The organism is Brooklawnia cerclae (assembly GCF_011758645.1).
Classification (GTDB): Bacteria; Actinomycetota; Actinomycetes; order Propionibacteriales; family Propionibacteriaceae; genus Brooklawnia; species Brooklawnia cerclae.
In genome coordinates this window covers 1,144,115-1,605,487 of sequence record NZ_JAAMOZ010000001.1, presented here as the reverse complement: position 1 = coordinate 1,605,487, position 461,373 = coordinate 1,144,115, and the positions used below count along the sequence as shown (strand labels likewise).

The 461,373-nt window shown below is 67.9% G+C and carries 377 protein-coding genes, 1 tRNA gene, 2 pseudogenes and 5 riboswitches (2 of these 385 only partly in view); of the genes and pseudogenes, 137 read left to right on the top strand and 243 right to left on the bottom strand.

Going from position 1 to position 461,373, the window contains the following annotated elements; translation table 11 throughout:
* Positions 1–629, top strand: partial view of a YhjD/YihY/BrkB family envelope integrity protein gene (locus FB473_RS07405; protein ID WP_167166067.1) — the 3' portion only. It extends 448 nt beyond the left edge of the window; 629 of the gene's 1,077 nt are visible here — the last part of the coding sequence; the start codon falls outside the window, past its left edge; its stop codon occupies positions 627–629.
* 75 nt (positions 630–704) lie between these two features.
* Here FB473_RS07405 and FB473_RS07400 read toward each other — a convergent pair whose 3' ends face one another.
* Positions 705–1,922 (bottom strand): pyrophosphate--fructose-6-phosphate 1-phosphotransferase, encoded by a 1,218-nt coding sequence (locus tag FB473_RS07400; protein WP_167166065.1) that lies wholly within the window; start codon positions 1,920–1,922, stop codon positions 705–707.
* 131 nt (positions 1,923–2,053) lie between these two features.
* Here FB473_RS07400 and FB473_RS07395 point away from each other — a divergent pair, with 131 nt between their 5' ends.
* Both FB473_RS07395 and FB473_RS07390 read left to right on the top strand, forming a co-directional pair.
* Entirely contained in the window at positions 2,054–2,476 is a 423-nt protein-coding gene (locus tag FB473_RS07395) for a pilus assembly protein TadE (protein ID WP_167166063.1), read from the top strand.
* Between the two features lie 36 nt (positions 2,477–2,512).
* Positions 2,513–3,136: an L-threonylcarbamoyladenylate synthase gene (locus FB473_RS07390; protein ID WP_167166061.1), complete on the top strand. Its 624-nt coding sequence runs from the start codon at positions 2,513–2,515 to the stop codon at positions 3,134–3,136.
* A 2-nt stretch (positions 3,137–3,138) separates the two neighbouring features.
* Here FB473_RS07390 and FB473_RS07385 read toward each other — a convergent pair whose 3' ends face one another.
* The 12 genes from FB473_RS07385 to FB473_RS07330 all read right to left on the bottom strand — a co-directional run bounded on the left by FB473_RS07385 (position 3,139) and on the right by FB473_RS07330 (position 15,923).
* Complete coding sequence (locus tag FB473_RS07385; RefSeq protein ID WP_167166059.1) at positions 3,139–3,942, bottom strand: PP2C family protein-serine/threonine phosphatase; 804 nt, start codon at positions 3,940–3,942, stop codon at positions 3,139–3,141.
* A gap of 87 nt (positions 3,943–4,029) precedes the next feature.
* On the bottom strand, positions 4,030–4,935 hold the full coding sequence (ppk2, locus tag FB473_RS07380) for a polyphosphate kinase 2 (protein WP_167166057.1): 906 nt from the start codon (positions 4,933–4,935) through the stop codon (positions 4,030–4,032).
* A gap of 99 nt (positions 4,936–5,034) precedes the next feature.
* Positions 5,035–6,024 (bottom strand): rhomboid family intramembrane serine protease, encoded by a 990-nt coding sequence (locus tag FB473_RS07375; protein ID WP_167166055.1) that lies wholly within the window; start codon positions 6,022–6,024, stop codon positions 5,035–5,037.
* A 243-nt stretch (positions 6,025–6,267) separates the two neighbouring features.
* Complete coding sequence (locus FB473_RS07370) at positions 6,268–6,888, bottom strand: CE1759 family FMN reductase (RefSeq protein ID WP_208390472.1); 621 nt, start codon at positions 6,886–6,888, stop codon at positions 6,268–6,270.
* A 42-nt stretch (positions 6,889–6,930) separates the two neighbouring features.
* Positions 6,931–8,079 (bottom strand): CE1758 family FMN-dependent luciferase-like monooxygenase, encoded by a 1,149-nt coding sequence (locus tag FB473_RS07365; protein WP_167166053.1) that lies wholly within the window; start codon positions 8,077–8,079, stop codon positions 6,931–6,933.
* A 66-nt stretch (positions 8,080–8,145) separates the two neighbouring features.
* On the bottom strand, positions 8,146–9,651 hold the full coding sequence (locus FB473_RS07360) for an Hsp70 family protein (RefSeq protein ID WP_167166051.1): 1,506 nt from the start codon (positions 9,649–9,651) through the stop codon (positions 8,146–8,148).
* 143 nt (positions 9,652–9,794) lie between these two features.
* The gene (locus FB473_RS07355; protein WP_167166049.1) at positions 9,795–10,916 is read right to left on the bottom strand and encodes a sodium ion-translocating decarboxylase subunit beta; all 1,122 of its coding nucleotides are present in this window, start codon (positions 10,914–10,916) and stop codon (positions 9,795–9,797) included.
* Positions 10,917–10,918: 2 nt separating this feature from the next.
* A complete protein-coding gene (locus tag FB473_RS18440; RefSeq protein ID WP_167166047.1) occupies positions 10,919–11,434 on the bottom strand; it encodes a biotin/lipoyl-containing protein in 516 nt (171 codons plus the stop codon).
* Between the two features lie 2 nt (positions 11,435–11,436).
* Entirely contained in the window at positions 11,437–11,817 is a 381-nt protein-coding gene (locus tag FB473_RS07345) for an OadG family transporter subunit (RefSeq protein ID WP_167166045.1), read from the bottom strand.
* A gap of 3 nt (positions 11,818–11,820) precedes the next feature.
* Entirely contained in the window at positions 11,821–13,395 is a 1,575-nt protein-coding gene (locus FB473_RS07340; RefSeq protein ID WP_167166043.1) for an acyl-CoA carboxylase subunit beta, read from the bottom strand.
* A gap of 157 nt (positions 13,396–13,552) precedes the next feature.
* The gene (locus FB473_RS07335) at positions 13,553–14,707 is read right to left on the bottom strand and encodes a glycosyltransferase (protein WP_167166041.1); all 1,155 of its coding nucleotides are present in this window, start codon (positions 14,705–14,707) and stop codon (positions 13,553–13,555) included.
* Between the two features lie 13 nt (positions 14,708–14,720).
* On the bottom strand, positions 14,721–15,923 hold the full coding sequence (locus FB473_RS07330) for an NAD-dependent epimerase/dehydratase family protein (protein ID WP_167166039.1): 1,203 nt from the start codon (positions 15,921–15,923) through the stop codon (positions 14,721–14,723).
* Between the two features lie 199 nt (positions 15,924–16,122).
* Between FB473_RS07330 and FB473_RS07325 the strand changes: the two genes are divergently transcribed.
* The 3 genes from FB473_RS07325 to FB473_RS07315 all read left to right on the top strand — a co-directional run bounded on the left by FB473_RS07325 (position 16,123) and on the right by FB473_RS07315 (position 18,791).
* The gene (locus tag FB473_RS07325; RefSeq protein ID WP_167166037.1) at positions 16,123–17,034 is read left to right on the top strand and encodes an ABC transporter substrate-binding protein; all 912 of its coding nucleotides are present in this window, start codon (positions 16,123–16,125) and stop codon (positions 17,032–17,034) included.
* 96 nt (positions 17,035–17,130) lie between these two features.
* A complete protein-coding gene (locus tag FB473_RS07320) occupies positions 17,131–17,988 on the top strand; it encodes an ABC transporter permease subunit (RefSeq protein WP_167169265.1) in 858 nt (285 codons plus the stop codon).
* A 38-nt stretch (positions 17,989–18,026) separates the two neighbouring features.
* Positions 18,027–18,791 (top strand): amino acid ABC transporter ATP-binding protein, encoded by a 765-nt coding sequence (locus FB473_RS07315; protein WP_167169263.1) that lies wholly within the window; start codon positions 18,027–18,029, stop codon positions 18,789–18,791.
* 24 nt (positions 18,792–18,815) lie between these two features.
* Here the strand turns inward: FB473_RS07315 and FB473_RS07310 are convergent, their stop codons facing one another.
* Positions 18,816–20,012, bottom strand: a complete 1,197-nt coding sequence (locus FB473_RS07310; RefSeq protein WP_167166035.1) for an MFS transporter — start codon at positions 20,010–20,012, stop codon at positions 18,816–18,818.
* Between the two features lie 18 nt (positions 20,013–20,030).
* Here FB473_RS07310 and FB473_RS07305 point away from each other — a divergent pair, with 18 nt between their 5' ends.
* Positions 20,031–20,780, top strand: coding sequence for an ROK family protein (locus FB473_RS07305; protein ID WP_341770065.1), 750 nt, complete (start codon positions 20,031–20,033; stop codon positions 20,778–20,780).
* Positions 20,781–20,865: 85 nt separating this feature from the next.
* On the opposite strand, the gene FB473_RS07300 is transcribed toward FB473_RS07305, so the two are convergent.
* Positions 20,866–21,804: a proteasome assembly chaperone family protein gene (locus FB473_RS07300; protein WP_167166033.1), complete on the bottom strand. Its 939-nt coding sequence runs from the start codon at positions 21,802–21,804 to the stop codon at positions 20,866–20,868.
* A 122-nt stretch (positions 21,805–21,926) separates the two neighbouring features.
* Between FB473_RS07300 and FB473_RS07295 the strand changes: the two genes are divergently transcribed.
* From FB473_RS07295 to FB473_RS07285, 3 genes are read left to right on the top strand one after another with little or no spacing between them, the layout of a single operon-like run.
* Positions 21,927–23,444 (top strand): circularly permuted type 2 ATP-grasp protein, encoded by a 1,518-nt coding sequence (locus FB473_RS07295; protein ID WP_167166031.1) that lies wholly within the window; start codon positions 21,927–21,929, stop codon positions 23,442–23,444.
* 1 nt (position 23,445) lies between these two features.
* On the top strand, positions 23,446–24,390 hold the full coding sequence (locus FB473_RS07290; RefSeq protein WP_167166029.1) for an alpha-E domain-containing protein: 945 nt from the start codon (positions 23,446–23,448) through the stop codon (positions 24,388–24,390).
* Positions 24,381–25,145, top strand: coding sequence for a transglutaminase-like domain-containing protein (locus FB473_RS07285; protein ID WP_167166027.1), 765 nt, complete (start codon positions 24,381–24,383; stop codon positions 25,143–25,145). Before FB473_RS07290 ends, FB473_RS07285 begins: the two co-directional genes overlap by 10 nt.
* Before the next feature lie 110 nt (positions 25,146–25,255).
* On the opposite strand, the gene FB473_RS07280 is transcribed toward FB473_RS07285, so the two are convergent.
* Both FB473_RS07280 and FB473_RS07275 read right to left on the bottom strand, forming a co-directional pair.
* On the bottom strand, positions 25,256–26,173 hold the full coding sequence (locus FB473_RS07280; protein WP_167166025.1) for a transglutaminase family protein: 918 nt from the start codon (positions 26,171–26,173) through the stop codon (positions 25,256–25,258).
* Positions 26,170–28,701 carry a circularly permuted type 2 ATP-grasp protein gene (locus FB473_RS07275; protein WP_167166023.1) on the bottom strand — a complete coding sequence of 844 codons (2,532 nt, stop codon included), beginning with the start codon at positions 28,699–28,701 and terminating at the stop codon, positions 26,170–26,172. The genes FB473_RS07280 and FB473_RS07275 overlap by 4 nt, the downstream gene beginning before the upstream one ends.
* A 95-nt stretch (positions 28,702–28,796) precedes the next feature.
* Here FB473_RS07275 and FB473_RS07270 point away from each other — a divergent pair, with 95 nt between their 5' ends.
* Together FB473_RS07270 and FB473_RS07265 are read left to right on the top strand one after the other, a co-directional pair.
* The gene (locus tag FB473_RS07270; RefSeq protein WP_167166021.1) at positions 28,797–29,426 is read left to right on the top strand and encodes a mismatch-specific DNA-glycosylase; all 630 of its coding nucleotides are present in this window, start codon (positions 28,797–28,799) and stop codon (positions 29,424–29,426) included.
* Between the two features lie 86 nt (positions 29,427–29,512).
* Positions 29,513–30,067, top strand: a complete 555-nt coding sequence (locus FB473_RS07265) for a GNAT family N-acetyltransferase (RefSeq protein ID WP_243863500.1) — start codon at positions 29,513–29,515, stop codon at positions 30,065–30,067.
* A gap of 153 nt (positions 30,068–30,220) precedes the next feature.
* Here FB473_RS07265 and FB473_RS07260 read toward each other — a convergent pair whose 3' ends face one another.
* Complete coding sequence (locus FB473_RS07260; RefSeq protein ID WP_167166019.1) at positions 30,221–31,426, bottom strand: oxidoreductase; 1,206 nt, start codon at positions 31,424–31,426, stop codon at positions 30,221–30,223.
* A 104-nt stretch (positions 31,427–31,530) separates the two neighbouring features.
* Positions 31,531–32,040 carry a MarR family transcriptional regulator gene (locus FB473_RS07255; protein WP_167166017.1) on the bottom strand — a complete coding sequence of 170 codons (510 nt, stop codon included), beginning with the start codon at positions 32,038–32,040 and terminating at the stop codon, positions 31,531–31,533.
* A 118-nt stretch (positions 32,041–32,158) separates the two neighbouring features.
* On the opposite strand from FB473_RS07255, the gene FB473_RS07250 reads away from it, so the two are divergent.
* Positions 32,159–33,580: an MFS transporter gene (locus FB473_RS07250; protein ID WP_167166015.1), complete on the top strand. Its 1,422-nt coding sequence runs from the start codon at positions 32,159–32,161 to the stop codon at positions 33,578–33,580.
* A gap of 67 nt (positions 33,581–33,647) precedes the next feature.
* Here the strand turns inward: FB473_RS07250 and FB473_RS07245 are convergent, their stop codons facing one another.
* The gene (locus FB473_RS07245) at positions 33,648–34,355 is read right to left on the bottom strand and encodes a type 1 glutamine amidotransferase (protein WP_167166014.1); all 708 of its coding nucleotides are present in this window, start codon (positions 34,353–34,355) and stop codon (positions 33,648–33,650) included.
* 112 nt (positions 34,356–34,467) lie between these two features.
* Between FB473_RS07245 and FB473_RS07240 the strand changes: the two genes are divergently transcribed.
* From FB473_RS07240 to FB473_RS07225, 4 genes are all read left to right on the top strand, one after another.
* Positions 34,468–34,866 carry a VOC family protein gene (locus FB473_RS07240; protein ID WP_167166012.1) on the top strand — a complete coding sequence of 133 codons (399 nt, stop codon included), beginning with the start codon at positions 34,468–34,470 and terminating at the stop codon, positions 34,864–34,866.
* A 90-nt stretch (positions 34,867–34,956) separates the two neighbouring features.
* Positions 34,957–36,060, top strand: a complete 1,104-nt coding sequence (locus FB473_RS07235; RefSeq protein WP_167166010.1) for a LolA family protein — start codon at positions 34,957–34,959, stop codon at positions 36,058–36,060.
* Entirely contained in the window at positions 36,057–37,001 is a 945-nt protein-coding gene (locus FB473_RS07230; RefSeq protein WP_167166009.1) for an ATP-binding cassette domain-containing protein, read from the top strand. The genes FB473_RS07235 and FB473_RS07230 overlap by 4 nt, the downstream gene beginning before the upstream one ends.
* Entirely contained in the window at positions 36,994–37,812 is an 819-nt protein-coding gene (locus FB473_RS07225) for an ABC transporter permease (RefSeq protein WP_167166007.1), read from the top strand. The genes FB473_RS07230 and FB473_RS07225 overlap by 8 nt, the downstream gene beginning before the upstream one ends.
* On the opposite strand, the gene FB473_RS07220 is transcribed toward FB473_RS07225, so the two are convergent.
* On the bottom strand, positions 37,802–38,428 hold the full coding sequence (locus FB473_RS07220; RefSeq protein ID WP_167166005.1) for a DUF2284 domain-containing protein: 627 nt from the start codon (positions 38,426–38,428) through the stop codon (positions 37,802–37,804). The genes FB473_RS07225 and FB473_RS07220 overlap by 11 nt on opposite strands.
* Before the next feature lie 76 nt (positions 38,429–38,504).
* Entirely contained in the window at positions 38,505–39,905 is a 1,401-nt protein-coding gene (gene lpdA / locus FB473_RS07215; RefSeq protein ID WP_167166003.1) for a dihydrolipoyl dehydrogenase, read from the bottom strand.
* Positions 39,906–40,059: 154 nt separating this feature from the next.
* Between lpdA (FB473_RS07215) and FB473_RS07210 the strand changes: the two genes are divergently transcribed.
* Genes FB473_RS07210 through FB473_RS07200 form a run of 3 tightly spaced genes read left to right on the top strand, consistent with a single transcriptional unit; the run spans position 40,060 to position 42,880 of the window.
* A complete protein-coding gene (locus FB473_RS07210) occupies positions 40,060–40,929 on the top strand; it encodes an alpha/beta fold hydrolase (RefSeq protein ID WP_167166001.1) in 870 nt (289 codons plus the stop codon).
* 51 nt (positions 40,930–40,980) lie between these two features.
* The gene (locus FB473_RS07205) at positions 40,981–41,976 is read left to right on the top strand and encodes an NADP-dependent oxidoreductase (protein ID WP_167165999.1); all 996 of its coding nucleotides are present in this window, start codon (positions 40,981–40,983) and stop codon (positions 41,974–41,976) included.
* Between the two features lie 40 nt (positions 41,977–42,016).
* The gene (locus FB473_RS07200) at positions 42,017–42,880 is read left to right on the top strand and encodes an alpha/beta fold hydrolase (RefSeq protein WP_167165997.1); all 864 of its coding nucleotides are present in this window, start codon (positions 42,017–42,019) and stop codon (positions 42,878–42,880) included.
* Between the two features lie 31 nt (positions 42,881–42,911).
* Here the strand turns inward: FB473_RS07200 and FB473_RS07195 are convergent, their stop codons facing one another.
* A complete protein-coding gene (locus FB473_RS07195) occupies positions 42,912–43,736 on the bottom strand; it encodes a PhzF family phenazine biosynthesis isomerase (protein ID WP_167165995.1) in 825 nt (274 codons plus the stop codon).
* A 51-nt stretch (positions 43,737–43,787) separates the two neighbouring features.
* Positions 43,788–44,504, bottom strand: a complete 717-nt coding sequence (locus FB473_RS07190; RefSeq protein ID WP_167165993.1) for an SDR family oxidoreductase — start codon at positions 44,502–44,504, stop codon at positions 43,788–43,790.
* Positions 44,505–44,694: 190 nt separating this feature from the next.
* On the opposite strand from FB473_RS07190, the gene FB473_RS07185 reads away from it, so the two are divergent.
* Positions 44,695–45,297 (top strand): TetR/AcrR family transcriptional regulator, encoded by a 603-nt coding sequence (locus FB473_RS07185; RefSeq protein WP_167165991.1) that lies wholly within the window; start codon positions 44,695–44,697, stop codon positions 45,295–45,297.
* A gap of 33 nt (positions 45,298–45,330) precedes the next feature.
* Here the strand turns inward: FB473_RS07185 and FB473_RS07180 are convergent, their stop codons facing one another.
* On the bottom strand, positions 45,331–45,840 hold the full coding sequence (locus FB473_RS07180) for a winged helix-turn-helix transcriptional regulator (protein WP_208390469.1): 510 nt from the start codon (positions 45,838–45,840) through the stop codon (positions 45,331–45,333).
* Positions 45,841–45,886: 46 nt separating this feature from the next.
* Entirely contained in the window at positions 45,887–47,017 is a 1,131-nt protein-coding gene (locus tag FB473_RS07175) for an NADH:flavin oxidoreductase (protein ID WP_167165989.1), read from the bottom strand.
* A 90-nt stretch (positions 47,018–47,107) separates the two neighbouring features.
* On the opposite strand from FB473_RS07175, the gene FB473_RS07170 reads away from it, so the two are divergent.
* From FB473_RS07170 to FB473_RS07140, 7 genes are all read left to right on the top strand, one after another.
* Entirely contained in the window at positions 47,108–48,163 is a 1,056-nt protein-coding gene (locus tag FB473_RS07170) for an aldo/keto reductase (RefSeq protein WP_167165987.1), read from the top strand.
* A gap of 181 nt (positions 48,164–48,344) precedes the next feature.
* Positions 48,345–49,265: a quinone oxidoreductase family protein gene (locus FB473_RS07165; protein WP_167165985.1), complete on the top strand. Its 921-nt coding sequence runs from the start codon at positions 48,345–48,347 to the stop codon at positions 49,263–49,265.
* A 76-nt stretch (positions 49,266–49,341) separates the two neighbouring features.
* Complete coding sequence (locus FB473_RS07160) at positions 49,342–50,241, top strand: MBL fold metallo-hydrolase (RefSeq protein ID WP_167165983.1); 900 nt, start codon at positions 49,342–49,344, stop codon at positions 50,239–50,241.
* Positions 50,242–50,253: 12 nt separating this feature from the next.
* A complete protein-coding gene (locus FB473_RS07155) occupies positions 50,254–51,018 on the top strand; it encodes an SDR family NAD(P)-dependent oxidoreductase (RefSeq protein WP_208390468.1) in 765 nt (254 codons plus the stop codon).
* Positions 51,019–51,048: 30 nt separating this feature from the next.
* Positions 51,049–51,975, top strand: a complete 927-nt coding sequence (locus FB473_RS07150) for a LysR family transcriptional regulator (protein ID WP_167165979.1) — start codon at positions 51,049–51,051, stop codon at positions 51,973–51,975.
* A gap of 199 nt (positions 51,976–52,174) precedes the next feature.
* On the top strand, positions 52,175–53,212 hold the full coding sequence (locus tag FB473_RS07145) for an NAD-dependent epimerase/dehydratase family protein (protein ID WP_167165977.1): 1,038 nt from the start codon (positions 52,175–52,177) through the stop codon (positions 53,210–53,212).
* Positions 53,212–54,051, top strand: coding sequence for an SDR family NAD(P)-dependent oxidoreductase (locus FB473_RS07140; RefSeq protein WP_167165975.1), 840 nt, complete (start codon positions 53,212–53,214; stop codon positions 54,049–54,051). Before FB473_RS07145 ends, FB473_RS07140 begins: the two co-directional genes overlap by 1 nt.
* Positions 54,052–54,114: 63 nt before the next feature.
* On the opposite strand, the gene FB473_RS07135 is transcribed toward FB473_RS07140, so the two are convergent.
* Both FB473_RS07135 and FB473_RS07130 read right to left on the bottom strand, forming a co-directional pair.
* Complete coding sequence (locus FB473_RS07135) at positions 54,115–54,843, bottom strand: SDR family oxidoreductase (protein ID WP_167165974.1); 729 nt, start codon at positions 54,841–54,843, stop codon at positions 54,115–54,117.
* A 51-nt stretch (positions 54,844–54,894) separates the two neighbouring features.
* The gene (locus FB473_RS07130) at positions 54,895–56,094 is read right to left on the bottom strand and encodes a multidrug effflux MFS transporter (protein ID WP_167165972.1); all 1,200 of its coding nucleotides are present in this window, start codon (positions 56,092–56,094) and stop codon (positions 54,895–54,897) included.
* 79 nt (positions 56,095–56,173) lie between these two features.
* Between FB473_RS07130 and FB473_RS07125 the strand changes: the two genes are divergently transcribed.
* Complete coding sequence (locus FB473_RS07125; RefSeq protein WP_167165970.1) at positions 56,174–56,626, top strand: MarR family winged helix-turn-helix transcriptional regulator; 453 nt, start codon at positions 56,174–56,176, stop codon at positions 56,624–56,626.
* 120 nt (positions 56,627–56,746) lie between these two features.
* On the opposite strand, the gene FB473_RS07120 is transcribed toward FB473_RS07125, so the two are convergent.
* The 3 genes from FB473_RS07120 to tsaA all read right to left on the bottom strand — a co-directional run bounded on the left by FB473_RS07120 (position 56,747) and on the right by tsaA (position 58,662).
* Positions 56,747–56,998, bottom strand: a complete 252-nt coding sequence (locus FB473_RS07120) for a hypothetical protein (RefSeq protein WP_167165968.1) — start codon at positions 56,996–56,998, stop codon at positions 56,747–56,749.
* A gap of 159 nt (positions 56,999–57,157) precedes the next feature.
* Positions 57,158–57,937, bottom strand: a complete 780-nt coding sequence (locus tag FB473_RS07115) for a PIG-L family deacetylase (RefSeq protein WP_167165967.1) — start codon at positions 57,935–57,937, stop codon at positions 57,158–57,160.
* 41 nt (positions 57,938–57,978) lie between these two features.
* Positions 57,979–58,662, bottom strand: coding sequence for a tRNA (N6-threonylcarbamoyladenosine(37)-N6)-methyltransferase TrmO (tsaA, locus tag FB473_RS07110; protein WP_167165965.1), 684 nt, complete (start codon positions 58,660–58,662; stop codon positions 57,979–57,981).
* A 157-nt stretch (positions 58,663–58,819) separates the two neighbouring features.
* Here tsaA and FB473_RS07105 point away from each other — a divergent pair, with 157 nt between their 5' ends.
* Positions 58,820–60,013 carry a MalY/PatB family protein gene (locus tag FB473_RS07105; protein WP_167165963.1) on the top strand — a complete coding sequence of 398 codons (1,194 nt, stop codon included), beginning with the start codon at positions 58,820–58,822 and terminating at the stop codon, positions 60,011–60,013.
* Between the two features lie 9 nt (positions 60,014–60,022).
* Here FB473_RS07105 and FB473_RS07100 read toward each other — a convergent pair whose 3' ends face one another.
* From FB473_RS07100 to FB473_RS07070, 7 genes are all read right to left on the bottom strand, one after another.
* Positions 60,023–60,877 carry an aldo/keto reductase gene (locus tag FB473_RS07100; protein WP_167165961.1) on the bottom strand — a complete coding sequence of 285 codons (855 nt, stop codon included), beginning with the start codon at positions 60,875–60,877 and terminating at the stop codon, positions 60,023–60,025.
* 55 nt (positions 60,878–60,932) lie between these two features.
* Positions 60,933–61,715 carry a helical backbone metal receptor gene (locus tag FB473_RS07095; RefSeq protein ID WP_167165959.1) on the bottom strand — a complete coding sequence of 261 codons (783 nt, stop codon included), beginning with the start codon at positions 61,713–61,715 and terminating at the stop codon, positions 60,933–60,935.
* A 74-nt stretch (positions 61,716–61,789) separates the two neighbouring features.
* On the bottom strand, positions 61,790–62,188 hold the full coding sequence (locus FB473_RS07090; RefSeq protein WP_167165957.1) for a type II toxin-antitoxin system VapC family toxin: 399 nt from the start codon (positions 62,186–62,188) through the stop codon (positions 61,790–61,792).
* 1 nt (position 62,189) lies between these two features.
* Positions 62,190–62,444, bottom strand: a complete 255-nt coding sequence (locus FB473_RS07085; RefSeq protein WP_167165955.1) for a type II toxin-antitoxin system VapB family antitoxin — start codon at positions 62,442–62,444, stop codon at positions 62,190–62,192.
* 257 nt (positions 62,445–62,701) lie between these two features.
* Positions 62,702–66,097, bottom strand: a complete 3,396-nt coding sequence (locus tag FB473_RS07080) for a Swt1 family HEPN domain-containing protein (protein WP_167165953.1) — start codon at positions 66,095–66,097, stop codon at positions 62,702–62,704.
* Position 66,098: 1 nt separating this feature from the next.
* Complete coding sequence (locus tag FB473_RS07075) at positions 66,099–68,891, bottom strand: DUF1156 domain-containing protein (RefSeq protein ID WP_167165951.1); 2,793 nt, start codon at positions 68,889–68,891, stop codon at positions 66,099–66,101.
* Positions 68,892–69,068: 177 nt separating this feature from the next.
* Positions 69,069–72,479 carry a helicase-related protein gene (locus tag FB473_RS07070; RefSeq protein WP_167165949.1) on the bottom strand — a complete coding sequence of 1,137 codons (3,411 nt, stop codon included), beginning with the start codon at positions 72,477–72,479 and terminating at the stop codon, positions 69,069–69,071.
* Positions 72,480–72,627: 148 nt separating this feature from the next.
* Between FB473_RS07070 and FB473_RS07065 the strand changes: the two genes are divergently transcribed.
* The 3 genes from FB473_RS07065 (at position 72,628) to FB473_RS07055 (ending at position 75,104) form a co-directional block, all read left to right on the top strand.
* Positions 72,628–73,542, top strand: a complete 915-nt coding sequence (locus FB473_RS07065; RefSeq protein WP_167165947.1) for a dihydrodipicolinate synthase family protein — start codon at positions 72,628–72,630, stop codon at positions 73,540–73,542.
* Between the two features lie 80 nt (positions 73,543–73,622).
* On the top strand, positions 73,623–74,306 hold the full coding sequence (locus FB473_RS07060) for an IMPACT family protein (protein ID WP_167165945.1): 684 nt from the start codon (positions 73,623–73,625) through the stop codon (positions 74,304–74,306).
* 45 nt (positions 74,307–74,351) lie between these two features.
* Positions 74,352–75,104: a fructosamine kinase family protein gene (locus FB473_RS07055; protein WP_167165943.1), complete on the top strand. Its 753-nt coding sequence runs from the start codon at positions 74,352–74,354 to the stop codon at positions 75,102–75,104.
* Between the two features lie 26 nt (positions 75,105–75,130).
* Here the strand turns inward: FB473_RS07055 and FB473_RS07050 are convergent, their stop codons facing one another.
* From FB473_RS07050 to lpdA (FB473_RS07015), 8 genes are all read right to left on the bottom strand, one after another.
* Entirely contained in the window at positions 75,131–76,321 is a 1,191-nt protein-coding gene (locus FB473_RS07050) for an ABC transporter substrate-binding protein (protein ID WP_167165941.1), read from the bottom strand.
* Positions 76,318–76,959: a CBS and ACT domain-containing protein gene (locus FB473_RS07045; RefSeq protein ID WP_167165939.1), complete on the bottom strand. Its 642-nt coding sequence runs from the start codon at positions 76,957–76,959 to the stop codon at positions 76,318–76,320. The genes FB473_RS07050 and FB473_RS07045 overlap by 4 nt, the downstream gene beginning before the upstream one ends.
* Positions 76,960–77,008: 49 nt before the next feature.
* Positions 77,009–77,713 (bottom strand): ABC transporter ATP-binding protein, encoded by a 705-nt coding sequence (locus FB473_RS07040; protein ID WP_167165937.1) that lies wholly within the window; start codon positions 77,711–77,713, stop codon positions 77,009–77,011.
* Positions 77,706–78,494 carry an ABC transporter ATP-binding protein gene (locus tag FB473_RS07035; RefSeq protein WP_167165934.1) on the bottom strand — a complete coding sequence of 263 codons (789 nt, stop codon included), beginning with the start codon at positions 78,492–78,494 and terminating at the stop codon, positions 77,706–77,708. Before FB473_RS07035 ends, FB473_RS07040 begins: the two co-directional genes overlap by 8 nt.
* The gene (locus FB473_RS07030) at positions 78,491–79,507 is read right to left on the bottom strand and encodes a branched-chain amino acid ABC transporter permease (RefSeq protein ID WP_167165932.1); all 1,017 of its coding nucleotides are present in this window, start codon (positions 79,505–79,507) and stop codon (positions 78,491–78,493) included. Before FB473_RS07030 ends, FB473_RS07035 begins: the two co-directional genes overlap by 4 nt.
* Positions 79,507–80,391, bottom strand: a complete 885-nt coding sequence (locus FB473_RS07025) for a branched-chain amino acid ABC transporter permease (RefSeq protein ID WP_167165930.1) — start codon at positions 80,389–80,391, stop codon at positions 79,507–79,509. The genes FB473_RS07030 and FB473_RS07025 overlap by 1 nt, the downstream gene beginning before the upstream one ends.
* Positions 80,392–80,461: 70 nt before the next feature.
* Entirely contained in the window at positions 80,462–81,625 is a 1,164-nt protein-coding gene (locus FB473_RS07020; RefSeq protein WP_167165928.1) for an ABC transporter substrate-binding protein, read from the bottom strand.
* 248 nt (positions 81,626–81,873) lie between these two features.
* Positions 81,874–83,277: a dihydrolipoyl dehydrogenase gene (lpdA, locus tag FB473_RS07015; protein WP_167165927.1), complete on the bottom strand. Its 1,404-nt coding sequence runs from the start codon at positions 83,275–83,277 to the stop codon at positions 81,874–81,876.
* Between the two features lie 113 nt (positions 83,278–83,390).
* On the opposite strand from lpdA (FB473_RS07015), the gene FB473_RS07010 reads away from it, so the two are divergent.
* Positions 83,391–84,944, top strand: coding sequence for a helix-turn-helix domain-containing protein (locus tag FB473_RS07010; protein ID WP_341770064.1), 1,554 nt, complete (start codon positions 83,391–83,393; stop codon positions 84,942–84,944).
* A gap of 40 nt (positions 84,945–84,984) precedes the next feature.
* On the opposite strand, the gene pdxY is transcribed toward FB473_RS07010, so the two are convergent.
* Positions 84,985–85,836, bottom strand: a complete 852-nt coding sequence (gene pdxY / locus FB473_RS07005) for a pyridoxal kinase PdxY (RefSeq protein WP_167165922.1) — start codon at positions 85,834–85,836, stop codon at positions 84,985–84,987.
* An 86-nt stretch (positions 85,837–85,922) separates the two neighbouring features.
* Between pdxY and FB473_RS07000 the strand changes: the two genes are divergently transcribed.
* The 3 genes from FB473_RS07000 to FB473_RS06990 all read left to right on the top strand — a co-directional run bounded on the left by FB473_RS07000 (position 85,923) and on the right by FB473_RS06990 (position 87,689).
* Positions 85,923–86,363, top strand: a complete 441-nt coding sequence (locus FB473_RS07000; protein ID WP_167165920.1) for a PGPGW domain-containing protein — start codon at positions 85,923–85,925, stop codon at positions 86,361–86,363.
* A gap of 60 nt (positions 86,364–86,423) precedes the next feature.
* Positions 86,424–87,218 (top strand): glycerophosphodiester phosphodiesterase family protein, encoded by a 795-nt coding sequence (locus tag FB473_RS06995; RefSeq protein ID WP_341770063.1) that lies wholly within the window; start codon positions 86,424–86,426, stop codon positions 87,216–87,218.
* Between the two features lie 132 nt (positions 87,219–87,350).
* Positions 87,351–87,689: an RNA polymerase-binding protein RbpA gene (locus FB473_RS06990; RefSeq protein ID WP_167165918.1), complete on the top strand. Its 339-nt coding sequence runs from the start codon at positions 87,351–87,353 to the stop codon at positions 87,687–87,689.
* Between the two features lie 67 nt (positions 87,690–87,756).
* Here the strand turns inward: FB473_RS06990 and FB473_RS06985 are convergent, their stop codons facing one another.
* The 3 genes from FB473_RS06985 to FB473_RS06975 are packed head-to-tail and all read right to left on the bottom strand — an operon-like array spanning position 87,757 to position 90,625.
* Positions 87,757–88,554, bottom strand: coding sequence for a polyprenol monophosphomannose synthase (locus FB473_RS06985; protein WP_167165916.1), 798 nt, complete (start codon positions 88,552–88,554; stop codon positions 87,757–87,759).
* Between the two features lie 11 nt (positions 88,555–88,565).
* Positions 88,566–90,131: an apolipoprotein N-acyltransferase gene (lnt, locus tag FB473_RS06980; protein ID WP_167165914.1), complete on the bottom strand. Its 1,566-nt coding sequence runs from the start codon at positions 90,129–90,131 to the stop codon at positions 88,566–88,568.
* 53 nt (positions 90,132–90,184) lie between these two features.
* Positions 90,185–90,625, bottom strand: a complete 441-nt coding sequence (locus FB473_RS06975) for an Lrp/AsnC family transcriptional regulator (protein WP_167165912.1) — start codon at positions 90,623–90,625, stop codon at positions 90,185–90,187.
* A 35-nt stretch (positions 90,626–90,660) separates the two neighbouring features.
* On the opposite strand from FB473_RS06975, the gene FB473_RS06970 reads away from it, so the two are divergent.
* Positions 90,661–91,593 (top strand): 5'-3' exonuclease H3TH domain-containing protein, encoded by a 933-nt coding sequence (locus FB473_RS06970; RefSeq protein WP_167165910.1) that lies wholly within the window; start codon positions 90,661–90,663, stop codon positions 91,591–91,593.
* Between the two features lie 242 nt (positions 91,594–91,835).
* Positions 91,836–92,285, top strand: coding sequence for an HNH endonuclease (locus FB473_RS06965; protein WP_167165908.1), 450 nt, complete (start codon positions 91,836–91,838; stop codon positions 92,283–92,285).
* A 288-nt stretch (positions 92,286–92,573) separates the two neighbouring features.
* On the opposite strand, the gene metW is transcribed toward FB473_RS06965, so the two are convergent.
* The 12 genes from metW to FB473_RS18225 form a co-directional block, all read right to left on the bottom strand.
* Positions 92,574–93,233, bottom strand: a complete 660-nt coding sequence (metW, locus tag FB473_RS06960; RefSeq protein ID WP_167165906.1) for a methionine biosynthesis protein MetW — start codon at positions 93,231–93,233, stop codon at positions 92,574–92,576.
* A complete protein-coding gene (metX, locus tag FB473_RS06955) occupies positions 93,230–94,387 on the bottom strand; it encodes a homoserine O-acetyltransferase MetX (RefSeq protein WP_167165904.1) in 1,158 nt (385 codons plus the stop codon). Before metX ends, metW begins: the two co-directional genes overlap by 4 nt.
* Positions 94,388–94,571: 184 nt before the next feature.
* Entirely contained in the window at positions 94,572–95,573 is a 1,002-nt protein-coding gene (locus FB473_RS06950) for an ABC transporter substrate-binding protein (protein WP_167165902.1), read from the bottom strand.
* Entirely contained in the window at positions 95,570–96,391 is an 822-nt protein-coding gene (locus FB473_RS18230; RefSeq protein WP_167165900.1) for an ABC transporter permease, read from the bottom strand. Before FB473_RS18230 ends, FB473_RS06950 begins: the two co-directional genes overlap by 4 nt.
* 90 nt (positions 96,392–96,481) lie before the next feature.
* A riboswitch (FMN riboswitch) is annotated at positions 96,482–96,614 on the bottom strand.
* A gap of 16 nt (positions 96,615–96,630) precedes the next feature.
* Positions 96,631–98,163, bottom strand: coding sequence for an MFS transporter (locus tag FB473_RS06940; protein ID WP_167165898.1), 1,533 nt, complete (start codon positions 98,161–98,163; stop codon positions 96,631–96,633).
* A gap of 180 nt (positions 98,164–98,343) precedes the next feature.
* Entirely contained in the window at positions 98,344–99,246 is a 903-nt protein-coding gene (locus FB473_RS06935) for a fructose bisphosphate aldolase (RefSeq protein ID WP_167165896.1), read from the bottom strand.
* A 206-nt stretch (positions 99,247–99,452) separates the two neighbouring features.
* Complete coding sequence (locus FB473_RS06930) at positions 99,453–100,892, bottom strand: L-serine ammonia-lyase (protein WP_167165894.1); 1,440 nt, start codon at positions 100,890–100,892, stop codon at positions 99,453–99,455.
* Positions 100,893–100,991: 99 nt separating this feature from the next.
* Positions 100,992–101,909 (bottom strand): ABC transporter substrate-binding protein, encoded by a 918-nt coding sequence (locus FB473_RS06925; protein ID WP_167165892.1) that lies wholly within the window; start codon positions 101,907–101,909, stop codon positions 100,992–100,994.
* Positions 101,909–103,549: an ATP-binding cassette domain-containing protein gene (locus FB473_RS06920; RefSeq protein ID WP_167165890.1), complete on the bottom strand. Its 1,641-nt coding sequence runs from the start codon at positions 103,547–103,549 to the stop codon at positions 101,909–101,911. The genes FB473_RS06925 and FB473_RS06920 overlap by 1 nt, the downstream gene beginning before the upstream one ends.
* Positions 103,550–103,568: 19 nt before the next feature.
* On the bottom strand, positions 103,569–104,627 hold the full coding sequence (locus FB473_RS06915; protein WP_167165888.1) for an ABC transporter substrate-binding protein: 1,059 nt from the start codon (positions 104,625–104,627) through the stop codon (positions 103,569–103,571).
* An 89-nt stretch (positions 104,628–104,716) separates the two neighbouring features.
* Complete coding sequence (locus FB473_RS06910; protein ID WP_167165886.1) at positions 104,717–105,868, bottom strand: phosphotransferase enzyme family protein; 1,152 nt, start codon at positions 105,866–105,868, stop codon at positions 104,717–104,719.
* A gap of 42 nt (positions 105,869–105,910) precedes the next feature.
* A riboswitch (TPP riboswitch) is annotated at positions 105,911–106,018 on the bottom strand.
* 98 nt (positions 106,019–106,116) lie between these two features.
* The gene (locus tag FB473_RS18225; protein ID WP_279588568.1) at positions 106,117–106,248 is read right to left on the bottom strand and encodes a hypothetical protein; all 132 of its coding nucleotides are present in this window, start codon (positions 106,246–106,248) and stop codon (positions 106,117–106,119) included.
* 68 nt (positions 106,249–106,316) lie between these two features.
* On the opposite strand from FB473_RS18225, the gene FB473_RS06905 reads away from it, so the two are divergent.
* Positions 106,317–107,117, top strand: coding sequence for a siderophore-interacting protein (locus tag FB473_RS06905; protein ID WP_341770062.1), 801 nt, complete (start codon positions 106,317–106,319; stop codon positions 107,115–107,117).
* 64 nt (positions 107,118–107,181) lie between these two features.
* On the opposite strand, the gene FB473_RS06900 is transcribed toward FB473_RS06905, so the two are convergent.
* The gene (locus FB473_RS06900; protein ID WP_167165884.1) at positions 107,182–108,030 is read right to left on the bottom strand and encodes a siderophore-interacting protein; all 849 of its coding nucleotides are present in this window, start codon (positions 108,028–108,030) and stop codon (positions 107,182–107,184) included.
* A gap of 228 nt (positions 108,031–108,258) precedes the next feature.
* On the opposite strand from FB473_RS06900, the gene FB473_RS06895 reads away from it, so the two are divergent.
* Positions 108,259–110,907 carry a DEAD/DEAH box helicase gene (locus tag FB473_RS06895; protein WP_167165882.1) on the top strand — a complete coding sequence of 883 codons (2,649 nt, stop codon included), beginning with the start codon at positions 108,259–108,261 and terminating at the stop codon, positions 110,905–110,907.
* Here FB473_RS06895 and FB473_RS06890 read toward each other — a convergent pair.
* Entirely contained in the window at positions 110,904–111,443 is a 540-nt protein-coding gene (locus FB473_RS06890) for a P-loop NTPase family protein (protein ID WP_167165880.1), read from the bottom strand. The two genes, FB473_RS06895 and FB473_RS06890, sit on opposite strands and share 4 nt — an antisense overlap.
* A 142-nt stretch (positions 111,444–111,585) precedes the next feature.
* Here FB473_RS06890 and FB473_RS06885 point away from each other — a divergent pair, with 142 nt between their 5' ends.
* Positions 111,586–112,338, top strand: coding sequence for a VIT1/CCC1 transporter family protein (locus FB473_RS06885; protein ID WP_167165878.1), 753 nt, complete (start codon positions 111,586–111,588; stop codon positions 112,336–112,338).
* Positions 112,339–112,384: 46 nt separating this feature from the next.
* Here the strand turns inward: FB473_RS06885 and FB473_RS06880 are convergent, their stop codons facing one another.
* From FB473_RS06880 to FB473_RS06870, 3 genes are all read right to left on the bottom strand, one after another.
* Positions 112,385–113,689, bottom strand: coding sequence for a glycosyltransferase (locus FB473_RS06880; RefSeq protein WP_167165876.1), 1,305 nt, complete (start codon positions 113,687–113,689; stop codon positions 112,385–112,387).
* A gap of 18 nt (positions 113,690–113,707) precedes the next feature.
* Positions 113,708–114,676, bottom strand: coding sequence for a DUF1648 domain-containing protein (locus tag FB473_RS06875; RefSeq protein WP_167165874.1), 969 nt, complete (start codon positions 114,674–114,676; stop codon positions 113,708–113,710).
* A gap of 125 nt (positions 114,677–114,801) precedes the next feature.
* Positions 114,802–115,206, bottom strand: a complete 405-nt coding sequence (locus FB473_RS06870; RefSeq protein WP_167165872.1) for a GntR family transcriptional regulator — start codon at positions 115,204–115,206, stop codon at positions 114,802–114,804.
* Between the two features lie 196 nt (positions 115,207–115,402).
* Here FB473_RS06870 and FB473_RS06865 point away from each other — a divergent pair, with 196 nt between their 5' ends.
* Genes FB473_RS06865 through hydA form a run of 6 tightly spaced genes read left to right on the top strand, consistent with a single transcriptional unit; the run spans position 115,403 to position 121,785 of the window.
* Positions 115,403–116,050, top strand: coding sequence for an MASE1 domain-containing protein (locus FB473_RS06865; RefSeq protein WP_167165870.1), 648 nt, complete (start codon positions 115,403–115,405; stop codon positions 116,048–116,050).
* Between the two features lie 48 nt (positions 116,051–116,098).
* Positions 116,099–117,031: an energy-coupling factor transporter transmembrane component T family protein gene (locus tag FB473_RS06860; protein WP_167165868.1), complete on the top strand. Its 933-nt coding sequence runs from the start codon at positions 116,099–116,101 to the stop codon at positions 117,029–117,031.
* Positions 117,028–117,930, top strand: a complete 903-nt coding sequence (locus FB473_RS06855) for an energy-coupling factor ABC transporter ATP-binding protein (RefSeq protein WP_167165866.1) — start codon at positions 117,028–117,030, stop codon at positions 117,928–117,930. Before FB473_RS06860 ends, FB473_RS06855 begins: the two co-directional genes overlap by 4 nt.
* The gene (locus FB473_RS06850) at positions 117,930–118,790 is read left to right on the top strand and encodes an ATP-binding cassette domain-containing protein (RefSeq protein ID WP_167165864.1); all 861 of its coding nucleotides are present in this window, start codon (positions 117,930–117,932) and stop codon (positions 118,788–118,790) included. The genes FB473_RS06855 and FB473_RS06850 overlap by 1 nt, the downstream gene beginning before the upstream one ends.
* Positions 118,780–120,363, top strand: a complete 1,584-nt coding sequence (locus FB473_RS06845; protein WP_167165862.1) for an N-acyl-D-amino-acid deacylase family protein — start codon at positions 118,780–118,782, stop codon at positions 120,361–120,363. The genes FB473_RS06850 and FB473_RS06845 overlap by 11 nt, the downstream gene beginning before the upstream one ends.
* Before the next feature lie 12 nt (positions 120,364–120,375).
* Entirely contained in the window at positions 120,376–121,785 is a 1,410-nt protein-coding gene (hydA, locus tag FB473_RS06840; protein WP_167165860.1) for a dihydropyrimidinase, read from the top strand.
* A 5-nt stretch (positions 121,786–121,790) separates the two neighbouring features.
* On the opposite strand, the gene FB473_RS06835 is transcribed toward hydA, so the two are convergent.
* Entirely contained in the window at positions 121,791–122,558 is a 768-nt protein-coding gene (locus tag FB473_RS06835; RefSeq protein WP_167165858.1) for a GntR family transcriptional regulator, read from the bottom strand.
* A 119-nt stretch (positions 122,559–122,677) separates the two neighbouring features.
* Between FB473_RS06835 and FB473_RS06830 the strand changes: the two genes are divergently transcribed.
* Genes FB473_RS06830 through FB473_RS06820 form a run of 3 tightly spaced genes read left to right on the top strand, consistent with a single transcriptional unit; the run spans position 122,678 to position 125,800 of the window.
* Positions 122,678–123,838 (top strand): diaminopropionate ammonia-lyase, encoded by a 1,161-nt coding sequence (locus FB473_RS06830; RefSeq protein WP_208390466.1) that lies wholly within the window; start codon positions 122,678–122,680, stop codon positions 123,836–123,838.
* A gap of 10 nt (positions 123,839–123,848) precedes the next feature.
* On the top strand, positions 123,849–125,129 hold the full coding sequence (locus tag FB473_RS06825; protein ID WP_208390465.1) for a hydantoinase/carbamoylase family amidase: 1,281 nt from the start codon (positions 123,849–123,851) through the stop codon (positions 125,127–125,129).
* Positions 125,126–125,800, top strand: a complete 675-nt coding sequence (locus FB473_RS06820; RefSeq protein ID WP_167165856.1) for an aspartate/glutamate racemase family protein — start codon at positions 125,126–125,128, stop codon at positions 125,798–125,800. The genes FB473_RS06825 and FB473_RS06820 overlap by 4 nt, the downstream gene beginning before the upstream one ends.
* Here the strand turns inward: FB473_RS06820 and FB473_RS06815 are convergent.
* The 5 genes from FB473_RS06815 to FB473_RS06795 all read right to left on the bottom strand — a co-directional run bounded on the left by FB473_RS06815 (position 125,783) and on the right by FB473_RS06795 (position 131,760).
* Positions 125,783–127,102 (bottom strand): Fic family protein, encoded by a 1,320-nt coding sequence (locus FB473_RS06815; protein WP_167165854.1) that lies wholly within the window; start codon positions 127,100–127,102, stop codon positions 125,783–125,785. The two genes, FB473_RS06820 and FB473_RS06815, sit on opposite strands and share 18 nt — an antisense overlap.
* Positions 127,103–127,215: 113 nt before the next feature.
* Positions 127,216–128,109, bottom strand: coding sequence for a dihydrodipicolinate synthase family protein (locus FB473_RS06810; protein ID WP_167165852.1), 894 nt, complete (start codon positions 128,107–128,109; stop codon positions 127,216–127,218).
* 19 nt (positions 128,110–128,128) lie between these two features.
* Complete coding sequence (locus FB473_RS06805; RefSeq protein ID WP_167165850.1) at positions 128,129–129,163, bottom strand: nucleoside hydrolase; 1,035 nt, start codon at positions 129,161–129,163, stop codon at positions 128,129–128,131.
* Between the two features lie 27 nt (positions 129,164–129,190).
* Positions 129,191–130,546: a C4-dicarboxylate transporter DcuC gene (dcuC, locus tag FB473_RS06800; RefSeq protein ID WP_167165848.1), complete on the bottom strand. Its 1,356-nt coding sequence runs from the start codon at positions 130,544–130,546 to the stop codon at positions 129,191–129,193.
* Between the two features lie 161 nt (positions 130,547–130,707).
* The gene (locus FB473_RS06795; protein ID WP_167165846.1) at positions 130,708–131,760 is read right to left on the bottom strand and encodes a LacI family DNA-binding transcriptional regulator; all 1,053 of its coding nucleotides are present in this window, start codon (positions 131,758–131,760) and stop codon (positions 130,708–130,710) included.
* A 138-nt stretch (positions 131,761–131,898) separates the two neighbouring features.
* Here FB473_RS06795 and FB473_RS06790 point away from each other — a divergent pair, with 138 nt between their 5' ends.
* Positions 131,899–132,792 carry a PfkB family carbohydrate kinase gene (locus tag FB473_RS06790; RefSeq protein WP_167165844.1) on the top strand — a complete coding sequence of 298 codons (894 nt, stop codon included), beginning with the start codon at positions 131,899–131,901 and terminating at the stop codon, positions 132,790–132,792.
* A 32-nt stretch (positions 132,793–132,824) separates the two neighbouring features.
* Here the strand turns inward: FB473_RS06790 and FB473_RS06785 are convergent, their stop codons facing one another.
* Complete coding sequence (locus FB473_RS06785; RefSeq protein WP_167169236.1) at positions 132,825–133,391, bottom strand: GNAT family N-acetyltransferase; 567 nt, start codon at positions 133,389–133,391, stop codon at positions 132,825–132,827.
* A gap of 259 nt (positions 133,392–133,650) precedes the next feature.
* Here FB473_RS06785 and FB473_RS06780 point away from each other — a divergent pair, with 259 nt between their 5' ends.
* Positions 133,651–134,622 (top strand): arsenic resistance protein, encoded by a 972-nt coding sequence (locus tag FB473_RS06780; RefSeq protein ID WP_243863497.1) that lies wholly within the window; start codon positions 133,651–133,653, stop codon positions 134,620–134,622.
* Positions 134,619–135,566 carry an alpha/beta hydrolase gene (locus FB473_RS06775; RefSeq protein ID WP_167165840.1) on the top strand — a complete coding sequence of 316 codons (948 nt, stop codon included), beginning with the start codon at positions 134,619–134,621 and terminating at the stop codon, positions 135,564–135,566. The genes FB473_RS06780 and FB473_RS06775 overlap by 4 nt, the downstream gene beginning before the upstream one ends.
* 79 nt (positions 135,567–135,645) lie before the next feature.
* Here FB473_RS06775 and FB473_RS18585 read toward each other — a convergent pair whose 3' ends face one another.
* The 3 genes from FB473_RS18585 to FB473_RS06765 all read right to left on the bottom strand — a co-directional run bounded on the left by FB473_RS18585 (position 135,646) and on the right by FB473_RS06765 (position 137,839).
* The gene (locus tag FB473_RS18585; protein ID WP_376837202.1) at positions 135,646–136,050 is read right to left on the bottom strand and encodes a DUF6611 family protein; all 405 of its coding nucleotides are present in this window, start codon (positions 136,048–136,050) and stop codon (positions 135,646–135,648) included.
* Between the two features lie 167 nt (positions 136,051–136,217).
* Positions 136,218–137,222, bottom strand: a complete 1,005-nt coding sequence (gene gap / locus FB473_RS06770; RefSeq protein WP_167165838.1) for a type I glyceraldehyde-3-phosphate dehydrogenase — start codon at positions 137,220–137,222, stop codon at positions 136,218–136,220.
* Complete coding sequence (locus tag FB473_RS06765) at positions 137,219–137,839, bottom strand: TetR/AcrR family transcriptional regulator (protein WP_167165836.1); 621 nt, start codon at positions 137,837–137,839, stop codon at positions 137,219–137,221. Before FB473_RS06765 ends, gap begins: the two co-directional genes overlap by 4 nt.
* A 387-nt stretch (positions 137,840–138,226) precedes the next feature.
* Between FB473_RS06765 and FB473_RS06760 the strand changes: the two genes are divergently transcribed.
* On the top strand, positions 138,227–139,018 hold the full coding sequence (locus tag FB473_RS06760; RefSeq protein WP_167169232.1) for an alpha/beta fold hydrolase: 792 nt from the start codon (positions 138,227–138,229) through the stop codon (positions 139,016–139,018).
* 39 nt (positions 139,019–139,057) lie between these two features.
* On the opposite strand, the gene FB473_RS06755 is transcribed toward FB473_RS06760, so the two are convergent.
* The 5 genes from FB473_RS06755 to FB473_RS06735 are packed head-to-tail and all read right to left on the bottom strand — an operon-like array spanning position 139,058 to position 144,634.
* Complete coding sequence (locus tag FB473_RS06755; RefSeq protein WP_167165834.1) at positions 139,058–139,804, bottom strand: (2Fe-2S)-binding protein; 747 nt, start codon at positions 139,802–139,804, stop codon at positions 139,058–139,060.
* Complete coding sequence (locus FB473_RS06750) at positions 139,794–141,266, bottom strand: ABC transporter ATP-binding protein (RefSeq protein WP_167165832.1); 1,473 nt, start codon at positions 141,264–141,266, stop codon at positions 139,794–139,796. The genes FB473_RS06755 and FB473_RS06750 overlap by 11 nt, the downstream gene beginning before the upstream one ends.
* A complete protein-coding gene (locus FB473_RS06745) occupies positions 141,263–142,144 on the bottom strand; it encodes an ABC transporter permease (protein WP_167165831.1) in 882 nt (293 codons plus the stop codon). The genes FB473_RS06750 and FB473_RS06745 overlap by 4 nt, the downstream gene beginning before the upstream one ends.
* The gene (locus tag FB473_RS06740) at positions 142,141–143,079 is read right to left on the bottom strand and encodes an ABC transporter permease subunit (protein WP_208390464.1); all 939 of its coding nucleotides are present in this window, start codon (positions 143,077–143,079) and stop codon (positions 142,141–142,143) included. The genes FB473_RS06745 and FB473_RS06740 overlap by 4 nt, the downstream gene beginning before the upstream one ends.
* A gap of 16 nt (positions 143,080–143,095) precedes the next feature.
* Positions 143,096–144,634, bottom strand: a complete 1,539-nt coding sequence (locus tag FB473_RS06735; RefSeq protein WP_167165826.1) for an ABC transporter substrate-binding protein — start codon at positions 144,632–144,634, stop codon at positions 143,096–143,098.
* 131 nt (positions 144,635–144,765) lie between these two features.
* Positions 144,766–144,944: riboswitch (cobalamin riboswitch) on the bottom strand.
* A gap of 370 nt (positions 144,945–145,314) precedes the next feature.
* Here FB473_RS06735 and FB473_RS06730 point away from each other — a divergent pair.
* Both FB473_RS06730 and FB473_RS06725 read left to right on the top strand, forming a co-directional pair.
* A complete protein-coding gene (locus FB473_RS06730) occupies positions 145,315–146,937 on the top strand; it encodes an ABC-F family ATP-binding cassette domain-containing protein (protein ID WP_243863495.1) in 1,623 nt (540 codons plus the stop codon).
* Positions 146,938–146,974: 37 nt separating this feature from the next.
* On the top strand, positions 146,975–147,388 hold the full coding sequence (locus tag FB473_RS06725; RefSeq protein ID WP_243863493.1) for a DoxX family protein: 414 nt from the start codon (positions 146,975–146,977) through the stop codon (positions 147,386–147,388).
* 74 nt (positions 147,389–147,462) lie between these two features.
* Here the strand turns inward: FB473_RS06725 and FB473_RS06720 are convergent, their stop codons facing one another.
* Positions 147,463–148,119: a DUF1345 domain-containing protein gene (locus FB473_RS06720; protein ID WP_208390463.1), complete on the bottom strand. Its 657-nt coding sequence runs from the start codon at positions 148,117–148,119 to the stop codon at positions 147,463–147,465.
* Positions 148,120–148,290: 171 nt separating this feature from the next.
* A complete protein-coding gene (locus FB473_RS06715) occupies positions 148,291–149,052 on the bottom strand; it encodes a methyltransferase domain-containing protein (protein WP_208390462.1) in 762 nt (253 codons plus the stop codon).
* Positions 149,053–149,140: 88 nt separating this feature from the next.
* Positions 149,141–149,236: riboswitch (TPP riboswitch) on the top strand.
* Here FB473_RS06715 and thiM point away from each other — a divergent pair.
* The 3 genes from thiM to thiD all read left to right on the top strand — a co-directional run bounded on the left by thiM (position 149,229) and on the right by thiD (position 152,154).
* On the top strand, positions 149,229–150,059 hold the full coding sequence (gene thiM / locus FB473_RS06710; protein ID WP_167165824.1) for a hydroxyethylthiazole kinase: 831 nt from the start codon (positions 149,229–149,231) through the stop codon (positions 150,057–150,059). Its footprint overlaps the riboswitch before it by 8 nt.
* Entirely contained in the window at positions 150,056–150,724 is a 669-nt protein-coding gene (gene thiE, locus FB473_RS06705) for a thiamine phosphate synthase (protein WP_167165822.1), read from the top strand. The genes thiM and thiE overlap by 4 nt, the downstream gene beginning before the upstream one ends.
* Entirely contained in the window at positions 150,721–152,154 is a 1,434-nt protein-coding gene (thiD, locus tag FB473_RS06700; protein WP_167165820.1) for a bifunctional hydroxymethylpyrimidine kinase/phosphomethylpyrimidine kinase, read from the top strand. The genes thiE and thiD overlap by 4 nt, the downstream gene beginning before the upstream one ends.
* Before the next feature lie 40 nt (positions 152,155–152,194).
* Here thiD and FB473_RS06695 read toward each other — a convergent pair whose 3' ends face one another.
* Positions 152,195–152,740, bottom strand: coding sequence for an MOSC domain-containing protein (locus tag FB473_RS06695; RefSeq protein ID WP_167165818.1), 546 nt, complete (start codon positions 152,738–152,740; stop codon positions 152,195–152,197).
* On the opposite strand from FB473_RS06695, the gene FB473_RS18580 reads away from it, so the two are divergent.
* Together FB473_RS18580 and FB473_RS06685 are read left to right on the top strand one after the other, a co-directional pair.
* The gene (locus FB473_RS18580) at positions 152,699–152,989 is read left to right on the top strand and encodes a cysteine hydrolase family protein (protein ID WP_208390461.1); all 291 of its coding nucleotides are present in this window, start codon (positions 152,699–152,701) and stop codon (positions 152,987–152,989) included. The two genes, FB473_RS06695 and FB473_RS18580, sit on opposite strands and share 42 nt — an antisense overlap.
* A gap of 279 nt (positions 152,990–153,268) precedes the next feature.
* Positions 153,269–154,732 (top strand): carboxylesterase/lipase family protein, encoded by a 1,464-nt coding sequence (locus FB473_RS06685; protein WP_167165815.1) that lies wholly within the window; start codon positions 153,269–153,271, stop codon positions 154,730–154,732.
* A 29-nt stretch (positions 154,733–154,761) separates the two neighbouring features.
* Here the strand turns inward: FB473_RS06685 and FB473_RS06680 are convergent, their stop codons facing one another.
* From FB473_RS06680 to FB473_RS06670, 3 genes are all read right to left on the bottom strand, one after another.
* Positions 154,762–155,214, bottom strand: coding sequence for a hypothetical protein (locus tag FB473_RS06680; RefSeq protein ID WP_167165813.1), 453 nt, complete (start codon positions 155,212–155,214; stop codon positions 154,762–154,764).
* A 44-nt stretch (positions 155,215–155,258) separates the two neighbouring features.
* Entirely contained in the window at positions 155,259–156,272 is a 1,014-nt protein-coding gene (locus FB473_RS06675; RefSeq protein WP_167165811.1) for a zinc-dependent alcohol dehydrogenase family protein, read from the bottom strand.
* A 205-nt stretch (positions 156,273–156,477) separates the two neighbouring features.
* On the bottom strand, positions 156,478–156,702 hold the full coding sequence (locus FB473_RS06670) for a hypothetical protein (RefSeq protein ID WP_167165809.1): 225 nt from the start codon (positions 156,700–156,702) through the stop codon (positions 156,478–156,480).
* Positions 156,703–157,435: 733 nt separating this feature from the next.
* Here FB473_RS06670 and FB473_RS06665 point away from each other — a divergent pair.
* The 9 genes from FB473_RS06665 (at position 157,436) to FB473_RS06625 (ending at position 166,222) form a co-directional block, all read left to right on the top strand.
* Complete coding sequence (locus FB473_RS06665; RefSeq protein ID WP_167165807.1) at positions 157,436–157,852, top strand: hypothetical protein; 417 nt, start codon at positions 157,436–157,438, stop codon at positions 157,850–157,852.
* A gap of 199 nt (positions 157,853–158,051) precedes the next feature.
* Positions 158,052–158,948 carry a peptidoglycan-binding domain-containing protein gene (locus FB473_RS06660; RefSeq protein WP_167165806.1) on the top strand — a complete coding sequence of 299 codons (897 nt, stop codon included), beginning with the start codon at positions 158,052–158,054 and terminating at the stop codon, positions 158,946–158,948.
* Entirely contained in the window at positions 158,945–159,592 is a 648-nt protein-coding gene (locus FB473_RS06655; RefSeq protein WP_167165804.1) for an ABC transporter ATP-binding protein, read from the top strand. The genes FB473_RS06660 and FB473_RS06655 overlap by 4 nt, the downstream gene beginning before the upstream one ends.
* On the top strand, positions 159,589–160,752 hold the full coding sequence (locus FB473_RS06650) for an FtsX-like permease family protein (protein ID WP_167165802.1): 1,164 nt from the start codon (positions 159,589–159,591) through the stop codon (positions 160,750–160,752). Before FB473_RS06655 ends, FB473_RS06650 begins: the two co-directional genes overlap by 4 nt.
* 11 nt (positions 160,753–160,763) lie before the next feature.
* Complete coding sequence (locus FB473_RS06645) at positions 160,764–161,462, top strand: response regulator (protein ID WP_341770060.1); 699 nt, start codon at positions 160,764–160,766, stop codon at positions 161,460–161,462.
* A gap of 122 nt (positions 161,463–161,584) precedes the next feature.
* A complete protein-coding gene (locus tag FB473_RS06640) occupies positions 161,585–162,877 on the top strand; it encodes an alpha/beta fold hydrolase (protein ID WP_167165798.1) in 1,293 nt (430 codons plus the stop codon).
* 247 nt (positions 162,878–163,124) lie between these two features.
* Positions 163,125–164,078, top strand: a complete 954-nt coding sequence (locus tag FB473_RS06635; protein ID WP_167165796.1) for a hypothetical protein — start codon at positions 163,125–163,127, stop codon at positions 164,076–164,078.
* 77 nt (positions 164,079–164,155) lie between these two features.
* Complete coding sequence (locus FB473_RS06630; protein ID WP_167165794.1) at positions 164,156–165,205, top strand: DNA glycosylase AlkZ-like family protein; 1,050 nt, start codon at positions 164,156–164,158, stop codon at positions 165,203–165,205.
* Between the two features lie 75 nt (positions 165,206–165,280).
* Positions 165,281–166,222 carry a hypothetical protein gene (locus FB473_RS06625; protein ID WP_167165792.1) on the top strand — a complete coding sequence of 314 codons (942 nt, stop codon included), beginning with the start codon at positions 165,281–165,283 and terminating at the stop codon, positions 166,220–166,222.
* Positions 166,223–166,264: 42 nt separating this feature from the next.
* Here FB473_RS06625 and FB473_RS06620 read toward each other — a convergent pair whose 3' ends face one another.
* The 10 genes from FB473_RS06620 to FB473_RS06575 form a co-directional block, all read right to left on the bottom strand.
* Positions 166,265–167,188: an NUDIX domain-containing protein gene (locus FB473_RS06620; protein WP_167165790.1), complete on the bottom strand. Its 924-nt coding sequence runs from the start codon at positions 167,186–167,188 to the stop codon at positions 166,265–166,267.
* Between the two features lie 44 nt (positions 167,189–167,232).
* The gene (locus FB473_RS06615) at positions 167,233–167,661 is read right to left on the bottom strand and encodes an OsmC family peroxiredoxin (protein WP_167165788.1); all 429 of its coding nucleotides are present in this window, start codon (positions 167,659–167,661) and stop codon (positions 167,233–167,235) included.
* Between the two features lie 102 nt (positions 167,662–167,763).
* Entirely contained in the window at positions 167,764–168,117 is a 354-nt protein-coding gene (locus FB473_RS06610; protein ID WP_167165786.1) for a hypothetical protein, read from the bottom strand.
* The gene (locus tag FB473_RS06605; protein WP_167165784.1) at positions 168,114–170,603 is read right to left on the bottom strand and encodes an AAA family ATPase; all 2,490 of its coding nucleotides are present in this window, start codon (positions 170,601–170,603) and stop codon (positions 168,114–168,116) included. The genes FB473_RS06610 and FB473_RS06605 overlap by 4 nt, the downstream gene beginning before the upstream one ends.
* Positions 170,604–170,649: 46 nt before the next feature.
* Complete coding sequence (locus FB473_RS17920; protein WP_167165782.1) at positions 170,650–174,354, bottom strand: error-prone DNA polymerase; 3,705 nt, start codon at positions 174,352–174,354, stop codon at positions 170,650–170,652.
* Positions 174,354–175,895, bottom strand: coding sequence for a DNA polymerase Y family protein (locus tag FB473_RS06595; protein ID WP_167165780.1), 1,542 nt, complete (start codon positions 175,893–175,895; stop codon positions 174,354–174,356). Before FB473_RS06595 ends, FB473_RS17920 begins: the two co-directional genes overlap by 1 nt.
* Entirely contained in the window at positions 175,895–176,590 is a 696-nt protein-coding gene (locus tag FB473_RS06590; protein WP_167165778.1) for a hypothetical protein, read from the bottom strand. The genes FB473_RS06595 and FB473_RS06590 overlap by 1 nt, the downstream gene beginning before the upstream one ends.
* Before the next feature lie 300 nt (positions 176,591–176,890).
* A complete protein-coding gene (locus FB473_RS06585) occupies positions 176,891–177,511 on the bottom strand; it encodes a vitamin K epoxide reductase family protein (RefSeq protein WP_167165776.1) in 621 nt (206 codons plus the stop codon).
* On the bottom strand, positions 177,508–178,287 hold the full coding sequence (locus FB473_RS06580; protein WP_167165774.1) for a DsbA family protein: 780 nt from the start codon (positions 178,285–178,287) through the stop codon (positions 177,508–177,510). Before FB473_RS06580 ends, FB473_RS06585 begins: the two co-directional genes overlap by 4 nt.
* An 87-nt stretch (positions 178,288–178,374) precedes the next feature.
* Entirely contained in the window at positions 178,375–178,872 is a 498-nt protein-coding gene (locus tag FB473_RS06575; RefSeq protein WP_167165772.1) for a hypothetical protein, read from the bottom strand.
* A 99-nt stretch (positions 178,873–178,971) separates the two neighbouring features.
* Between FB473_RS06575 and FB473_RS06570 the strand changes: the two genes are divergently transcribed.
* A complete protein-coding gene (locus FB473_RS06570; protein ID WP_167165770.1) occupies positions 178,972–179,751 on the top strand; it encodes an HAD-IIA family hydrolase in 780 nt (259 codons plus the stop codon).
* 12 nt (positions 179,752–179,763) lie between these two features.
* Here FB473_RS06570 and arr read toward each other — a convergent pair whose 3' ends face one another.
* Positions 179,764–180,192: an NAD(+)--rifampin ADP-ribosyltransferase gene (arr, locus tag FB473_RS06565; protein WP_167165768.1), complete on the bottom strand. Its 429-nt coding sequence runs from the start codon at positions 180,190–180,192 to the stop codon at positions 179,764–179,766.
* Between the two features lie 195 nt (positions 180,193–180,387).
* Between arr and FB473_RS06560 the strand changes: the two genes are divergently transcribed.
* Positions 180,388–180,783, top strand: a complete 396-nt coding sequence (locus FB473_RS06560) for a hypothetical protein (protein ID WP_167165766.1) — start codon at positions 180,388–180,390, stop codon at positions 180,781–180,783.
* Here the strand turns inward: FB473_RS06560 and FB473_RS06555 are convergent, their stop codons facing one another.
* From FB473_RS06555 to FB473_RS06535, 5 genes are all read right to left on the bottom strand, one after another.
* Complete coding sequence (locus tag FB473_RS06555; RefSeq protein ID WP_167165764.1) at positions 180,784–181,302, bottom strand: DUF4186 domain-containing protein; 519 nt, start codon at positions 181,300–181,302, stop codon at positions 180,784–180,786.
* Between the two features lie 36 nt (positions 181,303–181,338).
* Positions 181,339–182,241, bottom strand: a complete 903-nt coding sequence (locus FB473_RS06550; protein WP_376837218.1) for a metal ABC transporter permease — start codon at positions 182,239–182,241, stop codon at positions 181,339–181,341.
* 2 nt (positions 182,242–182,243) lie between these two features.
* A complete protein-coding gene (locus FB473_RS06545) occupies positions 182,244–183,038 on the bottom strand; it encodes a metal ABC transporter ATP-binding protein (protein WP_376837217.1) in 795 nt (264 codons plus the stop codon).
* A gap of 80 nt (positions 183,039–183,118) precedes the next feature.
* Entirely contained in the window at positions 183,119–184,069 is a 951-nt protein-coding gene (locus tag FB473_RS06540) for a metal ABC transporter solute-binding protein, Zn/Mn family (RefSeq protein ID WP_167165760.1), read from the bottom strand.
* A gap of 120 nt (positions 184,070–184,189) precedes the next feature.
* Entirely contained in the window at positions 184,190–184,975 is a 786-nt protein-coding gene (locus FB473_RS06535; protein WP_167165758.1) for a hypothetical protein, read from the bottom strand.
* Between the two features lie 175 nt (positions 184,976–185,150).
* On the opposite strand from FB473_RS06535, the gene FB473_RS06530 reads away from it, so the two are divergent.
* A complete protein-coding gene (locus tag FB473_RS06530; protein WP_341770058.1) occupies positions 185,151–186,515 on the top strand; it encodes an FAD-binding oxidoreductase in 1,365 nt (454 codons plus the stop codon).
* Between the two features lie 23 nt (positions 186,516–186,538).
* Here FB473_RS06530 and FB473_RS06525 read toward each other — a convergent pair whose 3' ends face one another.
* The 3 genes from FB473_RS06525 to FB473_RS06515 are packed head-to-tail and all read right to left on the bottom strand — an operon-like array spanning position 186,539 to position 189,202.
* Positions 186,539–187,201 (bottom strand): methionine ABC transporter permease, encoded by a 663-nt coding sequence (locus FB473_RS06525; protein WP_167165754.1) that lies wholly within the window; start codon positions 187,199–187,201, stop codon positions 186,539–186,541.
* On the bottom strand, positions 187,198–188,268 hold the full coding sequence (locus FB473_RS06520; protein WP_167165752.1) for a methionine ABC transporter ATP-binding protein: 1,071 nt from the start codon (positions 188,266–188,268) through the stop codon (positions 187,198–187,200). The genes FB473_RS06525 and FB473_RS06520 overlap by 4 nt, the downstream gene beginning before the upstream one ends.
* A 43-nt stretch (positions 188,269–188,311) precedes the next feature.
* Entirely contained in the window at positions 188,312–189,202 is an 891-nt protein-coding gene (locus FB473_RS06515; protein ID WP_167165750.1) for a MetQ/NlpA family ABC transporter substrate-binding protein, read from the bottom strand.
* Between the two features lie 464 nt (positions 189,203–189,666).
* Here FB473_RS06515 and FB473_RS06510 point away from each other — a divergent pair, with 464 nt between their 5' ends.
* Positions 189,667–190,896, top strand: a complete 1,230-nt coding sequence (locus FB473_RS06510) for an aminotransferase class I/II-fold pyridoxal phosphate-dependent enzyme (protein ID WP_167165748.1) — start codon at positions 189,667–189,669, stop codon at positions 190,894–190,896.
* Between the two features lie 9 nt (positions 190,897–190,905).
* Here FB473_RS06510 and FB473_RS06505 read toward each other — a convergent pair whose 3' ends face one another.
* Positions 190,906–191,736: a carbon-nitrogen hydrolase family protein gene (locus tag FB473_RS06505; protein WP_167165746.1), complete on the bottom strand. Its 831-nt coding sequence runs from the start codon at positions 191,734–191,736 to the stop codon at positions 190,906–190,908.
* 248 nt (positions 191,737–191,984) lie between these two features.
* Between FB473_RS06505 and FB473_RS06500 the strand changes: the two genes are divergently transcribed.
* The 9 genes from FB473_RS06500 to FB473_RS06460 all read left to right on the top strand — a co-directional run bounded on the left by FB473_RS06500 (position 191,985) and on the right by FB473_RS06460 (position 204,015).
* On the top strand, positions 191,985–192,581 hold the full coding sequence (locus tag FB473_RS06500; RefSeq protein ID WP_167165744.1) for an ECF transporter S component: 597 nt from the start codon (positions 191,985–191,987) through the stop codon (positions 192,579–192,581).
* Positions 192,578–194,374 carry an ABC transporter ATP-binding protein gene (locus FB473_RS06495; RefSeq protein ID WP_167165743.1) on the top strand — a complete coding sequence of 599 codons (1,797 nt, stop codon included), beginning with the start codon at positions 192,578–192,580 and terminating at the stop codon, positions 194,372–194,374. The genes FB473_RS06500 and FB473_RS06495 overlap by 4 nt, the downstream gene beginning before the upstream one ends.
* Before the next feature lie 4 nt (positions 194,375–194,378).
* The gene (locus tag FB473_RS06490) at positions 194,379–195,227 is read left to right on the top strand and encodes an energy-coupling factor transporter transmembrane component T (RefSeq protein WP_167165741.1); all 849 of its coding nucleotides are present in this window, start codon (positions 194,379–194,381) and stop codon (positions 195,225–195,227) included.
* A gap of 22 nt (positions 195,228–195,249) precedes the next feature.
* A complete protein-coding gene (locus FB473_RS06485; protein WP_208390459.1) occupies positions 195,250–197,043 on the top strand; it encodes an ABC transporter ATP-binding protein in 1,794 nt (597 codons plus the stop codon).
* Positions 197,040–198,830 carry an ABC transporter ATP-binding protein gene (locus tag FB473_RS06480; protein WP_208390458.1) on the top strand — a complete coding sequence of 597 codons (1,791 nt, stop codon included), beginning with the start codon at positions 197,040–197,042 and terminating at the stop codon, positions 198,828–198,830. The genes FB473_RS06485 and FB473_RS06480 overlap by 4 nt, the downstream gene beginning before the upstream one ends.
* Before the next feature lie 51 nt (positions 198,831–198,881).
* Positions 198,882–199,754, top strand: a complete 873-nt coding sequence (locus tag FB473_RS06475; protein WP_167165739.1) for a helix-turn-helix domain-containing protein — start codon at positions 198,882–198,884, stop codon at positions 199,752–199,754.
* A 162-nt stretch (positions 199,755–199,916) separates the two neighbouring features.
* Positions 199,917–200,858 carry an ABC transporter ATP-binding protein gene (locus FB473_RS06470; RefSeq protein WP_167165737.1) on the top strand — a complete coding sequence of 314 codons (942 nt, stop codon included), beginning with the start codon at positions 199,917–199,919 and terminating at the stop codon, positions 200,856–200,858.
* Positions 200,855–201,916, top strand: coding sequence for an iron-siderophore ABC transporter substrate-binding protein (locus tag FB473_RS06465; RefSeq protein WP_167165735.1), 1,062 nt, complete (start codon positions 200,855–200,857; stop codon positions 201,914–201,916). Before FB473_RS06470 ends, FB473_RS06465 begins: the two co-directional genes overlap by 4 nt.
* Positions 201,913–204,015: a Fe(3+)-hydroxamate ABC transporter permease FhuB gene (locus tag FB473_RS06460; protein ID WP_167165733.1), complete on the top strand. Its 2,103-nt coding sequence runs from the start codon at positions 201,913–201,915 to the stop codon at positions 204,013–204,015. Before FB473_RS06465 ends, FB473_RS06460 begins: the two co-directional genes overlap by 4 nt.
* Before the next feature lie 58 nt (positions 204,016–204,073).
* Here FB473_RS06460 and FB473_RS06455 read toward each other — a convergent pair whose 3' ends face one another.
* Positions 204,074–204,850 carry an alpha/beta fold hydrolase gene (locus tag FB473_RS06455; protein ID WP_167165731.1) on the bottom strand — a complete coding sequence of 259 codons (777 nt, stop codon included), beginning with the start codon at positions 204,848–204,850 and terminating at the stop codon, positions 204,074–204,076.
* Positions 204,851–204,913: 63 nt separating this feature from the next.
* Here FB473_RS06455 and FB473_RS06450 point away from each other — a divergent pair, with 63 nt between their 5' ends.
* On the top strand, positions 204,914–205,438 hold the full coding sequence (locus FB473_RS06450; RefSeq protein WP_167165729.1) for a DUF1697 domain-containing protein: 525 nt from the start codon (positions 204,914–204,916) through the stop codon (positions 205,436–205,438).
* A gap of 183 nt (positions 205,439–205,621) precedes the next feature.
* Positions 205,622–206,002 (top strand): TraR/DksA family transcriptional regulator, encoded by a 381-nt coding sequence (locus FB473_RS06445; protein ID WP_167165728.1) that lies wholly within the window; start codon positions 205,622–205,624, stop codon positions 206,000–206,002.
* A 36-nt stretch (positions 206,003–206,038) separates the two neighbouring features.
* On the opposite strand, the gene FB473_RS06440 is transcribed toward FB473_RS06445, so the two are convergent.
* Positions 206,039–206,287, bottom strand: coding sequence for a DUF2630 family protein (locus tag FB473_RS06440; RefSeq protein ID WP_167165726.1), 249 nt, complete (start codon positions 206,285–206,287; stop codon positions 206,039–206,041).
* A gap of 329 nt (positions 206,288–206,616) precedes the next feature.
* Here FB473_RS06440 and FB473_RS06435 point away from each other — a divergent pair, with 329 nt between their 5' ends.
* From FB473_RS06435 to FB473_RS06420, 4 genes are all read left to right on the top strand, one after another.
* Positions 206,617–206,940 (top strand): SAV_915 family protein, encoded by a 324-nt coding sequence (locus FB473_RS06435; protein WP_208390457.1) that lies wholly within the window; start codon positions 206,617–206,619, stop codon positions 206,938–206,940.
* Positions 206,933–207,223: a hypothetical protein gene (locus tag FB473_RS06430; protein ID WP_167165724.1), complete on the top strand. Its 291-nt coding sequence runs from the start codon at positions 206,933–206,935 to the stop codon at positions 207,221–207,223. Before FB473_RS06435 ends, FB473_RS06430 begins: the two co-directional genes overlap by 8 nt.
* Complete coding sequence (locus FB473_RS06425) at positions 207,220–208,389, top strand: hypothetical protein (RefSeq protein WP_167165722.1); 1,170 nt, start codon at positions 207,220–207,222, stop codon at positions 208,387–208,389. Before FB473_RS06430 ends, FB473_RS06425 begins: the two co-directional genes overlap by 4 nt.
* A 458-nt stretch (positions 208,390–208,847) precedes the next feature.
* Positions 208,848–209,150 carry a hypothetical protein gene (locus tag FB473_RS06420; RefSeq protein ID WP_167165720.1) on the top strand — a complete coding sequence of 101 codons (303 nt, stop codon included), beginning with the start codon at positions 208,848–208,850 and terminating at the stop codon, positions 209,148–209,150.
* Between the two features lie 60 nt (positions 209,151–209,210).
* Here FB473_RS06420 and FB473_RS06415 read toward each other — a convergent pair whose 3' ends face one another.
* Complete coding sequence (locus tag FB473_RS06415) at positions 209,211–210,182, bottom strand: lactate/malate family dehydrogenase (protein ID WP_167165718.1); 972 nt, start codon at positions 210,180–210,182, stop codon at positions 209,211–209,213.
* Positions 210,183–210,353: 171 nt separating this feature from the next.
* Here FB473_RS06415 and FB473_RS06410 point away from each other — a divergent pair, with 171 nt between their 5' ends.
* Positions 210,354–212,120: a DEAD/DEAH box helicase family protein gene (locus FB473_RS06410; RefSeq protein WP_167165717.1), complete on the top strand. Its 1,767-nt coding sequence runs from the start codon at positions 210,354–210,356 to the stop codon at positions 212,118–212,120.
* 375 nt (positions 212,121–212,495) lie between these two features.
* Positions 212,496–213,176 (top strand): C40 family peptidase, encoded by a 681-nt coding sequence (locus tag FB473_RS06405; RefSeq protein WP_167165715.1) that lies wholly within the window; start codon positions 212,496–212,498, stop codon positions 213,174–213,176.
* A 123-nt stretch (positions 213,177–213,299) separates the two neighbouring features.
* Here FB473_RS06405 and FB473_RS06400 read toward each other — a convergent pair whose 3' ends face one another.
* From FB473_RS06400 to FB473_RS06380, 5 genes are all read right to left on the bottom strand, one after another.
* The gene (locus FB473_RS06400) at positions 213,300–214,508 is read right to left on the bottom strand and encodes a DUF3322 and DUF2220 domain-containing protein (RefSeq protein ID WP_167165713.1); all 1,209 of its coding nucleotides are present in this window, start codon (positions 214,506–214,508) and stop codon (positions 213,300–213,302) included.
* Positions 214,505–217,858 (bottom strand): ATP-binding protein, encoded by a 3,354-nt coding sequence (locus FB473_RS06395; RefSeq protein WP_208390689.1) that lies wholly within the window; start codon positions 217,856–217,858, stop codon positions 214,505–214,507. The genes FB473_RS06400 and FB473_RS06395 overlap by 4 nt, the downstream gene beginning before the upstream one ends.
* 2 nt (positions 217,859–217,860) lie before the next feature.
* A complete protein-coding gene (locus tag FB473_RS06390) occupies positions 217,861–218,607 on the bottom strand; it encodes a DUF4194 domain-containing protein (RefSeq protein ID WP_167165709.1) in 747 nt (248 codons plus the stop codon).
* The gene (locus FB473_RS06385; RefSeq protein WP_167165707.1) at positions 218,600–220,078 is read right to left on the bottom strand and encodes a DUF3375 domain-containing protein; all 1,479 of its coding nucleotides are present in this window, start codon (positions 220,076–220,078) and stop codon (positions 218,600–218,602) included. The genes FB473_RS06390 and FB473_RS06385 overlap by 8 nt, the downstream gene beginning before the upstream one ends.
* Positions 220,079–220,576: 498 nt before the next feature.
* Entirely contained in the window at positions 220,577–220,978 is a 402-nt protein-coding gene (locus FB473_RS06380) for a VOC family protein (RefSeq protein WP_167165705.1), read from the bottom strand.
* A gap of 257 nt (positions 220,979–221,235) precedes the next feature.
* On the opposite strand from FB473_RS06380, the gene FB473_RS06375 reads away from it, so the two are divergent.
* Positions 221,236–222,645, top strand: a complete 1,410-nt coding sequence (locus FB473_RS06375) for an MFS transporter (protein ID WP_167165703.1) — start codon at positions 221,236–221,238, stop codon at positions 222,643–222,645.
* Between the two features lie 75 nt (positions 222,646–222,720).
* Here FB473_RS06375 and FB473_RS06370 read toward each other — a convergent pair whose 3' ends face one another.
* From FB473_RS06370 to FB473_RS06255, 24 genes are all read right to left on the bottom strand, one after another.
* Positions 222,721–223,704, bottom strand: a complete 984-nt coding sequence (locus tag FB473_RS06370) for an acyltransferase domain-containing protein (RefSeq protein ID WP_167165701.1) — start codon at positions 223,702–223,704, stop codon at positions 222,721–222,723.
* Position 223,705: 1 nt separating this feature from the next.
* Complete coding sequence (locus FB473_RS06365; protein ID WP_167165699.1) at positions 223,706–224,398, bottom strand: MBL fold metallo-hydrolase; 693 nt, start codon at positions 224,396–224,398, stop codon at positions 223,706–223,708.
* Positions 224,389–225,168 carry a 4'-phosphopantetheinyl transferase superfamily protein gene (locus FB473_RS18435; protein ID WP_167165697.1) on the bottom strand — a complete coding sequence of 260 codons (780 nt, stop codon included), beginning with the start codon at positions 225,166–225,168 and terminating at the stop codon, positions 224,389–224,391. The genes FB473_RS06365 and FB473_RS18435 overlap by 10 nt, the downstream gene beginning before the upstream one ends.
* Positions 225,165–225,590, bottom strand: coding sequence for a hypothetical protein (locus FB473_RS06355; RefSeq protein ID WP_167165695.1), 426 nt, complete (start codon positions 225,588–225,590; stop codon positions 225,165–225,167). Before FB473_RS06355 ends, FB473_RS18435 begins: the two co-directional genes overlap by 4 nt.
* 51 nt (positions 225,591–225,641) lie before the next feature.
* The gene (locus FB473_RS06350; RefSeq protein WP_167165693.1) at positions 225,642–226,991 is read right to left on the bottom strand and encodes an ABC transporter permease; all 1,350 of its coding nucleotides are present in this window, start codon (positions 226,989–226,991) and stop codon (positions 225,642–225,644) included.
* A 15-nt stretch (positions 226,992–227,006) separates the two neighbouring features.
* The gene (locus tag FB473_RS06345) at positions 227,007–228,284 is read right to left on the bottom strand and encodes an ABC transporter permease (RefSeq protein WP_167165691.1); all 1,278 of its coding nucleotides are present in this window, start codon (positions 228,282–228,284) and stop codon (positions 227,007–227,009) included.
* Positions 228,281–229,051: an ABC transporter ATP-binding protein gene (locus FB473_RS06340; protein WP_167165689.1), complete on the bottom strand. Its 771-nt coding sequence runs from the start codon at positions 229,049–229,051 to the stop codon at positions 228,281–228,283. The genes FB473_RS06345 and FB473_RS06340 overlap by 4 nt, the downstream gene beginning before the upstream one ends.
* Complete coding sequence (gene fabD, locus FB473_RS06335) at positions 229,048–231,426, bottom strand: ACP S-malonyltransferase (protein ID WP_167165686.1); 2,379 nt, start codon at positions 231,424–231,426, stop codon at positions 229,048–229,050. The genes FB473_RS06340 and fabD overlap by 4 nt, the downstream gene beginning before the upstream one ends.
* Positions 231,427–231,839: 413 nt before the next feature.
* Positions 231,840–232,604 carry a flavodoxin family protein gene (locus FB473_RS06330; protein WP_167165684.1) on the bottom strand — a complete coding sequence of 255 codons (765 nt, stop codon included), beginning with the start codon at positions 232,602–232,604 and terminating at the stop codon, positions 231,840–231,842.
* 27 nt (positions 232,605–232,631) lie between these two features.
* Complete coding sequence (locus FB473_RS06325; protein ID WP_167165682.1) at positions 232,632–233,018, bottom strand: hypothetical protein; 387 nt, start codon at positions 233,016–233,018, stop codon at positions 232,632–232,634.
* 19 nt (positions 233,019–233,037) lie between these two features.
* The gene (locus tag FB473_RS06320; RefSeq protein WP_167165680.1) at positions 233,038–234,690 is read right to left on the bottom strand and encodes an AMP-binding protein; all 1,653 of its coding nucleotides are present in this window, start codon (positions 234,688–234,690) and stop codon (positions 233,038–233,040) included.
* A 70-nt stretch (positions 234,691–234,760) separates the two neighbouring features.
* Positions 234,761–235,477 carry an ABC transporter permease gene (locus FB473_RS06315; RefSeq protein ID WP_167165678.1) on the bottom strand — a complete coding sequence of 239 codons (717 nt, stop codon included), beginning with the start codon at positions 235,475–235,477 and terminating at the stop codon, positions 234,761–234,763.
* The gene (locus FB473_RS18430) at positions 235,474–237,774 is read right to left on the bottom strand and encodes an ATP-binding cassette domain-containing protein (protein ID WP_167165676.1); all 2,301 of its coding nucleotides are present in this window, start codon (positions 237,772–237,774) and stop codon (positions 235,474–235,476) included. Before FB473_RS18430 ends, FB473_RS06315 begins: the two co-directional genes overlap by 4 nt.
* A 1-nt stretch (position 237,775) precedes the next feature.
* The gene (locus FB473_RS06305; protein ID WP_167165674.1) at positions 237,776–246,013 is read right to left on the bottom strand and encodes an alpha/beta fold hydrolase; all 8,238 of its coding nucleotides are present in this window, start codon (positions 246,011–246,013) and stop codon (positions 237,776–237,778) included.
* The gene (locus tag FB473_RS06300; RefSeq protein WP_167165672.1) at positions 245,997–254,867 is read right to left on the bottom strand and encodes an SDR family NAD(P)-dependent oxidoreductase; all 8,871 of its coding nucleotides are present in this window, start codon (positions 254,865–254,867) and stop codon (positions 245,997–245,999) included. Before FB473_RS06300 ends, FB473_RS06305 begins: the two co-directional genes overlap by 17 nt.
* Positions 254,860–265,215, bottom strand: a complete 10,356-nt coding sequence (locus FB473_RS06295; protein WP_167165670.1) for an SDR family NAD(P)-dependent oxidoreductase — start codon at positions 265,213–265,215, stop codon at positions 254,860–254,862. Before FB473_RS06295 ends, FB473_RS06300 begins: the two co-directional genes overlap by 8 nt.
* Before the next feature lie 1,027 nt (positions 265,216–266,242).
* Positions 266,243–268,492 (bottom strand): type I polyketide synthase, encoded by a 2,250-nt coding sequence (locus tag FB473_RS06290; protein ID WP_167165668.1) that lies wholly within the window; start codon positions 268,490–268,492, stop codon positions 266,243–266,245.
* A gap of 24 nt (positions 268,493–268,516) precedes the next feature.
* Positions 268,517–276,016: an SDR family NAD(P)-dependent oxidoreductase gene (locus FB473_RS06285; RefSeq protein ID WP_167165666.1), complete on the bottom strand. Its 7,500-nt coding sequence runs from the start codon at positions 276,014–276,016 to the stop codon at positions 268,517–268,519.
* Complete coding sequence (locus tag FB473_RS06280) at positions 276,013–281,472, bottom strand: beta-ketoacyl synthase N-terminal-like domain-containing protein (RefSeq protein WP_167165664.1); 5,460 nt, start codon at positions 281,470–281,472, stop codon at positions 276,013–276,015. The genes FB473_RS06285 and FB473_RS06280 overlap by 4 nt, the downstream gene beginning before the upstream one ends.
* Positions 281,462–292,243: a beta-ketoacyl synthase N-terminal-like domain-containing protein gene (locus tag FB473_RS06275; protein WP_167165662.1), complete on the bottom strand. Its 10,782-nt coding sequence runs from the start codon at positions 292,241–292,243 to the stop codon at positions 281,462–281,464. The genes FB473_RS06280 and FB473_RS06275 overlap by 11 nt, the downstream gene beginning before the upstream one ends.
* A 32-nt stretch (positions 292,244–292,275) precedes the next feature.
* On the bottom strand, positions 292,276–293,112 hold the full coding sequence (locus FB473_RS06270; protein ID WP_167165660.1) for an enoyl-CoA hydratase-related protein: 837 nt from the start codon (positions 293,110–293,112) through the stop codon (positions 292,276–292,278).
* The gene (locus FB473_RS06265; RefSeq protein WP_167165658.1) at positions 293,103–294,338 is read right to left on the bottom strand and encodes a hydroxymethylglutaryl-CoA synthase family protein; all 1,236 of its coding nucleotides are present in this window, start codon (positions 294,336–294,338) and stop codon (positions 293,103–293,105) included. The genes FB473_RS06270 and FB473_RS06265 overlap by 10 nt, the downstream gene beginning before the upstream one ends.
* The gene (locus FB473_RS06260; protein WP_167165656.1) at positions 294,335–295,612 is read right to left on the bottom strand and encodes a beta-ketoacyl synthase N-terminal-like domain-containing protein; all 1,278 of its coding nucleotides are present in this window, start codon (positions 295,610–295,612) and stop codon (positions 294,335–294,337) included. The genes FB473_RS06265 and FB473_RS06260 overlap by 4 nt, the downstream gene beginning before the upstream one ends.
* A gap of 4 nt (positions 295,613–295,616) precedes the next feature.
* Positions 295,617–295,853 (bottom strand): phosphopantetheine-binding protein, encoded by a 237-nt coding sequence (locus tag FB473_RS06255; RefSeq protein ID WP_167165654.1) that lies wholly within the window; start codon positions 295,851–295,853, stop codon positions 295,617–295,619.
* Positions 295,854–296,269: 416 nt separating this feature from the next.
* Between FB473_RS06255 and FB473_RS06250 the strand changes: the two genes are divergently transcribed.
* The 3 genes from FB473_RS06250 to FB473_RS18220 all read left to right on the top strand — a co-directional run bounded on the left by FB473_RS06250 (position 296,270) and on the right by FB473_RS18220 (position 297,816).
* On the top strand, positions 296,270–296,686 hold the full coding sequence (locus tag FB473_RS06250; protein WP_167165652.1) for a DUF6788 family protein: 417 nt from the start codon (positions 296,270–296,272) through the stop codon (positions 296,684–296,686).
* Positions 296,687–297,196: 510 nt separating this feature from the next.
* Positions 297,197–297,451, top strand: a complete 255-nt coding sequence (locus tag FB473_RS17620) for a hypothetical protein (protein WP_208390795.1) — start codon at positions 297,197–297,199, stop codon at positions 297,449–297,451.
* On the top strand, positions 297,442–297,816 hold the full coding sequence (locus FB473_RS18220) for a sortase (RefSeq protein WP_341770133.1): 375 nt from the start codon (positions 297,442–297,444) through the stop codon (positions 297,814–297,816). Before FB473_RS17620 ends, FB473_RS18220 begins: the two co-directional genes overlap by 10 nt.
* Positions 297,817–297,986: 170 nt before the next feature.
* On the opposite strand, the gene FB473_RS06240 is transcribed toward FB473_RS18220, so the two are convergent.
* From FB473_RS06240 to FB473_RS06230, 3 genes are all read right to left on the bottom strand, one after another.
* On the bottom strand, positions 297,987–299,582 hold the full coding sequence (locus FB473_RS06240; protein ID WP_341770057.1) for an MDR family MFS transporter: 1,596 nt from the start codon (positions 299,580–299,582) through the stop codon (positions 297,987–297,989).
* 80 nt (positions 299,583–299,662) lie between these two features.
* Positions 299,663–300,328 (bottom strand): response regulator, encoded by a 666-nt coding sequence (locus tag FB473_RS06235; protein ID WP_167165646.1) that lies wholly within the window; start codon positions 300,326–300,328, stop codon positions 299,663–299,665.
* On the bottom strand, positions 300,325–301,452 hold the full coding sequence (locus tag FB473_RS06230) for a histidine kinase (protein ID WP_167165644.1): 1,128 nt from the start codon (positions 301,450–301,452) through the stop codon (positions 300,325–300,327). The genes FB473_RS06235 and FB473_RS06230 overlap by 4 nt, the downstream gene beginning before the upstream one ends.
* A gap of 242 nt (positions 301,453–301,694) precedes the next feature.
* Between FB473_RS06230 and FB473_RS06225 the strand changes: the two genes are divergently transcribed.
* Both FB473_RS06225 and FB473_RS06220 read left to right on the top strand, forming a co-directional pair.
* Entirely contained in the window at positions 301,695–302,393 is a 699-nt protein-coding gene (locus FB473_RS06225) for an ABC transporter ATP-binding protein (RefSeq protein ID WP_167165642.1), read from the top strand.
* Complete coding sequence (locus FB473_RS06220; protein WP_167165640.1) at positions 302,390–303,691, top strand: ABC transporter permease; 1,302 nt, start codon at positions 302,390–302,392, stop codon at positions 303,689–303,691. The genes FB473_RS06225 and FB473_RS06220 overlap by 4 nt, the downstream gene beginning before the upstream one ends.
* Before the next feature lie 60 nt (positions 303,692–303,751).
* Here FB473_RS06220 and FB473_RS06215 read toward each other — a convergent pair whose 3' ends face one another.
* The 4 genes from FB473_RS06215 to FB473_RS06200 all read right to left on the bottom strand — a co-directional run bounded on the left by FB473_RS06215 (position 303,752) and on the right by FB473_RS06200 (position 308,029).
* Entirely contained in the window at positions 303,752–305,194 is a 1,443-nt protein-coding gene (locus FB473_RS06215; protein WP_167165638.1) for a DHA2 family efflux MFS transporter permease subunit, read from the bottom strand.
* The gene (locus FB473_RS06210; protein WP_167165637.1) at positions 305,191–305,619 is read right to left on the bottom strand and encodes a MarR family winged helix-turn-helix transcriptional regulator; all 429 of its coding nucleotides are present in this window, start codon (positions 305,617–305,619) and stop codon (positions 305,191–305,193) included. The genes FB473_RS06215 and FB473_RS06210 overlap by 4 nt, the downstream gene beginning before the upstream one ends.
* 842 nt (positions 305,620–306,461) lie before the next feature.
* The gene (locus FB473_RS06205) at positions 306,462–307,361 is read right to left on the bottom strand and encodes a nucleotidyl transferase AbiEii/AbiGii toxin family protein (protein WP_341770056.1); all 900 of its coding nucleotides are present in this window, start codon (positions 307,359–307,361) and stop codon (positions 306,462–306,464) included.
* On the bottom strand, positions 307,358–308,029 hold the full coding sequence (locus FB473_RS06200) for a type IV toxin-antitoxin system AbiEi family antitoxin domain-containing protein (RefSeq protein WP_243863489.1): 672 nt from the start codon (positions 308,027–308,029) through the stop codon (positions 307,358–307,360). The genes FB473_RS06205 and FB473_RS06200 overlap by 4 nt, the downstream gene beginning before the upstream one ends.
* A 423-nt stretch (positions 308,030–308,452) precedes the next feature.
* Between FB473_RS06200 and FB473_RS06195 the strand changes: the two genes are divergently transcribed.
* Positions 308,453–309,499: a hypothetical protein gene (locus FB473_RS06195; protein ID WP_167165635.1), complete on the top strand. Its 1,047-nt coding sequence runs from the start codon at positions 308,453–308,455 to the stop codon at positions 309,497–309,499.
* Between the two features lie 388 nt (positions 309,500–309,887).
* Here the strand turns inward: FB473_RS06195 and FB473_RS06190 are convergent.
* A tRNA-Pro gene (locus tag FB473_RS06190) sits at positions 309,888–309,964 on the bottom strand.
* A gap of 128 nt (positions 309,965–310,092) precedes the next feature.
* Entirely contained in the window at positions 310,093–312,003 is a 1,911-nt protein-coding gene (gene recQ, locus FB473_RS06185) for a DNA helicase RecQ (protein ID WP_167165634.1), read from the bottom strand.
* A gap of 123 nt (positions 312,004–312,126) precedes the next feature.
* Between recQ and FB473_RS06180 the strand changes: the two genes are divergently transcribed.
* Both FB473_RS06180 and FB473_RS06175 read left to right on the top strand, forming a co-directional pair.
* A complete protein-coding gene (locus tag FB473_RS06180; protein WP_167165633.1) occupies positions 312,127–312,459 on the top strand; it encodes a PadR family transcriptional regulator in 333 nt (110 codons plus the stop codon).
* On the top strand, positions 312,456–313,277 hold the full coding sequence (locus FB473_RS06175; protein ID WP_167165632.1) for a DUF5808 domain-containing protein: 822 nt from the start codon (positions 312,456–312,458) through the stop codon (positions 313,275–313,277). Before FB473_RS06180 ends, FB473_RS06175 begins: the two co-directional genes overlap by 4 nt.
* A gap of 73 nt (positions 313,278–313,350) precedes the next feature.
* Here FB473_RS06175 and cysK read toward each other — a convergent pair whose 3' ends face one another.
* The 8 genes from cysK to prcB all read right to left on the bottom strand — a co-directional run bounded on the left by cysK (position 313,351) and on the right by prcB (position 321,192).
* Positions 313,351–314,286 (bottom strand): cysteine synthase A, encoded by a 936-nt coding sequence (cysK, locus tag FB473_RS06170; protein WP_167165631.1) that lies wholly within the window; start codon positions 314,284–314,286, stop codon positions 313,351–313,353.
* The gene (gene cysE / locus FB473_RS06165) at positions 314,283–315,128 is read right to left on the bottom strand and encodes a serine O-acetyltransferase (protein ID WP_167165630.1); all 846 of its coding nucleotides are present in this window, start codon (positions 315,126–315,128) and stop codon (positions 314,283–314,285) included. The genes cysK and cysE overlap by 4 nt, the downstream gene beginning before the upstream one ends.
* 231 nt (positions 315,129–315,359) lie before the next feature.
* The gene (gene der, locus FB473_RS06160) at positions 315,360–316,715 is read right to left on the bottom strand and encodes a ribosome biogenesis GTPase Der (RefSeq protein WP_341770054.1); all 1,356 of its coding nucleotides are present in this window, start codon (positions 316,713–316,715) and stop codon (positions 315,360–315,362) included.
* A gap of 393 nt (positions 316,716–317,108) precedes the next feature.
* Positions 317,109–317,855, bottom strand: a complete 747-nt coding sequence (locus tag FB473_RS06155) for a lysophospholipid acyltransferase family protein (RefSeq protein WP_167165628.1) — start codon at positions 317,853–317,855, stop codon at positions 317,109–317,111.
* A 22-nt stretch (positions 317,856–317,877) separates the two neighbouring features.
* The gene (gene cmk / locus FB473_RS06150) at positions 317,878–318,597 is read right to left on the bottom strand and encodes a (d)CMP kinase (protein ID WP_341770053.1); all 720 of its coding nucleotides are present in this window, start codon (positions 318,595–318,597) and stop codon (positions 317,878–317,880) included.
* Between the two features lie 61 nt (positions 318,598–318,658).
* The gene (locus FB473_RS06145) at positions 318,659–319,714 is read right to left on the bottom strand and encodes a prephenate dehydrogenase (protein WP_341770052.1); all 1,056 of its coding nucleotides are present in this window, start codon (positions 319,712–319,714) and stop codon (positions 318,659–318,661) included.
* A gap of 13 nt (positions 319,715–319,727) precedes the next feature.
* Complete coding sequence (prcA, locus tag FB473_RS06140; RefSeq protein ID WP_167165626.1) at positions 319,728–320,399, bottom strand: proteasome subunit alpha; 672 nt, start codon at positions 320,397–320,399, stop codon at positions 319,728–319,730.
* 31 nt (positions 320,400–320,430) lie between these two features.
* Positions 320,431–321,192 carry a proteasome subunit beta gene (gene prcB, locus FB473_RS06135; protein WP_167169196.1) on the bottom strand — a complete coding sequence of 254 codons (762 nt, stop codon included), beginning with the start codon at positions 321,190–321,192 and terminating at the stop codon, positions 320,431–320,433.
* Positions 321,193–321,353: 161 nt separating this feature from the next.
* Here prcB and FB473_RS06130 point away from each other — a divergent pair, with 161 nt between their 5' ends.
* Complete coding sequence (locus FB473_RS06130; protein WP_167165624.1) at positions 321,354–322,298, top strand: SMP-30/gluconolactonase/LRE family protein; 945 nt, start codon at positions 321,354–321,356, stop codon at positions 322,296–322,298.
* Between the two features lie 447 nt (positions 322,299–322,745).
* Here FB473_RS06130 and FB473_RS17610 read toward each other — a convergent pair whose 3' ends face one another.
* Both FB473_RS17610 and FB473_RS17605 read right to left on the bottom strand, forming a co-directional pair.
* On the bottom strand, positions 322,746–323,696 hold the full coding sequence (locus FB473_RS17610) for a tRNA (adenine-N1)-methyltransferase (protein WP_341770051.1): 951 nt from the start codon (positions 323,694–323,696) through the stop codon (positions 322,746–322,748).
* A complete protein-coding gene (locus FB473_RS17605) occupies positions 323,689–324,405 on the bottom strand; it encodes an HAD family hydrolase (RefSeq protein ID WP_208390456.1) in 717 nt (238 codons plus the stop codon). Before FB473_RS17605 ends, FB473_RS17610 begins: the two co-directional genes overlap by 8 nt.
* 153 nt (positions 324,406–324,558) lie before the next feature.
* Here FB473_RS17605 and FB473_RS18425 point away from each other — a divergent pair, with 153 nt between their 5' ends.
* Entirely contained in the window at positions 324,559–325,878 is a 1,320-nt protein-coding gene (locus tag FB473_RS18425) for a S49 family peptidase (protein ID WP_341770050.1), read from the top strand.
* A 19-nt stretch (positions 325,879–325,897) separates the two neighbouring features.
* On the opposite strand, the gene metH is transcribed toward FB473_RS18425, so the two are convergent.
* Positions 325,898–329,374, bottom strand: a complete 3,477-nt coding sequence (gene metH / locus FB473_RS06115) for a methionine synthase (RefSeq protein WP_376837197.1) — start codon at positions 329,372–329,374, stop codon at positions 325,898–325,900.
* A gap of 107 nt (positions 329,375–329,481) precedes the next feature.
* Between metH and FB473_RS06110 the strand changes: the two genes are divergently transcribed.
* Entirely contained in the window at positions 329,482–330,315 is an 834-nt protein-coding gene (locus FB473_RS06110) for a PAC2 family protein (protein WP_167165620.1), read from the top strand.
* Between the two features lie 164 nt (positions 330,316–330,479).
* On the opposite strand, the gene FB473_RS06105 is transcribed toward FB473_RS06110, so the two are convergent.
* The 34 genes from FB473_RS06105 to aspS all read right to left on the bottom strand — a co-directional run bounded on the left by FB473_RS06105 (position 330,480) and on the right by aspS (position 368,125).
* The gene (locus FB473_RS06105) at positions 330,480–331,382 is read right to left on the bottom strand and encodes a class I SAM-dependent methyltransferase (RefSeq protein ID WP_167165618.1); all 903 of its coding nucleotides are present in this window, start codon (positions 331,380–331,382) and stop codon (positions 330,480–330,482) included.
* A gap of 28 nt (positions 331,383–331,410) precedes the next feature.
* Positions 331,411–332,190, bottom strand: coding sequence for an ABC transporter ATP-binding protein (locus FB473_RS06100; protein WP_167165616.1), 780 nt, complete (start codon positions 332,188–332,190; stop codon positions 331,411–331,413).
* Positions 332,187–333,242 carry a FecCD family ABC transporter permease gene (locus FB473_RS06095; protein ID WP_167165614.1) on the bottom strand — a complete coding sequence of 352 codons (1,056 nt, stop codon included), beginning with the start codon at positions 333,240–333,242 and terminating at the stop codon, positions 332,187–332,189. The genes FB473_RS06100 and FB473_RS06095 overlap by 4 nt, the downstream gene beginning before the upstream one ends.
* Entirely contained in the window at positions 333,239–333,847 is a 609-nt protein-coding gene (locus FB473_RS06090; RefSeq protein WP_167165613.1) for a protein kinase family protein, read from the bottom strand. Before FB473_RS06090 ends, FB473_RS06095 begins: the two co-directional genes overlap by 4 nt.
* Entirely contained in the window at positions 333,844–334,893 is a 1,050-nt protein-coding gene (locus FB473_RS06085; RefSeq protein WP_167165611.1) for an ABC transporter substrate-binding protein, read from the bottom strand. The genes FB473_RS06090 and FB473_RS06085 overlap by 4 nt, the downstream gene beginning before the upstream one ends.
* Positions 334,894–335,411: 518 nt before the next feature.
* The gene (locus tag FB473_RS06080) at positions 335,412–336,341 is read right to left on the bottom strand and encodes a sensor histidine kinase (protein WP_167165609.1); all 930 of its coding nucleotides are present in this window, start codon (positions 336,339–336,341) and stop codon (positions 335,412–335,414) included.
* A gap of 22 nt (positions 336,342–336,363) precedes the next feature.
* The gene (locus FB473_RS06075; RefSeq protein WP_167165607.1) at positions 336,364–337,152 is read right to left on the bottom strand and encodes an ABC transporter; all 789 of its coding nucleotides are present in this window, start codon (positions 337,150–337,152) and stop codon (positions 336,364–336,366) included.
* Complete coding sequence (locus tag FB473_RS06070) at positions 337,149–338,069, bottom strand: ABC transporter ATP-binding protein (RefSeq protein WP_167165605.1); 921 nt, start codon at positions 338,067–338,069, stop codon at positions 337,149–337,151. Before FB473_RS06070 ends, FB473_RS06075 begins: the two co-directional genes overlap by 4 nt.
* A gap of 85 nt (positions 338,070–338,154) precedes the next feature.
* Positions 338,155–338,841, bottom strand: coding sequence for a response regulator transcription factor (locus FB473_RS06065; RefSeq protein ID WP_167165603.1), 687 nt, complete (start codon positions 338,839–338,841; stop codon positions 338,155–338,157).
* A 16-nt stretch (positions 338,842–338,857) separates the two neighbouring features.
* On the bottom strand, positions 338,858–339,517 hold the full coding sequence (gene rpe, locus FB473_RS06060) for a ribulose-phosphate 3-epimerase (protein WP_167169189.1): 660 nt from the start codon (positions 339,515–339,517) through the stop codon (positions 338,858–338,860).
* A gap of 63 nt (positions 339,518–339,580) precedes the next feature.
* Positions 339,581–340,966: an RsmB/NOP family class I SAM-dependent RNA methyltransferase gene (locus tag FB473_RS06055; protein WP_167169185.1), complete on the bottom strand. Its 1,386-nt coding sequence runs from the start codon at positions 340,964–340,966 to the stop codon at positions 339,581–339,583.
* The gene (gene fmt / locus FB473_RS06050) at positions 340,959–341,888 is read right to left on the bottom strand and encodes a methionyl-tRNA formyltransferase (RefSeq protein WP_167165601.1); all 930 of its coding nucleotides are present in this window, start codon (positions 341,886–341,888) and stop codon (positions 340,959–340,961) included. The genes FB473_RS06055 and fmt overlap by 8 nt, the downstream gene beginning before the upstream one ends.
* 30 nt (positions 341,889–341,918) lie before the next feature.
* Positions 341,919–342,269 (bottom strand): hypothetical protein, encoded by a 351-nt coding sequence (locus FB473_RS06045; RefSeq protein WP_167165599.1) that lies wholly within the window; start codon positions 342,267–342,269, stop codon positions 341,919–341,921.
* Between the two features lie 30 nt (positions 342,270–342,299).
* The gene (locus FB473_RS06040) at positions 342,300–344,288 is read right to left on the bottom strand and encodes a primosomal protein N' (RefSeq protein WP_167165597.1); all 1,989 of its coding nucleotides are present in this window, start codon (positions 344,286–344,288) and stop codon (positions 342,300–342,302) included.
* A 16-nt stretch (positions 344,289–344,304) separates the two neighbouring features.
* On the bottom strand, positions 344,305–345,498 hold the full coding sequence (gene metK, locus FB473_RS06035; protein WP_376837195.1) for a methionine adenosyltransferase: 1,194 nt from the start codon (positions 345,496–345,498) through the stop codon (positions 344,305–344,307).
* A gap of 5 nt (positions 345,499–345,503) precedes the next feature.
* Positions 345,504–345,845, bottom strand: a complete 342-nt coding sequence (gene rpoZ / locus FB473_RS06030; RefSeq protein ID WP_167165595.1) for a DNA-directed RNA polymerase subunit omega — start codon at positions 345,843–345,845, stop codon at positions 345,504–345,506.
* A gap of 73 nt (positions 345,846–345,918) precedes the next feature.
* Positions 345,919–346,485, bottom strand: a complete 567-nt coding sequence (gmk, locus tag FB473_RS06025) for a guanylate kinase (RefSeq protein ID WP_167169182.1) — start codon at positions 346,483–346,485, stop codon at positions 345,919–345,921.
* On the bottom strand, positions 346,482–346,793 hold the full coding sequence (mihF, locus tag FB473_RS06020; protein WP_167165592.1) for an integration host factor, actinobacterial type: 312 nt from the start codon (positions 346,791–346,793) through the stop codon (positions 346,482–346,484). Before mihF ends, gmk begins: the two co-directional genes overlap by 4 nt.
* 92 nt (positions 346,794–346,885) lie before the next feature.
* A complete protein-coding gene (gene pyrF / locus FB473_RS06015; RefSeq protein WP_167165590.1) occupies positions 346,886–347,710 on the bottom strand; it encodes an orotidine-5'-phosphate decarboxylase in 825 nt (274 codons plus the stop codon).
* On the bottom strand, positions 347,707–348,834 hold the full coding sequence (locus tag FB473_RS06010; protein WP_167165588.1) for a quinone-dependent dihydroorotate dehydrogenase: 1,128 nt from the start codon (positions 348,832–348,834) through the stop codon (positions 347,707–347,709). The genes pyrF and FB473_RS06010 overlap by 4 nt, the downstream gene beginning before the upstream one ends.
* A gap of 144 nt (positions 348,835–348,978) precedes the next feature.
* Positions 348,979–352,302, bottom strand: a complete 3,324-nt coding sequence (carB, locus tag FB473_RS06005; protein ID WP_167165586.1) for a carbamoyl-phosphate synthase large subunit — start codon at positions 352,300–352,302, stop codon at positions 348,979–348,981.
* Positions 352,302–353,462, bottom strand: a complete 1,161-nt coding sequence (carA, locus tag FB473_RS06000) for a glutamine-hydrolyzing carbamoyl-phosphate synthase small subunit (protein ID WP_167165584.1) — start codon at positions 353,460–353,462, stop codon at positions 352,302–352,304. The genes carB and carA overlap by 1 nt, the downstream gene beginning before the upstream one ends.
* A complete protein-coding gene (nusB, locus tag FB473_RS05995; RefSeq protein WP_167165582.1) occupies positions 353,459–354,055 on the bottom strand; it encodes a transcription antitermination factor NusB in 597 nt (198 codons plus the stop codon). The genes carA and nusB overlap by 4 nt, the downstream gene beginning before the upstream one ends.
* Entirely contained in the window at positions 354,055–354,618 is a 564-nt protein-coding gene (gene efp / locus FB473_RS05990) for an elongation factor P (RefSeq protein ID WP_167165581.1), read from the bottom strand. Before efp ends, nusB begins: the two co-directional genes overlap by 1 nt.
* Before the next feature lie 179 nt (positions 354,619–354,797).
* Positions 354,798–355,889: a 3-dehydroquinate synthase gene (aroB, locus tag FB473_RS05985; RefSeq protein WP_167165579.1), complete on the bottom strand. Its 1,092-nt coding sequence runs from the start codon at positions 355,887–355,889 to the stop codon at positions 354,798–354,800.
* Positions 355,886–356,410 carry a shikimate kinase gene (locus FB473_RS05980; protein ID WP_341770048.1) on the bottom strand — a complete coding sequence of 175 codons (525 nt, stop codon included), beginning with the start codon at positions 356,408–356,410 and terminating at the stop codon, positions 355,886–355,888. Before FB473_RS05980 ends, aroB begins: the two co-directional genes overlap by 4 nt.
* A gap of 25 nt (positions 356,411–356,435) precedes the next feature.
* Positions 356,436–357,632, bottom strand: a complete 1,197-nt coding sequence (gene aroC, locus FB473_RS05975) for a chorismate synthase (protein ID WP_167165575.1) — start codon at positions 357,630–357,632, stop codon at positions 356,436–356,438.
* Positions 357,633–357,717: 85 nt separating this feature from the next.
* The gene (gene mltG / locus FB473_RS05970) at positions 357,718–359,220 is read right to left on the bottom strand and encodes an endolytic transglycosylase MltG (RefSeq protein ID WP_243863487.1); all 1,503 of its coding nucleotides are present in this window, start codon (positions 359,218–359,220) and stop codon (positions 357,718–357,720) included.
* On the bottom strand, positions 359,201–359,674 hold the full coding sequence (ruvX, locus tag FB473_RS05965) for a Holliday junction resolvase RuvX (RefSeq protein WP_341770047.1): 474 nt from the start codon (positions 359,672–359,674) through the stop codon (positions 359,201–359,203). Before ruvX ends, mltG begins: the two co-directional genes overlap by 20 nt.
* A 13-nt stretch (positions 359,675–359,687) precedes the next feature.
* Entirely contained in the window at positions 359,688–362,369 is a 2,682-nt protein-coding gene (gene alaS, locus FB473_RS05960; protein WP_167165571.1) for an alanine--tRNA ligase, read from the bottom strand.
* A gap of 354 nt (positions 362,370–362,723) precedes the next feature.
* Positions 362,724–363,671 carry a gamma-glutamylcyclotransferase gene (locus FB473_RS05955; RefSeq protein WP_167165569.1) on the bottom strand — a complete coding sequence of 316 codons (948 nt, stop codon included), beginning with the start codon at positions 363,669–363,671 and terminating at the stop codon, positions 362,724–362,726.
* A gap of 65 nt (positions 363,672–363,736) precedes the next feature.
* Positions 363,737–365,110 (bottom strand): replication-associated recombination protein A, encoded by a 1,374-nt coding sequence (locus FB473_RS05950; RefSeq protein ID WP_167165567.1) that lies wholly within the window; start codon positions 365,108–365,110, stop codon positions 363,737–363,739.
* A 326-nt stretch (positions 365,111–365,436) separates the two neighbouring features.
* A complete protein-coding gene (locus FB473_RS05945; RefSeq protein WP_167165565.1) occupies positions 365,437–366,216 on the bottom strand; it encodes a tyrosine-protein phosphatase in 780 nt (259 codons plus the stop codon).
* A gap of 70 nt (positions 366,217–366,286) precedes the next feature.
* Positions 366,287–368,125 carry an aspartate--tRNA ligase gene (gene aspS, locus FB473_RS05940; protein WP_167165563.1) on the bottom strand — a complete coding sequence of 613 codons (1,839 nt, stop codon included), beginning with the start codon at positions 368,123–368,125 and terminating at the stop codon, positions 366,287–366,289.
* A gap of 235 nt (positions 368,126–368,360) precedes the next feature.
* Between aspS and FB473_RS05935 the strand changes: the two genes are divergently transcribed.
* Complete coding sequence (locus FB473_RS05935) at positions 368,361–369,749, top strand: hypothetical protein (protein ID WP_167165561.1); 1,389 nt, start codon at positions 368,361–368,363, stop codon at positions 369,747–369,749.
* 140 nt (positions 369,750–369,889) lie between these two features.
* Here the strand turns inward: FB473_RS05935 and ribH are convergent, their stop codons facing one another.
* The 6 genes from ribH to FB473_RS05905 all read right to left on the bottom strand — a co-directional run bounded on the left by ribH (position 369,890) and on the right by FB473_RS05905 (position 375,936).
* Positions 369,890–370,411: a 6,7-dimethyl-8-ribityllumazine synthase gene (gene ribH, locus FB473_RS05930; RefSeq protein WP_167165559.1), complete on the bottom strand. Its 522-nt coding sequence runs from the start codon at positions 370,409–370,411 to the stop codon at positions 369,890–369,892.
* Positions 370,408–371,805 carry a GTP cyclohydrolase II gene (ribA, locus tag FB473_RS05925; protein WP_341770046.1) on the bottom strand — a complete coding sequence of 466 codons (1,398 nt, stop codon included), beginning with the start codon at positions 371,803–371,805 and terminating at the stop codon, positions 370,408–370,410. Before ribA ends, ribH begins: the two co-directional genes overlap by 4 nt.
* Positions 371,802–372,458: a riboflavin synthase gene (locus tag FB473_RS05920; RefSeq protein WP_167165557.1), complete on the bottom strand. Its 657-nt coding sequence runs from the start codon at positions 372,456–372,458 to the stop codon at positions 371,802–371,804. Before FB473_RS05920 ends, ribA begins: the two co-directional genes overlap by 4 nt.
* Positions 372,458–373,471 (bottom strand): bifunctional diaminohydroxyphosphoribosylaminopyrimidine deaminase/5-amino-6-(5-phosphoribosylamino)uracil reductase RibD, encoded by a 1,014-nt coding sequence (ribD, locus tag FB473_RS05915; protein WP_167169170.1) that lies wholly within the window; start codon positions 373,469–373,471, stop codon positions 372,458–372,460. The genes FB473_RS05920 and ribD overlap by 1 nt, the downstream gene beginning before the upstream one ends.
* 169 nt (positions 373,472–373,640) lie before the next feature.
* A riboswitch (FMN riboswitch) is annotated at positions 373,641–373,774 on the bottom strand.
* 90 nt (positions 373,775–373,864) lie between these two features.
* Positions 373,865–375,199: a histidine--tRNA ligase gene (gene hisS, locus FB473_RS05910; protein ID WP_167165555.1), complete on the bottom strand. Its 1,335-nt coding sequence runs from the start codon at positions 375,197–375,199 to the stop codon at positions 373,865–373,867.
* On the bottom strand, positions 375,199–375,936 hold the full coding sequence (locus tag FB473_RS05905; RefSeq protein ID WP_167165553.1) for an MBL fold metallo-hydrolase: 738 nt from the start codon (positions 375,934–375,936) through the stop codon (positions 375,199–375,201). The genes hisS and FB473_RS05905 overlap by 1 nt, the downstream gene beginning before the upstream one ends.
* On the opposite strand from FB473_RS05905, the pseudogene FB473_RS05900 reads away from it, so the two are divergent.
* Positions 375,929–377,211: pseudogene (locus FB473_RS05900) on the top strand (DUF349 domain-containing protein). The gene FB473_RS05905 and the pseudogene FB473_RS05900 sit on opposite strands and share 8 nt — an antisense overlap.
* Before the next feature lie 81 nt (positions 377,212–377,292).
* Here the strand turns inward: FB473_RS05900 and FB473_RS05895 are convergent.
* From FB473_RS05895 to hisD, 15 genes are all read right to left on the bottom strand, one after another.
* Entirely contained in the window at positions 377,293–379,656 is a 2,364-nt protein-coding gene (locus FB473_RS05895) for a RelA/SpoT family protein (RefSeq protein WP_167165549.1), read from the bottom strand.
* A 121-nt stretch (positions 379,657–379,777) separates the two neighbouring features.
* Complete coding sequence (locus tag FB473_RS05890) at positions 379,778–380,329, bottom strand: adenine phosphoribosyltransferase (RefSeq protein WP_167169167.1); 552 nt, start codon at positions 380,327–380,329, stop codon at positions 379,778–379,780.
* A gap of 8 nt (positions 380,330–380,337) precedes the next feature.
* Positions 380,338–381,543, bottom strand: a complete 1,206-nt coding sequence (gene secF / locus FB473_RS05885; RefSeq protein WP_167165547.1) for a protein translocase subunit SecF — start codon at positions 381,541–381,543, stop codon at positions 380,338–380,340.
* The gene (gene secD, locus FB473_RS05880) at positions 381,536–383,362 is read right to left on the bottom strand and encodes a protein translocase subunit SecD (protein ID WP_376837192.1); all 1,827 of its coding nucleotides are present in this window, start codon (positions 383,360–383,362) and stop codon (positions 381,536–381,538) included. Before secD ends, secF begins: the two co-directional genes overlap by 8 nt.
* A 15-nt stretch (positions 383,363–383,377) precedes the next feature.
* Complete coding sequence (yajC, locus tag FB473_RS05875; RefSeq protein ID WP_167165545.1) at positions 383,378–384,037, bottom strand: preprotein translocase subunit YajC; 660 nt, start codon at positions 384,035–384,037, stop codon at positions 383,378–383,380.
* A gap of 150 nt (positions 384,038–384,187) precedes the next feature.
* Entirely contained in the window at positions 384,188–385,249 is a 1,062-nt protein-coding gene (ruvB, locus tag FB473_RS05870) for a Holliday junction branch migration DNA helicase RuvB (protein ID WP_167165543.1), read from the bottom strand.
* 12 nt (positions 385,250–385,261) lie between these two features.
* Complete coding sequence (ruvA, locus tag FB473_RS05865; protein WP_167165541.1) at positions 385,262–385,873, bottom strand: Holliday junction branch migration protein RuvA; 612 nt, start codon at positions 385,871–385,873, stop codon at positions 385,262–385,264.
* A 22-nt stretch (positions 385,874–385,895) separates the two neighbouring features.
* Entirely contained in the window at positions 385,896–386,411 is a 516-nt protein-coding gene (ruvC, locus tag FB473_RS05860) for a crossover junction endodeoxyribonuclease RuvC (protein ID WP_167169159.1), read from the bottom strand.
* A 192-nt stretch (positions 386,412–386,603) separates the two neighbouring features.
* Positions 386,604–387,404, bottom strand: a complete 801-nt coding sequence (locus FB473_RS05855) for a YebC/PmpR family DNA-binding transcriptional regulator (protein WP_167165540.1) — start codon at positions 387,402–387,404, stop codon at positions 386,604–386,606.
* 139 nt (positions 387,405–387,543) lie between these two features.
* On the bottom strand, positions 387,544–388,566 hold the full coding sequence (locus FB473_RS05850) for a GNAT family N-acetyltransferase (RefSeq protein WP_167165538.1): 1,023 nt from the start codon (positions 388,564–388,566) through the stop codon (positions 387,544–387,546).
* A 25-nt stretch (positions 388,567–388,591) separates the two neighbouring features.
* Positions 388,592–389,374: a bifunctional 1-(5-phosphoribosyl)-5-((5-phosphoribosylamino)methylideneamino)imidazole-4-carboxamide isomerase/phosphoribosylanthranilate isomerase PriA gene (priA, locus tag FB473_RS05845; protein ID WP_341770045.1), complete on the bottom strand. Its 783-nt coding sequence runs from the start codon at positions 389,372–389,374 to the stop codon at positions 388,592–388,594.
* Positions 389,375–389,383: 9 nt separating this feature from the next.
* Complete coding sequence (hisH, locus tag FB473_RS05840) at positions 389,384–390,019, bottom strand: imidazole glycerol phosphate synthase subunit HisH (protein ID WP_167165536.1); 636 nt, start codon at positions 390,017–390,019, stop codon at positions 389,384–389,386.
* Complete coding sequence (gene hisB, locus FB473_RS05835) at positions 390,016–390,630, bottom strand: imidazoleglycerol-phosphate dehydratase HisB (RefSeq protein WP_167165534.1); 615 nt, start codon at positions 390,628–390,630, stop codon at positions 390,016–390,018. The genes hisH and hisB overlap by 4 nt, the downstream gene beginning before the upstream one ends.
* Positions 390,631–390,673: 43 nt before the next feature.
* Positions 390,674–391,846, bottom strand: coding sequence for a histidinol-phosphate transaminase (locus tag FB473_RS05830; RefSeq protein ID WP_167165532.1), 1,173 nt, complete (start codon positions 391,844–391,846; stop codon positions 390,674–390,676).
* Complete coding sequence (gene hisD / locus FB473_RS05825; RefSeq protein ID WP_167165530.1) at positions 391,843–393,153, bottom strand: histidinol dehydrogenase; 1,311 nt, start codon at positions 393,151–393,153, stop codon at positions 391,843–391,845. The genes FB473_RS05830 and hisD overlap by 4 nt, the downstream gene beginning before the upstream one ends.
* A gap of 99 nt (positions 393,154–393,252) precedes the next feature.
* On the opposite strand from hisD, the gene FB473_RS05820 reads away from it, so the two are divergent.
* Entirely contained in the window at positions 393,253–394,017 is a 765-nt protein-coding gene (locus tag FB473_RS05820; protein ID WP_341770044.1) for a DUF554 domain-containing protein, read from the top strand.
* A gap of 1 nt (position 394,018) precedes the next feature.
* Entirely contained in the window at positions 394,019–394,516 is a 498-nt protein-coding gene (gene ybaK / locus FB473_RS05815; RefSeq protein WP_167165528.1) for a Cys-tRNA(Pro) deacylase, read from the top strand.
* Between the two features lie 58 nt (positions 394,517–394,574).
* Here the strand turns inward: ybaK and FB473_RS05810 are convergent, their stop codons facing one another.
* On the bottom strand, positions 394,575–395,195 hold the full coding sequence (locus FB473_RS05810) for a hypothetical protein (protein WP_167165526.1): 621 nt from the start codon (positions 395,193–395,195) through the stop codon (positions 394,575–394,577).
* A 49-nt stretch (positions 395,196–395,244) separates the two neighbouring features.
* Complete coding sequence (dnaE, locus tag FB473_RS05805) at positions 395,245–398,760, bottom strand: DNA polymerase III subunit alpha (protein ID WP_167165524.1); 3,516 nt, start codon at positions 398,758–398,760, stop codon at positions 395,245–395,247.
* Between the two features lie 140 nt (positions 398,761–398,900).
* Between dnaE and FB473_RS05800 the strand changes: the two genes are divergently transcribed.
* The 4 genes and pseudogenes from FB473_RS05800 to FB473_RS17895 form a co-directional block, all read left to right on the top strand.
* Positions 398,901–399,113 carry a hypothetical protein gene (locus FB473_RS05800; protein WP_167165522.1) on the top strand — a complete coding sequence of 71 codons (213 nt, stop codon included), beginning with the start codon at positions 398,901–398,903 and terminating at the stop codon, positions 399,111–399,113.
* A gap of 9 nt (positions 399,114–399,122) precedes the next feature.
* Entirely contained in the window at positions 399,123–399,689 is a 567-nt protein-coding gene (locus tag FB473_RS05795; RefSeq protein WP_167165520.1) for a hypothetical protein, read from the top strand.
* Positions 399,690–399,919: 230 nt separating this feature from the next.
* Complete coding sequence (locus FB473_RS05790; protein ID WP_167165518.1) at positions 399,920–400,549, top strand: winged helix-turn-helix domain-containing protein; 630 nt, start codon at positions 399,920–399,922, stop codon at positions 400,547–400,549.
* A pseudogene (locus FB473_RS17895) lies at positions 400,509–401,624 on the top strand (MFS transporter); the annotation flags it as partial. The gene FB473_RS05790 and the pseudogene FB473_RS17895, both read left to right, overlap by 41 nt.
* Here the strand turns inward: FB473_RS17895 and FB473_RS05780 are convergent.
* Together FB473_RS05780 and FB473_RS05775 are read right to left on the bottom strand one after the other, a co-directional pair.
* A complete protein-coding gene (locus FB473_RS05780; RefSeq protein WP_208390453.1) occupies positions 401,625–403,118 on the bottom strand; it encodes an MFS transporter in 1,494 nt (497 codons plus the stop codon).
* A complete protein-coding gene (locus tag FB473_RS05775; RefSeq protein WP_167165514.1) occupies positions 403,115–403,588 on the bottom strand; it encodes a MarR family transcriptional regulator in 474 nt (157 codons plus the stop codon). The genes FB473_RS05780 and FB473_RS05775 overlap by 4 nt, the downstream gene beginning before the upstream one ends.
* Positions 403,589–403,771: 183 nt before the next feature.
* On the opposite strand from FB473_RS05775, the gene FB473_RS05770 reads away from it, so the two are divergent.
* The 8 genes from FB473_RS05770 (at position 403,772) to FB473_RS05735 (ending at position 410,862) form a co-directional block, all read left to right on the top strand.
* Complete coding sequence (locus tag FB473_RS05770; protein WP_167165513.1) at positions 403,772–404,161, top strand: YccF domain-containing protein; 390 nt, start codon at positions 403,772–403,774, stop codon at positions 404,159–404,161.
* A 61-nt stretch (positions 404,162–404,222) separates the two neighbouring features.
* The gene (locus FB473_RS05765) at positions 404,223–405,191 is read left to right on the top strand and encodes a zinc-binding dehydrogenase (protein ID WP_167165511.1); all 969 of its coding nucleotides are present in this window, start codon (positions 404,223–404,225) and stop codon (positions 405,189–405,191) included.
* Positions 405,192–405,219: 28 nt separating this feature from the next.
* Complete coding sequence (locus tag FB473_RS05760) at positions 405,220–406,539, top strand: enolase C-terminal domain-like protein (RefSeq protein WP_167165509.1); 1,320 nt, start codon at positions 405,220–405,222, stop codon at positions 406,537–406,539.
* 799 nt (positions 406,540–407,338) lie between these two features.
* Positions 407,339–407,788 carry a DUF2712 domain-containing protein gene (locus tag FB473_RS05755; protein ID WP_167165507.1) on the top strand — a complete coding sequence of 150 codons (450 nt, stop codon included), beginning with the start codon at positions 407,339–407,341 and terminating at the stop codon, positions 407,786–407,788.
* Between the two features lie 142 nt (positions 407,789–407,930).
* The gene (locus FB473_RS05750; RefSeq protein ID WP_167165505.1) at positions 407,931–408,608 is read left to right on the top strand and encodes an ATP-binding cassette domain-containing protein; all 678 of its coding nucleotides are present in this window, start codon (positions 407,931–407,933) and stop codon (positions 408,606–408,608) included.
* Positions 408,608–409,192, top strand: a complete 585-nt coding sequence (locus FB473_RS05745; RefSeq protein ID WP_167165503.1) for a hypothetical protein — start codon at positions 408,608–408,610, stop codon at positions 409,190–409,192. Before FB473_RS05750 ends, FB473_RS05745 begins: the two co-directional genes overlap by 1 nt.
* A 28-nt stretch (positions 409,193–409,220) precedes the next feature.
* Complete coding sequence (locus tag FB473_RS05740; protein WP_167165501.1) at positions 409,221–410,033, top strand: hypothetical protein; 813 nt, start codon at positions 409,221–409,223, stop codon at positions 410,031–410,033.
* Entirely contained in the window at positions 410,020–410,862 is an 843-nt protein-coding gene (locus FB473_RS05735) for a DUF2705 family protein (protein ID WP_167165499.1), read from the top strand. The genes FB473_RS05740 and FB473_RS05735 overlap by 14 nt, the downstream gene beginning before the upstream one ends.
* A 39-nt stretch (positions 410,863–410,901) precedes the next feature.
* Here FB473_RS05735 and FB473_RS05730 read toward each other — a convergent pair whose 3' ends face one another.
* Positions 410,902–411,471 carry a response regulator transcription factor gene (locus FB473_RS05730; protein ID WP_167165497.1) on the bottom strand — a complete coding sequence of 190 codons (570 nt, stop codon included), beginning with the start codon at positions 411,469–411,471 and terminating at the stop codon, positions 410,902–410,904.
* Entirely contained in the window at positions 411,464–412,639 is a 1,176-nt protein-coding gene (locus FB473_RS05725) for a sensor histidine kinase (protein ID WP_167165495.1), read from the bottom strand. Before FB473_RS05725 ends, FB473_RS05730 begins: the two co-directional genes overlap by 8 nt.
* 18 nt (positions 412,640–412,657) lie before the next feature.
* Between FB473_RS05725 and FB473_RS05720 the strand changes: the two genes are divergently transcribed.
* Positions 412,658–412,903 (top strand): PIN domain-containing protein, encoded by a 246-nt coding sequence (locus FB473_RS05720; protein ID WP_167165494.1) that lies wholly within the window; start codon positions 412,658–412,660, stop codon positions 412,901–412,903.
* 39 nt (positions 412,904–412,942) lie between these two features.
* Here FB473_RS05720 and FB473_RS05715 read toward each other — a convergent pair whose 3' ends face one another.
* Entirely contained in the window at positions 412,943–413,320 is a 378-nt protein-coding gene (locus FB473_RS05715) for a hypothetical protein (protein ID WP_167165492.1), read from the bottom strand.
* A 166-nt stretch (positions 413,321–413,486) separates the two neighbouring features.
* Between FB473_RS05715 and FB473_RS05710 the strand changes: the two genes are divergently transcribed.
* A complete protein-coding gene (locus FB473_RS05710; RefSeq protein WP_208390452.1) occupies positions 413,487–413,771 on the top strand; it encodes a type II toxin-antitoxin system Phd/YefM family antitoxin in 285 nt (94 codons plus the stop codon).
* The gene (locus FB473_RS05705; protein ID WP_341770043.1) at positions 413,764–414,033 is read left to right on the top strand and encodes a type II toxin-antitoxin system RelE family toxin; all 270 of its coding nucleotides are present in this window, start codon (positions 413,764–413,766) and stop codon (positions 414,031–414,033) included. The genes FB473_RS05710 and FB473_RS05705 overlap by 8 nt, the downstream gene beginning before the upstream one ends.
* 19 nt (positions 414,034–414,052) lie before the next feature.
* Here FB473_RS05705 and FB473_RS05700 read toward each other — a convergent pair whose 3' ends face one another.
* The 11 genes from FB473_RS05700 to gatC form a co-directional block, all read right to left on the bottom strand.
* Complete coding sequence (locus tag FB473_RS05700) at positions 414,053–415,516, bottom strand: glutamate synthase small subunit (RefSeq protein ID WP_167165490.1); 1,464 nt, start codon at positions 415,514–415,516, stop codon at positions 414,053–414,055.
* A 29-nt stretch (positions 415,517–415,545) separates the two neighbouring features.
* Positions 415,546–420,072 carry a glutamate synthase large subunit gene (gene gltB, locus FB473_RS05695; RefSeq protein WP_167165488.1) on the bottom strand — a complete coding sequence of 1,509 codons (4,527 nt, stop codon included), beginning with the start codon at positions 420,070–420,072 and terminating at the stop codon, positions 415,546–415,548.
* A 99-nt stretch (positions 420,073–420,171) separates the two neighbouring features.
* Positions 420,172–421,056, bottom strand: coding sequence for a prolipoprotein diacylglyceryl transferase (gene lgt, locus FB473_RS05690; RefSeq protein ID WP_167165486.1), 885 nt, complete (start codon positions 421,054–421,056; stop codon positions 420,172–420,174).
* A gap of 4 nt (positions 421,057–421,060) precedes the next feature.
* Entirely contained in the window at positions 421,061–421,933 is an 873-nt protein-coding gene (trpA, locus tag FB473_RS05685; protein WP_167165484.1) for a tryptophan synthase subunit alpha, read from the bottom strand.
* Positions 421,933–423,210, bottom strand: a complete 1,278-nt coding sequence (trpB, locus tag FB473_RS05680; protein WP_167165482.1) for a tryptophan synthase subunit beta — start codon at positions 423,208–423,210, stop codon at positions 421,933–421,935. Before trpB ends, trpA begins: the two co-directional genes overlap by 1 nt.
* Positions 423,211–423,218: 8 nt before the next feature.
* Positions 423,219–424,013, bottom strand: a complete 795-nt coding sequence (trpC, locus tag FB473_RS05675; RefSeq protein WP_167165480.1) for an indole-3-glycerol phosphate synthase TrpC — start codon at positions 424,011–424,013, stop codon at positions 423,219–423,221.
* A complete protein-coding gene (locus tag FB473_RS05670; protein WP_167165478.1) occupies positions 424,010–425,569 on the bottom strand; it encodes an anthranilate synthase component I in 1,560 nt (519 codons plus the stop codon). Before FB473_RS05670 ends, trpC begins: the two co-directional genes overlap by 4 nt.
* On the bottom strand, positions 425,566–425,952 hold the full coding sequence (gene hisI / locus FB473_RS05665; RefSeq protein WP_167165476.1) for a phosphoribosyl-AMP cyclohydrolase: 387 nt from the start codon (positions 425,950–425,952) through the stop codon (positions 425,566–425,568). Before hisI ends, FB473_RS05670 begins: the two co-directional genes overlap by 4 nt.
* A gap of 92 nt (positions 425,953–426,044) precedes the next feature.
* Entirely contained in the window at positions 426,045–427,547 is a 1,503-nt protein-coding gene (gene gatB / locus FB473_RS05660) for an Asp-tRNA(Asn)/Glu-tRNA(Gln) amidotransferase subunit GatB (RefSeq protein WP_167165474.1), read from the bottom strand.
* On the bottom strand, positions 427,544–429,061 hold the full coding sequence (gene gatA / locus FB473_RS05655; RefSeq protein WP_167165472.1) for an Asp-tRNA(Asn)/Glu-tRNA(Gln) amidotransferase subunit GatA: 1,518 nt from the start codon (positions 429,059–429,061) through the stop codon (positions 427,544–427,546). Before gatA ends, gatB begins: the two co-directional genes overlap by 4 nt.
* A complete protein-coding gene (gene gatC / locus FB473_RS05650) occupies positions 429,058–429,357 on the bottom strand; it encodes an Asp-tRNA(Asn)/Glu-tRNA(Gln) amidotransferase subunit GatC (RefSeq protein WP_341770042.1) in 300 nt (99 codons plus the stop codon). The genes gatA and gatC overlap by 4 nt, the downstream gene beginning before the upstream one ends.
* Positions 429,358–429,701: 344 nt before the next feature.
* Here gatC and FB473_RS05645 point away from each other — a divergent pair, with 344 nt between their 5' ends.
* Together FB473_RS05645 and FB473_RS05640 are read left to right on the top strand one after the other, a co-directional pair.
* Positions 429,702–430,319, top strand: a complete 618-nt coding sequence (locus FB473_RS05645) for an ACT domain-containing protein (RefSeq protein WP_167165470.1) — start codon at positions 429,702–429,704, stop codon at positions 430,317–430,319.
* A 54-nt stretch (positions 430,320–430,373) separates the two neighbouring features.
* Positions 430,374–430,883, top strand: a complete 510-nt coding sequence (locus tag FB473_RS05640; RefSeq protein WP_167165468.1) for a hypothetical protein — start codon at positions 430,374–430,376, stop codon at positions 430,881–430,883.
* 12 nt (positions 430,884–430,895) lie between these two features.
* On the opposite strand, the gene FB473_RS05635 is transcribed toward FB473_RS05640, so the two are convergent.
* The 3 genes from FB473_RS05635 to mnmA are packed head-to-tail and all read right to left on the bottom strand — an operon-like array spanning position 430,896 to position 433,224.
* Entirely contained in the window at positions 430,896–431,105 is a 210-nt protein-coding gene (locus FB473_RS05635) for a hypothetical protein (protein ID WP_167165466.1), read from the bottom strand.
* 29 nt (positions 431,106–431,134) lie between these two features.
* Positions 431,135–432,106, bottom strand: coding sequence for a uroporphyrinogen decarboxylase/cobalamine-independent methonine synthase family protein (locus FB473_RS05630; protein ID WP_208390451.1), 972 nt, complete (start codon positions 432,104–432,106; stop codon positions 431,135–431,137).
* 20 nt (positions 432,107–432,126) lie between these two features.
* On the bottom strand, positions 432,127–433,224 hold the full coding sequence (mnmA, locus tag FB473_RS05625) for a tRNA 2-thiouridine(34) synthase MnmA (RefSeq protein WP_167165462.1): 1,098 nt from the start codon (positions 433,222–433,224) through the stop codon (positions 432,127–432,129).
* Between the two features lie 250 nt (positions 433,225–433,474).
* Between mnmA and FB473_RS05620 the strand changes: the two genes are divergently transcribed.
* The 3 genes from FB473_RS05620 to FB473_RS05610 are packed head-to-tail and all read left to right on the top strand — an operon-like array spanning position 433,475 to position 436,741.
* On the top strand, positions 433,475–434,389 hold the full coding sequence (locus tag FB473_RS05620; RefSeq protein ID WP_167165461.1) for a carbohydrate ABC transporter permease: 915 nt from the start codon (positions 433,475–433,477) through the stop codon (positions 434,387–434,389).
* A complete protein-coding gene (locus tag FB473_RS05615; RefSeq protein ID WP_167165460.1) occupies positions 434,386–435,336 on the top strand; it encodes a carbohydrate ABC transporter permease in 951 nt (316 codons plus the stop codon). The genes FB473_RS05620 and FB473_RS05615 overlap by 4 nt, the downstream gene beginning before the upstream one ends.
* 55 nt (positions 435,337–435,391) lie before the next feature.
* Positions 435,392–436,741, top strand: coding sequence for an extracellular solute-binding protein (locus FB473_RS05610; RefSeq protein ID WP_243863483.1), 1,350 nt, complete (start codon positions 435,392–435,394; stop codon positions 436,739–436,741).
* Positions 436,742–436,816: 75 nt separating this feature from the next.
* Here the strand turns inward: FB473_RS05610 and FB473_RS05605 are convergent, their stop codons facing one another.
* Positions 436,817–438,010, bottom strand: a complete 1,194-nt coding sequence (locus FB473_RS05605) for a cysteine desulfurase family protein (RefSeq protein WP_341770041.1) — start codon at positions 438,008–438,010, stop codon at positions 436,817–436,819.
* Positions 438,011–438,064: 54 nt separating this feature from the next.
* Between FB473_RS05605 and glgX the strand changes: the two genes are divergently transcribed.
* Entirely contained in the window at positions 438,065–440,287 is a 2,223-nt protein-coding gene (gene glgX / locus FB473_RS05600; RefSeq protein WP_167165458.1) for a glycogen debranching protein GlgX, read from the top strand.
* 64 nt (positions 440,288–440,351) lie between these two features.
* Here glgX and FB473_RS05595 read toward each other — a convergent pair whose 3' ends face one another.
* Positions 440,352–441,401, bottom strand: coding sequence for an LCP family protein (locus tag FB473_RS05595; RefSeq protein ID WP_341770040.1), 1,050 nt, complete (start codon positions 441,399–441,401; stop codon positions 440,352–440,354).
* A gap of 39 nt (positions 441,402–441,440) precedes the next feature.
* On the bottom strand, positions 441,441–443,993 hold the full coding sequence (gene glgP, locus FB473_RS05590) for an alpha-glucan family phosphorylase (protein ID WP_167165457.1): 2,553 nt from the start codon (positions 443,991–443,993) through the stop codon (positions 441,441–441,443).
* 138 nt (positions 443,994–444,131) lie between these two features.
* Here glgP and FB473_RS05585 point away from each other — a divergent pair, with 138 nt between their 5' ends.
* Entirely contained in the window at positions 444,132–446,159 is a 2,028-nt protein-coding gene (locus FB473_RS05585; protein ID WP_341770039.1) for an alpha-1,4-glucan--maltose-1-phosphate maltosyltransferase, read from the top strand.
* A 58-nt stretch (positions 446,160–446,217) separates the two neighbouring features.
* Here the strand turns inward: FB473_RS05585 and FB473_RS18420 are convergent, their stop codons facing one another.
* Both FB473_RS18420 and FB473_RS05575 read right to left on the bottom strand, forming a co-directional pair.
* Positions 446,218–448,527 carry a hypothetical protein gene (locus tag FB473_RS18420; protein ID WP_167165455.1) on the bottom strand — a complete coding sequence of 770 codons (2,310 nt, stop codon included), beginning with the start codon at positions 448,525–448,527 and terminating at the stop codon, positions 446,218–446,220.
* Entirely contained in the window at positions 448,524–449,036 is a 513-nt protein-coding gene (locus tag FB473_RS05575; RefSeq protein ID WP_167165454.1) for a hypothetical protein, read from the bottom strand. Before FB473_RS05575 ends, FB473_RS18420 begins: the two co-directional genes overlap by 4 nt.
* Before the next feature lie 201 nt (positions 449,037–449,237).
* Here FB473_RS05575 and glgB point away from each other — a divergent pair, with 201 nt between their 5' ends.
* The gene (gene glgB / locus FB473_RS05570) at positions 449,238–451,145 is read left to right on the top strand and encodes a 1,4-alpha-glucan branching protein GlgB (protein ID WP_167165453.1); all 1,908 of its coding nucleotides are present in this window, start codon (positions 449,238–449,240) and stop codon (positions 451,143–451,145) included.
* A 43-nt stretch (positions 451,146–451,188) separates the two neighbouring features.
* Positions 451,189–452,007, top strand: a complete 819-nt coding sequence (locus tag FB473_RS18415) for an NUDIX domain-containing protein (protein WP_341770038.1) — start codon at positions 451,189–451,191, stop codon at positions 452,005–452,007.
* Here the strand turns inward: FB473_RS18415 and FB473_RS05560 are convergent.
* On the bottom strand, positions 452,004–452,927 hold the full coding sequence (locus FB473_RS05560) for a tetratricopeptide repeat protein (RefSeq protein WP_167165452.1): 924 nt from the start codon (positions 452,925–452,927) through the stop codon (positions 452,004–452,006). The genes FB473_RS18415 and FB473_RS05560 overlap by 4 nt on opposite strands.
* A gap of 91 nt (positions 452,928–453,018) precedes the next feature.
* Between FB473_RS05560 and pgm the strand changes: the two genes are divergently transcribed.
* From pgm to FB473_RS05535, 5 genes are all read left to right on the top strand, one after another.
* Positions 453,019–454,653, top strand: a complete 1,635-nt coding sequence (gene pgm, locus FB473_RS05555) for a phosphoglucomutase (alpha-D-glucose-1,6-bisphosphate-dependent) (protein WP_167165451.1) — start codon at positions 453,019–453,021, stop codon at positions 454,651–454,653.
* 53 nt (positions 454,654–454,706) lie between these two features.
* A complete protein-coding gene (mce, locus tag FB473_RS05550; protein ID WP_167165450.1) occupies positions 454,707–455,147 on the top strand; it encodes a methylmalonyl-CoA epimerase in 441 nt (146 codons plus the stop codon).
* 169 nt (positions 455,148–455,316) lie between these two features.
* Entirely contained in the window at positions 455,317–458,007 is a 2,691-nt protein-coding gene (locus FB473_RS05545) for an HAD-IC family P-type ATPase (protein ID WP_167165449.1), read from the top strand.
* A 76-nt stretch (positions 458,008–458,083) separates the two neighbouring features.
* Entirely contained in the window at positions 458,084–459,454 is a 1,371-nt protein-coding gene (locus FB473_RS05540) for a coiled-coil domain-containing protein (protein WP_167165448.1), read from the top strand.
* Between the two features lie 123 nt (positions 459,455–459,577).
* Positions 459,578–460,579 carry an IS481 family transposase gene (locus tag FB473_RS05535; protein ID WP_167165398.1) on the top strand — a complete coding sequence of 334 codons (1,002 nt, stop codon included), beginning with the start codon at positions 459,578–459,580 and terminating at the stop codon, positions 460,577–460,579.
* Positions 460,580–460,688: 109 nt separating this feature from the next.
* On the opposite strand, the gene nucS is transcribed toward FB473_RS05535, so the two are convergent.
* Positions 460,689–461,373, bottom strand: partial view of an endonuclease NucS gene (gene nucS, locus FB473_RS05530; protein ID WP_341770037.1) — the 3' portion only. 29 nt of this gene lie beyond the right edge of the window; 685 of the gene's 714 nt are visible here — the last part of the coding sequence; the start codon falls outside the window, past its right edge — the gene reads right to left on this strand; its stop codon occupies positions 460,689–460,691.

The following is a 461,373-nucleotide window of genomic DNA, read 5'->3' as shown; positions in this document are numbered from 1 at the left end:
TCAACGTCGTGCTCCTTCTGGCGCTCCTGCTGCTGGTCGGCGTCACGTTCGCTGCGACCGTTGTCGGCACCCACCTCGCAGGTCGTGTCGCCGATTGGCTGTCGGTGGAGACGATCTCGCAGGGTCTGGTGCAGGGCGCGTCCTTCGCGCTCTCGCTGGTCGGCGCGACCATCCTGTTCCTGCTGATCTTCCGCTTCCTGCCCGAGGAACCGGCGCCTCGCACGGCGATCGTGCGGGGATCGCTCGCCGCGGCCGTCTGCTTCGTCGTCCTGCAGGCCGCAGCCAGTCTGCTGACCACCATGTTCACGACCAACCGGGCCACGCAGATCTTCGGGCCGGTGATCGTGGCGATGCTGTTCATCAACGTGTTCGCCAGACTCATCTTGTTCTTCGCCGCATGGATCGCAACGTGGAACCAGCCGGCGATGGCACGCCGCTACAACCCCGCGGACGCGATCCTGCGCGACCGGGACGACACCGTGATGGCCGAGTACCACTGGGAGTCGGCCGACGCCGATCGCGCCCGCCGGGGCATCGAACCTCCGGCGGACGACACGGCTGTCACCGAGCCGGACCACGTCGCCGAGCCCGATGACACGCGCAGGCCCGGCGACGACACGACGTCATGACGCGAGCCGGACGCGCGGCCCGTGAGGGCCCTCGTCCGGCTCGCCACCCCGGGACCACGTCCTCGGGGTTCCGCGTCAGTGCGCCGCGACGCGAGGAGCCGGCATACCGATCTGCTCGCTGAGCTCGACGAACCAGGGCTGCGTCACGTCGAAGGGCTTGTGACCGGCAATCCGCGGGAAGTCGATCACCGACAGCACGTCGCCGGCCTCCTCGTCCTGCCCCACGACACCCGGGGTCCCCGCCAGGGCGGCGTCCACCGCCAGGACGCAGGTGCGTCCGATGAGTTCGAGGTCCTCCGGGTTGGACGCAGCCGAGCGGCTGAAGTAGCCGGACTTCTGCACCATCGTCTTGCCGGCTCCGATGAGCTTGCTGAACTGCTTGCCGAACCAGGCCCCCGGGTTGATCTTGTCGATCTGGACGTGGCCGAAGGCGTCCTGGGGCACCTCCTCGCCCGCCTGCTCCAGCTGCGCGACGATCTCGGTGACGCCGGCACCCTCCGACAGGAAGATGTTGACATTGCCGACACGGTCCATGATCGCCCGCAGACGCGCGGCCTCCGCGTCGATGTCGAGGGCGGCCTCGGGCACGTACACGGCGTGCACGTCCCAGGCCTCGCGGGACAGACCGATCTCGGGCAGCCATTCCTGCTCGTCCAGCCAGGCACGGTAACGACGCGCGGTCTCGGCAGCCAGGTAGCCGCAGTTGCGTCCCATGATCTCGTGGATGATGAGCTCGCGGGGTGCCGAGTTGTGCTCGGCGATCACGTTCTTGGCGAAGTTCGCCGCCTCGTCGGCAGCGGTCCAGGCACCGAGCGACTGCCGAACCGGGACGATGTCGTTGTCGATGGTCTTCGGCAGCCCCACGACGGTGAGGTTGAAGTCGTTTCCGGCGAGGTAGGCCGCCAGGTCGGCGGCCGTGGTGTTGGTGTCGTCCCCACCGATGGTGTGCAGCACGTCGACACCGTCGGCAACCAGCTGCTTCGCGGCCACCTCCAGCGGGTCCTGGCCCTCGGCGACCAGACCGCGCTTGACGAGATCGGCCACGTTGGTGAGCTTGACCCGCGAGTTCCCGATGGGGGAGCCCCCGAACGCGTACAGACGTTCCGCATTGTCGCGGACCGCCTGCGTGACCGGGATCGAGTCGCCCTTGAGCAGACCCTCGTACCCGTATCGGTACGCGATGATCTCGACGGCCGGAGCCACCTCGGTGTACCGCTTGATAAGGCCGGCGACAGCCGACGACAGGCAGGGGGCGAAGCCACCGGCAGTGAGCAGCGCGACCTTGTTGACCATGGGAAACGTACCTTTCTTCGTTGTCCGGGCGTTCGCCTCCCAGCCTAGCTGTGGGCGGCGGGCAACAACGAGCCAGCTGGATGGCAGACTGTCACTCGCCCACGGTCCTCACCCCTGCCCGAGGAGTCACCATGACCGCCGTGTCCGTCCCCGCACGTGTAGCGGCTCGCGCCTCGCGCGGCATGAGCCTGTCGGTGCTCTTCGCCCTGCTCGTTCCGTCGTTGCTGCTCGTCTGCGGGCTGGCGATCGACGGCGCGTCCAAGGCGGCCGCGGACCGGCGAGCCGAGGCGGTCGCGGCGCAGGCGGCCCGTGCGGGGCTCGATGCCGCGGCACCCCTGGTGATCAGCGGGCAGGACGGGGCCGCAACGGCCACCACGGCCGCCCGGTCGGTGGTAGCGGCGCACGCAGGAATGAGCGGTTCGGCCACCGTGGACGCCGATGGTCGCCTGACGGTGACGACCGAGACGTCCGTGGCGACGACCTTTCTCTCCCTCATCGGCGTCGACACGTTGCCTGCCCGGGGATCGGCGGTCGTCGAGCTGCGTCCGCGTTGACGAACGCAGCGGCCACAACTGACCTACTCTGGGGGAATGGCCCGCTACTTCGACGTGAACCCCCAAAACCCGCAGTCGCGTGCGCTGGATCAGACCGCGGCGATCCTGCGCGACGGCGGTGTCATCGCCTATCCGACGGACTCCGGCTTCGCGCTCGGTTCGCTGTTCAGCAACCACTCGGGGGTCGAGCGGATCCGTCACATCCGGCAGGTGGATGCCCACCACAATTTCACCGTGGTGGTCAGCGACTTCGCCCAGGTCGGACGATACGTCCAGCTCGACAACTGGGCGTTCCGTGCGATCAAGTCGGTGACCCCCGGCCCGTACACCTTCATCCTGCCGGCCACCCGCGAGGTGCCGCGCGCGATGCAGCACGCCCGGCGGAAGACGATCGGTGTGCGGGTGCCGCAGCACACGACCGCACTCGCCCTGCTGGACACGCTGGGTGAGCCCCTGGCGTCGTCCACGCTCATCCTGCCCGGTCACGAGGAACCCATGGACGACGGCTGGACGATCAGCGAGGAACTCGGGCACGTGCTGGACGCGGTGCTGGACTCGGGTGACGTCGGCTCCGAACCGACCACCGTGGTCGACCTGACCGACAGCTCTCCCGATGTGGTGCGCGTCGGTGGGGGAGACCCGTCGCCCTTCGAGGCCTGAGGTCAGCCCGCCCGGGGCGGGGCGAGAGGATCTGCGGCGGCAGCGCCCAGATACTGGCCGCGACCCGACGGCTCGCCCTCGGCGATGTCGGCGACGAGCACCGTGATGTTGTCGAGGCTGGCGGCAAAGCACTCGTCCACGAGAGCGTCGGCGGCGACGCGCGGATCGGGTGTGGATGCGACGATGGTGGCCAGCACCACCTCCGGTAGGTAGTCGGTCAGCCCGTCGGTGGTCAGCACCCACCGGTCGCCGAGCCGGACGTCGACCGGCCAGACATGCACGTAGCCGGGGTCGGCCAGGCTCCCGGACAACGAGTGCAGGAGCAGGTGACGCATCGGATGCCGGGGCGCGTCCTCGGGGGCCAGCAGGCCCTCGTCGATGAGCATCTGCACCCAGGAATCGTCGGTGGTGACCTGCTCCAACCGCCCGTCGCGCAGCCGGTAGGCACGCGAGTCGCCGAGGTGGACGACGAACGCCTGCCCGCCGCACAGCACGAGCCCCGTCAACGTGGTGGCCATGCCCTGCACGTCCTGGTCGGCCTGCATCGTGGTGTGCAGCACCGAGTTGGCAGCGGACACCTGGTCGCGCAACCGCTGCTCGCCGCAGGATTCGATGCGCGACAGGCCTGCGGCCAAATTGGCCACGACCGTGGACGAAGCCACATCGCCGGCGGGTGCGCCTCCGACGCCGTCGGCTATCAACAGCATCCGGTCGCTGACGAAGCCGGAATCCTGGTTCTCGCGTCGGCGCGGCCCCACATCCGAACGCGCACCCACGTCGAGGTGCCACAGACAGGTGGGTTCCATGGCACGACGATAGTCCGACAGGCAAGCGAGCGCGCAATTCGGGGCGTGCTCGCTGCGGCCCGGCGCCCTGTCGGCATCGAGTCGGAGCTACGGTGCCAGCGTCCTCAACGTGTCGCGTCCGCGCTTGACCAGCAGCTCATCGGGAGCGAAGACGACCGACGGATCCTTGTCGGTGTAGTCGAACTTGTCGAGGAAGGCCCGCATGGCGTTGAGGCGTCCGCGCTTCTTGTCGTTCGCGTTGATCCATGTCCAGGGGGCCAGCTCGGTGTCGGTTTGCTCGAACATGCGCTCGGCGGCGGCTGTGTACTCGTCCCATTTACCGAGGGATGCGACGTCCATGGGTGACAGCTTCCAGCGACGCACCGGGTCGAGCTGGCGGATGGCGAAGCGCGTCCGCTGCTCGTTGCGGGTGACGGCCAGGTAGAACTTCGTCAGCGAAGTGCCCGACTCGATGAGCATCTCCTCCAACGCCGGCGCCTCCCGCATGAATCGCTGGTAGTCGTCCGGGCTACAGAACCCCATGACGGGCTCGACCCCCGCCCGGTTGTACCAGGACCGGTCGAACAGGACGATCTCGCCGGCGGTGGGGAAGTGCTCGATGTAGCGCTGCAGGAACCACTGCCCGCGCTCTCGCCTGTTCGGCTTGGGCAGGGCCACGATGCGCGCGTACCGAGGGTTCAGGTGCTCGGAGAACCGCTTGATCGTCCCACCCTTGCCCGCCGCATCGCGTCCTTCGAAGACGACGATGTGCCTGGTGCCGGTCTCGCGCGTCCAGTCCTGGAACTTGATGAGCTCGACCTGCAGGGAGTATTTCTCGGCCTCATATGCCTCGCGGTCCAGGCGATTGTCGTACGGGTAATCGTCGCGCCAGGTGTCGATCGCGCTGCCCTCAGGAGTGATCAGATCGGGATCGGACCCGGTGATGTCGTGCAGGACGGTGTATCCGCCGGCCCTGAGCCAGTCGATGTACTCCCGGAACTCGCGTTGGTCCATGCCCCCTCCTCACGACGACCCATCCGCAGGGACCCTAGCGGTCACGAAGCCCGTTGTCGGCCCAGGACGGCAAGGCTTCCCCCAGAGTTTCCCCAGGGTTCACACGAGGGAGTACTTGGCCACCACCGCGAGGACGATGACCACGGCGACGATCGCGAGCCCCGGCCATACCAGAGACGGCTTCCGCATGGCGGCGCGCCGGGCGTCGAGCGCCAGCACACCGGTGGCGGCGAGCCCCGCGAGGAACCCGCCCAGGTGGCCTTGCCAGGCGATTCCCGGGACGAGCACGGCCATCGCCGCATTGAGCCCCAGGAGGATGAGGATGGGCTTCACGTCACCCTTCTGGATGAGCGTGATGACCAGCAAGGCGCCGAACAGCCCGAAAACCGCGCCGGAAGCCCCCACCACGCCGGAGTACCAGTTGGTTCCGTAGCCGCCGGCCCCTTGGCTGGGCGGGAACGCGAGCAGGACGAACAGTGCGCCACTGCCCAGTGCCGAGATCAGGTAGATGGCGAGGAACTTCGCGTGTCCCAGCAGCGGCTCCAGCATTCGGCCCAGCAGCCACAGTGCGAGCATGTTGAAACCGATGTGGGTCAGTGACCGGGGTGCGTGGGCGAAGGCTGAGGTGAGGAACCGCCAGGGCTCTTGGGCCCCGAGCGCCGGGATCAGCGTGACCATGTCGTTCACCTGGTACGACACGTTCTGCAGCATCCACACGACCACGCAGATCCCGATGATGACGCTGGTCACAGAGGGTTTGTCGCCTGCCCTGCGGAACACCATCCGGCCGTGCATCGACGGATGCGACGGAGGGATCACGCGCGGGGGTTGGTATCCGCCGGCGCTGGGCGGCCACGGTGCCGACCCGGGGGAGCGTCGGAACGACTGGCCGGCGTCGGGCTGCCAGGGGCGGGACGACGGGCCCGGCGCGGCCGTCGCGGGCGGCTGTTGTGAGGCAGTGCCTCCGGGCGGGACGACGGGCCGCACCGGCTCGTCGGGCTTTCCCGGCGCCTCGTCCGGGGACTGCTCGAATTCGGGCGGGATGAAGTCGGGCCACCTCGAGTAGTCGTCGGTGCCGTTCTCGTCCATTCACCCAGCCTACCGCCGGGCCACAGCCCGGCCACAGGCCGGGCTCGTCCCCTGTGCGGATCGTCCCCGGAACCAGGCGACGGGACGGCACCCGGTTCCCGCGGGTGCCGTGTCATTCACGCGAGTGCCGTGTGCTCCCGCGGGCGGTGTACGGCCCGCGGGAAACTCTGGGACCCGCGCGAGGTCACGCGGCCCGCGTGAAGCCGGGCGGGAGCCTTGCTCGGCTTCACCGCCGCCTCTGCCTCACCAGGTGCCGGTCTCGTGCACCTTCTTGAGCATCTCCTCGAAGTCGCCTCCGGGATCGAAGTCGTCGTCCTGCGTGGTGCGCGGGCGTGCCGGGGCCTGCGCGCCGCCCGACAGCGCGGCGACGAACAAGCCGACCGCTTCCCGGACCCTCGAGTCGAGGGAGTGCGGATCGGCCCAGTCGTCGGTGGCCGCGAACACGGGTGACGGCAAGGGGACGGCTCGCAGGTAGTAGAACAACGGAACCATCGACTGGTCGATGGCCAGGCTGTGCCGGGCCGTGCCGCCGGTCGCACCCAGCAGCACGGGGACGCCGCGCAGGCTGCCCTCGTCCAGCACGTCGAAGAACAGCTTGAACAGCCCCGAGTACGCCGCGTTGAAGACCGGCGTGACGGCGATCACCCCGTCGGCGTGCGACACCTGGTCGAGCGCCTGGCGGACGGGCTCACTGCGAAGGCCTGAGGTCATCGCGGTCACCAGATCACCGGCGAGCTCCCGGACGTCGATGGTCACGACAGACGCGCCGGGCAGTTGCTCGGCGACCACGCCGGCCATGCGGTCGGCGAGCTTGCGGGTGGACGAGGGGCTCCCGGCCCCCGCGCTGATCACCACGATGTTCACGATTTCGCCTCCAGTCGGAAGATGACGGTCACTGATGCCGGGTCAGGCGACGGTGTCGCGATCGGAGGTGCCGGTCACGTCGTCGGCCGCCGCGTGGACGGTCGAGTCGTGCGCGCCACCGGCTGCAGCGACCAGCGAGGCGTGCGTGGGGGCGTCCGGGACATCGGCCGGGCGGCCCTCGGCGTACCCCTTGCGAAGGTCGGGCAGGATCTCACCCAGCAGGTCGAGTTGCTCCAGCACAGTCTTGAGCGGTAGCCCGGCGTGGTCGAGGAGGAACAGCTGGCGCTGGTAGTCGCCGACGGCGTCCCGGAACGACAAGGTGCGCTCCAGCACCTGCTGGGGGCTGCCGACGGTGAGCGGCGTCTGCGCGGTGAAGTCCTCCATGCTCGGCCCGTGCCCGTACACCGGGGCGTTGTCGAAGTACGGCTGGAACTCGCGCCATGCGTCCTGCGAGTTGCGTCGCATGAAGAACTGGCCGCCGAGGCCGACGATCGCCTGGTGGTAGGCGCCGTGGCCGTAGTGCTCGTAGCGGCGTCGGTACAGGTCGACCATCCGCGCGGTGTGCTCCATCGGCCAGAAGATGTTGTTGTGGAAGAACCCGTCACCGTAGTAGGCGGCCTGTTCGGCGATCTCTGGGCTGCGGATCGAGCCGTGCCACACGAACGGGGCGACGCCGTCGAGCGGACGCGGGGTGGAGGTGAAGCCGGCGAGCGGGCTGCGGAAGTGACCGTCCCAGTCGATGTCGGTCTCGCGCCACAGGCGGTGCAGCAGCGCGTAGTTCTCGATGGCCAGGGAGATGCCGTTGCGGATGTCCTGGCCGAACCAGGGGTAGACCGGGCCGGTGTTGCCGCGGCCCAGCATGAGGTCGGTGCGCCCGTCCGACAGGTGCTGCAGCATCGCGAAGTCCTCGGCGATCTTCACCGGGTCGCTCGTGGTGATCAGGGTCGTCGACGTCGACAGGACGAGTCGCGAAGTCTGGGCAGCGATGTAGGCGAGCGTGGTCGTGGGCGACGAGCTGAAGAACGGCGGGTTGTGGTGCTCGCCGATCGCGAAGACGTCGAGGCCGATCTCTTCGGCCTTGCGGGCGATCGCGACTTCGGCGCGGATACGCTCGTGCTCGGTGGGGGTGAGACCCGTGGTGGGGTCGGTGGTGATGTCGCTGACGCTGAAGACGCCGATCTGAACGGACACGATGGCTCCCGGTAGTAGAAGATTCAACTATTTAACATCCGGGCCCACGGGGCTATTCCCCGGTCGTCAGCTGAGGCCGAGCTGCCTCGTCAGGCTGTATCCAGTATCGAGATCGGTGATGGTCACCGAGACGATGCCGTTGCGGTCGATCACATACGACTCGTTGATGAGGTCGCCTTCCCCGACGCGTTCGACCGGGATCGTCCTCAGGTCGAGCCCCGAACGCTGCAGGTCGGTCTGGAAGGGGAACAACACATCGTCGAAGGGGACGATATCGCCGACCGGCTGAGCATCGGCAAGCTCGGCGTACTCCACGAACCGGTACCAGCCCACGTTGTGAACCGCGCGGTAGCGCCGCTCGACCCGCTGCTCATGGCCCAGGACGGCGTCGCGGTCGAAGATGGAGTCGAATCGCAGCCGCTCGCCGGACTCGGCCTCGCGAAACACGCCGAAGCCGCGGGACAGGCGATCCGAAAGGGTGTATCCCGAGCCCGGATCAGCGGCGATGGCCAGGCCGATGGCCGTGGACGCGGCGGGGAACGGTGAGCGGTTCACCCGGCGTCCGAAGGTCTCGCGCAGCAGGCGGGGCACGAGGGGAAGCGAACTCGCACCACCGACCAGGTACAGTCCCGCGATCTGGCTGAGGTCGGGGTCGCCGTCGTCCAGCCCGTCGACGAGCGGCGCCATGGCCGCCACCGACTGCTCGACGAGCGGAGTGACGGCCTCGTAGTAGTCGGCCACCGGGATCGTGACCGTGGTGTCGGCGACATCGAGGACGATGCGCTTCGACTGCGGCGACAGTTGCTCCTTCGCCGCCTGCGCGTCGGCCAGCAGCTGGAAGTAACGTTCCAGGCCCAGCGCGTCAGGGCCGACGCCGGCCAGCTCACACGCCAGATCAGCCAGGACGACGTCGAAGTCGTCACCACCCAGGCGGTTGATGCCGATGGAGCCCAGCACCGCGTGGCTGCGGTCGTGGATCGACACCAGCGAGGCGTCGAACGTGCCGCCCCCGAGGTCGTAGACCACCAACCGGGTGCGTTTGGCGCTGACGGCGGAGCGCAGCCGGTGGGTGTACTCGAACCCCGCCGCCGAGGGCTCGTTCATCATCGCGGCGACGCTGAAGCCCGCTTGGCGGTACGCCTCCAGGGTCAGGTACCGCTGGGCGCTGTGAGCGTGGGCGGGAACCGCGATCACGACCTGGCCGAGTGGATCGTCGTGGAGCAGGGGACCGACCGTCGACGAATGGTGCAGGGCGACCAGCAGGTCGCGCAGGAACACGGTGAGCACCTCGAGCAGGCGCACCTGGGTCGAACCCAGGTGGACCAGCGTGGAGGTGTTGACGGCAGGGGAGGCCAGCGCACGCTTGAACGACCGCAGGACGGGGGCCCCTGCGGCCCGGGCACGCTGGGCGGCGAAACCGCTCACCAACCCGTCGTCGGTCAGCGCGACAAGGGAAGGGACGTATTCATGGGCGTCGCCGCCCTCGTCCATGAACGCCACGACCGGGAAGTTGCCACGATCAGCGTGCGCCACGATGGTCCGCGTGGTTCCGAAGTCGATGCCCAGCTGCATACCGACACCCTATCGGCCCGGGTCCCACCAGCCACGTCACCTGCCACCAGCCGGGGACCGCACCGGTACGACACGATGCCGGGGCCGGATCCCTTGTGGAACCGGCCCCGGCATCGTGGTGGTGTCGTGGGCGACCTCGCTTGTCAGTACGTGCCCATGAGGGCCAGCAGCACACCGCCGGCAACCGCGGAGGCTACCTGCCCGGCCGCGTTCGCCCCCATGGCGTGCATGAGGACGAAGTTGCCGTCGTCCTCGCGGGAGACCTCGCGCTGCACGACGCGTGCGGCCATCGGGAACGCGCTGATGCCGGCCGCGCCGATCAGCGGGTTGAACTTGCCCCGGCTCACGACATTCATGAGCTTGCCGAACAGGACGCCGGTCGCGGTGTCGAGGCAGAAGGCGATGAGCCCCAGCACCAGGATGAACAGGGTCTGCAGCTGGATGAAGTCCTCGCCCACCATCGTGGAGCCGATGGCCAGGCCGAGGAACAGCGTGACGACGTTGTTCATCTCGTTCTGGGCCGCTCCGGTGAGCCGCTCGACCACCTTGGACTCGCGCATCAGGTTGCCGAGCATCAGGCTGCCGATCAACGGCAGGGCGAACGGCACCAGGATCCCGACCAGAATGGTGACGGCGATCGGGAAGATGATCCGGGTGCGCTGGCTGATCTCGCGCTGCGAGTAGGGCATGCGGATGGTGCGCTCGTGCTTGGTGGTCAGCAGCCGCATGATCGGCGGCATGATGATCGGCACCAGCGACATGTAGCTGTACGCAGCGACCGTGATCGGGCCCAGCAGGTTGGGTGCCAGCTTGCCCGACACATAGATGGACGTGGGTCCGTCGATCGCGCCGATGATGCCGATGGAAGCGGCCTCGTTGCGATCGAAGCCGAGCAGGATGGCCAGGATCAGCGTCAGGAAGATGCCGAACTGTCCCGCCGCCCCGAGCAACACCATCTTGGGATTCTCGAGCAGCGGACCGAAGTCGGTCATCGCCCCGATGCCGATGAAGATCAGCAACGGGAACAGCTCGTTACCGACGCCGACGTCGTAGAAGACGGTGAGCATCCCGTGTTCCCCGACCATCATCGACACGGGGAGGTTGGCCAGGATGCAGCCGGCACCGATCGGGAGCAGCAGGAGAGGCTCGTACTCCTTGGCGATCGCCAGCCAGACCAGCAGGAGGCCGACGGCGATCATCACGAGTCCCTGCCACTGCACGTTCAGAACGCCGCGCAGAAGGTTCTCGACAGTGGATTGGTCCATTCTCAGTCCTTCACGAACCGCAGCAGCAACTGGCCATACTTCACCTGTTCACCCGAGGCGACGAGGACGTCCTCGATCACGCCGGTGCGGCTGGCATGCAGTTCGTTCTTCATCTTCATGGCCTCGAGCACCATGACCACGTCGCCCTTGGCGACCTGGGCCCCGGCGGTCACGTTGACGTCCAGGATGACCCCCGGCATCGGAGCACTCATGGAGTAGGCCAGATCGGTTCCTCCCGCAACGGCCGGCGACGGTGTGCGCGGATTCTCCGACCGCAATGCTGCGGGAACCTTCGGGGCGGTGGCCACGGCGACCCCGACGCCCGTCGGGGGATCGCTGAGCGACCTGTGGGACGCCTCGATCTGCGGGGCGATCAGCGCGTCGGCGGCGTCCTGCTGCGACGTCAGTTCGACGTCGACGAGCTTGCCGTCGATCTGCACCTGGAACTGGGAGGCGCTGACCTCTTCGACGTCGATCTCATACGGATTGTTGTTGACAGTGACTGTGTATCGACGCACGGTCATCTCCTCTGGGTGTTGCGCATCTGGGAAGAGCGTCCCATCGACACCCAACGGCTCGCCCACAGGCGAGAACCGGGAGCATGGACGCGATTGACAGGGGCACCCTGCTTGCGGCGCACTTCGGCGTGGGTGGCGACGGCGACCGTGATCGCCGCGATCTGGTCGCGCGTCAAACCGCTCGGGTCGCGGAACTCGATGGCCGGGACGGGCGCGGCGGGCGCCACACTCGCGGGCGCCTCCTCGACCTCTGCGACCTTCGTCTTCCGGAGGGTGTCGATCCTGCCGACCAGGATCAGGGCGATCATCAGGATGATGAGCATCAGGAACACCGTTCCCATGCCCACCACGGTCATCTCAAGACTCCAGAAAAAGTCCTCCATGGCTTACACCGGGAACAGGCCGTGCTTCTTGGGCACAGCGGTCGAGACCTTGGTCTGCAGCACCTCGAGCGCACGCACCAACCGGGGTCGTGTCTCGCGGGGCTCGATGACCTCGTCGATCTGTCCGAGATCGGCAGCGCGGTACGGGTTGAAGAAACGCTCCCGGTATTCCGCGATGAACTCCGCCTCGGTGGCGGCCGGATCCTCGGACGCCTTGATCGCCTTGCCATGCAGCAAGCGCGCTGCCCCCTCCGGGCCCATGACCGCGATCTGGGCGGTGGGCCAGGCGAACGCCACATCGGCGCCCATCTGCTTGGAGCTCAACGCCACGTACGAGCCGCCGATCGCTTTGCGGGTGACCACCGAGATCTTCGGCACGGTCGACTGGCAGTAGGCGTAGATGATCTTCGCGCCGTGGCGGATCACACCGTTGTACTCCTGCTCGACGCCCGGCAGATATCCCGGGCAGTCCACGAACGTGATGATCGGGATGGAGTAGACGTCGCAGATGCGGATGAAGCGGCTGATCTTGTCGGACGAGTCGATGTCGAGGACGCCGGACATCACCATAGGCTGATTGGCCACGATGCCGACCGGACGGCCGTCGAGCCGCGCGAACGCGACGATGGCGTTCGGTGCGAACGACTGGTGCACCTCGAGAATGCTGTCCGCGTCGAACACGGCGTCGAGGACGTCGCGCATGTCGTAGGCCTTGCGGTCGTCGTCGGGGACGAGCTCGTTCAGGTTGTCGTCCATGCGGTCGGGCGAGTCATCGGTGACCAGCGTGGGCGCGTCCTCGGAGGTGTTCGACGGAAGGTAGCTCAGGAGCAGCTTGGTCAGCTCCAGTGCCTCCACCTCGCTGCGGGCCTCGAACTGGGCCACACCGCTGCGGCCGGCGTGCACGGCAGCACCGCCGAGCTCCTCGGCCGTCACCTGCTCTCCGGTCACCGACGCGACGATCTCCGGCCCGGTCAGGAACATGTTCGACGTGGTGTCGACCATGACCGTGAAGTCGGTCAACGCCGGGGAGTAGACGGCTCCGCCCGCGCAGGGGCCCATAATCAGGCTGATCTGCGGGATGACGCCCGAGGAGGCCACGTTGCGCTGGAAGACCTCGCCGTAGGCGGCGAGGCTGCGGACGCCCTCCTGGACGCGGGCGCCGCCGGAGTCGTTCAGACCCACGATCGGGATACCGCTTTCCAGAGCCAGATCCTGGATCTTGTTGATCTTCTGGGCCTGGACCTGGCTGAAGGAGCCGCCCAGCACCGTGAAGTCCTGCGCGTAGACCGCCACGCGGCGACCGTTGATCTTGCCGAATCCGGTGATGACGCCGTCGCCGGGAAAGCGCTTGTCGTCCATGCCGAAGTCGGTCAGTTGATGGGTGGCCAAAGCACCGAGCTCCTGGAAGGAGCCCTCGTCCAACAGAATGGACAGCCGCTCACGCGCTGTCATCTTCCCCTTGGCGTGCTGCGCCTCGATGCGTTTGGTTCCACCCCCTTGAATGGCCTTCTCGCGCATCGCGCGCAGTGTCGTCAGATGGTCGTTGGACGACTGCTCTGGCGTCACGGTGTCAGTCATTGTCACCTCGCTGTTGCAGAATTTTGGCGCCTCTCGGACGCGTATGAAGAAACTAGCATGCTGCCCATGTCAGCCCGGTTTCAGGGCAACTTGTTGCACACCCACGGACAACCGGAACGGCACACCGGCGTGTGACAACGCCGGAGCGCCGCCCGTCTCACCCTCGAGTGCCCGGGCGCCGGCGTCTGCAGGCCTCGTGCCTGTCGATCGCCAACTCGTAGAAGCCTACGAGTGCCTCGGTGGACGCGCGCCATGTGTACTTATTGGTCGCGATCCTCGCCGCCTCACCCATACGCCGGCGCAGAGGCTCGTCGTCCACGAGCCGCGAGATCGCCGCCATGATCTCGTCCGCGTCGTGGGGGGTGAACAGGATTCCCTCGACACCGTCGTCGAACAGGTGCGGGATGCCGCCGGCGCGCGCCCCGATCACGGGGACGCCGCTGGCCATCGCCTCCAGTCCCGCGAACCCGAGGGTCTCGGTGGTCGAGGGGAACACGAACATGTCGGCGCTGGCATAGGCCTCGGCCAACTCGTGCCCGGTGAGGTATCCGGTGAACACCGTGTTCGTCCCGGCGAACGCGTGCTGCAGTCGCTCGCGTGCCGGGCCCGACCCGACGAAGGCAAAACGCACGCCGCGCAGACGGTGCACCGGCTCGAGCAGGTCGTCGATGCCCTTCTCGTTCGACATCCGGCCCACGTAGATCGCCAGCGGCATGTCCGGATGGTCGTCGGTGAGCCGCCGGCGCATACGGTCCGTCCGCGCGTCGGGGCGGTAGGTCTTCGTGTCCACCGCCTTGGGCCACAGATCGACGCGTTTCACCCCGGCGGCGATCGCGGCGTCCACCATCTGCGGTGAAGTGCACAGATTGACCTCGGCCCGGTTGTGGAGCGAACGCGTCCACCGCTGGGCCGTGCCCTCGAGCCACCCGAGGTGCATCTTGCGGGTGTAGCTGGCGACCTGGGTGTGGTAGGACGCCAGCAGCGGCCTGTCACGGTGCTCCGCGGACAAGACTCCGTAGGCCGCCAGCCAGACCGGGTTCACCGCATGGACGACGTCGGGCCGGAAGTCGACCATCCTCTCGGCGATCCTCGGTGTCGGCAGGCCCACCCGAACCTCCGGGTACACCGGGCGGAACGGCAGGGAGCGCACCCTGACGACCTCGAAGCCCGCGTAGTAGGGCGGGGGATCCCCGGGTGCGAACACAAGCACCTCGTGCCCCATCTCCGACAGCTCGTCCAGCGTGCGGAGCACCCGGGTGACCACACCGTCGATCTTCGGCAGGAAGACCTCGGTGAACATCGCGATGCGCATCGGGCCGCGGCGATCAGGCGTCGAGCTTCACCGAAGCCGGGATTCCCGCCTGTTGCTCCCGCGTCCACAGCGACGTCGCGGGAATGTGTGTGAGGTCGGCCCTGTCGGCGTACTTCGCAGCCGTCTCGTTGATCTCCCGGAGCAGGCCCTCGTCCAGGGTGATCGGGTGGAGGCCCAGGGCCAGGAACTTGTCGTTGTGGACGATCAGCTCGTTCTCCAGCGCCTCCTTGCGCGGATCCGGAACCGTCTCGATCCTGGCGCCGGTGAGCCGCGACACGATGGCGGCGAGGTCTCGGACGCGGTGGGTCTCGGTCATCTGGTTGAAGATCTTCACTCGATCGCCCCGCGACGGCGGGTTGTCGAGGGCCAGCGCGATACATCGCACCATGTCCTGGATGTGGATGAACGCACGCGTCTGGCCGCCCGTGCCGTGCACGGTGAGCGGGTAGCCGACCGCGGCCTGCATGAGGAACCGGTTGAGCACGGTGCCGTAGTCGCCGTCGTAGTCGAAACGGTTGACCAGACGCTCGTCGAGCTTCGTCTGCTCGGTGTTGGTACCCCAGATGATGCCCTGGTGCAGGTCGGTGATGCGCAGTTCGTCGTTCTTCGCGTAGTAGGCGAACATCGTCTGGTCGAGCACCTTGGTCATGTGGTAGATCGACCCTGGATTGCTGGGGTAGAGGATCTCGGTCTCGACGACCGCCTCGGGGGTCGGCACCTGGATGTTGAGGTACCCCTCGGGGATCGACATCCCGGCGGTGCCGTAGCCGTAGACCCCCATGGTGCCCAGATGCACCAGATGGACGTCGCGTCCCGACTCCACGATCGCGCACAGCACGTTGTGCGTCGCGTTGACGTTGTTGTCGATCGTGTACCGCTTGTGCTTGCCCGACTTCATCGAGTACGGCGCGGCACGCTGCTCGGCGTAGTGGACGATCGCGTCGGGACGCTCGTCGGTGATCAACTGGAGCAGGCCGGGGTAGTCCTGGGCGATGTCGAGCTCCACGACGCGGACGTCGCGCCCGGAGATCTCGCGCCAGGCCGCACGACGCTCGACCATCGAGCGGATGGGTGTCAGCGACTGCACCCCCAGTTCCTCGTCGATCCGGCGGCGGGAGAAGTTGTCCACGATCACGACGTCGTCACCCCGCGCCGACAGGTGCAACGACGCCGGCCAACCACAAAAGCCGTCCCCGCCCAGAACCAGAACCTTCATCGATCACTCCCGCCTTCCCCGCGTGCTTCCACGGTCAGCGTAGCCAAAGTCCTGTCGTCCCGTCGGCCCGCAAACCGGCCCGCCGCGTGTCCCCAGCACGGTGGCGACATCTCATCGTCACAAAAGTTGCACTATTCTTTTCGCGTTCACCGCTCGGTCGCGGAAGTTCAACCGCCGTTCATGAAACGAGGAATTCAACATGCGCCGACTTCTGGTTGCCGGACTGGCAGCCGCACTCGCACTCACCGCCTGCAGCAGCGGTGGGGACGCCACGACAGGATCGTCGTCCGGTTCGGACTCCAGCACCGACCGCACCTACGACGTGTCGGGAGTGGAGAAGGTGGACGACATCGCCGCGCTGCTGCCGCAGGACATCAAGGACAAGGGCACGCTGGTGATCGGTGCCTCCATCGACTACGCGCCCGCGGAGTTCCGTGCCGACGACCTGCAGACGGCCATCGGCTACGACGTCGACCTCGGCAAGGCGCTCGGCCGGGTGCTCGGCGTCGAGACCGAGGTCAGTGCCGCCGACTTCGCCAGCCTGCTGCCCGGCATGGGCACCAAGTACGACATCGGTATCTCGTCGTTCACCGTCACCCCCGAGCGCGTGGCGAGCTACAACATGATCTCCTACATCACGGTCGGCTCGTCCTTCGCGGTGCAGAAGGACAACCCGCAGGACTTCGACCCCGATGCCCTGTGCGGTCAGACGATCGGCGTCCAGACCGGCACGTGGCAGGCCGACGAACTCGACGCCGCGAGCACCGAGTGCACCCAGGCGGGCCAGGACGCGATCGACGTCCTGAGCTACAGCTCCCAGTCGGACGTGACCACCAACCTCATCGGCGGCAAGATCGCCGCGTTCTACGCCGACTCGACCGTCTCCAGCTACGCCGTTGCCCTGACCGAGGGCCAGATCGAGGTGGTGGGCGGGGTGCGCGACGCCGCGCCGCAGGGCATCGTCGTCCCGCAGGACGACCAGGAGCTCACCGAAGCCGTGCAGCAGGCCGTGCAACAGCTGATGGACGACGGCACCTGGGCCGCGATCCTCGACAGCTGGGGCGTCGAGGACGCCGCGCTGACCACCGCCGAGCTGAACCCGGCGAGCTAGGTCGTGGACGAGCGCACGCCCGATCTCATCAGGGCCCGCCCGGTTCCCAGACCCGACCTGTGGGTCTGGGCGGGCGTGGTCGTCGTCCTGGCGGCGATGCTGGTGCACGGGCTGCTCACCAACCCGAACTACCGATGGGACGTCGTCGGCCAGTACATGTTCGACCCGCGGGTCGTCTCCGGTTTCGGATGGACGCTGCTGCTGACGGTCGGTGCGATGGTCATCGGCATCGTCCTCGCCGTCAGCACCGCGATCATGCGCATGGGCGCCAATCCCGTCCTCAAGGGCGTCGCCTGGGTCTACATCTGGATCTTCCGGGGCACACCCATCTACACCCAACTCGTGTTCTGGGGGCTGCTGCCGGTGCTGTACCCGAGGCTGAGCCTCGGCATTCCCTTCGGCCCCGAGTTCTTCGTGTTCACCACCCAGGACGTCGTCAACGCGGGCGTCGCCGCGGTGCTCGGCCTGGGCCTGAACGAGGGCGCCTACCTGTCCGAGATCGTCAGAGCCGGCCTCAACTCGGTCGACAAGGGGCAATGGGAGGCCGCGACGGCCTTGGGGATGCGGCGCGGCGCCGTCCTGCGGCGGATCATCATCCCGCAGGCGATGCGGGTCATCGTCCCGCCCACCGGCAACGAGACGATCTCGATGCTGAAGACGACCTCGCTGGTGCTCGCGGTGCCGTTCACGCTGGAACTGACGTTCGTGACGAACGCGATCGGCAACAAGAACTTCCTCCCGGTGCCGCTCCTGTTGGTGGCGGCGATCTACTACCTCGTCATCACGTCGGTGCTCATGGTCGGGCAGCACTACCTGGAGGCCTACTACGGGCGCGGCTTCGACGGCAGCGGATCGGCCGCGACGAGACGCCGGGGGATGGCCTCCAGACGCCAGCAGGCGATCCTCGAGGCGGGCACTGTACGCGAGGACGCCAACCTGGATGTGACACCATGACCGACCCGATTCCCGCGGACGGCGAACAGGCCGTGCCTATGGTGGATGTGCGCGGCGTCCACAAGTTCTTCGGCGACCTGCACGTCCTCAAGGGGATAGACCTCGTGGTCGCCCGCGGTGAGGTGTGCGTCCTGCTCGGGCCCTCGGGCTCGGGCAAATCGACCCTGCTGCGCTGCATCAACGAGATGGAGCAGATCAGCGCCGGGCGGCTGTACGTGGACGGGCAGCTGATGGGCCTGCGCGAGGTCGTCAAGGACGGGCACGTGACGCTCCACCGGCTGCGGGACGAGCAGATCGCCCGCCAGCGCTCGCGCATCGGCATGGTCTTCCAGCGTTTCAACCTGTTCCCGCACATGACGGCGCTCCGCAACGTCATGGAGGCTCCACGGCAGGTGCGCGGGCTGAGCAGGCAGGCCGCCGAGAGCGAGGCCAGGCGGCAACTGGAACGGGTGGGTCTGAGCGACCGTGCCGACCACTATCCCTCCCAGCTGTCCGGAGGGCAGCAGCAGCGTGTCGCGATCGCCCGGGCGCTGGCCATGGAACCCGAACTGATGCTGTTCGACGAGCCGACCTCGGCACTCGACCCCGAACTCGTGGGCGAGGTACTGGAGGTGATGCGCGGGCTGGCGGCCAGTGGCATGACGATGATCGTCGTCACCCACGAGGTGGGATTCGCCCGCGAGGTGGCCGACCAGGTCGTCTTCATGGACGACGGCGCCATCATCGAGCGGGGGAACCCCGCCCAGGTGATCGACCAGCCCACGCAGCAGCGCACCCGGGACTTCTTCGCGAAGGTGCTGTGACCGACAGCGCCGTGCCGGTATCGGTCAGCCTGCGTCGGCCCTACGGCCGGGAAGCGATCGGTGTGCGCTCAGGACGGCGGCGATGAGACCCGCGGCCGCGACGACGGCGAACGATGCACGCAGGCTCGCCACCTCCGCGATGCCGCCCACCACGGGCGACCCCAATGCCAGACCGATCCTCAGGGCGAACCCCACCAGGGTGATGCCCGTCCCTGCTGCCAGCCCCGGCAATCGTCCAGCGGCCGCGTAGGCGCCCGGGATCAGGCTCGCGCACCCCAGGCCGTTGAGCACCAGACCGGCGTAGACCGCGGCAGGCGCCGGGGCCAGGGCCATCGTCAGCGAACCCAACGCCACGAGTACGCCGCCGGCCGCCGCGACCCGCTCCGCGCCGAACCGGTCGGTGAGCGGGTCGCCCGCCAGGCGTCCCTGAATCTGGGAGACCAGCATGACCACCACGGCGAGACCCGCGAGGGAATAGCCGACGCCGAACTCCTGGACGAGGTACACCGCCGACCAGTTGTTCGCCGTGTCCTCGGGTATGACCCCGCACAGGGCGATCACGGCAAGCGGGAGCACCGGGAGCAGTCGTCGCCAGGTCGTCGGGGCCTGCTCGTCCCGCCGGGCGCGGACGGCGGCCTGCTGATGACGGACGTGGTCGGGGATGGTGCCCAGCCGGTAGCAGACGATCGCCAGCGTCCCGACGATCACCGCCATGCACACGGTCTGCACGCCGATCCCGATACCCATTCCCGCCGCCGCCGACCCGATGATCCCGGCGGTCGCCGCGCCGACGCTCCAGGTGGCATGAAGGGAGTTGATGATCGTGCGCCCCGTCCACTCCTCGACGGCGACGCCCTGGGTGTTCTGTGCCGCGTCGGCGCACGCGTCGGCGAAGCCCATGCCGAGCAGAGCCGCGGCGAACACCGCCGGATGCGGCGCGAAACCGGCGACGACGAGCAGCCCGGCGCCCGCCAGGGTCCCCACCAGAGCCACCCGCAGGGCACCGAAGCGACCGATGAGGCGTGCAGGGAAGGCGAAGGCGGCGATCGCGCCCACCCCGCTCGCCGCCATCATGAGCCCGTAGGCACCGTCGCCGAGCCCGAACCCCTCCTTCACCTCGGGAAGGCGAGGCAGCAGGTTCAGCATCAGCCCGTTGGTCAGGAAGTTCAGGGAGACACCCAGTCTGGCGCGCCCGGGTGATGCGATGGGATGGGGTGACACGAGCCGTACAGTATCAGCGTGGATGTGACCACCCTTGCCGTCGACTGCGGCGGGTCCGGGATCAAGGCGTCGGTGTTGGACGCGGCCGGCACCCTGCGCACGCCGGTGATCCGCGTCCCCACCCCCTATCCGCTACCGCCGGATCGGCTCGTCGAGGTGATCGCCGATCTCGCCTCCCGACTGCCCCCGGCAGACCGGGTGACCGTCGGCATGCCGGGGATGCTGCGTCACGGCGTGGTGATCACGACGCCCCACTACATCACCGAGCGGGGGCCGCGTACTCGGGTCGACCCCACCCTGGTCGTCCGATGGGACGGCCTGGACATGCGCTCAGCGGTGCAACAGCGGCTGGGCATCCCCGCACTGGTGCTCAACGACGCCGAGGTGCACGGCTCGGGGGTGATCAGCGGCGCCGGGCTGGAACTCGTCCTGACCTTCGGGACCGGTCTGGGCTCGGCGCATTTCGACGGTGGCAGGCTCGCCCCGCACCTCGAACTGTCGCGTGCCCCGGTACGGATGACGACCTACGACGAGTTCGTCGGCGAGCCCGAGCGCCGCAGGCTGGGAAACGCCATCTGGTCCCGGCGGGTGCGGCGCGTCGTCGACGGGCTGCGCCCGGTGTTCGTGTGGGACCGGGTCTACCTGGGCGGCGGCAACTCCCGCTGTATCTCGCCGTCGATCCTCGCCCAGCTGGGCGACGACGTGGTGATCGTTCCCAACTCCGCCGGCATCGTCGGGGGAGTGCGGGCCTGGGCGCTCATCGGCTGAGGAACGGGCCCGGAGGCAATAGCGGATAGAAGACGACGTCCGGACCGCTGGGCAAGGGTCCGGACGCCGGTCGGATCGGTTCGGCTCAGGCTTCCTGGTCGCCGTCGTCCGGTTCGTCGTCGTCAAGGCCCTTCAGGAACTCCTCGACCTCGGCGCCGATCTCGTCGGCACTGGGCACGTTCGCCTTCGAGACGAGCGCACGCTGCGACATGAACTGCTCGTACTGGGATTCGAGGCGGCCGATCACTGCCTGGACCTCCTCGGACTGGGTGACCTGAGCGTCCACCAGGCCGCGGTTGGCCGCCGAAGCCTGCGCCAGACGTCCACCACTCGGGAGTTCGAGGCCCGAGACCGAGCCGACCTGGTTGAGCAGTGCGATCGCGGCGTCGGGGTATTCACCCTCGGCGAGGTAGTAGGGCACATGGGCGACGAGGCCGACGACCTCATGACCCTGCTCGCCCAGCCGGAGCGTGAGCAGGCTGCCGAACGACGCGCTCATCTGGAACGTGCCGGGCATGCCGCCACGATCTCCCAGCAATGCCGGGTCGGAGGCGAACCCCGACACGTAGACGGGACGCGTGTGCGGTGCCGGAGCGGGCATGGCCTGCAGGAACACCACCCGCTTCACGTCGAAGACGTCCACCAGGTGGTTGACGGCGGCCGCCATACGCTCCCACTGGAGAGCCGGCTCGGGGCCGCTGAGCAGCAAGAACCGCGTCCCGTGCCCGTCGGTGACCTCGTGCAGGGCGATCTCGGGAGCCTCGAAATGCTTGAAGTGGTCGTGGTCGAACACGATCTGCGGGCGATGGCCCGCGTAGTCGAACAACTGGTCGATGTCGAAGGTGCCGAGTCTGTGGTTGGCGAACCCGTCGAGGAGGCGTTCCTCGACGAGCTTGCGGGTCTCCCCGGCGTCGGCGAAGCTGCCCATGGTCACCAGAAGGGTCGGATGATCGCCGGACTGCCGCGCGCGGTCGGCGGGGTCGACATACGGCGACCAATTGAAAAGCGCACTCGGATCGAGCATGGGACATCACCTCTGCGGAAGTTGCCTACGTGATTCACAACGATGCGACCCTGGACGCTATTCCCCTAGCAGAGACTCACGATTGCAACACGACAGCAACACTTGGTTCGTAGACTCCGGCCATGGATAGCCTTGTTGGTCGCTATCGGGCTCCCGAGGGAGTCTACGACGAGATGTTCGACGGACAACGGCCGCGCCCCGCCTACCAAGCCGCCTACCGGCTGATGCAGACGATGACCGACGACGGGCTCGTCGAGCGCGCGGAGTACGTGCGGAGCACCTACCTCGATCAGGGGGTGACCTTCGACGTCGGTGGGGTCGAGCACCCGTTCCCGCTCGACGTCGTGCCCCGGATCATCCTCGCCCACGAGTGGCAGACGATCGAGGCCGGCGTCCAGCAGCGGGTGACCGCGCTCGAGGCCTTCCTCTCCGACGTCTACGGCAAGGGGGAGGTGTTCAAGGACGGTGTCATCCCCCGGAAGGTGATCACCACCTCACGCCACTTCCACCGGGTGGCGCACGGCATCCAGCCCGCCAACGGGGTGCGGATCCACGTGTCCGGGACCGACCTCGTCCGCGGAGCCGACGGCACCTTCCGGGTGCTGGAGGACAACGTCCGCATTCCGAGCGGGGTCAGCTACGTGATGACCAACCGCCGGGCGATGAGCGCCGCCTATCCCGAGCTCATGAGCCTCCACCAGCTGCGTCCGGTGCACGACTACCCCCAGATGCTCCTGGACGCGTTGCGCGCGGCGGCCCCCAAGGGGGCCCACGAGCCGAACGTGGTGGTGCTGACCCCCGGCGTCTACAACTCCGCCTACTTCGAACACGCCCTGCTGGCGCGCATGATGGGCGTCGAACTGGTCGAGGCCGGCGACCTCTACTGCGAGGGCGGTCAGGTCAAGGCCCGCACGACCCGCGGCTCCCAGACTGTGCACGTCATCTACCGCCGGATCGACGACGACTTCCTCGATCCCATGCACTTCCGGTCCGACTCCCTGCTCGGAGTGGGTGGCCTGCTCAGCGTCGCCCGCGCCGGCAACGTGACGATCGCCAACAGCGTCGGTAACGGGGTCGCGGACGACAAGCTGGTCTGCACCTACGTGCCCGACCTCATCCGCTACTACCTGTCGGCCGAGCCGATCCTGCCTGGCGTGCAGACCTGGCGCCTCGAGAACCCGGCCGACCTGGCCGAGGTGCTCGACAGGCTGGACGAGTTGGTCATCAAGCCCGTGGACGGCTCGGGAGGCAAGGGCGTGGTGATCGGCCCCCAGGCGAGCGCGGCGGAACTGGCCACGTTGCGCGCCCAGGTGCTCGCCGATCCCCGCACGTGGATCGCCCAGCCCGTCGTCCAGCTGTCGACCGTGCCCACCATCGTGGGTCACGATCTGCGGCCCAGGCACGTCGATCTGCGTCCGTTCGCGGTCAACGACGGTGAACAGGTGAAGGTGCTGCCAGGCGGCCTCACCCGGGTCGCACTCAAGGAGGGCCAGCTGATCGTCAACTCGTCCCAGGGTGGCGGCTCGAAGGACACCTGGGTGCTCGTCGACAGTGATGCCGGGGCCGCTCCTCCGGGGCCCCAGGTCGAACGGGGCATCCAGGTCTCCGCCGTCGGCGCGTCCCTCAGCGAGGTGATCTGAGATGCTGAGCCGAATCGCCGATTCTCTCTTCTGGATCGGACGCTATCTGGAGCGGGCCGAGGACACCTCACGGATCGTCGGGGTGCACCTGCAGCGCTTCGCGGAGGATCCCACCGTCGACGAGCGAGTCGCCCCGGTCGCGATCCTGGCCGCCATGGGCGTGGACCCGCAGGACCTCGTCCACGAGCGCGTGGACATGGGGATGATGCTGGAACGGCTCTGCTACGACCCCGACTCGCCGACCTCGACCCGGGCGGTGCTGCGCGCGGCCCGCGAGGCGGCGCGCAGGGTTCGCGACGTCATCTCGCCGGAGCTGTGGGAGGCCATCAACGCCGCCTACCACGAGTTCATGGCCCCGTCGTTCACCAGCATGCGCCCGACCGCGGCCCTGCAACTGATGCGCACCCGCTGCGTCCAGATCGCCGGGATCGCCGACAGCCTGATGACCCGTGACGAGGCCTATCATTTCCTCGTGCTCGGACGGTACCTGGAGCGGGTCGACATGTCGTCCCGCTCGGTCAGCACGGTGCCCGATCACGGCGACCAGCTCGTGGCCTGGACGGTCGCGCTGCGGGCGTGCGGCGGCTTCCACGCGTTCACCCGCACGTACGCCGGTGCCGGTGACGCGGTCGACGCGGCCCGCTTCCTCATCGTCGACCGCAGGTTCCCCCGGTCGCTCGTACACGGCATGCAGGCGGTGCAGGACGCGCTGGCCGAACTCGACCCGATCAACGTGAACCTCCGCCTCGACCCGACCGCCCGGATCATCGCCCGGGTGCGCAGTTGGCTGGAGTACATGGATCCGGCGGAGCTGGTGATCGGCCTGGAGGACCGGATGGAACGGGTGCAGACGGCATGCGCCGAGGTCAGCGACCAGGTGTTCAACCGCTATTTCGAAGGCCCGGGCGTGGTCGCCTGGCACAAGGAGGTGACGGTATGCGACTGAGACTGACCCACAGGCTGGTCCTGACGACGACGCGACCGATGCTGTCGTTCCACGGGGAGTTGCGCCTCACGCCGTGTTTCCTCGACAACCAGAGCCTCATCACCCCGGTGGTGGACATCGAGCCCTCGGCCTGGCGACACGAATACGTCGACTACTGGGGCACCGCGGTGACCGCGTTCAACGTCTCCTCGGCGCGCAAGGAGCTGCAGATCACCGCGACCACCGAACTCGATCTCGGCATCCCGGCCGCCTGCCCACCCGGCACCAGCGGCTGGGACGACCTGGCCGACCTCACGCTCACCGATGCACAGGCGGAGTACCTCCAGGGCCCAGACGAGGAGGTGTCCGTCCCCGGCGCGTGGCAGGAATGGCGCGACTCGGCGGCCACGCCGTGTGAGTTCGTCCGAGGCATCGTTGATCACGGCCTCGTGGCACCGGATGCCGTGCTCCTGGTCGATCGTGTGATCCAAGCCATGAGGTGGGCCGGCATCCCCGGTCGTTTCGTCTCCGGATACCTGGTTCCCGAGGGCCTGGACGTGGGTGACACCGCCGAGGCGACACCGCACGGATGGCTGCAGTACTGGGACGAGGGCTGGTGCGACTGGGACCCCGCATTGGGCGCAAGCCCCGATCAACGGCATCTGGTGGTGGGATTCGCCCGCGATCGCGACGACATCCCGCTGCTCACCGGCATCCACGGCGCGGGTGAGGACGCGACGACGAGCGGAACGGTGCGGGTCCGGCGGCTCGCGTAGGGCGCCGAACCTCGGCCTTCGTCACGCTCAGGGACCCTTCAACAGGCTCAGGGACCTTCCACGCTCGGGGCCCTTCGACAGGCTCAGGGATCCGGGATCGCGAACCCGGCTCAGGCGTCGGCGGAATCGGGTAATCGCCTGACCTCGACGGCGACGTCCAGGGTGCTGTCGTGCCCGCTGCTGAAGATGACCCCCTTCAGCGGCGACACGTCGCGGAAGTCGCGGCCCCAGGCGGTGACGATGTAGCGCGAGTCGGCCAGATGATCGTTGGTCGGGTCCAGATCGACCCAACCCATGTCGGGAACGAGCACGGAGGCCCAGGCGTGTGTCGCGTCCGCACCGGTCAGCACGGCGGGCTCGCCCGGGGCCGACGTCTCGATGTAGCCGCTCACGTATCGCGCGGGCAGACCGACCGCCCGGAAACAGGCGACCGCCAGATGGGCGAAGTCCTGGCAGACACCCGCCCGGGCGCCGATGACCTCGGGCAGTGTCGTCTTCACACTCGTCACGCCCAGGCTGTACTCGAATCTCTCGTGGATGGAGTGGTAGACCGACTCGATGGCCTCGCCGACCGGGCACCGCGCGTCCACCATGGTTGACGCGAAGGCCCTCACCTCGTCGGTCAGCTCGATCACCGGGGAGGCGAGCAGATAGGTGGCCCGTTCCGTGGGGTCGAGGGACGGGTCGCGCGCCAGACGGTCGGCCGCGTCGGCGACCGTGAGGTCGAGCGCGGACAGGTCGACGGCGGGCCAGGCGACGTCCACCACGGAGGTCTGCCCGACCGACAGGATCCGGTGCGGGGTGTGGATCTCGATGTACTGGCTGTAGTTGCCGAAGAAGTCGACGTGCTCATCCGAGATGTCCGGGGTGGGGGAGACCACCACCTCGTGCCGCAGCACCTGCTGGGTAGGGGTCGGACGCGGCCTGAGCCGCGCCCGCGCGAACGAGGACGTCACGTCGGCGTCGTAGCAGTACTCGGTGCGATGGGTCACCTCGTAGCGGTGCGTGAGCGAAGGGCTCTGGTTCATCGCCTGCCCCCGGTGTTCTCCTGCACCGCGAACCACACGGCGGGCTGCTGGATCTGGAAGTGCTCCTGCTCGATCTGGTCGGACAGCAGGCGCAACTGCTCGTCCAGTTCGTCGAGCAGTCGCCGTAGCGGGGCACGCTCGTCTGCCCGGAGGACGTCCATGTCGGCATCCACAAGCAGATCTCGCACCTGCGCGGCGAGCGAGTCGACGCCGGGAGCAGGGGTGAAGCGCAAGGCGTCGATCAGACGATCGATCTGGTAGCGCACCGACCGCGGATTGTCCGGGTCGAGGAGCAGCAACGAGGCAGCCGCCTCGGCCGGTGAGCTGGCGCCCACCCCCGCGGCCATCCTGCGCGCGTACGTGATCAGGCTGTCACCGACCTCGAGCACCGACTCGACCAGCAATGCCTCGGCCACCGGCGCGCGCACCCCGGCCAGTGTGTGCCGCAGCATGCGCACGGTGGTCTGCGCGCGCTCGATCCGGCGTCCGGACTCGACGAACGTCCAGGTGGGCTCGCGCACCAGGCTCTCGCCGACGATCCCGGCCAACGCCAGCGTCGACCGCAGCACGTCGGCGATCACGTGCTGCACATGAACGTCCGCCCCCGCTCGAGCCGCCGACAAGGTGGCGTCGAGGGCGTTGAGGACGCTGAAGATGTCGGCGCTGATGACCTCGCGCACATCGGCGGCGGCTGCGGTCGTGCGGCCCGCACCGTAGGCGACGGTGCCGGGGACCCACTCGTCCAGCAGCAGCGAACGGACCTGGGGCAGCGGGTCCGCCAGACGCTGGACGGCTCCCTCCCCGGTGAATCCGGGGCGGACGGAGGTCACGGCGGTGAGCGACTCCAGCATCGCGCGCATCGCGGAATGACCAGGGGTGCCGGGGCGATGCAGGTTGTCCTCGATGAGCTTGTCCGACACCTTGAGCATGCGGGCCGTGGCCTCGGTCCGTTCCGAGTACCGCCCCAGCCAGTACAGCTGGTCGGCGGCGCTCGGCGTGAGGCCCGGCCTGGACGTCGGCACCTCACCCTCTCCGCGACGCCGGGGGCTGAGATCCAGCGGCCGGACGGTCTCGTCCGCCGCCTCCAGCACCCAGACGTCCTTGCTGATCGCTCCGTCACGGTTGGTGATCACCCAGGACTCCTCATCCGGCGCGACCCGGGCCAGCCCGCCGGGGAGGATCGCGTAGGTGGACCCGGCCGATACGGCAAACGTACGCAGCAGCGTGCGGCGCGCTTCCAACCCGGTGGGGCCGACGACCGGGCTCGTGCTCGGCTCGACCGACTGCTGTGCCGCCCAGCGTCCGGGCTCCGCGGTGATCCGCGCCACCAGTCGCTGTCTGTCCGGCTCGTCGAGGTCGACCGGGCGGACGCCTCCCCGACCGGCCCGCCGGTCGACCGGCTTGATGACGAGTTCGTCGAGGTGCGACAGGACATGAGCCAGGTGCTCCGGGTCGCCGCACCACCAGGTGGGCACCGATGCAAGGCGCAGGGGTTCACCCAGCACGTGCACGGCGATGCGGTCGAGGTAGGCGAGCAACCCCGGGTTCTCCAGCACAGCCGATCCCAGGGGGTTGGCCACACCGACCCGCCCCTGCCTGGCCGCCTCGACGAGCCCCGGCACTCCCAGCCGTGACTCGGGACGCAGATCGAGCGAGTCGGCCCAGGACGCGTCCACCCGCCTCTGCAGGACGTGTACCGGCTCCCGGCGCCCGGTGGTGCGCAGCCACAGGCGTCCGCCGAGCACCTCGAGATCACCGGACTGGGCCACGGGATGGCCGAGAAGCGTCGACACGAGCGCCTGATCATAGGCGGTCTCACTGGCAGGCCCCGGGCTCAGCAGGACGACGCGCGGGTTGTCCTCGCCCGCGGGCGCGCAGGTCTGAAGTGCCAGCCGCATGTGATCGAAGAAACCCCGCAACCTGCGTATCGGTGCGTCGCGGTAGTCCTGCTCCAGGATGCGGGCCACGAGCCGCCGGTTGGCCATCGCGTAGCCGGCCCCGGACGGTGCCTGGGCGCGATCGCCGAGAGCCATCCACCGACCGTCCGCGCCACGCACCAGGTCGGTGGCGGTCATCACCAGCTGCCGTTCGGCGTTCATCCGGATGCCGTCGACGACGGGCAGGAAACCGCCGTGGCCGAGCACGAGTTCGGCGGGCAGCACCCGCTCGCTCAGGAGACGCCGCTGCCCGTAAACGTCCGAGAGCACCTCGTCCAGCAGCTCGGCCCGCTGACGCAGGCCTGCCTCCAGCTCACGCCATTCCTCGCCGGGGATCACCAGCGGCAGCAGGTCCAACAGCCACGGACGCGCCAGCTGCCCGGCGGGGGCCCCGCCGTAGGTGATCGCCTCGGCGCGGACCAGGCGTCCCAAGGAGCGCTGCCGCCGGCGCAGGTCGTCGCCACCGACGCCCGCATCGACCGGCGACCGGAAGCCGGGATCGTCCGCCAGTCGGCCGAACTCGTCGTGCTCACCGGCGCGCCGCAGATAGTCCGCGAGCACCGAGTCGCTGGCTTCGGCTGGAACGATCACGCGAACACTCTACGAGGCATCCTCAACAACACGCCCCACCCGTCTCGTGTCCCCGGACCACGAGATCGGGATCGCCGCTGCCGTCCCGTGCCAGCATGGGTGACGTGTCACGTCCCACGCCGGCAGAACTCAGGGCGGTCCTCGACCGTCTCCCCGATCCCACTCGACTCAACGTGCCCGACATCGTCGGGGACGGCATGGCCATGCTGATCGTGGGGATCAACCCCGGTCTGTGGTCGGCGGCGGTCGGGGCACACTTCGCGCGTCCCGGCAACAGGTTCTGGCCGGCACTGCACGAAGCCGGGATCGTCGACCGACCCGTCGATCCGTCGGAGGGACTGTCTGAGGACGACCGCGACTACCTGGTGGGCAGGGGAGTGGGCCTCACCAACCTGGTCGACCGCCCCACGGTGAAGGCGGACGAGCTGGACGACGCCGAGGTGCGCGAGGGTGTGGTCAGGCTTCGGGGGATCGTCGAACGCTATCGTCCCCGCGTCGTCGCGATTGCGGGCATCGGCGCTTATCGGGTGGGATTCGCCCGCCCCCGGGCGCGTCCGGGCGAACAACCCGAGCCTCTCGCTGGCGCCCGGGTCTGGGCGCTGCCCAACCCGTCCGGCCTGAACGCGCACGAGAACATCGCCTCGCTCGCGCGGGCTTACGGGGCCGCTGCGGACGCCGCGGGCATCATCCGGGTGCCCGGCGGCGCGATCCGCGAGGCAGGTTAGTGCGTCCTTCCAAGTGAAGTGCGAGTGGAACGACGAACGGCGACGTAGGGTGGGTGCCCTCAGACACGAGCGGGAGGACGAACGCCATGGCCCGGAAGGTGTATTACGGCCCGCTTGTCGATGTCTCCTTCGACGGGGACGTCTGCAGGCATGCCGCAGAGTGCGTCCGGGGCATGCCCGAGGTGTTCAACACCTCGAAGCGACCCTGGATCGATCCCGTCAACGCCGACACCGCCGAGCGCGCCGACTACCTGCGTGAGGTGATCGGACGCTGTCCCTCGGGCGCCCTCGTGGTGGAGGAGCACCCGGCGCCGGCCCCCGCCTCGACCCCCTCCTGCGAGGTGAGCGTGATCGACGCGCCCGAAGCCAGCAGGTTCGAGGCCAGGATCGACGGCGTACTGGCAGGTTTCGCGGAATACCAGCTCACCGATCAACTGGTGGTCTTCACCCACACCGAGGTCGATCCCGCCTTCGAGGGACGCGGCGTCGGCTCGGCTATCGCCCGGTATGCCCTCGACAAGCTTCGCTCCGAGGGCACGCACAAGGCGTTGCCGCTGTGCCCGTTCATCAAGGGGTGGATCGAGCGTCACCCCGACTACCTCGACATCACCTACGGAGCGCGGCCCGCACAGGCGCAGTGACCGCGCCGACCTGCGGGCCAGGTACCGCGCGACAAGGTCCCTAGGGAAATGCTGATCAATGATCCCTGAGCCTGTCGAAGGGTCGTGGAACCGTCGTCCGGAAACGGGCTTCGACAGGCTCAGCCAGCGTTGTTCGCATTGATCAGCGTTTCCCTAGAGCCCCAGCGCGGTGCCGAGACGCCGGGGAAGCCCGTCGAGGGTGTCCTCGTCCTCCTTGCGGTACCGCAGGATCGAGCCCGGATCGCCCGCCCGTACCTTGACGGCCCACGCGGGATCCGAGAGCACCGCGCGCCCGACCGCGAGCAGGTCGAACTCGCCGGCCGCAACACGGCGAGCGGCCTCGGCGACGTGTGCCGTGCCGTCGCCGCTCGTCGGGGAGGGGGCACTGCCGTTGCCCGAACTCCCAGGGCTGTCGATCCCGGCCGAGCCGACCGCGATGGCGGGCCTGCCGGAGACTTTCGCCGCCCACCCGGCCAGCGTGAGGGGCGACCCGTCGAACGCGGGTGCCCAGAAGCGTCTCGTGGACGCGTGGAAAGCGCTGACGCCCGCATCGGCCAGCGGCCTCAGGATGCGGGCCAGTTCGTCCGGATCGTCGGCTATCCGTGCGTCGTAGGCGCCGTTCTTCCACTGGGAGAAGCGATAGAGGATCGGGAATCCCGGCCCGACGGCGTCCCGGATCGCGGAAACCACCTCGACGGGGAACCGCACCCGGTTGGTCAGGACGCCACCGTATTCGTCCTCACGCCGGTTGGTCCGCGTCCACACGAACGAGTCGAGCAGGAAGCCGTGGGCACCATGCACCTCGACCCCGTCGAAGCCGATCCGCTGGGCGTCGGCTGCCGCCTGGGCATACGACTCGGTGATGGCCCTCAGGTCGTCCCTGGTCGCGGCTCTGCCCACCGTGTGTCCGAGACCGTCGACGCCCGAGGGCGACAGTGCCGGGACGCCCGGGTGCAGCGGACCGTCCTGCCTGCGCGCGAGGCCCACGTGCCACAGCTGCATCGCGATCCGCCCTCCCGCCTCGTGCACGGCCTCGACGACGCGTCCCCAGCCGTCGAGAGCGGCCGAACCATAGGCGTGGGGGATGTCCTGGTTCGAGCCCGACGACGGATGCGAGATGAAGGCCCCCTCGGTGATCAGCAGGCCCATGTGCGGCGCGCGCCGGGCGTAGTAGCGCGCGACCTCGTCACCCGGGACGCCGCCGGGGGAGAACCACCGGGTCATCGGCGCCATGACCAGGCGGTTGGAGAGTTCGAGACCCTCGAGCCCGAAAGGTCGGAACAAGGCGCCCGAGTCCACCGCCGCGATGGTCGCGGGTCCTGGTCCGGTCGCCGCCGGGGTTGCCTGGTGATCATCCATGACAGGGTTCCTTCCCGCAATGGCGCCCTCGCACGACGACGACCAGCCGGGCGCGAACGACTACTGGTCGAAACGATTAACCAGGTTAATGATATTGCGTCGCCTCACGTCCGATCGTCATCGCCTGTCATACGGCGCAGGAGCCGGATCAGCTGCGAGCGATCACGGGAGTTGAGCCCACGCAGGGAGCGATCCTCGGCGTCGAAGAACGCGTCCAGGACGCCGTCGAGCAGTTCCTGGCCGGAGGCACTCAGCCTGATGACGAGCCTGCGGGCATCGGCGGGATCGACGTCCCTTTCCAGCAGGCCGAGCTCGTAGAGCGTTGCCAGGCGCTTCTGCATGCCCGGCGGTGACAGGGTCATCTGGTCGGCCAGCTCGGCCTGCGTGAGCCCCGCCCCACTGTCCTTGCGAGCGCGATGCAACGCTGCGAGCACGTCGAACTGCCCGCGGCTGAGTCCGCGCGCGGCCAGGACGGCATCCGCGTCACCGGTGACCTGCGCGGTGACTCGTCGCAGCAAGGTGGCCAGCTCGATCGTGTGCGGATTGCGTCCCTCCCGGGCCCACGCCTCGGCGAGTTCTCGAGCACTCGAGCGCCCTTCACCTCGTCGCCTCACGCGATCGAGGCTACCCGGGATCGCCGCCGGTCCGGCCCACGACCTGTCCATCAACAGGGTGTGTTCACACTCTGGACGAAATATCCCACATAATGGTCTACGCAAAGGAGACCATCACATGACCACCACCATCCCGACCAAGGCGCCGCTCAACTCCCCGGCGCGTGTCATCACGGCGAGCCTCGTCGGCACCACCATCGAGTTCTACGACTTCTACGTGTACGCGACCGCCGCGGTGCTCGTCTTCCCACAGCTCTTCTTCCCCGTGGGCAACGACACCACCGCTCTTCTCGCGTCCTTCGCTGTCTTCGGCGCCGCCATGGTGGCCCGGCCGATCGGGGCCATCGTCTTCGGTCACCTCGGCGACCGGCGGGGGCGCAAGACCACGCTCGTGATCAGCCTGCTCACGATGGGCGTCGCCACCTTCGTGATCGGCCTGCTGCCCACCTACAACAACGTCGGGGTCCTCGCTCCGGTGCTGCTGCTCCTCCTGCGGCTGACGCAGGGCTTCGCCATCGGCGGCGAATGGTCGGGAGCCGCTCTGGTGGCCACCGAGAACGCACCCGCCGGCAAGCGGGCCTGGTACGGGACCTTCCCGCAGCTCGGTGCACCCCTCGGGTTCATCATCGCCAACGGGCTGTTCCTCGTGATCAACTTCACCCTTCCGCACCCCACGGACCCGTTGCTGAAATCCGAGGCGTTCCTCACCTGGGGCTGGCGGATCCCGTTCCTGTTCTCGTCCGTGATGGTGATCATCGGGCTGTGGGTGCGGCTGAAGCTGGTCGAGTCCGAGGCGTTCACCATGGCCGAGCGCAAGGGCGCCATCCGCAAGCTGCCGCTGAGCGCGACCTTCCGTCATCACACCCGCGAGGTCGTGCTGGGCACCTTCATTATGCTGGCGACCTACGTGCTGTTCTATCTGATGACCAGCTTCACGCTCACCTACGGCACCAAGGCGCAGGACGCCAACCCCGGCGGCCTGGGAATCTCGTACACGCACTTCGTGCTCATGCAGATCCTCGGCGTGGTCTTCTTCGGGTTTTTCACCCTGCTGTCGGGCCCGTTGGCCGATGCGATCGGACGACGCCGGCTGCTGATCTGGGTGACGGCCGTGATCATCGTCTTCGGCGTGAGCTTCCCGATCTGGCTCACCGTGCGTCCGGACGCCATGTTCACCGGCGCGATGACGCAGGCGTTCCTGGTGCTCGGCTTCACCCTGATGGGCATGACCTTCGGCCCGATGGGTGCCATCCTGCCCGAGTTGTTCCCGACCAACGTCCGCTACACGGGCTCGGCCATCGCTTACAACGTGTCCAGCATCCTGGGTGCCGCACTCGCCCCGATCATCGCGGTCGCCCTGTGGGCCCGCGCGGGCGGCAGCACCTGGCTGGTGGGCGTGTACCTGGCCGCCGCCGGCGTCCTCACGCTGATCTCGCTGATCCTGTCCCATGAGACCAAGGACACCGACTACAGCGCCGTGTCCGTCGACGACGAGTTGGCCGCACTGGTGGAGGACGAGGCGGCCTCGGCCGGGATCTGATCCCACCGATCTACCGGAATCAGGCGACGCGATCTCCGCGGACAGCCGCGACGAGCGCCCACCGGCCTCAGGAACCCGCCCGGACGAGTTCCACGAATCCGGTGGCCACCAAGCGGCTGCTCGCGGAGATCGTTGCGTCCGCGGCCTGCATGCGCTCGGCGATCTCGCCGCGCGCATGCAGGCCGGTGTCCGACCAGGAGGCCACCAGTTCCGGGGTCGCCTCGGGATGGAACTGGACCCCCCGCGCGCTGCCCAACCGGAACGCCTGGTTCGCACAGCCGGCCGACCGCGCGAGTTCGACCGCCCCGGCGGGCAGAACCGTGACCGTGTCATGGTGCGACTCCGCCAGGATCGTGGTGCCGCGGGAAGCGAGCGCCCCGAAGACCGGGTCGTCCGCGGCGTCCTCCAGCCACTCGATCTCGACCGGCCCTTCCTCGCCTCCGACCGGATCCGCCACGGTCACGTGCCCGCCGAGGGTCTCGGCCAGCAGCTGGTGCCCCAGACAGATGCCGAGGACGGGCAGGTCGATGCTGTGGGCGTCGGCGAGCAGGTCACACAACGGATCCATCCACGGGTGTGTCTTCCCGTCGCGCACCGACATCCGGCCCCCCAGCACCAGCAGGCCGTCACCCACGGACGCGAGCTGCGGCACATCCTTGGCCCACAGCTCGACCAGTGACAGCCGCACCCCCGAATCCCGAAGCCACCGGTCGAATCGTCCCAGTGGGACGCCGGGATCGAGCTGGACGACGGTGATGCGCGGTTGCTTCGCCATGTGTTGCAGGTTAGCGCCGTGACGTGCCCGCTGACATTCGTGTCGTTCCGTGCGACGCTGTAGTCGACGGTTCAACCGAATCCGTCACCCGTATCGGGAACCGGAGGAGATCATGGCTCGTCCCATCCATTTCGAGATCCACTGCGACGACCTCGACCGCGGGCGCGCGTTCTACGCCGACGTCTTCGGCTGGACGTTCGAGGACTACAGCGCCTACGCCGGAACCCCGTACTTCGGGATCGTCACGGGGAGCGACGACGACCCCGGCATCAACGGGGGCATGCTCGCCCGGCCGGAGGGCAGTACGGCGGGCCCGGGGGCACCGGTGAACGGTGCCGTCCTGACCATCGGATCGGGCGATTTCGATGCAGACGCCGCCAGGATCCTCGCTGCCGGCGGGCAGGTCGCCCTGCCGAAGGCGGCTCTGCCCGGCATGGCGTGGCAGGGCTACTTCCTCGACACCGAAGGAAACGTCTTCGGCCTGCACCAACCCGACCCGGATGCCCGTTGACGGCTCAGGGTTCGCCCCTACCGTCGGCGGAGGCCGACCCTGCTACCCGGGTAGGATGCCGACGACCGCGTACCCGCCTAGGCTGAACACATGATTCTTCGCGCGCGTAAACCGAGCACCCGTTGGATCGCGCCGGCCGCAGCTGCCGGCCTCGTGATCGCCAGCCCGGCCGTCCTCACCAGCCTGGCGTCCGCCGAGCCCACGCTGCCCCCGCGGTCAGCCGAAGAGCTGGTCAGCGACGTGCTGTCGGCCGATCCGGTCGCGTTCACGGGGGAGATCTCCCAGCGCACCGACCTCGGCCTGCCCGACCTGTCGTCCGTGGGCGGGTTGGACTTCTCCGATCCGAACTCGCTGCTCGCCCTGGCGTCCGGTTCGAACACCTGGCGCATCTGGTACGACGGTGGCCGCGCCTACCGCATCGCCATCATTCGCGACCAGACCGAATCCGATCTCATCAGCAACGGCTCAGTGCTGTGGGCCTGGTCGAGCCAGAGCCGCACCGCGGTCCGGACCGAACTGGACGGAGCGACCGCAGCCGACCAGACGCAGCTTCCCGCCGAGGCGGGCTCCCCACAGGAACTGGCCCGCCAGGTGCTGTCCGAACTGGAGCAGTACAGCACCGTGCAGACCGACGCCAACCTGACTGTGGCCGGTCGTGCCGCCTACGAACTGGTGGTCAAGCCCGAGGACGAGTCCACCCGCGTGAAGGATGTACGGATCGCCGTCGATGCCGAGACGCAGATGCCGTTGCGCGTGCTCGTCCACTCGACGCAGGTCGACGAACCCGTCATCGACGTCGCTTTCACCAGGCTCGACTACACCGCCCCCAGTGCGTCGACCTTCGAGTTCACCCCGCCCCCGGGCGCCGAGGTGATCGAGAACACCGGCTCCGCCGAGCCGCTGCCCAGCGGCACGAGCGCCCCAGTGGATCAGATCCCTGCCTCCGACGAGGAGATCTCGTCGGTCGAGTCGAGCGGTGAGGGCTGGTCGTCGGTGACGGTCGTCCCGGCGGACGCATCCGGGGCCGCCGCCGCATCCGGGTACCTGGCCGGTCTGCTCCCGGCGGTGTCGGGGGAGTGGGGCAGCGGCGTCGTCCTCGACGGCACCTTGGTGAGTCTGGTCATCACCGACGACGGCCGAATGGCCTGGGGCGCGGTCGCACCCGAGGCGCTCTACGAGGCCCTGGCTCGGTGAGCCCTGCGGCCGTCTCGTCGTCCGGTCTCACCAAGAGGTTCGGCAAGCAGGTCGCCGTCGACCACATCGATCTCGACGTGCCCGCGGGTAGCGTCTACGGCTTCCTGGGCCCCAACGGATCGGGCAAGACGACGACGATCCGCATGCTGCTCGGCCTCGTGCGTCCCACCGAGGGCAGCAGCGCGATCCTCGGCCGACCGGTTCCGCAGGGCCTCGATCTGGCGTTGCCGCGCGTCGGTGCGCTGATCGAGGGGCCTGCTTTCCACACCCATCTGTCCGGGCGTGCCAACCTCGTGCGCCTCGACGCCGCCGATGCCACCGCGGATCCGGCGACCTGCGACAGGCGGGTCGCGGATGCCCTCGAACGCGTCGGGCTGACGAATGCCGCGGGCAAGTCGTACCGGGCCTACTCCCTCGGCATGAAACAGCGACTGGCCATCGCCGCGGCACTGCTGCAGCCCCGGGATCTGCTGGTGCTCGACGAACCCACCAACGGCCTCGACCCACAGGGCACGCGCGAGGTCCGCCACATCGTCTCGTCCTTGGCCGAGGAGGGGTCCACGGTCCTGGTCAGCAGCCACCTGCTGAGCGAGATCGAGCAGATGTGCTCGCACGTCGGTGTCATGAGTCGGGGACGCCTGGTCACCCAGGACAGCCTCGAGACGCTTCGCGACCGGGCCCGTGCCCACGTGGAACTCCACACTCCTGACGTCGCCGACGCACTTCGCTGTCTCGACAGGCTCGGGCTGCTGGGAACAGTGCCGGGTGACAAGGCGCCCGACGGTACGGTGGTCTTCGTCCCCGGCCAGGTGCCCACCGAACGGATCGTGAGCGACCTGGTGGCCGACGGCGTGAGGGTACGCGCTTTCAACGTCGTGCGGCCCACGCTGGAGGACCTGTTCGTCTCGCTGACCGGTGAGGGGTTCGACGTCAATGGCTGACTCCTCCCCGATCCGCGGCTTCGTGCGCTTCCTGGCCTCCGAGGTGGGTCTGGTCCTCGGGCGCCGCCGCAACCAGGCCGGTCTGGTCGTCCTCGCGGCGGTGCCGGTGATGATGGCTTTCGCCATCCGCTCGGCCGGCGACGGTGTCTTCGGCAGCATCCTGGCGGGTAACGGGCTCATCGTCCCCATCGGTGCACTCATCGCGGAGGCACCTTTCTTCCTCCCCCTGGCCGTCTCGATGCTCGCCGGCGACGCCATCGCGGGCGAGGCGCACCAGGGCACGCTCCGCTATCTGCTCGCGGTGCCGGCCGGGCGGACGAGGCTGTTGGCGGTCAAGCTGCTCTCGCTGTTCGCCGGTTGTCTCATCGGGGTCGGGATCATCGGCGTCGTGGGGACGCTGATGGGCGTCGTGATGCTGGGCGCGGGCCCGATGATCACCCTGTCGGGCAGCCAGCTGGGTTTCGGTGCGGCATTGGGGCGGGTCGCGCTCATGTACCTCTACTACGCGGCGTTGCTCGCGGGGTTCGCCGCGCTCGGGCTTTTCGTCTCCACCCTCACCGAGCAGCCCCTCGGTGCGACGGTCGCCATCATGGTCGTCAACATCCTGGGATGGATCGCCGAGGCCATCGAACAACTCGACTGGCTCCACCCGTGGCTGCTGACTCATTGGATGACCTCGTTCACCGACCTCATGAGCGAGCCGATGCTCACCACCAACGTGTCACGGGGCCTGTGGCTGGCACTGGGCTACGTCGCCGTCTTCACCCTGGCGGCCTGGGCGCGCTTCACCACGCGCGACGTCACGAGCTGACCGACGCCCGTACCGGACGGTCGACCGGCGCGCTGTCGGGCAGTTCCTCCTGGTCGCACAGCAGGCCCATGACCAGGACGTAGCTGTCGGGCAGGTCAGTGCCATCGCTCCACTGTGTGGGATGCTCGAACGCGACCCGCATCGTCGCCTCGACGTCCCCGCCCAAGGACTCGATGGAGTGCACCAACTGGCCGGGCAACCTGCAGGGGAGTCCTTGCTTCCGGGTGCACACCGGGCAGACGTCGCACCCGCCGGCACCCAGGCCGACCGAATCGGGCACCGCGGCTCTCAGCTTCATCAGGCGGTGATGAGCTCTTCGCTTCTCCTGGTGGAACATCTCCATGACATCGGCGACCAACCGGTCGTGGTCAAGACCTGAACGTGGCTGTGCAGGCGTGAACTCCATGATGAACGCGGTCAGGTGGAGCCAGCGATACCGAGCCCAGACGTCGAGCGGGTCGAAGTCGAACGGCGGACAGGCCCAGTTCTCGCCGTAGCGCTGACAGGCCTCGCAGAACCCCCGGAAACGCGGCACATCGACGAAGTCACGCACGTAGTCGGCGACCGCGAACCGTCGACGTGTCTCCCGCACGACGTAGTCCAACACGTTGGCCATCCTAGGAGGGTGGCCGCGGTCGCGGCGCGCGCCCGGGTGCGGCATTAGGTGCACCCACCCGGCAGTTCCCGCGGGATCAGAGGTTGATCATGTGGCCGGCGAGCCCGTGGAATCCTTCCTGAAGCGCCTCGCCGAGCGTGGGATGAGCGTGGATGTTGCGGGCGAGTTCGGTGGCCGACAGGTCCCACTTCTGGGCCAGCGTCACCTCGGGGAGCAGTTCGGAGGCATCGGCGCCGACGATGTGGGCACCGAGGAGCTCACCGTACCGTGAGTCGGCAACGAGCTTGACGAAACCGGCCGGTTCGCCGATGCCCTGAGCCTTGGCGTTGGCGGTGAACGGGAACCTGGCCACGGTGATGTCGTGGCCTTCGTCGCGGGCCTGCTGTTCGGTCAGTCCGAAGGAGGCGACCTGCGGTTGAGTGAAAGTGACGCGGGGCATCATCCGATAGTCGCCCAGCGGCAGCGTCTCGGCGCCGGCGATCGTCTCGGCGGCAACCACACCCTGAGCTTCTGCGACGTGGGCGAGCTGCAGCTTGGCGGTCACGTCACCGATCGCGTACAGGTGCGGCACGTTGGTGCGCATTCGGTCGTCGATGGCGATGGCTCCGCGGTCGGTGAGGACCACGCCGGTGTTGTCCAGCCCGTAGCCGGCGGTCCGCGGAGCGAACCCGACGGACATCAGCACCCGATCGGTCCGCAGGTCGCCGAGGTCATCGTCCGGGCCCACATAGGTGACGTTCACCGCCGCCCCGTCGTCCACCACGGTCCGTACCCTTGTCGAGGTCAGCAACCTCACCCCGAGCTTGCGATACTGACGGGTGATCTCCTTGGAGACCTCCTCGTCCTCGTTGGGTAGAACCCGGTCGAGATACTCGATGATCGTGACGTCGACACCGTAGCTCGCCAGCACGTAAGCGAATTCCATCCCGATGGCGCCGGCGCCGATGACGACCATCGAGCCCGGCAGATCGCGGTTGAGGATCTGGGCCTCGTAGGTGACCACGTTGGCGCTGAGCCGCACCCCGGGCAGGAGCCGGACAGTGGACCCGGTGGCGATGATCGCGTCGTCGAAGGTGACGATCTCGGTCCCGCCGGCGGTGAGCGCCACTTCGATGGTGTGAGTGTCCCGGAAGCTGCCGAAGCCGTCGATCTCGGTGATCGCGTTCTTCTTCATGAGGAAGTGGACGCCCTTGACCCGTCCGCCGGCGACCTGGCGGCTGCGGTCGTGAGCCACGCCGAAATCGAGGGTCAGATTGCCCGAGATACCGAACTGCGCGGCCTGGCGGGTCACGAGGTGCGCGATCTCGGCATTGCGCAACAGTGCCTTGGAGGGAACGCAACCGACATTGAGGCACACCCCGCCCCAGTACTGCTTCTCGATGACGGCGACCGTCCTGCCGAGTTGTGCCGCCCGGATCGCAGCGACATAGCCGCCGGGCCCGGCACCGAGGACGACGACATCGTAGTGGCTGGTCATGGCTTCTCCTTCTGTGGTGGCCGACGCTCGACCGGCACCGAGCGTGGGGGGCAGCGTTCCGCGCCGTTCGAGGTTCTCCCTGCCAATATTTATGAGTATGCTCATTTATGAGTATACTTTGAACAGTTCGAGAGAAAAGCGTCAGGAGACAGACATGTCCGCACCGGGAAACGACCGGGGGTACACAGGCGCCGCGACGCGCACGCGGGTCGTCGGCGACTCCACGATCACGTACCGCGAACTCGGCCGGCCCGGCGGCATCCCGCTGGTCGTCCTGGTGCACCTGGGGGCGAACCTGGACAACTGGGACCCTCGCGTCATGGATGGTCTCGCCGAGACCCGCCATGTGATCGCCGTCGGCTATCAGGGGGTCGGCAGCTCCACCGGGGCGGTCCGCGACTCGATCGAGGCGATGGCCGACGACGTGATCGCCTTCGTCGAAGCCCTCGGCACAGATCAGATCGACATCCTGGGCCTGTCGATGGGAGGGATGGTCGCCCAGGCGATCGTCTCCCGGCGCCCGCAGATGGTCGACCGTCTCATCCTGGCCAGCACCGGTCCTGCCGGAGGGCCGGGGCTCACGGCCATGACAAAGGTGACCGTCCGAACGACCCTGCGTGCAATGGCGAGGTTCACGGATCCAAAGACCCTGCTGTTCTTCACCCGGAGTTCTTCGGGCCGGAATGCCGCCAAGGAGTATCTCGCTCGGCTCGCCGAGCGCGTCGCCGACCGGGAGAAGCCCGTCATCCCGGCGGTCTTCGCGGCGCAGCTTCGAGCCGTTCACCGCTGGGGAGGGCAGTCGGCCTCCGACCGGGACGCGTTCACGGGGCCGGTCCTGCTCGTTCATGGTGAGGACGACCTGATGGTCCCGGTGACCAACGCCGCCGATCTGCAGCGGCGACTGCCGCAGGCGACTCTGAAGATCTATCCACATGCCGGTCACGGCGCCGTGTTCCAGAACCATGCCGACTTCGTCACGACCGCAACGGCTTTCCTCCGCAGGACGGTCACACCTGACCCGTAGCACCGGACCCCGCAGCCCCGCACACGACCAACCGATCAAAGGAACCGAGCCATGAAGGCACTCATCATCGACCACTACAAGGACGACCTGCACCTCGCAGAGGTTCCCGAGCCCGCACTCGGCGAACACGACCTGCTCGTGGACATCAAGGCCGCGAGCATCAACCAACTCGACGCGAAGATCATCGACGGCGAGTTCCGCCAGATCCTGCCCTACACGATGCCGCTCGTCCTCGGCCACGATCTCGCAGGCGTCGTCACCGCTGTCGGGGCTGGTGTAACCGGCTTCTCAGTGGGGGATGAGGTCTATGCGAGGCCACGCGACCACCGGATCGGCACGTTCGCCGAGCGGATCGCGGTCGATCAGGCGGACGTCGCGCCCAAGCCCGCGTCCCTCAGTTTCGAGGAAGCCGCGTCGCTCCCGTTGGTCGCCCTGACCGCCTGGCAGGCCCTGGTCGAACGCGGCAACGTGCAACCCGGCCAGAAGGTGCTCATCCACGCCGGTGCCGGGGGCGTCGGCTCGACCGCCATCCAGCTCGCCAAACATCTCGGTGCGAACGTCGCGACGACGGCCTCGGCCAAGACTGCCGACTGGGTGCGTTCGCTCGGGGCCGACATCGTCATCGACTATCGTTCCGAGGACTTCTCGAAGATCTTGCACGGCTACGACTTCGTACTCGACAGCCTCGGCGGAGAGAACCTGGAGAAGTCCCTGCACGTCCTGCGCCCGGGCGGCAAGGTCGTCGGCATCTCGGGCCCACCCGATCCCGCGTTCGCACGCGCGACCGGCCTCAATCCAGTGCTGCGACTCGCGATCACGGCACTCAGCGCGAAGGTCCGCCGCCAGGCCCGCAGGCTGGGCGTCAGCTACGAGTTCCTCTTCATGCGGGCCAGCGGTCAGCAACTCACCGAGCTGGGCGGCCTCGTCGACGCCGGTGTGATCCGTCCGATCGTGGACGAGGTCCATCCCTTCGACCACACCCCGGATGCCCTCGCGGCGCTCACCAAGGGCGGGCACCGCGGCAAGCTCGTCATCAGCCTCGGCTGATCCCTCCGATCCAGCAGTACACGTTCCGAAAGGACAGCTCATGGTCAGCGACCGATCCCAGCCCTCTGTGGTCACCACCTACAAGGATGCGCCAACTCGGATGATCTCCGCCGGTGGGGTGACCTACGCCTACCGAGATCTCGGACCGATCGGAGGCGTCCCCGTCGTCTTCTTCGTCCACCTCGCCGGGACTCTGGACAACTGGGACCCGAGGGTCATCGATCCCATCGCGGAGAACCACCGCGTCATCACCTTCGACAACCGCGGGGTGGGTGCGACGACCGGCCTGGTGCCCGACACCGTGGAGGCGATGGCGGACGACGCCTTCACCTTCATCCGGGCACTCGGCTTCGAGACGATCGACGTCCTCGCGTTCTCCCTCGGCGGTTTCGTCGCGCAGGCGCTGGTCGCGCGTCACCCCGAGCTCGTCCGCAAGCTCATCCTGACCGGCACCGGACCGGCAGGTGGCAAGGACATCGACAAGGTTGCCACGACCACGTACCTCGACACGTTGCGCGCCGCCCTGACCCGGTCCGACCCCAAGGAGTTTCTCTTCTTCAACCGGAACGCCACCGGCAGGATCGCGGCGAAGGCCTTCGTCAAGCGTCTGCAGGAGCGCACCAGCGACCGCGATGCTCCCATCACGGTCACGGCCCTCCGAACCCAGTTGAAGGCGATCAAGAACTGGGGACGCGCCCCGAGCGCCGACCTGACGGCCATCGGTCAGCCGACACTCATCGCCAACGGTGACAACGACCGGATGGTCCCCAGTGTGCTGTCACGAAGCCTTCATCACCAGATCCCGGACTCGGAACTCGTCATCTATCCCGATTCCGGCCACGGCGGCATCTTCCAGTACCACGAGCGGTTCGTTCCCCTCGCCGTCGAGTTCCTCGACCGCTGACCACGGCCCCCTCGCCGGGACCGTACTGGTCTCACAACGCCAGGGAACCTCGGATCAGCGTCCGGCTGCGCCCACCGACCCAGATGCCCTCCGCGTCGGTGGTGATCACCACCTCGCCCGCCCGCTGCAGCGCGGTGCCTTGGCGCACCGTGTAGGACGGCGGCAGAAGACCCTCACGGGTCAGCCACACGGCGAAGGCCGCGTTGAGGCTGCCCGTCACCGGATCCTCGCCGATGCTCGCGTCGAAGGCACGCACCTCCACATCGGCGGGCCCGACGCTGTCGCGCCCGAGGACGCCGACGGCCAGGTCGCCCATCCGGTCGTAGTCGGGTCGAATCGCGCGGACGGTCTCGGCCGAGTCCAGCACGAGTCCCACCCACCCAGGCCCGTTGTCAGCCCAGGCGGCGTGCCGAACCTGTGACGCGTCGATACCGAGGGCGCCGATCGCCTGATCCCGGGTAGCGGCGTCCAGGGGGCCGGATCGCAGCAGTTCGGGGGCTCGGAAGGCGAGGGCATCGCCGTCCCGGCGCAGTTCCACCAACCCGATGCCGCATTCCTGGACGAGCGTGTCACCTGCCGGGATGCCACCCGCCTCGAGCCAGGCGTGCGCGCTGCCGAGAGTGGGATGCCCGGCGAAGGGGAGTTCTCCGGCGGGAGTGAAGATGCGCAACCGGTAGTCGGCGCCGGCGATGGTCGGCGACAGCAGAAAGGTGGTCTCCGACAGGTTCGTCCAGCGTGCGAACCCCGCCATGGTCGCCTCGTCGAGTTCATCGGCATCCTGGACGACGGCGACAGGGTTGCCGGCGAGTGGCTGGGGCGCAAACACATCGACCTGGGAGAACTCGAAGCGTGTCACCCGATCACCCTCTCACTCCGGATGGCCGCTTGGCCACACCTTCCCGTGCGCTCAGCCCTCCACGGGAAGGCGCAGTTGAGGGTAAAGGACATCGATAGGCGCGCTGAGACCGGCCTTGACCTTCACCGACCCCTCGTCGGCGAGCACTTCGTACTCACCGGCCTCGACGGCGTCCAGGACGGCTGCGACCAGATCGGCAGGCTGAATCTTGGGGCCGGGAGCCCCGGCGGCCATTGGGGTGTCGACATAGCCGACATGAACGCCCACCACATGCACGCCACTGGGTGCCAGCTCCAGACGCAGGGCGTTGGTGGCCGACCACAACGCGGCTTTGGACGCGCTGTAGATCCCGCTGACCGCGAGCCAGCTCAACACCGAGTGGATGTCGACGATGACCGATCCGGGCCTCGCCGACAGAATGGGTGCGAACTCGCGGGCGAGGAAGACCGGCCCGAAGAAGTTGGTCTCCATGTTCGCCCGGATCTCTTCGTCGGTCTGCGTCAGGATGCCGGCGCTGGAGACCGACGCCCCGGCGTTGTTCACCAGCACCGTCACGTCGGAGGCGGCCGCGGCCGCGGATCGGATGGAGGTCGCGTCGGTGACGTCGAGGGGGAGTGGGACGATGCGTTCGTCCTTCCAGTCACGCGGCCTGCGCGCGCTGGCATAGACCTTGTCGGCGCCGCGCGCCAGGACCTGGTGGACGAACTGTGTGCCGATGCCACCGTTCGCACCGGTGACGAGGACGACGGCTCCGCTGAGCGAGGGCATGTTCTGAGTGTTCCTGTTCTCTGGACGATCGGGATCGCCGACGAACTGCCGCGGTCCCCGCACCACAATCGCAATGCCCTCCGGTTCCGCCGGGCCGTGCGAAGATTGGGTGCCGAAGGATCCGCACCTTCCTTTGGCGACTATGATCATAACTGACCACAATCAGTATTAATTCCCGGAGGATGCTCACATGCCACTCGCCCACCAACCGGCCGGGCGACGCGAGCGGAACAAGCAGGCCAAGCTCGACCGCATCACAGCCGCTGCCCGTGAACTCTTCGCCGAGCACGGCGTCGACGATGTCACCACCCAGCAGATCGCCGACAAGGCGGACATCGGAACCGGCACCCTGTTCCTGTACGTCAAGTCCAAAGGAGAGCTCCTCCTGCTCGTACAGAACGCCGCCTATGCCGAAGCGCTGGAACAGGGCCGCGCGGCCGCCGAGCTCATCGCCGACCCGCTCGAGGCGGTGCTGGCGATCATCCGCCCAGTTGTGGAGTGCAACCGCAAACAGGTCGAGAACGGGCGTACCTATCTGCGGGAGATGGTCTTCGGCGACCTCGGAGAGCCCCACCATCGCGACGCCATCGCCATCGTCGCCCAGACCGAGCAGGCCGTCGCCGCCGTTCTCGGGCGGGACACGCGACTGCACGCGGGCCAGGCCATGACACTCGCCCACATCGTCTCCGCGGTGATGTTCCTCAGCATGGCCGCGCACCCCGGCACGGCGCCCGAGGTCGACGACATCGTGCAGGACATCTCGGCTCAGCTCGTCGTCCTGCTGCGCCGCTGACCGGATGGCCCGTGGTGCACCGGGGACAGTCGCTCAACCGACGTCGCCTCTCACTTCGTCGACCACGGCCGGGGATTCGGGCGAGGCCAGTCGGACGAACTGTGCAGCCGTCGGCTCCACGGGCACCCCGTCCTCGTCGACGAGCGACACCCGGACGCGCTTCCCGGAATCTCGCACGAGCGGTACTACGCCGAGACCCCCCGCAGTCGGCACGTGACACTCGCCCCACTGCTGCAGCGCGACCATCACGACCTTCAGATCCTCACCGGCCGGTGTGAGCTCGTACGCGTGGCGGGTCCGCCGACCCGGCTCCTGGTACGGCACCTTCTTCAGTACCCCGTGCTCGACCAGGCCGGCCAACCGGGCGCTGAGGACGTCGGTCGCGATCCCCAACTCGTCGTGGAATTCCGCGAAGGTCCGCCGCCCGAGAAATGCCTCCCGAAGTACCAGGAAGGTCCACGTGTCAGTGAGGACCCCGAGTGAGCGCTTGATGGCGCACGTGCTGTCCAGTGCGTTGGCCAGCATCTTCGATCGAACCGGCATGATCGGCTCCTAGTCCAGCTTTCCTTCGTCAACCCGGAGGGACATGTCAGAAGAGTTCTGTCTCATGCACTTTGGCGTAGCCCCTGATCTCGCTCAGCCGTCCCTCACGAATCTTGGTCGGCCATTCTGGTTCGGACAGCTCAGCCCGTCCGAGCCCGACCAGGTCGAACTCGCCCCTGTCGAACAACTCCAGCAGCGGGGCCAGGCTGAGCGGCGACTCGGCGGCTTGGTCGCCCAGGAAAGGCGCCTTGACCCCGACCGAGCCCAGTGCGATCGTCGGCAGGCCGGTGATCCGCTTCGTCCAGCCCGCAAGAGTGCGCGGGTCGCCGTCGAAGGCAGGAAGCCAGTAGCGGCGGGTGGACACGTGGAACCCGTTCGCTCCCGCCTCCACCAGCAACGTCAGCAGCGCCTCGAGTTCGGCGGGAGACTCGGCGATCCGGGCGTCGAAATCGCTGCTCTTCCACTGCGAGAACCGGAACATGATCGGGAAATCGGGCCCGACCGCCGCCCGCACCGCCGACACCACCTCGACGCTCAGGCGGGCACGGGCCGCCAGGCTGCCCCCATACCCGTCCGTGCGGTGGTTGGTCACCGCCCACAGGAACTGGTCGAGCAGATAGCCGTGCGCCCCATGAAGCTCCACGCCGTCGAAGCCGGTCCGCTGGGCGTCGGCAGCGGCGCGGGCGAACGACGCCACGATCTCCGCGATATCCGCCTCGGTGGCGGCCCTTCCCACGGGCGTGCCGTCCGGTGCCACCCCCGACGGGCTCAGCACCGGAGCGTCGGGACGAGGCTCGGCACCTTCCTGGCGGGCAAGACCCACATGCCACAGCTGGGGGAAGATCTTCCCGCCGTTGGCGTGCACCGCCTCGACCACGCGGCGCCACCCCGTCAGGGCGTCCTCGCCGTAGATCCGTGGCACGCGACCGCTCGTCCCGGCGGACGGATGATCGATGTAGGTGCCCTCGGTGACGATCAGTCCCAGGTGCGCAGCCCTGCGGCCGTAGTAGGCAGCGACATCCGGGCCGGGCACGCCACCCGGGGAGAACCGCCGGGTCATCGGGGCCATCACGAACCGGTTGGACAGTTCCACTCCTGACAAGCGGAACGGGGTGAACAGCGGCGATGGATCGGCGCCATCGAGGAGAGTGTCAGTGGTCTCGGAGGCAAGAGTCATACGCGCATGCTATCTGGGTTGTTTAAACAAAGCTAGAGCTCTAGCGTTGCTCTCGAAGTCCTTCGATCGCTACGAGCCAGGAGCGTTCCCATGCGTTACACCACCTTCGGCCGCCGGACCGGCCTGCGCGTCTCGCAGTACGCGCTGGGCACAGGAAACTTCGGGACGGCGTGGGGCACCGGGGCCGACCACGACGAGGCCCGGCGGATCTTCGATCGGTTCGTGGAGGCGGGAGGGAACTTCATCGACACCGCCGACACCTATCAGGCGGGCCAGTCCGAGCAGCTGGTCGGCGAGTTCGTCGGCCCCGCCCGTGACGACCTCGTCGTGGCAACCAAGTTCACTGTCGGTGCCGACCCCGCCGGGGGAGTGTCGCGCACCGGCAACGCGCGCAAGAACCTGCGGACCTCCGTCGAGGCCAGCCTGCGGCGGCTCGGCACCGACTACATCGATCTGCTGTGGGTGCATTACCCGGACGCCCTGACACCGGCCGAGGAACTGCTGCGCGGACTCGACGACCTCGTGAGCCAGGGCAAGATCCTGTACGCGGCATTCTCGAACTTCCCCGCGTGGCGGGTGTCTCGCGCCGCCACGCTGGCCGACCTCGGCGGCTGGGCACCGGTGGCCGGCATCCAGGTCGAGTACAGTCTGGTCGAGCGCTCCGCGGACCGCGAACTGCTTCCCATGGCCGAGGCGCTCGGCCTCGGTACCACCTTGTGGTCGCCACTCGGCGGGGGACTGCTCACCGGGAAGTATCGGAGCAGCCGACAGGGGAGGCTGGCGGACTGGGGAAGGCTCGTCCACTCCGAATCCACAGACCAGGTGACTGCGACGCTCGACACGGTGCTCGCGATCGCGAGCGAGGTCGGACGCACCCCGGCGCAGGTCGCGACCGCCTGGGTGAACGAGCGTTCGCGACGATCGGCCACTTCGCTGATTCCGATCATCGGTCCCCGTAGCCTCGCCCAGCTCGACGACTACCTGGGAGCGCTCGAACTCGATCTCACCGAGGAGCAGTACGACCGGCTCACCCAGGTCAGTGCCATCCCGCTCGGTATCCCGCACGAGGCGAACGCCAGGGCGCTCAACGGGCTCCAGGGTGGCGCGGCAGCGTCCTTCGACCAGCCTGTGGTGCCCGTCGCCTGAGGCGCCTTCGGCGGTCCCGGAGCGCGAGCCGACGTTGCGTCCCAGGCCGGACCAGGCCGGCGAACCTCACCATCGGTGATAGCGGCCATCACTTTTCGATTCTTGTTGGCAGCACTCCGGCGACGCAGACTGCTGATGTCGCCGAGATCGTGCGACAGATTGTGAAGTGAGGAGCTTTCCGATGCGAGCAGTAGTCGTGAGCAGCGTCGGCGCCGATGCCGGTGTCGCCGACTTTCCCGAACCGCCGGCCTCCGATTCGGTGGCGCGCGTCGTCGCTGCGCCGCTGAACCCGGTCGACCGCGTCATCGCCGCGGGCACGATGGCGTTCCGCCGGCTCGTGCCCCCCGCCGTCGCCGGGCTGGAAGGCGTCGCCCGTACACCAGACGGCGAGCTCAGGTACTTCTTCGCGCCCCCGGCGCCCTATGGGTCGTTCGCCGAGTTCGTCCCCCTGGCCGGCGCCGAGACCACACCGGTGCCCGACGGCCTGGACGAGGTCCGCGCCGCAGCCCTGGGCGTCCCCGGCGTGGCGGCGTGGCTGGCGCTCACCCGGTCCGGTCACCTGGCGGCGGGCGAATCGGTTCTCGTCCTGGGTGCTACCGGGGCGGTCGGCACCATTGCCGTGCAAGCGGCCCGTGCACTGGGTGCGGGCATCGTCGTGGGTACGGCGCGATCCGCGGAGGGCCTGGACCGAGTGGAGCGGCTCGGCGGCACACCCGCATCAGTGGCCGATCCCGCAGCATTCGACACGGTGCTCGGCACGGTCGCACCGAACGGCTTCGACGTCATCGTCGACCTGCTGTGGGGCACCCCACTGGCCGTCGCCGCCACGCACCTCGCCCGGGACGCACGGGTCGTCCAGGTCGGGAACTCCGCCGGTCCCACCGCGACGATCAACGCCCCGGCGTTCCGCAACAAGGGCGCCATCCTGGTGGGACACTCGAACTTCCTTGCCAGCACCGAGGAAAGGCTCTCGGCCTTCGCACAGCTGGCCGGGCTCGCTGCCACAGGAGAGCTCGAAGTCGCAGCCGACCCGATCGGGTTCGACGACTTCGACAAGGCTTGGCACGGCGAGGGTCCTGCCAAACCCGTCCTCATTCCCTGATCTCCTCTTTTCGGTTCCTTCCACTCCCCGTCCTCTCCGTTTCTTACGGCCACTGCGCCAGAAAGGTGGCACCGCTGTGCCCACATCACCCCGAATCCACGTCCAGCCCGACTCTGTGACCGATCTGTCCGCGGGCTTCCTCACCCGCGAACTGAGCCCGGGAGTCTTCATGGTCTCCAACGGGAACTATCAGACCCTGTTCCTCACCACGGGCGAGGGCGTGGTCCTGCTCGACGCCCCCTTGCCCCTGATCGATCATCTGCGTGAGGCGATCGCCGACGTCACCGACGAACCCGTCCGCACGATGATCTACTCCCATGGGCACACCGACCACATCGGCGGCGCCTACCTGCTGGCAGAGGGCATCCAGATCATCGCGGAGACCGGGACGGCGCGATTCCTCGCGGAGAAGAACGATCCCGCTCGCCCCCTGCCCACAACCGTCTTCGACACCGCCGTCACCCTGAACATCGGCAATCGGGAGATCCACCTGTTCCGCGACGGCTTCCACTCCGCCGACGGGGACACTGTGCTGTACCTGCCGAACGAGAAGGTACTGGTCGCGATCGACCTACTGGCTCGCAGTTGGGTGCCGTTGCTCGACTTCGACCTGAGCGAGAACATCTACTCCTACATGGGTGCCTTCGACCGGTTCCTCGAGTACGACTTCGAGTACTTCCTCTCGGGCCACACCGCCGATGTCGCCCGACGCAGCGACGTCGAACTGACCAAGCGCTACGTCCTGGACGTCTACGCCACCGTCAAGAGGTTGCACGACCAGATCAACACCCCCGAACTGCTGGCCCAGCACCGCGACAGCGAACAGGCCGGCATCAAGTTCGTCATCGAGGAAGTCGTCCGCCGAGCCACCGAAGAACTGTCCTCTCGTTGGCTGGACGGCCCGATGAAAGGCGTCGAGTTGTGGACCGAGAGCCACGCCCGCGCCATGGTGCTCTATGTCCGGTGGACCGACTGAGAGATGACGACGATGACGCAGCAGACACTGGATTTCAGCGGGAAGACCGTGGTGGTGACCGGAGGATCCACCGGTATCGGAAAGGCGACCGCGATCGCCTTCGGCCGCGCAGGAGCCAACGTCGTGATCGCCAGTCGCGGCGACGGCGGGGACGCGGCGGCCGAGGCGGTGACGGCCTCAGGTGGGCACGGCATCTTCGTCCCCATCGACGTCTCTCGCGAAGAGGACCTCGCGCGACTCGTGCAGGTGACGCTGGACGAGTTCGGCCGGCTCGACGTCGCGTTCAACAACGCCGGCTCCCTGCCGCCGACCGGCGCCCTGGTGGAACAGTCGATCGAAGCCTGGAACCGCACCATCGCAGTCGACCTCACAGGCGTGTTCCTGTCGATGAAGCACGAGATCCCGGCGATGCTCGCCCACGGCGGAGGCTCGATCATCAACACCTCGTCAGTGGCAGGTCTGATCGCCGATCCAGGCATGGCGCCCTACGCCGCTGCCAAACACGGCGTGATCGGGCTCACCAAGGCCGCCGCGCTCGACTACGCACAGCAGGGAATCCGCGTCAACGCGATCGCACCGGGTCTGGTCCGTACCCCGATGATCGACGGGTGGCTCGCTGATCCGGCGATGCGTGAGACAGTGCTGTCGTACTCCCCGCAGGGCAGGGTGTCGGAACCGGAGGAGATCGCGGGAGTCGTTCTGTTCCTCGCCTCCGACCTGGCGTCCTTCGTCAACGGGGCTGTCTACCCGATCGACGGCGGCCAGACCGCCCACTGACCGGGTTTCGTCAAGGCGAGGACAAGGCACATGCAGCTTCGACAGCTCGAATACTTCCTCGCGGTCGCCAGAGACGGCAGTTTCTCCTCCGCGTCGGAGACCCTCCACGTCGTGCAGTCGGGCGTCTCGACCGCGATCCGCGCGCTGGAGCGCGAACTCGGTGTCCCCCTGTTCGAGCGGACCGCGCGAGGCGTGGTGCTCAGCGATGCGGGCACCGCACTGCTGCCGCATGCGCAACGGGTGCTCGCCGACGTCCAGGCCGCCGCGGAAGCCGTCGACGAGGTCCGGCGCGGCGTGCGAGGCACGGTGGTGGCCGGTGTTCTGCCGGTCCTCGGGCTGGTCGATCTTCCGCGGGCGGTGGCCGCGTTCCGCGCCGATCACCCACACGTGGCGGTGCACCTGCACATCGCCGGTACCGCGAAACTCGCCGGGCAACTGGACGAGGGGGAGGTCGATTTCGCATTGATGTCCCCGGCGGGGCCGCTGCCCGGTGATCTGTCCCTCACGCGCCTCGGCGACGCCCCGTTCGTGGGGCTCGTGCCTGCCGGCCACGAACTGGCCGGCCGTGACCGCGTGGACCTGGCAGATCTCATGGACTGCCCGTTCGTCGACTCGCCGGCCGGATTCGGCAATCGCGACCTCCTCGACCAGGAACTGGGTCGCAGGGGACTGCGCCGCAGCATCGTGGTCGAGGCGCCGGACGCCTGGGCGATCCCCGTGCTCGTCGGCAAGGGCGTCGGCGTCGCAATGGTGCCCGCCTTCGTCGCCGAGGGACATGCCGCGAATGTCAAGGTGCTGGAGCTGGCCACCCCCTTGCAGTGGTCGCTGTTCCTCGCCACCGCCGACCACCATCCACCGTCGCACGCGGCACGGCTGCTCATCCGGCACATCCGTGCCGCGCTGCAGCCGATCGGCGGCAGTTCTCGTCCCTCACCCGCCGATCAGGGATTCCACTGATTCAATAAACGGGGCTTACAAGCGGAGAGACACGACCGATCGCATCGACGGATCGACCGGGAACCGTCCTGCAGGATGCGAGTCGAACGGGGTACTGCGGGCGCAGTACCTCAGGTCGGTCCGGGCGGACGACTCGTGAACCGCTCGTGGTGGAGAGGATCGGAGCGTCGTCACAGCACATCTCCGAAAGGACCTCTTCATGCCTGAGCAGGATCAGCAGCCGCCCCTCTACCTGGTGACCGGCGTTGCCGGCAATCTCGGCAGCTCCGTCGCCGCACGGCTCCTGGCCGACGGCCAGGACGTGCGCGGCCTCGTACTCCCAGGTGATCCGGCAGCCGATCGGGTCCCCGACCAGGTCAGCCTGCACACCGGCGACGTCACCGATACCGTGAGCCTGCAGCGCTTCTTCGCGGCCGAGAGCGGACGTGAACTGGTCGTCATCCACACCGCCGCGATCGTGACGGTCGACGGCGGCTTCAGCCAGAAGGTCCACGACGTCAACGTCACGGGCACCCAGAACATCATCGACGCTTGTCTGACCCACAATGTTCGCAAGCTGGTCTATGTCGGCTCGACCGGCGGGATCCTCGAGACACCCTTCGGTGTCCCGATCACCGAACCGGATCGGTTCGATCCGGACGCTGTCGTCGGGTACTACGGGTGGACGAAGGCCACCGCGTCCCAACTCGTCCTCGACGCCGTCCGCAACCAGGGACTGGACGCCACCCTGGTCTACCCGACAGGCATCGCCGGACCGGACGACTACGCCTTCGGGCCGGTCACGAGCTTCATCATCGACTATTGCGACGGCAAGATGAAGGCCGGTATCGAAGGCAGCTTCAACGCCGTCGACGTCCGTGATCTCGCTGACGCCACCGTCGCTGCTGTCGAAAGAGGACGCACGGGCGAGGGGTACATCCTCGGCAACGAGTGCGTGAGCATGGAGGAGATGTTCCGCGTGCTCAGCGACCTGACGGGAACCCCGCAGGTCACCACGATCCTCCCCGCGGGCGCCGGTAAGGTGCTCGGGCACGTGTCCGACCTGATCGGAAGGGTCCTCGGCAAGAACCTGCGCATGACGAGCTTCGCCGTGTACAACTTGACCCGGAACAACCTGTTCGATTCCTCGAAGGCCCGCAGGGAACTGGGATTCCAGACCCGTCCCTTCGGCGACACGCTCGCGGACACCATCGACTGGCTCGAACGCGAAGGCCGCGTCATCACGCGGGCGGCCTGATGGACGACGTGTGTGTCATCACCGGGGGCGGCAGCGGCCTCGGCCGCGCCACTGCCCGGGCCATGGGGGAGCGCGGCTATCAGATCGTCCTCACCGGTCGGACGCCGGCGAAGCTCGAAACGGTCGTCACCGAGTTGCGCGCGACCGGGGTGGACGCCGAGGCTCTGGCCGGCGACGTCGCGGATCGGGAGAGCATGCGGCAACTGGCGCGGACCGCTGCGAAGCGCGGCCAGGTGACGGCTGTGATCCATGCCGCCGGCATGTCGCCCCACATGGGTGATCCCGGTGTGATCATGGCGACCAACGCTCTGGGCACCGTCAACGTCAACGATGCCTTCTACGAGGTGATGGACGCGAGGGGCTGCGTCATCGACACCTCATCCATGTCGGCGTATCTGACGCCGAAGATTGTGATGCCGACCCACGTCTACCCTCTGAGCCGCACCGATCGAAGCCGGTTCATGCGCGGGATGATGCGCCGCGTCCACCTGTTCCCACGCACGGTTCGAACAGGGGTCGCCTACGGCATCAGCAAGCACTTCGTGATCTGGTTCGCGCGCACGGACGCCGCCCGCTTCGGCGCCAGGGGAGTGCGCGTGGTGTCGGTCACCCCGGGCAGCTTCGACACACCCATGGGCGACCTCGAGAGCGAGGAGTCGATGACCTACGTGCGCAACAGTGCGATCAAGAGGCTCGGCAGGCCCGAGGAGATAGCTCACCTCTACGCGGCTGCGGCCGACGAACGCATGGGCTATCTCACGGGTACCGACATCCTCTGCGACGGTGGCTGTGTCGCCGGCGGCGCCAGCCCGTTCCGACGCCGAGGGGGAACGGGCTGAGGCACCTCACCCACGAGGGCCTCGGGTGGGACGAATTCGTCTCGTGCGGTGGCACCGCCGGCGTCAGGCGCCCAGCATGATCCCTCCGTCGACGGCCAGCTGCTGACCGGTGACGAACTCGTTCTCCATCAGGAAGAGGTAGGCGGAGGCGAGTTCGTCGATCGTCGCCGTGCGTCCCAGCGGAATGGTCTCGGCGAAACTCGCCTTGGTCGCCGCGCGCTCCTCGGCCGGCAGGTCCGCCCACAGCGGCGTGTCCGTCCAGGTCGGCGCCACCGCGTTGACGCGGGCTGCGGGGGCCAGCTCGACGGCGAGTCCTTCGATCATCGCATGGACCGCGAGATTGCCGACGTAGCTGCCTGCGGCGTCCTGTGCGCGCCCGCCGGTACCCGATGTGAAGGTCAGGGAGCCCCCGTCACGGAGCTTCCCGGCGGCCAGGCGTGCGATGTTCAGGTTTGCGAAGAACTTCGACTCGACGGTCCGGCGGATCTCCGACAGCGGTGCCGACAGGAATCCGCCGCCCATCGGTGCTCCTATCGTCGAGACGAGATGATCGAAGCCCTCGATCCGCTCGAAGAAGTCACCCAGGGACGCGGGGTCGTGCGCGTCCACCGTCAGGGTGGTCACATCCGCCCCCGCGGATTCCACCGCGTTCGCCGCGCTCGTCAGTCTGACCGGATCCCGTCCACCCAGGATGATCAGGGCTCCCCGTTCGGCCGCGAGTTCGGCCACCCGCAGCCCGATGCCGGAGCTGCCACCGACGACCACCACCGTCGTGCCGTTGAGATCAGCCATGTTGTGCTCCCTTTCGTCCTCGTCCATCATGGGGCGCCGGTCCTGGTGCCGTCATGCGGTGATGACCATTTCGCTTCGTCGGCCGGCGACGGCGAAGCCCGTCGCGGACACGGCCATCGCGCATGCCATGACCACGGCCAGGGGCAGTGCGGTGCTCTCACCGGCGATACCGACCAGCGGAGCCACGACGGCGCCCAGCGCGAACTGCAGCGCTCCCATCAGCGCGGACGCGGTGCCTGCCACTCCGCGTGCCTGCGCCAGAGCTAGTGCCGTCGAGTTCCCGAAGACGAAGCCGAGGCTCGACACCGCCACGAAGATCGCCACCGTGTACCAGCGCGCGGGCGCCCCGCTGAGCACCAGGATCAGCAGGGCGGCCACGCCGGCGCTCACTCCGATCAGGCCCGCGCCGAGCACGGCGCGGACGCGGTGTGTGGCGGTCAGTCTGGCGGCGACCGCGCTGCACGTGCTGATCCCCACCGCATTGAGACCGAACAGGACACCGTAAGGTACCGGGCCGAAGCCCATCATCTGCTGGTAGACGAACGGCGAGGCAGAGATGTATGCCATGAGCGCGGCGAACCCGGCGGCCATCGTCACGACGTGGCCGAGGTATCCGCGCGAGGCGAGCACACGCAGGTCCGCGCGTCCGCCCGCCGTCGCCTTCTCGGGACGATGAGTCTCCCTGATGACCATCAGACTGGCGACCAGCATCGCCACGACGAGGCCGGTGACGACCCAGAAGATGCCGCGCCAGCCGATCCAGCCCACCAGGAAGCCACCGAGCAGGGGAGCGACGACCGGGGCGACGCCGCCGACGATCATCATGAGGCTGAACGCCCTCGCCGCCGCCTTGCCGGCGGCGACGTCGGAAATGATGGCGCGACCGATGACCATGCCGGCGGCGCCTGTGAGGCCCTGGACGAAGCGCGCCGCGGTCAGCACACCGATCGTCGGCGCCACCGCGGTCAGCGCGCTCGCCGCGACACAGACGACGGACCCGACGAGCAGGGGACGAACCCGGCCCAGTCTGTCGGACAACGGGCCGAAGACGAGCTGACCCAAGGCGACACCCACGAGGAAGGCGGTGAGGGTCAGCTGAACGCCGGTCGCGGTGGTGTGGAGCTCCGCCAGAATCGTGGGGAACGCCGCGAGGTACAGATCGGTCGACAGGGGAGACACAGCACTGAGGAGCGCGATGGTGAGCAGCAGGGGGACGGGCACGCTTCGTCCAGCACGCGTCGGCGTGGTCATGTAACTCCTTGGGTTCCCGAAGATGATGATTACACAGTAATTATTGCGCAATAACTATCGAGAACCGTACCATGGTCACATGCCTCAGACACCGCTGTCGGCGCCGGACGAATACGCGCAGCTGGCCGATCTGATCACGTCGATCGCGCGAGAGTTGCGAGGGCTGATGACCGGGGTCGTCCCACTCACACCGCAGCAGGTGAAGGTGCTGCGCCGGGTGGAGCAACACCCAGGGGACACACCCAGCGAGGTGGCAGACGCGGTGGGCATCCAGCGCAGCAACCTCAGCGCCGCACTGCGCGTCCTGGAGGGGGAGGGCCTGGTCGAGCGGATGTCGGCCACCGAGAACCGGCGCGAGGCGCACCTGTGGCCCACTCAACAAGCGGCCGAGGAACTCGCGACGCTGCACGCTGCCTGGAGTGCGGCTCTCCGCCCACTGGTCGGGGAGCGGACACGGGAACTGGACGCCACTGTCGAGTTTCTGACCCACCTGAACGACTCCCTGGCGGACGGACGCCACCGCGTCGGTTGAGATCAGGTGGACGCTTGAGCCCGACATCGGCACCGACGAGCAGGATCACACGCGGCAGGCGGCTGCCGGGGGGACAGCCGCCTGCCGCGTGTGATCCTGGTTCGGTCGCGCCGGAGCTCATCACCTCCTGTGCCTGATGATGCCGGCGTCGACGGCCCTCCTGACCGAATCACCCTCACCGGGCGTGAGGGTTCCGTTGACGATGCACTGATCGATCCTCGCGAGGATGTCGCTCCTGCCGAGTGCGACGGACTGGCCACGACCCCGGGTCGATGCCGCGACGACGCCCCTCCTCCTGCCGGGTGCGGGCGTGGTCGCCTCCGCGTCCCTTCCGATCTGGTAGTCGGTTCCGATCTGGTAGCTGGCTTTCATCTGGAGTCCCTTCCCTCACGACATCCCTTGTTCGTCGTGATCCCCAGTAGGCCAGCCCAAGTTGGCAAACCACGTTGTGTGCACTGTGAACACACTGTGGGTCGGAATCGGAGGTTCAGGAGCCGGGCGAGGCCGACGGAGGGACGGCGACGCTCCTGCTCAGAAGGGCCATCCGTCAGCCAGAGGACGACCGAGCCCGTCCTCGCGGTAGTACTCGCTCGACATCCAGGCGTCGAACACGACAGCGGGCAGGCCCAGCAGAGCCCTGGCGTCCTCCTGGCTCGCATGGGCCGCCAGGGCGGCACGCTTACGGTCGAGGACCCCCGACACATCGACCCGCCAGTTGATGTCGGAGGCCGGCACGCCCATGGGCAGGCCGTCGTCCCCGACCTGTTCTTCCCCGAAGTCGAGGCCCACCTCCCTGGCCTGTGCGAACAGAAGGCGATCGGCATCGGTGCTGCGGGTCTCCTCGATCACCCGCGGGCGGTGGGCGGCGAGTTCGGCCGCGCGGTACGCGACGGTGTGGACCTTGACGTGGTCCGGATGCCCGTAGGTGCCGTGCCAGTCATAGCCGACGAGCACATCGGCGTCCTCCTCGTCGAGGATCGCGGCGAGCCGGGCGGCGGCCTCGTCGACATCGGCCTGCGCGAAGCAGTCGGGATCGCCGTTCTGGGCCCACCCGTTCATCCCTGAATCCCGGTACCCGAGCCATTCGACGCGGTGGACGCCGATGATGCGCGCCGATTCCGTGGCCTCGGCCTGCCGTCGATCGGCCACCGTCTCGCCCGACCGCAGGTCGGGTGGCACTGTCCCGTGGTCCCCGTTCGTGGCATAGACAACGACGACGCGATAGCCCTTGTCGGAAGCCAGGGCCATCGTCCCCGAGGTCTGGCTGGCCTCGTCGTCGGGATGGGCGTGAAGAAAGATCAGAGTCGGCACACTACTATTGTCCAACATTCAACAACCTTGGTCCGTCCCGATCACCACAGGTCGACGGGGGCGACCTCGCGCACGGTCAGCGTCCCGTCGGCCACCGTGAACCGGACGTTGACCCCGGCGAAACCCAGCCCGTAGACACGCTCGGGATCGTCCTGGTAGGCGGGACGCGGATCCTCGGCGAGCACGCCCAGAAGAGCCTCGCGGCTCGCGGCCGGCACCCGGGCGCGGAGTTCCTCGGGGAACACGACCTCCAGGCGCTCATGGGGGACACGCGCCGAGAACCCCAGCCGTGCGTCCGCGTGAATGTCGCTCGCCACGTACGGCTTGATGTCGAAGATGGGGGAGCCGTCCATGAGATCGGCGCCCCGCACGACGAGTACCGGCCCGAACCTCGGATCCGACTCGACCGATTCGAGCGCGACCGACGACAGCCCGATCGGGTTCGGCCGGAACGGTGACCTGGTGGCGAACACGCCCATCCGCGCCTCTCCGCCGAGGCGAGGGGGACGCACCGTCGGCGACCACCTGTCGCGAATGGACTCCGAGAACTCCCAGACCAGCCAGATGTGGCTGAATCCGCTCAGCCCACGCACGGCGTCGGGGTTGCGGAACTCCGGCTCGAAGACCACCCGCCCCCGCAACTGTGGCACCAGTCCCGGTTGGCGCGGGATGCCGAACTTCGACGGGAAGTCACTGTGCATCCGGGCGACCGGCCTCAACTGCATGGTTCTCCCTCCGACGTCGGTGGGGATGGGAATCGCGCATGGCGACAGCCTAGGTGTATCGGGCAGACGTGGGCTGCGCGGCACGGCGGGAGTGAATTGGGACCTGGCAACGTCTCGCTCTAGGCTGGCACGAGACTCACCGACCAGGAGGATACGGATGCTGCCCAGCGAGTTCGTCGAACGCTATTCGGTTGAGCGCCGTGGGACGGCGTCCCTCAAGTGGGACGGTCTGGAGGCGCGGTTCGGGGATCCCGATCTGCTACCGGTGTGGGTGGCCGACATGGACTTCCGGGTGCCCGAGGTGGTCGTGGACGCGCTGCGGGCCCGCGTGGACCATGGCGTCTTCGGGTACGGGATCATCCCCGGCTCCTTCTACGAGGCCTACCAGGGTTGGCTCGAATCACGGCACGGCCTCCACACCGAGAAGGCGTGGATCCGGTGCGCGATGGGCGTGGTCCCCGCGCTGTACTGGTTCGTCAACGCGTTCACCGACCCGGGCGACGCGGTTCTCATCCAGACACCGGTCTACTACCCGTTCCACAACGCGATACGCGACACCGGACGCAAACTCGTCGCCAGCGATCTGCGCTATCACGACGGCCGGTTCACCATCGACTTCGCCGGGTTCGAGAAGGCCATCGTCGACAACGACGTGCGGCTGTTCATCCTGTGTTCCCCGCACAATCCCGCCGGACGCGTGTGGACCGAGGACGAACTCGACCGCATGCTGGGCATCTGCCAGGAGCATGGTGTGATCGTCGTCTCCGACGAGATCCACCACGATTTCACCTTCGGTGACGCCACACACGTCCCAGCGCTGTCGGTCGCCGGCGGGCGCTACGCGTCCGGCACGGTGATCGTGGACTCGGCGTCCAAGACCTTCAACATCGCCTCGCTCGGCCTGGCCACCGCCGTCATCCCGGACGCCTCGCTCCGGGCGCGCTACGACGCTTACACCCGGCGCCAGTACGACCCGAGTGTGCTCGGCCTGGTCGGCGCCGAAGCCGCCTACCGTGGGGGAGCGGAATGGCTGGAGGCGCTCAAGCAGGTGGTCGTCGCCAACTACGCGCGGGTCAAGCAGGGGCTGGAGGAGGCGCTGCCCGGTGCGGTCGTGTGCCAACTGGAGGGCACCTACCTCCCGCTGATCGACCTGCGCGCGGTGATTCCCGCGACCCAGACGCACGCCTTCGTCCAGAACCACTGCAAAATAGCCGTCGACTACGGTGAATGGTTCGGCAAGAGTTGGGAGGGGTTCGTCCGTGTGAACCTCGCCACCCAGCCCCGCTACATCGAGGAACTCATCGAGCGGCTCGGCACGGGTTACCGCACCTGGACGGGCGAACGCGCCTGAGACTCTCGATCACCACTCTTCCCACGTGGCGGGATCCTGCTGCGGGTTGACCCTCTGCAGCGGGCCGAGTGCGGTGATCGCTTCCACCTCACCGGGCGTCAGCCGCGGGGCGAGTTCGAACGCAGCGAGATTCTCCAACTGGCGTTCGTCGGACGCCGCCTTGGGCAGCGGGACGATGCCGCGCGAGATCTCCCATGCGAGCACGATCTGGCCGGGTGAGGTGGAGTGTGCGCGTGCGATCTCGACGATCGTCGGCTGCTCCAACAGGTCGCCGGCGCGACCCAGCGGGCTCCAGGCCTCGGTGACCACACCGCGAGCCGCGTTGGCCTCTACCTGGTCGATCTGCGCCAGGAACGGATGGAGTTCGATCTGATTGACGCTAGGGGCGACGCCGTGATCGGCGATGAGCCGGTCGATGTGCTCGGCGAGGAAATTGGAGACGCCGACGGAGCGGACGAGACCCTCCCGCTTGAGTTCGAGCAGCGTGCCGAACACCTCGGAGTACTTGTCGATGCGGGGGAGAGGCCAGTGGATGAGCATCAGGTCGATGTAGTCGAGGCCCATGCGGAACAAAGTCTCCTCGACGGTCTCCCTGGCGCCTCGTGCGCTCTGGTGATCGCCCCGCACCTTCGACGTGACCCGCAGTTCCTCGCGTGGCACACCGGACGTGCGCACGGCCGCGCCGACCGCACCCTCGTTGTCGTAGCGTTCGGCGGAGTCGATGAGCCGGTAACCGTTCCCGATGGCTCGGACGACGGCTTCCCGCCCCGCCTCGCCGCGGAGGGGATAGGTGCCGAAGCCGATCGGGGGAAGGGTGGTGCCGTCGTTCAAAGTGCGCCAGGTGGTGGTGTCTGTGAGCGTCATGGGGAACATCATGCACCCGCAGCGGAGGACCGCGACCGGCCCACCGAGGTTCTTCTCAGGCCATGAGCGCTGCTATCTCGGAGCGCGCATCCGTCAGGCCGGGGCCGTACCAGGCGAGGGGACGTTCGGGGACGATGCGGACATCCACGCCCGCGAAGTACTCCGACCCGTCAGCCTGGCTGAACGGATAGGGGGCGTCCATCAGCAAGACGACGTCGGCCTCGCTCGATCGCAGCAGGTCCAGGTCGACGCGGGGATATCGGGCCCGTTCCCACCCGTCGACCGGCAGGGGAGCGAGGCCGACACCGCTGCGTCCCAGCACGTCGGCGATGTAGGTGGCGGGACCGGCGACCATCCACGGGTCACGCCAGATGCACACCACCGCACGTCTCGTGACCGGCGGGTCGGGCAAGCTCCAGTTCGTCCGGGCACGCACCAGCCAGCCGGGGAGCGGCCGGCTGAGTACAACCGCGATCAGGCGCTCGAGGCTGCGCAGGGCATCGTCCACGGAATCGATCCGGGTCACCCAGACGGCCAGCCCCATCGCCCGCAGCCGGTCGACGTCGAAGCGCCGGTTCTCCTCCTGGTTGGCGATGACGAGGTCGGGGTCGAGGGACGCGATCGCGGCGAGATCGGGATTCTTCGTCCCGCGCACCCTCGCGACGCTGTGACCGGCACGGGCATCAAGGTCGGACGGGCGCGTGCACCAGTCGGTGCAGCCGACGATCAGCTGCGGGGCCGTCTCCGCGAGCGCCTCGGTGAGCGATGGGACCAGACTCACGACGCGGCGAATCGGAGAACCCGGGAGAACCTCGTAGCCGAGGTCGTCGACGCTCATCTGCAGCCTTCCGCGTTCCTAGTTTGACATAATGTCGCTTATCGGACAATCGTCCCGGAGACAGTCATCGTCCTTCACATCGCGCTGACAACGTCGGTCAAAGAGAAATCGTTGCCCTTGAACAGCAACGGTACGCCGAGGTGTTTCGACAGTGCGTACGAGAAACAGTCACCGAAGTTCAGCGCTGCGGGATGGCGGCCTTTGCCGAACCTGCGCCACGCCGCGGCGGCCAGGGCGGCCTGCGCGTGATCGAACTCGACGACGGCAGCACTGATCTGGCTCAACAGGAGCTTCAGATCCTGAACGGCGGCCATGCCCTGGCGGCTTTCCAGCACGATCTCACTCTCGACGAGAGTCGCGGCGCTGACGTGGACGTCACCGCCGTTCGCCAGCAGCACGGTGGCGAACGCGTTCGCATCGGGTTCCCCGAACACGATGGCTGCCAGCGCTGACGTGTCGACGACAATCGCCATTTCAGGCGGGCAATCCGTGGTCGTCGTACCCGATGATCTCGTCGGGCGTCCGTTCGTCGAGCATGGCACGGCTCCTGCCGCGCGCGATGATGTCGTCGATCTCAGCGCGCGCGTCTGGTTCGGCGACTCGGGACCGTACGCGCTGAAGTCGCTCGGCGAATGCTTTCCGGGCCGCCTCTGTGATGGTCTCCCCCGTCGCAGCGGCCAGTTCGCGGACAAGGCGATCTGCCTCCGCGTCCTTGATACTGAGGGCCATGACTACATTTTATATACGGCCAGCGAGAAATCTACCTTTTGAGGAGTAAGACACAGACCGCGCGCTGACGCACTTCGGCGGGCAACGCGATCAACCCCCGACGCTGCCGCGGCGACGAGTTCGCTGACATCGATTCGCCTCGCGCTACGGATACGCTGATCGACGACCCCTGAGCTTGTCGAAGGGTCATCAAACCGCCCCCGGCAACGGGCTTCGATAGGCTCAGCCAGCGTTGCCCGCATCGATCAGCGGTTTTCCTAGAGGTCTTCGAAACCCCACTGATCGAATTTCAGCGTCGCGGCGTTCTCCGACACCGTACGGATGAGAGCTTCCTCGAATCCGTCGTGCTTGGTGGCCTCGATCTCGATGCGGACGCTGACCTTAGCCCCTGAATCGCGCAGGTACGAGACGACTTCTTCGGCGACATTCTTGAACTCGACGACGTAGCGATCGGGGTTGAGTGCCTTGTCGCCGAAGAACCGCGTCTTGAGGTCCAGGATGATCGGCGGGCCGGGTGGCGGCGGAGTGACCACGATATGCGAGTCGGCGGGAGTCGCATCACCACCGGAGTCCCTGGTCGTCTCCGGGACTGGGCCAGGAATGCCGACGGGCCCCTGTGACTCGTGCTGCCGCTGCATCTGGGCCACATCGGGACGCACCAGCAGCATCGAGTCAGTGGACGCCGGGGCGGACTTGTCTTTGTCGTCGGGTAGCCAGAGCCCCACATACCGGCCCCCACCGGTCTGATCGTAACCGGTGGCCAAAGCAAACGCATCGGCTTGCCAGATCAGGGGCATGTCCCGCACGCCCTCGGCCAGCACAGAACGGTCCCTCAGCCGCGGCATGTACGGGTACTGGCTGTACAGGCTCCACAGCTCCCCGAACGAGACATGCCCGTCCTTCCAGATCTGCGGCACCCTGCTGATGGCTAGGCGAATGTTGGTGGCCGCCTGCCTGATGGCGAGATCGCCATCCCCGCCGAGCCTGCGGGAGACTCGCTCGGCCAACCCCGTCGATTGCCCTTCCACCTTGGTCTCCCGGATGACGAACGGCGCACCCGGATCGGGCTGAGCCGGCACGAGCGCCCATACGAAGGTTTGCATGAGGCGCGAGGCGACGGTCTTGTCAGCCTGTTCCTGACGCTGAGCGGCCTGGTTGATCTGATTCTTCGTCAGATCGAGGTCGACCTGGTTGTCCAGCACGTGTGCCCACCCGAGATAGTCCCGGGTCGCGGCGTTCAGTTCGTCCAGTCTCGCCTCATCGGCGGCGAGGAAGACGAGCATGTTGCGGTGGACGCGGTTGGCACTCCCCCGCCGTTCCGTCGCGTCCCGCGCGAAATCCTTGGCCGGCGATTCCTGGCCGCGCCTGTGCGCGACCTTCGGATGCAGGATCACCAAGCGGGCCTCATCAATGTCAGGGATGTCCGCATTGGTCTCGGGGCACACGTGGACGCCTGCGAAGTCGCCGCGGATGCGTCCCTGCCCCTGAAGACGGGCGACGATCTCCGCCCAGACATCCTCCTTGTGCAAACGCTCGGCCTGGTCCCGAGCGGTGCGCGTGATGTTGGCCTGCAGGTCGTACCAGTACTTGCCCGAGCCCCCGTAGAAGTACGTCGCGCGGTCCGACAACTGCGTCAGTGCCGAGTGGAAGTTGCCGAGCACATCGCCGGGAATCGCCGTGCCCAGGAACACGCGTTGTGTCTCCAGCCCTTTGTGGGCCGATCCGATCGTCGGTGCCGCGCCGAAGAACACCGTGCGGGCCAGCCGCTTGGTGAGCGACCGCTGCCCCAGCGCCGGTTTCTCGCCGTCGATGCGCACAGGCTCGGAGGCCGGCCCATCCACATCGGCGTCGATGATCGCCTTCCACGAATCCTGGAGGTATTGCGTGAGTTCGGCGTTGACATTGGCCGTGGCCAGCGGAATCGACCCAGGCATGATCAGCGGGGACGCGTCCTGGCCGGCCCACAGCTCATGGATGACGGTGCTCATCAGGCGCAGCACTCCCCTGGTTCGCTGGAACCGTTCCAGTGACGACCACTCCTCGTACAGCCTGTCGAACAGTTCCGGGTGAATCGGGTAGGTGCGCTTGATCCGCTCCCCGTAGGCAGCGTCCCGCGATTCGCGAGGGAAGTCGTCGGAGAACTTGCGGTACATGTCGACGAACTCGCGCGCAGTTGCCCCGATCTCGGCGAGCGCGGCGGCATCGGGTTGTTTGAACAGACGCTGCTTGACGATGTGGTACGACTCGTCGGGCGAGGCCGATCGCCATTGGTCGGCGACCCGCCGCACCACGTTCTGCAGCCGCTTGAGCGCCTCCAGCCCGTTGGCTCCCCCGACCTCCTCGGCGTTTCCGGCGATGATCCGGTCGAGATCAGCCCCACTCTCGGACGCCGGGATCGAGATCGCCAGCAGGATTCCCGATGTTGCCTTGGCGGCTTCGGTGAGTGTCTGGGCGAACGTGAACTGGTCGTCGAACGTGCCCCCCGCGAGGTCGTCGCGGCCCACCAGCGAGCGCGCGTAGGCGACCCATTCGTCGATGAGGATCACGGCGGGCGCGTATGCGGCCAGCAGGTCGTACAGCGCCGCACCAGGATGGGTGCGATCGGCGTCCGACTTGGCCACCAGCGCGAAAGCATCCCGGCCACCGAGTTGCCAGGCGAGTTCGCCCCACATCGTGTTGACGCGGGTGCCGTCGTCCTTCACCACCCCGGACGGGCTGAAGTGGTTGCCGACGATCGCGACCCTGTTGACTTTCGTGCCGGTGTACCCGTTCGCCGCCAGCAGCTCCTGGGTCTCTTGGGGGAAGGATCCTATCGGTAGCCCCGCGGCTACATGCCACAGTGACAGCATCGAGTGCGTCTTGCCGCCGCCGAAGTTGGTCTGCAGGTTGATGACCGGCGGCGCGTTGTCGTCTCCGGCCAGGCGCCGGACAGCTCGTCCGATGAGATCGGACAGTCCCTCGGTGAGATAGGTGCGCTGGAAGAACTCGATCGGGTCGGAGTAGTCGGCGTCCTGTTCGCGGCCGAACGCGACGCGATGCAGATCGGCCGCGAACTCGGAGGCCGCGAAGTTGCCGGTCGCGACGTCGTCGTGCGGTGGAAGCACCTCTCGCCAGGGCCGCAGCCCGGCGACCCTGGGGGTGTCGACCGCCGCCTTGAGCACCTTCTTGTCGTCTTTGTCGGCGGTCACACGTCGCAGGTTCAGCCGGATCATCCGCACCTGTTCGGCGACGTCGGCCGAGCCGATCAGCTTGAGAAGCCGCTCGGCAGTGTCGAGGGCACGGTAGGCATCGTCGTCGGTGAACGCGACGTTGCGCCCCAAGTCGTGCGCCCATCTGTTGCGGACCTCTCGCAGTTCGCTCGCGTAGGCCTTGCCCGCCTTGTCCAGGACCGGATCGAACGGATACCACCCGTGTCGGTAGCCCCCGGTGATGTTGCTCTCGGTGAGTATACGGAATTGCACCTGCGGGTCGAGCGGATCGTACGATTTGGTGGCCGGAACCCCGTTCTTGGCATCCTTGGCCTGGACCAGCGTCACCCACTGCGCTCCCAGTACCTTGTCTTCCTGGCCGATCACCGACGAGATGAAGTCGTCGAGTGCCGGTGCCGTGAGCTGGAACATACGATCCACGCGGTCGCGATTGCTCAGGGCCATGTCAGTTCTCCTCTTCGTCGAAGTCGAGGGCATCCTGGGGCTCTTCCTCGTCTGCCACGTTCGGCTTGGCACGCGCGACGTCCACGATGTCGGGCCAGCTCGTCACCAGCGAGTTGAAGCTGAGCGCGTTCTTCGTCCACCCGTTGGCTTCAGCGACGCGGAACAGCAGGTGCGCAAGCTCCTTGACCAGGTCGGCGTCCACTGCCCCGTCGCTTCGGTCGAGTTCGGCACGCAGGAAGTCGCCCGCGGGGGCGATGCCGTCGCGCTCCAGCACCTTGACGAGGTGATGCAGGGCCTCCCAGTTGCTTGTGTGCGGGTCGGTGGCCGGGTCGTAGTTCCAACTCAGGTCGGCGGGCCGGATCAGGTTGACCCTGCCCGCGCGAGAGACGATCAGGCCGTCGCGGTCGAGTGCATCGACGCTGGTGTTCCGCGCGCGAGCGAGGTTGTCCGCATCGCCGAACCGGCCGACGCCGTAGCCGTGCTGCCGGTACCAGGCGATCGCGAAACGCGTCGTCGGGTCGTAGTCACCCTCCTGCTCACTGAGCACCTGGTCGAGAATCTCGTTGATACGCGCGAGCGCCGAACGGACCGTCATCTTGTGGCCGTCGGGCTCCAGCACCCCCGCGTACCGGCTGAACACCGCCATGCCCGGGCCGATGGCCGCCTGCGGAAGATCAACCGGCGCGATCCGGCCCTGCTGGAGCTTGCGAAGCGCATCGGGAAGCTCGGACTCGAGCGCGGCGATGAAACCTCTGCGGTCGGTGACCGGGGCATCGTCCGGGCGGGGACGCAGCGACAGCACGATGGACGACGCCAGAGCGTTGGTGTCCTTGGCCAGCATCCGGTTACCGAGTTCGCTACGCAGCGGCCACGTTGAAGTGATCGCCCAACCTGACCGGATCATCCCTTCCAGCAAGGTTTCCCAACCGGTCGATACCTGGCCCCCGCTGTCCGACTCGCTCTGTTTGAAGGCGTAATAGACGGTAATCGGGAAATCGGTCGACGCCGACTTCCGGGCATGGGCGAATACCGTACGGAAACCGTCTTCGAAGAACTCCTTCGCCCCCTCCCTGCCGTCGTGACGATAGGGGTTCGCCACGAGTTCCTCAGCCTTCGGGACGAGCATCGTCGACAACAGGTCGGGATAGATCGGTCTCAGCGATCGACGTAGCCAGACGTAGAAGAAATCGGACAGGTCGGAGTAGCCGATGTTGTCGTAGTAGGGGGGATCGGTGCTCAGCACTCTGCCTGAATATTGGCATTGTGCGGCATCCTCTTGCGCGGCGAAGCCGCCTATCCCGTGCGCGGGCACCAGTGCAATCGATCGGTATACCCACCCAATGTCTTCGAGAAGCCCACCCGAAGAGTGGCCTAGTACGTTGGCCTCGGCGATATCCCACGTCATTGGAATGGCTTGGCGGGCAAACACCCCACGTACCGCCTCCATTTTGGTGCTGCTGTCCCACGAACAGATCGAGGATGACTTGTTGAGAGTGCGGCTCAACGCCATCGCCAAGTACGTGGCAACTGCGTCCGCGTACTCAGTTGACGCGCCATCGTCCAGCACCTTCTGCCGTGCCTCGCCGACGAGGTCGCTGAACGTCGTGAGCGCGACGAGTTGCCGGTTGGTGAAGAGGTCTGCCCAATGCGTCATGCCATATGACTGAACGCGGAACCCGAGTGCCTCTTTCGGAAGCACCGCCGTTGGTACATCCGCCGGGCGCACAACCGCAGCAGCCCTCACCTGCTCGTCCGACGGCGCTAGATACACCCGGCTCCGCGTCCCCTCGGCAACCACCGCCATGAGCTGCTGCCCCATGCGTCCGGCGCGTCCCTCGGCGCGCACATAGTCCAGCGGCACTGCTGTCTGACAGGCGACGCACCGGGCTCCCCTCCGGTCGACGGTGCCATCGGTGGCGGGCGTAGGAGCCTCAGCCGCGCCGTGCCCGATGCCGAACCGAACCCGTCGTCCTGACGGATGGGTCGGGTCCCCGACGATCGACGGGACGATGTAGGCCTCCTTGCCCTTCTTCTTGCCGAGCCACCACGAGCGCACAAGTGGCATCTCGATACCGCAGGCCGGGTTCGGGCAGGCGACGGTGCGGGCCCAGATCCAGGCGATCACGGTGGCCTCGACAGGCTCAGCCGACGATCCAGAGGACCGGAGTGTTGCCTTCGGGTACAGGTGCCCGATGCGCGCATCGGCCTGATCGCGCATCCATTCGCCAAAGGCGCGCACGTCGGCCGCCAGTCCCTCGGCTCCCCGCCACGCCGCACGAGTGTCGGCGACACCCGGGAACACCGGCGGCAGATCGCGGAACTTCGGCGGTAACTCGATCAGGGCCTTGTTGATGAGGACGGAGACCGGGTTCAGATCAGACGCGTGCGCCTCGAGGCCCAGACGTTGGGCCTCCAAAGGGATAGACCCCCCCCCCGCGAACGGATCGAGGATTGCCGGCGGTTTGCCGTCGGTCGACTTCAGGATCTCCTCGTGGGCCTGAGCGAACAGGTTCTCGTCACGCACGTTGTCCCAGTTGACCAGTCGCTCGATGATGCCGTGCAGCCGCTCCCGTTCGGCGCGCTGAGCGCGCTCGGTCCCGAACTGGTCGGGGTGCGAGCTGGGATCGTCCACGAGCTGCGCGAACAGCACCGCCCGCGCGGCCGCGAGAGGACGCCGCGCCCACCACAAGTGCAGCGTGGACGGATGCCCATGCCGGATCGACTTCTCACGTGCCGACTCCCGGTTGATGGCTTCCAGCGGCAGCGCCACCTCGATCAGCTTGCGTTTCGGCACCGCTGTGCTCCCCCATCCACTCCACGCACCTCATTGGCGCTTGTTACCGTCACTCAACTTAGCGCCACTGGCCACTCTGAGCCGCCGCGACCGGGCGGACTCACCGAGTCGTCGCCGACGCACGATGCTCACCGCTCAGCAATAGCGCCCTCATCCGGATATGCAGATGCCCGCCCCTCAGAACGGCTCATGCCCCTTTGCCCACGTCTTGGCCCAGTCGCCCCGGATACCCGTGGCCTCGAAACCACCGAGGTCGGTGGTGGCGAACGGATCGTCCAGGTAGCGCACCTCGTCATAGCGTGGGCCTCGCGGATCGACCCGGACGAGAGCCAGCCGGTATCGCGGAACCGCGTTCTTACCTGTCATGACCTCGTTGTGCGTGACGAAGAAGTCGGTCGCCCCATCGATGCGCGCCTTCACCTCGATACGGTAGGTCTCCCCCGTCGGCGTGGACGACAAGATGTCGAACCCGGGGTTGGCGAAATCCTGCTCGGCGGGGGATCGTCCCAGTCTCCGCTCGCATTCGAGCACCAGGTCAACGCCACGACGCTCCACCTGCTTGGTCTCCTTCGCGTGCATCGGAGCCGCGGTCGGCACGGCATCCTCGACCATCGACAGAGGCAGCACCAGCGCCGCCGCGGTCACACGCGGAGGTTTCGTCGACATCCGCTCCTGCTGGTCGAGTTGAGCGAGCCGGGTACGCAATCGGCCGTCGAGTTCGGCTGCCTTCCGGTTCAGGCTGTCCGACGACTCCGGTACCTTCTCTCCCGCTCGCTCCTTCTGGCCCGCGACGACCGCTTCGAGTGTCAGGCGGTCGCGCTCTCGTTCGAGGCGCCGAGTCACCAGCTCGCGGGTCTTCGCGAGCTGGGCCGCGCGGCGAGGCAGCACCTCGCCGAGATACTCCGGCAGATGGTGCACGACGATCCAGCTCTTGGCTCGGTCTTCGGCCTCAGCCAGCCAATCCTGCTGCCTCGCGGCGCGGGTGACCGGGATATCGGGCGCGGCCACGCAGTCGAGATAGGGCGCGGGGCCCGCAGCGGTGACTGTGCCGTCCGCGTCGGCGAACGCGTACCCGAACCGGCGGCTCACGCTCGCACCGGTCGCGTCAGTGATCTCCTCCACGGCTCCCACCAGCAGGTGCGGCCGGTCGAGCTCCGCCGACACGAGCACCGTGCCGGCGTTCAGGACGCCCGCGAACCGCTGATCGACCAGCTCCATCACCGCGTCGTGCAGCGGATGGCCGGGAGCGAGCAGATCGGCACGCGTCAGCCCGTCCGGCTCGACCCGTGCCAGGTCGAACGCGACACGTTCGTACTTCGTCGCGATCGGCCCGAACCGGCTCGCTCGTATCGCTGAGGGCACGTTGGTGATCTCATAGCGTCCCTGTTCGCGACGGACGATGCGCCCGCCAAGCCGTGTGAACGCGGCACGGAAGGCCAACTCGATGTAGTGAGGTTGCAGGCGCCGGGCCCTGGCCTCGTCCATCGCGGCCTTCAGTAGCTCCAGGTCGGCGGTCGCCAGATGATCGTTGGCCAGTGCGCGCTTGTCGAGGAGCTCCTTCATCCCGTCCCCCACCCTGGCGTCGATCAGCTCGCGCATCCTCGCGCGCGTCTCGGGCCGCTCGCCGTATTGCACGGCCTCCATCAGCAGGTCGCGCAGAGGCTTGTTCTCGAAAGCCTCCCCGAGGACGTCGAACACCTTGCCACCGTAGGCACGGCGCATCTCGTCGAGCTTGCCGAGCAGGCAGGTGAACACGTCGCCCTCGCGGGTGTTGGTGGCGACCAGATTCCACAAGTAACACACCTCGGTCTGCCCGATGCGATGGATGCGCCCGAACCTCTGCTCGATGCGGTTGGGGTTCCACGGCAGGTCGTAGTTCACCATCAGGTGCGCGGCTTGGAGGTTCAGGCCTTCCCCGGCGGCGTCGGTGGCGATGAGAATCTGCACGTCGGGGTTCTTGGTGAACTCCTCGGTGATCCGGCGCCGCTCGGCACGGCGCACCCCGCCGTGGATCGTCTGCACCGCCTCGGGGCGCCCCAGCAGGACCCGAATCCGGTGGGCGAGGTAGTTGAGGGTGTCGCGGTGCTCGCTGAAGACGATAAGTTTGCGAGGCACTCCCCTGGCGTCGGTGGTCAGGGCGTGATCCTGCAGGATGCGGCTCAGCTCGGTCCATTTCCGATCGGTGCCCGCGTCGCGCACCCGCCTGGCGAGCCCCGTCAGCTCATCCAGGTCGATCAGTTCCTTGTCGAGTTCTGCGACGGTCTGAGCCGCGGTCGCCGCATCGACGAGCTCGTCCTCGATCTGTTCGACCTGTTCCGCGTCGTATTCGTCGGCATCAAACGCCTCGGGGTCGACGTCTGCCTCGGGCTCGGCATGCCTGCCCGCGATGATGTCGTCCCGGCGCCGCCGCAGCCGTTTAGTGCGCCTGACCAACGACTGGTAGATCGCCTCGGGGCTGGACGCGAGCCGCCGCTGCAGCACTGTGAGCGCGAAACCGACGGTATTGCGGCGATTCGGGTTGAGGCGCTCGGCCCTGTTCATGCCCTCACGTACGTAGGCACTGACCTGGTCGTACAGGTCGTACTCCATCTCCGTCAGCTCGTACGGAACCGTCTCGGCGATGCGCTCGGGGAACAGCCTATGACCGTCGAACGTCAGCAGATCCTCCTTGACCATGCGCCGCATGATGTCGCCGGTGTCGACGGCCTGTTTGTGCCTGCCCTCGAACCGGTCACGGTCGAGCAGCGAAAGGAACAGCTGGAAGTCCTCCTCCTTGCCCGAGTGCGGTGTGGCCGTCATGAGCAGCAGATGCCGCGTGATGCTGCCGAGCAACTCGCCGAGCTGGAAGCGCTTGGTCTTCTCGAGTTTGTTGCCGAAGTAGTGCGCGCCCATGCGGTGGGCCTCGTCGACCACCACCAGATCCCACTCGGTCTGCCTGAGTTGGGCCTGCAGATCGACGTTCCGCGCTAGCTGATCCATCCGCGCGATGAGCAGTGGATACCGCTCGAACACGTCGGTGTTGATGTTCGCGTCGGCCAGCTGAGTGGTCAGCAGGTCGAAATGCAACCCGAATTTCAGGAACAGTTCGTCCTGCCACTGCTCGACCAGCCCGCCGGGCGCGACGATGAGCGCGCGCCGCACGTCGTCACGCAGCAACAACTCCTTGATGTACAGACCAGCCATGATCGTCTTGCCGGCGCCGGGATCGTCGGCCAGCAGAAACCTCAGGGGCATGCGCGGCAGCATCTTCTCGTAGACGGCACTGATCTGATGCGGCAGAGGCTGTACATCGGAGGTTGCCACCGCCAGCATGGGGTCGAACAGGCCCGCGAGTCTGATGCGCTGGGCCTCGGCGACCAGTTTGAAGTCGCCCGCATCGGCATCGAACGGCCTGCCCGCACCGTGGGCGACCGACAAGCCGTCCGCATCCCTGCGGAAGACCATCTGGCTGTCTAGGCCACCGGCCGATGTCCTGTAGGTGAGTTCGACAGCGCCGGTGCCATAGGGCTGGGCTTGAATGACCGTGACAACCTCACCAGGGATCAGCCCATCAAGACGCAGACCCGATGCGAGTTCTTCCAGCAACACCTTTCATGACCTCCATGTCGCGCGATGGAACACACCGTATCGGCACCAGCTGACAACATCGCGGCACCAATCGCATCTCGCGACGCATTGGTGCCCGTTGGGCGGGCCGCTTCCCACGCGCGGTCGTCGATCCTGTAGCGTTCGCACCATGCCGAGTGGAATCTTCACCCCGGCGATCTCGATGTTCACCAACGACGGTGACTTCGACTTCGAATCCTGGGGACAGCATCTTGACCACCTTGTGAATGCCGGAATCGATGGCATCTTCCTGTTGGGGACCGCGGGCGAGTTCTACGCCATCCCCCACTCCATGAAGACCGACATCATCGACTTCGGCATCGACCGGATCGCCGGGCGATCCCTGACGCTCGTCGGCGTCGCCAGCCCCGTGCTCTCCGAGACCCTGGAACTCGCCGAATACGCGGCCGGACGCGGAGCCTCTGCACTGGTCGTCATCGCTCCCTATTTCTTCCCCCCGAAGGGCGAGGCGATCGAGCGCCATTTCGGCGGTATAGCCGACGCCGTCGACGCCCCGATCTGGCTCTACAACAATCCCCTGCCCACCGGGTTCGACATCACCCCCGAGGCCGCCGCGGGGCTCGTCGAGCGCCACCCGAACATCGTCGCGGTCAAGGACACCGTCGACGTGCCGGGGCACACCCGTCAGGTGATCGCCGCGGTGCGACGCGTCCGCCCCGACGTCGCAGTGCTGTCCGGCACCGACGAGCACTACCTCCTCAACCGCCTCTACGGTGGCAACGGCATCCTCGGGGCGCTCACGAACGTCGAGCCGGAGCTCTTCGTCTCCATCCACCGCGCCTACGAGGCGGGCGACCTCGCCGCCGTCGCCGGGTACTACCAGCGCGTCAACGTGCTGTCGCGGCTCTACCCGGCGATTCCGGAGCATGTGCTGGGCGGTGTGCGCATCGCCGTCCGTCTGAAGGGCATCGACTACCCCGCGGACACGCTGGCCCCGGCCACCGCGATCACGCCTGATCAGGTCGCCGTCGTCCAGGCCATCCTGGACGAGGCCGCGGCCGTCGAGATCCCGCCGCTGCGCTGAGGCCGTGTGCGGCGTACCGGTCGCCGGCACGGTCGGGAACCGGAGTCGTCCTTGCATACGACACCCGTAGACTGCGCCGTATGCCGGACGCACGCACCAACCGCTACGTGGTGCCCCGCGCCGGCGACCTGCCGTCGACGGAGTCGACGATCAAGCGCTCGCGGTTCCTCGGGTTCGCCGCCCGGGTGACCACCGAGGAACAGGCGCGAGCGTTCGTCGCCGAGACCAGGCGCGCCCACCGGGAGGCTCGGCACGTATGCCACGCCTTCGTCCTGGGGCCTGATCGCGAGATCCAGCGCTCCAGCGACGACGGCGAGCCCGGCGGCAGCGCCGGAGTCCCGATTCTCAAGGCCGTTCTGGCTCGCCAGACCGCACCGGGTGTGTGCGAGCTGTCGGACGTCGTCGTCGCGGTGGTCCGGTACTTCGGGGGGATCAAGCTCGGCGTCGGCGGCCTGGTGCAGGCGTACTCGGACGCCGCCGCCGGCACTCTGGATCGCGCTGTGCTCGTGGAACGTGTGCGCATGAGGCTGCTCGCCCTGCCTGTCTCGTTCGCTGATGCCGGACGCCTGGAGTCCTCGATCCGCTCGCACGGGTTCGACGTCGTCACAACCGACTACCTCGCGGACGGCGCCACACTCACCGTCGCCGTCCCCGACGATCCCGGCGTCCTGGCCGGTGCCGATGCGCTGTTCGTCGAGTTGCTGTCCGGGCGGTCGCGCGCGAACGACACCGGCACCGTGTGGATGGACCGTGGTGCATCGTGAGAATGAAGTGCATCCTGACGAGACGCTTCGTGCGACGATGAGCACATGACCACGACCTTCGTCAAACGCGACAGCGGTCCGGCCATCGAATGGGAGGCGCGCGGGCTGTCCTGGCTCAGGGCAGCGAGGGGCGCGCTGGTCGTCCCCGTCGTCGAATGGGGTGACGGGCATCTGACGGAGGAAAGGCTCACCCCCGTCCCGGTCACCGCGCCGGTCGCCGAGGACTTCGGACGCCGGCTGTGGGCCACTCATGCCGCAGGCGCCGATGCGTTCGGTACCGGCCCGGACGAGTGGGACGATGCCACGCCCGGCTGGATCGGGCACGCGCGGCTTCCACTGGGTCACTATGCGCGGTGGGGCGAGTTCTACGCCGAACTCCGGCTCCTGCCGCATGCGAAGGCCGCCCACGACCAGGGGTCGCTGTCCCCCACCGATCTGGCCGCGGTGGAGCGCGTGTGCGAGCGACTCGTCGACGGCGACTTCGACGATGGACGCCCGCCTGCCCGCATCCACGGCGACCTGTGGGCGGGCAACGTCATCTTCACCACACGCGGCGGGGTCGTCATCGATCCGGCCGCACACGGTGGTCATGGCGAGACGGACCTGGCCATGCTGGCACTGTTCGGGGTCCCGATGCTGTCGCGCGTGCAGGCCGCCTATGCCGAAGCCGCGGGCCTCGACGCAGGCTGGCCGTCCAGGATCCTGCTCCACCAACTGCACCCGCTGCTCGTCCACGCCCAGTTGTTCGGGTCCGGCTACGGGTATCAAGCCGGCGAGGCCGCGCGTCGGTACGTCTGACCCCTTCCGGTGTACGCTGCCCCGGCTCAGGCGGAGATCCGCTCCACCCCGGACACGGCGCCGTCGCGCAGCGAGACCACCACCACCGACTTCGCGGGATCATGGCTGGCCGGCATACCGAAGGATCCCGTGACCCCGGCGAAGTCTCCCAGGTCGGCCATCGCGGCACCGACCAAGACCCCGCTGACCTCTTCGGCGCGGCGGATGGCCCGCACGACGACGTTGAGGGTGTCGTAGCCCTGAGCGCTGAAGGAACTCGGCTCAGCCTGGTACTTCGTCCGGTACGCGTCCAGGAACGGCTGCACCTGGGCGTTCGCGGTGTCGAGCGCGGTGAAGTGGGTCGTGTAGTGGACGTTGTCGAGCGCTCCCGCGGCATTGCCCAGTGCCGGGCTCTCATAGGCGTCGGCACCCAGGATGGGCTGGGATATCCCCTGCTCACGGGCACGGCGGATGATCTGGCCCGCCTCGTCGGGATAGCCGGGCAGGTAGATCACCTCGTACTGCTTGCCCTGGAGCCTGGACAGGAGTTCGCCGTAGTCGGTGGCACCGGGCGTGAACGGTTCCTCGGCCACGACCGCTCCCCCAGCGGCGACGAACGCGTCCCGGAACGAGGCCGTCAACTCCCTGGTGTAGGTGAGACGATCGTCGACGAAGACGGCCGCGTTGGTCGCACCGAGGTTCCGGCGGGCATAGGTCGCCATCGCGGATGCCTGGGACGAACTGCTGAAGCAGGTGCGGAAGACGTACGGCCGGGTCCCCGAGCCGTTGTCGGTGAGGGAGTCCTGGGTGGCCGACCCGAAGATGAGCGGCACCTCGTGGATGCCAGCTACGGCCTTCGTCGCCTCGGCGCTCACCGAGGTCGTGGGCCCGATGACCGCCACCACTCGCTCCTGCATCATCAGGCGCGTCGTCATGGTCATGGCCTTGGCGGGGTCGGACAGCGTGTCGTGGGTGATGAGCTCGATCTGCTTGCCCCGTACCCCGCCCGCCGCGTTGACCTGCTCGACGGCGAGTTCGATCCCCCTGAGGCTGTCGGTTCCGTAGCCGGCGGCCCAGCCGGACAGCTCATGAGCCACTCCGATCCGGATCACGTCGCTCGAGGTGACCAGTTCTCCGGAGCTCGCCCCGCACGCGGTGAGGAAGGCCGCCCCAAGCAGCACCGCGGCGGCGCCCCTGAGCCGTCGCCCTCGTCCGTGAGCCGTCTTCGCGGTGCTCATTGGGTCGTGGTCCGGTAGCGCACGGTGAAGCCGGAGGCGGCCAGTTGACGCTCCAGGTCGTCCGTGTTGAGCGTGTTCACCCCCAGCAGGACCAGACTTCGATCGAGATGACTGCGATAGACGAGCACGTGGGTGATGTTCGTCGCGTTCGCCCCGGTGATGGTCGCGAGACGAGCCAGTACGCCGGGCTGGTCGTCCGCCTCGATCGCCAGCCGGGTGCCCCGGTCGCGGGCGCCGTTGAGATCGATGAAAGCCTCCAGCAGGTCGCTCTCGGTGATCACCCCGACGAGCCGGTCACCGTCCATCACGGGCAGCATCTCGATCTTGTTGTCCCGCATGATGACGGCAGCCTCTTCGAGGAGCGCGTCCGGGCCGATGGTCAGCGGGTCACGCGTCATCACCTTCGAGACCTTGAGCTTGCTGAAGATGTATGCGACCTCGCCGGCACTGAACGAGGTCGCCACCGACGGTGAGGCACGGTCGACGTCGCTCTGTGAGACGATGCCGACCAGCCTGCCGCCGGACAGCACGGGAAGCTTGCGAACCTTGTGGGTGGTCATGAGCTCGATGGCCTCGGGCACCGTGGCGTCCGGGCCGATGGTGAACGGGTTGGACGTCATCCGCCACTTCACGAACATTGCTCGCCCTTTCCAGGGAGACGCGGGTCGCGTCCCCTATTCGCATCGTTCAGCCCCCCAGGTATGCGCGCCGCACTTCCTCGGTCGCCATGAGTTCGCGGGCGTCGCCGCTCAGGACGATGGTGCCGGTCTCGACCACATAGGCGCGACTGGCCACCTGCAGGGCCATATTGGCATTCTGCTCCACCAGCAGGATCGTCGTACCGCTTTCGTTGATCCGGCGGATGATGTCGAAGATCTCCTGGACGAACAGGGGTGCCAGCCCCATCGACGGTTCGTCCAGCAGCAGCACACGCGGGTTGCTCATCAGTGCCCGGCCCATGGCGAGCATCTGCTGCTCGCCGCCCGACAACGTGCCGGCCAACTGCTGGCGGCGGTCGGCGAGCACGGGGAAACGCTCGAACACGTGCTGCATGCTGCGGGCGACGCCGGAGCGGTCACGGCGCAGGAACGCGCCGAGCTCGAGGTTCTCGAGCACGCTCATCTGAGGGAAGACGCGCCGTCCCTCCGGCACCTGCACCAGCCCGCGCTTGACGCGTTCCTGGGCCGACAGCCGGGTGATGTCCTGCCCGTCGAGGAAGATGCTGCCGGAGGCGGGGCGTTCGAGGCCTGAGGCGGTACGCAATGTGGTCGTCTTGCCCGCGCCGTTGGCGCCGACGAGCGTGACGATCTCGCCGGCGTCCACGTTCAGCGAGATGCCCTTGAGGGCCTGGATCCCGCCGAAGTTGACCCGCAGATCCCTGATCTCAAACATCGGTGACCTCCTCGCCCAGGTACGCCTCGATGACTCGCGGGTTGTGCCGCACCTCGTGCGGTGTACCCGATGCGATGACGACGCCGTGGTCGAGCACGTAGATGCGTTCGCAGATCGCCATGACCAGGCTCATGTCGTGTTCGATCAGCAGAATGGTCAGCTTGAAGTTCTGCCGGATCCAGGCGATCAGTTCGGTGAGCTGGGCGGTCTCCGCGGGATTCATGCCCGCGGCCGGTTCGTCCAGCAGCAGGAGCCTGGGATCGGTGGCCAGTGCCCTGGCTATCTCCAGGTGCCGTTGCTCACCGTAGGACAGGTTGCGCGCCAGCTCCCCGGACTTGTCCTCCAGCCCCATGATCCGTAGCAGGTCGAGGCTGCGTTCACGGACGTCCTGCTCGGCCCGGTACCAGGCGGACGTGTGGAAGAACGACGCGATCAGCCCGTACCGCTGGCTCTGCTGCATCGCTGTGACGACGTTCTCGAGCACCGACAGGTCCTTGAACAGCCGGATGTTCTGGAACGTCCGGGCGATTCCAGCCCGGCAGATGTCGAACGGCCTGCTGCCACCGATCTTTATCGGGGCGTCGTCGGGGGTGAAGGTGATCGTTCCCGACGACGGCGGGTAGACGCCGGTGAGCAGGTTGAACACGGTGGTCTTCCCGGCCCCGTTCGGGCCGATGAGACCCACCAGCTCGCCTGTTTCGAGATCCATGTCGACGTCGGACAAGGCCGCCAGACCGCCGAAGTTGCGTGTCAGGTCCCTGACTTCGAGGATCGCGCTCATGAGGCGTCCTTCGTGGCCGCGGCCGACGTGGCGCGCTTGGGCAGCAGTCTGGAGAACAGGCTGATCGACAGTTCCTTCGAGCCCATGAGACCCTGCGGCCGGAAGATCATGAGCACGACGAGCACCAGCGAGTACAGGATCATGCGGACCTCGGGGAAGGGCTGCAGCAGCGTGGAAACCATGGCCAGCAACACGGCTGCGATGATCGAGCCCGAGATACTGCCGAGCCCGCCGAGGACGACGATCACCAAGATGTTGATCGACTGCATGAAGCCGAAGAGATCGGGCTTGATGAAGTAGAAGTAGGACGCGTACACCCCGCCCGCGAGCGCTCCGAAGAAGGCGCCCACCGTGAAGGCCAGTGTCTTGGCCCGGGTGGAGTCGACGCCGATCGACTCCGCGGCGATCTCGTCCTCACGCACGGAGATGCAGTCGCGGCCCTGGCGCGAGTGCAGGAAGTTCGTGATGAGGACCACGGTGCCCGCGGTCAGGACGAACAGCCAGCTCCAGTTGACGAACTGCGGAATGCCAGACAGTCCTGCTGCCCCGTTGGTGAAGTTGAAGTTCAGCAGGAGGACGCGGATGATCTCGGCCATGCCGAGGGTGGCGATCGCCAGGTAGTCGCCGCGCAGTCGCAGCGTCGGCAGGCCGATCAGGAAGCCGATGAGTGCGGCGAGCACGCAGCCCACGACCAGCCCGAGCACAAATCCCCACACTGTGGGGATGGACATCGTGATGAGCCCGGTCGCGTAGGCGCCGACGGCCATGAAACCGGCGTGGCCCAGCGAGAACTGACCGGTGAACCCTGTGACGAGATTGAGGCTGACGGCAAGGATGATGTTCACGCAGATCGTCACGAGGGTGGCCTGCAGGTAGGCGTTGATCACGCCCGTCTCGGTCAGCGCCAGAACGACCAGATACACCGCCGCCCAGGCACCCGTCTTGACCAGGAGCGATCTCCGTCGTCCACGGCCCGGCGCGGCTGGTGCGGCCGGGGTCTCCAGGTTGGCCATCACACCTTCTCCCGCACGTTCTTGCCGAGTATGCCGCTCGGCTTGACGATCAGCACGATGATCAGCACCGCGAAGACCACTGCGTCACGGAAGGTCGAGAAACCGACCCAGGAGACCAGGGTTTCGATGGCACCGATCACGTATCCGCCGAGGAGTGCGCCCGGGATCAGCCCGATGCCGCCGAAGACGGCGGCCACGAAGGCCTTGAGGCCGGGCAGGATGCCCATGAGCGGGTTGATCGAGTTGTAGTAGACACCGACGAGGACGCCGGCGGCACCGGCCAGCGCCGAGCCGAGGGCGAAGGTGAACGAGATCGTGTTGTCCACGCTGATGCCCATGAGCCGAGCTGCGTCCTGATCCTGCGAGACGGCGCGCATGGCTTTACCGAGCTTGGTGCGCCGGACGATGAACTGCAGGGCGACCATGAGGATGACCGACACCGCGACGATGCTGATCTGCAGCGAGGTGACCACGACCCCTCCGAAATGGAACGACCGGGTCAGGTAGGCAGGCAACTCCGGGTAGGAGCGCACCGCCGCACCCGCGAAGTACATCATCGTGTACTCCAGGAGCAGGGAGACACCGATCGCCGTGATCAGCACCGCGATACGCGTGGAATGCCGTAGGGGCTTGTAGGCCACACGCTCGATCACCATGCCGAGCACCGCACAGGCCGCCATGGCGACCACCAGTGAGGGGAAGAACCCGATGTGCAGATGGGTCATGCACACGTAGCCCACGTAGGCGCCGACCATGTACACGTCGCCGTGCGCGAAGTTGATGAGTTGAATGATGCCGTACACCATCGTGTAACCCAGCGCGATGAGTGCATAGATGCTGCCCAACGACAATCCGTTGATCAGCTGTTGGAGTACCTGTTCCATCTGGTCGCTTTCCTGCTCCCGCACCGTTCCGTGGGGCGGACGCCGCTGCCCCCGCCCCACGGATCGTGTGTCAGATCGCTGCCTTCTCGACGCTGTCCTGGACGCCGTCCTTCAGCCCGATGACCAGGGCGGCCTTGACCGGGTCGTGGGTCTCGGGATCGATGCTGAAGGTTCCCGTCACGCCCTCGAAGTCCTCCGTGGACGCCAGGGCCTCCTTCACCGCTTCCCCGGTGAGCTCGCTGGATCGGCCGATCGCGTCGGCGACCAGCTTGGCGGTGTCGTACCCGAGCGCGTTGAACGCGTTGGGCTCCTCGCCGTACTTGGCCGTGTAGGCCTCGGTGAAGGCCTGGAGCTGCTGGTTGGTGGTGTCGAGCGACGAGTAGTGGTTCGTGTAGTACACGTCGTTCAGCGCCGATGCGCCGGCCAGTTGCAGGAGCGTGGGCGAGTCGAATCCGTCACCACCGAGGATCGGCTGGGTGATGCCGAGTTCACGCGCCTGCTTGATGATCAGGCCGACCTCGTTGTAGTACCCCGGCAGATAGATGACGTCGAAGTCCTGGTTCTTGATGCGGGTCAGGATCGCGTTGAAGTCGGTGTCACCGGACACGTAGCCCTCTTCGCCGACCACGGTGCCGCCCAGGTCACCGAATCGCTGCGAGAAGTTGTCCGCCAGCCCCTTGGCGTAGTCGGACGATGTGTCCTTGATGACGAACGCGCTCGTGGCAGAGAGGTTCTCGGCGGCGAAGTTCGCCATCGCGGTTCCCTGGTAGGAGTCGCTGAAGCACGTCCGGAAGGCGTACTCCTGAAGCTTGTCGTTGCTCACGGTCACGTCCTCGGCCGTGGCAGAGCCCGAGATCACGGGCACCTGGTTCTGGTTGGCGACCGGGATAGTCGCTTTGAACGAGCCGGATGTGGCCGGCCCGATCACTGTGAGCACTTTGTCCTGGGTCATGAGCTTCGTCGCCAGTGTCGTCGCCTCCGCAGGCTCCGACTTGGTGTCGTACTTGACGAGCTCCACCTGCTTGCCGTTGATGCCCCCGGCGGCGTTGATCTCCTCGATCGCCAGCTCGATGCCCTTGACGCTGGCATCGCCGTAGGTGGCCACGGAGCCCGAGAGTTCGTAGTTGACGCCGATCTTGATGGAATCGCTCGAGCCGGAACCCGAGCCTCCGCATCCGGCCAGCAGCGACAGTCCCAGGGCCGCTGACGCGAGCGCGGCGAAGGTGCGCTTCATTGGATACCTCTTCTTTGTTTCCGGAGTGTGATTGTCCGGTTTCATCAATGTGAAACTATTCCGCTGGTTGACCCTAGTACCGGTCTCACCACTCCAGTCCGCCATCTCAACTGTCACAGGCGGGCCGATATCCATTCGTTATCGAGTTGCCGCTCGTCCACCGCCCCGTGACGGGTCCGCATCGCAGCGGACGACGAAAAGCCCCCGGTCCCAGTTGCCTGGGCCGGGGGCCGGAGCGGTTCTACGCGTCAGAGGTTGATCATGTGGCCGGCGATGCCCTCGACGGCCTCCTTGACCGCCTCGGACAGCGTCGGGTGAGCGTGGACGACGCGTCCCACCTCGTCGGCGGTCAGATCCCACATCTGGGCGAGTTGAAGCTCAGGCAGGAGTTCCGTGACGTCGGGGCCGATCATCGACAGACCGAGGATCTCGTTGTACTGGGCCTCGGCCACCACCTTGACGAAGCCGACGGCGTCGCCGAGTCCCTGGGCCTTGCCGTTCGCACTGAACGGGAACTTGGCGACCTTCACCTCGTAGCCGGCGTCCTTGGCCTGCTGCTCGGACAGCCCGAACGAGCCGATCTGCGGCTGGCTGTAGGTCGCACGCGGGATCATCGCGTAGTTGACCGGGATGGTGTCGACCCCCTTGATGGTCTCCGCCGCGACGACTCCCTGGGCTTCAGCGGTGTGCGCGAGCATCATCCTGCCGGTGACGTCGCCGATGGCGTAGACGCCCGGCACACTCGTGCGGCAGTAGTCGTCGATGAAGATCGCGCCGCGCTCGGTGACCTGTACGCCGGTGTTCTCGAGGCCGTAGCCCTGGGTCCGCGGTGCGAAGCCCATGGCCTGGAGCATCTTGTCGGCCTCGAGCACCTGCTGTTCACCGCCCTTGGCGGGCTCAACGGTCACCCGCACGCCCGTGCCGGTGTCCTCCACCGTCTTGACGGCCGTGCTCGTCAGCACCTTGATGCCCAGCTTCTTGTACGCCTTCAGCAGTTCCGCGCTGATCTCGGCGTCCTCGGTGGGCACCATGCGATCGAGGTACTCGACGATGGTCACGTCCACGCCGTAGCTGTTCAGCACGTAGGCGAACTCGGTGCCGATCGCTCCCGAGCCGCCGACGATGATGGACTGCGGAAGCTGCTCGGCGAGAATGAGCTCCTGGTAGGTCAGCACATTGGCCGACTTCTGCGTGCCGGGCAGCAGCTTGGGGGTCGCGCCAGCGGCGATGATGACGTTGTCGAAGGTGATCTGCTGGGTGGAGCCGTCGTCGGCCGCGACGTCGATGTTCTTCGGCCCGGTGAACGTGCCCCAACCGTTGATCTCGGTGATCTTGTTCTTCTTCATCAGGTAGTGGACGCCCTTGACCATTCGCTCACTCACCGCGCGGGAGCGCTGGAACGCCTTGCCGTAATCGAGCGAGATGTTGTCGGCGTGGATGCCGAAGAAGTCGGCTTCCTTGGTGAAGATGTGGGCGAGTTCGGCGTTGCGCAGCAACGACTTGGTCGGGATGCAGCCAACGTTGAGGCACACACCTCCCCACCATTGCTTTTCGATGACTGCGGTATTCAGCCCCAGCTGGGCGGCTCGGATAGCGGCCACGTAGCCGCCCGGGCCCGCGCCGAGGACAACAACGTCGAAATGTGAGCTCATGAGTGGCAGTCTAACCTCTGTGAGCTGTGCCATTCCGGCTCTGAGGACGGACGGGGAAACATCATCGCACCAGGTTGTTGCGGTCATCTCATATATGAGTTATGGTTTCCATCGTGACTCAAACCACCAACCCCCCGAGCGTGACGACCAGCCCGGCAAGCATCGGTCGGCTCGTGCGGGACGCACGCAAGCAACGCGGCTTGACGCAGCACGAACTCGCGTCACTACTGAACACCAGCCAGAGTGCCATCCATCGTATCGAGTCGGGCAATCAGAACCTGTCGCTCGAAATGATCAACCGCATCGCCAACGCGCTGGAGTCCCCGCTCATCACTCCGGGCGCTGGTGGCACCTCGACCAACCTGCGGATCGCCGGCAACACGCGGCTGGAGGGATCGATCGAGACCCGTTCGTCCAAGAACGCCGCCGTCGCCCTGCTGTGCGCCAGCCTGCTGAACCGCGGACGCACCGTACTGCGCGGCATCGCTCACATCGAGGAGGTCAACCGCCTGGTCGAGGTGCTCGACAGTATCGGCGTCCGCACCATGTGGTCCTCCGACGGACGCGATCTGACCATCGAGCGCCCTGACGTCCTCGACCTCGACAACATGAACGCGGACGCCGCGCGCCGCACGCGCAGCGTCATCATGTTCTTCGGGCCGTTGCTCCACTTCAACGACGAGTTCAGGCTCCCCTACGCAGGTGGCTGTCAGCTCGGCGCCCGCACGATCCAGCCACACCTGCAGTCGCTGCGCAGCTTCGGCCTGAACGTCCAGGCCACCGAGGGCTACTACCGCGCGACGACCACCAAGAGCGCAGAGGGCGCCCGGACGATCGTCCTCACCGAGCGTGGCGACACGGTCACGGAGAACACCCTGATGGCCGCGGCGATGACGCCCGGGGTCACGACGGTGCGCAACGCGTCCCCCAACTACATGGTGCAAGACCTGTGTGTCTTCCTGACCATGCTCGGCGTCGAGATCGAGGGCATCGGGACGACCACTCTGATCGTTCATGGTCGCGAGCACATCGAGACCGACGTCACCTACACGATCTCCGAGGACCCGATCGAGGCTATGAGCCTCATCACCGCGGCGGTCGTCACCAACTCCGAGCTCACCATCACCCGGGCGCCGATCGAGTTCCTCGAGATCGAGCTCGCGATCCTGCAGGAGATGGGCCTCGATTTCTCGCTGGGGCACGAGTACCGCTCGGGCAACGGGTTCACCCGCCTGGTCGACATCACCGTCGAGCCGTCGATGCTGCACGCGCACGCGGACAAGATCCATCCCATGCCCTTCCCGGGCCTGAACATCGACAACCTGCCGTTCTTCGCCGTACTCGCGGCGACGGCACAGGGCCAGACCCTCATCCACGACTGGGTGTACGAGAACCGCGCGATCCATCTGCTCGAGCTCAACAAGCTCGGGGCCAACGTGCAGTTGCTCGACCCGCATCGTCTGATCGTCGTCGGGCCCACCCGCTGGCGCTCGCGTGACATGGTCTCTCCCCCGGCGCTACGGCCCGCCGTGTGCATCCTGCTGGCCATGCTGGCCGCGCGCGGCACCAGCGTGCTGCGCGACACCTACGTCATCAATCGCGGCTACGAGGACCTCGCGACCAGGCTCAACAGGCTGGGCGCCGACATCACGCCCTTCTACGAGTAAAGCGGGTCGGGCGGGGGACGGCGTGCTCCCGCCCTCCACTTCACAGACGGCTGGCCTGGAACCGGTAGGTCGGTTCGACGAGTTCGTCCTGGGCCTGGACGAGTGCCAGTTCCGCCCGCTGGAGTTCGTCGGTGCGTTTGAGCACCGAATACACCGTCGACGCCGTGTGCGCCAGAGCGCGTCCGAGGTCGCCGTGCTCCAGGATCCCGGCGAGGAACATGGCGGTGGTGAGGTCACCGGAGCCCGTGAACTTCCGATCGATGACGGGTGTCTCGACCTGCCAGGTCTCGTGCTCGTCCTGCGCGATCATGCGCATCACGTCGTCGCTGGCGTCGCGTCCGACGACCGAGGTCACCAGTACCGTCCCGGGCCCGCGTGAGCGAAGCGCCGTCGAGGCCTCCAGGACGTCGCCCACCGTGCTCGTGCGCCGGTCGGTGAGGTACTCGAGCTCGAACAGGTTCGGGGTCATGATCGTCGCCTTCGGCACCACATGCTCCCGCATGAACTCCGGGATGCCGGGAACCGCGTAGAACCCGCGATCGACATCGCCCATCACCGGGTCGCAGCAGTAGATCGCGCTCGGGTTGCGGCTGCGTGTGAGGTCCACGGCGTCCAGGATCACTCGTCCCATGTCGGGAGCGCCCTGGTAGCCGGAGAGCACCGCGTCGATCTGCGAGAGCACTCCCCTGTCGTCCACACCCCGCACGACCTCGGCGACATCGGCCGGTGGGACGACCGGTCCGCGCCACGCGCCGTAACCCGTGTGGTTCGAGAAGTTGACGGTGAGCACCGGCCACACGTCCATCCCCACACGCCGCAGGGGGAACACCGCAGCCGAATTGCCGGCGAATCCGAATGCCACCGCGGACTGGATCGACAGGATCTGGGCCATTCGTCCATTCTACGGGCGCGAGATCCGGGCTCTCGTCCGCGACCATCGCTGGGCGGGTATTGAGGCGTCATGGCACAGTTGATGGCATGTCCGAGCCAGTGGAGGTGCACGGCGCCACGCCGTCAGCCCACCAGCCCCCCGATCGGCTCGCGTGGCGTGTGCGTCTCAAGTCACATCCGGTGGGACGCACATGGTTCCGCATCGCCGTCGGCGTCATCGGCGCCGTCCTCATCATCGCCGCGCCCCTGACCGGTTGGTTGCCCGGCCCCGGTGGCATCCCGTTGTTCCTGGCAGGCATGGCCGTTCTGGCCTCCGAGTTCATGTGGGCCAAGCGGCTCCGGCGTCTTCTGTTGCGATACGTGCATATTTATCTCCTGTGGCCCTCGAAACGTCGGCGTCTGTTCTGGGTGGCGTTCTTCGTGGGCCTCGGCCTGCTGTGGTGGGTGTCGCTGGTGATCGTCGGCGTCCCCGGCTGGATACCGGAACCGGTGACGACGTGGCTCCGGTTCCTGCCGGGCGTACGGTGACGGCGTCCCCGACCCGGGACGATGACTCCGTCCATCGCCACGAGACCCTAGACTGGGCACGTGAATCGGGGAGCGTCGGGTTACGCCTATTTCGACCAGCCGTTCGCCTGTCTGGCGCACCGGGGCGGATACGTCACCGCTTCAGGGGATGAGGGACGAGAGAACAGCCTGTACGCGTTCGCGAAGGCGGTCGAGTTCGGCTACCGATATCTGGAGACCGATGTGCATGTGACCGCTGACGGTCGGCTCATCGCGTTCCACGACACCGTCCTGGATCGTGTCACCGATGCACACGGACGTATCAGCGAGCTGCCTTTCGACGCCGTCCGTGAGGCCCGGATCGACGGCCGGGACCCCATTCCCACCCTCGACGAGGTGCTCGAGTCGTTTCCCGACACCCGGATCAACATCGACATCAAGGCTCCCGGCGCGATCGAGCCGCTGGCCCAGGCGTTGCGGCATCATCACGCGGAACGCAGGGTCTGCGTCGCATCCTTCAGCGGATCACGCCTGGGCCGGTTCCGCCGCATCACGCGGGGCGCTGTCGCCACCTCGGCGCCCACGCCCACCGTGGCGTGGTCGGCCTTCGTCCCTCAGCTTCCCCGGTGGATCAACACCCCCGGCCAGGCCTTCCAGGTGCCCTTTGCCCAGCAGGTAGCCGGACGCACGATCCGCGTCGTCAACCGGCGTCTCATGCAGGTCGCCCGTGCGCGTGACATGCGCGTCCACGTGTGGACGATCAATGACGCCGACCAGATGCACCGGCTGATCGATCTGGGTGTCGACGGGCTGATCACCGACCGGATCGACGTGCTGAAGCAAGTGGCGCAGGAGCACGGCCTGTGGGACCGGTGAGAGTCGCGGACCGGGTCGAGACCGGGTCCGCAGAACTGTGCGAATGCTGGGAGTGGCGTGTTTCTCCCCCACCCTGGAAGATTCTGTGGTGCGCTGTTGTTGTAATGCGCATCCGAGGAAGGGGGCTGGGACATGGCTGATCGTGCTCTGCGGGGCATGGGGCTCGGGGCGAAGAGCTTCGAGGATGAGGAAGGCGTGGAGTTCGCTGCCCGGCGCGTGCTGGGCTTCGACTGCGAGAGGGGTCATCACTTCGAGATCACGTTCTCGGTCGAGGCCGACCTGCCCACCGAGTGGGAGTGCCCGCGTTGCGGTTCGGTCGCGGTGCGAAGCGATGGGACGAAGACCGAGGAGAAGGATGTGAAGCCTCCGCGCACCCACTGGGACATGCTGCTGGAGCGTCGTTCGATCTCCGAACTCGAGGAATTGTTGGCGGAGCGGCTGGAGGAAGTCCGGCGTACTCCCCACTACTGAACCTGCTGGGGGGCAAGGCGAGCGGGCCCGGGTCGGTGAGAACCGACCCGGGCCCGACTCGTTTCGCTCACGCCTCGGGGGCTGAGACCGCCTTGATTCCTGCCTTCACCGCGGCGCAGATGTTACGAACCTGGGAGGACCGCTTCTCGACCCCCCAGCGGGCCGTCCGCAGCAGCGCCTCGCCGATGATGGAGCCGCTCATCTTCGACTCCCCCGCCGTCCGGTCGGGGAAGAAGATCGGTACTTCGGTCACTTTCCCGCCTGCGGCGATCACACGACGCGTCATGTCCACCTGGAAGGTGTAGCCCTTCGAGGCGACGTCATCGAGGTCCGTCGCCCGCAGGATGGACGCACGGAAGGCGTTGTAGCCGCCGGTGGTGTCCCTGACCGGGATGTCCATGGCGACCTGGATCCAGATGTTCGCGAGCCGGCTCAGCAGTTCGCGGTCCTTGGTCTGGTCGGTGGACCCGCCCCGCATCCAGCGCGAGCCCTTCACCATGTCCGCGTCCCGGTCGCGGAGCGCCGCCAGCAGGTCGGGCAGGATCTCGGGTTGGTGCGACCCATCGGCGTCCATCTCGACCAGGACGTCGTAGTCGTTGTCGAGCCCCCAGGCGAAGCCCGCCAGGTAAGCCGCCGCGAGGCCTTCCTTGCCCTTGCGGTGCAGCACGTGCACCTGCGGGTCGGCTGCGGCCAGCCGGTCGGCGATCTCGCCGGTGCCGTCCGGGGAGTTGTCGTCCACGATCAGCGAGTGCGCGCTCGGCACCGCCTCCCGCAGCCGTTTGACGATGGGCTCGAGGTTGTCGGCCTCGTTGTACGTCGGAGTCACCACGAGGACGCGGTCCAGTGGCTCGGTGCGTTCAGCCATGACTCCGGAGTCTAGCCCTTGTCGCCGGAGTCCGGCTCGGCCGCCTCGGTGGCCGCACGACGCGGCCACCCCAGGATCGCCGTGACCAGTCCGGCCAGTGCGGCTACGAGTTCGAACCACGGGCCGATACGCACCCCGGGTGTCACGGTGTCGCTCAGGGAGACGACGAACGTCTGTGCCGCCGCGGTCGCCTCCTCGCTGCGGGCGAGCACACTGCCGTCGGCGGCGATCAGGCCGGAGAACGAGCTGGTGGTCGCGACGACGATCTCGCGTCCCATCTCCATGGCCCGCACACGGGTGATCTGGAACTGCTGGAGCGGCTGGTTGGTTCCGGTGTAGGTGGCGTTGTTGGACTGAACGGCGATGAGTTGCGCGCCGTTGGTCGTCGTCTCGTAGACGGTCTGGTCGAACGCGAGCTCGTAGCAGATGATGGGCCCGACGGTGACCTGGCGCCCTGCGACGGTCACATCGATCGCGCCGGGCTCGTCGCCTTCGACGGTCTGGGAGCCGACGCCCCTGGCCATCGGCACCAGCGCGAACACAAGCGACTTGAGCGGCGTGAACTCACCGAACGGCACCGCGTTCTGCTTGTCGTAGCGGGCCTGGATTCCCTCACCGGCCTCCCACCACAGTGAGCTGGTCTGACGCTCCCCTTCGCCGGGCCCCTCCATCACCGCACCGACGAGGATGGGGCGATCGGCCAGTTTCGCCGCGGTGTCCACGGCCCATCGGGTGTCCTCGTCGTAGCGGGGGTCGAGGTCGGTCGAGTTCTCCGGCCACAGGACGACGTCGGGCATCGGGTCGACCCCGGTGCGGGCCCGCGCGAGCAGAGTGATGGTCTCACTGAGGTGATTGTTCGTCACGGAGCGGGCATAGCCCATCGTCCGGGGCCCGGCGCTGCCGTCCACGTTCCCTTGGACGACGCCCACCGCTACGGTCTGGTCGTCGTCGGTCTCGGGTATCGGGACGAGGCGTAGTACCCCGCCGACGAGCAGGATCGCCACGATGCCACCGGCCAGGCCGGCGCGACGTACGCGACGCGCCCCTGGCTGTGCCAGCGCGGCGAGCAGGGCTCCGGCGAGCGCCACGAGGAACCCGGTGCCGGCCGCGCCCACGAGGTGCAGGTATCCGCCCATCGGCTGGTCGGGGGTGGTGAACGCGAGCCGGTCCCATCCGAAGCCGCCGAACGGGAACCGCGACCAGCAGAACTCGGCGAGGCTCCACGTGCAAGCCACCCACAAAGGCCAGGCCCGCAGGCGTTGCACCCTCCGGTTGGCCACCGCCAGACCGAGCGTCCACAGGCTCATGGCGGCGACGATCAGCACTCCGACCCACCAGCCCATGACGGCCACGTAGGACACCGTCGGAGTGAACAGGCCGATGCCGAACAGATACCCGACCAGCCCGGTGCCGCGTCCCGTGCTGGGAAGCCTTGACAACCATACGAGACTCGCCACACCGGTGATGGCCAGCGGCCACCAGCCGACGGGCGCGAACGACAGGCCCATGACCCAACCGGCGGCGAGTGCCGCGAGCAGCACCGCTGGCTGCTTCCATCGTGGTGGCAGTGCTGGCACGCAATCGAGGCTACCCTCAGCCCCCAGCGCATGCCGGGTCATGGCCGTGGTGCTCATCCGACCAGTGGCCTGTGCCGGAACAGCGTTCGCAGGACGACCGTCGTCACCGTGTTGACGGGCAGCTCTCGCCGAATGAGGTTGAGCAGATCGTCCAGTTCCTCGGTGGTGCCCACCTGGGCCAGACACAGATAGCTCGCATCGCCGGCCACGGAGTAGCAGGACGTGACCTGGGGCAGGGTGGCGAGGAACTCGGGTACCCGGTCGTCGCGATCAGTGCCCAACGGTTGGATCTCGACGAAGGCCGTCAGCGTCCGCCCGACCCGGGTCGGATCGATCACGGCGCGATAGCCGGTGATGATCCCGCGCTGCTCCAACCGCCGGACACGCTGCTGCGTGGCTGAGGTGGACAACCCCACAGTCTTTCCGAGATCGGTGAAGGACATTCGGCCGTCTCGTGAAAGCTGTGCCAGGATGGCTTCGTCCATTTGCTCCATGCGCCCATGGTGGCACCATTTGGAGGGTGATCCTGGTGCCCACCCTTATCGTGGATACGGCGTCGCTCTACTTCAGAGCGTACTTCGGGGTGCCGACGAGCCTGCAGGACCCTCGCGGTCGCCCTGTGAACGCGGTGTACGGCCTACTCGACATGCTCGCACGGCTCATCGTCCAGTACAACCCCGGAGGGCTCGTCTGCGCATGGGACGACGACTGGCGCCCACGGTGGCGCGTCGACCTTGTGGCCAGCTACAAGGCGCATCGCGTCGCGTCCAGCCCGTCGGGCCCCCAGACCGAGATCGTCGACGACGCGCTCGCCGTCCAGGTGCCGTGGATCCGGGCATGCCTCGAGGCCACCGGACTGCGGGTGGTGGGGGCACCGGGTTTCGAGGCGGACGACGTGCTGGGCACCCTGTCGCGCCGATGGGGGCCCCAGGGCCGGCCTGTGATAGTGGTCACCGGCGATCGCGATCTGTTCCAGTTGGTCGGGGACCATGTACGCGTCGCCTACGCGGGACGCGGCGTCGCCCACAACGAGTTGGTGGACGATTCGTGGCTCCTCGCGAAGTACGGGGTGCTCGGGCGGCAGTACGCGGATTTCGCGACGCTCCGCGGTGATCCGTCCGATGGCCTGCCCGGGGTCACGGGGATCGGCGAGAAGACCGCTGCCGGGCTTCTGGCCGCCTACGGCGACCTGGACGGGATCCTGGCGGCGGCGCTCAACCCCTCGTCGGCCATGACCGCCTCGGTGCGCAAGCGGCTCACCGCATCGGTCGACTACCTTCAGGCCGCCCGGCCGGTGGTGGCGACGGCCGAGGTTCCCCTGCCCGACCTCGACCCCGGCATCGGGCAAGGGCGCGCCGACCTCGCCCGATGTTCGAGGCTGGCCGCCGAGTACGGCGTCCGGGGACCGATGGGTCGGCTGCTGGCAGCGCTCGGGGAGCCTGAACTGCCGCGTCCGGACTGATCCCGTTCATCGACACGTAACAGATTGTTGGCCGAACAATGCTGCGCTCGGGCTCGTCGACTGTCTAGAGTGTCGGCAGAAGAACCCGCGAGGAGGGACGGCCATGCGCCCAGCGACCAAGCCAGGGACGGCGATACTACCGCCCATGACTGGGCGCCTCATGCCGCCACGACTCTAGACCGCTCTGCGCTGCGCGCCGGGCGGTCTTTCGTTTCCGGCTGCACGGAGGAAACGGAGGAAGCATGACGAACGTACTTGTGCTGAATGCGGACGACACCGCTCTCCACACGGTGAGCGTCAAGCACGCCATCGGCATGCTGGTCCGAGAGGTGGCCATCGTCGAGGAGGCGAGCCCCGGTCGCACGATCGGTGTCTTCCCCGTTCCCACCACCCTGCGTCTGACCCGCTACGTGAAGACGGGTTTCCTCTACGCCAAGGAGCCCGGGTGGACCAAACGGGGCGTTCTGCGCCGCGACTCCTGGCGCTGCGCCTACTGCGGCGAGCGTGCCGACACCGTCGACCATGTGGTCCCCAGCAGCCGGGGCGGGACGAACACCTGGCACAACACCGTCGCGTGCTGCCACACGTGCAATTCTCACAAGGCCAACCACACGCCGGACGAGGCGGGTATGCGGCTGCTCTGGCAACCGTTCGCCCCGACTCGTCGGCAACTCCTGTCGACCGCTGCCTGAGCCTGTCGAAACGCACGTTGAGCCTGTCGAAGCGACCGTCCCTTCGACAAGCTCAGGGACCCCAAGAACCAGGCCCACCAAAACGCCCGTTGAGCTTGTCGAAACGACCGTCCCTTCGACAAGCTCAGGGACCCCAAGAACCAGGCCCACCAAAACGCCCGTTGAGCTTGTCGAAACGACCGTCCCTTCGACAAGCTCAGGGGTCCCAAGAACCAAGCCCGTTCAGGGACCACAAGAACCAAGCCCACCAGAACGTTCGTTGAGCCTGTCGAAACGCCGTTGCCGCCCTCAGGCGTCCCCGACGCGTTCCAGCACGTAGATCGCCGAACTCGCGAGCAGGTTCGCCCCTACCTGACCGAGCGCCCGTGGCCTGCCCGACGCCGTCAGCGGCACGCGCTTGACGATGCCCAGCCCCGCCGCGTCGAAGAGCGGCTCCAGGTCGATCAGGGTCGAGTGGTGCAGGTTCGGTGTCGCGTACCAGCTGAACGGCAGATCGCGTGAGCGCGGCATGTGACCGCTGAGCAGCGTCAGGCGGTGCCGCCAGAGACCGAAGTTCGGCATCGACACGATGATGCGGGGGGCGATGCGGCGCATCGCCGACAGCACCAGGTCGGGGCGGAGCAGCGCCTGCAGGGTGCGGCTCAGCACGACCGCGTCGTAGGAGTCGTCCGCGAACAGGTCGAGTTCGTGTTCGATGTCGAGTTCGATCAGCGGGACACCGCGACCGATGGCGGCGATCACCGCGCCGGGTTCGCGTTCGACTCCCGTGCCCGTGCAGCTGCGGCGCCGGATCAGCCAGTCGAGCAGTTCACCGTCACCACACCCGAGATCGAGCACTCGCGAGCCCCCGGGAATGTTGCGTGCGAACACCCGAAGGTCCTCGCGAAGGTGCACCGAACGGGCCGGGCCCGCCGGCGGAAGCGTCGTCCCTGCCGTGTCGTTGGTCATTCGCGCTCCCAGGCGGTGTACCGGAACTCGTGGTCCGACTCGACGAAGGCCTTCACCGTTGCCAGATACGAGTCGATCGTGAGGAGGAACGAGTCGTGTCCCCATGGCGCCCGGATGTCGCGGAAGCTCACGGGCAGATGGGCGGCTGCCAGGCGGCGGACGATCCGCCGGCTGTGCTCGGTCGAGAACCGCCAGTCGCTGTCGAAGCTGATCACCAGGAACCGGACGGGATCCTTGCGCAGGGCGTCGAGTGCGTCGGGGGCGGCGAAGGGATCGAAGTAGTCCATGACGCGTGTGAGGTAGAGGTAGGACAGGGCGTCGAACCGAGACAGGAAGACCTCCCCCTGGTGTTCGAGGTATCCCTCGACCGCGAAGTCGACTCCGAACCCGCGCGAGGAGCGCCCGTACTGCAGGTCGCGGCCGAACTTCTCCTGGAACCCCTCCTCCGAGTTGTAGGTGATGTGGGCCATCATCCGGGCGATCGCCAGCCCCACGTCGGGGTTGGTGTCCAGTTCGGCGAACCGCCCGGCGTGGAAGTTCTCGTCCAGCATGATCGCCTCGCGTCCCACGGCGGAGAAGGCGATGTTCTGAGCCGTCAGCCTGCTGGAGGCCGCGACGACCACGGCGTCGTCCATGTCCGCGGGGTGGTCGATGGCCCACCTCAGCACCTGCATGCCTCCGAGCGATCCGCCGACGGCGGCGTGCAACCGGGTGACCCCGAGATGGCTGCACAGGGCCCGGTGCACCGTCACGAAGTCGGCCATGTCGAGCAGGGGGAAGTCGAGTCCCCAGGGCTGGTCCGTGGCGGGGTTGATCGAGCTCGGGCCCGTCGTCCCCTGACAGCCGCCGAGCATGTTCGAACACACCACGAACCAGTGGTCGGTGTCGATGGCCTTGCCGGGGCCGATCATCGTGTCCCACCAACCGGGGCGCCGGTCGCCCGGGTGCCAGCCCGCGGCGTGCGCGTCGCCGGTGAGCGCATGGCAGATGTAGATCGCGTTGCTGCGGTCGGCGTTGAGCGTGCCATAGGTCTCGTAGGCGACGACGACCTCGTCCAGCTGCTCACCGCTGGTCAGCACCAGGGGATTCTTCGCATCGAACAGCTGGACGTTCCTGGTCTCGACCACCCCGAGCCCGTCCCCGAATTCCGGCATCAGCGTGCGTCGCGGATCGGGGTCTCGGGCCTGCTCGGCGGACAATCAGGCATCGGTCGCCTTTCTGGATCGCTGGAGACGGTCGTGAGCGTTGAGTCGTCCCTGGACAGGGAACTGCCGCCCTTGAAGGTACACCCGTCAACAACCCTGCTCCAAGAGCCCCGTCGACCGGGGCGTCTCGGCGCTACCCCTCGGTGATGACGGTCGAGAACGCCTCCTCGGCCGGCACCTCCTGGCTGACCAGACCGTTGGACGCGAAGAACGTCGCCATGCGACCCCAGCGCCCCGCGTCCTGCTGCCCGAACCGGTCGCTCTGGTAGAGCGGCATGGTTGCGGTGAGGGTGGCTTGTGCCACCGCCTTCTGGTCGTCGTCGGTGAGGGTCGGGATGTACTCGCTCGACAACTCGACCGCCTGTGCAGGGTTCTGTGCGCAGAAGGACGCGCCTTTCTCGGTCCCGGCCAGCAACGCCCTCAGGTCGTCGGGCCGGGCGGCCAGCGTGTCGTCGAGAGTTCCGAACCCGACGCTGACCAGCGGCGGATCGTCCACGGTAAGGGTGCGGATCGCGAACCCCGCCTCGCCGAACCGGACGACGTCGTTGTTGACGTAGCCGACCACCGAATCCACCTTCCCACCGGTGAGGGCGGCGTGCTGGGTGTAGCCGATGGACTGGATGTCGAGGTCGTCGCGGGTGAGGCCTGCTTGCGCCAGTACCGCGAGCAGGCAATACCAGTTCTCGCCGTATTCGCCCGGCAGCCCGATGCTGTGCCCGCGCAGGTCGGACAGGGACCGCACCGGTGAGGCATCCGGGACGATGACCGCCACCGGGTACTGCTGGTAGAGCGTGGCGAAGTCGACCACCGGGATGCCCTCGCCCCGAGCCTGCAGCATCTCGCCGCCGCCCGCGTAGACCACGTCCTCGTCGCCGGTCTGCAGCGCACCCAGGAGCTGCTCGTTGGCCCCGTGGTGGCGCAGCGTCACGTCGAGCCCGGCCTCGGCATACCAGCCCTGCTTGTGCGCGACGTAGACCGGGGCGAACTGGATGTCGGGCACGTAGGTGAGCCCGAGGGTGAGCGCCGTGCCGCCGCCGGACGACGAGGACGCCGACGAGCCCCCGTTGTTCGGCGCGCAGGCGACCAACCCGGCTGCCGCGGCGACCCCCAGGAAGGCGCGACGGGACAGTTTCATAGTTGTTTCTCCTTCTCGATACGGAACAGGGCGCGCCAGTGCGGGCGGGAGGCCAACGGATCGGCCAGCCATTCCACGCCGCTCATGGTCAGATAGATGACGATGGCAAGAACGCTGAGGACGACCAGGGTCGCGAAGAGCCCCACGGTGTCGTTGGACTGCGACTGCACCGCGAGCCTCTGCCCCAGACCGCTGCCTCCCATGACGAGCTCGCCGACCACGGCCCCCGTGATCGACAGAGTGAACCCGTTGCGCAGGCCGGTCAGGGTGGCCGGGAGGGCAAGCGGCCACTCCAGCCAGCGGGCCAGTTGCGTCCGCCCGGCCCCGTCGACCCGTGCCGCGTCGATGACGTCGCGGTCGATGCTACGAAGCCCCAGCACCGTCGACAGGACCACGGGGAAGAACACCATGACCGAGCACAGGAGGACGACCGGCAGCGTCCCGTATCCCACCCAGAGCACCAGGAGGGGCGCGAGAGCCACCGCGGGGATGGCCTGGGACGCCGCGAGATAGGGCGACAAGGCCGCCTCGGCGACATGGTTGTGGGCGATGAGGTAGGCGATGGGCAGCGCGACCGCGGCGGCCAGCAGGCACCCCAGCGCGGCCTCCCACAGTGTGACCAGTGTCGGTGTCACCATCCGTCCCTGTGACAGGTCACCCGCCAAGCGTTCGACCACCGAGCCCGGCGCGGGCAACAGCGTGCGCGGGATACCGCCCGACCTCGCCAGAATCCACCACGCGACGAGCACGACGAGCGCGAGCAGGACGGGGGCCGCGACGCGCACACTCCATGGAGCACGACGATGATGGAGACCCATCGGCTGCGGCTTCCTCCCGGTCAGTCCCGGGGTGCACGCAACCGAACGACGCCCGATCGCGGACGCGGCCCGCGACGAGACGCTCGGACGCGACGTGCTCCTCCCATCCGGACTCTCACCGTCGGTACCGGAATTCCACCGGTTCCACCGCAGCCGATTCTCACCGGTGCGGGTCGCGGACTGTCACCGCCGGTTCGGATTTTCACCGACCCCGGGCACGTACGTTCTTGCTCGCCTCACTATACGCGCCGGTCACGAGGGTAGAGAACGGCGACCGCCACCAGAGCGAGGAACACGGCCAGCGTGCTCGCCATCAGGCTCAGCCGCATGCCCTCGATGAACGCGGACTGCACGACGCCGTCCAGCCGCGAGCCGACGTCCGCGGGCAGGTTGGGGATCGCCTTGATGGCGGCGGCCATCGATTGGAGCACGTCGTGCTGCCATTGCCCGAGTTGGCCGAACACGTCGCTGGACTCGACGACGTCGCGATACCGCGCCGACAACAAAGCCCCGATCACGGCCACGCCGAGCGCGCTTCCCACCTGCATGAGGGCGGTGTTGGTGGCCGACCCGACCCCGCTGGCATCCGGGGGAAGAGAGTCCATGACCGCCTGGGTCGCGGCGGGGACGAGCAGCCCGGCGCCCAGACCGAACAGCAGGGCCCCGGGCAGCAACTGGGTGAAGGTGGTCTGCGTGGTCGTGGCCGACAGCCATCCGAAGCCCGCGACCACCGAGCCGAGGCCAACCAGCACCGTCCGCTTCAGGAGGATGTGCTGCATCAGGTGGGGCGCGGCCATCGCGCCGCCGAACATGGCCGCGGCAACGGGCAGGATGCGTACGCCGGTCTCCAGCGGGCTGTAGTTCAGCGAGAACTGGAGGTACTGGGTCAGGACGAACAGCGCCCCGGCCCCGCCCGCCGTGACCAACCCGGAGACGGCCACGGCGACCGAGAAGCGGCGGTTGCGGAACAGCCCCAGCCGCAGGATCGGGTGCTGCGTCTGCGACTCGCGGACGACGAACACGACCATCAGCACCGCGCCACCGAGGAAGGCCGCAACCACCAGCGGGGAGAACACGCCCAGCCCGGGCGCGGAGATGACCGACCAGCACAGCAGTGCGAGGGCCAGGATCGACAGTGCGGCGCCCGGTGAGTCGATGCCGGCACCGGTCTTCCTGGGCTGCCCGTGGGGCAGCACGACCAGGCCGCCGACGACGATGACGAGTGCGACGGGCACGTTGATGAGGAAGATCGCGCCCCACCTGAAGTGCTCCAGCAGCACTCCTGACAGCAGCGGGCCGACCGCTCCACCTGCCCCGTTCGCACCCGACCACAAAGCGAAGGCGACGGTTCGCTCGTGAGGGTTCACGAACAGGCGTGAGACGAGCGCCAGGGTGGACGGCGCCAGGAGGGCAGCCCCCACCCCCATGAGTGCACGCGCACCGATGAGCAGGCCCGTGGTGCTCACCAGGCCCGCCATGAGGGAGAACGCGCCGAACAGCAGCGTCCCCACGAGGAAGGTGCGCGACTTGCCCCACCGGTCCACCAGGGATCCCGCGACCAGCAGCAGGCCCGCATAGGTCACCTGGTACGCGTCCACCGTCCATTGCAGTTCGTCGGTGGATGCGCTCAGATCGAACGCGAGCGTGGGCAGCGCGACGTTGAGGATCGTGTTGTCGAGGCTCGCCATGAACAGGCCGAGCGACAAGACACCCAGTGCCCACCACCGCCGTCGGTGGGAGCGGGATCGAGAGATGACGGAGACCGCTGGCATGGTCTTCTAGTTGAACCTTCGTGCGGTCATGGTTCGAGGCTAGCGTCCGCGCGCCGACCGGCTCCACTCGCCGAGCCCGGCATGCGGGTCACCTCAGGCGCGGCTCAGGGTTGCTCCCTGCACCGGACGACGGACATCCCCGCTCGCGAAGCCGCCCGTCGGTGACCCGCACTGTCGGCCTCAGGTGATCGAGGCCTGGTAGATGGAGTCGATGGACGCTGCGAGTTCGGCGTCGAACTGCTCGTCCGACATGTCGACCGTGAGCCCCTGGGTGAGTGCGCGGGAGAAGCTGGCGATCATCCCGTGATTCCGGGCCAGCAACGTGTTCGCCTCGTCGCGGGTGTAGCCGCCCGAAAGCGCCACGACCCGCATGACCCGTGGATGCGCGATCGTCTCCGCGTAGAAATCGGCCACGCTCGGAATCGACAGCTTGAGCATCACCTGCTTGCCCTGCGGCACCTCGTCCAGATGACGGGTGATCTCCCGCTTCAGGATCTTCTCGGCGTCCGCCTTGTCGGGCGCGTGGATGTCCACCTCCGGCTCGACGATCGGCACCAGCCCCTTCGCCAGGATCCGGTTCGCGATCTCGAACTGCTGGGCGACGTTGGCGACGATTCCGCGATCATCGGCCGAGGAGACGAACGAGCGCATCTTCGTGCCGAAGATGCCTTTGGCGACCGCCCGGTCGAGCAGGTCGTCCAACCGCGGCATGGGTTTCATCAGCCGCACGCCGTCGGCCTCGGCGGCCAGTCCCTTGTCGACCTTGAGGATCGGGACGACGTGCTTGCGATTCCACAGGTAGTCGGCCGTATCGAGGGCGTCGACCTGCCGGTCCATCGTCTTCTCGAACAAGATGGCAGCCAATATTCGGTCGCCGGTGAAGGACGGCGCCGTCATGATGCGGGTGCGCATCGCGTGCACGAGGTCGAACATCTCCTCCTCGGTGCCGTACGCGTCCTCGCCGATCCCGTAGAGCCTCAGCGCTTTCGGAGTGCTCCCCCCGCTCTGGTCCAGTGCTGCGATGAACCCCAAGCCATGATGCATGCGCTCGGCCTGGTCCGCGCGCGCGGATTCGTTGTTCATCCGAACCTCCTTTTCCTCCGACCCTAGTCGTGTCGACCCCACTTTGTGGGCGTCGCGACAAGCCCAAAGGGGCTTTTCTGGTAGACCGGCGAAAACCGGTGACGCCGGTCGGCCGACACGGCTCGCCTGCCGTCCGCGCACGACTGCCGGCGCCGTCCTCACCGGCGGTTTCCGACCCTTGTGAACCGAGGTACACGCCCCTGCAATCAGCAGTCCGCGACGTTCACCGCCAGGCCACCCAGGGCGGTCTCCTTGTATCGGGTGCTCATGTCCAGCCCGGTCTGGCGCATCGTCTCGACAGCCTCGTCGAGCGAGACGCGATGGCTGCCATTCCCCCACACCGCGGTGCGAGCGGCCACGATCGCGGTGTTCGCGCCGATGCCGTTGCGCTCGATGCAGGGAATCTGCACCAGGCCCGCGACCGGGTCGCAGGTGAGGCCGAGATGATGCTCGATCGCTATCTCGGCCGCGTTCTCTACCTGCCCGGGTGTGCCGCCCAGCAGCTCGGCGAGGCCGGCCGCCGCCATCGCCGCGGCGGTGCCCACCTCACCCTGGCAGCCGACCTCGGCTCCGGAGATGGACGCTCGCCGTTTGCACAGGGATCCGACGGCGGCCGCCGCGAGCAGATACCGCCGGATCCCCTCCCTGCGCGTGTCGGACTCCGCGCGATCGAGCCCGGGCGCGAACCGCAACGCGTAGTAGAGCACCGCGGGGACGATTCCGGCCGCCCCGTTGGTCGGGGCGGTCACGATGCGCTCCCCCGCCGCGTTCTGTTCGTTGACGGCCATCGCTGCCGCTGTCACCCAGTCGCTCGCCTGGGCCGTCAGTCTCGTCATCGCCTCGGCCCCCGTACTGTCGTGGCGCCGCAGGTCGTCGTACAGGTCGCCCGCCCGGCGGCGTACCTTCAGCGCACCGGGGAGCAGACCCCTGGAGTGGAACCCGGCGTCGATGCAGTCGAGCATCACCTGGGCCACGGCGTCGAGGTGGGCGTAGATCGCCTCGCGGCCGCAGTACCGAAGCTCCTCGGCCAGCATCGTCTCCGAGACGGGGCATTCGCGCTCATGGCACAGGGCGAGAAGCTCCGAGGACGACGAGAAGGAGTCCTCGCCCTCGTCCGTGTCGGTCCGGTCGTCCTCACCCTCGGGTGTGGCGAACTCGCGGACGAACCCTCCGCCCACGGAGAAGTAGTAGCGGTCCGCCACGATCCTGCCCGCGCACTCGGCCGCGAAGTGCAGGCCGTTCGGGTGGTACGGGAGCAGGGTGAGCGGATGGCAGACGAGGTCTCGTTGACGCATCGGCACCAGCCGGACGCCGTCGCCGACCCGGACGCGGAGCAGGCCTTCGTCCTCGATGCGCCGGAGCTCTGCAGAGACCTCGCTCGCTGACACGGCATCGGGGCGGTATCCCTCCAAGCCCAGGAGTATCGCCCCGAACGTGCCGTGGCCGCGTCCGGTCGCCGCCAGCGAGCCGTAGACGTCCACCCGGAGACCGAGATCACCGGCCGACCGGTCGGGCGCCCCGGCGGCGAGCCCCTGCCCGATCAGCTCGGCGAACGACGCGGCGGCTCTCATCGGCCCGACCGTGTGGGAACTGGACGGCCCGATTCCCACCTGGAACAGCGTCGTCACACCAACCCGTGCTGCCATCGGCATGGCCCGACCTTTCGACCCGCGGACGAGGCGGCGACGCGGTCACGTCGTCGTCCCCGTCTCGCCAGCCATGCTAGCCATGCCGACCGGGAAGGCTCACACGGCCGGCGGCAGGAAGTCGTTCGTGAAGGCTCCTGTGGTCGAGCCGACGGGGGCGTCGAAGAAGTCGCCGGCCTTCATCCACGCGGTGTAGCCCTCGACCAGGTCGGGCCGGATCGTCCCCCACCTGCCGTCGGCGGCGAGCCAGGAGCCGCGGATCGCCCGCAGCGATGCCCGCAACACGTCGGGGTCGATGTGGCATAGCGGAACCGACATCGCCTGAACCGCGGCGTCCTCGTCGTCCAGCGCCGAGTGGTAGCCTTCGTCGGCCGCGGCCAGGAACAGGCGCACGAACTCGGGATTACGGTCGAGCAGTTCCTCGCGCACCGTGACGAAGTACGAATGGTGCGGGGCGACCCCCACCGAATCGAAGGTGATCACGACGACGTCCTCGGGTGCGCTGACCCCCTGATACGGCTCCCATGCCTTGACATTGACGATCGCGTCGAACTTGCCCTGCTCCACCGAGCGGATGTCCGGTTCCCAGATCCCCGGGTCGGCGACGGTCACGGCGGCGAAGTCACCACCGTCGGCGGTCACGGCCTCGTCGAGGGCCTTGACGAGACGGTTCGCCGGCGGGATGGCGACCGTCCGGCCCTCCAGGTCGCGGAATCTGCGGATCCCGGTCGCGGACGTGGTGATGAGCCCACCGAGCTGGCTCTGGTTGAGGGTGGCCACCGCGACCAGCGGGGTGCTCGTCAGCCGGGACTCCAGCACCTGCCCCAGCCGGATGGACGCGATGTCGTACTCCCCTCGTGTGAGCAGGCGGGCCGCGTCCCCACGGTCGACGCCGTCGGATATCAGGTCGACGTCGAGGCCACGACGGGCGAAGGCACCCGCGTGCCGGGCCAGGAAGAGCCCCGCGTGGTTCGGCCAGGGATGCACGTATTCGAGCCTCATGCGTGTGAGGGCCATCAGATGTTCGTCCTTTCCATCGGAGTGTTCGTGTCCGTGCCGGCGGGAAGCGCCAACAGGGACGAGACTTCGGCACACAGCCGGAAGTAGCGTTCGTCGCGTCGCAACGCGGGAGACCGTGGGCGCTCGAATCCCACAGTGACCGTGCCGACCACCTGGCCCGGTCGGGGTGACAGCACGACCACCGTGTCGGCGAGGAAGACCGCCTCGCCGATGTCGTGGGTGACCAGCACGCTCGTGCGGCCGACCGATGCGGCCGACAGCCACGTCTGCAGGGTGCTGCGGGTGATCGAGTCGAGCGCCGCGAACGGCTCGTCCAGCAACAGCAGCCCACGGTGGGTGGCAGCCGTGCGGATGAAGGCGACCCGGCTGCGCATGCCACCCGACAGTTCCTCGGGCAGCGCCTCGGTGAACTCGCCGAGGCCGAAGTCGGTCAGCGACCGGCGTGCCGCGTCATCGGCCGATCGGCGTGACCTCCCGGATAGTTCGGCGGCCACCGCCACGTTGCCCGCTGCCGTGCGCCATGGCAGCAACGAGTCCTGCTGGGGCATGTAGGCGGCCACACCCAGCAGGGACGGCACCGGGCGGCCGTCGACGAGGACTCGTCCGGCGGTCGGTTCGTCGAGACCGGCAAGAATGTTGAGCAGGGTCGTCTTCCCGCACCCACTGGGGCCCACCACCGCGACGAACTCGCCGCTGCCGATCTCGAGCGACACCCCGTCCAGCGCGGCCACCCGCGTCCGCCCGGCGACGAAGTCGCGGGCCAGACGCTCGGTGCGAACCGCGGGAGCCGGGGTCGCGGGGTGCTCCGCGGGCTCCCCGGGTGGTGATGGTGCTGACGCACGCCGGAAGCGCCGTGGCGCACTCAGCCATTCCAGCGCCGCGACGACGCCGAACAGCAGCAGGGTGAGCGCGGTCAGGGCGACGGCGGCCGCGAACACGAGATCGGTCCGGAAGGACGCCTGCGCGGAGAGCAGGTAGACGCCCAACCCCGCACGAGCACCGAGGAACTCGGCAGTCGCCGCCGTCGCCGGCGCGTAAGTGGCGGCTATGCGCAGGCCGGAGAAGAAATGGGTCGCCGCATGGGGGGTGCGCACGCTGAGCAGGATCCACATCCTGGAGGCGCCCAGCGTGCGCGTGGCGCTGATCTGCGCCGGCGGTACCCGTTTCAGTCCCCGCAGGAGCGCCACGGCGACCGGGAAGACCGCATACAGGGCCACGACAAGGGCCTTCGAGCCCATCTCGAAGCCGAACCAGATGATCACCAGAGGCGCGACCGCGATCAGCGGGACCGCCTGCGACAGCACCAGCACCGGATACAGGGCTCTTTCGAGCACCGACGAGGCGAACAGGCAGTAGGCGACCGCCACGCCGATCACCGTGCCCAGCACGAGGCCGGTGAGTGCTTCGGTGGCGGTGACGCCCACGGCCCTGCCCAGTTTCGGCAGGTCGGCCATCGCGGCGGTGACGATGCGCGTGGGCGACGGCAGGACGCGAGGTCTCACCTCGAAGACGGTGACGACCAACTGCCACACGATCACGACCCCCAGAAGCACCACGGCCGCCAGGGCGCCACCGGGCCACTGCGCCCTGGCGCCGGTCGAGGGTCCCGGCCGGCGTGGTCGCCGATCGTCGCTCATGTGAACTCCGGTCCCGGTCTCAGGCGAGGTAGTCGTTGGTGACCAGGTCGTCCACCTGGGGTGCGGTGGCGAGCGGCTTGCCTTCGGCGTCCACGAGGAGCCCGCTGGACGCCAGGTAGTCGACGAACTCCTGCCACGCCTCGACGTCCGCGGTGCCGACGCCGCCCTGCGCGTCCCGCCAGTAGTCGGTGAGCATCTCCTGGCTCCTGCCGGCCAGTTCGGGGTCGACGGTGGCGTCGGGATTCGCCTCGACGAGGATGTCGGCTGCCTCGTCGGGATGGTCCATGGCGTACTCGTAGCCCTTCTGGGTCGCTTGGACGAACCGCCGTGCCACGTCCTGGTTGTCGGCGAGGTACGACCTGCTGGCGGAAATGCCGATCTCGGCGGGGGTCACGGTCACGCCGTAGTCGCCGGGGAAGAAGAAGTCGACGGGGGTACCGGCCAGCTCGGCCTCGATGCCCTCCCACGTGCTCAGGCCCTGGGCGAAGTCGGCTGCACCGGTGTAGACCGCCTGATAGGCGCTGGTGCCGAGCGTCACCTCGTCGAACTCACCGGTGCCACCGTCGTTGACGATCATCTGCTTGACGCCCGCGATGGTCTCGGCGGCCCCCCACGAGGCGAAGAGCTTCCCGTCCAGGTCGCTCGGCCGGCTGATGCGGGAGTCGTCCGCCCGGTAGGCGATACCCGCCGACGACTTCTGCTGGATGTTCAGCACCATCTGCAGGTCCTCGCCCTGCGCGGCAGCCTGCGTCACCGACGAGGCACCGGAGATGCCGAAGTCGGCCCCGCCGGAGGCGAGCACGCTCTCCACGCCGGCCTGGGAGTACGGAAGCACGGTCAGCTCGATGCCGGCGTCGGCGTAGTAGCCCAGCTTCTCGGCCACGAAGATTCCGCTGTGGTTCGTGTTGGGCGTCCAGTCGAGCACGATGCTGACCGCGTCGGCCTGGTCGCCCGAGGCATTCGGTGATCCATCGGTGGCCGGTTCACCACTCGAACACCCGATCAGGCTTCCGGCAAGCAGCGTCGCGATCAGCGCCGAACCCACCCGGCGAGCCCCGTTCCTCTTCGTCCTCTTCATCTGGTTGGACCCTCCTCGGTGGTCATCCACCGTCCGTGTTCGGGGACGCCCGATCGCGTCCCGCCCCGGTTGTTCATCGCTCGCACCGCTCATCGTCCGAGCCGGCCTCGTAGCCAGGCCGTGAATCCGCGTCCCGCCCGGGTGCCGAACCAGGCCGTGTGGGCCTGGAAGAACACGCGATAGCTCCACTCGCAGGAGTCGAGATCGTGCAGCACCCCGTACTGATAGGTGATCCAGTTGAGAGCGGCCTCCGACTGCACCACGGCCATGAGGTCGGGCAGCGCGGCCCGTTCCGCCTCGTGAAGCGGACGTACGCCCTCGTAGCCCGCGATCAGGGCGTCGATGACGTCGGTGCGATAGGCGTCGTGGTGGCCGTTCATGATGTCGAGCCAGCAGATCCCGTTGCGCTCGATCGCGACCGCGAGGTCGTACAGGGCGAAAGCCCGATCGGCCAGCCCGAAGTCGATGACCTCGCGTACCTCGTCGCCTTCCCACATGGCGTTCGAGACGTGGAGGTCGCCGTGCGTCCAGTTCGCCCCCAGCTCCGGGATCCACCTGCCCAACCGTGACGAATAGTCCGCGTGCATCCTGGCATCCGTGGCGAGGTCCTTGCCGGTCTCGGAAAGGTACGCACGCACTGCCGGGCGCTCGTCCAGCCACTGCGTCAAGCGGTCGATCGGGTCGGCCATGAACAGCCCGCACCGCGACTGGAAGGCGGACGGCGCCGGGGCGGGCGCGTCGAAGCCCTCGGACGCCAGCGCGAGCCGCGCGCACGCCGCACCGAACGAGCGGGCCTCGTCCGGCCGCCGCGGAGGCGTCCACGAGTGGGCCTGTCGGTAACGGTCCTCACCGTGGGCGGCGGCCGAGACCTCGTAGAGACCCTGCGCCGTCCGAAACGCCGTCGTCCCGTCGGCGAAGCGCAGGAACGGCGGCGTGGGGAACCCATGCGACACCAGATGGTCCACGAAACCGTGGGTCGCCTCCAGTTGGCCGACCTCGATGCTCGCGGGGGCGTAGCGCTTGACGAACACACGCCCCGAGGGAGTCTCGACCAGCGCGGCTGCGGCAGTCGGCCGGTTGCTGTGGAAGACGATCCGCGTAGCCCGTTGCGGTGACGCGAGCATCCCCAGCACACGGTCGGCCTCCACGACCGTCAACCGCGGCCAGACGGGTGCCACCACGTCCAGCTGCGGATCGTGTCCGAGGCCCTCGGCCTCCCCGCCGTCGTCGAGCGCAGACATCGCCTTCCCATCCCCAGGTCGCACATGCATGCGCGGGATCGGAAATGGCGAGAATCTGCGTCCCTTCGCTGGCATTACCCAGATCAGGTTCACCGGTCGGAGGAGCTACCTCCCTCTCAGCCCCTTCCCGGGGCTCCCGTGCTGTCGTCACAGTAGCATGCGGTCACGGGGACGCCCCACCCGCCCACCGACCCGGGCCGGGCGAGCACGATGCAGCCCGTTGCGACGCGACGTCGCCGAGCCCCGGGTCAGGTGCCCCGGGCGGAATCGATCACCAACACCGCCACAGCGAGAGCCAGCAGCCCCGCGACGAGTACCGGCGCGGCCTCTGGGGCGAACGCCCCGATCGGCAGGGCGGAGCAGCGTGCGATGTCGCGCATGAGCTTCCCCGGCGCCGAAGGGTTGACGAAACGGATTGAGTTAGGTAACCCTAAGTCAGAGTTGTTCCGTGTTCGATCCGAGGCGGACCTACCAGACGAGGGAGCTTCCCATGGGACGAGGATTCCAAGGAGCCGTGCTGCGAGTCTTCGGCGCCCGAGACCACAAGGCGACGGTGACCGGCATCGAGTCGCTCGCACCACACGTGGTCCGCGTCCGGATGACCGCCCCCACGCTCTTCGAGAAGGTCGAGGCGGCCCCCACGGCCTGGCTGCGCATGTGGTTCCCCGACCCGCACGGCGGCTCGGCCGAGTACCAGCGCGCCTACACCTTCAGCGAGGCCGACGAACAGACCGGGGACTTCGCGGTCGACTTCGTCGTGCACGAACCGGCCGGTCCTGCGTCGTCGTGGGCCACGAAGGCCCGGCCGGGCATGGCGCTGTCGGTGACCTCGCTGGGCTCGTCCCGGTTCGACCTGCCCGACGAGCTGCCGAAGGGATACCTGCTCATCGGCGACTCGGCGTCCATCCCCGCGATCAACACCGTCCTTCACACGGTGCCGGCCGACGTCCCCGTGGAGTTGTATCTCGAAAGGCACACCGACGACGACCTGACCATCCCCCTCGTCGAGCATCCGAGCCTCCGGCTGCACTGGACGGCCCGGGACGACGAGACCTCGCTGGCAGAGGCGCTGGAGGAACGCGACTGGTGGGGTTGGCATGCGTGGGCGGCATGTGAGTCGGGGTCGCTCAGGCATGTGCGCAAACGACTGCGTGACGAGTTCGGGTTCACCAAGCCCCGATTGCACGCCCAGGCGTACTGGAACCAGGGACGCGCGATGGGGACGACGGCTCCCGCACAGGACGCCTGAGACCGCTGCGGGACGAGCCCAGGAGACGAACCCACGGGCATCTTCATCGCGTTCATGAGCCCACTCACCCACCGCGATGCGGCCGGTGCCGGACGCCCGGCCGCACGCCTCTGTCGCGGTCGCGTCGCCAATAGCCCGAGACCTGAATGCTCTCGGGAGGCAGGCCGAACTCATCGCGGCATCTGCGTCCCACCGCCTGCACGTCCTCGTGCTCGCCGGCCGCCCACACCGACGCCGAACAGGGCACAGCCAGGCCCGCGAAAGCGTCCGACAGCGGCATGTCTCCGATCATCGGCACCCTGACCACACACAGGTCACGCGGCACCACATCGCCGATCCGTTCCTTCAGCGCGTCCGCGAACAGATCGACCTCGTCGGTGGGTGCGGCGGCGATGACAGACGTCGCCCCCGGCACCGGGAGCCTGGTCAGGATACTGAACACGGCGGCCAGCGCCGACGAGTCGGCCAGCAGGATCCTCGGGCTTCCCACCCCCGGCAGGCGGTGCTGGCGCGGGTCGGCCGCGCCGAGAACGTCGCCGGGACGCACCTGGTTGAGCCAGGCCATGACCGGCGAGGGTTCGCGATGCTTCACCACATCGATCGCGACGAGACGGCTGCCGGGATCGACGTCCGCGATGGTGAAGACGCGCGAGGGGAACACCGGCCCGGTCCCGCGGTCCGGGGGCCGGCCGTCGTCCGTGTTGTGCGAACCAGGGGCCGACGCGGGGAAGACGAGCCGAATCGTCATGTTCGCGGACGCCCACTCGTCGAGGACGTCGCGACCGGACACGGTTCCGTAGATTCTCACGAGTGCGGAGGATCGCGGTTCGACCGAGACGATCGTGACGAGACGCCCCCGCACGGGGAGCGCGTCGTCCGCGGTTCCGCCGTCCTCGGGAACTGTCGCACTCATGAGCCCAGATTGCCACTCGTGTCGACCGGTCTGGCCCGTCCCCGCGGCTCGTGGGGACGCTTCGCCGTGACAGAGTTCCTCGAAATCAGTCTGATTGCCTCGCCGGGCAGACATATTTCCTAGTCGCTACGCTCGTGGGCAAAATTTGAAGGAACTGTGTCACACGCAGACGCGACTGGTCGCACCGTGTTGGTAGTGTTCGCACAAACCCACCGACAAAACAGGATCATGAACCGCGACGACCGTTTTCAACTCCAGGCCACGATGGACGAAATCGCGGGATGGGCCGCTCAGGCCGAGATGATCCTGTCCGCGCGCGAGCGCATCGAGGCGGCCGCCTCAGGTGCGCTGTCCGGTTTGCGGCGCGGCATGGTCGACGTGGGACGCGATGGGCGGACCGCCTGGCGTGTGCTTGCCGTCCCCTGCGGGTCCGGCCCGGCGCTGAACGACCTGGAACGCGCATCCCTTCTGCCCATCATGTCGAGCGCCGATGCCGACGACGTCCGCCAGCTCCGTGCGCAGGTGCCCCAGGCTCTCCGGGACGCCGGTGCGTTGCTGGGTCTACGGCGCCTGGTCTCCGGCCGCGCTCGCCGTGCCAGGGCTGCGTCGGCGGCGGAGTTCCTGGCCGCGTACCAGGCGTGGGGACGGATGACCGATCTCACGGGCACCCTCGAACGCCTGCGTCCCCAGCCTTACGCGCCGTCGTCCGACCTCAAGGGATTGATATCCCATCTCGCGACCACTCCGCCGCTGTCCCGGTCGGGTCGTCGGCCGACGGTGCTGTCGGGCCTCACCCTCATCGACCTTCCCGGAGCCGTCGAGACCGTCCAGGGTGCTCTGCGCGACGAGAAACGGCTCGGAGCCGCCGCGCACGAGGCGGGCGACGCAGCGCGCCGGGCCGAGGCCGACAGGCTCGTGGCGGAGATGCCGGTGGACCGGCTGAAAGAGGTCACCCGCGAGGCACTGCGTATCGGGGCCCTCGAGGACGCCGGACTGACCACCGTGAGACGGGTACTGGACGCCGGCCCCCGCATCACCGGCCTCCCGGGCGTCGGTGAGGTCACGGCCGCGCGCATGGTCGGCGCTGCCCGCACGTTGTGGCAGACGACCTTCGACGAGACACCGGTGCGCATCGACCTGCACCGACGCGGCCCCGAGTGCACCGAGTTGCTCCGGCGTCTCGCGTTGTGGGAAGCGGCGCGGTCGATCACCAATGCGCCGGACGACCTCGCGCGCGCCGAGGAGCTGACTCGGCTCTCTCAGGTGGCCGCCAACCCGACGGAGAGCGTTGTCGTCTACCCCACGTCGGATCTCGGGGCCGACGAGTTGCGGGCCGACATCCGGGCGGTCGTCCGCCTCGCGAGGCAGGTCGCCCGCGCCAGCGCACCGACGCGGCAGCGTGATCCCTGGGAGGACTTCCTGGCCCGCCCCGCCGACTATTTCGGCCTGTTGGCCGAACTGGGCTTCAACACCGAGGACGAGCAGAAGGTCCATGGTGACCTACCGGCTGAGATAGTCGAGGCGATCCGGGCGCTCACGTTGGAGACCACTCATCTCAAGGTGGGAACACTGCGTGGCTACCAGAGCTTCGGCGCCCGGTTCGCTCTCGTCCAGCGCAAGGTGATCATCGGCGACGAGATGGGGCTCGGGAAGACCATCGAAGCCCTCGCCGTGCTCGCCCACCTTCGCTCGCGAGGTGAACAGCGTTTCGTCGTGATCTGTCCTGCGGCGGTCGTCACCAACTGGATCCGGGAGATCGGCTCGAAGACCGACCTGATCCCCCACCGCCTCCACGGCGACGAAAGGGCGGTGGCAGCCAGCAGTTGGCTGCGGACCGGCGGCGTCGGGGTCACCACGTTCGAGACCCTCCCCTGGTTCAAGTCGCACCTGCAGGAGGCGGGTGACCTGGACTGTGTCGTCATCGACGAGGCGCACTACATCAAGAACCCGGCCACGAAACGAGCCCAGCGTTGTGCGGACGTGCTGGCCAGATCCGAGCGGGCACTCCTGTTGACCGGAACGCCGCTGGAGAACCGCGCCGACGAGTTCGCCGCCCTCGTGGGATATGTACGACCCGAGCTGGCCGCGGATGCCGATTCGCTGTCGGCCCGGCGTTTTCGCAAGCGTGTCGCACCCGTCTACCTGCGCCGTAATCAGGAGGACGTGCTGACCGAGCTTCCCGAACTCGTCGAAGTGGACGAATGGCTCCCTCTGTCGCCCGACGACATGATCGCCTATCGGTCAGCGGTCGGTGAGGGAAACTTCATGGCGATGCGACAAGCCGCGATGCTGCAGGGACGTCGATCCGAGAAGATCCTCCGCCTCATCGAGGTCGTCCACGAGGCCGGAGAGAACGGACGCCGGGTCATCGTCTTCTCGAACTTCCGCGCCGTGCTCGGGCAGGTCGCCCGGCTGCTTCCCGGACAGGTGTTCGGCCCGATCACCGGGTCGGTTCCCGCGAACGCACGACAAGACATCGTGGATCAGTTCTCTCAGGCGGGCGCGGGTGCCGTCCTCGTCGCACAGATCATCGCCGGTGGGGTCGGGCTGAACATCCAGGCAGCGTCCGTGGTCGTGATCTGCGAGCCGCAGCTCAAACCCACCACGGAATGGCAGGCGATCGCCAGGGCACGGCGCATGGGCCAGCTCGAAGCCGTCCAGGTGCACCGGCTGCTGTCCGAGCAGTGCGTCGACGAGCGCGTGACCGAGATCCTCGCCCGAAAGACGTCGCTGTTCGACGATTTTGCCCGCGTCAGCGAGGTGGCCGACAGCGCTCCCGAGGCGTTCGACATCTCGGAGGCGCAACTCGCACGCGAGGTGGTCGCCGCGGAGCGGGAACGGTTGTTCTCCCGGCCGCAGCAAGGCGTCGGCGCCTAACTGCCGATCGCGCGCACGACGCCGGCGACGCTCTCGTCGAGATCGAGGTTGACGATCCGCACGACCGGGCATGTCAACGTGTCGAGCCAGGCCTCGTGCACGGGGCGGCTGCGTCCTTCCCGCGTGCCCGACTCGTAGGCGGCAGCCCACGTGAGGAAGTCCTCCGTGTCCTCGAAGTGGTCGCCGCCCGGCAGCGCGCGGTCGCCGTACCGGGCGTACTCGCGATCCCGCAGCCGGGTGAGTCGCAGGCTGTCGGGAGCCTCCAGCCGAATGACGAGGTCGAATCTGGAGGCGAGAGATTCGCCCCAGCCGGTGATCGAGCCGCTGAGCACCCATGCCTCGCCGGCGGCCAACGCGCCACCCAGCAACCGGAGCCGGTCCGCGAGCGGTCGGGTCACCGTGAAGGGTTCGGGAGTGTCCACCCAGAAGTAGTCGTCGGTGTCGAGGTGCTCGAAGCCAAGTTGGGACGCCACACGCGCGCCGATGGTGGTCGTCCCCGAGCCCGAGGCGCCGACGACGTGGATGTGTGTTCTCACCCGGTGAGTGTGTCACAGGGCGTGGTTAGGGTTCCCTGGCCTGCATCCGTCGGCGGAACATCGCCGCCGACACCTGTGTTTTCACGGACGAGCACGTAGACACAGCGGCTTTCCCGCTCTACCGCGAAGGACACGAAGTTCCATGGACGACTCGAGCCAGACCATCTCCCAACCCGGGGAGCAGACCCTGCCCCACCCCGGGGAACCGCACCAATCCGGCTTCGCCGAGAGGCTCAACTGGCTGCGCGCGGGCGTCCTGGGAGCGAACGACGGAATCGTCTCGGTCGCCTCGTTGGTGGTTGGGGTCGCCGGGGCCACCACGGACAGACCTGCTCTTCTGGTCGCAGGCATCGCCGGTGTCGTCGGCGGCGCGATCTCGATGGCACTGGGCGAGTACGTGTCGGTCAGCAGCCAGCGCGACAGCGAGAGCGCGCTGATCGACAAGGAGCGCCAGGAGTTGCACGACATGCCCGAGGAGGAACTGGAGGAACTCGTCGGGCTCTTCGTCCAACGCGGGTTGTCCGAGCAGACGGCCCGCCAGGCGGCCGCGGAGGTCACGGCACGCGATCCGCTGCCCGCGCACCTGGAACTCGAGTTGGGCATCGATCAGGACGAACTGGTCAATCCGTGGCATGCGGCCTTCTCGTCCGCGCTCTCCTTCACCCTGGGCGCATTGCTCCCCTTCCTGGCAATCCTTCTTCCGCCAGCTGCGTGGCGTGTGCCGGTGACGTTCGTCGCTGTCTGCGTCGCCCTGACAGCCACCGGAACGGTCTCGGCGACGATCGGCGGCAGCTCACGGCCGCGCGCGGTGACAAGGCTGGTCGCCGGAGGTGCACTTGCGCTGGCGGCCACCTGGCTGATCGGCGTCCTGATCGGGAACGCCGCCCTCGGCTGATCACTCCTGTCCCATGGCCCAGCCGTTCACCGTCAGGGGTCAGCGCTCAGCGATGCGAGAGCAACCGCGAGAGCGTCGCGGCGGCAGCCTCGGCGCCGCGCTCGGACCTCAGCGCGTCCGCCAAGGACTGGGCTCGCTCCCGGAGACCGGGTCGTGATGCCGTCTCCGCGATGATCCGGGCCAACCGGGCGGGCGTGAGCCTGTGCCTCGGGACGGGCGGCAGACCGACCCCGAGATCCGCGAGGCGTCGTCCCCAATAGGGCTGGTCGCCGAGCACCGGCGTTGCGGTCGCGGGAACCCCGGCGCGCACGCCCTGGTGCGTGGTGCCGGCCCCGCCATGGTGCACCAGTGCGGACATGCGGGGGAACAGCCACTGGTGCGAGACCTCGCCGACGACGAACAACCCCGGGTGCCCGACCGGAGTGTGGTCGCCCGAAGGTAGCTCGGGGACGAGGTTGCGCGCGACGACCCCCGGTCGCCCCGACCGGGCCAACGCCTCGGCGACCAACCCGTACCCGTCGGACGACGGCATCGAGCCGACCCCGACGTAAACGGCCCCCGGGTGGTCCTCGAGGAAGTCCTCCAGCCCGCCGGGCGGCGTCGGGTGCTCGGCGCCGGCCAGCCAGTGCCCCGTGACCACCACCCGATCGGGCCAGCCCGGATCCGGCGGCAGAAGGTGCGGGCTCACTCCGTACAGCGTGGGAGCATCGACCAACGCCGTCACGTAATCGTCCAAGCTCCACGGACGAAGGCCGAGGTCATGTCGGACGAGGTTGGTCGCGGGCAGAGCGAGACCTGCCGAATACCTGGCGGCCAGCATGCCCGCCAGGCGGTTGGCGCGGTGATTCCCCGAGACGATCGGCTGCATGGTGGACGCGGCTTGCGTGCTGGGCGTCAGCGGGGCGAACAGCGCCGACACATGCATCACACCACGCTCGTCGGCCAGCGCGGCACCGATGCCGAAGGTCGCCAACCCCGTGACCAGTGCCTCGCCCGGCCGGTGTCGCTCGCGCAGCACGGTCACGATCCGGGGCAGACACGCACCGACGAAAGCCCGGACCGCACGCGCGGAAGGATACGGCCCCCATCGAGACGCCCGGATCCAGGCGTCGCCGAGCGGCCCGGCCATCAACCGGGTGATGTCCACGCCGAGGTCTATCACCTCGCACCCCGCTTCGGCCGCGAACTCCGTCGAGTCGGTCCCCACCGCGAGCCGGGGGGTGATGCCGCATCCGCTCGCCGCCTTCGCGAGTTCGATCAAGGGTGCGACGTCGCCCCTGGTACCGAAGCCGACGAGCAGCACGGCCCGCTTCGATCCGGCAGGCAAGTGCCCGGGGATGTCCTCACTCATGAGTCGTTCCTCCCTCGCTCAGCCGGCGGTTAGCGCAGCGACGAGCGCGCTGACGATCGCAACCAATGCGAACAAGTAGATGGCCATCCCGAGCGGATGTCCAGCGTTGGGCTCATAGCCGATACCGGATCGTTTGGGAACCAGCACCGAGGGGTCGTTGGTGTTGTAGTAGACGAGGCCGAGTTTCCACAGACTGTCGTCGTCAGGTGAGTCAGGCTCGGGCCGTCCGATGCGAGCGGATTGTGCCGCTCGTCGGGCCCGCCCCTGGGCCTGCGCGGTGACGCCCACCAGGCACAACATCGTGACGACCAGCGCCGCCATTGCCGCCCAGGCGGCAGCGGCGATCGCGTCCTGACTGACAGCCAGTAGCGGAGCGAGTGCGAAGAAAATCAGCATCGCTGTGCTCAGCACCGACAGGCAGCCGATACCAACCTGGATTGCAACCGAGGTTTCGCGGGTCGACCGTCTGGACGGACCGCGGGCCCCGTCGGGCAGAACGGGGTCGTGCCGCCGGGACGTCCACGACGCCAAGCCAGCGATCATGGCCGCGATCGCCAACGCAGTCAATGGGGTGGCGAGCACTGTCCACCAGGTTCTGGTGGACCAGGCATCAGGCTGCCCGGCCGCGTTCCAGTGGGTGGGGAACGGGTCGGGGAGGACATCGAACCACAGGACGAGAATGACGGCACCTGCGACGGCGAGGGCTATAGACAGCACGTGCAGTGGCCAAACTGGCCGAGCCGTGGTGGTCTGGCGTCCCACATCGGCACCGATCCGAGTCTCGAGTCCGAAGTACCAGTTCTGCTCGCGTTTGGCGGCCGCGATGGGACGCCGACAGGCCACGAAGGCTATCGTCGAGGCGAGGAGCAGTCCGATCAACCACAGGGCGCCCGATACTGCCGCCATCCGGGTGAGCCAGACCCCGGCGGCTGCGACGATGGTGAGCAGCCCGCACGTCAGTTGATACCCGTGGACCGCCCGTATCACGACTGGGTCGGCAACTCTGGACCGCGGCACGCTGACTCCGAGTGGTACCGTCGCTCGAGAAATCTTGGGAACTGCCGCCATGACCAGCCCGAGAGCGACAACCACCGTGAGCATCGTCCAGACCATCACATGCCTCCTTGGCTCGCGCCAGCCTCCAGCCGAGCGGTTACCTCGCGACAGATCGATATCAGGTCGGCCTCAGTCAGTCCTTTGGCGCGTCCCTCAGCGAGCAAGGTGATCAACCGTTGCCTCCACTCGGTGACGAAGTAGGCCTGCGCCGGCTCCGAATCCCGCCCGCGAGCAATGAACGTCCCCGATTTGGCGTTACTGACGACCAAGCCTTCGGTACGTAGCAGGTCGTAGCCCTTGGCCACAGTCGCTGGGTTGATACGGAAGGCCCCAGCCAGTGACCGGACGGAGGCCAGCCCCGTGCCACGAGCGAGTTGGCCCATGGCGATCAGTTCCACGATTCGGTCACGCACCTGCTGATACAGCGGCACCGGCGACAACGGATCTAGTTCGATCTCCACGACACCTCCAGCCTCTATCTGTATTACAGATAGTAATACAGATACGTAGTCATGACACGGACACGCAGGCCCGCACGCATCCGGCCGCGTAACGGGATCGTTACGCGGCCGTAACCCACACGGAAGTGGCACTTGCTGAGATTCTGTTAGTTCTTAGTTCTCATACAAGTTGTCCCTCCTGCAGAAAGGCCCGGTCTTGACCAGCAGCTCAATCAACTCGGTGGCCGAATCGAGCGCCACCACATCGGAGAACGTGTGGAAGGTCGCCGAGGGCGAGGTTCGTAAGCCCGGCCTCCAGCACTTCGTCATGACGGCACTGTTCACCGGCATCGGCATCGTCGTGGGAACGTTCGGCAGCCTCGCGATTCCCCTCGGCTACATCACCGCCTTCTGGCCCGGCCAGGCGATTCAGACGGTGGGCGGCATCTGGTACGGCGGATGGGGCGGCATCGCAGGCGCGGCGTTCCCGATCATCTCCAACGCCATCGCAGGGTCCGCTCCCCTACCCATCTCGCTGGCCTACATTCCCGGCAACCTCGCTCAGAGCGTCGTCGGCGGCCTCGCGTTCAGGCTCTTCAAGGCCGATCCGCGCCTGCGGAGCGGCCGCGACTGGACGATCTTCACGATCTTCGCGATCATCGTCTCCAACCTCATCGGTGCACTGTGGGGCTCCGGGGTGCTGATCGTCTTCGGGCTCATCACGAGCGGCGCCTTCTGGGTGACCTTCATCGGCTGGTTCCTCGGCAACTCGATCGCGTCCTGGGTGCTCGGCGTCGTCATGCTGAAGTTCATCTCGCCGATCGTCCTTCGCAGCAAGGCCTTCGTCAAGCGCGTCTGGGCCTGATCCCGGCAGCACGCGTCGTCCCCACACAACAGAGAGCAGGTTGACCTCATGGCCTTCGCGATCGCCAGTCCGCCCCCGACGATGGTGAACGCGTCCCGGACGCGCACCACGCGTCCGGCGATGCAGAAGACGATCATGGGCTACGTCCCCACGACATCGCCCATGTACGCGCTGCATCCGGCCACGCGATTGGTCATCTACCTGGTGACCTCGGTGGTTCCGCTGTTCATCGAACGGCCGGAGGTCAACCTGCTCGTCATCGTCGTCACCCTGGTGATGTTCCGGCTGGCGAACGTGCGTCTCGGCCGGCTCAAGATGTTCCTGCCGATGTTCGTGACCGTCTTCATCATCCTCAACCTGACCTACGTCTGCTTCCCTCGCGCCGAGGACATGTCGTCCCCGGCCGCGCACTGGGGGCCGGTGAACGTCTACTTCGCCTCGGTCATGTGGGCGTTCACCACCTACTGCCGCATCATCGCGCTGGTGCTGGCGTCGATCTTCTACTTCAGCACCAACCGCGAGAGCGACATCCTCGTCGGCCTCAGATCGGTGGGCGTGCCCTTCGTGGTGTCGTACTTCATCGGCCTCGCGCTGCGATCGGTCGGGATCTTCCTGGAGGACTACGCGGTCATCAAAGAAGCCGAGGTCGCCCGCGGCCTCGACACGCGCGACCTGTCGCTGGTCGGCAAGGTCAAGCACTTCGCCATGAACCTCATTCCCCTGTTCGCGCTGTCGATCCGGCGCAGCGAGGACATCAGCATGGGCCTGTACGCCAAGGGCGTGCGGGTGAGCAACAAGGCCAACGGGAAGCCGCGCCCCGACTGGCTCAGGCAGAAGTTCTCGATGCGCGCGCGTGACTGGGGTGTGATCGCCGGCATGATCGTCCTGCTCGTGGCGATCGCGGCGATCCGCCTCACCACCGATTGGCTCGGGCTGGGCCAGTCCGTCATCAACCGTGGCCTGCTGGAGGTGCTGCGATGACCGGCTCGGCTCCGATCCCCATCGACGCGTCCGCCACCGACCGCGGCGAGCCCGCCATCACGGTCACGAACCTCACCTGGCGTTACGAGGGGGGCGACAAGGACGCCCTCGACGGCATCAACCTGACCATCCGGAGCCACGAGTTCGTGGGTGTCGTCGGCCCCAACGAGTCCGGCAAGACGACGCTGGCCAGCGCGATGAAGGGCATCATCCCGCAGAGCTTCAACGGCATCTACCACGGCTCGGTCGAGTTGTTCGGCAAGGACATCCGCGACTACGACGCCGCACAGTGCGCGGGCTTGGTGGGTCTGGTCTTCTCCGACCCGGACGCCCAGTTCACCTCCATGAGCGTCGAGGAGGAGATCACCTTCGGCCTGGAGAACCTCGGTATCGAGACCGACGAGATCGGACGCCGCCTGGACTGGGTGGTCGAACTCGCCGGCCTGGAAGGACTGCTCGCGAAATCGCCCTTCGAACTTTCCGGCGGGCAGAAGCAGCGGGTGGCCATTGCCAGTGTGCTCGCGATGCGTCCCCGGGTGATGATCCTGGACGAGCCCACCTCGATGCTCGACCCGGTCTCGAAAGCCGGGGTGTTCTCGCTGCTCCAACATCTGAAGCAGACCCTCGACATGACGATCGTCGTGATCGAGCACAACGTGGAGCGCCTGGTCGAGGTCTGCGACCGGATGTTCATGGTCGCGGGCGGCCGGGTCGTCGTCGACGCCGACCTCGATGCCTTCTTCGGGCAACTCGACGCCACCGCGCGCGAGTCCATCCGCATCCCGGGCACCGTCGTGTTCGCGGAGTCCGCGTTGGCCGATCCCGTGTCCATGCGGCACCCCGGGGTACGCCTCGACGACATCGTCTCGACCTGCCGACAGACACTGAGGAGCGCATAGTGGCCGAACCCATCATCGAGGTCACCGGACTCGACTACCGCTACGAGGACGGGACACAGGCATTGTCGGACGTCTCGTTCACGATCCAGCCGCACGAGTTCGTCGCCCTGATCGGCACCAACGGCTCCGGGAAGACGACGCTGTCGAAATGCCTCAACGGCATCCTCAAGGCCACCGGCGGGGCCGTCGTCGTCGACGGCCTGACGATCGGGCCCTCGACCAGGTCGGCGCAGCTCATCAAGTCGATCGGGTACGTCTTCCAGAACCCGGACCATCAGCTGTTCAACAACCGCATCTACGACGAGATCGCCTACGCGCCACGCAATCTGCATCTCGCAGCCGAGGATGTGGATTCACGAGTGCGTGAAGCCGCGCGAATCGCCGGCATCCCCGAACGGCTCTTCGACGATCACCCCTTCTTCCAGACCAAGGGCATCCGGCAGCGCATCGCCATCGCCTCGATCCTGTCGCTGCGCCCGAAGGTGATCATCGTGGACGAGCCAACAACCGGTCAGGACTACCGGCAATCGCGTGAGGTCATGGACTTCCTCCGGATGCTCAACGAGACGGCCGGGCACACGATCATCGTCATCACCCACGACATGGAGATCGTCGCCGAATACACACAACGGGTCATCGCGATGACCGGTGGCCGCATCCTCCTCGACGGGGCCACCCGCGAAGTGCTGACCCGCGCGGACGTCATCGCTCAGGCCGACCTCATGCCACCGCTGGTGACCCAGCTGGCCCAGGGCCTGGCCGACGACCGGTTCAGTGGTACGACGCTGTTCGCCGAGGAACTGCTGGCCGAGTGGCGGCGCGTCGTCGGTGCCGGAGAGGAGATGCGCCATGTCGGCTGACCTGGTGATAAGGAACGCCGAGGTCTTCACCCCCGAAGGTTTCGTCGGCGCCGATCTCGTCGTGGCCGACGGACGCATCGCCGACCTCGTGCCCCGCGGCGCCCCCGTCGACGACGCGGAGCAGGTCGAGGCCTCCGGAGCATGGGTGACACCCGGTTTCATCGACCTCCACGCGCACTGCGCCCTTCGCGCCTTCGACGAACCCACCATGGCGGCCAAACTTTCCCAGGGGTTCACCACGCAGCTGATCTGCCCGGACGGGCTCGGGCCCGCCCCGGTGGACGACGCACATCTCACCGCGCGACGCAGCTACCTCGCCGGCCTCGAGCCCGCCGAATCGCCCCGGTGGGGATGGCGCGGCTTCGACGAATACCTGTCCGACCTGGACGCCTGCCACCCGGCGAGCGACATGGCCGCCTGCGTGCCCCACAGCGCCGTCCGCCAGGTCGTCATGGGTGACGACGACCGCGCCCCGACTGCCGAAGAACTCGTCCGTATGCAGGAGTTGGCGGACCGCAGCCTCGCCGGGGGCGGCAGGGCGATCAGCTTCGGCATGATCTACGCACCCGGCCTGTATGCGCGACAGCCCGAACTGCAGGCCATGGCGCAGGTCGCCGCGAAGTGGGGTGTGCCACTGGTGCCCCACGTGCGCAACGAGGCGTCCGAATGCCTGGCCGCGATGACCGAGTTCATCGACGCGTGCCGGGCAACGGGCGCGCAGCTTCACGTCTCACATCTCAAGCTCATCGGCAACGCCCACCTGCTCGAACCCCTGCTCGCACTGCTGGCCGGGGCCGCCGGGCAGATACCGCTCACGGTCGACCAGTACCCCTACGGCGCGGGCAGCACTGTGCTGTCGGCGCTGCTTCCCCCGTGGGCCAACGACGGCGGACCGTCGGCAGCGCTGGCACGCTGCCGTGACCGCGACGACCGCCGGCGCATGGCCACCGACATGCACAAGGGCCTCGCGGGCTGGGAGAACATCTTCGGTTCCTGCGGCGCGGAGAACATCACCATCACGCAGGCGGTCGGGGCTCCCGAGTTCGAGGCCCAGACGCTGGCCGAGGCCGCCGACCGGTTGGGCACCGACCCGGCGCTGGCAGTGATGGACATCCTCGACCGCACCGGACTCGACTCGGCGATGATCGACCACTACGCGAGTGAGGACGTCGTGGCCGCCATCTACCGTGAGTCGGGGTCGCTGCTCGGCAGCGACGGGGTGTTCAATCCCTCGCCGCACCCCCGGTTGTACGGGTCGACGGGCCGGTTCCTCGGACGACTCGCCATCCGGGACGGGCACGTCACACCGTCCGAGGCCATCGAACGAATGACGCAGCGCAGCGCCGAGGTGCTGCATCTGCCCGACCGGGGCCGCATCGCCCGCGGGCTGCGCGCCGACCTGGTCGTCCTCGACCCGGCCGAGTTCGTCGACCGGGCCACGTTCGCCGATCCCTGCGAGTTCACCGCGGGTGTGCGTGGCGTGTGGGTGGCGGGCCAGAAGGTATGGGACGGAACCGGGTCGACCGGTGTGACAGGACCGACCGGCAACCTGCCCGGTCGTGTCGTGCGCTGAGGAAAGGACATCGTGAGCACCATCATCACCAATGGCACCGTCGTCGCGGAGCACGGGACGGAGACGACCGATCTGCGCATCGACGGCGAACGCATCACCGCCGTCGGCCATGTGACACCCGAGCCGGGTGACGAGGTCATCGATGCCACGGGATGCCTGGTCCTGCCCGGTGGAATCGACACGCACACGCACCTCGACCTCGCGACCCAGGGCACAGTGACCAGCGACGACTTCACCACCGGCACGCGGGCAGCCGTCGCCGGGGGCACCACCCTGGTGATGGATTTCGCCACAGCTCAGAAGGGCGAGACGCTGGCCGAGGGACTCGCCAACTGGCATGCGAAGGCTGACGGACGTTCGTGGTGTGACTACGCCTTCCACTTGGCGATGTTGGAATGGCCGACCGGACGGGCCGCCGAGATCGCCGCCATCGCGGACCAGGGCGTCACCTCGTTCAAGATGTACATGGCCTACCGGCCCGCGATGATGGTTGAGGACGACGAGATCATGCAGGCGCTCCAGGCCACCAGGACTTTCGGCGGCACCATCGGCCTCCACGCCGAGAACGGCCGCCTCATCGACGAGTTGACCAGCGATCGGGTCGCCCACGACGAGGTCTCCGCGTACTACCACCAGCACACCCATCCGGTGGAGGTGGAGCGTGAGGCGATCAACCGTCTGGGGACGATCAGCCATCTCGCCGACGACGCGCCCTGCTATGTCGTCCACCTCAGCAGCGCCGACGGCCTGGCCGAGGTGAACCGGGCCCGGCAGTTCGGCGCCCCGATGGTCGCCGAGACCTGTCCCCAGTACCTGCTGCTGGACGCCGGCAGCTACGGACGGCCCGACAGCGACCTGCGGGAGACCGCCGGTTTCGTCATCAGCCCCCCGCTGCGCGAGCGCACGAATCAGGACGCGCTGTGGGTTGCCCTGGCGGACGGCGGCATCCAGTTCATCGGCACCGACCACTGTCCCTTCAACCTGGACGGTCAGAAGGACAAGGGCGGCAATGACTTCCGCCACATCCCCAACGGCGCCCCGGGCATCCAGTTGCGCATGGCGCTGCTGTACACCTACGGCGTGGTGCCCGGGAGATTGAGTCTGGAGCGATACGCGCAGGTGAACGCGACCAACGCGGCGAAGTACTTCGGCCTCTACCCACGCAAGGGCGTGCTGGCACCTGGCAGCGACGCCGACGTCCTCGTCTACGATCCGCGCGGCACGTGGACCGTGCGCCACGACGACCTGCTGGAGAACGTCGACTACTCCCCTTACGAAGGCTTCCGGATCGAGGGCAGGGTGCGGCAGGTATTGGTCCGCGGCAGATTGGCGGTCGATGACGGGAGGCTGACCGAGGCGGGCCCCGTCGGCGGTTTCGTGGCCTGCGGGCAGTCGCAGCCGCTCGCGGACCGGTCGAGGTGACCGGATCAGTGCGAGTCGCGGTTGCGCCGCAGATAGAAGGTGAAAGCCCCCGGCAGGAACCACGACTCGCTGCAATCGACGAGCCCACCCTCGACGTCCCTGGTCAACTCGCTCATGTGGAGCACGGCCGATCCCCGCGGCGCGTCGAGGTGCCGGGACAGCTCGCGATCGGCCACGACGGGCGTGATGGTGCAGTCGGAGTACTGGGCGCGGTCGCGCGCGATCAGCACGTCCAGGACCGACCCGTACCGCGCGAACTCCTCGGTGAGCTCGTCACGGCCGATGATCGCGGCCGGCACATAGTCGACGATCCATGCGACCCTCTTGTCCCCCCGGGTCTTGGCCCGGCTGATGCGGGTGATGGCGTCCCGGTCGTCCTCGGGGAACTGGAGTCGTACCGGGTCGTCCGCGGGACACTCGTCGATGATCGCGTCGAGCGTCGAGAACGCCTCGCCGGACTGTTCGGCGAATGCGTCGAACGAGACGAGGCGGGTGAGCCTGGAATGGATGGCCTGCGACTGGGGAAGGACGACCGAGCCGGATCCCCGGACGGTGCGGATGTATCCCTGCTCCTGCAGCGACTGCAGGGCCGAGCGGATGGTCACGCGCGAGGCGGCGTAGGTCTCGCAGAGCTCGCCCTCGGACGGCAGCTTGTCGCCCGCCGCGACCTGCCCCGACAAGATCAGATCCTCGAGGATCGCATTGCGGATCTCCACCTGAAGGGGCAGCCGCGTACGCAACCTGACGGCGTTCGGACCATCGTGCAACGACATCAGGGCTCCTCGGGGTTGGGGCGTTTCGATGATTCTAGGCCCACCGAGACGCCGGATCGTTTTCACTGTCGGACCGCAATCCAGTTACTCATTAGTTATCCTACAACTAACCTGAAAGGGTGATCACACCCGTGGACCAGCCCACAGACCCCGGCACCCGCCCCGAAGCCGCCGGCGCGCGGCTCATCGCCAACCCCCTGGTGGACCGCGGCCGCGTCCAGCCGGCCGCACCACGCTGCGTCGCGTTCCACGCGTCGCTGCCGGGCTTCGCGGCGACCCCGGTGGACGACGCCCCTGGAGCCGCCGAGCAGCTCGGGGTCGCTCGCGTCCTGGTGAAGCGCGAGACCGAACGCCTGGGGCTGCCCTCGTTCAAGATCCTCGGCGCCTCGTGGGCGGTCTGCAGGGAACTGGCGCACCGCTGGAATCTCGGGGACGCCGCCGGGGTCGGCTTCCCGCAACTGAAGGACGCTGCGACAGCCCACCCCGAGCTCGTCCTGGTCGCACCCACCGACGGCAACCACGGACGCGCCGTCGCACGCATGGCCCGGCTCCTCGGGCTCCGGTCGATCGTCCTCGTCCCCGCCGGGACGGTCGCCGCACGCAAGGAGGGCATCGCCTCCGAGGGTGCGCAGGTCATCGAGACCACGGGCGACTACGACCAGACGGTCGCGCAGGCAGCGGCCATGGAGGACGGCGTTCATGCCGTCATCTCCGACACCTCGTGGGAGGGGTACACCCGGGCGCCCGCCGACGTGATCGAGGGTTACGCCACGATGATGGCCGAGGTCGTCGAGGCGATCGACGGCGGGCTGATTCCCGAGCCCACCGTCGTCACGGCCCAGATCGGCGTCGGGGGGCTCGCCGCCGCAGTGGCCCGGGGCTTCGCGGCCCGTCCTGCCCGCCTGCTCGTCGGGGTCGAACCGACCTCGGCCGACTGCGTCACGGCCAGCATGGAGGCCGGGCACATCGTCACCAGCCCGGGACCCCAGACCTCGATCATGGCGGGCCTCAACTGCGGTACCCCGTCGGCGATCGCCTGGCCCGATGTCAGTGCCGGGTTCGACGCGATGAGTGTGATCGACGACCAGGCCGCGGCCGAGGCGATGCGCCTGTTGCACCGCGACGGCATCGATGCCGGTGAGAGCGGCGCCGCAGGCCTCGCCGGGCTGCTCGCCCACGCCGACGTCCTGGAACTGCGTCCCACCGACGTCGTCCTCGTCGTCGTCACCGAAGGACCCACAGATCCGATCAACCACCGCCGCATCGTCGACGGGAACTAGGAGGCAAGAAGTGACCATCACGCAAGCGACGTCGTCCGGGACCCTGAAGATCGACGGCGGCAGACTCTGGGATTCCCTGGAGGCACTCGGGAAGATCGGCGCCTACCTCGACGAGGAGACCGGCCTCGTCGGGGTCCGCAGGCTCGCTCTCACCGACCAGGACGTCGCCGGACGCGAGCTGGCGCTCGGATGGATGCGCGAAGCCGGTCTGGCAGTGCGGCTCGATCGCATGGGAAACGTGCGCGCACGCCGTGAGGGGGCGCAGCCCGACCTGGCGCCCATCGTCCTGGGATCACACCTCGACAGTGTCGCCACGGCCGGACGCTTCGACGGCTGCCTCGGCGTGCTCGGCGGCCTCGAGGTGATCAGGACGCTGAACGACGAGGGCATCGGTACCCGGCGGCCGATCGAACTGGCCGTGTGGACCGAGGAGGAGGGCTGCCGCTTCGGCACCGACATGCTCGGCAGCGCCGTGGCCGCAGGACGCATCACCGAGCCCGACGCGCGGGCCCTGACGGACGCCGCAGGCATCAGCGTCGGCGAGGAACTCGACCGCCATGGACTGGTCGGCCCGGTCGCCGTCCCGGTCGATCCCCCCGCCGGCTACCTGGAATGCCACATCGAGCAGGGGCCGATCCTCGGCTCGGAGGGATACCGCATCGGGGTGGTGACCGGCGTCCAGGCGATCCTGTGGCAGCGTCTCACCTTCCACGGGCGCGCCGCCCACGCCGGCACCACCCCGGACGAGTTGCGGCGCAGCGCCACCCTCGCCGCGTCCCTGGTCACCGTGCATCTGGACGACATGGTCAAGTCGGGACGCTTCGGCGAGCTGCGGGCCAGCGTCGGCCGCTTCGAGACATCGCCGAATCTGGTCAACATCGTCGCCGCGGAGGCACTGATCACGGTCGACCTGCGCAATCCCGAGGAGGAGGCCATCCTCGCCGCCCGCGACGAACTCGGCCGCTACTGCCGCGAGGTCTCCGAGCGCACCGGGGTCACGATCGAGGCCGTCACCACCGCCCACACTCCCCCGGCCAATTTCGCCCCGGAGATGATGGACCTGGTCGAGCAGACGGCAGGGGAACTGGGTATGAACAACCGGCGCATCATGTCGGGGGCCGGCCACGACGCCGGCGAGATGGCGGCCATCTGCCCCACCGGCATGGTGTTCGTCCCCGGCCTGTACGACGGCATCAGCCACAATCCGAGGGAGTACTCCACCCCCGAGGCATGCGCCGACGGCGTGAACGTGCTGCTGCACTGCGCGCTCAGCCTGGCGGGACGCGCGTGAGGCTCCTGTGCCTCAACCCCAACGGGTCGGCGACCACCACGGATGTGATCCGCGGGGTCGCCGACTCCTGGGCACACGAACATCCCGGGTGCACCGTGGTGACGCGGTATCTGCCTGGTGCCCCCGAACTCCTGGTCACGCAGGACGATTCGGACGCCGTCGCCGGCCGTGTCCGCGAGCAGATCCGAGACCTTCCGGCGCTCGGGTTCGACGCGATGGTCGTCGCCTGCCACGGCGACCCCGGGCTGCCGGTCGGCAGGGAGGACTCGTCCATACCCGTCGTCGGGGTGGGGTGGGCGTCCATGGCGACAGCGGCGTCCACGGGCAGTTGGGGCGTGATCTGCATCAGCCCCGCCATCGCCGACGACAAGATCGGGCAGGCCGTCCGGTACGGGCTGGGTGCGCCAGATTACCTTGTCGGAGCGGGACGCAACGACTACGAGACCGCGAGCCCCGCAGCTGCGGCAGACCTCACCGCGATCGTGGACGGCATGGTCGCGCGCGGCATCCGCTCCACCGTGCTGGGGTGCGCGACGATGTCTGCCCTCGCTCCTACAGTCCGCGAGCGGACGGGCGCGGACGTCATCGAACCGATTGCCGCGGGCCTGGACGCGGCGATCAGGCTTCTCGCTCGGCGGATGCCGGGAGCCGTCCTACCCGCCGCCCGTTGAGGATCTCTGGCGCGCGGGAATCTCCGCCGATGCCGCAGCCGTGCCGCTGTGTGTGCCAAGGTCGCGGCGGCCGACGCGTTCGGCGAAGGAATCGAGTGCGTCGACGACGTCTTGGGCAATCCACACCCGGTTCCGTCGTCCTCCGCCTGCGCGTCTCAGAATTCCTGCCTCCTCCAACTGTTCGACGGCCCGTTGGGCCGCCGATAGCGCGACGCCTGTGACGGCTTCGACATGGGCGATGTTCACTGCTGGCTGGTTCAGCAGGTGCGGCAGGAGTCGTCTGGCCGCCGACCCACGCCGTGACGGCAGTTGCTCGTTCCAGCCCTCATAGACCTCTTCCAGTTCGTCAACGAGTTGCCGCCCATTACTGATGGAACGGAAGGAGGCATTGACGAACTGTCGGACGATCGTCTCGACATACCCTTCGCGATAGTCGGCCAGCGCGCGGAAGTAACCGGACGTGTCTGTCAGAAGCCCGGCTGAGACCGGAATCGTCAAGGTGCGCGCGGCGCCGGAGCGGCGCAGCATCGCATGGATCAGCGTGCGGCCGACGCGACCGTTGCCGTCGTTGAAGGGATGGATCGTCTCGAACTGCGCGTGCGCGATCGCCACCTGCACAAGCACCGGCAGGTCGACCCGATGCAGGAAAGCAATGAGATCATCGAGCGCCGCCGGGACCCGCGTGTGGTGCGGTGGGACGAACGACGCCGTATGAGGGCTGAGAGCGTTGCTGCCGATCCACACCTGCTGGTCCCGCAGCTTCCCGGGAGTGGCGTACGCATGTCGATCGAGCAGTGCCTCATGAGCAGCGAGGATGGCAGCGACGCTGATGCCGTCGGCCAACTCAACCGCCCGCTTCATAGCGGCGACGTTCGCGGTCACCAATCGGGCGTTCGAACCGGTTTGCGCGTCGATGGCAGCCATCGCCAGCGCGCGTGCGCCAGCCGTCACGCCTTCTATCTCCGATGAGGATGCCGATTCCGTGCGCAACAGCACCGACGCCAGTGGAGCGAGTTCAGCGACTACCTCGTTGCTCTCGTGGCCGACGCGATGCTCCGCGACAGCGGTGACTTCTGCGTCGAAGCGGGTGATCTCGCGAACCGCGTCCTCCGCTTCCGCCTGGAGCCCAGCGTCAATCTGAATTGTGACCCCAGCGATCACGGCGGGCACAACCGCCTGGTAGGGGCCCCGGGCTGACAGTCGCTGGCGGCGCGACGCGGAATGATCCGGTTCGCAGTCCCAGGGATAGGTCTCCCGGCCGACGACAAACTCGGAGTAGTACCCACCTCGTTCTTGGTCCACACGGTTATCTTACACCACCTTATACTAATAAAGTGGTGTAAGGACCGACGGATCCGTCGCGACAGGGACCTCCTCCGAGCGAGCCGATCCGACCGCACCCGCGCCGAGTCGCCTCAGGAGGCCAGCGCCTCGTCGATTCCCCGCATCACCTCGGAGAACCGCTCGCCGACCGACGGCGGAAGGGGCCCCTTCGGCGGGCACGGCTCCCCCACGTCGAACCCCTGCGCGTTCAATGCGAACTTGATGAACGCCGCGGCCGAGTACCTGCCGAAGAGCTCGTTGAGCGGCCACAGCGCCCGCTGAATCCGCCACATCCGGTCGAGGTCCCCCGCCTTCCAGCTGTCGTACAGGGCGACCGACGCCCGGGGAGCGACGCACGCGGGGCCCGACATCCACCCCACTCCCCCGATCTGGAAGACCAGCGCGGGCACATGGGCCGAGGCGGCGAAGACGCTCATGGCAGACCCGACCCGGCCGATGACCGAGTAGAGGCGCCCGGTGTTCCCGGAGGCGTCCTTCAGGTACCGGATGTTGTCGATCCCCGAGAGGCGGACCGCGAGGTCGGCGGTGATGTCGGCCCCGAGCAGCGGGTTCGAATACACGACGATCGGAGCGTCGGTCGCCTGCGCCGCCGACGCGAAGAACGCGTACTGCTCATCGGCGGTCAGCGGGAAATACCGCTGCAGGATGACGACGAACGCGTCCGCCCCGGCGTCCTCGTAGCGACGGATCTGGGCCGTGACGTCCTCGCTCGAGAACGCGGCGACACCCACCACCACGGGGACCCTCCCGGCGACGGCCGCGACGACCGCCTGCACCATCTCGAGCCGCTGTTCCGGCGTCAGGTACATGACCTCACCGGTCGACCCGAGCGGGGAGATGCCCGTCACCCCCTCGGCGAGGAGGTGCTCCACGAGCCTGCGGACGCTCGCAGCGTCGACATGTGAGGCGTTGATGGGCGTAGGGACGTACGGGACGATCCCCGCCAGTGGTGGTGTCGATGTCATGCGATTGCTCCCTCCGGGATCATCGTGCCCCGTCGGCGGCGAACGTGCGCGAGATCAGTTCGTAGAACCGTTGCCCGTCCGAGTTGACCGCGACGTTGGCGTTGATCGGTGCTGCGCCCTTCTTGGTGTTGTGGAGATCGACGACCAAACGCCCGTCGGCGATCCCACCGGCGATGTCGATGTCGACGTTGGCCTCGATGTACTCGGTGACAACGGCAGGATCGATCAGGTAGGCGACCGCCATCGCGTCGTGCACCGGTGCCATGTCGTTCTCGTACCGGTAGAGGAGCGTGCTCGACACGGTACCCGGGGTATGCCGGAGCTCGGAGTTGTGGGCGCTCAGATCGTTGACCTGCAGACCCCGTACGCGTAGTTCAACGAGGTCGGCGGTGTAGTCGGCCCACGGAGTACCGATCGCTCGCAGGTCTGTGCACTGGTCGAGAGTGATGCAGGCACGCCACGTGGCGTCCAGCGGGAGGATCATCGTGGGGATCGTGGTGTCGAGGACGATCTTCGCCGACTCGGGGTCCGCGTAGAAGTTGAACTCGGCAGAGGCGCTCGCGTTCGATCCGGCCACACCGCCGCCCATGATGACCAACTGCTTGATCTTCGACTCGATCTTGGGTTCGAGGCGAAGAGCCAACGCGATGTTGGTCAACGGTCCCACCGCTGCGATCGAGATGTCACCGTCGGAGGCCATGAGAGTCTCGACCAGCCATTGGGCCGCCCTCACCGGCTGAGGCTTGATGGTCGCTTCCGGTAGCTGCAGGTAGTCGCCGTGGCTGTCGTTGCGGGTGACGCGCGGTAGATCGGGCTTACGCGACTTGATGAGGCCGCTGACCAGTGCGGTCTCCGCGCCGGCGAACACCGGGATGTCCTGCCCGAGGAACTGGACGACGCGCAGGGCGTTCTCCAGGGTCTTCGGCAGAATGCGATTCCCGTTGACCACGGTGATACCCAGGAGATCGATGGCAGGTGACAGCGCCGCGAGCATGACCGCCACCGCGTCGTCGGAGCCGGGGTCGCAGTCGAGGATTGTCTTGATCGGGCTCATGATGAGGATTCCTTCCCTTCTAAAAGGTCAGTTGAGGATGAGGGACGCGACGAGAACGGTCGCGAACGAGATGACCTGCAGTGGCAGCGTCCGCTTGACGACGCTCATGACGTCCTGTCCGGCGTAGCCGGCGATGGCGATGGTCGCACCGGCGACCGGGGAAGCTGCCCGGCCGATCGCGGCACCGAGTTCCATCGGGATGAGGAAGCCGATCTGGGCCACACCGAGCTTGGCCGCGATGCCGGGGGCCAGCGGTCCGAAGGCGAACCACGACGCCGCGCCGGAACCCATGATCATCGCCGCACCGAAGCAGATGACGGCCATGAGGACGATGGTGATGACCGCCGCGCCCCTCAGATCCGAAGCCGCGTCCGCGATGATCGTGATGCCACCGAGCTTGTTGATGCCTGCCGCGAAAACCGACGCGCTGATGATGATCATGACGACGTTCGCGAATGCCGTGCCCATAGCCTTGCAGACGACTGCCATGTCGCCGGGCACCTGACGCCAGTCCTTGCGGCGGATCATCTCGATGACGAAGACGGCCAGTAGCGAGATGAAGTTCGCGGTGACGACGTCGATATCGATGGTCGGAAGAAAGTACGAGACGACCACGATGACGATCGGAAGGGCGGGCAGGAGTGCGTACCACCCGGGCACGTCCGGGTTCGTCGGCGTCGTCTTCTCCACCGGCTGCTCGTCGCCACGCTCGATCGCCCTGCGATCGACCCGGCTGTAGTAGATCGGGATGAGGATGGCGAGCACCACAATGGCGACAAGGACGACCTTGAACTGGTAACGGACGAACAGGTCGACGACGTCCATTTCGGCTGTCTTGGCCGCGAAGAGCGTGCTGCCGTCCACGGGACCCCAGTCGAAGCAGACGAGCGTCAGCAGCGACGCCGCCGTGAGCGGATGGATGCCGATCGCTGTGAGGATCGGGAACGTGCTGGCGAGCAGCAGCATGGCCACGCCCGCCTGGCTCGTGATGACCAACTTCAGGAAACAACCGACGACGAAGACACCACTCAGTACGAGGTAGGGGTTCTTCAGCTTGCCGAGGGGCCGGGTCGCCACATAGGCCAACTTGTCGGACGACTTGATGTGGGCCATGTAGACCGCGTAGCCGGTGACGGTCATGATGATCGCCCCCACGCCGGAGACCGTGCTGCTGAAGGACGCGGTGATCTCGCCGAACACATCGAGGAAAGCATTTCCGAGTGTGTCGTCGCCGAGCACCGACTCGCCGTCGATCAGCGTCGCGACGAGCAGGATGAGGACGCCTGAGATGAAGAACGTGAAGATCGGGTTCACGCGTTTGAGGATCAGCGCCGCGACGGCGACGACGCAGGCCAGGGTCAGTATGACGAGGAAGATCTGCATTTTTTCTCCGAGATCCGTGTGCTGTGGGTTTCGTCGCCGCAGCCAGGTCCACGCCCCATCGCGTGAAGGCCTATCAAGACGGATAGTGCTGCGCCGCCTGAGTCGGGCGAGCCGATCGCGGCTCTCCGACGCCGGTCAAATGGAGGATCACTCCACGCAAGTCACTGCGGTTCCCCCTTCTCGACGGGCTCGTCCCACACGCAGCCGCAAGAACTGCGGCGAACGAGTTGGGGTGGCAGAAGAGTCGGGGTGGGTGAGGGGGCCTTGCCGTTGGCTTGTTCGACAACGCATTCGACTGCGAGTCGCGCCAGCTTGTCGATCGGCTGAGCGACGGTCGTCAGCCTCGGGCGCGAGTACTTTCCCTCGCGCGCACCGTCGAACCCGATGACGGCGATGTCGTCGGGGACGCGGAACCCCGCCTCCTGGATCGCCTGGAGCGCACCGAGCGCCTGGACGTCGGACGAGGCGAAGATCGCGTCGGGAAGGTGCTCGGCCTTCTTCACGATGTCTGCCGCGATCCGGTAGCCGCTCTCGAACCGGAACGTGCCGCGGACGACGTCGCCGGCCACGCCGTCGATTCCGGCGCAGGCTTCCCGATATCCCTCGACGCGCAGATCGGCCGAAGAGAGCCCTTTGGGCCCTCCGATGCAGAAGATGTTCCGGTAACCGTGGTTGAGCAGGTGCTTGACGGCGATCTTGGCACCGAGCAGGTTGTCGACCGCGATGGTGTTGGCGACACTGCCGTCGCCGTTGCGGTCGAGCCGCGACGAGGGGATACCGGAACCCTCGATGAGCGCCTGCGCCTTCTTCGAGATGCCCCCGAAGTTCGTCGAGGTCACGATGACGCCGGTCACCTGCAGGTCGGTGAGAGACCGGATGTACTCCTCCTCCCGCGCAGGGTCGTTGTCGACGCTGGCGAGCAGGAGCATCAGACCGCGCTCGAAACAGTGGCGTTCGACCGAGCGCGCAAGCTCCGCGAAGAAGGGGTTCGTGATGTCGGGAACCATCATCCCGACGAGGTCCGTGCGCCCCCGCCGCAGGCCACCGGCCAGTTTGTTGGGGCGGTAGCCGATCGACTCGGCGGCGTCGAGGATCCTCCGCCTGGTCGAGTCGGACAACTTGCCGCTGCGTTCGTCGAAGGCGTAGCTGACGGCGGCCACGGACACCCCGGCCAGCCTCGCGACGTCGGCGCGGGTCGGTGTTCCTCTGTTCATGGTGCAACCTCCATTGGTCTGAACGGTAGGTTACTCGAATAACCTAACTACAGCAACCACTTTTCATTCAGGTTGCAGGGACACTCAGTTGTTCGTGTAACTTGGGATCGCGTCGCCGCAGAGAGAATGGTGTGTCCAGTGAGGGATGACAGCAGAAGTCGCGTATTCGTCGTCGGGTCGGTCAACATCGACGTCCGCCTGGGTGTCGAGGCGATGGCCAGGCCTGGGGAGACCGTCCTGTGCTCCGATCTCGGACGCAGTGTCGGTGGTAAGGGTGCCAACCAGGCGGTAGCCGTCGCCTCCCTCGGGGCGCCCACGGCGTTCATCGGCGCGGTCGGCGACGACGACGCAGGACGCGACGCACGCGCCCACCTCGTGCGCTCCCACGTGGACACCGGAGGTCTGCAGACGGTGGGTCGGCGGACCGGCCTGGCCGTCATCCAGGTCCTTCCGTCCGGGGAGAACGCCATCCTGGTCGCACCAGGGGCCAACGGAGCGATCGATCGCGACTTCCTGGCCGGGCAGCTGGCCGGGCTGACCTCGCGGGACCTAGTGATCACACAGCTCGAGATCGAGGTGGAACGGGTGGACGAGGCCCTGCACGCCGCCCGCGACCACGGGGCCCTGACGTTCCTCAACGCAGCCCCTGCCCGCAAGCTCGATCGTGCTCTCCTGGAGCTGGTCGACGTTCTCGTCGTGAACGAACTTGAAGGAGCGGAGTTGTCCGGCCTGCCCGAAACAGACGCGGGCAGCGAAGCCGGGCTGAGAGCTCTGCGCAGCCTGGGGCCGCAGGCGGTCATCCAGACGCTTGGCGCGCAGGGCGCGTCCTACCTCGACGCTGCCGGATCCTTCGGGCGCGTTCCCGCCATTTCGACGACGGTCGTCGACACGACAGGCGCGGGTGATGCCTTCGTGGGTGCAGCGGCCATCGAGTACCGGGCCACAGCAGACCTGGCGGCCGCCTGTCGTTTCGGTGCCGAGACGGCAGCCCGTTGCGTCGCACAGTACGGGCCCTTGGTGGCGCAGGACTGACCTGGTTTCCCCGGCCGGGGAACAGGGACGAATCAGGCCGTGTGGTCGGCGAAGTAGTCGTCCGCCAGGATGGCATAGACCGCAGAATCGACCAGTCCCTGATTCGACCGATCGCCTGCTCGCAAGGTGCCCTCATATCGCATGCCGCACGCGGCCATGACCCTGCCCGAGAACACGTTGCGCGGATCATGGCTCGCCGCGACCCTGTTCGCGCCGACCTGTTCGATCAGGAAGGAGATCACGGCGGCGAGCGCCTCGCTCGTATATCCCCGATGCCACCAGGGTCGTCCGAGGCAGTAGCCGATCGTCTTCATGGCGATGGCGTCGTCGGCCTCGACGACGCTGATGTCACCGATCAGCTGACCGGTGTCCCTCAGTTCGATCCCCCAGTCGTAGGTGGCCGGGTCGGCATACGCAGCGACACGCGAGGCCAGATAATCCCGGGTGTCGGCACAGGTCGCGTGGGGTTGCCAGGTCAGGTAGGTCGTGACCTCGGGATCGCCGGCCCAGTTCGTGTGCATCTGTCCGGCATCGTCCACCGCGAGACGCCGCAGGCTCAAACGTGCGGTCGTGAGGGTTCGGGTGCCGAGATCGTGCATATCCACTCGCGTCAGCCTAGCGACGACGGTCGCCGCGTCCGGAACACCCTCGCGCGGTATCGTTCCGGTTCACGCATTCCGCGCCTCACGACCACCTAGGTTTTGTCGTCCTCGTCCCGGATGACGACCCGACCAAGACCTCGGATCGCACGGCTTGCTCCGGTGCTTCTGTATGGCCGAGAGACCTCACACCCACGCAGATGATGGCCGACCGCGCTTCCTCTGTCAGACTGAGGTGGTGCGAGCGAGCGTGGGATGGATGAACAGGCACCAAGTGCCCCTCTATCTCATCGCACTCCTCGCAGGCGCAGCCATCGGGCTCGCCGTTCCCGGAATCTCCACTCCCCTGGAGAAGCTGATCAATCCCGTGCTGGGGCTGCTCTTGTACGCCACCTTCCTGGGAGTGCCGTTCGCCCGGATCGGACAAGCCCTCCGCGACTGGCGGTTCCTGACGACCGTCGTGGTCGTCGACTTCTTCCTGGTTCCACTGGTCGCATTCGCGTTGTCCCGCGTCGTCGCCGACGACCAGGCGTTGCTGGTCGGAGTCCTCCTCGTCCTGTTGACCCCCTGTGTGGACTACGTGATGGTGTTCACCGGCCTGGCCGGTGGCGCCAACGACAGACTCCTGGCCGCAGCGCCGATCCTCATGCTGGGACAGATGCTCCTGCTGCCCGTGCAACTGCGGTCGATGGTCGATACCGCCGTCGTCCAGGCGATCGACCTCGCACCGTTCGTCCACGCGTTCGTGTTCCTGATCGCCGTACCGCTCGCCGCGGCCGGCCTCACCCAGTACGCCGACGCCCGCTGGGGTGCGGTGCATGCCATCCGCCAGGCGACACTCGGAGCCATGGTGCCGCTGATGATGCTCACCCTGGCGATCGTCGTCGCCTCGCAGATCGGCGGCGTCGGTCACCGAATCGGCTCCCTGACCCTGGCGATCCCGCTCTTCGTCCTCTTCGCGGCGATCATGGTCCCGATCGGGTCGGCCGCCGGTCAGGTCGCTCGGCTGGACGTGCCCGGCAGGCGAGCGGTCGTATTCAGCGGGGTGACACGCAACTCCCTGGTCGTCCTGCCGCTGGCCCTCGCACTCCCGGACGAGTTCGATCTCGCCCCGCTCGTCGTGGTCACCCAGACCCTGGTCGAACTCGTCGTCATGGTCGTCTTCGTCCGACTGATCCCGGCGCTGATCGCGGCCCCGGGGCAACCGCGATCGGTGGACACGCCAGCATGAGGGTGACGTCGGCCGATCTGCATCCCGAGCTGCGCAGGGTGTATCGCCTCATGCCGAACCCGCCAGTCGCACGGCGCTGGCAACGCCGTCTCGTTCGCGCGGGCGTGGCATTGCTGCCCGAACCGACCGTCCCGGCGGACATCCGTTACGGCTGCGTCGATCTGGGTCGTGGCGTGCGGGTGCATCTCTTCGCACCCACCTCGCCCGGCCCTGACGCAGCGTTGCTGTGGATCCACGGCGGTGGCATGGTGATCGGATCAGCGGCCCAGGACTACTCGATGTGCCTCCGCGTCGTCGGCGAACTCGGGATCGTGGTCGCGTCGGTCGACTACCGGCTCGCTCCGGAGCATCGATTCCCCGCCCCGCTGGACGACTGCCACCGGGCATGGACATGGCTCCTCACCCACGCGGCCGACTACGGGGTCGACCCCACGCGCATCGCCATCGGTGGGCAGAGCGCCGGGGGCGGGCTGGCCGCGGGCCTGGTCCAACGCGTCCACGACGAGGGTGGCATCCAGCCCGTCGCCCAGTGGCTGTTCTGCCCGATGCTCGACGACCGGACCGCCGCGAACCGGCGGCTGGACGACGTGCACCACTTCCTGTGGGACAACCGCTCGAATCGAACTGGTTGGAGCGCTTATCTGGGACGCCAGCCCGGTGGCGCGGCCGTCCCGCCCTACGCGTCCCCGAGCAGACGAGAGCACTTCGAGGGACTCCCGGCGACCTGGATCGGTGCCGGCGACATCGAGTTGTTCTACGCCGAGGATCGTGCCTACGCCGATGCCCTGAGTGCCGCAGGCGTCGACTGCACGTTCGACGTCGTCCCCGGGGCCCCGCACGCCTTCGAATCCCTCGCCTCCGGCACGACCGTGGCACGCGAATATACGCAGCAGGCCCATTCCTGGCTCGGACGAAGGCTCGGCCCCGCGGCGAAGCCGTCGTGACGCCGCCCTCGACGGCACTCGCCTGCTTGCCCGGCTCGTGAGAACCGTGACGGGCCACGGACACACGGCAAAGTGGGGGCTACTGTCTCCGGCCGATGCCAGGCGCATCGCGAGGGACGCTCCGGACCACTCCGATCCTCCCGACCCTGCGCCGTATGCGCCGGGTCAGCCAATGCGTCAGCGCCGTGAAAGCGCCGGCAGCCGCCACGGCGAACCCGAACCCAGCCAAGCCGTCAGCCCCGAGCACTAGGGCCACGGCCAACCCGATCAAGCCACCGATTGCCGGTGCGACCCTGTCCACGGCGAGCAACCATCTCTGGCCCACTCCGGTCCCTGGCGGATACACCTCGATCTCCCGGACATATACACCGTGACAGGCACCGGTGGCACGCGACCAACCCCATGGTTGGTCGCCCGTCACGATGCACTCGAACCGCGATGCCCATTGCGTGGCCTCCGGAGGATCAAGTTTGGCGATGCCCATGTTTCGGGTCTACGACGATCCACCCGCACGAGCGGCCGCCCGTACGGAACGCATACGAGGCCTTCAAGGAATCAGCACGCCTTCCTCATGGACGCTCGCGGCCGGTCCACCGGACTCCGCCACTGATGTGGCGAGGCATCCCCTCACCGCATCAGTGGCGGGCAGACCTACAGGGTCTGCGCGACGATCTGGGAGAGTTCCACGAGCCGGTTGGAGAAGCCCCACTCGTTGTCGTACCAGGCGAGGATCTTCACCTGACCGCCGACGACCTCGGTCAGCGGGGCATCGAAGATGGCCGAATGCGGATTGCCGACGATGTCACTGGAGACGATCGGGGCCTCGGAGTATTCGAGGTAGCGCGAAAGCTCCGGCGAAACCGCGGCCGCCCGGAATGCCTCGTTGACCTCGCCCACGGTGACCTTCCTCGACAGCACGGTGGTGAGGTCGGTGATCGACCCTACGGGAACAGGCACGCGCAGGGCGAACCCGGTGAGCTTGCCGTCCAGTTCGGGGATGATCTTGCCGATCGTCCGCGCGGCCCCCGAAGAGGTCGGAATCGTGGACAAGGCAGCAGCACGCGCCCTGCGAAGATCGCTGTGGGGGGCGTCCTGGAGCCGCTGATCGCTGGTGTAGGCGTGGACCGTCGTCATGAGACCCGACTCGATACCGAAGGCGTCGTTGAGTACCTTCGCCATCGGTGCGAGGCAGTTCGTCGTGCACGACCCGTTGGAGAAGACGTCGGAACCCGACGCGGCGATGGCCTCGGTGTTGACGCCCAGGACGATCGCCGGCACGTCGCCCTTCGCGGGCGCCGAGATGATCACCTTGCGCGCCCCGCCCACGAGATGCTTGCGTGCGCTGTCCGCATCGGTGAACCTACCGGTGGACTCGATGACGACGTCTGCGCCGACCTCTCCCCACGGGATGAGTGAGGGATCACGCTGAGCAAAGACGCGAATGCGCGAATCGCCGACGATGATGCTGTCCTCGTCGACGGACACCCCCTCGAGATGACCGGACACCGAGTCCCACTCGAGCAGAGTCGCCAGCGTCTTCACGTCGGTGATGTCGTTGACCGCGACCACCTGGACGTCGGCATCGTTGCGCAATGCCGCTCGCAGGTAGCTACGGCCGATGCGCCCGAAACCGTTGATGCCAACTCGAACCGTCATGATCTCTCCTTGTGTTGATGTGATTGATGATCGTGTGCGGGCTCGGCCGCCCTCGGAGGCTCCCGGACCGCCTCCAGAAGCGTGATCATTCCCCGGATCGCAGCGTCCATCGGCTCCTGGGACCCCCGGGCACGGGCGAGCACATAACCGCCCTGGATGACCGCGATGAGCGTGCGGGCCAGCTCTTCCGGGACGACGCTCGCCGGCAGTTCCCCGTCGGCGACAGCCTCGGCGATGACCGCGCACCAGCGGTCGGCGATGGCGTCGAAAGCCCCGTCGACCATCTCGATCAGCTCGGAGTCGGCCACCACCTGCGGATCCTGCGTCATCCGCCCGACACGGCAGCCACGCGTACCCTCGCGCGGCTTGGACAGGTAACGCTCCATTCGGTCGACGGGTGAACCGTCACCGGCGAGAGCGTCTGCCTTGCCCACCGCCTCGTCGACCACCGCACTGAAGGCCTCGACCGCGAGTTCGTGTTTGCCCGCGAAATGGTGGTAGATGCTTCCCTGCCCCACGCCCGCCCGCGTCATCACGTCCTTCGGGCTGGTGGCCGCGTAACCACGCTCCCACAACAGGGAGGCCATCGCCTCGGTGAGTCGTTCGCGTGATGACATGCCTCCATTGTAACTACTGGTATGTACAGATGCCGAAAGCCGCGTCACGGATGTTGGGGCCAAGATCTGCGGATCGAAGGGGCAACAACCCGTGGCCGGCTTGATTGCCGTGACTCAGTTCCTTCAAATTCTGAGGCACTCCGCGCATGGGCTCGCTGACTACGCCTTTCGTGGCGAAGTGCCGCAGGATCGGCCAAATTGCAGGAACTGTGTCACGGGCACGGGTCGAGCCACGCCTCCACTTCGGGCGTGTCAGGCGAGTTGCGGGCCGAATCTGGCGCATTTCGGTCGATCCGGTCGTCGAAGAAACTCGCGAGGACGTCGGGGGTGGGCTTTCCCGCTGCCAGAACCAGGAACGGTCCCCAGCGGATGGCTACCATCGACGCCATGCATGTCGTCCGACGCGGAACCGGAACGCCTCTCGTCCTGCTCCACGGGTTCAGCCTCGATCACCGAGCCCTCCTGCCCCTGGACACGGTCATCGACCAGGCCGGCGACTGGGAGCGCCTCTACGTCGACCTTCCCGGCCACGGGAGGACGCCCGTCGGTGACGTGAACAGCGCGGACGATGTCGCCGCCGCGGTCGAGGACGAGATCCGCACCCGCGTAGGCACCAGGCCGTTCGCAGTGCTGGGCAACTCCTTCGGCGGAATGATCGCTCGCCGGGTGGCCCACGACCTGCGCGACCAGGCACTCGGCCTCGCGACGCTGGCAGGTGTCTTCGTCGCCGATCACGATCACCGTGATGTCCCCGACCGAACGGTGCTGCATGAGGCACCGCGGGTCGTCGAGTCCCTCGGGAACGCGGGCGAGGAGTACGCCGAGTTGGCGGTCGTCCAGAGCGCGGACAACGCACAGGCGTTCCTCAAGTGGATCCAACCCGGACTCGAGGCCGCAGACCAGGAAGCGCTGGCCCGGATCTCGGAGCGATACGACCTGGCCGAAGAGCCCGAGACGGCCTCGCTCACGCCGTTCACGCGTCCAACGCTGATCGTCACCGGGCGCCAGGACCAGGTCGTCGGCTACCGGGACGCGTGGGCCAGCGTGGAGCACTACCCGCGCGCCACGTTCGCCGTGCTCGACACCGCCGGGCACAACGTCCACCTCGACCGCGCCTCACTCGTCGCCGCGCTCGTCACCGACTGGCTCGAGCGCGTCAGCGCCGAACCCCGTCAGTGAATCGCGCCCCGAAAGCCCCGCGACCGCGTGCCCGACGCCTCAGTGGCCCGTCCTCGCCCGCAACCGCAGCTCCCTGTCCTCGGGTCTCAGCCGAGGACAATCCGCACAATTGGCCTTCCCCGGCACCTTGTACAGCAGGCAGCAGGAATTGCGCCGTACCCAGACCGAGTCCACGTCCGGAGGCAGATCGGGCAGCGTGGTGAAGCGCGGCATGGGAATGCCGGGACGGCCGAGCGAGTTCACGAGTTCCCCGGCTGCTTCCCGAGCCCTGGGCACCTGTCCCGTGGCTTTGCCGAGCCACAGCAGCCGGTTCGCGAGCGAGTCGACCGCCATGGCCCACAACCGCCGTTCTCCCCTGCCGCAGACGCGCACCACTTGCGTTATCACCTGGTCGAGCGTGTCCGCCATCCCCGGGCCGAGGGCGCCGGAGGCCGTCGCGGTCGAGGTCGCACCCACGATGCGGCTGTCCGCCCGCCAGTGGAGCCGGATGTCGGCGAGCGCCGGGCTGAGTGTTTGCTCGGCGAGGAACCAGGTGGCGATCGTCGGTAGGACGATCCAGTTGCTGGCCGAATACCACCACAAAGTGCCCAGCACGAACGGATCGTCGATACCCCAGATGAGACCGCGCAACCTGATCTGCTCGTCCAGCCAATCGCCGTCGAGTACGCTGCTGGCAGCCACCGCGCGGGCATCGTCGGGCAGAACGAGGAAATGGCGCTCGGCTACGGGTAGGAGGTCCAGCACCTGCTGCGTCAGCGCCTCGGCCTGGCCCGGCTCACCGGTCATGACAGCCCTCGTTCCCAGAGCCCACGAGCCGCCCGTCGCGCATGAACAGGACACGATCGGCGACCGAGCTCAGAAGCGCGACGTCGTGGCTCACGACTATCTGGGCCACGTGCTGCCGGTCGCTCACACCCCGCAGGAGACGCATCATCGCCTGCGCGGTCCTCACGTCCAGACTGGCGGTGGGCTCGTCGGCGACGATCAGCGCCGGCTCGGCGATGACGGCTCTGGCGATCGCGACGCGCTGAGCCTGCCCCACCGAGAGTTGCCTGGGATGCGCGGTGACGTCGACGCCCTCGAGTCCGACGCGGTCGAGGCATTCCCGGGCCGCATGCATACGCTCGGAGCGACCTATGCGGCGTCCCACCGTCAGCGGCTCGGTGATGGTACGCCAGATCGGCCACCTGGCATCCAGCGACGTCACCGGATCCTGGAAGACCGGCATGATGCTGCCTGCCCCCGGGCGGCGAGCCCCGCTGTCACCCCACACGACGGTTCCCGAGTCGGGCGCCTCGGCCCCGGAGAGCAGCCGGAGCAGCGTCGACTTGCCTGATCCGGACGGTCCCACCACCCCGACGATCTCGCCGCCGCACACCTCGATGTCGGCGGACCGGACGGCGGTGTGCCTCACCCCGGACGCCTCGTAGGTCTTCGTGACCCCCGACGCCCGGACGACCTGCGCCCCTTTCGGGGCCTCCCGGCGGGCCAGCGGCGTACGGACGCCGGCAGCCAGGAGAAGCCGGGTCTGCTCGTGGCGCGGGGAGCCGAGCACCTCCGCCACAGTGCCGTGCTCGACGATCCGTCCCTCGTGCATCACCACGATCCGATCGGCATGCCTGCCCGCCAGCGCCAGGTCGTGGGTCACGAACAGGAGGGATCGGCTACGGGCACGAAGCACTGCCATCACGGTGTCGGCGAGGTCGGCGTCCAGCGCGCTGGTCGGCTCGTCCGCGATGGTGACGAGCGGATCGAGCAGTGTGCTGGCGACGATGGTCGCGCGCTGGAGCATTCCCCCGGACCATTGGTGTGGGTGCTGAGAGAGCCGCAGCTCCGCCTCGGGGACGCCGACGTCTCGCAGTTGACCAGCCAGCTGCCGGTGATCGGGGTGCATGCCGTGGATCAGCAACGGCTCCCGGACGTGGTGACCGACCGTCCGCAACGGGTCGTAGGCACCGTAGGGGTCCTGGGCGACATAACCGAGTTGGCGAGCGCTGAACCTGCGGCGCTGCTTGCCAGGCATGCGTAGGAGGTCGATCCCCGACACCAGGACGCTCCCCGACACCTTTGCGCGCGGATCGAGCAGATCCTGGACGGCCCGCACACAGGACGTCTTGCCACACCCCGACTCGCCGACCAGCGCGACGCTCTCGCCCTCGTCCACCGTGAAGCTCACCCCGTGAACCGCCTCGTGCCCACCGGGGTAGCTGACACGAAGGTCCGTCACTCGAAGGTTCGGGAGACTCATGAGAACTCCCGGAGGTCCGCGCAGTCCCGCAGTGCGTCGCTGATCAGGGTGACGCTGGTGACCACGACGACCAGGCCCACGCCCGGGCCGATGAGCAGCCATGGAGCGACACTGAGGTCGATCCGGCTCTCGTTGAGCATGCTCCCCCATTCGGCGGTCGGCGGCTGGACGCCGAGCCCCAGGAACGACATGCCTGCCAGCCCGAGGATGGTCTCGCCCAACCCGAGCGTCGCCGAGATCAGCCCGTAGACGAGCACCGACGGGAACACGTGCCCGGCGGCTGTCCGGACCCTGCTCACCCCGGCCATCCGGGCCGCGATCACGTCGCCCCGGTGACGGGATTCGAGCGACAGCGAACGGCACAGCTTCGCCAGGCCGGCCCATCCGGTCAACGACATGGCGAGGACGAGGTTCGTCAGCCCGGGGCCGAGCGCGCCGACGATCGCCAGCGCCATGACCAGCGAGGGCAGCCCGAGCATCACGTCGCAGCAGCGGCAGACGACGGTATCCACCCAACCGCCGATCAGGCCCGCGCCCACCCCGAGGCAGATGCCGATCGTCGTCGTGACCGCGAAGACCACCAGGGAGGCGAGTATCGATACCCGGGCCCCGTAGATCGTCCGGGCGAGCACGTCGCGTCCGTCGGAGTCGGTGCCGAGCGGAAACTGCAGGGAAGGCGCCAGAAGCTGCTCCGAGTACCGGGTCGCATCGGGATCGCCGACCAGCGACGGGCCGAATGCGGCCACACCCACCAGCACCACCACCCCGGCCGCGCCGAGCACGAAACCGCGATGGTGCAGCAGGCGTCCCAGCAGGCCACTGGTCCGGCTCTCCTCCCAGGCGATGTTCCTGCCCAGGGTGGCGAGAATCACACTCATGCGACCACACCTCCGGGTGCCTTCCGCAACCGTGGATCGAGCAGTGTCAACGCGATGTCGGTGAGCACGCTGACAACGACGAAGGTCGTGACCGCCAGCATCGTGTAGCAGACGACCACCGGCGCGTCCCCGGCATTGATCGCCTGCACCGTGTACGCCCCGATGCCGGGCCAGGTGAAGACCGCCTCGACGATCGGGGCCCCGCCCAGCAATCCCGCCGCGCCCATCGCGACCACCGTCACCCAGGGCGGCAAGGCATTGGGTAGCCCGTGGACGAGCAGCTGGCGCGCCGACGAGGCTCCGCGGGCGCGGCAGATCTGCATGTAGGGGGCAGACCTGGCCTCCAGCATCGCGGCCCGGAGCACACGCGCCCAATAACCGGCCGACCCGCAGGCAAGCGTCATCGCGGGCCACCCGACAGTGCGCCACGTGCCGTCGGAGACGACCACTCCCCACTTCAGACGAAGCACGAGCACATTGAGCACGAGCAGACCGAACAGGAAGCTCGGGACGATGACCATGGCCAGCGTGACGACACGGACCAGCGTGTCGGCCAGGCGCCGGTGGGCGCTGGCGGCGGCGATCCCCAACACCGCCGACAGCACCACCGCGAGGACCATGCTCACGCCGGTCAGCAGGCCCGTGGCGGGGAGCCGCTTGGCGATCTCCTCCACCACGGGGCGGCCTGACTTCCACGAGATCCCGAAGTCCCCATGCATCCAGGCCACCAGCCAGTTCCAGTACCGCAGCGCCGGAGGATCGTCCAACCCGAGTTCCGCGCGCATCGCCGCCACCTGGTTCGGGTCGGGTTCCAGTACTCCCCTGGCCCGCAGGACGCCCTCGGCCGGGTCGCCCGGGGCGAGCATGAGCATGGCCCAGACCAGGATGCTGGTGATCACGAGCGTGGCGGCTGCGGCGCAAAGGCGCCGCAGCACGATCCGAGCCATCAGGTCAGGCGTCGGCCGAGGTGTCGGCGTCGACCCAGAGGTTCGCCGTCGGCACCTGATAGCCGGCCCAGGCCGGTCCGGCGACCACGCCGGGAATCCGCATGCCCAGGAAACCCATGTACGCCCCGTCACCGACCCTGCTCTGGATCTCGCGCAACAACTCGTCGCGCTGGTCCGTGTCCATCTCCACGGCGACCTGATCGATCAGCGTGTCGAGCTCCGGGTCGTCGATGCCGTAGAAGTTCTTGGGCCCGTCGCTGGCGAAGTAGTTCTGCAGCGAGCTGATCGGATCGCCCGCGAACGACGTGGTGCCGTTGCCGGCGATCGCCAGATCCCAGTCGGTTCCGGAATCGCTCATCGCCGCGCTCAGATCGGGTACCTGGTTGATCTCGATGGTGATGCCGAGTTCCTTGAGCTCCGACTGGATCGCCAGCGCGAGCGTGTCCGTGTCGGGCTGACTCGGGTAGGTGAGCAGCGTCAGCGTCAGGAGCTGTCCGTCCTTCACCATCCGGCCCGAGTCGTCCTTCTGGTATCCGGCCGCGGCAAGGTAGGACGCCGCCGCGTCCAGGTCGGTCTGCTGAATGTCGACCGCATAGGAGGCGTTCGGCGAGTACATGCCGGTGGCCACCTGGTAGAGCCCGCCCATGACGTCCTCGGCCAGTTCCCGGTAATCGATGCCGTTCAGCACTGCCTTGCGCACGTCCACGTCGGCGAGTTCCGGCTGGTTCTGGTTCAGGTTCAGCTGGAAGGTGGGGCCCTTGGGGGTGCCGGTCACCCAGTAGGAGTCCTCGCGTCCGGCCAGATTCTTGGCGGCCTTGGTGGGCGGATACAGTGCGAGGTCGGCCTCGCCGTTCTGCACCGCGAGGATGCGGGAATCCTCCTCGGCGATGAACTTCACCGTCACCTCCTGCAGCGCGGGTGTGCCGCCCCAGTAGTCGGAGTCCGCAGGCATGACCAGCTCCTGCGAGTCCAGGGACTCCACCACGTAAGGACCGGTGTAGATCTGGGCCGCGATCAGCGCCTCGGGGTCTCCCTTCGCCCCCTCATAGGCGTCCTGGTCGTAGATGACGAACTTGGACTCGTCGGCCAGCGTGAAGGGCATGTTGGGGGCCGGCGCGGACGTCGTCAACGTCACCTCCAGGTCGCCGGTCGCCTCGACCGTCGCGTCCGCGATCGGCGCCAGCCCCGAGTTCTCCGTCAGCTGGTAGGCCATGACGGCGGCAAGTGCCTGCGCGTCGAGCGGATCGCCGTTCTGGAACCTGATCCCGTCCTTCAGCGTCAGCCGCCACGTGAGGTCGTCCACGCTTTCCAGCTTCTCGAGCAGCCACGGCTCGGGGTCACCGCCCAGCACCGGCCGCATCAGCAGTTCGCTCCAGCCGAACTCGTTGCCCCAGAACCCGTTGTCGAGCGGATCTATGTCGTCGATGCTGAACCCGGTCGCCAACGTCAGCGTCGTGGGGCTCTCGCCGGATTGCGAGCCGGCGTCCGAGGATGTGCCGGACGAGCCGCATCCGGCGGTGATCAGCAGAACGGCCGCGGCCATTGCGGCAGACAGTCTGATTCGGGCTCTGGACCTTCGTGATTCGAGTTGCGCCACGGCAACGTCCTTCCATAGTGGCGCCGCAGTCACAGAACGAGTCGGTTCGGTGAGGCTTCCAGTCAGTTCACGTGACCACGGCCCATACGTCGTCGGCAGGTCTTCGGGCTCGGAGTCATCCGTCCGACAGCGCCTTCCCAGATCTCTCCAGTGGCGTAGTGCTGCCAGACGTCGTCCTTACCGCTGCGTGCCAGCTCCGGATTCACACCGGATTCCCTTGCATCGTGGTGATGCGACCGACTTGAGCAGGCTAGCAGCAGGTCTCGGAAGGCTCGCACCGGGGTTGGAATGCGCTTGCCGATCCCCGAGTCGAGGTCTCTCGTCATCATCCGGCTCGCCCCGGCTGATAGGCTCGCCGCATGGAGATCGAGGTCGACAGAATCTAGCCACCGCATCGCCGGTGGCCTCCACCCGTTGAAGCGTGATCTACGCCGCGGTGGATGGCCCTCCTCTCCGTCCCACTGCGCGCCCGTCACCACATGACGCTGTATCGCCCTTTCTCCGAGGTCTCGCCCGGATGATCGCGTCGGCTCCGCGTCCTTTCACCTACCACACCATCGCCCGCACAAGGGGCGATGTGTGCCGGCGTCCCTCGCCCACCCGCGGCAGAAGGAGAACCCCAGGCAATGCCCATGAACTCCCCCGTTCCACGCGCCTCGATCGTGTTGCGCGACCTGACATTCGAATGGCCCGACGGCACAGTCGCGCTCGATCGTGTCGACGGCACTTTCAGTACCGGCCGCACTGGCCTGATCGGACGCAACGGCTCCGGCAAGTCCACGTTGCTCCGGCTGATCGCCGGGCATCTGCACCCGACCGGGGGCCGCATCGAGGTCAGCGGTGAGGTCGGATATCTTCCGCAGACGCTCACCCTTCAGCCCGACACGACTGTCGCGCAGCTTCTCGGCATCGACCGAGTGCTCGGCGCGATCAGGGCCGTCGAGGCCGGTGATCCCGACGAGCGTCATTTCGACGCCATCGGAGACGACTGGGACATCGAGGTCCGCGCCGACGAGTCCCTGCAACAGATCGGCTTCACCGCCGACGACCTCGACCGCCGGGTGCAGGAGGTCTCAGGAGGCGAGGCGATGCTCATCGCCATCACCGGCCTGCGCATCCGCCGCACCCCGACAACGCTGCTGGACGAACCGACCAACAACCTCGACCGGCCCACGCGGGCACGGCTGGCCGGTTTCGTGGACGACTGGCCCGGCACCCTGGTCGTCGTCAGCCACGACCTCGACCTGCTGGAACACATGGACGCGACGACCGAACTGTACGACGGACGCCTGGAGACGTTCGGTGGCCCCTACAGCGCCTGGAAGGAACATCTGGACCAGGCGCAGGCTGCCGCCGTCCAGCAGGCGCGCTCCGCCCAACAGGCGTTGAAGGCCGAGAAGCGCCAGCGCGTCGAGGCCGAGACGAAACTGGCGCATCGGGAGCGCACGGGGCGTAAGCAACAGCGGGACGGCGGCCTGCCGCGCATCCTCGCGGGCAGCCTCGCACGCAAGGCCCAGGTGTCAGCGGCCGCGCTGCGCTCCACACTGGACGACAAGGTGCAGTCTGCGCAGGCCGCGCTTGACGCCGCCGACGCGCGCGTGAGGGAGGACGACCACATCCGCCTCGTGCTTCCCGATCCCGGCGTGCCACGCGGGCGGCGGATGGCCGAGATCCGGGACGCAGGCCGCGTGGTGGTGGTCCAGGGACCCGAGCGCGTCGCCATCACGGGCCCCAACGGCTCCGGGAAGACGACACTGATCGAGCACCTCGTCCACGGTCGGCCACCCATGCCCGGCGGTCCGTCGGGGTCGCTGCTGACCGACCGCGTCGGCTACCTGCCCCAACGACTGGACGGGCTGGACGATCAGGCCAGTGCCCTGGACAACGTGCGAGCCGTCGCGGCGGGGCTTCCGGCGGGGACGGTCCGCAACCAGCTCGCCAGGCTGCTGCTCCGCGGTGACAGCGTCGATCGTCCGGTGGGCACGTTGTCGGGCGGGGAGCGCTTCCGGGTCGCCGTCGCCCGGCTGCTGCTCGCCGACCCGCCCGCCCAGTTGCTCGTCCTGGACGAGCCCACGAACAACCTCGACCTCACCAGCGTCGAGCAGCTGGCCGAGGCACTCGACGCGTACAGGGGAGCGCTCCTGGTGGTCAGTCATGACGATGCGTTCCTCCGGCGGATCGGTATCGACACGGTGCTGGAACTCGACAGGAACAGCTGTTCACAGGCGCACACGGGAGCAGATGATTGAAACCGCTAGCGTTTCGTCCGTCATGTGCTGGAATGACATGCGTCAGTGCAGTCCCGCGATCGAGGGCAAGGGGAACCACATCATGCAGATCGCGTTGTGGATAGTCAATGTCGTGCTGGCGATCGCCTTCCTCATGGCCGGCGGCACGAAACTCACCAGGAGCAGGGAGACCCTGCGCACCACGGGAATGGCCTGGGTGGACGACTTCTCCGCCGGTGTCATCAAGCTGATCGCGTCGGCGGAAATCCTCGGTGCACTGGGACTCGTCCTTCCTCTGGCAACGGGTATTGCCCCGATCCTCACGCCTCTGGCCGCGGTCGGGCTCGCCATCACCATGGTGGGTGCGGTCGCGGTGCATCTCCGCCGCAAGGAGGCGCCGACCCCGGCCGTCGTGCTCGGTGTCCTCGCGGTGGTCAGCGCCGTCCTGGGGTTCCTCGTCGTCCTCGGCTGACGCCGCGTCGATCGTCCTTGGGATCGAGCCGGCTCGTTCCCGAGCACCAGGACGCGACACTGCACCCGAGACCGTCACACCGCCGTCGCGAGGTTGATGACCAGGTTGACTGTGGCCGCGATCACGACCGTGTTGAACAGGTACGACAGCAGGGTGTGCGACAGCACGATCTTGCGCAGCCGCGTGCTGGACAGGTTCGTGTCGGAGATCTGGAAGGTCATCCCCAGGCAGAACGCGAGGTAGGCGAAATCGCTGTACTGGGGCGGCTCGGCCTGGTTGAACGAGATGCCGCCGGTCGGTTCGCTGTAGTACTCCCGCGCGTAGCGCAACGCGTACAGGGTGTGGACGAGCACCCACGAGAGCGCCACGCTGGTGACGGCGAAGATCGCCGCGGTGGCTCGCGTCTCCGCCTGGGAGGAGGAGTGCAGCAACAGGAGCAGCACCGCGACAAGGCTGGCGAGGCTGGCCGAGAGTATGAGGCCGTCGCTGATGGCCCGCACCGGTTCCTCACGCCGAGCATGACTGCGCGTCCGCTCGGCGTCGAAGCCCCACACAGCGACCCAGACCCACACGACGTACACCAGGCAGCCGGCGCCCCAGCCCGCGACGATCACGAACGGCCAGTCGAGCAGCCTGCTGACCGCGATCCCCGTACAGGCGCCCACCAGGGCCATGACCACGATCCGTGCGAGGTTCACCCCCATGCCGGACGCCGAAGCTCGCTCGCTCACACGCCCCAGCGTAGATGCGGCCGCGTATCCAGGCGGCCCGCGGGAACAGCGACCCCGGCTCCCGCGGGCGTCGCGTACTCACGCAGGTGATGTACGGCCCGCGGGAAGCGACACGACCCGCGGGAGGTCACGCGGCCCGCGTGAACAGCCACCGGAGCACCACGAGGGGACTCAGTCGTGGGCGCCCGGGAGCACGGCGCGGAACGCCGTCGTGACGTACGGAAGCTCGATGGCCGCATCCTCGGTCGTCCCGAGGTCGCCGAGTAGCTCACCGAGTTGTGCATCCATGCGCGCGCGGTCGGCTTCCGGCGCGGTGATGACTGAACTGCGCGAATGGGCCAGGTCGTAGATCCCGCGGCGCGTGACGGGCCAGGACCAACGCCACTGGGTCGATTCGAGCACTCCGAACGGTTCGGCAACCTCCGGCGGGGACGCGGCGAGCATGCGCTCCGCGTGGCTTCCGCCCATGATGTCGGTCAGGTGTCTGACCCACGGTGTCGTCCCGTCGCGGATGTTCCAGATCAGGCCGAGGACCCCGCCCGGCCGCAACACCCGGGCGACTTCCCTGGAACCCGTCACAGGTTCGACCCAGTGCCATGCCTGGCCGAGTACGACAGCATCCACCGAAGCATCGGGAAGAGGGATGCTCTCGGCCGAGCCGACGAAGGCCCGTACACCCGCGACCACGCGTCCGAGCACATCGAGCATCTGGGGGTCGGGATCGATCGCGACCACATCGTGTCCCAACGCCGTGACGGCCCTGGTGAGTTTGCCGGTGCCGGCACCGACATCGGCGACCCGGACACGGGACCCCTCCCCCGCGACGGGTTCGAGCATCCACTCCACCGCGTCCCGCGGATAGTCAGGCCGGCCTGACTCGTACGCCTCGGCCGCACGGCCGAACGATCTCGACATCTCCTCCGTCGTGGCCACGCGCCGAGTCTACGGCGCACCGGTCGCCGCCGACAGGCCCCCGGCACACCGCCCCGCGCTCCACGTGGTGCGAGGGCTGCTAGAGTGACGCTTTGATTCGGGGTGCCCGTGTTCAGGGGCTGAGATCACACCCGTAGAACCTGATCGAGTTAGGACTCGCGAAGGGAAGTCAAGCGATGAACGCTGTCATATCGTCCACATCATCACCGGGTGAGGCCCTTAGCCTGCTCCGCGCCCACAACCCCCTAGTCCAGTGCATCACCAACTCGGTGGTCACCGGCTTCACGGCGAATGTGCTCCTGGCACTCGGGGCGACCCCCGCGATGGTCGACATCCCCGCCGAGTCGGGGCTCTTCGCCTCGATCGCGGACGGGGTGCTGGTGAACCTCGGAACACCCACCTCGGAGCAGCGCGCGGCAGCGGCCGAGGTACCCGCCGCCACTCGTCGATGGGTGCTCGACCCGGTCGCGATCGGAGTCCTGCCCGTGCGAACCGCTCTGGCCTCGCAGTTGCTGGCCGGTCGTCCCGCGATCGTCCGGGGCAATGCCTCGGAGATACTCGCGCTCGCGGGAACCGGTGAAGGCGGACGAGGCGTCGACGCGACCGACTCCCCCGAGACCGCGTTGGCGGCAGCCACGACGATCGCGCGTCGGTCGGGTGCGGTGGTCGCCGTCTCCGGCCCGGTCGACATCATCACCGACGGCGCTGTGATCGTCCGCGTCCACGGCGGCGACGCCCTGCTGACCCGGGTGACGGGGGGCGGCTGCTCGCTGGGGGCGGTGATGGCCGCCTTCCTCGGTGTGTGCACGCCGCTGTCCTCGGCCGTCGCCGCTTCGGCCGTGTACGCGGCGGCCTCGGAGACAGCCGCCGCTCGCGCGGACGGGCCGGGAAGCTTCGCCGTGGGATTCCTCGACGCGCTTGCGGCACTCGAGCCGTCCTCGCTCGAAGAACCCGGCCGTGTTGTCCGGCATCCGCTCGATGCCTCGGCGATCGAGGCCCTGCGATGACCGGGCGGTTCGATCTCGGGCTTCATCTGGTCACCGACGAGGAACTCCCGTTCCCGCGTCTCGTCGACGTCGTCGCCGACGCCCTCACCGGCGGCGTCACGGTGGTCCAGCTCCGTGCAAAGCACGCAAGCGCGCGGCAGCTGATCGCCCAGGCATGCGCGTTGTCACAGATCACTCGGGGACGAGCCGCGCTGATCGTGAACGATCGCGTCGACGTGGCACTCGCCGCCATCGATGCCGGTGCCAGGGTCGACGGCGTCCATGTCGGGCAGGACGACATCTCGCCCACCACCGCACGAAGAGTGCTCGGGCCGACCGCGCTGATCGGTTGGACCGCGAACACCGCGTCCCACTTGGCCGAAGCGAGGACGATGCCGACCGGGACCGTCGACTATCTCGGGGTCGGGGTGATTCACGCGACGGATTCGAAACCCGACCATCCACCGGTGCTCGGTGTCGACGGATTCGCCGCGTTCGCGGCCGCCTCTCCCCTGCCCTGTGTCGCGATCGGCGGCATCGTCCCGGCGGACGTGCCGGTGCTCCGCGCGGTGGGAGCCGCGGGAGTCGCCGTCGTCTCGGCGATCTGCCACGCAGACGACCCGACACGGGCGGCACGGGATCTTCGTGACGGGATTCAGGTCGCAGCGCAGGCGGTTCCGCGATGATCCCGCGCGTGCTGAGCATCGCCGGCACCGACCCGACGGGCGGGGCCGGCATCCACGCCGATCTCAAGTCGATCGGAGCGCTCGGCGGCTACGGCATGGCCGTCGTGACAGCGCTCGTCGCGCAGAACACCCAGGGCGTCCGAGCCGTGCACGTGCCGCCGGTGGAGTTCCTGACCGAGCAGCTCGAGGCGGTGAGCGACGACGTCCGGATCGACGCGGTCAAGCTGGGCATGCTCCATTCGGCCCCGCTGATCGCCGTCGTCTCGGACTGGCTGTCACGCACCAGACCGCCGATCATCGTCCTCGACCCGGTCATGGTCGCCACCAGCGGCGATGCGCTCATCGACCGCCGGGCCACGGATGCGATCCGTGATCTGTGCACCCGGGTCGACCTGATCACCCCCAACATCCCCGAGCTCGCCGTCCTGGCCGGCGCCACGCCCGCGACCACCTGGGACGAGGCCGTCGTCCAGGCGACCGGGCTCGCGTCGAGCAGCGGCACGACCGTGCTGCTCAAGGGGGGCCACCTTCCGTCGGACGACTGCCCGGACGCGATCGTCACCGCGAGCGGGACGACCACGATCGTCGGCCGGAGGGTCCCCACCAGCACCACCCATGGCACCGGCTGTTCCCTGTCGTCGGCGATGGCCACCCTCGCAGCGTCCGGGCTGTCGTGGCCGGACGCGCTCGTCCGGGCGAAGGCCTGGCTCGTCGGGGCGATCGAGCACGGTGAGAGCCTCCACGTCGGGCACGGGAACGGACCCGTCGATCATTTCCACGAGCTTCGCCCGCACCTGCCCGGTGCGGGCTGGTGCGACGGCGTCTGGGCGCTGACGAACGACGTCCGTGCCCGGGTCGACGAGTGCGAGTTCATCCGCGGCCTCCAGGACGGTTCACTCGATCAAGCCCGGTTCCGGTGGTATCTGGCACAGGACGCCCTCTACCTCGCGGACTACTCCCGGGTGCTCGCACGGGCCAGCGCGCTGGCGCCCACGATCACCGAACAGGCGTTCTGGGCACAATGCGCCCAGAACGCTCTGACCACCGAGACCCAGCTGCACCGCTCCTACCTCGACGGCGCCGTGCACGAACCGGGCGTGACGACGCTGGCCTACACCAACCACCTGCATGCCGTCGCCGGCACCGGCGCCTACGCCGAGATCGTCGCGGCACTGTTGCCGTGTTTCTGGCTGTACGCCGACCTCGGACGGCGGATGGTGTCGTCCGACCACGCGGCACACCCGTACCACGACTGGCTCCGCACCTATGCGGATCCCGCCTTCGACGAGGCGACAAGAACTGCCATCGCCATCACCGACCGGGCCGCCCAGGACGCGGGCATCGAGCAGCGCGCACGGATGCGGGCAGGATTCGAGCGCTCCATGCGCCACGAACTGGACTTCTTCCTCGCTCCGACGCGCCGGTCCTGATCGAACCACCCCGGTGCCGACTCGCAGAAGCGAGGCGTGCTCAGCCCTTCACGCCGTCGTAGAGATCGAGGATCGTCGGCGCACCCTCGGGGATGTGGACGACCTCGACGGCGTCACCGGCGCTGATGCTTCCCGTCCGGACCACGCGCAGGTAGGTCCCGAGCCGCCGGGCATCCGAGAAGCGCCGTACCCAGCCGTCCTCCCCGATCCACCGTGCGAAGGTCATGCACGGCGTGCGCGGTTTGGTCACCTCGAGTTCGACCGACCCACCGATGAGCCATCGCGTCCCGACGATCGCATTCGAGACCTCCAGGCCCGCCACCCGGATGTTCTCGCCGAAGTAGCCGGGCGGGATGTCGCGGCCCAACTCGGACGCCCACCATGCGGCGTCCTCGTCCGCGTAGGCATAGACCGCCTGTGACTCGCCGCCGTGGTGCCGACGGTCGGCCTGGACGTCGGCGTAGAGCCCGAGCGTGCCGACCTTCACCGGCCCCTCGACCGGACCCTTGTCGATCGCCGTCGTGCCGACCTTGCCGGGATCGTCGTGAAGCCTGCGGACGACGCACGCGGCGAGCAACTGACCCATGGGGGTGAGTGTAGGCGAGCGGACCGGCTGGTCGGTACGGCCCGAGCGCTCGGCCACGAAGTGGCGTGGGTGCTGCATGCCGAACCGGGCACCGGCAGCGCGTTCGATCCGGCGTCCGGGTTTGTGCGCCTCATGGACGGTCTCGCGGCGGACCCCGGCGACGTCGTGGTGACGAAGACCTCACGCAACGCGTTCACGACCACCAACCTCGCCCAGCACCTGCAACGGCCGGGGCGACCGATCTCGTGATCGCGGGCATCCAGACCGAACAGTGCGTCCCAGATCGCCTGCGCGATGGTCTCATCGCCTCCGGCGCCACGGTCGAATCCGCCGCGAACGCCGTGGGCTTCGTCGACGCACGCATGCTCCGCCACCTGCGTTCGAGGGCGCGGAACACGAGCCGCGGCTGACCTCGTGCCACGCGCCCACGGTCGACGATCGCGAGTACGACGGACGCGTTCCCGAATCCCCTCCTACGCTTGCAGCAACTCACCACGCCTCCTGAGTTGACCGAGGGAAGGGAATCTCATGGCCGAACAGGACGATCCGATCGTGACGACACCCAGTGGCCGCGTCCTCGGCGTGCATCGCGAGGGGCATGACGCGTTTCTCGGTATCCCCTTCGCGGAACCGCCCGTCGGCCCGCTCCGTTTCCTGCCTCCCGTGCCGGCCCGTCCCTGGGATGGGGTGCGACCCGCGACCCGCCCCGGCCCGACCCCACTGCGCGAGGCCACCCCCGGCCTTGTCCCCGAGCTGGCAGTGCCCGGGGACGACGTACTCACCGTTTCGGTGTACACACCCGCAGTGGATCCCGCAGCGCGCCTGCCGGTGATGGTGTGGATTCACGGCGGGGGTTACATCGGCGGCTCGCCCGCGAGCCCGTGGTATGACGGCGCCGCCTTCGCCCGTGGTGGCGTCGTCACCGTGGTGATCTCCTACCGTCTTGGCTTCGACGGGTTCGGAGCGATCCCCGGCGCACCGGCGAACCGCGGCGTACGCGACTGGCTGCTCGCCCTCGAATGGGTGCAGGAGCACATCACGGCGTTCGGCGGTGACCCTGGACGAGTGACGCTCGCCGGGCAGTCCGCCGGTGGCGGGGCTGTACTGACCCTGCTGGGGATGCCCGCCGCGCAGTCGCTGTTCCGCGCCGTGTGGGCTAGTTCGCCCGCGCTGCCGGTGCGTGATCTGGCGGAGGCCGAGGACGCGGCCGTCCGGCTCGCCGAACGGCTGGGGGTCGCGGCGACCCGGGACGGGCTGGCCTCCGTCCCCGAGCACCGGGTGCTCGCCGAGCAGATGGCCGCTGCGCGTCCGCACGGCACCCCCTTGTCGGCGCTCATCGAGCGTTCCCCGTCGTATTCGCCGGTCGTCGACGGCGACCTCGTGCCGGAGCCGACACTCGACGCCCTGTCCCACGGTGTCGGAAGCCAGGCAACCCTCGTCATCGGCTCGAACGACAACGAAATTGTTCTCCCGGCGGAGTCGCTCCCGTCCTGGCTGCACTTCGTGCCGTCCGGCCTCGTCCTGCGTGCCACCGGTCTGCATGGGCATGAGTTGCGCGCTTACCGCGACGCTCAGCGGCAGTCCGGGGTCGAAGGAGCCGAGGCGGTGCTCGACCAGGACGTCACCGACCGTGTCTTCCGGCGACTGGTCGTCGGCGTGGCCCGGGCTCGTCTGGCCGGTGGCGCATCCACTCGCGCCTATCGGTTCGCGTGGAAATCACCGACGAAGGGCGGCGCGATCCACTGCCTCGATCTGCCGTTCTTCTGGGATGTCCTCGACGAGGGCCATGTGCCGGCGCTCACCGGGGATGCCCCGCCGCGAGAGTTGGCGAGCGCGCTCCACGGCGCCGCCCTCGCCCTCGTCCGCGGCGACGGCCCCGACTGGCCGGCATGGGACGAGCAGCATCGCAGAGTCGCCCTGATCGGGGGCAGCACCGACCCGGTCGGCGTGGTGGACGACGGCTACGCGGAGATCGCCCCACTACTGGGGTGACGCGAGGCCCGGGTGCACCGCGTCCCGCATCACCGGAACGGCCAGCGAGGCTCCACATCCACGACGATGTGCGCGGTCTTCCGCTCCGCCTGGTCATCGGGCACATTGCCGCGGAAACGGTATTCGAAGTCGAGGACCGCCGTGCCCGGCCCGACCGTGGCGAACCTGTACAGGCGCGTGTTCCGGCCTCCGGTGCTTCCCTTCTCGCCGAGATACTCGCCTTCGGTCTTCGGCTCCCCCAGCACGTCAGGGTCGGGCTCGGAGACGAGCACCCAGTCGTCCCCGACGGACGAGTTGATAACCCCGAAGTCGACGAGCAGCCAGGTTCCTCTGGTGAGGGTCACCGATGCGGTGGTGTAGGGCACCTTCTTCGTGTTCCAGAAGGCCAGTCCGGTCCACGTCATCAGCAGCCACACCGCCAGGACGACGACAACACCGACGATGGCGACCCGGAGGAGTACACGCGCGTGTGGCCTCTTCATGGCCCCATTGTCGCTGGTCAGCGGTTCATCTGGTCGCCGTGGGATCAGGGCCGCAGCAAAACCTTGATGGCGCGGCGTTCGTCCATCGCGGCGTAGGCCTCGGCGACCCGGCTCAACGGAAGTTCGAGATCGAACACCACACCGGGGTTGATCGCGCGTGTGAGCACCAGATCGAGCAAGTGCGGCAGATACGACCGGACGTGAGCAGGGCCACCCTTGATCCCGACGTTCCGCCAGAACAATCCACCCAGCGGCAGTTCCCCGTGTGGCACCCCGACCAGGCCGATGTTCCCACCGTCACGAACACACGCGGCGGCCTGCAACCGAGCGCCCTCGGTGCCCACGCACTCCAGCACGCAATCCGCGCCGATTCCCTCGGTGAGTTCCTTCACGGCAGCAGCGCCCGCCTCGTCCCTCTCCGCGACGACATGGCTCGCCCCGAACCCGACCGCCACCGCCTGCCGATCGGCGTGCCTGCTCATCGCGATCACCGTGGAAGCCCCCAGTTGACGGGCTGCGAGCACTGCAGACAGGCCGACGGCGCCGTCGCCCACCACCGCGACACTGGTGCCCGGGCCGACACCAGCGCTCACCGCCGCATGCCACCCGGTGCACATGACGTCGGACAGCGTCAGGATGCTCGGGATCAGGTCGTCGGCGGGAGGCTCCGGCACCTTCAACAGAGTGCCGTCGGCGAGCGGGATCCGGATCTTCTCGGCCTGACATCCGTCGTAGTGGTCACCGTGCAGACAGTTCGCCTGTGCTCCTTTGCGGCACACCGGACACGTGTTGTCGCTCGGGTTGAATCCACCCACGACGAAATCCCCCGCCGCCACGCCGGTCACGGCGTCCCCCACCGACTCGACGATTCCGCAGAACTCGTGGCCGATCGCCGTCGGCTTCGGCACCGGCGCGATACCGCGGTAGCGCCAGAGATCAGAGCCGCAGACGCAGGCCGCAACCGTGCGGACGACTGCATCGGTCGGTTCCAGGATCGTGGGATCGGGACGCTCCTCGTAGCGAACGTCCCCAGGGGCATGGATAACGGCTCCGAACATGGCTACAGCCCACCACATTCCCGGGCACTCGGACAGGTATGGCCATTACCCCTCATGATCCGGCACCCCCTTACGATCCGGCGAAAGCCGGACGACGGCGGGCGTCGCACGCCAGACGGCATCCTGCGCCCACAGCTGGGCCGTTAGGTCGAACATCTGATCGGGATATCCCGGGCGCGCTGCGCGAGCCGATCAACGATGCCAGTCAGGCGGGCACGGTGTCGTTCGGTTCGGTCGAGGTCACCGTTCGGCAAGCCGTAGCGCTCGCGCGCATAGGCCAGCACGACGGGGCCTTCCGACCAGACCGAATCGAGACCAGATTCATGCGGCCACAATCCGCGCCTAGTTGCCCCACGCGGATCACGTCGGCGCGGGCGCCGTCGTTGAGGTCCGAGGTGAGCGAATCGGAACCGGGCACCAGGATGTTCATCGGTCCCTCCCGCCGGTTGGGCGTCGGCTCGGGTTCGGTCCTCGAGCGGCTCGCCGGTACCGCCGCCCGCGCCGCGGTCGCCAGCATGTGCCAACGAGTTGTCCTCGGCCTCGCGATGCCCTTCCCCACAACTCATCCCGCCCTATCCGCGCCGGCTGACCGCATCATTGGGGATTACTCCTTTTGGGGCTATCGACGTGTGTTATCGGCACGATACGAATGAGTCGTCGGCTTCACAATTCGCTACCGACAGCGACGACGAACAGAAAGGCGATGAACAAGACATGAACAGAAAAAGAATGCTTGGAAACGCACTTATCGGGACCGGCGCCACTGTCGCGCTGATGTTCGGGAGCGCCACCGCCGCCCACGCGTACGGGGAGAAGGTCTGGAATGAGCCCCGCGCTTGTGGTGCGAGCTACGTGGCGACCATGTTGGGTTCATCCGGAGATCAACTGCACGTCATCTATTCCGGTTCCAGTTCCCAACGGAACTCTCAGCGCTGGGTATCCTATGTGCGGACGACGACTTTCCGGTCAACCTATCTCAATTCGACGGCGGCGACCGTGTCGACGTCCGACAGTGTGGAGTTCGCTCAATACGGCTGCGGGTTCTAGAGAGAGATCTCAGCGAGATGCGTCTGATCTTTGCGAGCATGCTGAGTTTGGTGATCCTGTTCACAGGGTGCGCGGCCTCGGCAACCCCCGGGTACGAGAATTCAGACTTCTCGACCATGACTGGAGAGCAATTGGATCGGTACGTCTACGACTGCATGGTGAACAAGGGGTGGGACGTGACGCCGTCGGAGAACGGTGGTCTCCTGTCCGAGGGCGATGCCTCTCAGACAGGTCAGTTCAATGCAGATTGGTCGGCGTGCAACGCGCCCATTCGAGATGCGGCGGTTCCGGTGAACGAGTGGTCGCAGGAATCGTGGGACGAGCTGTACCAGAAGGTGCTCACTGAAGCGGAATGCCTGCAGGAGCTCGGCTACGACGTGCAGGAGGCACCGTCGCGGGAGGTGTTCATCGAGGACACGATCGGCGGGCACCAGTGGACCCCGTGGGGAGTGATCGTCGGGTCCACGCCCTCGCCAGGCGTGGACCCGCTAGCCGCCTGCCCGCAGGCCGACTTCATCCCGCGCCGTGGCTGAGCCCGCTACCCATAGCTTGCCCGCTCCGACCGAACGGAAGAGTGCTCGGCCGGAGTTTCTACTCGTCGCAGTGTTGCTGCTGGTCGTAGGCGGGGTGGCCGGATGGGCGGTGACGGAGTTGCTTCACTCCGAAGAGGCCTCCCTCGTAGAGCTGCCGTACACCACCGCAGTGGTGGCTCAAGGAGAGGTCTCGCGATCCTTGACGCTCAACGCCTCCGCTGAGTGGGAGGCAACCAGCAGCGTCGCCAATCGCGCGATCGGCACCGTCACTTCCGTCGACGTAAGGTCCGGCGCTGTAGTGGCACAGGGACAGAAGCTGTATTCCGTCGACCTCCGCCCAGTACATGTCGCGCAGGGCACCACGCCGATGCACCGCGATCTTCAGCTGGGCGCCAGCGGCCCCGATGTGGCACAACTGCAACAGATGCTCATCACTGTCGGCTTTGAGCCCGGGGATGTGGACGGGGTGTTTGACGTTGGCACGGTGGGTGCGGTGCGCTCGTGGCAGAGCCGTGAGGGGATCGAACCCAGTGGTGCCGTGGCGCTCGGCGACATTGTGTTCGTGCCCGAGTTGCCCATACGCATCCGCATCGATCCCGACACCGTCTACACCGGGGCTATCCTCTCCGGCGGGGAGCGGGCGATCACCGGCCTGGGGGCCCCGCGTTTCACCATCGCACTCGACGACCGTCAAGCAGAACTTGTGCCCTCCGATGCCGCAGTCGTCGTGCAAGGGCCGTCCGAGCCGTGGGGCGCGGTCATCGAACGGGTCGAGCGCGACGAGAACGGTGCGGCGGTCGCCACGCTCGGCACGGGTGACTCGGCCCCGGTGTGCGGGGACGAGTGTGCAGAGGCTGTGGGCACGAGTGGGACGACGCTGTTCTCCTCACAGATCACGTTGGTGCCGCACACCTCGGGGTTGACGGTGCCCGCGGCGGCTGTGTCTACCGACGCAAGCGGCGTAGCGGTCGTCGTCGGCGACGACGGCGCCAAGCACTCGGTGACGGTCGTGGCTTCGGCCCAGGGGATGAGCGTCGTCGAGGGCGTGCCCGAGGGGATGCGCGTGCGCGTGCCCTTCACGGAACGGGAGGGATGACCGTGGTCACGCGTCTCGAGGCTCGTGGCCTCGGTTTCGCCTATTCGCCGGACGTCGTCGTCCTGGAGGGATGGTCGGCCTTGTTCGAAGCTGGGGAGATCGTGGCGGTGACCGGGCCCTCTGGTGCGGGCAAGTCAACCCTGATGTATCTACTCGGGCTGATGCTCGTCCCCCGCAGCGGCGAGGTTCTCGTCGACGGCATCCCCGTCGCACACCTGCCCGACACGGACCGGGCTCGCCTGCGCGCGTCCGAGTTCGGCTTCGTGTTCCAGGACGCGAGCTTGGACGCGACCCGGACCGTGCTCGACAACATCACCGAGACCGCGCTCTATCGTCGAACACCCCGCGCCCCCGCCTGCGTTCGAGCACGGGAGCTGATGGCGCGCTTCGGTGTCGACCTGCGAGCCGAGCATCGGCCGGGACAGATCTCTGGAGGTCAGGCGCAGCGAGTGGCGCTGTGCCGGGCGCTGCTCGCCTCACCCCAGATCGTGCTTGCCGATGAACCGACCGGAAACCTCGATCACGCCACCGCGGAAATTGTGATCGAGGTGCTCCACCACGTTGCGCATGAAGGCGGCACTGTGGTCGTGGCAACCCATGACCCCTACTTGATCTCACGATGTACCCGGGTGATCGCCCTATGACCCCGCTCGCATACGCCGTCGCCGTCTACCGTGAGGCGATCGCTGTCGCGCGCTCCCAACCAGCGCTGTCCGTGTTCACCTCGCTGGTGTCCGCCGCCATGGTCATGGTCGTCCTACTCACGGTGGGACGCACTGTGGCCGCGCAGACCGACATCGTCGCCTCTATCGACGACGCCGGCACCCGCTCCATCATCCTCCGCCTCCAACCGAACGCGCAGGTCACCACTGCGGTGCTCTCCCGCATCGACGCGCTGGATGGAGTCGCCTGGGCCGGAGCGTTCGGACAGGCCTCCGACGTTCACTCCGCGGTGGTCGCAGACGGCACCCGTGTCGCGGCCCGCACCATCACCACCCGCGACACTGCGGCCATCGGCCTGCCCTCGGCGTCCGCCGAATTGTCCGGAGCGACCACCGCCTGGGCCACCCCCAAGGCTCTGCAGCAACTCGGGCTCGTCGACGGAGCCGGGCCGGTACGCGATGCCGATGACGCCGACGTCCTCGTCACAGGCACGGCGGAGCTACCCGACTACCTCCAGTTCCTCGATCCCGTTGTCCTTGTTCCCCGGCAGCCGTCGGCCATCGGCATCATCGACGCGACCGGCACCATCACGGCCGACCCGACAAAACGAGCCGACCTTGTCACATTGATCGTCGTGGTCGCCGAAGCCCCGAACCTGGTCGCGCCGCTCGCCCGCGCCGTTACCTCCGTCCTGGGCGAGACGGACAGCGAAGCGGTGTCCGCGCAGACATCCGAAGCGTTCGCGCGCCTGCGCGGGCTCATCGACGACCAACTCTCGGTCTACTCACGCAGCATGCTCGCGGGAGCGATCACGGCTGGCGCGGTGCTCGTCGCCGCCACCCTCTACGCCTCCGTCGCGCTCCGTCGCAAGGACTATGGACGCCGTCGCGCACTCGGAGCATCTCAACGACTCATCGCCGCTCTCGTTGTCGCCCAAGCCACCACCGTAGTCACGAGGGGTGCCACGGTCGGCGCGTTCGCGGCACACGCCGTCATGATCGTCATGCACTTCCCAGTTCCGCGGCCGACTTTCACCCTCGCGCTCGTCCTTCTCGCGATCATTACCGGAGCGATCGCCGCGCTGGTACCGGCCGTGATCGCCGCGCGCCGCGACCCGCTCACCGAGCTACGCGTCCCGTAGCCATCCCACTCATGACGAACTCGGCTACGGATGTGAACCGCCGCGGCAGACCGGTTGAGATGACTCGGGTGTTGATCGTCGACGACCAGGCGTCCGTACGCATAAGTCTGCGGCACATGCTTGAGCGCTACGCGGACATCGAGGTCGTCGCTGAGGCTGCTTCCGGACCCGAGGCGATAGATGCGGTCCATGGTCAGGCACCGGATGTGATCCTGATGGACCTGCGGATGCCCGACGGCGACGGGATCGCCGCAACACAGATACTCACCGCACCTCCGTGGAACATCCCGGTGCTGGCGATCACTGCATTCGATATCGACGAATATGTATTCGGTGCGATCAAGGCGGGCGCAGTCGGGTTCCTGCTCAAGATCAGTGCACCCGACACCTATGCGACCGCAGTGCGCGCAGCAGCCCGCGGGGAGGGAATGATCTCACCACAAGTGACCCCGCGCGTCCTCGCTGCCGTCTCGCACACGACAAGACCGGCTTCTACGATCAGTCCGGATGTCAGACTGCTCACTGCGCGCGAAGTCGAGATCATGCGCGCCCTCGCCGATGGCCCCTCCTCCACCAAAGCCGTCGCACGACGGCTGAACATCGAACCTGCCAGCGTGAAAGGCCACCTCAAGAGGATCATGGCAAAGCTCGGGCTCTCCTCTCGTGCTGAACTCGTCACATGGGCGTTCCGCAACGGGGTCATCTCCTGACGATCCCGAGGCGCGCACAGCGCATGAACCGCGCGTAGCTGATTCCCTCGGCTCTTCGTGGCCTCCGTCAGTGGATCAACCCAGCCGGGTCGAGGCTCCTGCCAGGGCATAGCCTGACAGACGTGCGTACGACGACCTCGACCCTTCCCGGCCTGACCCTGACCGACCTCACCCTGGACGCTCCCCTCGACCACGCGAACCCCGATGCGGGGACGATCGAGGTGTTCGCTCGCGTCGTGACCGGTGAGGGCGGTGCCGGCAAGCCCTATCTCGTCTTCCTCCAGGGTGGGCCCGGAACCGAAGCTCCTCGTCCGACCCTGATACCGGCCAATCCTTCGTGGCTCCCCCGGGTGCTGGAGGACTTCCAGGTGGTGATGCTCGACCAGCGTGGCACAGGACGGTCGACGCCCATCTCGTCCGGCGTCGTCACTGATGACGGCGGAACCCAGGCGCAGGTTGCCGCTCCACTCGCTGGGCGCAGTGCCCGGGCCCAGGCGGACTATCTCACGCACCTGCGCGCCGACGAGATCGTCAACGACTGCGAGTTGGTGCGCGAGGCCCTCGGGGTGCCGACGTGGACGGTGCTGGGCCAGTCGTTCGGTGGCTTCACCACGCTGCACTACCTCTCGGTGCACCCCGAGTCGCTCGCCGGGGCGCTGCTGACCGGTGGGCTGAGTGCCGTCCGGCACCCGATCGACGACATCTACTCGGCCACCTGGCAGATCATGATCGACAAGTCCGAGGGGTTCTACCGTCGTTTCCCGGACGACCGCGATCGCGTACGTGAGCTCAGCGCGCTGTGCGCGCAGGGCAGGATCAGCCTGCCGAACGGTGACCTCGTGTCTCCCGACCGCTTCCGCACGATCGGCCACCGGCTGGGCATGCAGGGCGGCATCGAGCAGATCCACTATCTTCTGGAACTCGATCACGAGTCATCGGCCTTCGCGCACGACCTCGCCGCGGCATTGCCCTTCGCGGGCCGCAACCCGATCTACGCGGTGCTGCACGAGTCCAGCTATGCCGACGGGGTCGCCACCCGCTGGTCGGCCGACCGGACGATGCCCGACCGGGTCCGCGAGGACGTCACGCTCCTGGGAGGCGAGCATCTCCACCGCACCCTGTTCGCCGAGGACTCCGAGCTCAAGCCGTTCGCCGAGACGGCCGACCTGCTGGCCGATCACGAATGGAATCAGCTGTACTTCCCCGAGCGGCTCGCCAGGGCCGAGGTGCCCGTCGCGGCCGCCGTCTATCACGGTGACGCCTACGTCCCCCTGGAGTTCTCACTGGAGACCGCCGCGCTGCTCCCCGACTGCCGCACCTGGGTGACCAGCGAGTACGAGCACAACGGGCTGCGGATGGACACCGCTGTGATCGACCACCTCATCGGCCTGCTCAAGGGACGCCGCTGGCTGTAGAAGGCGACTGCCGCCCGGGACGGAAGCCCGGTGCGCGTGTTTCATCCGTACAACCGGTTGGTTACACGTGTGTTAGGCGGCTGAGAGACAGTTCCGTGGACGCGGAACCGGTGTTAGCTTCGTGAACACCGACGCTTGGTAGTTCGTTCAACCAAGTTGCGCCCTGGCCGGAGTGCTCCCGCCCGAGCGACGTGAGGGTTGTCTCCCGGCGACCCGAGAGTGTTCACAGTCGACCGAAGGAGCCACCATGCCGACGCTGACTCATATCCTGTCCGCAAGCCTGAGAGGCATCGTCTCGTTCACGCGGTACGGCGACGACGGCCCGTTGCGTGAGTGCAGCCTGAACCAGCGCAATGTCATTCACACCCGATGCGGCGACCTCGTGCCGCGCTTCTCGCCACCGGACATCCGCAGCAAGTCGCGGTCGTCGGTGACGTTCTTCCCCGACGGCGCGCTGCGCAGCGTCTACCTCGACGAGCAGACCACGATCCTCACGCCGATCGGTCCGCTACCCGCCGAGCGCGTCACCTTCTTCCGCAACGGTGAGGTCGACAGCGTCTTCCCCCTCGACGGGCAGATCAGCTACAGCTGGAGCGAGGACGACGAGAGGGCCCTTGCCAAACCGCTCTCGTTCGAGTTCGCGTTCGGCACCGTGACCGCGGCGGTGTCCGGGATCCGTTTCTACGAAACCGGTCAGATCAAGAGCGTGCTGCTCTGGCCCGGCGACACCATGACTCTGCAGACACCGATCGGGCCCATGGAGACCCGCGTCGGGTTCCGCATCTACCCCAGCGGGGAGCTCGAGTCGCTGGAGCCCGTCGAACCGATCACCCTCGACACCCCGATAGGCCCCGTGGTCGCCTACGACGTCGATGCGCTCGGCATGAACGCGGACGAGAACTCTGTGCGGTTCGACCGTGCGGGGGACCTCCGCCAGGTGTCGACGTCGGGCGATGCCATCGTCCACAGCCCTCAGCTGGGCGACAAGCGCCTCTCCTCACGGACGCGGCTCGCGCTGACCCACGACGCGCCTGTCAGGCTGCCCATCACCATCGCCTTCGCCGATGACACGGTGACCTTCGACAACGGCAAGGTCTCACTGGAGGTGCCGATCCCGGGCAGTGAGTTCATGGTGCTCCACGACTTCGCCGTGAACGACTGCAACGCGAGCTGTGACTCGTGCACCTCGGTGTGCGGGTGAGGTCGGCCGGCGCAGTCCTGTGACCCGCTGATCGGCAACGCCGGGGGACGAGTACTCAGACGACTACCGTTGCCGCTGTGCCCCTTCAGCTCACGACCGTGCAGGCTCGGCGGATGCGATGGCAGGCCCAGTTGCTCGGAGGCTCCGGCCTTCCACCGGCTGCGGTCGTCCGTCGTGCGGTCGCTTTGCAGGGCCAGGACCTACCTGCCGCCCTGCGGGCCGTGGCGATCCGCTCCGAGCCGGGCACAACGGTCGCACGGGTGCGCGCGTCCTTCGATGCCGGTGAACTGGTGCGGTCGTGGCCGATGCGAGGAACGCTGTTCGTCACGTCCCCGGAGCATCTGGCGACGTTGCTGTACTTCACCGCGGAGCGCACGCACCGGGCCTCGGCCCGTCGTCGGCACCAACTCGGGCTCGCCGACCACGCGATCGAGCGGGCACGGGAGTTGCTGCGGGCCGCGTTGGCCGATCGTCCTCTGCGCAGAGCGCAGGTGCTCGCGATATGGGACGCAGCGGGCATCCCGACGACGGGTGGACGCGGATACCACCTGCTGGCACACCTGTCGGTCGACGGTCTCACGTGCTGGGGCCCGTTCGACGAGGCAGGATCCGAGCAATTGCTCACACTCGCCTCCCTGCCCCAGCCGCCCGATCCCGAGGCCTCGCTCGCGGAGGTGGTGCGGGGTTTCGTCGCCGCACGGGGGCCGGTGACCGAAGCCGATCTCGCGTGGTGGACGAAGCTGCCCAAGGCTGTGTTGCGGCGGGCGGCTTCCACCGTCGGCGACCTCACCGACGTACGGATCGACGACGTCCCCGGATGGGTCATCGGAGATCCGCAGATACCCGACCGGAGTGGTGTGACCCTCGTGCCGGGATTCGACGAGTGGATCCTGGGTTACGCCGACCGGTCGCTGGTGGCCTCTCCGGCAGTGCTCGAAGCGCTCACGCCGGGAGGCAACGGCATCTTCCGGCCTGCGATCCTCCTCGACGGCAGGGTCGTCGGTACGTGGCGGGTCCCCCGATCAGCGGGTGTTCCCGGAATGCCCGTGGCCGAGATCGTGGAGCCGATCGCACCCCGCGCACACCGCGCGATCGATCGCGCCCTCGCCCTATGGCCACACGGTTGACCTCTTCGTTTCCCCAGGACGCCGACCGCAGACGCCGCCGGGCTGCGCACGAACCACGGCGAGTAGGGTGTGCCCGTGGCAGGTGAACAGACCGTCATCGGAAGCCGCCGAACCCCGGTCGACGACGCGCGGCGCACTCTTCCGGTTCGCTGGTTCGTCCTGATCGGTGTCGCCGCTGCTGTCATCGGTCTGATCCCATGGCTTGTCACAGGTATGCGGCTCCCCTTGCAGAATCTCTGGGCCGAGGCCACGCTTCCGGGCGACATGCCGTTGGCCCTGCTGCCGCTCAATCAGTACGCGGTCACGCTGCTGTTCGGGCTGCTGGTCTGTGGGTACGGAGTCGTGGGGCTGGTCGGACGCTGCATGCGCCGCACGGCACCCCAGCATGCCGTGGCGGCCATGGGCATCGGCGTGCTGATCGTGCATGCCGCCGCGACGTTTCAGACCACGGTCACCGTCGCAGACGGCCTGCTGCCCAGCGCCATATCGGCGATCTACCTGACCGCGATGCTCGCGGTGATCGTGGCATCGATCGCCGTCGGCCTACTCGTGCTGAGGCTGATCGGCTCGGCCGCCGTTTCCGGAGCTGTCGTCGGTCTCACGATCGCCGCCGTGGCCGTCGGCTACTGGATCACGGCCTTCGTCAACGTGGTGGGCCTGATCGACTCCTGGACGCCGGAAGCCACCGCCTTTTTTGTCGCAGGCGCCTGGGTCCCACCTGTCCTGACCGGTCTGGCGATCGCGTGGGCCGGGATCGGCCCACGATCGCGAACCGCCGGTGGGGTCATCAGCCTGATCGTCCTGTGGACGCTTCCCGCCTTCCTGACGGCTGTCCAGAGCGTGGCTGGGTCTCGCGCACTACTTCATCAGCCGAGCGAGCTACCTGGATACGCATGGCGGGTGTTCGCGGGCCAACTCATCGATGTGCGCACCGCAGGCTTCTCCCTGTCGGTCGCCGTGGTCATCGGTGTGTCGGGGGCCATGGTCGTCAAGCTGAGGAAACATACGTCCGAGTAGGACGCGCGATAGGCCGCAATCACACGGGCGGCTGAGTTGCGCCTACGTCCCGAGAAGATCGAGCAGGTCCAGCAGCCAGCGCACCCTGTGCGATTCCGCGCCGACCTCGCCCACTCGCCTGACCAGACCCCGGTCGCTCGTGACCACCGTCACCGCGTCCCCCGCACGAACCAGGCGCTCGGTCTCCGCGACGATCGCGTCGTCACCCAACCCACTCGCCCGGACGATCCGCACGCCACCTGCCGGGTCGTCCGGATCACGCACCGCACGTGCCTCACCCTCCACCACCACGACGATCTCCGGGAACCAGCGGTCTTCGGGGAGACCCAACTCCGAGGCGACGATCCCGTGCGCAGCCAGCGCTGTTATCCGCTCGATGAGCCGAGCGGCGGCTGCTGCCCGGTCGCGCCACCAACCGTCCGGGGTCGCGCCGACCACGTTCGCTGCGTCGACCACGACGACGGGCCTTTCAACCAGCAGCCCGCGCAGTCGAACCCATGACTCCCCGAATCCGGGATGCAACGGGTATGTCTCGACGTCGGCAACCGGAACCCACGCCAGTTCGACGCTCTCAGGGTCGCCGACGACGGGATCGAACGGCACCTGAACGTCTGCGACGAGGGTGGTGTAGCTCCACCAGTCCAGGTCGAGCAGGCTGAGCAGCCGCGGTCTGACGACGTGCCGGGCGACTCCGGCTTCTTCCCGCGCTTCACGCAGTGCGGCGTCGACAGCCGACTCACCCTCGTGTCGCGCACCACCAGGCACCCCCCACGTCCCGCCGAAGTGGCTCCAGCCCACGCGATGCTGCAACAGGACGCCGCGCTTCGGATCCACAGCCAGCAACCCTGCTGCACCGAACCGGCCCCAATATCGCTCTCCCGTCGGCGCCACCACCCAGGCGTCACCCGGATCGAGTGGACCGGAGGGTCGGCGCGGCTCGCCGGGGTCAGGTGGGACGATCGTCACGCGTCCAGCCTGTCACATGCCCGGAATGATGCGTCGCGTCCGGATCAGTCGATGACCCGCAACTCCTTCGGGACAGCCTTGAGCGCCTGCGAGATCGGGCAGTTCTCCTTGGCCCACTCGGCCTTGGCCCTGAATCCGTCCGCGTCCAGGCCCGGCACCTCGCCGCTCACGGTGATGGTGATGCCGGTGACCCCCTGCCCCGGCACGAATGTCACGGCAGCCTCCGTGTCGATGTTGGAGGGATCATGGCCGTCCTCGGCCAGAGCGTTGCTCAGCGCCATGCTGTAACACGTGGTGAGAGCCGCGGCGAGCAGCTCCTCGGGATTGGTGGTGCCCTGCCCGGCCTGGGCGCGCTTGGCCCAGCTCACGTCGAAGGTCGCCACGCCTGATGTGGCCAGAGTCGTCTGGCCCTTGCCCTGGAACAGGTTGCCGGTCCAGTGTGTGCGTGCGGTGCTGACGGTGGAATTCGCCATGGGGATGCTCCTTGTCTCGGAGGTTTCCAACGCTTGGTCAGCCTACCCGGGTCGAAGCCGGCAGGCTGGCGAACGCGGAGCCCGGCGCTACGCCGTGAGTACTCAGTCCTTGTTCGGCACAGCTCCGCAGAGCCCCATCACGAGACGAACCAGGTGCGCCAACTCGACATACGTCGGCGCGAGCTCGTATGCGTGCTGATGGCAGGCCTCGCTCAACCGCGACCAGGCGTACTGCGCCCGGGCGACGATGTCGGGATCCTCCTCGCGATACAGGGATTCCAGGCATGTGAGCTTGGTGCGGCCGCTGGCCAGCGGGCCGGCATCGACCTGCTTGGCATGTAGCAGCTCGACGATGACGTCCTCCAGGGCTGACCGGGCGAACCATGCCGCACGGCGGTTGGCATACGGATCGTCCTGACGAAGCTGAGCGATCGCTATGGTCAAGAGCCTGTTCACACCGCGCTCCTGATGTCTGCGACGAGCTTCTTCACGTCCGTGGCGGCGTCGCGTGGTCGGACGGCGTCCCTGAGCCCGTTGTGCATCGCCGGGCCTGCGACGTTCAGCGCAGGCCTCCGGTACGGACGGCCGCCGAGCCAGGCGTCGAGCTCCCGGGGATCGCTTGTCTCGCCCACCACCGCGAGTGCGACCTTCGACCGGGTGGTGTGTGCATCTCCCCAGATCCGTTCGACATCTACGAGCGCGGAACCTGTCTTGATCGTGCGTTCGTAGAACGCGTCCTTCGCTGCGGACTCGACGGCGAACCGCAGCAGACCGGGCAAGGTCCTGCGGATGGCGAGTTCCTCGAGCCGCTCGTCCTCCCACTCCTTGACGATGCCGAACGCGTCGGCGATGTAGCGCTCGGCCGGATCGCTGAGGGTGCGGATGGTCACGTTCGAGTTCTTGCCACGGCACACTTCGAGCACGGTCGCGTCCACGCTCGACCTGCGCACGGCAGCCGGCAAACGGTCGTCGTGAGAGAGCACGATCACCTGCCGCTCCCGGGCGAGTTCGCCGAGCAGGTCCACGAGGCCGTCCACCTTGGCCGGGTCCATCGCCTGCACGGGGTCGTCCAGGACGACGAAACGGAACGGCGACTCAGCCATCGTGGCACGCGGGATGAACAGCGCGAGAGCCAGCGCGTGCAACTCGCCCTGGCTGAGCACGGCGAAGTTGCCGGCGTCCGCACCGTCGATGGAGGCATCGATCTGGACGCGTCGACGCGTACCCGACCCCTCGAGCCTCAGATCACCGAGCTCGATGTTGCTCTCCTGGCGGAGCCTGCTCCATGCCTGACGCGCGCCCTCGGTGATCGGTCTCAGGCGCTCGTTCTTGAGCGCCCGGTCGTTTTCCTTGAGCCATTCTTCGGCCTTGGCCAAACGGTCGACGACGGGGACGTCGGCCGCAGCCGCATCACAAGCGTCGCACCACGCGGCGATCTGTGACGCCAAGGGCTGCCAGACGTCGTTGCGCCGCCCGACCTCTTCGGCGGCGCGTTCGCGAAGGTGCTCCAGAGCCACGAGCAGTGGTCCGACGGTGCGCTCGATGTGATCGGCCTGCGCCAGACGTGTCGTGTTGCTCCCCCCATCGGGGGCATCGAGGAACTCGGTCCACGCCTGTCGGGCCGAGGCCACTGCCTCGTCCAGTTCGGGTACGGGAGGAGCACTGCGCAGAACACCCGGAATCGGAGCCGACACAAGGTTCCGTAACCCGGCCACTGCGGCGTCAAGAGCCTTCTTGGCAGTTTCGTAGGCGGCGTACTGCTGTCGTGCTCGCCCGGCGGCCACCCGGCTCGCGTCGGCCCACGCGATGTCCAGGGTGCCCCTCTGGCATACCGGGCAGCTCATGTCGCCGTGTTCTGCGTGCAGCCGCAATGCAGATTCGAGAAGCTCGAGCCGCTCCAGGTCGACCCGCGAGAGGTCCGTGACGCTGTCAGCGATCGCCGACACACCCGTACGCAGCCTCTCGGCAGTTGTGAGCACCTGTTCCACCGTCACCGGGGACGAGAGTGAGGCCAATGCCTTGAGCGCTGCGATCAGACCGGTCTGGTCATCGTCGCCTCCGGTGGCCAGACTGCGCAACGCAGCCGAATCCGGTGACGTCCTCTTCAGAAGATCAGCAGCTTTGGCGGCCCGCTCGTCCGCGATGTGGGCGGCTTGTGCGCGCAGCTCTTTTCGGCGGGTCGACGCGTCGTTGATCGGCGCCTTCCGCTGTTTCAGCCGAGTCTGGATCCGCTTGAGCGCAGCGGTGAGTTCATCCACTCCCAGGATGCTGGCCAGCGCGTCGTACAGCGTGCTCGGCCCGTCGGCGAGCAGCCCACCCAGCTCGTCGTACGACAGCATCGGCCGGAACTGCTCGAGCGGACGCGCCCATCCCAGGCCATCGATGCCGTCGGTCTGAGGCTGGGTCTTGCCGTCGACGATTCGCTGCGTCCTCGTGATGCGCGTCTCGACGGCGGTGGCGTCGTCCGGCCACGAGCTCATCACGGTGATCGCGCCGCTTCCCTCCTCGAGGACATCGACCGCGATACGGGCATGGGAGTGGTGGAGGTTGCGCCACTTGTCCTTCCAGAACTTGCTCTTCTCACGCCACCGGTAGGTGTCTCCGGTCAGCACCAGCTCGAGGGCCTCGGCAAGACTGGACTTGCCCGAGCCGTTGCGTCCAGCCACGATCGTCAGGCCCGGTTTCGGTTTGAGACGCAGGGTCGTGGTCGCCCCGATCCCGCGGAAGCCCTCTACCTCGATCGATCTCAGGAACGTCCCGCCCGCGGTCACACCCGCATCCGGCACCGAGCCACGGACCCGCGTCGATGAGGCGCCGCTGTTCAGGAAGACATCCAGCTGGTCGTCGCCCTCCATCGCCGCCAGGATCAGCAATCCCACCTCGTCGTCGAGGCCGGACGCTGTGATCTGCTCGTCGACCCAATCCACAAGCTCACGTGTCACGGTTCTCAAACTAGGGCCGGGCTCTGACAGAAAGTCACAGGCCCCCTCAGTGGAAGTCACGCGAGGTGTGATGGACGGCGACCGGGAGCGACTCGACGTAGTCAGCCAGCACGTTGGTGACCCCTTCGGGCGAACGCTCGAGGATGCCGCGGACGATCAGGCCAGGAGCTTCGCGGATGAGTCGCCGGTAACGGGTCCAGAGCCCGGCGGAGCAGACGACGTTGATCATGCCGTGCTCGTCCTCGAGGCTGACGAAGGTGATCCCGGTGGCGGTGGACGGTCGCTGCCGATGGGTGACCAACCCGGCGACGCGAATCCGGCGACCGGGTTCGGCGGTGCGCAGCGCGGCCGAGCTCAGCACACCGCGCTCGTCCAGCCGTTGCCGTAGATGGGCGAGCAGATGGTCGGACGTCGCGATCCCGGTCGCCCAGAGGTCGTCGGCGAGCACCTCGAAGCCGGTCGGCTCGTCGAACAGCGGCGGCTGGAGCGGCGCCACCATGCCCGGCAGGTTCTCCGCCTGGTCCAACGCGGCCGTACCGGCCCGCCACAGTGCCTGCCGACGTCCCAGGCCGAGGCCGTCGAATGCTCCGGCGGTTGCCAGCGCCGACAACTGTTCCTCGGTCAGCCCGGCACGCCGGGCCAGATCCTCCATGGACGAGTACGGCCCATCGGCGTCGCGTTCGACGACGATTCGCTCGGCCACTTTCCGTCCGATCCCCCGGACGCCCGCCAAACCGAGTCTGACAGCGAGATTGCCGTCCCGGCGATGCTGTGCCCCGGTGTCGGGCGCGTCGGGGTCGAACTCGTCCATCGGCGGCTGTTCGGGGTCGAGGCAGGAATCGAGACCGGTGGGGGGCCGCAAGGTCTTGCCGGTTTCGACAGGCTCAACCGGCGGACAGGATCCGTCGGGCTCGACCGACGAGATCGGCTCCAGGCCGGCGTCCACCCCTGAGCGCTGCAGGTCGGGCCGGCGCACCTCGACACCATGCCGCCGGGCGTCAGCGGTCAGGGTCGCAGGCGAGTAGAACCCCATCGGCTGGGCACGAAGCAGTCCGGCCAGGAATGCCGCCGGATAGTGCAGTTTGAGCCACGAACTGGCGTACACCAGCAGCGCGAAGCTCAGCGAGTGGGACTCGGCGAAACCGAAGTTCGCGAACGCCTTGATCTGGGCATAAAGGTGGTCTGCGGCATCACCGGTCAGCCCGTTGCGAGCCATCCCCTCGTAGAGTTTGCGCTCCAGGGACTCGATGCGCTCGATCCCCCGCTTGGAGCCCATCGCCCGGCGCAGCAGGTCGGCGTCCTCGCCGCTGCACTCCCCCACCGCCATCGCCATCTGCATCAGCTGCTCCTGGAAGATCGGCACGCCCAGGGTGCGTTCCAGCACAGGCTTCAGCTTGGGATGGGCGTAGGTGATCGGTTCGGTGCCGAGTTTGCGGCGGACGAACGGATGCACCGCTCCGCCCTGGATGGGGCCGGGCCGGATCAAGGCGATCTCGATGACCAGGTCGTAGAACCGCCGGGGCCGCAACCGGGGCAACAATCCCAGCTGGGCACGGGACTCCACCTGGAACACCCCGATGGCGTCCGCCCGGCAGAGCATGTCGTAGACAGCCTGCTCCTCCTTGGGAATGCTCGCCAGATCCCAGACCTCGCCGGTGGCGTCCCGGACGATGGTGAAGCAGTGCTGCAGCGCGGCCAACATGCCCAGACCGAGCAGGTCGAACTTCACCAGCCCCATCCAGGCGGCATCGTCCTTGTCCCACTGGATCACCGTCCGGCCGGGCATCCGGGCGTGCTCGATCGGCACGACCTGCCCCACCGGACGCTCGGTGAGCACCATCCCACCGGAGTGGATGCCCAGGTGCCGGGGAGCCTTGAGCAGTTGGGCGGCCAGATCGAGCACGGCCTGCGGGACGTCGATCGGCTGTTCGTCCTCCGGTTTCCCCGGCTTCTTGACCCCGACCGAAAGAGCACGCCCAGAACGCTCCTTGAGCCTGTCGAAAGGAGCACGCCCGCCACCAGAACCCGTCCCTTCGACAAGCTCAGGGACCGAAGAACCAACAAGCTCAGGGACCGAAGGAACACGCCCAGAACGCTCCTTGAGCCTGTCGAAAGGAGCACCTCCGCCACCAGAACCCGTCCCTTCGACAAGCTCAGGGACCGAAGAACCAACAAACTCAGGGACCGAAGAACCGACAGCCTCGGGAGGCTTCGGCAGCGACCAGTGCTCCACCTGGCGGGCGAAGGCGTCCTGCTGGCCTGGCGAATAGCCGAGTGCTTTGGCGACGTCCCGGATGGCGTTCTTCGGCCGGTACTGGATGACGTTGCAGACCTGGGCGGCACGCTCGCGCCCGTAGCGCTCGAACACCCATTGGATGACCTCCTCGCGACGATCGGAGTCGAAGTCCACGTCGATGTCGGGCTCCTCGTCCCGCAGCGCCGACAAGAAGCGCTCGAAGGGCAGGCCGTAGCGGATGGAGTCCACCGCAGTGATGCCCAGCAGGTAGCAGACCGCGGAATTGGCAGCCGAACCTCGGCCTTGGCACAGGATGCCGCGACGCCTGGCCTCGGCGACGATGTCGTGCACGATCAGGAAGTAGCCGGGGAAGTCCTTGGCCTCGATCACCGCGAGTTCGCGCTCGATCCGTGCCCGGCCGGCGTCGTCCAGCCGGGGATATTTCCCCGGCACCGCCCGCCAGACCAGCTCCCGGAGCCAGGACATCGGGGTGTGCCCCTCAGGCACCTCCTGCTTGGGCAGGGCAGGCTTGGCCCGGCGCAGCGAGAAGGCCAGCTCGTCGGCGAGTCCCACGGTGCGTTCCACGGCTCCGGGATAGCGCGCGAACAACCGGCTCATCTCGGCCCCGGAGCGCAGGAACGCCATCCCGGTGGCCGGCAGCCAACCGTCCAGATCGTCCAGGCTCCGGTTCGCCCGGATCGCGGCTACCGTCTGGGCGAGCAGACGCTGGGCGGGAGTGGCGTAGTGCACGTTCCCCGTCGCCAGAGTGGGCAGCCCGCGATCGGCGGCGAGCGAGGCCAGCATGTCGTTGTGGGTCGAGTCCAGCGGATGGCCGTGGTCGGTCAGCTCCACGTACACCCGCTGACGACCGAAGAGATCGGTCAGTGCGTCGAGCTCCCGTCCGGCCGCCGCGGCGCCACCGGCGAGCAACCCCTGGCGCACCGCCCCCTTGCGGCAGCCGGTCAGCACCACCCAGTGCCCGTCGGCGGCATTCGCCAATCCGGCCAGGTCATAGATCGGACGCCCCTTCTCGGCCCCGGTGAGCTGGGCGTCGGTGATCGCCCCGGCCAACCGGTGATAACCCGCCTCCCCGGCGGCCAGGACCAGCAGATGAGTGCCCTCCGGGTCGGGTCTGCCGTTCTGCGGCGCGGACAGGCCCAGTGACAGTTCGGCGCCGAAGACCGTCTTCACTCCCGTCGGCTCGGCTGCCTCGGCGAACCTGGTGATCCCGTAGAGCCCGTCGTGGTCGGTGAGAGCCAACGCGTGCAGCCCGAGCCGTTCGGCCTCGACGACCAGGTCTGTCGGCGAGGACACACCGTCGAGAAACGAGAAGGACGAGTGCATGTGCAACTCGGCGTACGGAACGGCATCCCGCGGCCGTTCGATCGGCGGAGCCGTGTAGGGGGCTCGCTTGCGGGATAGCGGGGCGTCCGTCACGGCTGACGGAGCCGGATCGGAGCCGCTCAGCGTGCGCTCGAGGTCGGACCACGGCATCGGTGGGTTGTGGAAACCCATCAGTCGTACCTCCCCTCGGCCTGCCACTGCCCCTCGTCGTCGCACAACAGCAGCCAGGCGGTCTGGCTGTCGTCGACCACCTGGAATCTGTGGGCCCGCCGGTGGCGGACGGGATCCCAACCGCGTTCGTCCATCGTCCAAGGCCCCGCCCAGGCGATGATCGGACGTCGGCGGCCGGCATCGACCAGCACGGCCGGTGGAGCTGACAGGACGCCGCGTTCGTCCACGCCGACCCCGGCACCTCCCGCATCGACAACGGCCACCACCCGGGGATCGTCGAACACCGTCGCAGGCAGGGGGGCCGGCAGGTGCCCGGGCCAGGGACGATCCGAGGGCGAAGGCGGCATCGCCCTGTCTCCCCAGCTGACGAGCACCTGACGCTCGACCAGGCGACGGCCGCCGCCGATCACCGCGGTGACCACGCCGTCTGCCCCCAGCATCGCCTGCACCCGGGACACGACGTGGTGCACGCGTTCGTCCGGCCCCGTACCGAACAACCCGGGGGCGTGATGGGAGACGGCATCCACCGCGGCCGGTTCCAGCCGTACCCGCACCACCCCGCTGCCGAGCTGGCTGCCCGCGGCGGCCTGCGCCTGCCAGCGCACCCGGTCGACCACCGCTGCCGAATCGAACGCGGCGGGATGCAGCCACACCCGTTCGGAATGCTCGCCCTCTTCCGAGGACAGCCCCACCCGCAGTTCGGTGCACACCAGTTGCCGGTCGTTCAGCCCGGCGATGAACTCCTCGGCGGTCGCCCGTACCGCGAATGCGATCTGATCGATCAACTCCAGCGGTGGAGAGAAGTCGATCTGCCGGGCCAGATCGACCGGTGGAGTACGTGGCCGCACGGCGCTGGGATCTCGTCCACGTGCCAGAGCGTGCAATCTCGCGCCCCGCTCACCGAAGCGATCCCGTATCAGCCCCGCGTCGAGCGCCGCGAAATCCCCCAGCCGGTGGACGCCGAGCCTCGGCAGCAGTTCGGCCAGTTCCGCGTCCCCGAGCCGGTTCACGGACAGGGACGACAGAAAAGCGGCAGCCGCGCCGGGCGGCACGATGCGGATCGGCTCGGAGTCGTAGGCGGCCTGCTCGGCGGTGAACATCCCGTCGGCGATCCCGGCCCGCACCCCAGCCATCCCGGCCTGCGTCATGGCGGCCAGCAAGACAGCTGCGGCGGGCTGTTCGCCCCCGTAGTACCGGGCAGGGCCCCTCATCCGGAGCGCAACGAGCCCCGGACGGATCACCTGGACACCCGGGCTGACCTGTTCCAGCAGGTCCACCAGTGGTGCGAACATCCGGTAGTCGCGGTCGATGTCGGCGGGCGCCACCCGCAGCGCCGGGCAGCACGCCTGCGCCTCTCGCCGCCGCTGGCCGCTGTGCACCCCCTCGGCATGGGCGGCCGCGGAGCAGGAGACCACCAGATTGGCCTCGACCACTGCCACTGGTTCGTCGGCGTAACCGCCCTCGGCCAGAGCCCAGGCGGTCACCGGCCATTCAGGAAACCACAGCACGCAACAGCGCACCGGCTGGTCGGTCGCGGTCATCACCCCACCGCCTCCAGCCGCCCGACAGCGGGAACCGACGGCGCAACCGTGCCCAACCGCCCATCGGGACCGGGCAACAGCAACCGGACGCTACGCGGCCGCGGGGCACGCCGGGAGACGACGCTCAGCGTCACCTCCCGCGCCGTCAAACGGCCGTGGCCCTCGCCCACACCCGACCAGTGCGGCGCGTCCACCCGCAATACCGCCTCAGCTCGCGGCCACTCCCCGACCACCAGCAGCGTCGCCTCCCGGTCGCGCAGCCGTGCCGCCAGTCGGGCAGCATCCGCCGGGCGCACCGCGCTGCCGGGACGAACAGCGATCACGCTCAACACCTCGGTCAGCGCGGCGACCACCGACAGCCAGCGCTGCCCCGGCTTGGGGACCAGCGCCAGCCGGTCCAAGGCGACTCCGGCCTGACCGGCCGCCTCCGCGCCCAGTTCCGGCAGGCCCACCGCGCCGCACCAGAGCCCGGCCCGGGAAGGCTCGGCCAGCAGAGCGAGCATCAGGGCTCCGGATGCGTCCAGGGAATAGGCGGACCCGGCTCGCAGACCGGCATCCGGCAGAAGCCCGGCCAACCCGGGGTGCACGGCGAACACCCGCTGCCGGGCGTCGGCCGTATGGCTGTTCGTCTGGGAGCGCAGTCGTCCCACGAGCTCCGGAGTCGGAGACGCTGCGGGTACGGGACGAAAGGACACTGTTCAATAATCGAACTTGTGTTCGATTTGGTCAAGAGGATGGACAGCTCCCGCGGATGCTCGGTGCTCCACGCCTCCTGGCCGCTGCCCTGCGTGACACAGTTCCTTCAATTCCGCTCGACACGCCGTGGAATCGCCCTGTGCGACCCTGAGCGAGTCGATTTGAAGGAACTGTGTCACGCGGGGCGAAGTAGCCGCCGGCAGCGGCGCTCTCGGATGCCTCGCCGGCCGTCGTCCCTCTCAGAGGCTACGGTTCCCGGTACCGCCCTTCCCGGGCATACCGGGAGCCCGCGTCCTCGGTCAGGCGAACAGCGCAGCTCCGTACTTGACCAGGATCGACACCACGATCAGGGTCAGCCACACCACCACGATCAGCGCATCCAGCCCCATCCGCAGCCCCGAGGCCAGCACGGTCTGCACCCGCGCCGGCAGGAAGAGGTTGTTGTCGCGGATGTTCACATGCGTCAACGAACTGAACACCAAAGTGGTGGACAGCGTCACCAACAGGCACCAGGGGCACAACGCGTTGATGTGGAACATCGATTGGTAGAACAGCCAGTAGGCGAACAGGAAACCGATCGTGTAGACGACCTGGGCGGCGAGCATGAACCCGCGCGGAAACCTCACCTTGGCCAGGCTGGCCACGGCGATCGTGATCACCACCGGTTCGGCGATCAACCCCAGGAATGCGTTCGGGAAACCGAGCAGGTTCGCCTGCCAGGTCGTGCCGACGGTTCCGCAGCTGATGACCGAGTTGATGTCGCACGACAGGATCGCGTCCGGGTTCTTGGCCAGTTCGATCGCGTCCACCGACAGCACGAAGGACGCGGTCAGACTCACCAAGGAGGAGAACAGCATGTAGCCGAAGATCCAGCCGTCGGACTGCCGGAATCGGTGGATCCGGTCCAGGAGGTCGTTCATCTGCCGGCTGCGTCCTCCACGGCTGATTTCAGCATGCCCGCGGTGTAGATCTGCGAACCGCTGAACTCCTCACCGTTGATCTTGATGGTCGGTGTGCTGGTGACCCCATCGGCAGCGGCGGCGTCGTTGGACCCGTCCACGAAGTCGGCGTTGGACAGATCCGCGAACGTCGAGATCACCGCATCGCTGACGCCCGCTTCACTGGCCAGGTCCGCGATCTCAGTGTCGCTCAGGCCGGACGTCCCCTCGTCGGGCTGGTTGTCGTAGAGGGCGGCGTTGAGGGCCATCACGTGTTCGGGTTCCGACTTGGCCACCGTGACCAGCGCGTTGGCAGCCCGGGTGGAGTAGTTGGTTCCCTGGGACGAGCTGTCCAGGAAGTTCATCAGATGGAACTCGACCTTTGTGGTGCCGTCGGCCACCAGCGCCTCCAGATCGTCGCGGTTGGTGCGCTCGAACTGGCCGCAGTAGGGGCACATGAAGTCCTGGTAGATGGCCACCGTGACCGGGGCGTCCTGCTCGCCGATGACCAGTGAGTAGTCCTCGGTGGCGGCACCACTGGCCTGGGCCTGGGACGTCGAGGAGTTCCTGGTGGCGCTGGCGATGCCCCAGACGACGACGCCGACGATCACCGCGAGCGCCACGCCGAGGACGCTGAAGGTCACCACGGTTCGGGCCTTCTTCTCCCGTGCGGCCTGGGCCTGCTGCTGACGGAGTTGTTCGCGGCGATTCGCGCCGCCTGATGGTGGGCTGGAGAGATTCTGCTTGTTCTTGCTCATCGTTCTGATTCGCTTTCGAGGTCGGGGTTGGGCGGACGAGGACAAGCCCGACGAACGCTCACGATCGATGAGCGGGATGGGGAATCGTCAGGCCGGTACCAGCGCCGGCGGACCCCGACGATGTTGCAGATGCGCCAGGACGGCACCACGGAGATCGGCGACGACGGCCTCCATCGGTGCACGCGGCGAAAGAGTGATCGGCAGTACCGGAGATCCGGTCAGGCCCAGGCGGCGGGTGACCCACACGCGCACGGTCTCCAACGCCCGGCGTACCCACAAGCCCAGACCGAGTGCCCAGAGCAGCAGGACCACAGCGGCAACGAGAGTGGATCCCGAGAGCGCGATCGAGACATGCGCGGCCTCGATGAAATGCGGGCCCGGGGCGTAGCTCCCCTGAGGGCAGGCGGAGCTTTCGGCGAGCACCCGCAAATGGATCCCCAGCCAGGCGGTGCCCGAGGACTCGGTGATGCAGGCTCGCACGGACCCCGTCAGGACGCTTCTCGACAAGGGGGAACCGAGCCAGAGCAGCCCAGCCAGCGCGAGGAGGACGGATCCTCCTACGCCGTGCAGCCGCGATCGCCTCACCCTGCCTCCTGTGGTCGTCCGCCATTCTATGGCACCCCACCTACTCCGATGGACGGGTCGGGGACGCGCCGTCGCCTGTCATCCTCTAGGTTTGAGGTCATGAGGACTCCCCGAGACATCGAATGCTGGCTCACCGACAAAGATGGGGTCCTGGTGCACGGCGAGACCCCCGTCCCCGGTGCGTCCGACCTGATCAATCGCTGGGTGGACACCTCGCGCCGTTTTCTGGTGCTCACCAACGACTCCAGCTTCACCGCCCGCGACCTCAGTGCCCGCCTCGATCAGGCAGGTCTGATCGTGCCGGAGGAGAACCTGTGGACGTCCGCGCTCGCCACCGCCGATTTCCTCGCCGACCAGCATCCCGGCGCCAAGGTCTTCGTGGTCGGTGAGGCCGGTCTGACCACTGCTCTGCACGATGCGGGATTCATCATGGTCGACAGCGACCCCGACTACGTGGTGATCGGGGAGACCCGTACCTACTCCTTCGAGGCCATCACCCAGGCGATCAACCACATCATCGGCGGGGCGCGTTTCATCGCCACGAACCCCGATACCTCGGGCCCGGGAATGGGCGGAGTCCTGCCCGCCACCGGAGCCGTGGCGGCGCTGATCACCGCGGCCACCAACCGCACGCCCTACGTCGTCGGCAAGCCCAACCCGATGATGTTCCGCAGCGCCATGAATCGCATTGAGGCTCACAGCGAGACAACCGCCATGATCGGTGACCGCATGGACACCGACATCGTGGCGGGCATGGAGGCCGGACTGTTCACGGTTCTCGTGCTCACCGGGATCACCGGACGCAAGGATCTCGACCGGTTCCCCTACCGTCCGAGCCTGGTGGTGGAGTCCGTGGCCGAGCTGTACGAGATGCTGTGAGGGACGAGTTCCTCAGTCGTTGATCGCCTCGATGCCCTGCCGCCTCAGTTCTTCAAGGTGTTCCAGCATTCCGCGGAGCACCTCGGGTGAGTGTCCCTCCCAGTCCAGTACCTCGTCCACCACGCGCAGGGGCTCCCGGGTACGGTACGACCTCGTCGGATTGCCCGGGAATCTCGTGTTCGTCAGGTTCGGGTCGTCCTCGATGGGGCCGGTGGGTTCCACGCGGTAGATCCGCCCGCGTCCTTCACCCACCGCGAGCTCCGCTCCCCAGGTGGCCGCGTCCAGAGTCGCGGTCAGGTAGACGAAGTTCGCCTGCGCTCTCTCGCCGAAGTTCGACTCGCGGCCGGGCTCCAGCAGGTCTCCCGGCTTCAGGACCGCCTTCGTGCCGTGGTAGAAGGGCCCGGGATCGACGGCCCCAGGCAGCGTCTGTTCGTTGTCCATGTCGTCTACCTTGCCAACATCGACGTTGATGTGCCGGCCGACCGAGCCTGATCTGTCGCTGCAAAGGCACCCGTGCGGCCCTCGCGCATACCACGAGACGAGCCGGCGAACGAGTTTTCCACATGCGCTGATGCGCCCGATTCTGGCCTCGTGGATAACCCCGGGAAGGGCTGTCCGCGTTGGCAGGCTGACCACATGAGTTTTCAAGACTTACCTCCGAACTGGAGCGATCTCCCGCTCGACGACCCGACCCACTGCGCCAACATCGTCGACCTCGTGGTCGGTGAACGTGATCGGGCATGCAACTCCCTGTTGCTGCTGCCCTGCACCCCACAGCGAGTTCCGCTGCCCACCCCGATGCTCGTCGCGGACATGCCTTGGGGTGAGGATCCCCAACCGCTCTTCGACATGTGGGCCCACATGCCCGACGAGTTCTGCAGTGGGCTGTTGCTCGCCACGTCTCACCCGGGCATCGGCCAGCCCGCCCGTCATCGAGCCTGGTTGCACAACGCAGCGGCGGGTTTCGCACGCCTCGGCATCCCTGTCGTGGGAGTCTTCACCGCCGCCCGGGACGGGGTGCACGCCAGTTAGTCAGGACGGCTTCGGCTTCGTCGCCGAGTGGGTCTGCCTGAGGGCCGGATCATCGGGTGGTGGCTCACGCTGCGAGGTCTGCCCGTCTGCGCCGGCCCGACGCGTCCGGTTGGCCGCCGGTCGCCCTGGGTCCGCGACGAGCTCGCGTTCGATCCATGCCATCACGACATCCACGAGACGGCGAAGCTGGTCCTCTGTGAGTGCGGTTCCGGCGGGTATGTGGTGCCACCGGGCGATACAGCCCCGGCAACAGGTCGCGGTGGCGTGCTGCGCGATGAACACGGGATGGCCGCGGTAGGGGGTCTGCTTGCCGTCGTTGGCAGGCTCCGCCGCGCCGACCCGTCCCTTGAGAAGCTCGGCAGCGTGCTGGGCGATGACCTCCCGGCCCCGCGCGCGGGCATAGTCGCGATCACGTGACGTCAGGTGGAAGCGGGACCGGAAGGACGAGGTCGCCAGGCGATCGAGGACGCGCCCGAGCTGTTCGGTCCGCAAACGCTCCACCGGCCCCGGATCCGTCATGAGCCCCCAGTGTAGGACGCGGGCGAGGTCCGGACGTCAGTGAGCCGACACGAGGCTCCGGCTCTCCGTCGTCCCTCGCACCGCCCAGCCATGACGCATCCGCCAAGCCCCGACGACCCTGCAGACCACATAGATCGCGAACGAGATCGTCGTCACGTAGGGGCTGATCGGGATGCTGCCGCCCAGCGCGAGCAGGGTCCCTCCCACTACCGAGACGACGCCGAAGGCCATGCTCAGCAGGGGAACCTTGACCGGCGACGCCGTGACGCGCATGGCGGCTGCGGCGGGGGTGCAGATCACGCTCAGCACGAGCAGTGCCCCGATGATCTGCACCGAGATGGCCACCGCCAGCCCGAGCAGCAGCATGAACAGCGTCGACAGCATGTCCACGGGAACCCCGCGGGCCGACGCCGTCTGCGGATCGGTGCTGGCGAACACGAGAGGACGCCACACGATGAGAAGCCCGATCATCACGACGGCCGCGGTGGCGATGAGCCAACCGAGTTGAGGATCGTCGATGGCGACGATCTGCCCGGTGAGCAACCCGAACTTGTTCGCCGAACGCCCCTTGTAGAGGGAGAGGAAGAGCACTCCGAGCCCCAGCCCGAACGGCATGAGCACCCCGATGATCGAATTGCGGTCCCGAGCCTTGGCCCCGAGCGCCCCGATCACCACCGCGGCGAGGAGCGAACCCGCCAGCGACCCGGCCACGACGTTCACCCCGAGGAGCAGAGCCGCGGAAGCACCAGCGAACGACAGCTCCGAGATGCCGTGCACCGCGAACGGGAGGTCACGCATCATGACCAGGGTGCTGATGAGGCCACCCACCAGGCCCAACACCGCACCCGCGATGAGCGAGTTGTGCACCAGTTGGAGCAGTTGCCCGTAGTTGTCGAAGTTGAAGATCTCGCTCCACAGTCCGAGATCCATCAGCGGCATCGTCATTCCTCCTCGCTCGTCGTCGGACGACCGGCGTGGGACGCGTCCTCACCCTCGGGCACGCCGGCGACGAGGATGCGCCCGCCCGACCGGATCACCTCGACGGGCGCGTCGTAGAGCTCGCTGAGCGTCGCCGAGGTGAGCACGTCGTCAGGAGTCCCGATGCGGAATCTCCCCCCGGCGAGGTAGAGCACCCGATCGGTGTACGGCAGCACCGGATTGATGTCGTGAGTGACGAACATGACCGCGGTGCCGCGCTCACGTCGCCGCTGATCGATCAGCCAGGTGATGGTCCTCTGGCTGTTCAGATCGAGCGAGAGCAACAACTCGTCGCACAGCAACAGCACCGGATCCGACACGAGGGCTTGCGCGATGCGCACCCGCTGCTGCTCGCCGCCGGAGAGCAGGCCCACCGGCATGTCGGCGTATTCGAGGGCGCCGACCTCGTCCAGGGCCTGTTCGACTCGCCGTCGCAACGACCTGCTGGGTAGCCAGGGCCCGAGCCGATGCCCATCGAGTCCCTGCCGGACGATGTCGCCGGCGCGCAGCGGCGTCCTGGCTTCAAGGGGACGCTGCTGGGGCACATAGCCGAGCGCGGGGCTCCCGCGACGAGCCGGACGGCCGTCCACCGACACGGTCCCCTCCGAGAGCGGCTGCAGGCCGAGGACAGCGCGCAGCAGGGTGGTCTTGCCCGTGCCGTTGGCGCCCAGCACGGTCAGGAACTCGCCCGGCTCGAGGTCGAGGGACAGCCCCGACCACAGCCGGCGCGCACCGTAGCTGAGCGCGGCGTCGCGAATCCGGAGGACGGGCGCGGCAGTGCCGTCGTCCGCCCCCCGGGGTGCCCTCGTCCTGGTGACAGCTTGCGCAGTGTCACCGGTCACTTGAGAGCGGCCTGGATCGCGTCCAGGTTCGACTGCATCCATTCGATGTAGTCCTTGCCGTCGGGCAGGGTCTCGGTCACCGGGACGACCGCGACCGCGCTGGCTTCGGCGGCCTCGAGCACCGTCTCCGTCTCCGGCCCGGCGGTCTGCTCGTTGTAGGCCAGCAGCGAGACCTGACCGGTGGTGAACAAGTCCTCGGTCTCCTTCAGCACCGCCGCGGACACGTCGGTGCCTTCCTCGATCGCCTCGCTGAACTCCTCGGGCGTCTTGTTCTCCAGGCCGCAGGCCTCCAGCATGTAGAGCGGCACCGGCTCGGTGATCGCCACCCCGGCACCGGCGTGATCGGTCTTGATGGCGGACTCGGTCTGTTCCAGATCCGCCAGCTTGTCGATGAACGCATCCGCGTTGTCCCGGTAGGTGTCTGCGTCGGCGGGGTCGACTGCCGCGAGGGCATCGGCCACCTGATCGGCGACCTTCTGCACCGTCGGGAAGTCGTACCAGACGTGCTCGTTCAGTTCCTCGTCGCCCGAGGCCTGCTTGCCCGAGATGTCCACCGCGTTGAGCACGGTGGCATCCGGGTTGTCGGCCGCTTCGAGCATCGTGTCGACGAAGTCGTCGTACCCGCCGCCGTTCTCGATCACGACGTCCGCGTTGGCCAGAGCGAGTTGGTTCTGAGCGTTCGCCTCGTATGAGTGCGGGTCCGCGTCCGGATTGCTGATGATCGAGGTGATCGTCACGGTACCGTCGGTCAGGTCGCCCGCGACCTGTTCGACGATGTCGCCCCACACATTGGTGGACGCGACGACCGCCACCGAGCCCCCGGAGCCGCTCGCGGTTCCGGCCGACGAGCCCTCCGTCCCGCTCGAGCCACCCGATCCGCAGCCTGCCAGCAGCGCCAGCAACGCGACTGCCGTGATGGTCCGGATTCCTCCGCGAGACGTGGTCATGTTCTACGCATCTCCAAAATTGATAACGAATACCATTACTTGGAGGATGCTACGCCCACCTCGGGGGCACTGCAATCGGGGTGCCGTCCGGCGACGAGGCGATCATCGGACGCGCACCCTCTACCCGGCGCCACCCGTCGCCGAGGCTGTCTCGCTCTGCGTCTGGGCCTGTTGCGAGGCGGCTCGTGTCTGATCGGACGTGGTCTGCGAGCCGGTGGTCTCGGAGCCCGCGCCGACGGTCTCGCCGTCGGAACTGGCCGTGCTGGTCGTTGCGGCTCCTGAACGGGTCGAGGCGGCCGATGCCGTCGTCGATGCCGTCGACGAGGCGGAGGGCTGGGTCGTGTTCACCGGACCCGTGGAGGTCGCCGACGCTCCCGCGGCCCCACCCGCACGATCTCCGCCGGCCACCTGCCCCTGCAGCTGACCTGTGCCGGTCGACAGTGAACGGCCGGAGAACGCCTGTACGACGAAGATCGCGGCGAAAGCCACGAGGAAAGCGACCAGCGCGGTGATCACGGCCACACGGACGCGGCGGTTGCGGCGCGTCGAAGGCTCGGTCGGCGCGGCATCCGTGGTCTGACCGACCTTCTCGTCCGGCGCCTCCGCGGAGGGCTTCGTGTCGCGTCCGTTCGGCGTGGCATCCCTGCCGGCCAGGGTGTGGAGTTTCTCCTCCCCCGTTCGTAGGGGACGCCGCAGCAGCGGCAACACGATCCCGGCGACCACGCTGACCACGAAAGCACTGGCCACGCTGCCCACCGCTCCGAGAGATCCACCGACGACGGCGGCGACGGCCGAGGCGATCCCGCCTGCGAGGACGTCGGAGACCCGCAGGCCACCCTCCTTCGCCACGCCGCGTTCGCTCGTGTTCCCGACCGGACTACTGCCCGACCCGCTCGTTCCTGTCACCGTCTCGGCTCTCCTTCTGTCGATGCTTCTCAGCTTCGAGGGCACACCGTAACCATCGAACCTGTGAGGATCGTCCGCGTCCCTGACAGGATCCGCCCCCGAGAACCGTAGCGGCGCGCTCTCATCGGCTGGGAGACATCCCGGTCGCCCCGACCGTCCGGTGTACCCTGCGGTGGTGCTGACGCAGTTGCGTGAATCCCTTGGTGAGCAGGCAGTCGTCGTAGATCCGGATGTTCTGGCCGCACGTTCACATGATCGCTCGGGCGCACCCGCAGCCGGAACCCCGCTCGCCGTGGTGCGTCCGACCAGCACCGAACAGGTGTCCCTGGTGATGCGTACCGCACACGCGCGTGGGGTTCCAGTGGTTCCCCAAGGTGCGCTGACCGGCCTGGCGGGTGGGGCCGATGCGGTGGAAGGGGCGATCCTGCTGGATCTGACGGCGATGAACCGGATCGTCCGCATCGATCCGATCGATCTGGTGGCCGTCGCCCAGCCCGGAGTGATCACCGCGGACCTCGCCACCACCGTCGCCGAGCACGGCCTTTTCTACGCGCCCGACCCCGCGTCGGCCTCCGAGTCCACGCTCGGAGGCAATGTCGCCACCAACGCGGGCGGCATGCGTTGCGTCAAGTACGGAGTCACCCGTGACGCTGTGCGTTCCCTCGAAGTGGTGCTCGCCGACGGGGACGTGGTGCGTACCTCACCTCCGACCGTGAAGGCGGTGGGCGGGCTGGACCTGACCTCGCTGCTGGTGGGCTCGGAAGGGACGCTCGGGGTCATCACCGAGATCACCGTCGGCCTGCTGCCTGCACCCGGCCCGGTCCGGGGCATCACCGCCAGTTTCGGCTCCAACCAGGCCGCGCTCGACGCGGCCAACGAGATCATGGTCGGCCCTCACCGTCCCAGCACCCTGGAGTTCATGGACGGTGCCGTCATCGCGGCGATCATCGCCTACGACTCCAGCGTCGGGCTACCGGACGACGCCAAGGCCTGGCTGCTGGTCCTCACCGATTCACTCACGGGCGCGGCGGAGGATGTCGCGGCCTATGCCGAGGTGGCACGCCATCATGGCGCGGTACGAATCGACGTGGCCGACGACCCCGAGCGGGTGGACGATCTGCTGAGGGCACGTCGCCTGCTCAACGTCGCGATGCACGACCTGCGCGGCGACGGCCTGAACGAGGACGTCGCGGTGCCGCGGGGCAAACTGGCCGAACTGTTGGTCAGACTGGCGGAGCTGTCCGAGCGAGTCGGCCTGCCGATCGGCACGGCGGGACATGTCGGTGACGGCAACCTGCACCCGGTGGTCTGCTTCGATCCGAACGATCCCGGCGAGACTCGCATTGCCCACCAGACCCACGAAGCCATCCTGAGGTTGGCCAACGAGCTGGGCGGCACGGTGACCGGTGAGCACGGCATCGGCCTGGAGAAGCTGAGCGCCGTCGACGCGGAACTCGGGCCCCGGTTGCGGGGTCTGCAGCGCGGCATCAAGGATGTGCTCGACCCTGCCGGCATCCTCAACCCCGGCAAGAAGCTCTGATCCCGCGTCCGGTCCGCGCCGGGTCAGCGGCGCAGGACTCGGCGGGCGAGGATGTTGCCGATCAACTGGGCCAACTGGACGACCACGATGATCACTCCCACCGCGATCCAGGTGACAGCGAAGTTGTAGCGCTGATATCCGTAGACGATCGCGAAATCACCGAGCCCGCCGCCTGCCACTGCCCCGGCCATCGCGGACATGTCGGTGATGCCGACGAACAAGAAGGTGTAGCCGAGAATCAGCGGCCCGAGCGCCTCGGGAATGATCACGGTGGCGATGATCCGAAGCGGGCTCGCACCCATGGCACGAGCGGCCTCGATCAGGCCGGGGTCGAGGGCGACGATGTTCTGCTCGACGATCCGGGAGGTGGCCACGGTCGCCATGATGCTCATCGGGAAGATCGCCGCGGTCGGGCCGAAGCTCGTCCCGGTCACCTTGATGGTCAGGGGCAGCATCGCGGAGATGAAGATGATGAAGGGAATCGGCCGGATGATGTTGACGATCAGGTTCAGCACGAAGTAGACGGGGCGGTTGGCCAGCAGGTTGCCCTGCCGTGTGGTGTACAGCCCCAGTCCGAGAACCAGGCCGGCCAGGCCACCGATTCCCAACGTGACGAGAACCATCTGCAGGGTCTGCCCCAGCGCTTCGAACAGGACGGGCCAGAGGCTCTGGCTTCCAGAGGTCATCGTGCGTCTCCATCCTCGTCTGCGGCGTCGACCGGGTTCTGAGCGGTGCCGTGGTCAATGACATCGGTGTTCCGGCGGAGGTCGCTCAGCAAGTCCTCGATCGCCGTCTCCGAGCCGACCAGCTCAAGGGTCAACGCTCCCAACGGGCGCGAGTCGATCTCGGAGATGCCGCCGTGGATGACCGCTCCGTCCACCCCGTGGGAGCGCAGGGCTTCGGTGAGCAGCGTGGACGAGCCGTTCTGGTCGGTGACCGCCACCGTAACGATGCGTCCGGCATGTCGTTGACGTAGCCGGGCCAGGACGTCGGCCCGTGGGCGGTCGTGCAGGGCGGTTCCCACGAAGCGCCGGGTGACCGGCTGCTGAGGCGCGGCGAAGACGTCGTAGACCGGCCCGGTCTCGACGATGCGCCCCTTCTCCATCACCGCGACCCGGCTACAGAGATAGGAGACGACCGCCATCTCGTGAGTGATCACCGCGATGGTCACCCCCAGCCGGTCGTTGACCCGGCGCAGCAGGTCCAGCACGTCACGAGTCGTCTCGGGGTCCAGCGCGCTCGTGGCCTCGTCCGCCAGCAGCAGGTCGGGCTTGGTGGCCAGAGCGCGAGCAATACCGACCCGCTGCTTCTGGCCACCGGAGAGCTGATCGGGGTACTGCCCGGCCTTGTCGGACAAGCCGACGAAGTCGAGCAGTTCGGCGACCCGGCGCTCGCGCCCGCGCTTGTCCACTCCGGCCACCCGCAACGGGAATCCCACGTTGCTGGCGACCGTCCGTGAGGAGAAGAGGTTGAACTGCTGGAACACGAATCCGATCCCGGCGCGCACCGGACGCAGCTTGCGCTCGGGCAGTCCGGTGATCACCTGCCCGTCGATCGCGACGGTGCCGGACGTGGGAGTCTCGAGACCGTTGATCAGGCGGACCAGTGTCGACTTGCCGGCACCCGAGTAGCCGATGATGCCGAAGACCTCCCCCGATCCGATATCGAGTGAGACATCGTCGACGGCTCGTACCGAACCACTCGGTGTGCCGAAGTCCTTGGTGACTGAGCGCAGGGAAACGGTGGCTCCCATTGGTTTCGGTTACCTCTTTTCTGTCTGAACCGGGCCGCGGTGATCAGCCCTGGGCGCGAATGAGATCCTCGAGGTTGGTCAGGATCGTCTGGAGTTCCTCCGGGGTCTTGTCCACCTCGACCGCGGTCCCCTTGTTCTCCTCGACCAGGGCACCGATCACGGAAGGATCGTGGTAGATCTCGACCAGCTTGTTCAGCGTGGCGTCGTCGACGTCCTCCTTGCGAACGGCCCAGACGTTGATGTAAGGCTCGGCGGCCGTGAGGTCCTCCAGGTCGGAGTAGATCGCACTGGTCGGGTCGAGGTTGGCATCAGCGGCGAAGTTGTTGTTGATGACCGCGCCGTCGAGCGACTGGAGCTGCACCGCAGTCTGGTTCGCGTCCACCGGCACTACGGTAACCCGCGAAGCGCTCTCGTCGATGTCGGCCGGTGTCGACAGCGCGTTGCCACCGCCGTTGAGGGTGATCAGCCCGGCGGACTGCAGGACGAGCAGGGCACGTGCCTGGTTGGTGGCGTCATTGGGGATGGCGATCTGGCCGCCGTCGGGAATGTCGGAGGGCTCGGCGTACCCCTTCGCGGTGTACAGGCCCAGCTGGTAGACCACCGTCGCGCCGATCGGGGTCAGATCCTCATCGGCGTTGACGTTGTAGTTGGCCAGGAAGAGAAGGTGCTGGAACTGGTTCGCGTCCAGTTGCCCCTGGGTGAGGATCGGGTTCGGCTGCTGGTAGTCGGTGAAGTTCTGCAACTCGACGGTGATGCCCTGATCGGCCGCGAGATCCTTGAACGTCGTCCAGTAATCCTTGCTGATGTCGGTGATGCCGATCGTGACCGTGGTCGAGGCCGAGGAATCGGAATCGCTCGACCCGGAGGAGCAGGCCACGAGGGTCGTGCTCAAAGCGATTGCCGCAGCGAGAACAGCGAGCCGTCGGAGTTTCATGGAATTGCCTTTCTGATGTTTCCCCGTCACTTTCTGCAGAGGGCAGACTGACGGAGCGCTGAGTGAGTAAATGCTGGATGACTTGCTGCATGAGAATTCCAACTCACCGGCGCATCAGTCCGGAATGCGCACCGACACCACGAGATTCGGGTCAGTGAACGCAGGAAATGGATCCGCCGCGATAGGGAATGCTCAAGCCTGCTGGGCTCAACGCATACAACAGGACATGCAACGACCACCCATGAGCCCAGAGATGCTCATGAAACGCGGCGCATGTGCGTTGTTCGACACAACTGCTCCTGTTGTAAGGAAGCGAAACGGAACGGGATGGACAGTACCACGTGCCGGACTCCCCTGCCAACGGGCACCTTTTCGCGGAAGCCTCGGGGGCACCTCCCGGTCTGGCGTGAATATCGATGCCTGCTCAACCTCGATACACTTGCCGGAGTCGATCCAGGGGAATCATGTCCAGTTCATTGTCATCGGGTCTCGGCACCCGTCCCAGCCTTGACGGTCCCTGGCAGCGGACCGCCGATTTCGCCGGGCTCCTCGGCCCGGACGGGCGTCCCTCCACCACCATCTTCACCGAGATGACTCTGTTGGCCCGGCAGTTCGATGCCGTCAATCTCGGGCAGGGATTTCCCGACGAGGACGGCCCCAGACAGGTACTCGACGCGGCCAAGGCGGCCATCGACAGCGGTGTCAATCAGTATTCCCCCGGCCGCGGCGAGCCAGATCTGCGCGCCGCGATCAGTGAACACCAACGGCGGTTCTACGGGCTGGACGCCGACCCCGACACCGAGGTCCTCGTCACTGCCGGCGCCACCGAAGCCCTCGCCGCCACCGTCCTCGCCCTGGTGCGACCGGGAGACGAAGTGGTCACCTTCGAGCCGTTCTACGACGCCTATGCCGCCGACATCGGCCTGGCCGGTGGCAGGCACGTCACCGTCGCACTGCGCGCGCCGGATTTCCAGCCCGACCTGGACGAACTCGACCACGCCGTCACCGACCGGACCCGGCTGATCATCGTGAACGACCCGAACAACCCGACCGGCGCGGTGTTCACCCGTGAGACGCTGCAGCGCATCGTCGAGGTCGCCGAACGGCACAACGCCTGGATCGTGACCGACGAGGTGTACGAGCACCTCGTCTTCGACGACGCGCGCCACATCCCCATCGCCACTCTGCCCGGCGCCTGTGAGCGCACCATCACGATCTCCTCGGCGGGCAAGACGTTCTCGGCCACCGGATGGAAGATCGGCTGGGCGGTCGGCCCGGCCGAGGTCATCACCGCGATCCTGACGGTCAAGCAGTATCTGACCTTCGTCAACGGAGCGCCTTTCCAGCCGGCGATCGCGGCCGGTCTTCGGCTGGGGGACGATTTCTACACCGGCATCGCCTCTGTTCTGCGACGCAAGCGCGACATCCTCGTCGACGGCCTGCAGCAGGCCGGTTTCCGGACGTTCTCGCCCAAGGGGGCTTACTACGTTCTGGCCGACACCTCGTCGGTGGGCTACGAGGACGCCACGGAACTGTCCCGCGAGTTGCCCCGGAAGGTCGGCGTCGCGGGCGTGCCGGCCTCGGCGTTCGCGAAACCCGAGCACGCCGAGGCGTATCGGTCGCTGCTGCGTTTCGCGTTCTGCAAGCGCGAGGACGTGTTGCGCGAGGCCGCGTCCCGGCTCACACGGCTCTGATCGCGAGGCTCACCCGGCCGTCGGTCGACCGGCTCCGGGTGCGCCCGGCTCCACGTGCAGGCGACGCAGCCCGAGTGCGGGGTTGACGGTGCGCGTCCGCTCGAGTTCGGCGGGGTCAACCTCGCCGATCAGAAGGCCCGGCCCGGTGCCGACACCTGCGAGGACGACCCCCATCGGGTCGACCAGCATCGAGCGTCCCGTTCCGTTGGGTGCGCTCTGTCCCACACCCAGGACGTATGAGGTGTTCTCGATCGCGCGGGCGGCCAGCAGCGTCGCCCAGTGGTGTTCCTTGAGCGGGCCCGGCACCCACTGGGCCGGGACCACCACGAGTTGCGCGTCGGCGTCCGCCAATCGCCTGGTGGACTCGGGGAAACGCAGGTCGTAGCAGGTCTGCAGACCCACCCGCACGCCATCGACGTCGATCACGACCGCCTGGGCGGGGTCACCGGGACGCTCGAGGTCCGATTCGCGGTGACCGAACGCGTCGAAGAGATGCACCTTGCGGTAAACCCCGAGCAGCCCGGGCGCTCCGACGGCGACGAGTGTGTTGTGAAAGCGTGGCTCACCGTCCACCCGTTCGTTCATGCCTGCGACGATGACGATCCCGTTGCGTTCGGCCAGGCCCTGCATCGCGGTGACGAAGGGCCCCTCCAGGGGTTCCGAGCACCGAACGAACTCGCTGGTGAAGGCAGCCTCGAAGTAGGACGCGTACTCCGGCAGCACCAGGATCCCCGCCCCGGCGGCGGTCGCTCGGCGGACGAGATCGGAGATCGCCGTCACGTTGCGATCCCTGTTCTCTCCCGGCGAGAACTGACCACCGGCGACCCTCAGCACGCTCATGCGCCAACCCTAGACCCGCGTGCCATCGACCTTCGGACCAAGTGAGCGCCGCGACGCGGGCTGCCACCTCGGGCCTGGCCGCCAACCATTGGGCGGCGCCTCCCCGGCGGGGATTGACCCGTGACCAACACTCAGTCCATATTCAGGTAAGGCTTACCTTAGTATATTCTGATTCTCATTCCACGCTCGGCAGTTGTGGACCGGGCGGCAACAGACCGATTCGACTTTCGGACCGTGGAGGAAGCCACATGCCCAGTACCGCTCCGGACACGCACACACCCACCCCCGTGCAAGCGCGCGGGAGATACTCCACGCGCACGATCATGACCGCCGTCGCCATCGGGGCAGGAGTGGGCGTGGTCCTGATTCCACTGAACTTCATCAGCCAACCGATCTCGGTGACGATGCCGATCGTCGCGGTCGTCTTCTACGGGGTCTGGGGCATGGCAGCACTGATCCCACTCGCCCACATGCGGTTGCGCGGAACCGGCGTCATGGGCTCAGCAGCCGCGGGGCTCGTGTCGTCCCTGTCCCCCTACGGGCTGTTCATGGTCGTCATGATGCTGGGTTGGGGGCTCTTGATGGAGCTTCCCTTCGCGCTGACGCGCTACCGGTACTTCGGATGGCGGATGTTCCTGTTCGCCGGTCTGGTCACCGGGGTGCTCTCGTGCGCGATGAGCTGGGCGATGCTCGACCTGTCGAGCATGGGGATCGGGCTCGCCATTGCCGTCTGCGCGATGCAACTGGTCTCCTTCGCCGTCTGCAGCCTGTTGTCGTTGTTGATCGCGGGGGCACTCGGCCGGGCAGGAATCGGCGGGCGCCGGCGCGACCCGAACGAGGCATGAACAACGTGGGCGTCCCCCGGGTCACCTCGGAACTGCCCCGGCCGCGTCACGATGAGGCCGATGAACGCCCCGTGACCAGGCCGACCCCGCTGATCCTCATGGAGGGGGTCAGTGTGCGCTACGACTCGGCGGACTCGTGGGTGGGCACACCGGTCGACCTGTGCCTCCACCCCGGGACGGTGACCCTGTTGCTCGGGCCGTCAGGCTGCGGGAAGTCGACCCTGCTGCTGACCATGGCCGGCCTGATCCCGACGAGCGCCCCCGCTGAGCTTCGCGGCCGGGTGCTGTGCTGCGGCACCGACACCGCCACGGCTCCGCCGGGGCAACTCGCCGCGCACGTGGGTATCGTCTTCCAGGATCCCGACGCACAGATCGTCACGGCGACCCTCCTGGACGAGGTCTGCTTCGGCCTGGAGAACCTGATGGCACCGACCGACGAGATCGAGGATCGAGCACTGGCGGCGCTGCGGCAGGTGAGGCTGGCCAACGACCTTCGCGATGCGTCGCGTGCGCCCACCGAGTTGTCCGGGGGCCAGCGCCAGCGCCTCGCCATCGCCTGTGCCCTCGCACTCGAGCCACAGGTCCTTGTCCTGGACGAACCAACAGCCAACCTCGACCCCCTCGCCGCAGCCGAGTTCTACGCCACCGTCGAAGACCTGCGCACACCGGAACGAGCGATCGTGCTGGTCGAGCACGAGTTGGACGACGCGCTTCCGCTGGCCGACCGTGTCGTCGTCATCGACAAGGACGGAGGAGTAGCCCTCGACGGAACTCCGGATGACGTCATCGGATGGCATTCGCTGGAGCTCCGCGAACTCGGAGTCTGGCTGCCGACGGCCACCCAGATCGCCCTGCGCATGCGCGTCGACGAACGCCCTCTGCCCCTGACCGGCGACCAACTCCTCTCCGTGATCTCCTCCCTCCGCTCAGCCGGGACGCCACCTGCGAAGCACCCCGGCCCTCCGGCCGCACCCGATCGACGACGGGACTCGGCAGCACCCGCTGTCCGCCTCAGCCAGGTGTCGGTCGGCGCACATGGACGCGCAATCGTGTGCGATGTCGATCTGGAGGTCGACGCCGGCGATTACGTGGCGATCACCGGTGTCAACGGGGCGGGCAAGAGCACTCTGACCCTTGCCATGGCCGGTCTGATCCCGACGACGTCGGGCAGCATCGAGCTGGCAGGCGAACCGCTGGCGGCTATGAACGCCCGGCAGATCGGCGACCGCATCGGCTATGTCTTCCAGAACCCCGAACACCAGTTCGTCTGCCGCAGTGTGGACGACGAACTCGCCCACGGGCTACGGGTACGCGGACTGGCGGAAGGCCGTATCCGCTCGATCGTCGACCAGGCACTGGAACGGTTCGGCCTGACGCACTACGCGGGCATCAATCCGTTCCTGCTCTCGCACGGCGAGAAACGGCGGCTTTCGGTGGCCACCGCACTCATCACCGAACCGCGCGTCCTCATCCTCGACGAGCCGACCTTCGGCCAGGATCGCGCGCAGGCTGACCAGATGCTGGCTCTGGTGCGCGACCTCAACGACACTGGCATCACCGTCATCATGGTCACCCACGACCTCCAACTGGTGGCCGAGCATGCCGACCGCATCGTCGTTCTGGCCGGGGGTCGGCTGCTGCACGCCGGGCCGGCCGTCGAGGCCCTGAACGACGACGCCCTCATGGAGCGAGCCGGCCTCAGAACACCCCCGATACTCCGCACGGCCAGGTTGCTCGCTCCCCACTTCCCGGAATGGGCCGGCGTCTGCCGTCTCGAGCAGATCCCGACGTGATGGCATGAGCATCGCACCTCGAGCACAGCGGTCCCCCGCGCAAGCGCCCCTGCCCAATCCAAGCGGCTGGCTGTCGACGATCAATCCGGTGGTCAAGATCCTCGCAGCCCTCGTCCCGATGGTCGGGCTGCTGTTCACGCGCGACGTGTTCACCCCGGCTCTGGTGACGATCGGTGTCACCGTCGTCGTGCTCACCGGCTTCAAGATCCGCGCCCGCGACCTGGCGATCTGCATGGTGGCCGTGGCACTCGTCGTCGCCTGGATGACGTTCTTCTTCGCCCTGCTGGTCGACACGAGCCAGCTCACCGACGCCAGGCTGGTGGAGATCGGCCCGCTGTCACTCCACAGACAGGCATTGCGGACGGGGCTGGCAACCGCGTTGCGCTTCGTGGCCATCATGGTGCTCGCCCTCCTCGGCTCCCTCGGCACGACAACCGGCCAGCTCGCCAGCGCGCTGGTTCACCAGGCCCGCGTCCCGTACCGATTCGCCTACGGGGCGGTCGCCACGCTGCGCTTCGTGCCCCGGTACAAGAACGACGTCGGCGTTCTTCGAGCGGCCCACCGCGCGCGCGGGATCGTCGATGTGCCCGGACCGATCGGCGCCCTGCGACGGACCTCGCGTTCCCTCGTGCCGCTGCTCGCGAGCGGCGTGCGGCACGCCGAACGCCTCTCACTGGCGATGGACGCACGCGGCTTCGGGGCCTTCCCTCAACGTGCCGACCGGGATCCCGCCACGCTACGCGTCCGTGACGGGGTCTTCCTTGCCGTCATCTGGGGAGCGGTCGCCGCGACGTACCTGTTCACTGCGCGGCTCGGCGTGCTCCAGATGACCGCGATGTTGTATCGACCCTAGCCATTGAGACAAAGGAGAACCCATGGCAGACAGTCGTACGTCCACGGGCCGTCGGTCGGACGCCGATGTGCTCGTCAGCCCGGGGGCACTGGCGCGGATGACCGCACCAGTGCGGTCCCGCATGATCCTCGGCGCGGCGATGTCCGCGGCATCCTCCGTCTGCGCGCTCGTACCGTTCGTCGCGGTGGCCGAGGTGGTGCGTTTGCTGCTCGATAGCGACCCGGGCACCACCGTATGGATCTGGGTGGTGGTGGGAGTCGTGGCGATGGTGGCGCGCAGCCTGCTGTACGGGGGCGCCCTGTCCTTGTGCCATTTCGCCGATGTCGACTTCGTCCACCTGCTGCGCCGACGTGTCGTCCGGCACCTCCGCCTGCTACCGCTGGGCTGGTTCGACGAGTCCGGGTCGGGTGAGGTCAAGAAGGCTGTCACCGACGACGTCACTCGCATCCATGTGATCGTCGCCCATCTCGCCGGCGACCTGACCAGCGCGGTCCTGGTGCCGCTTGTGTCGATCGGCTATCTGCTCACCCGGAATGTACCCATGACCCTGCTCCTGCTGGCCTACATCGTGGTCGTCTTCGCGATGGCCGCACCATCGATGCAACGTGGGTACCAGGCGTACATGGACGAGTGGAACAGGGCGCAGGGAGCCGTGAGCACCGCGACGGTCGAACTGGTCGACGGGGTCGAGGTGGTCAAGACCTACGGCACCAGTTCTGCGGTCTTCCGTCGTTTCGACGACGCTGTGAGCCGTCTGACCCACGTCGCCTACCTGTGGACGGCGGCGATGGGGCGGCCGGCCGCGGTGATCAACATCCTGTTCTTCCCTGCCACGATGATCGCCGTCGTCCTGGGCCTGGGGCTGCTCGCCGTCGGCCTCGGGTGGATCGACGCCGTAGGGGTGATCCCGTTCCTGCTGGTCGGCGTCAGCCTGCCCAGCGGCTACCTGCAGGTCGCCCAGCTCGCCAACGGGATGCGCACCGCCGCTCTCGGCGCCACCCACATCGATCGGCTGCTCTCGCTGCCGGGGTTGCCCGACCCGGACGACCCTGCGGTGCCTGCCGATTCGGCGGTGCGGTTCGACCATGTCGACTTCGCCTACACCGACGGCGTCCCCGTGCTGACGAACATCTCCTTCGAACTCGCTCCCGGCACCGTCACGGCACTCGTCGGGCCGTCCGGATCGGGGAAGACCACGATCGCGCGACTGATACCCAGGTTCTGGGATGTCTCCGGAGGAATGATCACGATCGGCGGGGTGGACGTGCGGCAGATTCCCACACCCGAGTTGCTCAGCCGAATCGCCATCGTCTTCCAGGACGCGGTCGTGTTGACCGACACCGTCCGCGAGAACGTCCGGCTCGGTCGTCCCGGCGCCTCTGACGCGGACGTCGAACAAGCCTGCCGGGACGCGCAGATCCACCAGCGAATAGCGGATCTGCCGAACGGATATGACACTGTGCTGGGGTCTGCCGAGGGTCACCTGTCGGGTGGCGAACTGCAGCGGGTGACCATCGCCCGCGCCTTCCTCCAGGACGCGCCGATCATCCTGCTCGACGAGGCGACCGCGCACGCCGATCCCCACAGCGAGGTACAGATCCAGCAGGCGCTCAACAGACTCGGGGCCGGACGCAGCGTGCTGGTGATCGCCCATCGCCTGTCGACCATCGTCCACGCCGATCAGATACTCGTGCTCGATGACGGGCAGATTATCGAACGCGGGCACCACGACGACCTCATCGCGGCCGATGGCCGTTACGCACGAATGTGGGCGGCGCAGGATTCGGCGGCCGCGCGGGCAGGAGCAGCACGATGACCCTCACCAACCAGACCCACCGCGACGGATACCCGACGAGCCTGTTCGGCCGGATCGACGCTGCGATCGGCGGCAGTAGCGGACTGACCTCGCAGACCATCGGCTTCGGTGTCGTCGGAGTCCTCCAGGGCATCGCCTTCGCCCTGCTCGTTCCCGCTCTGACGCGGTTCCTCGGCGGCGACGTGCCCGGGTCCGTCCCGTGGATCGTAGGTATCGCCGTGACCGCCGTGGCAACTGCCTGCGTCTTGTGGGTGCTGACCGAGCGCGGCTATCACCTCTCGATCGACAGACTCCACGACGGCCTAATCCGGGCGCTCGGCGCGAAAGTCGCTCGGTTGCCACTCGGCTGGTTCGATTCCGAGCGGGCCGGGCAGATCACCACGCTGATCACCAGCGGGACGCAGAACGTCATGAACGTGCCCAGCGTCTTCCTGCAGCAGCTCACGGTCGCACTGGCCACACCGGCGACCGTGATTCTCATCACCCTGGCGATCGACTGGCGGATGGCCGTCGCGCTCGCAGCCATGGCACCCGTGGCGTGGCTGGCCTATCTGTGGGGGCAACGCGCGGTGCAACAGGAACAGCGCCACGAGGCCGCATCACGTGCCGCGGTGTCGTCCGCAGTGATCGAGTTCGCCCAGGCCCAGCAGGTCCTGCGAGCCACCGGCAGCCTCACCGGTCAGCACCTGCATGTCGACGACGTGCTGGCCCGCAACCACCGCGACGGCCGGGCTAAGTTGGCCAAGCAGGCGCTGCCCACCAGCACGTTCATGTTCATCGTCGAACTCGGCTTCGCGTTGACTTTCGCCCTCGGCACCTACCTGGCGCTCAACGGCGAGTTGTCGGCCCCGACGCTGGCCGCCCTGCTGGTGCTCGCCGCCAGGTTCGTCGAACCGCTCACCCAGGTCGGCGTCTACGGCGTCGCCCTGCGGCAGGCCCGGACCAGCCTGGCCGAGATAGACAGTGTTCTCACGGAGCCGACGCTGGCCGAGCCCGACGCTCCCCGGACTCCACAGGGCAGCGACATCACCTTGTCGGACGTCAGTTTCGGATACCTGGACAGACCCGTCCTCCGTCACCTCGACCTCCATGTGCCGGCTCACAGTATGACCGCGCTCGTCGGGCCGTCGGGCGGCGGCAAGTCCACGGTCCTGCGCCTCATCGCACGATTCTGGGACGTCGACGGCGGGGCGGTGCGCATCGACGGGATCGACGTACGCGAGATGGCGACGACCGACCTGATGAGCCGGATAGCCCTGGTCTTCCAGCACGTCTATCTGTTCGACGACACGATCGTCGCCAATGTGCGATTCGCCCGGCCGGACGCCAGCGACGAGCAGGTCGCCGACGCGATCGCCGCCGCGGGCCTGGACGATGTGGCCACGGACTTCCCGGACGGCCTCGACACTCGTGTCGGCGAAGGCGGCGCACTCCTGTCGGGTGGCGAACGCCAGCGGGTGGCGATCGCGAGGGCGTTCCTGAAGGACGCGCCGATCCTGTTGGTCGACGAGGCCACCAGCGCCCTCGACAGCGAGAAGGAGGCCGAGGTGACCGCATCCCTCGAACGGCTGGCCCGCGATCGTACCGTTCTGGTGATCGCCCACCGGCTCACCACCATCGCCAACGCAGACCAGATCGCAGTGCTGGAGGAGGGGCGGATCACCGAGCTGGGCACGCACAACGAGTTGTTGGCCCGGGGCGGCACGTACCAGCAGTTCTGGACCGATCGTCACGACGCGGCCGGCTGGGCCATCCGAGCAGCGTCCCCGGCGGACGGCACATGCTGACCTGCGGGTGAACCGGCGTCCGGTCGTCCGGGATCGCATACACTCATCGGCATGATCCCGCCGGCTCCTGACGACGTGGGCCTCGGAGCGTGGCGGCGCGAGCCGACCACCGTGGTGCGTCTACCGGCGGGGTCATCGGACGATACGCCGGGGCCGTTCACGATCCTCGCCGAGTCGGAAGTGCCCGACGTCCCACTGGAATGGACGCCGCATTCACATCCCACGCACGAACTGGTGTGGGTACGCGGCGGGACTCTGGCGTCCCGTGTGGGGAACCGCGTCTTCACCGTGCCGGAGGGATACGGGCTGTGGATGCCGGCCGAGGTGATGCACGCAGGGCGGCTGACGGCGAACGTCGAGTTCCACAACGCCTTCTTCGCCCCTGACCGCACACCGGTCGCGTTCACGGAGCCGACGGCGATCGCGATGTCCGCGGTGCTGGAGTCCCTGCTGATGTACCTCACCCGTAGAGACCTCGATGCCGCGGCCAGGACCCGGGCGGAAGCGGTCGTGTTCGACGTCCTGGAGCCCTCGACGCGGCAGCTCGCGCTGCGACTGCCCGGTGACGACAGAATCGACGCCATCGCCGAGGCGCTGCTGGGCGACTCCGCCGACGGCCGCTCCCTGGACGACTGGGCGCGCCTCCTGGGGATCAGCGATCGCACCATCACCCGGGCGTTCCGTCGCACCACCGGGCTGTCGTTCGCGCAATGGCGGCAAGCGCTGCGCATTCACCAGGCGCTCGAGCTCCTGTCCGAGGGGGTCGATGTGCAGGATGCCGCCGAGCGACTCGGCTACGCACAACCCAGCACGTTCATCGCCGCGTTCCGGCGGGTCATGGGGATCACGCCCGGTGCCTTCTTCGGCACGCTGCACACCGCGCCGAATGTCCGGAATCCCGTATCGGTTGCCCCGAAGTCCTGATTGCAGACATAACCGGACACGCTCTAGCCTAAGCAAGGCAAGGCAACCCTTACTTACCGTTCGGCTGCGGCCTCGGCTCGGCGGCCCACGGCGCGGTCCGACGGAACCGGCAAGGAGCGCCGTGCCCGCTCCCCTGCCCAGCGATCCCGGAGGACCCGTTCGATGACCATGACGCGAGCGCTGCACGCCCGGCCCGACCGAGTGCCGACCGACCCCGCCGAGTGGTCCCGGACGATTCCGGCGGCCGCTCTGAGCGGCGACCGGTTGGTGCTGTGCTACGGGAAGACGGTGGTGGTCGACGGTGTCTCGCTGGCCCTGGAACCCGGCCGCGTGACCGCTCTGGTCGGGCCGAACGGCAGCGGGAAGTCCACCCTGCTGCGCTCGCTCGCCCGGCTGCACCGCGTGGGCGACGGCGAGGTGAGGCTCGGAGACCGCGACGGACACCCGGGCCGCGCGGTGTCGCTGCTCAGCGCGCGGCAGTTCGCGCGAGAGGTCACCTTGTTCTCCCAGTCACGGCCCGCGCCACAAGGACTGACGGTGGCCGAGGTCACGGCGTTCGGGCGCCATCCCTACCGGCGCGGCTTCGCGGGACTGTCCGCCGAGGACCGGCGCGCGATCGACCACGCGATGGCCGTCACCGGAGTTCAGGACATGGCGGACCGCGCGGTCGGGGAGTTGTCCGGCGGGGAGATGCAGCGCGTGTGGCTCGCCGCCTGCCTGGCCCAGGACACCGGTGTCGTCCTGCTGGACGAACCCACGAACCATCTCGACCTGCGATACCAGATCGAGACCCTCGACCTCGTGCGGGATCTCGCCGACGAGCACGGTGTCGCCGTCGGGATCGTCCTGCACGATCTCGATCACGCCGCACGCGTCGCCGACACGCTGCTCCTGATCGACGCGGGACGCGTCCACGCCGCGGGAAGCCCGATCGAGGTGCTCACCGCGAAGAACATCAGCGAGGTCTACCAGATCGGCGTCGACGTCACCGTGGATCCCCGGACCGGCCGCCTCCGCATCGATCCTGTCGGACGGCATCCCGTCCCCAACCGGAACGGGGTCTCGGCCCCGTCCACCACCCGCATCGGAAAGGACCCTGCATGATCCCCCTCAAGCGCATGGCGGCAACCGCCGCGACGCTCACAGCCGTCGTCTGGTCGGTCACGGCCTGCGGCACCACGAGCGTCGACGACGCCGCGACCGGCGCGGCTGCCTCGCCCGTGTCGCAAAGCTGTGCCGAGGACACGACGACGACGTCGACAGGCCCGGTGTCGATGACCGACGGAGTCGGACGCCAGGTGGAGCTCGACAAACCCGCCGAACGCATCGCGGTGCTGGAATGGCAGCAGATCGAGGACGCGCTCACACTGTGCGTCGCCCCTGTCGCGGTCGCCGACGCGGAAGGCTACAGCACCTACGTGAGCGCGGAGACACTGCCAGAGGGTGTCACGGACGTCGGGCAGCGGGGCGAACCCGACCTCGACACGCTCTACGCCACGAACCCCGATCTCATCATCGTGGAGGCGTTCAGCGCCGACGACGAACTCATCGCCCAGCTCGAAGAGCGTGGCGTGCCCGTGCTCGCCACCGTTGGGGCGGACGCCTCCGGCCAGATCGAGAACATGAAGAACGTCTTCTCGATGATCGCCGAGGCGACCGGTCGCACCGAACGCGCCGAGCAGGTGCTGCAGCAGTTCGACGACCATCTCGCCGACGCAAAAGCGCAGGTCGCCACCGTCGACCTGCCGACGACCGACTTCCTGTTCTTCGACGGTTGGATCGAGGGCAGCAACCTCGTCATCCGTCCCTACGGGAAGGGCGCCCTGTTCACCGAACTCGGCGAGGAACTCGGGTTGACCTCCGCGTGGACCGACGAGATCGACGCGGCCTACGGCAGCGGCGGCGTCGACCCCGCCTACGGCCTGGCGCAGACCGACATCGAGGGGCTGACCGCCGTGGGCAACGCCAATCTGTTCTACTCGGACGACGCCACGGCCGACAGCTACGTCACGGAGTTGGAGAAGAGTTCGATCTGGACATCGCTCCCGGCCGTGCAGGAGGGCCGCGCACACGCCTTCCCGGCCGGGGTCTGGGGGGCCGGTGGGCCGTTGTCGAACGAGCAGGCCATCGACGCCTACGTCGACATCCTCACCCAGGGGTGAGTGCACTACCACGAACCGAGCCCGACACGGAGCCGCGACTGCCCCGCGTCGGGCTCGGTGGCGGTGTCAGCGGAGTCGCCGTGCTGGCCGGCCTGCTCGGTGTGCTCCTCGCCGCCGGGCTCTGGCACCTGACACAGGGCACGTCCGGCGTGGGGTTCTGGGACCTGCTCCGGTACCTCGGCGGGGCACACGAGAGCGTCGGAGGCGTCCCCGTCGGGGATGTGCTGACCGGATCGCGCCTGCCGCGTCTGCTCGCCGGTGTCGCGGTCGGCTTCGCGCTCGGCGCGGCCGGTGCCCTGCTGCAGTCGGTGACGCGCAACGCGCTCGCCGCACCGGACACCCTCGCGGTCACCGCCGGGGCGTATTTCGCGCTCACGCTGGTCGCGGCGTTCGGTCTCGCCGTGCCGCTGTGGGCGTCCAGCACCGTCGCCTTCGTCGGCGGCCTGCTCGCGGCGGCACTCGTGCTGTCGCTGTCCGGCAGCGCGGCGAACAGTGCCTCGACACGGCTCGTCCTCGCCGGGTCGGCCATCGCGATGGCTCTCGATGCGGCCACCGCGATGCTGCTGATCCTGTTCAAGGAGAACACGACAGGTCTGTACGCCTGGGGGAACGGATCGCTCGCGCAGCTGAACATCGACGCGTCCCTGCGCGCGATACCGGTCATCGCCGTCGTGTTGTGCCTTGCCCTCCTGCTGTCCCGGCGGCTCGACGTGCTCGGCCTCGGCGACGACGCCGCGTCCTCGCTCGGTGTGCCTGTCCGCTCGACTCGCGTCGTGGCGCTGATCTGCGCCGTCCTCCTGACGGGCATCTCCGTGACGCTCGCGGGGCCCATCGCCTTCGTCGGGTTGGGCGCACCCGTGCTGGCACGCCTCCTCGCGAACCGGGTTCGGGTGCTACGCCGGCACCTGTTCCTCGTCCCGGCGTGCGGACTGCTCGGCGCACTGCTGGTGATCGTCGCGGACGCCTCGGTGCGGGCGATACTCGGCGCGCAGGGCGCCACGTCGATCCCGACGGGTGTGCCCACCTCTTTGCTGGGCGGCGTCCTGATCGTGGTTCTCGCGCTGCGTCTGCGCGACTCGGGATCGTCCCGGCAGGCATCACAGGCGCGGGTCGGGCCACGGTCACGACGGCGCTTCATCGTCGTCCTGGTCGTCGCGGTGGCGCTGTTGACCACTGCGGTACTGGTCGGCGTCCTCGCCGGGAGCCTGTGGCTGCGCACCGGCGACATCGTGCTGTGGCTCCGAGGCACCGCACCGGAGCTGATCGGCCAGGCGCTCGACGAACGAGCCCCGCGCGTTTGCGCCGCCGTCCTCGCCGGCGCGGCGCTCGGCCTGGCGGGGAGCGTCGTTCAGGGCACGGCCCGCAATCCGCTGGCCGAACCGGGCGTGCTGGGCATCACCGCGGGTGCCGGCCTGGGGGCGGTGATCGTCGTGACCTCGGGCACGGGCGGACGGCCGGCACTCATCCTCGCGGCAGTGGCGATGGGCCTGGGCACCTTCGCACTCATCACCGCTCTGGCCTGGCGCGGCGGCCTCCTCCCCGACCGGTTCCTGCTCGTCGGCATAGGCTGCGGGTACAGTCTCAGTGCGGTCACCACCTTCCTCCTCCTGCGCGCCGACCCGTGGAACACCCCGCGCGTCCTCACGTGGCTCTCCGGCACGACCTACGGCCGTTCCTTTCCCGATGTGGTGCCGGTAGCGATCGCGTTGTCGGTCGCTACCCCCGTGGTGGCAGGTATGTGCCGCCAACTCGATCTGCTCGCCGTCGACGAGGACGTACCGCGCGTCTTCGGCGTCCGCCGCGAGGGCGCTCGGCTGTCGCTCCTGACGATCGCCGCGGTGGTCGCAGCCGTGAGCGTGGTCGCGATCGGCGTCGTGGGCTTCGTCGGGCTCGTCGCTCCCCACCTCGCCCGAGCCCTGGTGGGCGCGCGGCACGGACGCATCGTCCCGGTCGCGATGGTGGCAGGTGGCCTGCTCGTCTGCGTCGCGGACACGCTCGGCCGCACGCTCATCGCGCCGTCACAGCTTCCGGCCGGGCTCATGATGGCCCTTGTCGGCGCGCCCTACTTCGTCTGGCTCTTGCACCGGTCCCGAGCGTGATCCCCCGCAGCTCCCCTCTCCGTCGGCCGCAGGTCGATCACGGGCTGGGAACTCGCCATTACGCCTGATGGGTGTGCTGGCGCAAGAAGTCCCGGATGAGCGCACTGACCAGTTCCGGGCGCTCGGTGACCAGGCCGTGTGTCGTGCCGGGCACGATGCACAGCTGCGCACCCGGGATCGACGAGGCGATCAGGAGACTGTGGTCGGGCCGGATCGTGTCGTGGTCCCCCGACATCACCAGGGTGGGTGCGACGACGCGGGCCAGTTCGGCCGGATCGATCCGCGGCTCGGTGGTCCACAGGCGGAGCAGCTTGGCGAGCACGACCTCCGCGTGCCCGGGGCCGTCGGGCGAGAGACGCTCGTAGTGCATCCGCTCGGCATCCGGGTCGTCGGCCGTGCGTCCCTCCGCGATCCTCAGCGCGTCCAACACATTCGCATCAGCGGCCTCGGGCGAGCCGACGAATCCGGAGGGATCGAGGTTGGCGCTGATGGCGACCAGCGACCGCACACGTTCGGGGTGATCCAGAGCGAGCAGGAGCCCGATGATGGCGCCGTCACTGTAGCCGACCACGTGCACCGGCCCGAGGCCTTGTGCGTCGAGATAGGCCAGCGTGTCGGCGACCCCACGCGCGTAGCTGAATTCCTCGTCGACATCGGCCGAACGCCCGTGCCCTGGACGCTCGAACGCGAAGACCTGATAGTCGGGGACGAGGGCGTCGGATTGCGCTCGCAGAGATTCGAGCGAACAGAAGCCCCCGTGCAGCACAAGCACGGGATCGCCCTTGCCGGCGACCTCCGAGTACAGATCGACGCCGCCGATCCGAAGGTATGCCACCTGCTCGTCTCCCTCCCGCCCTGTTCCGGCGTCGCTACGGCCCTTGGATTGTACGTTTGATCCGTGGACGACTGGGTGGCGCTTCTGCGAGGCGTGAACGTCGGAGGGATCACGATCCGCTCGGCGGATCTGGCCGCGGAGTTCACCGCGCTCGGGTTCGATCGCGTCCGAACGGTGCTGGCGTCCGGGAACGTCACCTTCGCGGCAACGGGAGAGCGGGCGGACCTCAAGGCCACGATCGAGTCTGCGCTGCGTCGGCGCTTCGGCTACGAGGCCTGGATCATCCTGGCCCTTCGCAGTGAGGTGGTCGCGGCGGTCACAGCCTTCCCATTCGATGCCGACGACCCGGCCAGGCAGCCCTGGGTGATCTTCTGCTCGGACGACACGGTGATGCGCCTGCTTCTGGAAGCGGGTCCGGGGCTCGATCCGGCTGTGGATCCCGTCGCCCCCGGCCCCGGAGTCGTCTACTGGAATCCCGTGAAGGGCACGACCGGTGAGACCCCGTTCGCGAAGCTGATCGCCCGGTCTCGCTTCCGGGCGACCACGACCAACCGCAACCTGCGCACGCTTCGCAAGATCCTCGCGTGACCCGCGGGATCAGAGACCGGTAAGACGCAGCCCATGCGTCCTACCGGCCAGATGCCGGGTTTCCGCGGACGAAATCCGTTGTTGCGGACGAGATCTTGCCCGCAGAAACAGATTTCGTCCGCGGCTACATACGAACCAGATCGGGACAAAGTGGCGTTTGGCTAGCCTATCTAGGATCGGTTCATGGAGGGGGTCCCCACGCGGGCGGGTTCGGCGGGCGTCCGGCTTCGTTCGCTGCGTGCGGACGCCGAGTCGGCGCGCACGGCCGCGCTCACGAAGCTCGCCAGAATCCGGAGTGATCGAGCCGGCGCGGTGACCGATGACGAGCACGACCCGGAGGGGCCGACGCTCGTCTATGAGTGGGCGCTCGCAGAAGCGGAACTCGCGGCTGCCGACTCGTCGATCTCCCAGGTGGACGCGGCACTCGCCCGAATCACCGGAGGCACCTACGGGATCTGCGTGGACTGCGGGCGTCTGATCGCACCCGCGCGCCTGGACGCCCGTCCGGTCGCCGAGACGTGCATCGATTGCGCGCGGAAGCGCGATCGGGGTCTGCGGTCGTAGCGCGCCGCGAAGAAACCTCCCGGCTCCGGAGCCGTGTCAGCTCTCGTAGCCCTCGACGACGTCCGCTGACCGTACCCGTGCGCTGTTCGGGTTCTGACGCGCGCCTTTCAACGCCGCCCGCTGCCGCAACAGGTCCCAGCACTGATCGAGTTCGACCTCGATCGCCTGGATCCTGGCCTGCTCCTCACTCGCGGTCAACTCGCCCGCAGCGAGCCGCTCCCGCAACGCCTTCTCCTCGCCGATGAGCGAGCCGACCCGGCCGGTGATATCGAGGTTCTTGTCCACGCGCCGATTTTAGTTGCGGCCTGCCCCGGTGTCAGACGGATGCGTGGTGAGCCACCGGCAGGCTCGCGGCAGCCCGTGGTCGATCGCCGGCGAGTTTTCCACAGGGTGTTGTCCGAGTGGTCCCCTCCTGCCCGGCACACCCACAATCCCGGTGCATTCGAAATCCCCGGCACCGACCCGAAGGGAATCCGTCATGGCCGTCAACCGCTCTCAGCCACACATACCGGCTGACCCCACCGGGATCTACAGTGTGGTCAGCCCCGGAGACTGTGCCACCCCTGACGATTCCGTGCGACAGGTGTGCGGCGGTGAGTGATGAGAGGGTCGGCGTGAGCAAGCAGGCCATCAGCGACGACGAGCGCACCATTGCGTTGACGTATCTTCCCCCTGTGGTTTATCTGCCCTGCGCGAAGGTGTCGGGACCCCAGGGACCTGAGGTGGAGATGCGGCCGCTGGCTGACGGCCGAGTGGTGTTGCTGGCCTATACAGCGCTGGACCGGTTGGCACGAAGCCTCGGCCCGAATCAACCTTGGATCGCCTGCCCAGTCGACCAGCTCGGCGCCATCCAGGAGCGGCTCGGTTATGACACGGTCTGTTTCGACCTGGGGCTGCCGCCCGAGATGTGGCACGAAGCGGAGGACGTCGATGAGTGACTTCACCATCGAATACGACGCGGCACGCAGAATCACCGAGTTGCACATGGCTTCGCACGACGATCTGGCTGCGATCGGCTGCAAGCTGCCGGACGACATCGACGGCGGCGACGGGGCTGACCTGTTGTTGTCGATCCTGGCCGCTGTCGCCACCGACGCGGGCACGTTGTGCGCGATTCAGGCGGATGCGGCCAACCGGATGGCCACGACCGTTGATCTGTACGAGGGGGTCGAAGCCTCCGCCGTCGAGGCGTTCAACGATCTGGCGAAGGCGATCCCGTGAGCATTGATACGCGCATCCCAGGTAGTCCCGCCTCCGTGAACGCGGCTGCGGCGTGGTTGGAGACGCTGAACGACGTGCTGGACGACATAGCAGGGCGCACTGCCGTGGGACGCCGCACCTCGGGCTACATCTGGCGGGGACTGGCCAGCGACGGATACCGCGGGTTCGCCCACGACCTGATCCAGGCGACCGAGGAGACGCGGCGCCGTGCACACCGCACCGCAGACGTCTTCCGGTCGTATGCGTTGCAACTGGGATGGCGACAAGACGACATGGCACGGCATCGCAAGCGGGCAGTGACCGACGGGCTGGTCGTGGCGGGCACGATGATTCACGAACCCGGCGCGGTGATGTGCCCGATCCCGCTGTCTGACAATGCCACGCCGGCGCAACGCGACGACTACACCCGGCGCATGGACGACTACCATGCGGGGCTCGAACGAATCGACGTCTACCGAGACCTACGCAAACAGGTACGCGGCACGTTCCAGCGACTGGACGACTGGATCGTCACCAACCTGGTCGATCAGGAGGCCCAGGTCAGCGCACCGAGCCTGGCCGGGACCATCGCCGCAGCGTCCAAGAACCTGGATCCGCCGACCACCTTTGTCGTCGAGTTCGCGGGAGCCAGTTACGAGCACAAGAGCAGCGTGTTCTTGGCGACAGCAAAGGAGCGCGCGACGCAGTCCGCACGACGCGCATCCCGCAATCCCGAGGTCCAGTCAGGACAACTCCCCCCACGGGAAGCCGCCGTCGCAAAGCGAGTCTCGCGGTTCCCGGCGTTCGAAGTCTCCGAGGACGCCGCCAAACTCGCCAAACGGATCGGTATCGTCGGAACGGTGATCAGCGTCGCCATTGCCGGGACGGAGATCGCCGCGGGCGCCTCACCCTCCAGCACCGTAGTCGAGTTCGCCGGAGGTGTCGCGGGAGGCGTCGTGGTAGGGGCAATAGCAACCACGCTTTTTGCAGAGGCTCCGGCGCTAGCCATCGCTGGTGGCGTCGTACTCGGGGGCTTGTTTGCCGCAGACAAGGCCAAGGATGCCTTCGAATATCTAGTCCCACAACGAATCCGAGAGGTCGCCGACGAGGCTGCCCGGGATGCAGGAAAGAACTATCTGAATATGCTCAGCGAGACTCGTCTACGTCCGGTCATGTGGCCGCAATGAAAACATATGCAATAGTTGTACATGTTGATTCTTCGCGGCCGAATCTCCCGGGAAGAATCGTTGTCTCCCTAGGGCTACTTGTGGCGCTGGTTGCGGCCGCATTTGACTCGGGTCTGAGGCAGCGGACTCCAGGGCTCGTCACTAGCGGGGGCATCGGTGTCTTGGTCGTTGGGTATTGTTGTGCGCTGATCTGGATGAACCGTTGTGGGCGCTCTGGGGTGGTCCGCGCCACGTGCATTCCGGGTGGAATGCGTTTCACCGGGGCGCGTGGCAGTTGGCTGGTATTGGTGGGAGCCACGACCCTCATTGCGGTGCTGGCTCTATCTGACGTTGTCACGCGACTAACTGGAGTTGCGAATCCTGACGGGTTGCGAGTGACGACGGTATGGCTTGTTGCGGCGGCGGTTGGTGTGATGGATGCCGTGGCGGCGTTGCGTAGGCCTGCAGGGTTGTATTTGATGCCGAAGACAGTCATGGTTTCTCGGTATTTCGGCCGAGGACGGGCGATTGACTGGACCGACCTGGCTCCAGCAAGCCTGGACGAAGCCCGGCAGAGTATCTCGCTACGCACCGCCGTCGGATCGTTGACCCTCGGCACTGGGCTCATCCACTCCGATCCGCGAATCCTGTTCGACCTGATCGAGTACTACCGGACGCACCCGCGCGATCGCGAGGAACTCGCTGACGGACGCGTCCTCGACAGGCTCCGGCGAAATGAGCTGCCCGTGGCGCCCGGCAGACTCAACGAATCCGCCCGATAGCAACGGCCACGATCCCCCACGCCGCCATGAGTCCACCCGGAAGCCAGCCCTGCGGGCGGTTCAGGAAACACGTACGGCATGCTCACGGACCAATTCGTAGTTGTGCTTCACCTTCTCGCAGGATGAGAGGAAACGCTCGTGCTCGGTGTCTGTGAGATGCAACTCGTAGATGTCCTCCACGCCGTCGGCTCCGATGACAGCGGGCGTCGAGATGTAGAAGCCCGACTGACCGTACTGCCCATCGAGACGAACCGACGCCGGCAGCACCGCACGCTCCCCTCGCACGATGGCAGCGGCGATCCTTGCCGCCGCGGCACCGATGCCGTACTCGGTGCAGTGCTTCACGTTGTAGACGTCGTAGCCGCCGAGGACCCCGTCGCGCTCGACCTCGTCCCCGGAGAAACCGAACTGTTCGGGCCTTTCGGCCGCCAGCTCGTGCAACGGCTTGCCCGCGATGGACACCTGGGAGAACGCAGCGAGTTCGCTCGCCCCGTGCTCGCCGATCATGTACGCGTCGACGGACTGGATCGACAGGCCGGTCTTCTGGGCGATCGCGCGCCGCAGCCGCGCCGAGTCGAGGGAAGTGCCCGTGCCGAGCACATGACTGGCCGGAAGCCCGGACAGCTCGTGGACGAGCCGTGTCACCACATCGCACGGATTCGACACGTTGATCCAGAAACCCTCGAAGCCTGCGGCGGCGATCCGCCCGACGAACGTCCTGGCGATATCGGTCGTGCCGTAGAGTTCACCGTCCCGGGAGGTCGCGACCTTGGTGATGTCGCCCGCGGTGTTGATGATGATGTCGGCTCGTGTGAGGGCCTCGTAGTCGGCTCCGACGTCGAAGATCCGGGCCGGACGGGGAGCGAACGCCGTCGAGTCGGTGAGATCCAGGCACTCGGCGCGGGCCTTGTCCTCGTCGATGTCGCTCACGTAGAGCTCGTCCACGATGCCCCAGTTGACGAGCGCGCTCGCGACATGCGGGCCCACATGGCCCATTCCGACGATTCCGATCCTCACAACGTCATGAGCCATGCTCGTCCGTGTCCTCCCCAGCCAATGTCGGCCCTCGTCTGGTGGCGCAGGCCTTCCGGCATGCAAGCCTATCCGGCTAGCAGGTTCCCTCCGCGTGGGCATGGCAACCGTCACCAAGCGACGAATCACATCGCTGGGATTCGTCGTGGTCGACAGCTAGAGTGACGCCTCGTGTCCTCCTCCGCCCTGGAACACCTCTCCCCCGCTTTCCCCCAACGCGCCGCCTGGGGCACGGCGTCGTCCCTGCGCGCTTGGCAGGCACAGGCGCTGGAGCAGTACGAGCGTGACCAGCCCCGGGACTTTCTCTGTGTCGCGACCCCGGGAGCCGGCAAGACGACGTTCGCGCTGCGCGTCGCGTCCAACCTGCTGCGAACCCGCGTCGTGCAGCGCATCATCGTGGTGACCCCGACCGAGCATCTCAAGGTGCAGTGGGCCGATGCGGCCGCCCGGGTCGGCATCCAGCTCGACCCGGGCACGGGCTCGTCGTCGCGGCGCGGCAGGTCGCGGGAGTACGACGGCTCGGCAGTCACCTATGCGGGTGTCGCCGTCCGGTCGTACGTCTACGAGACGCTGTGCGGGTCGAAAGATGTGTTGGTGATCTTCGACGAGGTCCACCACGCAGGCGATTCCAAGAGCTGGGGCGAGGCCATCTCGTACGCGTTCACCAACGCGACCCGCCGCCTGTCGCTGACAGGCACCCCGTTCCGCTCCGATGACAATCCCATCCCCTTCGTCGCCTACGACGAGATCGCGCCGGGCGTCAAGCAATCGCGCCCCGACTACGCCTACGGCTATGCCGAGGCTCTCGCCGACCACGTGGTGCGCCCTGTGCTGTTCATGAACTACGGCGGCGCCATGCGCTGGCGCACCAAGTCCGGCGACGAACTCGAGGCCGACCTCGGCGTCCCCATGACGAAGGATCTGACCGCCAGCGCGTGGCGTACAGCCCTGTCCCCCACCGGGGAATGGGTCAGCGCCGTGCTCCGGGCAGCGGATCGGCGCCTGACGCAGGTGCGGCGCACCATCCCCGACGCGGGCGGCCTCGTGATCGCCACCAACCAGACCACCGCCCGCGCCTATGCCAAACTGCTCGACCAGATCACCGGGGCCAGGCCGTGTGTCGTGCTGTCGGACGACGCAAAGGCGAGCGCGCGCATCGACGCGTTCAGTGCCTCCGAGGACCGCTGGATGATCGCCGTGCGCATGGTCTCCGAGGGCGTGGACGTGCCCCGGCTCGCCGTCGGCGTGTACGCGACGGCGACGGCGACCCCGCTGTTCTTCTCACAGGCAGTGGGACGCTTCGTGCGCAGCCGCCGCCGCGGCGAGATCGCCACGGTCTTCCTGCCGACCGTACCGATCCTGCTCGCTCACGCCGCCACCATCGAGAAGCAACGCGACCACGTGCTCGGCAAGCCGAAGAACGACGAGGGCGACATCTGGGCCGAGACCGAGGCGCTCATCGAGCAGGCCAACCGGAAGGAAAGCGCCTCGGACGATCTGCTCGGCGAGTTCGAGGCGATCGAGTCACACGCGACGTTCGACCACGTGTTGTACGACTCGCAGGCCTTCGGCATGTTCGCGGAGCCGAGTTCCGCCGACGAAGCCGACTATCTCGGCCTGCCTGGTCTGCTCGAACCGAATCAGGTGCGGGCACTGCTCGCGGAACGGCAACGGCGTCAGGTCAAGCGCCACGAGCGGGAGGAGCACAAGGCCGAGCCGAACAAGCCCGAGCCACAGGTCGCGCTGCATCGCGCGCTCGCGTCCAAACGCAAGGAGCTCAACTCGTTGGTCAGCCAGTACGCCCGCCTCAAGGGCGTGCCGCACAGCCATGTGCACGCCGACCTGCGCCGGCAATGCGGCGGGCCCAAGCTCGCGTCCGCGTCCCAGGACGAGATCGACAAGCGGATCAACACCGTCCGAGGGTGGCTGCGCGGGTAGACCGGCTGCCACCTCACGGCGGTCTCACGATTCGATCCGACTCGGGATCCGATCGGTCCGGCAACGGCCCGGACCTGACGTCACTGACGGTTCACGAAGACGTCATCGCCGAGTCACGGGAGTTCCGCTACGGCGAACCGCCCACGTTGGTAGCGTCCTTTCCGGCGAGAAGATCCACCATCTGCTGTGTTCCACCCCGGACAAGACAGAAAACGAGGACGTTTCATGGAAACCCACCCCATTTCACTCAGTCGCCGTAGCCTACTTCGGATCGCACCGACCGTTGGGATCTCAACCGTAGCCGGAAGCCTGTTGCTGCCCGAACTCGCGCATGCCGCCCCCTCTGCTGCATCGTTCGTGGACAAGGCCGAGACCATGATCGGCAAACCCTACGTTTGGGGAGCGGAAAGCCCGAGCGTGGGCTTCGACTGCTCCGGTCTGGTCTATTGGGCGTTGCGCCAGATCGGCGTCTCGATTCCGCGTGTGTCCGCCGACCAGATCGACGCATGCCAGGCCATCAGCGTGAGCACGGGCATGTCGACCCGGGGCGCGCTGCTCTACAAGCCTGGGCACGTCGGGATCTCCGAAGGAAACGGGGCGTCGCTCGAGGCACGTCAGCCCGGCACCAACGTCAAGATCTACAACCCCAGCGGGCTGTCATGGACTCGGGCCGGCCTGATCCCTGGGCTCAGCTACGGCGGAAGCGGAGGGACGCTGACGGTCGACGGTTACTGGGGCAGCGGGACCACCCTGAGATTCCAGCAGGTCCTCGGAACCACAGCCGACGGCGTCGTCTCGAGCCAGAACATCACCTGGAAATCCCAGAACCCAGGACTCACCACCGGATGGAACTGGGTTTCCGCCGGCTCGGCCTCGGGATCGGCGCTCATCACCAAGATCCAGAAGAAGGTCGGTGCGAGCGCGGACGGGCTGATCGGGCCGAACACCATCAAGAAGATCCAGCAGTACCTGGGAACCACTGCGGACGGCACGTTCTCCGCCCCGTCCAACGCGATCAAGGAGATCCAGCGCCGCCTGAACACGGGCACGTTCTGATCGGGTACGCATCACTGTGACCGGAACACCATGGTTCGGTCACGGGCTTCGTACGTACCGCATCCGCAGGAGAATGGCAGCCGCCGCCTTGCCCATGCCGTTTCGGTTCGCCATTCCATGTCCCTATCCCTTGGCCACATCGATCAGCGCACGCGCTGCGTCGTCCGTCGGTATGCGTTCTTGCTCAATGCGTCGGAACGGCGTCTTCCCCGCGGTCGCGACACGTGCGTAGCAGGCGGCCTCCTCATCGGTCAGATGCGGCAGCCTGAGCGTCGACGGCCTGAGGAGGTCGCCGTGCTTGTCGCGGTCGACGCCGAGGTGCGCGTAGCGGACGAGCGTCGCCACGTCCATCAGGATGGAATTCACTCCGACGCCGCGCGACATCAGGGCAGCCCGGAAGCCGTCGAGGATGGCGAAGCCGTCGGCGTCGATGTCGCCCCAATAGATCAGATGCTCGGCGCCCACAAGCCACTCGATCCGGCTCAGTGACGCCGCGGCAGCCTTGCCGGAGCCCTCGACGACGACCGTGTCGACCGTGACGGGGAAGCCCAGTCGGCAATCGCGGTTCTCCACGACCAGCACGATGCGGGGGCGATAGGCGAGCTCGTGGCTGTCGCCCGTTGTCCAGGCGTCGTGGCGGCGTCGGCCGGTGGCCAGGTAGCGGGGGTCGGTGTAGGTGAGGTGGACGACGGAAGGTCGCGCCCTCGTCTCCGCAGCTACATCGCGGCCGAGCAGGCTTCGCACGAGCCCGCCGTGGGCGATCAGCCACTTGGTGTGCGCGCCGGGAACCGGGAGCTGACGGGTCGTCCAGCCGCTGAGGTCGGGATGGCCGCACAGCCACGCGACGGCCTCGGCGGCGACGGCGACATCGGCGTCTGACAGCCGACAGAGGGCCCTCAGCGCGCCGGGGGTCAGCACCGCGCCCGCGTCGCGGAGCCGGGCCCCGATCCTCCGGGCGCGGTCGATATCGACATCAAGACCCGGCCCACCGAGGTGGCCGAGCAACCGGAGCCCGGCCTCGAGGTCATGGACGCACAGGGTCAAAGGCTCCTGGGTCGTGCGTCCCTCGACACCGATATCGCGGGACTCGTACTGGACGCCCGGCAGTCCGGTGAGATCCACCTTCCTCCACGCAACGCGCCAGGCACCCCAAGCAGCGAAACCGATGCGTCCCACGGCAGCCGATCGGTCGACCCCCGGCCTGATGTGGCACTCGACCGGTGGCTGGGCTTCCCCGAGCAACTCGGCGCACACCCGCTCGGCCCACGAGTCAGTGAGCCGCTTCGCAATCACCGCGGCCGCGTCGACCGGGTCGAGGAGGCGCGGGCTCATGCGTCCCGCTCCGGGAGCCCCACCTTCGGCTTCGCCCAAGACCGGCCACGAGTGTCCTTGAGGATGTCATACTCCACATCGACGTGCGGCTCGATCGCGCTGTACTTGTCGTTGGGCGCGCCGATGACGAGCTGAAACCCCAGGCCTCGCCACGCGCCGATCGCGCGCTTGGTGAAATGCGCGTCGGCCTTGATGAGCGCCTCATCGAGGAACACCGGCGCGTAGCGCGGACGCTCGGCCCCGGCGTCGCCCAGCTGGTAGCGCAGCGCGGCGCCGACGATGAACGCGATCAGCTCCTGTGATTCCCCGCCCGATTTCTCACCGATGTGGTCGTACAGGGCGACGTGCTGCTTGGTGACGGCGTTGATCCGCTCGGCGCTGACGCGCACGTGGTTGCGCACGTCGATGAGGTCGGCGAAGTCGGGGGCGGTTCGCCGGATCCGGTTGATTAGCCGAGCCATGCGGTGGTACACCTGCTCGCGCTCCTCGTCCGTCTCGGCGGCGTCGATGAGCCCCCGCACCTCGCGCAGCTCCTTGCGGAACCGCTGGCGCACCGCCGACTGGTTCTCGCGCGTGGTGATCTGGAGGCGGTGTTCGTCGTCGTAGAACGGCAAGTCCTGCATGATCACGTTGATCGGCTCGATGCGGTCACGGATCTCGCGCAGCGAGCGGCCGAGGGTCGAGTCGAGGTTGGTCAGATCGTTGCCCGACATCGTCAGCAGGCTATCGCGCCATTCCGTCTCGAGCTTGTGCAGACCGCTGGCCTCCAGATCGGCCAAGATGCGCTCGAAGTCGCCGACCGATGCGTCCGGGTCGGGCAACAGGTTCGGATTGGGCCAGCGGTCGAGAAACGTCGCCAACGTCCTCCGGAGAGCCTCTCGCTGCTCCCCCAACGTATCCTGCGCGGTGTTCCGATCGGATGCCAGCCGCTGCCCTGCCGTGGCCAGTGCCGCGTCGAAGCGCCCCAGATCGTCCGACGAACTCGCCGAGCCCGTCGCATCCACGAGCTCGAAACGCTCGTCCAGGTAGGCGGCCTGGCTCGGGTTCAGCACCCGTCCCGCATCCTCGGCGACCTCAAGGACGTTTTCGGCTGCGTCGACCTCGTCGGTGACCGCGGCCCACTGCCGTTCGACCTCATCCTGCTCGTGTTTGGCACGGCCGGTCTCCTCCCGAAAGAGGGCGACCTTCTTCGCGGCCTTCTCGATCTGCGATCTGATCCTCGCGATCTCGGGGTTCCCCGCGGTGATCTCGTCGACGATCCCGGCCCAGCGGTCACGCTCCGCCTCGACCGCGCTGACATCGACCTGGTCCCAGGAGAGGCTGAGAACCGTCCGGAAGGCGGTGAGCCTTTCGTCAAGCGCGTCGAGGGTAGCCTCCGCAGCATCCGCCGCTGCTATCGCATTCACGAGCTGACTTTGGGCGGCATCGACCTGCGCGCCGAGATCTGCCAAGCGCCGCTGATTGGAAAAACCGAGCACGTTGGCTCGGCCGTGCCCACCATGAGCGCCCCGGTTGCCGTGGGAGATCTGACCAGTGATCGTGAGCGCCTTCGGGTGACGGGACAGCCCCGCAGCCGAGTCGACGCAGACGAACCCGAACTGTTCGTCCAGCCGCTCCTGAAGCCAGCCGGTGAATGGGGTGGACCGGTAGTCGAGCCGTCCGGGCAGCGTCCGGTCGTTGAGCCGGTCGAACTGGGGAAGGCCAGTGTGAACCCCCTCATAGCGGACGCGCACAGGGGTGCGGACGGAGTTGATCGCAGCCCGGAAGCCCTCCAGATGGGCGGCATCAATCAGAACGGTGGTCGCGAAGCCGCCGAGCGCGAGGTTAAACGCCTCGCGCCATGGCTCGGATTCGGCACGCACCTCCACCAGTTCGCCGACGAAGGGGAGGTCGTCGCGCCCCAGACCGGCTGCAGCGGCCAGCAGGTCGCGTGCCTCATGCAAGCTCGACGGGATGTTGTCGTGCCGGGCCTCAGCTCGGCACCGCTCGGCCCCCAACGCAGCGATCTGCTTGTCGAGGGCGCGCCTTTCCCCCTCGGCCGCAGCGTACGCATCGCGCGCGGCACGCTTGGCGTCCGGATCATCCAATGCCTCGCGTGCGCGTTCGGACAGCTCCGCGAACTGCTTTGCCGTGCTCACCTCTACCCGGACGACGGCAAGGGCCTCGTCGAGCCGTTCGCGGTGACGCCGCACCTGCGTGAGCCGGCCCTCCGCGTCGCGAAGCTCCCGCTGGGCGGTCTCGAGACGGTCGCCGCCGGACGCACGCAGCACATCGCCGAGCCCGTCGCGTTCGGCCTCGACGGCCTCGGCCAGTGCCTGCTTCTCGCGCACCGCGGCGTCAGCGGCTCGCTTGCGGTCGCGCAGCTCGGTCTCCACCTCGCGCAGCAGGCCGAGCCGACGGTGTGCCCGCCACAGTGTCGCGAGCGAGGACGGGTCGGTGAACTGGCCGACCTCGTCGATGAGTCGCATGCGCTCGCCGGCGGCCTCGATACGCGATCGCAGGCCACGGATCGGCTCCAGGGCGCTGACCTGCTGCCTGGCGGTGAGCATCCGCTGGCGAGTGGTCTCCAGTTCGTCGAAGTGCTGGACGACCGCGTCGGCCGTCGCGAGGGTCTCCGGCTCCTCCAGCACCATCCGCTTGTAGAGCTCGTCGACCGTCGTGATCTGCTGGCCGGCCTGAATGCGGGCGAGCAGGCTCATCGCCTTCGCGCCCGCCCCGGCCGCGCCGATGCCCAGCGTCGCGTGCAGCCTGGCCGAGAACTCGCGGTCGGTGGCGACGGTCGCGAGCCCGGTGGCCCGCACCGACGCGTCGCCGAGGTGCTGCCGCGCCGCGTCCTCCAGGGCACGCAGGTCGAACTCGCCGTCGACGGTGGCGCGCACGCGGACGGTGTCGTCGAGCACGCGCGCGGTGGCCGGGATGTACCAGGCGCGCACGGCGGTGAACCTGGTGCCGTCGCGATCGACCCAGGTCATGGCGATAGCCGTCCACGTGTCGCAGCCGTCCCCGCGCAGGACGCGCAGCTTCGTGCCGTCCTCGGTGCGCGACTCGTCCAGCTTGCCGCGCCCGTACGACAGGATGTTGCGCTGCTCCTGGCCGCGCGGGCGGCCGAGCACCCCTCCGTTGGAGGCCCCGTTGAACGGGGTGGTGTGCGGCATCATCAAGGCGATGTAGGCGTCCATCAGGGTGGACTTGCCCGACCCGGAGCTGCCGCACAGCAGCGTCGCCGACGGAGAGAACCGCACGCGGTGCGCACCGTCGTAGCCTCCCCAGTTGACCAGCTGAAGGTCTTCGGCGAGCCACTGCTGCCCGCGCGAGGCGGCGGGAATGAGGCCGAAGAGGGTGTCGAGCATGCTCACAGCGCATCGCCTTCCTCATCGTCGTCGCCCGCGAGGCCGAGGTCGTCGGCCTCGTCCGCGGGCACGTCGTCGGCATCGCCTCGCGCGCGCCGGACAGCCTGGTCGCGCAACCAGTCGCTCAGCTCACGCAGCCGCTCGGAACTGAGGACGATCTCCACCAGCGGGCTGATCCGGTAGCGACCCTCGGACTCCTCCTCTACGATGCCGTCCTGACGCAGCCGGGCCAGCGCGCCGCGGATCGCGCGCTGGCGGCGGGCGGTGTCGCCGTCGGCCTCGGAGAAATAGGTCAGCACCGTCTGCTCGACCTCCTCGACGTCGACCCGCGCGGACGACTCCCCCGCGGTCGACTCGCGCTGGTAGACGGTGCGCAGATGCACCAGGACGAGGGTCTCGGCACGCGAGTAGGCGTCGTCCCGGAGCAGAATCGGGATGTCGAGCTCGTCGGAGCGCACCTGCTCCTTGTAGGCGACGCCACGGTCGTGGTCGACGACGAGTCGGATGAACAGGTCGCCCAGGCGCGACTCGATGGTCTGCTGGTTGTCCATCAAGACGGCCCAGTCGTCGCGGTTGCGGTCGGCCAGCAGGAAGCGGCGCTGCAAGAGCCGCGCCAGCACCCGCCGCACCTCCGGGTCGAGGACGCCGCGGTCGCCGGGGAACAGCGCGCCGGGGTCGTCCTCCATCGGCACCGGCGCGATGAAGGGGCCGTCCCAGGGCTCGTCCGGCGCCGTCGTGGTGTCAGTCATCGTCTTCCGCCTTCTGGTCTTTCAGGGCTCGGGCAGTGACCGCGCCGAAGGCGAACCGGCGGCTCGTCCCGTCGGGCCTGCGGGCCTCGACGACCGAGACGGCGTCGCTTTCGATCATGCCGTTGCGGTGGGCGATCTCCAGCAGACCCAGGAGATCCACGGGACGACGGGTCTCGTCCGTCGCCGCCTCGAACGCCGCGCCCAGATCGAAGTTGCCGCCCAGGCTCAGCACGTACTCCTCCAGCTCCTGATAACGCGGCCCGCCCCACGAGCGGGTGTCGGCGTCCAGGAACTCGACGTCGTCGGCCGCCGCGAGGGGCGCGGGCGCGGCCGGCGGGCGGATGTCGCTGACCGACTGGCGCAGGTGCCCGATGTCGGCGACGGGAAAACCACGCACCGGCTCGACCTGGTCGTTCGGCCTGGAGACCTGCATCCACGCCTGCAGGCCCGACATCACGTCGCGGAGCAGGTCGTCGACCTGCCGATCCCGGATCGGGTCATGGGTGCGGACCTGCGCGGTGATCACATGGGACGCGCGCCGCTGGGCGGTCAGAACCTCTTGGACGCCTTGTTCCACCCGCCGTCCGATGGCCCCGAGCTCGCCGCGCTGCTCGGCGCCCAGGAGGCCGGCGAAGGGCTGCGCGAGCAGGGTGCGCAGCTGGGTGGTGAGCCGGTCGATGTGCTCCGGATCGCCGATGAGACGCAGTGCACCGGCAAACGCACGGCCCTCCGGCGTGGACTCCATGACGTGCTGACCCCGCTGAAGGTATTCGCGAAGTACCTCGCCGGTGGGGCGGACGTCCTGGCGCAGGTCGGTGACGACGTCACGCTGCATGGCCTTGATCGACTCGGCGACACGAGAGAAGTCGGCAGGCAGCTCCCTGACCAAGTGGAGGACGTTCTCGGCCTCCTCCAGCAGCTGCTCGTCGTCGAGAGGCTCGAGCTCACCGTCCCGGAGCCGGGCGATCTCGGCGTCGAGGGCATCCCGTTCAGCCGTCAGCCGCGCCAGCCGCGCCGCGGGATCGGTCTCCGCGTCGTCCGCGAGCCGCTCGACGGCGTCCATCAGGGTGCGGACGCGCGACGTCGACACCCTGGTTCCCCGCCCGCTGGCGCGTCCCGCGATCTCGAGCGCGCCGACGGCATGGGCCGAGAGCCGGTAGACCTCGACGTCGTCGTCGATCTGCGGCACCAGCCAGCCGACTCTCACCCAGTACCGGCAGATCTCGCGGGCGGTGCCGGACGGCAGCCTCAGCTCGTCGGAGTCGTAGCCGGCCGCCCTCAGCTGATCGATGGCCTCGCCGATCTCTGCGTGCGCGTCGGCGACGGCTACAGCGGGCCGGTCGGCGGTGAACACGATCGACAACACGGCGACGACCAACGGGGCGTAGCGGCCGTGGAGCAGCTCGAGCGTCGGGTTCTTGAATGCCGTGACCGAACGCCGGTAGGCGGCCTCTGCGCGGGTGTTCGTCATTGAACCAAGACTAATGCGTGACGTCCCGTACAGCGCTGAAAGACCCGGTCGCCGCCGGGCTGCGCGCCCCCCCCGCCTCGGCGCGTGCCAAGCCCACATCCGAGGCTCCATCCGGGAGGCAACCCGCATCGTCCACCCTGGTTTTCGAGCATCGACACGCCAGAGCAAGCGCATTCCGGACCGTCCTGGGGCGACTGCTGCGCAGGAATCAGGGTGGAGCCCGGTGTGCCGCGATTGAGCCACCGCAGTTCTGCCGACGCTGTCAGTGCGGCAGGTGGAGCAGGTGCTTCACGGCGTACGCGATGCTCTGAACGCCGACTTGAGTTCGGCGGGCCTGAGCCCCGCTGCCCTCACCCGTGCGCGGAGCGGCCTGATCGCGATCTGCTCGCCGCTGGACCAGACGTATGCGCGACCACCGCAGGCTATCTCGATGCCGCCGGCCTCGCGAGACTGCTCTGGTTCTTCGTCTAGCGACACGAGGCGGTTTGCTCCGCGCGCCTATGCGGAAGCCTCGTCCGGCACCAGATTTGAGGGGCACGCGTTGCGGCACAAGCAGAAGGGATGCCCGACCGGATCGGTGAAGACCCGCCAGCCATACCCGTCAGGCCTGACGAAATCCTTCTGCAGCGTCGCGCCGAGTTCGATGACGCGGCGCTGTTCCGGCTCGAATTCGTCCACTTCGAAGTCAAGGTGGTACTGCTGGGGATGATCGCTACTGGGCCACTCCGGAGGCCGGTAGTCGTCTACCCGCTGAAATGCCAGCTGGATCTCTCCGCAGCGGACGCTGGCCCAGCCATCGTCACTTCCGGCGGCGACCTCACGGCCTACCACGTCCGCATAGAACGTCGCGAGCCTCATCGGGTCGGGGCAATCGATGACGAAATCGGTCAATCTCAGCATCGTGCGATCCTGCCACGGCGCGGCCCGCGAGACCAGCAAACAGGTTCTGAACGAGTTTCGGTCCACTGGTCGGCCTGTTTGCCTGGTCGGTGGGTGCCGTTCTCCTTCTGTCCACCATGGCATCCCCTGCCGTCCACTGCCGGACGCTAGCCTCGCGCTGAAACGGTGGCCCGGAGGCCGACTGCATTCGTGCCCCTGGAGCCCGTGTTGCCCGCGTACCCCCCAACCACGGCCTTTCTAACAAAGGACTCACTCCGATGGCACAGTCTTTTTCTGGGCAATTGCAACCTACGGCCGCCGAACGACACCGCGTCGTCGGCGCCACGATCGTCGGTACCACGGTCGAGTGGTATGACTTCTTCATCTACGCCAACCTGGCTGCGCTGGTCTTTCAGAAACTCTTCTTCGAACCGGCGGGCGAAGAGTTCGCAACATTGCTGTCGCTGTTCACGATCGGCCTGTCATTCCTGTTCCGACCGCTCGGCGCCTTCCTCGCAGGGCATTTCGGCGACAAGCTCGGCCGCAAACCCATACTCGTCGTCACACTGCTGCTCATGGGCGCCGCGACCACACTCGTCGGGCTCCTGCCGACCTTCGCATCCGCGGGTATGCTCGCGCCGATCCTGCTCATCTTCCTGCGCATCCTGCAGGGGATCTCGGCCGGAGGCGAGTGGGGCGGTGCCGTGCTCATGGCCGTCGAACATGCTCCCTACGGACGCCGCGGCGCCTACGGCGCCTTCCCCCAGCTCGGGGTGCCGCTCGGCCTGCTCCTCGCGTCGGGCATGATCTCGGGGGTCTCGGGGGTCTCGCCACTGATCTCGGAGACGTTCTTCGACGAGTGGGGCTGGCGTATCCCGTTCCTCTTCTCGATCGTGCTGGTCGTCGTCGGCTACTACGTGCGCCGCTCGGTCGAGGAGTCACCGGTCTTCCAGGAGATCGCCCAAGCAGCCCGCCAGGAGTCGGCGCCCATCGTCGTCGTCTTCGGCAAGTACGGCTGGCTCGTCGTCCTGTGCGCGTTCCTCTTCGCCGGGAACAACGCCTCGGGCTACATGACGGCCGGCGGCTTTCTGCAGAGCTACGCGACGCGTCCGCTCGATGCCGGCGGCCTGCTCGGCATGAACCGGACGCTCGTGTTCGGCTTCGTCATGATCGCCTCGGCGGTCTGGCTCGTCTCGACCCTCGTGTCGGGCTACATCTGCGACATGATCGGCCGTAGGAAGACGTTCATCATCGGCTGGCTCGCACAACTCGTCGCGGTGTGGCTGCTGTTCCCGCTTGTCAACATGGGCCCCGAGCGTCCGCTCATGTTCCTCGCCGGCGTGAGTGTCTTCGCCATACCGCTCGGTATCACCTACGGCCCGATCTCGTCGTTGTACGCCGAGACCTTTCCCGCATCGGTGCGCTTCTCGGGTGTCTCGATCTCGTATGCGATCGGCGCGATCATCGGTGGCGCGTTCGCGCCGTTCGTCGCACAGTGGCTGCTGCAGACGTTCGGCACGTGGGTGGTCATCGCTGTCTACCTGTCGATCATGACGGCACTCGGCCTCACCGCGACACTCCTGCTGCGTGCTCGCGACAACGTCCCCCTCGACCACGGCTTCGAGGCCTCGGGACAGTGGAGCACCTACCAGGCGGAAGAGGTCGAGGTGGCCGGCGCGGCCACATAGCGGTCTCCCCGCCGACCAGCTGAGTACCGGCACCGACCGGCAGCACCGTCGGACGAGTTCCTCGGCGGCACTTCCTCAGGAAGCCGATGCCGCCGAGGAGCCTTCGCGCTGATACGCCGACAGTCTGGTCAGGTCGGAGCCGAAGACCGACAGGAGCGGCACGACCCGCGATTCGTGAGCGCCCACCCGCCCGAGCGAGGCCCTCACGGGGCGGATGAAGATGCCCGACGGGCTGAGGTCGCTGACGTGGTAACTTTCTCCCTTGTCAAGGCGCATGAAAGCCTCATGGAAGTCGAAGGGGCGGCGCAGGATGTCGAAGAGCCCCTCTCGGCCGTCCCGCTGCTCCGGGCCCACCGAACACGTCATGTGCGTGATGGACGAGCCAGGTCCGTCCGGCTCCGGGCAGCAGGCGACGAACCCCGGGCGGATACGCTCCATGAGTACGTTGTGGAACGCGTAGGGAACCGACATCCTCTGAGCCAGCAATCCGTGGAGTCGGCAGAAATCCATGATCCGGTCGAGTGCCGGGCGCAGACCGCTGAAGACGACGGTGTCCTGTCCGACCCTGCCCGCGAACGATCCGGCGAACGGAACGAGACTGTCGGACTCCGAGTCGTCCTTGACGAAGACGCTCGCCATGCCCTGCCCGGGCTCCCCTCGCCTGTCCCCGAACTCGGAACGCAACAACGAGACCTGCAATGCGAGCATCTTGAACAGGGCGTCGGCCGACAGTCGCCCCGCGACCACGAGCGCCACGTATTCGCCCAGGGAAGTCCCGATGACGACGTCGGGCGTGTACCCCTTGAAGTCGAGCATCTCGGTCAAGGCCAGCTGAATGACAGGGATCGCGAAGTGGGTGTCCTCGATCGCCTCGAACGGATCGGACGCCCTCCTGTCCTTCGCGTAGATGACGGCGGCGAGCCTCGTCCGACGATGAACGCTCGCGAGAGCGTCGTACCGGTCGAAGACGGCCCTGAACGCCCGGTCGCCCTCGTAGAGCTCGCGTCCCATCTGGTAGTACTGGGAGCCCTGCCCCGCGTAGCAGAAGACGCGTTTCATCTCAGTCCTCTTCACACGCCAGACTGCCGAAGGCGAACAGGTTCTTCTGCCCGGGTCTCATGCGAAACCCGCAGAACGTCTCGCGCGAATCGATCTGCAGGTAGATGTTGGTCTTCATCGCCCGCTCGAAGGTGAGCCCGTTGGCCACGTGATAGCAGTGACCCGAGTAGAGCCGCGTGGACGGGTCGACGACCGACAGGATGCGACGAACGCTGTCGAAAAGTGCGCTTGCAGCCGCATGCGATTCGCAGATGCCGCATCCGTCGGGAAACAGGGTGTCACCCGTGAACAGGTTGTCCTCCCACAGGTAGCACGTGCTTCCACGCGTGTGACCGGGCGTGACCATGCACCCGATGTGCCCACGGCCGAGCGGCAGGCGCTCGCCGTCCCGGACGTAGCGATCCCCAGGTTCTCCGAACCCGCTCTGGTCGTGCTCCTCGCGTGACAGCACGACCGATGCGGCGGGGAAACGCTCGGAGAACCGCCTGACAAGGTTGATGTGATCGAGGTGGGAGTGTGTGACCAGGATGTAGCGCAGCACCACACCTTGTGCATCGAGGACGTCCATGATCTTCCCGTAGTCCCACGACGGATCGACGAGGGCAGCCTCACGGGCGTCCTCGTCCACGAGGAGATAGCAGTAGTTGATGAACCCTGCCCATCGCGTTTCGATCGGCACCACCTTCACGCCCATCCCACCGCCTCCTCCGCGTCCGCCAGAAGTTCGTCCAGATGACGGTTCAGGGCCCCTAGCCGCGGATAGGCGAACGACACCGCGAAGCGCTCCGAACAACAGGTCTCGCACGCGAACTGCGTGAGGTTCGAGAACTCGGCGTGGATCCTGCCGGGCACGGGCCACTCGAACCTCGAGATGTCGTAGGTGGACATGGGCGAGGTCAGACCGATGTTCGTCGCCTTCCCGACGCTCTCCTTCTGCGTCCACAGCACGAATGCGAAATGCTCCTCGGACAGGAGGCCTCGCGACGCAGCGAACCTGTCGAAATCCCCGGAGAGCGCCTGCCGCAAGGACGGGACTCTGTCGTCCACGAATCGTTCGACGTCGATCCCGAACGGCACCCCGGGGTCGGAGACCACGGCGCAGAGCAGACCATCGGTATGCGAGAGCGTCAGGCGGAACGCCGTGCCACTGTCGCGCAGCACCGGCTGGCCGAAGATCCCGGAGTCGATCGCGATATCGCGCGGATCGCCCTCCACCCCGGAGCCCCGTACCGCTGTCTTGGCGAGCAGCCGCCCGAGCAGGAAACTCGACTTCCGCCGGACGAGGGGGAGCTTCGCGTAACGCTCCAGTTCGGTGTGGTGCAGCCAGCGACCTGCGAGCTGATCCAGTCGTTCCTCCGGAAGATCGGATGTGCTCAGACAGCCGAACACCGCGCCGTGCTCGTCTCCACGGAAGCTCAGCGTGAACCTGGCTGTGGTCAGTCCGTCCAGTTGCGCCGGTCTCACGAGAGGGCGTTGCTCTCGATCCGCCTGTTCGCGGTTTGCCGGCGGCGCCACCTGTGCGACTCGACGTAGACGGCCTTGAAGGCGAAGATCGCCGTGGTCGACGCGAAGACGATCCTGAGCACGACGGGATTCCCGAGGATGAGCGCGATCACCGACGGGACCAGGATGAGTGCGCCCGCGATGCTCAGGATGTTCGTGTCCCTTCCCTTGAAATCGAAGAGTGCGTCCTTCCTGAACCCGTAGCCGTCACGCAGTGCCGCCATGATGCACACGACGAACAGGCCGAAGACGGCTTGGGCGAGCACGAATGCCCCCCATCTCGCATCACTTCCCGCCGTGAGGACGACGATGACGCAGGCAAGGAGCATCACGGCAGCGATCACCGGGACGACGACGCCGAGGGACTTCTCCAGAGACTTCATATCTCGTGATTCCTTTCAGCAGGATCGGTGCGTGGTGGCGAATTCCGACCGTCAGGCGGTCGCAGAGGCCGACCTCACGAGCTGGGCTTCCAGCTTCGCCTGGCGGCGGCTCTTCATGTTCCTGTTCATCATGTCGACGATCGTCTGGTTGACCATCGCCAAGCCGGGCTGGATGGTGGAGAGCAGGGAGAACCCGAGCATGATGGCGAGCACGATGCCGACCTGCTGGGCACGGGCCTCCGGATAGAAGTACTGCCCCCCGAACAGGGCGCTCGCCGCCGGGCCGACGAAGATACCCCGGTCCTCGAAAATGAGCACGAAACCCAGGGACACGACGAGCGCCGGGATCAGGGCGGCCACGGTGAGGAAGAAGGTCTCGAAGAAGATCATCGTGTACACCTGCGCCTTGCCGAATCCGATGGCCCTCATGGATCCGATCTCTTTCATGCGCTGATACAGGCTCATCTTCACCGAGGACTGCATCCCGAGCGCGATGATCAACAGGACGAAGACGATGAACGCTCCGAACACGGCCTTGATCATCGCGGGGGTGTTGTTGTAGAAGGTGTTGGCGTCCAGATAGGACTCGGCGTGCAGCACCGTACCGTCGGCCTGCAGCCGGTCCTCAAGCCCATCCGCGAACCCCTGAGCGTCAGACCTGTCCTTCAGGAAGACCAGCATGCTGTCGTACGAGCCGTCGGGCACCGCGTAGACCCGTCGCGCGGTCTCGTCGTCGAGGAAACCGTAGAGATTCTCGTAGAACGCACCATCGGTGTAGATACCGCAGACCGTGAAGCGGGTGTTGACGGTCTGTCCCGCGTCGGTGATCGTGGCGATGTCCACCTCGTCCCCCACCGTGAGCCCGAGGCTGGCGGCCTTGTCCTGGCTGATGACGACCTCGTCCGCATTCGCGTCCGGGAACCGGCCTTCGGCGAGCGAGAGCGACTTATTGTCGACGAGGAAGTCCCGATGCTCGGAGGTGAGGCTGTAGGTGAGGAACGTCGAATCGGTCGTCTGGATCGTCTCGATCACGGCATTGCGCCTGACGATGGGGAACGTGCGATCGACCTGGTCCTCGTTGTCGGTGAGCCAGCTCTCGACCGTCGTGAGAGCTTCCTGGTTCTCGCGCGCTTCGTCGGGGTGATAGGTGAGCGCCTCGTAGACATTGATGAACCGCTGGGGCGAGGACTTGTCGGATTCGGCGAGATCGTCCCACAGGACGATGACATGCCCCGCCTGCACATTGACGTAGTTCCTGAGGGTCTGACGCTCGACTCCGTTGAAGGCGAAGAACGCGATCAGGAGGATCGTCGAGCAGAGAAACACGGCCAGGGCGAGCAGGCTCGATTTCCTGATGGTCTTGCCGAGGTTGCGAAACGCGATCATGATGGCAGCCAGCATCTGCGTGCTCCAGTCCTATTCTTCGATGAGAGCCGCGGCGGGGTCTTTGGATGCGGCGTGGAACGAGGGCATCAACGTCGCCAGTGCCACGAAGAGCAGTATCAGCACTATTCCCGGTAGTCCGGCGAGCATGTCGTAGTCCAGCGCGAACGACTGCCCGACGACGGCGTCCGCAGGGGCGCCCACCGCGAAGGTGACCGAACTCAGCGGTATCCCGATCGCCGCGGCTACCACGTAGGCCACCAGGGCTCCGGTCACTGCCGCACCCAGGACTTCGGCCACGAAGATCGTCACGATCCTGCCTCGATCGAAGCCGATCGCCCGCAACGTGGCGATCTCGTGGGTGCGTTCGAGGCCGGCCACCGACACCATGTTCACGATGAGGATGCAGACGATCAGCAGGATGATGAGCAAGAAGATGTAGAAGACTCCCGTGTACGCGAGATTGATGGCACTGATGTAGCCACCCTGCGTGCTCCAGTCGGTGACGATCACGTCGCTGCCCATGGCTGCGTCGATGTCGTCGGCGAGGGCCGACGATTCGCCGGTGCTTTTCGCGAACGCGATCACCTCGCTGCTCGCTGTCTCGTCCAGACCCTTCAGATGTGCGGCGGCACCGTAGCTCAGGTAGCAGAGCTTGCCCTCGAATCCACCGAGGCTCTGGGCGTTTCCGATACCGGCGACGCGGGCTTCGAGGCTCGTGGGCTCCTCGTTCACGTCTTCCGAGATGAGCGTCACCGTGTCGCCGGCCACGATGTCGAGCTGCTTGGCGACGCTCGTGCTCAGGATCACTTCGTAGGCCCCACCGGACCCGAGATACGCTCCGGAATCCAGGACGAGGTTCTTCTCGTACTCGTGCATCCCCTCGTCGACCCCGATCGCGACCGACGGGATCTGGGCACCACTCGTGTCGCCGGAATCGAAGGCCACCGGGTCGAACCCTTCCTTGGCCACGAGCATGTTCGTCCGGATCAGGCGATATGCCGCCGCGTTGCGGTCGGAGTCGCGCGCGGCTTCCAGGGCTTGGTCGGTCTGGCCCGTGGTGAGGTGGTCGGGACTCCCCCAGTCGGCGCTCATGTCGATGACCGCGGTCGGCTCGTCCACGTCGGGCCGGATCTGAACGTGGCCCAACAGCGAGTTCACGATCGCCCCGTCCACCTTCTGCTGCGCAGAGGTCACCGCGGCATTCAGAAGGAGGTAGACGAGCACCGAGATGAAGACGAAGACCGCGATCGTCGCGGAACGGCGGACGTTGTTCTGGATGTTCCGCAGCGCGAGGACGAGGTATCTCATATCGTCACCTCCTTCCGGGCGCCCGTCTTCCCTCTCCTTTCCGCGGAGGCATCGGAGGAGAACAGGATCTGCTCGGCCCTGTCGCCCGGGTTGACCACCTCGTCGATGATCCTTCCGTCCTGGAGATGGATCAGGCGATCGGCTCGGCTCATCACCTTCGGGTCGTGGGTCGAGAACACGAAGGCGGTACCTTCCTCACGACTGATCGTGTGCATCAGGTTGATGATCTCGATACCGGTCTGGGTGTCGAGGTTGGCGGTCGGCTCATCGGCCAGGACCACTCTCGGCTTCGTCGCGAGGGCGCGCGCCACAGCAACCCTCTGGCGCTGCCCACCCGACAACTCGACCGGCTTGTTGCGCATGCGATCGGCGAGTCCCACCTTCTCGATGAAGAACCTCACCCGCTCACGCCGTTGCGCTGTGGAGATGTTCTTCTGGATGAGCAGCGGAAGCTCGATGTTCTCGAAGACATTGAGCGATGCGACCAGATTGAATGCCTGGAAGATGAAGCCGATCTTGTTCAGCCTGAGCGAATTGAGCTTGGACTGCGAGAGCCGATCGGTCTGCTCGCCGTCGATCTCCACGGATCCGCTCGTCGGGCTGTCGAGGCACCCGACGACGTTCAGGAGCGTGGACTTGCCGCTCCCCGACGACCCGCCGATCGCGAGGAACTCCCCGGCGTCGATGTCCAGCGTCACGTGGTCGAGTGCCGTGATGGTCGTCTTCCCCAGCGCATAGCGCTTCGTCACGTCCTGCACGGAGATCATGCGTTTTCCCCTGTCAGAATAGGTCGTTCGGCTCGTGGTCGAGAGTGCCCGGTCTGGATCGGCCGCGAATCGGCATCCAGACCGGGCGCGGTGGCTCCGGCCTCGCCGTAGAAGCTCGTCAGGTAGTCACAGGCGGCGTCCAGCAACGTCACCGCGATCGCGTCGACGTGACGCCCGCGCCAGTCCTCGAGTTCGGTGCCCCTCACCCACCGGTTGAACGCCCCGAGTGAGGGACCGCACTGGATCTGGTAGTCGAGACGCCAATCCGGGTCTCCCGATAGTGCGGCGAAGGTCGACATCATGAAGTACCACTTGAAGACGGCGACCATCTTCGCCTGCTGGTTCTCGTTGCACCGCTTGAGCGCTGCGGGAGACAGATGCCTGGTGACATCGTCGTAGACCGCGTCGATCGGGCGTTTGAAGTACTTGCTCTCGAGTTGCTTCCGCACGCCGCTGGGAATCGCCTCGAGGCTTTCGTACTGCCGATACAGCTCGTAGAGCTTGTTCGCCCTCGCCGGGAAGAACAGTCCCTTGCGCACGACCTGGATCTTCGATCCGAGTTCGAACATGTCGCCGGTGGCCGACAGCCTCGTGTCGTGGATGTCGACGCAGGCGAGCAGGTCCTTCACAGAGTCGGACGTTCCCGCTTCGACCGTGCACTGGTTGATCGATCCGGTGACGATGTAGTCGGCGCCGAGCAGGAAGGCGACGGCGACCGCTTCCGGGGCCCCGATGCCGCCAGCCGCCCCGACGAAGATGGACTCTGTGCCGAACCGCTCGCGCTCCAATTCCCTGACCTGCCGACGTATCGAGGGGTAGAGCACCTCGAGGATGCCACCGTCCGTGTGGCCGCCGGAGTTGCCCTCGACGGTGATGGCATCGGCGAGGGGGACGAGGAGGGCCAGCTCGCCCTGCTCCGCGGTGATGGCGCCGCTGTCCACCAACTGCCTGACCAGTCGTTCCTGCGGGGGCTGGGCGAACACCTGGGCGACATCCGGATGCGACAGCTTGGCCATGACACGGTTCCTGCGCTCGATGGCTCCCTGGCTGTCACGCGAGAGACCGGACGCGCGGTATCTCACCAGCGGTGCGGTGGCCGACATGAACGCTGACGCCTCCACGAGCCGCACGTCCTCGGCGAGAAGGAGATCGATGAACGCCTCCTCCTTGTCGGGAGCGGACGGGCTGGAGATGTAGTTGACCGCGAACGACTGACCCTCGGTGAGTTCGTTCGTGATCGCGCGGATGGCCGTGCGGACCTCGTCGAGGTCGACTCCCCCGGCCCCATAGACGCCGAGCATCCCGGCCCGTGCCATCGCCACCACCATCTCCGCCGAGGAGATTGCCTTGTACATCCCGCCCGCGACGTAGGGCAACGCCAGGCCGAAGGATGCCTTGAACGCGTTCGAGCCGAGGTTCTCCACCGTCCGGCCTCGGGCCCGGCCGGTCGACACGGGGAATGACGAGTCCCCGGAGTCTTCCGCCGTCACCTCGTCCGCCGACTCGAGCTCGATGGCCGGCAGCGGTTCGCATTGCGCGACGATCTTTCGCGTCAGCCCGTCGATGACGTTGCCCGGACCGACCTGCACGAAGGAGTCCACGCCACGGGCCATGAGATAGCGGATGGAGTCGACCCAGCGCACCGCGTTGGTGATCTGCTCGCTCAGCAACTCGGCAGGACGACGACTGCCGTACGACCTGGCCGTGTAGTTCGAGACGACCTCGGTCCGCATCGGCCCGAAGTGTGCCCGCGCCAGGTCGGCGTCGAAGTCGCTGCGGGCGTGGCTCATGTAACGGGAGTGGAACGGACCGCTGACGTTCAAGGGGATGCAGCGGCAATTCGCGACGTCTGCGAAACGCCGCTCGGCCACCGCCAGATCCGTCTTCTTTCCCGACAGGATCGTCTGGAGCGGGCCGTTCTGGTTCGCCACATCGATTCCGGTGAGGCCGAACTCCGTCAATCTGGCCTCCACGTCCTCGTGCGCGATGCCCAGCACGGCGAGCATGCCGCCGTCGGTGACCTCCGCCATCAACTCACCGCGCCGTTTCACAAGGCACAGGGCCGCCTCGAAATCCAAGGCACCCGCCGCGACGACGGCGTTGTACTCACCAAGGCTGTGGCCCGCGAGGAAATCCGGCTCCCGACCGGTCTGTTCCAGATGATCGAGATACATCAAATGGTTCACCACGAAAAGCGCGGGCTGCGTGTATGCGGTGTTGTTCAAGCGATTGTCGGGGTTTTCGGCACAGAGATGTTTGAGAGAATAACCCAGGATCTCATCGGCGTTCTCGACGAGTCCGGGGTGTTTATCGAATTGGTCCGCGCCCATCGTGACGAACTGCGAACCTTGTCCAGGAAACAGACAGGCCTTCATCTTCGACTCCTAGAGATATTGGGTTCTTCGAAGTGAGCGGGGGTGAAGAGACTTCGTCACCAAGATCTCCCCGGCCGGAAAATGACCGACAGAACTGGAGCTCGGTGCCGCAAAACTATGTCGATGGAGAGGTCTTGCCGCACACCAGAACCTAGCACCTCCGATCGGAGCGGATCCGGCCGGTGACCCGGAGCAAACCCTGAAATGCCGCGCAGTGGAAACACCTGGTTCGCGATCGATCCGATACGTCCGACAGGCTATCCACAGCCACGGACATCGCATGCGACCGTCACTCCTCACAATCAGTCGATCCTGCCTTGACCGAAGCCCCAAATGGGAAGTCTGTTCACCCGAATTTCACCGAAATAACATTTTCCTATTCAAGAAAATCGACGAAATGGCGGCACCGGCCATCAGCCGGTCGTCAGTCCGCCCTCCAACGGCGCGCCCTGCCAGGACTCCACCTCGGCGACCTGTTTCCACGGGCGGCCGCTCCCGAGCCACCCCTGTCGCTGCCAGTACGAGACATCCGACTCGTTCCAGCCCCACTTCTTGATGCTCCACCGGGACAGATGGAAGAAGAACTTCGTCCTCATGCTCACCTTCGGTGACCGCACGGCCGCGACGATGCGCGGGACGAGGTCGTCCGCCCTCCTGGTGAGCATGTCGCGGCGCTTGTCGGTCACCTTCGCCCACGAATCGGCCGCAACCGGCCCCGTGATGGCGAAGACACTGGATATCCCCAGGTCGGCGAAACACCTCGCGATATAACGCGCGGTCGTCCGATGTCCCTTGCCCGCCGAGAGGACGATCGACACGACGACCTTCGAGAACATGCTCGGGTGCGGTTTGTGCATCAGCTCCGAGTAGCTCAGATGGTCGAACACCGTCTTGAGTTGACCGGCGACACCACCCGCGTACACCGGGGAACACAGGACGATGAGATCAGCCGCGTGCAGCTTCTCCTCGATCGGTTCCATCGTGTCGACGTGCGGGCATCGCTCCCCTCCCTCGTTGAAACAGAGGTAGCACCCCGTGCAGAAATCCGGCGCCTCCCGGGGAAGCCGGATCTGTTCGATCTCCAGTTGCTCGGTCGCGGAAAGCATGTCGAGCAGCATCGTCGACACGTGATACGTGGATCCCCTCCGCGCCGTGGCATACACGACGACCACCTTCATCGATCGTCCCCTCGCTCGAAGCGACCGCTACACACCGAGCCGAGCCCCCTCGACGACGACGACTTTCACGAACATCGCCGCGGCCATCACGAAGAAAAGCACCCGACGCTGTTCGGGTTTGCGCAGGAACGCACCTGCGATCAATGCGAGTATCGTGACGGCTCCGCCCGCATAGCCGACGTACGAGACCGGGCTGTCGGCGGCGAACAGACCCGGAGACACCGAGGGGTCGGTGGTGGCCACCACCGAATCGATGTAATCGTCCCGGAAGACCGCTCCGAAACACACTGCCAGGCCGAGGACTCCGATGATCACCATCGACAGACCCCAGCGTTTGATGACGTCCCGCTTCGCGACATGCCAGGCGACGATGACGATGAGCAGCAGGATTCCGAGCGTCGTGATGGTAGCCATCGTGGTTCCGAACAACGACTCAATCATGAATGAATGCCTTTCCCTGTCTCGGGTTCTGATCTGTGGACGACGCGGCGTGCCGCGTGCGCAGCAGCGGTTTGTCGATCTTTCCGGTTGCGCTGCGGGGGACGTCGGCGAAGATCACACGGCGCGGCCGCTTGTACCGGGGGATGCCGGCGCAGAAGTCGACGATGCTCTCCTCGCAGAGTCCGACTCCTGGCCGTGCCTCGACGATCGCGACCGCGATCTCTCCCAGGCGCTCGTCGGGAAGCCCGATGACCGCGACGTCCTTGATACCGGGATGCGACGCCAGGAAACTCTCCACCTGGACGGGGTAGATGTTCTCGCCGCCGGTGATGATCACGTCCTTCTTGCGATCGACGAGCCACAAGAACCCGTCGGCATCCTGCCGGGCGACGTCACCGGTCAACAGCCACCCGTCCACCAGCACCTCGGCGGTGGCCTCGGGGTTCTTGTAGTAGCACGTCATGACCCCCGCACCCTTGACCGCGAGTTCGCCGCACTCGCCGGGTTCGACGTCGTTCATCTTCTCGTCGACCACCCGGGTCTGCCAGCCGTAGCCCGCTCGTCCGATCGCTCCGACATGATCGATGTTCTCGACGCCCAGGTGCACGCAACCCGGGCCTATCGCCTCGGAAAGGCCGTAGTTGGTGTCGTAGAGGTGGTCGGGGAAGACCTCTTTCCAACGGCGGATGAGGCTTTCGGGAACGGGTTGGGCACCGATGTGCATGATCCGCCAGCGACCCAGGTCGTAATCGGCCGGATCGAGTTCGCCTCGTTCGATCGCGAGCAGGATGTCCTGCGCCCACGGCACGAGAAGCCAGACGTTGGTGCAGCCCTCCTCGTCCACCGCCCGGAAGATGGTCTCCGGGCTCACTCCGCGCAGCAGCACGGCCTTTCCCCCCGTGATGAGGCTTCCGAACCAGTGCATCTTGGCGCCGGCGTGATAGAGCGGCGGGATGCACAGGAAGACGTCGTCGTGGGTCTGGCCGTGGTGCTTCTGCTCCACCACCGCGGAGTGGGACAAGGAGCGATGGGTGTGCAGGATGGCCTTCGGAAACCCCGTCGTCCCGCTCGAGAAATAGATGGCCGCGTCATCGTCGTCGCTGAGGGGTATCCCCGGATCCTCACCACAGACCAGCGAAGACAGTTGACGACAGTCCTCGGCGAACTCGGGACAGCCGTCGCCGACGAAGAAGAGGAGCCTTCCCTTGCGCAGGGTCGGCGCGATCAGCGCCAGACGGTCGACGAACTCGGGGCCGAAGACGAGCACCTCGACATCGGCGAGATCGACGCAGTACTCGATCTCGACGGCTGTGTAGCGGAAGTTGAGCGGAACGACGACAGCGCCGCTCTTGAGGACGCCGAAGTACATGGGCAGCCATTCGATCGAGTTCATCATGAGGATCCCGACCCGGTCACCCTTGGTGATGCCGCGGGAGATGAGCAGATTCGCGAAGCGGCTGGCAGCCTCGTCGAACGCCTTCCAGGTGATCTCCCGGCGGTAGGGGCCGAGGTTGTCGGAAAGGTCCACCGTGCTGTCCCGCCAGTCGGCGCGATGCTCCTCCTGCCTGTCGTGATTGATCTCGACGAGTGCCACCTCGCGCGGGTACGAGGAGGCGTTCTTCCTCAGGTGACCAATTATCGGCACCGTCGTTCCTCCTTGGTCGGTCGACGGCCACGTGCGCTCTGGGGCCTGGCCGCGATGCCTTTTCGGGAGATCAGCTCCATTTGAACCGTGTGGCCAGGAAGCCGAATATCCCCAGGTAGGCCAGTTGTGATACCAGAGCTTTGATCATCGTGTCGTCGAAGAGCGGCCCGCCGAGGATCGTCGTGCGCATGGCGACCTCGTTCTGGTTGAGCGGAAGATATTCGAGGACCGATGAAAGCCAGTCGGGCAGGGAGGCCAACGGGAAGAAGAGCCCCGAGAAGATGATGAAAAGGAATGTGAGCAACATGAAGACATTGCCCGCGACGGGAGCGGAAGGAAGGATGGCGGTGAGGGCATACCCGACCGTGAAGAAGACGAAGGAACCCAGCACCACCGACGAAGCGAGAACCAGCGGGTTTCCCTCGACGGTGACACCGAAGGAGATCATTCCCGCGATCATCAGCACGATGCACTGCACCAGCGTGATGAGCATCCGGTAGGTTGCCTCGCTCGCGAGGAAGGTGGATCTTCGCAGCGGCGTCGCGCCCAGTGTCTTCAGCGCCCCGGTGTCCTTGAGCGAGAGCAACCGCACACCCGCATTGATGTTGAGTTGCATGATCGTGATGGCGACCACGATCGAGATCTTTCCGGAGAAACCGTCGGAGCCCGAGACGAACCCGAAGACGAAGAGCACGACCAGCGGGAACACGATCGTCCAGATGATCTCCACACGGTCCCGGAAAAGCTCTTTGAAATTCGACTCCAAGAGTTTCAGGTAGCTTTTCACGCCTGTTCCACCTCTCTGCCGGTGAGCTTCAGGAACACGTCTTCCAAGGTGGCCTGATGAATCGCGACGTCCTGCATCTCGAGATCGTTGCGGGCATAGACGGAAGCCAGCCCCGAGATGAACGTCACCACGTTGTCGCAGTAGCAGACCATCGATCCGTCGACGATCTTGGTGTCGCCGAGTTGCGCGATCTCGGCCTCCACTTCGGGGCTGAATCCGGGTTGCCGCTCGAGCCGGACGACCGTCTCCGGGCAGTGGGTGGCGATGAGCTTCTCGGGGGTGTCCAAGGCGATCAGTCGTCCCTGATCCATGATCGCGACGCGGTCGCACAGCTTCTGGGCCTCGTCCATGAAATGGGTCGTCAGGAACACGGTGGTCTCACCGCTGCGGATGTCCTTGATCGAGTCCATGAGCAGCCGGCGGTTCTTCGGGTCGAGGCCCGCGGTGGGCTCGTCCATGAACAGGATCCCGCCGCGACCGATCATCGATGCCGCGATTCCCACGCGCTGGTTCTGGCCCCCCGAGAGCCGACTGACGCGCACGTCCGCTTTGTCGGTGAGGCCGACCCGCTCGATCACCTCCGAGACGGTGCGGGGGTTGTCGTAGAAGCTCGCGAACAGTTCCAGGGTCTCGCGGACCGTGAGGTTCTTGAACAACCGCACGTCCTGGAGTTGGACGCCGACACGCTGCTTGAGCAGGTCCTCCTGGGTGGAGGGGTCGAGACCAAGGACCGACACCGCACCCGCATCCCGCCGGCGGTTCCCCGTGAGGATCTCGATCGTCGTCGACTTCCCCGCGCCGTTGGGGCCGAGCAGCCCGAACACCTCCCCGCGGCGCACCTCGAAGCTGACCTCGTCGACCGCCATCAGGTTCCCGTACGCCTTGCGCAGGCCGGTGACCGTGATCACGTTGTCAACAGGTCGCCCCGGTCCGTCGTCCTCCCGCTCGTGCGCGAGCACTCGCGCTTCGTCCACCGCCGGCAATGCGGATCGCGCCATCTCTTTCACCCATTCTTCGTTCCCTAGTCGGTGTGCATCACTTTTCTCCCGGAGGTCTGCCAGGACGGCTCCGAGGCGTTCGGCCATCATCGGAAAACGGTTCGCGCAGGCCTCCACGACGTAGCCGGCAGCGAGATAGGAACCCTCGGGCTTGGCGAGCAGCAGAGAGCTGGTCTTCTCGAGTTGCGATGCGACGCTCGCGTCGGCCAGAAGAGCCCGGGCGGCGTCCATGATCTGGGTCGGGGTGACCTTCGTCGCGTCGAATCCCCTGCCGATTCCCAGCTTCTCGAGCTGGCGTGCGTTCGCCTGACGCTCGAACTGGTCGTAGAGGACGATCATCGGTTTCGCAGCCGCCAGTCCCATGTAGGTCGAGCCCAGGCCCCCATGGGTCACGAACAGGTCGGAGTGCGGAAGGACCGAGGTGAGGATGCCGTGCCCGCCGAAATCGGGCGGCTCGACCTCGTCGGTGAAAGCCAGCGTGTACATGCTTCGGTCGGGGTCGATCGCGGAGAAGAGCCCCGCGAAGTCGAGCATCCCCGTCGACCCGCCGGTGATCAGCACCTTCGTCTTGTCCGACCCGCTGAATCGGGTGAGCCACTCCGGCGTCCGGCCCGGAGCGAGGTGGACGAGCGGGCCGACGTAGCGGTAGTTCTCGGGCACGGATTTCATGGGGTAGAGCGCGTAGCTGTCGGACACGAGATAGAGGTCGGCCTCCGTTCCGAAGTCCTTGCACTGCGAGGCGGGGACGCCCAGTTTCATCGCCTTGTTGTAGATCGGTTGGTAGACCTTGTGCCGGGCCAGACGCACGAGCTGGCCGAGGTGCTCGATCTCGGCCTGTGTGCCGTGGAGGTCGTAGTTGACGGGCACGAAGTCGAACTCGTACGACGGAGCCTCGTTCGCCTGCGTCACCATGACGTCCAGGACGCCGCCGAGCCGCGCGATCACGCTCGCGGGATCCCTGAAGGCATCGCGTACGCACACGTCCGGTCGCCAGGACGCGAACGTCCTCGTCTCGGCCTCGAAGAGCTCGTCGAGCCGTACCGGATCGTCGTACCAGTGGATCCCGGTCGCATCGGCAGAGGCGAAGACCTCGTCGGCCGTGAGGTGATCGGTCTCGACGATCTCGAATCCCTCGTCACGGGCCATCTCCATGAACGGGCCCGAGCCCGAGAACGCGATCTCGAACTCGCGACGGTCACGAAGCCTCAGCGCAAGCGCCAGGACGCGGGCCACGTGCGAGCTGAAGGCCCCGTTCACCGCGCACAGAACACGTATCGGCCGGTCTTCTTCGCGTTCCACGTCACACCTCTCGTCCGTCGGATCGGGAACTGGAATCGGGCAGCGGGAGACCCTCGGCGTTCGCCCCGTCGAGGAACCTGTCGACGAGTTCGTTCACGAGCTCCGGATGGGTGACCAGCGGCAGATGCGAGGCGTCCTCGATGACGTATCTCTCGGAGTTCTTCAGGTACAGGGCCACGACCTCGGCCTCACGAGGATCGATGATCGTGTCGCGGGCACCCACGATCACCAGCGAGCGTTGCGTGACCGCGGGGAGGATCGACATGGTCTCGTGATGGGACACCGTGTCCCTGCCGAAGTACGTGCTCCACCGCAGGAACGCCCTCGTCTCGAGGCACTGGGCGTCCTGGAAGAACCTGTCGGCCTGCTCGCCATGGTCGACGACGGAGAAGTCGCGGGTCATCGCCTCGTCGATCCCCGTGACGTACTTCGTCGGGTCGTCGACCATTCCCATGTCGGCGTTCGGCGACATCAGTACGAGATTGGTCACCCGCCGCGGCGCCATCCAGGCCAGCGTGGTCGCGAGAAGGCTCCCCCACGAGACTCCCAGGATGTCGAACTCGTCGATCCCGAGTCGGTCGAGCGTGCCGAGGACGAACGATCCCAGGCTCTGGAGGGAGAGGTCGTCGATCACGGGGCTCAGCCCCACGCCCGGCATCGAGATGCAGACGATCTTCCTCTTCCCGGCCAGGGCTTCGATCTGGTAGGACGCGAAGGAGGGCGCCATCCCGATTCCCATGATCAGGAGCAGGGGCTTGCCCTGGCCTGCGAGATACGCCTCGGCATACTGACCCGCGGCGTTTCGGACGACGACGTGGAAGTACCTGAATCCACTCCAGCCGAGCGACTCCATGAGAGCCGCGTCGACCGACCTCATCTCCAGTTCGGGTATCGCGCCCCTCTTGAGGTCGCGCCAGAAGCCGACGACCCGCGAGCGGTCGAACACCGTCGAGGCGCTGAGCATCATGACGGGAGCCGGGCTCACCCGCACGCCGAAGTTCAGGGTGAGCCGCGTCGCGGGAGCCTGCGCGCCTGATCCCGCGGCCTTCGATACATCGCCCGTCAGGGCCGTGTCGACGGGTGCCGGATCCGGGGTGATCCGGATTTCGGGTGTCCCGCCCGATTCGCTGGCGCCACCGACCAGTTCACCGATCGTCGCGGCGAGCATGCCGACCGTCGGGTTGTCGAGGATGAGTGTCGGCTCGTTGTGGATCCCGAACGCCTCGTCGAGATCGGCGGTGAACTGGATGAGCCTGATCGAGTCGAGACCGTACGAGGAGAAGTCCTTGTCGTCCTCGATCTCCTCCAGGGGCACCTTCAGCAGGCCCGACAGCGCTGCCCTGATCGTCCCGGCCACCTCGGCGAGCCTGTCGCCGACAACGGCGGCGTCGGACGCGTCCTTCGGGGGTTCGTCGCCGCCGGTCGCCTCACCGGCGGCATCCAGCACGTAGTCGGTGAACCAGAACCGTCTCCGGTCGAAGGGGTAGGCGGGAGCGGAGATCTTCTCGACGGGCCCTTCGGCGACCGTCGAGAGGTCGGTCTCCAGGCCTGCGACCCATCTGCGCGCGAGCGCGCGAGTGGCCTCGAGCTCCGGGAGGACCTCGCTCGTGGGACGATCCCCGTGCGCGGCGGGTACGAGCGGTTCGGTGGCACCCTTCGCGGCACTACCGGCGAGATCGTAGGCACCCGGGTCGGCGAGGAAGTCGTCCATCTGCCCGAGCAGCCCGTCGACGTCGCGGAAGACGAACGCCACCCGTTCCCTGAACCGGGTGCGCCCGGTCTGGAACACCTGGCACAGCGCCGAGAGGAACCGGCCGAGGTCACGCGTCGGGGCCACAGGCGCGTCCTGGCCGGCGGACGCGATGCCGGCGATCTCGGCGAGGCTCATGCGCGGGGTCACCGGATCGAGACCGGTCGGACGGTCACGATCACCGAGGAGCGTGGCCAGCGCCTCGAGGTCTGTCCCGTAGTCCTCGAACGGGATCGACAGATCGAGATCGTCGACGGAGTCGAACCCGAGCAGGTCGGAGCAGCGGGCGAGGAACGCCTCATGATCCGCCGCGCCCTCCACCGCACTGTCCGCCCCCGAATCGACCCGGGCGTCTGCGACGAACGCCCGGATCCGGTCGACATAGGTAACGAGTTGGGCACGGTTCCTCGCCGAGACGGGCAGGAAGTGAGGCCTGGCGGTCGCATGCTCGTCGACGGGCCTCCCGGTCGTGTATGCGGTCGGCGACTCGAGCACCATATGGGCGTTCACCCCGCCGATCCCGAAGGAACTGAGCGCTGCGACCCGGGGAGTCTCATCGGCCCTCCCCCGCATGAGCTCGTCCCAGGAGACGTTCTCGGTCGCCAGTTCGAAAGGCGTCCGCTCGATCTGCAGATAGGGGTTCACCTTCGCGAAATGGATGTTGCGGGGAATGACCCCCCTCTCGAACGAGTAGAGGATCTTGAGCAGGCCCGGAAGCGCCGAGGCCGCCTCCAGGTGACCCGTGTTCGTCTTGACCGCCCCCAGGCAGACGGCGGGGCCGTCGTCGCCGAAGGTACGGGACTCCTCCCGGTAGAGGTCGCGGTAGGCGCGTTTCAGCGCGTTGACCTCGATCGGATCGCCCAGCGCGGTGCCGGTGCCATGGGTCTCGACGTAGGAGACCGCACTCGCCGCGACACCCCCGCGGTGGTAGGCGGCGCGTATGACCTCGCTCTGGGCGGCCTCGTTGGGCGCGAACAGGTTGCTCGCGGTTCCTCCGTGATTGACCGCGGACCCCCTGATGACGCCCATGATGCGGTCGCGGTCGCGCAGTGCCGCGTCCAGTGGCTTGAGCACGACCATCCCGCAGCCCTCGCCACGCACGTACCCGTCCGCGGATGCGTCGAAGGTCTTGCACGAGCCGCCCGGGGAGAGCATGTTCATCCTGCCCTGGGTGATGTACAGCCCCGGCGAACAGATGACGTTCACCGCCCCGGCGAGCGCCATTCCGCAGTGGCCACGCTGTATCTCCTGCACGGCCTCATGGATCGAGACCAGGGCGCTGGAGCATGCGGTGTCGACGACCATGCTCGGGCCGTGGAGGTTGAGCGTGAACGAGATCCTGTTGGGGATCATCGTGTGGGTGAGCATGTTCGGATAGGACGCCTTGATGAGGAGTTCCTTGTAGTCACCCGTCGAGACGCCGACGAACACACCGGTGTCGCTCCCGGACAGCGCCGTGGGGTCGTAGCCCGCGTCCTCCAGGGCGTGCCAGGCCTCCTCGAGCATCATGCGCTCCTGAGGATCCATGACCTCGGCGTCGGTGCCCGCTATCCCGAAGAAGTAGGGATCGAAGGTGTCGATCGCGTCGATGAACGCACCATGGTGGTAGGTGGTCCGGTGGCGGTCGACACGGGTGTCACCGTAGATGCCCTGCCAGTCCCATCGATCGACCGGCACCTCGGTCACCAGGTCGTCACCCGCCACGAGGTGGTTCCAGAACTCGTCACTGTCCGACGAGCGCGGCAGCCTGGTCGACATGCCGATGATGGCGACCGGCGGGTAGCCGGTGGAGATGTCCGCGGGTCGATCGGCACTCACGGGGCCCGCGTCCACGGCAGGCGACGTCCTGGGCTCCGGGACGGGCGCCTCGGGCACGACGAGAGGCTTCAGGTCGCCGACCCGTGCCGCGGGAGCGACAGGGCCGACCGCGGCCGTCACCGACCCCTTCGAGCCGTAGTGACGGGCGAGTTCGTCGCCGTACTCGTCGAGCAGCCCCTGCTTGAGCTCGTGCAGGTAGGTGTATCCGAAGAAGATCGCCGGAGTCAGGTCCAGGCCGAACAGGTCGTTCAACCGGCTGGCCAACTCGGAGAACGAGATGGAGTCGAATCCGTAGCGAGCCAGGTCGTCGTCGAAGTCGATCGCCTCCGCCTCGAGCCGCAGCGTCGCACAGATGACGTCGCGCAGATCACCTTCGAGCGCGGCCTCGAAGGCCGAGACGCCACCATCGACCGGCCGGGCTCCACCGTGCTCCTGCCCGGAGGGGAAGAAGTTCGCCAGGATCCGGTTCTGGTGCCCGTGGAGGACGACCGCCCTGGTGTGCCCGCGGGCGATGCACGCGTCCATGGCCGCGAACCCGGCGGAGAACGGCAACGGGGTCAACCCGTAGCGACCCTCCAGCATCGCGAGTTGTTCGTCGGGTATCCGCATGCCACCGTCGGCCCAGACCGACCAGTTGAGGGAATGCAGTCTCGGCCCGGCCTGGTCGCTCGCGGCTCGCTGCGCCAGGACATCCAGGTAACGGTTCCCGAACGAGTAGTCGCACTGCCCCGGATTGCCCAGGACCGACGAGGTGGACGAGAAGAACATGACGAAGGACGCGCCCAGCCTCCTGGCGGCGTCCACGATGGTGTCCGCGCCGGTGGTCTTGGGTGCGATCACCTGATGGAACGACTCCTCGTCCTTGGCGATGATGAAGCGATCGCGGAGGACGCCGGCGGCGTGATAGATCCCGTCGACCACGGGTCGGCCCGAAGCGTTCGCGTCCCCCGCGAGCACCTCGGCCACAGAACGAACCGATTCCGCGTCGGTGATATCGCACGGCAGGTAGCGCACATCGAACCCCTGCTGCTCCAGCGGGGCGAGGGCGGCACGTCGCCGCTCGTCGAGGGCCGATCGCCCGCACAGGTACACCCGGGCCGCGCCGTGCGCGAACAGGTGCCCGGCGAGCGCGAGCCCGATCCCGCCTGCTCCCCCGGTGACGAGGAAGGCCCCGCCCGCGATGTACGCCCCGTCCGCCGCCGTGGGCGTCACGTCCCCCTCGGGCATCCGGGCGAGCCGGAGCTCGTACCGTCTGCCGTTCTCGTAGCGGACGTCGAAGGCCTCCGTCGTCGCGGCGGCCTCCTGCTCGAGGGCGGACGGGACGTCGGCCCCTTCCGCGATCGTCACGACACGACCGCGGTACAGCGGCTTCTCGAGGTTCATGGTGTGGAAGAACCCGGAGACGGCCTGTTCGAGCGGATCGCCGGACGAGAAGAAGACCAGGTCGGTCGGCGAGTTGACCGGCTTCCTCATGAGGGTGCGGACGATCCTCATCACCGTGACGACCCCCGACTCGACACGATCCACCGACCTGTCGTCCGAGGGCGAACCCATCAGCAGGAACCGCAGCGCCGTGTCCCGAGGAATCCGGGAATCGACCAGTTCACGCAGCGATGCCTCGTCGAGGCCGCCGAGCAGGTGCTCGCCCTCGCGCAGGTCGCGAGCCGGGACGCCCTGGGCGGCGATGACGCTCGGCGTCGTGGCATCCCTGAACGCGTCCCTGAAGAGCTCCAGCTCGCGGGCCGACCGGGCGAGCCCGACCAGGAGGCCATCGAAGGGCGCTACCGGCATGCGATCGGTCTCGTGCCACGTCTCCGTCAGCGGGACCACCTGCGAGTCGTCCCTCGCCGGCTCGTCCTGGCCCTCCAACCGGCGCAGGAACATGTTCTCGATGCGTATGACCGCCTCACCGGCCCGCGAGAGATAGGTCAGCTCGTACCCGGCCGTCTGCACGTCGCCGGGCGTCGCGCCGTGGGTTCGGACGATCCGTACCGTACGAGGGGGCTCGGAGAGGTCGTAGAGCTCCATTCTCCCGATCGAGAAAGGAAGATACAGACCGCGGTCCTCCGGACGGTCGTCACAGATCCATGCCCCGATCCCACTGAAGCCACCGTCGACGAGCGACGGCGGTATCTCGAACGACTCGAGTCCCTCCACGGGCTCTTCCAGACCGAGTTCGCCGAGGGCCCGGTTCGCGTCGCTGTGGATGCGTCTGACTCCCTTGAAGGCCGGTCCCACCCCGACACCGTTGTCGGACAGCAGACTCCGGTAGTTCTCGACGGCGCTCGCGCCACCGTCCAGCCCGCGCAGGAACTCCTCCTCGGGAACAACACGAGGCCTCGGCGCCGGTTGCCCGTAGTGAACCTGTGCCGTCGCGAACGGCTCCCCCGCGGACGAGCCGGCCGCCGCGTCGTCGACCCTGTACAGCGTCAGGTCGACGCGATCGGCACCGCGGCGACCGACGGCCATGCGAATGGTCGCGGTCACGCCGTCGGGAATGTGCATGAGGCGCATCCACATGACGTTCCGCACCGAGGCCACGCGACTCGACGGGTCCAGTGCGGCCGCCGCAGCCCTGAACAGCTCCAGGTATATGACCCCGGGGAGTATGTGGCAGTGGTCGCGGAGGAAGGCCTCGTCCCCGGCGAGCTCGCACTCGAGATCCGGCCCGCCTACCGCGGCACGCCGGAAGGCGATCCCCTCCCCTCGCCGCGGGGGTTGCGGGGCCGTCTCGCGGATGGGCGTCCGGCCGATGTCGTCGGGGTCCAGCTCGTACCGGGTCGCGGCGAAGCGGTAGGTCGGAAGAGGCAGCCGCCGGTCGACCAGCGCAACCAGCCGGTGATACCGGCCGTCGACGCCTCGCAGATAGGTGGACGCGATCCGCCCGAGCAGACCGGCGAGCCCGGCCGCGTCGCGGTCCGGCTCGGAGAGGTAGTTCCCGATGGCCTGGTCGAGCGCGGCGGCCTCGTCCCGCCCCTGGTTCTTGCGCGTGGCGACGACGGCCTCGTCACCGACGGATGCCAGGAGGTCCACGAGTTCGGGGATCGTCCGGAACGGCAGGACGATCCGGAACTTCATCGGCGTGCGGAGGGCCAGCGTCTGGAGGGAGAGCTGCGCGGGATCGACGTCGTCACCGTGGGCCACGAGCCACTCGACGTAGGACGCGCAGAGCGCCCGGAGGCTTTCCGGGGTGGCGGCCGAGGCGAAGAACGGCAGGGGGTCCGGGCTCGCCGGACGCGGGTCGCGCACCGGCCCTGCGCCGAAGCCGCGCGCCGAGCTCACCACGAGGTGGCAGTTCGTGCCGCTGTATCCGAACGAACTCACCGCGGTGATGACCTCGTCCTTCTCGCCCCGGAACATCGGTTCGTTCTCGCGGACGATGTAGAGCCCGGTGCCGTCGAGCTGGACGCGGGGATTCAGCTCGTGACAGTTGATGCTCGCGGGAATCAGATCGTGCTTCATGCCGAGCAGCAGCTTGACGAGGGATGCGACGCCGGACGCGGCACTCGCGTGACCGATGTTCGTCTTCACCGAGCCGATCCCCGTGGTGCCTCGCCTTGTCATCGCCCCATAGGTCCGGGACAGTGCGTCCACCTCGATGGGGTCACCGAGCCGCGTCCCTGTGCCGTGGGCCTCGACGTAGCGGACCGCCGCGGGGTCGACGCCGCTCATCTCGACGGCGCGCTCGATGAGCTCCTGCTGCGAGTGCGAGCTCGGGGCGGTGATGCCGTTGGTCTTCCCGTCCTGGTTGACCGTGCTGGCTTTGATGACCCCGTAGATGTGGTCGGAGTCCCTGATCGCGGATTCCAGGGACTTGAGCACCACCACGGCCGCGCTCTCCGCGGGGACGAACCCGTCCGCGGAGGCGTCGAAGGTCTTGCACTTTCCCTCGGGCGACAGCATTCCCATACTGCTCTGCAGGAGCTGCTGGCCGATCGACAGCATGACCGTCACCCCGCCCGCCAACGCCATGTCGGCGGATCCGTCGCGGATGGCCTGGCATGCCAGGTGTATCGCCACCAGCGACGACGAGCAGGCCGTGTCGACGGTCATCGACGGGCCCCTCAGGTTCATGAAGTAGGCGAGGCGCGCGGACAGGACGGCGTTGGAGTGACCCAGGACGGCGTTCCCGTCCATGCGTTCGCGCACCATGTCGTCGAAGTAGTCCGAGCTGCCCTCGCACCCGACGAACACGCCGCAGTTCCTGCCGTCGAGCTCCCCCCGGCTGTAGCCCGCGTCCTCGAACGCCTTCCAGCTCTCCATCAGCAGCAGCCGCTGGCGGGGTTCCATGAGCTGGGCCTGACGCGGTGACAGCTCGAAGAAGAGCGGGTCGAAGTCGAAGATGTTGTTCATCAGCCCGCCCCAGCGGCTGTGCGCACGCGAGGAGTCCGTGAGATCCGCCGAGTAGAACTCGTCGATCTGTGGCCAGCGCGACTTCACGTCCACGATCGCGGAACGGTTGTCGCGAAGCAGTTCCCAGTACTCGTCCACGTCGTCGGCCGCGGGGAAGCGTCCCGACATCCCGATGACGGCGACATCGTGGGGACTGACCTGTGAGGGTTGCTCGGAGGTCTCGAGTTCGAGGTAGCGGGCCGTCGCCTCCGCGGCGGTGAGCTTGCCCGCGTAGACGAGTTCCATCAGTTCCTTGCGTCGCTCAGAGCGCATGGTCATCGTCTCCCATTGCCATCAGGTCGTCCGGGGTCATCTCCCGGGATTCGAGCATCTTGAACAGGGCGAAGACCTCGCTGTGGTCCTCGTCGGCGACCTGCGGTGGTTCCGTGGGATTCGCGCCTGCCCGGGGAGGCTCCGCGTGCGACGCGCGGAGCTGGTCGCCGTAGGTGTCGAGGATGTGCTCGCTCAGGCTCGCGATCGTCGGGAAGTCGAAGACGACCGTGTCCCCCAGGTCGATCGACCAGGCGTCGGCCACCGCACGCACGAACTTCAGCCCCGAGATCGAATCGAGGCCGATGTCCATGAACGAGGCGGAGGGGTCGATGTCGGCCTCGGACGCCGAGATCACCTCGGCGAGCAGGCGAACGAGTTGAGCCTCCACGTCCCCGATGCCCTCCGGCGGTTGCGCGGCCTTCTCCGCGAACCGTTCCTGCCCCGGCTCCGCGGTTCCCGGCTGCGGCCCCTGAGGCCGGTCCCCGGCCGGGGCGCGGCGCGGGGCCCGCCGGACACCCGATTCCCCAGGCGGCGCTTCGAGGGCCGATCCGGGGATGCCGGCTTCCGTGAGGATGTGGATGTGGGACTTCACCCGCTCGCTGACCGTCAGGACCGTGGTCTCGGGAAGCGAGTTGGACAGCACCCTCATGACGACGTCCATACCGTCGTGTTCACCGATCGGGCGCACCCCACGAACGGCGAGGAAGTCCTCGTACGACCGGTCGATGCGTCGTCCCTTGTCAGTGCCCCAGAAACCCCAGTCGATGCGATGGACGGAAACCCCGAGCGCCTCTCGCGCGGCGTCCAGGTACGCCCGCAACGAGGCGCAGGCGGCGGCGTAGTGCGCCCGATGCCTGGTTCCCAGGTAGGTCTGCGACGACGAGAACGCCAGGACGTGCCCGATCTCGAGCCCACGAGCGGCCTTCAGCATGGCCTGCACCACACGGGTCTTGGGCCTCAGCACCGAACGGAAGGTCTCCTCCGACATGTCGGCGACAGCCGTCTCGTCGAAGACCATCGCGCTGTGGACGAGGCCGTCGACGGCACCCCACCGCTGCACGACCTCCTCCAGTACCGCGCGCAGGGCCTCGTCGTCGGTCGCATCGACAGCCCGATAGAGGTAGTGGACGCCGGAATCGCCGAGACGGGCCAGGAGCCTGCGCGTGTCCGCCGAGAGCGGCGAACGCCCCACCAGGCACACGCGCGCGTGGCAGGCATGGACCAGGTGATCGGCGTAGGCGAAGCCGACCGATCCGAGGCCCCCGACGATGACGTGGACGCTTCCCGGCGCGATCGGCTCGCGTCCGGCGAGAGGCAGCCGCGAACCCGCGAGCCGCAGCACGTGTGCTCGTCCGTCCCGCACGAGCAGTTCCTCCACGTCCTCGGTGCAGGCAGTGCCGAGGACGTGGGAGCAGACCTCGTCCAGGTGGGACGCGGTGTCGGACAGGTCGAAGTCGATCGCGACGCCCCGGAATCCCTCGCCTTCCTTCACGGCACTTCGGAGCAGGGCGCTCGCGCCGCCGCCGTAGGGCCTCCGCGACACCCCGGCGAGATCGTGCACCCGGTCCGTCACGACGTAGAGGTCACATCCTGCGGCCGTGGCCCCACGGGACATGACCCGCCGGACGATGCCGAGGAATCCGAGCAAGGCCTGCTCCTGCTCGGATTCGAGAGCGGTCAGGCTCCAGATGTCGTCCCCACCGGCCCGTCTCGGTTGCGGCAGGTGGACGATGTCGGTCGAGCGCTCGTAGACGGAACGATCGGCCTCGGCCCACCTCTGCATGTCGAGGACCGACACGGTGGCGCCGTGCTCGCGCAGCCGGTTCGCGAGGGCGTCCGACAGTTCGGCGAAGGTCTCGTCGGCGAACACCGTGACGACCCGTCCCTCCCAGGACTTCGCCGGCCGCCCGTCGTCGGTGAACTCGTCCCAGACAGGGACGTACGTGCTCGTCTGCGGGTGCACCGAACCGATCTCCTCGTCAACCGCACGGTCCTCCCGCCGCTCGCGAACGGTCCGCTCCACCCGCTCGGCGTCGATCGCCGCGAGCGGCTCCCTCACCCCGTGCTCGACGACGTAGTGCGTGTGCTCGAATGGGTACTCGGGAAGCGAGACGACGCCGGGCCGGCGGCCGTGGAGCGAATCCCAGTCGATGTGGGCCTTGCGCGTCCACGCCTGGGCGAGACGTCCGAGGCTCTGCTCGTCCGCACGACCCCGGGTGACCTCCGCGGGCGAGGATTCCGGCTGACCGATCGTCCCCTCCGGAGTGCGGGCCACCCCCTCGATGACCGCTCCGGTGGCCACCTGCCGGAGCACGGCAACACAGTGGGAGACGTCCGACGCCACGAACGCCAGACGGGCCGCGAGCGGCTCCCGACCCGTCTGCAGCGTCCAGGCGACGTCGGCCAGCGACACGTCGGCCTGCCGCTCGAGGTGGTCGGCGAGCAGTTCGGCCATGAGCGGGAGCCTGTCGTCGGTCCGTGCGGACAAGACGATGAGTTGCGGCGAGGCGGGAACCGTGCTGTGGCCACGGCCCGCGAACGACTCGACGACGATGTGGGCGTTGGAGCCACCGGCACCGAACGAGCTGATTCCGGCGCGGAGCACGCCGCTGCGTTCGTCGGGCTCCCACGGCAACTGCTGTTCGGTGATGAAGAACGGCCCGTTCTCGAGTTCGAGCCGGGGATTGAGCGGCGACGCGTTGATCGTGGGTGCCAGAGTGCGCGTCTCCATCTGCCTGACGACCTTGATCAGGGACGCCAGGCCCGAGCACGACTCGAGGTGCCCGATGTTCGCCTTCACCGAACCGATCGCACAGAAGCGCCTCCGGTCGGTGGACGCGGCCATGGCGCGTGCCGCGGCCTCGACCTCGATCGGGTCACCGAGCCTGGTGCCCGTGCCGTGCATCTCGAGGTATCCGATACTCGCCGGATCGATGGCCGCCCGCTCCCAGCCACGCCTGAGCAGCCTGGCCTGCGCGCTCACGCTGGGCACCGTGTACCCGTTGGTCTTCCCCCCGTGGTTGACCGCCGACGAGCGGATGAGCGCCCTGACCCGGTCGCCGTCGGCGAGTGCCTTCGACAACGGCTTCAGCAGTACCGCGGCGACTCCCTCTCCCGGGACGAATCCGTCGGCGTCGGCCCCGAAGGCACTCAACCGGCCGGTCGGCGAGAGCATCTTCATCTGGCACATCGAGACGTACTTCAGCGGATGCAGGAACAGGTTGACCCCGGCCGCGATCGCGCTCGTGCACTCACCCGAGCGCAGGGATTCCATGGCCAGGTGGACGGCGCTCAACCCCGACGAGCACGCGGTGTCCACCGGCATGCTCGGCCCGGAGAAGTCGAAGAAGTAGCTCACCCGGTTCGCGAGCGACCACGGGGAGGCATTGGTCAGGACGGGCCTGCCCCGCAGCGACTCCTCCACCCCCCAGAACTGGTAGGTCTGGCTCGTCGTGCCGACGAACACCCCGACGTCCTCCTGAAGGTCGTCGTCCGCCGGGCGCGTGAGCACGCTCCGCGTCACACCGGCGTCCTCGAGCGTGTGCCACACGGTCTCCAGGAGCATGCGTTCCTGCGGATCGATGACGACCGCGTCGGCGGGGGTGATGTTGAAGAACCTGTTATCGAAGCCGAACGGGTCGTCGACGAACCCACCCCAGGGGGCGTACACGGTGCCCGGCCGGGGTATGTCGGTCTCGGCGTCGAAGAACGGGCGATAGTCCCAGCGCTCGATCGGGATCGTCGAGATGGCCTCCCGCCCACACAGCAGGTTGTGCCAGTACGCCCCCAGGTCGGGCGCCTCCGGGAACACACCGCTCATGCCGATGATGGCGACCGGCTCGTCCTCGGTGTGCGTGGCCCCGCGGATCAGTGACGGTATGGCGGCCGCCCGGACCGGCCGGACGCCCGGCTCGACGAGGCCTGCGGCGGGCGCCGCGGTCGGCGGTTCGTCGGGATCGGTCCCGATGCCGGACGCCGGGGAAGCGTAATGGGCGCGGAGATGATCGACCAGGCCACCGATCGTGGCGTTGTCGAAGAGGACCGTGTCCTGCACCTGCGGGAATCTCGTGCGTATGCGCTCGGCGAAACGACCGATGAGCACCGAGTCCATCCCGTACTCGTCGAAGGGCACCGCGGTGTCGAGTCTTTCCCGCGGGACGCCGAAAAGGTCCGCGCTGATGTCGAGGACGAATCCCTCGACATCGCCGTCGTCGGTGACGCGGTCGCGGACGACGTCCAGGACACCGGGCTCGACGGCCGGGACACCGGCGGCCTCCCGGGTCTCGCCGGCCAGCGTGACCCCCGAGACCCGGGCGATCAGCCGCCCGGTCGGTGAGTTGTAGAACTCCAGGTCTTGCCCGGAACCGACGCTCGCCCGCCTGTCGACCGCGACATCGGCCCGGCCGGAGGAGAGGAGTTCCAGGTGCGTGACCTCCAGCAGGCCGGGACGCCCGGCCTGCCCGCCCAGCGCCAGGACGCACCCGGCCAGGATCGCGGAGAGCGGGGAGCCCAGGTCGTCCACCCCGGCGTCGAGGATGTGGACGCGGGCGTCGTCCACGCCGGGTACCTCGACCGGTGAGGACCCCGCCTGTGGATCGCCCGCCTCGCGGCGCGTGACCAACTCGTCGACCGCCCGCCTGAGCCGCTCGGGAAGTTCCTCGACGGGACGCTCGCCGGCAGCCGAGGTGCTCGCCTGGAAGACGACCCCCCCGTCGGGCCCCGTGGTCTCGACGATGACGCCGAGGCCTCCCCGGGCGGCGCGGACGGCGTAGGTGATCGGAGCAGGACCCTGCGCCCGCGTCAGGAACCGCAGATAGCTGAACGTGTCGCCGGCCTGGCCCGTCAGCTGCCGGAACGAGTCCTCCGCGGCGTGTGCGCCCGCGAACGCGGACACCTCCCCGCGCTCGTCGACGAAGCGGGCCTTCCGCCCCGGACCGGCGTCGAACGTCGCGGTGAGCCTGACGCCGTCGAGGTCGGAGTCGTTGCTGTCGAGCACGTCGGTGAGTCCTCCGGCCGATGCCCGCTTCGGCTCCTGGGGGATCCAGTAGGAGGCATGGTCGAACACATAGGTCGGAAGCGAGACCCTGCGGCAGTCGTCGTAGAGACGCTCGACCTCGATCGGCAGGCCCTTGAGCCAGATCCGGGCGAGCTGATCCATCTGACGCTGCTCGACGAGTCGCCCGATGAGCTCTCGGCCCAGTTCCCCTGCGAAGAAGAAGTCCGTGTCGGGGTCGGTCGTGGGCGATGCCCGATAGATCAGGTCGGGGCCATCCTGGCCGCGGGCGAGGAAGTCCTCGATCCGGGCGACCAGCTGGTCGGTGTCCCGGGCGAACACGACGAGGCTGACCCGCATCCGTTCCCGGCCCCGTTGCATGGTGTACGCGACGTCCTGCATGCGCAGCGACCGTCCGGCCGGGGTCCTCAGGTGCTTCACGAACTTCTCGAGGAGGGCACGCAGCTGCTCCTCGGAGGCCGACGAGAAGGGGACGAACACACGTCGGTCCTCGCTGGGGGCCAGACGAGCCCCGGGATACTCCTCGACCACCAGGTGGCAGTTCGTCCCCCCCGCGCCGAAGCAGGAGATGCCCGCAAGGCGGCGCGCGTCACCGGACGCCTCCCAGGGCTCGTGGGCGCGCTGCACGGTGAACCCGCCCGATGCGAAGTCGATGATCGGATTGAGCTGGTCGGCGTGGATGCTCGGCACCAGTTCCGCGTGCTGCAGTTGAAGCAGGACCTTGGTCAGCGACGCGATGCCCGCGGCGGACTCGGCATGGCCGATGTTGGACTTGACCGAGCCGATGGCCCGGGTGGCGCGTCCCCCGGCGGGCGGCGAGGCCGCGTAGACCTGTGAGAGCCCGGAGATCTCGATCGGATCCCCCAGTTCCGTGCCCGTGCCATGTGCCTCGACGTAGGAGACCCGCGCGGGATCCACCGCTCCGGCGGCCAGCGCCCGCGAGATGACGTCGGCCTGGGCCTTCGGGCTCGGGACGGTGTACCCGCTGGTCTTCCCGTCATGGTTGACCGCGGAGCCCCGGATCACGCCGTAGATGTGGTCGCCGTCGCGAACGGCATCGGTGACCCGCTTCAGGACGACCGCTCCGACGCCCTCGCTCGGGACGTACCCGTCGCCACCGGCGCCGAACGCCCGGCATCTCCCGTCGGACGAGAGGAAGTTCCCCTGGCTGAGGAACAGGTACTTCTCGGGTGTGAGCGAGACGTTGACCCCGCCGGCTATCGCCATCGCCGCCTCGCCGTCGAGGATGGCGCGGCAGGCGTAGTGGACGGCGACCAGCGAGGAGGAGCACATCGTGTCCAGCGCGACACTGGGCCCGTTGAGGTCGAAGTAGTACGAGACCCGGTTCGCGATCGAGGAATGCAGGCTCGAATGGGCGATGAGCCGTCCCTCGGCGTACGAGGGCAGCATCTGGTACTCGGTGTACATCGCACCGGCGAACACGGCCACGCGACGGCCACGCAGGTCGCTGAGGCAGTAACCCGCGTCCTCGACCGCGGTCCAGACCGTCTCCAGGAACAGGCGCTCCTGGGGGTCCATGATCGCGGCCTCGCGGGCGTTGATGTGGAACAGGCGGGGGTCGAACTGATCGATCCCGTCGAGGAATCCACCCCACCTGCTGTTGGTGCGCCCGAGTTCGCCCTTCTTGGCGGAGAAGAACTCCTCGCGATCCCACCGGGTCTCGGGGATCTCGGTGATCGAGTCCACGCCCCCGACGAGGTTCTGCCAGAACTCCTCCACCGACTCCGCCTGCGGGTAGCGGCCGGCCAGTCCGACGATCGCGATGCCGTCGGTCTCCTGTCGCGCCGGTCGCGGGTCGGTCTGCCTTGCCACAGGCCGGTCCACGACGGCGACCGCGGGGATCGGGGCAGAGCCGGACCGCTCGTCCGCGACCGGCTCGGCGACCGGACTCGCCTGGTCACGCTCGGCGGGGGGCCGTGGTTGCGGATCGATCCCCAGCAGGGAACCGAGGGTCTGTGCGTGGGTCTCGGTGAAATAGCCCGCGAGTTCGTTGATGCTCTGGTACTCGAACAGCAGGGTCTTGGGCAGACCGTCGAAGTTCCGCTCGAGTTCGTCGCCGATCCGCATCGCGACGATCGAGTCGAGGCCGAACTGGTCGAACGGCTCGTCGAGGACGATGTCCGATGCGGGTATCTCGGTGACCGACGAGATGACCTGCACCAGGAACCGGCAGGTGCGCCGGTGCAATTCCTCGGATGCGACCCCGAGCGTGGTCACCGGTGCCGTCGAGGTCGGCGGTCTGTCGCCACGGATGTCCCCGGCGACCACCCCGGATGCCTGCTGTCCCCCCGCTCCCGCCCGCCCGCCGGGCCGGAGGGAGTCCTCGATGAGCTCCCCGACGCCCCAGAGCAGGGCCTCGCTCCCGGTCCGGCCACCGTCGATCTCCCCGAGCAGGAAGTCGACGCCCGCATCGGTGCCCAACGGGACCATGCCCGTCCTCGACCGCATCAGGTCCTGGGCCTGTCCGTCGATCCGCATGCCGCCCTCGTCCCACAGCGGCCAGCCGATCGACAGGAACCTACCGCCCCCGTCGCCCCGCCGGGGCTCGTCGAGGGCGAGGCCGTCCATGTATCCGTTCGCGAAGGCGTACGCCGACTGGCCGGGATTGCCCAGCAGTGCCGCGACCGAGGAGAAGGCAACCAACAACGCGCCGGGCACGCGCCGGACGGCCGCCATCAGCATGTCGAGGAGGTCGGTCTTCGGGGCCGCGGTCTCGAGGAACGTCGCGACGTCCTGCTTGATCACGAAGGCGTCGTTACGGACGCCCGCAGCGTGCACGACGCACAGCCCTTCCGTGGTGGCGCGCGCGTCCCCGAGCAGGCGCATGACCTCCTCGTCACTGCCCAGGTCGGAGCTCACGTACGAGATCGCACCGTGGCCTCGTTCGAGGACGCCGACGAGACCGGCGTCCAGCTGCTCCCGGCGCCTCCGGCCGCACAGCACCACGGCGGGCGCACCACGGCGCACGAGCTCGGGCGCGAGGACGCGGGCGAGCCCGCCCGTGCCGCCGGTGATGACGAACGCGGTGCTCTCGATCCCGGGACCCACCGGGACCCGGCCCGGCTGAGGTTCGTCGAGGTCCGTGTCGAGCACCCAACACTGTCCCCGGTCGTCGACACGGACCAGCCCGCCGCCTGGGGCAGGGACGTCCGAGGCCGTGGCACGGGCGAGCCACCGATACGTCGTGGCGTCGAGCGGCCGGTCCATGAGGACGACCCGCGAGGACACGCGCGGGTTCTCGAGGTGCACACAGCGCATGAAGGACGCGCACCCCTGCGCCCAGGCCAGGGCACGGTCGTCGGAACGCAGGACGTGGAACACGATCCGCAGGTCGTTCGGGGTGCGGGTGCGGAGCACCGCCTGGGTGAGGCGGAACAGAAGCGCCGTGTCCGGGTTCGTCGTCGTCGCGCCCGCGGCCGAGAACACGACCGACAGCTCGTCCGAGGCGTGCAGCCGGGCGACGACGCGTCCCTCCCAGAAGTCGGCGAACTGCTGGTCGCCGGACGCGCCGCCGGGCAGGGTCGGCAGATCGATGACGACCGACGACTCCGCCCCGGCGATCCGGGAGACGTCGTGGGCGGCATACGCTCCGGGCGCCACGAGGATCAGGCCCGGCTCGCGGCTATCGGGCACACGGGGGTCGGACGCTTCGAGCTGCGACCATGAGCGCGTGACCACGATGCGCTCGAAATGCACGGGCCGGTCGGTGGGGCCGGGTTGGGGGTACGGCTCGTCTGCCGTCCGGAGGAGCTCGTACGCCTGCTGAGCGGTCATGCGCTTCTCGGCGACGGCCGCGACGATCTCGTTCTGACTCAGATTAGGCATCATGCTCACTCAGCGCTTTCGTGACGAGTTCGGGTGAGACCGCACCCTTTTCGAGTGCCGTGAGAAGACCGAGAATCGATCGGTCGTGCGCGTCGTCCCGTTCGCGGGATTCGGCGACGGGACGGGTCGGGCGCGAGACGGTCTCGGCGTCTTTCGGGCCGGGGACCGCCATTCCCGAGAAGCCGTCGATGTCGACGACGGCGTTCCCCCGGGTGTCGAGGATCCTGACCGAGTACTTGGTCAGCTTGCGAGCCTGAGCCTCGGCGAAGGTGCCACCCGACCCCGGCGTCACATGGACGTAGCACTCGTCGGGGATCGGAGCATGGATCGTCAGCGAGTCGAGCCCGAGGGGAACGGTCGCGCGCCTCGCCGTCCCGGCATGCCCGGGGCCCATGGCCGAGACCGCCACCGCCTGGAAGGCCCCGTCCAGGAGGCTGGGGTGCAGGTCGTAGGACGATCCGCGATCCCAGTCGCGTGGCAGGCGCAGACGGGCCAGCACCTCGGTCTCACCCACGAACGTCTCCTCGATCGGCTGCATCCGTGGGCCGTAGTCCATCCCGGCCTCGGCGAACCTCTCGTAGACCGCATCCTTGCCGAGTCTTGATCCCGTGCCCGAGGCCAAGGAGCCGATGTCGACCCGCCCGGAGGAAGGCTCTCGCGCCCCGCAGGCGGCGATCTGCGCCTGGAAGGCGTAGTTCCTTCCATCGGGGACGTCGGCGCACAGGCTGACCGTGATGCCTTCACTGCCCCGGGCCAGGTCGGCGTAGATGCTTCGCGGCCGGCTCACCACCGTCGGGGTGCGCCAGACGACGTTGCGGACGGTGGTCACCTCTTCTCCGCAGGCGAGTCCGGCGACCTCCGCGAGAATCTCGAGGTATTGGGCTCCGGGCATCAGGGGCGACCCCTGGATGACGTGATCGTGTATCGCGCCGAAGGAGGGGTCGAGCCTGGTCAGGAAGCGCGTCGTGTCGAGCGTCGACACGTTCTCGTCGACCAGGGGTGCGAGTTTGCGGTCGACGGCCACGGACGCGGCCTCGACCGGTGGCAGCGGGTCCAGCCAGAGCGGCTGGCGTTCGCAGGGGTAGAGCGGCAGGCTCACTCGCCGCGGGGCGGCACCGTCGGGGACGAGTCCCTCCCAGGTCACTCGGGCACCCTGGACGAAGGCTCGCGCGACGCCTCGAAGATCACGCCGGGAGACGAGCTCCGCGACCTCCTGCTTGGTGAGCCGCACCTCGGAGCCGGGCTGTGCCGAGGAGAAGACCCTCGCCGAGGTCTCGCCTTGCCGCAGCATCCGGATTCCGGCGAGCAGTTCCTCGTGGGTCCTCACGACGAGCGCGGCGCGCGCGCCCTGATGGGGTATCCGGCCCCGTTGCATGGTGAAGGCGATGTCGCGGCAGGCGGGGAGCCCGCCGGCCAGGTGCGATGCCGCGGCCGTGGGCTCGCGGCGCGCGTCCACGTAGTGCGCGACGTCCGCGAGGGACTCGAGGTGGGCGATCTCGCCCCATGTCACGCGCACGCCGGAGCACTCGAGGATCCTGCTCGTCAGGCCGTCGCACAAGAACGAGTCGATGCCGATCTCGTCCAGCGAGAGACTCGCGTCGATCTGACCGGCGTCGGGTACGCGGAGGAGGTCGGCGACCGCGGCGATGACGTCGTCCGCGACCGACGGCACTGCCGCGGCGCCATCGTCCGCCCCGGTCAGGTACGACTCCCATGCCGCCAGCAACCGCTCCATTCCCGCCTGATTGCGTGCGGACAACGGTATGAGGGCTTCCTGACCGGACGCGGAAGCCTCCCGGCCGCCCTCGGGGAGGCCGGGATACTCCTCGACCACGAGGTGCGCGTTGGACCCTCCGGCGCCGAACGAGCTCACCCCGGCGATCAGCGTCCCGTGGACGCCGTCGTGTTCGGTCCCCGTCGGCTTCCACTCCTGAACGCCCTGAGCGACCACGAAAGGGGTGCGAGCGAAGTCGATCTGTGGATTGAGGACCTCGCTGTGCAGGGACGGTGCGATCTCGTGGTTGCGGAGTTGTGCCACGGTCTTGATGAGCGAGACGATGCCCGCCGCGCCCTCCGCGTGGCCGATGTTGGACTTCACCGAGCCGATCCGGCAGAAGCCGGTCTCATCGGTGTCCGCCGAGAACGCCTTGACCAGCCCGCGGATCTCGATGGGATCCCCGAGCTGGGTACCCGTGCCGTGGGCCTCGACATAGGTCACGTCGCGTGCGGAGACTCCGGACTTCTCGAGAGCACGACCGATGACGGCGGCCTGCGCATTGGGATTCGTGACGGTGTAGCCGTTGGTCTTTCCGCCGTGGTTGATCGCGCTGCCGCGGATGACCGCGTAGATGTGATCGTTGTCCCGCTCCGCATCACGCAGCGGCTTGAGCAGCACCGAGGCGACCGCCTCGCCCGGCACGTAGCCGTCACCTCCCTCGCCGAAGGCCCGGCACCTGCCGTCGGTTGCGGCGAAATGCTGGGCGCTCAGGAACCGGTACTTGTCGGGGTGGACGGTGACGTTCACGCCACCGGCGATCGCCATGGTGCACTCGTCCCTCCGCAGCGCCTCGCAGGCCAGGTGGATCGAGGTGAGGGACGAGGAGCACATCGTGTCGACGGCGATGCTGGGACCCGAGAAGTTGAACACGTACGAGGCCCGGTTGGCGATCGACGCGTACGCCGAGCTCGTGACGGTCTCGGCGCCCCGAAGCGTCCGCTCCAGCGCCAGGAGCTGGTAGTGGCCGTACATGACGCCGACGAAGACCCCGACCGCCACCGGGTCCTCGGGGAAGGCGCAGTAGCCCGCGTCCTCCATGGTGCCGTACACGTTTTCGAGGAAGAGCCGCTCCTGCGGATCGATGTGCCGTGCGTCGGCGTGGGTGATCCTGAAGAGCAGCGGATCGAAGCCCGCGACGTCGTCGAGGAAGGCGCCCCATTTCGCGTAGATGGCGGTGCGGTCCCGGTACTCCTCGGTGAAGAACTTCTGGTGGTCCCACCTGTCGCCCGGCACCTCGATGATGCTGTCGAGCCCTTCGCGCAGGTTGCGCCAGAACGCGTCCACCGATCCGGCGTCCGGGAAGCGGCCGTTCATCCCGATGATCGCGATCGGCTCGTCCGTGTGGTCGGGCGCGGCGACCGGGCATACCGCGGCCTCCTGCGGCGTCCCAACGACGACCACACCGCCGTCCCCCGCGACAGCCGGGGTGGGGGGCGCGATGCGTGCGGCCAGCGCGCGCACGTCGGCCGTGCGCTCGGCGACCAGGTAGTCGGCCAGCCGGGAGATGCGGTTGTACTCGAAGAAGATCGTTCGTTCGAGATCCGGGAAGTCGGCGGCGAGCCGCTCGTTGAGATCGAGGATCATCAGCGAGTCGATGCCGAAGTCCTCGAACTCCTGATCCTCGTCGATCTCGGTCACGGTGTACCCGCTGACCCCGGCGAGGAGCGACGTCAGATGGCCGACACACAGCTGTCGCAACGCGCCGGACGCGTCGTCGCCCGCTGCTCCGCGCGGCCCCGCCTCGCCGGTGTGCCGAGCCGCGAGGTCACCGCGTGGTCGCGGGTTCCTCTCGTCGAGCTGGAAGACCCGCCGGATGGTGGACGAACGCCCCCGCACATACATCAGCCGCTCGTGGTCGAGTGTCATCATCCACTCGAAGAGGTCGAGACCGGCCTCGGTCTCGAGCAGGAGCATCCCGGTCTCCTCGAAGAAGCCCTCGGGGGTGCCGGGCACCGGCATGCCTCCGTCGGCCCACATCGGCCAGTCGATCGACAGGCTCCTGCCGGCTCGTTCGCCCCTTGTGCGGAGTTCCTCGCGTGCCTCGGCCAGGGCGTCGAGGTAGGCGTTGGCAGCGCCGTAGGTGCAGGTTCCCCGATCGCCGATGAGGCTCGAGACCGACGAGAACATCACGAAGAAGTCGAGATCGTCCCCGGCGGTGGAAATGTCGAGGTTCACCGCCCCGGCGATCTTGGTCGCGAGGACGCGTTCCTTGTCCTCGTCGTCGGCCTCGAAGATCATCGCGTCGCTCATCACGCCCGCCGCGTGGACGACCCCGTCCACCCTGCCCCACCGGTCTCTCACGGCGGCGAGGACCTCGTCGACCGACTCGGCCCGGGTCACGTCGCAGGGGAAGTACGCTGCCTGCCCGCCCAGCGAGTCCAGAGCGGACAGCTCGGCCTCGATCTGCCCGTCGATGCCTCGCCGGCCGACCAGCGCGAGCCTCATGCGGTACTTCCGCGAGAGCCGGCGCGCGAGTGCGAGCCCGATGCGTCCCATGCCGCCGGTGATCACGCAGACCGCTCCCTCGTGCAGGGACGAGCGACCCCCGATGAGTTCGTGATCGGCGAGACGCTCGAAGACCTCGACCTGCCGCGCGTCTGCCGCGACCCGCTGCCGGGTGCCCGATGCGTGTGGCGCGAGCGCGAGGGTCTCGGACGCCGCCCGCGCGAGAGAGACCCCCTGCTCCACCTCCACGAGTGTCCAGTGGAGCCTCGGGGCGACGACGGTCATGGATCGTGCGAAGCCGGCGGTCGCCGCGGGCAGCAGTGCCCGAGGGCTCGTCCCCCGTGGGTGGAAGACGGTGAGGTGGCAGCGCCGTCCGGTCGCGGGCGACAGGGCGCGGGCGAGCGCCACCAGCAGTGTGATGCCGCTCCCCGCGCAGACGTCGCGTTCCGCCTCGGCGTACCCGCTCAGGTCGACGACGACATCGGAAGGCATCCGCCCTTGCGCCTCGATGGTGCGCAGGACCGATGCCAGCCCCGCGTCGAGATCACCCCCCACCGCGAACGTGTCGGGTCCGCCTCGACCGGGTCGCTCCTGGTGGACGACCGGGACCACGTCGCGTCCCAGATCGGAGGCGATCACCCTCGCGAGGCCCTCGACGTGTTCCGGGCTCCGCGACACGACCATGACCGAGCCGGACGAGGGGGCCGGCCCGGCGGGCCGCACCGCGTCGGCGTCGACCCATCGCGACGTGAGGACGAACTCCTGGTCGTCCTCGTCCCGACCCTTCGAGAACCCGCGCACCATGAGGTTCGTGAAGCGCACGCATTCGTTGCCCGACTCGTCGGTCACCGACACGTCGAAGAGCATGGTGCGGATGCTTCCACCCGGTTCGCTCGCGATCCGCGAGATCGAGTAGCAGTGCGGCGGGCACGGGGCGAACACCTCGATCCGCTCGACGGAGAAGGGAATGTAGGTGGAGCTGTGCCGCTGGTTCGCGATGCCCGCGATGGAGCGGATGGCTCCGTCGATGAGCGAGGGGTGAAGGACGAACCGGGGGTCGTCGACGCCAGGAATGTCGGGGAGGCGAAGCTCGGCGACGGCACTGGACGCTCCGGAGCGGACGGTCTGCGTCACCTGGAAGCTCGGTCCGTAGTCGAAGCCGACGCGCCGGTAGAGCGTGTCGTAGCAGTACTCCCTCGACAGCGAGCGCTCCCCGCTCGCCATCAGCTCACCGAGGTCGAACACCCGTGGCGAACTCGACAGGCCCGGGGTCACCGTGCACGTGCAGTGCTCCACGACGCCGCAGGAGGACTCGCTGCTGACGACGAGGTCGAGGCCGTCCCCCACCGACGGCCCGGCGCGGTTCACGATCATCGTCTGTTCCCCGCCGTCGAGTTCGAGGACGTTCTCCCAGACCAGGCGCGAGATCGTGAGTTGCTCGGGGAGGCCGAGCTCATGGGCCACCGCGCGGGCGAGTTCCACATAGGCCGCCCCCGGCAGGATGGTCTTCCCGTTGACGACGTGATCGGCGAGGAAGAAATCGGAGGGGTCGAGCGCCTTGAGGAACCTTGTGCCGGAGCCGCCGCGTTCGGCGGAGTCGATCATGGGATGAAGCGAGCCGGCGACCCGCTCACGGGAGGGATCGGCATCGGACGCCGCCGGACGCCGCCCGTCACCCCGCTCCACGGCGGGCAGGCCCAGCGCCGTACGAAAGGCCGGGGCGACCTCCACGGGCCAGCACCGGGTGCGCTTCAGCGGAACATTGGGCAGCAGGACGCGCCGGGCATCGACCGGTCTCAGCAGGCCCCAGTCCACGTCCTCGCCCCGCAGGTAGCCCGAGGCGACCTCGGTGATCCTCGCGTCGAAGCCGAGGGCTTCCAGCAACGCGGGACGGTCCCTCGCGACATCGAAATCCTCCGAACCGAACACCTGGCCGGGGCGACGACCGGCCATCGCGTCGCGGAGTTGTCCGGATGCGGCCGCCGGGGTCGCGCCGTCCACGACGAACAGCGCGCGGTATCGGTAGGCCTCGCGCCCTTCCCGCAGCGTGAAGGCGACGTCGGCCAGGGACGGGGCCCCGTCCGCGAGCGCCGAGAAGAAGCGGGTGTGTCGCTCGATGTGCCGGGCGAGCGACTCCGGCGTGCGCGCGGAGAAGACCAGGATCTCGCCGGTGGCCCGCGGCGGGGAGACACGGCGCGGGGTTCTCGGATACTCCTCGATCGCGATATGGGCGTTCGCACCGCCGAAGCCGAAGGAGCTGATCCCCGCGTCCCGGGGTAACTCTTCACCGTCGCCGCTCCGGGCGCGCTCCCACGAGCGTGTCTCACGCTGGATGACGAATCCGGACCCCTCGAGGTCGACGTAGGGGTTCACCTCGCCGAGAGTCGGATGGCCCGGGATGACGCCTTCCCGGAGCATCATGACGAGTTTGGCGACACCGGCGATCCCCGCCGCCGCTTCGAGGTGACCGATGTTGGCCTTGACGGTTCCCACCGAGCATTCCGCCCCGGCTGGGAGCTCACCGGTGCCGGACAGCAACGAGAACGCCTCGCGAAGACCGTCGATCTCTACGGGGTCGCCGAGCTTCGTCCCGGTGCCGTGGGCCTCGATGTAACCGATGCCGGACGCCTCGACGCCGGTCTCCCGCCAGGCGTCGCTGATCACCCGCGCCTGGGCGTGCGGATTGGGCGCGGTGAGCGAGGACGCCCTGCCCCCGTGGTTGACGGCCGTGCCCCTGATGGTCGCCAGGATCGCGTCCCCGTCCCGGACCGCGTCGGCGAGGGGCTTGATGAGAATCGAACCGACGCCCTCCCCTCGCACGTAGCCGTCGGCCTGGGCGTCGAAACTGTGGCACAAGCCGGTGGGCGAGAGCATTCCCGCACGTGAGAACGCGGTGTGGAGCAGGGGGCTCACGATCACGTTCACCCCGCCGGCGATCGCCGCGTCGCAGGACCCGCTCCTGATCGCCTCGCAGGCGCGGTGGATGGCCACCAGCGAGCTCGAGCACGCGGTGTCGACCGGCTCGCTCGGCCCGCTCCAGTCGAAGGCGAACGAGATGCGGTTGACGAGCACGCTGTGGGACGCGCCCGTCGAGGTGTAGGCGTCGATCGGGGTGCCCGCCTCCTGCAGGAGGTCGGAGTAGTCCATGGTCGCCACGCCCATGAAAATGCCTGTCCGGCTGCCCGCGAGGTCGGCGACGCGGTATCCGGCGCTCTCGACCGTCTTGCGGACCGACTCCATCGCCAGGCGCTGCTGCGGATCCATCAGGACCGCCTCACGGGGCGAGATCCCGAACAAGGCCCGATCGAAGTCGTGGACCGAGTCCATGAACCCGCCGAAATGGGAGATCGGCGCCTGACCGGCGGCACGCAGGTCGTCGTCCAGCCTGCGCCAGTCCCAGCGGTCCTCCGGCACCGTGGTGACCATGCAGTCCCGTGCCACCAGGTGCTCCCAGTAGGCGTGGACGTCGGCCGAACCCGGCATGGTGACGTCCATGCCCACGATGGCGAACGCCGCGTCATCACGCGTGGTCGGGGCCGCGGGCGTCTCACCAGCCACCGTGCCGGTCGGGCGGGGTACGGACGCCGGGTCGCCCGCGGCCCGCGTCCGGGGCGTGCCGGTACCGGCCGTCTCCGGCCGGTACGACCGCATGAGGGCGTCGCGGTCGCGTTTCACGAGGTGGTCGGCGAGCTGGTTGACCGTGCCGGCCGAGAAGAAGAGCGCGGGAGTCACCGAGACGCCGAAGCTGCGGTTGATGGTGTTCGCCAGGTCCACCATCGTGAGCGAGGTGTAGCCGTAGTCCTGCACCGAGCGGTCCGGGTCGAAGTCCTCCTCGGCGAGCTTGATCGAGTCGATCACGATGCGCCGGAGCCTCGCCGAGGCATGCTCGCGGAGCACCACGTCGTCGACGGCATCCGCGACCGCCTGGTCCGCGTCGGCGGGCACTCGCGCCGCGTCCACCACACCCAGATGCTCCTCGATCTTGCGAGCGTCCCCGGCGGCGACGACGACCTGCGGCACGCGGTGGGTCAACGCGGCCGCGATGCTGCCGATCCCCTGCTCACGGGTGAGGGGGACGATGCCGAAGGCGTCGCGGAACATCGACAGCACGTTGCCGTCGATGTGGATGCCCCCGTCCTCCCAGACCGACCAGTTGACCGTGACGGTCCTGAAGTCGTCCTCCCCGGACGCCGAGACCGCCAGCCCGTCCATGAATCCGTTGGCGAAGGCGTAGTCCTCCTGGCCGACGTTGCCCGTGACGGCGGCCAGGGACGAGGCGAGCAGGAGGAAGCGGGCGCCCCTGCCCCGAAGCGCCCGGGCGATCGCCGTGGTCCCCGACACCTTGGGAGCGAGCACCGCCGCACTCCGATCGGGGTCCTTGTCGGCCAGGCGTGCGTCTGCGGTCGTGCCGGCGAGATGGAACACCCCGGCGATGGCGCCACAGGTGCGCTCGACGCCGTCCAGGACGTCCCGCACCTCCGACTCGTCCCGCAGGTCGACCGCGTGGTATTCCGCGTGTGCGCCGCGGCGCCTGATGGCCTCGAGTTGCCGGGCCGTCGACTCGTCGGGCCGGCGCGAGCCCAGCAGGACGACGGTGTTCGACTCGCGCGCGAGTTCCTCGGACACCATCCGTCCGATCGCGCCCGTCCCGCCCGTGACGACGAAGACGCCGGTCCCTGCCGCCCGCGCGAGCGAACCGTTCTGGGCCCCGTCGAGCCGTGTCGTCCGCAGCACGCGGCGGACGCCTCCCTCGTACGACACGAGGCCGCGCACCGCGTTCTCCCCGCGTCCGAGCTCGTCGAGGACCTGCGCGGAGCGCTCCGGCCCCCGGGCGTCGGTCGCCACGACCGTGACGGTCGTCCAGGGCGCCTCCAGGCCGATGGTCAGGGCGAACGCATGAAGGGCCCTCGCGATCGGCTCGTTCGCACCGGCGTCCACCACGACGACCTGGCGTGCCCGCGGAGCGAGCCGCACGAGGTCCTGCTCGACGGCAAGCAGGCCCGCGTGCAGTAGTTCCGCATGCCGCGCGGGCATCACCTGCCCGGCCGGGACACCGAGGTCGACGACGACCGCGTCGACCGCCGACAGGTCGTCGTCGACCGACAGCACGGGGATCATGGAATGCCTGTCCCCCGGACGGGGCGTCGTCGCGAGGGCCGGGTGGTCGAGCGCCGCGACGGGCACGGCCGCGGCGAGGGACTCGGTGAGGTCTTCGGAGCCGTTGACCAGGAGCAGGCCCGCCGGGATGTCCGCCGCGGCGTCGCCCTGGTGACACGGTTCGGGCACGGCGGTGAGCGTGAAGTACTGCGCCGCCGGCGGAGCCGTGGCCGCCGGGCCGCTCGCCGTGAGGTCCTTGAACGTGAAGCCCTCGACCGCCACGGCTCGCCTCCCATCAGGCTGGAAGATGCTCACGTCGTATCGGAGTTCACCGGGCCGCTGCTCAGCCGATCGCGTCGCATAGGCGATGCACTCCTGCTCGGGCTTCTCGAAGAATCCGATCCGCTCGATCCCTGCGGGCATGGACAGCGCCGAGGCGTCGGCGAGGCGGTAGACGATCTCAAGAGCACCGTCGAACACCGACGGGTGCAGGTCGAACTCGTCGTAGCGGGCGGCCAGTGCCTCCGGCAGGACGATCCGGGCGGCGACGCGGTCCTCGTCGGACGCGATCGTCGCGATGGCGTTGAAGGACGGGCCGAGCATGAGCCCCGTGCGCGCGATCTCCTGGTAGCAGGCGTGCCCGGGTGTCGTCCGAGCGAACCCTCCGAACAGGTCGGCGGGGTCGATGTGATCGGGATGGGCGGCGAACCGCGAGACCTGCCCTGCGGGCCTGATGCGACCCGAGCAGTGCACGACCCGCGAATCCCCGGCCGCCGAGACGATCTCGAAACTCCCCCCGACCCGTCCCCCGGGGAACTCGAGGCGCAGATCCCGCGCGGGGCGATCTTCCGACAGGACGAGAGGCTGACGGTAACCGACGTCGGCGATCTCGACCGCCGGGCGGCTCGGGTCGTCGGCCACGCCCGAGGACGACAACGCCAGTTCCACGTAACCGACGCCGGGGAAGATGTGCTCGGAGCCGACCCGATGGTCGCGCATCCAGAAGTCCTCGAGGCGTATGCGCCGCACGAGGCTCCCGTCGCCCTGGGGAACTCCGCGCAGCCCCGCGCCGCGGGCGCCCGCCGACCGGCCCGTTGAACTTGTCGAAACGCCCGTTGAGCCCGTCGAAACGCTCGTTGAGCCTGTCGAAGCGAGCCCCGCACCCGCGTAGGACCTTTCGACAGGCTCAAGGGCCGCAGACCCAACACTCGAAGCGCTCGTTGAGCCTGTCGAAACGCCCGTTGAGCCTGTCGAAACGAGCCCCGCACCCGCATAAGCCCTTTCGACAGGCTCAAGGACCACAGACCCAACACTCGAAACGCCCGTTGAGCCTGTCGAAACGAGCCCCGCACCCCCATAAGCCCTTTCGACAGGCTCAAGGGCCACAGACCCAACACTCGAAACGCCCGTTGAGCCTGTCGAAACGAGCCCCGAACCCGCACCAGTCCCTTCGACGGGCTCAAGGGCCACAGATCCGGCACTCGAAACGACGCCCTCCGGGCTCCAGAGTGGGTTCTTCTCGAACGGATACGGCGGAAGAGAGACGGTCCTGCGCTCGTCCGCGCGGTAGAAGGACGAGAAGTCGACCCGCGCACCGGCTTCGAAACCCGCGCGGATCGTGTCCTGAGCCTCCCTGCGTTCCCCGGGATCGGGTGAACGCAGCGACGCCACGAGCCCGGCGAGAAGCGACGCGTCCGCCTCCGCGCCGGAGGTGACGGCACCGGCGCGCGGGGCTTGCGCGAACACGTCGAGCGCAGCCGCGAACTCCGCGAGCGAGGACGCGAACACGATCGTGCGGTGACGGTAGTGCGGCCTGCGTTCGCACAGCGTGTACGAGACGTGGCAAGGCCCGATGTTTCCCGGAAGGCTCCGGGCCCATTCGGCGAGCTGCCGCGCCCTGCGGACAAGCGATCGCGACGTCTTGCCCGAGACCGCGAACGGGAAGTCCGTCGGCTCCCCCAACGGCACACGGAGTGAGCCGCTCGGGTCTCCCTCCTCGACGACCGACGCATCGGGCAGGTTCTGGATGGGACGTAGCACCACCATGTCGTCGCTCCTAGGCCTCTTGGATAACCAGGTGACAGTTCGTGCCGCTGAAGCCGAACGAACTCAGCGCGGCCGTGCGTTTCATGCCCCGTGGGGGGTCCCACGCGTGGGGTTCCGTCTCGATCCGGAACGGCCCGCCTGCGAGGTTGATCTTGGGATTGAGTCGTTCGAAGTTGGCCAGCGGCGGGACGGACCCGTGCTCCATGGCTTTGAGCACCTTGATGAGGCTCGAGATACCGGCTGCCATCGTCGTGTGGCCGATGTTGTTCTTCACCGATCCCAGCTCGCAGAAGCCGGCCTCGTCGGTGTACCGGGAGAACGTCTCGCGGAGTGCCTTGACCTCGATCGGGTCACCCAGCGCCGTCCCCGTCCCGTGGGCCTCGATCAGCGTGATCTCGCGCGGATCTATGTGGTAGCGCTCGTAGACCTCCACCTCGAGTTCGGTCTGGGCCCGGGGGCTCGGCGCGGTGATCCCGTTGGTGTGCCCGTCCTGGTTGATCCCGGAGCCCAGGATGACCCCGTATACGCGGTCCCCGTCGGCGAGCGCGTCCTCGTGGCGCTTGAGGACGACCGCGCCCGCGGCCTCCCCCATCGCGATGCCGTCGGCCTTCTCGTCGAACGCCCGGCATTCGCCCGAGGGCGAGACCATGCCCGCGTTCCTGGCCTGGACGTACAGCTCGTCGGTGACCATGACCCGGATGCCACCGGCGAGCGCCATGTCGACCTCGCCCGTCCTGAGGCTCTGGCAGGCCTGGTGAACCGCCACCAGCGAGGACGAGCAGGCGGTGTCGATGACCATGCTCGGGCCCCGGAGGTCGAGGTAGTAGGAGATCCTCGCCGGGAGGATCGAGCTCGCGTTGCCGGCGAAGACCTGCGACTGGTTGGCGACGTCCACCCCGTCGAATCGCTTCTGGTAGTCCCCCATCGCCGCGCCCACGAAGACCCCGACCCGTTCACCGCTGAGCTTGTTCTCCGGGTAGCCGGCGTCGTCGAAGGCCTGGTGGGCCACCTCGAGGAAGATCCGCTGCTGGGGATCCATGACCTCCGCGTCGATCGGCGAGATGTTGAAGAACAGGGGGTCGAACGACTCGATGTCGTCGAGAAGGGCGGGCCGGATCGTCTCGTCGTAGGCCTGGACGCCGAGCGTGTTGTTCCAGCGGCCCTGGGGAACCGGGCGCATGCTGACCAGACCCGAGACGAGGTTGTCCCAGAACGCGTCGACGTCATGGGCGTCCGGGAAGACACCCGCCATGCCCACCACGGCGATCCTGCCGGTCAGGGCGTCGGACACCCTCCCACCGGTTCCTCGGCCGTCCGGTCCGGTGACGGGTGTGGCAGTGGGAGGAGATGTCGTCGTCCCCGTGGGAGGCGTCGTCCTCAGCGCCACCTTCGGGCGCGTCCGCGATTCCTGGCCGTGCGAGGGCGCGTCCGGCCGGGGCATGTCACGGCTCACCGTCTCCTCGAGGAACTTGCGCCGCATGTCGCCGAAATGCGCGTCGTGGTAGACACCCTTCACCTCGTCCGACTCGAAGGGATTGACGGTTTTCCCCGCTCCGTCGTCGTCGGCCTTCGGGGAGGCCGGGGTCTGTGCGGGGACGAGGAGACCCGCGATGTGGGACGACAGTTGGTCGATATCGGGGTGGTCGTAGATGACGACCGAGTCGAGGTTGAGCCCGAACCGGGTGTTGGCGTCCCGGACCATCTCGAGCCCGCTGATCGAGTCGAATCCCATCTCCTGGAAGGTGAGTTGCGGGTCGAGGTCCCCCGGATCGAGGTGGAGGACGTCCGCCACGATCCGTGCGACCTGGGCGCGGACCTCACGGCCGTTCGGGCGACCCGCCGGAGCCTGGTGCGCCGGCTCCGCCGTCGCGGTGAGGGTGCCACGTGACGATCGCGACTGTTCGGCGACGTGCCCGGCGAGGTCGGTCACATGCGGGAAGTCGTAGAGGACGGTCGAATCCAGGTTGAGGCTGTGGCGAACGTTGAGGTCGCGGACGATCTCGAGCCCGCTGATCGAGTCGACGCCCATCTCGCTGAAGCTGAGCTCGTCGGCGACCTCAGCAGCATCGATGTGGAGGACTCCCGCGACGCACGCCCGCACCGACTCCGCGACCGCCTCGGCGGCGTCGGCCTGCCTACGAGGCGGCTTCGCCTCCGGCGCAGGCTCGGGCTCGGCGGCCTGGTCCTTCAGCAGCGCGAGCGCCTCCGACTTCGAGATGGTCTTGCTGGCAAGACGGGCGAATATCTCAAGGCGATCCATGTCACCGACCTTTCTTCGATCCGCTCAGTTCTCGTCCAGGAACAGGGCTTGCTCGGGGGTGAGGGTCCCCTGCTCGACCATCTCGAGCAGGTCTTCGAGAAACGCGGTGTCGACGTCCGAGGCGTCCGCATCGTCCGCGTGGGACACGTGGGACACACTCGGGTGCGACGCGTCGGGCGGGCGTGACTTGCGGTCGTCGCTGATGTAGTAGGCGGCGATGTTCTCGTCGACGTTGTCCGCCACGAACGTCCGCTCGTGCATGGCGTCCTCCTGCTCGATGGTGGCGAGGAGGTCTTCCAGGTCCGTCCCGAGCATGTGCGCCTTGAGCTCGACCGAGGTCTCGCGCGGATGCGACGCGATGGTGCGAGCGATCGCCACGGCCTCGTCGAGGAGCCCTTCCGGTGCGTGCACCTTCACACCCGCGCCGCGGGCTCCGAGCTCGGCACCGGTATAGGAGCGCGCGGTCATCATCATCTCCAGTGCGAGATTCCTCCCGAGCTTGCGCTGAAGGATGTACGTCGCCCCCATGCCGGGTGTGAAGCCGTACTTCGTGAACGGGGAGGTGTAGATGCCCTGGTCACAGAGCACGACGATGTCGCCGAACAGGCCCAGCATGAATCCGCCGCCGCTCGCGTGCCCCCGGATCGCCGTGACGACCGGCACTTTCGTGAGGAGCAGCCCGGCGTACAGGAAGGGCGCGTCGGTGAACGAGATCTCCTGACGCGAGATCGCGATGAGCTGGTCCTTGGTGCCTCCCATGCTGAACACGCGCTCGGTTCCGGTGAGGACGACGGCCTTGACGCGATCGTCCTCCCAGATGTGCCAGAAGGCGACCATGAGCGCCTCGATCAACTCGGGGGTGAACGAGTTGTTGTGCTCGGGCTGGTCCATGGTGACGACCGCGACGCCCTCCTCGTCGATCTCGAGCCTCACTTCGGGACGCGGACCCGCGGCTGCCAGCTCACGCATCACCATGGTCAGCGATTCGAGGATCTCCTGGCTCCGCGAGCGGAGCGTCCCCGGCGTGCCGCCGCGCGCGGGACGCGGCGCATCGGATCGCCCGCCTCGCCCTACCGCGGCAGGAGACGGCAAATCCGGTCGCCGCGCAGAGATCTCGGGCCGTGCGGAGCGGTCGAGATGCGTGTCGTACCAGTACGGCTTGAGGTTCGGCCGTGGCCAGGGCACGCCGCTCAACCTGCCCGCGGCGCCGAAGCGTGCGGGAAGCTCGCCCCACGCCACCGCGTGACCCGTCACCCACCGCATACCGAGACGGGCGAGATCTCCTCGTCCGAGTTCCTCCCGGTAGGCGTCGGCCTCGGCCTGCGGCACGGGCCTGCCCGAGGCGCCGGTCTCCCGGAACGTCCAGGATCCGTCGGTCTCCCCCGAGGCCAGTCCGTCACGGCTGATCCGCGACAGCCTCCCGGCGAGCTCGGAGAGGCTCCCGGCCTCGATCAGCAGGCGGTACATGAACGAGTCCCTCCCGACCATCAGGGTGCGCTGCAGGGCGAGCAGCAGCGCCCGCTCGCGAGCCGATCCCTCCTCGTCCACGAGGCCCTGTCCGAGTTCGTCCACGTGGACGCGGAGATCGGCGACGTACGCGTCGAGAGCGGCAACCGTGCGGGCACTCAGCAGGAACAGGTATGCCTGCTGCGCCTGGCGCGGCTCAAGGCGCCGGACCTCCTCCTCACCCTCCTCGACGACCAGCGCCCCGTTGGACCCGCCCGCGCCGAAGCCCGTGACGAGCGCCCGCCGCCGCCCCCGGTTTCCGTCCGCCTCCCAGGGGGCGACGCGCTGGACGACCTCGAACGGTGCGGCGTCGAAGTCGATGTTGGCATTGAGCTGGGAGCTGTGCAGCGAGGGGACGTACGAGCGGTGCCGCATCATGAGGAGGACCTTGATGAGCGAGACGATTCCCGCGGCGGACTCGAGGTGACCGATGTTGGACTTGACCGATCCGAGCGGGCAGGGGCCACCCGCGCGATGCTCGCCGAGCGCACGCGTCAGGCCGGAGATCTCGATGGGATCGCCCAGTGCGGTGCCGGTGCCGTGGCCCTCGACATAGGAGAGATCGTCGAAGACCAGGCCCGACCTGTCCATCGCCTCGGCCACCACCGCGGCCTGCGCGATCGGGTTCGGCACGGTGTAACCGTTCGTCTTGCCGCCGTGGTTGAGGGCCGATCCCCGGACGAGGGCGTAGACGTGATCGCCGTCCGCCCTGGCCCTGCTCAGGGGCTTGAGGAGGACGCAGCCGACGCCCTCGCCGGGCACATAGCCGTCGCCGCCCTCCCCGTAGCTGCGGCACCGTCCGTCCGACGACAGGAAGTTGCCGCTTCCCAGGAGCTGGTACTTGTTCTCGTGGAGCGTGGTGTTGACGCCGCCGGCGAGCGCCATGTCGCAATCGCCGTCCCTGATGGCCTGGCAGGCGAGGTGGATCGAACTGATCGACGAGGAGCACATGGAGTCCAGGGCGAGGCTCGGCCCGGAGAGGTCGAAGGTGTACGACACCCGGTTGGCGATCGAGGCGCTGTCCGAGTTCAGGGCCACGGGCACACCGTGGCTGCTCTCCTGGGCACCGAACAACTGGTAGTGGTTGTACATCACGCCGACGAAGACACCGGTGCGGGTGCGCCGGACCGATTCCCTGCCGTACCCGGCATCCTGCAGCGTCTCCCAGCACGTCTGCAGGAAGATCCGCTCCTGCGGATCGGTGTTCTCGGCGTCCCGTGGCGACATCCCGAACATCAGCGGGTCGCAGTCGCGGATCCCGTCGATGAAGCCACCCCACCGGGAGGCGTAGGTGCCCGTCCCGACGCCGTCGGGATCGAAGTATCCGCGTTCGTGATCCCATCGATCCGGTGGGATCGGGACGATGCAGTCCCTGCCCTGTGTCAGGTTCTCCCAGAACTCCCCCACCGAGTTCGCCTGCGGGAACCGCCCGCTCATGCCGACGACGGCGATCGGGTCGTCCGCTTCGACGGAATCCCCGGCAGGCTCGGCCCCTCCCGAGCGTCCGGACAACGCCTCAAGGCCATCGCCGCGAGGCCGCCGGTCCTGGTCATCGCGCGGGTCAGCCCGGGCGCCGAGGAGTCGTTCGAGGTCGTCGGCCCGATGAGCGAGGAAGTAGCCCGTGAGGTCGTCGAGGTTCTGGTACTCGTAGAGCAGCGTCTTCGACAGCTTGGGGAACGCCTCGTCGAGAAGGGCGTTGATCGTCACGATCATGACCGAGTCGAGGCCGTAGTGCTCGAAGGGCCGGTCGCCCACGATCCTGTCCGGTTCGATCTCGAGCCCGCGGGCGATGATGCCGCGGATCAGGCGGCTCGCGTCGCGGTCGAAGCGGCCGTCGCGGTCGTCCCGCCCTCCCCGCGCGGGATCGTTGTCGTCCGGCCGGCGCACCCGGTCGTGGGATGCCCAGGTGGCCGTGTCGACGAACCGCGTCGCGAGCCTGCCGGGATCGCCGGCCAGCACGGCGCACTGCGAGAGATCCGACTCCAGCAGCGCGTACAGGCTTCCCAACCCGTCCCTGGACGACAGCGCCCCGAGACCGAACGAGTCGTACATGACCGCGAGCGAGGCGTCGTCGGGCCTCATGCCGCCGTCGGACCACAGCGGCCAGTTCACCGACAGGGACCTGCCCGACGCCTCGCCGAGCCTCACCCGCTCGGCACGCGCCCGCAGGTAGGCGTCCATGTAGGCGTTCGCCATGGCGTAGTCCGTCTGCCCGACGTTGCCCAGCAGTGAACCGATCGACGAGTAGCCCACGAAGAACGAGAGGGGCAGGCCGGCGGTGGCGCGGTCGATGTTCGCCAGGCCGACGGACTTCACCGCGAGGGTGTCGCGTGCCTCGCTCCACGGCTTGAACGTGAGGTACGCGTCGCGGATCGCACCCGCACAGTAGAAGACTCCGTCGAGCCGTCCGAAGGAGGCGACGATGTCGACGACGAGTCGATCGCAGGCCTCCGCGTCGCCGACGTCACAGCGGAGGTAGTCGACCCGGCCCGCGCCCGTGGCATGCGAGCGGACCCGCGCGAGCTTCGCCTCGTCCGGCTCGGAGCGCCCGGCCAGCACGATCGTCGGGGTTCCCCGGTCGAGCAGATCGGTGGCGAGCAGCATTCCCAGACCACCGAGCCCGCCGGTGATGAGGAAGACCCCGTCCTCGCGGACGTTCGACGGCAGCCGGTCGATCGGGGCGAGGTCGACGCGCTCGAGGGTCCAGATCTGCCGCCCGCCGGCGTGGCACACCGTCAGGGCCGCGTCGTCGGCTTCCGACTCCATCGCGACCGCGACGTCGAGGGCCTCGGCGCCGCGACCGCAGTAGAGGGTCGTGATCGTCATCCGGGGTTCCTCGTGACGCACGGACCGAGCAAGCCCCTCGAAGGCGTGGAACGCCGGCGCGGCCTTCTCGTAGCTGTCCGGAACCGCCAGCAGCATCCTGACGGTGAGGTCCCGTGTGCGTTTCACGAGCGCCGCGACGAGCTCGAACACCGGCCTGATCAGGTCGTCGTGTGCGGACGCTCCCGCAGCGGCGTCGCCCGGGTCCGGAAGCCTGATCACCACGTCGGCGCGGACGCCGGGGTCGAGGCAGGACACCTCCCGGACCGTGTCGTCGATGTCGATCGGCCACGGGACCGTGACCTGGGCCGAGGGCCCCGCCGGGGCTGTCGCTGCCTGTGTGCCGTCGACGAAGGCCGGGGTGAGGAAGACGAGCCCGTCGCCGTCGGTTTCCTGCCCGGAGTACTGCTGCGCGGTTCGACGGATCTTCTCGACGCGATAGTCCACGATCCGCGCGACGGGCGCACCGGATGCGTCGAAGACACCGATGTCGAAACTCCGGAGGGTCCCGTCCACCTCACGGTCCGGCTTGCGTACCACGGCGGTCGCCAGGTCACCGAACGCGTCGGTGTACACGATCTCGCCCACCGAATGGGGCAGGTACCAGGCATCCGGGTCGTCAGCGTCCGTGAACTTGAAAGCCGCGACGGTCTGGAGGACGGCATCGAGCGCATGCGGCAGCAGGACGCAGCTGGGCTCCAGATCGGCCACACCGGGCACGTCCAGGTGCGCGACGGCGTGGGAATCATGGACGTCGATCGACGTGATGCCCTGGAAAGTCGGGCCGTAGGCCATGCCGGTCGCCAGGAAGTGCTCGTAGAGCGCCGGCCCCTCGATCCTCAGCGCGTCCGCGTCGTCGAACAGGCGTGTGTCCATCCTGTCGGCCCGGAAGGCCGAGGCGTCCTGGGCGTCCGGCTCAGCCTGTCGGGCCGAGACCACGACTGTCCCGCCCGCCCCAGTGACCTCGATCGCGTGCTCTCGCCCCTCTTCCCGGCAGGACAACTCGAGGGTCTCCGCCGGGCCCGCGAGGCTCGCCCAGTGCACGTCGCGCAGCACGCGCACCCCGGCATCCGGGGCAGCACGCCGATCGGTGAGGTGCTGATCGATGAGGTCGAGCCACCGAGCCCCGGGGACCACCGCGGCGCCCGCGAATTTGTGGTCGTCGAGGTAGCTCGCCCTACGAGGGATCTCGATGCGGACGCGTGAGGACGCGTCGCCGGCGCCACGGGCGGGGACGGTGTCGATCCAGTACCGCTCGCCGACGAACCGGTAGGTCGGCATCGCGAGGCGCCGGGGGCTCGCCTGACCCTCCGGATGGATCGCGGCATACTCAGGCGGGTCGTACCCGGCGAGCACGCGGTCGCGCAGCTGCCGCATGAGCCGTTCACGCTGCGTCCCATCCGCGTCCCGGAGCGCGTCCACCACCTCGCGCAGCCGGTCGTCGGCGTCCCAGCCACCCAGCAGGCCGGCCTGAACCGAGGTCGCGTGCGCGTCGACGGCCGCCTGGTCGTCATACGCCGACAACGCCCGGCGCAGCTCTTCCACCGAGGAGGCCACGACGCAGATCCTGTGGTCCATCGCCTGCCGGCCGTCGCCGAGCGTGAGGACGACGTCGGCCCAGTCCGCGTCCGGATGCTCCTCAAGCCAGCGCACCAGCCCGGCGATGTTGTCCCGCAGCGCGATCGTGCTCTGGGCGCTCACGGTCACCAGCTCACTGGAAGGCTGCCGCGAGCGACCGGACACGGTCCCGGCCGGTGGAAGGTATTCCCTGACGACCATGTGCGCGTTCGTCCCGCTCAGGCCGAACGAGCTGATCGCCGCCCTCCGGGGCCTGTCGGGGCCCGGCTCCCACGGCACGTTCTCGGCACACACCTCGAACGGGGTCTGCGAGAAGTCGATCTGCCTGTTCGGTGTCTCGTAGTGCAGGTTGCCCGGGAGCATCCGCTGGTTCAGGCAGCACATCACCTTGATGAGCGACACGATGCCCGAGGCGCCGAGCGCGTGGCCGACGTTCGACTTCACCGAGCCGATGCGGCAGAACTGTCTGTCGCCGGTGTAGCGGCGGAACGCCTTCGTGAGCGCGCTGACCTCGATCGGATCGCCCAGGCGGGTTCCCGTGCCGTGGGCCTCGACGTAGGAGATGGTGCGAGGGTCGATCCCGTCCCGTTCGTAGATGCCGCTGATCAGCTCGTACTGGGACACCGGGCTCGGTGCGGTCATGCCGTTCGTGCGCCCGTCGTGGTTGATCCCGAACGCCTCGATGACGCCGTAGACATGGTCGTGGTCACGTTCGGCGTCACTGAGCCGTTTGAGGAGCACCACGCCCACCGCGTCGGAAGGGACGAAGCCGTCGGCGCTCTCGTCGAAGGTGCGGCAACGGCCCGTCCGCGAGAGCATGCCGCCCTTGCCGGCCATCACGAACAGGCGAGGCGTCGTCAGGACGGAGACGCCTCCGGCGAGCGCCGCGTCGCACGATCCCTCCCGCAGCGCCTGTGCTGCCTGGCAGACCGCGACGAGCGAGGACGAACAGGCCGTGTCGATCGAGAGGTTCGGGCCCGTGAGGTTCATGTGGTACGAGACCCGCGCGGCGAGCATCGAGATGAGCGTGCCGGTCATGGCCTGCGCGCCCAGGTCGAGGCCGGCGGCCTGCGTCCGGAAGTCGTAGTCGCCGTGCGTCACGCCGACGAACACACCGCAGGTTCCCTCGCTCAGCTTCTCAGGTGTGTAGCCCGCGTCCTCGACGGCCCGCCAGCTCTCCTGGATCAGCAACCGCTGCTGCGGATCCATGTATCGCGCTTCCCTGGGCGACAGCGAGAAGAACAGCGGGTCGAAGGCGTCGACGTCGGTGACCATGCCCTGCCACTTGCAGTCGGTCGCGTTCGGCTCGTTGGGGTCGGCGGAGTAGTGGTCGCCGGTCTTCCAGCGGATCTCCTCGACCTCGCGCACCATGTCGCGGTGGGCGACGAGGTTGTCCCACAGCGTCTCGACGTCGGGTGCGTCCGGGAAGCTGCCGGACATCCCGACGACGGCGATCGGTTCGTCGCCCCGGCAAGCGGCGGAAGGCTCTTCGGGCGTCCCGGGACGATCCTGACGGGCCTGCTCCTTCAGGACGCCCAGCAGTTCCGCGCCGAGTGCGGCGTCGAGCCTGCCCGACCGGATGTGTTCGAGTATCGAACGGGTCAGTGCCTGCGTCATCGCTGCTCCAACATCTCGAGAACCTCGTCGACACCGAGTTCCTGCTGCCCGAGCCGCTCAAGCACGTCCTGCAGCCCGGTGGGGCGCTCGGACGCCTCGGTGGGCAGCCCACCCGGCCCTCCGGGCGCCTGCGGCGGCTCGGCCCCGAGGTCGGCGAGGAAGTCGAGGGCGCTGCCGTAGGCATATAGATCGCTCGCCTGCACGGTCGTGCCGAACCGTTGGTTGACCGCCCGGACCAGTTCCAGGCCGGAGACCGAGTCGACTCCCAGTGCGCTGAAGCTGCGCCTCAGGTCGGGGATGTCGTCGTCGCCGAAGCGAAGGATCGTCTGCAGGACGCCGATGAACTCCTCGCGGAGGTTCCCCTGCCGAGGGCCTGCGGCCGGACGCGGCTCGGCCCCCTCATCCGGTGGGGCGACCGGACGGCCGGTGCCTGCCCGCTCCAGGAGTGTGGTGGCCACACCCTCCGCGAGGTCGATCGCCCGTGGGTAGGCATAGATGACGCCGGTCTCCAGCCCACACGCGAACCGTGCGTTCAGACGCTGGACGAGTTCGAGGACGCCCACGGAGTCCAGACCGAGTTCGGAGACGCTCCTGCGCAGGTCCAGGTCGTCGGCATCCTCCTTCAGCACCCCGGCCAGCTCCTCGACCACGGCGCTGACCAGAGCGGCCCGGTCCTTCGGGGGCGCCGGGTGTCCGTCGGAGCCGGTCGGGCCGGCGACGGCATCGAGGACGACTCGCGGCCCGTCCGCATGCGGGCGCGTCTGGCGCCGATCGCCGCCGGGCGTACGCGTGGACGAGTTCGTCGCGGCATCGGCCGCGGGACGCAACCGAACCGGCGACGGCCGGCGTTCCCCGGGGGTGTCGTCGGCCCGCGTCCCTCCCCGTGTTCCCGAGACCGGCCGCAGGGCGACCTTCTCGGACGCCGTGGCCGGGCCGTGGTGCGCCGCGGGTTCCGGGCCGGACGGCGCGGCGAGGACGATGCCGGTCGCCGGTCCAGGCTCTCGCGCTTCGGGCCGCGCCCCGAACAGCCGCCGGATGTCCTGCCGGGCTGAGGCGATGTGGTCGGCGTCGAAGAGTTCCTGCTGCATGTCGTCCTCCCGCCGGATGTAGAGCGGGAGTTCCTCGAAGACGGCCCTGGCCTGGGCTTTCTTGAAGATGGTGAGGGCACGCAGCGATTTCTTGGCGATGTCGCGGGCGATGCGCAACGCCTCCGGCATCACCTCGTCCTTCGGGAGCACCCGGATGGCGGGGTTGATCTCCTTGATCTCCGCGCCCGAGTAGTCCCGTCCGCTGAACAGCATCTCGTGGGCGAGCGCGTGGCCGAATCTCTCGGTGAAGTAGTAGGTGGAGCCGATGCCGGGAGTGAAGTTGATGTTCATGAAGGACGCGGCGTAGAGCGATTCCTCGGCCAGGATGGGGATGTCCCCCGAGAGCCCGAGCGTGAGACCGCCGCCGTGGGCGTGACCGGTCATCGCGGTGATCACGGGGACGCGGATCGACGGAAGGCCGAGGTAGAAGATGCTGCCATCGGAACACGCGGTGTCACGCGTCGCGATGTCGTCGAGGCTGTCCATCGTCCCACCCATGCAGAAGAGGCGATCCGTCCCGGTGAGTACGACCACCTTCACCGAATCGTCGTGGTTCACCTCGTCGAACACCCGGGCGAGGCCCTCGTACAGCGGTGTGTCCATCAGGTTGCCGTTGGCCGTGTTGGCCATGGTCAGGACGACGACGCCGGGTTCGGGGGTCTGCTTGACGACGACGGCTTCGGTGAGGTCGCGGCGATCGTAGGAACCCTCGGGAATGTCGTTCAGGAAGTCGAGTCGCTCGAACGGTTCGTGCGCCGAGCGTGCCTGCCTGGGCGGCTGTGCCATCGGGGCGCTGGCCGGCACGGTGACGCGGTAGGTCTTGTGCTGGAACGGGTACAGGGGAAGGTCCAGGTCTCTCGCGGGGACGCGATCGCCGGCGAGTCCCCAGTCGACGACCGTGCCGCTCAGCCAGGCCTCGACGCGTTCGGCGTCGCGCGGCGTCATCGCGGGGTCGGAGCGTCCGCCCCTGGGCGAGCCAGCATCACGGACATTGGCGTGCAGGACGCCTTCCGCCGCTTCACCGTCGATCGCCCGGGCGAGGCGCTCACACAGTTCGGCCTGGTCACCGGCGTAGACGCAGAGCCGCTCCTCGAGATGGGTGCGGCCCTGGGCCAGCCGCGCGGCGAGCACGGGAAGGTCGACCTCCGACTCGGAGAGCCGGCTGCGGTATGCGCCGACGAGGTCGCGCAGGGCCGCCCGATCCGCTGCGGTGAACAGGAACGGCAGCTTGCCACGATCGCGGCGGCCGAGGTCGGAGTGGTGGGTCGAGGCGGGACGAGGCTGGTCGGCGGTTCGCAGGATGACATGGGCGTTCGAGCCGCCGGCGCCGAACGAACTCACCCCCGCGAAGCGGGGATGCTCACGACTGTGGTTCCAGTCGGTGAGGGATTCCACGACGAACAGCGGCGTCCCGTCGATCCGGATCCGGGGATTCTTCGTCGTCGCGTGGATCGAGGGCGCGAGCCGCCCGTGTTCCATCTGTTTGAGGACCTTGACGATCGAGACGAGCCCCGCCGCGGCCTCGGCATGTCCGAAGTTCGACTTGACCGACCCGATTCCGAGAGGTGTGGCCCGCGTGAGTGCATCCCCGAACACCTGGACCAGGCCGTCCACCTCGATCGGGTCGCCCAGCGACGTGCCCGTGCCGTGCGTCTCGACGTAGGTGACCTCCGAGGCGTCCAGGCCGCCCTCGGCGAGCGCGCGTCCGATCACCTCCGCCTGCGCGCGGGGTGAGGGAACCGTGTACCCGTGCGTCAGGCCGTCGTGGTTGAGCGCCCACGACCACACGATCCCGCGCACCTCGTCGCCGTCGCGCTCGGCGTCGGCCAGCGGTTTCAGCACGAGCGTCCCCACGGCCTCGGCGGGGACGAACCCGTCGGCCGCGGCGCTGAAGGTGCGGCAGCGGCCCGAGGCGGACAGCATCCCGCGTTCCCGGAGCATCGCGAACTTGTGGGGGTGCAGGTACAGGTTCGACGCCGTGACGACCGCCATCCCGCATTCGTGACGCCGAAGCGACTCGCAGGCCTGAGCGAGCGCGTAGAGGGACGACGAACACGCGGTGTCGACCGTCTGGCTCGGGCCGTGGAGGTCGAAGACCGACGAGATCCTGTTGGCGAGCGACCACCCGTACGACTGCGGGAGGTAGGAATCGGCGTTGATGCCGTGGACGCCCAGCTGTTGGTGGGTGGAGTTCGTCATCGCCGCGAAGACGCCCACAGCCCCGGCGGTGGACTCCCGCGCCGCTTCGGGGGTGATGCCCGCGTCCTCGAACGCGTGCCAGGCCGATTCGAGTGCCAGCCGCTCCTGCGGGTCCATCGACCGGGCCTCGCGTGCCGACATTCCGAAGAACCCGGCGTCGAAGCCCCAGGGATCATCGAGGTAGCTCCCCGGCTGCTTCCAGTCCGCCTCCGAGACTCCCGGAAGCGCGAAACCGGCGGACGCGGCGTCGGCGAACACGGCGCGCCGGTCGTCGGGAAAGGAGGTCACGCGGTCTGCCCCGGCGGCGAGGGCCTGCCAGATCTCCTCGGCGGAGTCCGCCTGCGCCATGCGGGCCGCATAGCCGACGATCGCGATCCGCATCGGTTCCGCCGACGCGATCCGGACCGGCGACGACCGCACCGTCGCAGTATCCCGATCGCTCTGCTCGCCATGGTCGTCCGGGGCGTCCTGGCTCCGCGGGGGTGCCGGTGGCACGGGCTCCGGCTCGGCGAAGTACTCCCGGATCCGGCCGGCGAAGCGTTCGAGAAGGCTGTCGGCGATCTGATCGATCGTCGAGCAGTCGAAGAAGACCGAGGCAGGCAGCTGGGGGATGACGCTGACCAGCCTGTTCGCCAGCCTTCCGATCAGGACGGAGTCGAGTCCGTAGGAACGCAGGTCGGCGTCGGGACGGAGCGATTCGCGGGGGATCTCGTAGACCTCGGCGAAGGTTCGGATCAGGTGATCGACGAATCGCACGCGTACCTGGTCGCCCGTCGTCGCGGGTTCGCGGGCAGGGGTGACTGCACCGGACGCCGGGGACGTCCAGGTGGACGAGTCGGCGAGCACGGGCGCGAACAGCGGATCACCGATGCCCAGCGCGGCCTCGAACATCGCGACACCGAGCCAGGTCGGCATGGGCCCGATCCCGGTCGACGCGGTGAGCCGGTCGAGGCTTTCTCTCGGGATCGAGATGCCGCCCTCCTCCCAGTACGGCCAGGCGATGCTCACGCTCGCCCCCGACCGCTCGCCCGTCCTGACCGCCGTCCGGCGACGCCGCAGGAAGGCGTCCATGTAGGCGTTCGCGAACGCGTAGTCGGTCTGCCCGGCGTTGCCGAGCAGGCCACTGATTGACGAGTAGGCCACGAAGAAGTCGAGATCGAAGCGCGCCGTCGCCTCGTCGAGCAGGCCGATGCCGTCCACTTTCGGTGCGATCACCGCCGCCGCGTCCGCATCGGTCTTGAAACGCAGCAAGGAGTCCCGCGTCGTCCCCGCGCAGTGGACGACACCGTCCAGTCGGGACAGGCCCGCCAGGAGCGCGGCGAGCGCGCCGGACGCGCTGGCACCGCCGAGGTCGAGGGAGACGTATGTCGGGTCGCCCCCCAGTTCGCGGAGGGCCTCGATCCGCTCGTGGACATCCCCGATCGGGCGGGTGCCGAGAATCACCAGTCGGGCGGCATACGCGCGCGCGAGGTGGCGTGCCAGGGAGAATCCGAGCGACCCCATGCCACCGGTCAGCAGGTAGGTTCCCTCGTGACGGACGGGAGCCGTGGCCACGGTGATCTCCAGCGGCCCGACATGGGTTCGCGGCACCGAGATCACGCCCTGCCCGTGGTGACGGCAGGCCTCGACCGGGCCGACCTCGTGCGACGCGGCCGCCACGTCGTCCGGGGTCACGTCACCGGTGAGCACGGTCGCCCAGACCGCATGCTCCTCCTCGTTGAGGGACCAGAAGAGGGCCGCGACGGCGTCGGTGACCGGCTCCGACGCCTCGTCCGCCACGTAGACGAGTCTGAGCCGGTCGCCGCGCGCCGAGCGATCGAGCCACGTCCGGACGAGTTCGCGGAGACCCTGGTAGATGCGCCCGGGATCGGCCGGGGCGTCGGCTCCCGCCGCGTCGACGACCAGTGCGTCGGGGACGCGCCCGATCCGCTGCGCCTCGCCGGCCAACGCGGCGGGCCACGAGTCCGCCGGGACGCCGCGCAGCGCGAATCGCACGATCTCGTCCCTGGTCTTCGGATGCGCGACGCGCGGTTCGAACACCCTCGTCAGCCGACCGAGCGATGCCGATGCGTACGTGTGGTGCCGGAGGAGTTCAGATGCCCGCTCGGGCTCCAGCACCCCGCTCCGGACGCCCTTGAGTATCCATTCCTGCGAGTACCTATCGTCCATTGGTGACTCCTTTCAGAACGTCATCCATGTCCTCAAGGGAGAGGGCCCCGTCACGCAGTCGTTCGAGCGCCGAGAGCAGCCCGTCCTGTGGCACGCGTGCCCGCACGGGAGGCTGTGGGGTCGCCGTCGAGGCGGTGCAGACGACGGTCGCGAATCCCTCCGGCAGGCCCCGCTCCTGCCTGAACCACAGGCTTCGCTCGTCGAGGGGGGCAGGAGGGAGGTGGACCACGCGGGCCCCGGCGAACCTCGCATCGGGTGTGGCGGACGACAGGTCGCGTTCCTGCTCGCCGACCCCGAGGCCGTGTGTGGTGAGGGCGTGCCTCAGTTGCGCGACGAGGTCGCCGATCGTCGAGGCCCGGAAGGTGAGCCGTGCCCCGTCGAAGCGCACACGCCTGCACGACAGGGTGTAGCTCAGGTCGACCGGCGAGCATCCTGGATCGCCCTCGAGGCGCTCGACGAGCAGTTCGACCGTCCTTCGCAGGAGTTCCGCGTTCCGCGCCGACACCGGGAACTCGAAGGGCGCACCGGCCCCGTCCGGAGGGGTGGTCCGCACCTGGTCCGGGGCTTCCTCGATGACCGCGTGCACGTTCGTGCCACTGAACCCGAAGGAGCTGAGCCCGGCACGCAGCGGGTGCGGGCCCTCCCACGCTCGTCCGGAGTCGACGACCTCGAACGGGGTGTCCTCGAACCCGATCCTGGGGTTCGCGGCGCCGAAGTGCAGCGAGGGCGGAAGCGTCCGGTGCCTGAGCGACAGCAGGATCTTGACGAGCCCGACGATTCCCGCGGCCGCCGAGGCGTGGCCGATGTTGGTCTTCGCACTCCCCAGGCCGCAGCGGCCCGCGGCGTCGTATCCCGTGAACGCCTCCGCGAGGGCGCCCACCTCGATGGCGTCACCGAGTTGGGTGCCGGTTCCGTGGGCCTCCACGTAGCTGATGGACGACGGGTCGACCGAGAACCGCTCGTGGAGCGAGCGGACCAGGTCGGCCTGCGCGCCGGGGTTGGGCGCCGTCAGGCCGTTGGTCCTGCCGTCCTGGCCGATCTCGATGCCCCGGATCACACCGAGTATCTGGTCCTTGTCCTCCTGGGCCTTCGACAGGGGCTTGAGGACCACCGCACCGACGGACTCGCTCGGGACGAACCCGTCGGCGTCCTCGGAGAAACTGGCGCACCGCCCGAGCGGCGAGAGCATGCCGCTGTGGCCCGCCATGAGGTGGAACTTCGGCGACAGCATCAGGAACACCCCACCGACCAGCGCCATGTCGCAGGCCCCGGCCCACAGGCTCTGGCAGGCGAAGTAGCAGGCGGTCAGGGCGGAGCTGCAGGCCGTGTCGAAGGATGCGCAGGGCCCCGTGAGGTCGAACGTGTAGGCGATCCGGGCCGCCACGACCGCCGGTGAAGTTCCCCAGAACGACTGCGGCTCGAGCGCGACCCCCGACCCCAGGATGAGGTCCTGGTAGTCACCGGGGCAGCACCCGACGAAGACGCCGGTCCGGTCTCGGTACGGGTTGTCGTGGGCGTATCCGGCGTCGTCGAGCGCATGCCAGGCCTCGGTGAGCATCAGCCGCTGCTGTGGGTCGATCCACCGTGACTCGTAACCCGTGATGTTGAAGAACTCGGGATCGAACCGGTCCACGCCGTCGAGGAATCCTCCCCACTTGCCGACCGAGCCCGACAGGTCCGCGGGGTCGGTCGTGTGGAAGGCGTCGGCGTCCCACCGCTCCGCCGGCGCCTCGCGGACCGCGGAACGGCCCTCACGCAGGAGATCCCAGAACTCGTCGGTGCTGCGGGCCCCGGGAAACCGTCCGGACATGCCGACGACGGCGATGGGCTCGAACTCGCGGGGCCCGCCGGGCGCGGTGAGCACCGGGCGGGTCTCGCGGCCCGCGGGTGTGCCTACGGCGTCCGGTGCGCCGGACGACTCGTCGCCGTCCTGGTGTCTCCCGCTCGGGTCCCGGAGCCCGGCACGCGCCGAGACGACCACCTCGTCGAGGTCCAGGAGGTAGTCACGAAGCTGATCGGCCGTCGGGTAGTCGAACAGGACCGTCGACCTGATATCCGTGTCGTAGGCCTGGTTCAGTTCGTCGACGATCCGGAAGCCGTTGACGGAGTCCACGCCGAGGTCGGTGAAGGTCCACGACGGGTTGAGCTGGTCGGAGGGCGTCTGGAGCACCTGGGACATGACGGCGACGATGCGGCCGAGCACCGCGTCCGAAACCGCGCTTCCCGCAGGGTCTTCGCCGTCGTGGCGCTCGGTGCCGGGGACGATGCATCGGGGGGTCTCGCCCGCGGTGCCGGCCGTGCCGTCCCCGGGACGGGAGCGCGCCGGGGCGGCCCCCAGGGTCGCGACGCGAAGGCCGGCGAGGTCGGCCACGACCTCCCCGTCGTCCCCGTACAGGACGACGTCGAACCCATGGGGTCCGCTGCGGCGGATGTGCGCCTGGGTGGCCGGCGCCTCCCCGTCGCCGAACCTCACCCGGTCGACGGCGGCGGGGACGTGCGCGTCCTGCGAGCCATCGGCGAGCGGGCCGACGAATATCGAGGGCAGTTGCAGAGCCGCGTCGAGTGCCGAGACGAACGCGAGTTCGGGATCGTCCCCCGAGCCGGTGGCGAGCACGGCGGCGGAGGCCTCGTCGGTACCCCGGACGACCCGTTCCAGCGATCGGAAGGCCGCGCCGTACCGGATGCCTTCGGTCTCGAACGACTGGTAGATCTCCTCGTGCCCCAGCGTCCGCACGCCCGGCGAGGACGGGTCGAGCGAGTCGGCGGGTCCCGCACCCGTGGATCGGTCGCCGGGATCGAGCCTCATCGTCGAATGGAGGGTGGCCGCTCCTGCGCCGTCCGCGCTCTCGATGCGGACGTTCGCGTGCCCGTGTTCTCGCACGAACGAGACGGCGACCTTGACGTCGGACCCGACGACGACGGGCGCCAGGAAACGCACGTCGGAGAAGGTGGTGAGGTCGGTGTCGAGCAGGGCGAGGCATTCGCGGACGACGGCCAGCTGTGCCGCACCGGGCACCAGCGGCCTGCCGCCGATGACGTGGTCGGTGACCACGCGGTCCGCGGCCCCGAAGACATGGGTGAATCGCAGCGCGTCCCCGGGGGTGTCGAACTCGATCCGCGACGAGCGCCGCGACTCCACCCGCGCCGAGGGCAGCGCCCGGATACCGGTACGGGTGCGGCGGTCGAGCCACAGATGCGTCTTCTTGAAGACGTAGCCGGGCACGTCGGCGAAGCGCTTGTCGCGACCGTAGAGCGCCGTCCAGTCGCTGTCCTCACCCCCGACCCAGGACGCGGCGACGGTACCCCAGTCGTCCCGCGTGGCGGCGTCGACGAGTGCCTCGTCGTCCAGGTGAACGAGCTCCCGATACCGGTCGCAGGAACCGGCGACGGTGCCGGGCCGCGGGTCACCCACTTGATAGGCCCCCAGGGCCTCGCCGAGTTCCGCGAGTGAGCGGACGATGAAGGCCACGCGCCATTCGAACGCCTCGCGGCATTGTTGCAGCGTCCGTGTGACACGCTCGAGCAGGTCGGCATCCGGCGAGATATCGTCCCCGGCCGGGGGGAGATCGTGGTCTCCGGCATCCTCGGCGGGCAGGCACCGCGGTCCGGCCAGCGTGATCACCTGCGACACGATCTCGGCGACCGTCGTCGCGTCCGTCCCCGAGATGACGCACGGCTGCTCGACGGCACGCTCGATCCCCGCGCACAGACGGATGAAGTCCTCCGCACCGAGCCCGAGGTCGAACAGGGTCTCGTCTCCGGCGATCTCGCTCGCGTCGACATCGATGAGGTCGGCCACGGCCTGGTTCACCAGACCGGTCACATGCTCGCGCAGCCGCCGGCCGCCCGGGCCTGCCTCACCGGTGACCCGCGCGATCCAGCCCGCCAGCGAACCGACCTGGTCGTCGAGTGCGTCCTTCGTCGGCGCCGACAGGACGACGAGCCGCGACGGTGGCCGGGTCGTGGCGCGCGGGAGTTCCTCGTCCGTCGCGGAGGCGGGCGAGCCCTCGTATGCCGAGACGACCAGGTGCGCGTTCGACCCGCCGGCGCCGAAGGAGCTGATGAGAGCGGCCGGATGGGAGGTGATGTCCCAGGGCTCGGGCGAGCGCACGATCCGCAGCGGCGTCTTGTCGATCTTCAGCCGGGGGTTGACCGGATCGGCGTGGATCGACGGCACGATGGTGCGGTGCTTCATCTGGAGCAGCACCTTCGACAGCGAGGCGATGCCCGCACTCGACTCGGCATGGCCGATGTTGGCCTTCACCGACCCGATGGGAAGCCCGCGTCCGCCGAAGTCGAAGCCACGCGCGGTGAACGCGTTGACCAGGCCGGTCACCTCCACGGGATCCCCGAGGATCGTCCCCGTGCCGTGGGCCTCGACATAGCCCAGGTCGCGGGCGGACACCCGGGCGGCGGCGAGCGCGGACGACACGAGAGCGGCCTGCGCCCTGGGGTTCGGCACGGTGAACCCGTGGGTCCTGCCACCGTGGTTCACCCCGGTCGCCCTGATCACCGCGTGGACGACGTCCCCGTCGGCGACGGCCCGCGCGAGGGGCTTGAGGATGACCGCCCCGACGCCCTCGGCCGGCACGTACCCGTCGCCCCCGTCCCCGAAGGCACGGCACTTGCCCTCCGTCGAGCCGAAGTGCTGCTCGCTCAGGAAGACGTACTTCGCGGGGTGCTCGATGACGTTCACGCCCCCGGCAACGGCCAGGGAGCCTCCCCCGGAGCGCAGTTGTTCGCACGCGAGATGGATCGCGGTGAGCGAGGAGGAGCACATCGTGTCGACGGCCATGCTCGGGCCGTGGAAGTCGAAGACGTAGGAGACGCGATTCGCGATGGCCGCGTAGCTGGACCGCGCGTCGACGACGTTGCCGGCGGCGAGTTCCTCGGCCCCCAGCAGTTGGTACAGACCGTTCATGACACCGACGTAGACGGCCGTGTCGGAGCCTTCGAGACGGCCGCGCGGGTATCCCGCGTGCTCGAATGCGTGATAGACGGTCTCCAGGAACAGGCGCTCCTGGGGGTCCATGAGCTTGCCCTCACGCTGCGATATCCCGAAGAAGGCGGCGTCGAAGCCCGCGATGTCGGTGAGGAAACCGCCCCATTTCGTGTTGACGGTGCCCGTGCGGGTCGCGTCCGCCGAGAAGTACTGGTCGTGGTCCCATCGCTCCCGCGGGACGACCTCGATGCAGTCGTCACCCGCCAGCAGGTGCCCCCAGAACTCGTCGAGGTCGTCGGACTGCGGGTAGCGACCGCTGTAGCCGATGATCGCGATGTCTCCGCGGTCGGTGCCGGTCTCGTCCGGACTGCGCCCGGCCTCGGTCGCCCCGAAGGTCTGCGGCTCGGTTCGGTACTCCTGAACGCCCGGCACGTCCCGCCCGAAGGACCGGACGGCGCCCGGATCGTGACGCTCGAGGTAGTCCGCCACTTCGTGGAGGGTCTGGCACTCGAAGAACAACGTGCTCGGGAGGTCGTCGAAGCGCTCCCCCATCTTCTCGATCAGGTTGATGATCATGATCGAGTCGATGCCGTAGTCCGCGAGGGGTATCTCGGCGCCGATCGCCTGGCGTGCGATCCCCGACTCCCCCGAGACGAGCGAGGTGAGCCACTCGGTGAGCCGGACCCGGGCATCCCCCAAGCCCTGGTGGGGGTCGCTGATGCCCTGGCTCACCGAGGGGGCGTCCCCGGGGGACCCGGTCACCACCGGCTCACCGGACGGGATCGTGCGGCCGATGATCCGTGAGAACCTGCGTTCGTCGCCCTTGAGGACGACGCACTGCGGCACCCCGTGACCGACGACGGCGTCGAGGGCAGCGAACGCCTCGTCGGATTCCAGTTCCTGGAGACCGTAGTGCCGTCGGAGCAGGACGTCCTGGTCGTCGGTAGGCCGCAGGGCACCGGAGGCCCAGACGGGCCACATGACCGAACAGGTCACCCCCCGGCGTTCCCCTTGATCGACGAGCCGGCGGCGCTGGAGCGCGAATGCGTTGAGACCCGCGTTCGCGAGCGCGTATCCCGAGCCGTCTGAGTCGCCGACAAGGGCCGACAGCGAGGAGAACAGCACGAAGAAGTCGAGCGGCAGCGGGCGCGTCGCGACGTCGAGGTTCGAGGCCCCGACGAGTTTGGCCCCGACGACCCGATCGAGGTCGTCGCGCCGGATCGTCGTCGCGCCACGGGGACCGACGCCGCCCGCGAGGTGGAGGACGCCCGCGATCGGCCGGTCGTCCTGCGTGGTCGTGGCGACGAGGGCCTCGAGGGCCGCCAGGTCGGACACGTCGCACTGGTGGTAGGTGACGTCGGGTCCGAGCGCCTCGATCGCCGTGCGGCGGTCGCCGGGGAGTTCGCCGAACGCGCGCCTTCCGAGGAGCAGGAACCCGGCATCGACTCGATCGCGGTAGTGCCGGACCAGTTCGAGGGCGATGTCCCCCGATCCGCCGGAGACGATGTAGCGCTTCCCGCTCTCGACGCACGGCGGGACGCTCTCCGCGTCGACCGTGACCTCCTCGAACGCGTAGGCCTGCGCGCCTCGCGGCGACACCGCGAGGAAGGGGACCCTCGACAACGCCCCGTACGCCTCGGAGAGGACTGCGAGCATCGCCTCGTCCGGCAGGTCCGGACGTGTGGGTTCCCCGGCAAGGTGCAGTACGCCGACCGTGAACTCCGGGTACACGAAGCGGATCGAGCGTGTGAACACCTCGAGCGAGCCGACGAGACTCAGGGACGCGGACCGGTCGGTGCTCAACACGGTGTGACGCACCGACCACCGGTGCCCCGCAGCGGCCTTGAACATGTCGTAGATCTCGGCGACGAGGTCCAGGCCGGTGAGGGACGCCCCGAGGGGGGACGCTCCCCCGGGCGCGCAGCGGATGATCTCGATGCGCGCCCCCTCGGCCAGGTCATGGGCCTCACGCAGCCACGCCGCCGCCTCGACGACCGACGGGGACGACCCCTCGGGCGTCCTGAGCCGGGCGAGCGCCAGGGCGAGATCGCGGAGGCCGGGCTCGACCGTCCCGTCGGCGACCACGATGACGAGGTCGGCGGGCTCGGCCGAGGAGGGTTCCAGGTTGATCGGTGCGAGCCCACGAGAGAAGATCCTCGGTGCGTCCGCTGGGTCGTCCAGGCTCAGGGGCCTCAGGGTGAAGCCCGAGATGTGCGCCAGTACCTGGCCGCTCTCCGAGCAGATGTCGAGGTCGTGCGTCCGGACGCGGCCGCTCTCGACCGTACGGGCGCTCGGCGTCGCCACCGCGTAGCGGGCGTCGTTCAGGTCTCCGACCAGCACGATCTCGTCCATGCTGAAGGGCACCTGCATGACCAGGCTCGTGCAGTCGGACTCCGACCCGAGCCAGTTCACCGCGCGCAGCGAGGCGTCGAGGACGGACGGATGCGCAATGAACGCGCGGGACGTCGTCGCCAGGACGCGCGCGGTGTCGAGATCCTCGAGGGTGGAGTCGCCGAGGCCGTAGGCGGTGCGGGTCAGCTGGAACGTCGGCCCGTAGTCGAAGCCGATGGCCTCACCGAAGACCTCGCCGTAGACCCGATGCCGGTCGAAGGAGAAGTGCGCCCTGCTGGGCAGGTCCGACACGTCGAGCCTGCGTCCGGCATACGGCCCGGCCTCCCCCGCCCCCACGGAGACGATGCCGCGTGCGTGTTCGCGATCCTGCCCACCCTGGGACGACGTCACCGCGAAGCGGTAGCGATGCTCGCCCTCTGGCACCAGCCTCACGTCGACGTGGAGTTCGGGGACGCCCTCGTCGAAACGCATCGGACGCAGCCACGAGACGTCCCGGACGAGGCCCGGGCGCTCCCCCTCGACCAGCGCGCACGCCTCGAGGGCGAGTTCGACGTAGGCGACCCCGGGCAGGATGGGCACGCCCCCGACCACATGGTCACGGACGAAGAACGTGTCGCGGGAGATGGTCGTCGACACGACGGATTCCCCCGGCACGGAAGTGGCCCGTGCAACCGGCGCGGCTCCCAGCATGGGGAACTCCCCGGAGCGGGTCGGCACCGCCGGCGGGCTGAGGACCGGCGGGTCCATCCAGTAGCTCTGCCTGTCGAAACGGGTCACGGGAAGCGCAACCGGCTCGGCACCGACGTCGTAGAGGTCTGCCCATGCGACGTCGGCGCCCGCGAGCCACAGGTCCATGAGCGACTCGGGCAGGTCGCCGGGACGCCCCGGCGCCGTCAGTACCCGCGCCCCGTCGTCGAGCACGAGGATGCCCTCGCCCCCGGCCTCGGCATCCGGGTCCGCCGGGGCGGTGCCGGCCAGCAGTGACAGGACCCGCGACAGGGAGCCGACGTCGGTCTGGCGACGCGCCAGCAGAGGCATCACCCGCTCGTCGAGCCGGACCGCGGTCAGGCCGTCGAGCCCCGCGAGTGCCGCGTCGGTGCTCTGCTGCCCGGCGGTCCCGGCCAGCAGGCCCAGGGCCAGGGCCGCCGGGAGATGGCCGTCGTTCACCAGGGCGGCGAGTTCCCCGGCCGCGGACGCCCCCTCGTGCTCACGCAGGTTCCACTTGCGCCGGATCCGGGTCTCGGAGGCCACGTGCATCAGGCGCAGCAGCATCGCCCGGTCGTCGTCAGCCGCGAACCACCCGATGAGGTCGTCCTCGGTGACGTTCTGACGCATCTCGGCGGCCTGCGCCCCGGCATGTTCGTCGTAGGCGCGCATCCAATCACGCATGAGGCGCCGGTAGGTCGGCTGATGACCGTAGAGCTGATCGATCGTCCTCAGGGGAAGTTCTGATCCGGCCGCCTCGGCCCGGCAGGCCTCCACGAGTTCGACGAGGTAGTCGGCTCCGACCACCGTCGGCGTGATCCATCGGCTGCCGTCGGGCGCGCACAGCGGGAGGCGAGGCGAGCCGACCACGATGTCGTCCCACGTCGTCTCGTCCTGCGCGGCCCGCACCATGTCCGCGACCGAGAGCGAGCCTCCCAGCGCCAGTGCGACGAGCGCCTGGCCGAGCCCCGTCCGGATGGACGCCACCCCTCCGAGGCCACGGAACAGGATCGAGGCAAGTTCGTATGCCCGGACGACCCCGGAACTGCGGGGGTCGTCCCGGAGCCCGGTGAGCTCACCGGTGATCTCGCGCACCGCGGCACCGCCGAACACTTCGGCGCCGGACGCCCCACCGTCCTCGTCGGCCACCCGGCCGAGAAGAATGTGGATGCCTCCCTCCACGACCAGGTCGGAGGCTCTCAGGCTCGCCAGGGCCTGATCGAGAGTCGCCCCCGGGGCCATGAACGAACCGCGGCGGCGGGCCAGCGGCTCCCTGCCGACGAGGAGCGTGCGGGCGACGCGATCCGGGGTGACCGGGGCGGAGCGGGGCCTCCCTGCGAATCGCTGCCATGTGGCCACGAGGTCGTCCAGGCTCCGCTCGGTGTGCGCCGACAACAGGAACGGGAGCGGGCCACGGGACGCGGGCCGTTCCGCTTCCTGCTCGGGACGGCTCGGATAGGAAGCGAGGACGACGTGCGCGTTGACGCCGCCGAAGCCAAAGCCGCTCACACCCGCCACGAGGACGTCCTGTCCCCCGGTCGGCGCCCACGCCATCGCCTCCCGCACCGGGAAGAACGGCGTATCGCCGAAACCGATGAGGGGGTTCTCGTCTGCGAGGTTGAGTGTCTCGACGAGTTCTCGCTCGCGCATCATGAGCAGGACCTTGATGATGCCGACGGCCCCGGCGGCGGGGCCCAGATGCCCGATGTTGGTCTTGAGCGAGCCGATGCCACACCACTGCGATCCGAGTCGCGGATCGAGGTCACGGAACGCGCGGGTGAGCGACTCGACCTCGATCGGGTCGCCCAGGCTCGTCCCCGTGCCGTGCGCCTCGATGTAGCTCACCGCTGCCGGTTCTGTCTTGGCGCGCCGCAACGCGGTCTCGATGACGTCGGTCTGCGCGGCGGGATTGGGCGCGGTGACGTTCGCGACCGCGCCGCCGTGGTTCACCGCCGATCCACGGACGACGCCGAGGACGCGATGCCCGCGCTCGAGCGCATCGCCGAGACGCTCGAGCAGGAGGATGCCGACGCCTTCACCCTGGACGAACCCGTTCGCCTCTCCGTCGAAGGCGCGACACACGCCGTCGGGGCTCATCATGTGCGCCCGGGTGAAGGAGACGAAACGCCAGGGATGGTTCGTGACGCACACGCCGCCGACCATCGAGTAGTCGCTCGTCCCGGCGCGCAGTTCCTTGCACGCCATGTCGACGGCGACCAGCGACGAGGAGCAGGCGGTGTCGATGCTCACGCTCTCGGCGGAGAAACCGAACGCGTGCGAGACGCGGTTGGCGAGCATGCAGCTGAAGTTGCCGAGTGGGGCGTACGGGTCGGTCCTCCCGCCCTGCTGGAGCGCCAGAAGGGCGTAGTCGTTGCCGGTGGCGCCCACGAAGACGGACGTCCGGCGCCTCCGGAGTTCCGCCAAGCCGATTCCGGAGTCCTCGATGCAGTGCCAGCTCTCCTCCAGCACGATCCGCTGCTGGGGGTCCATGGCCCGGGCCTCGCGGGGCGTGATGTGGAAGAAAGCGGGATCGAACCGGTCGATGCCGTCGAGCCCCGCGTTGTGGAGTGAGCCGCGGAGATCGTCGTATTCATGGGGATCGTTGCGACCCACGATGTCCGAGGCGAACCGGTCCTCGGTCAAAGGAGTCACGAACGACTCGCCGGCTGCGAGCGCCTCCCAGAAGGCGTCGTAGTCGTCGGCACCGGGCACCCTCGTGGCCATTCCGACGATGGCGACGTCCTGCGCCGGGCGGAACCTGAACGTTGGCATGCAGACCTGCGCTCCTTAACAGACCCGGGTGGTCACTTCGGTGACCAGGGGAATCGGCCGTGACGTGTGAAATTGGCGATGTTCGCCTTGACCCGCTCGTCCCGGGAGCGCTCCGTGGTCGTCCGCACCGCGTGCTCCTCGACCTCGTCGGTGATGGCCGACAGATCGCGGAAGTACCGCTTCATGAGGGGAACCACCGGCGCGTACATGCGTCCGAGCTGTCGCAGGAGCAGATCGAGGGCCCGATCCAGTTCCTCGGGTGCGACGCACTCGTCGACCAGGTCGATGGCCGCGGCGCGCCGGGCGTCGATCGTGTGACCGAGCATGGTCATCCGGTATGCCGCCTGATGACCGACCCTCCTGATGAGGTAGGGAACGGCCATGGACGGCAGGAGCCCCCAGATGACCTCCGGCAGGCCGAAGGTGCTCTGCTCGCTCGCGATCGCGTAGTCGCTGGCAGCGACGATCCCGATGCCTCCCGCGAGAGCCTTTCCCTCGACCACCGAGACGACCACGCACCGGTGGAGGCTCATCTTCCTCAGGAGGTCCATGTAGCTGCGGGTCATCTCCGTCACGAGCCGCTCCTCCTGCCCGGCTCCCGGTATGCCGCGCCGGTCGACGCCCGCGGTGTACGCGTTGAAGTCCATGCCCGTGCAGAAGGCGTGCTCGTCGCCCCTCAGCACGATGACGCGGACCTCCGAGGCATCGAGGAGGTCGAACACCTCGTGGAGTTCCGACAGGAGCACGCGGTCGATGCTGTTGTTCGCCCGCGGACGGTCGAACCTGACGGAGGCGACCTCGTCGGTGACGACGACATCGATCGTCGTGAATCGACGTTGCCCGACGAGAGTCCCCATGGTCAGGCCCACCGGTATTCCCTGTGGAAGCCACGGACGCGGTCCAGCACGAGAAGCCCGCTGCCCTCGAACTTGCGCCTGTAGAGGCCCTCGGGCCCTGTGGTGTCGACGTCCTTGTTCTGCACGCCGAAGCCCCACTCGGCGTTCAGGTCGATGACGTCGTCGTACTCCTCCATGCTGAGCCTGTAGCGGTCGTCGAGACGCTCCTGGACGCGCATGTCGAGCAGGCGTCGCTGCGAGGCGGGGGTCACGACCCCGCTGAAGAACTTCGATGAGCACCCCGACCCGTAGGAGAACAGCCCGATCCGCTTCGGCCCGGTGATCTCGGCGTGTGTCAGGAGCGAGCTCAGGGCCAGGTAGAGCGTCGCGGAGTACACGTTGCCGACATCACCGCATGCCCGCAGCGACGGGGCGACGCGCTTGTGGAAGTCGGCGTCGATGTCGCGTGTCGTCATGCCGTACAGGTCGCGCATCATCTTGCGATGGCCGCCCTTGACCATGCCGGCGAAGGGTGTGTGGAACGCGAGGTAGTCGAAGGTGGCCGCGAAGTCCGCGCCCTGCACCTTCGCCGTGTAGTTCGCGTACGACTTCCCGAGGCAGTCGAGGTACGACAGGAGTGAGAGGTCGGCATCGCCGGTCTCGAGGTTGGCCAGGGGACGACAGGTGTCCATGACCTCGTACCCCTGGCTCCCGTACGCCTGGAAGTCCAGGTCGAGCACCTCCGGTTCGTCGCCGACGAGCATCGCGACGGCACCCACGCCCTGGGAGGGCTCGACGTAGGTTCCCCGCGCCGTCGAATAGACCACATCGGTCGCCAGGACGAGCGCCTTGGCTCCGGGAGACATGTTCGACGCGACGAAGGTCGAGGCCGATTCCAGCGCGGCCGTCCCCCCGAAACACGCCTGCTTGACCTCGTAGAGCCTGCAGTCGCGGCCGAGGCCGAGCAGGTCGTGGATGTAGGTGCTCATCGACTTGCCGAAGTCGAGCCCCGACTCGCTCGCGGTCACGACGAGCTCGATGCGGCTCTTCTCGTCGTCCGTGAGGGCATCGATGATCGGCTTCGCCGCGTTCACGGCGTTCGAGACCGCGTCCTCCCACGGCATGCCGACCGACTTGCGGTAGAGCAGGAGGTTGTCGAACCTCGCGGCGTCGAGCCCGCGGGCCTCGAAGAGTTCCTTGACATCGATGTATGCGCTGCCGCCGTAGAAGTTCAGGTATTCGATTCCGACTCTGTTCACGACGTGTGACTCCCTTTCCCCTGGCCGACGCAGCCATTGCGGCTCGACAGGACCACGCTGGTGTTGATCCCGAAGAACGAGAACGTGTTGCAGATCGCCAGGTCGACGTCCGCGGCGGCCCGCGTCCCGCCTCGGCCCGGCCAGGCGAGATCGGCGATCGGATCGACGAGCCCCGGGGTGTCGTGCACGAACCCGTGCGTGAGCTGCAGGCAGGTGGCGACGATGCCGACCAGCCCCGCCGCGTTGAAACCGTGCCCGACGATCGCCTTGGTGCCGTTCACGAGCGGCGGCCGGGCGACCCCGGAGAAGACCTCGGCGATCGCGAGTGCCTCGACCTCGTCCCCGCGAGGGGTTCCGGTCGCGTGGGCATTGACGTAACCGATGTCGGACGGCGCGAGGTTCGCGTCCCTCAGCGCTCCGCGCATGGCCAGCACCTCGCCCGTGAGGTCGGGCTCCGTTCCCGTCGACCGATGGAGGCAGCTCCCCACTCCCTCGACCGTGACCGTGCCGGGGCCGTGCTCAGGACGCGCACTCAGGACGATCGCGGCCGCGATGGGGGCCTGCGATGTGCCCGCGTGGGAGGAGTCGAACGGCCGCACCGGGGCCTCTCCCTCGATCCGTGAGACGATGCCCAGGTTCTCGAGCATCTCCCGGAAGCTGTCGGACGGGAAGAACGCCGGGGCCACGACCAGGCAGTGGTCGAGGAGCCCGGAGCGGAGCAACCCGGCCGCGTGGACGACCGCGGAGGCCGAGCAGGCGGATTGGGAACCGACGGTCGCGGAGTGACCCGTGAACCCGAAGACCCGCGACAGGAGACCCAGGGCGTACGGGTCGAGGCACGCGAGACGCTCGCGCGGATTCACGAGCCGCGCGTGGCCCGGGCGGTCCGCGAAGGAGGTCTCCAGTTCACGGTCGAAGTGGTTGTTGGCCGCGAGGACGCAGCCGATCCGCTGGGCCTCCTCTGCCGTGGAGGCCGACAGGCCGGCCGAGGTCCACGCCTCCAGCGCGGCCAGGAGCATGAGCCGGTCGGCCACGCGTCCCCGGCGTGTCGCCTTGAGGACGACGCCCCCGGTGGTGCCGTCATCGGCGAGACGCCCCACGTGGGCGGTGAAGCGCTGTTCGTCGGCGATCTCTGCGAGGAGCACGTCGGTGCTCGCCGGATCGAAGGCCGGGGCCTGCCTCAGGGTCTCGCACAACGAGGCGGTGCCGTATCCTCCGGCGCAGAACACGCCCATCCCTGTGATGGCGGGCCGTGGTGGGGGTGTCTCGGGCATGGTCTCAGGCGCGTTTCGCGTGCAGCACGTGGGCGATCTCGCCGAAGGACCGCGCGTCCTTGAACTCCATCAGGTCGCACGTGATCGAGAGCTCGTTCATGGCCTGGATGAGGATGTCGATACGGTCGATCGAGTTGGCGCCGAGGTCCTTGAGGCTCGTGTCGGCGGCCAGACCGCTCAGGTCGGCGTCGTAGAGGACGCTTTCGATCGTCCGCCTCAGCACCGCTGTCGTCTCGTTCATGTCGCGTGCGTCTTTCTGATAGGTGATCGTGTTCGGGCTAGGCACGTTGAAGGTGCCCGGGGTCGGGACGAAGGAGGCTGCTGCCCGGTTCCGATCCATCCGTCTCGCGGGGCAGGTCCGTGTCCGCCGCACCGTCCCGGGCGTCCGACCAGACCGACCTGTTCTCCGGAGCATCAAGCCGGGGGCGACGGGTAGCGGGGTGGTTATACTTGAAAGTGCGCGTATTTGGAGACATGCAGTTGCGACCGTGATGGGAGTGGGAGCGGCACACGCAGGCAACGTATTCGGGTGACTTGAACGAGAGGTTAACCGTGCGTGGCCGCTAGTCGTGTCGTTCGCGTGATGCCGCTAGTGAGGCATCGTCCTTCTGGGATACAGGGTTTCTCAGAAGGACGACGCGGGACGATGATGGTCGCGTGGAGCAGTGGACGGACGACGAACTGTATGCCGAGCGTCGCCGGTTGGCGGACAGCCTGCCGGGATTGGCGGACTTCACCCCGGCGTCGTTGCACGAGGAATGGCGCCGGTGCGGTAAACCGACGTGCCGGTGCGCCCGGAAAGGCGATCCGGGGCATGGGCCGCGGTACACCCTGGTGCGGCGGCGTATGGGCCGGGTGGTGACCCGTCGGGTGCCGGCCGTGATGGTGGCCGAGTTCGAGGAACGCACCAAGCGCTGGGCCCAGTTCCAGCAGGCGTGCAGCCGGCTGGCCGAGGTCAATGCCGAGTTGGACCGGCGTCGACTGCTCGGGGAGGCAGGCGCGGGCCGGTCGGCGACAGGGGCCGAGCGACAGGGCGGCGCCACCCGTGTGACCCGTTCGGCGCGGCCGGTTTAGGGCTTGGGGTCAGCGAGGCACTTGCGCGCCGCGCGATCGGTTCGTCGCCGACGGTTCGTCGCCGACACCGAGCCCGCGGGAGGCCGTCCACGACGGGCCGTCCCCCGCGACGACCGCGTTCGCTCATCGCTGCTCTCTCCGCTGCAGCCAGCCCGCCGGTCCCCGCTATGACCGCGTCCACCCTGATTTCCGCACATCGACACGCCCAAGCAAGCGCTTCCCGGCCCCTCATGACCCGACGAGTGCGCAGAAATCAGGGCGGACGCCGCCGTCGTCCACGCGCGACAGGCTGCACCAAGGCATCGCGCTTGGCGGTGTCGGACGTCGATGTGCCCGCGCGACGGCAGACAGCGCGGTCTTTTCCCGAAGTGTGCGAATCGCCTCGCCCTTTCAGGGCACACATGCGGGACGCATCACATCGGATTTCGGCATCTCGCGTAGCAGAACCGATACCATGAAGCGAGATCAAGCAGGTTCCACCGTGAGGACGGCCAGGTCAGGATGTGGCCCGTGAGCATCGCCACATCGCGCACCCGTGGTCGCCGATCTGCGAGCATCACCCTAGCCCTCCTACTTGTGTTTTCCCTGTGCGGATACGCCGACACCTTCGCGAGTCCGGTCTCGGCGTCGGCGGAGACGACGGACGGCGGCCCAGCACCGATCGGGAAGGAACGCGATGTGCCGTCCTTCCACGACTACCCCGGTGCGCAGGCCAACTACGGAGGCCTCTCCTACGTCAACAACGATCCGGGTCAATACACCTAGGCCGCCAGCGATCTGCCGGTCTATCACGGGGCGACCACGTTCATACCCTCGACCGCACCCTGCACTACCGGGTGCGAAGTATCGAGGTCGTCGAACCGAGCGACATCTCCGGCCTCGTGGTCGTGCCCGGTGAGGATCTCGTCTCGCTGGTGACCTGCACGCCGCTGGGCATCAACACGCATCGGCTGATCGTGGAGGGCGAGCGCATCGCCGATCCGGACGAGGACCGGCACCTGCTGCCATCTCTACCCGCTCGGGGAGCGAACTCGCCGGCGCTGTCGTGCATATGTCGCGCGATTGTCCAGTTTGATTCAGAGCACGACATTCACGGCGTCAAGACCGCACCTTGTCTAGGCGCTGTTTAGTGCGGTTACCGTCCCGTCGCTGGGGTAGACAAGCCTTCAACCAACGTTCCAGGACCGCGACCTCCTGATCGTGTTGCTGGCCAGAGATGGTCACGGCGGCGTGAAACAAGGACATGAACGTTTGGTCGACACGTGGTCGCAGGTTAGCGACGCCCAACTGCCTAGGCTCATCAAGGGAGATCCCCGGTCCGGTTGGTCTCTCTATCCACACCCTCTGAGGCGCCGTTCGCGTCCTCGATCGTCGAACGAAGAGGAACCTCCTTAATGAAGCTGACGAGGACGAGGCCAACGACCACCATCGGGATCAGGGCGGCGAACACCGGGGTGAGCGCATCGTTGTACGCACTGACGATGACATCGCGAATCGCTTGCGGCAGTGCGCGTACGGCCCCGGGGGTGAGAGAGTCGAGGCTGCCTGCCGATGCTCCTCCCACCGACGCCAGCCCTGACAGGAGATCGGTCAGGCGCGAGGTAAACAGCGCCCCGACGATGGCGCCGCCGAGGGATGCGCCGATCTCACGGAAGAAGTTGTTGGCAGCGGTCGCAGTACCGACCTGTGAGTCGGGCAACGAGTTCTGGACGACCAGCACGAGGATCTGCATACCCAGCCCAACCCCAAGACCGAGGACGAACAGGTAACTCAGAAGAACCCAAAGACGGGTCTCAACCGTGAGCGTGGACAAGAGCCACAAGCCGAGACCGAGGCCGATCATGCTGGCAATGGGCATCCACTTGTAGCGTCCGGTTAACGATGCCAACTGACCCGTGGTGACCGCTCCCAGTGTGAGACCGGCGACCATGGGAATCATCATGAGCCCCGAAACCGTCGCGTTGACGCCCGTGACCATCTGCAGATAGGTGGGCAGGTAAGCGATTGCACCGAACATGGCTATCCCGATGAACAAGCCCGCGGTCGTGGCGAGAACGAAATTCCGGCTCTTGAACAATGCGAGAGGGATGATCGGTTCGACAGCGTGGTGTTCCGCGAGTACGAAAAGCGCACCGAACACCACCGCTGCCGCGATGAGACCGACAATGACGGGAGAGCCCCATTCGTATTCAGTCCCTCCCCACGACGCGACGAGGATGACCGATGTGACCGCGATAGCCATGGTGGTGATCCCCCAAACGTCGAGTCGAACCTTGTGCTCATGTTTGGGGAGTCTGAGGAAGACTGTTGCGAGCGCTATGGCGGCGATACCAAGAGGGACATTGATCCAGAACGCCCACCGCCAATGCGCCGACTCTGTGAACCAGCCGCCCAAGAGCGGGCCGACAACTGAGGACAATCCGAAGACCGCGCCCATGATGCCCATGTATTTTGACCGCTCACGTACCGGCGCAACGTCAGCGATGATCGCCTGAGCAAGGATCATCAGGCCGCCACCACCAATGCCGTGAACGGCACGAGCAACAATCAGCCCGGTCATGTTTTGGGCAAACCCTCCCAACACCGAGCCGACGAGAAAGATCGTCAGCGCCCCGATGAACAGGCCCTTGCGGCCCAGGAGGTCGCCGAGCTTGCCATAGATCGGCATCATGATCGTCGATGCGACCAGATATGCCGTCGTGACCCACAGCATGTGAGTCACCCCACCGAGTTCGCCCACGATGGTGGGCAGCGCAGTGGAAAAGACAGTCTGGTCAAGCGAACTGAGCAGCATCGCGACAAGAAGCCCGGCAAAAACGAGGACAACATGGCGAGAGTGCCCCGGCTCAGGGATGGACGCGGCTGCGTCGATCGCTGGTCTGATCGAAGTGGTCACTCCTCCAGACTTGCTGATCGTCATGCGCGTCCGCGTCCCCCGAGCGCGGCATCTTCCTACCACGATCGCGGTATCGGCCGTCAGCTTCCCGGTGTGAGCAATCCGGACTCATAAGCGATGATGACCAACTGTGCGCGGTCGTGAACCCGCAACTTCGTCATGACGCGGTTCACATGGGTCTTCGCCGTATGCGGCGAAATGACGAGTTCGTCAGCGATGTCCTGATTGGATCGTCCCGTCGCCACCAGGAACAACACTTCGCGCTCGCGCTCGGTCAGCCCCGACAGTTCGGGCAGTGAGCCCTGGCCTGCCCGAGCAGGCACACGGACGTACCTGGTGATCAGGCTGCGAGTGGCCGCCGGCGACAGTAGCGTGTCGCCGGCGTGCACCGCATGCACCGCACGGACGATGTCGTCCGGTTCGGAGCCCTTGCCGATGAACCCGCTCGCGCCTGCCCTGAGGGCGGCGACGAGGTACTCGTCCTCCTCGAACGTCGTGAGGATGAGCACTCTCGTGCCTGCGAGTTCGGGATCGCCGCAGATCTCTGCTGTAGCCTCAATGCCGTCCATGTTCGGCATTCGGATGTCCATGATCACGACGTCCGGGCGACGCGCCCGAGCCAGCTTGACCGCCTCCCGACCGTCGACGGCCTGGCCGACGACCTCGTCATCTTCTTGACCAGCAAGAATGTCCGAGACAGCCTGGCGGATCAGCACCTGGTCGTCGGCGACGAGCACACGCGTCACGTGGTTTCCTCCTTCGGTATCGGAAGCTCGGCGCTGACTCTCCAGCCGCCGGGCACCAGCCCCGCATGCACCGTCCCTCGCACCGAGGAGACGCGCTCGCGGATGCCGATCAGCCCCACCCCCGCCCCCGGGACGGGGGTGGCAGCCCCGTCCGGGACGGATGCAGGTGCGCCATGATCGACGGGATTCGTGACGACAATGCGCAGCGTTTCCGGCAGCACGGCAACGAGAACATGCGCGCGGTGACCGGAACCGTATTTGTGAGCGTTGGTGAGCGACTCCTGGACGACCCGATAGGCGACCATACCGGCGCTTCCACGGACGCGGGAGAGGTCACCCTCGATCCTCCGGTGTACCTCCAACCCGGTGGAGGAAAACTGGTCCATGAGCTCGTCGAGCTGCCCCAGCCCTGGCTGCGGCGCAGTGGCCGGGGCGTCCTGCCCGTCGGAGCGCAACATGCTCAGCAGGTCTCCGATCTCGGCCAGGACTGTGCGCGCCGCCCCGCGAATCGTGCCGAGCGCTGCACGCGCACGTTCGGGGTCAGTGTCCATCGCCGTGGACGCGACGCCGGCGTTCAAGCTGATGACAGCGATCTGGTGAGCGACCGCGTCATGGAGGTCGCGCGCGATCCGCAAGCGTTCTTCAGTCACGCGACGCCTCGCCTCTGCCTCACGCGTCTGTTCCGCGCGATCTGCCCGCTCCGTGACGGCCACCAGGTACTCACGACGTGAGCGGGTTGCATCCCCTGCGGCAGCCGCGAACGCGATCGTCACGATGAATTGGAACACGTGGGCGTCCAGGTCACGTGTGACTGCGACCGTCACGCTGATCGCCGTCATCACGCCCATGACGACTCCGCCGACGACGAGCGACGCCTTCCGGCTCGTGTCGTTGGCCAAGTGGAAGACTGCGACGGCGATCGCGAGGCCGATGCCCGGCAACAACGGTCCACCGATTGCGGTGATCGCGAACAGCGCGACCAGAGCGACGAGCACAGCCACCGGCGCTCGTCGCCGCAGCGGCAGCACGAGAGCTGGGACGAGCGCGGCGCTCCACGACAGCACATCGCTGGGAAGCATCTCGGGTTCAAGGAACGGCGCGAACGCCGGTGCGACGACAAGCACGGTAACCACAAGATCGATCGCCCACCACGGCGCGCGCGGATGCGGCTGAGGATAGGAAGTCGTCGGCGTCACTCCCCCAGTTTGCCGTCTGGCGCAATTACTCTCCTCCCCACCACTCTGCGAGCCGTACCGCGAACGCGGTATCGAAGTGTCCGCGACGGGGTGATGTGCCGCGCAGCGATGAGCGGGAGGCTGGGAACTCCAGCAGATGCCGTGCCCCTGCGGGCAATCCAGGAGACTCCATGAACAATCCGATCCTCGATGTGTCGAACGTACACAAAACGTATGGCCGCGGCCAGAACCGCTTCGAAGCACTCAAGGGAGTGAGCTTCACGATCTCGGGGGGAGAGTCCATCGCGATTCTGGGTAAGAGCGGTTCTGGCAAGTCGACCCTCATGCACTGCCTCGCGCTCCTCGACGCCCCGACGTCGGGCACCATCACTCTGGAAGGCGCCGACACACGTTCCCTCAAGGGACGCACCCTCAACCGAACCCGCAACAAGACCTTCGGATTCGTGTTCCAGCAGTTCTTCCTCACCCCGAGCGCCTCGGTTCTGGACAACGTGATCCTGCCGCTGAAGATTGCAGGCGTCGGCTCCGCCGAGCGGAGGCGCCGCGGTCTGGCGGCGCTCGAGCAGTTGGAGCTCCTCGACAAGGCGAAGAACAAAGCCACGGATCTCTCCGGAGGCCAGAAGCAGCGCGTTGTCATCGCCCGCGCACTGGTGAACGATCCTCGGATCATTTTCGCCGACGAGCCCACCGGGAACCTCGATTCCAAGACCGGTTCCGTGGTCGAGGATATTCTCTTCAACCTGAACCGCGAGCACGGAATAACCCTGATCGTCGTCACCCACGACATCGACCTCGCGACACGATGCGATCGTCAGCTTCGTATCCGCGACGGCCTGCTCGCCGGCACGGGGCAGGAGGCTGCCGCATGAAAACCACGGACCTTATCGCCTCAGCGATCTCGAACACGTTCCGGTCGAGAACCCGGACAATCCTCACAGTCCTGTCGATCTTCATCGGCGCGTTCACGCTGACCATCACCAGCGGGCTCGGCACCGGTATCAACGCTTACATCGACGACACCGTCAGCGGCGTGGGCGCGTCCAATGCCATGACCGTCACCAAGACCAGCGAGAGCACGGGCGACCCTCTGGCGAGCAGCGGCGAGCCGACGGAATACGATCCGGACGCGGTTTCGACCGGTATCCCGGGCACCACGGTCATCGCGCTCACGCCAGATGACATCCAGTCGATAAAGAACATCGACGGGATACTCGACGTAGACCCACAGCGAAGCATCACCCCCGACTACATCCGGTTCGAGGACGGCACCAGGTACGTCGCGAGCGTAGGCAGCCTGGTGGCGGGCCAGACGACAGTGCTCTCTTCTGGTGTCGAACCCGACGATGGCTCCGGCGATCTGCAGGTCGCCTTGCCACAGGCTTATGTCGAGCCCCTCGGACTGGGCGACGACGCGGATGCACTGGGACAAACGATCGCCATCGCCATCACCGACGCGACAAACACGCAGCACATCGTCGAGGCGACGGTCGTCGGCGTCACGGAAGAGGCTCTGGCGTCACCAACGGGCTCGAGCGTCCTGCTGAACCAGGCGCTCACGGAGACGCTTCACGATGCGCAGAGTACCGGTCTTCCAGCGACTCAGGCAGACCGATACTCCTCGGCCAGCGTCTGGTTCGACCCCGACGCCACCGACGCGGCGATCGATGAGTTGAAGGACCAGCTTGCCGACGCCGGGTACACCGGCACCACCATCGCCGACCAGCTCGGCATGATCACCACTGTCATCGACGGAATCGTGCTCGTACTTAACGCGTTCGCCGTCATCGCGCTTCTGGCCGCAGCATTCGGAATCGTCAACACCCTCTACATGTCAGTGCAGGAACGCACCCGCGAGATCGGCCTCATGAAGGCGATGGGAATGGGCAGCGGACGTGTGTTCGCCCTGTTCAGCATCGAGGCGACGTTCATCGGCTTCCTCGGCAGCGCGATCGGGGCATTGGTCGCGATCGTCGTCGGGTCGGCCTTCAGTCAAGTGCTCTCCGAGACCCTTCTGGCCGATCTCGCAGGACTCGAGCTGATCGCGTTCGCGCCGTCGTCCATCGCGACCATCGTCATCCTTGTCATGGTCATCGCGTTCCTTGCCGGGACGCTGCCGGCCGCTCGGGCAGCACGAGCCGACCCAGTGGACTCCCTACGGTACGAGTGACCTCATGCGTGCCCGCGGCCTGGGGCACCTTCTCCCGTCGGGAAAGTGCTCGACCCTCACTCATCTCGCATCCGACAGCGGCTCTCTCCTGCTTATCAGCAGGGAACAGACGAGGCCCGCACACGCCATGCCCAGCGAGAACGCGAAGCCCCAACCGACGCCCGCCGCTACGGCCGCCGTACCCCCGGCAGCCGTGGCGCGTTCACCGGCGCTGAGAAGGCTGGCGCCGAGCGCCGTTCCCACCGCCCCGCCGATCTGCGCAAGCGTGCTCAAGATGGTGCTCCCGTCAGACGCGAGATCGAGTGGCAACGCGTTGAGTCCCAACGTCTGTGTCGGCGCGTTTGCCAGCGAGATGCCGACCATGAGCAGGCAGTGCCCGAGCACAATCCACCACAGAGGCCTTGCCTCGCCGGTCGTCATCAGCAAGAGGGAGGCCATGATCGCGATCGCGAGACCACAACGGACCATCACCCGTGGGCTGGCGACGTCCGCGACGCGTCCCGAAGCCGCCGAGAACACACCGTTGAGGGCACCGCCGGGGAGCATGAGCAGGCCAGTTGCCACGACCGCGACGGACCTCGCGTTCTGTAGATACATGGGAATGAGGAAGATCGCACACATCAGCATCGCGTTGTTGCCGACGATGATCAGGGAGCTCAAGAGGAAGTTGCGGTGACGGAAAGGTCGCACGTCCAGCATCGGCTCGGCAAGGCGCAGTTGACGACGACTGAAACCCGCAACACCCAGAACGCCGACGATGAGGCTACCGAGGACCACAGGATCAACCCACCCGTTGTCCCCGCCAAGCCCGAGCCCCAACACCACCCCGCCGAAACCGAGGGTAGACATGACGATGGAGGCGACATCCACCCGAGGCCGCGTGATCGGGCGGACGTTCTCCAGCCATCGCATCGACACGACCAGAGCGACCACGAGGACCGGGATCATGAGCCAGAAGATCCAGTTCCATGTTGCGGATTGCAGTATGAGACCCGCAATAACCGGGCTGATGGCCGGGGCGAACATCACCACGAGTCCGATCATCCCGATGGCGGTTCCCCGCCTGCGCACCGGATAGACAGCGATAGCGGTGTTGAAGATGAGCGGAAGCAGGATGCCTGTGGCCATGCCCTGAACGATTCTGCCTGCAGCAAGCATGGGAAAGGACACGGCAGCGCCGCTGAGCACGGCGCCGGCGAGGAAACACACGGCGGCGAGAACGAGGAGCTGACGAGTAGTGAGCCAGCGCACGAGCACCCCGAACAGCGGCAACAGGATGCCCACAGCCAGGAGGTATCCCGTGGTCAGCCACTGCACGACGGCGGCGCTGACGGAGAACACCGTCATGAGGTCGGGCAGAGCGATGTTCATGGCCGCTTCGCTGTACACCCCGACGAAGGCGGCGATGAGCGGACCCACGATCACCCGGAACGGATGCGGATGACCTGATGCTCTTTTCTCGGGCATGTCGAGGCCCTCCTGCGGATCAGACGGCGCCGTCACCGATCGGACCCTGCTCTGCGGACGCTCTCGATCGTGCGCCTGACGAGTGCGGCCAGCTCCTCGACCTCGTCTGCCGAGAACCCCTCGAAGAGCTCGTTACACATCTTGTCCACGACGATGGACACGTACGCCGCCAATCCTCGCCCTTGCTCGGTGAGGTGCACCCGTTTCCGTCTCCGGTCTTTCTCGCTCGTCTCGAAGACGACCAGTCCCTTGCTCGACAACCGGTTCAGTACACCGTTCACCGTGGGATGCGACAGGCCGAGCCGCTCCTCCAGGTCTTTCTGCACGATTTCGCGTTCCCCGGAGCGAACCAGCAGTTCGAGCACGGTTCCCTGGGTGTAGGTGAGCGACACAGAGGCCAGCCGCCGGTTGAGCAAGGCCTCTATCGCCGTATTCAGCGTCTTGATGTCGAACAAGTCCATGGCTGCCACCATATAGGTCGCATGCGACCTAATCGAATCGACTGCCCAATTCGGCGAGAGTCGAAGCCTCGCGCCCTGCCCGCCAGGCTGAACCATGGTCCATCGCATCACGGCCACCTCACGTCCCGGGGACCAGACGACGGCGGGACAATAATGGAGTCGGCGGCGAACACCTTCTCGATCTGTGGTCGATTACACGGGAACCGCTGACGGACGAAGACGCCCGGCTTTCGCGCCTTGGTGCGCTCGCTCATCAGAGAACGGTTGCGGACGTAGCCGTCAGCAGGTCTGTCCAGTGACGCATCTGCTTGGAGCTGAACCCCTGCGGATGGAGTACGCGACGAGGGTCGTGCTCGATTCGGTCACGCTCGAGGCCGAGGAAAGCGACCACGTCGGCGCCGTCGGCCGGGATGGCGACGGCAAATCAAGCCTGCTCGCGACGCAGACGTCCTCATGGCAGCACAACCCGGCTGCCGCGGCGCCCCTACCGGACTCCACCTTCCCCCGAGCCGACGTCGACCTCGTGAGCCGGAGAGCGTCACACACGGTCACGGACAAAATCCGCACGCTCTTGTCCCCCTGTATGCATGGATTTTGTCCGTGAAAGAGTGCGACGAGACCCTTCCATCGACGTTCATGGCGGAGACCGCCCGGGCACACGGAGTGCACCCGCGGGACCTGTACGCCTGACGTGACGCAGGACAGATCGTGGAGGAAGACCTCGCCCGCGTCGAGACCCAGCCCGCCGCGATGCGCGGACGAACCACGCCCCGAGCCCGCCGAAAGCGGCCGCGCCGCCGAGCAACGCGCCGCGGCTGTAGCCCAACGGTATGCCCGGTCGCTCACTCCCAGGATGTGGCGACGGGGTTCCATCGGCCTGGCACCGAGGAGGACAGCACGGGATCGGCGAAGCCGGCGACCGCGGCGAGCACCTCGGCGAACACCTCGGGAAGTTCGTCTTCGCGGTGAGACCGGGTGCGCCAGGCGCGGTATTTCTGCTGCGACTGCTCACCCATCGGCGCAAGCGCGGGCAGCAGAGTCGTCAGTGCGACCTTGCGGTACTCGGCGACGGTCTCCACCGACGCGCGGAACTCGCCCGCGTCGACCTCGTGGAGATGAGTCAGCGCGTATACGTCGGCGAAGTCGCGCCAGCGAGTGTTGGCGAGGCCGCGGTCGATGGCGGTGACGACTTTCTCGGCCAGCACCATCGTCAGCGGGTAGCCCAGCAGTGTCACGGGCCCCAGCCCGAGGGGCACGACGCGAGGAAGGTCTATGAGCCGCGGGGCGGGCCAGATTGGGTCGCCGAAGTTCACATCTATCCCGACCGTCAGCCGCGCGGTGCCGAGTGTCGCCGTGAGCTTGACTCGAACCCCGGCGTACTCGTCCTCGTCGCGGATCATCGTCGCGGTGACGCTGGCAGGGGAAAACACGAGCCCGTCGTCGACATCCAGCGTCACCATGGCGCGGACGCGCTCGGCGACTTCCTCAGGGTCTCCGGCGAGCCGGGTGGCTTGCAGGTCGATGTCCTTCGTCGGGCGGCGCGCTGCGAACGCGGCAAGCAGCACGCCGCCCTTCAGCACGAAGTCGTCCCGGTACTCAGAGCGGGCGATCCGCGCCAGCAGTCCTTCGAGCGCGTACAGGGTCATCAGCTCCTGCACGTCCGCGCCGCTCCGCCGGGCAAGCCCACGAATGGCGATGGTCGCCTCCCCTGCCGGGGTGCCATGCTGCGGGTTCGGGCTCACAGCAGCACCTCCAGTGCCTGCTGGATCGCGGGACGCGCCTTCGGGAAGCTCTCCGCCAGCGCCAGCAGCGCGCCGGGGCTGTTGCCGCGCCCGCGCAGCCACCGTTTAAGCGCCCCGAGTGCGAGGTCGCTGCCCCACGCATGCCGCAACCGGAACAGGTCGATCAGGGTGCGCTCGGCGGAGTACAGGCCGATGGACAGGCCGCCCGGCAGTGCATGCTCGCTGCGACCGATGCTGAAGGTGTCGGCGTCGAAGCGGTGCCAGACAATGGGTGCGTGATGGACGATGACCGGCTGGGTACCGCGCGGGATAGCGATGTCGCTCCAGGCAGGGATCTCGTCGGTCAGTTCGTGCAGCGACAGTGCTGTAAGCAGGCACAACGTCGCATCGGGTTTCTTCGACGCAACCGCCATCCACGCGGCCGTCGTGTCGTCCACGAGCCCCGCTCGCAGGAACAAGCCAGGGGCGATGCGCTCGAACTCCCCCGACTCAATGAGCCGGTCGAGGCCATGCCGGGTGAGTCCCTGCGCGGTGAGATCGTCATAGCCGAGCAGGTCGGGCAGCGTCGTGGTGTCCATCGTCACTTCCGATCCGGCGGAATTCAATACAGATAGAGCATACCTGTGATGGTTTCCGATGACGAGGGGCTCCTTGGATGCCCACGCCATGGAACGCGAGTACAGACTGACGGTTCCTGCTGGGAGCCGCTGACTTCTGCACAGCACCCGGACGGACCGGCGCAACGAGGAGCATGGAGATACTCGATAGTGCCCGCAAGAACGAGCCCGACCACGGCGGGTACCGTCGACCAGCTCAGGTCTGCACCATCTTCGGCAAGAGCACGGGCGTGCTCGCACCGCACGTTCGGCAGCGTGACGAAACTACCCTCGGGCAAGCGGCAAGCCCGTTACGCCAACCCCGGCGTGTCGGACCAGGCCGCGCCTCCTGGATCCGCACTCCCACCGCCATCAGCGCCAAGGCAGATGCCGCTGTCTGGCTCGCGGCCCGCGAAGCCGAGATCGTCGAACACCGGTGGTGGCCCGCAGCCTGACCTCCCGCGTTCGTCAGCGCTGTCTGGTTGCATTGTGGCCGTGGATGATAACGACGCTGCGTATGAAGCATGGGACGCCAGCATTCGGCAGGACTACCCGTCCGCGTTTCGCAAGATCCGGGTCCAGCATAATGGCGCGCTGGAGGCGCCCGACTCGGACCTCGTCCTGGTAACTGCATCCGTCACTTTCTCCGGAGAGCCGATTGTGGTCTGGGCGAGTGCTCCGGATCGCGCTGCGATGTTCGGACGCCACGGGCCCGACGCGAACCCGGCGCGCCTCAATCCGAATGCCGCTTCAACCTTCGGTGGGAGTTGGGCGAGCATCCGGACGGATCGCGACGTGCGCCTCGTTGTCACGGTCGCCGGGTCCACGACCGAACTCAGGGGTTTGATGCCCGCGTATGCTCACGCACAGCGCTATCAGGACGGTCGCATCCTGCTCGTCGGCTCGCGTGCAGGCCAACCCGTAGGTGGCTCCGACCAGAACGCACTTGTCTTCTCCTCGCAAGGCGAGCTACTGGAGAGAGCGCCAGTCTCGGACGGAGTCGAGCACGCGTACCTAGACGGCGAGGATCGTCTGTGGGTGGGTTACTCAGACGAGGGCGTGTACGGTGCCAGTTCCGTGGGAATCGTCCGATTTGATCAACACCTCGCGCTCGACTGGACGTTTCCGGTGACCACTCTCAGCGACCCCAACGCCCCGCCGTTCATCGACGACTGCTACACGCTGAACGTCGCCGACCACGCCGTGTGGTCGAGCTACTACGGCGACTGGCCGATCGTGAGGATCGTCGCCGACTGCGCGGAGCTTGTCGGTTGGGGCAACCACGCCGCCTATCAGATTCTCGTGGACGAGCCCCGAGTTGCCTTGGTCGGCTACTACGGTGCGCCAGACCTCGTGCGTGTTGGCGAACTGCCAACGCAGGACTGGAACCCCGCGATGCGTGGCGTTCTCGTCGACCCGTCGGGCGATCCGCTGCCAGGCGCTGGCTGGCGGCATGCTCGAGGGAGCGATCTCCACCTCTTCATCGGTACCGAGTGGTTCAGCGTGTCACTTGACTCCATTCGCACTCAGATAGGCGATTGACTCATGGCCCGCTTGTGCCACTCGACTTCACGGGCTGCTCCATCAACATGCAGCTGCCAATTGCGAGACCCGTCCGCCGCTCGCTGGGAACGGTCGCTGTGTTCGTCGACCGGCTCACAGAGTTTGGGATCGAACGCACGTATGCCCTTCTCCCGCAGCTTCGGCGAAAGACTCTTCGAGTTGCGATTCACCCTCGTCCCAACGGCCAGGCGAACGCGGCGGTGTGCAGATGCGCGGCGTAGTGTATCTTGTTCTGGAATGACCGGTTTTGGTGGTGGCCATGTCCGTTCTCCCCGTTCGGAGAACGGAACGGTGAGCACTGTCGCGCATTTGTCGCACGCGGCCCTTCGAATGCCTCTGAAACCAGCCTTTGACAAGGCATTTCACATGGTCGGGCTGACAGGATTTGAACCTGCGACCCCTTGACCCCCAGTCAAGTGCGCTACCAAGCTGCGCTACAGCCCGCCAGACCCGGCTCGACGCCCGATCCGTTGACCTACGTTACCGGAACCAGCCCCAAAGTCCCAACCGGACGACCAGCGTGCCATCCACCACGGCCACCAATCGGCGACACGTCCCGGCAAGCACCCCCATCACTCCCCTACAGCCCCGGCGCTACCGACGATCCCGACGATGGCGTCCCCGTACAGTTCGAGCTTCTTCGCCCCCACCCCACTGATCCCCGACAACGCGTCCCGCGAGTCCGGCCGCTGCTGCGCGATCGCGACCAGGGTGGCGTCCGGGAACACGACGTAGGCGGGCACGGCCGCTGCCCGGGCGGTCTCGGCACGCCAGGCCCGCAGCCGTTCGAAGAGCTCCCGGTCGTCCGCCGACAACTCGCCGGCGGCAGCCGAGCGGGTGCGCGAAGCTCCCCCACCCGACGAGTTCCCCTTCCGCCGCCGACCAGCACCGGCCTGAACCACCGGGTCCTGGCGCAGGGCCACCGTCTGCTCACCCCGCAGCACCGGCCATGAGGTCTCGGTCAGCTCCAGGGTCCCGTGCCCGTCGGCCGACACCGCCGCCAATCCCTCGGCCAGCAGTTGCCGGACGACCGCCCGCCACTGGAGGTCGGTCAGCTCGGTGCCGATGCCGAAGGTACTCAGCTGGTCGTGGTGCCACCGCGCGATCTTGGGAGTGTGCCTGCCGAGCAGTATGTCGATCAGTTGCCCCGCGCCGAAGCGTTGGTTGCGCTCGCGCTTCAGCCGCACGATCGTCGACAGCAGCTTCTGCGCGGCGACCGTGCCGTCCCAGGGCGTCGGAGGCTCCAAGCAGGTGTCGCAGTTGCCGCAGGGCTCGCTGTGCTCCCCGAAGTGCTCGAGGATCAGCTGGCGGCGACACCGCAGCGTCTCGCACAGGCCCAGCATCGCGTCCAGCTGGCGGCTGAGCAACCGTTTGTGGGCCTCATCGCCGTCGGAGCCCTCGATCAACTGGCGCTGCTGCACGACGTCGGCCAACCCGTAGGCCATCCACGCCGTCGCGGGCAGGCCGTCGCGCCCCGCGCGCCCGGTCTCCTGGTAGTAGCCCTCGATACTGCGGGGCAAGTCGAGGTGCGCGACGAAGCGCACGTCCGGCTTGTCGATGCCCATGCCGAACGCGATCGTCGCCACCATCACCAGGCCGTCCTCGCGCAGGAACCGTGACTGGTGCTCGGCACGAACATCTCCGGGCAGGCCGGCGTGGTACGGCAGCGCCGGAATCCCCTCGCGGACGAGCGCCTCCGCGGTCTTCTCGACTGAGTTCCGCGACAGGCAGTAGACGATGCCGGCGTCCCCGTCGTGCTCGGTGCGGATCAGGTCGACGAGTTGACGCAGCGGCTGCTGCTTCGGCTCGATGCGGTACCGGATGTTCGGCCGATCGAAGCTGGCGACGAAGGTGCGTGCCCGCTGCAGCCCGAGCCTCTCGACGATCTCGCGTCGCGTCGCGGGGGTGGCGGTCGCGGTCAGCGCGATGCGCGGGATCTCGGGCCAGCGCTCCCCCAGCACCGACAACTTGAGGTAGTCGGGGCGGAAGTCGTGCCCCCACTGAGAGACACAGTGGGCCTCGTCGATGGCGAACACCGACACCCGCACCCGGTCGAGGAACTCCTGGGTGCGTTCCAGCCCGAGCCGCTCCGGCGCCAGATACACCAGGTCGAGTTCGCCGGCCAGCGCCGCCTGCTCGGTGGCGTACCTCTCGGCGGAGGTCTGCGTCGAGTTGAGGAATCCCGCCCGCACCCCGAGCGCCTCCAGCGCGGTCACCTGGTCGTGCATCAGGGCGATCAGCGGCGAGACCACCACCCCCACTCCGGGCCGCACCAGCGCCGGAATCTGGTAACACAGCGATTTCCCACCACCGGTGGGCATCAGCACCAGCGCGTCCCCGCCCCCGACGACGTGGTCGATGATCTGCTCCTGCTCGCCCCGGAAGCTGTCGTAGCCGAAAGTGGAGCGCAGCACGGACAACGCGATGGGCCGCTCGGAGGCGGCCACCTGAACGTCGGGAATCGGGGTCGGCACAGACGTCATGGTAGACGCGTGCGGTGACACCACCGTGTCGCCACCGACGCGTCGTCCCGGACCCCACGACCCACCAACTTTGCATCACCAATAACCTTGCACCACATACTAGCTGGCGCTACCATCTACCTCATGGACGACATCTCCACCCAGCTGCGGAAGGGCTCCCTCGAACTGGCGGTCCTCACGCTGCTGAGCACCCAACCGCGCTACGGGGTCGAGGTGGTGGACGACCTGTCCGCCCGTCCCGGCCTGGAGGCCACGAGCGGCACGATCTACCCGCTGCTCACACGGCTCAAGAACTCCGGCCTGGTCGAGACCACCTGGCAGGAATCCCCGGTCGGCCCGCCCCGCAAGTACTACCGGCTCTCCCCCGCCGGCCAGGCCCAGCTCGCGTCCCAGCGGACGGCGTGGAAACAGCTCGTCCACGCCATGAACACCCTCTTCGAGGAGGCCGGACGATGACCACGACACCCATCGACGACTACGTTCGCGAGGTCGGACGTCACCTGCGGCTCCGCGGGCGCAAACGCGCCCAGGCCCTCGCCGACCTGCGGGAGGCCCTTGCGGAAGCGGCAACAGCAACGTCGGTCGGCAGTGCCGTCACCGACGCGGGACCCGCCCTGGATTACGCCGCCAACCTGGACGAGCAGTTCGGCACCGCGGACGGCGCCTTCCACCGCGTCCTCGGCCTCCCGAACTCATTCGGCCCCGGCATCGGCAAGCGCCTCGCCTCCACGTTCGACCCCACCGACGAACGTCTGGTGATTCCCCGCGTCTTCGGCGCGGGGTGGACGCTCAACATGGGTGCGGTCGCCGTGCGCCTCGGGCTTCTCCGCCCCGATGACGCGGACGACGAGATCCTGGCCTCGGCGGCCGACGATCATCTCGTCCCCAGCCGGGTGCTCGCGCTGGTTCCACTCGCCACCGCCCTGGCAGCGGTCGCCTTCCTGCATGCCCGCCGCGATGTCCTCATCAAGCAAACCGGCAAGCCGCAGACGGCCAATCTCGTGCTCGGTACGCTCATGCCTCTGGGTGCCGCGGCCCTGGTGGCCGCCTCCGCGGACGACTCTCTCGCTCCCGCTCAGCGCCTGACCATGCCCGCGGTCGGCGCGTCCCTGGCGACGATCGCCGCAGGCACCTCCGCGCAGCTGGCCACCAAGCCGAAGGGCCAGGCCGTCATGCTCGCCTCCATCGGGTTGGCCGGGACGATCCAGTTGCTCCTCAGCTACCTGCCGGTGCGTGCCGCGCTCACCGAGCGCTGGCGCAACGCGGCCTCGTGATTATTGGGGTTGATCGTGGGTCGAACTCGACCTGCGATCAACCCCAATAATTCCCCGGAGGAGGCGACGGCCCCTACCGCACGTGGTCGAACAGCTCGGTCGACAGGTACCGCTCGCCGGTGTCGGCGAGGACGCCCACCAGGGTCTTCCCCTCGAACTCCGGACGCTCCGCCAGCCGGGCGAGCCCCGCCAGCACCGCCCCGGACGAGATTCCGACGACCAGCCCTTCCTCGGTCATCGCCCGCCTCGCGAACGCGATCGCCTCGTCCTGCGGCACCCGCAGCACCTCGTCGATCAGTTCCTGATCCGTGACGGGCGGCACACCGCTGCCCCCCGTGATGCCCTGGATCTTGTGTGGACGCCACTCGCCGCCGTTCAGCACGGGCGCTTCGTCCGGCTCGACACCGATGACGGCGACGTCCGGGTTGAAACGGCGCAGGAATCGTCCCGTGCCCGAGATCGTCCCTCCCGTGCCCGTGGCAGCCACAACGGCGTCCACCTGCCCATCGGTGTCGGCCCAGATCTCCGGCCCGGTCGTCGACTCGTGCACGGCGGGGTTCGCCGGGTTGCCGCCCTGACCGGACAGAAAGGCACCCGGAATGGCGTCGATGATCTCGCCCGCACGCCGGTTGGCCCCGGCCATTCCCTCGGTGCCGGGTGTCAGCTCCAGCTGCGCACCCAGCCCCTTCAGCAGAAGCCGCCGCTCGGTCGACACGTCGTCCGGCATGACGAGCACGACGCAGTACCCCAGGCAGGCGCCGATCCATGCCAGGGCGATGCCCGTGTTACCGCTCGTCGCCTCGACGATGGTGCCGCCCGGCCGCAGCCGACCGTCGCGTTCGGCGGCTCGCACGATCGACAGTGCGGTGCGGTCCTTCACGCTGGCCAACGGGTTGAAGAACTCCAGTTTCACCAGCACACGTGCCCGGTCGGAGCCGGCGAGATGCTGGAGCTGGAGCAACGGCGTGTGCCCGACCAACTCGGTCAGGCTCTGGTGAATACGGCTCATGGACGACTTTCCAACGGATCGGTGACCGCCGCCTCCACGTGTGGTGCGGGAGCCTCTTCTTCCAGCGACGGGGGCTCGTCCTCCATTGCGGGCATGGCATTGGGAGGGTAGCTGACCGGTCGGGCAGGCACGCCGGCCACGGTGGTGTAGGCGGGAACGTCCGCCAGGACGACCGACCCGGCGCCGATCTTGGCGCCCTCGCCGATCGTGATGTTCCCCAGCACCTTGGCCCCCGCGCCGATCATCACACCCCGGCCGACCTTCGGGTGACGATCACCACCCACCTTTCCCGTTCCCCCGAGGGTCACCTCGTGCAGCATCGAGAAGTCGTCCCCGACCACGGCCGTCTCGCCGATGACGACCGAGGTGGCATGGTCGAACATGATTCCCTTGCCGATCCTGGCACCGGGGTGGATGTCCACGGCGAACACTTCCGAGTTGCGGCCCTGCAGATACAGCGCCAACGCGGGACGATCGTGCGTCCAGTAGAAATGCGCCACCCGGTAGACCTGCAGCGAGTGAAACCCCTTGAAGTACAGGAAGGGCGTGGAAAAGCCGCGGCACGCCGGATCACGGCTGAGTACCGCTCGCAGATCCTCGCGTACCGCGAACCCGATGTGCGGGTCCTCCTCGAGGGCCTCGCTGAAGATCTTCTGCAGGCTGAGCGACGGGATCGACTGGCTCCCGAGCTTGCCCGCGAGGATATGGCCGAGCGAGTCCTCCAAAGTGCGGTGCGAGAGGATGTCGGTGTGCAGAAGACTGGCCAGTGCCGGTTCGGATCGGGCATCGGCGCGCGCCTCCGCACGGATCCGGGCCCACACGGCATCGTGATGGTTGGTCATGGTGCGCCTCAGAACTTCGATCGAATGATGGTGAGATGAGGGAGAAATCCGTCACGCGGGCATGGGCCCGGCTGACGGGATTCGCGCGCTGGCTGGCTCGGACGGGGTCAACGACAACAGCGACAACACGGCGTCATGCAGCGCGTAGCGCACCTGGCCTGGCTGATGATCACCACCATGGGGTTCATCGTACATCGGCATCCCAGCGTCGCCGATGTCGTCCGTGCGGGCTCAGTTCCGGTCCTTGCGCTTGGCCCGGGCGCGAACCTCGATGTGCACGGGCGTGCCGATGAACCCGAACTCCTCGCGCAGGCGGCGCTCGATGAAGCGGACGTACTGAGCGTCCATCTGCCCCGAGGTGAACAGGGCGAAGGTGGGCGGGCCCACATGGGCCTGCGTCCCGAACAGGATCCTCGGCTGCTTGCCGCCGCGCACCGGGTGCGGGTGGGACGCCACCACGCGTCCGAGGAACGAGTTGAGCTGCCCTGTCGACACTCGGGTCTCCCAGCCCTCCAGCGCCGCGTCGATGGCCTTGGCCAGCTTGTCGACGTTGCGCCCCGTGAGCGCGGAGATGTTCACGTGCGGAGCCCACGCCCACACCCCGAGATCGCGCTCGATCTCACGGGTGAGGTAGCGGCGACGTTCCTCGTCGGTCAGGTCCCACTTGTTGTAGGCGATGACCAGCGCCTTGCCCGCTTCCTCCACCCCGGACAGGATCTTCAGATCCTGTTCCGAGACCGGCTCGGACGCGTCCACGACCACGACGCAGCACTCGGCGCGTTCGATGGCGGCCTGGGTACGCAGCCACGCGTAGTACTCGCTGCCGGAGGCCTCCTTGACCCGCTTGCGGATGCCTGCCGTGTCGATCAGGCGGTACGGCACCCCGCCGATCTCGACGAGTTCGTCCACGGGATCGACCGTCGTGCCCGACACGTCCGACACGACCGAACGCGTCTGGCCCGCCAGCTTGTTCAGCAACGACGACTTGCCGACGTTGGGCTTGCCCACGATCGCGACGCGCCTGGGACCGCCCGGCTCGTCGGCCTCCGCGGACCCCTCCTCGGGCAGCTTCGCGAGCAGCGCGTCGAGCATGTCGCCGGACCCCCGGCCGTGCAGCGCCGACACCGAGTAGGGCTCGCCCAGGCCGAGGCGCCACATGGCGGCGGCGTCGGCCTCGCGACGCGGGTCGTCCACCTTGTTCGCGACGAGGAGGACGGGCTTGCGGCTGCGGCGCAGCACCTGGACGACGGCCTCGTCCTCGTCCGTCACGCCGACGGTGGCGTCCACGACGAAGATCACGGCATCGGCCAGCTGGATCGCGATCTCGGCCTGCTCGGCGATCTGCGCGGCCATGCCGGTGGCGTCCGAGGCCCATCCACCGGTGTCGACCAGCACGAACTCGCGGCCGCTCCATTCGGCGTCGTAGCTCACGCGGTCCCGGGTGACCCCGGGCGTGTCCTGGACGACGGCCTCTCTGCGCCCGAGGACGCGGTTGACCAATGTGGACTTGCCCACATTCGGACGCCCGACCACCGCGACGACAGGACGCGCGACGAGGGCGGATTCGGGGACAGTGGGCTCACTCACAAGCAACAAGGCTACTCGATGGCCCCGCAGCCGCTCCGGGATCGCCCGCCTGGAGCTCGTTGCGCTCCTCGACGTGGCGGTTTCGACAGGCTCAACCACCACCCGCGAACGATCCCCACCACCACCCGCGAACGATCCCCGCCACCACCCACAAACGATCCCTGAGCCTGTCGAAGGGACGGAAGCTCGCTTCGACAAGCTCAACGAACACCCTCCCAGATGATCCCTGAGCCCGTCGAAGGGACGGAGGCTCGCTTCGACAAGCTCAACGAGCACCCTGCAAGCGGTCCCTGAGCCCGTCGAAGGGACGAAGGCTCGCTTCGACAAGCTCAACGAACACCCTGCAAGCGACCCCTGAGCCCGTCGAAGGGACGACCCGGCCCCTCGAAACCCCTACAGGGCGCGGCCGACCAGTCGTTGTGCGAACGCCAGGTGCTCGACGCAGGCCGTCTGGAGTTCGTCGCGCACCCGGGACACCTCGTCGCTCGTGCGCGGCCAAGCGGCTTCGGCATAGTGCCGAGCCCCGCCGAACACGACGTCGATCGTCGCGCGCAGCCGGGGCACGGCATTCAGGTCGGTCCCCGAGGGCTTGGTCCCCAGGATGGCGACCGGGACGACCGGAACGCCGGTCACCAACGCCAGCCAGGCCACACCGCCGCGGAACTGGGTAAAGTCGCCGCTGCCCCGGCGTCCCTCGGGAAAGATCGCCAGCTTCCGCCCCGACCGCAGCACATGGACCGCACGGCGCAGGCCGTCGACGTCCGGGAAGGTGCGTTCGAGCGGGATCTGACCGGCCACCCGCAACAGGGGGGCCACCGGCGAACTGAACAGTTCCGACTTCGCGAGGGCGAACGTGTCGGGGCTGGCCAGCACGATGAGCGGGCCGTCGATGGCAGCCGTGTGGTTGGGGGCGATGATGGCCGGGCCGTCCGGGAGGTTGTGGTGCAAATGCGTACGGATGTTCCACAGGGCGCCGAAGGCGACGCGCCCGACGCCGCGCCAGCCTCGCAGCGCACGCATGGGGAGGGCTGGCAGGTGCGCAGTGCCGGGCAGCCCGTGCACGGGACTCGACGCGGAGGCAGGACCGCGGTTCGATGGGGTGTCGGATGTCCGGTTCGGCTGGAGTGCGTCGAGGCTCATGTCGCTCCTGGTGTCGGGTTCCTCAGGTGAGGGGTCGGTCCGGTCCCGGTGATGGCACCGGGACGACGAGTTCGTGCGGGACGAGGGCCACGACCCGGTCGATCACCTCGTCGAGGGTCAGGTCCGTGGAATCGATCAGGTGAACTCCCTCGTCCGCGGGGGTCTCGAAGCGGGTGGTGGCCGAATCTGCGGCGTCGCGTCCCACCACCTGCTCGGCGACGGTCTCGTGATCGGCCGCCCCGTCCAACTGCGCTTCCCTGCGATGGATGCGCTGCTCGGGATCGGCCTGCAGCAGGACGCGCACGTCTGCACCGGGTGCGACCACCGTCGTGATGTCGCGTCCTTCGACGACGATGCGGCCACAGTCCTCGATGATCCGGCGCATCCGGACGATCAGTGCCTCACGCGCCGGCAGGACACCGGCGTAACCCGACACGATCCCCGAGACCTCCGGGGCGTGCAACTGCTCGGTGACGTCGTTGGCACCCAGCTCGACGCGGAACGACGCGGGATCGGTGCGGACCTTGATCGGGAGGTCGCGGGCCGCCCGGGCGACGGCGACGGGGTCGTCGGACGCGATGCCCCGGTGAGTGCACCACAGCGCCAGCGCCCGGTACATGGAACCTGTGTCGAGATACTCGCATCCCAGCCGGGACGCGACGGCTCGCGACGTGCTCGACTTGCCCGAACCACTCGGGCCGTCGATCGCGATCACCAGCCGGGGTTGCAACACGGTTGTCACGGTAGGAATCCAACCTTTCCAAATGGCAAACTCGACGCGTCCGGCATGCGAACCGCCGTTGTCAGGACCGCAGCCCCCAGCCGCGATCGCGAATCATGCGGCGCAGGCCGTCGACCCGGTCGGGGGCCACGTCGATCGACAGATAGCCGATCTCGCGATCCGGGTCGTGCTCGATCGACAGGTCCTCGATGTTGATGCCGTTCATCGCGATGTCGGCGAACAACCGCCCCAACGCACCGGGCGCGTCCGGGATCTGCACGACGACGGGAACCAGCTTGTCCGGACGCTTTCCCCGCTTGCCGGGCAGCGCCCGAACGCCCTTGTTGCCGCGCTTGAGCACGTCGTTGACGGCGTCGGGCTCGTCCAGCGCCGCGATCAGGCCGCTGAGATCGTCGCGCAAGGCGACCAGCTGCTCGCGGATCGGCGCCCGATTGGCCGCGACGATCTGCACCCACATGTCGGGATCGGACGCCGCGATGCGGGTGACGTCGCGCACGCCCTGGCCGGCCAGCCGCAGGTCACCCCGCGGCACATCGGCCAGCCGCGCCGCGGTCAGGCTGCTGACCAGCTGCGGGAAGTGACTCACCTCGGCCACCGCCCGGTCGTGGTCGGCCGCCGACATCTCGACGATCCGCGCTCCGCAGACCGACGCCAGAGTGCGTGCCGTCTCCACGACCCAGTCGGGGTTGTCCGGACGCGGGGTCAGCACCCAGGTGCGGTCGGCGAACAGCTCAGCGGCGGCGGTCAGCGGGCCCGACTGGTGGGAGCCCGCCATGGGATGACCCCCGATGTAGCGGGACGCGTCCTCGGTCAACGCGATCACCTCGTCGAGGATCTTGCTCTTCACCGACCCGACGTCGGTCACCACCGCGTTCGGGTACCGGGCCAGGCTGCTGGCCACCACACGCGGCACCGCGGTGGGAGGCACGGCCACGACCACGAGGCGGGCCGACGCCGGATCGACCGGTTCGACCACCCCGGCACCGCGACCCGCCGCGACGACCGCATGCGACCGGACGCGATCGCGCAGATGCACCGACAGGCCCGCAGCACTCAGCGCACAACCGACCGACGCGCCAACCAGACCAGTCCCCACGATCACCGCAGGGTCGATCACGACCTCGGGCACCTCAGTCGCCGCCCAGCAGCGACTGCAGTTCGTCACGTTCGACGGCACGGAACTTCCGGGTCTGCGTCCGCGTGCGATCGAGGACTCCCACTTCCAGGTGGGTGCGCTCTCCCAAACAGCTCGCCGCGAGGCGCACAGCGGAGGCGAGATCGGCGTCCGCGTCGAAGCCCCCGCCCAGCTTCTCGCTGAGCACCTCGGTGGCGCCGCCCACCACCGCGAAGCCCGTCTCGTCGACGATGGTCCCGTCGAAGCCGATGCGGAAGATCTGGTCACGCGCGGCGTCCTGTCCGACCTCGGCGACGACCAGCTCCACCTCGAACGGCTTCTCGGACCCCGAACTGAACACGGTGCCGAGCTGCTGCGCGTAAGCGTTCGCGAGCCCCCGCGCCGTCACGTCGCGCCGGTCGTAGGAGTAGCCGCGCAGATCTGCGTAACGGATACCGGCCATGCGCAGGTTCTCGAACTCGTTGTACCGGCCGACCGCCGCGAAGCCGATGCGGTCGTAGATCTCGCTCACCTTGTGCAGCGTGCGGCTGGGATTCTCCGCCACGAACGCGATACCGTCCCGATACCGCAGGACGAGCACCGAGCGCCCGCGCGCGATGCCCTTGCGCGCGTAGTCGGCACGGTCCTTCATCAGCTGCTCCGGGGCGACGTAGAACGGCATGCTCATCGTGCGCCCCCTGCCGGGGTCGGGGTTCGGTTCACAACATCTCCAGAACGCGGGTGGTGAGGTCGGCGACGTCCGACGTCGGAAGCTGCCGGACGCCGGCCGCGGAGGCGGTCATGACGACCGGGAAGATCGAACGGGCAAGGTCTGGCCCACCGGTGGCGGAGTCGTCGTCCGCCGCATCGTAGAGCGACCGGATCACCGACAGCACCGCGGAGGTCTCGTCGCCGCCGGGCTGGTGGGTCTTCTTCATCGACCCACGCGCGAAGGCGGCTCCCGACCCGACGGCGTGGAACCCGGTCTCCTCGTAGCGTCCGCCCGTCGCGTCGTAGCTGAAGATGCGCCCGACCCGGCGATCGACGTCCCAGCCGGCGAACATGGGGATCACCGCGAGTCCCCGCAACGCGAGCTCGAGGTTGCCACGGACGAGCGACCCCAGCCGATTGGCCTTGCCGTCGAGGCTCAGGGCGACCCCTTCGAGCTTCTCGTAGTGCTGCAACTCCACCTGGAACAGCCGGACGAGCTCCATGGCTATGCCCGCCGCGCCCGCGATGCCGACGATGCTGAACTCGTCGGCTCCGAAGACCTTCTCGATGTCACGCTGAGCGATCAGGCTACCCATCGTCGCCCGGCGGTCGCCTGCCATGACCACGCCGTCGGCATAGGATGCGGCGACGATCGTGGTTCCGTGGGGGGCGAGCTGCACGTGCTCCGCGTCCACCCGGGGCAGTGCCTCGGGTGCGACCCGGGCGACGAACTGCGAAAAGGAGCTGGACAGCTCCCCCACACCTGACATGTCCATGATCCCGACAGCCTACCCGTCAGGTGATGCCCCTTGCCCACCCGCGCCCCACGTGCCGTCGGCCCTGGGGCGGTGTCCATACGGATCAAAGTGGCATATGATTTTTCATCGAGGATATGGCCACATAGCTGTGGCGGAAACGAGGAGGTTTCACCATGACGATCCAGGATGATGCGGGACTGCTCGCGAGCACGACCATCGAACGGCTCGGGGACGAGAGCGAGCTCGCCACATGGGCCGAGGGGCCTGTGTGGATCCCGGCACGCCGAGCCGTGCGGTTCAGCGACATCCACCGCAACCGGATCCTCGAGTGGAGCGCCGACACCAACCTGGTGTCGGTCTACCGCGACGATGTCGAGTTCACCAACGGCCGCACCACCGGGCTGGACGGCGAGGTCGTCCAATGCTCCCACGGCCTTCGGCGCGTCGAGGTCGAGCGTGACGGGCAGGTCAGCGAACTCACCAGCCAGTGGCGGGGCAAGCGGTTCAACTCGCCCAACGACGTCATCGTGAAGTCCGACGGCACGGTCTGGTTCAGCGACCCGTCCTACGGCATCAAGCGCCCCATCGAGGGACACCCCGGCGACCTCGAGTACCGCGATCACTGGGTCTGGCGCTTCGACCCGGCGGACGGCAGCGTGGAGCCGGTCATCATCGACGTCGAGATGCCCAACGGCTTGGCCTTCAGCCCGGACGAATCGCTGCTGTACTCGTCCGACAACTCCATCGACTTGCCGAACCTGGAGCCCAACCCCGGTGGCACCCACGCCATCCGCGTGTACCGCGTGCTGGACGGACGCATGTGCAAGGGCGGACGCGACTTCCGGGCCATCGACGACGGGATCGCCGACGGCATCCGCGTCGACGAGCGCGGCAACGTCTGGAGCTCGGAGTTCTCGGGCGTCCACATCTACTCCCCCGAGGGCGACCAGATCGGCTACATCCCCGTCGAGGGCGGGCACGTGGGCAACATCTGCTTCGGTGGGGACGACGGCACCGACCTGTTCATCGCGTGCACCTCACGGCTGTGGCGTGTGCGCACGCACGTTCGCGATGCCTCGCACGTCCTGCGGGACCAACTGCAACCCGCCGGGGCCTGATCTGTGAACAACGTGGAAAGTTGTGGTTCGACTACGCGCCACAACTTTCCACGTTGTTGCGTCTCCAGGATGCCGGGGCCGGGCACACATGTATCGGAACGTTCGCCGAGCCCCCTCGAACGCTCGTTGAGCCTGTCGAAACGAGCACCCATCCCTTCGACAAGCTCAGGGACCGTCTGCCGAAACGCCCGTTGAGCCTGTCGAAACGAGCACCCATCCCTTCGACAAGCTCAGGGACCGTCTGCCGAAACGCCCGTTGAGCCTGTCGAAACGAGCACCCATCCCTTCGACAAGCTCAGGGACCGTCTGCCGAAACGCTCGTTGAGCCCGTCGAAACGAGCACCCATCCCTTCGACAAGCTCAGGGAGCGCAGGGGCAACGAACTCAAGGAGCGCAGGGCAACGAACTCACGGGCCCGCAAGGTAACAAACTCGCAGATCGCGGTTGCTACCCCAGCTCCTCGCTGCGACGACGGTTCGCCTCCAGGTGCTCGGCCCTGACGTTGCGCGGGATCGGCCCCTGGTAGTCGGGGCCGTAGGCGCCCGGTGCCGGACGCCGCTTGCGCAAAGGCGCCTCCACACCCGGGGCGAGACGCCGCGTGATGACCAGGAAGCCCGTGTGGGCGGTCGTCCCGTGGGCAGGCCGGATGGCCAGTCCCTCGGCATGCCAGTCGCGGATCATCGTCTCGGACAGCTTCGGCTCGGTAAACCCACCGTGTGCGCGGATGGCGTCGCTCACGCGTCCCATCTGCGTGGTCGAGGCCACGTAGCAGCACAGGATGCCGCCCGGGACGAGGACATCTCCCACGACGTCGACGCAGTCCCAGGGTGCGAGCATGTCGAGAATCGCCCGGTCGACCTGCTCGTCGGCCACCACGTCGACGAGGTCGCCGATCGTCACCGTCCACGCCGGATGCGTGCCGGTCACGAACTGCTCCACGTTCGCCAGGGCCACCTCCGCGAACTCGGGACGGCGCTCGTAGCTGTGCAGGCGCCCGGTCGGCCCGATCGCCCGCAGCAGCGCGAGACTCATGGCCCCCGAGCCCACACCGGCCTCCAGCACACGCGCGCCGGGGAAGATGTCGGCCTTCATGAGAATCTGGGCGGCATCCTTCGGGTAGATCACGGCCGCTTCACGAGGCATCGAGACCATGTACTCGTCCAGCAGCGGCCGGAAGACGAGGTACTGCAGGCCACCCGCTGTGGTCACCACGATGCCTTCGGGACGCCCGATGATGTCGTCGTGCGCGAGCCCACCCTTCGTGGTGTGGAACACCTTTCCGGCTTGCAGCAGCAGTGATTTGCGGTGACCCTTCGCGTCGGTCAGCGCCACCCACTCCCCGGCCCGCAGCGCCCCGGTGTGTACGCCGGAGTACACCGCCGGATCGTTGTCAGTCACAGACGACCTCCCGCGCCCCGGTGAACAGGCCGTCCAGTTCGGCGGGCCCCACTCCCGCCAACGACGGCAGGACGATCATCCCGGCGGTGTCGGCGAGTTCGGTCATGATCGGCACGGCGATGACGACGGCTCCCGCGGCTCGTCCCGCCTGGGTACCGAAAGCGGAATCCTCCACGACCACGCACTCCGAGGCGAGGACGCCGAGTCGTGTCGCGGCGGTCAGGTAGCCCTCCGGGTCGGGTTTGCCCTTCGTGACCTCCTGCCCGGTGACCACGGCCCCGAAGGCGCCCGTGGGCATGCGTGAGATACCCGCCTGCAGCACACCGATCGGGCTCGCCGAGACGATGGCCATCGGCGTTCCCCGGGATGCCAGTCCCTCCAGGAGTTCCCGCGCGCCCGGCAGCCACGGCAGGTCGTTGTCCGCGATGTAGGCGGCGACCCTGCTCGCCATCGCCTCGTAGACCTCCCACTCGGTCATCTCGAGATCACGGCCCTGATCTCGCGCGGCCGCGATGAGGGCCGCGGACGACACGTCCCACGGCGTGCCGCAGTATTCGGTGCCCTGTTCGTAGGTCCACCTTGCCCCGCGCGCGGCCATGATGTCGATCTCGGCCTGGATCCATGCCGGCTCGGTGTCGATGAGGGTGCCGTCGTAGTCCCACAGGACAGCGCTCGGCCGGTTCGCGATCAGTCTGTTCGGGGTTGCCATGATCAACCATTCTCGCAGTTCGGCAGCCGCACTCCGAATCCGTGGGCGTCGTGATCGTTCCAGCTTGCCAGCGAGTCGTGGCCGCCTGGTCCGACATAATGAGCGGACTACACGCCACCGAACCGACCCCGATCCGGGGGAAAGGAAAGGCTCGTGAACACCCCACAGACACCGTCGTCACAACCACCCGACGGCATTCCTCCCGTCCCGGACGCACAGCCCGGCGAACCGTCGACCGCCGCCACCGGCGGGCAGACAGCCATCGGCGGACAGGCGACCATCGGCACCGCGGAGCAGCCCGCACCCCAGCTCCCACCGCCGGCCGGTGCGCCCTCGCCCGTGCCAGGAACGGTCCCACCACCGAGGCCGCCCCTGGCTGTAGCGCCCGCGAAGCCGGACAAGCCCTTCGCCCGGGGCTTCGGAGCCGGGTTCGGGGCAGCCCTGGGCGTCGGCGCCGTGCTCGTGGCCCTTGCGCTGGTGAGCACCCTCGGCATGCTCGGCGTCGCGCTGATCGGCAGCCGGAACCAGTCGGACTCGTTGACCACCACCCACGTGTGGGGCCCGGAGAACGCGAAGAACACGCTTCTGGCGCTCAACATCAACGGCACGATCGAGGGCGAGGGAAGCGGCACCTCGTTCTCGGCGGCCACCTACGGCTATGAGATCGCCGACGAGCTGGACGCCCTGGAAGCCGACGACTACGCCGGCGTCGTCCTTCTCATGGACACCCCCGGCGGCACGATCTACGGCGCCCGGGCGATCGCCGACGCCGTCGTCCGCTACCAGGAGCGCACGGGTAACAAGGTCGTGGCCTACGTGCAGTCGATGGCCGCGTCGGGTGGCATGTACGCGATGGCACCGGCCGACCTCATCATCGCCGACCACGGCACGTTCACCGGCAGCATCGGCGTCATCATGGGGCCGATCACGGTGTACCACGACGTCACCGCCACCACGGGGACGATCCTCGAATCCGGGGTCGAGACCAGCGGCGGCATCACCTCGGAGTATCTGACCCAGGGCACCGGCAAGGACTTCGGCAGCCCCTGGCGCGACATGACCGAGCAGGAACGCGCCGTCTACACCCAGGGGATGGCCGTGGAGTACCAGGCGTTCGTCGACTTCGTGAGCGAGCACCGGGACATCCCCGCGAGCACGATCGTTGACGACCTCGGTGCCTTCATGTTCGACCCGGACACCGCGGTCACCAAGGGTCTGGTCGACGAGGTGATGGGACGCAGCGAGGCCTTCCGCGAAGCCGCGTCCACCAGCGGGGTCGATCCGGACGACACCCGCATCGTCGCCCCGTCCATGCCCGGCGCGCTGGCCCAGCTGCTCGGTGCGCAGGCGCGCGTCCCGGGGCACAACGTGCCGCTCAGCACCGGCGAAGGGCTCACACCGACCAGCAGCCTGTGCACGGGCGCCCCGGCGGTGCTCGCGTTCAGTGGGGACGCATCGCAGGTCTGCGGCTGACGCCGGCCCGGCGCTCGCCTCAGGCGCTGAAGTACTTCGCCTCGGGGTGATGGACGATCAGGGCGTCGGTCGACTGTTCGGGGTTCAGCTGGAATTCCTCCGACAGCTCGACCCCGATGCGCTCGGCCTGGAGCAGGTCGCACAGCGGCGACCGGAGCTCCAGGTCGGGGCAGGCGGGGTAGCCGAAGCTGTAGCGGCTGCCCCGGTACGCCTGGTGGGCGATCTGCTCGTCCAGGCTGGGATCGTCGTCGGCCGACAGACCCAGTTCGGACCTGATCCGCTGATGGGTCAGCTCGGCCAGCGCCTCGGTGAGTTGCACCGACAATCCGTGGAGTTCCAGGTAGTCGCGGTAGGCGTCGGCCCCGAACAGCCGCCCCGTCTCCTGTGAGACGCGCGATCCCATCGTGACGAGTTGCAGGGCGAGGGTGTCGGGGCCCAGCTCGGCGGCCTCATGCTCGTCCCGGAAGAAGTCGGCGATGCACAGCCTGCGCTCGCGCACCTGCCTCGGGAAGGTGAACCGCGCGATCTCCCGCTGCTGGTCGTCCGGATCGGCGACCACCAGGTCGTTGCCCTGCGACCAGCACGGCCAGTACCCGTGGACGACGGCGAACTGCCCCAGCCCGTCGGCCTTGACCCGGTCGAGCCATGCCCGCAGGCGTGGTAGCGCCTCGGTCTCGACGATCTCGGCGTAGCCGGGGCCGCCGCGAACCGCACGAAGGCCCCATCGCCCCTTGAACAGGGCCTGCTCGTCGAGATAGCCGACGATGTCGGCGAGCTGGACGCCCTTGGTCACCCGGCTGCCCCAGAACGGCGGGGCGGGCGCCTCGATGCCCCTGGCCACGTCGGAGCGCTCGCCGGATGCGACCGGCACCGGCCCTGCCGCCCGGAGGGGGACGCGCCGCGTCCGCACCGGTGGCAGCTCGGCACCGGGCTCTCCCCTCTTCACGGCCATAATCGCGTCCATCAGCTCGAGGCCCTCGAACGCGTCCCGGGCGTAGCGGACGGTGCCGTCGTACAGACCCGCGAGGTCCTCGTCCACGAAAGGACGTGTCAGCGCCGCCCCGCCCAGCAGCACCGGGTAACGGCCGGCGAGCCCTCGGGCGTTCAGCTCGAGCAGGTTGTCCTTCATCACCAGGGTCGACTTCACCAGGAGACCCGACATGCCGATGGCATCGGCGTGATGCTCCTCAGCGGCCTCCACGATCGCCGAGACCGGTTGCTTGATCCCCAGGTTCACCACGGTGTAGCCGTTGTTCGACACGATGATGTCGACGAGGTTCTTGCCGATGTCGTGCACGTCGCCCTTGACGGTGGCCAGCACGAGCGTCCCCTTGCCCGCACCCGCGTCGGACGCGTCCAGGTGCGGTTCCAGGTGGGCCACCGCCTTCTTCATCGTCTCGGCGCTCTGCAGGACGAACGGCAACTGCATCTGACCCGACCCGAACAGCTCCCCCACGGTCCTCATGCCACCGAGCAGGTCGTCGTTGATGATCTCCAGGGCCGGTTTGGCGGCCAGCGCCTCGTCGAGGTCGGCATCCAGACCCTTGTCGTTGCCGTCGACGATGCGCCGGGCGAGACGCTCGGCCAGCGGAAGCGCAGCGAGTTCGGCCTCTCTTTGTTCACGCATCGAGGATGCCGTCACGCCCTCGAAGAGCTCGAGGAAGCGGGCGAGCGGGTCGTAGTCCGCGGTACGACGGTCGTGGATGAGGTCGAGGGCCGTGCGGTACTGCTCCTCGGGAATCCGTTCGACCGGCATGATCCGGGCGACGCTGACGATCGCGGAGTCGAGCCCGGCCTTCACGCACTCGTCCAGGAAGACGCTGTTCAGCACGACGCGGGCGGCGGGGTTGAGGCCGAAGCTGATGTTCGACACGCCCAGGGTCGTCTGGACGCGGGGGTGTGCCGTCTTGAGCGCACGGATCGCGTCGATCGTGGCGACGCCGTCGCGGCGCGTCTCCTCCTGACCGGTGGCGATCGGGAAGGTCAGGCAGTCGACGAGGATGTCACCCTCGTCCATGCCCCACCTGCCGGTGAGGGTCGCGATCAGGCGTTCGGCGACGGCGAGCTTCCACTCGGTCGTCCGCGCCTGCCCCTGCTCGTCGATCGTGAGCGCCACGACCGCGGCACCGTGCTCACGGACCATCGGCATCACGCGATTGATCCGCGAATCGGGGCCGTCCCCATCCTCGAAGTTGACCGAGTTGATGATCGACCGGCCCGGCAGGTGCTCCAGGCCCGCCCGGATGACCTCGGGCTCGGTGGAATCGAGCATGATCGGCTGCGTGACGGCACTGGCGAAGCGGGACGCCAACTCGGTCATGTCGGCCACGCCGTCGCGTCCGACGTAGTCGACGCACAGGTCGAGCACGTGCGCCCCCGACCGGGACTGCTGCCGGGCTATCTCGACGCAATCGTCCCACCGCTCGGCGATCATGGCCTCGCGGAACGCCTTCGAGCCGTTCGCGTTCGTCCGCTCGCCGATGGCCAGGTAGCTCGTGTCCTGCCTGAGCGGGGTCTCCGAGTAGAGGGACGCCACCGCGTTCACGTGGTCGGGCACGCGCTCGGCGACCGGGCGGTCGTGGCCGATCACCCCGGCGAGCGCGCGGATGTGATCGGGGGTCGTGCCGCAGCAGCCGCCGACGAGCGCCAGCCCGAAATCGGTGACGTACTCGTCCAGCGCGGACGCGAGACCCTCGGGCTGAAGCGGGTAGCGCGCGCCCTGCGGGGTCAGCTCGGGCAGGCCCGCGTTCGGCATCGCGGAGATGCCCGCCCTGGCGTGACGCGACAGGTAGCGCAGGTGTTCGGCCATCTCCGCGGGCCCGGTGGCGCAGTTGAGGCCGATGACGTCGACGTCCAGGGGTTCCAGCGTGGTCAGAGCGGCCCCGATCTCGCTGCCGAGCAGCATCGAGCCGGTCGTCTCGACGGTGATCGACACGAAGATGGGGACGTCGGCGCCCAGCGCGGTCCGCGCGCGCTTCGCACCGATGACCGCGGCTTCCGCCTGCTGGAGATCTTGGGCGGTCTCCACCTGGATCGCGTCCACCCCGCCACGGATCATCGCCTCGACCTGCTGCTGATACGCGTCGCGCAACGTCGACGCCTGTACATGGCCGAGGGTCGGCAACTTGGTACCCGGCCCCACGCTGCCGAGGACGAATCTGGGCCGCTCGGGGGTGGAGAACTCGTCGGCCACCCGCCGGGCGATGCTCGCGCCCGCCTCGGCGAGCTCACCGATGCGGTCGGCTATGCCGTACTCACCCAGCGCCGCATGATTGGCCCCGAACGTGTTGGTCTCCACACAGTCCGAGCCCGCCGCGAAGTAGGCGCGATGGATGGACGCGACCACATCGGGCCGCGTCACGTTCAGCACCTCGTTGCATCCCTCGAGGCCCTCGAAGTCGTCCAACCCCAGGTCGAAGTCCTGCAGCATCGTGCCCATCGCACCGTCGGCCACGAGCACTCGGCGGAACAGGACATCACGGATCGGAGCAGACACGCCAGCAACCATATAATCTCTGCGAAGCTCCCCGGTGGCCGTTCGCTTCCGGCGTCCCAACGATGACGCCGCGGCCCGGCGCTGGAGGCGCGGGATAGAGTGCACGCATGGTTGGACGTTCACGGTTGAGACGGCCCGTGGTGCTCGCCGCGTTCGAAGGCTGGAACGACGCGGCGGACGCGGCCACGTCCGCGATCGACCATATCGCCGAGGCCTACGACACCACGCCTGCGTTCGACATCGACTCGGACGACTTCTACGACTACCAGATCGTGCGTCCCCGGGTCGTCAACGGCGCCGAGGGCCGTGAGCTCGAATGGCCCACCACGTCGCTCAACGTCGCGCACCATCCTGATCGCGACCTCATCCTGGTCTCGGGTCCCGAGCCGAACCTGCACTGGAAGCAGTACTGCCGCACCCTCGTGACGGCGTTCCGCGGCTTCGAGCCCGAGATGGTGATCATGCTGGGGGCGATGCTCACCGACACACCGCACTCACGTCCGCTTCCCGTCTCGGGGACGACCAGCGACCACGGCTTGGCGCAGTCCCTCGGGCTCGAGGCGAACAACTACGAGGGCCCGACCGGAATCACCGGTGTGCTCGGGGACGCCTGCCGCAAGGCCGGTCTGCGCGAGGTGTCGCTCTGGGCGTCCGTGCCCCACTACGTCGCGTCCCCACCGAACCCGAAGGCGACGCTGGCGCTGATCTCGCGCGTGGAGGACCTGCTCGACCTCGCCCTCGACCTCGGTGATCTGCCTGAGCTGGCCAAGGCCTGGCAGCGCGGTGTGGACGAGCTCGCCGCCGAGGACTCCGACATCTCCGACTACATCGACTCGCTGGAGGCCCAGCAGGACGAGACCGACCTGCCCTCCGCCACCGGTGACTCCATCGCCGCCGAGTTCCAGCGCTACCTGAGGCGGCGCGAGCAGAAGGGGCGCTAGGCCCCACCGCGGGACGCTCGACGCGGACCCGCGCCACGTCCCGCTCAACGTAGGCCCGCGCGACGTCCCGCGCGCACAATGTGTTCCCGCGTACGAAATTTCGCGCACGGGAACACATTTCGGTCGCGGGAGGCTCCTCCAGGCTCAGAAGCGGGTCGGCCGACTCAGAATCGCGCCACGCTGGCAGCTGCCTTCGCCTGATCGACCTCGGACGGATCCCAACCGAGGACGTACATCTGGGTACGCGGGGTCGCGTACCGATATCTGCCGTCGGGGAGCGCGGTCAGGTGCTTGTCGACATTGCTCCGGAAGACCTGCTCACGGCCAGGGATGATCCGGCCGAACCCGGCGAGGAACTCGTACACCGCCTCGCGCGTGTTCGCCTCGTGGACCCAGCCACCGTCGGCATACGTCACCGTCGGGTTGGCGCCGAGGTCGTACAGGACGTTGAAGGCGACGTTCAGGCCGAAGACCCGAGGGATGTCGTACCGCGAGAGTTGCATCCGCTCGAGTTTCGGACCGGGTTCGGCGGGCCATTCCTCGGTCGCGCCGGCAAAGAGGGACGCCGCCACGTCCATGAACTTGAAGGGCTTGCTGAAGGAGAGCACATAGCACCTCCGCGTCGCCGCGCGGCTCAGCTTGGCCACATCCGCGGAAGCCGGCGAGATGCAGGCTACGACGACATCGTGCTGCGGAAAGTCGACGCCGGGTTCGGTGCGGTGCCAGCTGGGCACCTGGATCGTCCGGACGTTCGTCAAGCCTTCCCGCTGGGCATACGCACGGCAGTACTCCAGCATGTGCTCGCCCGAGTCCAGGCCGGTGACCGCCCGTGCACGGCGAGCAAGCGGAATCGTGAGGCGCCCGGCACCGCAGCACGCGTCGAGAACGGAGTCGGTTGGCTCGATGTCAAGGGCGTCGACCTGAGCCGCGGTGAAGTCCCGCTCGAACGCAGTGCGCCGGTCCCACTCCGCGGCCCCCGAGTCCCAGCGCTCCACCTCGGTGTCGTCGCTGTGAGCCGCCCAACCCGTCAGGGACTCGATGATCCGCCAATCCAGAAAACCTGCCATGTCTGCTGTGCCGCCTTTCGGGCCGTGGTCAGTTGATGGTGCAGACGTCACGGTGGACCTTGTCCACGTAGGCCACCGTGACATCGGCGTTGTAGACGCGGGAGAGAGACTCTTCGGTGATCGTCTCCGCCGGAGTCCCGACCAGGAGAGAACCGTCGCTGTTGAGCACGCCGACCTTCGCGTCCAGGACGATGACCTGATTGGGGTCGTGGGTCGTGAGCAGAACGGCGAAACCATCGGCTGCCAGGCGCCGGACGATGCGGAGCACCCGAGCCTGGTTGCCGAAATCGAGTGCCGAAGTGGGTTCGTCGAGGATGATGAGCCGGGGTTTCTGCACGATCGCCCGCGCGATGTCGACCTGCTGGCGTTCCCCACCGGAGAGTTCCAGATAGTTCCGCTCGGCGAGATGGCCCACTCCCAATTGCTCAAGGCCCGCGGCTGCAAGACGGTAGTCCTCCCGCGAGGGGGTCCGGTACAGGCTGACATGCGGGGCACGGCCCATCACGACGTGGTCGAGCACCCGGTACCCGAAGGCGGGAGCCGATGACTGCGTGACATAGCCGACCACCCGTGCGATACGCGAACGAGACAACCGCGACACGTCGGCGCCGTCCAGCCGTACCGTGCCCGCACTGGGAACGCGCAGACGGACGATCGCGTGCAGCAGGGTGGATTTGCCGGCCCCGTTCGGCCCTATGATGCACATCACCTCACCGGTGCCGAGCCGGAAGCTCACGTCCCGGAAGACCGTGCCGCGCTCGCCCGGGTATGCGAAACAGAGGCCGTCCACTTCCAGCAACGCACTCATCGCAGCGTGCTCCGTTGCCGGACGACCAGCCAGACGAAAAGAGGCGTGCCGACAAAGCCGATCAGGATGCTGAGCGGCAGTTCGGCGGTCGACATCGTGCGTGCGAGAGTGTCGACCGCGAGCAGAAACAACGCGCCCACGCATACCGACAGCGGAACCACGCGTGCGGTGTCCGGGCCGGTGAGAAAACGGCAGAGATGCGGCACCACCAGGCCGATCCAGCCGATCGTCCCGCTGACGCAGACCGCGCAAGCGGTCAGCACGGTGGCACACAGCACGGCGACGGCGCGCAACCGGACGACGTCGGTGCCGAGCAACGCCGCCTCCGCATCGCCCAGGGAGAGGATGCCCAGCCGCCAGCGCAGGACGATCAGGACCGCCGTACCGAGCACTATCGGGACGGCGACGAAAGTGACGTCGGTCATGCTCGTCCCGGACAAGCTGCCCAGCTGCCAGTAGGTGATCGAAGCGAGTTCGGTCTCCGGATCGGCCAGGTATTTCAGTAGTCCGAGTGCGGAGTTCATGAAGCCTGACACGATGACCCCGGCCAGCACGAGAACAAGAGAGGAGTTCTCGCGGAACACCCTGGCCAGACCCGTCGAGCATGCGACAGCGGCGAGGCCGCCGAGCAGTGCCGCCAGCGCGATAGGGGCCTGCCCGAGATGAAGCAGGATGGCCCCCGCCGCCCCGACGCAGGCTCCCGCCGACACACCCAGGAGATCGGGCGATACCAGAGGGTTGCGGAAGACACTCTGATAGGTGGCACCCGAGACGCTGAGGGCACCGCCGACCAGTATCGCGGCCAGGATGCGAGGCACCCGCACCTTGAGGATCGCGGACTCGGCAGCTCCGTTCCACGAGGATTCCACCGGGAGAACCGGCGAGGCCAGGATGCGTACGACAGTACGGACGTCGAGAGCGTAGTCCCCGACGAAGAGCGCGAGAAAGGCGACGGCCGCAAGGCCGACGATCGAGGTGGGCAGCGCGAGTCTGTGAAGCAACCGGGTGGAGGAGCCCTGCTCCCCCACCCCGCGCGTAGCGGTCGCCGTCATTCCAGCCACAACGGATCGGCGTGTATCTCGGCGTAGAGCTGCTTGTCCGCGTCGGTGAGCTCAAACATGTTGATGCCGTACCGCAGCTTGTAGAACAACGCTCGATGGTCGATCACCACCTGCGCGACGATGCCCATGAGGTTGCGGATCATCGTCTGCTGGGCGGGATACAGCCCGTCGCGATACTCCAGGACGTCGTCGAGCGTGAACATCAAGTAATACACGTCGTAGTCCACCAATGCCCAGACGGCCTTCGGCCCGGCCCACGGGTCGCAACCGCTGAGGGTCATGATCTCACCCGCCACCAGACCCGGCGTCCCGATCGGCCCGGTCGGCATACTCCACTGCCCCGGTCGCAGGAAGGACGCCCGGTGGGCCGGTGGTGTCGGTGCGGAGGGATCCCGATTCGAGCCCACGCAGAGGTAGAACCAGGTGGGGTCGTAGTCGTCCAGGATGCTCGTCCCGGCACGCACCGTCCCCAGTGGGGGTGCGATCAGCTCAAGTAGCCGTACGACATCTTCCGGATCGATGCCGGCGAACAACGGCATCGACGGGTAGAGGTCGATCCAGGCGCGGTAGTCGACGTCAGCAGTGCGATCGGTCATGCGGACGGCTCCAGGATGGCCTCGGTCTGCTCGTCGGTCAGGGCGTAGCCGTAGAACTGCTCGTAGAAGTCCTTCGTGATCTGTACGTAGTCGACGTCCGTGAACAGATCGGGCTGGATCTTGGTGGCCGCCCACAGCGTCATGGTCGCTTCTTCCGCCGACCGCACCGACCAGGTGTACGCACCACTCGGACTGGGATAGACGGCCTTGTTCTTCACGGCGGTGAGGTCGGCGTAGACGTCGTCGTCGAGGAACTGGGCGCAACTCTGAGCACTGGTACAGATGATCACCTCGGGATCCCAGGAGAAGAGTTGCTCAGCGGAGATGTCGACGAACATGCCCTCGACACCGGCGTCGGTGGCGACGTTGGTGCCGCCCGCCATCTCGATCCAGTCCGTCACGATGGATCCCTTGGCCTCGGTGTTGAGCGGCCCGGTCCCGGTGGCGTAGTAGACCCGTGTGCGCTCCGCGTCGGTGAGGGATTCCGTGCGCTGCGTCGCCTGGGCCATGTTGTCGTCGTAGTAGGCGATGAACTCCTCCGCGCGATCGGTCGCGCCGAGGATGTCTCCGATGAGGGTGATCGTCTGCTTGAGGGTGTCAGGGCTGGTCGACATGGCGACCACGGCCGGGATGCCGACCTGTTGGACGGCGTCGGCGACCTCTTGCGACCCCGCGATGACGACATCGGGGTTCACTGCGAGCAACGCCTCGGTGTCGAAGTTGCTCGACGAGTCGAAGACCACGGGCAGATCCGCGTATTCAGGCGCCAGGGTGAGCAGCAGGTCGTTCGTCGTGTTGTTCTTGTTGAGCGCGACCACCTTGTCCTGGGCACCGAGCAGCAAGAAGATCTGGTCGACCGCGGGGTAGGCGGTGACGATCCGTGTGACGGTCGTCGGGATCTCGACGACGTTGCCCAGGACATCGGTCACCGATCGCGTGGCGGCGACAGAAGGGGACGCCGACGGTTGGGAGCATCCGGTGACCAACGCTGTCACGACCAAGGTGACGAGCAGGACGAGCCGGGTGAATGAGAGCCTTCGTGGCATGTGACATCCTTTGCGGGGATACGACCCGTCGGAGTGCGCTGTCGCACTCATCGTCGGGTCCGGTTTGTGACGATTCTGTTAAGGTGCCGAAGCACCCCGAAAAATGGCATGGCAAAGCCGATGAACGGCAGTGAAATGCCTGACAATACGTGAGTCGCCGATCAGATCATTAGATGGCGCAAACGTTCTTCCGAGGTCGGCGAAAAGGCCGCAGTGCATGTCGTAATGCCTTGTCAAGGCAACTACGTCGGTTGCGGCGACGGTCGATCCAGAGATGCTGGGGGAAAGATGATCCAGAGAGAGAAAAAAGCACCCGAGAGATTAATCCTGAAACTTACCGAACTCCTTACTGCAAATCTTGACGAAATTAAGTGGGACTTAGGCTAACCATGGGTGCGTGCGGATGACGCACTGTCCGGAAAGTGAAACGCGCGACTCCGCATCTCAGGAACTGACAGGCGTGTCGGTCCGGCCGTGCGGACGTACACGCTGCCGTGATCCGCAACTGCAGAAACCGATCAGCGTTCGTCTGTTCTGCTTCCCGTGGCGTCGCCGGTCTCACCCGAGACTCGTCTCGGCAGAGTGACGCAGACCCGGAACTCGCCGCCGTCCAGGTCGGCGCCCACCGAGCCGCCGAGCTTGCGAGTGAGCAGACTCACGATCGTCAGCCCCAACCCCGTACCGAAGTCACGCTCGGAGTAGAACCGCTCGAAGACCCGCGTGACCTCCAGCCTGGAGGGATCGGCCACGTCGTTGGTCATGATCAGCCTCACGACATGGTCGTCGGCGTCGACGGACACCGTCAGGTGTCCCACGGCGTACTGCGCAGCGTTCCGCACGAGGTTCTCGACGATCCGGGTGACCTTCTGGCGATCCGATTCGATGAGAATCTGCTCCTTGTGCCGGTAGTCGACGCGAAGACCGCGGCTTTCCAGCGACTCGAGGGCCGCGACCAGGCATTCGCCCACGAGTGCCCCGAGATCGAAAAGGCCGCGGGTTGTCTGCGTATGGCTGTCGAGCAGATAGGCGTACTCGAACAGGCCGTCCACCTGCTCCGCGAGTTCGTTGGCATGCCGAGCGGCCACGGCCAGCTGCGCACGTTGCTCGGCGTCCAGATCGGTGGCAGCGAGCAGTCGCTGATAGCCGCGTATCGCCGTCAGCGGAGTACGCAGGTCATGCGAGATCTCCGCTATCAGCTCGCGGAAGCCGGCCTCGTGGCGTCTGGCGGCCAGCGCCGCGTCCTCGGCGTCGGCTATCGTCTCGTTGACCAGGGCTGCGAGCCGGTTGAGCGAAGGGCTGACCAGGTCGAGAGCCACCGGGGCGTGCGTGATCCCCTCGCGGCGACGCCCGAGCTGGGCAGTGATGGCCTCCACCTGGCGGAGCACCGCCACGAGGTATCCGGCCAGACCCACCAGCAGCAGGGCGAGTACGGCGATGATTCCGACCATGGCGGCCTCCTTCGGCCCGCGCTCACTTTATGTCGGCCCTCCGGAACACCAGCCATGCCACGACGGACATCGCTGCGATGAACACCACGCAGACGACCAGGGTCGCAGCGATGTCGCCACCGCTGGTCGTCACCGTCAGGGCCCGTTGCTCACCGAACGGCGTGAGATTCACCAGGTCACGGCCGAGATCGCTCCTGTTCGCCAGCGAGGCCAGGGCGTCGATCGCGAAGGCCCCGGTGAACCCGCCGGCCATGACGACCACGGGCTTGCGGGTGACGAAGGCCAGGGGTAGGCAGTAGGCGATGCGGGCCGCGTACACCAGGCCCGACAGCACGCCGATGAGGACGACCTTCACGACCGACCCGGCATTCACGTCGATGCCACCGGGATTGGCCGCCAGCTCGAGGGAGGTGATCGGCAGGAAGACGCTGAAGTCGCCCTGGCTGGCGAACGCGATCGCGGAACCGACGATGTAGGGGGTGAGCACGACGACGACGAGCAGGACGAAGCTGACCGTCTTGGCCGCCACGATGGTTCCCCTGCTGTTCATGAGCACGCGATCGTGGATGCTCCTGGTGCTGAAGTCGTCGGCCACCAGTATCCCGGCCGACAGGGTGCCGAGCAGGTTGACCACGATGACGTCGGACAGCCCCGAGACCGACCCCGCGATCGACAGGTCGTAGGTCCCGGCCGCGATGAGATGGGAGAAGACGAAGAATCCCGTCGCCATCGCGGTCGCGGCCAGCAAGGTCAGCCACAGGCCGCGTGCGCGTGCCAGGACGTACCAGTCGGCGCGAAGAAGATTGGTCATCGCGGACCTCCGATCACCGACAGGAAATAGCTCTCGAGGGTCTCGGTGTGAGGCGCCAGCGTCGTGGGGACGACGTCCCGGGCCACGAGCCCCCGGACGAGGGCCTCGCGATCATCACCCTGTGTGGCACGCGCGATACGCACGCTGCCGTCCGGCATGACCCGCATGCCCGTCGTCCCCATGGCCTCCAGGGCGGCGACGAGCCGGGCGGGTTCCGCAGCCTCGACGAGAAGGTACTGCTGACACCGGACGTCGAGTTCCTCAAGGCTCAAGGACTCGCACAGCCGGCCCCGGTCCACTATCAGATAGTCGGTCGCGGTCTGATACAGCTCGGGCAGGTTGTGGCTGGACACCAGCACCGTGGTCCCCCGCTCGTGGCTCAGCCGGCGGATGAGATCGCGCACCTCCACCACGCCGACAGGGTCGAGGCCGTTGATCGGCTCGTCGAGGACGAGCAGTTCGGGGTTGGCGATGAGGGCCACCGCGATGCCGAGCCGCTGTCGCATACCGAGCGAGAAGTCGCCCGCGCGTTTGCGGCCGGTGTCGTCCAGCCCGACGAGCCTCAGCAGTTCGGACTCCACGGACTCCGAGGGAATCCCGCGCAGGATCCGATGCAGATGCATGTTCTGCCGCGCCGTCATCCGCGGGTTCAGGCCAGGGCCCTCGATGAGACAGCCGAGCCTGCGCAGGTCTGCCTGTCTCATCGCCGACGACTCGTCGCCGAGCAACTCGATGCTGCCCTGGGTCGGTGTGACCAGACCGCACACCATGCGCATGAGGGTGGTCTTGCCCGCACCGTTGCGCCCGATGAGGCCGTAGACGCGGCCGCGCTCCAATGTCACCGAAAGGTCCTCGACCGCCGCGCGGTCACCGTAGCGTTTGGTGAGTCCGCGAGTGCGCAACACCACGTCGCTCATCGTCACTCCTCCCTGATCTGCCCACGACGTTAGGGACCAAGTGTGGACAAAACGTTGAGCACAGGTGGAGGAAGCGTCAATCCGCTCAGGTCGTCCGGGGGGACCGCGGCATCCGATACCCGAGCCCCCAGACGGTCTCGATGTAGGTGGTGCCGGGGTCGGCCGCCTTCAGTTTGCCGCGCAGGTGGCTCACGTGGGTCTTGATCGCGGAGTCGTCGCCGGGATAGGGCTCGTCCCACACCTCGGTGTGTATCGACGCCTTGGTGCGCACCCTGCCGGGCACGGACATGAGCGCCTCCAGGATGCGCATCTCGGTGACTGTGAGATCGATGTCCTGGTCGTCCACCGTCACCCGCATCGACTCCAGGTCGACGCTCAGGCGCCCATAGCTGAGGACGCGAGGTTGCGCCGGACGTGCACGGCGCATCACCGCTTCAAGACGGGCGGTCAGCTCGTCGAGATCGAAGGGCTTGGTGATGTAGTCGTCCGCGCCCAGCTTGAGCAGATCGACCTTCGTCCAGACGGCGTCCCTCGCCGACACGACGATGACAGGGGTCTGGCTCGATCGCCGCCACGCGGTGAGGAGCCCGGCACCGGAGGCATTGGGCAAGGTGATGTCCAGCAGCACGGCGTCGACGTCACCGGCGGCGAAACCCTCGAGGGCCCCGGGCCCGTCGAACGCCTGGCGCACGTCGTAGCCCTCGGCGCGAAGATGGCGGGCGAGCATCGCGTTCACATCGGCGTTGTCCTCCACCACGAGAACCACGCCCATGACCCAGCCCTCCGGTTCAGTGCCCGCAGGCCGCTATCGCCCTGTCGCGCAGGGCGACAACCATCTCGTCCGGATCATCGGCCCGGTACACCGCGGTTCCCGCGACGAACACGTCGGCGCCGGCGTCCGCGCAGCGCTCGACCGTCTCCAGCGACACGCCGCCGTCCACCTGGATCCAGATCTCCTGCCCGGTCGCCTTGACGAGTTCACGGGTGCGCCGGATCTTCGGCAGAACCAGGTCGAGGAACTTCTGGCCACCGAACCCGGGCTCGACGGTCATCAACAACACCATGTCGAGTTCGGTCAACATGTCGGCGTACGGCTCGATCGGAGTCGCCGGCTTCAGAGCCATGGAAGCGCGCGAGCCGAGCCGCCGAATCTCCCGGGCAGTGCGGATCGGCGCCCGGGCAGCCTCCACGTGGAACGTGACCGTGTGGACGCCGAGGTCGGCATACCGGGGCGCCCACGCGTCGGCGTCGTCGATCATGAGGTGGACGTCGATCGGCAGTTCGGTGTGCCTCTGGATCGCCTCGACGACTGGCAGGCCGAGCGTGAGATTGGGGACGAAGTGGTTGTCCATCACATCGACATGCAGCCCATCGGCGCTGGGGATCCGGGTGATCTCGCCCGCCAGGTCGGCGAGGTCCGCGTTCAGGATGCTGGGAGTGATTCGCATGGCCACCCCACGACTCTAGCGGGCGACCCTCCTTCTCCCCCGCCTGGCTCAGACTTCTCCGGCTCACACCCGCCGCAGGAGCGCGCAGAACATCGCGTCCGTGCCGTGCAGGTGCGGCCACAGTTGAATACACCGTTCGTCGAGGCGGCTCGCCGCGTCGGGTACCTCCGGCAGCAGCGCGGGAGCGTCCTCGATCTCGACGCCACTCGCCTGCCGGACGATGCCCACGGTCTCGTCCGGGTGCGGCGAACACGTGATGTACGCCACCAGGCCACCACGGGCGACCGAGGCGATCGCGGTGTCCAGTATCCTGCGCTGAAGCGCGGTGAGCTCCGCCAGGGACGCGGGATCGCGACGCCACCTGGACTCCGGGCGCCGCCGCAGTGCGCCCAGGCCGGTGCACGGCACGTCGGCCACGACCAGACCGAACGCCGAGGGACGCCACGCGGGAGCGGTCGCGTCGGCCACCAGCACCTGGTGGCCCGTCCTCGGGAAAGCACGCAACGCCTTGGCCACGAGCCCGGCCCGGTGGGGCTGTACCTCGGACGACACCAGCAGACCGGGTGCCAAGCCACGCAGGAGGGCCGACTTGCCGCCCGGGCCGGCGCACAGGTCGAGCCAGGGGCCATCCGGCGAGTTCGCCCTCGTCGCGGCCTCGATCACGAGTTGGCTGCCCTCGTCCTGCACCCCGGCACGTCCGTCGACCACCTCGGGCACCTCCGCCGGGTTCCCGGGGCGTGATGCGCCCCACGGCGACCACCGCGCCGGTACGCCCCCGGCACGCACCAGGTCGTCCACCCCGGCGAGCCCCGGACGCACGACCAGCATCGGAACCGGCGGCTCGTTGTCGGCCGCCAGCAGCCGTTCGAGTTCGTCGTCCCCGCTCACCAGGGCATCGGCGAAGGCATCGGCCACCCACGCCGGGTGCCCGTGCCGCAACGCCAGTACCTCGCGCGGCGCCAGCCCGTCGGAAAGCTCGTCGAACCATGCGCCGAGGTCGCGAGCGGCCAGCCTGCGGACGATCGCGTTGACCAGGCCGGTGACCCGCTCCCCCACGCACGCCCCGGCGAGGTCGACGCTCGACCCGACAGCCGCGTGATCGGGCACCCGCATGGCGAACAGCTGGTGGCAGGCCAAGCGGAGCACGTTGACGACCGCGGGCTGGAGTGTGGAGAGCTTTCGTCCCGCCGCCTGCTCGATCACCGCGTCGTAGCTGCCCTGCATGCGACAGGTGCCGCTGACCAGCTCGATCACGAATCCGGCGTCGCGTTTGTCGAGGCCCGCGGTGACCTCGCCCAGGACGAGGTTCGCGTAGCCCCCCTCCGCGGTGATCCGGCGCATGGCATCGAGGGCCACCCTGCGCGCCCGGTCGACGCGCCGGTCGCGTCCATGGCCGGCAGAACGCGCGGGACGGTTCCGGCCGGCGCCGCCGGCCCGCCGGTCAGGCATCGAACCGAAGCCGGTCGGGTTGGACGCCGTGAAGCCCACGTGCCCAGTCGGCACCCTGCATCTCCCTCTTGCCGGCCGCCTGCACCCGGACGAGTTCCAGGTCGCCCCCGCCCGTGCCCGCCCAGAGGTGGCGACGGTCGGCCCGGATCGCCCCCGGGAGCAGTGGCCCATCGGGAGCCTCGGCGGGCCGGGCGAGCAGCACCCGGAAGCGTCCCCGGTCGAAGAGCGTCCATGCGCCGGGGCTGGGGCTGGCCGCGCGCACCAGCCGGTCGATGTCGTCGGCGGACGACGACCAGTCGATGCGCACGTCGTCCGGGTTGATCTTGGGGGCCGGCGTGACACCCTCGACGGCCTGGGGCACGGGCTCGACGCCTCGTCCGACATCGGCCAGGGCATCCAGCAGGAGCGGTGCGCCGAGGCCGGCAAGGCGATCGAGCAACTCGCCGCTGGTCTCCGTCGGCTCGATCGGGGTCTCCAGCCGCCCGAAGACCGGGCCGGCATCCAGCGCCCTGACGATCCGGAAAGTCGTGGCGCCCGTGGTGGCGTCCCCGGCGAGGACGGCACGCTGCACCGGCGCCGCCCCACGCCAGCGTGGGAGCAACGAGAAGTGCAGGTTCACCCAGCCGCCCGGTACCAGGTCGAGCAGCCACTGGGGCAGCAGCATGCCGAAGGCGACCACCGCCGCCGCCTCGGGTGCGATCTCCTCGATCTCGGCGCGCAGCTCGTCGGCCCGATGCGGTTTGAGGACGCGCAGGCCGAGATCGCCGGCCAGGTTCGCGACCGGCGAGGGCGTGAGCTTCTTCCCCCGTCCGGCCGGCGCGTCGGGGCGCGTGATGACGGCGGCGACGTCGTGGCCGGCGTCCACGATGGCCTGCAGGCTCGGCAGGGCGACCTCGGGGGTGCCCGCGAACACGATCCTCATCGTCCATTCACCTTCCCGGCCGGGTTCTCGTCATCGTTCGGGCCGCTGTCTGCTCGCTCGCACCATCGGAGGCGCGGCAAGCGGTGTCGGCCGCTCGTTCAACATTAGTTGCTCGTCGCCGGGACGAGCCCCGGCAACGCTGGCTGAAGCGGTGAAGCCTGCGATCGTTTCGACAAGCTCAACGGGCGTTTCGACAAGCTCAACGGGCGCTTCGACAGGCTCAACGGGCGCTTCGACAAGCTCAACGAGCGCTTCGACAAGCTCAACGGGCGCTTCGACAGGCTCAACGAACGTCAGCGAACGGTCCTTGAGCCTGTCGAAAGGACCCCACCGCTCCTTGAGCCTGTCGAAAGGACCCCCACCGCTCCTTGAGCCTGTCAAGAGGCCACCACCACCAGACGCCCCGACCCGCTACAGCCTGACCGGATCCACCCGTACTCGCACGGCACCGTCGAGCTTGCGGGCCGACCGAACCGACACAGCGTTCTTGACGGCACGTACCAGTTCCGGGCCACGAGGCAGCGGCGCCCGGAGGGCGAGTCTCCACAGCGGCTCCTCCTGCCCCACCTTCGGAGGGTGCGGCAACTCGACCGGCCCGAGCCGGTCGGCGTCCGGCACATCGTCCATGAGGTCGACCAACTCGCCGAGCGCTCGCGCCGAACCCTCCACGGTGACGAATCTCACCGCGGGCGGGAACCCGGCCTCGCCCCGATCCTGCAGTTCCCGGTCGGCGTGCCCGGCGGGATCGAGCCGCACCAGAGCCTGCACCGCCCGCGCCTCGGCCGGTCCCACCACGCAGACCGTCCCGCCGGAGGCCCCCGGACGCACCAGGCTCACCGCATTGAGCCAGCGGCGCAGCGCCTCCTCGCCCGCCCGCAGGTCGGGACGGTCCAGCAGCCTGTCGGCGTCCAGCAGGACGGCTGCTGCGTATCCGTGACTCGCGGCCGGTTCGGCTCCAGGCGTCGCGACGACGAGTGCGGGCTGGTCACCCACACCGTCCAGCACACGATCACCCGAACTCTCCTGCACCCGGATCCCCGGGAACGCCCTGCCGAGTTCTTCCGAGGTTCGCTGCGACCCCACCACCGGGGCGCGCAACTCGGAGCCGCCGCACACGGGGCACCGCCAGTCGGCGATGATGCGACCGCACCAGGTGCAGTCGAGCTGACGCCCCGGCGTCGCCCGCCGCGCTGTGACCGGCCCATGGCAGACCGGGCATCGCACCGGCGTACGGCACGTTTGACAAGCCAGGACAGGCAGATAACCCGCGCGGGGAACCTGGACGAGCACCGGCCCCTGGGTCAGGCCCGTCCTGATGGTCTCGAACGCCGCGGCGGGGAGCCTGGCACTGCGCGCCAACGGATCGCGTTCCAGAGCGATGTCCGAATCACCGGCCACCCTGACCGCGGCGCTTCGGTGCCGGCGCTCGGCGGTCTGGAGACCGATGTCCCCGAGCCAGCCCCGGTTCACCCACGCCTGCACCTCTGCCGTCCGCCCGTGGTGGGCCAGCAGCAACGCGCTCGGTTCGCCGGTGACGCGGAGCGCCGCAACGTCACGGGCGTGCGGATAGGGTGCGTGCGGATCGGAGTGGAGGTCGTCGCCGTCGTCCCACAAGCACACCAGCCCCAGATCGACCATGGGTGCGTACACCGCGGGGCGGGTGCCGATCACCACACGCGCCTGGCCGCGACGGACGGCCAGATAGTTCCGATAGCGCGCAGCCGTGCCGAGTTCGGAGTGCAGTTCGGCGATCGCGCCGAGCCCGATCACGGCTGCCAACGCGTCCCGCATACGGGCGATGTCCCGCGCGTCGGGCACGACGATGATTACCCCGTGTCCCGACCGCAGCACCGCCACGGTCGCCTGCACGAGCCCGCGCGTCCAGTCGTCCACGCCGTCGTCATCGGCCCAGAACCGCGGCGTGACCTGCCATGCCCCGCGAACCGGTTCCCCTCGGGCAAGCCTGGCGAGGAACGCCTCGCCGCTCGGGTGCGCCAGCAGTCCGCCGCCCGGCATGCGCTCGACATCGGGACGCGGCCACTCCCGCTGATCGGCCGCCTCGGTGGCAGCGTGCCGCGGGGGCACCGCCAGCCGGACGACATCGGCGAACGTCCCCGCATAGTGATCGGCCACCGCGCGGACCAGCCGCACCTGGGCGTCGACGAGGACGGGCTCGGACGACGTCACCTTGCTGAGGGACGCGAGCCTTCCCTCGACCTCGGTCCGATCGGTCACCTGGACGATGAAACCGTCACGCTGCCGACCCGCGAAGCGCACGCGAACACGTACACCCGGCACGGCCTGGGCCGCCATGGCAGGCGGAATCGCGTAGTCGAAGAGGCGGTCCAGGTGCGGCAGCGGAATGTCCACCGCCACCCGCGCGATCGACGGCGCGCTCATCTCGGATTCCGGTGCGTCAACCCCGGACGCGCCGTGCCAGTTCGTCGGCCCGGTCGGTGAGCTCCCAGGTCATACCCGGCAGGTCGCGGCCGAAGTGGCCGTAGTTGGTGAAGGACGAATAGATCGGCCGCCGCAACTGCAATGCCTGGACGATGGCCGCCGGGCGCAGGTCGAAGACCTGTTGCACAGCCTCGGCGATGTCGTCGTCGGGTGCGGCACCGGTTCCGAACGTGTCGACGTACAGGCTGGTCGGACGCGCGGTGCCGATGGCATAGCTCACCTGCACCTCGCAACGCTTCGCGAGGCCGGAGGCGACGACGTTCTTGGCCACCCACCGTGTCGCGTACGAGCCTGAACGGTCGACCTTGCTCGCGTCCTTGCCACTGAAGGCCCCGCCGCCGTGGCGGGCCATGCCCCCATAGGTGTCGACGATGATCTTGCGTCCGGTCAGCCCGGCGTCCCCTGCGGGGCCACCGGTGACGAATCGTCCGGTCGGGTTGATCAGGATGCGCGGCTCACGTTCACCGAACCCGTACTCGGCGAGCACAGGGACGATGACCTTCGCCCGGAGGTCCGGTGCGAGGGTGCGCTCGACGTCCACCTCGGCACCGTGCTGGGCCGACACCACGACCGTGTCGACACCGACCGCCCGGTCTGCGTCGTCGTAGGCGATCGTGACCTGGGTCTTGCCGTCGGGGCGGAGGTAGTCCAGTTCGCCGCTGCGGCGCACCTGGGTCAGTCTCTCGGCCAGCCGATGGGCCATGCGGATCGGCAGCGGCATCAACTCGCGCGTCTCGTCGCACGCGTATCCGAACATGAGTCCCTGATCGCCGGCCCCCTGGCGGTCGAACTCGTCGACGGCCTCGCCGTGCCGCGACTCCCAGGAGCCGTCGACGCCCTGGGCGATGTCAGGCGACTGGTTGTTGAGCGTCACCATCACGCCACAGGAGGCGCCGTCGAGCCCCTTGCGCGCGGAATCGAATCCGATCTCCAGCAGCCTGTTACGGGTGAGGCTCTGGATGTCGACGTACGCCTGCGTGGTCGCCTCACCGGTCACCACGACCACACCGTTGGCGACCAGCGTCTCGACCGCGGTGCGGGACGCGGGATCCTCGGCGAGCATGGCGTCGAGGACGGCGTCCGAGATCGCGTCGGCGACCTTGTCGGGATGTCCCTCTGTCACCGACTCCGACGTGAACAGTCTGGCCACGGCGATCAGGCCGGGCCGAGATCGCCGAACGGGTCTGTCAGCGTGAAATCGGGATCACTGAATGCCTCGGCCCGGGCAGCGGCCTCGGCCTCCGGGTCGATCTCGGTGTACTGCAACAACCCGGCCTGCACCTCGCGGAGCGCGATCGACAGCGGCTTCTCCTGCGGCAGGGTCTCCACCAGGGGACCGACGCTCTCGAGCAGGCCCTCGCCCAGTTGCGCGTAGTAGGCGTTGATCTGCCGGGCGCGCTTGGCTGCGAACAGCACCAGACGGTACTTGGAGTCGACCTGCTCCAGCAGGTCGTCGACCGGCGGATTGGTGATGCCTTCAGGAATGTTGGTGCTCAAGGTTCGTTCCTCGTGGAGGTTGTCGGATCTGAGGCTCGCGGCGATAGGGCCACCGGCACACAGACAGGGAAAGTCATAGACCCATGAAGTCTACCAGTTTGGCCACCGTGTCCTCGACCGTGTCGTTGCGGATCACGACATCGAACTCCGACTCGGAGGCCAACTCCTGGCGTGCCGTCTCCAGCCGCCTGGTCATCTGCTCCTCGTTCTCCGTGCCACGACCATGAAGGCGCCGGACGAGTTCCTCCCAGCTCGGAGGTTCGATGAACACCTGTTGGGCACCCGGCAGGGTCGTACGCACCTGACGCGCACCCTGCAGGTCGATCTCGAGGATGGCAGGCCGACCGGCGGACAGGGCGTCCATCACCGGCCCGCGCGGCGTGGCGTAGCGGTACTGGTTGTGGACGAGCGCCCACTCCAGTAACTCACCGCCGGCCAGCATCCGATCGAACTCGGCGTCGTCCACGAAGTAGTAGTGCACACCGTCGACTTCACCCAGACGCGGGGGACGAGTCGTCGCCGATATCGAGACGAACACCTCCGGGTGCGCAGACTTCAGGGCGGAGACCACTGTGCCCTTGCCGACTGCAGTGGGCCCGGAGACGACGAACGCCCCAGCCCCGTCTGAATCGTTGCTCAGTGGAACTCCTCCTTGAGCCCCGCGACCTGATGGCGCCCGAGCCCACGGATGCGACGATTCGCTGCGATATCGTACTTGGCCATGATCTCGGCAGCCCGCTTCTCCCCGATCCGGGGGAGGGACTTCAGTAGATCGACGACCCTGATGTGGGCGAGCACGTCGTTCTTCTCGCACTCGTCCAAAGCGTCGGACAAGGACTTGGAACCGTCACGCACCGAGTTCTTGAGTGCGGCGCGCAACCTTCGCGCCTCAGTGGCAGCGGCACGAGCAGCTTGGAGCTGCTCGGGAGAAAGAGTCGGAATTGCCACGTTTCATATCTCCGTTTCGGTCATCTGTGAAATGCGCTCATCAGGAAGGCGCGACCCTGCCTGTGGGCACACTGCTGGACAATATAGGCTATTTAAGCGCCGGTCGGCACCCCTTTGAGCATGTCGAGCGCGGTGCGCAACGCGTTCGCGTCCGGGCCGGCCTTCATCACTTGTCGCGAAGCGCTGGGCAGTACGTGTTCGGCGGCTCTTCCGAACAGCCTACCCAGTTGGGCAACACTTCCACCCTGTGAACCTATCCCGGGTGCAAGGATCGATCCGGCGAAGCCGTCGAGGTCGAGATCGAGAGTTTCGAGCGTGGCACCGATCACCAACCCGACCGCATCCTGGCCGGACGCCTCGTTGGTCTCACGTGCCGCGTCGACGACCGCCTGGGCCACCGAGCGCCCCGATTCCTCGCGAGCCGACTGCAGCCCGGCGCCCTCGGGATTGCTCGTCCGGCACAGGACGTAGATCCCACGCCCGGTCTGATGGGCCAGTTCGATCGCAGGAGCCAGCGAACCGAACCCGAGGTAAGGGCTCACGGTGATGGCGTCGGCGGCCAGGACGGCGTCGTCGGACAGATACGCCCGGGCGTAGGCCGACATCGTCGAGCCGATGTCACCCCGTTTCACGTCGAGGAGACTCAGGGCCCCGGCCTGGGCGATGTCGCCCAGCACCCGTCCCAGGGCGGCCATACCCGCCGGCCCGTGGCATTCGAAGAACGCGGCCTGCGGCTTGAACACCGGCACCTCGGGGCCGAGAACATCCACCAGTGTTCGGGCGACTCGTTCGACCCCATCCGCGTCGAAGTCGTATCCCCAGGCCCTCACGAGGTTCTCGTGCGGGTCCACGCCCACACAGATCCGCCCTCGTCCGGCGACCAACTCTGCAAGCCTGCGGCGGTACGGGAGGCTCATGCGCGGGCCCGATCGGGATGCGTCAGGGTGTTGATGCCGCGAATGAGCGCCGGCCCGCTGTAGATGAAGCCGGTGTACAGCTGGACGAGAACCGCTCCCGCGTCGAAGAACGCCTGGGCGTCCGCCGGCGACATGATTCCGCCCGTTCCCATGATGGGAAGATCCGTGCGTTTCGCGATCTCGGTCACCGTGCGCAGTGCCTTTCGTGTGAGGGGCGCCCCGGACAGTCCACCCGCCTGGGTCGACAGATGGAGCTCGGAGGGATGCAGGAACTGGCGCCCTATCGTCGTGTTCGCCGCGACGAAACCGGAGATGCCCGTCGTCTCACAGACCTCGATGATCGCGTCCAGCTCGCCTTCCGACAGGTCGGGTGCGACCTTGACGAAGACCGGGATCGGACGGTCGGGATCGAGCTCGCGCGTCGTCTCCACCAGGGCCCCGGTCAGACTGCCCAGAGCCTCGCGCTTCTGCAGGCTGCGCAGCCCGGCCGTGTTGGGGCTGGAGACGTTGATGGCGATGTAGTCGGCATACGGTGCGATCGTCCGCAACGAGAACAGGTAGTCGTCCACCGCCTCGGCCAGCGGGGTGACCCGCGTCTTCCCGATCGAGACGCCCACCGGGTAACCCAGCGTCTCGTTGCCCCGCCGCACTCCCCATTGGTCGAGCCGCGCGGCCAGGGCTTCGACACCGGCGTTGTTGAAGCCCATGCGGTTGATGATGGCGTGGCTGTGCGGAAGCCGGAACAGCCTCGGCTGCCGGTTGCCGGGCTGGGCACGAGCGGTCACTGTGCCCAACTCTGCGAAGGCGAACCCGACGGCGCCCCACGCCCTGGCGGCAACGCCGTCCTTGTCGAGCCCGGCCGCCACGCCCACGCGGCCCGGGAAGTCGATGCCGGCGACGCGCACCGGGTTGCATCGCTCCCCCATCACCAGGGGAATCCTGTCCAGCAGGGACTCGGGCAGGTTGCCCATCATCCCCAGCGTCCGTTGGTGGATCTCCTCGGGGTCGCCATTGGCCGACGTGAACAGCACCGGGCGCACGAACGCGCGATACCCCACCAGCATCAGCCGGACGATCAGTTCATCGCTGGTGACCACATTCCGCGCCACGTACGCCGCAGTCATCGAATTCGGGATCCCTTCGCTGCCCTTCGCCGAGCGTCGTCACTCGGCGCCTCCTTATTCTGCCGTCCCCCGGGGCCCTATCCACCTAAAAACCGGGACCTTTGTCAAACGGGAATACGTGCAGTATCCCACCCGGCACGCCGATCATTCTTGCAGAGAAGCCTGGATGTCGGTGGCCCACTCCTGCAATGCCTTGACGGACACGTTGCCCCGCTGCACAGCCTCGATCCCCTGCACCGCGGCCTCCAGCCCCTGCACAGTGGTGATGGACGGAACCTCGTGCAGCACCGCCGCCGTTCGGATCTCGTACCCATCCGCACGAGGCGACCCACCCGTGGTCTCCCCACTAGGGGTGTTGAAGATCAGATCAACCTCGCCGTCGGTAATCAGATCGACGATGGTCGGCTCGCCCGCCGGTCCGCGCCCCTCCGAGTACTTGCGCACCGCGGTGGCCGCCACCCCGTGCAGGCTGAGCATCGACGCCGTGCCACGAGTCGCGAGGATGGTGAAGCCCAGATCGACCAGCCGCTTGATCGGGAAGATCACATTGCGCTTGTCGCGGTTGGCCACCGACACGAACACCGTGCCCGACGTGGGCAGGCTGCCGTACGCCGCCACCTGCGACTTCGCGAACGACATGCCGAACGAGTCGGACAAGCCCATCACCTCGCCGGTCGACCGCATCTCGGGGCCGAGCAGGGAATCGACCGACAGACCTTCCATCGTCCGGAACCGGTTGAAGGGCATGATCGCCTCCTTGATGGCGATCGGCATGCCATGCCAGGTCGTCGCGCCGTCCCCGCTCGGGCGGAGCAGCCCGGTCTCGCGCAACGAGGCTATCGTCCCGCCCATCATGATGAGGGTCGCGGCCTTCGCCAGCTGGGTGTCGGTGGCCTTGCTGACGAACGGGACCGTCCGGGACGCGCGGGGGTTCGCCTCGAGCACGTACAACGTGTCGCCGGCCAGGGCGAACTGGATGTTGATGAGCCCCTGCACCCCGACCCCGCGAGCGATCTTCTCGGTCGAGAAACGGATGCGGTCGATGACCTCGGCCCCGAGCGTCGAGGGCGGCAGCGAGCATGCGGAGTCGCCGGAGTGGATACCGGCTTCCTCGATGTGCTCCATCACGCCGCCGAGGTAGCACTCGGTGCCGTCGAACAGCGCGTCCACGTCGATCTCGATGGCGTCGTCGAGGAAGCGGTCGACCAGCACGGGCATGTCCGGGCTGATCAGCGTGGAGTTCTCGATGTAGGTCCGCAGCGCTCCGTCGTTGTAGACGATCTCCATGCCGCGTCCGCCCAGCACATAGCTCGGACGAACGAGCACCGGATAGCCGATGTCCTCGGCGATCGTCCGTGCGTGCTCGAAGCTCTCGGCCATGCCGTGCTTGGGGGACGGCAGCTGCGCCTCGGTGAGCACGCGCCCGAAGGCACCGCGTTCCTCGGCGAGGTCGATGGCTGCCGGGCTCGTCCCCACGATCCGCACCCCCGCCTCCTCCAGCGGACGCGCGAGCTTGAGCGGGGTCTGGCCGCCCAACTGGACGATCACGCCGGCGATGTCACCGGCCTGCGACTCGGCGTGGTGGATCTCCAGCACGTCCTCCAACGTCAGCGGCTCGAAGTAGAGCCGGTCGGAGGTGTCGTAGTCGGTGGAGACCGTCTCGGGATTGCAGTTGACCATGATCGACTCGTAGCCGTGCTGCGACAACACCATCGCGGCGTGGACGCACGAGTAGTCGAACTCGATGCCCTGCCCGATGCGGTTGGGCCCGCTGCCGAGGATCATGACCGCCGGGCGGTCACGGGGCACGACCTCGGTCTCCTCGTCGTAGGTCGAGTACAGGTAGGGCGTCTGGGCGGCGAACTCGGCCGCGCAGGTGTCCACCGTCTTGTAGACGGGACGCACCCCCAGCAGCCACCGCAGCTCCCGCACGACGTCGGCCGTCGTGTGCCGCAGGTCGGCGATCTGGTGATCGGACAGGCCGTGCGACTTGGCCTCGTGCAGCAGGTCGAAGTCGAGGTGCTCGGCGTCGCGGACGCGTCCGGCGACCTCGTTGATCAGCGCCAGCTGGTCGCAGAACCAGGGATCGACGCGGCTGGCCCGGCTCACGTCCTCGACGCTGGCACCCGCGCGGAACGCCTGCATCATGATCTGGATCCGGCCGTCGCGCGGTTGGTCGAGGCGGGCGAGCAGATCGTCCAGCTCGCCGGGATCGCGCGCGAAGTCGAACGGCGCCTGCGGGTTCTCCAGCGAGCGCAGCGCCTTGCCGAGTGCCTCGGTGAAGTCGCGCCCGATCGCCATCGCCTCGCCCACCGACTTCATGTGGGTGGTGAGGTTCGCGTCCGCGCTGGGGAACTTCTCGAAGGCGAACCGCGGCACCTTCACCACGACGTAGTCGAGCGTCGGCTCGAAGGACGCGGGGGTCTCGCGGGTGATGTCGTTGGGGATCTCGTCCAGGGTGTACCCGACGGCGACCTTCGCGGCGATCTTCGCGATCGGGAATCCGGTGGCCTTCGACGCCAGTGCACTCGACCGCGACACGCGGGGGTTCATCTCGATGACGATCATCCGGCCGTCGTCGGGATTGATCGCGAACTGGATGTTGCAGCCCCCGGTGTCGACCCCGACCGCGCGGATGATGGCGATGCCGACGTCGCGCATGTGCTGGTACTCGCGGTCGGTGAGCGTCATGGCCGGTGCCACGGTGATCGAGTCGCCGGTGTGGACGCCCATCGGGTCGAAGTTCTCGATCGAGCAGACGATCACCACGTTGTCGGAGCGATCGCGCATGACTTCGAGCTCGAACTCCTTCCAGCCGAGCACCGACTCCTCGACGAGCACCTCGGTCACCGGGCTGTACTCCAGGCCGATGCGTCCCAGGCGATCGAGCTCGTCCGGGTCGTGTGCGAAACCGGAGCCGACCCCACCCATGGTGTAGCTCGGGCGCAGCACCACCGGCAGTCCGAGTTCCCCGGCGGCGGCGTGGATCTCCTCGATCGTGTGGCAGATCACGCTGCGGGCGACCTGCGCCCGGCCGCCCTCGAACTCGGGCAGTCCCTCGATGACCTCCTTGAACGCCTCGCGGTTCTCACCCCGCTGGATCGCATCGATGCTCGCCCCGATCAGCTCGACGCCGTACTTGTCGAGCACGCCCCGCTCGTGCAGTGCGACCGCGGTGTTCAGCGCGGTCTGTCCGCCGAGGGTAGCCAGCAACGCGTCCGGGCGCTCCTTGGCGATGATCCGCTCGAGGAAGTCCGGGGTGATCGGCTCGAGGTAGGTGGCGTCCGCGAACTCGGGATCGGTCATGATCGTGGCCGGGTTCGAGTTCACCAGGACGACCCGGTAGCCCTCGTCCCTCAGGACGCGACAGGCCTGAGTGCCCGAGTAGTCGAACTCGGCCGCCTGGCCGATGACGATCGGACCCGACCCGATGACCAGGATCGACGAGATATCTGTGCGCCTGGGCATCAGCGGCTCCCCTCGTTGCGGCGGGCGTCCAGCAGCCCCGCGAAGCGATCGAACAGGTACTCCGCGTCGTGCGGCCCGGCAGCAGCCTCCGGGTGGTACTGGACGCTGAAGGCCACCACACGTCCGTCGCGGGACAGCTCGATGCCCTCGACAACGTCGTCGTTCAGGCACACGTGGCTCACCTCGGCGCTGCCGAACTCGGTCGCCACCTGTTGGTCCAGCGGCATGTCGACGGCGAAGCCGTGATTGTGAGCCGTGATGTCTATGCGGTTCGTCGCCCGGTCGAGCACCGGCTGGTTGATGCCACGGTGACCGTACTTCAGCTTGTAGGTGCCGAACCCCAGAGCGCGTCCGAGGATCTGGTTGCCCAGGCAGATCCCGAAGAACGGGATGTCGTCCTCCAGCGTGCCGCGCGCCACTGCGACGGCGTGATCGAGCGTGCCCGGGTCACCGGGGCCGTTGCTGAAGAACACCCCGTCCGGGCCGACCGCCCGGATGTCGTCCATCGACGCCGAGGCAGGCAGCACGTGCACCTCGATGCCACGCTCGGCCAGTTCGCGCGGGCTGTTGGACTTGATGCCGAGGTCGATCGCGGCGACCGTGTGGCGCTTCTCGCCCTTCGCCTCCACCACGTACGGATGGGGGGTCGACACCGCGTCCACCAGGTTGGCGCCCTCCATGGTGGGCTGCTGCAGCACACGGCTCAGGAGCGCCTCGGGATCGTCGGTGATCGAGCTGATACCGACCCTCATCGCCCCCTGCTCGCGCAGGTGGCGCGTGAGTGCCCGGGTGTCGATGGCGCTGATGCCCACGATTCCCTGAGCCACGAGTTCGTCGTCCAGGCTGCGAGTGGCCCGCCAGTTGCTCGGCCGGCGCGCCGGATCGCGCACGACGTAGCCGGCCACCCAGATGCGGGACGACTCGTCGTCCTCGTCGTTCCACCCCGTGTTGCCGATGTGCGGCGCCGTCGCCACGACGACCTGCCGGTAGTAGCTGGGGTCGGTCAGCGTCTCCTGATAGCCCGACATCCCGGTGGCGAACACCGCCTCGCCGAAGGTCTCGCCTATCGCGCCGTACGCGCGTCCCCGAAACGTGCGGCCGTCCTCGAGGACGAGGATGGCCCGGCGGGCTCCCTGTACGTCACGAGGCGTGTCGGTCATTCGGACTCCTTTTCCGGGCCGGTGTCGGCGGCCCGCCCTGGGACGGTGGACGCGACGGCGGTGGGACGGGACTGCGCGACGCGGCCGAGCAGCCCGTTGAGGAACGGAACCGACTCCTCGGTCGACAGCTCGTCGGCGAGTTCGAGCGCCTCACTGATCGCGGCACGCGAGTCGATGTCGGTGTGGTCGAGCTCGTAGACAGCGATGCGGGCGAGATTCCGGTCGATGCGCGGCATCCGCTCGATCGGCCAGTCGGACGCGCTCGCCCCGCTGATCCGCGCATCGATGTCGGTGCCGTGCATGCGCACGCCACGCACCAGCTCCCTGGTGAACTCGCGCACCTCGAAACCGCTCGCGCCCAGCCTGTCCTCCAGGGAATCCAGAGGGTCGCGTTGCAGGAGGTCCGCCTCGAACAGCACGTCGAGCGCCGCCTTGCGCGCCTTCGTCCGCGCGGAATGGTGGCGGTCGGCCATGTCGACCGACTCGACCTTGACGGCTCCGGGAACAGGGGGATGCTCCCCCGCGGCCAGCGGGAGAATCCGCTCCTTGTCGGGGTGCGACCCACCGGGGCCGACCCCCTGTGCCGGGGCCATCAGTTGTTGACGCGGCCGAGGTAGTCGCCGGACTCGGTGCTGACCTTGACCTTCTCACCCGTGGTGATGAACAGCGGCACCTGGATCTGCTTGCCGGTCTCGAGCGTGGCGGGCTTCGTCCCGCCCGTGGAGCGATCACCCTGCAGACCGGGCTCGGTGTAGGTGATCTCGAGCTCGACGCTGGCGGGGAGGTCGACGTACAGCGGGCTGCCCTCGTTGGTGGCCACCGTGATCGTCATGCCCTCCAGCATGTAGTCCTTCGCATCGCCGATGACGTCCTCGGGAATCACCAGCTGATCGTAGGTGGTCGTGTCCATGACCACGTAGCCCGTGCCGTCCTGGTAGAGGTACTGCATGTCGCTGCGGTCGACCTGTGCCATGTCGATCTTGGTGTCCGCGGGGAACGTGCGGTCGATCACCTTGCCGTTGACCACGTTCTTGATCTTCGTGCGCACGACCGTGTTGCCCTTGCCAGGCTTGTGATGCTGGAACCACAGCACCTGCCAGAGTTGACCGTCGAGGTCGAGGACCGTGCCGTTCTTGATGTCGTTGGTGGTAGCCACGCGTTGCCTTTCGATTCCGGGCGTCCAAGGGGCCGGCAGGACCGGCCGGAGCACAGGGCAGTGAACCCGCAATCGCCCATTCTAGCTGGACGCCTTGCCCGGCGCCCAATCAACCAATTCGACGACGCGGCGGCGGTGAGTTTCCCCTTCACCCCCTGGTCGGGTCGTCCTCCGATGCTTCAGTCGCGGCCGAGCTCGGCGTAGCACTCGGCGAGAACCCGCTCGCTGGGCGCGGCGATGATCTCGGGGTCGCCCAGATTGCGCAACCCGACAAAACGCAGGGACGAGCCCCGGGCCTTCTTGTCGCGTCCCATCAACGTGCGCAGTTCCTCCCAGGGAGCCGCCCGGTAGCCGGTCGGCAGGCCGAGCACCTCCAGCAGCTCGCGATGGGTCGCCACGGCATCGTCGGAAAGTCCCAGAAGACGGCGTGACAGGTGTGCCGCGAACATCATCCCCAGCGCCACCGCCTCACCGTGCCGGAGCTCGAAATGCTCCCATGCCTCGATCGCGTGGCCCAACGTGTGCCCGTAGTTGAGCAGCTCGCGTCCCAACCGGCCTCCCACGGGGGTCGTGGTCTCGCGCAGGTCGCCGGCGACCACATCGGCCTTGAACTGCACCCCTCGGCGGATGAGCTCGGCCAGACGGGCGCTCGTGACGTCCCTGGATCCCTCGGGGCTCTCCCGGATGAGATCGAGAATCCGGCCGTCACGCACGAACCCGGCCTTGACCACCTCGGCCAGGCCCGAGGACACCTCCCGGTCGGGCAACGTGCGCAACAGGTCGAGATCGGCGATCACGCCTTGCGGTTCGTGGAAGGCCCCCACCAGGTTCTTGCCCTCGGGCAGGTCGATGCCGGTCTTGCCGCCGACCGCCGCGTCCACCATGGCCAGGACGGTGGTCGGGACCGTGATGAAGTCGACGCCGCGCAGCCAGGACGCCGCGACGAAGCCCGCGAGATCGGTGGTCGCCCCGCCCCCGATCCCGATGATGAGGTCCGACCTGGTGAACCCCGCGTCAGCCAGTGCCCGCCAGCAGTCGGTGAGGATGGCGGGCGTCTTGGCCAGTTCGCCGTCGGGCACTCCGATGTTGAGCACGGGCGCGTTGCCACGTCCCACCAGCCGCCCGAGCTCGACGGCCGCCTCTTCGAGACGCGTGCTGGCGATGACCGCGATGCGGCTGCGGGAACCGGCCAACTCCGGGAGCTTCTCCCGGGCGCCGTAGTCGATCTCGACGGAGTAGGGATGATCGGTGGGGACGCGTACCGTGCTCATTCGGATTCTCTCCTGGTGATGATGTCGGCCAGGGCGACTGCGACCTCGGAGGGGGTCAGGCCGTCGGTGTCGAACGTGGTGGTGGCCACCTCCGCGTAGAGGGGCTCGCGCTGGGTGGCGAGCGCCAGCCACTTGCCGGCGACGTCGCCCACCAGAAGAGGACGCATCGTGGACTCCCCGGCCCGCGAGACCGCTTCGTCCACACCCACCCTCAGCCACACGACATGATGGGGACGAAGGCTCTCCCGAAGCTGGTCGTTGGTGACCGCTCCCCCGCCCAGCGCCACGACGCCCGGGCACGCGATGGCCTCCAGCGTGGTCTCCAGTTCTCGACGCCGGAAGCCCGCCTCCCCCTCCGCGGCGAAGATCCGCCGGATCGAGCGGCCCGCGTGGGCCTCGATGCGTTCGTCCACGTCGGTGAACGGCACACCCAGGTGCCGTGCCAGCAGCACCCCGACCGTCGACTTGCCCACCGCCGGTGCTCCGACGAGGACGATCGTCCGCGCCGGGTGCGGTGCCACCGCCGATGTCCCTGCCACCGACGCGCTAGACATGGACGGACAGCCCCCGCTCCGCCACCTGCCGCAGGTAGCCCTGGTAGTTGCGCCGGGACTCACCGACGGAGTCTCCGCCGAACTTCTCCAGGCATGCCTCCGCCAGGACGAGGGCGACCATGGCTTCGGCGACGACACCCGCGGCCGGAACCGCACACACGTCGGAACGCTGGTGATGGGCGTGCGTGGGCTCGCCGGTCAGCGTGTCGATCGTGCGCAGGGCCCGCGGCACGGTGGCGATCGGCTTCATCGCCGCGCGGACGCGGAGCACCTCCCCGGTGCTGATGCCGCCCTCGGTGCCGCCCGAACGCTGGGTGAGGCGCTCGATGCCCGAGCCCCCCGGCTGGATCTCGTCGTGCGCACGGCTGCCGCGCACCCGGGCGAGCTCGAACCCGTCGCCCAGTTCCACGCCCTTGATCGCCTGTATCCCCATCAGCGCACCGGCCAGCCGCGCGTCGAGCCTGCGATCTCCCTGGGTGTGCGACCCGAGGCCGGGCGGGCAGCCCCACGCCACCACCTCCACCACGCCGCCGAGCGTGTCACCCTCGACGTGACACGCCTCGATCTCGGCCTGCATGGCCGCGCTCGCGCGCGGATCGAGGCAACGCACCGGGTCGGCGTCGATCTGGGGCAGGTCGACCATGCGCGGGAAAGCGGCCAGGTCGGCCTTGATGCCGCCGATCTCCACCACGTGACTCAGCACCGTGATGCCGTACGCCTGGGCCAGGAAGTTCTGGGCGACGCGTCCGATGGCCACCCGGGCCGCGGTCTCCCGCGCGCTGGCGCGCTCCAGCACCGGCCGGGCCTCGTCGAAGTCGTACTTCTGCATGCCCGCGAGGTCGGCGTGACCGGGACGGGGGCGCGTCAGCGGGGCGTTGCGGGCGAGCCCCGCCAGCACGTCGGCGGGCACCGGATCGGGTGCCATCACCTGTTCCCACTTCGGCCATTCCGTGTTGCCGATCATGATCGTGATCGGCGATCCCAGCGTCTGCCCGTGGCGTATGCCCGACAGCAGGGTCACCTCGTCCGCCTCGAACTGCATGCGGGCCCCCCGGCCCGCACCGAGGCGACGGCGCGCCAGGGCAGCGGAGACATCCTGAGAGGTGAGGGCCACGTGCGAGGGAATCCCCTCGATCGTGGCCACCACCGCGCGTCCGTGGGATTCGCCGGCAGTCAGGTAGCGGAGCATGTCTTCCAGTATCCCAGATCGAGCCGCGACCGGGCCCCGTGTTCGGCTGCCACCCCGGGTGCGGGCAGCGCACCCCGCATCGTCGTCACCCGCAGCGGTCGGAGTTGGCCTGGCACCAAGCCTGGAACTCCGCGACGTTCGCATCGTGACCGGCGTCGTCCGAGGCGAACTTGGTCTCACCGGTATCGGGGTTGACGGCCACGAAGTACAGGTAGGAGCCCTGCGTCGGGTTGAGCGCCGAGATCAGCGCGTTCTTGCCGGGGTTGGAGATCGCCCCCGGCGGCAGGCCCGCGTACACGTAGGTGTTGTAGGGCGAGTCGAGAGCGCGCTCCTCGTCGGTCGTCGTGATCGTGCCCGACGAGTTGTTGGCGTAGATGACGGTCGAGTCGAGTTGCAACGCCATCCCCATCCGCAGCCGGTTGTAGAGAACCTGCGCGATATCGGGGCCGTAGGCGGGATCGGTCGTCTCCTTCTCGATGATGCTCGCGACGACGACCGCCTGGTAGGTCGTGATGCCCAGTGCCGCGGCCTTCTGCTCCAGCTGGACCTCCTCGGCGACGTCCGCGAACTCGGCGGTCATCTGCGACAGCACCTCGACCGCGGTCGGATCGGAGTCGAACGCATAGGTGTCGGGGAACAGGAAGCCCTCGGCGTTGCCGTTCGCGTAGCTGGGCAGGCCGATCTGGCCCGGATCGGCCAGCGCCGCCTCCAGATCGGCTTGCGCGATGCCGGTGACCTCGCTGATCTCGGCGACCACCAGCGTGTTGCGCAACCCCTCGGGGATGGTCACCTGGTTGCGCACCATCGTGTTCGGATCGAGCATCGCCGCTACGGCGTCGGACGCGCTCATCTTCGTCATGAGTTGGTAGGTGCCCGGCTGGATTCCGGCCGACGCCGTGTTCTCCTGAGCGGCCTGGACGAAAGCCCTTGAGGACGCGACGACGTCGCTCGCCACGAGGATGTCGCCCATCTGCGAGATGCTCGCCCCCTGCGGGATCTCGATCGTGACGTCCTGCTCGCCCGGCCCTGGGTAGTCGGCGACCGTGGTGAAGCTGATGTAGCCGTCGAGCAGCTTGGTGTAGACGACGTACCCGCCGCCCACGAGGATGCCCAGCGACAGGCCCACCGCCAGAAGGCTCTTCAGCGCGCGGCTCCAGCGGCGCCTGGGCACATCGGGTTCCTCGTAGTACTCCTCCTCCGGCTCGTCATCGAGCTCATCGAGGTACTCGTCGTCGTCCTCGTACCCCGTCTCCTGCTCGTACGCCACTTCCTGGTCGGGGTCGGCATCGGAATAGGAGTCGTCGTCGGCAAGGTACGGCCCGCCGTAGGAGTCGTCCGTGCGGGCATCGTCGCTCGTGTACGGACGGGCGTCCGAATAGGGGTCGTCGTCCGGGCGGACGACGGGGTGATACTGGGTGTCCTCCATCGCATCGTCCACGGGATCGTCGACCGCCTCGTACCCCGACCAGTACGGGCCCGCCGGCGCGTCCTGGGCGTATCGGTGCCCGGACACGGACCTGCCGTCGCGACGTGGGGACGCGTCGTAGTCGAAGCCCTCGGGCTCGCCCTCATCGAGGAAACGGCTCATGGCTCAGCTCCCCACCTTCCCCAGTCCAGGTCGTGCCCGCCGGTCTTCCCGTGAGACGCTCGAACTCCAGCGCCTGTTCGAGGATGTCGACGGCCGCGGCCTGGTCGATGATGTTACGCCGTTGTCTGCTGGTCCGGCCGCCCGCAGCGAGCTTGCGCGCTGCAGCAGCCGTGCTCATCCTCTCATCCACGACCCGCAATGGCACGGGCAGCCTGCCGACCAGGTCATCGGCCACCCGGCCCATCGCCTGCGCCGCGGGGCCCAGGCGTCCCCGCAGGTCGACCGGCATGCCCAGCAGCACCTCGAACGGCTCGTACTCGGCGACGATCCGGTCGAGCCTGTCCAGCACACCGGCATCGTTGGGCACCGTCTCCACAGGGTGGGCGAGCAACCCGTCGGGATCGCAGGCGGCCACACCCACCCGCGCCCGGCCCCAGTCGATCGCCAATCTCACCCCTCGACGGAACTCACCCAATGGTCTCCTCCACACAACGCAGCACGGCGGCGAGCGCACGATCGACGGCTCCCCGGTCGGTGCCGCCGCCCTGGGCCAGATCGTCCTTGCCGCCACCCTTGCCGCCGAGTTCCACGGCGGCCGCGCGTACCAGCTCACCGGCACGGATCCCCCGGTCGCGGGCCGACTGGCTCGTGGCGACGACCACCGAGGGCTTCTGCGCGGACGAGACGAGCACGACCACCGCGGGCTTCGACCCGAACCGGTCGCGGGCCTGCGTGGCCAGCGTCCGCAGGTCGCCCCCGTCGACCCCGTCGAGGACGCGGGAGGCCACGGCCACCCCGGAGACGTCGCGCGCCGTGGTCACAAGATCGGACAGGGACGCGGTCAGCTGGTCGATCCGCATCTCGGCGATCGTCTTCTGCGCCGCCTTCAGCTCGGAGACCATCGCGGCAACGCGATCGGGCAACTGCTCCGGCTGCACCTTGAGCACATCGACAAGCTGGTTGACCAGCGCCCGCTCGGCGGCCATGTGCTCGAACGCGTCGGTGCTCACCAAGGCCTCGACACGCCGGGTGCCCGAGCCGACCGACTGCTCGCCCAGCAGCGACAGCATGCCGATCTGGCTGGAGTGGCGCACATGGGTGCCGCCGCACAGCTCACGGCTCCACGGTCCGCCCATCTCGATCACGCGGACGACGGGCGGGTACTTCTCGCCGAACATCGCCATGGCCCCCAGGGCCTTGGCCTCCTCCAGCTTCATGTGCTGCTCGGTGACCGCCAGGTCGTCGCGGATCGCGGCGTTGCAGCGCTCCTCGATCTCGAGGCGCAGTTCGGGGCTGAGGCCCTTCTGGGACGAGTAGTCGAACCGCAGGTAACCGGGCTTGTTGTAGGAGCCCGCCTGTGTCGCGCTGGGCCCGACCAGTTCGCGCAGCGCCGCGTGGATCACGTGGGTGGCCGAGTGCGCCTGGCAGCTGCCGCGCCGGGCGAACGCGTCCACACTGGCGTTCACCTCGTCGCCGAGCGCCAGTTCACCCGTGAGTTCCACCTTGTGGACGACCAGCCCGGGCACGGGGCGCTGCACGTCGAGGACGTTCAACTCGCCCGCCGGGGTACGCAGGATCCCCGAATCCGAGTCCTGGCCGCCGGACTCCGCGTAGAACGGGGTCTCCGCGAGGACGACCTCGACCACCGAGCCGGGCCCCGCCGACCGGACGGACTCCCCGTCCAGCACGATGCCGCGCACGCGGGTGGTGACGTCGAGGTCGGTGTAGCCGAGGAACGGCGTCTCGCCGTCGGCCCGCAGCACCTGGTAGGCCTCGGTGCTGACCATCCCGCCCTTCTTGGCCCGGGCGTCAGCCTTGGCGCGCTGGCGCTGCTCGGTCATCAACTCGCGGAAGCGCTCCTGGTCGACCGTCAGCCCCTGCTCGGCCGCCATCTCAAGAGTGAGGTCGATCGGGAAGCCGTAGGTGTCGTGCAGCTGGAATGCCTTGTCGCCGGGCAGAACCGACGACTTGTGCTCCCGGGTGTCGGCCACCGCGAGATCGAACAGCGCCGTGCCGGAGCTGAGCGTCCTGGTGAACGTCTGCTCCTCCGCGTCGGCGATCTCGGCGATGCGCGTCCACTGCTCGTCGATCTCGGGGTACGACACGCGCATCACCTGGCGGCTGACGTCGAGCAGTTCGTTGAGGATCGGATCCTGATGGCCGAGCAGTCGCATCGACCTGATCGAGCGGCGCAGGAGGCGCCGCAGCACGTAACCCCGCGCCTCGTTGCCGGGCGCCACGCCGTCGGTCATCAGCATGAGCGAACTGCGGATGTGATCCCCGATCACCCGCAGCCGCACGTCGTCGTCCTTGTGGGCGCCGTATCGTTTGCCCGACACCTCCGCCGCCCGTGCGATGACGGGGAACACCTCGTCGGTCTCGTACATGTTGTCGACGCCCTGCATGAGGAACGCGATGCGCTCCAGGCCCGCGCCGGTGTCGATGTTGGGCTTGGCGAGTGGCCCCGCGACGTCGAAGTCGTCCTTGGCCCGTACGTTCGACAAGATCTCGGTCTCGAAGACGAGGTTCCAGATCTCGAGGAAGCGGTCCTCGTCGGCGTTGGGGCCACCGTCCGGCCCGTACGCCGGACCACGATCGATGTAGATCTCGGAACAGGGCCCACCGGGGCCGGGGATGCCCATGTGCCAGTAGTTGTCCTTCAGCCCACGCGGCTGGATGCGATCGTCGGGCACTCCGACCGAGCGCCAGATCTGGCGGGCCTGCTCGTCACCGTCCGGATAGTCGGGGTGTAGTCCCGGCCCCAGAACGGTCACCCAGACGTCCGCGGGGGCGAAGCCGAATCCACCGGAGGCCTGGTCGGTGGTCACCAACTCCCACGCCCACTCGATGGCTTCCTTCTTGAAGTAGTCCCCGAAGCTGAAGTTCCCCAGCATCTGGAAGAAGGTGCCGTGCCGTGTGGTCTTGCCCACGTCCTCGATGTCGAGGGTGCGGACGCACTTCTGCAGGCTGGTCGCGCGACGCCACGGGCTCGGCTCGGCGCCGGTGAAGTACGGCTTGAAGGGAACCATACCCGCATTGACGAACAGCAGCGTGGGGTCGTTGTAGAGCAGCGAGGCGCTCGGCACCACGGCGTGCTCACGGGCAGCGAAGTAGTCCAGGAACCGGCGTCCGATCTCGGCGGCTTTCATTGTCCATCCCTCACTTGCTGGTGCTCGCGGCCAGGTGGTCCCCGTAGCGATTGCCGCACGGCGGGCCACAAACGCTGTCCCGTGATGCGCGGCAGACACCACGGGCCGAGTAGCAACACTACCGCCCGGAGCCAGCACCGGTCACGACAGTGCTTCCCACGGCGCTTCCCACGACCCGTTCATGCGGCCCGCCTGACCTCACGCGGGCCTCCGCACCTCCCGCGGGTCACCTGATGCCCGCGGGAGTTCGCAGCACCCGCGCGAAGTACATGCGGCCCGCGTGAACGGGCGGACGAGGCCACACCGCTCCGCCCGGGCTGCCAGGGCCGCGGTAGGCACTCTCACCCTGCCGGGCTATCCCCTCCCCGCCGGCGAGCCGTACCTCACCGGCGGGCGTCCCATCCGGTCGGGCAGGTCGTACAGCGCGTTCTCCTCGTGGACGAGGCCCTGGGCGCGCAGCACCCTCTCCGACACGCCGGCTCCGGCCCTTCGCTCGACCACCTCGTCGGGGTCGGCACCCATCGCCTCGGCGAAGGCGGCGTCCAGGCACAGCCGCGCCAGCAACGAACGCTGGTCGGCGAACCATCGTCCCTGATCAACCGATGCTGGACGACGCTCTCCCGGCGTCCCCATGACCCAGGCGCCGGTTTCCTCCGCGAGATAGCCACCCCGGGCGACGTAGGCGTAGGCGCCCGCGAGCCGCTCCCCGGTCTGCAGCAGGATCGGGGTCTCCAGCCACACCCGCCGGTAGGCCGGCGACTCCGTCTCGTCGATCTCGGCCAGCTGGTCGTCGTCGAGCAACTGCACCACGGTGCCGGTCTCCGCCCCGGCCTGTGGGAACACGGTGGCCGGAACATACCCGAGCGCGGACACGAAGGCGCAGAAGCCCACGCGAACACCGCGCACCCACGCCAATACAGAAGGAACGACCAGCGGTGTGGACGACGACCCGAACTTGTGGCGAAGCTGCGCAGGAGCCGCGTTCGACCCGATCGCCAGCACCGGGACGCGCGCACCGAGACCCGCCACCTGCTCCTGCTCGAGCACCGAGGCCAGGCTCGGGAACGGGTCGGACTGCCCCGGGTACGCCGCGCCCAGAGCGACCCGGCAGTCGTCCAGCCGAAGCCCGCTCGGGCTCGGCGACCCGAGCGGATCACCGTCGCGGGCGCGGATCTGCCACACGGCGGTCCTGGTGATCAACGCCGACATGGACGGCCTCGCACCCGGGTATTCCAGCGGACGGGCGCGCGGGGAGTTCTCGGCAGCGTACGGGTCGAATCGTGCGATCTCGTCGTCACCCATGCGTCAGGACTGTAGTCACTTCAGGCATCCGCACGGCCCGGCAGCCTCCGGGCTGGCCGACTTCCCTAGCCGGATTCGTGCTCGCCGGGGTTTCCGAGCAGTCGCCGGATCATCTCCAGGCGCTCGCCGATCGCCATCTCGTTGCCGTGGTCGGTGGGCCGGTAGTAGTGCCGCCCGGTCAGTTCGTCGGGCAGGTACTGCTGGGACGCCACCCCGTGCGGGAAGTCGTGCGCGTACTTGTAGCCCACCCCGTGGCCGTAGTTGCCGGCGGACGAGTAGTGCGCATCGCGCAGGTGGGGCGGTACCTGTCCGATGCGTCCCGCCCGGACGTCGGCGATGGCCTCGTCGATCGCCAGGACGACCGCGTTCGACTTGGGTGCCGTCGCCGCGGCGATGGTCGCCTGCGCGAGATTGATCCGGGCCTCGGGCATCCCGATCAGCTGCACGGCCTGAGCGGCGGCCACGCAGGTCTGCAGCACCCCGGGCGCGGCCATGCCGACGTCCTCGCTGGCCAGCACCACCAGACGCCGGGCGATGAACCTCGGATCCTCCCCCGCCTCGATCATCCTGGCCAGCCAGTGAAGGGCGGCATCCACGTCGGAGCCGCGCACCGATTTGATGAACGCGCTCGTCACGTCGTAGTGCTGGTCGCCGTGCGCGTCGTAGCGCACGGCCGCTCGATCGACCGACTTCTCCAGTGTGGCCAGGTCGATCGTCGTGGACGCGGTGGCGTCGGCACTGCGCGCCGCCTCCTCCAGATAGGTCAGGACGCGCCGTGCGTCCCCACCGGCCATGGCAAGCATGGCCGTGCGCGCCTCGTCCGACAACTCGTAGCGTCCCCCGAGCCCACGCTCGTCGGCCAGCGCACGCTCGACGAGCACGGTCAGGTCGTCGTCGGTCAGGGGCTTCAGGGTGAGGACGAGGGAACGGCTCAGTAGCGGCGCGATGACGCTGAAGCTCGGGTTCTCGGTCGTGGCCGCGATCAGGGTGACCAGCCGGTTCTCGACGGCGGGCAGCAGCACATCCTGCTGGGCTTTGTTGAAGCGGTGCACCTCGTCCACGAACAGCACCGTGGCCAGGCCTCGGGCCAGCTCGCGCCGTGCCGCGTCGAGTTGGGCGCGTACCTCCTTGACCCCCGCAGTGACGGCGGAGATCTCGACGAACCGGCGCTTCGTCTGATGCGACACCACCGCCGCGATCGTCGTCTTGCCGACCCCCGGAGGCCCCCACAGGAACACCGACATCGCTCCGGTACCCTCGGCGAGACGCCGCAGCGGCGAGCCGGGAGCGAGCAGGTGCTGCTGGCCGACGATCTCGTCGACGGTCCGCGGACGCATGCGCACGGCCAGCGGGAGCTGGGCGTGGCCGGCCTCCGACAGCGACCCCCCTCGGGGCGCCGGGGTGGTGTCGTCCACCATGCCGAACAGGTCCTCGCTCATCGCAACGACGCTACCCCACGTAGCGGGACGCACGCTTGTGCCGAAGCCGTTTCGACAAGCGGGTCCTGAACCTGCCGAAGGGCAACGAACGTTTCGACAAGCTCAACGAACGTTTCGACAAGCGGGTCCTGAGCTTGTCGATGGGCAACGAACGTTTCGACAAGCGGGTCCTGAGCTTGTCGAAGGGCAACGAACGTTTCGACAAGCTCAACGAGCGTTTCGACAAGCTCAACGAACGTTTCGACAAGCGGGTCCTGAGCCTGTCGATGGGCAACGAACGTTTCGACAGGCTCAACGAGCGTTCCTTGAGCCTGTCGAAAGGAACGTCAGCCGAGCAGCCGCGTCTCCAAGAGGGTCTGGTCGTCCTGCGTCCACCCGTAGCGGTCGAGCCAGCCGCCGATGCCCCCGAAGTCGGTGTCGAGGTATCCGAGGAGGCTCTCCATGACCTCGGGCGGGGTCGACTGGGCCTTGACGGCGACCTCGTGATCGGACGAGCCCGCGGTCGCCCCCTCGCCCAGCCGCTCCAGGATCGCGGGCACGCGCTCGTTGCTGGCGGCGTAGTCGGCCACCACCTGCTCACCGGGCACGCCGAGGGTCAGCAGCAGAGCCGCGCAGGTCGTCCCGGTGCGGTCCTTGCCGGCGGCACAGTTCACGACGACGGCACCGGCCGAGTGCGACACGACCCGGAGCGCGCTGATCACGTTGTCGCCGCGCACACGCAGGTAGCCGAGGTAGTGACGCGCCATTCCCTGCGCGAAGTCCACCGCCTCGTAGGGGTCGATGGTCGCCAGGTCCTCCTGCCAGGGAGGGACGAGCGAGTCCGGGTCGTCCTCGGGGTACAGGCTCAGGGCATGGACGCTGACCCGGAAGTCGACCGGGGAGGGACCCGACAGCCTGCGCTCCCGGTTGGTGCGCAGGTCGACGACGTCACTCAACTCGTAATCGTCCAGCAGCACCCGCACCGAGGAGGGCGGAAGGTCCTGAAGATTGTCGGATCGCAGGACCACACGGGACCGTACGATCCGCCCGTCGGTGGTGGTGCGCCCCCCGAGGTCGCGCATGTTCACCACTCCGTCCAACCCCACCCAGTTCGGTTCGCTCGTCATGGGGCCGACCGTAGCGTCGCCGGGTGGCCGGTTGGTGAACGGCGGGGACGCCGCCCGACCCGTGGCCCGCTCAGCCGACATGTGCGCCCTCACCGGCTCGCTCGGCGCCGTTCGCGTCGGACGGGCCGTCCTTCTTCTTCGGCTGTGGCTTGAAATCGACCCCCGACTCGCGGCGCTGCTGCACCGTGATGGTGGCCGGGGCCTGGGTCAGCGGGTCGAAACCGCCACCGGACTTCGGGAAGGCGATGACGTCGCGGATCGTGTCGAACCCGCCGAGCAGCATGACGAGCCGGTCGAGCCCCCAGGCGATGCCACCGTGCGGGGGCGCGCCGAACTGGAAGGCATCGAGCAGGAAGCCGAACTTCTCCTGCGCCTGCTCGGGCGTGATACCCATCACCGCGAACACCCGCTCCTGCACGTCGCGGCGGTGGATACGGATGGACCCGCCACCGACCTCGACGCCGTTGCACACGAAGTCGTACCCGTACGACAGGGCCGATGCCGGATCGGTGTCGAAGGTGTCCATGGACTCCGGCTTGGGCGAGGTGAACGCGTGGTGGACGGCCGTCCACTTCCCGCTGCCCACCGCGACGTCGCCCTCGGCGACCGCCGCGCTGGCGGGCTTGAACATGGGCGCGTCCACCACCCAGCAGAAGGCCCAGGAGCCCTCGGGGATCAGGTCGCAGCGCCGGGCGATCTCGAGGCGCGCCGCCCCCAGCAGTTCCTGGGACGATTCCCGCTCGCCCGCGGCGAAGAAGATGGCGTCGCCCGGCTGGGCACCGGCCTGCTCGGCGATACCGGCCTTCTCCGCGTCCGAGATGTTCTTGGCGACCGGGCCCGCGAGCGTTCCGTCGGCACCCACCGTGATGTAGGCCAGCCCCCGGGCACCGCGCTGCTTGGCCCACTCCTGCCAGGCGTCGAACTGGCGCCGGGGAAGGGACGCGCCGCCCGGCATGACCACGCAGCCGACGTAGGGAGCCTGGAAGACGCGGAACGGGGTGTCGGTGAAGAACGCCGTCACCTCGCGGATCTTGTTGCCGAAGCGAAGGTCGGGCTTGTCCGAGCCGTAGTCGTCCATCGCCTCGTGCCAGGTCAGGCGCGGCATGGGACGCGGCAGTTCCACGTCGATGAGCTTCCAGACCGCCGCCATGACGTCCTCGGCGACCGCGATCACGTCCTCCTGGTCGACGAAGCTCATCTCGACGTCGAGCTGGGTGAACTCGGGCTGGCGATCGGCGCGGAAGTCCTCGTCGCGGTAGCAGCGCGCGATCTGGTAGTAGCGCTCGAGCCCGGCGACCATCAGCAGCTGCTTGAACAGCTGGGGGCTCTGGGGAAGCGCGTACCACTTGCCCGGGTGCAAGCGGGCGGGGACGAGGAAGTCGCGCGCGCCCTCGGGCGTCGAGCGCGTCAGGGTCGGTGTCTCGATGTCGACGAAATCGTGGCTGTCCAGCGCCTGCCGGATGGTGTGGGTGACGCGCGAGCGCAGACGCAGCGCCTCGGCCTGACGCGGGCGCCGAAGGTCGAGATAGCGGTACTTCAGCCGGGCGTCCTCACCGACGTTGACCCGCTCGTCGATCGGGAACGGCAACGGGGCAGCGGCGTTCAGCACGTCGAGGGCGCCCACCACCACCTCGACCTCGCCGGTGGCCATGTTCGGGTTCACCGTGTCCTCCGAGCGGGCCTCCACCACGCCGGTGACGCTGATGCAGAACTCATTGCGCAATCTGTGCGCGCCCAGGGAATCGACGAGTTCCTCCCGCACCACGCACTGAACGATGCCCGAGGCATCGCGCAGGTCGACGAAGACGACGCCGCCGTGGTCTCGCCGAGCATCCACCCACCCGGCCAGGGTCACGGTGGTGCCGATTCCGGACGCGCGGAGCGTCCCGGCGTTGTGGGTGCGGAGCATTACTATTCCTTTCTGGCACGCGCATCGACAGTGCGCACACGTGCGGCCCAGTCTACGGGCCCACCGGCCGTACCCCCGAACCGGTGGTTCCGGACGTGCGATCGTCCGCCGGAGGCCCCGCAGCAACCCCGCGTCGACCGCCCACCTCCGAGAGCCACGTGAGGAGCGAGAACAGGCGATATCACCCGTCGTGTCGGCCTGTCACCCTGACGCCCCCTACGACTACAGTCGTACCATGCGCAAGCCATTCGGGGGTCTGCGACGCGAGCGTCCGCAGGCCGGCCCGATTCCCGAGCAGCCACCGACGCCGCCGCTGCACCAGACCCCGCTCTTCGCCAGCCTGCACCTGGAGCGGCGCTCGGCCACGCGTCCGTTCGATCTGCTCCCCGACGCCCTCGTCCAGGTCACCGCCCGCGACGTTCCCGCCGGCGAGCTGACGCTCACCGACGTGGGGCCGGTCGCGGCGCACCTCAGCGTCCGAGCAGAAGGGCTGGGTCCGCAGGCACGCTTCGGCCTGGTCGGCCCCGATGACGCGGCCCTGCTCTGCGGTGTCGAGGGCGCCCGGCTCGTCCTGCGCGCCGGGTGGGCACCCGGCTCCGCGGTGCTCGCGGACTCGCCGCTGCCCTCCGGCACCGCGACACTAACCCTGACCGGCACGACGGCGACCGTGTGGGACGGGACTCGTCCCACGGCGCAGACCCAGGTTCCCGCCGACCTCTTCGGCGATCTCCGCCGGGCCGATGTCGTCTCGACTCTGACCTACGCCTGGGCCGAGGTCGCTTCGGCGGCCGCCGGGGCCTTCGGCCACGTGGGGCTGCGCGATCCCCAGTTGGTGACCGACGCGTTCGGGGCCGCGGTGCTGCGCGAGGGACGCGTCCTGGTGACCTTCACCTGCGCCGGACCCGGCGACGTCACGTGCGCCCACTGGGGACTGTTCTCCATCGACCCGGCGAACCCGCTCGATCCTTCACCGGAGGCGGCCGTCTTCTTCGCCCGCGACGGGCTGATCGTCGGCGACCACGCCGGGCAGTTGATCGTCCAGGACGAGGGCGCCGACGCCATCGTCTCCACCTGGGGCACGTTCGATCCGGCCGATCCGCAGGTCCTCGTCCGGCGGGCCGCGCTGCCCGGTCTGCCCGGCCCCGGCGTCCAGGTGGTCGACGCCGAACCCTTCCCGCTTCCGACCGACGTCTCCTGCTGGGACCCGTCGCTCACCCGCTACGCCGGCTACGACTACGTCGGATTCACCGAATGCTGGCGCTTCGTCCCCGAGTTCGAGTTCCGGCCCGCGCTGGCCAGGCGCCGCGCCGACGACCCGCACGCCGCCTTCGACCGGATCGGGGCCGACACGATGCACCTCCAGACCGAGGGGACGCTGTTCGTCCGCGAGCGCGGGGAGCCGCTGCTGCTGGCGTCCGATGCCAAGGCGCGGGACTACCCCGTCTACCGTCTGGACATGTCCCGGATCGGACGCGTCCAGGCGCCGTACGAATCGGGTATCCCGCATCCCTGCCTGGTGCGCCTGCCCGGTCGTCCCGCGTTCATGATGACCTCCGACGACACCCCGTGGGACGCGTCGTTGCCGCCGGGGTCCCACGGCGACCTGGTGGTCTACGGCGCCTGACTGCGTTCATTCCCGGGGCTGTCCGACAGGCCCCTCCCCTGACAGATCGGTCTTAGGGAATCACTGATCAATGTGGGCAACGCTGGCTGAGCCTGTCGAAGCCCGTTGCCGGATGACAGTTCCACGACCCTTCGACAGGCTCAGGGATCGTTGATCAGCGTTTCCTTAGGTAAGTGGGCGTCAGAGGTGCGCCGTTCCATTCCCCGGAGCACGCCGGCCGTCGCCACCGCGGCCTGAGCCGCCTCGTAACCCTTGTCCTCACGGGAGTCCTCGAACCCCGCGCGGTCGAATGCCTGCGAGTCGTCGTCGCAGGTCAGAACCCCGAACCCGACCGGGACACCGGTACGCAGTGCGACCTCGGTCAGCCCCTGCGTCGCGGCCTGGCACACGTAGTCGAAGTGCGGAGTCCCCCCGCGGACGACGACACCCAGGGCGACGACGGCATCGGCACCGGACCGCGCCGCGGCCAGCGCCACGACCGGCAGTTCGAACGATCCGGGAACCCGCACGAGCCTCACGTCCTCGACACCGGTCTCCGCGAGCCCACGGCGCGCTCCTGCGATGAGACCCTCCATCACGCGCTCATGCCAACTGGCAGCCACGACGACCACGCGCAGGCCCTTCCCCTGCGCCGCGAGAACCGGCGCGCCCTGCCCGCTCATGAGGCCCTCCCCGCCGTCGGAACCTCCGCGCCCAGCCAGTGACCCATGGACGCCGCCTTCGTGCGCATGTATCCGATGTTGTCCTCCGTGATCCCCACGACCAGCGGCACCCGCTCCACCACGTCGATCCCCTCGCCGGTCATCCCCCGGACCTTGTCCGGGTTGTTCGTCAGCAGCCGGACGCGCCGAAGGCCGAGGTCGCGCAGGATGTCGGCCGCCGCGCTGTACTCGCGCAGGTCGACGGGCCAGCCGAGGTCGAGGTTCGCCTGCGCCGTGTCGCGCCCCCGGTCCTGCAATGCGTAGGCACGGACCTTCTCCGCGATCCCGATGCCTCGTCCCTCGTGGCCACCCAGCCGAATCAGCACCCCGCCCTGAGCCGCGATGAGGTCCATCGCGCGCTCCAACTGGGCGCCGCAGTCGCAGCGCAGCGAGTGGAACGCGTCACCGGTGAGGCATTCCGAATGGACGCGTACCAGCGCAGGCCGGTCGCCCGTAGCTCGCGCGGTCGTCGCAGCCGACTCGCCAGGCACCTCCGCGCCGGTGCCCTCCGCCACCAGCGCCACATGTTCCGTGCCGAGCGCATCGTCCCGGTAGGCGATCACCGTGAACAACCCGTGTCGCGTGGGCAGATGCGCCTGTGCCACGCGAGTCACCTGGCCGGATCCGGCCGAACTCTCGAACGCATCCGCCGGGACGGCCCCGTGCCCGTCCGTCCGCGCCTGACGCGCGTCGAGGTCCGTGACCAGGTCCTCCACGGTGAGCAGGACGAGGCCCGACCGCCTGGCCAGCTCCTGCGCCCCCGCCAGCCGGAGCATCGAGCCATCGTCCCTGACCAGCTCGCCGATGACCGCGACCGGTGCTCGTCCTGCCAGTCGGCACAGGTCGACGGCCGCCTCGGTGTGCCCGCCGCGCTCCCGGACCCCGCCGGGCACGGCCTGGAGCGGCAGCATATGACCCGGCCTGGTGAGATCGCCCGCGGTGGTCTCGCCGGCCGCGAGCACACGGGCGGTTCGCGCGCGATCATGGGCACTGATGCCGGTGCTCACCCCCGTCGCAGCGTCCGCGGTGACGGTGTATGCCGTGCGCAACCGGTCCTGGCTCCCCGGCACCATGAGCGGCAGCTCCAGGCGATCGGTCCGTTCCCGGGTCATGGGGACGCACAGGTATCCCGAGGTCCGGCGAACCATCCAACCGATCCAGGCGGGAGTCGCCAGGTCCGCCGCGAGGACGGCGTCGACCTCGTCCTCTCGCGACGCCGAATCCGCGACGAGGACGGGGCGGCCCCGTCGCAGCTCTGCCAGCGCTCTCTCGACGCGACGCCGGGCCTGCCCCATACGGTCACCGGCCTGCGAGACAGGGACATCGCCGGCTGCGGTCTGCTGTTCGCGGTTCACAGGTCGTCCCCTTCCGCCGGAGACTCCCCGGCCCGGGCCGGGTCCACCTCCAGCAGCCGCGCGACATAGCGCGCCAACACGTCGACCTCGATGTTGACCGGATCACCCACGGCGAGAAGCCCGAGGTTCGTGACGCGCAGCGTCTCGGGAATCAGCGCGACGCCCAGTGACGAGCCGTCGACGTGGGTCACCGTCAGTGACACCCCGTTGAGGGCCACCGAGCCCTTCTCGGCGACCAGGCCCGCGAGCGCGTCCGGGACCCGTACCTCCAGCCGGATCCATCCGTCCTCGTCCCGGCGCTCCGTGAGCTCACCGACACCGTCGACGTGGCCCTGGACGATGTGCCCGTGCAGGCGCGCGTCGGCGCGCACGGACCTTTCCAGGTTGACCCGAGATCCCACGCCGAGCGTCCCGATGGCGGTGCGCCGCAGCGTCTCCGGCATGACGTCCACGCAGAATTCGCCGTCGCCCGGCCGCTGATCGCCACGACTCCGGTCGACGACGGTGAGGCATGCCCCGCTGACGCAGATCGAGTCGCCGCGCCTGGCATCGCCGGTGACCAGCGGGCCCCGGATGGCCAGCGAGACGCCGCCGCCGTCCTCGGGGTGGACGGAGGTGATCGTGCCCAGTTCCTCGATGATTCCGGTGAACATCAATACTCCTTGTCGTTGGATGAATGCGCGGATGTGGCGACGATCAGGACGTCGTCGCCGAGACGTTCGCAGTGCCGAGTCGTGAAGCGTGCTGCCTCGGCGATGGTGCCGATGCCGACGTCGCCTATCGCCGCCGGCCCGGCGCCGAGCACCACCGGCGCGATGTAGGCGTGGATCTCGTCCACCAGGCCGGCGCGCAGGAATCCCGAGGCGAGCGTCGGCCCGCCCTCGACGACCAGTTCGTGGACGCCGCGCTCGAACAACACGGCCAGCACCCGGGCGGGATCATGCGTACGCAGGTGGAGCAGGTCGGCTCCGGGCCCGTGGACGGCGGCGTCCGGTGGGATGTCGCGCCTGCCGACGACGACCCGCAGCGGCTGATGGGCCTCCGGTTCCCCGGGGATACGCGCGCTCAGCGCGGGATCATCGCACAACACCGTCCGGATGCCGACGACGATGGCGTCCGATCGCGCACGAACGCCGTGGGCGTGCGCTCGTGCCTGCGGGCCGGTGATCCACCGGCTGGAGCCGTCCGCCGCACCGACGCGTCCGTCGAGCGTCGTGGCGGTCTTGAGGACGACCCAGGGACGCGCGAGCCGTGCGGCGTCGTACCAGTGGCCCAGCAGATCGAGTCCCTCGGCGCGCAGGACGTCGGTCACCATGTCGACACCTGCCGCGCGGAGAACCCCGGCGCCCCCACCGGCGAGCGCCGACGGATCGTCCACGCTGACCAGAACGCGGCCCACCCCGGCCTCGACGAGCGCGCGGGCGCACGGCCCCGTCCGGCCGGTATGAGCACAGGGCTCCAGGGTGACCACAGCCGTCGCGCCGCGCACGTCGATGCCGCGCTCACGAGCGCGCCGGAGGGCGGCAACCTCCGCATGAGGGGTTCCCGCCCCGCCGTGCCAGCCCTCCGCCAGAGCCTCGCCCCCGGTCGAGACGAGAACACACCCGACCCGCGGGTTCGGATCATGGAGCGGGCCCAGCCTCGCCAGCGTTAACGCGCGCCTCATCGCGCGGATCTCACCGTCGGATACGGCGGCGTGTGCCCGGCCGGCCTGACAGCCCATGTCCTCAGCCCCTGAGATCTGGCTCCGGGGATTCAGGTCGGACGGGCACGACCTGCACGCCGGGATGCCGCGGCGAAGGCCCGACGGGCCTAGCCAGGACAACCCGGCGCCACGTGTACTTCTCCCATCCGGACTCTCACCGTCGGTCCCGGAATTCCACCAGGTCAACCGTCGCCCTGCTCAGCAGGGTTCCGGGTCGCGGACTGTCACCGCCGGTTCGGACTTTCACCGACCCCGAAGCACGTGGTGTGCAACTGGCCACAGGCTAGCTCGCGCCACAACCCGTGTCCACCCTCGGCTCGTCGCGTGGGCAGGCGCGTAGCCGAGGGTCCGCGCTCAGGCGTCGAAGGCCAGCACCGAGGGACGAAGATCGCGTTCGGGTGGCTGCCACACCGTGGCGTCCGCCGCGACCTGGTCGCCCGAGCGAATGTCCTTCACCTCACCCTGGAGCCCACCGAACCAGACGTACGGGATCCCGCGGCGATCCGCCTGGCGGATCTGCTTGCCGTACTTGTCGGCCTTGGCGGCCACCTCACACGGGATTCCACGGAAGCGCAGCGCCGAGGCCACATCCATCGCCACACCCCGGGTCTGGTCGTCGTCCACCGCCACCAGCACACAGCTGGGCACCGGACGCGACGCGGCGAGTTCCCCGCGGCCCAGCATCGGGCCGAGCAGCCGGGTGAGACCCAGCGAGATGCCGACCCCTGGATAGGTGCGCTTGCCATCGGTGGCCAGCGCGTCGTAACGTCCGCCCGAGCTCACCGAACCCATGGCCTCGTGCCCGACCAACTCGGTCTCGTACACCGTGCCGGTGTAGTAGTCGAGGCCCCGAGCGATCTTCAGGTCGGCGACCATGCGCCCCGGAAGCCGGCGGTTCGCGGCCGACAGGACGCGTGCCAGCGCGTCGAGGCCCTCGTCCAGCATCTCGGAGTGCACCCCGAGCTCGCGCACCCGATCGACGAACGAGGCGTCGTCCGTGCTGATCGTCGCCAGCTCCACGCACTTGTCGGCCACGTCGCCGGACAGTCCGAGCTCGCCGGTGAGCAGTTCCTTCACGGCCTGCGGGCCGATCTTGTCGAACTTGTCGACGCGCTGGAGCACCGCCGCGGGCTCGGTGATGCCCAGGCCCCGGTAGAAGCCCTCCGACAGCTTGCGGTTGTTGACGTGCATGCGCACCGGCGGCAGCCCCAGACCGGTGTGCAGCCGCTCGAGGGCCTCCAACATGACCAGCGGCGCCTCGACGTCGTGGTGCTCGGCCAGCGTGTTCTCGCCCACGATGTCGATGTCGGCCTGCGTGAACTCGCGGTACCGGCCCTCCTGGGGACGCTCCCCGCGCCACACCTTCTGGATCTGGTAGCGGCGGAACGGGAACACCAGGTGCCCCGAGTTCTCCAGCACATAGCGGGCCAGCGGCACCGTGAGATCGAAGTGCAGCCCGAGGTCGTCGGTCTCGTCCGGCGTCGCATGCAGCCGGCGGACGACATAGACCTCCTTGGTGATCTCGCCCTTGCTGGTGAGCGCCTCCATGGGCTCCACGGCCCGGGTCTCGATGTTCGCGAAGCCGTGCAGCTCGAAGGTTTCTCGCAGCACGTCGACGACGGCCTGCTCGACCATGCGCTGGGCGGGCAGGAACTCGGGGAATCCGGACAGTGGCTTCGGACGAGCCATCAGTCGGTCGCCTCCTTGGGCATCTCGGCGGTGGCCGTGCCGGCCGACGGGGCGACCTGCACGAGGTACGGGTTGCTGGCCAGCTCACGAGCCATCGTCGTGGCCGGACCATGCCCCGGAAGGATACGCGCCACTGCCGGGATCTCCCGCACCAGCCGGCCGAGCGAGGCCATCATCGTGGGCATGGAGCCGCCCGGCAGGTCGACGCGCCCGATCGTCCCGGCGAACAGGACGTCGCCGCCGAAGACGACGGGCGCACCCGCGTCGTCGGCCAGGAACACCACGGAGCCGGGCGTGTGCCCCGGGGCATGGATCGCGCGTAGACGCAGGCCCGCGAGCTCGAGTACCTGACCGTCCGATATCTCCCTCAGATCATGAGGCTCGGGCAGGGTGGAGCGTCCCTGGAGGACGTAGCGGATCAGTGGCAGCGAATCGGCGCCCAATCCCGCCACGGGATCGGTGAGCATCACACGATCAGCCGGGTGGCAGAACAAGGGGACGGCGTGAGCATCGGCGAGATCGGCGGCATCGGCGACGTGGTCGAGGTGACCGTGGGTGCACACCACCGCGGCGAGCCACAGGCCATGACGGGCCAGGAGAACCTCGGTCTGTTCGCGTGATCCCACCCCGGGATCGATGACCACGCCCGCCCTGGAGGTTCCGGAGACCTTTTCGTCGGATGCGATCACATAGGTGTTGGTCTGCCACGGACCGACCACGAACGACTCGATGAACACAAATGCCAGCCTATCGGGCAAGATGGACCCATGAGCGAAAGTGCAGGGCCGGCCAGCTTCGGACGCGTTGAGGACGACGGCACGGTGTACGTCGTCACCTCCGCGGGCGAACGCAGGGTCGGTCAAGTCCCCGATGTCGACAAGTCCGAGGCGCTCGCGTTCTTCGTCCGTCGCTTCGAATCGCTGGAAACCGAGGTGGGCCTGCTCGTCAGCCGCGTCTCCTCGGGTTCAGTGTCGCCGGAGGAGGCCCGCAAGACCGTCAACCACCTGAGGGGTGCGATCGCCGAGGCCAACGCAGTCGGCGACCTCGAGAGTCTCACGGCGAAGCTGGAGGGGCTCGTCCCTCTATTGGCCGCCAAGCAGGAGGAGCGCAAGGCACAGCGCGCCCAGCAGAACGAGCAGACCCGCGCCGCCAAGGAGGCCATGGTTGCCGAGGCCGAGAAGCTCGCGGCAGGCAACGACTGGCGCGGTGGCGTCAACCGGTTCCGCTCCCTGCTGGATCAGTGGAAGGCACTGCCCCGAATCGACCGGGCGACCGACGACGAGCTGTGGCACCGGTTCAGCGGCGCACGCACCACCTACACGCGCCGCCGCAAGTCCCAGTTCGCCAGCGAGAACGAGCGGCGTGAGGACGCGCGGAAGGCGAAGGAACAGATCATCGAGCGGGCCAGGCAGATCGCGGACTCGACCGACTGGTCGGCGACCGCAGCCGAGTTCCGCGACCTCATGCAGAGCTGGAAGGCGGCCGGCGGCGCCAACCGCGACATCGACGACAAGCTGTGGGCCGAGTTCCGTGGGCTGCAGGACCAGTTCTTCAACGCCAGGTCGGCGGCCTTCGAGCAGGAGGAAGCCGAGTTCCGCGACAACCAGACCGCCAAGGAACAACTGCTCGGCGAGGCGGAGGGAACCATCCTCCCCGTGTCGGACGTCAAGGCCGCCCGCGAGGCGTTCCGCGACTTCCTCACCCGCTACAACGCCTACGGCAAGGTGCCGCGCGACGCGATCCGTCCCCTCGACAACCGCGTCCGGGCGATCGAGCAGGCCATCAAGGCTGCCGAGGACGACGAGTGGCGCCGCACCGATCCCGAGGCCCGCAAGCGTGCCGCCGACACGGTCGAGATGTTCACCGAGCAGATCAACAAGCTGGCGAAGCAGGCGGAAGCGGCCGAGGCCCGGGGCGACCACCGCAAGGCGGCCAAGACCCGGGAGTCGATCGAGACCTACAACGAGTGGCTCGCTCAGGCCCAGCGCGCCCTGGACGAGTTCACCGCCTGATCAAGGGCAGGCGCCCGCACTCAATGGCGAGTGCGGGCGCCTTGCTCGTGGATCTGGCTTGGGCTCGTCCTGGGGCGTCTTCTAGCCGCCCTGGCTCACCCGCGAGACGTCGTAGACGCCCGACACGTGGCGGAGTTGCGAGGTGACGTCCGCCAGATGCTTGGGATCGCTGCACTCGAAGGTCAGCCGCACCTTGGCCAGCCGATCCTTCGTCGTGCTGACGACTGCCGACGTGATGGATATCCCCTGATCGCCCAGGGCCTTGGTGACCTCCGAGAGCAGACCGGTGCGATCGAGCGCCTCGACCTGGATCGCCACCAGGTAGCCGACGCCCGGTGACGCCGCCCACTCCACCTGGACGATGCGTTCGGGCTGCGCCAGCAGGCTGGCCGCGTTCGTGCAGTCCCGCCTGTGCACCGACACGCCGTTCTCGCGCGTCACGAAGCCGAGGATCGCATCGCCGGGCAACGGCGTGCAGCACTTGGCCAGTTTCACCCACATGTCGGGCTGGCCGTCGACGATCACACCGACATCGCTGGTGGCCCCCGACTTGCGGCGCGGGGCTGTGGGGGTCTTGTCCTCCAGCCCCTCCGTGACAGCCTCTTCCAGGCCACCCTCGGTCTCGACAAGCCGCAGGACGACGCTCTGCGGCCCCACGTTGCCCTCGCCGATCGCGGCGTACAGGGCGTTCACGTCCGGGAGCCGGTAGGTGTCGGCCACAGAGGTGAGGTGCTCAAGGGTCAGCAGCCGTTGCAGCGGGAGCCCCGACCTGCGCAGTTGTTTGGCGAGCGCGTCCTTGCCCTGCTCGACCGCCTCCTCGCGGCGCTCTCGGGTGAAGTGCTGCTTGATCTTCGAGCGCGCCCGCTGGCTCACCACGAAACTCAGCCAGTCGCGGCTGGGGCCGGCGTTCTCGGCGCGGGACACGAGGATCTCGCAGATGTCCCCGTTGTTGAGCGGGGTGTCCAACGGGACGAGCCGACCGCCCACACGGGCACCGATACACCGGTCGCCCACCTGGCTGTGGATGGCGTAGGCGAGGTCGACCGGCGTGGCGCCCTTCGGGAGCGCGATGACGTCACCCTTCGGGGTGAACACGTAGACCTCGCTGGCGTTCAGCTCGAACCGCAGGGAGTCGAGGAACTCCCCCGGGTCCTCGGTCTCGCGCTGCCACTGATTCAGCTGGTACACCCACGAGAGCTGTTCGCCCTCGGGATCGAGGTGTCCCTCACCGGGCTTGCCGGCATGCTTGGCGCTCGGATCCTCCTTGTACTTCCAGTGCGCGGCGACGCCGTACTCGGCGCGCTGGTGCATCTCGTGCGTGCGGATCTGGAACTCCACCGGGCGGTTGCCGGGGCCGAGCACCGTCGTGTGCAGCGACTGGTACATGTTGTACTTCGGCAGGGCGATGTAGTCCTTGAACCTGCCGGGCAGCGGGTTCCACCGCGTGTGCAGGACGCCCAGGGCCGCGTAGCAGTCGCGGGGCGTGTCGACCAGGACACGCAGCCCGACCAGGTCGTAGATGTCGGAGAACTCGCGCCCGCGTACCACCATCTTCTGGTAGATCGAGTAGTAATGCTTCGGACGCCCGTAGACGGTCGCCTTGATGCCGGCGTCGACCAGGTCCTTCTTGGCCTGATCGATGACCTCGCGCAGTTGCCGCTCGCGCTGCGGCGCGGCCTCGGCGACGAGATGGACGATCTCGTCGTAGACCTTGGGTTGCAGCGTCGCGAACGAGAGGTCCTCCAGCTCCCACTTGATCGCGTTCATGCCCAGGCGATGGGCCAGCGGGGCGAAGATCTCCAGCGTGTCCTTGGCGATCCGCAGTTGCTTGTCGGGCCGCAGGAACGAGATCGTCCTCATGTTGTGCAGCCGGTCGGCGAGCTTGATGACGAGCACGCGTACGTCGCGCGCGGTGGCCACGACCAGTTTGCGGATCGTCTCGGCCTTCGCCGACTCCCCGTAGGTGAGCTTGTCGAGCTTGGTCACACCGTCGACCAGCGTGGCGATCTCGTCCCCGAAATCGGTCCGCAACTGCTCCAGCGTGTAGCTCGTGTCCTCCACGGTGTCGTGCAGCAGGGCCGCCGACAGCGTGGCCTCGGTCATGCCCAGTTCGGCCAGGATCGTCGCCACCGCGAGCGGATGGGTGATGTAGGGCTCGCCGCTCTTGCGGGTCTGGCCACGGTGATAGTGCTCGGCCGTGTGGTAGGCGCGCTCCAACTGCTCGAGATCGGTCTTCGGGTGATTGGCCCGTACCACCGCGAACAACGGATCGAGAACGGCTGACTGCGGCGTGCGATTGACCGCGCCGAAACGCGCGAAGCGCTGGCGCATGCGCAGACGAGGCTGCTCGGGGCCTGCCGCGACCCGCTCGAGTGTGGCCGATTGCGGTGCGCCCGGAATGCCCTCACCCGACCCGTAGGGCCCGTAGACGCTGTCTCCAGACAACTTGGTGCCCCCTTTCGCCGAGTTGCGTAACGACGAGTGTAGCCCCAACCACAACCCCGTACACCGAACGCCCGTCCGGGGACCCGTCGCGCCGCGGACGACTTCGGCTCGGTCGCCCGCCTTACGGGGTTTGTAACAACGCCAGCACCTCGTTTAGTCCGCACGTGGCGAGGTTGGCGCGTCCGCCGAGATCGGCCAGCTCGATGACCACCTGAACCTGCGCCACCTCGGCCCCCAGCCGATGGATCAGCTTGCCGGAGGCGCACAATGTGCCCCCCGTGGCGAGCAGGTCGTCGACCAGCAGCACGCGCTGGCCGGCCTGGATCCCGTCGATGTGCATGGCCAGCACACTCGAGCCGTACTCGAGGTCGAAGTGCTCCTCCACCACGGTGCCCGGCAGCTTGCCCGGCTTGCGAATCGGCACGAACCCGACCCCGAGCCGCAGAGCGAGCGGGGCTCCGAACAGGAAGCCACGGGACTCCACACCGCACACCGCGTCGATGCCCGCGGGAGCCGACTCCGCGAGGACGTCGATGACGCCCTCGAACGCACCCGAGTCCCCGAGCAGGGGCGTGATGTCCTTGAACTGGATCCCGGGCTTGGGGAAGTCGGGCACGTTGCGGATCAGGCTCGCGGCATGCTCCACACGGGGGTCGGACGTCTCGGGCTTCATGGGCTCCATCACTTCTTCCTGTTCGAACGCGAGCTCTTCCTCGGCTGGTTCCTGGACTGGGTCTCGTCCGGGTCGAGGACGTCGTCCACGACCGGGACAGGCACCTCCTCCTCGGCGAACTCCAACGTGCCCGATGCCGGGGTCGCCGCGAGCGGCATGCTCGCGGGAGAGACCTCCGCGTCCGTCACCGCCGCGCTCACCCGAGCCCGAGCCCGAGTGCGGTTCTTCTCGAGGGCCGCCCGGTGGCGGCGCATCTCGGGCTCACGTTCGCGCAGGTGGGCCAGCAGCGGGGTGGCGAGGAAGATCGAGGAATAGGCACCCGACACCATGCCGATCAGCATCGCCAGGCCGAGATCGGCCAGCGGCCCGTCGCCGCCGAGCACGACCACGCCCGCCACCAGGATGGCGATCACGGGAAGCACCGCGATGATCGTCGTGTTGATCGACCGGACGAGCACCTGGTTGATGGCCGCGTTCGCCGCCTGCGTGTAGGTGCGCTGCTGGCTCTTGATGTCGCGGGTCTTCTCCCGCACCATGTCGAAGACCACGACCGTGTCGTACAGCGAATAGCCGAGGATCGTCAGCACGGCGATCACCGTGGACGGCATCACGGAGAAGCCGACCAGCGCGTACAGGCCGACGGTCACGATGAGGTCGTGGGCCAGCGCGATCAGGGCCGACACCGACATCTTCCACTCACGGAAGTAGATCCAGATCAGCAACCCGACCAGGACAAGGAAGACGACCAGGGCACCCAGGGCCTGCTTGGTGAGTTGTTCGCCCCAGGACGGCCCGATGAGGCTGTAGGCGACGTCGTCCTGCGAGACCCCCGCCTCGTCGGCGATCGCCGCTCGTACCTCGGTGACCTCCTCGTTGGTCAGGCTCCGGGTCTGGACACGGACGGTGTCGGAGCCGACGCTGTTGACCTGGGCGTCCAGCTCGGAGACCCCCGCGTCGTCGACGGCCGCGGTGAAGCGGTCGATCGTGTCGGACTGCACCTGGGCGGGTGCCTGGAAGACCGACCCGCCGACGAACTCGATGCCCAGGTTGAGACCCCGCAGGCCGACGGCCAGGAGCGAGATCAGGATCAGCACCGCGCTGAAGGTGTACCAGGCGCGCCGATGCTTCATGAAGTCGAACTCGAAGTCACCGGTGTAGAGGCGGTGCGAGAACGACGGGGACGGCTTGTCCGTCCGGGTCATCGTGTCACTCATCGGCGGCCTCCTTGGTCGTGTTGTCCGTCGGGCCGCCGGCGGTGGTGGTCGTGCCCGAGCGTCTCGCGGACGCACCCCCGGTCGTGTCGGGACGCGTACGTCTGCGCGAGCTGGCCCGTCGTCCGAGCATGGACGCCCGGGACACCCCCAGGTGCTCGGGGTCGAACCCGGACCACTTGTGTCCCTCGCCGAAGAACCGCGTCCGGCCGAGGATGGTCATCATCGGGTGGCTGAAGAACACGACGAGGAACAGGTCGATGGCCGTGGTGATGCCCAGCGTGAACGCGAAGCCCTTGACGCTGCCGAAGGCCAGCGCGTACAGGACGACCGCCGCGAGCAGTTGCACGCCATCGGCCATGAGGATCGTGTTCCGTGCCTTGTGCCAGCCTGATTCGATCGAATGGCGCAGACTGTGCCCGTCGCGGATCTCGTCACGTATCCGTTCGAAGTAGACGATGAAGGAGTCCGCCGTCACGCCGATGGCCACGATCGCGCCGGCGATGCCCGGCAGGTTCAGGGCGAAGCCCACCGCCGACCCGAGCAACACCATGACGGCGTAGGTCACGATCGCCGCTGCGACGAGCGACCCGACCACGACCACGGTGAGGCCCCGGTAGTAGATCAGGCTGTAGGCCACGACGAGGCTCAGGCCGATGATGCCGGCGATGATGCCCGCCGTCATCTGGTTGCCGCCCAGCGTGGGCGACACGGTGTCCACCGAGCTGGTCTCCAACTCGATCGGCAGGGCGCCGTAACGCAGCGTGGAGGCCAGCGACCGGGCACTGTCCTCGGTGATGCTCCCGCCGCTGATCTGGGCCTGGCCACCTGTGATCTGCTCGCTCACCGACGGCGCCGAGACGACTTCACCGTCGAGGACGATCGCGAACTGGTTCTGCGGCGACTGGTTCGCCGAGAGTGCCTCGGTGGCGTCCGCGAAGGTCTGCGATCCCTCGTCGTCGAACGACAGCGACACCACCCAGGTCAGCTGACCCTGCGGAACTCCGGCCGTCGCGTCGGTGACCTGGTCGCCGTCGATGATGACCGGCCCGAGGAAGTACTTCGCGGTGCCGTCCTGGCTGCAGGCGATGAGCGGCTGATCGCTCACGTCGGGGAAGTCGTCACCGCACTGGAACGCGTAGAACTCCTCGGCGTCCTGCTCGGTCGGCGTGTAGCCCAGCTTCTCGTCGAGAGTCTGCTCCTCGGTCCCGGGCGTGGTCGGCCTGGGGCTGTACGGAGTCGGCGGCTCGGTCGGAAGTGCCGGCACGGGACGACGCTCGGCCGTGCTGGCCGGGGCGGATGTGGCCTCGCTGGACGAGGTGGCCGACGACGACGGGGCCGAGGTCTCCGAACTCGATGTCTCGCCCGACGACGCCGTCTCGTCCGATGATGCGGACGAGGATGACGACGCGCTCGGCGATGCGGAGGCGGTGGACGATTCGACCTGCTGCACGGCGATGACCGGCCGGAAGCTCAGCTGGGCCGTGCTGCCGACGAGCTCGACGAGCTCGTCGCTGTTGACATTGGGGACCGCGACCTCGATCTGGTTGTCGCCCTGGATCGTGACGGACGCCTCGCCCACGCCGAGGGAGTCGACTCGCTTCTGGATGATGGTCCGCGCCATCTCCAGGTTCTCCCGGGGGACGTCGCCTCCTCCGTCGGAGGCAGCCGCCGTCAGCGTGATGGTCGTACCACCCCGCAGATCGAGGCCCAGGCGTGGGGTCCAGGAGCCGACGACCGCCATCAGCGCGTACAGCAGGCAGACGATCGCCGCGAACGCCAGGAGCATGCGTCCCGGCTTGTAGTCATTGGTCGTGGCCACTCGGATGCGCCCCCGTCAGCGGGCCGGGCGGGTTTCGCTGTCGTCCGGGCCCTTGTCGCCGGACGATGCGCTTGTCTGATCGGCGATGTCCTCGGCCGTGTCGGTGTGCTCGGTGCCGACCGGCTCGGCGTCTGCCGGCGTGTAGGCCGGCTCGATGTAGGTCGGCTCGGTGTAGTTCGGCGTGTAGGCCGCATCGGCGGTGGCGGGCGCCACATCGGAGGGCTGCTCGGGATCGGTGTCGACGACCGCTGCCGGGATGTCGGTCTCCTGATCGTCGCCGACCTGGACGGCTTCGACGCCGGCGGCGTCCTCGGGGTTCAGCTGCCACAGCTGATCGTCGTCGGCCACCGACGCGTCCTCGACGTCGGCGTCCTGGTCTCCGGTGGTCACCGCGTCCGGATCCGAGTACTCGAACTCCTCCTCGTCGGCGGTCGTCGTGCGGAGGACCGCCTGCTTCACGACGGTGACCTCGACCCCTGGGGCCAACTCGACGACCATCTGCTGGTCACCGGTGACCCTGACCGTCCCGAACATGCCGGTGTTGAGCATGACCCGGGTGCCCGGCTGGATCTCGTTCAGCAGCTTCTTCTGCTGATCCGCCTTTCTCTTCTGGGGAAGCACCATCAGCACGTACATCAGGCCGATGAAGACGACCATGATGATCAGCAGTTCCATATGCAGCACCTAACTGGAGCAGAACCGTTCGGTTCGGAGATTTTCTCGGCCACGCCGCACGGACGACGCACCGCACCGATACTACCGAGTCCTCACGCCATCCCGGCATTCGAGCCCGGGAGCCACAGCCGACCCACAGGCTCGGAGCCGTCAGGCGAACAGGTCGGGCTGCGCGCCACCCGACCGATCGGGCGGAACCAACCCGATGTGGCGCCATCCTGCCGGGGTGGCGATCCGGCCGCGCGGGGTACGCATGATGAAACCCAGGCGCACCAGGAACGGTTCGGCGACCTCCTCGATGGTCTCGGTCTCCTCCCCGACGCTGATGGCCAGGGTCGACACCCCGACCGGTCCCCCGCCGAACTTGCGGCAGATGGCCTCGAGCACGGCCCGGTCGAGCCGGTCGAGCCCGAGCGGATCGACCTCGTACAGTTCCAGAGCGCCCCGGGACAACTCCAGCGTCACGGCTCCGCCGTTGTGCACCTGCGCGTAGTCGCGGACGCGCCTCAGCAGCCTGTTGGCGATCCGGGGCGTCCCACGCGACCGGCGTGCGATCTCGGCGGCGGACGCGTCGTCCACCTCGATGCCGAGCCGGGCGGCCGACCGCACGACGATGCGTTCGAGGTCGGCGGCCTCGTAGAAGTCGAGCTGGGCGGTGAACCCGAACCTGTCGCGCAGCGGTCCCGGCAGCAGCCCGGCCCTGGTCGTGGCGCCGACCAGGGTGAACGGCGGGATCTCGATCGGGATGGCCGTCGCGCCCGGTCCCTTGCCGACGACGACGTCGACGCGGAAGTCCTCCATCGCCAGATAGAGCATCTCCTCCGCGGGCCGGCTCATCCGATGGATCTCGTCGAGGAACAGCACCTCGCCCTCGGTGAGCCCCGACAGGATGGCCGCGAGGTCGCCCGCGTGCTGGATCGCCGGCCCCGAGGTGATACGCAGGGGTGCGCCCATCTCGGTGGCGATGATCATGGCCAGCGTCGTCTTGCCCAGGCCCGGCGGCCCGGACAGCAGCACATGGTCGGGGGTGTGCCCCCGGTGCCTCGCGGCCTCGAGCACCAGCCCGAGTTGGTCCACGACGCGCGGCTGGCCCTCGAACTCGCTCAGGGTGCCGGGGCGAAGGGTCGCGTCGGCCGCCCGCTCGTCCGGCGTGGGCCAGGGGTCCACCGGAGAGGTCCTGGCGGCCTCGGTCTCATCCTCGCGTGGGGTCATCGGATCACCCGCTCACACCCGGGCCAGCGATTGCAGCGCCGCCTTCATCAGCGTCGCCAGGCTCACGTCCGGGTCGTCGTCCACCAGCGCGGCGACCCGGTCGCAGGCCTGCTCCGCGTCCCGCTGCGACCAGCCGAGGCCCTGAAGACCCGCACTCACCTGTGCCCGCCAGGGCTCGTCCGCCAGGCTGGCGACCCGGGGCCGATCATCCGGCTCGGTGACCAGGGACGCGACCCGGTCGCGCAACTCCACCACGATCTTCTCCGCACCCTTGCGGCCGATGCCGGGGACCTTGGTGAGAGCGGCGAGGTCCTCGGCCTGGATCGCCCGCGCCAACTGGTCGGGGGTGAGGACGCTCAGTGCCGCCAGTGCGATCCTGGGCCCGACGCCGCTGGCCACCTGCAGGAGTTCGAACACGTCGCGCTCGGAGGCGCTCGCGAACCCGTAGAGCGTCAGCGCCTCCTGGCGGACGATCAGGGACGTCGCCAGTGTCGCCGACTCGGACGGGCGCAGTCCCGCCGCGGTGACCGGGGTGCACTGCACGCGGAACCCGACCCCTCCGACGTCGAGGACGACCCAGTTCGGGCCGAGCGCGGCGGGCTTCCCGGTGAGCTGGGCGATCATCGTGGTCCTCGCGTCCTCGCGGTCACCTGCGGACCGCCTCGTGGGCCTTCACGGCCGCGGCGTATCTGTTGACCGAACCGCCCCGCCACAGGTGACACAGGGCGAGCGCGACGGCGTCCGCGGCGTCCGCGGGCTTCGGGGGCTCCGACAGGTGGAGCACACGCGCCACCATCGTCCCGACCTGCGCCTTGTCGGCGCGGCCGGAACCGGTGATCGCGGCCTTGACCTCCGACGGCGTGTGCAGGACGACGGGTATGCCGTGCCGGGCCGCGACGAGCATCGCGATTCCGGCCGCCTGGGCGGTGCCCGCCACGGTCATGAGGTTGTGCTGGGCGAACACACGCTCCACCGCGACAGCGTCCGGACGCAGGCGCGTGGTCCATTCCTCCAACCCACGCTCGATGGCCAGCAGGCGCAACGCGTGATCGAGGTCGCTCGGTGTGCGGACGACTCCGACGTCCACCAGTCGGGGCGGGGCCCCGGCCGCGCCGTCGATGACGCCGACGCCGCAGCGGGTCAACCCGGGATCGACACCCATCACCCGCACGAACCGCACCCCCTCATCGGACCCGTCGGGCCCATCAGGCTCACCGGCTGCTCGACACGCGTCCCCGGCCAGGGACGCGTCCGCCGACCCGAACACATGTTCGGATTCTAGAGGCCGACGGTGTCCCCGATTCCCAGGCGCGCCGAGGCGGCCGGGCTCGACGGCGCCGCGCGGCCCGGGGGCTCAGTCCTCCGCCTCCAGCGCGGCCTGCACCTCGTCGCTGTAGTCGGCGTTGGTGAAGACGTTCTGGACGTCGTCGAGATCCTCCAGCGCGTCCACGATCCGATCGAGCTTCTCCGCGTCCTCGACCCGATCGATGATCTGGTCGAAGCTGGCCACGAACTGCACGTCGGCCGCGTCGTAGTCGATGCCCGCGGCCTGAACCGCCTTGCGCACCTCGACCATGTCGTTGGGGTCGCTGGTCACCTCGAAGACATCACCGACCTCTTCGATGTCCTCCGCGTTGGCCTCCAGCGTGGCTTCCAGCAGGTCGTCCTCGGTGATCGTGCGCGTCGTGGTCTTGCGTCCCTCGCCGGGTGTCTCCTGCTGGACGCCGACGGTCACGACTCCCTTGCGCGCGAACAGCCGCTGCACCGAGCCGCCGTCGGCCATCGTCCCGCCGTTGCGGGTGACGGCCACACGCACATCGGAGATCGCACGGTTGCGGTTGTCGGTGAGGCATTCGATGAGGATCGCCACGCCGGCCGGCCCGTAGGCCTCGTACATGATCGACTCGTAGTTGACCGCTTCGGAGCCCTCACCGGAGCCGCGCTTGACGGCGCGATCGATGTTGTCGTTGGGCACCGAACTCTTCTTCGCCTTCTGGATGGCGTCGTAAAGAGTCGGGTTCCCAGCAGGATCGCCACCGCCGACGCGCGCCGCGACCTCGATGTTCTTGATCAGCTTGGCGAACAGCTTGCCGCGCTTGGCATCGATGGCCGCCTTCTTGTGCTTGGTGGTGGCCCACTTGGAATGCCCACTCATGCAACTCCCCTATCCTGCTCCGAACCGTGGACAGTGTAGTCGACGCGGGTCATCGACGTGAAACACCCCTGCCGGTTCATGTCGGGGAACACGGAATCCTTCGACACGCTCGGGAGCACGATCGAGACGGCCGCCGACCTCAGTCGGAGAACGACCTGCCGAACAGCACGACCCGATCGTCGAAGGTGTAACCGAGCGTCCCGAACAGACGCTCGGCGCGGGACGGATCGTCGGTGTCGACGCCCACCCCCGCCAGGGTGCAGCCCTGTTCCACGAAAGTACGCATGGACGCCACCAGCAGGGAACGCCCCAGCCCGGCCCTCCTGTTACGCGGGCAGACGCCGAAGCGCTCCGTCCAGCCCTCACGCCAGCCCGTCTCGGAGTCATGGATCTCGCTGTTCAGCGCATACCCGACGACCTCCGGCGTCTCGGCCGTCGTGTCGACCGCGATCCACGACCACCGGGGCCGGAAGTCGGGCCTGGCCAGTGAGGCCTCCCACTGTTCCTCGCCCACGTCGTGGGCACCGCGCCGCGTACTGAAGGCGTCGTTGTGCGCGCGCCGCACCTTTTCCGACCACTCAGGATCGAAGATCCGCAACTCGATGCCGGACGGCACCGGGGCCGACGGCAGCGGCGAGTCCATCAGGGATCGGTGCGCGTCGAAGTACCAGCGCTGCGGGGCCAGGGTGCCGTTCTCACGCAGATCGTCGGCGACCCGGGACGACTCGTCCACCGCGGCACCCGCCCACAACGGCCCGATGCCCGGATGGGCCTGGCGGATGTGCCGGTACCACACGCGGGCACGATCGATCGCCCACTCGACCAGGCGGAGCCCGATCTTGTGGTAACGCCAGGCGGGATGGACGCCGAACTCCATCCACACGTGGGGCAGCGGGCTGTTCGACGGGCTGATGTGGTTCCAGGCGTAGGCGACGATCGTCCCGCCCCCGTCGCGGCCCACCACCGCGTGCACATCGGCGTGGGCATGGGGCATGTCGTAGTCGCGCAACAGGTCGGCAAGATCTCTCGGCTGCGCCGGATCGTCGATGTAGGCGATCGCGGCGCACAGCTCGGCGATCTCGTAGAGGTCGTCGCGCTTCAGGAACGACCAGTCGAGGCTTCCCTCGACGATGGCCTCACTCCAGGACGGCTGCTCGCTCATGGCGGCTCACAGACTACCGAGCGGGCTATCGACCGGCGTCGGGCTGGAGGCTCCCAGCCTCGGCCAGGGCCTCCCCGAGCGTGAAGTTGCCCACGTAGAGAGCGGTGCCGATGATGGCGCCCTCCACCCCGATCGGCACGAGGCCGCGGAGCATGCGGATGTCCTCCAGGGACGAGATGCCACCGCTGGCGACCACCCGGGCCGTCGTCCGCGCGCACACGGCGCCCAGGAGCTCGAAGTTCGGGCCGGTCAACATGCCGTCGGAGGCCACGTCGGTGACGACGAACCGCTCGCAGCCGGCATCCGTCATGCGCTTGACCGTCTCGAAGACATCGCCACCCGACTCGGTCCAGCCCCGTGCCGCTAGCTTCTGGCCACGCACGTCGAGGCCGATGGCGATGCGATCACCGTACGAGGCGATGATGCGCTCACACCATTCCGGATTCTCGAGTGCGGCCGTGCCCACGTTCACGCGGCGGGCCCCGGTCGCCAGGGCTCGTTCGAGGGACGCGTCGTCCCGGATGCCACCCGACAGCTCGACATTGATGTGCATGGTGGAGACCACCTCGGCGATCGCCTCGGCGTTGCTCCCCCGCCCGAAGGCGGCATCCAGGTCGACGAGATGGAGCCACTCCGCACCCTCGTCCTGCCAACGGGTGGCCGCCTCCAGGGGCTCCCCGAACACCCGTTCGGTGCCAGCCTCGCCCTGCACCAGCTGAACTGCCTTGCCAGCCTGCACATCCACAGCGGGGAGCAGGAGCAGGTGGGCACCGCCGGCGGGCGCATCCTCATGGATTGTCGTTGCCACGTAATGACCCTAACCCATCAGCCAAGCCCGGAGCAGACAGGCCCCTGCGGCCCCCGACTTCTCCGGGTGGAACTGTGTGCTGGTCACCCCGTGCCACTGGACGGCTGCCACGAAACGGTCTCCCTCGTGCTCCGTCACGGCGACGTGGGCGTCGGAGGGCAGGCAGGCGACGCCCTGAGCGTCGTGTTCGTGTGCCGCGTACGAGTGGACGAAGTAGAACCGCTGGTCCGCGACGCCGTCGAAGACCCCGTCGTACCCGCCGGTGTCCACGAGGTTCCAGCCCATGTGCGGCAGGCGCGGCGAGGCGAGCCTTTCCACCGTGCCGGGAAAGGTCCCGATGCCCTCGGCGCTGACGCCGTGCTCGACCCCGTGTGCGAACAGCACCTGGTGGCCGACGCAGATCCCGAGGAGGTCGCGTTCCGATGCCACCCACTCGCGCACCAGGTCGTCGCCTCCCACGGCGACCAACTGCCGCATGCAGGCCTCGAACGCGCCCACCCCGGGGACGACGAGTGCGTCCAGGGGCCGCAGTTCGGCGGCTCGTGAGCTGAGCACGACACTGGCGCCCGCGGCCTCGAGTGCCCGGCAGGCCGAATGCAGGTTGCCCGAGCCGTAGTCGAGCACACCGACGCGCTTGGCGTTCACAACGCACCCTTCGTGCTCGGGATGCCGGTCACCCGCGGATCGGGCTCGATCGCCCGGCGCAACGCCCGGGCGAACGCCTTGAACTGGGCTTCGACGATGTGGTGGGGTTCCCGTCCCGCGAGCAGCGTCAGGTGGACGCACAGGCCCGCGTTCAGGGCCAGTGACTCGAAGACGTGCCGGGTCATCGATCCGGCGTACAGCGGCTGGGTGCCGCCGATCCGGGCGTACACCTGCGCCTCTGGCTCACCGGTGACCACGGCATACGGGCGCCCGGCCACGTCGACGACGCACTGGGCGAGCGCCTCGTCCAGCGGGACGATCGCGTCCCCGAACCTCGCGATGCCGCGCTTGTCGCCCAGCGCACTGGCCAGCCCCTGGCCGATCGCGATGGCCGTGTCCTCGATACTGTGGTGCCCGTCCACTTCCACGTCGCCGATGGTCGTGACCTCCAGGTCGACCAGCGAGTGCTTGCTCAGCGCGGTCAGCATGTGGTCGTAGAAGCCGATGCCCGTGCTGATCTCGGACGCACCCGTGCCGTCCAGATCGAGCCGAACGGTGACGTCCGACTCGCTCGTGACGCGGTGCACCTCGGCGACGCGGTTGGTGCTCATCAGGGAACCTCCTGTTTGAGTGACGGATGGGCGGAGGCGAGCCTCAGGCGGGGATCGGTTCGCCGAACGCGGCCACGGGGTGATCGGGCCGGATGGCGGTCAGGGCGTCGCGGAAGGCTGCCATCTCGGCGGGAGTCCCGGCCGACACACGCAGGAACCCGGCCGGCCCCACCTCGCGGATGAGGACGCCGCGGTCGAGCAACGCCTGCCACGCGGCGTGTCGGTCGAGGAACCGGCCGAACAGACAGAAGTTCGACTGGCTGGGCACGACCTCGAACCCGTGCGCCTTCAGCCACACCTGTACCTGCTGGCACTGGTCGCGCAGCTTGTCGACCTGGGCGAGCATCTCCCGCGAGTGGGCCAGGGCGACCCGCGCCATGGCCTGCGTCTGCGCCGACAGATGATAGGGCAGCCGGACGATGCGGCACGCGTCCACGATCGCGGGAGCCGCGGCCAGGTAGCCGACCCGCCCGCCGGCCAGAGCGAACGCCTTGCTCATCGTCCGCGAGACGACGAGCTTCCCGAACCGCGGCAGGAGCGCCAGCGCCGAGTCCTCCGGCACCTCGGCGAACTCCTGATAGGCCTCGTCCACCACCACCAGGCAGTCGACGCGCTCGCAGACCTCCGCGATGACGCTCACCGGGGTGCGGGTGCCGGTCGGGTTGTTCGGCGTGCAGATGAGCACGATGTCGGGCCGGTGCTCGGCGACCGCGCCGACGATGAGATCCGCGTCGAGGGTGAAGTCGTCGCGGCGCGGCACGGTCACGTAACCGGTGTGGGTGTTGCGGGCGTACTCGGGGTACATCGAGTACGTGGGGGTGAAAGCCAGGAGCAGGCGACCCGGGCCGCCGAATGCCTGCAGCAGGTGCGTCATGACCTCGTTGCTGCCGTTGGCCGCCCAGACGTTGTCGGCGCTCAGCCCGAAGCCCAGGTAGGACGCGAGGTCGCCGCGCAGCCCCAACGCCTCCCGATCGGGGTACCGGTTGACCGTGCGCGCGACCTCGAGCATCGCCTCGGCCATCTGCAGGCGAATCCTCGTACTCGGCGGGTAGGGGTTCTCGTTGACGTTCAGCGCCACCGGCACCTGGAGTTGCGGAGCACCGTACGGCTCCTCCCCCACGAGTTCGGGACGAAGCGGCAACTGGGCGAGCGTGATCCTGCGGCCGGGGTCGACAGCTGCCGGGCGCGTGTCCGCACCGGGACGATCGCCGGTCATCGGGCCTCCTCCGTCCTGATCGTGATAGCCCGGGCGTGGCCCGGGAGCCGTTCGGCATGAGCGAAGTCGACCACATGCGGGCCGATCTCGGCCAGCGCGGCCGCGTCGTAGTCGATCACGTGGATCGACCGTTTGAAGCTGCGCACCGTCAGCCCGGACGAGTACCGCGCCGCCCCACCGGTCGGGAGCACGTGGGTCGACCCGGCGCTGTAATCCCCCAGCGGCACCGGCGACCACGATCCGACGAAGATGGCGCCCGCGTTGTGCACGCGTTCGGCGACCGAGGCGGCGTCCCGCGTCTGGATCTCGAGGTGCTCGGCGGCGTAGGCGTCCACCACCGCCAGGCCCTGGTCGAGGTCGGCGACGAGCACGATCCCCGATTGATCCCCTGTCAACGCGACCTTCAGTCGCTCCGCGGTTGCCAGCAGGTCCACCTGTCGAGCGACCTCGATCCGCACGGCGTCCGCGAGTTCGCGGCTGGTCGTCACCAGCACCGATCCGGCCATCGGGTCGTGCTCGGCCTGGCTGATCAGGTCGGCGGCCACGTAGGCCGGGTCGGCGGAATCGTCCGCGAGGACCGCGATCTCGGTCGGGCCCGCCTCGGCGTCGATACCCACCACACCGCGCAGCAAGCGCTTGGCGGCGACGACGTAGATGTTCCCGGGGCCGGTCACCATGTCGACACGTCGGCACAGCTCGGGGACCCCGTGGGCGAACATCGCGATGGCCTGGGCACCCCCGACCGCGTACACCTCGTCCACGCCGAGCAGCGCGCACACCGCGAGCGTCACCGGGTGCGGCAGCCCGCCGAACTCGGCCTGCGGAGGCGTGGCCACCGCCAGGGAAGGAACGCCCGCGACCTGGGCGGGCACCACGTTCATGACCACGCTCGACGCCAACGGCGCCAGGCCACCCGGCACGTAGAGACCTACCCGGCCGACCGGCACCACCCGGTTGCCGACCACGGCGCCGGGGACGATCTCGATGCTGCGCCAGGCGTCCTCGCTCTCGATCGCCTCACACACGGCCCGCCGGCGGGCGATCGATATCTCGATCGCCTCACGCACAGCGGGATCGAGCCCGTCGAGTGCCGCGGCCAGCGCCTCGGCCGGGACGCGAAGCCGCTCGGGGACGACATGGTCGAACTGCTCGCTGAAGCGCCTCAGTGCCGCCTCACCCTCGGTGCGCACCGCGTCGCAGATGGGACGCACGGTCTCGACCGCATGCTCGACGTCGAACTTCCCCCGCGGGAGCACGGAGGAGTAATCGTCGAGACGCTGCGAGGACAGATCGATGAGACTGAGCACCCGTCAATTCTAGTGACCGCCCGCCGCGAGGCGCCACGCGACCATCGCAGCGGCCCGGCAACTCGACACGTCCGGCCGCCAGGTGATGGGATGACGCGTGTGACCACCCAGATCATAGGCCTCGGCACCATCGTCAACGTGATCGCCGTGCTGGCCGGATCGGGGCTCGGTATGCTCTTCGGCGACCGGTTGAGCGCCCGCATACGCACCACCGTGACCGATGCACTGGGGCTGTTGACCCTGGTCATCGCCGGCACGTCCATCGTCCCACTCGCCGGCGACGATCTCGGGGACGCGGTCGGCAGCGCGGCCACGATCGTCATCATGATCGGGCTCCTGCTCGGGACGATCGCCGGATCCGCGCTCAAGCTGGAGGACCGCATCGCGGGTCTCGGGGCGTTCCTCCGCCGCCGTCTGGTCCGCGGGCGCGACGAGATCGACGCCCACAAGGCCGAGGCCCGCTTCGTCGACGGATTCGTCACGGCATCCCTGATCTTCTGCGTCGGCCCGCTCACGTTCCTCGGAGCGATCAACGACGGGCTCGGACGCGGACCCGACCAACTCCTGGTCAAGTCGTGCCTCGACTTCTTCGCGGCCATGGCCTTCGCGGCGTCCCTGGGCGGGGGTGTGATGGCCTCGGTCATCACGGTCGCGGTGCTGCAGGGCGCGCTGACCGTCGTCGGCTGGGCGCTCGGGGACGTGCTGCCCCTGGCACAGATCGACGCCCTCACCGTGGCGGGAGGCGTCATCCTGGGCGGACTGGGGCTCCGACTGCTCGACATCAAGAACGTGCGCGTGGCCGACATGCTCCCCGGCCTGATCGTGACACCGGTGGCCGTCTGGCTCGCGAGTATGGTGCTGTGACATGGCACGTCACGCCTCGGCCGGCACGCCGGCCACCCTTGCCCTGACCCGCGCGCACGTCCGGTTCACCGCCCACGAGTACGAGCACGACCCGCTCGACCATCACTTCGGCGAGGAGACGGTGGAGCAACTCGGCACCGATCCCGAACGCACGTTCAAGACGCTGGTGGCCGAACTCACCGGCGGCGGCGATCCCCTGGTGTGCGCGGTCGTGCCGGTGAGCGGCCACCTCGACCTCAAGGCACTCGCGCACGCAGCCGGGGCGAAGAAGGCAGCCATGGCCGACCCCGCCGATGCGGAGCGGGTCACCGGTTACGTGGTGGGCGGTATCTCGCCCATCGGTCAGAAACGGCGCATGCCGGTGATCGTGGACGCGTCCGCCCGCTCGCATGCGACGATCCTCGTGTCCGGCGGCCGCCGCGGGCTGTCGATCGAGCTGGCCCCGGACGACCTGGTCGGGTTGCTGAAGGCTCGCTACGCCGAGATCGGCCGCGACTGAGCAGCGAGTCGACCGCGGTCCGACGGCCGGTGATCCCGCCGGGTTGCGTCACCGGCGGTCAGGGACGCTGCGTCTCCGCGGGTTCCCCGTCGCGTGCCGCGACCGCACGCCGGGAGTGGGACCACACCGGATCGTCCTCGCGGGTGAGGTTCGCGTAGAGCATCACCGGGACGATCGCCCCCAGTGCCCAGACGAAAACCGCCGAGGGGGTGTGGAGCTCGAAGTCGACGGGTATCGACTGCCCCGGGAGCGCGACGGCCACGCGCTGCGCGAAATCCTGCGGACCCTGGAGCACTCCCACACCCCAACAGATGAGGGCCGCCGCCAGGCCGCCGCCGACCGCGATCACTCCGACCGGCCATCCCAGCGACTTGAACGCCTGCCAGGCGATGAAACCCAGGGCGACCCCGGCCAGCAGGCCGATGATGATGAACAGGGCGTCGGTGGCGAAGATCTGGCTCTGTGCGCGCTCGGTGATCTTGACCGTCCCGTCCTCGCTGGCCGAGTACACCGGCAACGTGACGTACGCGTGCCATACCAGCCCGCCGAGAACCCCGACGAGGACGACGACCCCGGCGAAGATCAGGGCACGGCGCCACGTCGGCCCCGCGAAGGCGGCCGCCCATGCCTTGAGTGCGCGGGCGCGTCCGAGGACGCGCCCGGCCCTACCGCCTGCCATCACCATGGTTCGCCATCAACGCTCCCGATCCGCCGATTTCGCGACAACTCTAGACGGCGAGGCAGGACGGACCCAACAGCGCCTTGAGGTCGGCGATCAGAGGCTGCGACGGTGTCACCCGCCATTCGTCGCCCACCTTGAGGGTGGTGGTCTTCTCGCGGCTCACGAGACGCAGGCGCACCTCCGTGGCCCCGGAATGCGCACCGAGAACTCCCCTCAACCGCTCGACGACCGCCGGAGTGCAGCGATTCGCACGTAGCTGGATCACGACCGGGCGCGACTCGTCCGAGCTGAGGTCGAGCCCCACCACGCTGTCGGCGTGCATCTCGATCGTCTCGTCCCGCACGCTGAGCCGTCCCTTGACCCGGACGATCGAGTCGGGCACCAGGGCCGATGCCACCTGGTCGTAGACGTTCGGGAACACCGACACGTTGACCGCGGCGTCCAAGTCCTCCACCGCGATCGTCGCCCACATGCGCCCCTGCCGCGTCTGACGGCGCTGCACCTGGGTGATCATCCCGCAGATCGTGTGGGTGGAGCCCGCCTCGCCGCGCTCGCTGAGCCCGGCGATCGTCGTGCTGCGCTCCGTGGCGATGACGTGCTCGAGACCATTGAGCGGATGATCCGACACATACAGCCCGAGCATCTCGCGCTCGAAGGCCAGGCGGGTGCGCTTGTCCCAGTCCTCCACGTCGGGGATCGGGGTGTGGATCACCGCGGAGGTGGGCTCGTCGGTCCCGAAGCTGCCCAGGAGGCTGTCCTGGCCGTGCTCCTCGTTGCGCTTGAGTTCGACCACCTGATCGATCGCTTCCTCGTAGATCTCCATGAGGCCACGCCGCGAGTGCTCCAGAGAGTCGAACGCGCCGGCCTTGATCAACGACTCGATCACTCGCTTGTTGCACACCACCAGCGGCATGTTGTCGAGGAAACCATGGAAGCTCGTCGCCCGTCCGTGCTCGATGCGGGCGCTCTCGATGGCGTCCACGACGTTCGAGCCGACGTTGCGGATGGCCGTCAGGCCGAAACGGATGTCCTCGCCGACGGCGGTGAACATGCCCTCGGAGTCGTTGACGTCGGGCGACAGCACGCGGATGCCCATACGCCGGCACTCGGCGAGGTACTCGGCCGACTTGTCCTTGTCGTTGCGCACCGACTGCAGCAACGCCGCCATGTACTCGGTCGGGTAGTTGGCCTTCAGCCATGCCGTCTGGTAGCTGACCAGGCCGTAGGCCGCCGAGTGCGACTTGTTGAACGCGTAGTCGCTGAACGGGACGAGGATGTCCCAGACCGTCTGGAAGGCGTTCTCGGAGTAGCCCCGCTCGAGCATGCCGTCCTTGAACCGGTCGTACTGGGCGTCCAGCTCCTTCTTCTTCTTCTTGCCCATCACGCGACGGAGCAGGTCTGCGGCGCCCAGCGTGTAGCCGGCCAGGCGCTGCGCGATCGCCATGACCTGCTCCTGGTAGACGATCAGGCCGTAGGTCTCGTCCAGGATGTCGGCGAGTGGCTCGGCGAGCTCCGGGTGGATCGGGGTCACCGGCTCGCGGCCGGTCTTGCGCCGCGCGTACTTGTTGTGGGAGTCGGCGCCCATCGGCCCGGGCCGGTAGAGAGCGCCGACTGCGGAGATGTCCTCGAACTTGTCGGGACGCATGGACCGCAGCAATGCCCGCATGGGCCCGCCGTCCAGCTGGAAGACGCCGAGGGTGTCGCCCCTCTGGAGCAGCTCGAAGGTGGCCGGGTCGTCCAGCGGGATCGTCTCCAGCGCGACCTCGACGCCCTGGTTGCGCTTGATGTTGTGCAGGGCGTCGCCGATGACCGTGAGGTTCCGCAACCCGAGGAAGTCCATCTTGACCAGGCCCAGCGACTCCGCACTGGGGTAGTCGAACTGGGTGATGATCGCGCCGTCCTGCTCACGTTTCATCACCGGGATCACGTCGGTCAGCGGAACCGACCCCATGATGACACCGCAGGCGTGCACACCCCACTGACGCTTCAGTCCCTCGATGCCCTGAGCGGTGGTGACCACCTCCTGCACCTCGGGATCGGCCTCGTACAGCTCCCGGAACTCTCCGCCCTCGGCGTAGCGGGGATGCTCGGAGTTGAAGATCTGCTTGAGCGGCACGTCCTTGCCCATCACCGCCGCCGGCATGGCCTTGGTGATGCGCTCGCCGACCGAGAAGGGCTTGTCGAGGACGCGCGCCGAATCCTTCACCGCCTGCTTCGCCTTGATCGTGCCGTAGGTGACGATCTGGGCCACGTGGTCGCGTCCGTAACGCTGGCTGACGTACTCGATCACCTCGTCGCGCCGACGCTCGTCGAAGTCGACGTCGAAGTCGGGCAACGACGGTCGCTCCGGGTTGAGGAACCGCTCGAACAGCAGGCCGTACGGCAACGGGTCGAGATCGGTGATGCCCATGGCGTAGGCGATGATCGAGCCTGCACCCGAGCCTCGGCCGGGCCCGACGCGGATGCCGTGGCGCTTCGCCCAGCCGATGTAGTCGGCGACCACCAGGTAGTAGCCCGGGTAGCCCTTCTGCAGGATGATGCCCATCTCGTAGTCGGCACGCTCGCGGATGTGCGTGGGCAGCGGGTCGCCGTAGCGCCGGACGAGTCCTTCCTCGGCCTCGTGACGGAACCAGCTCTCTTCCGTCTGGCCCTCGGGCACGGGGAACTGCGGCATGAACGTGCCGTTTCCCTCGTCGAAATGCGTCTCGCAGCGCTCGGCGATGGCCAGGGTGCTGTCACAGGCCTCGGGGTAGTTGCTGAACAGCGTGCGCATCTCGTCGGCCGACCGCAGGTAGTAGCCCGTCCCGTCGAACTTGAAGCGGTTGGGCTCCGACAGCCGCGACCCGGAGGAGACACAGAGCAGGATGTCCTGGGCCTGCGCGTCCTCGGCGCGTACGTAGTGCAGGTCGTTGGTGGCCACCAGCGGTGCACCGATCTGGCGCGCGAGGCGGACCAGGTCCTCCCTGACCCTGCGCTCGATGGACAGGCCGTGGTCCATCAACTCGACGAAGAAGTTCTCGCGCCCGAAGATCGACTGGAACTCCGCGGCCGAGGCGACGGCCTTGTCGTACATACCCAGGCGCAAGTAGGTCTGTACCTCGCCCGACGGGCAGCCGCTGGTGGCGATCAACCCTTCGTGGTACTCGGACAGGAGTTCGCGGTCGGCACGCGGCTTGTAGAAGTAGCCCTCCAGGCTGGAGCGGCTCGACAGCTTGAACAGGTTGTGCATTCCGGCGCGGTTCTCGCTCCAGATGGTCATGTGGGTGTAGGCGCCCTTGGCCGCGACGTCGTCGCCGGTACCGTCACCGAACTGGACCCGTTTGCGTTCCCAGCGCGGCGTGCCAGGAGTGAGATAGGCCTCCAGGCCGATGATCGGATTGATCTCGTACTTCTTGGCCGTCTTGTAGAACTCGTAGGCCCCGAACATGTTGCCGTGATCGGTGATGGCCAGCGCGGGCATGCCCTGCCGTTTCGCCTCGGCCATCAGGTCATCCACGCGGGCCGCACCATCCAGCATCGAGAAATCGGTGTGGTTGTGCAAGTGAACGAAACCGGTCGCCATGCCTCAGCCTTCCCCTTCGTCCGAACCTGCAACACCCTACCCGCGCCGCACGACAAATCGGTGGTGCGCCACGACCGCGACGCCGAAGTTACGTCAACCAGCATTGACACCCTCCCATGATGTCAACTACGGTTGACGCCATGGATGAGACGATCGCCCAGCTTCACGGGCAGAGCCCCGACATCGGCGAAGGACTCCGCGCCGCCGTGGCCCTCCGGCATCTCGCGGACTCCCTGGAAGCCCGCGAAGTCGCCCGGGCCCGCGCCTCCGGATGGTCGTGGCAGCTCATCGCCACACATCTCGACGTGACCAAGCAGGCAGTGCACAAGAAATACGCCCACATCGACCGCTGAGGAGCCCAGATGTTCAACCGATTCGCCAACGGCGCCCGCGAGGCCGTGACGGCTGCCGTCGCCCAGGCGCACGACATGGGGCATACGACGCTCGGCGCCGGTCACCTGTTGATCGGCGCCTGCACCGCCGACGATCAGGTCACGGCCGTGCTGGGCCGTCACGGCGTCGACGCTGCCGCACTCCGGCGAGGCATGTCGGGCGAGGGCTTCGCCGGCCTGTCGATCACCGAGGTCGACGCCCTGGAGAGCATCGGCATCGACGTGCCGCAACTCGTGCGGGAGATCGGGCCGCTGCCTTCGTCGCGCAAGCCGTGGTCCTCACGGCGGAGTGGGACGAGAGGAGGCGGGGCGATGGAGTTCTCCCCCGGCGCGAAGAAGGCCCTCGAAGCGGCGGTGGTACACGTCAAGGGCACGCGGGGCCGTCCCGTCACCCCGGCGGTCGTGGCCGCGTGCTGCCTGGACGACCCCAGAGTGCACGCACTCGTGGAGAAGCTGGGGGCGGCCCCGGCCCGGATCAGGGGCGACCTGCTGGCCCAGGACGCCGACCCCGGCAGTGGGCCCCGGTCGGCCGTCTGACCGGGCAGGCACACCACCGGAGCGTCGTTCGACCGGAGCGGTCGCGTGACAGAACTGACCCGATTCGCACTGCCTTGTCCCCCATACGAGCATTCGGCGTAGCCGGAGGATCTCGCGCACGCAGTTGAGGAAGTCGTGTCACGACTCCACCGCCAGACGGAGTCCCCTTCACCCCCGGACGACCCGTTCCATCACTTGCACAATTTCTTTGCAAAGGTATTGTGCATTCCATGGAACCGACGGAATCCCAGAAGGACACGACCATCCATCTGGACGCGGCCGGCGTGAAAGCACTCGCCCACCCGCTGCGGTCACGGCTCGTCAGCGCGCTGCGCACAGGAGGCCCCGACACCGCTACCGGGTTGGCCCGCAGACTGGGAACCAACTCCGGCGCGACCAGCTATCACCTCCGCCGTCTCGCCGAGGTGGGCCTGGTGGTCGAGACCGACGAGGGCACCGCGCGCGAACGCGTGTGGAAAGCGGCCACCCGCGGGCACTCCTGGCGGCGCAGCGAACTGGACGCCGACGAGGACGCGCGCGTCGCCATGGACTGGCTCGAAAGCCACTACCTGCGGCTGCTCGTGGAGCGCCAAGAGGCCTACCGCGATCACGAGCTCGACTGGCCGGTCCGCTGGCGCGACGTCCTCGGGTACGGCGACGACTCCCTGGTCGTGACCGCCGAGCAACTCCGCCGGTTCAGCGACGAGTTCGAGGCACTGCTCGCGCGCTACCGGCATGCCGGTCAGGCCGATCCCGAGGCGACCAGAATCGTCTTCCACTACGTAGCCGCACCGTACGACCCGGCCGCTCCCCCACCGGATGCCGGCGGCTCCCCCGAGCCCGCCGACGAGTCGGACTGAACCCATGCCGAGCATCCGGCACGTCGAGCGTGTCTTCTGGGCCCTCACCTTCGCGCGCTGGTTCCCGATCGGACTGGTTGCGGGTGTATACACCCTGCTGGCGACCGAGCGAGGGCTCACCGTCGCCCAGATCGGCGTCTACTCGGCGGTCCAGGGAGCGATCATCCTTCTCCTGGAGCTGCCGACCTCCGGATTCGCCGACGCGCTGGGACGAAAGCCCGTGCTGGTGGTGGCGGGCGCTTTCGGCGTCCTCAGCGGCCTCGCCTACCTGCTCGCGCACGATTTCGCTGCGTTCGTGCTCGCCTCGGCGCTCATGGGTGTCTTCCGGGCGCTCGACTCGGGCCCGCTGGAGGCATGGTTCGTCGACGCCGTGCGCGCGATCGAGCCGGGACGTCCGGTGGGAACGGCACTGGCGCGTTCGCATGCGCTGCTGGGGATCGGCATCGCCTCCGGTTCGTTGCTGAGCGGGGGGCTCATCGCCTGGCATCCTTTCCGGGACGCGTCCGCGCTCGACCTGCCCGTCGTGCTGCTCGTCATCGGCCAGGCGGTCGATCTGGCGATGATCATCGGCCTCATGTCCGAGCCGCGTACCACCTCCGGGCGGTCCGGCGCGTCCACCGACGATCGCCGCGCGCAGGTTCTGGCGTCCGTGCGTGCGACCCCTGGGGTGATCGCGAGCGGGCTGCGTCTCCTGCGATCCAGCGGGGTGCTGCGCGGTTTGCTCGTGGCCGAGACACTCTGGGTCGTGGCGATGTTCGCCCAGGAGAACCTCATGCCCCTGCGCCTGGCCGATTTCCTCGGCAGCGAGGCCCGCGCGGGCGTCTGGCTCGGGCCGCTGGTGGCCGTGGGCTGGCTGGGATTCGCACTGGCGTCCTGGCTGGCCGGACGCTTCGGGCGCATCCTGGGATTCGCTCGCACGGCTCTGGTCTCCCGGCTGGCCCACGGCATTGCCGCCGCCCTCATGGGGGTGATGCCCGGTGCGGCGTCACTGGCCGGGGCCTACCTGGTCACCTATTCCTTGCACGGCGCCAACGGCACGGCGCACGCGACCCTGCTGCACGACCAGGCGGACGCGTCAAACCGTGCAACCGTGCTCTCGGTCGACTCGATGGCCACATCCATCGGCGTCCTGGTCTTCTATCCCCTTCTGGGAGCCTTCGCCGAGCGCTGGGGCAACGGTCCCGCCATGGTCTGTGCGGGACTCGTCGGCGCCGCGGGACTCGTCGGCTACCTGCCCGCCGTCCTCGTCGAGCGGCGCGGGCTCCGCGAGGGCCGGGACGCGTAGCACAGCGGATCGACCCCGGAAGACCCGGGGCACGACCTCGATGTGGATGCGCGGGCCGCGCGGCAAGCCGATCTCGGCGTCGAGCCTCATGCGCATCGCCAGCCAGGCCACGCCGCACACGGCGGCGATCACGGCAGCCACCGCCCCGACGAGCACCGACGACCGCGGCCCGAACACGTCGGCGATCCAGCCCATGATCGGCGCGCCGATCGGGGTACCGCCGGTGAGCACCGCCATGTAGACGGCCATGACCCGACCCCGCATCTCGGGATTGGTCGACAGCTGAACATATCCGTTGGCCGAGGCCGTCATCAGTTGCATGCACATCCCGCCCAGCGGCAGGGCGAGCGCGAACGCCCACGCGACCGGCATGGCCGAGCCCACCGCCAACGCCAGTCCCATGCCGGCACATGCGACGACGATCACACGCAACCGCGGACGGTCATGCCGCGCGGCCAGCAGTGCCCCCGCCACCGAGCCGAGGGCCAGTGCGGAGTTGAACAGGCCGAAGTGCTCCGCGCCCAGATGGAACACCACCGTGCACATCGCGGCGATGAACACGGGGAAGTTCAGGCTGAACGTCTCGGCGATCAGGATGAGGATCATGACCGCCATCAGGTCGGTCCGGCGCCTGACGTAGCGGAACCCTTCCAGCAGGGCGCCTTTGGCACGCTCGGCCCGCTCAGGGTGCAGCAACTCCCCGTCACGGATCCACCACAGGGAGGCGAGGACCGCGGCGAAGGTCATCCCGTTGATCAGGAACGCCCACCCCGCCCCGAGCCAGGCGACCAGAAGACCGGCCACGGCCGGGCCGACCATGCGGCCCAGGTTGAACGACGCGGAGTTCAACGACACCGCGTTGCCGATGAGGCGCTCGTCCACCAGTTCGGAGACGAAGACCTGGCGGGGCGGGGAATCGAGCGCGCTCACGATGCCGAGCAGCAGCGCGAACAGATACACCAGCGGGAGTGTCGCGTGGCCGGTGACCACCACGGCCCCCAGACCGAAGGCGAGGACCGCCTGGAGGGCCTGGGTGAGCATCAGCAGCTTGCGGGTGTCGAAATGGTCGGCCATGAACCCCGACACCGGGATGAACAGCACCTGCGGGCCGAACTGGAGGGCCATGGTGAAGCCGACCGCAACGGCGTCGTTGTCGGTGAGGTCGTTGATGACGATCCAGTCCTGGGCCGTCCGCTGGAGCCACGTGCCGATGTTGGAGACCAGCGCCCCGGCGAACCAGATCCGGTAGTTACGGACGGCGAACGATCGCAGCGCCTCGCTCATCGTCCCTGCCCGCCCGGCTCCCCCGATTCGGCGAGCGCGCGGAGGATCGGAGCCGCGTCGGCGACCAGCAGCCGCTGCTCGTCGGTCAACCCGTCCAGGGCACCGGCGAGCCACTCGGAGCGCCGGCGATGCACGTCACTGACGAACTCCTCGCCCGTCCCGGTCGCCGCCAGGCGGAAGACCCGGGCGTCGGACTCGTCCCGTTCACGCTGGGCCAGCCCGAGCCCGACCAGACGGTCCGCGGTCCGCGTGATGGACGGCGGGCTCACCTGGACGAACTCGGCCATCTCGGTGAAGGTACGCGGACCTGTCCGCACGAGGAAGGCGAGCACCGAGTACTGCAACTCGTTCAGTTGCCCGGACCCGCGTTCGCTGCGGATCCTCCGCCAGAGCTTGCCGACCGCGGCACGCAGGTCGTCGCTCAAGGAATCGAGCTGGGCCGCCGTCGTCGGGGCGACCGGATCGTCCACGGTGGCGGGTGGTGAACCGGCTTGATCATTCTCTAACTTTCCGGAACTAACCACCTGCCTATCGTAGCGGGTCACGCCGGGACGGGCGGCGTGGGACAATTCTGTGGACCACCCGTGCAACCCTGCACCTGTGAGTCACCCGGTCGGCCCATCACCCCGGCCGGCCCATCACAAGGAGCGACCATGCGAACCCTGCTCAACGTCATCTGGTTCCTGCTGGCGGGCCTGGAGCTCTTCATCGCCTACGTCTTCTTCGGGATCATCGCCTGCATCTTCGTCGTCACGATCCCGGCCGGCGTCGCATGCTTCCGGATGGCCAGCTACGTCGTATGGCCGTTCGGCCGTGAAGTCGTCCCCAAGCCAGGCGCCGGTGCCGGCTCGGCGCTCATGAACATCGTCTGGTTCCTCGTGGCCGGGCTCTGGCTCGCCATCGGCCACATCACCACCGCGGCGGCACAGGCCGTCACCATCATCGGCATCCCGCTGGCCATCGCGAACATCAAGCTCATCCCCGTGACGTGCTTCCCGTTCGGCAAGCAGATCGTCGAGTCGCCCGGCGCGCGCCTGTTCTAGCCCGTGCGGGCGGGGCCGGACGCGCGGTTTCCCCGGCGTCCCGACGTGTAGCGTTTGGGCCATGCTAGCTGTCCAGGCCACCAGCCTGTCCCCCTCCGACCCGCTGCAGGGTCTGACCATCGGCGAGCACCCCGACCCGCAGCCCCGCGACGGGTGGGTCGTCGTCACCCCGAAGGTCACCAGCCTCAACCACCACGACCTCTGGTCGTTGCGCGGCGTGGGCCTGTCCGCCGACCAGTTGCCGCGCATCCTGGGATGCGACGCCGCCGGCCTCGACCCGGACGGCAACGAGGTCGTCGTCCACCCCATCGTGACCAGCACCGGATGGCAGGGCCCCGAGCCCCTCGACCCACGCCGGACCCTCCTGTCGGAGGGCGTGGACGGCACGTTCGCCGAGCGCCTCCTGGTGCCCGCGAGCAACCTCGTCCCGAAACCGGCCGACCTGCCCTGGGAGGTCGCGGCGGTCGCCCCGGTGGCATGGCTCACCGCCTATCGCATGCTGTTCACCCAGGCGGGCGTGCGTCCCGGCGATCTCGTGCTCGTGCAGGGCAGTGGCGGTGGAGTGAACTCCGCAGCCATCCAGCTGGCCAGTGCCGCGGGTATCCGGGTCTTCGCCACCAGCCGGGACGCGGCCAGACGTGACCGTGCGCTGGCGCTGGGAGCCGAGCGGGTGTTCGAGGCCGGCGCCCGCCTGCCCGAGAAGGTGGACGCGGTCATCGACAACGTCGGCGCCGCGACCTGGAGCCATTCGATCAACGTGCTGCGGCCCGGCGGCACCCTGGTCACCTGCGGAGCCACCAGCGGGGACGCTCCCACGCGGGCGGAACTGACGAAGGTCTTCTTCCGGGAACTCCGCGTCCAGGGATCGACGGCCGGCACCCGTGAGGAGCTGACGGACCTGCTCCGTTTTATGGCCCACCACCGCATCGAGCCCGTCATCGACACCGTGCTTCCGCTGTCGCAGGCCCGCACCGGGTTCGCCCGGCTCTTGGCCGGCGAGGCGTTCGGCAAGATCGTTTTCACCCACTGACACGACCGACCAACCAAGGAGTTCATCCGTGCCAACAATCACCTCGTTCGAGGTCGCCGACGTCCGATTCCCCACGTCCCTGCAAGCCGACGGCTCGGACGCGATGAACAAGGACGGCGACTACTCGGCCACCTACGTGACCCTCCACACCGACGGCACAGACGCCGCTGGCAAGGAGCTTCGCGGGTACGGCATCACCTTCACCATCGGACGCGGCAACGACATCGTGTGCATGGCCGCGCGCGAACTCGCCCAGCGGCTGGTCGGACGCGACGTCAACGCCATGGTGAACGACATGGGCGGCACCTACCTGTCGTTCAGCGAGGACTCGCAGATGCGCTGGCTCGGGCCCGAGAAGGGTGTCGTCCACCTTGCTCTGTCGGCCGTGATGAACGCCGCGTGGGACCTCGCCGGGCGCCTCGCGGGCAAGCCGGTGTGGCGCCTGCTGGCCGAGATGCCGCCCGAGCAGCTCGTCGACATCGCCGACCTGCGCTACCTGTCCGACGTGCTCCCGCGCGAACGCGCGCTCGAGATCCTGCAGGACGCGGCTCCGACCCGCGGCGAGCGCATCGCGCAGCTCGAGGCGCAGGGCTACCCCGCCTACACCACCGCCGCCGGGTGGCTCGGCTACTCGGACGAGAAGATGGTGCGCATCATCGGTGAGCAGGAGAAGCTCGGCTTCACCGCGGTGAAACTCAAGGTCGGCGGCAGCATCGACGACGACATCCGCCGTTGTCGACTGGCCCGCGAGACCATCGGCCCCGACCGACCCCTCATGATCGACGCCAACCAGGTGTGGGACGTTCCCACGGCGATCGACTGGGTCGGGCACCTGGCGCAGTTCGACCTCAAGTGGATCGAGGAGCCCACCAGCCCCGACGACATCCTCGGCCACAAGAAGATCCGGGACGCGGTAGCCCCCATCGGCGTGGCCACGGGCGAGCACTGCCACAACCGGGTGATGTTCAAGCAATTCCTCGAGTCGGGCGCCATGGACTACTGCCAGGTGGACGCGGGCCGCCTCGCCTCGCTCAACGAGATCCTCGCGGTGCTGCTGCTCGCCAAGCACTTCGACGTGCCGGTGTGCCCGCACGCGGGCGGGGTCGGGCTGTGCGAGATGGTGCACCACGCATCGATGCTCGACTACGTGGCTGTCTCGGGCTCGTGGGACCGCAACATCACCGAGTACGTCGACAACCTGCACGAGCACTTCGTCAACCCGGTCAAGGTCGCGAACGGCCGCTACCAGGTGACCGGCGACCCCGGCTACAACACCGAGATGTTCACCGAGTCGATCGCCGAGTTCAGCTTCCCCGACGGCACCTACTGGGCCGGGACGCGGAACTGATCGTCCGGTCGTTGCGTCCGGCGGACGCTTTGGCGGGTGCCGTGCGTTTCCGGCGGGCCGCCTGACTTCGCGCGGGTGCTGTGTGCTCCGGCGGGCGGTATACGGCCTGCGGGAAGCCACGGCGCCCGCGCGAATTTCACGCGGGCCGCGTGACCGCGCAGGACGCGTCCACGCTGGCTGGTTCGCTAACGCCAGCGAGTTCGCTCTCTTCGCCAAAGGTCTACTGGTGGGGGCTTACCCGACTGCGGCAGCATCCCTCCTGTGGACCACACTTACGCTCGTCGGCTGGCATTCCTGGGCCTCGCCGTCCTCATTGCGCTCGTCACCCTCGCTCATCCGTTCGTGACATATGAATCCCAACTCACTGCCCTTCGCTTGTGGCATTCCCGTCCGGATGCCAGTCGCACTGAACTCACCGTAGGCATAGCCAGATCACCGGTCGCTGCCGCGTCGGACACGGACCTCTGCACGTGGTTCCCCTGGCTCCCCGGGTGCAAGCCCAACGAACCAGCAAGCCTGCCGTCGCAGGCCATCGTTGGGGGTGCCCATCCGTCCATCAGGTCTGGGACCCGCCTCGCCCGGCTTGATGTGCCTCCTCCGAAAGTCCACTAGCGCGCGACCATCTGGCGGCGGAGGATCTTGTCGTGCGGTTGTTTCTCGAGCTTCACCGCACGGGAGAGATCTCCAGCCCCATCCATCGTCGAGTCATTTCAGTTTGTTGAGCCCTGCCGTGCTTGGTCAACAAGGGCTCTGTTCAGAAGGTCCCCGTGTCACCCCCCATTCGATCGATAGGTGAAAGATGACCAGTCAGACGCACCACACAACCAACACCAGGAAGCGGGTCGCGGGTGCCGCGATCTGCGCACTTCTCGCCATCCCGCTCGTATCGGTAACGACCAGCCAAGTGGCGCACGCGAGTTGCACAGACTCGTCGTTCTCGTTCTCTTGGCCCATCATCAGCGACACCCAGTACACGCCGGCCAGATACAAGGACAACACGTCGTATGTGTATCTGAATGCCCAGTACAACGAGGCGGGCAGGACCTACGTCGCATGGGCCTCGGCGTACTCCAACGGCTCATACATCGACGTGAGCGACGGCCACAGCTACGAGATCCGGCAGGGCAACACGTACACGCTGACGAACTACGTGCGCGAGTGGGGATACACCCAGGCGTCAATCGGCGCCAGGAAGATCGGACCCATCGGGCTCAAGGCCAACGGCCTGTGGAGCCCGGACTACTGCTGACGCCGATCGGGCCGGACTCGGACGCCGGGGTGCTGCCCACATCGCACCAGGCAGCACACCCCGGTGTCCGCTAGGCTCGCAGCGCCACGTTGCTGCCCACTACCTCAAGGAGGCTGGAGTGAACGGAGGCCAACGCCCCGCTATGAGAATCAACCTGAGTCATGTCACCAAGGTCATCAAGGGTGCTGTCGTCCTCGACGACATGAGCATGACCCTAGCGGGCGGTCGCATCTACGGGCTTCGAGGCCCCAACGGGTCGGGAAAGACCATGCTCATGCGTGCGATCTGCGGGCTGATCCGGCCGACCAGCGGCGAGATCGCGATCGACGATCGCCTGCTGGGTAAGGGTTTGGCCTTCCCTGACAGCACGGGCGCCCTGATCGAGAACCCCGCGTTCCTCCCCCAGTACACAGCCCTGCAGAACCTTCGGCTGCTTGCCATGATTCGTGGCGTCGCTACTGAGGCGAGCCTGCGCCAGACTCTGACCGACGTCGGATTGAGGGCCGACGACCAGCGCGTCTTCCGTAAGTTCTCCCTCGGCATGAAGCAGCGCCTCGGCATCGCCGCCGCGCTCATGGAGAGACCGCGCCTCATCGTTGTGGACGAGCCGACCAACGGCCTCGACCGCGATGGGGTGGCGCAATTGCGTGGTCTGCTCACACGCCACCGCGACGAGGGCGCGCTCGTGGTTCTCGCCTCGCACGACCGCGCGGAGCTTGAGTTTCTGTCGGACGAGGTCTTCGAGATCTCCGAGGGGCGTCTCGCCGCGCATCACGGCCGCACCGAGGAGCCCACGGAATCGACTGGAGGGCGGCAATAGTGCGAGGAAAACTGCCGATCCGCTGGCTTCTTGCCGCCGTGTTGGTCGCCACCCTCGGAGTTTGCGTCACGTGGCGGATCGCCGATGTCAACGCCAGGTGGCCGCAGCCTGAGACTCACACGGCACTGCCCAGCGAACCCCTCACCATCAACGGCTTGACGATCACCCTTACCGGTGCACGCCTCATCGACGGCTCGCAGATTCCGGAAGTCCTCAACGGCTATACGCCGACCAGTGAAGACCGTATTGGCACCGTGAAGCTGATGCTGGTCGACATCACGCTCCGCAACGAGACGACCGAACCGATGGGTTCTGAAACACTCGATTCGATACTGTTCTTCAGCTTGTGGTCCGGGCCCTGGTACAACGGAGTCGATCTCGGAGGTATACAGGCAGCGAATCCCGCTGGAAGGCCGTCGAATATCCCTGCCGGAGAGGAAGCCCGCTTGAGCTTGCCTTACAACCTCTATGATCATCAGTTCGAGCAGGCCGAATGGGACACGGTGGACGAGCGGTCCTTCACACTGAGCCTGATGACATACCCAGACAAGTACGAACTGCGTCTGCCTGACGTGGGCAGGTGAACGGACGACCATGTCAGGAAGACTGCTGATGATCGAACTCAAGCGGGCCTTCACCGGCCGCTCCATGCTGCTGGCGTTGGCTGCTGGGCTCGCGGTGGTGACTCTGCACATGACACAGGTGATCCCGCTGTCGCAGATGAGCGTCGAGCGAAAGTCCGCGCTCTCCCCTTCCTACCCGCACTCCCTGTACCGGTTCTGGCTGGGCTACGACATGAGCGAGATGGCCGGCCTCCTGTTTCTGTTTCTGCTCCCACTGCTCGCGGCCCTGCCGTTCGGGGCCTCGCTCTTCGACGACCGGCGCTCGGGCTACGACATCAATGTGGTCACGCGCGCGCCGCGCGGCCGGTATTACCGAGCGAAAGCCGTGGCCGTCTTCGTGTCGGCAGGCGTGGCGGTGGCCTTCCCTTTGCTGCTGGATCTGTGCCTGACGGCGATGTTCCTGCCCGCGATACGCCCCGAGGCAACTGTGTTCGGCATCCCCGAGACAGGCATGTGGAGCGGTCTGTTCTACGAGCACCCGCTGGTATATGTGCTGGCATACGTCCTGGTGAACTTCTTGTGGGCTGGATCGATCGGGCTGATGTCTGTGGTAGCGGGCTACATCGTGGCAAATCGGATTCTGGTCGTGGCGACCCCGTTCATCATCCTTTGGGTCGCCGAGTTCGCCCTTGCTGCGATCCCCGAGGGTGCAGGATCCAGATTCTCCCCGATGGAACTCGTGAACGCCCACCAGACAACTGTCGGCATCGGATTCGGAGCAATGGCTGTCGAGTGGCTCGTGGTGACGGCCCTTGCGGCCGGATTCGTGGCCCTAAGGTCAAGGGTCGATGAGTCGCTCTGACCACGGCCGTGCCCGCCGGCTTTTCGCAGCCTTCGCGCACGATCTGCAGGTAGGCGTTCGCTCGAATATCTTGAACTACCTGGTCGCAGCCGCCGTGTTCGCCCTGCTGTGCGATCAGGCCCGACGCACCGGTGACGTATCCCTCCCGGATCAGACCCCCGCGTGGATCGACTACGCCCTGCACGCACTCAACGGTGTGCCTACCCCTGCCGCGGACCACGACGGCCTCGTGCTGCCCATCACATGGCTGTTGCCGCAGGTTCTGCTGGCGCTGCTCGTTGCCTCGTATCCGGCCAAAGGCCTGAGCGGCTACTCCGTCCACACGCTCCACTGTGTGGGAAGCCGCACGGATTGGTGGGTGGCCAAATGGCTGTGGCTGGTGTTCACCGTGCTCACGTTCTACGCAGTCGCCGCGCTGGTATGGCTGGTATTCAGTCTCGTATTCGACGGGATGACCGCAGCGCCCCGCCCCGACGTGGGAGCGGTCATCAACGGGCTGGACATGTCGCAGGTCACCACGGCCGAGGCCTACGGTCTGCTCGCGGTGCCGGTGCTGCTCTCATTGGCCATGTCGACCGTTCAGATGGTCCTTGCCCTTACCCTGCGGCCTATGCTTGCCTTCCTGCTGGTGGTCAGCTACCTCGCGGTCTCGTCGTTGAGCCGCTCCAAGCTTCTCGTCGGCGATTTCGCGATGGTGGCACGCAACGGTGCCTTCGACACCCAAGGCGTGAAAACCGCACCCATGTGCGCGATCCTGGCGGCGGTCATTCTCGTGACGATCGGTGTGGGCCTGTGGTCCTTCAACCGACGAGACCTCTTGCCGCAGTGACGAACCATTCAGGTGGTTCGGAGGCTGTCGACACCCCGGCTATGTGATGTAGCCATTCTCGATCGCCCACCTGACCAACTGCGTCCGCGACTTGGCCCCGCTCTTTCGTAGCCCCGATGCGATATGTGCTTTCACTGTAGATTCGCCGATGCCCAGCCTGCGGCCGATCTGCTGGCTTGTCAGTCCCTCCGCCGCAAGTACTACCACCTCGCACTCACGACCGGTCAGGACGGAACGCTCACCGGTGCCCAGTAGCGCCGCTTCAATCTCGTCAATGGACGCGGACTTCGACACGAATGCGTCCGCCATCGATGCCCGTGCCTGGTTCTGGGTGGTGCCTGAATCATAGGACGAGAAGAGCACCACACGAAGCTCCGGATGACGAGTCTTGAGATCGGCCGAGGCCGAAAGCCCATCCAAGCCCGGCATCCGGGCATCCATCAAGACAGCATCCACCTTGTTGCCATCGCAATACGCGATCACCTCGAAGCCATCGCCGAGGGTGTCCACGATTTCCACCGCACCACGCCGTGCGAGCATACGTGCCACGGCATCGCGGACGATGGGATCGTCGTCAACAACCAGAGCCCGCTTGGCCCGCTCAGGCATCATCGTCTCCCACAGGAATGCTGAACTCCACTATCCACCGCCCATCTCGCGTCCCAGTGGATATCATGCCACCCAGTGCGCGCACTTCATCGGCCATGATCACCAGCCCAAGGCCGGTCGAGATCGCCCTTCCCCCTGGGACGTCCACCGGATTACTGAAGGCACCCCGCACCACACCAGCGGCTCGATCCCAGCGAATCGAGCACTCGTATTCGCCCTGCTCCCCGCCGTGTTTCACCATGTTCCTGGTCGCCTCCACGGCCACGGCTGAGAGCCCCGAGATCACCTCAGCCGAAGCCTGTGGGGGAAGATCACATTCCCACACGACAACGCGACCGCTCCGGCCCAGCTGACGGGCTTGGGATTCGAGAACACATCGCACCTGTTCCGCATGGTCGGCGCTGGACGACATGATGTCTCGCCCCTGTTGCAAGGAGGCCATCATCTCCCGGGTTTGGTCGACGACTCTTTCGCAGGCATTCTCAGCAACAAGAAGCGCCTCATGCGACGACCCATCATCAAGTTCCTGACGGGCCTCCCGGGTGAGCCATAGAGCCTGGGCAGCAGACTGCGCGATGGAATCATGCATGGCCCGCGCCGCGGATTGCAGTGTTCGGCGTACCTTTTGCGCTTCCCTGACGCTCCTGGCCCGGCGGCGCTGACGGGAGACACCGACTACCTCACCAACGATCGTGAAGACCACGGCCAACAAGACGAAGTTGCCCATCAAGTCCCTCCACGTGTGCCACGTTGTGGCGCTGACGGTCTGGTGCATCCCCATCAGGATCAGGTAGACCGCCGACCACAGCAGGGCGAACAGCCTTCGCCGATCAGCCAGCGCGGCCACGAGAATCACATAGCCACCCAGTGCCGAGAAAGTGATGTCCGTACTGGGTCTCGCGACATACGCCAGAAGCAACAGAGTGCCGGTCCCCGTCGCCGAGACGGCCAAGCGACAGCCTGAGAAAGCCACCGCCACCAGGATCCCGATCTGCATCGCAGCCGCCAGCCAGTCGCTCTCGCGAGGCAGCCCCGAACTGACATACATGCCCCCGAGAATCACGGCCGCCACGATCGTCCAACGTTGGTCGGGTGTTGTCCCAACCGAGCCGCGAACCGTCTCCCCCGGCCGATGGGAATCGGCAACCTCCGGCCATGTCTCGATCATGACGTCATCGTGTCACAGATGGCACACAGGCATCTCAGACGGCCCGTGGCCCTTCTGGCCAGCTTCCACCAGCACCCGCGATGCCGGTTCTGGCCCGACTCCGTCTCCTACTCCCACATCGATCTCGACCGGGTCCGGGCTCACCGGCAGGTGACCGATGCCTATCTGGTCGGCCTGGCTGCCCATCACGACGCGAAAGTGGCCACATTCGACGCAGACCTGGCCGCCGAACACCCGGAACGCACTGTCCTGCTGTCCTCGTGACCTCAGCGGCAGATCACCCGCACCGCGTGGGCAAAGCCACTACTTTATGATCCCTTCCACCACTTCTATCATTTCGGCGTCGTAATAGGACATTATGACGGCCGCAGCGACCTGCATAACCAGAAGCGCGACCACAAATATCCACTTTCGCTTGAACCCGACCAAGACGACTCCGCCCAAGAAGAGAAGCGCTCCTGATAGCCATATCCTTCCGATCATGCCGTTGAGATAGCCCAGTCGTATGCCCTCTTCTGTCACGTTGACTATCACGTGTTTGCCGACAGCCATCGACGCATTCAGATATCCGATGGATGCAGCGAACCCGATGACGAGACCTGTGAGAATGTAGATCACCAGGGGCAGAACTCTGCCAGTCCTTCCACGAGACTCTCCACCTTTGCGATCGTCACCACTCATGGGATACCCCCTTGTGGGTCGACTGTGAGGGCTCGCCGCCCGACGGCACAGCGCGGGTCGGCAGCGCATGGCCGGTCCCCGAGCACGATGTCACTATGTCACACGGCTGCGTCATCGGTGATGTCGCCAATTGATCGAGGTGCACACTGTAGCTACACTTGTGGCCATGTCGGTCGACCCGCAGATGGCTTTGAGAGACGCCAAGAACCATCTCTCGGAGTTGGTGGACCAGGTGGAGCGTGAACACCACCGAGTGGTGATCACCAAGCACGGCAGGCCCGCGGCCGTCGTGGTGAGCATCGACGACCTGGAGTCGCTGGAAGAGACACTCGACATCCTGGCCCGTCCGGCGCTGCTCGCAGAGATCCGCGACAGCCTCGACGAGCTCACGAACGAGTCGGCCGAGGTTCTGGACAAGGACGCAGCGCTCCGGTTGATCAGCCGTGACTGACGAACCACATCCGATCGCCTGGTCCCCGCGAGCCAAGCGCGCACTCCAGCGGCTACCCGAACGAGTGAGTCTCGCGGTGATCGAGTTCGTCTACGGCCCGCTGGCCGACAACCCGCGCCGCGTGGGCAAAGCACCGCGCCTCGACATGGAGGGCCTGCACAGCGCTCGCCGCGGTGACTACCGCGTCATCTACCGCATCGACGACGGCCGCGTCACGATTGTCGCCATCGATCACCGTTCTGACATCTACCGTCCGCGCTGAACCAGACTGACCGCCCGCCTCAGGCCATCAACTGCCGGTCGGACGGGTTGATCGGGCGCGGAAGCGCACTGGTCTCGCCGGTCAGGAACGCGTCCACGCCGTTGGCGCAGCTTCTGCCCTCGGCTATCGCCCAGACGATCAACGACTGGCCGCGTCCGGCGTCGCCGCAGGCGAAAACCCCGGGGATCGCGGTCTGATAGTTGTGGTCGCGCACGATGTTCCCGCGCTCGTCCAGATCCACCCCCAGCTGGGAGACGACGCCATCGGCCTCCGGGCCGAGGAAGCCCATCGCCAGCAGCACGAGCTGGGCCGGGATCACGCGCTCGGTGCCCTCGATGGGCGCGAACCTGGTCTGCGGTCCCCCGACCTCGACGATGCGCAGCCCGCTGACCGCGCCGTTCTCGCCGAGGAACTCCGCGGTGTTCACGCTGTAGAGACGCTCGCCGCCCTCCTCGTTCGCCGAAGCCACCCGGTAGATCATCGGATAGGTCGGCCACGGCTGCGAGTCGGGACGATCGGCCGGCGGATGAGGCATGATCTCCAGCTGCGTCACCGACCGGGCGCCCTGCCGCAGCGCGGTGCCGAGGCAGTCGTTGGAGGTGTCGCCGCCGCCGATAACGACGACGTCCTTGCCCTCCGCGGTGATCTGGTCGGGCACCTCACGGGTGAGAGCCTTGGTCGCCTGCGGCAGGTACTCCATCGCCTGGTGGATGCCGGCCAGCTCGCGGCCCGGCGCCTTGAGATCACGCGGGCGGGTGGAGCCGATCGCGAGGACGACGGCGTCGAACCGTTCCAGGAGCTGCTCGCCGGTGATGTCGATGCCGATGTTGGTCGACGGCTTGAAGGTGGTGCCCTCCAGCGTCATCTGCTTGAGCCGGCGATCGAGCACCGACTTCTCCATCTTGAAGTTCGGGATGCCGTAGCGCATAAGGCCGCCGATCGCGTCCGCCCGCTCGTACACGACGACCGTGTGCCCGGCCCTCGTGAGCTGCTGAGCCACGGCGAGCCCGGAGGGACCCGACCCGACGACCGCGACTGTCTTCAGGGTGTGCCAGTCGGCCAGTTGCGGAGTGACGCGGCGGTCGGCCCATCCCTTGTCGATGATCGAGACCTCGATGTTCTTGATGGTCACGGGGTCACGGTTGATGCCCTCGACACAGGCGGTCTCACACGGTGCCGGGCACAGGCGCCCGGTGAACTCCGGGAAGTTGTTCGTCGCGTGCAACCGGTCGAGCGCGTCCTGCCACTCGTCGCGCCACAGCAGGTCGTTCCACTCCGGGATCAGGTTACCCAGCGGACAGCCGTTATGACAGAACGGGATGCCGCAGTCCATGCAGCGTCCGGCCTGCTTGCTGATGATCGGCAGCAGCGCGAGCCCGGGTGTGCCGGGGTAGACCTCGTCCCAGTCGCCGACACGCTCGTCGGTCGGGCGCCGCCCCGCGACCTCGCGCGGAGTCGTCATGAAACCAGTCGGGTCAGCCACGAGTGGCCTCCAATCGTCTCGTCGTCACGTCACGCACGGGACGCCTCCATCAACACCTGGGTGAGTTCCTCGTCGTGCAGGCCCAACTCGACCGCCTGCTCCCGCACGCGGATGATCCGCGCGTAGTCACGCGGCAAGATCTTGGTGAACCGCCTGGCCACGCCGTCCGGGCCGAGGCTCAGCAGTTCCTCGGCCCGCTTCGAACCGGTTTCGGTGGCATGGCGCGCCAGCAGCTCCATCACGCGCTCCACGTCGTCGGCAGTCAGGTCGACGGCATCGACGTACTCGGTGTTCAGCCTGTCAGGACGAAGATCGAGCACCCACGCGACGCCACCCGACATGCCGGCCGCGAAGTTGCGGCCGGTCGTACCGAGCACGAGGGCCTCACCGCCGGTCATGTACTCACAGCCGTGGTCACCCACGCCTTCCACGACCGCCGTGGCACCCGAGTTGCGGACGCAGAAGCGCTCGCCCACCCGGCCGCTCAGGAAGATCTCGCCCGACGTCGCACCGTAGGCCACGACGTTGCCGCCGATGATCTGATCGGCCGCGACGAAGGTGGACGCCGGGTTCGGGCGCACGATGATGCGGCCCCCCGACAGCCCCTTGGCGAGGTAGTCGTTCGCGTCGCCGATCAGGCGCAAGGTGATGCCGGCCGGCACGAACGCGCCGAAGCTCTGCCCCGCGGTCCCGGTCAGCTCGAACTCGATGGTGTCCTCCGGCAGGCCGGCGCCCTCGGTCGCCTTCGTCACGACGTGGCCGAGCATCGTCCCGACGGTGCGGTTGACGTTGCGGATCGGCACGGACGCGCGCACATGCTCGCCACGTTCGATGGCAGGGGCGGCGAGCTCGATGAGCCGGACGTCGAGCGAACGATCCAGCTCGTGGTCCTGTGTCACGCGCTGGAAGCGCGCCGTGCCCTCGGGCAGCTCCACCTCGTGAAGCACCGGGGTCAGGTCCAGCCCCCGAGCCTTGTAGTGATCGACGGCCTGGCGCGTCTCCAGACGATCGGCGCGTCCCACGGCCTCCCCGAGCGTCCGGAACCCGAGCTGGGCGAGGTACTCGCGCACCTCCTGGGCGATGAACTGCATGAAGTTGATGACGTACTCGGGCTTGCCGGCGTACTTCTTGCGCAACTCGGGGTTCTGCGTCGCCACACCGACCGGGCAGGTGTCCAGGTGGCACTTGCGCATGATGATGCAGCCGGTGGTCACCAGTGCCGTGGTGGCGAACCCGAACTCCTCGGCGCCCAGCAGAGCGGCGATGACGACGTCGCGGCCGGTCTTCAACTGCCCGTCGCACTGGACGACGATACGGTCGCGCAGCCGGTTCAACACCAACGTCTGCTGGGTCTCGGCCAGGCCGAGCTCCCAGGGCGCACCCGCGTGCTTGATCGACGTCAGGGGCGCGGCGCCCGTGCCGCCGTCATGGCCGGAGATCAGCACGACATCCGCCTTGGCCTTCGCGACGCCCGCGGCGACCGTGCCCACACCGACCTCGCTGACCAGCTTCACATGGACGCGGGCCTCGGGGTTGGCGCACTTCAGGTCGTGGATGAGTTGCTTCAGGTCCTCGATGGAGTAGATGTCGTGGTGCGGCGGCGGGCTGATGAGGGCCACACCCGGAGTCGAATGCCGCGTCCGCGCGATCCACGGGTAGACCTTCGGGCCGGGCAGCTGCCCGCCCTCACCAGGCTTGGCGCCCTGGGCCATCTTGATCTGCAGGTCGCGGGCGTAGGTGAGGTATTCGGAGGTCACACCGAAGCGGCCGGAGGCCACCTGCTTGATCGCTGAGCACCGCTCCGGGTCGTGCAGCCGCTCCGGATCCTCGCCGCCCTCGCCGGTGTTCGACCTGGCACCCAGACGGTTCATGGCGATGGCCAGGGTCTCGTGAGCCTCCTGGCTGATCGACCCGTAGCTCATGGCGCCGGTGGAGAACCGCTTGACGATCTCGCTGACCGGCTCGACCTCCTCGATGGGGATCGGCTCGCCGGCGGGCTTGAGTTCCAGCAGCGAACGCAGCGTCATGAGGCGTGACGACCGCTCGTCGATGCGCGCTGTGTAACGCTTGAAGACGTCGTAGCGCCCGGTCTTGGTCGCGTACTGCAGGCGGAAGACACTCTCGGGATCGAACAGGTGCTGCTCGCCCTCACGGCGCCACTGGTACTGGCCGCCGACCTCCAGCGTCCGGTGCGGAAGCGAGTTCGTCGCCGGGTAGGCGTGGGCGTGATGGCTCGCGATGTCGGCGTGCAACTCCTCCAGGCCGATGCCGTCGATGCGCGATGACGTGCCTGGGAAGAACTCCGCCATGAACCGGCGGCTCAGGCCGACGGCTTCGAAGACCTCGGCGCCCTGGTAGGAGGCCATCGTCGAGATGCCCATCTTGCTCATGACCTTCAGCAGGCCGTGCTCGATGGCGCTCACCACGTTGCGAATGGCCGTCTCGGGGTCGACGGTCACGAGCAGTTCGCGGCGCGACATGTCCTCGGCGCTCTCGAAGAGCAGGTACGGGTTGACCGCCGCCGCGCCGTAGCCCATCAGCAGGGCCAGATGATGCACCTCACGCACGTCACCGGCCTCGACGATCATGCCGATCTGGGCACGCTTGCGCAGCTGCACCAGATGGTGGTGCATGTTCGCCGTGCTCAGCAGCGACGGGATGGGTGCCCGCTCGGGGTTGGAATGCCGATCGGACAAGACGATGTACAAGGCACCCTCGTCGATGGCCTGCGTGGCCTCCTCGCGCATCTCGGCCAGCCGCGCGCGCAACGCGTCCGGCCCCTCCTGCACGTTGTACAGGCAGCTGATCACCTTGGTGATGCCGTGCGGTTGATCGGCCCGCTCACCGTAGTGGACGATCTTGGCCAGTTGCTCGGAGTCGATGACCGGGGACGACAGCACCAACTGCTCCGCCGAGGCCGGCGAGGGCTCCAGCAGGTTGGGCTGCCGCCCGCTGCGCACCTCGAGCGAGGTCACGAGCTCTTCGCGGATGGCGTCCAGTGGCGGGTTGGTGACCTGCGCGAACAGCTGGCTGAAGTAGTCGAACAGCGAACGCGGCTTGTCGGAGAGCACCGCCAGCGGAGTGTCGCTGCCCATCGAGCCGATCGCCTCCGCGCCGGTGTTGGCCATCGGGGCGACCAGCAGGCGAAGATCCTCATGCGAGTAGCCGAAGACCTGCTGGCGGCGTGCCACCGAACTCGATCCGTGGACGATGTGGGTGCGCTCCGGGAGGTCGTCGAGGAAGACGCGGCCGGCGGCCAGCCACTCGCCGTAGGGGTGCTCGGCGGCCAGCGCGTCCTTGATCTCGCGATCGTCGATCAGGCGATGCTGGTCGAGGTCGACGATCAGCATGCGCCCGGGTTGCAGGCGCCCCTTCTGCCGCACCTCGGCGGGGTCGACGTCCAGCACACCCGCCTCGGAGGCGAAGATGACCCGGTCGCCGGTCACCCAGAAACGAGCCGGACGCAGGCCGTTGCGGTCGAGGGTCGCGCCGATCATCGATCCGTCGGTGAACGCTATGCACGCCGGGCCGTCCCACGGCTCCATCAGACAGGCGTGGTAGTCGAAGAAGTCCCGATGTGCCTGGGGCATGTCCGCGTTGTGCTGCCAGGCCTCGGGGATCATCATCATCACCGCGTGCGGCAGGCTGCGACCACCCAGGTGGAGCAGTTCGAGCACCTGGTCGAACGCCGCGGAGTCGGAGTCGCCGGGCACGCAGATCGGGAAGAGCCGCGACATGTCGCCGGGGATGAGGTCGGACGCCAGCAGCGACTCGCGCGCCCGCATCCAGTTGCGGTTTCCCTTGACCGTGTTGATCTCGCCGTTGTGGGCGATGAGGCGGTAGGGGTGCGCCAGCGGCCACGAGGGGAACGTGTTCGTCGAGAACCGGGAGTGCACCAGCGCCAGCGCCGAGGCGAACCTCTCGTCGGACAGGTCGGGGTACACCTCGGTGAGCTGGCTGGTGGTGAGCATGCCCTTGTAGACCGTCGTCCGCGCCGACAGGGACGCGAAGTAGGTGCCGGCCTCGAAACGAGCGCGCCTGCGGAGCGCGAAGACGAGCCGGTCGAGGTCGATGCCCGACGCGTGATGCCGATCGCTGACGAACAGCTGGGCCATGTAGGGCATCGCGTCGCGCGAGATCGGGCTGAGCGTGTCGCTGCGCACCGGCACCTCACGCCAGCCGAGCACCTTGAGACGCTCCTCCAGCGCGATCTTCTCGATGGAGATCATCGCCATGTCGCGTTCCGCCTCGTCGATCGGCAGGAACGCCATGCCGACGGCGTACTCACCGACCGGCGGGAGCATGAAGTCGACGTCCGCGCGGAAGAACGCGTCGGGTATCTGCACGAGAATGCCGGCACCGTCGCCGGCGGCCTCGTCGGCACCCGTGGCCCCCCGGTGATCGAGGTTCGCCAGAGCGGTGAGACCCTGTTCCACCAACTCGTGCGTGGCAATCCCGTCGAGCTTGGCGACGAACGCCACGCCACAAGCGTCATGCTCGTAGCGCGGGTCGTACAAGCCCTGCTGGACGGGTGCTGAAGCCGCCTGTCGAGCCATCTGTCCTCCCATTCCTCGCCCCGTCGGGGCATGAAACGAACCGAGCGTAGGCAGGCGCGGTTACGGGGTCGTTACTTGGCCGCAATGTGGACCAGTGTTTTAGTCGGTGGCCGCGCGCTCTGGGCGAGGTCGGGCCGGTACCAGTGATCCCTGGGGCACGGCGAAGCCGAACGGCCAGAGCCGCACGCCAGGGACACGACGCAGCTGCCACACCAGCGTAGCGACTGCCGCGACGAACACAATCACCGAGACATAGTTGTTCAGCCGGAAGGCCCCGACGTGGTTGACGGGGTCGATGCGGAGTGCCTCGATGAAGAACCGCCCGAACGTGTACCAGGCCACGTAGGCGGTGAACAGTTTGCCTCGCCCCAACTTGAACCGGCGCTCGACCCACAGCAGGACGAAGCCCCCGGCCGTGTCCCAGACCAGCTCGTAGAGGAACGTGGGGTGGAACGTGTCGTACTGCTCGTAACCGTCCGGCCGGTACTGAGGATCGATGTGCAGGCCCCACGGCAACGTGGTGGGACGCCCGAAGAGCTCCTGGTTGAACCAGTTGCCCAGCCGCCCGATCGCCTGCGCGAACAGCACGCCCGGGGCCAGCACGTCGGCGAACGACCCGAAGTCGAGGCGATACCGGCGGCACATGAACCACAGTGCGACCGCTCCGAGGGCCACCCCACCCCAGATGCCCAGGCCACCCGCCCGGATGTTGAACGCCTGCCAAGGGTTGCGTCCCGGCCCGAAGTACAGCTGGTAGTCGGTGATCACGTGGTACAGCCGCGCCCCGACGATGCCGACCAGCACGGTGACCAGCACCGACGCGTCGAACTTCTCGCTGCTGCCGCCGCGCGCCACGAACCGCTTGCTGCCGAGCCAGGCCGCGAGGAAGATGCCCGCGAGGATGAACAGCGCGTAGTAGCGGATCTCGAAGGGCCCGATGAAGAACCCCCGCGACGGCGGGCTCGGAATCTCCAGGAGGATCATCTGCTCACCCCCCGCGCACGGTCGCGTCGTCCGGCACGACCGGACGACGTACCCCGGCGGCCAGGTCGGCGACGCGCTCGCGCAACCGAACCAGATCGGCGCTGCCCGCGTCCTCCGCGTCGATCAGGCACTTGACCAGCGCGGAGCCGACGATCACGGCATCGGCGTAAGACCCGACGACAGAAGCCTGATCGCCGTTGGACACCCCGAGCCCGACCCCGACGGGAAGGCTCGGGTCGGCTGCGCGGGCACGATCGACGATCACCGGCGCCGCGGACGAGGTCTGCGTCCGCACCCCGGTGACCCCCATCACCGAGGTCGCGTACACCCAGCCCCGGCAGTTCGCCATCGTCATCGCGATCCGCTCGTCGGTCGAACTCGGCGCGATCAGGAAGACCCGGTCGAGTCCCTGGGCGTCGGAGGCGTCGAGCCACGGCCCTGCCTCGTCGGGCGTCAGGTCGGGGGTGATGAGACCCGCGCCGCCCGCCGCTGCCAGGTCGCGGGCGAAGGCCTCCACCCCGTACTGCTCGACGAGGTTCCAGTAGATCATCACCAGCGGCACGGCCCCGGCCACGGCCACCGCCTCGACGGCCCGGAACACATCATGGGTGCGTACCCCGCGCTCCAGCGCCCGGGTGGTGGCGTGCTGGATCGCCAGCCCGTCCATCATCGGATCGGAGTACGGCATGCCGATCTCGACCATGTCGACGCCGATCCCGTCGGTTCCCTGCGCCAGCGCGCGCATGGCCTCGATCGAGTGGTCGACGTCGGGATAGCCGACGGGGAGGTAACCGACCAGGGCGGCGCGTCCGGCAGCCTTCGCGTCCCGCAGCACATGCCCGCTGATGCCGAGCCGGGGGTCGACCGTGGTGCTCATCACAACGCTCCTGTCGAATGGTCCGCCTCGCCACGGACGCCGAAATACGCCATGGCCGTGTCCACGTCCTTGTCTCCACGCCCCGAGATGTTGATGAGGATCAACGGGCGGGCGTCCGGATCCTGTTCGGCGATACGCAGGCCCAGGCGCCGCGCCCCGGCCACGGCGTGGGCCGACTCGATCGCCGGCATGATTCCCTCCGTGCGGCTGAGGAGCAGGAACGCGTCCATGGCCTCCGCGTCGGTGATGGTCTCGTAGGTCGCCCGGCCGGTTCGCGCCAGCCACGAGTGCTCCGGGCCGACGCCCGGATAGTCCAGTCCTGCCGAGATCGAGTGCGACTCGATCGTCTGTCCGTCGGCGTCCTGCAGCACGTAGGTGCGGGTGCCGTGCAGAACCCCGACGCTGCCGCCGTTGATCGCCGCGGCATGCAGGCCGGTCTCGATCCCCGATCCCCCGGCCTCGAAGCCGTAGAGCGCCACACCTTCGTCCTCGATGAAGTCGGCGAAGATCCCCATGGCGTTGGATCCGCCGCCGACACAGGCGCAGACCGCGTCGGGCAACTGCCCGAACCGCTCGCGCACCTGGACGCGCGCCTCGGCACCGATCACCCGCTGGAACTCGCGAACGATCATCGGGAACGGATGAGGGCCGCTGACCGACCCGATGAGGTAATGGGTGGTATCGACGTTGGTCACCCAGTCGCGCATCGCCTCGTTCATCGCGTCCTTCAGGGTGCGGCTGCCGGCCTCGACCGCCACGACCTCGGCGCCGAGCAACTGCATCCGGGCGACGTTGAGCGCCTGGCGCTCGGTGTCGACCTTGCCCATGTAGACCCGGCACTCGAAACCCATCAGGGCGGCCACGGTGGCTGTCGCCACACCGTGCTGGCCCGCACCCGTCTCGGCGATCACGCGGGTCTTGCCCATGCGCCGGGTCAGCAGGCCCTGGCCGAGCACGTTGTTGATCTTGTGCGAGCCGGTGTGGTTGAGATCCTCGCGCTTGAGCACCACCCGGGCGTTCCCGCAGTACTGGCTGAACCGCTTGGCCTCGGTGATCGGACTGGGCCGACCGGTGTAGTTCGCCTGCAGATCGGCGAGCTCCGCCGCGAACTCCGGATCGGTGCGCGAGTCCTCGAAGGCGCGGATCAACTCGTCGAGCGCCGCGTGCAACGCCTCCGGCACGAAGGTGCCGCCGAACTCACCGAAGTGTCCTCGGGCGTCGGGCAGCCCACCCGGGCTCGCGTCACCGGTTCCTGGTCGTCCCTGGTCAATCGTCATGGTCGGCATCACCTGGTTCCAGCGTCGGCGGCGGCGATCAACTCGGCGATCGCCACTCGGGGGTTGTCATGGGTCACGAGTGCCTCACCGACGAGGATCACGTCGGCGCCGGCGGAGCGGACGCGTGCGGCGTCACCCGCGGTGAGGATCCCGGACTCGGCCACCTTCACCGCGCCTGCGGGCACCAGCGGGACGATCCGCTCGAACATGCCGAGGTCGACGGTCAGTGTCTTGAGGTTGCGGTTGTTGATGCCGATCAGTGCGGCACCCAGCCCGGCGGCTCGCCGTGCCTCGTCCGGCGTGTGCACCTCGACGAGCGGGGTCAGGCCCAGTTCCAGCGACAGCGTGTACAGCCGCTCCAGCGTGGCGTCGTCGAGGGCCGCGACGATGAGCAGGACGAGGTCGGCGCCGTGGGCCCGAGCCTCGTAGATCTGGTACGGCTCGACGGTGAAATCCTTGCGCAGGATCGGCCGATCGACCCGGGAGCGGATGCGCACGAGATCATCGAGGCTCCCCCCGAAACGGCGGCGCTCGGTCAGCACCGAGATCGCAGCGGCGCCACCGGCCGCATAGGCCAAGGCGAGCTCCTCCGGATCGGGGATGTCGGCCAGCGCACCCTTCGACGGGCTGGAACGCTTGACCTCGGCTATCACCGACAGGCCGGGTGCACGAAACCCGGGCAAGGGATCACGGGGCTCCGGCGCAGCGAACGCGCGGTCGACCAGCTCGTCCAGCCCGATCGCCGCCTCGCGCACGGCCATGTCCGCGCGCACACCGACGATGATGTCGTCCAGGACGCTCACCTTTCCCCCTCTCGCCTGCCGTCGAGGCTACCGGGTCGAGGTGACAACTCGACGGTGCCGTTCGCCCGGGCGACAGCCCCCAGCACGGCCGCCGCCTTGTTGCGGCACTCGGCGTCCTCACGCTCGGGGACCGAGTCGGCCACGATCCCGGCACCGGCCTGGACGTAGGCCACCCCGTCCTTGACCAGCGCGGTGCGGATCGCGATGGCCGCGTCCGAGTCGCCCGCGAAGTCGAGATAGCCGACGACCCCGCCGTAGGGACCACGCCGAGTGGACTCCAGGCCGTCGATGATCGTCATGGCGCTGACCTTGGGGGCCCCCGACAGCGTGCCCGCCGGGAAGCAGGCCATGGTCACGTCGAGGGCGCTGCGCCCGGACTGGACGCGCCCGGTGACACTCGCCTCCAGGTGCATCACATGGCTGTAGCGGTGCACCGACATGAACTCGGTCACCTCGACCGTACCCGGATCGCACACACGGCCCAGGTCGTTGCGGCCCAGGTCGACGAGCATCACGTGCTCGGCGCGCTCCTTCTCGTCGGCCAGCAGCTCGTGCTCGAGTGCCAGGTCGTCGGCCGGGTTCGCCCCCCTGGGGCGGGTGCCCGCGATCGGCCGGGTGGTGGCCAGCCCGTCCTTGACCGTCACCAGCGCCTCCGGGCTCGACCCCACGAGCGCGAACCGCTCACCGTCGTCCTCGAGCCGCAGCAGATAGAGGTAGGGGCTCGGGTTGGTGACCCGCAGCTCCCGGTAGATCGCGAACGGGTCGGCATCGGTGTCGACCTCGAAGCGCTGGCTGGGTACCACCTGGAAGATGTCACCGGCGAAGATCCGTTCGCGAGCGGCCTCGACCATGGCGTGGAACTGTTCGGGGGTGCGCTGCCGCCTGACTTCGGGCTCGGTCCGGGACGCCCGCACGGCCAGAAGGCTCGGACGAGGCTCGGCCAGCCGCTCAGCCATCGTCCGCACGCGGTCACAGGCGTCGTTCCAGGCCTGGTCGACGCGCTCGGGCGAGGCGTCGAAGTTGATGGCGTTGGCAACCAGCCAGACCTCGCCGCGATGATGGTCGAGGACCGCCATGTCGGAGGCCAGCATCATCACCATGTCGGGGACGCCCAGGTCGTCGTCCACGGTGTCGGGGATGGCCTCCATCTCCCGTACCAGGTCGTATCCGAGATAACCGACCATGCCCGAGGTCAGGGGAGGCAGCTCGGGGTCGCGCGGAGTGTGGAGGGCACCGAGCGTGGCGTCGAGCATCTGGAGCGGGCTGCCGGAGACGGGCAGGCCGGTGATCGGGCGACCTGTCCAGTGCGCCTCGCCCTTCCTGCCGATCAGGGTGGCCCCGGCGTTCACGCCGATGAACGACCAGCGCGACCACGTGCCCTGCTCGGCAGACTCGAAGAGGAAGGTGCCGGGGCGATCGCCGCACAACGCCTGGTAGCAGCCGACCGGTGTCAGATCGTCGGCGATCAGCCGTGCGTGGACGCTGATCACCCGCCGGTGCGCGGCCTGCTCGCGGAACTCGTCCAGGGTCGGGCTGATCCGGAGAGAATCGATCACCGCTCCCCCTCGTCAGGGGCAGATGGTTCATCAGCCAGCAGCACCCCGCCGGCATCGAAGCAACTCGTCGTGCCCGTGTGGCACGCCGGGCCGATCTGGTCGACACGCAGCAGCAGCGTGTCGCCGTCGCAGTCGATGCTGACCTCGCGGACGTGCTGGGTGTGCCCGCTGGTGGCGCCCTTGCGCCACAACTCCTGCCGGCTGCGCGACCAGTAGGTGGCCTGGCGCGTCGCGAGGGTGACGGCGAGCGACTCGTCCGACATCCAGGCCATCATGAGGACGCGCCCGCTGGTGGCGTCCTGCACCACGGCCGGGACGAGCCCGTCGGCTGTGCGCTTGAGCCGCCCGGCGATGTCGGCGGGCAGCGGCTGGGCCAAAGGCATGGTCAATTCTCCTGCATGATCAAGGACCCCTCCGACGGCGATCGGTTCGCGGACGCCGCCCTCAGGCCCGGAAACATCTGCGGCACTCCTGGTCAGGCCAGCTTCTCGAGGACGAGCTCTCGCACCCGGGCCGCGTCGGCCTTCCCCCTCATGGCCTTCATGACGGCACCGATCAGGGCGCCGGCGGCCTGCACCTTGCCGTCGCGGATCTTCTGCGCGACATCGGGATGAGCCGCGATCGCCTCGTCCACGGCCTTCGACAGCGCCCCCTCGTCGGAGACGACCGCCAGCCCGCGAGCCGCGACCACCTCGGCCGGGTCGCCCTCACCGGCGAGCACACCCTCGATCACCACGCGCGCGAGCTTGTCGGTGAGCGTGCCGTCGTCCACGAGTGCCTGCAGCGCAGTCACCTGGGCCGGGGTCATGGGCACCTCGTCCAGCGCGATGCCGGCCTCGTTCGCGTGCCTGGCGAGCTCGGTCAGCCACCACTTGCGCGCGGCAGCGGGGCCGGCGCCCGCGGCGACCGTCTGCTCGACGAGATCGAGCGCGCCCTCGTTTCCGAGCACGTCACGCATCTCGAGATCGGTGAACCCCCACTCCGCCTGCAGCCGGGCGCGGCGCGCGGCCGGTGGCTCGGGAAGCGTGGCGCGCAGTTCCTCGACCCACTCGCGGCTCGGCGCGACCGGCACGAGGTCGGGCTCCGGGAAGTAACGGTAGTCCTCCGCGGTCTCCTTGGACCGGCCGGCGGTGGTGAAACCCTCCTCGTGCCACATCCGCGTCTCCTGACGCACCCTGGCGCCCGACGACAGCACCGCGCCCTGACGGCAGATCTCGTAGCGCAGAGCGGCCTCGACCGATCTCAGGGAGTTCACGTTCTTCGTCTCGGTGCGGATGCCCAGCTCCGTGGCGCCCTTGGGCATGAGCGACACGTTGGCGTCGCATCGCATGTTCCCGCGTTCCATGCGTGCCTCCGACACCCCGAGCGCCCGCATGAGATCGCGCAGGAACGCCATGTACTCGCGCGCCACCTCGGGCCCCCTGGTCCCCGTGCCGAAGATCGGCCGGGTGACGATCTCCATCAACGGGACGCCCGCCCGGTTGTAGTCGACCAGCGAGTAGTCCGCGCCCTGGATGCGGCCCGCGCCACCCACGTGGACGAGCTTGCCCGCGTCCTCCTCCATGTGCACGCGCTCGATCGGGATCCGGTACGACTCCCCGTCGAACTCGATGTCGACGCCCCCGTCGAAGCACAGCGGCTCGTCGTACTGGCTGACCTGATAGTCCTTGGGCATGTCGGGATAGAAGTAGTTCTTGCGCGCGAACCTGCACCACTCCGCGATCCCGCAGTCGAGCGCCAGCCCGATGCGGATCGCCGACTCCACGGCCTTGCCGTTGACGACCGGCAGCGAACCGGGCAGGCCCAGGCAGACGGGGCAGGTGTGGGTGTTGGGCGCCCCGCCGTAGGTGGTGGCGCAACCGCACCACATCTTGGACGCGGTGTTCAGCTCGACGTGCACCTCCAGGCCCATGACGACGTCGAAGCGCTCCAGCACCTCGTCGTAGTCCATCAGCTCGTCGGCTGCGAACACGCTCATCGGGACACCTCCATCGCCGCCAGGTCGGGAACACGATCCAACAGCGGCCCGCCCCACCGGTCGGCGAGCGCGCGCTCCAGTGCCGCGCCCACCAGATAGCAGCGATCGTCGGCCAGCGCGGGAGCCATGACCTGGAAGCCGGTCGGCAGGCCGTCCTCGTCGGCGACCCCGTTCGGGAACGACGCCGCCGCGATGCCGGCCAGGTTGGCGGGGATCGTGCACAGGTCGGACTTGTACATCGCCAGCGGGTCGGCCGTACGCTCGCCCAGGCGGAACGCCGTGGTGGGGCTGGACGGCGAGACGAGCACGTCGCACTGGGCGAAGGCCGCCCGGAAGTCACGAGCGATCAGCGTCCGCACCTTCTGGGCCGATCCGTAGTAGGCGTCGTAGTAGCCCGCCGACAACGCGTAGGTGCCGATGATGATCCGGCGCTTGGCCTCGTCCCCGAAGCCCGCGGCACGCGAGGCGCGCATGACCTGTTCGGTGCTGGCCGTCCCGTCGTCACCGACGCGCAGACCGTAACGCATGCCGTCGTAGCGAGCCAGGTTGCTGGACACCTCGGCAGGCATGATCAGGTAGTACGCGGCCAGCGCGTCGTCGAAGTGCGGACAGCTCACCTCGACGATCTCGGCACCCAGCGACGCCAACAGGTCGACGGTCTCGGTGAAACGCCGCTCGACTCCCGACGCATATCCCTCGCCCCCGAGCTCGGTGACCACACCGATCCGCAGGCCCGTGACATCGGCCTTCCGGGCCGCGGCCACCACGTCGGGCAACGGCGCCGGGATCGACGTCGAGTCGCGCGGATCGTGACCGCCCATCGTGCGATGCAGCAGGGCCGCGTCCAGCACGGTGCGAGCGCACGGCCCCGGCACGTCGAGCGAGGAAGCCATCGCGATGACGCCGTAGCGCGAGACGCTGCCATAGGTGGGCTTCGTGCCCACGGTGCCGGTCACGGCGGCCGGCTGGCGGATCGAACCGCCCGTGTCGGTGCCGATGGCCAGCGGCGTCTCGAAGGCCGCGAGGGCCGCGGCCGAGCCACCACCCGAGCCACCGGGGATCCGGTCGAGGTCCCACGGGTTGTGGGTCGGCCCGAACGCCGAGGTCTCGGTGGACGAACCCATCGCGAACTCGTCCAGGTTCGTCTTGCCGAGGACGACCAGACCCGAGGCCACCAGCCGCTCGACGACGGTCGCATCGTAGGGGGGCTTCCACCCCTCCAGGATGCGTGAACCCGCCGTGGTGGGAAGGCACTGGTAGCAGAAGAGGTCTTTCACCGCGACCGGGACGCCGGCCAACGGGCCGACGCGCTCCCCGGCGACGACCTTCGCGTCCACGGCGCGCGCCTGGCCGAGCGCCCGATCGGCGTCCACCGCGAGGAAGGCATGGACGAGCCCGTCAACCGCCGAGATGCGGTCGAGGTGCATGCGTGTGATCTCCTCGGCGCTCTGCTCCCCCGCCGCGATCCGACGCGCGAGCTCACTGGCCGGCGCGCTCAGCGTGTCGTCGGTCACGAGGCCTCCTCGTCCAGTACGCGAGGCACCCGGAAGCGCTCGTCCTCCACCGCGGGTGCGCCGGCCAGCACGGCGGTGGCCGGCCAGCTCGGGCGCACCTCGTCGTCGCGGAAGACGTTGCTCAACTCGATGGCGTGCGAGGTGGGCGGCACGTCGAGGTCGGCCACCCGGCCGACACTCGCGACCGCGTCGAGGATGACGTCCAACTGGGGTGCCAGCCGGACGAGCTCGTCGTCGGACAGCTCGATCCGGGCGAGGTCGGCCAGCCGCGCCACGTCCTGGGCAGTAAGAGCCACTGCGAAACTCCTGGGTAATGAATCACGATGCCGGCCATGGTTCACGCCATGACAACAGCCCATCCTAGACCGTGCGCCGGTAGGCGCCGATCCGCGCACGACGCACCCCGCCCGGCTGTCGCGCTGCGGTGGGGCGACCCGCGTGCGATCCTCACGGGTGCCGGAGATTCCGGTGTGCCACATACGGCCCGCCGGAAAACTCATCGTCCCCGCGAGGCCGAGCGCTCAGCATCACCGCCGCACCGAGCATCGTGAGAGTCCCGATCTGCCCCCGACAGCGCATTGCAACCTGACCGTAACCGCAACGTTATGCACCGGGAAGCACGTGCTGTCACTATTCGACCATGCTCATGTTGCGCGTGGAACTGCCCGACCGTCCGGGAGCACTCGGACAAGTGGCATCGGCCATCGGCGCGGTAGGGGCCGACATCTACACGATCGAGATCGTGGAACGCGGTGACGGCCACGCCGTCGACGACTTCATGGTCGACCTGCCGAGGGGCTCGCTGCCCGACACGCTGGTCTCGGCGTGCACCGAGATCGAGGGCACCCGCGTGCTGTGGTTGTCGCGGCACCCCGACCAGTGGGCCATCGAGAGCGACCTCGAGATCGCCCAGGAGATGGACCTTCACCGGGCCCGCGCCCTGGAACTGCTCGTCGAGCACGCGCCGCGCCTGTTCCACTCGCGCTGGGCCCTGGTGGTCGGCCTGGAGGAACGCCGCGTCCTCGCCCGCACCGAGGACGCCCCCGATCTCACCGAGGGGCAGATCGCCGCCCTCGCGCCGCTCGACGAGGCCCACGCCCTCGACATGCCCGACTGGCTTCAGGGATGGGGGGACGTCTCAGTCGCGCTCGCGCCCACCGGCACGGGCCTGATCGTCCTCGTGGGACGCCAGGGTGGCCCGCAGTTCCTCGATTCCGAGCTCCACCGCCTGCACAGGCTCGTCCGTCTCGCCCACTGAGGCCGCCCCGCCGCGGCACCGGACGTGATAGGGGCGTCTGACACACTTGGTCTCGTGACCGACGGGTTCTGGTGGCAACTGCTCGTCGCCCTCGCCTACGCGACACTCGGTTCGGTCATCCCGGTGCTCAACAGCGAGGCGTTCATCGTGGCGAGCCTCGCCACCGGCCTCATCGACCCATGGTCCCTCGGCCTGGGCCTCGGGGTCGGCCAGGGAGCGGGCAAGATGATCCTCTTCCTGGCCGTGCGCCAGGGACGCAGGCTGCCGTGGCTGCGATCGTCCGCGGGGATCGCGCGGCCCACCCCTGAGCCCGGGACGCTGCGAGCCCGCTGGCGCGCGCTGGTCCGGCGGTTGGACGCAGTGGTCGAGCATCCCCGCTGGGGACCGCTGGGACTGTTCATGTCGGGGTCGGTCAGCCTGCCCCCGAACTACGCCACCACCCTGCTCGCCGCCACGACACGCATCCGGTTCCCGGTGTTCGCCGCGAGCATGTCGCTCGGCCTGATCGCCCGCTCACTGGTCATCTCACTCGCGCTGGCGGGCGTCTTCGATCACTGGTTCTGAGCCGCGGCCGCCTCAGGAGATACCCATCAGCAGCTTGTAGAAGAAGTTCCCCAGCAGGAAGAGCGCTGTCACGGCGCCGCAGAACGCACCGGCGACCCACAGGCGCGCCCGCTTCTTCTGGGTGGTGCTGGGCACGCGCCTCGGGCCCCACTCCCCGAGCCGCGGCTGGACGCGGACCGGCGTGTCGCCGTTGAGGTTCAGGTTGCTGAAGAGCTGCCGCATGACACCCAACTGTAGACGCGCCCCGGCCCTCACCGGTGCAGTCGCTCGGCGACCAGTGGTGCGGCCGACCCCAGCCGTTCCAGCACCGCGCGGGCCGCGTCCGCCGGCCAGGTGCCCAGGCCGCACGCGGGTGTGAGGACGACTCCCGCGTCCAACAGATCAGGATCGAGCCCGAGCGGGCGCAGCAGGCCCGCAGCGGCATCGACCAGTCCGTCCACCGGCGGGACGATCACCTGGTCGGTGCGCGCGACGCCGAGCGCGAGCGTGCGCCCCGACTCCAGCCAGCCGCCCACGTCGTCCAGGCTGCGATCGGTCAGGTGGCGGGCGTCGAGGGCCGCTCCGGTGAACCCGGTCCGCTCGATGGCCCCGAGATCGAGACCGGGGGCGCAACAGTGCATCCAGACGCCCTCCACCGCGGGCATTCCGCCCACGGCCTCGACCACCAGGCGCCAGGCCCCCTCCACCTCGTCCCGCCCCGGAGTTCGGTACCGGTGGAGCCCCGAGAACGTCGGCAGGGTGCCGCCCAGCACGGCCGGGGCGGCAGGCTCGTCCAGTTGGACGAGCACAGGACGGCCGAGCCGGGACGAGATCGTCGCGACCCGGTCCGCGACGCCCTCGGCGAGGGCCTGCGCCACGTCACGGCACGCGCCCTCGTCGGCGATCACGTGGTCCATGGTCGGATGGGCCAGCCTCACGGAGGCGGCCAGCGTCCACGGCCCCGCGAAAGCCACCTTGACCGGCGCTGAGGCGTCGAGGGTCAGCTCCTCGATGTCGTCCAGGTCGCTGTGCCACCATCGTTCGGACCGGACCTGGGGAGCACTGACGGCACTCGCGAGGCGCCACCCGTCGGCGTCGAGGACGCACGGCTGGCCGAGCAGGCCGAGCGTCCGCCCGATCATGCCGGACGCAGGGCCGCGCCCCGGCAGCTCGGGCCAGGCGAAGATGTCGGGCAACAGGTCGCGCACGACGCGCACCGTCTCGCGCATGTCATCACCGGGCATCGACCCCAGACCCGTGACCCTCACGCGCGGGCCCCAGCGTTCAGCGCGCGATCGGTGGCGGAGATGACGGCGCTCCCCACCACTCGGTCCGCCTCGTAGCAGATCACGTACTGACCGGGTGCGACGCCACGGCAGGGCTCGTCCAGCTCGATCGAGACCCCGTCGGCGACGGCCTCGATGCTGGCGGGCATGGCCCGGCCGTGTGCTCGTACCTGCACCAGACCGCGCCAGACCCCGTCGGGACGCCCGCCGGTCCATGTGGGACGGATGCCGCGCAGGCGGCCCACCTCGAGTGCCTCCGCCCCGCCGACGACGACCTTCCCCGAGTCGGGATCGAGGTCGACGACATAGCGGGGACGTCCGTCGACCGCCGGGATCCCCAGGTTCAGCCCCCTGCGCTGGCCGATCGTGTACCGGAAGGTCCCCTGGTGGACGCCGAGGTCGGTGCCGTTCTCGTCGACGATCCGCCCTGGCCGCGTCCCCAGCTTCTCGGTGAGGAAGCCCGCGGTGTCGCCGTCGGGGATGAAGCAGATGTCCGTGGAGTCGGGCTTGTCGGCCACGGCCAGACCCAGTGCAGCGGCCTCCGCGCGCACGTCGGCCTTCACCGAGTCGCCCAGGGGGAACAGGCTGTGCGCCAGTTGCTGCTGGTCGAGGACTCCCAGCACATACGACTGATCCTTGGCAGCATCGGCAGCCCTCCACAGCTCCACACCGTCGGCACCGCGCACCAGCCGGGCGTAGTGGCCCGTCGCCACCGCGTCGAAGCCCAGAGCCAAGCCGCGCTCGAGCAGGGCGGCGAACTTGATGCGCTCGTTGCAGCGCAGGCAGGGGTTGGGAGTACGCCCGGACGCGTACTCGTCCAGGAAGTCGTCGATCACGTCAGTGGCGAAACGCTCGGAGAAATCCCAGACGTAGAAGTCGATGCCCAGCCGGTCCGCCACCCGGCGCGCATCGTGGACGTCGGCGAGCGAACAACAGCCCCGTGAGCCCGCACGCTGGGCGAGCGGGGTGCGCGACAGCGCCAGGTGGACGCCCGTCACCTCGTGACCCGCCGCGATCAACCTGGCCGTCGCGACCGACGAGTCGACGCCACCCGACATGGCCGACAAGACTCTCATGCTCCCCCTTCCACCGATGACTCCTCATCGATTGTAGGAAGCCCGACCACCCGACGGCTCGTCCCCGGCCGGTCGTCGCCGCAGACCCGGCCGTCGGGCACCGGCGGGCTAGAAGGAAAACCCTTGTCGACACGATGGTGACGGAGTCGTGAACCCTCGTACAACAATCCCCCAAACCAATGGCGCACCCTGCCAGGACGGTGGTTGCATCTGTTCGGGTTCACACGAGTTGGTCACAGGGAAAGGCCGAATGAGCAATACACCACCGGTCGCAGCACAGGGTTACTGGACGGCGCGAAAGCGGCGGGAGGCCTTGTTGTTCCTCGCCTTCGCCGCGCCGAACATCCTCTTGATCGCGATCTTCACGTACAGGCCGCTGCTGGCCAACCTCAACTACTCCACCCTCGACTGGACGCTCGGCGCGGAGGAAGCCACACGGGTCGGGTTCAGGAACTACGCCGAGTTCTTCACCTCCGGCGACGCCCCGGTGGTGCTCCGGACGACCGCGGTCTTCACCCTCGCCACCGTGGGGGGCTCCATGCTCCTCGGGCTCCTCGTGGCCGTCGCGTTGAACCTCAAGGTCCGCGGCGCACCGGTTGCCCGCGCCGCGGTCTTCGCCCCCTACGTGCTCTCGGGCGTGGGCGTCGGCCTGGTGTGGCTGTTCATCTTCGACCCCGTGTACGGGGCGCTCGCTGCCCTCCTGCGAGCGATCGGCCTGGCCAGCCCTCAATGGATCAACAATCCCGACCTGGCGTTGCTGATGGTCATCATCGTCTACGTCTGGAAGAACCTCGGCTACTGCGCCGTGGTGTACCTCGCGGGCATGCAGGCCGTGCCGAAGGACCTCATGGAGGCCGCGGCCGTCGACGGGGCGGGCCCGATGCGCCGCTTCTGGTCGATCACCCTCCCGCTGTTGTCGCCGTCGTCCTTCTTCCTGCTCATCACGACGCTGCTGAGCTCCCTCCAGGCGTTCGACATCCTCCGGATCATGGTCCCGAGCGGACGCGGCGTCGGGACCCTGATCTACGAGGCCTACCTACAGGCGTTCAGCACCTACAACCGGGCCGGCTACTCGGCGGCGATCTCTGTCGTCCTGTTCGTCTTCCTGCTGCTGGCGACGATCGTCCAGATCCGCTTCGTGGAACGAAAGGTGCACTACGCATGAGCGCGTCACCGACCTCCACCATCGCCCGCCGCGGCAACAGCCCGGCGGAGACATCCCGGCGTCCGGCACGGCCGGATCACCGCGAGCCCGAGCACCGCGCCCAGAGCGGCCATCGGGGTCATCGGCTGGCCACTCGCATCCTCGGCGGATACCTTCCCCTGCTGCTGGCGATGCTCATCGTCAGCCTGCCGCTGCTGTGGATGGTGCTGTCGTCCTTCAAATCACCGTCCGAGATCATCACCACCACGCTGAGCGTGTGGCCCCGCGACCCGTCGTGGGAGAACTACGCGGAGGCGGCCCGTTCGGTGCCCTTCGCCAGGTTCTTCGCGAACTCGGTACTCGTCACGGTGGTGGGCGCCACCATCAAGACGCTGCTGTCGATCCTGACGGCCTATGCCCTGGTCTTCATCCGGTTTCCCTTCAAGAACGTGATCTTCATCCTCATCCTGGTGGCGCTCATGGTGCCGCCGCAGGTCGCGGTGCTGCCCAACTACGCACTCATCGCGTCCCTGGGCGGCCTGAACACCTACTGGGGGATCATCGTGCCGGGGCTGGGCACGGCGTTCGGCACCTTCCTGCTGCGCCAGCACTTCAGCACCCTGCCGAAGTCGATGTTCGAGGCGGCCGAGATCGACGGCGCCGGCCACTGGCAACGCCTGTGGCGGATGGCCGTGCCGATCTCGACACCCAGCATCGCAACCGTCGCCCTCGTCACGATCGTCAACGAGTGGAACGACTACCTGTGGCCCCTGATCATCACCGACAAGCCCTCCATGATGACCCTTCCGGTCGGCCTGACCCTGCTCACCAACACCGATTCCGGCTCCCAGAACTGGGGCGTCCTCATGGCCGGGTCGGTGATCGTGATCCTGCCCATCCTCATCGTCTTCACGTTCCTGCAGCGATACGTCGTCGCAGGGCTCACACAGGGCTCAGTCACCGGCTGAGCGCGAGGAAACCTTCATCCAGAAAGAGAGAGTGCATACAACCATGCCCGCATTCATGAATCGACGCAGCTTCCTCGCGCTCGGTGGGGCGAGCCTCGCCACCGCCGCGCTCGCCAGTTGCGCCGGCCCGTCCACCGGCTCGGGCTCCAGCTCGTCGTCGGCCGCCACCGACTGGACCTCGGTCACCCCCGCCGACTCCATCTCGTGGCTGTCCAGCCACCCCGGCAAGTCCGAGGAGGCCGAGAAGCAGATCATCGAGGCCTTCGAGGCCGAGACCGGTATCAAGGTCGAGCTCATCACCGGCGGCGCGAACTACGAGGAGGTCGCCGCCAAGTTCCAGACGCAGCAGGCCGGCACGGAGATCTCCGACATCGTCGTCGCCTCGGACGTGTGGTGGTTCCGCTTCGCGATCAACGACCAGGTCATCCCGCTGACCCCCGATCTGCTCTCCGCGGCCGGGAACGACACCAGCGAGTACCACACCACCCTGTTCGACGACTACCTCTACGGGGACGATCACTGGGCCGTGCCGTTCGCCCGGTCGACCCCGCTCTTCTACTACAACAAGGCGCACCTCGCGGCTGCGGGCCTGCCGGATCGTGCGCCCGAGACCTGGGAGGAGTTCTTCGAGGAATGGGTCGCCCCGCTGAAGTCGGCCAACGCGTCGACCAGCGGTTACCTCCAGCCGTACCAGTACCCGGCCCTCGACGGCTACGCCGGGTGGACGTTCCAGAACCTCCTGTGGGGACGCGGCACCGGCTGGTCGGACGGCTGGACCATCACGTGCGCCGACGACGCCGCGATCGCCGCGATGCAGCAGGTTCAGGACTCCATCGCCAAGGACGGCGCGGCGGGCGTCTCGTCCAAGAACGCGATCGCCGACCTCGTGGCCGGTGCGGTCAGCGCCACGGTCAGCTCCACCGGCGATCTCGTCGGCGCCCTCAGCTCCGCCAAGGAGAACGGGATCGAGCTCGGGGTCGGCTTCCTGCCCGGTGGCCCCAAGGCCACCACAGGGGTCTGCCCCACCGGTGGTGCCGGCCTGGTCATCGCGAAGAAGACCTCGCCGGAGCGCCAGCTCGCCGCGGCCAAGTTCGTGAGCTTCGCCACCAATGCCGACAACGCCGCTCTGTTCTCCAAGGCGACCGGCTACATGCCCGTGCGCACGACCGCGGACATGTCCGACGTGCTCAGCTCGACGCCCCAGATCGAGGTCGCGATCAACCAGCTCAAGGTCACCAAGAGCCAGGACTACGGCCGTGTGTTCCTGCCCGGCGCCGACCAGGAGATGGCCAAGTCGTGCGCTCAACTCATGAACGAGGGCGCAGACGTGGCCACCACCATGCAGGCGCTGAAGGACACCCTCGAGACCATCTACAAGCGCGACGTCGAACCCAAGCTCAAGTAACACTCCCCCAGCCTGTCGAAGGCCCCTGAGCCTGTCGAAGGCCCCTGAGCCTGTCGAAGGGACGCCGCGTGTCGCTCAGTGCGGCACGCGGCGAGCCCGTTCCACGACGCCCGGCAGCACACCCAGCAGGTGGTCGATGTCGTCGGGTGTCGTCGTCCATCCCATCGAGAACCTGACGCTCGCCCGCGCGGCCGCGTCGTCACGGCCCATCGCCAGCAGGACCTCGCTCGGCCCATGGACCCCGGCCCTGCAGGCCGAGCCGGTGGACGCCCAGATCCCCTGCTGGTCGAGCAGGAACGTGACGTCCTCGGCACTCGTGGCGTCGAACGTGACGTTGACGATCGCGCCGCCGACCGGATCGTCCCCGTTGACGGTCGTCCCGCGAACACTGCCCAGCCCGGCCACGAGGCGCTCCCGCAGCCGCAGATAGCGGTCGGGGTCGTCCGTGAGGTCGTCCACCGCGCGTGCCGCCGCCGCGGCGAACCCGGCCGCGAGCACGGCGGCCTGGGTGCCCGATCGCAGACCGCCCTCCTGGCGTCCGCCCAGCCCCCACGCCGGCAGGGAGACCCCGCGGCGCACGATCAGCGCCCCGATGCCCACGGGCCCGCCGACCTTGTGCGCAGACAGGCTCATGAGGTCGGCCCCGCATTCGCCGAAGCGCACCCGCACCTGCCCCAGCGCCTGCACCGCATCGGTGTGGAACAACGCACCCGCGCGCCCGGCGAGCCCGGCGGCACGGCCCACGGGCTGCACGGTGCCGAGCTCGTTGTTCACCCACATGAGGCTGACGAGCCCCACCGCCGGCGCATCGGCCGTCAGGAGCCGTTCCAGCTCGCCCAGATCGGTCTGCCCGCCCGCGTCCACGGGAATCAGGCCGACGCGCGCACCGAGCAGCCCCGCGGACGCCCCGACGGCGGGGTGTTCGATCGCACCGACCAGGACGCCCGGGCGGTCCTCCCCCCGCGACGCGGCTCCCTGGAGCACGGCGATGGTGTCGGCCTCGCTACCGCCGGAGGTGAACACGACCTCGTCCGGCTGAGCACCCACCAGAGCGGCCAACTGCTCGCGGCTGTCCTCCAGCAGAGCGCGGGCAGCACGCCCGGCGCCGTGAAGCGCGGCCGGGTTGCCGACCATGTCGGCATTGTCGGCCATCGCGGCACGGGCCTGCGGACGAAGGGGCGAACCGGCCGCGTGGTCGAGGTAGCAGCCACTCGGCGCGGTATGGTGATTGGCGCTCACTTTTCGCCGGCGGGCCTCAGCAGAACTCACACCTGTCAGGGTAGCCACCCGTCCGGCGCCGGTACCAAGATCAACGGAGGCGACATGGAACCCGAAGCGCCACGCGACCAGGCCTCCGACCTGCTCGGTGCGCGGCTCACGCCTGACGGCTGTGACTTCGGGCTCTGGGCTCCCCGCGCCGCGCGGGTGGAGCTGGCGCTGGTCTCGCCCACCGGTGAACAGCGCAACATCGACATGCAGATGATCGACGGTGTGTGGCGCACGTTCGTCCCCGGTGTGGCCGCCGAGCAGCTCTACGGCTACCGCATTCACGGAGATTGGGCTCCCGACAAGGGATTGCGGGCCAATCCGGCGAAGCTGCTCGTCGATCCGTATGCGCGAGCCATCACGGCCGGCGTCGACTACTCGGGCCCGATCTTCGACCACACGGAGCACTCGGACTACGAGCCCGACACACGGGACTCCTTCGGCGCGGTCCCGCTCTCGGTCGTCGTGGCCCCCACTCCCCCGCCCGTCCCCGTGGCACGCCGCCGTCCGCTGGACGAGTCGGTCATCTACGAGACCCACGTGGCCGGTTACACCCGCTTGCACCCGGACGTGCCCGAGCACCTGCGTGGCACGTTCGCCGGTCTCGCCTACCCCGCGGTCATCGAACACCTGACGTCGCTGGGCGTCACGGCCGTCGAGTTGCTGCCGGTCCAGCACTTCGTCAGTGAGCCGTTCATCGTCCGGCGTGGCCTGTCGAATTACTGGGGATACAACACGCTCGGGTTCTTCGCCCCGCACGCCGCGTACTGTTCGGTGGGCACGCTCGGCCAGCAGGTGCAGGAGTTCAAGGCGATGGTCTCGGCCCTTCACCAGGCCGGCATCGAGGTGATCCTCGACGTCGTCTACAACCACACGTGTGAGGGCGGCCACGAAGGGCCGACGCTGAGCTTCCGCGGCATCGACCACCGCGGCTACTACCGCTTGACCCACGATCTGCGCAACGACTACGACGTCACCGGGTGCGGCAACTCGCTCGACACCTCGCACATCGACGTGCGCCACCTCGTCCTCGACTCGCTGCGGTACTGGGTGACCGAGATGGGCGTGGACGGTTTCCGTTTCGATCTGGCCACCGAACTGATCCGCGACGTCCACCACCACGTCGACCAGGAGCACCCGCTCAAGCAGGCGATCGCCTCGGACCCGGTGCTACGCGACATCAAGCTGATCGCCGAGCCCTGGGACGTCGGGCCGTTCGGCCACCAGGTGGGACGCTGGGGCCCCGGCTGGAGCGAATGGAACGACCAGTACCGCAACTTCGTGCGGGACTACTGGCGTGGAGCCGGCGGTGTGCAGGAGTTCGCGACCCGCCTGACCGGATCGGCCGATCTGTTCGGGGGCGACGACCGCCCGCCGTCGGCGAGCATCAACTTCATCACCGCTCATGACGGGTTCACGCTGCGCGATCTGGTCACCTACAACACCAAGCACAACGAGGCGAACGGCGAGTCCAACCGTGACGGCTCCGACGACAACCGGTCGTGGAACTGCGGCATCGAGGGCGAGACCGACGATCCGCACGTCAACGCCCTGCGTCGTCGCCAGGTGCGCAACATGCTCGCGACGCTCCTGCTGTCGCGGGGTGTGCCGATGATCACCGCAGGGGACGAGATCGGGCGTACCCAGGGCGGCAACAACAACGCCTACTGCCAGGACAATCCTCTGGGCTGGATCAACTGGGACACCGCCGATCAGTGGCACGACGTGCACGACCTCGCGTCGGACCTCACCCGGCTCCGCCAGGAGCATCGGCTGCTCCACTACGACGACTACCTGTACCACAACGAGGTCCTGGACTCCTCCGGCAACCCGTTGGGCCGCTACAACCTCGCCTGGATGAACGGCTACTCCGGCGAGATGGGCGACCAGGACTGGCAGGATCCGGGACGCCGCCTGCTGGGGATGTACCTGTCGAGCCGCACGGACGCGCTGCTGATCTGGTTCCACAGCGGCGCGGACGCCATTCCCGTGACCATGCCGCCCGTGAACTGGGGTACGGAGTACGAGGTGGTCGCGTCCACGGCCGAGCCTGGTGAGTTGCCCGCGGACGTCCTCCGCCCGGGAGACGCGATGCAGCTTCCGGGACGAACCGTCGCCGTCATGCGCGCACAGGTGTCCTCGGTGGCCGCCCGGCCGGTCGCCGAGGCCCCCGACAGCGAGCAACCCCCCGAGGACCGGCCCACCGGTGACGAACCGGCACCCGACGAATCACCCGAGGACGAGCAGCCCGGCGCGGAGCAGACGGTGGAGCCCGCTTGAGCACCTGCCCGCGTCCGACCTGTGAGGCCGAGACACGGGGCTCAAGCTACCTAACGGTGCCCGTTCACTTGTGCGTCTGCCAGTACTCGTCCATCGTGTCGCCGGCCATGGCCTGACCGAGCTCGGCCAGACCGGCCTCGTCGACGATGTCGATCGCCTGACCGTCCGCGCTGGTCCCGAACCCTGAGATCGGAGCCTGCAGCGAACGGACCCCCTCGCTGCCGGTGAACTTCAGGCTGCGAGCAAGCGACCAGACACTGTCGGTCGTCAGCCCGCTGTCGACCGTCACACACGAGGCGACCTGATCGACCACGTCACCGAACGTGCCGGGGTCGGTGAGCACCTGGGGACTGACCACCTTGTCGATGATGGCCGAGACCACCGCGCGCTGCCGCTCGGCCCGGTCGAGGTCTCCGTTGGGCAGGTCGTAGCGCTCGCGCACGTACGCGAGCGCCTCCTCCCCCTGGAGCGTGATCTGCCCCTGCGGGAAGGTGTATCCGTTCGACGAGCTCGCGTACTTGTTGTCGACGGTCACCCCGCCCAGGGTCGTGGTGAGGTTGATGAATCCCTCGAAGTCGATGACGACCGCATGATCCATCCGCACATCGGTGAGCGACTCCAGCGTCTGGACCGTCAGCGCCGGCCCACCCCAGGCGTAGGCGGCGTTGATCTTGGCCTGACCGTACCCGGGGACCGCCACCCACATGTCACGCGGGAAACTCGTGAGATACACGTGCGAGCGATCACCCGACAGGTAGGCCACCATGAGGACGTCGCTTCGTCCCTCGGAAGCCTCCGTGGAGCGCGAGTCGGACCCCATGAGCACGAACGTCACGGGGCTGTTGTCCGCTTCCGATGTGGGGGCCGACGCGGTGCTGGACGGCAGCAGCGACGGATCACGATCGAGGCTGTCGATCGCGGAGTTGATGCGGAAGAAGAAGTACGCCACCACACCTCCGGCGGCCAGCAGGAGGGCGAGCAGCAGCACGAGAGTGATGACCAGGGCGCGGCGTCCGCGTGTCTTCTTCGGCCGGAGCGATTCGGTCAGACCGAGGCGACCGGCAAGATCGTCGTCGTCGGACGCCCGAGCGGGCGCGTCCTGGCTCTCATCCACAGCAATGCCCTCCTGCCGGCGGCCTGGTCAGGCTTCAGGCTACAGCGCCGCGACCGCCGCCAACCCCATCTCGGAGCGGGAGGCGAGCAACGGGTGGCTCGGCACGACGCGCACCGTGTAGCCGACGAGCCCTGGTGTCTGGCTGGTCGCACGCACCCGGAACAGCACCGCCCCGTCCTCGCCGGTCTCACCGGGACGCTCGAAACGCGTGATGCGCACGTTGCGCAGTTCGTCGGACGCGTCCACCTCTCCCGAGACCAGTTCGACGGCGACGTCGCAGGCGTCCAGCCCGTTCAGCCGCACCCAGGCATCGAACTCGTTGGTGGAGCCGACCTCGACGATGTCGGGCAGGTGCGACTCGATGCGCGTCACAACCACGCCCGGCCAAGCTGCCCGCACCTTGGTCTTCCATTGCGCGAGCTGGGCCGCCGTGTCGTCGGCCAGAACCTTCACGGCGGCGGCCGCCGCGGGAGCGTACAGCTGTTCCACGTAGTCGCGCACCATGCGGGTGGCCATCACCTTCGGCCCGAGTCCCGCGATCGTCGCGCGCATCATCTTGACCCACTCGGCAGGCACACCGTTCGCGTCCCGCGTGTAGAACATCGGGATGATCTCGCGCTCGATGATCTCGTAGAGCGACTCGGCCTCGGCCGCGTCCCGCTCGGCCTGGTTGCCGATCGTCTCGGCGGAGGGAATGGCCCAGCCGAAGGCGGAGTCGTACCACTCGTCCCACCAGCCGTCGCGGATCGACAGGTTGAAGGCACCGTTGATCGCGGCCTTCATCCCCGACGTGCCGCAGGCCTCCATGGGACGCAACGGGTTGTTCAGCCAGACGTCGCACCCCGGGTAGAGCGGGCGGGCCAGCGACATGTCGTAGTCGGGCAGGAAGACCAGCTTGCCCCGTACGTCCTCGGAGTCGGAGAACTGCACCATCTGCTGGATCAGGCCCTTGCCGATGTCGTCGGCAGGGTGTGCCTTGCCCGCGATGACGATCTGGATCGGTGTAGTCGGGTGGTTGAGCAGGGCCTTCAGCCGGTCGGGCTGGCTGAGCATGAGCGTCAGGCGTTTGTAGGACGCGCCCCGGCGCGCAAAACCGATCGTCAGCGTGTGCGGGTTGAGCGCCGTGGCCACCCAGTCGGCGTTCATCCCACGCGCCGCGGCGCTCTTGGCCAGCCGCTCACGGGCCATGATGATCATCTGACCGCGCATCTGGCGCTTCAGCGTCCACACGGTCGTGTCGTCGATGCGGTCGAGCGCCTTCCAGTCCCAGCCGTCGACGACGTTCTCGTCGGTCTCCAGCGGAGATTCCAGCACCTCCCGCAGTTCCGGGTGCACCCAGGTGCGAGCGTGCACGCCGTTGGTCACCGAGGTGATCGGTACCTCGCTCGAGTCGAAGCCCGGCCACAGCCCCTGGAACATCTGCCGGCTGACCTCGCCATGGAGCTTCGACACCCCGTTGGCACGCTGGCCGAGCCGCAGCCCGACGACCGCCATGTTGTAGACGTTCGGGTCGCCGCCGGGATAGGTCTCGGCGCCCAACTCGATGATGCGGTCGATCGGCAGCGGCGCGAAGCTCTGGAACTGCTCGCGCACCTGGTCCTTGCTGAACCGATCGATCCCCGCGGGCACGGGCGTGTGCGTGGTGAACAGCATCCCCGCGCGGGACTTCTCGACGGCGGCATCGAAATCGTCCCCGGTCGTCATGAACTCCCGGATCCGCTCCAGGCCCAGGAAGACCGCGTGGCCCTCGTTGGCGTGGAACACCTCGGGGGCGGCATGGCCGGTGATACGGCAGTACGCGCGGATGGCGCGCACGCCGCCGACGCCCAGCAACACCTCCTGCGCGAGACGATGGCTCGAGCCACCACCGTAGAGCTTGTCGGTGATCAGACGCTCCCGCTCGGGGTTGTCCTCGAGGTTCGTGTCCAGCAGCAGCAGCGGGACGCGTCCCACCTGCGCCACCCACACCTGCGCCTTGGTGAGCACCCCGCGGATCTCCACCTCGATGACCACGGCCCCGGCATCGTCGTGGAGCAGCGAGACCGGCAGTTCGTTGGGATCGAGCAGCGGGTAGCGCTCCTGCTGCCAACCGGACGCGTTCAGGGACTGGATGAAATAGCCGTGGTGGTACAGCAGACCCACACCGACGATCGGTGCACCGACATCGGACGCCGCCTTGAGGTGGTCGCCGGCCAGGATCCCCAGGCCTCCGGAATACTGGGGCAGCACCTTGCTGATGCCGAACTCGGCCGAGAAATAACCGATGGCCGCAGGGGCCTCGGCATGACCGGCCGCGAACGCCTGATACCAGCGATCGCCGGTCAGGTAGTCGTGCAGATCCTCACGCACGATCTCCAGGTTGCGGACGAACCGCCGGTCACCGGCGAGGGTGTCGAGGCGTTCGGGCGACACCTGCGACAGCAGTTTCAGCGGATCGGACCCGACTGCGGCCCACAGGTCGGGATCCACCGCGCGAAAGACCTCGCGCGTTGGCTCATGCCAACTCCAACGGAGATTGCGGGCCAGTTCGGCGAGCGGCCGCAGCGGCTCGGGAAGCACCGGCTGAACGATGAAGCGTCTGATTGCGCGCACGGTCCAAACCCTAACCGAACCAGCGCGGGGGCAGCCGGCCACGCGGCCAGGTTTTCCGCAATCGTCATCAGCCGTTCCCCCGATGGATTCGGGGGCATCCACGCGAAGGCTGCCTCTCGTCCCGCTAGCGTGGGTCGCGTGACTGACTCCGGAAGCACCGCAGCAACACCCAGCGACGCCTCGTCGGCCAATCCTTTCGCCGCCTTCAGGTTCGGCCGGCTGCCGATCGGCAAGACCGCACCCGTCGTCGAGCACGGCGCCTATCCCGCAAAGGCGGTCGAGGACGAGGCCGTGCCCATCACCGCGCGCATCTTCCGCGAGGGCCACGACGCGGTCGGCGCAACCGTCGTCCTGACCGACCCCGACGGCGCCGAACGCCGTGTCGACATGGAGCAGATCTGGCCGGCCGGCCTCGACATCTGGCGTGCGATCGTCCGCATGGAACGCGCCGGGGACTGGACCTATCGCATCGAGGCGTGGGCGGACGACTGGCACACCTGGCACCACAACGCCGACATCAAGCTGGCCGCGTTCATGGACATCGCCCTGGTCTGCGCCGAGGGCAGGGAGTTGTTCGAGGACGCGTCCATCCGCGCCGCCTCCCGGGGCGCGCGGAAGGACGCCGAGATCCTGCACCGGGCCCACGAGCGCATGGACGCCCGAGCCGAACCCGGTGAGTTGCGCAGACTGGCCAACGATCCCGATCTCGATGCGGCGATGATCCGCCACGCGCGCCGACCGCTGACCACCCCGACGGTGGACTTCCCGATCCAGGTCGACAGACGCCGCGCCCTGTACGGAAGTTGGTATGAGTTCTTCCCGCGCTCGCAGGGGGCGCACCGCGACCCGACCACCGGGCAGTGGCACTCGGGCACCCTGGCCAGCAGCCATGCCACCCTGGAGCACATCGCCTCCCTCGGGTTCGACGTGGCCTACATCACACCGGTTCATCCCATCGGGAGGGCGTTCCGCAAGGGCGCCGACAACACCCTGGTCGCAGGACCGGACGATCCCGGCTCACCCTGGGCGATCGGTGGCCCCGAAGGCGGGCACGACGCCATCCACCCCGATCTGGGAACCATGGACGACTTCGACGCCTTCGTCGCCAAAGCCCGTTCACTGGGTCTCGAGGTCGCCCTCGACTTCGCGTTGCAGGCGTCTCCCGATCACCCCTGGGTCGCCGAGCACCCGGAGTGGTTCACCAGACGACTCGACGGCACCATCGCCTATGCCGAGAACCCCCCGAAGAAGTATCAGGACATCTTCCCCATCAACTTCGACAACGATCCCGAGGGCATCTACGACGAGGTGCTGCGGCTGGTGCTGTTCTGGGTGAACCACGGGGTGACCATCTTCCGCGTCGACAACCCCCACACCAAGCCGGTCGCCTTCTGGGACTGGCTGACCACACAGGTGCGCCGAACCCACCCCGAGGTGCTGTTCTTCGCGGAGGCATTCAGCCGCCCCGAGGTGATGCAGACGCTCGCCAAGGTCGGTTTCCACATGAACTACACGTACTTCATCTGGCGCAACACCAAGGAGGAACTGTCGGAGTACCTGACGGAGCTCTCACAGGAGACCGCCGACTTCCTGCGTCCCAACTTCTTCGTCAACACCCCCGACATCAACCCGCTGTCGGTGCGCTCCGGGATTCCCGCGGCTTTCGCGATCCGGATGATCCTCGCCGCGACGATGTCGCCCAACTGGGGCATCTACTCCGGCTACGAGTTCTTCGAGTTCGAGCCGCTGAAGGCTGGCGGCGAGGAGTACCTCCACTCGGAGAAATACGAGTATCGCCCCCGTGATCTCGACGCTGAACCCAACCTCAACACGTTGATGGCGAGGCTGAACGAGATCCGCCGCGTCCATCCCGCTCTTCAGCAGCTGCGCGGGACCACGGTCCTGGAGACGACCAACGACCAACTGTTCGCGTTCGTCAAACACGACCGCGACGATTTCGTGCTCGTCGTGTGCAGCCTCGATCCGGAGGAACAGGTCTGCGGCGAGGTTCTCGTCGACCTGGAGGATCTCGGCCTTGCCGCGGACGACATGCTCGGCGTCCACGACGAACTGAACGGGGGAAACCATGTGTGGGGAGCGCGCAACTACGTGCGCCTCGACCCGGCGTCCCCGGCCCATATCTTCACGGCCAACGCCCGCAGGTAGAACCGCGGCTGTTCCTGCGGCCCGCATGTCGCTCACGCGGGCCGCAGGAAGATGTGCCTCAGCCCACCTTCACCGAGTTGGTCGACTTCGTCCAGGTGAGCGTGCCGCCCTGGAACTTCTGTGTGGCGCCCGTGCTGGTCGTGGTCACCGGACCGGTCGGGTAGCCCAGGGAGCCCGCCTCGTAGCCGTGTGCCAGCCAGTACGACCGGATGGCGCCGTAGGTCTCCCAGGCGCCGGTCGACGACGTCCAGCTGATCGCACCGTTCTGGAAGTTCTGGTAGCAACCGCCGTTCTTCGTCCCGCAGACCGGCGCACCTGTCGGATATCCGAGGACGCCCCGCTCGAAGTCGGTCGCCTGCCACCGGGTCCGGATAGCGCCGTAGGTCTCCCATGCGCCGGTCGACGGCGTCCAGCTGATCGCACCGTTCTGGAAGTTCTGGTAGCAGTTCACGTTCCCCGCGGTCCAGTTGCAGACCTCCTCGGCGATCGGGGAGCCGAGCGTACCGCTCTGTCCTCCGATGGCAAGCCATCTCTCGTTCATGTCGCCCAGCACCCTGAATGTACCTGCCGATGACGTCACCACGGTGCCGCCTTGGAACTCCTGACTTGAGTTCGAGAGGGACGACGACGCGTTCTTCGCGGTGGACGACGATGCTGTCGTGACCCCACCGGTCGGATACCCCAGGGTCCCCTCCTCATACCGCTGAGCCGCCCAGTAGGAGCGAATCGATCCGTAGGTCTCCCAGGCGCCGGTCGACGAGGTCCAGCTGATCGCACCGTTCTGGAAGTTCTGGTAGCACCCGCCGTCCTTCGTCCCACAGATCTGGGGCCCGATCGGGTAGCCCAGTGCTCCGGACTCGAATCCTAGATCCTCCCAGCGATAACGAATGCCTCCGTAGGTCTCCCAGGCGCCGGTCGACGGCGTCCAACTGATCGCACCGTTCTGGAAGTTCTGGAAGCAGTTCACGTTCCCCGCGGTCCAGCTGCAGACCTCCTCGGCTATCGGTGCGCCCAGGGAACTGGATGCGCCCCCGATCGCCTGGTAGCGAGCACCCATGTCGCCCAGCACCTCGAACGTGCCCGCGGATGACGTTCCTACCGTGCCGCCCTGGAACTGCTGGCTGGAACCCGCCGAGGAGGTCGTCACAGCGCCGACCGGATACCCGAGTCCGCCCTCCTCATACAGCTGTGCCGCCCAGTAGGAGCGAATCGACCCGTAGGTCTCCCATGCGCCGGTCGACGGCGTCCAGCTGATCGCACCGTTCTGGAAATTCTGGTAGCAGCCACTGTTCTTCGTCCCACATGTCGGTGCGCCGATCGGGTACCCGAGCACGCCGTGTTCGAAGTTGAGCGCCTGCCACCGGCCACGGATCATGCCGTACGTCTCCCACGCTCCGGTCGACGGCGTCCAACTGATCGCGCCGAGTTGGAAGTTCTGGTAGCAGTTCACGTTCCCCGCGGTCCAGTCGCACACTTCCTCGGCGATCGGGGATCCGATGGTCCCCGATTCCCCGCCGATCGCTTGGTACCGGGCGCCCATGTCGCCCAGTACCGTGAACCCGGTCGGGTTGCCGAACCAGTTGTTGTAGAAGACCCAGAAGTTGCGGTTGCCGTAGGCAGAGCAGGAGTCGCCCGAGCCGTAGAGGTCGTTCAGCGCGGCCTGGTTCGGCGTATAGGGCGTGTAGATGTACAGCAGGCGTGTGGCGTCGTTGCGGATGTAGACGCGCTTGGTCCCGCAGCTCGAGCTGGGGTTGTACAAGATGCTGTTCCAGCCGAGCTGGTAGGCGTACCACGAGGGGTTCTTCAGGTACAGCTTCAGCTGACGGGCCCCGTAGTACACCTGATACAGGAACCCCTCGTACTGCGAGTCGCAGGGTGCGGTGTCGGGGCAGCCCATGCCCATCGCGGAGGTGTAGGAGTACTTGTACGGTGCCGTGCTCGTGACGAGGGCCTGCTCCTTCTGGAGCATCACCAGCAGCACCTTCGGGCTGATCCCGCACGACAGGCCCACCTGGGCGATGATCTGGGCGGCGCTCATGGTGCCGCTCGGCATACCGCTGCAGTACGAGTCGCCGGAGAGCCCGGCCGACCACTGGGAGTAGTTCTTCAGGCACGGCATGCCGTTGGCCGCCGAGCAGTACGACACCTTCGAGTTCAGGAACGACTGCACCTGATCGGCGGTCATGGAGTCCGAGTCGAAGAAGTTCGCATCGGAGATGATGTAGCCGTCCTGGAAGTCGGAGCCACTGAGCGCCTGCGCCTGTTGTGAGGACGTCGTGACCTGCATGAGCGCGATCAGCGCCGCGAGCACGGTGATGACCGCGGCGAACCTCCGTGCTCCTGATCCGAATCGAACCGTTCGTGTCACTGCACATTCACCTCCACGGGGTCGGATTGCCCGACGGACGAGTTCGACGAGTAGGACAACACCAGGGACCAGTTACCCGACGGCAGTTCCAGACTGACCAGACCGCAGTTCGTGGACCCGTTGGCGGAATGCCCCTGGGTCGTCCCGGTGATCGTGTTCGAGCCGCTGCTGGCGGTCAGTGTGCATGTCCCCGAGTCCTCGGAGACGCCGGTCACGATGCCCGCCCCGTGTGCGCCGCCGTCGTCGGAGCCGTAGTTCACGAGGACCACTGCGACCGCCTGTCGCCCGTCCGACCCGACAGTTCCGGTCGCGCTCGGTGCCGCGGACTGGTTCTCCACGGACGGCTCGGGGGTCGAGGTGGACGATGCGTCCTGCGTCGTCTCCCCGCCGCTGGGCTCGGGCGTGTAGGACGACGTCTGGACGCCCGACGACGAGGCGCTGACCGAGGACGCCGAGGAGTTCGCGGTCGGGTCCTGGGCGCAACCTGACACCACGATTGCTGACGCCACTACGACTGCTGCAGCTGGGATGACTCGTGGAAGATGCACGCCAAGCAGTGTAGGGCGCACATCTGCGTCATGCCCGCGTCCCTCGACGGCACCTTGAGGGTTGGCTACGGGCGTCGTACCGGATTTGCATCCCACGGACGGTCGCAGGCCATGATGGGCCATCATCGGAAGGGTCAGGCTCGTCACCAGGAAGGCATGCCGATGCACGACAAGTTCGGGAACCTCGCAGGATGGGATCTCGAGGGGTTCCAGTCGGGTGGCGACACCGAGGCGTGGCGCCGGCTCGGCAGCCACGTGATCACCGTTCACGACGACGAGTCGGGTGACCTGCGCGGCACACGTTTCGCGGTCTGGGCACCGAACGCCCAGCGCGTGCAGGTGATCGGCGACTTCAACTGGTGGCAGGGCGACGACCTGGCGCCCGTCGAGGGCACCGGCGTGTGGGCCCTGTGGAAGCAGGACGTGTCCGAAGGAGCGCGGTACAAGTACAAGATCCAGCACACCGACGGCACCTGGCAGGAGAAGGCGGACCCCTACGCCCGCTTCGCCGAGACTCCCCCGGGCAACGCGTCCATCGTCTGGGAATCCTCCCGGGCATGGGGCGAGGCGGAGGACGACTGGCTCGACCGTCGCGCGCGGACCGACGTCTACGAAAGCCGCATGAGCATCTACGAGATCCATCTCGGCAGTTGGCGCACGGGGCTGACCTACCTGGAGCTGGCCGAGCAACTGCCGCCGTACCTGACGTGGCTCGGCTATACCCACGTGGAGTTCATGCCCGTCATGTCGCATCCGTTCGTCGGCAGCTGGGGTTACCAGGTCACCGGCTATTTCGCACCGGACGCCCGCCTGGGCACCCCGGACGACTTCCGCCGTCTCGTGGAGGCGCTGCACGCCGCCGGCATCGGGGTCATCCTCGACTGGGTGCCCGGCCATTTCCCCAAGGACGACTGGGCGCTGGGCCGGTTCGACGGCACCGCACTGTACGAGCACGCCGATCCCCGCCAGGGCGAGCAACTCGACTGGGGCACCTATGTGTTCAACTACGGTCGCAACGAGGTGAAGAGCTTCCTGGTCTCCAACGCCCTCTACTGGGTGCAGCAGTTCCACATCGACGCGTTGCGCGTCGACGCGGTGGCCTCGATGCTCTACCTCGACTACTCACGCCCCGAGGGCGGCTGGGTGCCGAACAAGTACGGCGGTCGCGAGAATCTCGAGGCGATCGACCTTTTGCGCTACGTCAACCGGCACCTGTACGAGCGCGCTCCGGGGGTCGTCATGATCGCGGAGGAGTCGACGAGCTTCGCGGGAGTCACATCGCCCACCACGAGCGGAGGGCTGGGGTTCGGCTTCAAGTGGAACATGGGCTGGATGAACGACTCTCTGCGCTATCTCAACCTCGACCCGGTCTATCGCCAGTACCACCACAACGACCTGACGTTCGCGATGATGTACGCCTACTCCGAGCGGTTCATCCTGCCGATCAGCCACGACGAGGTCGTCCACGGCAAGGGGTCGATGATCAACAAGGTTCCGCAGGACGACTGGCGCAAGTTCGCGACGCTGCGGGCCTTTTACTCCTTCATGTGGAGCTTCCCGGGCAAGCAACTGCTGTTCATGGGACAGGAGTTCGCCCAGCGTCCCGAGTGGAACGAGTCGCAGGGACTCGAGTGGTGGGTCGACGGCTTGTGGGGGCACAACGGGGTGCGCCAGTTGATCCGCCGCCTCAACAGCCTCCAGGCCGCCCACCCGGCCCTGTACCAGCTCGACTCCGATCCCGCGGGCTTCCAGTGGATCAACGCGGACGACGCCGCTCACAACACCTACAGCTACGTGCGGCTCAGTCGCGAGGGCGAGTTGATCGCCTGCATCACGAACTTCTCCGCCGAGCCCTATCCCCGCTACCCCGTCAACCTGCCGCGTGCCGGCCGGTGGCGCCAGGTGCTCAACACCGACCTGACGGACTTCGACGGCAGCGGCGAGTTCGACAACCCGGACGACATCGTGGCGACCCCGCACAGCACCGACGAGCACTCGTGGGCGTGGGCGTCGGTGTGCGTCCCGCCGCTGGCGGCCGTCTGGCTGCAATACGTCCCCGGGGAGGATTGAGCGTCGCGCCCCCGGCGCCTGTGGCCCGCGCTACCGTGGGGGCGTGCCGGAACAGTTCTCGATCAATGTCACCCTCGACGACGAGGGAATCGGCATCGTCGAATGGTCCGGGCACACCGATCAGAAGACCCTGGACGAGGCGCTGAGTCTCGCCGCGGACGACGCCCTGATCGCGCAGGGAGCCCACCGGCTGGAAGTCCAGGTGCCCGCCTGGGACCGGATGGCCGTCCGCGCGCTGCACAATGCCCGGTTCCGCCGCGAGGGCGTCCGGCGCCGGGCGATCCGCGACGACAGCGGTGAACTCGCCGATGTGCTCTGCTACGCCCGCCTGGCCGTCGACCAGGTCTACGGGCCGGCCGGTTTCACGGGCGTCATGGACTCGGTTCTGCCCAAGCACCGTGTGATAGGGCACGTCCTGTTCCGGGACGAACAGGGACGCGTCCTGCTCGCGGAGACGACCTACAAGACCGACTGGGAGCTACCCGGAGGGGTCGTCGAGCCCGACGAACCACCGAGGGTCGGCGCCGAGCGGGAAATCGTCGAAGAGCTCGGCATCCACGTGCAGCTGTCGCAGCCGCTTGTCGTCGACTGGATGCCCCCCTACCTCGGATGGGGCGACGCGGTCGAGTTCATCTTCGACGGCGGCGTGCTGGACGAGGCGACACGCGCCCGCATGCGTCTGCCGGAGACCGAGATCCGCGCTTTTCACTGGGTGGAGCCGGATGACGTCGCCCCGCACGTGTACTCGTTGTCGGCGCGCAGGCTGGCCCGCCTCCTCACCTGGTCCGATGCCGACGGGGCGAGGGCCTTCTACACCGAGGACGGGCGCGAGGTCGAGGCCTCCGATCCGTCCGGTTCCTAGAACAGCGCCATCGACAGGGCCCTGCGGCCCTTCTTGACGGCCGGATCGGTCGGCGCCAGGGTCTCGAACAACTCGACCAGGCGCACACGGACGCGCTCCCGGTCGTCGTCGGTCGTGCGCCGGACGACACCGACCAGCCTGTCGAACGCGTCGTCCGCGCGCCCCATGAGCAACTCGAAGTCGGCCGCGGCCAACTGGGCGTCGATGTCGTCCGGGCTGGCCTGTGCCGTGCGCAGAACGCTCTCGTCCGCGTCGGCGGTGCGAGCCAGCAGAGCGGCCTGCGCCCGACCTGCCAGGGCCTCGGCGTCGCGCGGATTGGAGGCGAGCAGTTTGTCGAACTCGGCCACGGCCGCCTGGTAGTCGCCTCGCCCGAGCGCGTCGTCGGCTGCGGCGAACCGGGGATCCGGGGCTTCGGCGGCGTCGGCGTCCGCGGATGCGGCCCGCGCGGGAGCGGGCTGCGGCTGGGCTCGTCCCGTCAGCCCGTTCGCCACCGCGATCTCGACGATCTGATCGACCACCGCCGAGACGTCGGCCTTGTCGCGTGTGCCCTGGAACAGGGGCACCAACTGGCCTGCGATGAGCGCCAGGGCGGTGGGCACCGCGCTCACCCGGAGGGCCTGGGCGATCCGGGGCTGGGTGTCGACGTCGACGATGCCCAGCTGGAGCCGCCCCTGCTGGGCGTTGACGAGCTCGGACAGATCGGTCGTCAGCTGTTGGCCGGACGCGTCGCGCCCGGAGACGAGCAGCAGGACCACGGGATAGAGCATCGACTGCTGGGCGAGCTGTTCGAATCCCGCTTCGGTGACCTCCACAACGTAGCCGCCTCCGCTCCGGGAGGGGGCCTGGGCACTGGCCTGGGCGGTCAGCCCCGACAGGTCGACGGCGCCGGGGCGCGAGAAGTTCTGGTCAGCAGTGGTCATGGCTCACATTGTTCCACCTGCGGCCAGAAGCTGGTGCGATCGGGCGCAGCCAGGCTGGGCGCGGCGCCCGCCGAAGGGGCAAGATAAGGGCATGGCTCATCCACGCGCCGGGCAGCCGGCCGATCCCTCGGATCTCATCGACGTCGACGAAGTCATCGCGGCCTACTACGACCGGATCCCCGACCCGTCCGACCCCGACCAGATGGTCGTCTTCGGCACCTCGGGCCACCGGGGCTCCAGCCTCGACACGGCCTTCAACGAGGCACACATCGCGTCCATCACCCAGGCGATCGTCGAATACCGTGCCGGTCAGGGCACCACCGGTCCCCTGTTCATCGGCAAGGACACCCACGGCCTGTCGCTACCCGCGTGGAAGACGGCGATCGAGGTGCTCGTCGCCGCCGGCGTGGAGGTGCTGGCCGAGCGCGAGGACGAGTACACGCCCACCCCGGCGGTCTCGCGCGCGATCATCCGCTACAACCGGGAGCATGCGGACGGGCCCGCAGCCGACGGCATCGTCGTCACCCCCTCGCACAATCCGCCGCGCGACGGCGGCTTCAAGTACAACCCGCCGAACGGTGGCCCGGCCGACACGGATGCGACCAGCTGGATCGCACGGCGCGCGAACGAGCTCATGGCCGACTTCCGCACGATCAGCCGGGTGCCCTACGACCGGGCTGCTCCGCAGGTCGTCCGGTACGACTACCGCACCCCGTACTGCCAGGAGTTGTCCCTGGTGGTCGACATGGACGCGATCAGGGCGTCCGGCCTGCGCATCGGCGCCGACCCGATGGGCGGCGCCTCCGTGCAGTACTGGCAGCATCTGGCCGGCACCCAGCTGCCGAACCTCACGGTCGTGAACGAGGTCGTCGATCCCACGTGGTACTTCATGACGCTCGACACCGACGGCAAGATCCGCATGGACTGCAGTTCGCCGGACGCGATGGCCTCACTGGTGGCGAACAGGAGCCACTACGACATCGCCACCGGCAACGACGCCGACTCCGACCGCCACGGCATCGTGACCCCCGATGCCGGCCTGATGAATCCCAATCACTACCTGGCCGTCGCGATCCAGTACCTGTTCGGTCACCGCCCCGGCTGGGCACAAGGAACCGCCATCGGCAAGACCCTGGTCTCCAGTTCGATGATCGACAACGTGGCGGGCCTGCTCCGCCGGACGCTGGTCGAGGTGCCTGTGGGCTTCAAGTGGTTCGTCCCGGGCCTCATCTCCGGAGACATGGGGTTCGGTGGCGAGGAATCGGCGGGGGCGTCCTTCCTCGAGACGAACGGTGCGACGTGGACGACCGACAAGGACGGTCTCATCTGCGACCTGCTCGCGAGCGAGATCACCGCCGTCACGGGCAGCACGCCCAGTCAGCACTACCAGCGCCTCGTCGATCAGTTCGGCACCTACCACTATGCGCGCATCGACTCGGAGGCGAGCCGCGAGCAGAAGGCCCGCCTCAAGGCACTTGCCGCGGACGACGTGGCGGCCACCCAACTGGCCGGTGACCCCATCACCCACGTGTACACGAGTGCGCCCGGCAACGGCGCCTCGATCGGCGGCATCAAGGTCACCACGGCAGCCGGCTGGTTCGCGGCAAGGCCTTCGGGCACCGAGGACAAGTACAAGATCTACGCCGAGAGCTATCGCAGCGCCGAGCACCTGGCGGAGATCCAGGTGGCCGCGAAACAGGTGGTGGCCGACGCTCTGGGGAGCTGACGGAGGAGGCACCCACACGCCCTTCGCCCGAGGGCGTGTGGGACAATCTGGGCATGGATAACTCAGACCTGTTCACCTGCATCGACCATGTGGCCTATGCCTGCCCGGACGCCGATGAGGCCGTCGCGTACTACCAGGAGACTTTCGGCTGGCACGAGCTGCACCGCGAGAGCAACGACGAGCAGGGCGTCCTGGAGGTCATGGTGGCCCCGGCCGGGGAACTGACGGAGCACATGACCCAGATCCAGATCCTCGCCCCGCTGCGCCCCGATTCCACCGTCGGCAAGTGGCTGGAGAACAACCGCCCCGGCCTGCATCACATGGCGTGGCGTACCGACGACATCGACACGGTGTCCGCGACCCTGCGCTCCCGTGGCGTCCGGCTGCTCTACGACGAGCCCAAGCACGGCACCCACAACTCCCGCATCAACTTCATTCACCCCAAGTCCGGCAAGGGCGTCCTGATCGAGATCGTGGAGCCCGCCAAGCACTGAGGCGCCAGGCTCACCCGGTGTGTGCCTCGCCGCCGAGCAGGCACCTACGGTAGGTCGGTCCACTTCGCGACGCAGGACGGGGTGCCCGGACGGGTGCCCCGTCCTGCGTCCGTGGGATCACCCGCCCGGTGAGCACACGAACCGGCTCGCGGAGGTCCACACTGAGGGTGTGGCCACATCGTCGTGTCCTGACCGGGGCGAATCCGCTGGTCCGCCGCATGCCGGATCGCAGTTCTGGGCGGGTACCCGCACCGAGTTGCTCGAAACGCTCGGCACCGATCCCGTCCGCGGACTGGGATCGGACGAGGCCCAGCGCAGGTTGGACGAGACCCACCACGCCGAGGGGACGCGGCAAGGGTCGAACACGGCGCTGAACGTGCTGCTCCGGCAGTTCACCTCCCCCATCATCCTGATCCTCCTCGTCGCCGCGGTGATCTCGTTCCTGGTGGACGATGCGCCCGACGGGGTGATCGTGATCGTCATCGTCGTCGCGAGTGGGCTCCTCGGTTTCTGGCAGGAGTACCGGGCGGGCACCGCGGTGCGGGCGTTGCTCGAACGGGTGAGAGTCACCACGACGGTCCTACGCGACGGCGTACGCACCGATCTGGCCTTGTCCCTGGTGGTCCCCGGAGACCTGGTCGAGTTGACCGCGGGATCCATCGTCCCGGCCGACGGCCGCATCCTCGATTCCGACAGTCTGCTCGTCGATGAGTCCGCCCTCACCGGCGAGTCCTTCCCGATCGAGAAGCGTCCGAGCGACACCGTGGCGGCCGGTGCCGCCCTGGCCGAGCGCACCAACTGCGTCTTCCAGGCGAGCCATGTCGTGAGTGGCACCGCGCACATCGCGGTCGTGGCGACCGGCCGGGGCACGGAGTTCGGCCGCGTCTCGCAAGACCTGGCCCGCCGGGCCGCCCCCACGGAATTCGAACGGGGAATGGGCGATTTCGGCGACCTGTTGCTGCGGATCATGCTCGTGCTGACCGCGTTCATCTTCGTGGTCAACTGGACGCTCGGGCGGCCCGTCATCGAGGCGCTCATGTTCGCACTCGCGCTCGCCATCGGCCTGACCCCACAGATGCTGCCGGCGATCACCGCGGTGAGCCTGTCCACCGGGGCACGAAAGATGGCCGCCCGCAAAGTCATCGTGAAACGCCTGGAGGCGATCGAGGATCTCGGCTCGGTGTCGATCCTCTGCACGGACAAGACCGGCACGATCACCCGGGGTGTGGCCGGGCTCGACCGCGCCGAACCGCTCCGACTCCGCGAGGCGGATGACGGCAGCGACGACGCCCCCGGACTCGACGAGGACGTCCTGCGGCTCGCGCTGGCCAACGCGGGCCTACAGAGCGGGTTCCGCAATCCCCTCGACGAGGCGATCCTGGAGCGCGGGCAGGCGCCCGCCACGGCCCGCGCCGTCGAGGAACTGCCCTACGACTTCACCCGCAAACGTCTCAGCGTCGCCGTCGCCGGGCTGGAGCCCGCAGTACCGCTGGAACTGGTCTGCAAGGGTGCGTTCGACTCCGTGCTCGGTTGTTGTGCCTCGGCACGCGTGGACGGTCTGTCGCTGCCGATCGACGATGTGAAGGACATCGTCGAGAGCCGCTTCGAAAAGCTCAGCGCGAACGGTTTTCGGGTGCTGGCGATCGCGACCCGCACGATCCGGCTCGCGCCGGGTCAGGCATTGACACCGGCGGACGAGTCGGATCTCGAACTGAGGGGCCTGCTGTGTTTCCACGACCCCGTCAAACCGGACGTGCCCGCACAGATCGACCGGCTCGCCCGGCTCGGGGTGGACGTCAAGGTCGTCACCGGCGACAACCGGTTCGCGGCCGCCAAGGTGACGCGCGATCTGGGGCTCGACGCGTCCCGTGTGATGACCGGGCGTCAGATCGACGCCGCCGGCGATGACGCCTTGGAGGACGCGGTGGGCGCCGTCTCGGTGTTCGCCGAGGTCGAACCGGCGCAGAAGGCGCGCATCGTCCGGGCGCTGCGGCACGTGCAGGAGGCCGAGCACCGTCGGCGGGCGGAGGCCTCGCGACCCGACCGGGGGCGAGGCGGACGGGTGCGCGTCCCGCCACGATGCAGCGTCGCCTTCCTGGGGGACGGCATCAACGACGCCCCGGCGCTGCATGCCGCCGACGTCGGGATCTCCGTCGACACCGCGCACGAGGTGGCACGGGACGCCGCGGCGGTCGTCCTGCTGGACAAGAGCCTCGGCGTGGTCATCGACGGGATCCGCCTGGGCCGTGAGACGTTCGCGAACACCCTGAAATACGTGCGCGTGACGACCAGCGCGAACTTCGGCAACATGGCCTCGATGGCGGTCGCGAGCCTCTTCCTGCCCTTCCTGCCGCTCCTGCCGCGCCAGGTGCTGGTGCTGAACTTCCTCACGGATCTTCCCTCGATGGCCATCGCGTCCGACCGCGTGGACGACGAACTCGTGCGACGGCCCGGGAGGTGGCGTATCAGTTCGATCCGCGGGTTCATGATCGTGTTCGGGCTGCTGTCCGCGCTGTTCGACGTCGTCACGTTCCTGGTGCTCGTGCTCGGCTTCCACACCGGCGCGACGGCGTTCCGCAGTGCCTGGTTCGTCGAGTCGACGCTCACCGAACTCGCTGTGCTCTTCTCCATGCGCACGGCCCTGCCGATGTTCCGGTCGAGGCCGGCCGCTCCGCTCGCGCTCATCGGCCTGGCCGTGGCCGCGGTCGTGTTCGTCCTTCCTTACTCCCCGCTCGCGCCGGTCCTCGGGTTGGAGGCCGTCGCCGGGCCCGTCCTCGCCACGCTGGCCGCGATCACCGTGGCCTACGTCGCCGCGAACGAGCTTCTCAAACGGCGCGTCATCACAGACTGGGCCGAATAACCCGGGGAGCCTGCCGGAGCCGACAGGTTCGTGCGGCAGACTGGGAAGCGCACGAGATGAGACGAGGGAGCATGCGATGACCCAGACCAACCCGGAAGAGGAGTTCACGGAGGAGACCGGCCTCAATCTGTTCGACGACCGGGCGAGCGCCGCCGGGAGCTTTCCGCACGCCATGCTCGGCTACGATCGGGCCACGGTCGACAGCTACGTTCGCGACATCGAGCAGCAGGTCTCGACCCTGCGCCAACTCGCCCGGCACCTGCGGCGTGAGATGGCGACGATCCAGCAGACGAGCGGCACCACCGACTACACCCGGCTGGGCGCGCATGCGGCCGCCATGCTGCGGGCCGCCGAGGCACAGGCGCAGGACCTCGTGAGCAAGTCCGGTGTCGAGGCCGAACGCATCAAGGAGGAGGGGCGGCGGGTCGCCGCCGACCTGCGCGCCAGCGCCCAGACCGAGGCGGACGACATCCGCGTCGCCACGCTGGCCAGCCTGCGGACGATGCGTGAGCAGCTCGATCGCGAGTGCGAAGAAGCCCGGGAGGCGACCAAGCGGGACGCCCAGGCCACCCTCGACGCCGCCCGGGCCCAGGCGCAGGCTCTGCTCGAGGAGACCAAGCACAACAGTGCCGTCAGCTCCGCCCAGGCGCAGGCGGCCGCCCGTCAGCTGACGGACCAGTCGGCGGGCGAGGCCGAGCAGACCAGGGTGAAGGCGCGTGCCGAGGCCGAGCAACTGCTGAGCGAGGCGCGCACCCAGGCCGAGCAGATTCGCCAGCAGGCGCAGGAGGAGGCACAGAAGCTGCTGGACGCGGCCAAGGCCGAGTCGCAGCGGTTCTCCAGCGAGGTCGAGAACCTCATGGCCAACTCCCGGCAGCAGGCGGACGAGGCCGCCAAGCGCGTCGCCGAGGCGACCGAGCAGGCCGCGCGCATCCGGTCGGAGTCGATGGCCGCCGCCGAGCAGGTGCGCGCCCAGGCCGCACGCGAGTCGGAAACCCAGATCGCCGCTGCCCACCGGCAGGCCGCGATGATGAAGGACCGGCTGGAGGAGCAGTTCGCCTGGCGCAAGGAGCAGATCGAGCGCGAGGTCAGCGCGCTGCTCCAGCGCAAGGATGCGATCGTCGCGCAGATGGGCAACCTCCGTCAGCTGGCCGAGACCGCCACCAAGGACTACCCCGATGCCGATCCGTTCACGGCCGAGGCGGACGATCAGGAGCCGGTCGAGCCCGAGTCGGATGCGCAATGGCTGGCGTCCGGCTCTGCCACGAAGGTCGCGCAGGCCAACGAGCCCACCACGGTTCTCGCCCCGCCGGACACCGATCGGACGGCGGTCATCGAACGCGTGGAACCCGAAGCCGAGGAGACCGCCGACGTCGAGCAGACGATGGTCATCGGGAAGCCGGACCCGGCGAGCTCCGCGCGCCCGGCGAGCCGTCGTCCCGAGGTCTGACCCGTCAGCACCGCGGGAAGCCTAGGTGTACTTCCTCGGAACGTTGTGAATGGCTGAGTTGAGGGGGAGGCCTCCGGCAGGATGTGGGTTACCACACTCGCATCGCTGAAACCGGAGGCCTCCGTGACCCACGCTAACGCACCACTGACCCCTGCTGGCCGTGTCCGGCTTGCCCGCTGCATTGTGGAGGACGGGTGGAGCCTGCGCCGTGCGGCGGAGCGGTTCCAGGTCGCTCCAGTGACCGCGAAGCGGTGGGCTGACCGGTACCGGGCTGGGTTGCCGTTGACCGACCGTAGCTCGCGTCCTCACCACAGCCCAGCCCGCCTGCCGACACGGACGGAACGTCGGATCATCGGGTTACGGTTCACCCATCGGTGGGGTCCCCACCGCATCGGCTATCACCTGGGGATACCTCGTTCCACTGTCGGGCGGGTCCTGGCCCGTTACCAGATGCCGCTGTTAGCCCATCTGGATCAGGCCACGGGTCTGCCGGTGCGTCGACCCCAGCCACGCCGCTACGAGAAGAACACCCCCGGAGAGTTGGTCCACGTCGACATCAAGAAACTCGGCCGGCTCCCCGACGGCGGAGGCTGGCGGGTCCACGGACGCGATTCCGACCAGGCCAGGGCCGTGGCGGTATCCCGAGTACGCGCTGCTCGAACGAAAGCAACCCCCTCACGCGGCTACCGATACCTCCACCACGCTGTCGATGACCACTCTCGGATCGCGTACTCAGAAATCCTTGATGACGAGCGTAAAGAAACCGCTGCCGGGTTCTGGATCCGCGCGAACGCGTTCTTCACCAGCCTCGGAATCCGGGTGAGCGCAGTGATGACCGACAACGGTGCCTGCTACCGCTCTCACGCCTTCGCTGAAGCCCTCAGCCAAGACATCAAACACAAGCGAACCCGCCCATACCGGCCACAGACCAACGGCAAGGTCGAACGGTTCAACCGCACCCTGGCAGCCGAGTGGGCCTACGCCATGCCCTACACCAGCGAGACCGAACGCGAACAGGCCTACACCGACTGGCTCCACTACTACAATCACCACCGACCCCACACCGGGATCGGCGGCCAGACCCCCTCAACCCGCGTTCACAACCTCACAGGGAAGTACAGCTAGGGAATCACTGATCAATGCGGGCAACGCTGGCTGAGCCTGTCGAAGCCCGTTTCCGGACGGCAGTTCCACGACCCTTCGACAGGCTCAGGGATCGTTGATCAGCGTTTCCCTAGAAGAGCCGGTCGTCGGCGTTGTCGATGCCGCGCAGGGCGTCGTAGTCGACCACGACGCAGGCGATCCCGCGGTCGGTGGCCAGCGTCCTCGCCTGGGGTTTGATCTGCTGGGCCGCGAACACGCCACGCACCGATCCGAGCAGCGGGTCGCGGTTCATCAGGTCGAGATAGCGGGTGAGTTGCTCCACCCCGTCGATCTCGCCGCGCCGCTTGACCTCGATCGCCACGTAGGCGCCGGTGTCGTCCCGGCACAGCAGGTCGACAGGGCCGATCGCTGTCATGTACTCGCGTTGCACCAGAGTCCAACCGTCACCGAACGTAGCGGGGTTGTCGGCGAGCAGCGCCTGCAGGTGTGCCTCCACACCGTCCTTCTGCAACCCGGGATCGACGCCCAGGTCGAAGGTCTGGTCGAGTTCCACCCGTCCGACGCTGATCTGCAGGGTGTCGCCGTTGCGTCCTCGCACCGCCCACACCTCGGTGACACGCTCGTCGACATCCGACGTCGTGGCGTCCAGGTCTGCCTCCGAGGCCGCGAGGACGGTGAGCGTGCAGGGTGCGCTCATCCAGTTGAGCGGCTTGTAGGCACGGTCGTCGGCATGCACGGACACCGACCCGTCGGCCTTCACCATGATGAGCCGCCGGGCCATCGGCAGATGCGCCGTCAGTCTTCCGCCGTAATCC

Excerpts from the sequence above, each read along its gene's own strand:
- FB473_RS07400 (WP_167166065.1), bottom strand. The coding sequence starts at position 1,922 with ATGGTCAACAAGGTCGCGCTGCTCACTGCCGGTGGCTTCGCCCCCTGC.
- FB473_RS07395 (WP_167166063.1), top strand. The coding sequence starts at position 2,054 with ATGACCGCCGTGTCCGTCCCCGCACGTGTAGCGGCTCGCGCCTCGCGC.
- FB473_RS07390 (WP_167166061.1), top strand. The coding sequence starts at position 2,513 with ATGGCCCGCTACTTCGACGTGAACCCCCAAAACCCGCAGTCGCGTGCG.
- FB473_RS07385 (WP_167166059.1), bottom strand. The coding sequence starts at position 3,942 with ATGGAACCCACCTGTCTGTGGCACCTCGACGTGGGTGCGCGTTCGGAT.
- ppk2 (WP_167166057.1), bottom strand. The coding sequence starts at position 4,935 with ATGGACCAACGCGAGTTCCGGGAGTACATCGACTGGCTCAGGGCCGGC.
- FB473_RS07375 (WP_167166055.1), bottom strand. The coding sequence starts at position 6,024 with ATGGACGAGAACGGCACCGACGACTACTCGAGGTGGCCCGACTTCATC.
- FB473_RS07360 (WP_167166051.1), bottom strand. The coding sequence starts at position 9,651 with ATGCAGCTGGGCATCGACTTCGGAACCACGCGGACCATCGTGGCGCAC.
- FB473_RS07355 (WP_167166049.1), bottom strand. The coding sequence starts at position 10,916 with ATGGACCAATCCACTGTCGAGAACCTTCTGCGCGGCGTTCTGAACGTG.
- FB473_RS07345 (WP_167166045.1), bottom strand. The coding sequence starts at position 11,817 with ATGGAGGACTTTTTCTGGAGTCTTGAGATGACCGTGGTGGGCATGGGA.
- FB473_RS07340 (WP_167166043.1), bottom strand. The coding sequence starts at position 13,395 with ATGACTGACACCGTGACGCCAGAGCAGTCGTCCAACGACCATCTGACG.
- FB473_RS07335 (WP_167166041.1), bottom strand. The coding sequence starts at position 14,707 with ATGCGCATCGCGATGTTCACCGAGGTCTTCCTGCCGAAGATCGACGGT.
- FB473_RS07330 (WP_167166039.1), bottom strand. The coding sequence starts at position 15,923 with ATGAAGGTTCTGGTTCTGGGCGGGGACGGCTTTTGTGGTTGGCCGGCG.
- FB473_RS07325 (WP_167166037.1), top strand. The coding sequence starts at position 16,123 with ATGCGCCGACTTCTGGTTGCCGGACTGGCAGCCGCACTCGCACTCACC.
- FB473_RS07320 (WP_167169265.1), top strand. The coding sequence starts at position 17,131 with ATGCTGGTGCACGGGCTGCTCACCAACCCGAACTACCGATGGGACGTC.
- FB473_RS07315 (WP_167169263.1), top strand. The coding sequence starts at position 18,027 with ATGGTGGATGTGCGCGGCGTCCACAAGTTCTTCGGCGACCTGCACGTC.
- FB473_RS07300 (WP_167166033.1), bottom strand. The coding sequence starts at position 21,804 with ATGCTCGATCCGAGTGCGCTTTTCAATTGGTCGCCGTATGTCGACCCC.
- FB473_RS07295 (WP_167166031.1), top strand. The coding sequence starts at position 21,927 with ATGGATAGCCTTGTTGGTCGCTATCGGGCTCCCGAGGGAGTCTACGAC.
- FB473_RS07290 (WP_167166029.1), top strand. The coding sequence starts at position 23,446 with ATGCTGAGCCGAATCGCCGATTCTCTCTTCTGGATCGGACGCTATCTG.
- FB473_RS07285 (WP_167166027.1), top strand. The coding sequence starts at position 24,381 with ATGCGACTGAGACTGACCCACAGGCTGGTCCTGACGACGACGCGACCG.
- FB473_RS07280 (WP_167166025.1), bottom strand. The coding sequence starts at position 26,173 with ATGAACCAGAGCCCTTCGCTCACGCACCGCTACGAGGTGACCCATCGC.
- FB473_RS07270 (WP_167166021.1), top strand. The coding sequence starts at position 28,797 with ATGGGTGACGTGTCACGTCCCACGCCGGCAGAACTCAGGGCGGTCCTC.
- FB473_RS07265 (WP_243863500.1), top strand. The coding sequence starts at position 29,513 with ATGGCCCGGAAGGTGTATTACGGCCCGCTTGTCGATGTCTCCTTCGAC.
- FB473_RS07260 (WP_167166019.1), bottom strand. The coding sequence starts at position 31,426 with ATGGATGATCACCAGGCAACCCCGGCGGCGACCGGACCAGGACCCGCG.
- FB473_RS07250 (WP_167166015.1), top strand. The coding sequence starts at position 32,159 with ATGACCACCACCATCCCGACCAAGGCGCCGCTCAACTCCCCGGCGCGT.
- FB473_RS07245 (WP_167166014.1), bottom strand. The coding sequence starts at position 34,355 with ATGGCGAAGCAACCGCGCATCACCGTCGTCCAGCTCGATCCCGGCGTC.
- FB473_RS07240 (WP_167166012.1), top strand. The coding sequence starts at position 34,468 with ATGGCTCGTCCCATCCATTTCGAGATCCACTGCGACGACCTCGACCGC.
- FB473_RS07235 (WP_167166010.1), top strand. The coding sequence starts at position 34,957 with ATGATTCTTCGCGCGCGTAAACCGAGCACCCGTTGGATCGCGCCGGCC.
- FB473_RS07225 (WP_167166007.1), top strand. The coding sequence starts at position 36,994 with ATGGCTGACTCCTCCCCGATCCGCGGCTTCGTGCGCTTCCTGGCCTCC.
- FB473_RS07220 (WP_167166005.1), bottom strand. The coding sequence starts at position 38,428 with ATGGCCAACGTGTTGGACTACGTCGTGCGGGAGACACGTCGACGGTTC.
- lpdA (WP_167166003.1), bottom strand. The coding sequence starts at position 39,905 with ATGACCAGCCACTACGATGTCGTCGTCCTCGGTGCCGGGCCCGGCGGC.
- FB473_RS07210 (WP_167166001.1), top strand. The coding sequence starts at position 40,060 with ATGTCCGCACCGGGAAACGACCGGGGGTACACAGGCGCCGCGACGCGC.
- FB473_RS07205 (WP_167165999.1), top strand. The coding sequence starts at position 40,981 with ATGAAGGCACTCATCATCGACCACTACAAGGACGACCTGCACCTCGCA.
- FB473_RS07200 (WP_167165997.1), top strand. The coding sequence starts at position 42,017 with ATGGTCAGCGACCGATCCCAGCCCTCTGTGGTCACCACCTACAAGGAT.
- FB473_RS07190 (WP_167165993.1), bottom strand. The coding sequence starts at position 44,504 with ATGCCCTCGCTCAGCGGAGCCGTCGTCCTCGTCACCGGTGCGAACGGT.
- FB473_RS07185 (WP_167165991.1), top strand. The coding sequence starts at position 44,695 with ATGCCACTCGCCCACCAACCGGCCGGGCGACGCGAGCGGAACAAGCAG.
- FB473_RS07180 (WP_208390469.1), bottom strand. The coding sequence starts at position 45,840 with ATGCCGGTTCGATCGAAGATGCTGGCCAACGCACTGGACAGCACGTGC.
- FB473_RS07175 (WP_167165989.1), bottom strand. The coding sequence starts at position 47,017 with ATGACTCTTGCCTCCGAGACCACTGACACTCTCCTCGATGGCGCCGAT.
- FB473_RS07170 (WP_167165987.1), top strand. The coding sequence starts at position 47,108 with ATGCGTTACACCACCTTCGGCCGCCGGACCGGCCTGCGCGTCTCGCAG.
- FB473_RS07165 (WP_167165985.1), top strand. The coding sequence starts at position 48,345 with ATGCGAGCAGTAGTCGTGAGCAGCGTCGGCGCCGATGCCGGTGTCGCC.
- FB473_RS07155 (WP_208390468.1), top strand. The coding sequence starts at position 50,254 with ATGACGCAGCAGACACTGGATTTCAGCGGGAAGACCGTGGTGGTGACC.
- FB473_RS07150 (WP_167165979.1), top strand. The coding sequence starts at position 51,049 with ATGCAGCTTCGACAGCTCGAATACTTCCTCGCGGTCGCCAGAGACGGC.
- FB473_RS07145 (WP_167165977.1), top strand. The coding sequence starts at position 52,175 with ATGCCTGAGCAGGATCAGCAGCCGCCCCTCTACCTGGTGACCGGCGTT.
- FB473_RS07140 (WP_167165975.1), top strand. The coding sequence starts at position 53,212 with ATGGACGACGTGTGTGTCATCACCGGGGGCGGCAGCGGCCTCGGCCGC.
- FB473_RS07135 (WP_167165974.1), bottom strand. The coding sequence starts at position 54,843 with ATGGCTGATCTCAACGGCACGACGGTGGTGGTCGTCGGTGGCAGCTCC.
- FB473_RS07130 (WP_167165972.1), bottom strand. The coding sequence starts at position 56,094 with ATGACCACGCCGACGCGTGCTGGACGAAGCGTGCCCGTCCCCCTGCTG.
- FB473_RS07125 (WP_167165970.1), top strand. The coding sequence starts at position 56,174 with ATGCCTCAGACACCGCTGTCGGCGCCGGACGAATACGCGCAGCTGGCC.
- FB473_RS07120 (WP_167165968.1), bottom strand. The coding sequence starts at position 56,998 with ATGAAAGCCAGCTACCAGATCGGAACCGACTACCAGATCGGAAGGGAC.
- tsaA (WP_167165965.1), bottom strand. The coding sequence starts at position 58,662 with ATGCAGTTGAGGCCGGTCGCCCGGATGCACAGTGACTTCCCGTCGAAG.
- FB473_RS07105 (WP_167165963.1), top strand. The coding sequence starts at position 58,820 with ATGCTGCCCAGCGAGTTCGTCGAACGCTATTCGGTTGAGCGCCGTGGG.
- FB473_RS07100 (WP_167165961.1), bottom strand. The coding sequence starts at position 60,877 with ATGACGCTCACAGACACCACCACCTGGCGCACTTTGAACGACGGCACC.
- FB473_RS07095 (WP_167165959.1), bottom strand. The coding sequence starts at position 61,715 with ATGAGCGTCGACGACCTCGGCTACGAGGTTCTCCCGGGTTCTCCGATT.
- FB473_RS07090 (WP_167165957.1), bottom strand. The coding sequence starts at position 62,188 with ATGGCGATTGTCGTCGACACGTCAGCGCTGGCAGCCATCGTGTTCGGG.
- FB473_RS07085 (WP_167165955.1), bottom strand. The coding sequence starts at position 62,444 with ATGGCCCTCAGTATCAAGGACGCGGAGGCAGATCGCCTTGTCCGCGAA.
- FB473_RS07080 (WP_167165953.1), bottom strand. The coding sequence starts at position 66,097 with ATGGCCCTGAGCAATCGCGACCGCGTGGATCGTATGTTCCAGCTCACG.
- FB473_RS07065 (WP_167165947.1), top strand. The coding sequence starts at position 72,628 with ATGCCGAGTGGAATCTTCACCCCGGCGATCTCGATGTTCACCAACGAC.
- FB473_RS07060 (WP_167165945.1), top strand. The coding sequence starts at position 73,623 with ATGCCGGACGCACGCACCAACCGCTACGTGGTGCCCCGCGCCGGCGAC.
- FB473_RS07055 (WP_167165943.1), top strand. The coding sequence starts at position 74,352 with ATGACCACGACCTTCGTCAAACGCGACAGCGGTCCGGCCATCGAATGG.
- FB473_RS07050 (WP_167165941.1), bottom strand. The coding sequence starts at position 76,321 with ATGAGCACCGCGAAGACGGCTCACGGACGAGGGCGACGGCTCAGGGGC.
- FB473_RS07045 (WP_167165939.1), bottom strand. The coding sequence starts at position 76,959 with ATGTTCGTGAAGTGGCGGATGACGTCCAACCCGTTCACCATCGGCCCG.
- FB473_RS07040 (WP_167165937.1), bottom strand. The coding sequence starts at position 77,713 with ATGTTTGAGATCAGGGATCTGCGGGTCAACTTCGGCGGGATCCAGGCC.
- FB473_RS07035 (WP_167165934.1), bottom strand. The coding sequence starts at position 78,494 with ATGAGCGCGATCCTCGAAGTCAGGGACCTGACACGCAACTTCGGCGGT.
- FB473_RS07030 (WP_167165932.1), bottom strand. The coding sequence starts at position 79,507 with ATGGCCAACCTGGAGACCCCGGCCGCACCAGCCGCGCCGGGCCGTGGA.
- FB473_RS07025 (WP_167165930.1), bottom strand. The coding sequence starts at position 80,391 with ATGGAACAGGTACTCCAACAGCTGATCAACGGATTGTCGTTGGGCAGC.
- FB473_RS07020 (WP_167165928.1), bottom strand. The coding sequence starts at position 81,625 with ATGAAGCGCACCTTCGCCGCGCTCGCGTCAGCGGCCCTGGGACTGTCG.
- lpdA (WP_167165927.1), bottom strand. The coding sequence starts at position 83,277 with ATGAGCTCACATTTCGACGTTGTTGTCCTCGGCGCGGGCCCGGGCGGC.
- pdxY (WP_167165922.1), bottom strand. The coding sequence starts at position 85,836 with ATGGCCCAGATCCTGTCGATCCAGTCCGCGGTGGCATTCGGATTCGCC.
- FB473_RS07000 (WP_167165920.1), top strand. The coding sequence starts at position 85,923 with ATGTCCGAGCCAGTGGAGGTGCACGGCGCCACGCCGTCAGCCCACCAG.
- FB473_RS06990 (WP_167165918.1), top strand. The coding sequence starts at position 87,351 with ATGGCTGATCGTGCTCTGCGGGGCATGGGGCTCGGGGCGAAGAGCTTC.
- FB473_RS06985 (WP_167165916.1), bottom strand. The coding sequence starts at position 88,554 with ATGGCTGAACGCACCGAGCCACTGGACCGCGTCCTCGTGGTGACTCCG.
- FB473_RS06975 (WP_167165912.1), bottom strand. The coding sequence starts at position 90,625 with ATGGAGCAAATGGACGAAGCCATCCTGGCACAGCTTTCACGAGACGGC.
- FB473_RS06965 (WP_167165908.1), top strand. The coding sequence starts at position 91,836 with ATGACGAACGTACTTGTGCTGAATGCGGACGACACCGCTCTCCACACG.
- metW (WP_167165906.1), bottom strand. The coding sequence starts at position 93,233 with ATGACCAACGACACGGCAGGGACGACGCTTCCGCCGGCGGGCCCGGCC.
- metX (WP_167165904.1), bottom strand. The coding sequence starts at position 94,387 with ATGCCGGAATTCGGGGACGGGCTCGGGGTGGTCGAGACCAGGAACGTC.
- FB473_RS06950 (WP_167165902.1), bottom strand. The coding sequence starts at position 95,573 with ATGAAACTGTCCCGTCGCGCCTTCCTGGGGGTCGCCGCGGCAGCCGGG.
- FB473_RS18230 (WP_167165900.1), bottom strand. The coding sequence starts at position 96,391 with ATGGGTCTCCATCATCGTCGTGCTCCATGGAGTGTGCGCGTCGCGGCC.
- FB473_RS06940 (WP_167165898.1), bottom strand. The coding sequence starts at position 98,163 with ATGCCAGCGGTCTCCGTCATCTCTCGATCCCGCTCCCACCGACGGCGG.
- FB473_RS06935 (WP_167165896.1), bottom strand. The coding sequence starts at position 99,246 with ATGAACAACGAATCCGCGCGCGCGGACCAGGCCGAGCGCATGCATCAT.
- FB473_RS06930 (WP_167165894.1), bottom strand. The coding sequence starts at position 100,892 with ATGGCAGCACGGGTTGGTGTGACGACGCTGTTCCAGGTGGGAATCGGG.
- FB473_RS06925 (WP_167165892.1), bottom strand. The coding sequence starts at position 101,909 with ATGGCCCTCACACGCATGAGGCTCGAATACGTGCATCCCTGGCCGAAC.
- FB473_RS06920 (WP_167165890.1), bottom strand. The coding sequence starts at position 103,549 with ATGAGCGACGATCGGCGACCACGCCGGCCGGGACCCTCGACCGGCGCC.
- FB473_RS06915 (WP_167165888.1), bottom strand. The coding sequence starts at position 104,627 with ATGAAGAGGACGAAGAGGAACGGGGCTCGCCGGGTGGGTTCGGCGCTG.
- FB473_RS06910 (WP_167165886.1), bottom strand. The coding sequence starts at position 105,868 with ATGTCTGCGCTCGACGACGGCGGGGAGGCCGAGGGCCTCGGACACGAT.
- FB473_RS18225 (WP_279588568.1), bottom strand. The coding sequence starts at position 106,248 with ATGCGCGACATCGCACGCTGCTCCGCCCTGCCGATCGGGGCGTTCGCC.
- FB473_RS06900 (WP_167165884.1), bottom strand. The coding sequence starts at position 108,030 with ATGAGTGCGACAGTTCCCGAGGACGGCGGAACCGCGGACGACGCGCTC.
- FB473_RS06895 (WP_167165882.1), top strand. The coding sequence starts at position 108,259 with ATGAACCGCGACGACCGTTTTCAACTCCAGGCCACGATGGACGAAATC.
- FB473_RS06885 (WP_167165878.1), top strand. The coding sequence starts at position 111,586 with ATGGACGACTCGAGCCAGACCATCTCCCAACCCGGGGAGCAGACCCTG.
- FB473_RS06880 (WP_167165876.1), bottom strand. The coding sequence starts at position 113,689 with ATGAGTGAGGACATCCCCGGGCACTTGCCTGCCGGATCGAAGCGGGCC.
- FB473_RS06860 (WP_167165868.1), top strand. The coding sequence starts at position 116,099 with ATGGCCTTCGCGATCGCCAGTCCGCCCCCGACGATGGTGAACGCGTCC.
- FB473_RS06855 (WP_167165866.1), top strand. The coding sequence starts at position 117,028 with ATGACCGGCTCGGCTCCGATCCCCATCGACGCGTCCGCCACCGACCGC.
- FB473_RS06845 (WP_167165862.1), top strand. The coding sequence starts at position 118,780 with ATGTCGGCTGACCTGGTGATAAGGAACGCCGAGGTCTTCACCCCCGAA.
- FB473_RS06835 (WP_167165858.1), bottom strand. The coding sequence starts at position 122,558 with ATGTCGTTGCACGATGGTCCGAACGCCGTCAGGTTGCGTACGCGGCTG.
- FB473_RS06810 (WP_167165852.1), bottom strand. The coding sequence starts at position 128,109 with ATGACATCGACACCACCACTGGCGGGGATCGTCCCGTACGTCCCTACG.
- FB473_RS06805 (WP_167165850.1), bottom strand. The coding sequence starts at position 129,163 with ATGAGCCCGATCAAGACAATCCTCGACTGCGACCCCGGCTCCGACGAC.
- dcuC (WP_167165848.1), bottom strand. The coding sequence starts at position 130,546 with ATGCAGATCTTCCTCGTCATACTGACCCTGGCCTGCGTCGTCGCCGTC.
- FB473_RS06795 (WP_167165846.1), bottom strand. The coding sequence starts at position 131,760 with ATGAACAGAGGAACACCGACCCGCGCCGACGTCGCGAGGCTGGCCGGG.
- FB473_RS06785 (WP_167169236.1), bottom strand. The coding sequence starts at position 133,391 with ATGCACGATCTCGGCACCCGAACCCTCACGACCGCACGTTTGAGCCTG.
- FB473_RS06780 (WP_243863497.1), top strand. The coding sequence starts at position 133,651 with ATGAACAGGCACCAAGTGCCCCTCTATCTCATCGCACTCCTCGCAGGC.
- FB473_RS06775 (WP_167165840.1), top strand. The coding sequence starts at position 134,619 with ATGAGGGTGACGTCGGCCGATCTGCATCCCGAGCTGCGCAGGGTGTAT.
- FB473_RS18585 (WP_376837202.1), bottom strand. The coding sequence starts at position 136,050 with ATGGGCATCGCCAAACTTGATCCTCCGGAGGCCACGCAATGGGCATCG.
- gap (WP_167165838.1), bottom strand. The coding sequence starts at position 137,222 with ATGACGGTTCGAGTTGGCATCAACGGTTTCGGGCGCATCGGCCGTAGC.
- FB473_RS06765 (WP_167165836.1), bottom strand. The coding sequence starts at position 137,839 with ATGTCATCACGCGAACGACTCACCGAGGCGATGGCCTCCCTGTTGTGG.
- FB473_RS06760 (WP_167169232.1), top strand. The coding sequence starts at position 138,227 with ATGCATGTCGTCCGACGCGGAACCGGAACGCCTCTCGTCCTGCTCCAC.
- FB473_RS06755 (WP_167165834.1), bottom strand. The coding sequence starts at position 139,804 with ATGACCGGTGAGCCGGGCCAGGCCGAGGCGCTGACGCAGCAGGTGCTG.
- FB473_RS06750 (WP_167165832.1), bottom strand. The coding sequence starts at position 141,266 with ATGAGTCTCCCGAACCTTCGAGTGACGGACCTTCGTGTCAGCTACCCC.
- FB473_RS06745 (WP_167165831.1), bottom strand. The coding sequence starts at position 142,144 with ATGAGTGTGATTCTCGCCACCCTGGGCAGGAACATCGCCTGGGAGGAG.
- FB473_RS06735 (WP_167165826.1), bottom strand. The coding sequence starts at position 144,634 with ATGGCCGCGGCCGTTCTGCTGATCACCGCCGGATGCGGCTCGTCCGGC.
- FB473_RS06730 (WP_243863495.1), top strand. The coding sequence starts at position 145,315 with ATGCCCATGAACTCCCCCGTTCCACGCGCCTCGATCGTGTTGCGCGAC.
- FB473_RS06725 (WP_243863493.1), top strand. The coding sequence starts at position 146,975 with ATGCGTCAGTGCAGTCCCGCGATCGAGGGCAAGGGGAACCACATCATG.
- thiM (WP_167165824.1), top strand. The coding sequence starts at position 149,229 with ATGAACGCTGTCATATCGTCCACATCATCACCGGGTGAGGCCCTTAGC.
- thiE (WP_167165822.1), top strand. The coding sequence starts at position 150,056 with ATGACCGGGCGGTTCGATCTCGGGCTTCATCTGGTCACCGACGAGGAA.
- thiD (WP_167165820.1), top strand. The coding sequence starts at position 150,721 with ATGATCCCGCGCGTGCTGAGCATCGCCGGCACCGACCCGACGGGCGGG.
- FB473_RS06695 (WP_167165818.1), bottom strand. The coding sequence starts at position 152,740 with ATGGGTCAGTTGCTCGCCGCGTGCGTCGTCCGCAGGCTTCACGACGAT.
- FB473_RS06685 (WP_167165815.1), top strand. The coding sequence starts at position 153,269 with ATGGCCGAACAGGACGATCCGATCGTGACGACACCCAGTGGCCGCGTC.
- FB473_RS06680 (WP_167165813.1), bottom strand. The coding sequence starts at position 155,214 with ATGAAGAGGCCACACGCGCGTGTACTCCTCCGGGTCGCCATCGTCGGT.
- FB473_RS06675 (WP_167165811.1), bottom strand. The coding sequence starts at position 156,272 with ATGTTCGGAGCCGTTATCCATGCCCCTGGGGACGTTCGCTACGAGGAG.
- FB473_RS06670 (WP_167165809.1), bottom strand. The coding sequence starts at position 156,702 with ATGAACATCCTGGTGCCCGGTTCCGATTCGCTCACCTCGGACCTCAAC.
- FB473_RS06665 (WP_167165807.1), top strand. The coding sequence starts at position 157,436 with ATGACTGGAGAGCAATTGGATCGGTACGTCTACGACTGCATGGTGAAC.
- FB473_RS06655 (WP_167165804.1), top strand. The coding sequence starts at position 158,945 with ATGACCGTGGTCACGCGTCTCGAGGCTCGTGGCCTCGGTTTCGCCTAT.
- FB473_RS06650 (WP_167165802.1), top strand. The coding sequence starts at position 159,589 with ATGACCCCGCTCGCATACGCCGTCGCCGTCTACCGTGAGGCGATCGCT.
- FB473_RS06645 (WP_341770060.1), top strand. The coding sequence starts at position 160,764 with ATGACGAACTCGGCTACGGATGTGAACCGCCGCGGCAGACCGGTTGAG.
- FB473_RS06635 (WP_167165796.1), top strand. The coding sequence starts at position 163,125 with ATGCCGACGCTGACTCATATCCTGTCCGCAAGCCTGAGAGGCATCGTC.
- FB473_RS06615 (WP_167165788.1), bottom strand. The coding sequence starts at position 167,661 with ATGGCGAATTCCACCGTCAGCACCGCACGCACACACTGGACCGGCAAC.
- FB473_RS17920 (WP_167165782.1), bottom strand. The coding sequence starts at position 174,354 with ATGGGTTTCCACAACCCACCGATGCCGTGGTCCGACCTCGAGCGCACG.
- FB473_RS06595 (WP_167165780.1), bottom strand. The coding sequence starts at position 175,895 with ATGACCGCGACCGACCAGCCGGTGCGCTGTTGCGTGCTGTGGTTTCCT.
- FB473_RS06585 (WP_167165776.1), bottom strand. The coding sequence starts at position 177,511 with ATGAACGACCTCCTGGACCGGATCCACCGATTCCGGCAGTCCGACGGC.
- FB473_RS06580 (WP_167165774.1), bottom strand. The coding sequence starts at position 178,287 with ATGAGCAAGAACAAGCAGAATCTCTCCAGCCCACCATCAGGCGGCGCG.
- FB473_RS06570 (WP_167165770.1), top strand. The coding sequence starts at position 178,972 with ATGAGGACTCCCCGAGACATCGAATGCTGGCTCACCGACAAAGATGGG.
- arr (WP_167165768.1), bottom strand. The coding sequence starts at position 180,192 with ATGGACAACGAACAGACGCTGCCTGGGGCCGTCGATCCCGGGCCCTTC.
- FB473_RS06560 (WP_167165766.1), top strand. The coding sequence starts at position 180,388 with ATGAGTTTTCAAGACTTACCTCCGAACTGGAGCGATCTCCCGCTCGAC.
- FB473_RS06555 (WP_167165764.1), bottom strand. The coding sequence starts at position 181,302 with ATGACGGATCCGGGGCCGGTGGAGCGTTTGCGGACCGAACAGCTCGGG.
- FB473_RS06550 (WP_376837218.1), bottom strand. The coding sequence starts at position 182,241 with ATGCCGCTGATGGATCTCGGACTGTGGAGCGAGATCTTCAACTTCGAC.
- FB473_RS06540 (WP_167165760.1), bottom strand. The coding sequence starts at position 184,069 with ATGACCACGTCTCGCGGAGGAATCCGGACCATCACGGCAGTCGCGTTG.
- FB473_RS06525 (WP_167165754.1), bottom strand. The coding sequence starts at position 187,201 with ATGACCTCTGGAAGCCAGAGCCTCTGGCCCGTCCTGTTCGAAGCGCTG.
- FB473_RS06520 (WP_167165752.1), bottom strand. The coding sequence starts at position 188,268 with ATGGGAGCCACCGTTTCCCTGCGCTCAGTCACCAAGGACTTCGGCACA.
- FB473_RS06515 (WP_167165750.1), bottom strand. The coding sequence starts at position 189,202 with ATGAAACTCCGACGGCTCGCTGTTCTCGCTGCGGCAATCGCTTTGAGC.
- FB473_RS06510 (WP_167165748.1), top strand. The coding sequence starts at position 189,667 with ATGTCCAGTTCATTGTCATCGGGTCTCGGCACCCGTCCCAGCCTTGAC.
- FB473_RS06505 (WP_167165746.1), bottom strand. The coding sequence starts at position 191,736 with ATGAGCGTGCTGAGGGTCGCCGGTGGTCAGTTCTCGCCGGGAGAGAAC.
- FB473_RS06500 (WP_167165744.1), top strand. The coding sequence starts at position 191,985 with ATGCCCAGTACCGCTCCGGACACGCACACACCCACCCCCGTGCAAGCG.
- FB473_RS06495 (WP_167165743.1), top strand. The coding sequence starts at position 192,578 with ATGAACAACGTGGGCGTCCCCCGGGTCACCTCGGAACTGCCCCGGCCG.
- FB473_RS06490 (WP_167165741.1), top strand. The coding sequence starts at position 194,379 with ATGAGCATCGCACCTCGAGCACAGCGGTCCCCCGCGCAAGCGCCCCTG.
- FB473_RS06485 (WP_208390459.1), top strand. The coding sequence starts at position 195,250 with ATGGCAGACAGTCGTACGTCCACGGGCCGTCGGTCGGACGCCGATGTG.
- FB473_RS06480 (WP_208390458.1), top strand. The coding sequence starts at position 197,040 with ATGACCCTCACCAACCAGACCCACCGCGACGGATACCCGACGAGCCTG.
- FB473_RS06475 (WP_167165739.1), top strand. The coding sequence starts at position 198,882 with ATGATCCCGCCGGCTCCTGACGACGTGGGCCTCGGAGCGTGGCGGCGC.
- FB473_RS06470 (WP_167165737.1), top strand. The coding sequence starts at position 199,917 with ATGACCATGACGCGAGCGCTGCACGCCCGGCCCGACCGAGTGCCGACC.
- FB473_RS06465 (WP_167165735.1), top strand. The coding sequence starts at position 200,855 with ATGATCCCCCTCAAGCGCATGGCGGCAACCGCCGCGACGCTCACAGCC.
- FB473_RS06445 (WP_167165728.1), top strand. The coding sequence starts at position 205,622 with ATGGAGGGGGTCCCCACGCGGGCGGGTTCGGCGGGCGTCCGGCTTCGT.
- FB473_RS06430 (WP_167165724.1), top strand. The coding sequence starts at position 206,933 with ATGAGTGACTTCACCATCGAATACGACGCGGCACGCAGAATCACCGAG.
- FB473_RS06420 (WP_167165720.1), top strand. The coding sequence starts at position 208,848 with ATGCCGAAGACAGTCATGGTTTCTCGGTATTTCGGCCGAGGACGGGCG.
- FB473_RS06415 (WP_167165718.1), bottom strand. The coding sequence starts at position 210,182 with ATGGCTCATGACGTTGTGAGGATCGGAATCGTCGGAATGGGCCATGTG.
- FB473_RS06405 (WP_167165715.1), top strand. The coding sequence starts at position 212,496 with ATGATCGGCAAACCCTACGTTTGGGGAGCGGAAAGCCCGAGCGTGGGC.
- FB473_RS06400 (WP_167165713.1), bottom strand. The coding sequence starts at position 214,508 with ATGAGCCCGCGCCTCCTCGACCCGGTCGACGCGGCCGCGGTGATTGCG.
- FB473_RS06395 (WP_208390689.1), bottom strand. The coding sequence starts at position 217,858 with ATGCTCGACACCCTCTTCGGCCTCATTCCCGCCGCCTCGCGCGGGCAG.
- FB473_RS06390 (WP_167165709.1), bottom strand. The coding sequence starts at position 218,607 with ATGACTGACACCACGACGGCGCCGGACGAGCCCTGGGACGGCCCCTTC.
- FB473_RS06385 (WP_167165707.1), bottom strand. The coding sequence starts at position 220,078 with ATGACGAACACCCGCGCAGAGGCCGCCTACCGGCGTTCGGTCACGGCA.
- FB473_RS06380 (WP_167165705.1), bottom strand. The coding sequence starts at position 220,978 with ATGCTGAGATTGACCGATTTCGTCATCGATTGCCCCGACCCGATGAGG.
- FB473_RS06375 (WP_167165703.1), top strand. The coding sequence starts at position 221,236 with ATGGCACAGTCTTTTTCTGGGCAATTGCAACCTACGGCCGCCGAACGA.
- FB473_RS06370 (WP_167165701.1), bottom strand. The coding sequence starts at position 223,704 with ATGAAACGCGTCTTCTGCTACGCGGGGCAGGGCTCCCAGTACTACCAG.
- FB473_RS06365 (WP_167165699.1), bottom strand. The coding sequence starts at position 224,398 with ATGGGCGTGAAGGTGGTGCCGATCGAAACGCGATGGGCAGGGTTCATC.
- FB473_RS06355 (WP_167165695.1), bottom strand. The coding sequence starts at position 225,590 with ATGAAGTCTCTGGAGAAGTCCCTCGGCGTCGTCGTCCCGGTGATCGCT.
- FB473_RS06350 (WP_167165693.1), bottom strand. The coding sequence starts at position 226,991 with ATGCTGGCTGCCATCATGATCGCGTTTCGCAACCTCGGCAAGACCATC.
- FB473_RS06345 (WP_167165691.1), bottom strand. The coding sequence starts at position 228,284 with ATGAGATACCTCGTCCTCGCGCTGCGGAACATCCAGAACAACGTCCGC.
- FB473_RS06340 (WP_167165689.1), bottom strand. The coding sequence starts at position 229,051 with ATGATCTCCGTGCAGGACGTGACGAAGCGCTATGCGCTGGGGAAGACG.
- fabD (WP_167165686.1), bottom strand. The coding sequence starts at position 231,426 with ATGAAGGCCTGTCTGTTTCCTGGACAAGGTTCGCAGTTCGTCACGATG.
- FB473_RS06330 (WP_167165684.1), bottom strand. The coding sequence starts at position 232,604 with ATGAAGGTGGTCGTCGTGTATGCCACGGCGCGGAGGGGATCCACGTAT.
- FB473_RS06325 (WP_167165682.1), bottom strand. The coding sequence starts at position 233,018 with ATGGCTACCATCACGACGCTCGGAATCCTGCTGCTCATCGTCATCGTC.
- FB473_RS06305 (WP_167165674.1), bottom strand. The coding sequence starts at position 246,013 with ATGACCATGCGCTCTGAGCGACGCAAGGAACTGATGGAACTCGTCTAC.
- FB473_RS06300 (WP_167165672.1), bottom strand. The coding sequence starts at position 254,867 with ATGCCTAATCTGAGTCAGAACGAGATCGTCGCGGCCGTCGCCGAGAAG.
- FB473_RS06290 (WP_167165668.1), bottom strand. The coding sequence starts at position 268,492 with ATGGATCGCCTTGAGATATTCGCCCGTCTTGCCAGCAAGACCATCTCG.
- FB473_RS06285 (WP_167165666.1), bottom strand. The coding sequence starts at position 276,016 with ATGACGCAGGCACTGACCCGTTCGATACTCGAACACATCCGGTCGGGC.
- FB473_RS06280 (WP_167165664.1), bottom strand. The coding sequence starts at position 281,472 with ATGGACGATAGGTACTCGCAGGAATGGATACTCAAGGGCGTCCGGAGC.
- FB473_RS06275 (WP_167165662.1), bottom strand. The coding sequence starts at position 292,243 with ATGCCAACGTTCAGGTTCCGCCCGGCGCAGGACGTCGCCATCGTCGGA.
- FB473_RS06260 (WP_167165656.1), bottom strand. The coding sequence starts at position 295,612 with ATGCCCGAGACACCCCCACCACGGCCCGCCATCACAGGGATGGGCGTG.
- FB473_RS06255 (WP_167165654.1), bottom strand. The coding sequence starts at position 295,853 with ATGAACGAGACGACAGCGGTGCTGAGGCGGACGATCGAAAGCGTCCTC.
- FB473_RS06225 (WP_167165642.1), top strand. The coding sequence starts at position 301,695 with ATGAACAATCCGATCCTCGATGTGTCGAACGTACACAAAACGTATGGC.
- FB473_RS06220 (WP_167165640.1), top strand. The coding sequence starts at position 302,390 with ATGAAAACCACGGACCTTATCGCCTCAGCGATCTCGAACACGTTCCGG.
- FB473_RS06210 (WP_167165637.1), bottom strand. The coding sequence starts at position 305,619 with ATGGACTTGTTCGACATCAAGACGCTGAATACGGCGATAGAGGCCTTG.
- FB473_RS06200 (WP_243863489.1), bottom strand. The coding sequence starts at position 308,029 with ATGGCGTGGGCATCCAAGGAGCCCCTCGTCATCGGAAACCATCACAGG.
- recQ (WP_167165634.1), bottom strand. The coding sequence starts at position 312,003 with ATGACGTCTGTGCCGACCCCGATTCCCGACGTTCAGGTGGCCGCCTCC.
- FB473_RS06180 (WP_167165633.1), top strand. The coding sequence starts at position 312,127 with ATGGACGACATCTCCACCCAGCTGCGGAAGGGCTCCCTCGAACTGGCG.
- FB473_RS06175 (WP_167165632.1), top strand. The coding sequence starts at position 312,456 with ATGACCACGACACCCATCGACGACTACGTTCGCGAGGTCGGACGTCAC.
- cysK (WP_167165631.1), bottom strand. The coding sequence starts at position 314,286 with ATGAGCCGTATTCACCAGAGCCTGACCGAGTTGGTCGGGCACACGCCG.
- cysE (WP_167165630.1), bottom strand. The coding sequence starts at position 315,128 with ATGACCAACCATCACGATGCCGTGTGGGCCCGGATCCGTGCGGAGGCG.
- FB473_RS06155 (WP_167165628.1), bottom strand. The coding sequence starts at position 317,855 with ATGAGCCTCGACGCACTCCAGCCGAACCGGACATCCGACACCCCATCG.
- prcA (WP_167165626.1), bottom strand. The coding sequence starts at position 320,399 with ATGAGCATGCCGTTCTACGTCGCCCCGGAGCAGCTGATGAAGGACCGT.
- prcB (WP_167169196.1), bottom strand. The coding sequence starts at position 321,192 with ATGTCAGGTGTGGGGGAGCTGTCCAGCTCCTTTTCGCAGTTCGTCGCC.
- FB473_RS06130 (WP_167165624.1), top strand. The coding sequence starts at position 321,354 with ATGACGATCCAGGATGATGCGGGACTGCTCGCGAGCACGACCATCGAA.
- FB473_RS17605 (WP_208390456.1), bottom strand. The coding sequence starts at position 324,405 with ATGGCAACCCCGAACAGACTGATCGCGAACCGGCCGAGCGCTGTCCTG.
- FB473_RS06110 (WP_167165620.1), top strand. The coding sequence starts at position 329,482 with ATGGTTGGACGTTCACGGTTGAGACGGCCCGTGGTGCTCGCCGCGTTC.
- FB473_RS06105 (WP_167165618.1), bottom strand. The coding sequence starts at position 331,382 with ATGGCAGGTTTTCTGGATTGGCGGATCATCGAGTCCCTGACGGGTTGG.
- FB473_RS06100 (WP_167165616.1), bottom strand. The coding sequence starts at position 332,190 with ATGAGTGCGTTGCTGGAAGTGGACGGCCTCTGTTTCGCATACCCGGGC.
- FB473_RS06095 (WP_167165614.1), bottom strand. The coding sequence starts at position 333,242 with ATGACGGCGACCGCTACGCGCGGGGTGGGGGAGCAGGGCTCCTCCACC.
- FB473_RS06090 (WP_167165613.1), bottom strand. The coding sequence starts at position 333,847 with ATGACCGATCGCACTGCTGACGTCGACTACCGCGCCTGGATCGACCTC.
- FB473_RS06085 (WP_167165611.1), bottom strand. The coding sequence starts at position 334,893 with ATGCCACGAAGGCTCTCATTCACCCGGCTCGTCCTGCTCGTCACCTTG.
- FB473_RS06080 (WP_167165609.1), bottom strand. The coding sequence starts at position 336,341 with ATGGTCGGAATCATCGCCGTACTCGCCCTGCTGCTGGTGGGTCTGGCC.
- FB473_RS06075 (WP_167165607.1), bottom strand. The coding sequence starts at position 337,152 with ATGACCAATCTTCTTCGCGCCGACTGGTACGTCCTGGCACGCGCACGC.
- FB473_RS06070 (WP_167165605.1), bottom strand. The coding sequence starts at position 338,069 with ATGAGCGACGTGGTGTTGCGCACTCGCGGACTCACCAAACGCTACGGT.
- FB473_RS06065 (WP_167165603.1), bottom strand. The coding sequence starts at position 338,841 with ATGGGCGTGGTTCTCGTGGTGGAGGACAACGCCGATGTGAACGCGATG.
- rpe (WP_167169189.1), bottom strand. The coding sequence starts at position 339,517 with ATGCGAATCACTCCCAGCATCCTGAACGCGGACCTCGCCGACCTGGCG.
- FB473_RS06055 (WP_167169185.1), bottom strand. The coding sequence starts at position 340,966 with ATGCCTGACCGGCGGGCCGGCGGCGCCGGCCGGAACCGTCCCGCGCGT.
- fmt (WP_167165601.1), bottom strand. The coding sequence starts at position 341,888 with ATGAGGATCGTGTTCGCGGGCACCCCCGAGGTCGCCCTGCCGAGCCTG.
- FB473_RS06040 (WP_167165597.1), bottom strand. The coding sequence starts at position 344,288 with ATGAGCGCGCCGTCGATCGCGCGGGTGGCGGTGGACATTCCGCTGCCG.
- pyrF (WP_167165590.1), bottom strand. The coding sequence starts at position 347,710 with ATGAGCCTCCCGTACCGCCGCAGGCTTGCAGAGTTGGTCGCCGGACGA.
- FB473_RS06010 (WP_167165588.1), bottom strand. The coding sequence starts at position 348,834 with ATGACTGCGGCGTACGTGGCGCGGAATGTGGTCACCAGCGATGAACTG.
- carB (WP_167165586.1), bottom strand. The coding sequence starts at position 352,302 with ATGCCCAGGCGCACAGATATCTCGTCGATCCTGGTCATCGGGTCGGGT.
- carA (WP_167165584.1), bottom strand. The coding sequence starts at position 353,462 with ATGACCGACACGCCTCGTGACGTACAGGGAGCCCGCCGGGCCATCCTC.
- nusB (WP_167165582.1), bottom strand. The coding sequence starts at position 354,055 with ATGGCCCCGGCACAGGGGGTCGGCCCCGGTGGGTCGCACCCCGACAAG.
- aroB (WP_167165579.1), bottom strand. The coding sequence starts at position 355,889 with ATGAGCACGGTACGCGTCCCCACCGATCATCCCTACTCCGTCGAGATC.
- aroC (WP_167165575.1), bottom strand. The coding sequence starts at position 357,632 with ATGCTCCGCTACCTGACTGCCGGCGAATCCCACGGACGCGCGGTGGTG.
- mltG (WP_243863487.1), bottom strand. The coding sequence starts at position 359,220 with ATGAGCCGTTTCCTCGATGAGGGCGAGCCCGAGGGCTTCGACTACGAC.
- alaS (WP_167165571.1), bottom strand. The coding sequence starts at position 362,369 with ATGAAAGCCGCCGAGATCGGACGCCGGTTCCTGGACTACTTCGCTGCC.
- FB473_RS05955 (WP_167165569.1), bottom strand. The coding sequence starts at position 363,671 with ATGGGTGACGACGAGATCGCACGATTCGACCCGTACGCTGCCGAGAAC.
- FB473_RS05950 (WP_167165567.1), bottom strand. The coding sequence starts at position 365,110 with ATGAGCGAGGACCTGTTCGGCATGGTGGACGACACCACCCCGGCGCCC.
- FB473_RS05945 (WP_167165565.1), bottom strand. The coding sequence starts at position 366,216 with ATGACGAGCGAACCGAACTGGGTGGGGTTGGACGGAGTGGTGAACATG.
- aspS (WP_167165563.1), bottom strand. The coding sequence starts at position 368,125 with ATGCTCCGCACCCACAACGCCGGGACGCTCCGCGCGTCCGGAATCGGC.
- FB473_RS05935 (WP_167165561.1), top strand. The coding sequence starts at position 368,361 with ATGCGCAAGCCATTCGGGGGTCTGCGACGCGAGCGTCCGCAGGCCGGC.
- ribH (WP_167165559.1), bottom strand. The coding sequence starts at position 370,411 with ATGAGCGGGCAGGGCGCGCCGGTTCTCGCGGCGCAGGGGAAGGGCCTG.
- FB473_RS05920 (WP_167165557.1), bottom strand. The coding sequence starts at position 372,458 with ATGTTCACCGGAATCATCGAGGAACTGGGCACGATCACCTCCGTCCAC.
- ribD (WP_167169170.1), bottom strand. The coding sequence starts at position 373,471 with ATGAGGCGCGCGTTAACGCTGGCGAGGCTGGGCCCGCTCCATGATCCG.
- hisS (WP_167165555.1), bottom strand. The coding sequence starts at position 375,199 with ATGGCTCGTCCGAAGCCACTGTCCGGATTCCCCGAGTTCCTGCCCGCC.
- FB473_RS05890 (WP_167169167.1), bottom strand. The coding sequence starts at position 380,329 with ATGAAGCCCGAGACGTCCGACCCCCGTGTGGAGCATGCCGCGAGCCTG.
- secF (WP_167165547.1), bottom strand. The coding sequence starts at position 381,543 with ATGAGTGACACGATGACCCGGACGGACAAGCCGTCCCCGTCGTTCTCG.
- yajC (WP_167165545.1), bottom strand. The coding sequence starts at position 384,037 with ATGGAACTGCTGATCATCATGGTCGTCTTCATCGGCCTGATGTACGTG.
- ruvB (WP_167165543.1), bottom strand. The coding sequence starts at position 385,249 with ATGACCCCACGCGAGGATGAGACCGAGGCCGCCAGGACCTCTCCGGTG.
- ruvA (WP_167165541.1), bottom strand. The coding sequence starts at position 385,873 with ATGATCGCCCAGCTCACCGGGAAGCCCGCCGCGCTCGGCCCGAACTGG.
- ruvC (WP_167169159.1), bottom strand. The coding sequence starts at position 386,411 with ATGGGTGTCGATCCCGGGTTGACCCGCTGCGGCGTCGGCGTCATCGAC.
- FB473_RS05855 (WP_167165540.1), bottom strand. The coding sequence starts at position 387,404 with ATGAGTGGGCATTCCAAGTGGGCCACCACCAAGCACAAGAAGGCGGCC.
- FB473_RS05850 (WP_167165538.1), bottom strand. The coding sequence starts at position 388,566 with ATGAGCGAGCAGCCGTCCTGGAGTGAGGCCATCGTCGAGGGAAGCCTC.
- hisB (WP_167165534.1), bottom strand. The coding sequence starts at position 390,630 with ATGAGCACCAACCGCGTCGCCGAGGTGCACCGCGTCACGAGCGAGTCG.
- FB473_RS05830 (WP_167165532.1), bottom strand. The coding sequence starts at position 391,846 with ATGACCGGCGATCGTCCCGGTGCGGACACGCGCCCGGCAGCTGTCGAC.
- ybaK (WP_167165528.1), top strand. The coding sequence starts at position 394,019 with ATGGCACGTCACGCCTCGGCCGGCACGCCGGCCACCCTTGCCCTGACC.
- FB473_RS05810 (WP_167165526.1), bottom strand. The coding sequence starts at position 395,195 with ATGGCAGGCGGTAGGGCCGGGCGCGTCCTCGGACGCGCCCGCGCACTC.
- dnaE (WP_167165524.1), bottom strand. The coding sequence starts at position 398,760 with ATGGCGACCGGTTTCGTTCACTTGCACAACCACACCGATTTCTCGATG.
- FB473_RS05800 (WP_167165522.1), top strand. The coding sequence starts at position 398,901 with ATGGATGAGACGATCGCCCAGCTTCACGGGCAGAGCCCCGACATCGGC.
- FB473_RS05795 (WP_167165520.1), top strand. The coding sequence starts at position 399,123 with ATGTTCAACCGATTCGCCAACGGCGCCCGCGAGGCCGTGACGGCTGCC.
- FB473_RS05790 (WP_167165518.1), top strand. The coding sequence starts at position 399,920 with ATGGAACCGACGGAATCCCAGAAGGACACGACCATCCATCTGGACGCG.
- FB473_RS05780 (WP_208390453.1), bottom strand. The coding sequence starts at position 403,118 with ATGAGCGAGGCGCTGCGATCGTTCGCCGTCCGTAACTACCGGATCTGG.
- FB473_RS05770 (WP_167165513.1), top strand. The coding sequence starts at position 403,772 with ATGCGAACCCTGCTCAACGTCATCTGGTTCCTGCTGGCGGGCCTGGAG.
- FB473_RS05765 (WP_167165511.1), top strand. The coding sequence starts at position 404,223 with ATGCTAGCTGTCCAGGCCACCAGCCTGTCCCCCTCCGACCCGCTGCAG.
- FB473_RS05755 (WP_167165507.1), top strand. The coding sequence starts at position 407,339 with ATGACCAGTCAGACGCACCACACAACCAACACCAGGAAGCGGGTCGCG.
- FB473_RS05750 (WP_167165505.1), top strand. The coding sequence starts at position 407,931 with ATGAGAATCAACCTGAGTCATGTCACCAAGGTCATCAAGGGTGCTGTC.
- FB473_RS05740 (WP_167165501.1), top strand. The coding sequence starts at position 409,221 with ATGATCGAACTCAAGCGGGCCTTCACCGGCCGCTCCATGCTGCTGGCG.
- FB473_RS05735 (WP_167165499.1), top strand. The coding sequence starts at position 410,020 with ATGAGTCGCTCTGACCACGGCCGTGCCCGCCGGCTTTTCGCAGCCTTC.
- FB473_RS05730 (WP_167165497.1), bottom strand. The coding sequence starts at position 411,471 with ATGCCTGAGCGGGCCAAGCGGGCTCTGGTTGTTGACGACGATCCCATC.
- FB473_RS05725 (WP_167165495.1), bottom strand. The coding sequence starts at position 412,639 with ATGATCGAGACATGGCCGGAGGTTGCCGATTCCCATCGGCCGGGGGAG.
- FB473_RS05720 (WP_167165494.1), top strand. The coding sequence starts at position 412,658 with ATGGCACACAGGCATCTCAGACGGCCCGTGGCCCTTCTGGCCAGCTTC.
- FB473_RS05715 (WP_167165492.1), bottom strand. The coding sequence starts at position 413,320 with ATGAGTGGTGACGATCGCAAAGGTGGAGAGTCTCGTGGAAGGACTGGC.
- FB473_RS05710 (WP_208390452.1), top strand. The coding sequence starts at position 413,487 with ATGTCGGTCGACCCGCAGATGGCTTTGAGAGACGCCAAGAACCATCTC.
- gltB (WP_167165488.1), bottom strand. The coding sequence starts at position 420,072 with ATGGCTCGACAGGCGGCTTCAGCACCCGTCCAGCAGGGCTTGTACGAC.
- lgt (WP_167165486.1), bottom strand. The coding sequence starts at position 421,056 with ATGATCCTCCTGGAGATTCCGAGCCCGCCGTCGCGGGGGTTCTTCATC.
- trpA (WP_167165484.1), bottom strand. The coding sequence starts at position 421,933 with ATGAGCACCACGGTCGACCCCCGGCTCGGCATCAGCGGGCATGTGCTG.
- trpB (WP_167165482.1), bottom strand. The coding sequence starts at position 423,210 with ATGACGATTGACCAGGGACGACCAGGAACCGGTGACGCGAGCCCGGGT.
- hisI (WP_167165476.1), bottom strand. The coding sequence starts at position 425,952 with ATGCCTTTGGCCCAGCCGCTGCCCGCCGACATCGCCGGGCGGCTCAAG.
- gatB (WP_167165474.1), bottom strand. The coding sequence starts at position 427,547 with ATGAGCGTGTTCGCAGCCGACGAGCTGATGGACTACGACGAGGTGCTG.
- FB473_RS05645 (WP_167165470.1), top strand. The coding sequence starts at position 429,702 with ATGCTCATGTTGCGCGTGGAACTGCCCGACCGTCCGGGAGCACTCGGA.
- FB473_RS05635 (WP_167165466.1), bottom strand. The coding sequence starts at position 431,105 with ATGCGGCAGCTCTTCAGCAACCTGAACCTCAACGGCGACACGCCGGTC.
- FB473_RS05630 (WP_208390451.1), bottom strand. The coding sequence starts at position 432,106 with ATGCCCGGTGATGACATGCGCGAGACGGTGCGCGTCGTGCGCGACCTG.
- mnmA (WP_167165462.1), bottom strand. The coding sequence starts at position 433,224 with ATGAGAGTCTTGTCGGCCATGTCGGGTGGCGTCGACTCGTCGGTCGCG.
- FB473_RS05620 (WP_167165461.1), top strand. The coding sequence starts at position 433,475 with ATGAGCAATACACCACCGGTCGCAGCACAGGGTTACTGGACGGCGCGA.
- FB473_RS05615 (WP_167165460.1), top strand. The coding sequence starts at position 434,386 with ATGAGCGCGTCACCGACCTCCACCATCGCCCGCCGCGGCAACAGCCCG.
- FB473_RS05610 (WP_243863483.1), top strand. The coding sequence starts at position 435,392 with ATGAATCGACGCAGCTTCCTCGCGCTCGGTGGGGCGAGCCTCGCCACC.
- glgX (WP_167165458.1), top strand. The coding sequence starts at position 438,065 with ATGGAACCCGAAGCGCCACGCGACCAGGCCTCCGACCTGCTCGGTGCG.
- glgB (WP_167165453.1), top strand. The coding sequence starts at position 449,238 with ATGCACGACAAGTTCGGGAACCTCGCAGGATGGGATCTCGAGGGGTTC.
- FB473_RS05560 (WP_167165452.1), bottom strand. The coding sequence starts at position 452,927 with ATGACCACTGCTGACCAGAACTTCTCGCGCCCCGGCGCCGTCGACCTG.
- pgm (WP_167165451.1), top strand. The coding sequence starts at position 453,019 with ATGGCTCATCCACGCGCCGGGCAGCCGGCCGATCCCTCGGATCTCATC.
- mce (WP_167165450.1), top strand. The coding sequence starts at position 454,707 with ATGGATAACTCAGACCTGTTCACCTGCATCGACCATGTGGCCTATGCC.
- FB473_RS05540 (WP_167165448.1), top strand. The coding sequence starts at position 458,084 with ATGACCCAGACCAACCCGGAAGAGGAGTTCACGGAGGAGACCGGCCTC.